This is a genomic window from Pseudomonas tructae, from assembly GCF_004214895.1.
GTDB classification, from domain to species: Bacteria; Pseudomonadota; Gammaproteobacteria; order Pseudomonadales; family Pseudomonadaceae; genus Aquipseudomonas; species Aquipseudomonas tructae.
This window is the reverse complement of sequence record NZ_CP035952.1, coordinates 1766887-2228259: the sequence shown is the minus strand read 5'-3', so window position 1 is coordinate 2228259 and position 461373 is coordinate 1766887. Positions and strand designations below refer to the sequence as shown.

The window sequence follows — 461373 nt, the reverse complement described above, 5'->3', positions numbered from 1 at the left end:
CGATGCGTTGCTCGCTGAGCACCTGGGCCGGTGCACCACTGGCGCATAACCGCCCCCGCTCCAGTAGCCACAGCCGATCGCAATAACGCGCCGCCAGGTTCAGGTCGTGCAGCACACACACCACGGCAATGCGCGGCGAGCAGGCGAGCGTGCGCAGCACCCGCATCAGGTTCTGTTGCTGACCGATGTCCAGGGCGCTGGTCGGCTCGTCCAGCAACAGCAGGCAGCCCTGGTCATCGTCCCGGGCGTCAGCCAGGGGACTGACGCCCAACTGGTTCATGGCCCGGGCAATGGTCACCCGCTGCAGTTCGCCACCCGACAGGGACAATACCCCACGTTCGAGTAAGTGACGGATATCCAGGGCGTCGACAATGCCCGGGCAAGGTTCTCCCGGATGCTGCTGACCAAGGCGAATGAACTCATCGACCCGCCAATCGAAGGCACTGTCCATCTGTTGAGTGACAAGTGCCCGCCTGCGCGCGAGTTGGCCGGGCGTATATGCAGGCAGCTCACGACCCAGCAACTCGATCTGCCCGGAACCTGGCTGCAGGTAACCGGAGATCAGCGAGAGCAGCGTACTTTTCCCCGCGCCATTGGGACCGATCAGGCCGAGTAATTCGCCGCCCTTGATCTGTTCATTGATGGGCGCCAGGGCAAATGGCTGCTCCAGGCTGACATTGATCAGTTCCAGCATCTCAAAACTCCCGCACCTTGCGACCCAGCAACAACCAGAGAAAGTAAGGCCCGCCAATGATACTGGTGACCAGGCCGACAGGGATTTCCGCCGGACTGGCAAGGCTGCGCGCCAGGGTATCGGCGACCAGCAGCAGGATCGCGCCGCAGAGCATCGAGGCCGGGATCAGCAGGCGGTGGCCGGGACCGAAGTACAGTCGCAAGCAATGCGGTACCAGCAGGCCGATAAAACCAATGATACCGCTCAAGGCCACGCACAGGCCCACCCCCAGTGACGAGGCCAGCACCACACGATTTTTCAGGCGCTCGCCATCCAGCCCGGCGGCATGCGCTGACACCTCGCCCAGCTGGAACAGGTCCAGATCACCCGCGCAGCGCGCCAGCACCCACAAGGTCAATGGCAAGACCACACAGGCTACCGCCAAGGTCGACCACTCGGCGCTGCTCAGGCTGCCCATGCCCCACAAGCTCAGCTGGCGTAGCTGTTCTTCACTGGCAATAAACGTGAGGACACCACCAATGGCTCCGGTCAGGGTGTTGATCACCAGGCCCGCCAACAACAAGGTGATGGTCGACTCACGCCCTTTGTAACCGCGGCCTATGCGAAAGATCACCAGCGTCACCAGCAACGCGCCGACAAAACCTGCGAGAAACTGCCCATACAGCTCCAGCCCGGCAAAGCGACCGCTGAACAACACCACCCAGATCGACACTGCCAACCCCGCACCACTGGCCTGACCCAGCAGGGTCGGGTCAGCCAGGGGGTTACGAAACAGGCCCTGCATCGCCGTACCGCCCACCGCCAGAGTCGACCCCACCAGCACCGCCAGCAACAGACGCGGCAAACGCACTTCGCTCCACACCTGCCACTCCAGTGCGCTCGGCAGGTCGCCAACGAAAACCCGTGGCGACAAGCCAATACTGCCAACCAGCGAACACATCACCAGCAGGCCACACAACCCCGCCAGCATCAGCATCAATGTCGGCAGCCTGACATTCTGCGCGCCGCTCATGGAAACAGCGCTCCGGCATCCTGGCGCAACTGCAGCATGGCCTGCACCGTACGCGGCCCGAGGTTGAGCAAGGCCTGGTCATCGACCTGAACCAGGCGCCGATGCTGTCCGGCCGGGGTATGCGCCAGGCCGCCCAGCTTCCACAGGCTGTCTTCTCCCCCCAGTGCCGCCAGGCCGGCGGTGCTGACAATGACGAAGTCCGGCGCCAAGGTCACCATGGCTTCGGCCGCCACTTGCTTATAAGCACTGAAGGTCGCGCAGTTTTCGATACCCGCCTGCTCCAATGCTGCCTGGGCTTCGGTGCCGCGCCCCATGATCAGCGGGGTCATGCCCGCATGATTGAAAATGAACAAGGCTTTGGGCCCTTTCAATGCCGGCGTCCTTGCCAATTGCCCCGCCAACCGACGCTGCTCATCAAGCAACGGCTGCGCCTGTGCCTGGCGGTTCATCGCCGCCGCGACCTGCTCGATTTTTGCCGGGATATCGCCGACGACCTTGCCGCGAGCGATACTCACCACGTCCAGCCCCAGGCCGCGCAACTGACGCAACACCAGGACCGGGCGGGCGGCATCGCTGATCAACAATCGTTGCGGCTTGAGTGCCAGCACGCCTTCCGCCGAGAGCTGACGCATGTAGCCCACCGACGGCAGGCTGGCGATGGTTTGCGGGTAGCGACTGGAGTCATCGCGCCCCAGCAGGCGCGAAGTACCATCCAGGCGATCGACAATTTCCGCCAGGTCGTTGCCGATCACCAGGGTGTCAGCAGGTTCGGCCTGTGCGGTCGTGAGCGCGCACGCCGCCAGCACTCCGAGGATCATACCCCTCATCGGGACGCCTCCAGCGCATCCAGCCATTGCCGCCAGGCCGGCTGCTCCTCCTGCCCTGCCGGACGGCGGGCGAACACCTGGACGATCAGGCGCTGTTCAGCGTCAAAAAACTCGAGGCTGGTAACGCCGCCCACCTGGTTAGGTTTAAAAACGCGCCAGATTTGCGCATCTGGCGCATCGGCAATCCTGAAGCGGGTAGGCGCTGCCTGCTCACTGGCGGGCATATCGAACAACAGTTCTGTGCCCGACTCGCTCATACCCGACAGGTGCCCGGTGAATATCTGCACGCTGCCGGCACTGTAAACGAACAGCATCAGCTCCAGGGCACTGCTGGCTAATTGCCGAAACACCTCGACCGGGCTGGTTTGCGCCAGTTGTCGGGCGAACCGTGGCGCCACCAGGGTATTGCCCTCGAAGCGGGTCAAGCCATGGCGCTTGAGCAGGGCAAAGTGCTCATGGACGTTGGCCATCGCCGCCCACTCGTCGACCAGGCCAGGTATCTGGATCGAGCGTTTGGCGAAGACTTCGCGCGGGATGAACTGCGACGGCTTGGCCACACACTGGCTGTAAAGCGCTGCCCAGTCCGCCAACGAAGACTCCGGCAGTGATACCAGACGCAGCAACGTCTGAGCGTGTCGATCGAAAATGTTCAGGCTGTAGACGTTGGCAACAGCGTCATGCTGCATGCACATCCAGAACCAGGCGCGCAGATTCAAGCGCAGATCCAGGCCGTCTTCGCCAATAACCAGGCCCGCCTCGCTGATGTCGTCAGACTGCGGGTAGCGTCCGATCTGCTCAATCCAGGCATGGCTAGCCGGGGTCGCAGTGCGCACAGGGCCGAGGGCATGCAGTTGCGCGGCGACGTTCACCGCTGGCAGATCAAGACACAAACAATCGGTACCAAAACGCTCGTTGAGTTCGACAGCAGTCAATTGAGTCACGGTAAATTCCTTTTAGAGAAGAGGTTCAATGGGCGGGCTGATCACAACCGCCTGCGTCGGCCACCAGGGCCACGCCATCGGCATCCTGGGCCGGCAGTAGCCAGACGTAATCGGCGTCGCGAGCCGTCAGGCCATGACCTTGCTCGCCGATCACCAGCACCTTGAGCTCCGGATCGCTCGCCCCTTGCGCCAGGTATTGCGGGGCGCCGAGGCTTTTCAATGTGTGCAGGACCCCAGCGAACAGCAAGCCAGGGGCCTTGGCGTCATCGAGCACCTGTGCCATGCGCAGGTCACGGGCGTGCTGGATCGCCAGCATGGCGTTCATGCGCGCGGTATCGATCTGCCCGCAATGCATGTCGCTGATGTGCTGACGCTGGCGAGCGGCAATGGCCGGCGATGGGAACAGTCGGTCGGGGTTGTCTACAGGCGCCGCCATCATGCGCTTGCGCTCGGCGGCCGACAGATTTCCGGCCAGCAGCGCTGCCTGCGCCGGCATCAGCGCCTGCATCAGGGTGCCGTACTGCTCCCAGCTCCAGCGCGGGTCCCAATGGATGATCTGCTGCAGGCGCTGGCTGCGCACCTGGTTGCCCTGGCCCAGCCAGGCCTGGACTTCAGCGACCGGGCGCTGCTGATCGCTGTCGAGCATCTCCAGCACCACCGCGCCCTGGGGGCGACGCCTGGACAACTGGCTGGCCAGCCATTGTTCGATCAGGTGATGGGCAAAGTTGTCATGCAACTCGCCGACCATCACTGTGCGCGCTGGCGCCAGCTCATCAAGCAGTTGGTCCGGCGAAATCTGCCTGCCGGTGCCCAGCTCGATAATCGCGCCCCATTGGGGAATGTGCGATTCGACCCGGGTGTAGGCACTGTCGGCCACCGGTGCATTGACGCTGGCACAACCGACGAGCAAGGCCAGCCCTGCCCCTATAAAGGAAGACTTGAACATATAGGGTCCTGTCAGTATTCGAGGGTGAAGCCGAACGAGGTCGTACGACCGCGGCCATTGCCCTGGTCCATCACCGCCGACATCAGGTAGTCCACCGAGGCGCTGTTGTTGTAGACCTTGTTGCCAACGTTCTCGACGTTGAAGAACAGGCTCAGGTTGTCCTGCACCCGGTAGTTGCCGTACAGGTCCCAGATCACTCCGGTGGAGTTGGATTTTTTCGTCTCGTACCAGTCCCAGCTGGTTTCCGACGGCCCGGCGTATTCGCCACGGGCGCCCAGCACCAGGCGCTCGTCGAACCAGCGAGTACCCAGATCCAGGGTCCAGAAGCGGTCTGGCTGGCTATTGATATCTTCAAGCTCGATGCCGGAGGTGGTCGGTGACTGGGTAGTGGCCTTGGTCCACGACAGGTTGGCGTAGAAGAAGCCGGCGTCATAGCGACCTTCGAGCTCATAGCCACTCATGCGTACTTCTTCCGGCCAATTGACCCAGTTCATCTTCGCCGACTCTTCGCCGTCGTCATCGACAATGTCGAACGATTGCGGGGTGATGTAGCCATCGATCTTGCTGATGAAACGGTTAATCTTCAGTTGCCCGTAGTCGTCATTGCTGAACAGCCCGGCGCGGGTGAAGTTGACCCCGAACTCGTAGTTGGTAGAGCGCTCCTGACGCAGGAACGGGTTGGCACCGACACCGTCTGCGTCGCTGGCATCGGCCTCCAGCGGCACTTTTTCGAAGAACATTTCCTGCACCCGTGGCGCCCGCGAAGTACGCGACCAGCTGGTGTAGAGCTGCATCCAGTCATAGGGCTTCACAGCAAAACCGACCCGTGGATTGAAGCTGTGCTCACGCCGAGTAATGTCCACGTCGCCACCGTCGATACCGCGGCACTGGCCAATGATCGAGCACTTGGGCACATGACCGCTGACCTTGTAGCCGTCGTAGTGGCCGGCCAGGGTCAAGGCATAGATGTCGTAGTTGAACTCCAGGGTGCTGAACAGGCTGTGGGTGGCCTGCTTGCCTTCGGGGTTGGCGCCACGTTTTTCCGGGGTCTGGGCGACAAAATCGTCGGTGTAGTAGCGCGCGCCATTGCTCCAGCTCGCCTCCACCGGCCCGAGGCTGAAACGACTGACGTTGGTCAGGTCAAGACCGTGGGCATCGTCGCGGGTCTTGCGGCCTATATAGTGGGAGTCTTCTACCGGCGGATACTCAAGCTCGGTCTTGTTCTGGTAGGCATTGACCGTCAGGTTCACCCATTCGCTGTAGGGCGTGTAGGCGTACTTGGCCCGATAGGTCTCGTTGTCCAACTGCCAGGGGTAGTTGTGATAGAACTCGTTGCGGTACTTCACCCCGCTCAAGTCCAGGCGATGCATGTCGTTCGGCTGCAGGCGCAGTTTCAGCAAACCTGAGCGCGGGTTCTGCTTGGTGGTGTCGTATTCGTTGGACTGACCATTGGTGGTCTTGTACTCGCCAGTCTGGGTGCTGCTGACTGCGGCGACCAGGCCGTAAACACCCTCGACATCTTCCGGACGGGTACGGGCACCGGCGGCGAACATGCGGGTGTTGCCGTAGCCATTGTTACCGGTGCGATAGGTCGTACGCAGGCCTACACGATGGTCTGCCTTAACAATGTCATCAATATCGAAGGTACGAAAATTCGCCGAACCGCCCAAGGTGTTGGCACCTTCGGCGCCATCCACCGAACCGCGCTGCACATCGACTCCAGCCAGCAGGTTGGCATCGACAAAGGCCATTGGCCCACCCGAACCGTGGCCAGCGTTATTGCGAAAGGTCTGGGTAACGCCATCGATCATGGTGTTGACCCGACCCAACCCGGCCAGGCCGCGAATATTCACCGACACTCCCGGCTGGCTGCGCGAATGCAAGGTGTAGGTACCGGGGATCGAGCGCACCACACTGTTCAGATCCTGACGCTCGGCATGTACCTCACGACTGCTCTGAATCGCCCCCGGCCGCTCGGCCATGGCACCCACCATGGTCGGCCCGACTTCCAGGGCGCTGTCGCTGCGCTCGTTCACCCGCAGCACCAAGGTGTGATCCTTGAGCTGCTCAACCCACAGGCCAGTGCCCATCAACAACAGGTCGAAGGCTTCCTTTAGGGTGTATTCGCCCTCAAGCCCCTGGGTGCTGCGCTGTTCGCTGAGCTGCGGATCGAAGGTGAGGATCACCCCACTGGCCGCAGCCAGTTGGTTCAAGGCAGGCGCCAGCGGCCCAGCCGGAATGTCATAGTGCTTGCGCAGCGACGCCTGCTGGGTGGTAGCCTTTTCAGCGGCAGATGCCAACGACCCGCTGCTAGCTCCACCCACCAATGCCAGTGCCGTCAGCGCACTGCACGCAATTTTCCATGCACCGCCTTTATTGTTGTGCTGCAACCGCTGAACGGCGGCCGGCTGTGTGCTCTTCACGAGGCGCTCCCTTGCAGATTGAAATGATCTTGTAGGAGAGGTCACGCGAGCAATGAGAAAAGGGAAATGAAAATCAGTTTTATTTGAAACTATTTTCCATTCCCAGAAACGAAGGGGGGAATTCAAACCGCAAAAACGAAAAAAGCCGCACAAGGCGGCTTTTTCGAGGCTTTCTCGCGCCTCAGCGCAAAAAACAAAGGCGCCGGATTTTCATCGGGCGCCTTTGGGAGTATGGGGTGGACGATGGGAATCGAACCCACGACAACAGGAATCACAATCCTGGGCTCTACCAACTGAGCTACGCCCACCATATTGCATTTACCGCTTTACTGCTTTTTACACATTCACGCGCTTCTGTGAAGGGCGGTGAAAGCTTGAATGGTGCGGACGAAGAGACTCGAACTCTTACAGCTTGCGCCGCTGGAACCTAAATCCAGTGTGTCTACCAATTTCACCACGTCCGCATGAAGCCTTTAAAGCAAAGGCGCCAGACTTTCATCAGGCGCCTTTTGAAATATGGGGTGGACGATGGGAATCGAACCCACGACAACAGGAATCACAATCCTGGGCTCTACCAACTGAGCTACGCCCACCATATTGCAGTTACCGCTTTACTTGTGCCAAAGCTGCCGATTGGCGCACCCGGCAGGACTCGAACCTGCGACCATCCGCTTAGAAGGCGGATGCTCTATCCAGCTGAGCTACGGGCGCATATTTAATCTGCTTTCTGTTACGATTACAAATTAACGTTTAGCCGTATCGAACAAGCTAAAAATTCGCTCATTCTGCCTGACCTTGCTAACCAGTGCTAGGCTCTGCCCGACAAGTGCGACGAATCTTATAGACGAGCGGAAAAACCGTCAACTCTTTTCTAAAAAAAATTCATTTTATTTAAGGGCTTAGGGCAATTGCCGGACCAAGCGCCTTTGCCCTTGGGGCCCTTCATGCGAGAATGCGCGCTCTTTTTATTCCTTCTCGATGGTTAATCACGCGTCATGACTGCACACCTTATCGACGGCAAGGCGATCGCCGCCAGCCTGCGCCAGCAGATCGCCCAACGTGTTGTGGAGCGTCGCCAGCAAGGCCTGCGTACGCCTGGCCTGGCGGTGATCCTGGTCGGCACCGACCCCGCGTCTCAAGTCTATGTCTCGCACAAGCGCAAGGATTGCGAAGAGGTCGGCTTCATCTCCCAGGCCTTCGACCTGCCCAGCGATACCACGCAGCAAGCCCTGACCGACCTGATCGATCGCCTTAACGATGACCCCAACATCGACGGCATCCTCCTGCAACTGCCACTGCCAGCGCACCTGGACGCCTCGCTGTTGCTCGAGCGCATTCGCCCGGACAAGGACGTCGATGGTTTCCATCCGTATAACGTCGGCCGCCTGGCCCAGCGTATTCCGCTGCTGCGCCCGTGCACGCCAAAAGGCATCATGACCCTGCTCCAAAGCACCGGCCAGGACCTGTACGGCATGAACGCGGTGGTTGTCGGCGCCTCCAACATCGTTGGCCGGCCGATGGCCATGGAACTGCTGCTGGCCGGGTGCACCGTGACCGTCACCCACCGCTTCACCAAGGACTTGGCCGGCCATGTTGGCCGCGCCGACCTGGTGGTGGTCGCCGCTGGCAAGCCAGGCCTAGTCAAGGGTGAATGGATCAAGGAAGGCGCGATCGTCGTCGACGTCGGCATCAACCGCCAGGAGGATGGCAAGCTGGTCGGCGACGTGGTCTACGAGACCGCCCTGCCCCGTGCTGGCTGGATCACCCCGGTGCCGGGTGGTGTCGGGCCGATGACCCGCGCCTGCCTGCTGGAGAACACTTTGTATGCGGCCGAAGAACTGCATAAGTAAGTGGTGATGGCGAAATGAGAAACGGCACCTGTGAAGGTGCCGTTTTTTTGTGCCTGTGGGCTGCAAAGCAGCCCCAGGTTACTTACGTGCAGCCTCCCAGGACTTGAGCAACTCGCTGTAGCTGACGGTCTCGCCCTTGGGTTTTTCATTGGCCAGCTTGGGCTTCGGCGCCCCCGGCTGGTCGAACCAGTACTGGGCATCGCGCTGCGGATTGAGCTTGGGCGCACAGGTGGCCTGGGCCTTGGAGCGCTCGAGGCGTTCGAGGATCTTGTCCTGATCACGGGCCAGCCCGTCCAGGGCCTCTTGCGGGGTCTTCTCGCCACTGGCCGCTTCAGCGATATGGCTCCACCACAACTGCGCCAGGCGCGGATAGTCGGGTACGTTGGTGCCGGTCGGGGTCCACTGTACCCGCGCCGGGCTGCGGTAGAACTCCACCAGCCCGCCGAGCTTGGGCGCAAGATCGGTCATGGCCTGGGAGTTGATATCCGATTCGCGGATCGGCGTCAGCCCGACAATGGTCTTTTTCAGCGAGACGGTCTTGGAGGTGACGAACTGGGCGTACAGCCAGGCAGCCAGGCGTTGTTTCTCCGGGGTCGACTTGAGGAAGGTCCAGGAGCCAGCATCCTGATACCCCAGCTTCATGCCCTCCTCCCAGTACGGCCCCTTGGGCGACGGCGCCATGCGCCACTTCGGCGTACCGTCGGCGTTCACTACCGGCAGGCCGGGTTTGGTCATGTCGGCGGTAAAGGCGGTGTACCAGAAGATTTGCTGGGCAATGTTGCCCTGGGCCGGCACCGGCCCCGATTCGGAGAAGGTCATGCCCTGGGCCTCGGGCGGTGCGTAGGTGCGCATCCAGTCGACATATTTTTGCGTGGCATACACCGCAGCCGGGCCGTTGGTGTCGCCACCACGGGTGACGCTGGAGCCGACCGGATGGCAATCCTCGACGCGAATCCCCCATTCATCCACCGGCAAGCCATTGGGCAGGCCCTTGTCACCGCCACCAGCCATGGAGAACCAGGCATCGGTGAAACGCCAGCCCAGCGACGGGTCTTTCTTGCCATAGTCCATGTGCCCGTAAACGCGCTTGCCGTCGATCTCTTTGACGTCCTCGCTGAAGAACTTGGCGATGTCTTCATAGGCAGACCAGTTCACCGGCACACCCAGTTCATAGCCGTACTTCTCCTTGAACTTGGCCTTGAGCTCAGGGCGATCGAACCAGTCGGCGCGAAACCAGTAGAGGTTGGCGAACTGCTGGTCGGGCAATTGATAGATCTTGCCATCCGGTGCGGTGGTAAAGGAGATGCCGATGAAGTCCTTGAGGTCCAGGGTTGGCGAGGTGTAATCCTTGCCTTCGTTGGCCATCAGGTCGGTAATGGATTCGGTCTTGCCATAGCGAAAGTGAGTACCGATCAGGTCGGAGTCATTGACCCAGCCGTCATAGATGTTCTTGTCCGACTGCATCTGCGTCTGCAGTTTTTCCACCACATCGCCTTCCTGCAGCAGGTCGTGGGTCAGCTTGATCCCGGTGATCTCGCTGAAGGCCTTGGCCAGCACCTTGGATTCGTACTCGTGGGTGGCGATGGTTTCCGAGACCACGTTGATCTTCATCCCGCGAAACGGCTCGGACGCCTTGATGAACCATTTCAACTCGTCGAGCTGCTGCTCGGGAGTCAGGGTCGAAGGCTTGAACTCGCTGCCGATCCACTTCTTGGCGGCATCTTCATAGGCATCGGCCCAGGCACTGGCGTGAAAGCTGCCAAGCACTAGCAGGGCTGCCAGGGTCAAATGTCGCCGGTTCTTGTTGTTGTCGAACATTATGATCTCCCGATTGAGTATTTTCACGGAGCTGTGCCGATTGCCCTCGGCTAACCCCAGCGCATCACCACCAACAGCCAGGCCAAAGACAGCAGCGAGGCTACCCACAGGTTCCAGTCGCTGAGCCCGATTACCAGCAAGTGCAGGTAAGCGCTGACCAGCAAACCAATGAACAACCGGTCGCCACGGGTGGTGACGATCGGCAGAAAGCCGCGCCGCTCGACACATGGCCGTCGCAGCTCATACAGCGTCATACCCAGCAGCAATAGGCCGATCGAGGCGAAGAAAATCGCCGTCGGCAAGGTCCAGGCCATCCAGTCCATCGCGCGTTCCTCAGACCCGGCCCAGGGCAAAGCCCTTGGCCACATGGTTACGGACAAACCAGATCACCAGCATGCCTGGCAAAATGGTCAGTACCCCGGCCGCGGCCAGCACGCCCCAGTCGATCCCCGAAGCCGACACCGTACGGGTCATCACGGCAGCAATCGGCTTGGCGTTTACCGAGGTCAAGGTGCGCGCGAGCAGCAGCTCGACCCAGGAAAACATGAAGCAGAAAAACGCCGTGACCCCGATGCCGGAGCCAATCAACGGCACAAAGATCTTCACGAAGAAACGCGGGAAGCTGTAGCCGTCGATGTAGGCGGTTTCGTCAATTTCCTTGGGCACTCCGGACATGAAGCCTTCAAGAATCCACACCGCCAATGGCACGTTGAACAGGCAGTGAGCCAGGGCCACGGCAATGTGGGTATCGAACAGGCCAATCGACGAATACAGTTGGAAGAACGGCAACAGGAACACTGCCGGCGGCGCCATGCGGTTGGTCAGCAGCCAGAAGAACAGGTGCTTGTCGCCGAGAAAGCGATAGCGCGAAAACGCATAGGCCGCCGGCAAAGCCACGCTCAGGGAAATCACCGTGTTCAGGCACACGTAGTACAGCGAGTTGATGTAGCCGCTGTACCAGCTGGGGTCGGTGAAGATCACCCGGTAGTTGTCGATGGTGAAATCTTGCGGCCACAGGGTCAGGCCACCGAGGATCTCGGTGTTGCTCTTGAACGACATGTTCAGCAGCCAGTAGATCGGCACCAGCAGGAACAGGATGTACAGCAACAGCGCCAATGTCTTGCGCGTGCCCATGGCAGCCTCCTACTGTTTATCGGCATGGGTCATGGCGGTATAGAACAGCCACGACACCAGCAGGATGATCAGGAAGTACACCAGCGAAAATGCCGCCGCAGGTCCCAGGTCGAACTGCCCGACCGCCATCTGTGTCAGGGTCTGGCTGAGGAAAGTGGTGGCGTTGCCCGGCCCGCCACCGGTGAGCACGAACGGCTCGGTGTAGATCATGAAGCTGTCCATGAAGCGCAGCATCACCGCGATCAGCAGCACGTTCTTCATCTTCGGTAACTGGATATGGCGGAACACCGCCCAGGCCGAAGCGCGATCGATGCGCGCCGCCTGGTAATACACGTCGGGGATCGCGCGCAGGCCGGAGTAGCACAGCAGCGCCACCAGTGAAGTCCAGTGCCAGACGTCCATCACCAGCACCGTGACCCAGGCGTCCATGGTGTTGGCGGCATAGTTGTAGTTGATCCCCAACTGGTTGAGCGAAGCACCCAGAAGGCCGATATCGGCACGACCGAAGATCTGCCAGATGGTGCCAACCACGTTCCACGGGATCAGCAACGGAATGGCCATGACGATCAGGCACAAGGACGACCAGCGGCCCTTGGTCGGCATGGTCAGGGCGATGGCGATCCCCAGGGGTATTTCGATCAGCAGCACGCAGGCCGAGTAGACGAACTGGCGCAACAGCGAGTCGTGCAGGCGCGGGTCCAGCAGCACCTGACGGTACCAGTCGGCGCCAACGAAGTAGCGGCTGGACTGGTCGAAAATGTCCTGCACCGAGTAGTTGACCACGGTCATCATCGGCACCACGGCGCTGAACGCCACCAGCAGGAACACCGGCAGCACCAGCCACCAGGCCTTGTTGTTGGGCACCTTGTTCATGGCCGGGCCTCCAGCAGCACGTCATCGGCGTAGAGCATCAACCACTGCTCCGGAAAGCTTATCCATACCTCATCCTCTGGCAGCATACGGTCCTCGCCCAGGCGCACCTTGAGTGGCACACCTTGCAGGTCGAGGGTGAGAATCCGGTAGGTCCCCAAGTCCTCGATATCCTCCACCCTGGCACTGAAGCCTTCATCGAACGGCGCGTCCCAGACCTGAATGAATTCCGGGCGGATGCCCACCTGCAGGTGGGTAGCGCCGCTTGCGCCCAAACGTTCCTGCAACTCCAGCGGCAACGGCAGGTGGATGCCGGCAAATCCGACCCCGCCGGACTGCGCCTGCACACTAATCAGGTTCATCCCGGGGCTGCCGATGAAGTAGCCGACAAAGGTATGACGCGGGCGCTCGAACAACTCGCGGGGAGTGCCGAACTGGACGATCTGCCCGCCGTACATCACTGCGATCTTGTCCGCGAAGGTCGACGCTTCGAGCTGATCGTGGGTGACGTAAATCATGGTGATATTGAACTGTTCATGGATCTGTTTGAGCTTGCGCCGCAGCTTCCATTTCAGGTGCGGGTCGATCACCGTCAGTGGCTCGTCAAAGAGGATCGCCGAGACGTCGTCGCGCACCAGGCCTCGGCCCATGGAGACCTTCTGCTTTTCATCAGCGCTGAGGTTGCGGGCTTTCTTTTTCAGCAGGCTGCCCAGCTCCAGCACCTCGGCGATTTCCGTCACCTTCCGGTTAATGCGCGCTTCATCCAGGCCCTGGTTGCGTAGCGGGAAAGCCAGGTTATCGAACACCGTCATGGTGTCGTAGACCACCGGGAACTGGAACACCTGGGCAATATTGCGCGCCTGCGGCGACAGTTCGTTGACCACCTTGCCATCGAACAGAACCTGGCCGTGAGAGGGGCTGAGCAGCCCGGAAATAATGTTGAGCAAGGTGGATTTGCCGCACCCCGACGGCCCGAGCAAAGCGTAGGCACCACCCTGCTCCCAGACATGCTCCAGCTCGCGCAAGGCATAGTCGTCCGCGCCCTGCGGATCGCGGCTGTAGCTATGAGCCAGTTGCTGCAGGCGAATCTCGGCCATCAGGCTACCCTCGCTTCACGCAGGCCCGGCGCCTGCACCAACTGCCCGGCCAGGTCGAAGACAAACAGCTTGTGGGTGGGGATGAACACCCGGATCGGCGCATCGACGTGGTACTCGTGCACCCCCGGCAGGTGCAGCACCAAACGAAAGTGCTCGTTGCGCACATGCAGGAAAGTTTCCGAGCCGCTGATTTCCGCCAGCTCAACCAGTACCGCCAGTTCCAGGTCATCGTCGTTGGAGGGGACCAGGCTGATATGACTCGGGCGCACGCCGAAGCGATAGTCGCCATCGCCGATACGCTGCAGGTCAGCGTTCATGGCGAAATGCACAGCACCGGCAAAGCTCACTTCATTGCTACTGATGCGCCCGGGCATCAGGTTGATCGGCGGCTCGGAAAACAGTTCGGCCGCCAACTCCGTGCGCGGCTGGTGATAGACCTGGGCAGTGGGCCCACTCTGCACAATGCGCCCTTCATGAAGGATCGTGGTGGTGCCGCCCAGGGCCAATGCTTCGTTGGGTTCAGTGGTGGCGTACACAGCGATGCAATGGCGGGCAGCGAACAGCTCGCGCATCTCCTGGCGCAGTTCTTCGCGCAACTTGTAGTCAAGGTTCACCAGCGGCTCATCGAAGAGGATCAGCTCGGCATCCTTGACCAGTGCCCGGGCCATGGCTGTGCGTTGCTGCTGGCCACCCGACAGTTCCAACGGCAAGCGTTGCAGGTACGGCTCGATACGCAGCATCTGCGCGGTCTGCTGGACTTTCTCGCGGATCAGGTCCTCTGCCATGCGTGCCTGGCGCAAGGGCGAGGCAATGTTCTCGAACACACTCAGGGTCGGGTAATTGATGAACTGCTGATAGACCATCGACACATTGCGCTGGCGTACCGGGCGGCCGGTGACATCCTCGTCATTCATCAACACCCGGCCACGGTCCGGACGATCCAGCCCGGCCATCAGGCGCATGAGGCTGGTTTTGCCGGCCAGGGTGCGGCCAAGCAGGACATTGAACGAACCGGGCTCGAAACGCAGGCAAGCATCGTCGATGCACACTTGATTATCCACGGTACGGCTGACATGTTCGAGGGAGAGCGACATGGCGCGGCCTTTTTGTTGTTTTCGGGCAGGCGCCTGCAATAGAGCGAGATTCGTGCCAGCGCACACCAAGCCTTTGTCGGTAAACGACTTTCATAAACCAGGCCGTTCAGCACTGTTCACTGCTGAACAGCAATGAACAGCTGTGAAATTGACAATGAACAGGACTGAACAACACTGGATCACACAAAAACAACAACGCTGCCACCGGCAGAGGACGGGCCCATGGCCGCATCCAGCACCAGCCACGCGCAACTCATCCAGGCTTCCTGGGCGCGCTGTCGCGACTATGGCCTGGAGCACCAGTCGTTGCCGCAATTCGGTGAAGCGTCCAACGCTGACATCCGCGAACTGCTCGAACGCCAGCAGGCCCTGTTGAGCACCACCCGTGACGAGGTGATGCCCCAGTACGCGCACCTGCTTGGCAACTCCAGCTACCTGATCATGCTCAGCGACCACCAGGGTCAGTTGCTCGAGGCCTGGGGTACCCGCCGCTTCATCGAGCCGCGCCAGCGTCACGGTTTCAATGCCGGTGCCTGCTGGCGGGAGCAAGGGGTGGGCACCAACGCCATCGGCACCGCCCTGGCTACCGGCGAAGCCGTGCATGTCAGCCAGGATGAGCACTTTCTCAAGCTCAACCGTTTCATGACCAGCGCCGCCGCACCGTTGTTCGACGCCGAACGCCAACTGATCGGCGTACTTGATGCCTCCAGCGACAGCTACCTGCCTGCGGCGCAAACCCAGGGCCTGGTGCGGATGATGAGCCAGAGCCTGGAGAACCGCCTGATCCTTGCGCGGTTTGCCGCGGATTACCAACAGCTGAGCTTCAATACCGGCGCCAACAACCTCGACAGTCAATGGGCCGGGCTGCTGCTGTTCGATGATCAGGGCCGGGTCCTGGCGGCCAATCGCCGGGCCGACAGTTTGCTTGGGCAAAATCCGTTGCAGTGCACCTTGGAGCAGCTTTTCAGAACGCCATTGGCGCAGCTGTTGGCTCACCGCAACGAGCAGCCGTTTGCCCTGCAAGTGACCGGTCGCAACCGCTTTCACTGCTTGCTGCATGCGCCGACCCAACCCCCAAAGGGCGCAGCGCTCAGCCGTACCCCGCCAGGTTGCGACCCGCGCATCGCCAAGGCCCTGGCCCAGGCTGCAGTAATGCTGGAAAAAGACATCCCGCTGTTGATCGAAGGCGAAACCGGGGCCGGCAAGGAAGTCTTCGTCAATGCCCTGCACCGTGCCAGCAGCCGCGCCAATCAACCGCTGATTGCCGTGAACTGCGCGGCGATCCCTGCGGAGCTTGTGGAGTCCGAGTTGTTCGGCTACGAGAAAGGCGCGTTCACCGGCGCCCATCACAAGGGTAACCTCGGCCTGATCCGCAAGGCCGACCAGGGCATACTGTTCCTCGATGAAATTGGTGACATGCCTCTGCCGACCCAGGCTCGTCTGCTGCGCTTTGTGCAGACCCGCAGTATCCAGCCCCTGGGCAGCGGCGAAGCGACCCAGGTGGATATCCGCGTGATCTCGGCGACCAATCAGCACCTCGCCGACCAGGTGCGCCTGGGTCACTTTCGCCAGGACCTGTATTACCGCATTGCAGGCTTGAGCCTGGTGCTGCCGCCGCTGCGTGAACGCAGCGACCGCCTGGCCCTGATCGAACAGATACACCAGCAGTACCGCGACCCCGGGGTGCCGACACAGATACCCGGCAAGGTGCTGGAACTGCTGCTCCAGCACCCCTGGCCGGGCAACCTGCGCCAACTGGCCAGCGTGCTCCAGGTGGCGTTGGCCCTGGCGGGCAAGCACGCGCTTGCCGTGGAACACCTGCCGGACAGCTTCTTTGCCGAGCTGTCTGCCGCAAGTCCCCAGGCGCCAGTACTGACGCCACGGCCCCAGACCGACGACCTCGGCCAACGCCTGCAGGCCCTCAATGGCAATATCTCGGCCCTGGCCCGGGACCTGGGCATCAGCCGCACCACCTTGTACAAGCGCCTGCACGCCCAGGGCCATGGCTGCGCAGTTGACGAACGCCTGGGCTGATGGTCAGATGCCTGCCAGTTTCAGGTGCCTGCCGCCGCCGTGCGTCAGGTGAAACGGGAAGCCGGTGCGTCGTTATCGACCAGTCCGGCGCTGCCCCCGCAACGGTAAGCGAGTGAAGCATTCAATACACCACTGTGCCCACGGGCATGGGAAGGTGAATGTCTTTACGCCTCGCAAGCCCGGAGACCGGCCTGAAGCCCCACGACTGCACGCAGTCATTCAGGCAAACCTGCGGAGGGCGGGCACGAGCCGGCTCTCTGGCGCGTGTTGGCCGGGGACCCTGCTGTGCGCTTCGCGATTTTTTCGAGAAGTCCATGACAGCAACACCCCCCAAGCGTCGCCGCGGCCGCCTCGCCGAAGAGCAGATCCAGAGCAAACCCGAGTGGTCGCAGATCCCCGAACATAGCCGTCACGTTATGCTTTGCACCGGCCCGCGCTGTGTGCAACGCGGTGCCCTGCCCCTGTGGAAAGTCCTGCGTCGCGAGCTGCTGGTGGCCAACCGTATCGAAACCACTGACGGCGTGCTGCTGACCCGCAGCCATTGCCAATTCCCCTGCAACCTCGGCCCGGTGCTGACGGTGTACCCGGACCGCTGCTGGTACCGGGTGGCCAACGCCGAAGAGGCGCAACGCCTGGTGCGCGTGCACCTGATCGAGGGCCAGCCGGTGCCCGAACTGCTGCTCAATGGCCAGCTGTCATGAGGTGGGTCAGCGCCAGCTTGCTGGTGGTTATGAGCAGCAGCGCGATGGCCCTCGACTTTCAGAATTGCGGGCAGACCTGGCACCTGGCAGCGGAGCGTCCGCAGCGCATCCTGGCCCTCAATCAGCATGCGGCCGACCTGCTGCTGGCCCTTGAAGCCGGCCCAGCACTCGCCGCCGTCAGTTACATCGATGACAACCCGCAAGCGCTGGCCAGCGGTCGCTATCGCGGCGTGCCGCTGCTGTCGCGCCGCTACCCGGCGACCGAGGTGGTCTACGCCCAGGGTTATGACCTGCTGGTCGGCGGTTTTGCCAGTGCCTTTCGCGACAGCGACGGCGTAGCCCCGCGCACGACCCTGAAGGCCAACGGCATCGATACCTATCTGCTGGAGAACGCCTGCACGCCAGCAGCGCAAAACGGTTTTGCCGCCGTTGAGCAAGACCTGCGCACCCTCGGTCGCCTGCTGCAACGCGAGGCCCGGGCCAACCAGCTGATCGACCGCCAGCGCCAGGACCTGGCTGACGCACGCGCCATCGCCGGGCAAGGCGAGCCCCTTTCGGTGTTCTACCTCGACAGTGAGGTCAACGGCCTGCAAAGCGAAGGCAAGCGAGGCTTCATTACCCAACTGATCGAAGCTGCGGGCGGGCGTAACCTGTATGCCGAGATCGAGCAGAACCGGGTCACGGTCGATGCCGAAAGCCTGCTGCGCGCCGACCCCGACGTGATCATTCTTGCCGATGCCGTGTGGTCGCCCGCTGCCAGCAAGCGCGCCTTCCTGGGCAAGCACCCGGCACTCTCGCACCTGCAGGCGGTGCGCGACAATCGCCTGATCGACCTGCCCTTCACCCACCTGCTGCCCGGCGAACACAGTGCCAGTACCGCCTTGGGCCTGGCCCGACAGCTGCACGCCTTCAAGCAAGACCCGCCGTGAGCCATCACAGCAGATTCCGCTGCCAAACCCACTATTTCAGCTTTACCGGCTGAGCGCCCAACGCGCTTCAGCCGGGATTTATCCTTGATCACATCGACAATAAGCACACAGCCCACCCCGGATGCGTGCCTCGATGCAAACAACAAATACAGTCTTGATGATCCGCCCGGCGCGGTTCGCCTTCAACCCGGACACTGCCCTCAACAACCGCTTTCAGCAGGCTTTGCTCGACCCGGAGCAGGCACAGCATAAAGCGCTGCAGGAGTTCGATGGGTATGTCGACACCCTACGCCAGCACGGCGTCGACGTCCTGGTGGTGCAAGACACCCCGGCGCCGCACACGCCCGATTCGATCTTTCCCAACAACTGGTGGAGCAGCCACGCCGACGGCAGCCTGGTGCTCTACCCGATGGAAGGCCAGAACCGTCGCCTGGAGCGCAGCAAGGGTGTACTCAAGGTCCTCGAAGAGCGCTTCGCAGTCCGTCAGACCATCGATCTGAGCCCGCTGGAACAGCAGAGTATGTATCTGGAAGGGACCGGCAGCATGGTCCTGGATCGCGAGCACCGGATCAGCTACGCCTGCCATTCCGGGCGTACCCACACCCAGGCCCTGCGCCTGTTCGCCGAACAGCTCGACTATCGCCTGTGCCTGTTCCACGCCGTCGACCGCCAGCAGGCGCCGATCTATCACAGCAACGTGATGATGAGCGTCGGCCGCGGGCTCTCGTTGGTCTGCCTGCAGGCGCTGCCCGAGGCCCACGAGCGCCGTGCCCTTGAGCACTCACTGCGCGACACCGGCAAGGACATCCTGGCCCTGGACTTCGACCAGCTCGAAGGCTTCGCCGGCAACATGCTCGAAGTCCACGACAAGCAAGGCCAGCCGCTGCTGGTGATGTCGCGCAGTGCCTGGCGCTCGCTCAGCCCCGAACAGCGTCAGCAGGTGGAGCGGCACAGCCATCCGGTGGTGGTGAACATCGACCATATCGAGCGCATCGGCGGTGGCAGCGCACGCTGCATGCTTGCCGAAGTGCACCTGCCCGTCCGTCACTGATTACAACAAAGGAGTTCATCATGACCCGCTATATCGACGTTACCGACCTCAGCCGCCTGGTGCTGCACAAAGGCCTGAGCACCTGCATCAGCGAGATGGCCGAGTACATCCGTGAGGACTACCTGCGCTGGCACGACTTCGAGAAATGCGCCCGCCTGGCCAACCACTCGCCTGATGGCGTGATCGAGTTGATGCCGGTCTCCGACGCCAACCTGTATGCCTTCAAGTACGTGAACGGTCATCCGAAGAATACCCAGCGCAACATGCTGACAGTGATGGCCTTCGGCGCCCTGGGTGACGTCGATACCGGTGCGCCGGTACTGCTCAGCGAGATGACCCTGACCACCGCCATTCGCACCGCCGCCACCTCGGCCCTGGCCGCCCGCTACCTGGCACGCAAGGACAGCCGCAGCATGGCGTTGATCGGCAACGGCTCGCAAAGCGAGTTCCAGGCCCTGGCCTTCCATGCCCTGCTGGGCATCGACGACATCCGCCTGTATGACCTGGACCCTGCGGCCAGCGCCAAGCTGGTGGCCAACCTCAGTGCTTACCCGGCAATCAAGGTGAGCGTCGCAAGCTCCGTCGCCGAAGCGGTGCGCGGTGCCGACATCGTCACCACAGTGACCGCCGACAAGGCTTTCGCCACCATCCTCAGCCCGGAAATGATCGAGCCGGGCATGCACCTCAATGCCGTCGGCGGCGACTGCCCGGGCAAGACCGAGCTGCACCGCGCGATCGTCGAGCGCGCACGGGTGATCGTCGAATACGAACCGCAAAGCCGCATCGAAGGCGAGATCCAGCAGATGCCCGCCGACTCGCCAACCACCGAATTCTGGCAAGTGGTCAACGGCCAGGCGGCCGGTCGCGAAAACGCCGAGCAAGTGACCCTGTTCGATTCGGTGGGCTTCGCCCTTGAAGATTACTCGGCGCTGCGTTATGTGCTCGACGTGGCCAAGGCCCTGGACATCGGCAGCGAGATCGCCCTGGTTCCGGAGCTCAAGAACCCCAAAGACCTGTTCGCGCTGTTGCGTGCACCGGTTGAAACGCTGCAGAAAAAACGCGCCTGAACCCGACCGATTCTGCCGTGCCAGGGCGCGGCAGATCGGAAACTGCTGTAACTGAAGCCTAAACAGGAGGCGCTCCAGCCGATTCGGCTGACATACACGCTTTAACAGCAAAATCCGGCAGCCGTCGCCGGTTCAAACGACACAAAAAAAACGTCGTCATCGCGCATTCTGAGCCCGACCCGAGAGTCACTAAAAGACCAGAAGCGCATCACTGCCCTACATCAACTATAAAACTCAGGGATACTCATATGACTTCGCTGCGAAAGCTCCTCAGCGTGCTTCTCCTGCCACTGTGCGCAAGTGCGGTGCAGGCCAAGGAATGGACCGAGATCCGTTTCGGCGTCTACCCCGAATACCCACCTTTTGAATCCGTTGCCGCCGATGGCAGCCTGCAAGGCTTCGACATCGAGCTGGGCAATGCCATCTGCGCCAAGCTGCAAGTCAAGTGCACCTGGGTGCACAACGAATTCGACGGCATGATCCCGGCCCTGCGGGCGCGCAAGTTCGACGCCATCATGTCGTCGATGGCGGTGACCCCGGCCCGGGAAAAGCAGATCGACTTCAGCGCCAAACTGTTCCTCAGCCCGACCTCGGTGATCGTGCGCAAGAGCGCCGACTTCGGCGACACCCCCGAGTCGCTCAAGGGCAAGCAGATCGGTGTGCTACAGGGTTCGCTGCAAGAAGCCTACGCCCGCGCCAAGCTGACGCCGCTGGGGGCACAGGTCAAGGCCTACCAGGCTCAGGACCAGAACTACGCTGACCTGCTCAACGGCCGCCTCGACGCCACCCTGACCGACAAGCTCGAAGCCCAGCTCAATTTCCTGTCCAAGCCTGAAGGCGCCGACTTCAAGAGCGGCCCGGCGATCAAGGACCCGACCCTGCCCCTGGACATCGCCATGGGCCTGCGCAAGAACGACAGCGAACTCAAGGCCCTGCTCGACAAAGGCATCGCCGCCATCCACGCCGACGGCACCTTCGCCGCCATCCAGAAAAAGTACGTCGGCGACCTGGACATCTACAACGAGTAAGCCGTGCCACCGCGATCCGCTCGCCCTGAGCTGATCGCGGCCGCATTTGCCCTGCGTCCTACCGAGATTTTTCCCGTGAACGACTTCCTTCACTCCCATGGCTGGCAGGCCCTGAGCCTGCAGGGCTTCGGCCCGCTGTTGCTGCAAGGGACCTGGATGACCTTGAAGCTTGCGCTGCTGTCACTGGCCCTGAGCCTGGCCCTGGGCCTGTTCGGCGCCAGCGCCAAGCTGTCGCGGCACAAGCTGCTGCGCATCCCCGCCACCCTCTACACCACGCTGATTCGCAGCGTGCCGGACCTGGTGCTGATCCTGCTGATCTTCTACACCCTGCAACTGTGGCTCAACGACCTGACCGAACTACTCGGCTGGGACTACTTCGAGATCGACCCTTTTACCGCCGGGGTCATCACGCTGGGCTTCATCTATGGCGCCTACTTCACCGAGAACTTTCGCGGGGCAATCCTCAGCGTGCCAGCCGGGCAACTGGAAGCCGCCACGGCCTACGGCTTGAGCAAGGTGCAACGCTTTCGCCTGGTGCTGTTCCCGCAACTGATGCGCTTCGCCCTGCCGGGCCTGGGCAACAACTGGCTGGTGCTGCTCAAGTCCACCGCGCTGGTGTCGATCATCGGCCTGGCCGACCTGGTCAAGGCTGCGCAAAACGCCGGCAAGACCACCAACAACACCCTGTACTTCCTGATCATCGCAGGGCTCGTTTACCTGTTGATCACCACCCTCTCCAATCGCTTGTTCAAGCACCTGGAGCGGCGTTACAACACCGGTATCAAGGAGCTGGCACGATGATCGAACTCTTTGAGCAATACGGCCAGGCCTACCTGTACAGCGATGGTGGCGGGCTGTCCGGGCTGGCCATGACCCTGTGGTTGTTCGTCATCACCATGGTCCTGGGCTTTTTCCTGTCGCTGCCGCTGGCCCTGGCGCGGGTATCGCGCAATCTGTGGCTGCGCTGGCCGGTGGAGTTCTACACCTTCGTGTTCCGCGGCACGCCGCTCTACATCCAGCTGCTGATCTGCTACACCGGCCTGTACGGGCTGGAAGTGGTACGTGATCACGCCCTGCTCGACCAGTTCTTTCGCAACGCGTTGAACTGCACGCTGCTGGCCTTCGTGCTCAATACCTGCGCCTACACCGTGGAGATTTTCGCCGGGGCCATTCGCAACATCCCCCATGGCGAGATCGAAGCGGCCCAGGCCTATGGCCTGCACGGCTGGAAGCTGAGCCTGTTCGTGGTCCTGCCGGCAGCCCTGCGGCGCTCGTTGCCGGCCTACAGCAACGAACTGATCCTGATGCTGCACGCCACCTCGCTGGCCTTCACCGCCACCATCGCCGACATCCTCAAGGTTGCCCGCGATGCCAACGCCGCCACCTTCCTGACCTTCCAGGCCTTCGGAACGGCGGCACTGCTGTACATGTTGCTGTCCTTCGCGCTGGTCGGGCTGTTTCGCCTGGCCGAACGTCGCTGGATGGGTTTTCTTGTTCCTGCCCGAGGCTAACTCATGACCACTACCGCACACGCCTTGTCGACGGGCGAACTTACCCATAACAGCCGCCCAAGCCCACGCATTGCCAGCGTTGCCGCCGATGCCACGGTCAAACTCAGCGTTGCCGACCTGCACAAAAGTTATGGCGAACACGAGGTACTCAAAGGTGTCTCGCTGCAAGCGCGCAAAGGCGACGTGATCAGCCTGATCGGCGCCAGCGGCTCGGGCAAAAGCACCATGCTGCGCTGCATCAACTTCCTCGAACAGCCCGATGCCGGGGTCATCACCCTCGACAACCAGAGCATCGAGATGCGCCAGGGCCGGGCCGGCACCCGCGCACCGCATCCGGCGCAACTGCACAACCTGCGCACGCGCCTGGCCATGGTGTTCCAGCACTTCAACCTGTGGAGCCACATGACCGTGCTGGAAAACATCTGCATGGCGCCGCGGCGGGTGCTCGGGGTGAGCGCCCAGGAAGCCGAAGCCCGGGCGCGCAAATACCTGGACAAGGTCGGCCTACCGCCACGGGCCGCCGACCAGTACCCAGCGTTCCTCTCCGGCGGCCAGCAACAGCGGGTGGCGATCGCCCGGGCCCTGGCCATGGAGCCGGAAATCATCCTCTTCGACGAGCCGACTTCGGCCCTGGACCCTGAACTGGTCGGTGAAGTGCTGAAAGTCATACAGACGCTGGCCGAGGAAGGCCGTACCATGCTCATGGTCACCCACGAGATGGGCTTTGCCCGTCAGGTGTCGAGCCAGGTGCTGTTTTTGCACCAGGGCCGGGTCGAGGAACAAGGAAGCGCCGAGATACTTGACCAGCCGCAGAGCGAGCGCCTGCAGCAATTTCTTTCCAACCGTTTGAAGTGAAGCCGAACCTGCATGGATACCAAGGTCAACAGCCCACAGACTACGCCAACCCTGGACCGGATCGACGAAGCGATCATCGACGTGCTGCGCCACAACGGGCGCATCACTTACGAAAAGCTCTCATCGCTGGTGCACCTGACCCCACGCCCGTGCCTGGAACGGGTGCGCAAGCTGGAACGGCGCGGGGTGATTCGCGGTTATGGCGCAATCATCGACGTGCAGATGGTTTCGCCGGGGTTGTCGCTGCTGGTGCTGGTGGCCCTTTCCAACCAGAGCGGGCGCGCTGCGCAAAAGGCCTTCGAAGCCTGCGTGCGGGCCTGCCCGCAAGTGTTCGACTGCCAGCTGATCAGTGGCCACTTCGACTACAGCCTGCGCATGCGTTGCCGTGACATGGAGCACTACCGGGTGCTGACCGAGACCTGGATGAACAACGACGAGTTGCACATCGACAAGCTGGTCGCCCACCCGGAGCTGGCGGTGGTAAAGAATACCGCCCCCCAGCTCTAGGGTCTGTACAAAAAGTCCCGCGATCTGCCGTAGCGCGGCAGCAATCCCTGGCCACACAGAGTACCTGATACAACCGGGTGGCTGATTTGCGAGCGCTTCGCACTCGATCGCGGGACGAGCCCGCTCCCACAAAAAAGGGTACATGCACTTTTAGTACAGATTCCAGGCGTGATTCACGACTTAGCAGAAATCTTGTCGAAGATCGATTGAATGCGCTCCTGAGTAGACTCTGTATGCGGATCGAGAGCCGGCACATCGAGATGCTTGAAGACCTGATCGATCTCTAGACCAGCACTCCGCCTAAACTCCATGTTGGGGTCACGTCCTTCTCCAAGAGGGATCGTTTCATCAAGCTTAGTTTTCAGTAGCAACGTATATCGGTCAGTGTGAAACCTTGCTAACCCATACAAGTAGTTTCGCTCTTCAGTGGAAATTCTTCGCCCTGTGGCCTTAAGGGCGGCCTCTAGATATCCAAGTGCATCTAGCACGGGACGATCAACTAACACTAATTCGGCGTTCAGTTCAGCTTCCAGTTCGGCCTTTATCACTGAAACCAATATCCAGAGGGTGCTCTCGAATGTATGTTCCTCCAAAATAGGAAAGCCAGACTTTTGGCATTTGGTCGCTGTATCGCTAATTTTTAGAACCGAAATCCCCCTCGCTTTTGCCTGGCTTTCGACCGTTTCAATAAAGGTCGATTTTCCAGTTGAGTGCGTGCCGGCAATACCTAAAAAGTAAGCCATCAGAAAAGGCTCCTCTGCTGAGATTGAATATAGGGATCTTCCGAGCTTCCTGCAATTTGAGCCAAGGCTAGCAGGTCAAGCTGAGAATTTTGGTCGAGCTCTATGGCTAGGGCGAGAAAAAGCTCTGCGGTAATCATAGCGTCACCGCTAGCGCGGTGGCGCTTTGATGGATCAATCTTGAGGTTACAAGTACTTATAAGCGCATCTAGCGAGTAGCTGCCCTGCCCAGGTCGGACATATCTTGCAAGCTTTAGCGTGTCAAGAATCGCAGTGGGGTGCCAGTCCCCTAGCTGCCGTCGCATCAGTTGCGTATCTATGCTGACGTTGTGGCCCACCACAATATTTTTTCCCAATTCCATTTTTATATCATCCGCCACTTCTTCATGAGAGGGGCTACTTGATAGATCGCCATCGGAAATACCGTGTATCTGAGTAGCACGCTCAGTGACTGATTTCCGAGGTCGGATCAGCCAAGAACGTGGACGGCCGATTTGTTTGTCAATGATAGGCACAATTGCCAGCTCTATGATCTCCTGAGGGGATTGCCCATTACCCTCAACGTCTACTACAACGAAATGGCACTGAGCCCAGTGCGGATTATTCATAGTTGCAGCACCTCAATAAGGGAGGACTGTACTCGGCGCGGTTCAGATATTTGCTGGTCGTCTACATACTGTTCACATTCAGCCTGTCTGATTCGCTCGAGTAAGCGCTCACGCGAGTCTGCATCAAGGAAGCTCAGTTCAGACTCCATAGCAGAAGCCTTCATACTAGCAATTATGTCCGTTAGAGTACGAACGCGCTCGTTTATAGTGGTTTCTTCCAAGTGGTTATCCATTTCGAAGGCAGGCGTGTTTTCACGGGCAGAAAAAGGAATGGCGACATTGATGTGAAACTCGAGCTCTTTCGTAAGTGCTACCGTCTCCAAAAAATCCTCATGCTCTTCGCCGGGAAAGCCTATGAGCCAATTACCATAGAGAACGGTAGGAGCGTTTTGGCGAAAATCTTTCAATGCCTTGGTCAGCATAGCTATGTCGTAGCCTCTGTTCATAGCTTTAAGAATCCGCGCCGATCCGCTCTGAATCGATATGTAGAGCAGGCGAATTCTTCCCTCTTTGCTCCATTTAAGGATTTTCTCTGAGTACCTCAGGAACGGTTTCGGCTCTATGTACCTGATTGATAGTGTTACTCTGGGGTCGAGAGTGAGCAGGCTTTCCACAAGCTCGGGGAAGCGTGCCTTGGATTCGAAGGCCTTGTAGTTACCGATTTCGTCTCCAATCAATACAAAGTGGTGTTTTCCCATTTCTATCGCTTTTCGAGCTTTCCCAACGATGTCTGGTAACGGAACCGACTCAAACTCTCCCCGTCCCTGTGGGATACTGCAGAAACTGCACTTGTAAAGGCAGCTCCGCGTAACCGTAATCATTTCGCAAGGGTCTTGTTCGTCGTAAAATACAAACCCCTTTGTTGTCTGTCGATAGATGCGTTCCGCCTGTCCATTGTGGCTTCGATCAGCTTCTTGGAGATCGGCCACGATAGAAGCCTTCGCGGCCCCTACTCGTTGACGGAGGTTCTTCAGCCCACCTGAGCCGTGACTTTCAAAACTATCACTCGAGTTTTGAGATAGCTGCTGATCGACCTCTGAGAACTGGAGGCCAGTGTAGCTACTAAGAATCTCGGACATAGGGCTGAACGTGAGGTCCGGAACAGAGGCTTTGCTGAACACTACGTCCGCGCTAGTGTTTGCGAGGCAACCGGTAACGCTAATTTTAGCGTTAGGGGCGCGCTTTTTTGCCTCATCAATTTGAAGAACAGCATCGTCTACCCAGCGACCACGTACAGAGCAACCTGAGTAAATGATCTCATCCGCATGTTCAGGCTGCGTGACTATTTCAAAGCCTTTTTGATAAAACCCAGCCTGAAGAACATTGAGATCGTAAGAAGCGTTAAGACATGTGTTATGTGCGAAATATATTTTCTTCATGCATGGACTCCATAAAAAATCCGACTAACGGATATCGATATAAAGTACTATTTTATTTCCTGCCAAGTAGCGTGGCTCTCGAACGAATCAAACTTCCCGCCACCACTGCACGTGATATCTCTTCGCTCTCGGACAACGACAGCGCCAAACTGGAGCGACAACGTACATGAGGGCGCATACTTCCTGTCACTGCCAGAATGCTTTGCATCACTGAGTGGTGGTGGTCAAACAGCTGCGCGATCTGCTGGAAGAGTCGCCTTTCTGTCAACGCTCCCACATCAACGCTTTCTGGGTCTCGGTGTAATCATTACGAGGTCTTTGCTTCATCTGCAACACTCCTCCTGCTGACGCAGTGTCTAGTGTGCTGCATCCACCGCTTGAACCCACAACCGACAGCAGTCGGCCCGAGCACCCGTTCGGCAGATGGCACATTCAACTGTGAACATCCACTCAATCTACCTACGAGATTAAAGATTATTAAAATCTATTTCCCTAAGACTATCAATCGAAGCGATTCGATCTCCGCTTGCAGTGCCTTATTAGCTCGTAAAAGGGCCGCATTCTCTTGCTTCAAAATAAATTTCGAAGGCCTTTCAGGATTGTCAAAGCTTGGAATATCAAAAATTAGTTCCATCTCATCTTTATAAGGCATTAAAGGTTGATACAGCTGATAAAATGCGCGACCTACGGCACCGCGAAAAAGTTCAAGCTCGGGCTTGTTTTTTCCGGCCGACAATATGTGCTTGGTTGCAATACCTGGGTAAGGATCAATATATACAATCTTTTTGAATCCAAGTTGGTAAGCTTTTTTTGCACATAGCTCGCATGGGCTGGCAGTTGTAAATAGCACACCCCCTGACAACTTCTGACCTCCGTACTTGGAAATTTGCAAGAAGGCATTTTCTTCAGCGTGAAGCGCTCTTGTGTGAACTTGGTTTTTCTCGCCTTCAATCTCATTTTGAATGCTTTTAAAGCAGAATGAAAAATTTCTATTTGAGGTTTTGTTTGTTGCTATTAAGCTTGAATATTTGGCATTTAGTGCTTTTCTAAAAACTGGATCCGTCAGCTCGTACTCACTAAAATCTGATTTATTTCGACCTTGAATAAGGTCTTCTGAACTTCGTAACAAACAAGGTAGCTGGCCTTGAGGCGTACTGTTCCAACCTATTGCCTTTACACTATATGATTCATCTGTAACAACGGCACCTACTTGCCTTGAAATACAACCAGAGCTCTGCTTGGCGGTGTACGCAATCTGCATACAGTTTTCAATGGATGTGGGCATTACAAGGCCAGGGTGCATCATGAGCGTGACATACCAAGCCAATTGGCTCACTAAGTCACTGTGAGTATATTCGCTATTTTTTGAATTGTGGATATGTATGTCGGAAATTTCAATACACGCTTGAATATTCTGGGCTACAAATTTGTTGGCACCAGAAATTTTCTCTGGATATTCTTTATCGTCCAGAGCTTTAATCTCACTATCCGTTAGCTTCCTGTATTCTCTGAGACTGCGCAAGCGTTCGGCATTAGATGTATTTATTGAGACGAGGTAAAAATTAGCATAGCGTCTTTTTAAATAGAACGCCTCGTAAGGATTCCTTATTGCATCGACCACAATCCTACAAGGCTTATTGTCAAGTCGAGCCTTTTTATGTGCTAATTTTATTAAGAAATTCAGATGCTTTGGGAAATTGAAAAGCTCTTTAGGATCAAAGGTTGGATCATTGGCCCTGCCCGAGGCCCTTACATTATCGCCGGCTCGCTGATAAAACTGAGTGAACTTCGCCCTACCTAATTGCGTTTGTATTCGCTTTGTTAGCTCGGGGAGATCAATGTAGTAAAACTCAAAAAAACCTTCAACCTCAAACTCTTGAATGCTTTGTTTATTCCCTGTGATGGATTTTTTTTTGCGCGCCACCTCGAATAGCAAAAAAAGATCTGACGCCTCTTTCTTGCTGAGTGGATTATTAAATGTCGCACTGGAAAAATACGCTAAAAAATCAGATCTTGAAAGCTGTAACAACTGGTAGGTAATCAAGCTACTGGCTTCGATTTTGTAAAAAGGTAGCCAGCCTGCTCCATCAATGTATTTTTTTATTATCTGATGTTTTTTTAATTCGTTTCGACTGAGTCCCTCATAAGCATCGACTGGAACATCAAACTCAATACCGCATAATTTTTGAGCAGCTGTAGTACATCCTGAACCTGTGCGACCAGTAAGTCCAATGATCAGAAAATCTTTCGCGTCCTCATATACGCTATTAATAGCTGTTGATGTTTCTCGCATTTTAGCTCTCCCTGCATACTGTGATCTAATAAATCGACAGTTTTCTAGTTCCATTCTACTTAGAAATATTTACTCACAATGTTCGATTAGACCTGACCAACCCTGACGCGCACCTCAGGGACGAGAGTATGGCAAAGTGATTGCATTGTATAGCGGGGTCTCAGGTTTTTGTCATGCAGATTGAGGTTTATTTCTGCAATCGTACCCAGATCTAGTCACGATCAAGAATCATTATCTCTACTTCGCTCGTAGGACCTCAATCACGTGTACCGCTTGAACTTTGAACGCCCCCTAGAGCCCCCTAATTTCTGGACATCCGATATCCATCGGCGATGTGCCCCCATTCACAAGGAATAGACTTTTGTGGGCGCAGCGTTGAACCAGTTCGACCTGTTGAGAGATTGGGAACGGATGCCCTAAGCCCACTTAGTCAGGCACAATGGCGAGGAGCATCCGCTTGATATGTTCATTCGAGGCGGCCTAGATCACTGGCAGAATCTGTAACACAATCACAATTTAAAACTGCCATTCGCTGTATCGATTCTTCAGAGCGGCATTCCAGTAAATTGGTTATTTTCCGGTTTGATTCGGACGTTTGATTGTGTAGAAAGATATGATATCAAACCTAATTACTCTATTGCGCTGGAGCGTGTGTCGACGACTGAACGTTTGCTGGGTGAGACCTTGATCGGTGATTTTTCAGTATTCGCTAAGCGATTGAACTGCCGCGATTTTTCCTAGCGCGGTGTTTCTCAAACAACATTCATATTTTGATCTAGGCTTTTCAGCATCAGAAAAGCGCTGGAGCAACGATTTGAGAACTGGCCAACCTGCTACTCGGATTGAGTTGAGCGACGAAGAGTAAACCGAATTGCTTCGCCGTTCCTGGCAGCGCAATGGTCCCGCCGAATCTCGCATTCGGGCCGAAATCATCTTGGCGTGCGCAGGTGGGGAGTCAGGCGCGTTGATCGCCCACAGACTCTGTATTGGCGTACACACGGTTTCGCGTTGGCGAGTGCGATTCAGTCGGCTGCGGCTTGATGGTTTAAATGACCAGCATCGCTCAAGTCGGCCTCGCAGTATTACCGATTAACAAGTACAGACCGTGGTTAATCAGGTACTGCAATCCAAGCCTGAGGACGCCAGTCATTGGAGCTCTCGCTCAATGAGTCAGGCAACCGGGATTTCTCATGCCCGCGTAATGCGGATATGGCACGCCTTCGGCCTGAAACCGCCCTTGGAGAAGACCTTCAAACTTTCGACTGATCCGCTGTTTGTGGACAAGGTTCACGACATTGTTGGGTTCTACCTCAGCCCGCCCGACAAGGCCCTGGTGCTCTGTATCGACGAGAAAAGCCAGATTCAGACCCTGAACCGCACCCAACCAGAATTGCCCGTTGCACCGGGTAAACCCGTCACTCGCACCCACAAGTACAAGCGCCACGGAACCACATCATTGTTCGCAGCGCTGGATATCGCCACGAGCGAAGTAATCGGACGACTGAAACGTCGCCATAGAAGTACTGAGTTTCTTGCCTTCCTCAAAGAAGTGAACGCGTGGTTGGCAGTGCACCCGCGCTACCACGTGCATTTCACGCAGACCTCGGCATCTTGGTTGAGCCTGGTGGAGCGCTTTTTCTCGACGTTAAGCGAGAAGTGGATCAAGCGCCAGGCACATACCAGCGTGAAGGATCTGAAAGAATCCATTGAGTACTACCTGTCAACTCACAACGCCAACCCTCGACCCTTTCGCTGGTATCGAAAAGCCGAGGATATCTTGGTGAACGTCAGCCGTGCAGCAGAGGCGCTGGGCCGAAAATTATGAGTTTTATTCGAGAAACACCACATAGACCATCACCTCAGGTACGCGGCGGCGCCACCGGCCCGCTGCGCGACCAATCCAGTAGCAGGCTGTAGGCCACCGCCAGCAAGGTCGGGCCAATGAACAGGCCGATAAAACCGAAGGCCAGCAGGCCGCCAAACACCCCGAGCAGGACGATTACCAGCGGCAGGTTGCCGCCACGGCTGATCAGGTAGGGTTTGAGCACGTTGTCGACGCCACTGATGATGAAAGTCCCCCAGAGGCCGAGGAACACCGCCATGCCGTACTCGCCCTGCCAGGCCAGCCAGGCGGTGGCCGGTATCCAGGCCAGTGGCGGGCCCATGGGGATCAGGCTGAGCATGAAGGTGACGATCCCCAGCACCAGTGCCCCCGGTACACCGGCAATCAGGAAGCCGATCAGCGCCAGCACGGCTTGCGCCGCCGCCGTGCCGATCACGCCGTTGACCACCCGTTGCACGGTACCGGCCACCAGTTCCAGGTAATACTCGCCACGCTCGCCCACCAGCCGGTCCAGCAAACGCAGGACAAACGCCGCAAGCCTCGGCCCGTCGCGGTAGAAAAAGAACACGAAGACCAGGCTCAGGGTCAGCTCGAGGATGCCGCTGCCGATCTGCGCGCTGCGCGCCAGCAGCCAGTTGCCGACCTGGCCCAGGTAAGGCTTGATCGTCATCAGCAAGGCCGCACCTTGCTGATCGATGGTGTCCCACATACCCACCAGGCGTTCGCCCACGAATGGGACGCCGCCCAGCCAGCCCGGTGCATCGGGCAGGCCATCGACCTGCACGTCACGCACGAACGCCGTGGCGTCGCGGATGTGATCCGCCAGGTTGAAGCCCAGCCACACCAGCGGCAACGCCACCAGCAGGATCCACAAGCTGGTCAGCAAGCCTGCGGCCAGGGTTTCGCGACCGCCGAGCAAGCGGGTCAACAAGCGCATCAGTGGCCAGCTGGCATAGGCCAGGATGGCGCCCCACAACAGCGCCGAAATGAACGGCGCCATCACCCACAGGCCGGCGCCCAATAGCGCCAGCAAGATGATCTGCACCAACAGGCGGTCGTTATTGGCCATCATGTTTCTCGATCAACGAATCAGTTCGACGTGAAAACCGTCAGTCTTGGCCTGGCCCACGTCCAGCCGCGACGAGCGCACCCCAGCCGTGACCAGTTGCTCGCGCCAGACCTCGGCCTGGTCACCGCTCAGGGTCACGCGCAAGGTGCTGTCCAAGTTCAGGCTGCGGCCCAGCAGCGTGACCCAGGCCGCCTGTGGCTCATCCAGATCAGGGTAGTCGAGCTTGCCGGTGTCGCGCAGTTCGCGCAGCACCGTGGCCGGGGTTGGCAGCACTTCACCCAGGGGGGCGTCGGCAACGAATTCCTCGACGTGAAGGTAGGCGCGCTTGTTGCCGCGGGTGATGCTGTAGAGGGCCACCAGCGTGTTGCTCTGCTCGGCGGAGCGACGCAGCAGGATGAAGGCTTGTTGGTCGTCCGCGCCACCGAGGCGGGAATTCTTGAACACCTCGTTGGCCCACAGGCTGTTCTCCCCACAGTCGCGGGCCTGGCACCAGAACAGCGGATAGCCACCGTCCTTCTGCAGGGTTTCCCGGGCGGCGGCGAAGGCTTCGTTGGCACTGCGCTCACGCGGCAGCTCATAGGTGACTGAACTGACCTCACCACGGCTCTCTATCTTGCCTTCGACGCGCAACTGGTTACTGATCTTGCGTAGGCTACCCAGTGGGTAGATGCGTTCCTGCAGCGCGGCAGCACGCTGATCGACCACTTTGGCGTCAAGCGGAACCGGCAGCCCCTCGGCCAGCAACGGTGCACTGGCGAGGACGCCGAGCCCGACCAGCGCGGCCTGGATAAAAGGTTTGAGCCTCATAGGCACGCCACCGAGCACGGGGCTTCAAGGTGGTCAACGGATGTGGCAGTGTCTTGCTGGTTCATGGTTGTCTCCCTGTTCAACCCGCCAAGCCTCGACAGTTGCCCGCCACAAGTCAAGAAATGCCAAAGAAGCGATTGAAACAGTCTGCAACAAGGGTTGCACCCGCATCGTCATTCAGATGCAGGTGATGCCCGCCCGGCAATTGCTCACGGGCAAAGGGTAGCTGCTCGAGCAGCTCGCCATGGCGCGCCAGCATGCCGTCCGCGGCCACCACCAGCTTCGCCGGGCAGGCGATGCGCTGCACGAAGCTCATGGCCTGGTCTTGATTGAGACGGGTGGGCGACGGCAAGGTCAGGCGGCTGTCACTGCGCCAGGTGAAGCCTCCAGGCACGGGCATCAGCCCGCGCTGGGCCAGCAGCTCGGCAGCTTCACGGCTGACCGCAACCATACCCTTGATACGTGCTTCGATGGCCTGCTCGAAGGTCGGGTGTACCGCCTTGCGTTTACTGTCCAGGCGTAACTGCGCCTGCAGGGCCATGCCCATGCGTTCGGCGGCATCCTGCGGGCCGCTGGTGGGCGGGATCACCCCGTCGATCAAGGCCAGGTGGCTGACCCGCTCGGGCATCGCGCCGGCCAGCAGCACCGAGATGATCGCCCCCAGCGAGTGCCCGAGCAGGGCAAAACGCGCCCAGCCCATCTGCTCGGCGACCCGCAATACATCGTGGACGTAATCGGCCAGGGCATAGCTGGCGCCGGCCGGACGATGCTCGGAGTGACCATGGCCGGCCAAGTCCAGGGCCAGAATGCGCAAGCCCTTTAGTTGCGGCGCCAGGCGGGCAAAACTGTTGGCGTTGTCGAGCCAGCCGTGCAAGGCGATGACCGGCAGGCCATCGGCGGGGCCGAACAGGTGCGCGGCCAGTTCGATATGGCCAAGGTTCAGGCGGATTTCCTCTATTTCGCGACTCATGCCGGTGTGTCCTGCCAGCGATCGAACAGGCCCTTGATCAGGCTTGCGGTATCGGTCGGGTGCTCCAGTGGGAACATGTGCCCGCCCGGCAAACTGTGGTACTCGCCCCGGGGCATGCCACGCACGGCCAGGGCGTGATGGCGCTTGACCACCCGGCTGTGGCTGCCCCGGACCATGGCCAGGGGCAGTTTCAATTGCCTGGCAGGGCTTGGGCTGGTATGCGGCAGGCTGCGGTAGATGCTGATTTCGGTGGCCGGGTCAAAGCGCAGGCGCAAACCGCCGTCATCCGCTTGCAGGCCATGTTCAAGGTAGGCATCCAGGCACTCAGGGTCAAAGTGCCGGAACAGGCTTTTGCCGGCAAAGTAGGCCCGCGCGCTGTCGCGGTCGGCAAAGGCTTCGCGCCGCCCCAGGGTACGCCCGGCCGGGGTGATGCGATCGATGAAGCCCATGCGCTTGGCCGCCTGGATCAGCCACTGGTCGACCCGGGTCAGCACCGGTGAATCGAGCATCACCACGCCACGGTAATACTGCGGGCAGCGCAACGCCGCATGCAGATGCAACACCCCGCCCAAAGAATGACCGACACCCCAAACCGGGCCCGGCTGCTGCTGCAGGTGATGAATCAGCTCATCAACCAGGCTCTGCCAGTTGTCATTGACCGGAAAGCGCGGATCGTGGGCATGCTGAGGCAGGTGAGTCACCTGGTAGTCTGGCGCCAGCGCGGCGAAGAGCTTGCCGTAAGTGGCCGAAGGAAAACCATTGGCATGGGCGAAAAAGATCTGCTGCGACATGGCCGCCAATCCGAAGGCAAGTGATGGCTCATTGTCGGCAACCCTAGCCACTGCGGCAATGTCCGGAAAAGCCATCGACGACGGCAATCAGGTCAATACTCGCCAAAACTGGCCATCGAGCGCCGCAGACAGGCCTGCATATAGGCCAGCTGTTGCTCCAGGGCCTCGCGGGCGCGGCGTTTGTCTTCGGCATCGAGATCCAGCCGACGCAGGGCCAGGCAACTGGTCTGCAGCAGGTGGGATGTGCGAATGCAGGCCTGGCGCAGTTGCTCCAGCTCGTACTGCCCCTCGAACTTGCGCAACAGGTAATCAAGCTTGGCGTCGGCGCTGTCCTGCAACAGGCGGTACTCGGCAAAATCCAGCGCCTGGTGCCGTTGTACCTTGTTCAGCGCCGGCCGCACGTCGGCCGAGTACACCAGATCCAGATGTCTACCACTCATTGTCAAATTCCCTGGGACACCCTGCCCCGCCACCTGATCGCACGCTAGCAAGGCAGGCACTGCCCGACAACTGGTAAAAATATCAGGTCGATCAACGGCTCGGTGCATCCTGGCCGAGGGGAATCACGGCGATGGTCAGACGCGAAATGCAACTGGCCTTGCCCTCGTCGCTGCTCAGGCGAATATCCCAGACGTGGGTACTGCGGCCGATGTGCACGGCTTTGGCCGTCGCCGTCACCCGCCCGCTGCGGATACCACGCAAGTGGTTGGCGTTGATTTCCAGGCCTACGCAGTAGAATTTCTGCAGGTCGATGCACAGGCAACTGGCCATGGAGCCGACAGTTTCGGCCAGCACCACCGAGGCACCGCCATGCAGCAGGCCGTAAGGCTGATGGGTGCGGTGATCAACCACCATGCTGGCGCTGAGTGAATCCTGGGTGAAGGATTCAAAGCGGATATCCAGCACCTCGCCGATGGTGTTCTTCTGCAGGGCGTTGAGGTGCTCGATATCCGGTTGGGTATGCCACAGACTCATTGACTCGATCCTTGTTGTCATTGTTGTTCAGGGTGACTCATGGGTGATGCAGGTTGCGCAGGGTCATCAGGCCGGCCAACGGCCAATCGCCTTCGAGCTGCGCCAGGCTGGCGGTGCTCATGGGCGCCGGATACTGATGGTTGCCATGCGCAAGCAGGCTGACCAGGTTACCCACCAACGGCTGGTGACTGACCAGCAACACCTGCTTCACACCCAGTTTTTCCAGCTCGGTGATGACCGCTTGCGGGTCACTGTCAGGCGTCAGCCAAGGCACGGTCTGCACCGGTTGGATGAAGCCGAGGGCCTCGTGGACCAGTGCAGCCGTCTGCTGGGCCCGTACATACGGGCTGGCAAGAATCACCTGCAGCGGCTGGCCAAGCAGCACCGCCGCACTGCGCAGCACCTGCTCGCGCCCATGGGCGGTGAGCCGGCGCTCGGCGTCGGTGTTGGCCCGCTGCTCGGCCTCGCCGTGGCGCAGAACCCAGAGCTTCACAGCTTCGGCTCTTCGTCGCGCACCGGGTGCGGCGCAGGCGGCACGCTGTGCGCGGCTTCACCTTCCGGCGCACGCGGGGTTGGCCAATCAGCGAACGGCCAGGGCTTCTGGTCGCTGTGAAAACTGCCAAATCGGCCGATCTGCGCCAGAAACTGGCTCAGGCTGTCGCCGAAATTCATCAGGCTGGCGCTCGGTGCACCATAGATCAATCGGTACACAAGCTGTACCAGCACCAGGCCGCCCAGCAGCAGTTCGGCCAGTTGCCAGACCACCAGGAACACCAGCATCCACAGCACGCGCAAGATAATCGACTCGCGCTGGGTCTGGTTCGGGGATTCGTTCATATCCTGCTCCTGCTTAGTTGAAACCGCTGGTAGAGATAAAGTCGACGTCGGTTTTCGGCTCGCCGCGCATCAGCAGCTCGATCACCTGGGTCAGGGTCCGGCCTTCGAACAGAATCGCGTGCAACCCGGCCACCAGAGGCATGTACACCTGCACCTCCTGGGCTTTGACCTTGAGTACCTTGAGGGTGTTCACCCCTTCAGCCACTTCGCCCAGGCGGCTGACCGCCTCCTCCAGGCTCAGGCCCTGGCCCAGGGCATGGCCGACCTGGTAGTTGCGGCTCTTGGGCGAGGAGCAGGTGACGATCAGGTCGCCGACCCCGGCCAGGCCCAGGAAGGTCATCGGGTTGGCACCCTGGCTTACGGCAAAGCGGGTCATCTCGGCCAGGGCGCGGGTGATCAGCATGCTCTTGGTGTTCTCGCCCATGCCCAGGGCCACTGCCATGCCGGCGATGATGGCGTAGACGTTCTTCAGTGCTCCGCCCAGCTCAACGCCAAAGCGATCGCTACTGGCGTACACGCGAAAGGTGCGCCCGTGCAGTACCGCCTGGACGCGCTGGCACAATGCTTCGTCTTCACTTGCGACCACCGTGGCTGTCAGCGCGTGCTCGGCCACCTCGCGGGCAAGGTTGGGCCCCGACAACACACCGATGCGCGCCTGAGGGGCGATTTCTTCGAGGATCTGGCTCATCAGCTTGAAGCTTTGTGCCTCGATGCCCTTGGTCAGGCTGACCAGCATCTTGCCGCCGAGCCGTTGCGCATGTTCGGCCAGCACACTGCGCAGGGCGCTGGAGGGGAGCGCAACGAAGATCAGCTCGCAGGCCTGCAGGGTCGCCAGCAGGTCGTTGACCGGCTCGACCCCGGCATGCAGTTTGATACCCTTGAGGTAGCGCGGGTTTTCGCGGTTGGTGCGCATGGCGTCGGCCTGCTCGGGGTCGCGCATCCATTGCCGCACCCGAACACCGTTTTCCGCCAGCAGATTCGCCACGGCGGTGCCGAAACTCCCGCCTCCCAGAACTGCAACAGGCTGCTGTTCAGTCATATCCAATCCGTTAAAACCCATTTAAGTGGCGACCTGCGCATTATACGGAGCGTCAGTGCCAGAGCCAGTGGCAGATGACCGAATCAGCCTTGGGAACTGTCGCGGCGTGACTGGAAAATGCTCACCACTCGGTTAACATGCCCGACTTCAACCTGTTACCAAGGCCGCACTGTGTCTTTTGGCCCGCGCCCCAAACGCCCTTTATTACTGCTGACGGCCCTGCTCAGCGGCCCCGGTCTGGCGGACGACCTGTTTGTCGACAGCCAGGCCCTGCCGCAAATACTCACGGCCACCCGGCTCAAGCAATCACCCGCTGCCGTACCGGGCAGTATGACCGTGCTCGACAACGAGCTGATTCGCGCCAGCGGCGCCCGCGACATTCCCGAACTGCTACGCCTGGTGCCGGGAATGATGATCGGCTATGGCGCCGGCAACCAGCCAACGGTCAATTACCATGGCAGCAATGTCAACGATGCGCGGCGCATGCAGGTGCTGATCGACGGCCGCTCGGTGTACCGTGCGGGCCTGGCCACCGTGGACTGGAGCGATATCCCGCTGGCCATGGAAGACATCGAGCGCATCGAGGTGTTCCGCGGCCCCAATACCGTCAGCTATGGTGCCAACGCCCTGATGGCGGTAGTCAACATCCTCACCCGCAGCCCGGCTGACAGCCATGGCACGCGCCTCAAGGTCACCCGTGGCCAGCGTGGCATCAATGACTGGTACGCAAGCCAGGGGCTGGGATGGGATGGCGGCGACCTGCGCCTGTCGCTGTCGGGCATGCAGGATGACGGCTTCGACGAGAACCATCGTGGCCAGGACTACCGTGACAGCCGCCGTCTCAACCGCCTGGGTTTGAGCGCCAGCCACACCCTGACCAATAATCAGAGCCTGGAATGGCAGTTTTCGGCCAAGGAAGGCAGCGATCAGCGGCCTTACACCTATAAGCCGGTGTTCCCCTACGTCACGGCGGCTGGCAACAACGCCGATGTCAATGCCAAGGACTACGCCGGTTCGCTGCGCTGGAACATCGATTTCAACCCCGATCACAGCCTTTATGTGCAAGGCTCGGCCCAGCATTGGGAACGCGAGCAGGTATGGCGTGCCTGTGATGCGGCGCTGTCATTCAGCCCGCAACTGACCCAACTGTGGCGCCTGAACCCGAACTACGCCGAGCAAGTGGCGCGCAACATCACCTCGCCCTTGCCCGCCGGCAACAGTGAGGAGCGCGCCCTGGCCGAGCAGGTCCAGCAGCAATGGCGCAATGGCGGCTCGCAACAGGTCTGCGGCGATATCGACCAAAGCACCCGGGAAACCCGCTACGACATTGAAGTACAGGACACCCTGAGCCTGGCCGACAACCTGCGCCTGGTCAGCGGCGCCAACTTGCGCTACGACCGTGCCGACTCCCAGACCTACTTCAATGGCAGCCTGGACGACAGCACCTGGCGCCTGTTCGGCCACCTGGAATGGCGCGCCAGCGAGCACTGGATCCTGCAGGGCGGGGCCATGTATGAAGATGCCCGCCTGTCAGGCAGCTCGCTGACCCCGCGGGTTGCGGTCAACTACCTGATCACCCCGCGCCACGGTTTGCGCGCGGTGTACTCCGAAGCGGTGCGCTCGCCGGACATGTTCGAGAACAACGTCAACTGGAGTTACCGGGTCAACAACCTGGAGCCCGGTGCCTTTGGCCAGCGTAATGCCGAGTACTTCGTCAAGACCCGCGGCCCGGGCGATCTGGAACAGGAGCGTATGCGCTCGCGGGAACTGGGCTATAACGGTTATTTCGCCGATGCCGAGCTGAGCGTCGACCTCAAGCTGTTCTACGACGAAATCACCGGCATGATCAGCGAGCCACTGCGCAACAACCAGTACATCGCCAGCAACAGCAACAACGCCCGCTTCAGTGGCAGCGAAGCGCAACTGGACTGGCGCCTGAGCCCGGCCGATCGCCTGCGCCTGACCTACGCCTACGTCGACGCCTGGGCCAGCAACCCCGCCGACCGCCGCCTGAGCGCGACCAACAGTGGCTCGGCCGGCTGGCTGCGCGAGTGGGGCGACGGCTGGTCCAGTGCGCTCTTCTACTATGGCGACGACGCGCTCAACCAGTACCGTTTCGAACGCCTCGACCTGCGCGTGGCCAAACGCCTGCGCTGGAACCGCACCAGCCTGGAGCTGGCCGGCATGTTCCAGCAACGCCTGGATGATGAACCGACGACCATCTACGACAACCGTTATGACAGCCGCCATGTACTGTCCTTCAGCGCGGAGCTGGCGTTCTGATGCGTCGCCTGCGGCACTGGCTGCTGCTGGTCTGCCTGTGGCCCCTGGGGGCCCTGTCGGCCAGTGAGATCCTGCTTACCGGCAGTCAGGACAACCCCGGCGTGCGCAACTTCGTCGAGGCCCTGCGCAAACAGCGCCCGGCCGACCAGGTGCGCTTCGTGCCGGTGGCCGAACTGCCGCGCCCAGGCCAGATAAAAGCCGCCACTCGCCTGATCCTGCTCGACAGTGCAAGCCTTGAGTGGCGCCTGAGCGAAACGGCCGGGCCAGCGGCACTGGCCCTGCGCGTCAGTCGGGTCCAGGTCCAGCAACGCCTGGGCAACCTGCGCCCGGCCTACCTGAGCCTGCTCTGGAGCGACCCACCGCTGGCGCGCCAGTTGCGCCTGACCCACTACCTGCTGCCCCAGGCTCGCCGGGTCGGCGTGCTGTACGCCGAGCACAGCCAGTTCCTCATCGATGAACTGCGCACGGCGGCGCGCCCGCTGGGCCTGGAGATCGTCGCCCAAGCCTGGCCCGACCTGCGCGACAGCCGCCCGTTGCAAACCCTGCTGCAAAACAGCGATGTGCTGCTAGGCATCGACGACCCACAGCTGTACAACTCGAAAACGGCGAAGAACGTGTTACTCAGCAGTTATGGCCGGCAGATGGCACTGATCGGCCCGAATGCGGCGTTCGTCAAGGCCGGCGCTCTGGCCAGCACCCTGAGCGACCAGGACGACTGGCTGGCGGTACTCGGGCAGTTGCTCGACCAACAGCCCAGCCGTTGGCCGCGTACGCTCTACCCTGCACACTTCAGCGTACTCGGCAACCAACAGGTGGCCCGCGCCCTGGGCATCGAGGCGATTGACCCGTCCGCCGCAGCCATCGCCCTGGCCGAAGGAGAAAGCACACCATGAGACGGCGCCTGAGCTGGGACATCCACACCCGTACGCAAATCATCAGCCTTGGCCCGGCGCTATTGCTGACCCTGTTGCTGATCAGCTTTTTTACCTTCGTGCGCATCCAGGACCTGCGCCAGGAGCTCAACCACACCGGCCAGCTGATCGCCAACCAACTGGCTCCGGCGTCCGAATACGGGGTGATCGCCGGCAACAACGAAGTGCTCGAAAGCCTGATGCGCGCCACCCTGAGCATCCCCCATGTGCGCTTTCTAGAGGTTCAGGACAGCAGCAACCACATCCTGGTCTACGTCGAGCAACCGGACGAAAGCCACAACCGCGCACAGCAGGTGGAAGTGTTCCAGGCCCCTATCCGCCTGCAGCAGATTCGCCTGGACAACGACTTCCTGCACAGCAACGCTCCCACCCGCAACATCGGCGACGACTATTTGGGCCGGGTGATCGTCGGCATGTCGGATGACGCCTTCAGCGAGCGGCAACAGGAGATCGTGGTCAAGGCGGGGATCCTTGCATTGTTCGCCCTGTTGTTCACCTTCATCCTCGCCCGACGGCTGGCGTTGAGCCTGGCCAAGCCGATCAGCGACATGGGCCACGCGGTCAAGGCCATCCAGCAGGGCGATTTCAACGCGCCGCTGCCGGTGGTGGACGACAGCGAACTGGGTCACCTGGCGCGGCACATCAACAACCTGGCCAGTGCCCTGGGCAAAGCCAGTCACGAGCAACAGCAGGCCATGTCGCAGTTGATCCAGACCCGCGAAGAGGCGGAACAGGCGAACAAGGCCAAATCCGACTTCCTGGCGATGATGAGCCATGAACTGCGCACGCCGATGAACGGCGTGCTGGGAATGCTGCAACTGCTGGAAACTACCTCGCTGAGCGAAGAGCAGGCCGAATACACTGCTGTTGCCAGTGAATCCACCGGGCACCTGCTCAAGGTGATCAACGACATTCTCGATTTCTCGCGCATCGAGCGCACCACGGTGGAGCTCGAGCACATCGACTTCAACCTCGGCGACCTGATCGGCAGTTGCGTACAGTCGTTCCTGCACCTGGCCCAACAGCGCGAGCTGGACCTGCAACTGCGCCTGCCGCCGGGCATCGAGCACCTGCAGGTGGTCGGCGATCCGACGCGGATCCGCCAGGTGCTGCTCAACCTGATCGGCAACGCCCTGAAGTTCACCGAACGTGGCAGTGTGCAGGTCGAACCGCGCTGGCAAGTGCTCGACCGCCAGCTGATCTGGTTCACCTGCGCGGTGCGCGATACCGGCATCGGCATCGACAACACGCGCCTGGAGATGATGTTCGTCGCCTTCCAGCAGGCCGACAGCTCGATTTCCCGTCGCTATGGCGGCACCGGCCTGGGCCTGTCGATTGCCCGCACCCTGACCGAACGGATGGGCGGTACCCTGCGCGGGGAAAGCCGTGAAGGCCAGGGCTCGACCTTTACCCTGGAGATGCCCCTGGCCCTGTCGACCCTGCAGACCCCACGCCTGCCCGGCGGCCTGACCCGGGTCGAGGATGACGGCCAGGGCCGGCGCATCCTGCTGGTCGAGGACAACCCGGTGAACCAGACCGTGATCGAAGCCATGCTGCGCAGCCTGGGCTTTGAAGTCTGCGTGGCGGTCGATGGCGCCCAGGCCGTGGCGCAGGCCGGGCGCCAGCGTTTTGCCGCCGCCTTGATGGACTGCCGCCTGCCGATCATCGACGGCTACGAAGCCACCCGGCGCATCCGCCAGCTGCCGCAAGCGGCGACGATGCCGATCATCGCCTTGACCGCCAATGCCTTGCAGGGTGATCGCGAACGCTGCCTGAACGCTGGCATGAACGACTACCTGGCCAAGCCGTTCAAACGCACTGATCTGCAGCAAATTCTGCAACGCTGGCTGCCCGGTCAGTCAGCTGCGACTGGCGATAAATGCTAAATTGCGGCAGTCTAAGAGACTGGACAAGCGCCGCGAAGGGCTTGAAAATAAAATTTCAGTGCACAAGTGTACTTCTTTGCCCCGTGCGCTGTGACTTTCACTACAACGCAATAGTCTATGTGTAGGCTGCCGGCTCAAACCTGAGGGTTTTGAGACGGCCGGGAAGATTTGCCCCCTGCCGCACGGGGACTATTGAGGAGCTCGCATGACCAAACAAAACGCCTTTACTCGGGAAGACCTGCTGCGCTGCAGTCGCGGTGAGCTGTTCGGCCCAGGTAACGCGCAACTGCCCGCCCCGAACATGCTGATGGTTGATCGCATCACCCATATCAGCGAAGAGGGTGGCAAGTACGGCAAAGGTGAATTGGTCGCCGAGCTGGATATCACCCCGGACCTGTGGTTCTTCGCCTGCCACTTCGAAGGCGATCCGGTGATGCCGGGCTGCCTGGGCCTGGATGCCATGTGGCAGCTGGTCGGCTTCTTCCTGGGCTGGCAAGGCCTGCCAGGCCGTGGCCGGGCCCTGGGTTCGGGTGAAGTGAAATTCTTCGGCCAGGTCTTGCCGACCGCCAAGAAAGTCACCTACAACATTCATATCAAGCGCGTCCTCAAGGGCAAGCTGAACATGGCCATCGCCGATGGCTCGGTCACTGTCGACGGTCGCGAAATCTACACCGCCGAAGGCCTCCGGGTCGGCGTATTCACCTCCACTGACAACTTCTAAGGGTTATCCGCATGCGCCGCGTCGTTATCACTGGTCTGGGCATCGTTTCGTGCCTGGGCAATGACAAAGAGACCGTCTCCGCCAACCTGCGTGCAAGCCGCCCTGGCATCCGATTCAACCCGGAATATGCCGAAATGGGTCTGCGTAGCCAGGTTTCCGGCTCCATTGACCTCAACCTTGAAGAACTGATCGATCGCAAGATCTACCGTTTCGTCGGTCACGCCGCTGCCTACGCCTACCTGGCGATGGCCGACGCGATCAAGGACTCGGGCCTGACCGAAGAGCAAGTCTCCAACCCGCGTACCGGCCTGATCGCAGGCAGCGGCGGCGCCTCGACCCTGAACCAGATGGAAGCGCTGGACATCCTGCGCGAAAAAGGCGTCAAGCGCGTTGGCCCGTACCGCGTCACCCGGACCATGAGCAGCACCGTCTCGGCGTGCCTGGCCACCCCGTTCAAGATCAAGGGCTTGAACTACTCCATCGCCTCGGCCTGCGCCACCAGTGCACATTGCATCGGTACCGCGATGGAACAGATCCAGATGGGCAAGCAGGACATCGTCTTCGCCGGTGGCGGTGAAGAAGAGCACTGGAGCCAGTCGTTCCTGTTCGACGCCATGGGCGCCCTGTCCAGCAAGCGCAACGACACCCCGGAAAAGGCCTCCCGTGCCTACGACGCGGACCGTGACGGTTTCGTCATCGCCGGCGGTGGCGGCATGGTCGTGGTTGAAGAGCTGGAACACGCCCTGGCCCGTGGCGCCAAGATCTATGCCGAAATCGTTGGCTACGGTGCAACGTCCGATGGCTACGACATGGTTGCACCGAGCGGCGAAGGCGCCATCCGCTGCATGCAGATGGCCATGTCCACCGTCGACACCCCGATCGACTACCTGAACACTCACGGCACCTCGACCCCGGTCGGCGACGTCGCGGAAATGAAAGGTGTGCGTGAAGTGTTCGCCGGCAAAGCCCCGGCCATCAGCTCGACCAAGAGCCTGTCGGGTCACTCCCTGGGCGCCGCCGGCGTTCACGAGGCGATCTACTGCATGTTGATGATGGAAGGCAACTTCATTGCCGGCTCCGCCAACATCGACGAACTGGACCCGGAAGTGGCCGACCTGCCGGTGCTGACCAAGACCCAGGAAAACGCCAAGATCGATACCGTGATGAGCAACAGCTTCGGTTTCGGCGGCACCAACGCCACCCTGGTGCTCAAGCGCTGGGCAGGCAAGTAAGGGCTAGCCCCTTCTCCTGAAAACGCCCCGACTTGTCGGGGCGTTTTTGTTTTAGCATCGCGGGGCAAGCCCGCTCTCACATCTATTGTGGGAGCGGGCTTGCCCCGCGACGCCTTACACCGAAAACCGCCCCACCAGGCCATTGAGCTCAATCGCCAGCTGCGACAGCGCCTGGCTCGCCGCGTTGGTCTGATTCGCTCCCGCCGAGGTTTGCATGGCCAGGTCGCGGATGTTGGTCAGGTTGCGGTCCACCTCCCGCGCCACCTGCGCCTGCTGTTCCGAGGCGCTGGCAATCACCAGGTTGCGCTCATTGATCAGGCTGATCGCCGCAGCGATCTCCTCCAGCGCCGCGCCAGCAGCATGGGCTCCCTCCAAGGTGCCGCGCGCCCGCTCATTGGTATGCTGCATGCCCTCGACCGCACGATGGGTGCCCTGCTGGATACCGTCGATCATCTGCTCGATTTCACGGGTCGACTGCTGGGTGCGGTGGGCCAGGGCCCGCACCTCGTCCGCGACCACGGCAAAGCCGCGCCCGGCGTCACCGGCGCGGGCCGCCTCGATCGCGGCGTTGAGGGCCAGCAGGTTGGTCTGTTCGGCAATCGCGCCAATCACATCCAGCACCTTGGTAATACCATGGACCTGCTGGGCCAGCTGCCCCACTTCTTCAGCGTTGGCGGTAACACCCGCCGCCAGGTCTTCGATCGACGTCACGGTGAGGCGTACTTGCTCACGACCCTGGCGGGCGATGCGGTCCGATTCCTGGGAGGCCTCGGAAGTGGCCACGGCATTGCTCGCCACCTCCTCCACCGCCGCGGTCATCTGGTTGACGGCGGTCGCCGCCTGCTCGATTTCCTGGCTTTGCTGCATCAGCCCACGGGTAGCGTCTTCAGTCACCGCGCTGAGCTCTTCGGAGGCCGAGGCCAACTGGCTGGACGAATCGGAGATGCGCCCGATGGTCTCGCGCAGGCTCTGCTGCATTTGCTTCATCGCTGCAAGCAAGCGGGCCGGCTCGTCCTTGCCCTGCACCGTGATCTGCGGGGTCAGGTCACCAGTGGCCACCACCTCGGCAACTTGCAGCGATTGCGTCAGCGGCCGGACGATACTGCGGGTCAAGGTCAAGGCCAGCACCACCGTCAGCACCACGGCGGCGATCAGCAGGCCAATCACCCAGACCCGCGCCTGCTGGTAGACGGCTTCGGCAAGGTCGGTCGCCGTGTTGGCATGCTGATTGTTGAGCGCAATCAGCTCGTTAAGGCTGGCGGTCATCTGGTCTGCCAACTGGTTCATGTCGCCATTGACCAGGGCCACGGCCTCTTCGAGCCGATGCGCAGAAGACAATTCCACCACTTGGCCCTGTAGCTTGAGGTAGCGCTGCTCCAGCTCAAGGTAGCGGTCGAACAGGGTTTGCTCTTCAGGCAGCACGATCAGGGCCTGGTACTTCTGCTGAGCCTTGCCCAGCCCGGCCTTGATCTGCTCGATGCGCGACTTGTTCTGCTCAAGCGCTGCGGCGTCACGATTGACCAGCAAACGCAAGGTCAAGGCGCGAATGCGCAGCATGTCCTGGGTCATCTGGCCGACCGATATGACGCTGGGCAACCAGTTGCTGTCGACCTGCTCGGACTGCTGGCGCATGCTGGTCATCTGCATCAAGGCAAAGGCGCCCAAGGCAAACACCAGCGCCGCCACCAGGCCAAAGCCCAGGCCAGCCCTGGGCGCGATATTCATGCTTCTCAAGCTCATTTCCTGGCTCCCTCCAAAAGCGCTGCAACAGCGCGCAGCAGTCCTTGCTTCTAGACGGTATCGGCCCGGCGAAAATTTGCGTAAGACGAAAACGTGATATCAAAAGGCCTTGTGATCGCGACGCCAGTGACGCAGGGGCTCAACGCACGGTAAAGCGCTGCTCGGCAAGCAGGCGGTCGCCCTGGAAGACCATGAAATGCCACTGCCCGGGCACCACTTCATGGTGCTCGGTGAACTCGTAGGCCATCACGTCCTGGACCGCTCCGGGCACCAGTTTCTGCACCACTTCGAACTTGTCATGGCGCTTGCCATCGGGGGTGATCACCCCTGGAGTGAAGTACAGCAGGGTCAACGGGGTGTCTTCGGCGACCTTGCCTTCCAGGCGGTAGCGCAGGCCGAACTTGCTGCCCAGGCGTGCCGGAATGTCTTCGGTGGGGTGCAGTGCCTGGTTGCTCTGGGTCAGCACTCGCTCACCGGGCTGGAAATTCTCGTGGCGAGTCTCGAACAACCCGTACTCCACCGGGCCCGCTACGCGAACCTCGGCACTGGCCAGGCCACTGACCAGCAACAGCCCGCATAAGGCGCTGAAACGATGTGAAAACATAGTGCACTCCATCAGGTTGATGGCGGCAGGCTATGACGTCGGCATGACAGGCTGATGACAGAGCGGTCACGGGCGCGCCTTGGGCAGTACGGCCAGGAAGTTGTCGCGGGCGACCTGTTGCGCGATGTCGGCCGGCAAGGCATCGAGAAATACATCGAAACCCTGCATCTGCTCACCCAGGCTGGCGAAACGCCCGACCACATCGGAGCCGAGCATGAAGCGTTCAGGGAAGCGCTTCACCAGTTCCAGCCACTGCGCCCTTGGTTTTCCCTGATCGTCCAGCAGATAAGGCTGCAGGACGCTCCAGGATAGATCCACGTACAGGTTCGGGTAGTCTTCCAGCAGCCGTGACAGCGTCGGCAGCAGAAAGTCGAGCTGGGTCTGGTGGCGATGGATTTCCATGCTGGTGCCGGCATGGGCCCAGATGAAGCGGGTGTGCGGGTGATTACGCAGGGGTTCTTCGATCTCCGCCAGGTACAACGGGTTGCGTTCGCGCTTTGAGGTAATGTTGGAGTGAATCAGCACCGGCAGGTCCTGTTCGGCGGCCAGGTGATAGATACGGGTCATGGCCTCGTTGTTGGCCCGCGGCGTGTCGCCGCTGGTCAGCGCGGTCAGGTCGTCATGGCGGGTAAACACTTCACCGATGCCCTGCCACAGGCCCGGATACAGCTCGAGCATGCGCTCGATGTGCGCGACGGCATTCTTGTCCACCGGGTTGAAGCCACTGAGAAACGGATGAAAGCGCTGGCGCTGCACGGGGGCGAGCTTCTCCAGGGCCGCCGCGACATAGATATCGGTGGCGCTGTACCAGTAGGCATCGGCATCGTCGCCTGCGTAGTAGCGCGGGCGCTTGGGCTCGTCCTCATGCCACTTCTTGGCCACGGGAATGCCGGAGATCATCGACTGGTCGATACGCGCCGCGTCCATGGCCTTGAGCAAGGCATCCATGCCGGCGGTTTCCTGAAAGAAATCCACGTAATGCAGGTGCGCGTCACTGTAGTGGTACTCGCGCGCCTGCGCCGTCGGCAGCGACAGCGTCATCACCAGCACCCAGCCCAGATACCTGACAATCATCATGCGCTCCTTGTTGGCCGCTTCAGACAAGGTAGACCGACCTCAACACCTGGCAGTTCAGCAGGTTATGCTACAAGAACCCTCCCCCAGGCCTGGAGCACACCGTGAGCAGTCCCTTGGTCATCCGCCCTCGCGCCGAATCGGTCGAAGGCCAACCCATCCTGCGCCCCCTGCCTTCGGCCCAGTGCCGCAGCGTCGGGCCCTTTGTGTTCTTCGATCACATGCTCGAAACCGATTACCCGACCGGGCGCGGCATGAACATCCGCCAGCACCCGCACATCGGCCTGTCGACCCTCACCTACCTGTTCGAAGGCGAAATCCAGCACAAGGACAGCCTGGGTTCAGACCAGAGAGTCAAAGCCGGCGAGGTCAGCTGGATGACCGCTGGCAGCGCCATTGCCCATGTCGAGCGCACCCCGTCCGACTTGCTGACAGAGCGCTCGCGCCTGCATGGCTTGCAGGTGTGGCTGGCCTCTCCAAAAGCCCAGGAGCAAGGCCCGGGGCACTACAGCCATCACCCGGCGGCGAGCTTGCCGGTCAGTGACAACCTCGGGGTCAGCATTCGCATGATTGCCGGCAACGGTTTTTGCCTGCAATCACCGGTGCCGGTGCTGTCACCAACCCTGTATGCGCTGGTGCAGATGCAGGCCGCCACGACCCTGACGGTGCCCACTGAACACGCCGAGCGTGCATTGTATGTGTTGGACGGCGAAGTCAGCCTGAACGATGAGGCAATCGAGCCGTGCAGCCTGGTGATCTTGCCATCCGGCGAAGAGATGAGCCTGTATGCCGACAGCGAGAGCCAACTGGTGCTGTTTGGCGGTGCGCCACTGGATGGGCCGCGGCGCATGAACTGGAATTTCGTTGCCAGTGATCCAGCGCTGATCGAACAGGCGCGGGCACGCTGGGCGGCCGGGGACTGGCCGACGGTGCCGGGGGAAATTGAAAGGATCGAGTTACCTTGATTGGTTTATCGCGGGGCAAGTCGGGTCGCCGCATCGCCCCGCGATGGACTCAGCGCTGGAACACTTCATCGAGCAAGTTGAACATCGCCCGGAACGCGCGCTTGGACGTACGCGCGTCGTACTTCATCTTGCCGGGGATGTTGGCCGCGGTGTCGGTAAACGAATGCACCGCACCGCCATAGCTGATCAGTTGCCAATCGACCTTGGCCGCATCCATCTCGGCCTCGAAGGCCGGCAGCTGCTCCTTGGGTACGAACGGATCGGCTGCGCCATGCAGCACCAGCATCGAAGCCTTGACCTTGCCCTCTTTCGCCGGCAGCGGTGTATCCAGGGTGCCGTGGAACGACACAGCAGCCTGCAAGCGGGCATCCTCACGGCCCAGCTCCAAGGCGCAACAACCGCCAAAGCAAAAACCGAAGGTGGCCAGCTTGCCCGGCTCCAGCACCGCCTTCGATTGCGCCAACAGTTGATCCAGGGCCGCTTTCAAGCGTTTGCGCAGCTCAACGCGGTCATTCTTCAGCGGCGTCATCGCCGCCCCAGCTTCATCCATGTTCGACGGACGCAGGGTCTGGCCATAGATATCGGCGAGCAACACCACATACCCCTGGGCGGCAACGTCGCGGGCGATGCGTTCGGCGCCCTCGCCCACCCCCATCCAGTTCGGCGCCATCAGCAGCCCGGGTTGCTCGCGGGCACCCTGGGTATAGAACAAGCGACTCTCATAGGCTTTGCCGGCAACATGATAGACCAGCGATTCGACGGTAACCTTGCTCATGCACTCCTCCTTGCACCATGAAAAAAGCCCGCCGAGGCGGGCTTTCCTGCAACTACTTAAGCCGATAACTCAACCAGTAGCTTGTTCAGGCGACGAACGTACGCCGCCGGGTCCTTGAGGCTATCGCCCGCGGCCAGCGCGGCCTGATCGAAGAGGATGTGCGAGAAGTCGGCGAAACGGTCTTCGCTCTGCTCGTTGTCCAGCTTCTCGATCAGTGGATGGCCGGGGTTGAACTCGAAGATCGGCTTGGAGTCCGGCACCTTCTGCCCGCTGGCTTCGAGGATCTGGCGCATCTGCATGCCCAGGTCCTGCTCACCGATGGCCAGGATCGCCGGCGAGTCGGTCAGGCGGTGGGAAACCCGCACTTCGCTGACACTTTCGCCCAAGGCGGCCTTGAGACGCTCGACCAGGCCTTCTTTGTCCTTGGCGACTTCTTCCTGGGCCTTCTTGTCCTCGTCGGAGTCCAGCTTGCCCAGGTCCAGGTCACCACGGGCAACGTCGACAAAACTCTTGCCGTCGAACTCGCTCAGGTAGCTCATCAGCCACTCGTCGATGCGGTCGGTGAGCAGCAGTACTTCGATGCCTTTCTTGCGGAAGACTTCCAGGTGCGGGCTGTTCTTGACCTGCGCATAAGATTCGCCGGTGAGGAAGTAGATCTTGTCCTGACCTTCCTTGGCGCGCGCCAGGTAGTCGGCCAGGGCAACGCTCTGCTCACCGCTTTCGTCATGGGTGGAGGCGAAACGCAGCAGACCGGCGATCTTTTCCTTGTTGGCGAAGTCCTCAGCCGGACCTTCCTTCATCACCTGGCCGAAGTTCTTCCAGAAGCCCTTGTACTGCTCAGGCTCGTTCTTGGCCAGCTTCTCGAGCATGTCCAGCACGCGCTTGGTCAGGGCCGACTTCATCGAGTCGATGATCGGGTCTTTCTGCAGGATTTCGCGCGAGACGTTCAGCGACAGGTCGTTGGAATCGACCACACCCTTGATGAAGCGCAGGTACAGCGGCAGGAAGGATTCGGCCTGATCCATGATGAACACGCGCTGCACGTACAGCTTCAGGCCACGCGGCGCTTCACGCTGGTACAGGTCGAACGGGGCACGGGCCGGCACATAAAGCAGCGAGTTGTATTCCAGCTTGCCTTCGACCTTGTTGTGGCTCCAGGCCAGCGGGTTCTCGAAGTCATGACCGATGTGCTTGTAGAACTCCTGGTATTCCTCGTCCTTGATCTCGGTACGCGGACGGGTCCACAGGGCGCTGGCGCGGTTGACGGTTTCCCATTCTTCGGCTGGCTTCTCTTCGCCTTCGGCAGCTTCGGCCTGTTTTGGCAGCTCGATCGGCAAGGCGATGTGATCGGAGTATTTCTTGACGATGTTGCGCAGGCGCCAGCCGTCGGCGAACTCTTCCTCAGCCTTTTTCAGGTGCAGGACGATGCGGGTACCGCGCTCGGCCTTGTCGATGGTGGCGACGTCGAAGTCACCTTCGCCCTTGGACGACCAGTGCACGCCTTCGGCAGCTGGCTGGCCGGCGCGGCGGCTGAACACGTCGACCTTGTCGGCGACGATAAAGGCCGAGTAGAAGCCCACGCCGAACTGACCGATCAGGTGTGAGTCTTTTTTCTGATCGCCGGTGAGGTTCTTCATGAAGTCGGCGGTGCCGGACTTGGCGATGGTGCCCAGGTGTGCAATCACCTCGTCGCGGCTCATGCCGATACCGTTGTCTTCGAGGGTGACGGTGTTGGCGTCCTTGTCGAAGCTCAGGCGGATTTTCAGCTCGGCGCCACCCTCGAGCAGCTCTGGCTTGGCCAGGGCCTCGAAGCGCAGTTTATCGACCGCGTCGGAGGCGTTGGAAATCAATTCGCGCAGGAAGATTTCCTTGTTCGAGTACAAGGAATGGATCATGAGGTGCAGCAGCTGCTTCACCTCGGTCTGGAAGCCCAGGGTTTCTTTTTGAGTCTCCACACTCATGCTTCAACACTCCGATCTGATGACAGTTGTCGTTAGGCAGGCCGGTGGCCTGCTTTTACGGCGGGATGCACAACAGATGGGGGTGGCTGGGGCTATTTCAAGGGCGAAGTCATTTCTTCGATCTTGAAATGCGCCCGCGCCGTGGCAATCGGCACATCCGGGTTGCCCTGCCAGGCCGTGATCGCCACGTTGGTCACCCGCCGCCCCTGGCGCCACAACTGGCACTGGGCATAGGTATCGCGATAGTGGCCGGCGCGCAGGTAGTCGATGGAAAAGTCGATGATTTTCGGGATCGCCGCGCTTTCACTGAAAATCAGCAGGTACAACGCCGCCGACAGCTCCATGAAACCTGCAATCACCCCGCCGTGGATCGCCGGCAACAACGGATTGCCGATGTTGTCCTGGGTGGCCGGCAGGCAAAACAGCAGGTCGTCGCCCTGGCGACTGCACTGGATACCAATCAATCCGGCATAAGGAATCAGCTCCAGCAGTGGCTGGTAATTGCCCTCGGCGTGAGCCTTACGCAGCTGACGATGGATTTCTGGCGCGATCATTGTTCGCCCCCTTTGAGCTTGTTGGCAAAATTGAGCCCGCCTTTGATGCCCTTGCCCAGGCGCATGAAGGTGCCCACCACCTGGGCGATCGGCTGCTCGGGGTCGTCCTGATAGGCCATGCCGCGGGTGAAAATCACATCGCGCGAGACACGGTAGCAGTAGGCGTGGCCAAAGATATCCTTGCCTGCCTCGGCCGGGTGCATGTAGTCGATGCGCAGGTCCAGGGTCGGGCAAACCTCGAACTCAGGCAGTGCGCAGAGGGTGGCCATACCGCAGGTGGTGTCCATCAACGTGGTCAACGCCCCGCCATGAACCGCACCGGTCTGCGGGTTGCCGACGATCTTTGCCGAGTAGGGCAACACCAGGGTCATGCCCTGGGCATCGGCGTGATGCACACGCATCTGAAGGACCTGGCAATGGCGCAATGCCGAAAGAAAGCGCTCGGCCATCGCCTGTAACGAAGTGTCGTTCATCTTGAAAACTCTCAGGCCATTGAGAACATGCACACAGATCGACAAATGTCCATATAGAACCATTTGTTATATATCTGTATGGTGCGCGGAACTTCTACCGGTTACTTGAGCTCGAAGGAACAAGTAACTTATTCCACAAGGAGAAACACCCCATGCGTAAACCTTTTGCTTTTGCCGTTATGCTCGCCGCTGCTCTGGGTCTGGCCGCTTGCGATAAAGCCAGCGAGAACAAAGCCCAAGACGCTCAGCAACATTCCGAGAACGCCCAAGAGAAAATGGGTGAGGCTCAGGATAAAGTGAACGAGGCAGCGAAAGAAAACGCCGAAGCCGCCAAAGATCAGGCCGAAGCGCAACAAAAAGCCGCTGAAGAAGCCGCTCCTGCTGCTCCTGCTGCCCCGGTCACTCCTGCTGAGCCTGCCAAGTAAGCACGCCTGCTGGAATAAAAAAACCCGACGCTGTCGGGTTTTTTTATGCCTGTTGAAATTGAGTTAAACGATTCAGTCGTGCCGGCTCAGGCCAGGTTCTCTTTAGCCGGCTCCACGACCGGTGCTTCGGTCGGGGTATAGACCATTACCTCGAGAACATCGGAATGAAACTCACGACGGTACAGTACCAGCACCACCCCGGTACTCATCAACATGAACAACCAGGGGCTGATAAACCAGCAAAGCATGGCCATGCCAAAGTAATAGGAACGCAGGCCAAAGTTGAACTGGTTGGCCGCCAGGGAAATAACCTTGGCGGCTCTAAGGGCAAAAGCCTTGCGCTCAAGTTCACTGACATGACGTTCACCGATCATCGGCGCCGAGCCCACCAGCACGGCGGCAAAGTTGTATTGGCGCATGCACCAGCTGAAGGTAAAGAAGGCATAGACGAACACCATCGCCAGGCACAGCAACTTGATTTCCGACATGCCCTGGGACGCCTGCTGCACCAGCGGCAGGTCCGCCAGCAACGACACGGCACGGTCCGAAGCGCCGAGCACGGTGAGAATACCGGCAAGGATAATCAAGGTACTGGAGGCAAAGAACGACGCATTGCGCTCCAGGTTGCCGATCACGCTGGCATCGGCGATACGGTTGTCACGCATCAGCATCCGGCGCATCCAGTCTTCCCGGTAAAGGTGCAGCACGCTGGCCAGGCACGCGGTATCGCGACCCTTCCAGGTCGCATAACGGGTGTACCCGCCCCAGCAGACGGCAAACCAGCAGGCGGCCAGCAGGTGAATCAGATTGCTTTGAATGAAGCTCATGCAAGGTCCTGATTGAAGTTTCGAACACAATAAAACCCATTGACCAGCTTTCGACGCTTTACCGCAGAAAAAGACACGTACTGGCCACAGAAACGAAAAAGCCCCGCATCCTTTCGGACGCGGGGCTCGGAATCTGCCGTGACGCTCACCCTGTTGGCTTGTGGCCGGTGCCCGTCACTTGGCCGATTCTCAGGCCAGCACTTCGCGTGGCTTGCCCAGCATGCGGTCACACAGTACCGCAAGGCCCAGGGTAACCACCGAAGGCACCAGCCAGGCCAGGCCCTGCTCGCTCAGCGGCAGGTGAGCCAAAAATTCTGGCAGCTTGCCGGCCAGCGCCGTGCCCTTGATGGCATCGACCATGCCGAACAGCAGCGACACCAGCATCACTGGCCCCAGGATGCGAACCTGGGAGTTCCACAGCTCCTTGCAGAAGCTCAGGCCCACGACCACGATGCACGGTGGGTAGATGGCGGTGAGTACCGGGATCGAGAACAGGATCAGCTTGGTCAGGCCCAGGTTGGAGATCAGCAGCGAGAACGCCGCAAGGATCACCACCAGGGTACGGTACGACAGCGGCAGTACCTGGCTGAAGTACTCGGCGCAGGCGCACGTCAGGCCGACTGCGGTGACCAGGCAGGCCAGGGCGATCAGCACGGCGAGGAAGCCGCTGCCCAACGAGCCGAAGGTGTGCTGGACATAGGCATGCAACACCGCTGCGCCGTTGCTGGCACCGGCGGCAATTTCATGGCTGCCGGCACCCAGGCGGAACAGGCTGATGTACACCAGGGCCAGGCCGACACCGGCGATCAGGCCGGCGATGATCGCGTAACGGGTGATCAGCTGTGGCGACTCGACGCCGCGCGAACGAATGGCGTTGACGATGACGATACCGAACACCAGTGCGCCAAGGGTATCCATGGTCAGGTAACCATTGATGAAACCCTGGGAGAACGGTGCTGCAACATAGGCCGGCTGCGCTTCACCGATGCCACCAGCGGGCAGCATGAACGCGGCAATGCCCAGCGCAGCCAGGGCAATGATCTTCAGTGGCGCGAGGAAGCGGCCGACGGTATCGAGCAGCTTGCCCGGATACATCGACACTGCCAGTACCACCAGGAAGTACACCAGGCTGTAGAGGAACAACGCCATCGGGCTTTCACCGGTCAGCGGTGCAACACCGACCTCGAAGGAGACGGTGGCGGTACGCGGGGTGGCGAACAGCGGTCCTACCGAGAGGTAGCACACCGCCGCCAGCAGGCCACCGGCAACCTTGCCGATCGGGCTGCTCAGGGCATCCATGCCGCCGCCGACCTTGGCCAGGGCGACAACCGTGATGACCGGCAGGCCCACAGCGGTGATCAGGAAGCCCAGCGCCGCCATCCACACATGCGGACCGGATTGCAGACCGACGATAGGTGGGAAAATGATATTGCCCGCGCCGACGAACAAAGCGAACGTCATAAAACCAAGTGCCAGGATGTCCTGGCCTTTTAAAACTTTCATTAAGGAAATACCACACTGCTGAAATCGGGATTTAGAGAGGGATTTCCCCTTGGGTGAGGGAAATGCTGCCTGGCTGGATGAGCCAGACCCGTTTAGCGTGTCGTTCCCTTTTGGGGAGCGGGCACAAAATGAGTGCATAGGTTAACGAATTTGTCACAGAAACGCACTGTTGCAGGGCTGCTTGTCCGATGTGCGAATGTACATGTCGTCTGGATGACCGCTTTTTTGCCAGAAAACATCGCGGGGCAAGCCCGCTCCCACAGGATATGCAGGAGCGGGCTTGCCCCGCGAAAGCAATCAACGCAAAACAAAAAGGCCACCCGAAGGTGGCCTCTTTGCTTACCGGGCAGTGATTACTTCTTCACTTCCCAGCCAGTCAGCTCGGCCAGGGCCTTGCCGATGTCTGCCAGCGAACGCACGGTTTTCACACCAGCGTCCTGCAGCGCAGCGAATTTCTCGTCTGCAGTGCCTTTGCCGCCAGAGATGATGGCGCCAGCGTGGCCCATACGCTTGCCCGCAGGAGCGGTAACACCAGCAATATAGGAAACTACAGGCTTGGTGACGTTGGCCTTGATGTAGGCAGCCGCTTCTTCTTCAGCCGAACCGCCGATCTCACCGATCATGACGATCGCTTCGGTCTTCGGGTCTTCCTGGAACAGCTTCAGGATGTCGATGAAGTTGGAGCCCGGGATCGGGTCGCCACCGATACCGACGCAGGTGGACTGACCGAAACCGGCGTCAGTGGTCTGCTTGACCGCTTCGTAGGTCAGGGTGCCGGAACGCGAAACGATACCGACCTTGCCTGGCAAGTGGATGTGACCTGGCATGATGCCGATCTTGCACTCGCCCGGAGTGATGACGCCTGGGCAGTTAGGGCCGATCAGGGTAACACCCAGTTCGTCGCACTTGACCTTGGCATCGAGCATGTCCAGGGTAGGAATGCCTTCGGTGATGCAGACGATCAGCTTGATGCCGCCGAAGGCCGCTTCCAGGATCGAGTCCTTGCAGAAAGGAGCCGGAACGTAGATGACCGACGCATCAGCGCCGGTGGCTTCTACAGCTTCTTTCACAGTGTTGAACACTGGCAGGCCCAGGTGGGTAGAGCCACCTTTGCCTGGGGTCACGCCGCCAACCATCTTGGTGCCGTAGGCGATGGCTTGTTCGGAGTGGAAAGTACCTTGCGAGCCGGTGAAGCCCTGGCAAATAACTTTGGTGTCTTTATTGATCAGGACGCTCATTATTTGCCCTCCGCAGCTTTGACAACTTGTTGAGCAGCGTCGGTCAGGCTGGTTGCAGCAATGATGTTCAAACCGCTTTCTGCCAGTACTTTAGCACCCAGTTCAGCGTTGTTACCTTCCAGGCGAACAACAACCGGCACTTTCACGCCGACTTCTTTCACTGCACCGATGATGCCTTCGGCAATCATGTCGCAACGAACGATGCCGCCGAAGATGTTGACCAGAACGGCCGCGACATTGCTGTCGGACAGGATGATCTTGAAGGCTTCGGTCACGCGCTCTTTGGTAGCACCACCACCTACGTCGAGGAAGTTGGCTGGCTTGCCGCCGTGCAGGTTGACGATGTCCATGGTACCCATGGCCAGGCCGGCACCGTTGACCATGCAGCCGATGTTGCCTTCCAGGGCCACGTAGTTCAGCTCGAAGCTGGCAGCGTGGGCTTCACGAGGATCGTCCTGGGACGGGTCGTGGAAGGTTTTCAGCTTAGGCTGACGGTACATGGCGTTAGCGTCGATGTTGATCTTGGCATCGAGGCAGTGCAGGTCGCCGTCGGCCTTGATGACCAGCGGGTTCACTTCCAGCAGGGCCAGGTCGTGTTCTTTGAACAGCTTGGCCAGGCCGACGAAAATCTTGGCGAACTGAGCAACTTGCTTGCCTTCCAGACCGAGCTGGAATGCCAGTTCACGACCCTGGAATGGCTGAGCGCCAACCAGTGGATCGATAGTAGCCTTGATGATCTTCTCAGGAGTCTCGTGAGCGACTTTCTCGATGTCCACGCCACCTTCGGTGGAGGCCATGAACACGATACGACGGCTCGAACGGTCGACTACAGCGCCCAGGTACAGCTCTTTGGCGATGTCAGTGCAGGATTCGACCAGGATCTTGGTCACTGGCTGACCGTTGGCGTCAGTCTGGTAGGTCACCAGACGCTTGCCCAACCATTGCGCAGCGAACGCCTTGGCGTCTTCCTTGCTGCGAACCAGCTTGACGCCGCCCGCTTTACCGCGACCACCGGCGTGGACCTGGGCTTTGACAACCCACTCGGTACCACCGATCTTGTCGCACGCTTCTGCGGCAGCTTCAGGGGTGTCGACTGCGAAACCCTTGGAAACTGGCAGGCCGTATTCAGCGAACAGCTGCTTACCCTGATACTCGTGAAGATTCATGCTTTTTACCGTCTTCGTTAGGTACTGCGCTTCGGCGCTGCGCTCCATGGGAGTGCCGCGCCACCTGTGACCACTTGCCCCCGGTATGCTCCGGGAGTTCGAGTCCGGCGGACTTTCCGCGGTGAGTCATGCACGCAAGACTCACGACGGGCCACCCGCCGTGGTTTCTTATTGTTTAACGCTTCTTACGGTTGGCAACGTGAATGGCACCGCCATTCACCGCCAGCGCGGCTTCATGCAGCGCTTCGGACAGGGTCGGATGGGAGAAAACCATCATGCCCAGGTCTTCGGCGCTGGAACCGAATTCCATTGCGATTGCACCCTGCTGAACCAGTTCGGCAGCCGATGGGCCAATCACGTGTACACCCAGAACGCGGTCGGTCTTGGCATCGGCGATGACCTTGACGAAACCACCGGTGTCGTTGGCAGCCATCGCACGGCCGCTGGCCGCGAACGGGAAGGTGCCCACGTTAACCTCAACGCCTTCGGCCTTCAAGGCTTGTTCGGTTTTACCGACCCACGCGATTTCCGGGTGGGTGTAGATAACCGACGGGATCAGGTCGTAGTTCATCTGGGCTTTGTGGCCCTTGATGCGCTCGACGACCATGATGCCCTCTTCCGAGGCCTTGTGTGCCAGCATCATGCCACGAACCACGTCACCGATGGCGAAAACGCCCGGAACGCTGGTCGCGCAATGATCGTCAACGAAGACAAAACCACGCTCGTCGATGGTCACGCCGCTGTCGGCAGCCAGCAGGTCGGTGGTCACTGGACGACGACCGACCGCAACGATCAGCTTGTCGAAGGTGATCTTCTGCTCGCCGTTGGCATCGGTGTAGGTCACTTCGACTTCAGCGCCGTTGACCTTGGAGCCGGTCACGCGGGCGCCCAGCTTGATGTCCAGACCTTGCTTGGTCAGGGTTTTCAGCGCTTCCTTGGAGACGGCGGTGTCGGCTGCCATCAGGAAGGTGTCCAGTGCTTCCAGAACGGTGACTTCAGCACCCAGGCGAGCCCAGACCGAACCCAGCTCCAGACCGATCACGCCAGCACCGATGACGCCCAGGCGCTTGGGTACGGTTTGGAATTCCAGGGCGCCGGTGGAGTCAACGATGACATTCTGGTCGACCGGAGCCGGTGGAATGTCGATCGGACGCGAACCGGAAGCCAGGATGACGTTCTCGGCTTCGATGATTTCGGTGGTGCCGTCAGCCTTGGTGACTTCGACTTTCTTGCCAGCCAGCAGCTTGCCGTGGCCCTGGATCGAAGTGACGCCGTTGGCCTTGAACAGGGTGGCAACACCGCCGGTCAGGTTCTTGACGATGCCAGCCTTGCGGCCAACCATCGCAGCGACGTCCATTTTGACTTCGCCGGTGGAGATGCCGTGGACGTTGAAGCTTTCTTTGGCTTCCTTGTACTTCCAGGAGCTGTCCAGCAGTGCCTTGGAAGGAATGCAACCCACGTTCAGGCAGGTACCGCCGAGGGCCAGCTTGCCCTCGCCATCGGTGTACTTCTCGATACAGGCAGTGCTCAGACCAAGTTGCGCAGCCTTGATAGCAGCTACGTAGCCGCCAGGACCTGCGCCAATCACTACCACGTCGAATTTCTGGGTCATAAAAGATTCCTTTTAGCTTCAAGCCACAAGCTGCAAGCTGCAAGACGACCGGCTTCTACTTGAAGCTTGTCGCTTGCAACTTGCAGCTGCTTTTTTAGATGTCCAGCAGCAGACGAGCCGGGTCTTCCAGCAGGTTCTTGATGGTCACCAGGAAGGTCACGGCTTCTTTACCGTCGATCAGACGGTGGTCATAGGACAGCGCCAGGTACATCATCGGACGGATCACGACCTGACCATTAACAGCCATAGGACGCTGGATGATGTTGTGCATACCCAGGATCGCAGCCTGCGGCGGGTTGACGATCGGGGTCGACATCATCGAACCAAAGGTACCACCGTTGGTGATGGTGAAGGTACCGCCGGTCATTTCGTCGATCGACAGCTTGCCGTCACGGGCCTTCTTGCCGAAGGTGGCGATGCCGTTCTCGATTTCCGCCAAGCTCATTTGCTCGGCGTTGCGCAGTACCGGTACCACCAGGCCGCGGTCGCTGGAAACGGCAACGCCGACGTCCGCATAACCGTGGTAGACGATGTCGGAACCGTCGATCGAGGCGTTGACTGCCGGGAAGCGTTTCAGCGCTTCGGTGGCCGCCTTGACGAAGAACGACATGAAGCCCAGGCGTACACCGTTGTGGGTCTTCTCGAACAGGTCCTTGTACTTCGAACGCAGGGCCATGACTTCAGTCATGTCGACTTCGTTGAAGGTGGTCAGCATGGCCATGTTCGACTGTGCTTCTACCAGGCGCTTGGCCACGGTGGCGCGCACGCGGGTCATCGGCACACGCTTCTCGGTACGGTCGCCAGTGGCGACAACCGGAGCAGCAGCGGCAGCAGCTGGCTTGGCGGCAGGTGCGGCAGCCGGAGCGGATTTCTTCGCTTCGATGGCAGCAACAGCGTCTTCCTTGGTGATGCGACCGTCTTTGCCGGTGCCCTTGATGCTGTTCAGGGCGATGCCGTTTTCTTCAGCCAGCTTGCGGGCAGCAGGCGCGGCGATAGCGTCTTCGGCCTCAGCGCTGGCGGCAGCAGGAGCGGCAGCGGCGGCAGGCACGGCAGCAGCAGGTGCAGCAGCGGCAGCGCCACCTTCCACGATCGAACCCAGGACTTCGTCGGACAGGACGGTCTCGCCCTCGCCCTTGACGATTGCACCCAGTACGCCGTCGGCGGTAGCCAATACTTCCAGGACAACCTTGTCGGTTTCGATGTCGACGATCAGCTCGTCACGCTTGACGGCTTCGCCCGGTTGCTTGTGCCAGGTGGCAACGGTGCCATCGGCAACCGATTCCGGGAAAGTAGGGGCTTTGATCTCGATAGCCATTATCAGTGGTTCCTTAAATTCGGTTTCTGGTGCGCGATGGCATTAAACGGTGAAGGCATCTTGCAGCAGTTTTTCCTGCTGCTCGGCGTGCATCGAAGCGTAACCACAAGCAGGTGCTGCCGAAGCATCGCGACCGGCGTACTCGAGGACCAGGTCCTTGTTGTGACGGGTCAGGATACGACGCATGTGGTGTTGGCTGCTGTACCAGGCGCCCTGGTTCATTGGTTCTTCCTGGCACCACACCACATCCTTGAGCTGGGTGTACGGCGCAAGGATCTCGACCAGGTCGTCTTCAGGGAACGGATACAGCTGCTCGATACGCACGATGGCGATATCTTCGCGGCCTTCGGCACGGCGTTTTTCCAGCAGATCGTAGTAGACCTTGCCGCTGCACAGGACCAGGCGCGTGACGTTCTTCGGATCGAGGGTATCGATTTCCGGGATCACGGTCTGGAACGAGCCTTCGGCCAGATCTTCCAGGGTCGAGATAGCCAGCTTGTGGCGCAGCAGCGACTTTGGCGTCAGCACGATCAGCGGCTTGCGCAGCGGACGGATGACCTGACGACGCAGCAGGTGGTAGATCTGAGCCGGCGTGGTCGGTACGCAGACCTGGACGTTGTGCTCGGCGCACAGCTGCAGGTAACGTTCCAGACGTGCCGAGGAGTGCTCAGGCCCCTGCCCTTCATAACCGTGTGGCAGCAGCATGGTCAGACCGCACAGACGGCCCCACTTGTGCTCGCCGCTGGTGATGAACTGGTCGACAACCACCTGGGCACCGTTGGCGAAGTCACCGAACTGGGCTTCCCAGATCACCAGCGCGTTTGGCGTGGTGGTCGAGTAGCCGTATTCGAATGCCAGGACCGCTTCTTCGGACAGGAACGAATCGTACAGGTCGAAACGTGGCTGGCCTTCATAGAGGTTCTGCAACGGGATGTAGGTGCTTGCATCCTTCTGGTTGTGCAACACCGCGTGGCGGTGCGAGAAGGTGCCGCGACCAATATCCTGACCGGTCATGCGAATCGGATGACCTTCGAACGCCAAGGTAGCGTAGGCCATGGTTTCGGCGTAGCCCCAGTTGATCGGCAAGCCACCGGCCTGCATCTTCTGGCGATCTTCGTAGATCTTCGAAACCTGACGCTGAACCACGAAGCCTTCCGGCAGTTCCAGCAGCTTGGCCGACAGCTCCTGCAGGGTCTTGAGGTCGAAGCGGGTGTCGTGACGCGCGGTCCAGGCGTGGCCCAGGTACGGACGCCAGTCAACGAACAGCTCTTTGTTCGGCTCTTTGACCAGGCTTTTTACTACGTGCAGGCCGTTGTCCAGCGCATTGCGGTACTCGTCGACCTTGGCCTGGACGCGTTCGGCGTCAAGGCGACCCGCCTGGGTCAGGGCTTCGGCGTACAGCTCGCGGGTAGTGCGCTGCTTGGCGATCTGCTGGTACATCAGCGGCTGGGTACCGTTCGGCTCGTCAGCCTCGTTGTGGCCGCGACGACGGTAGCAGACCAGGTCGATGACCACGTCACGCTTGAACTGCATGCGGTAGTCAACCGCCAGCTGGGTCACGAACAGCACCGCTTCCGGATCATCACCGTTGACGTGCAGGATCGGCGCCTGAATCATCTTGGCGACGTCGGTGGCGTACTCGGTGGAGCGCGAGTCCAGCGGGTTGCTGATGGTGAAACCAACCTGGTTGTTGATCACGATGTGCACGGTACCGCCGGTCTTGAAACCGCGGGTCTGCGACATCTGGAAGGTTTCCATGACCACGCCTTGACCGGCGAAAGCCGCGTCACCGTGGAGGGAGATCGGCAATACCTTGTCGCCAACGGTGTCGTTGCGACGGTCCTGACGGGCACGTACCGAACCTTCAACCACTGGCGAGACGATTTCCAGGTGCGAAGGGTTGAACGCCATGGCCAGGTGAACTTCACCACCTGCGGTCATTACGTTGGACGAGAAGCCCTGGTGGTATTTCACGTCACCGGAGCCCAGCTCGACCTTCTTCTTGCCTTCGAACTCGTCGAACAGCTCGCGCGGGTTCTTGCCGAAGGTGTTGACCAGGACGTTCAGACGGCCACGGTGGGCCATGCCGATGACAACTTCCTTGGTGCCGTAGGAACCGGAGCGTTGAATCAGCTCGTCCAGCATCGGAATCAGGCTCTCGCCGCCTTCCAGACCGAAACGCTTGGTACCCGGGTATTTGGTACCCAGGTATTTTTCCAGACCCTCGGCGGCGGTGACGCGCTCGAGCAGGTGGCTCTGAATATCCGCAGAGAAGACTGGACGCCCACGCACGCTTTCCAGACGCTGCTGGAACCAGCTGCGCTGTTCGGAGTCGACGATGTGGGTAAATTCGGCGCCAATGGTGCGGCAATATGTCTGCTGCAAAGCGTCGAAGATTTCGCGTAGGCTCGCTTCCTCTTTGCCGATGAACAGGTCGCCGGCACGGAAGGTCGTATCAAGATCGGCATTGGTCAAGCCGTAATGATTGATCGACAGGTCTACTGGCGCAGGGCGCTGCCACAACCCCAGGGGGTCGAGCTTCGCGGCTTGGTGGCCGCGCATACGGTAGGCCTGGATCAGTCGCAGCACTTCAACCTGCTTCTTCTCGTGTTCACTGCTCACGCTCCCGGCGGAAACCGGTTGGGCGCGGCGCTGGTTCTTTGCCAGCAATACGAAATGGTCGCGGATCGTCGAGTGCGATACATCGGTAGCGGTGCTGCCTTCGGCGGGCAACTTCTGGAAGTAAGTGCGCCACTCTTCTGGCACAGCGTTAGGGTCGTGCAGGTAGAGCTCGTAGAGCTCTTCCACATATGCAGCGTTACCACCTGAAAGGTGGGCGCTATCCCACATGCGCTGCATCACGCTTTCTTGCATGCTTGGTCACCCTCGGTTAGGGGACGGATCGGCAAGAACCACAGCACGCCTGGGAAAGTCCTGATGCAGCGACCCAACCAAGCCACCAAGGATCCTACAGATTTTCCGGGTACCAGCCCGGAAGCCCCTGCTGGTCTCATATCTTCATAGGTAAAAGCTTGGGCTTTGTGGGCCCTAGCTCTGGTTTCACCTGGGTGCGGGCAAAGGCCCGCACCTGGGCGTACTACGGGTACAACACTTTTAAAATCAGGTACCGCTTTGCAGCAGCATGTTACGTACGTGACCGATGGCCTTGGTCGGGTTCAGACCTTTAGGGCAAACGTTCACGCAGTTCATGATGCCGCGGCAACGGAACACGCTGAACGGGTCATCCAGCGAAGCCAGACGCTCCTGGGTCTTGGTGTCACGGCTGTCGGCCAGGAAACGATAGGCCTGCAGCAGTGCAGCTGGACCGAGGAACTTGTCCGGGTTCCACCAGAACGACGGGCAGGAAGTCGAGCAGCAAGCGCACAGGATGCACTCGTACAGACCGTCCAGCTTCTCGCGCTCTTCCGGCGACTGCAGACGCTCGATGGCCGGAGCCGGCGTGTCGTTCTGCAGGAAAGGCTTCACCTTCTCGTACTGCTTGTAGAAGATGCTCATATCGACGACCAGGTCACGAATCACTGGCAGGCCAGGCAGCGGACGCACAATCAGCTTGTTGCGCTTGACCACCGCCGACAGCGGCGTGATGCACGCCAGGCCGTTCTTGCCGTTGATGTTCATGCCATCGGAACCGCAAACACCTTCACGGCAGGAGCGACGGTAGGAGAAACCTTCGTCCTGCTCCTTGATCAGTGCCAGGACATCGAGAACCATCAGGTCCTTGCCGCCGGTATCGACCTGGAACACCTGCATCTTGGGTGCCGAGTCGGTATCGGGGTTGTAACGATAAACTTCGACTTGCAACATTGTGGCCACCCTTAGTAAGTCCGGACTTTAGGCTCGAACGCCGGAACGGTTTTCGGCGCGAAGTTGACGGCGCGCTTGGCGACGCGCTTCTCACCCGGGAAGTACAGGGTGTGGCACAGCCAGTTTTCGTCGTCACGGTCTTCGAAGTCTTCACGGGCGTGAGCACCGCGGGACTCTTTGCGGACTTCTGCAGCGATGGCAGTGGCTTCGGCGACTTCCAGCAGGTTCTGCAGCTCCAGCGCTTCGATACGCGCGGTGTTGAAGGCCTGGGACTTGTCGTTGATCTTGACGTTGGCGATACGCTCGCGCAGGCCAGCCAGCTGTTCGATACCCTTCTGCATGTATTCGCCAGTACGGAATACACCGAAGTAGTTCTGCATGCAGCTTTGCAGCTCGCGACGCAGGGTAGCCACGTCTTCACCGGTGTTGCGCTCATTGAGCTTGTTCAGACGGCTCAGGGCAACTTCGATGTCGGTGTCGCTGGCGTCCAGGTATTCGATACCGTCGCTCAGCGCTTTTTCCAGGTGCAGGCCGGCCGCACGACCGAAGACCACCAGGTCGAGCAGCGAGTTGCCGCCCAGGCGGTTGGCACCGTGAACCGATACGCATGCCACTTCACCGACTGCGAACAGACCCGGAATGATGTGGTCAACGCCGTCGGCGTCCTGGGTCATCGCCTGACCATGAATGTTGGTGGCTACGCCGCCCATCATGTAGTGGCAGGTTGGAACGACAGGAACCGGGGCGACGACAGGGTCGACGTGAGCGAAGGTCTTGGACAGTTCACAGATACCCGGCAGGCGGCTGTGCAGCACTTCTTCACCCAGGTGGTCAAGCTTGAGCATCACGTGGTCGCCGTTAGGGCCACAACCGTTACCGGCGATGATCTCTTTAACCATGGAACGGGCCACAACGTCACGACCGGCAAGGTCCTTGGCGTTAGGCGCGTAACGCTCCATGAAACGCTCGCCGTGCTTGTTGATCAGGTAACCACCTTCACCACGGCAACCTTCGGTGACCAGTACACCGGCGCCGGCGATGCCGGTCGGGTGGAACTGCCACATTTCGATATCCTGGACCGGAACGCCTGCACGCAGCGCCATGCCAATACCGTCACCGGTGTTGATCAGGGCGTTGGTGGTGGAGGAGTAGATACGGCCAGCACCGCCAGTAGCCAATACAGTGGCCTTGGCTTTGATGTACATGGTTTCGCCGGTTTCGATGCAGATCGCGATCACACCGACGAAAGCGCCTTCCTTGTTCTTCACCAGATCAACGGCGTAGTACTCGTTGAGGAAGGTGGTGCCTGCTTTCAGGTTGCCCTGGTACAGGGTGTGCAGCAGCGCGTGACCGGTACGGTCGGAAGCGGCACAGGTACGGGCGGCCTGGCCACCTTTACCGAAGTCCTTGGACTGGCCACCGAACGGACGCTGGTAGATGCGACCTTGCTCGGTACGGGAGAACGGCAGGCCCATGTGGTCCAGCTCGAACACCGCAGCCGGGCCTTCCTGACACATGTATTCGATAGCGTCCTGGTCACCGATGTAGTCGGAGCCTTTGACGGTATCGTACATGTGCCAGCGCCAGTCATCGTTCGGGTCGGCCGAAGCGATGGCGCAGGTGATGCCACCCTGGGCCGATACAGTGTGCGAACGGGTCGGGAAGACCTTGGTGATCACGGCAGTCTTGTGACCACCCTGAGCCAGCTGCAGCGCGGCGCGCATGCCGGCACCACCACCACCAACGATGATGGCGTCGAATGAAATCGTAGGAATGTTAGCCATGAATCAGATACCCCAGAGAATCTGCACACCCCAGACGAAGTACGCGAACATCGCGACACCACATACCGCCTGGAACAGGAAACGTACGGCAGTCGCCGACTTGCCCAGCGCCATCGGCGTCAGGTAGTCGGTGGCAATGGTCCACATGCCGACCCAGGCGTGAGCGCCCAGGGCAACCAGTGCCAGCAGACTGAAAATACGCATCGCGTTGTTGGAGAACAGAGCGTGCCACTGGGCAAACTCGATGCCCGGGTGCGCGACCAGGTATCCGATCAGGAAAATGAAATAAGCCGCGAGAACGACCGCAGAAACGCGCTGCGCCATCCAGTCATAGAGGCCCGAACGCGAAAGGTTCGTGACGTTGGTTACCATATCCAAACTCCTGCCAGAACGATCACCACCACGGAGACGGCGATGATAATTTTCGAGCCCAGTCGGCCGCCTTCCAGCGTTTCACCGATGCCCATGTCCATGATCAAGTGGCGCACACCGGCTACCAAGTGATACAGCAAGGCGGACAGGAGGCCCCATGCCACGAATTTGGCCAGCGGACTGGTCAAGCATGCCTTCACCTCGGCGAAACCTTCCTCAGAACCCAGGGACTTGCCCAATGCATAAAGCATGATGCCAAGGCCCAGGAAGAGGATGATGCCGGATACACGGTGAAGAAATGACGTAACGCCGGTAATGGGGAGTTTGATGGTCCTTAGGTCTAGGTTTACAGGTCGTTGGCTTTTCACGGCTTTTTTCACACTGAAGAGCCCCTAGCAAGCAGGGCAAAGTTGTTGGTAAGTGTACTGGTCAGGTACCCACCACCCAGGGAGTGACGACCCCAGCAACACGGGCTTGCAAGCCCCTGGCGGTCGGGGGCCGATTATAGACAGTTAGGCTACTAATGACAACGCAGACACCTAGCCCAAATAGCGCATTGCCTTTAGTGATCAAAAGGCGTAAACGGGCGGTAATTTCGAGGAAAAACAGCGCCCAGAGCCCTTTACAACCATGCTTTAGGCAAATTGACATTCGAATTTATCTCACTATAGTGGTGCGGGCCCTGCGTGGGGGGTCTGTCTGATGATTTCAAGCATTAATAGGAGGCCACATGGCTGACAAAAAAGCGCAGTTGGTCATCGAGGGCGCAGCCCCCGTCGAGCTGCCCATTTTAACCGGCACCGTTGGTCCCGATGTTATCGACGTTAGAGGGTTGGGGGCCACGGGCCACTTCACTTTCGACCCTGGTTTCATGGCGACCGCATCCTGCGAGTCGAAGATCACTTATATCGACGGCGACAAGGGTATCCTGCTGCATCGCGGCTATCCGATCGAACAGCTGGCCGAAAAATCCGACTACCTCGAGACCTGCTACCTGCTGCTCAACGGCGAACTGCCGAATGCCGAGCAGAAGGCCCAGTTCGTCAGCACCGTGAAGAATCACACCATGGTGCACGAGCAGTTGAAGTCGTTCTTCAACGGCTTCCGCCGCGACGCCCACCCGATGGCCGTCATGTGCGGCGTAGTGGGCGCCCTGTCGGCGTTCTACCACGACTCGCTGGACATCAATAACCCGCAGCACCGCGAAATCTCCGCGGTCCGCCTGGTCGCCAAGATGCCAACCCTGGCAGCGATGGTGTACAAGTACTCCATGGGCCAGCCCATGATGTACCCGCGCAACGACCTGTCGTACGCGGAAAACTTCCTGCACATGATGTTCAACACCCCGTGCGAGATCAAACCGATCAGCCCGGTGCTGGCCAAGGCGATGGACAAGATCTTCATCCTTCACGCCGACCACGAACAGAACGCATCGACCTCCACCGTTCGTCTGGCAGGCTCCTCGGGCGCCAACCCGTTCGCCTGTATCGCCGCCGGGATCGCTGCACTGTGGGGCCCTGCCCACGGCGGCGCCAACGAAGCCGTGCTGACCATGCTCGATGAAATCGGCGATGTCTCGAACATCGACACGTTCATCGCCAAGGCCAAGGACAAGAACGATCCGTTCAAGCTGATGGGCTTCGGTCACCGCGTCTACAAGAACCGCGACCCGCGCGCCACCGTGATGAAGCAGACCTGCGACGAAGTCCTGCGCGAGCTGGGCATCAAGAACGACCCGCAGCTGGAACTGGCCATGCGCCTGGAAGAGATCGCCCTTACCGATCCTTACTTCATCGAGCGCTCGCTGTACCCGAACGTCGACTTCTACTCGGGGATCATCCTCAAGGCGATCGGCATTCCAACCAGCATGTTCACCGTGATCTTCGCCCTGGCGCGGACCGTCGGCTGGATTTCGCACTGGAAAGAAATGCTCTCCAGCCCGTACAAGATCGGCCGCCCTCGCCAGCTGTACACCGGCTACGAGTCGCGCGACATCGTCAAGCTGGAAGACCGCAAGTAAGCCTTACGGCCGAAAACGAAAAAGGCTGCCTTCGGGCAGCCTTTTTTATTGGGCGAATTTATCGCGGGGCAAGCCCACTCCTACAGGCTTTGTGGGAGCGGGCTTGCCCCGCGATCATCTAACAGTTGACCAAAAAACCCAGCTTGCAAACAACTGTGCTTACGGCTTCTCAGCCTTCGCCTTCAACGCCTTCAAGGTATTGAACGGTGCATCCACGACAAACTTGTTCGCCACCATCGACGGTACGCTACCGCCTGGCTCGGTATGCACCTGGTAGGTCACCTCGGTGCCACCGTCTTTTGGCTGCAACTTCCAGAAACCGTCAACCTTGGCTACCCGGACGAAACCCTTCTCTTCCGGCAGGTACTTGGGTACGCCTTCGAGCTTGCGGGTCACGCTGCCATCGGCGGCCTCGGTAGTGGTGACGTGCATGACCGAATCACGCGCAGTGACCGGCCACGGGGTGTTGAACTGAGTGTAGGTCCAGCTTTGCTCACCCTCGGACTTCAGTAATTTTTGCGACTTGCACTCATGAATCCAGGCGCAGGCACCCACGACATCTTCCTGCAGGGCCCTGACCTTGGCCAGCGGAGCCTTGATGAAGGTCACGCCGCGATAGGCCTTGTAGTCGGAACCGGCAACCGTGCTGAGCTCGATCTTGATCCCATCCTCGTCCTTGGCTTGCTTCCAGTCTTCGGCATGCGCCAACGGCACCAACACCGCTCCCAGCCCCAACACCAGCGCCACCTGTTTTAACGATCCCATTATGTTATTCCTTGTTGTCGAAGATCCGCGTTTCAAGCTGCCGTCATTTGCTCCAGCCACCCCAGGATCCTGATCGCCTCATCGCGGTCGTTGCCGCAGATGTCCGCCTCCGCCTTGAAACCGCCGCACACCGGCGGACGCTCGGGCCTGCCGAACAAGCCACAGAGATTACTCACCGACAGGTGCAGGCAACGCTCACCGGCAGGCTTGCCCTTGGGCATCCCCGGTATCGGCGAGCTGATGGAGGGCGCGATACAGCAGGCGCCACAACCTTCACGGCAATTCATGACAACAGAACCCTCGGAGCAACAAATGATGAATGAACCCGGATAGTAACCGCTTAAACAGGTGTTTGAAATTGTTGCCCGGATGAAATATCAAGCGCAGAACGATGACCGAACAGTCACCCCCTACTGCTTGAACTCGAACTCGATGGCCGCACCCTCGACATCCTTACGGCTCTCATTGCGCAGTTGCAGTTGCATTTCGTTGCTGATCAGCCGGCCATTGAGCTGGAACGGGCTGTCGGAAGGTGGTTTTTCACCAAACAGGTAAGGCAACAAGGGTTTGGGCAGCGGCGCCTGCTCCTGGGAGTCAGGCTTCATGTCCTTGACCAGGCCTGATGGCAAGCTCAGATCGAGCTTGGCCTTGGGCAATGGTGCTGGCGCCGCCTTGGCATTTTTGCGTGCGCTGCGCTGGGTCGCTTTGGTGGCTGCCTTTTTGCGCACCGCCGGCGTCTTCGCCTGCTTTGGCTTAGCAGCAGGCTTGGCGCTTTTGGTTACCGGGGCCTTGCCGGCTGGCGCGGATTCGGCCACTGCTGCCGAGGTGCAGGCCACGCCACCGAGCAAACACAGGGACAACCCGATACAACGCAACGCTTTCATAGGCACCGACGATTATCCCTAAAAGTGCTTATGCTCCCCGTTCCCGACACGACTGGCAAGTCTAGAAAAACGCGCCCGAGGCAGATTCCTGGCACAGCTGGCTGGCCAGCATGCCCAGGGTCATCACTGCTCGCTCCGCTTCACGGTTCCAGGGGATGCCGCAGTTCAGGCGAATGCAGTGGTTGAACTGCTCGGTGTTACTGAAGATCAGCCCCGGCGCAATACTGATGCCCTGCTGCAATGCGCGCACATGCAGCTCCTGGGTATTGACCCGCCCCGGCAGGCTGACCCAGAGGATGAATCCGCCAGTTGGCCGGGTCATCTGTGTACCCTCCGGGAAGTGTTGCTGCACGGCCAACTGGTAGGCACTGAGATTTTTCCGGTATTCCTGACGGATGTAGCGCAGATGCCGGTCATAACCGCCATTTTCCAGGTACGACGCCACCCCCATCTGCGTCACACTGCAGGCTGAGTGGGTGGTAAAGGTCTGCAAACGCTGGATTTCTGCCTGATATTTGCCGGCAACCATCCAGCCGATCCGCACACCGGGCGACAGGGTCTTGGAAAAGCTCGAACAATAAATTACTCGCCCCAGTCGATCGAAAGCCTTGAGCGCCTTGGTCTTGCCCTGCTCGAACATCAGTTCGCCATAGATGTCGTCTTCGATGATCTGAATGTCAAAATCCGACGCCAGGCGCAACAACTGCTTCTGCCGATCTTCCGGAATGGTGCCACCCAGCGGATTGCTCAGGCGCGCGGTCAGTACCAGGGCCTTGATCGACCACTGGTTAGCCGCCAGCTGCAGGGCCTCAAGACTGATACCGGTGGACGGATCACTGGGAATTTCGATCACTTTCAAGCCAAGCAGGTCGGCCAGTTGCAGCAAGCCGTAATAGGTCGGCGACTCGGCGGCGATCAGGTCGCCCGGTCGGGTCAGCACCCGTAACGACATCTGCAGGGCATCGACGCAGCCATGGGTGACCACCACTTCACTGGGGTCGACCACCACGCCGGCATCGCGCATGCGAATGGCGATCTGCCGACGCAGTGGCTCGAAGCCCGGGCTGAACATGTAACTGAAGGCCCGCGGGCTATGAAAGCGGGTCACCTTGGCCAACTGCTGGTGCAGTGCCCGCACCGGCAGGTAGTCCACATGGGGCACCGCAGCACCGAAGGGGAACACCCCATCGCGCCGAGCCTCAGTCAACACCTGCTGGATAATACTGCTGCGCGTTACCAGCCCCGGGCGCTCGACTCGGGCAATATCCGGCGTCTGCGCGGTCAGCGCCGGTGTCTGGTGCACATAGTAGCCAGACTGCGGCCGCGCACGGATCAGACCCTGATCTTCGAGGTTGGCATAGGCCTGCAACACGGTTGCATGGCTGACATTGAGCTGCGAACTCATCTTGCGTACCGAAGGCACCCGCTCACCCGGTTGATACACGCCGCGGCGAATATCTTCAGCCAGTTGCTGGGCGATGCGCTGGTAGAGCAACAGGTTGGTCATGATCAGTCTCGAAACGCAGGCAATGTAGTTGTTTTTGTACGGCTCTATTTCAAGCAAGAATACCGGAACAGTTGCAAAGTGTACTGGGACAGATTGCAGAATAGTCGACAATACAGTTGCGTGACAAAGGCTGCGACAAGCCATTTGTCACCACCAGACTATCGCCCATAAAAAAACCCGGAGCCATGCAGCCTCCGGGCTTCTTCATCTATTACTCAGCGTGCGGCGCCAAGCTTGCCTTTTTCGTCCGAGAAGACGATCTCGACCCGGCGGTTTTGCGCCCTGCCCCGCTCCGAGGCGTTGGCCTCAACCGGATACTGGTCGCCATAACCTTCGACCTGGATGCGCTTTTCATCGACACCCAGATCGATCAGCAGGTCCGCCACTGCCTGCGCCCGATCCCGGGACAACTTGAGGTTGTCTTCCGGCGCACCGGTGCTGTCGGTGTAGCCCTCGATCCGCACGATCCGCTTGGGGTTAAGCTGGAGGAACTGCACCAACTTGAGCACGGTGCGGCTGGCGGAGTTCTTCAGCTCCGCATGCCCGGTATCGAACAGCACGTCGCCCAGGGTCATGACCAGGCCACGGTCGCTCTGTTCGGTGGCCAGGCTGACGATCTGTGCTTCTAGCCACTTGCCCTGCTGCTGCACACTGGCAAGCTTGGCCTCGCGCAAGGCCAGTTGCAGGCGCTGACGCTCAAGCTCGAGCTTGGCCAGCCGCTCCTGATTGAGCACCAGGTTGCTGTGCTCACGGGCGATGTCGCTGTAGCGCTGACTCAGGTAGGCGTAGTGGCGCACATCGGCACCAGTGCCCAGGTAGCTGGACAGGCGCTCGGCCCGGGCCAGGGATTCACCGGCACGGATCACGTCACGCGGCGCGCTGCGCAACACATCGGAGTCATCCTTTACCGCCTCGAACTTGGCCGTAGCCTCATCCAGCGCCGTCTCGCTACGCTGGCTGGCGCAGCCCTGCAGGCCGGCAACAGCGATCAACAACAGTGCCGCCAAAGGTTTGATCGAACTCACCGCTGCTCTCCCAACTGTTTACGCAGGCGATTGACCCGCGACTGCAGCAAGTCCAGCTGCTCCTTGCTTTTGACCGTCAGCACCCGCGCCTCGGCCAGGCGCGCATCCAGCTCAGCCTGTTCGGCGCGCATGCGCGCATCGCGGAAGGATTCGCTGGCCATGTTGGTGCGGGCCCGGGCCAGCTTGTCTTCAGCCAGCTTCAGCTCTGCCACCTCGTCGGTGGCGCCCACCGCCCTGGCCTGCTCCAGCGCCTGTTCGGACAGGCGCAGCTGTTCATTGGGGGCCGGATCGTTGGCGCACCCGGCCAGGGCCAGCAATGCCAGAACGGCGAATAGTGAATGAGTTCTCACGCAATTTTCCTACTGTTTAGGGGCATCCAGCGGCGCCTGCATCTGCACTTTCCAGTGCTCGACATTCCGTTGCAGCACCGCCTGGGACACGCCGGAGGCCGGCAATTCTGTCAGCTTTTTTGCCAGTTGTCCGCGCAACCAGGCGTCATTGCACGCTGAATTATGCGACAGCGCCAGGTACAGGCCCGGACGATCAAGGGGCAAGCCACGGGCAATCAGCTCATTGCTCATACCCAGGGTCTGAGCCATGGCCATGCCGGCGTAGCGGCCAGCCAGTACATAGTCGACCTGGCCGAGCAGCAACTTCTGGAAAGCCTGGGTCAGGTTCTGCGCAGGCGCAAGCTTCAACTGACTCTTGGCGTAAGCGGTAAACTCGGGGGTCATGCGCGCCTTTTCCGACACGCTGCCCTGATGTTCATGCAGGTCCGCCAGGGTGTTGTAGACCATTGGCGAATCATGACGGGTCCAGACCACATACTCGTTGCTCAGCAACGAGGGGTGAACGAAGTCGACCGTGGTCAACTCGGCCACCGCGAAGGGTGAATCGATCAGCAGGTCGACACGCCCACTGCGCACCTCTTCCAGCGCCTGGCTACGACTGCCGCTGTCGAGCACTTCAACCTTCAGGCCCAACTCGCCGGCAACCTGCTTGAACAGGTCGACGTTGGCGCCCATCAGGTGCTTGGGGTCTTGCGGGTCACGCCATGAGTATGGCGGCGCATCAGGGCTGCCGGTAGCCACCAGCCGCTCGCACTTCCCCACCGCCCAGGCGTGCAACGGCATCAGTACCGTAGCGAACACCAATGCCGTGCTAATCCGGCCACGCCATCCCATGCAACGACTCCCCAACTGTTACCCTCAATGAAAAAGCCCGGTCCGTCCGGGCTGTGCAAGGCGGGCCTGCACAGCCCGGACGGACCGGGCTCTTTTATAAGTGAAGCGGCTGGATTAAACCAGCTTCTCCAGCTCAGGGATGGCTTCGAACAGGTCAGCCACCAGGCCGTAGTCGGCCACCTGGAAGATCGGCGCTTCTTCGTCCTTGTTGATCGCAACGATCACTTTGGAGTCTTTCATGCCGGCCAGGTGCTGGATCGCGCCGGAAATACCGACGGCGATATACAGCTGAGGCGCAACGATCTTGCCGGTCTGACCGACCTGCATGTCGTTGGGTACGAAACCTGCGTCGACCGCAGCGCGCGAAGCGCCAACAGCAGCGCCGAGCTTGTCGGCCAGGGCGTACAGGTGCTTGAAGTTGTCACCGTTCTGCATGCCGCGGCCGCCGGAAACGACGATCTTGGCAGCGGTCAGCTCAGGACGGTCGGACTTGGCCAGCTCTTCGCCAACGAACGCCGACTTGCCCGCATCGTGAGCAGCAGCGACGGCTTCAACGGCTGCCGAACCACCCTCGGCGGCAACGGCGTCAAAGCCGGTGGCGCGCACGGTGATGACCTTGACGGCAGCGTTCGATTGCACGGTGGCAATGGCGTTGCCGGCGTAGATCGGACGCTTGAAGGTGTCAGCCGATTCGACCGAAATGATTTCGGAGATCTGGTCGACGTCCAGCAGTGCGGCAACGCGCGGCAGGATGTTCTTGCCGTTGGAGGTGGCAGGTGCCAGGACGTGGCTATAGCCCTTGCCCAGCTCGGCTACCAGCGGAGCGACGTTCTCTGGCAGTTGGTGAGCGTAGGCGGCGTTGTCGGCAACCAAGACCTTGGCAACGCCGGCGATCTTGGCAGCAGCTTCAGCGACGCCACCGACGCTTGCGCCTGCGACCAGTACATGGATGTCGCCACCGATCTTGGCGGCAGCAGCAACAGTGTTCAGGGTGGCCGGGGCAACGGCACCGTTTTCGTGTTCAGCGATAACCAGGATAGTCATTTAGATTACCTTCGCCTCGTTCTTCAGTTTCTCGACCAGTTCAGCAACCGACTTGACCTTGATACCGGCGCTGCGGGCAGCCGGCGCTTCGACTTTCAGGGTCTTGTTGGTAGAGGCGGTGGAAACGCCCAACGCGTCTGGAGTAACGGTCTCCAGCGGCTTCTTCTTGGCCTTCATGATGTTCGGCAGCGACGCGTAGCGTGGCTCGTTCAGGCGCAGGTCGGTGGTGACGATGGCGGGCAGGTTCAGCGCAACGGTCTGCAGGCCGCCGTCGATTTCGCGGGTGACGTTGACCTTGTCACCTGCCACTTCGACCTTGGAGGCGAAGGTGCCCTGGGCGTAGCCGCTCAGCGCAGCCAGCATCTGGCCAGTCTGGTTGTTGTCGCTGTCGATGGCTTGCTTGCCAAGGATCACCAACTGCGGTTGCTCTTTGTCGACCACTGCCTTGAGCAGCTTGGCCACGGCCAGCGAAGTCAGCTCTTCAGCCGACTCGACCAGGATGGCGCGGTCGGCACCCAGTGCCAGGGCAGTACGCAGTTGCTCCTGGGCAGTGGCCGGGCCGACGGTAACGACGACGATTTCGCTCGCAACACCCTTCTCTTTCAGGCGTACGGCTTCTTCTACGGCGATTTCGCAGAAGGGGTTCATGGACATCTTGACGTTAGCAAGGTCTACGCCGGAGTTGTCCGCCTTGACGCGAACCTTGACGTTATAGTCGACCACTCGTTTGACAGCTACAAGAACCTTCATGGATTCCTCGTTACTCTCCGGTGAAAAGAATGTCGCCTGGGGCAAACCCGGCGATTGCGCGTGGGTACAAGGGCACCTCTAAAAACGATCACAGGCGGACGAATTTAACCCTGACCCAGCAGTCTCGATTCGGCCTGTCAGTTGCAAAACCCGTGGGTCATAATTTGTCGTGGCGTGTAAACTCCACTACAAAGCGGGTTGTGGCGTAACTGCCCTGCTTTTCGCCTGGTTTTTAGGGGTGCTCCTGCATCCGACGGTCAGCCTACGGCGAGCGCAAAACCGCTCGTATCTTGACCGTAACGCCCAATCCGGTCAATACGGCAAACCGGTCAGCTTCACGCCGCGCTTCTTTGATTTTACTGGCCTGCGGCAAATTCAAACAAACGTTTGTATTGGACCCCGCGAGTGGTGTAGATATAATGCGCGGCCAAGAGAAAGCGGTGTAGTCCGTCATCGCTCGAGCTACAGCCCGAGCGTCTGAAAAATGACCGCCTGACACCCGCCAATAAAGAAAAACCGATGAGCCTTGAGTAGGAGAGAACCTGTGGAACGCGAATACATGGAATTCGACGTGGTCATTGTCGGCGCTGGCCCGGCTGGCCTGTCCGCCGCCTGCCGACTGAAGCAGAAGGCCGCCGAAGCCGGTAACGAAATCAGCGTCTGCGTGGTCGAGAAAGGCTCGGAAGTCGGCGCCCACATCCTCTCCGGTGCGGTGTTCGAACCGCGCGCCCTGAACGAACTGTTCCCGGACTGGAAAGAACTCGGCGCCCCGCTCAACACCGAAGTCAAACGCGACGACATCTACGTGCTCAAGGATGCTGGCAGCTCGATCAAGGTCCCTGACCTGTTCGTGCCCAAGACCATGCACAACGAAGGCAACTACATCATCTCGCTGGGCAACCTGTGCCGCTGGCTGGCCCAGCAAGCCGAGAACCTGGGCGTGGAGATCTACCCAGGCTTCGCGGCCCAGGAAGCGCTGTTCGACGAAAACGGCGTGGTCCGCGGGATCATCACTGGCGATCTGGGTGTCGACCGTGAAGGCAACCCCAAGGAAGGCCTGTACACCCCGGGCATGGAATTGCGTGGCAAGTACACCCTGTTCGCCGAAGGCTGCCGTGGCCACATCGGCAAGCAACTGATCAAGCGCTTCAACCTCGACAGCGAATCCGACGTTCAGCACTACGGCATCGGCCTGAAAGAAATCTGGGAGATCGATCCGGCCAAGCACGAGCAAGGCCTGGTGGTGCACACCGCCGGCTGGCCGCTGGATGTAATGAGCGCCGAGAACACCGGTGGCTCGTTCCTTTATCACCTGGAAAACAATCAGGTGGTGGTCGGCCTGATCGTTGACCTGTCCTACAGCAACGCCTACCTGTCGCCGTTCGATGAGTTCCAGCGCCTGAAACACCACCCGGTGATCAGCAAGTACCTCGACGGCGGCAAGCGCATCAGCTACGGCGCCCGCGCCATCTGCAAAGGCGGCCTGAACTCGCTGCCGAAGATGGTCTTCAACGGCGGCGCACTGATCGGTTGCGACCTCGGCACCCTGAACTTCGCCAAGATCAAGGGCAGCCACACCGCAATGAAGTCCGGCATGCTCGCCGCTGAAGCGGTGGCCGATGCCCTGCTGGCCGGTAGCGAAGGCGGCGACCAGCTCAACAGCTATGTCGACGCGTTCAAGGCCAGCTGGCTGCATGAAGAACTGTTCGCCAGCCGTAACTTCGGCCCGGCGATGCACAAGTTCGGGCCGATCTTTGGTGCGGCATTCAACTACGTTGACCAGAACTGGTTCGGCGGCAAGCTGCCATTCACCCTGCACGACACCAAGCCGGACTATGCCTGCCTCAAGCTTGCAGCCGACTCGAAGAAAATCGACTACCCCAAACCCGATGGCAAGCTGAGCTTCGACAAGCTGAGCTCGGTGTTCCTCTCCAGCACCAACCATGAAGAAGAGCAACCGTGCCACCTCAAACTCACCGACCCGAGCATCCCGATCGGCAGCAACCTGCCGCTGTACGACGAGCCCGCCCAGCGCTACTGCCCGGCCGGCGTGTACGAAGTGGTGACACAAGAGGACGGCAACAAGCGCTTCCAGATCAACGCCCAGAACTGTGTGCACTGCAAGACCTGTGACATCAAGGACCCTGCGCAGAACATCACCTGGGTCACCCCGGAAGGCGCCGGCGGCCCGACTTACCCGAACATGTAAGTCAGCCCGGCGCTAAACAAAAGCCCCCAGGCCTATCCGGCCAGGGGGCTTTTTTATTCGTGATCAGGCTGTCCTGACTTCTTCGAACAGCTCGGGGTGCCGATCCAGCAGCTTGAGCAATTTGACCAGGGCCACAGGAGGCTTGGTTTTGCCGTTTTCGTAACGGGAAAATGCATTGACCCCACCGCCGAATATTTCTGCGGCTTCACGCTGATCGAGCGCCAGTTTCTTGCGCACCGTGGCAATGAACTGCGGATCGACCGTCGCCGCATTGACCTGCCGATTGAACGCCAGCATGGCTGCACTGACGCGCCGGGACTCCAGGTCGCCGAGCACCCGTTCGTCACAGGCCGGGCAAAAATCTCCAGTGACGTCGGTCACCCGTGTTGTCTCACCCTTGTAGGTATACGACAGGTCACGAGTACCACTCACCAACTCGGCCGCGCCACAAACCGGACATTTCATCCTCACAACTCCTTGAAGGAAACGATGGGCACATCATCGATTACCGTCAGTTTCAGGTAGACCCGCCCGAAGCAGGTGCTGGGACGGTAAACGTCTTGCCAGATTCGATGATCCGCCTGCGTGGTCATGCTCTTGTGAAAATCCCTGCTGTCCAGGGCATGAACCACCTCAAGCATCAGATCGAAATCCAGGCCCAACGCTGCAGCATCCGCAAGCGCAGAGCCTGTCGAGCGAACCCGACCGGCCTCAAGCAGCGCCCTGACTTTTGAAAGCCTGCAATGAGGCGTGCCTTTCTCCATGAGCGAATTAACCTATTAGGTTTAATTTGGCAAGTAGGTTAATCCATTTGCCGTGCTATGGAGTCTGCCCCAACAACGCCTCGTCAGTGGGAAACGATTGTCACAGCGGATGAACTCAGCAACGCACCGCCTCATCCTCGAAAGCCGTCGCCTCCCGCGCACCGAAATACATCGCCGTCAGCAAGCCAACCGCCCCCATGATCAGACAGAAGCCCACGCATACCCACGGGCTCCACGGCATCAGGGCGATCAGCAGCAACGGGGTGGTGCTCGCCCACAAGGCGTAGGCAATGTTGTAGGTAAAGGAAATGCCCGACACGCGGATCTGCGCCGGGAACAACCCGACCATCACCGACGGCACCACCCCCACTACCCCGCATGCCAGGCCGGCCAGCGCGTAGGCCACGCCGGTCCAGCCCCAGCCAGCCACCAGGCTGGCGTACAACCCGGCGATGCCCAAGGGCAGCAACAGGCTGTAGATCATCAGCGCCCGCCAGGCACCGATGCGGTCGACCAGCAAGCCTGCCAGCACACAGCCGATGTTGAGGAAAACGATACCCATGCTGCTCAAGGCGAAGGTGTGCCCGGCGCTCATGCCAAACCGCTGCTGCATCACTGTCGGCGTGATGACCACCAGCACCACCACTGCCGAGGTCAGCACGCAGGTGAGCAAGGCTGCAGGCATCAATGCGCGGCGATGTTCGCGCAAGACAGTGCGCAAGGGAAAGGCCGGCGGCTGATTGCGCTGCTCGCGCAAGGCGAGAAACACCGGCGTCTCGCTCAACCAGCGGCGCAACCACACACCGATCACGCCAAACACCCCGCCGAGCAGAAACGGGTAACGCCAGGCGTAGTCGAGGATCTCCTGCGGGCTGTATAGCTGTGCAAGCGCCGTGGCAGTCAAGGCGCCCAGCAGATAGCCGAACGTCAGCCCTGCCTGCAGGAAGCCCAGGGCGTAACCTCGGCGCCCGGGCGGGGCGTGTTCGGCGACGAAGGTCCAGGCGCTTGGCACCTCGCCCCCGACCGCCGCCCCCTGGAGGATGCGTAGAGCCAGGAGGATCAGCGGTGCTGCGTAGCCGATCTCGGCGTAGGTAGGCATCACCCCGATCAGCAGGCACGGCAAGGCCATCATCAGGATGCTCAGGCTGAACACCCGCTTGCGCCCCAGGTGGTCGGCAAAATGCGCCATCAGGATGCCGCCCAGGGGCCGCGCCAGGTACCCGGTGACGAAAATTCCGAAGCTCTGCAGCAGGCGCAGCCATTCAGGCATCTGTGGCGGGAAGAACAACTGGCTCAGGGTCAGGGCGAAGAACACGAAGATGATGAAATCGTAGATTTCCAGTGCCCCGCCCAGCGCCGCCAGGCTCAGGGTTTTGTGGTCGCTGCGCGACAGCTGCAGAGGGCGCGCAGGGTCAATGGCCGTCATAGAGGTATCCGCAAATGATCGAGTGCCCGCGCGACGAGCGCGCCAAGGCCAACGCACGAGCATAGCAAAGCCACCCCGCTACACCCAGCGTGGTTTCAGGACGGGCGGCAAAACGCCGTCTGGGTGAAATCCATGCGCCGCGGGGTGTAATGCTGCTTGACCGTACGCTCAGGAATTCCTGGCAAGTGCCCCAACACATAGGGCGAATCGATGATGCTCATGAACGACTGGATGGTCTCGTTATCCGGGACCTTGGGCAGACTGACATTCACCGCTCGACGCTGGTTGTCGGGAATGGAGGGGATTTTCAGATGTTGTGATTCGTAGAGCAAGGCATGCTGGATCAGCGGGTTGACCCGGCAGAAACGCTCCAGATCGACACCGGCATGGCTGGCCAGGTCGATGTTGCCCAACAGCAGGTTGAACGGTAACAGCGCGCTCTGCACCAGGCGCTGCAGGTCTTCGAAGCTCTCGACCGGGGCGATGCGGTAATAGCCCATGGCATTGAGCATCCGTTCCAGTTGCAGTAGCTGCATCGGGTGCTCGTCGGCAATCAGAATCCGCAGCGATTTGTTAGGCATCGTCTATGACCAAGGCTGACAGCGTTAGAGACGTTCCTTGACCATACTGCGCCAGATCATCAATTGCAGGCTATTGGCGGGCACTTCGCCAGATGAAGGGTCTTTACTGATAGTTGTCGGGAAATCGACATAAATCAAGCGCCACCACTACGAATTTTTCACACGGCCTGTGCCTATTGCGACTCCCAGTCGCGCAGGCGCAACCGGCAATGTTTCATGGCGTTGACAATGTGCTTCTCTACCAGGCTGCGGGAAATGCCCAGGCGCTCGGCGATCTGCGCGTGCGACAGGCCGTCGAGCTTGCGCAGCAGGAAGCTCTCGCGACAGGGCTGGCTGAGCTCGGCCAGCGCCCCCTGCATCAGTTCCAGGCGCTGGTTCAGGTCCATGCTCTGGGACGGCGCCGGAGAAAAGAAGCGCTCGTCGCTGTCGAGCACCTCCAAGGGTTCGGCCTGGCGCAACAGGCCACGCCGATGGCCATCGATCACCAGGTTCAGCGCGGTACGGTAGAGGAAGGCGCGCGGGTGCTCGATGTCATTGCCGCTGCTGCGCTCAAGTACGCGAATGTAGGCATCGTGGGCAACGTCTTCGGCTGCCTGCCGGTTACCCAGGCGGGCACAGAGAAAACTCACCAGTTCGCGATAGTAGTTTTCCAACACAACACCTGGCCGCGACATCTGCGGGGGTTCCCTGATTCGTGGTTGAGCGGATCTGAATGATGGCAGTATGCAATAATACAAATTATAATTATTCTCAGCAAGATCAGACCTTGATAGCGGTAAATTCCACGGCACCCACCTCGTATACCTGGGAGCCTCCCGTGTCTGCCGCACCTGCTCGGCAGTGAGTCGTCACGGGCCACTCCATCTGGCTGGAAACCTGCATGAAACGCTCATCGAACACTCGTCGCCTGCTGCTCTGCGGCCTGGGCCTGCTCAGCCTGGGCGCCCTGCTCGCCTGGAAAACCCTGCCCGCCGGTGGCGATTCGATGAGTACCGTCAGCGTCACCCGTGGCGATATCGAAAGCAGCGTCACCGCCCTGGGCACCTTGCAGCCGCGGCGCTATGTGGACGTCGGCGCTCAGGCTTCCGGACAGATTCGCAAGTTGCATGTAGAGGTCGGCGATCAGGTCAAGGAAGGTCAGTTGCTGGTTGAGATCGACCCTTCCACGCAACAGGCAAAACTTGATGCCGGGCGCTTTTCGATCGACAACCTCATGGCCCAGCTCGCTGAACAGCAAGCCCAATACCAGTTGGCGCAACAGCAGTACAAACGTCAAAGCAACCTTGCCGCAGGTGGCGCGACGCGCGAGGAAGACGTGCAAAGCGCCCAGGCCCAACTCAAGGTCACCCAGGCACGGATCGACATGTACCGGGCGCAGATCCGCCAGGCCCAGGCGAGCCTGCGCAGTGACGAAGCCGAGTTGGGTTACACGCGTATTTATGCGCCGATGTCCGGCACTGTGGTGGCCGTCGACGCCCGTGAAGGCCAGACCCTCAATGCCCAGCAGCAAACGCCGCTGATCCTGCGTATCGCCAAATTGTCGCCGATGACGGTCTGGGCACAGGTTTCGGAGGCCGACATCGGCCAGGTCAAACCCGGCATGAATGCCTACTTCACCACCCTGGCCGGCGGCAAGCGGCGCTGGACCAGCAGCGTGCGGCAGATTCTGCCGGTACCCCCCAAGCCCCTCGACCAGACCAGCCAGGGCGGCGGCAGCCCGGCCAGTGCCAGTGGTAGCGGGGCCAGCAGCAAGGTGGTGCTGTACACCGTGCTGCTGGACGTCGACAACCCGGACAACGCGCTGATGGCCGAGATGACCACTCAGGTGTTTTTTGTCGCCGGACGCGCCAGCCAGGTCCTGACCGTGCCGGTGGCGGCGCTCGACGAAGATGCCAGCAACCAGGACCTGCGCATCGCCCAGGTGCTCGACAGCAACGGCAAGGTCGACCAGCGCCAGGTGCGTACCGGCCTGAGCGACCGCTTGCGGGTGCAGGTGCTCGACGGCCTGGCCGAGGGCGAGCGCCTGTTGATCGGCGCGCCTGCCGCAAGCGGGGGTTGAATGTCCACGCCCCTGATTGAACTGCGCGATATCCGCAAGTCCTATGGTGGCCTCGACACCCCCAAGGTCGAGGTGGTACGCGGTATCAGCCTGGCCATTCACCCCGGTGAGTTCGTGGCCATAGTTGGCGCCTCTGGCTCCGGCAAATCGACGCTGATGAACATCCTCGGCTGCCTGGACCGCCCCACCTCAGGGGCCTATTACTTCGCCGGCAAGGACGTTGCCGAGCTCGACAGCGACGAGTTGGCCTGGCTGCGCCGCGAGGCCTTCGGCTTCGTGTTCCAGGGTTATCACCTGATCGCCTCGGGCTCGGCCCAGGAAAACGTCGAGATGCCGGCCATCTATGCCGGCACCCCTGCCGCCGAACGCCATGCCCGTGCCGCCGCCCTGCTCGAGCGCCTGGGCCTGGCCAGCCGCACCGGCAACCGTCCCCATCAATTGTCTGGCGGCCAACAGCAACGGGTGTCGATTGCCCGCGCCCTGATGAACGGCGGGCATATCATCCTCGCGGATGAGCCCACCGGGGCGCTGGACAGCCAGAGCGGCGCCGAGGTCATGGCCCTGCTCGACGAGTTGGCCAGCCAGGGCCATGTGGTGATCCTGATTACGCACGACCGTGAAGTCGCGGCGCGGGCCAACCGGGTCATCGAGATTCGCGACGGCCTGGTGCTCAGCGATTCGGCCGCCCAACAGCTCGAGGCACCGCCACCGGTACCCGGTTTACGGGCCGAAGACCTGCGGCAACGCCTGGGCCTGGGCGCAACCGCCAGCGGCGCCTGGAAAGGCGAACTGGTCGAAGCCCTGCAAGCGGCATGGCGAATCATGTGGATCAACCGCTTTCGCACTGCCCTGACCTTGCTCGGCATCGTCATAGGCGTGGCCTCGGTGGTGGTCATGCTGGCGGTCGGCGAGGGCAGCAAGCGCCAGGTCATGGCACAGATGGCCGCCTTCGGCTCGAACATTCTCTATTTGAGCGGCAGTGCGCCCACCTTGCGCGAACCTGCCGGGGTCATCACCCTCGATGACGTCGCCGCAGTTTCCAGCCTGCCCCAGGTGAAGATGATCATGCCGGTGATCGGCAATAGCCTGATGGTGCGCTATGGCAACAACAACCAGCAGTTCTATGTCGGCGGCAACAACACGCACTTCTCAGAGATCTTCAACTGGCCGGTGATCGAGGGCAGCTTCTTCACCGAAGCCGACGAACGCAGCGCGGCAGCGGTGGCAGTCATTGGGCAGAAAGTGCGCGAGAAATTGTTTGGCACCAACAACAACCCCATCGGCCAATACATCCTGGTTGAAAACGTACCCTTCCAGGTGGTCGGCATACTCGCGGGCAAAGGCGCCAGTTCCGGCGACCAGGACAGCGACGAGCGCATCGTGGTGCCCTACACCGCCGCGGCCATTCGCCTGTTCGGCAGCCGTGACCCGGAATACGTGACCATCGCCGCTGCCGACTCGCGACGCGTGGCCGATGCCGAGGCGGCCATCGACCGGCTGATGCGCAAGTTGCACCATGGCAAGCACGACTATGAACTGACCAACGATGCAGCGCTGATCCAGGCCGAGGCACGCACCCAGAACACCCTGTCGCTGATGCTCGGCTCGATCGCTGCGATCTCGTTGCTGGTCGGCGGCATCGGGGTGATGAACATCATGTTGATGACCGTACGCGAACGGACCCGCGAGATTGGCATTCGCATGGCCACCGGTGCCCGCCAGCGCGACATCCTGCGCCAGTTCCTCAGTGAAGCGGTGCTGCTGTCGATGGTCGGCGGAGTCACCGGCATTGCCGTGGCCTTGCTGATCGGCGGCGTCCTGCTGCTGGCCGATATCGCTGTCGCCTTCTCCCTGCCTGCCGTGCTTGGCGCATTTGCCTGCGCCGTGGTCACCGGGGTGGTGTTCGGCTTCATGCCTGCCCGCAAAGCCGCCCGCCTCGACCCGGTCAAAGCCCTTACCAGCGAATAAGCCATGAACCTGCCTTGCCGTCTCAGCGTGTTGTCCATCGGTGTCTTGCTTGCCGCCTGCAGCTCGACTGCCCCGCCCCTCAGAGCGGCTTGCTGGCGCCACCCCAGTGGCAAGGGCCTGCCGTCACCAGCGCGCTGCCCCAGGAGAACTGGTGGCTGCAATTCTCCAGCCCCAACCTGGACCGAATGATCGAGCAGGCCCGGCGCAACAGCTTCGACCTCGCCGCGGCCACCGCACGTGTACGCCAGGCCCAGGCCTCTGCGGTGATCGCCGGCGCGCCATTGTTGCCCGAGCTCAAGTTCGGCCTGGATGCCAGCCGCCAACGCCTGCTGCATGGCAACGGTTTCGATCAGCTCGATGCCAGCAGCCGCGAGCGCACCAGCACCTCGTTCGCCACCCGCTTGAGCGCAAGCTACGAAGTCGACTTCTGGGGGGGCAAAGCCGCTGCACGCGACAGCGCCTTGTTCAGCCTGGACGCCAGCCGTTTCGATCGCCAGACCGTTGAGCTGACCCTGCTCAGCGGTGTCGCCAACAGCTACCTGCAAGGCCTGGCCCTGAGCGAGCAAGTGCGTATCGCAAGGCTCAACCTGAGCAATGCCGAGGACGTCTTGCACCTGGTTGAAACCCGCTATCAATCCGGCTCGGCCACAGCCCTGGAACTGGCCCAGCAACGCAGCCTGGTGGCGGGCCAGCAGCGCCAGGTGCCGTTGTTCGAACAGCAATTGCGCGAAGCACGGATCACCCTGGCAACCCTGCTCGGTGAGCCCGTGCAGGCGTTGCCCGCCTTCGACGAATCACTCACCGGGCTGAACTGGCCGGCCATTGGTAGCGGGGTGCCGAGCGACCTGCTCAGCCGCCGCCCGGACATTGCCAGTGCCGAAGCCCGACTAGCTGCAGCCCAGGCCGATGTCCAGGTGGCCCGGGCAGCCATGCTGCCAAGCTTGACCCTGGGCGCCGACCTGGGCTCTGGCGCCGATACATTCGCGCAAATCCTGCGCAGCCCTTACTACACCTTGAGCGCCGGGCTCGCCGCGCCCATTTTCAACAACGGCCGCCTGCGCGCCGAACGCGACAAGGCCCGTGCCGAGCAGCAAGAGCTGCTGGAAAGCTATCGCGGCAGCATCGTCGCCGGGTTTGCCGATGTCGAGAAAGCGCTCAATGGCATCAGTGGCGTTGACCAGCAGCGCCAGGCCCAGGACCAGGAAGTGGTGCAGGCACGCATCGCCTTCGAGTTGTCCGAACGCCGCTACCAGGCCGGCGCCGAAACCCTGCTGACGGTCCTGGAAACCCAGCGCACCCTGTACCAGGCTCAAGACCAGCAGGTGCAACTGCGCCTGGCCCGGTTGCAGGGCAGCGTGGCCTTGTACAAAGCGCTGGGTGGCGGTTGGCAGGTGGGTAGGAGCGGGCTTGCCCCGCGATGATGCCTATTGCTCATCGCGGGGCAAGTCGGGTCGCCGCATCGCTGCTCCTACAAGGGTAACAATCAGGACGTAATCCCGCGCAACGACAGATGCCGCGCATACCACGGCCGCTGCGGCACCCGCCGCAGCAGGTCAGCGATCTTGTCGTCTTCGCCGAAGGTGATGCGCAGGGCCAGCTTCATGGTTTCCACATCCATCTCCACCGACTTGCCAGGGAACATCCCCGGCGTGGTGCTGCAACCGTGCGTGACCGCTCCCAGCCACGGGTCATCGACCTCGACCCAGCGCCCCGGAGCGAACCATGGCACGCCATTGACCTCAAGGCGCCGAACCTGCCCCGGGTGGTAGCGCTCATGGGCCCGGTACCAGTCGTCGATGCGATCATCGATCCAGCCATGAAAACCCCAGAACACCGGATTCACATGGGACGAGAACGGATCGCCGAGAAAATCATTTTGCACTTCGTACCAGCGCCCTGCAAAGTCGGCCGGATCACGGGCAAAAGGCACTGGCGCACCATTGACCGGGTCACGCGGCACCGAAGCCCAGCACATGTGCAACCAGTCGTGCAGGTTCATTTCCAGCTCCGAGCCGAACGTGCCGAGGCTCAGCTTCGACAGGTACAGCGGGTCCTGGTATTGCGACTCCCAGACCTGGAAGTTGCTGCAAAACGTCTCACCCGCCTTGATTGCCGACACCCACTGGCCATAGGCCTCATCGCCCGGCGCTTGCCAACCGGGTGGCACGCAGTAGCCGTCGTGATTGTCGTAATAGCGGGCAAAGCCCTGGCGATTGTGTTCAACGCTCGGTTGCGGCAAAGGGAAATGCGGCCACGACGGCAAGGGCTGCATCGAACGGGCCGTGCCGAGCATGTGCCGGTGCATGAACAGAAAGTCCACGCCCGAGCCGTTGCGATGCTTGCGCGGCCCACGGGCATCGCGCTCCTTGTCCCGCGGCCCCGGCTGCCAGCCCAGGCCACGCAAGGCACCGTGCTTCTCCGGCGACAGGTTGTGCCATTTGTCACGGGTCGCATGCCAGAGTTGATGGAACAAGCGGTGTTCGGCGCTGATCAGCCAGGCCTGCAACTGCGGGGTGTAGGGCAACCGCTCACGGGCCTCGGGGAACAGGCGCTTGAGCGCGACAAAGTGGCTGTCGAGCAGTGGCAAGGCCATGGAGCGATCCAGCGGCTGCAGGCGGCCACTGAGCGTGCCGCTGCCGGCGTTGGCAAAACTGCCCCAGACTTCGTCCAGGCTGGCAATGCACTCATAACCGGGGTTGCCCTGGGTGCTCAGCAGCCGCCAGCGTACCGTGGCGCTGGAGGCGCCCACCAGGTCACCCAGCACCCGATAGGCAGCCGGGCCGTCACCCCGCAGGACGCTTTCACGATCGACGTAACCACGCAGGCCACGGCCCTTGGTGGCAACGTCCAGGTACATCACCACGCCTTCGTTGGGCAAACCGGCCAGGCCGGCGTCGGCACCGGTAAAGCGCAGTTCCCAGACCCCGCGCAACTGATCCGCCAGATACTGGCCGGCCATATCGGCCAGCTCGACGCTGGCCTCGCCAGGGGTAACGATGTCGTCCTCGGGATCATGGGTCAGTTGCTTGTGCGCGTAATAGGCTGCCGGCACGGTCGCGCCCGCCACTGCCAGGCCTGCTATGAATCCTCGTCGCGAAATCGTCATCGTCCTACCCGTATCAGCCATGAAGCAGGCTTTATCCAAGCTAGGACGTATCGGCGCGGGGGAAATTTAACCTGCGCGGCCCTGGGCTAATTCAACAGCCCGCCCCTTCGTTTCCAAGGTATCCCCCTGTCAGAGGTACCGCCCATGTCCGCCTCCACTTCCCTGACCAACGCCTTGGGCAATGGTCTGCGCAAGCTGGTCGGCAAACCCGCCAAAGCCAGCGCCTACCGCGTGTTCGATGTGCAGCTCAAAGCCATCGTGCCGCTGAGCCCGTCACTCACACGGTTCGTGTTCGGTGGCGAGGATGTCGCGCAGATGCACACCCTGGCCGCCGACCAGCGCATCAAGATGTTCTTCCCCTCGGCAGATGGCCAGCCACCGCAGTTGCCCAAGGATGGCGCCTGGCAGGATGCCCGCCGGGCCCTGAGCGCCGAGCAGAGTCCGCCCATGCGCACCTATACCATTCGCCAACTGCGCCGCGAGGCGCGGGAGGTCGATGTCGACTTCGTCCTGCACGGCGTCAATGGCCCGGCCTCGGCCTGGGCGACCCAGGCCAGGATTGGCGATCGCCTGCAGATGGTCGCGCCGAACCTGGCCTACGACGGCGATCCGGGCGGCTACGAATGGCGCCCACCCAAAAATTTGCGCAACCTGCTGCTGATCGGCGACGAGACCGCCCTGCCCGCCATCGCCGGGATCCTCGAGCAACTGGCCAGGGATCTGCCGGCGGTACCGGTGCAAGCCTTCATCGAAGTCCCTGGCGAAGCCGATTGCCTTGAGCTTGCCTGCAGCCCGGCAACCCGACTCAACTGGTTGCCGCGCGATGTGCTGCATTGCACCCACGGCGAGGCGATGATCCATGCCAGCCGTGAGTTGGCACAGCTGCCGCCAACAACGGCCGGCGTAGGTCATGAGGTCAAACTGGAGGAGGTCGATATCGACCGGCAGATTCTCTGGGAGCTGGCCAAACCCGGCAACGGCGAGTTCTATGCCTGGATTGCCGGCGAGTCGGCCGCGGTGATGAACATCCGCCGCTACCTGATCAGCGAACGTGGACTGGACCGTAGTGCTTTGACCTTGATGGGTTACTGGCGCGCAGGACGAACCTTCGACTGAGCCACAGAAAAGCCCGGCGCAGTGCGCCGGGCTGGGGCCTGCCTTGAACCCTTACAGACTGGCAACCGCCGCCCGCACTGCCCGGGCAAAGCGTGCAGCAACTTCGTCAACCTGCTCGGCGGTGATGATCAGCGGCGGCAAAAAGCGCACCACCGCGCCCTGGCGACCACCCAGCTCGAGGATCAGGCCGCGCTTGAGGCATTCGCGCTGCACCAGCGGCGCCAGACGCGGACAGGCTTCGGGGTGGCCTTGGGCATCTATGGCGCCTGCCGGATCGACCAGCTCGACCCCCAGCATCAGGCCGCGGCCACGGATATCGCCCAACTGCGCGAACTCCTGCTGCAAGCGGCGCAAATGCCCGGCGAGCCGTTCACCCATGGCCTGGGCATGGGCGCACAGGTCATGTTCCTTGAGGTAGTTGATCACGGCCGAGCCCGCTGCCATGGCCATCTGATTGCCACGGAAGGTCCCGGCATGGGCGCCTGGCTGCCAGGTGTCGAGCCACTGCCGATACACCACCACCGCCAGCGGCAGGCTGCCGCCGATGGCCTTGGACAGCACCACCACGTCGGGGGTGATGCCGGCGTGCTCAAAGGCGAACATCTTGCCGGTGCGGGCGAAGCCACTCTGGATCTCGTCGATGATCAACGCCACCCCGGCCTTTTCGGTGATACGCCGCAGGCCGCGCAGCCATTCAATGTCGGCCGGGATCACGCCGCCCTCGCCCTGGACCACTTCGACGATCACCGCCGCCGGTAACTGCACGCCGCTTTCCGGGTCGCTGAGCAGGTTCTCCAGGTAGTGCAGGTTGACCTTCACCCCCGCTGCGCCGCCGAGCCCGAACGGGCAGCGGTAGTCATAAGGGTAAGGCAGGAACTGCACACCATTGGCGAGCAATGCGGCCAGAGGCTTTTTCGGCCCCAGGCTGCCCATCAGGCTCAGGGCACCCTGGGACATGCCGTGGTAGCCACCCTGAAACGACAGCACGGTGTTGCGCCCGGTGGCCGTGCGTACCAGTTTCAACGCGGCCTCCACCGCATCGGTGCCGGTCGGCCCGCAGAACTGGATCTTCGCTTCGTTGCGCAATGCATCCGGCAGCAGGCTGAACAGGTCCTGGACGAACCGGTCCTTGACCGGCGTGGTCAGGTCCAGGGTGTGCAGCGGCAGTTCATCGGCCAGTACCTGCTGGATCGCCTCGATCACCACCGGATGGTTGTGCCCCAGGGCCAAGGTGCCGGCACCGGCCAGGCAATCGATAAACTGGCGCCCTTCAACGTCCTCGACATAAATGCCACGGGCGCGCTTGAGCGCCAGCGGGATACGCCGCGGGTAGCTGCGGGCATTGGATTCCTGCTGTTTCTGCCGCGCCAGCAGCGGCGACTCATCGAACTGGTACAGTGTTTCAGCTGCGTCTGCTGACGACACCGGCAGGGCCTGGGCAAGGCTGATAGCGACTGACATCTGGGGAAACCCTCGCAAGCAAGCGGATGTGCCCGTCACGCGTCTGTCACCAGATGTGTGCGGGTTGTTATCGCTTGAAAAACGCTTCAGCGCCCCGCGGATTTAGCCGCGAGCCTGCTCTGCCAAGGTTTTTTTCAACGGCCCGGCGCAAGCGGACCGTCATCAAGGGGTTGCCCGCAGTGGAATATGCAAGAGCACCCGCAAGCCATCGCTGCGACTGTCAAAGCGCAAGCTGCCGGCGCAACGCTGGACAATCGCCTGCACGATCGCCAGGCCCAGTCCGCAACCGCCGCTCTGGCTGTTACGCCAGAAGCGTTCGGTGAGGTGTTCCAGGTCCTGTTCGGCAATGCCGGGGCCGTGATCGCGGACCATGAACGCAACACGATCCTGATCCATCTGCACCGCCAGTTCCACCGGCGCTGTGCCACGGGTATGGCGCAGAGCGTTGTCGAGCAAGTTGCGCAAGGCCGTCACCGCCAGTGGCGTGGGCATGCTCAGATAGACCTGGGCCGTACCCGGCGCCAGGTTCAGATCGATACGCCGGGCGTTGTCGATACCGGTGTCCTGGATCGCCTGGCGGGCGATCTGTTCAGCGCTGCACTGCAGGCCGTCCTCGAACGACAACCGGCCCTCCACCCGCGCCAGCAGCAACAGCTGCTCAAGGGTCCGGTGCAGGCGGTCAGCGCCCTGTTCGGCGTGCTCGAGGGCCTGTTCGCGCACCTCGCCGTCGGTCATGCGCGCCACCTGCAAGTGGGTCTTGATGGCGGTCAGCGGGCTGCGCAGTTCATGGGCGGCGTCATCGGTGAGACGGCGCTCACGCTCGAGGGTCTGGCCGATCCGCAGAAACAGCTGGTTCTGGGTGTCCAGCAAGGGTTGCAGCTCACTGGGCAGGCCGCGCACCTGCAGCGGCTCGAGGGCGTCGGGGCTGCGCCTGCGCAAGGCATCGCGCATCCGGTTCAGTGGCTCCAGGCCCTTGCCGACCCCCAGCCAGAGCAGGCCGAGGCTGCCGAGCAGGGCCATCAGTACCGGCGCCGAGGCTGCCAGCAGGATCGAGCGGTTCAGGGCTTCACGCTCCTGATGACGGTCGGCGGTGGTGATGCGTACATCGCCATGGGCATAGGTGAAACTGCGCCAGCGGGCACCGTCGATGGTCTGGTCGTGAAAACCGCTGCGCTGGTCATCGAGGGTCTGCTCATTGTTGTGACTGCGGGCGAGGATCTCGCCACGCAGCGAGCTGACCTGGCAGGCCATGCCGTCCACACTCAGTTGGTCGGCGCTCAGGCGTGTGCCCTCGCCCTTGCTCGACAACGGCTGCGGCAACTGGTCGACCAGGCCGGCCACCATACGCGCCGAGGCCACCAGGCGCTGGTCGAGGGAGAACATCATCTGCATGCGCAGATCACGCAGCATCCACGCCGCCGCCAGCACCCAGATGACGATGAAGGCGGTGCCCAGGATCAGGGTCAGGCGCAAACGCAAGGTCATGCTCGCGGCTCCGGCGGCACCTGCGCAGGCCCCAGGCGATAACCCAGGCCGCGCACCGTTTCGACGATACCGTTGCCCAGCTTGCGGCGCAGGTGATGGATATGCACATTCAGGGCATTGCTCTCGACCTCGTCGCCGAAGCCGTAGACGCTGTCCTTGAGCTGCTCGCTGGAGAGCACCCGGCCAGGGTTGTGCAGCAGCGCCTGCAACAGCGCCTGTTCACGCCGCGACAGGTCGACCGGCTGGCCAGCCAGGCAGGTTTCGCGGCTGCTGGGGTCGTAGCTCAGCGGGCCATGCTCGATGACATTGACCGCCCGCCCGGCGGCGCGGCGCAGCAAGGTGTGCAGGCGCGCCGCCAGCTCGCGCAGGTCGAAGGGCTTGAGCAGGTAATCGTCGCCTCCCGCCTGCAGGCCGTCGACCCGGTCGGTGACGGCATCGCGCGCGGTGAGGATCAGCACCGGCAAGGTCTGGCCCTGCTGGCGCAAGCGCTGCAACAGCTTGAGGCCGTCCTCGTCGGGCAGGCCCAGGTCGAGCACCATGACATCGAAACTTGCAGCCTGCAGCAAGGCCTGGGCCGCGCCAGCGCTGGCCACCCGGTCGACAGTCATGCCCTGGGCGCTCAGGCCGGCGCTGATGCCGCTGGCGATCAGGTCATCATCCTCGCAGAGCAGTACGTGCATGGTCGGGTCTCAATCATGAAAGGCATTATTCAAGCCCAGGCGGATTAACCCAGGATTATGCCGCGCCACGCCGCAGCCGTCGCGGCCTTGGCGACAGCCGTTGGCCGATTGGTTAACTTTCGGTTAATCGGGCTGGGCCAAGCTTTGCCTTTCATCGCATTGCCAAGGCTTCGACATGCGCGCTTTTCTGTTTGCCCTGATGTTCCTGCTAAGCGGCCTGAGCCAGGCCAACCCCTTTGCCCAGAGCGATTTCCTGCCGGTGAACAAGGCCTTCGTCTTCACTAGCGAACGCCTCGACTCCGGGCAGATGCGCCTGCACTGGCAGATTACCGATGGCTACTACCTGTACCAGAAGCGGCTTAAGTTCGATGGCCTGGCGCCCGATCAGCACCCCCAGTTGCCCGCTGCCCTGCCTCACAGTGACGAGTATTTTGGTGAAACCCAGGTGTACCGCGGCGAGCTGGAGCTGATCCTGCCGGCCAGCGCCAGCGGTGAACTGCGCATGGGCTGGCAGGGCTGCGCCGATGCCGGCTTGTGCTATCCACCCCAAACCAGCCCGGTCAGCCTGGGCGGCAATGCCGTCGATACCCAGGCCAGCGATCAGGCCCTGGCCGGTGGCCTGCAGCAGTCCAACCTGGCCTGGAGCCTGCTGGCGTTCCTCGGCCTGGGCCTGCTGCTGGCGTTCACCCCTTGCTCGCTGCCCATGTTGCCGATTCTCGCAGGCCTGGTGCTGGGCAGTGGTGCCAGCACCCGCCGTGGCTGGCTGCTGGCCAGCGTGTATGTCCTGAGCATGGCCCTGGTGTATGCCGCGCTGGGGGTGGTCGCGGCGCTGCTGGGCGCAAGTTTCCAGGCCTGGCTGCAGCAACCCTGGCTGCTGGGCTCCCTGGCCGGCCTGTTCGTGCTGCTGGCACTGCCGATGTTCGGCGCCTTCGAACTGCAACTTCCGGTATGGCTGCGTGACCGCCTGGAGCGCGCCGGCCACGGCACCCGCGGTGGCAACCTGTATGGTGCGGCGGTGCTCGGCGCCTTGTCGGGCCTGTTGATGGGCCCGTGCATGACCGCGCCGCTGGCCGGTGCGCTGTTGTATATCGCCCAGAGCGGCAATGCCGTGCAAGGCGGCCTGGTGCTGTTCACCCTGGGCCTGGGCATGGGCTTGCCGCTGCTGTTGCTGGTGACCCTGGGCAATCGCTACCTGCCGCGCCCGGGTGCCTGGATGAACCGGGTCAAGGGCCTGTTCGGTTTCGTGTTCCTGGCCATGGCGCTCTATACCTTGCGCGCCGTACTCGAGCCTTCGTTGTGGCTGGGGCTTGCCGGTGCCTGGCTGATCGCCCTGGCCTGGGCCGCGTGGCCCGCCTTGCAGGCACTGCGGCCGTTGCGGGCGATGTCGCTGCTGGTGGGGTTCTGGGGCAGCCTGTTGATCGTCGGCGCCGCCGCTGGCGGCGATGACCCGTGGCAACCACTGCAACCGTTCATCGCCGGCAGTGGCGCGGCCCCGCTTGCCGCACACCGCGACGCCTTCACCACGGTCAGCCAGCCGGCCGACCTGCAGCGTGAATTGGAAGCGGCCAAGGCCCAAGGCCAGTGGGTCATGCTCGACTACTATGCCGACTGGTGCGTGTCGTGCAAGGTCATGGAGAAACAGGTGTTCGCCCGCGCCGATGTCCTGGCGGCACTGGACGGCGTACGTTTGCTGCGCCTGGATGTCACCGCCGATAGCGCCGCCAGCCGTGAACTGCTGCAGCGCTACCAGGTGCCGGGCCCGCCCAGCCTGATCTGGATCGGCCCGGAAGGCAGCGAACGCCGAGGCCAGCGTATCACCGGCGAAATCGATGCTGTGAGCTTCCTGCAACACTGGACCGCCACACGGAGCCAAGGCTGATGCTGACTGTCTCGCTCGGACCGCTGACCATGGCCCTCAGCCACCTGCTGTTGATCTGCGCCCTTACCCTGGCCAGCCTGGTCGGCTGGCGGGTGGCCAAGCGCGGCGGCGACAACCCGGAGTCGGTGCTGTTCGGCCTGTTTTTGCTTGGCCTGCTCAGCGCCCGCCTGGGCTTTGTCATCCGTTACTGGTCGATGTACCGCGAAGACCTGGTGCAGATCATTGACCTGCGCGACGGCGGCTTCCTGCTGTGGCCGGCACTGCTGGCGGTTGCCCTCGGCGCCCTCGCCCAGGGTTATCGGCGCCCGACCATGCGCCGGCCACTGGCCTGGGGCCTGTTGAGCGGCGGCCTGTTCTGGTTGCTCGGCAGCCTGGCCAGCCACCTGTATGACCAGGGCACGCAACTGCCCGAGATGAGCTTGCGCAAGGCCAGCGGTCAGGCCGTGCAACTTGGCGAGTATCGTGGCAAGCCGCTGGTGATCAACCTCTGGGCGACCTGGTGCCCACCGTGCCGACGGGAGATGCCAGTGTTGCAACAAGCCCAGAGCGACTACCCGGACATCACCTTCCTGTTCGTCAACCAGGGCGAGGCGCCACAAACCGTAGTGACCTTTCTTGCCACTACCGGCCTGAACCTGTCCCACGTGCTGTTCGACAGCGGCGGCCAGCTGGCACAAAAGGTCGGCTCCATGGCCCTGCCCACCACCCTGTTCTATAACTCCGAGGGCCGCCTGGTTGGCAGCCACCTGGGCGAGCTGTCGCGGGCCAGCCTCAGCCACGCCCTGCAATCCTTCGAGCGCCCACCCGCGCCTTCCGCCCCCTCCCCCACAAGGAACGTCGCATGCGATCTGTGCTGAAACTACCGCTCACCCTTGCCTTGGGCCTGCTAACCAGTCAGGTGGTGGTGGCTGAAGAGCTGCCCAAGGCGATCCAGCAGATGGAAGCCAAAGGCGCGAAAATCAAAGGCAGCTTCGACGCCCCCGATGGCCTGCGTGGCTATGCTGCCGAGTACCAGAACCGTGGCCTGGCGCTGTACCTGACGGCCGATGGCAAGCATGTGCTGGTGGGCAGCCTGTTCGACGAGCAGGGCAAGGACCTGAGCCAGGCGCCGCTGGAAAAACTGGTGTATGCGCCGATGGCCAAGGAAGTCTGGGCGAAGATGGAAAAGACCGCCTGGATTGCCGACGGCAAGGCCAATGCACCAAGAATTGTCTACTTGTTCAGCGACCCCAATTGCCCGTACTGCAACATGTTCTGGCAGCAGGCGCGGCCTTGGGTTGAATCGGGCAAGGTGCAATTGCGCCATATCATGGTCGGCATCATCCGCGAAGACAGCCCCGGAAAATCCGCCGCGCTGCTGGCCAGCAATGACCCGGCCAAGGCGCTGGCACAACACGAAAAAGCCGGCAAGGCCAGCACCCTCAAGGCCCTGGACAAGATTCCCGAAGCGGTGCAAGCCAAGCTCGACGCCAACCTTGCGACCATGGAGGAGCTCGGCCTGTCAGCAACGCCGGCAATCTTCTACCTGGACGAGCAGCAGCAACTGCAAACCCAGCAGGGCGCCCCACGACCGGAGCTGCTGGGCAAGATCCTCGGCAAGCGTTAAGCCACCGGCTGATGTAACAACAGGGCGATCACGGCGTCTGGAGGATATCTGCCCCATCCACCTACAGGACCTCGCCATGACCCGCCCTGCCTACTTTGACCGTTTCATTCGTTCCTCCCTGGACATCCAGCTGCTGCGCTGGAGCCTGATCCTGATCTTCTTCGGTTTTGGCTATGCCAAATGGTTCGACTACGAAGCCCAGGCATTGCTCCCGCTGATCGATAACAGCCCGATCCTCTCCTGGCTGCACCTGGCCTTTGGCATCCACGGCGCCAGCTATGCGCTGGGCGTGGCGGAATGGGCGATTGGCGCAGCCTTGCTGGCCGGTATCTGGCAACCCAGGATAGCGGTGATCGGCGCGCTCGGTTCAACCCTCACCTACCTGACCACCCTGACCCTGATCGTCACCACCCCAGGCGGCTGGGAGAACAGCGCCGGGGGCTTCCCGGCCATGGGCGGGGCGACGTCCTTTCTGATCAAGGACGCCGTGCTGCTGGCCGCCTCCATCGCCTTGCTCAAGCACGATCTGCTGCGTACCCGCCCCGTTCCAGCCTGCAGCCCTACAGCGCCTCCAGCTCGGCCATCAGGTCACTGAGCCGGTCGACCTTGTCGTCGCTCAGTTCACTGGCCTTCAGGCCCTCGACATAGGTTGCCAATTCCTCGACCGTGCTGCACTCGAACATGGCCCGTAGCGGCACGTTCAGTTGCAGCACCTTCTGCACCCGCGAAGCGATCTGGGTCGCCAACAGCGAATGCCCGCCCAACTCGAAGAAGTTGTCGCGCACTCCAACCCGTTCGACCTTGAGTACCTGAGCCCAGATACCGCCCAGGGTCGACTCCAGTTCGCTGCGCGGCGCAAGGTACGCCTGGCTGTGCTGGGCACCGATATCGATGGCCGGCAAGGCCTTGCGGTCGAGCTTGCCATTGGCATTGAGCGGCAGTTGCGCAAGCCAGGCCCAGTGCAGCGGCACCATGTACTCCGGCAACTCAGCCCGCAGGCGCTGCTTGACCTGCTCCAGCAACAGGCTGGTATCGGCGCCCGCGTTGCTGGCCACCAGATAGCCGACCAGGTGCTTGCCATTGACCCCTTCCTGCACCCCGACGGCGGCATGACGAATCTCACCTTGCTCGTGCAGGCGCGCTTCGATCTCACCCAGCTCGATGCGGTAGCCGCGAATCTTCACTTGATGGTCGATACGCCCGACATATTCCAGCACTCCGTCGACACGTCGCCGGGCAAGGTCGCCGGTGCGGTACAGACGCTCACCTGGTGCCCCGAACGGATGCGGGATGAAGGCTTGCGCAGTGCGCAGCGGGTCACCGACATAACCGCGGCCAACGCCGGTACCGGCCACGCACAGCTCGCCCACCGCGCCCAACGGCACCAGCTCCTGGTCATCGCCAATCAGGTACAGACGGTTGTTGTCGGTCGGCGTACCGATCGGCAGGTAGCTGCCACGGGTCGAGGCAGCATCGACGCGGAAGAACGCCACGTCATCGGAGCACTCGGCCGGGCCGTAGGCATTGACCAGGCCAATCTGCGGATAACGCTGCAGCCACTGCCAGGCCAGCTCCGGCGGCATCGCCTCACCGGTCGGGAGCATCCAACGCAAGCCATCGAGCGGTTGCTGATCGTTGGCAAGCATGCCCTGAATCAGTGACGGCACGCTTTCGAGCACAGTGATGCCGGTCGCCTGCACATGATCGAGCAAACCCTGGGGGTCGTGGGCAATAGCGTTCGGCACAATCGCCACCTGGGCACCGAACAGCGGCGCGGCGAGGAACTGCCAGACCGAGATGTCGAAGCTTTGCGAGGCGGTCTGGGCAATCACATCCTGCTCATCCAGTTGCAGGTACGGCACCTTGCTCAACTGGTTGTTGAGCATGCCACGCTGCTCGACCATCACCCCCTTAGGCAGCCCGGTGGAGCCCGAGGTGTAGATCACATAGGCAAGGTTGTCCGGCCCGCTGTAGATACCGGGGTTGGCGTCCGGCCCGGCGCCGGCCTGGATCGCCTCCCAGACCAGCAGCTTCGGCCGCCCGCCACACGGCAACTCGTCGAGCAAGGCCCGCCCCTGCTCGGCACAGGCCTGGCTGCACACCAGCACCGGGGTGCGGCTCAAATCGACGATACGTTGCAGGCGGGTGAGCGGCAGCCCCGGATCCAGCGGCAGGTAGCCGGCGCCGGCCTTGAAGCTGCCGATGATCATGCCCAGCAGCGGCAGGTCGCGCTCGGCCAGCAACGCCACCGGCTCATCGACCGCCACCCCGGCAGCAACCAGCGCATGCCCCAGGCGGTTGGCCTGGCGGTTAAGCTCGGCGTAACTCAGCGATTGCTCAAGGCAGCGCGCGGCAATGCGCTGTGGATGCGCCATGACGCGTGCTTCGAACAACTCGGCGTAACTTTGCTCCAGGCTGTAGACCTGCTCACTGCGGTTGCAGTCCTCGAGCAGGAAACGTCGCTCCGTTTCACCGAGCAATGGCAGTTCACTGACCTCGCCATGGAAACCTTCGGCCAGGGCCAGCAGCAGGCGCTTGAACTCGGCCAGCAAGCGCTCGACCGTGACGGTGTCGAAGTAGCGCTGGTCGAAGGACAGGTGCAAGCCCAGGTCGTCACCCGGATAACAGACCGCGGTCAACGGGAAGTTGGTATGGGTACGCCCGGAATCGGAGCTGGCATTCAGGCTCTGGGCACGATCGAGCACGGCGACTTCCACCGGCGCGTTTTCGAACACGAACAGGCTGTCGAACAGCGGCTGGCCTTTAGGCAGCTCGCTGCATTCCTGGATGCCTACCAGGGGCAGGTATTCGTATTCGCGCAGTTCCATGTTGCGTTCCAGCAAGCTTTGCAACCACTGGCGCACGCTGCAGCGCTCGCCCGCTGCGGGCAGTGTCACCCGCAAGGCGACACTGTTGATGAACAGCCCGACCGTGCGTTGCATCTGCGGCATGCTCACCGGCCGCCCGGCCACGGTGACGCCGAAGACCACGTCGCGATCCCCGCTGTAGCGGCTGAGCACCAGGGCCCAGGCCGCTTGTGCAAAGGTGTTGATGGTCAGTTGATGGGCCTGGGCCAGTTCCCGCAAGCGAGCGCCATCGGCGGCATCGAGGCGGGTGTAGCAGTCGCCGACGACCATCCCGGCGTGCTCCGCCGCGTGGTCCCGCAGCAAGGGCCGGTCGGTCGGTACCGCAGTGCTGCGTTCGAAGCCTTCGAGGTTGCTGCGCCACCACTGGCGCGCGGCATCCAGGTCCTGATGTTGCAGCCAGCTGATGTAGTCGCGGTAGCGTGGCGGCACCGGCAATTGCGCTTGGCGGCCCTCGCCCATGGCCAGGTAGATCTCGAAGAAATCATTCATCAGCAGCGAGCGGCACCAGGCATCGATGAGGATGTGGTGGTTGCTCATCATGAACCAGTAGCGGTCCTCGCCCACCCGCAGCAGGCGCAGGTGAAACGGTGGCCGCTGGAGCAGATCGAAACCGGCTTCACGCTCCTGCTTGTGCAGGGCTTGCAGGCGCGTCTGCTGGTCAATTTCAGAGATGTCCGACCAGTCCTGATAATCGACCGGCGTCGAGCCTGGCTTGTGAATGATCTGCAACATGGCCTCGCCGGCGTTCCAGCTGAACGAAGCGCGCAAGGCTTCGTGACGGCCGACCACGGCCTGCCAGGCGGCGGCGAAGCGCTGCGGGTCGAGCGCGCTGTTGATCCGGTAGCGGTCCTGCATGTAGTAGATGCCGGTGCCAGGTTCCAGCAGGGTATGCAGCAGCAGGCCCTCCTGCATCGGCGTCAGCGGATAGACGTCGTCGATCTGGGCTGCGGCGACCGGCAAGGCATCGATCTGCTCCTGGCTCAGTTGCGCCAGCGGGAAGTCCGAAGGCGTGAAGCTACCGGCATCCGGGCTCAGGCAATGCTCGATCAGGCTGATCAGTTCGCGCCGGTAAGCTTCGACCAGTGCCTCGATGGTCTGCCGGTCATAGCGCTCGCGGCTGAAGGTCCAGCGCAGTTGCAATTCACCGCCATACACCTGGCCATCGACGCTCAGCCAGTTGGGCAGCGGCGCCTCCAGGTCATGGGCGAGCCCGGCGCTTTCGTCCACCGGCTGGTACAGCGCATTGGCCTGGAACTGCTGGTCGAACTGGCCCAGGTAGTTGAAGGTGATACGCGCCTGGGGCAGCGCGGCCATAGCCTCGCGCACCGGCGCATCGGCCAGGTAGCGCAGCACGCCGTAACCCAGCCCCTTGTGCGGCACCGCGCGCAATTGCTCCTTGATCGCCTTGATCGAAGCGCCCTGTTCGACGTTCTGCGGACTCAGGCTCAGCGGGTAGGCACTGGTGAACCAGCCGACACTGCGCGTCAGGTCCATGTCCTCGAACAGGTTCTCGCGGCCGTGGCCTTCCAGTTGCACCAGCACCGCGCTGTCGCCGCTCCAGCGGCACAAGACCCGGGCCAGGGCAGTCAGCAGCAAGTCGTTGACCTGGGTGTGATAGGCCCCTGGGGCTTCCTGCAGCAGTTGCCGGGTATGGGTCGCATCCAGGCGTACACTGAGGGTCTGCGCCTGCTGGTGCAGGTTCGCCCCTTGTGGATGATCGCACGGCAGTTCGCGGCTGGCGCTGCTCAGTTGCACCTGCCACCAGGTGTGTTCGTCACGCAAGGAGTCACTGCCGGCATAGGCCACCAGGCGCGCCGCCCAGTCGCTCATGGCGCGGGTCTTGGCCGCCAGTGGCTGGCCGCGGTACAGCGCTTGCAGGTCTTCTAGCAACACCCGCCAGGAGACGCCGTCGACCACCAGGTGATGGATCACCAGCAGCAGACGCTGTTGACCCTCGCCGTCTTCAACCAGCAAGGCGCGCAACAAAGGCCCCTGGGCCAGGTCGAGGCTGCGCTGTACATCGCTGTACAACGCCTGGCAGTCGCCCAGGTCGGCAACCGAGGCCTGCCAGAGCAGTTCACGGTGCTCGCCACGGGCGTATTCGCCCACCCACTGGCCATCCACCTGATCAAAGCGCAGGCGCAAGGCATCATGATGCTGTTGCAAGTGCTGCAGCGCCTGCTCCAGGCTCTTGCCGTCCAGGCGCTCGACCGGCGCCAGCAACACCGCCTGGTTCCAGTGCTGGGGTTGCGCCACATCGCTGTCGAAGAACCAGTGCTGGATCGGCGTCAATGCCGCATGGCCGGTCAACGGCCCCTGATCGACCTGGGTGGTTTCACTGCGGCTGACCACTGTTGCCAGGGTCTGGATGGTCTGGTGCTGGAACAGGTCGCGCGGGGTGAAATGCAGCCCGGCCTGACGCCCGCGGCTGACCACCTGGATCGACAGGATCGAGTCGCCGCCCAGTTCGAAGAAGTTGTCCTGCAGGCCGACCTGCTGCACGTTCAGCACTTCACGCCAGATCGTCGCCAGTTGCTGCTCCAGCTCGCTTTGCGGCGCCTCATAGCGCTGGCGCCCCTGCTCCAGGTCCGGCGCCGGCAAGGCGTGGCGGTCAAGCTTGCCATTGCCGGTCAACGGCATGTTCGCCAGCAGCACCAGGTGGGAAGGCACCATGTAGTCCGGCAGGTGCAAACGCAGTTGCGCCTTCAGCGCTTCGCGCAGGGCCGTCTGTTCGGTGGCATCGGCCAGTGCCTGGTCGCAGACCAGATAACCGGCCAGTTGCTTGCCACCGGGCATATCCAGGGCCAGCACCACGGCCTCGCGCACCGCCGGGTGTTCGAGCAGACGGGTTTCGATTTCGCCCAACTCGATGCGGAAGCCGCGAATTTTCACTTGGTGGTCGATACGCCCGACATACTCCACCAGACCATCGGCACGCTGGCGCACCAGGTCACCGGTGCGGTACAGACGCCCGCCCTGGTTGCTGAACGGGTCGGCGACAAAGCGCTCGGCGCTCAAGCCCGGACGTTCGTGGTAACCCTGGGCCAGCCCCGCGCCGCCAACATACAACTCGCCTGTACCGCCTTGCGGCAACAGGGCCAGGTTGGCATCGAGAATGTAGGCCACACGAGCACCGACCACGCTGCCGATCGGCACACTGCCAGCGCCGGCTTCAAGCTGCTGCGGGGCCAGGCATGCCAGGGGCATGACCACGGTTTCAGTCGGCCCATAGGCATTGAAGAATTGCTGCGGTATGAACGCCTGGCGAATGCGTTGCAGGTGCTCACCGGTCAGCGCCTCGCCACCGGTGATCACCAGGCGCACCGGCAACTGCTCATTGCGGCTGGCCAACCACTGGGCCAACTGGCTGCCGTAGCTTGGGGTAAAGCCGAGAATCGACACCCGCTGCTCGCGGATCAGCGTGCAGATTTCTTCTGCGCCCCACTGCCCCTGCCCACGCAGGACCACGCGCGCACCGCAGAGCAACGGCACCAGCAGGCGCTCGGTGGCCGCATCGAAGTTGATCGAATAGAAGTGCAGCTCGCAATCGTCACTGCGCATGCCGAAGCGCTCGATCACTGCCTGGCAGTGCATGGCGATTTCGCCATGGCTGACCACCACGCCCTTGGGCTTGCCAGTGGAGCCGGAGGTGTAGATCAGGTAGGCCTGATGGCCGGGCAAGGTCAACGATGGCAAGGCTTGGCTACTGTACGCCACGAGCGCATCGCGGTCCTCTTCCAGGCACCAGCGCCCGACCTTGGCCGGCAACTCCCCGAGGGTTTCGAACAAGGCCCGCTGGCCGAGCAGCAGCGCAATGCCGCTGTCCTCGATCATGTAGTGCAGGCGTTCGAGCGGATATTCCGGGTCCAGCGGCACATAGGCGCCACCGGCCTTGAGAATCGCCAGCAAGCCGACCACCATCTCCAGCGAGCGCTCCAGGGCCAGGCCGACGCGCACCTGGGGACCGACGCCGCGCTCACGCAGCACCCGGGCCAACTGATTGGCGCGGGCATCAAGCTGGGCATAGCTCAGGTGCTGGCCGGCGAAGGTCAGGGCCAGGGCATCGGACTGGCGCGCCGCTTGCTCGCTGAACAGTTGGTGAATGTTCTGCTCCATCGCCAAGGTGCTGTCACCTTTGAGCGAATCGCACAGCGCCTTTTGCTCGACAGCCGCCAGCAATGGCAACTCACCCAGACGTTGTTCGGGATCGCCCAACACTGCCTGCAGCAGGTTCTGCCAGTGCGCGGCCATTTGCGCGATGCGCGGCGCGTCGAACAAATCACGGCTGTAGGTCAGGCAGCAACCCAAGCGACGGTCAAGATCGGTGACCTCCAGGTTGAGGTCGAACTTGGTCGCACGGGCGTCGTTGACCAAGTACTCGACCTGCATCCCAGCCAGGCTGCGGCTCTGCTGGAACTCCCAGCGCTGGACGTTGCACATCACCTGGAACAGTGGGTTGTAGGCGCTGCTGCGCGGCGGTTGCAGGGCCTCGACCAGATGATCGAAAGGCAGGTCCTGATGGGACTGGCCGTCAATCACGGTCTGGCGCACCTGTTCGAGCAATTCGCCGACACTCATTTGGCCGTCAAGTTGGCAACGCAGCACCTGAGTGTTGAGGAAGGCACCGATCAGGCCTTCGCTTTCCGGGCGAATGCGGTTGGCCACCGGCGCACCGATGCGCAGATCGGTCTGGCCGCTGTAGCGGTAGAGCATTACCGCCAAGGTGGCGGTCATGGTCATGAACAGGGTCAGGCCGCGTTCGGCATTGAAGGCGCGCACCCGCGCGGCCAACTCCGGGCTCAGGTCGAAACGATAGAGCTCACCACGATGGCTCTGCATCGCCGGACGCGGACGGTCGGTCGGCAGTTCGAGCAGCGGATGTTCAGTGCCAAGCTTGGCTTTCCAGTAGTCCAGCTGACGCTGACGCTCACCGCTTTCCAGCCACTGCCGTTGCCATACGCTGTAGTCCAGGTACTGCACCGGCAAAGCTTGCAACGGCGATTCACGCTCATCGACAAAGGCCTCGTAGAGCTCGCCCAGCTCGCGGGCGAAGATGTCCATGGCCCAGCCTTCGGTGACGATGTGATGCAGGGTCAGGACGAAATAGTGTTCACGATCACCGGCCTTGACCAGGCAGGCGCGCAGCAACGGCCCGCGCTCAAGGTCGAAGGGTTGGTGCGCCTGCTCGTCGGCGAAGGCCTGCAACTGTTGCTCGCGAGCCTGCGCCGTGGCGCTGGAGAGGTCCAGCCAGCTCATGCACAGGTTGCTGTCTTCGGCCACGCACTGATACGGCACGCCATCGATGCTCGGGAAGGTGGTGCGCAGGGTTTCGTGTCGCACGACCAACGCTTGCAGCGCCTGCTCGAAGCGGCTGACATCCAGTACCCCGCGCAGCCGCGCCATACCGCCGACGTTATAGGCTGGGCTGTCCGGCTCCATCTGCCAGAGGAACCACATGCGCTGCTGGGAATAGGACAGCGGCACCGCCTGGCGCCGGTCGATGCGCAGGATTTCACCTTGCAGGTTGTGCGCGCCACTGTGCTGGATCGCTTCGACCGCAGCAGCGAAAGCCCCCAGCTCACTGGCCTCGAACAAGATGCGCAATGGCAGCTCGACGTTGCACGCCTGGCGGGTGCGGGAAATGATCTGGGTGGCCAGCAGCGAGTGGCCGCCAAGGGCAAAGAAATCGTCCTGCAGACCGACCCGCTGGCTTCCCAGTACCTCGCGCCAGATCGCGGCGATCTGCTGTTGCAGGGCAGTACCCGGTTCCAGGTGCTCACGTGATTGCCATTGCGGCTCGGGCAAGGCCTTGCGTTCAATCTTGCCGCTCGGGCCCAGCGGCATTTGCGCCAGGTGGATCAACTGCGCCGGCACCATATAGGCGGGCAGACGCGCGGCCAGTGCCGCCAGTAACGGGGCGTCGGCCTGGACACCGCTGTAGTAGCCAACCAGTTGCGGGCCGGCGGCGGTGTCACGAACCATCACCAGGGCCTGTTCGACGCCAGTCTGCGCCAGCAGGCAGGCCTCGACTTCTTCCGGCTCGAGCCGAAAGCCGCGCAGCTTGACTTGCTGATCGAGGCGGCCGAGGTACTCCAGCGCCCCCAGATCGGCCAACCAGCGCGCGCGGTCGCCACTGCGGTACAGACGCTGGCCGTCGCCATCGGGCTGCGGCACGAAACGTTCGGCCGTCAGCCCCGCGCGCCCCAGGTAACCCCGGGCCAGGCCGCTACCGCCCAGGTACAGCTCGCCGGGTACGCCAGGCGACGTCAGTTCAAGCTCATCATCGAGCACCCGGCACAGCACATTGGCCAGTGGCCGGCCGATGGGTGAGCGCGCACCATCGGCATCGCTGCACTGCCAGTGGGTGACGTTGATGGCAGTTTCAGTTGGGCCGTAGCGGTTATGCAGGGCCACCTGGGGCAATACCTGCAGTACCCGATCACGCAGGGCCGCCGACAGTGCTTCACCGCCGCTGAACAACCGGCGCAGGCTGCTGCACTGGGCGGCTAGCGGTTCCTGGACAAACACCTGGAGCAAGGCCGGGACAAAATGCAGCGTGGTCACGCCATGCTCGCGAACCAGCTCGGCGATGCGTTGCGGGTCGCGGTGCTCGCCGGGGCCGGCCAGCACCAGTTGGCACCCGTTGAGCAACGGCCAGAAGCACTCCCAGACCGACACGTCGAAACTGATTGGCGCCTTCTGCATCAGCACGTCGTGCTCATCCAGGGCATAGCTGTCCTGCATCCACTGCAGGCGTTCGGCCAGTGCCGCGTGAGTGTTGCCAACGCCTTTGGGCTGGCCGGTGGAGCCGGAGGTGTAAATCACATAGGCCAGGTTGTCACCGTGCAGGTGCAGGCCCGGGGGCTGACTTGGCCAACTGTCAAGTTTGAGACGATCCATGGCGATGGCACTGACTTGCGCCGGCAGGCTCAAGCGCTGCAGTACATCGCTGTGGCTGAGCAGCAGGCTCGCGCCACTGTCGGCGAGCATGTAGGCCAGGCGCTCGGCCGGGTAATCGACGTCCAGCGGCACGTAGGCACCACCGGCCTTGAGAATCGCCAGCAGGCCGATCAGCAGTTGCGGCGAACGCTCGGCAGCGATGGCCACGCACACATCCGGGCCGACGCCCTTGTCGCGCAGGTAATGGGCCAGGCGGTTGGCCTGCTGGTGCAGGCTGGCGTAGTCGAGGCTGCCGCCCTGCCACACCAGGGCGGTGCGCTCCGGGGTCAGTCGCGCTTGGGCGTTGAGCTGTTCAACCAGCCACTGCCGAGCCTGGGGCGCCGGGGCCTGGCCCCAGTTGCGCAGTTGCGCCAGGCCATCATCATCGAGCAGTTGCACCGCACCGATGGCCAGCTCGGGTCGGGCACTGACCTGTTCGAGCAAAGCGATCAACTGAGCGCTGATCCGCTGCACGGTCGCCTCCTCGAATAGTGCGACGGCGTAGTCGAACGACAGTGTCACCCGCCCCTGATGGTCCTCTTCGCTGTGCAGCTGCAAATCGAACTTGGCTTCGCGGCTGTGCCACGGCAGCTCTTCGGCGAGCAGGCCCGGCAGACGGCGCAGGGCACTGAGGTCGCGCTGCTGGTGGTTGAACATGACCTGGAACAGACCCTGCTCGCGGGCCTCGGGGAAGGCTTCGAGCAGTTGCTCGAACGGCAGGTCTTGATGAGCCTGGGCTTCGAGCGAGGCCTGACGTACCTGAGCCAGCAACTGAGTGAACGGCAAACGCCCGTCCAACTGCGCAGACAACACCTGGGTATTGATGAAAAAGCCGACCAGGCCCTGGGTTTCCAGGCGCGCGCGGTTGGCATTGGGCACGCCGACACGGATCTGGGTCTGCCCGCTGTAGCGGTGCAACAGGCTCTGGAAGCTGGCCAGCAATACCATGAACAGCGTCGCCTCGTGAGCGCGGGCGACACTGCGCAAGGCTTCGGCCAAGGTCGGCTGCAGGCGCACGCTAAAACGCGCGGCAGCCTTGCTGTTACGCGAGGAGCGCGGGTGGTCGGTGGCAAGGTCTAGCACCCCTGGCTGCTTGCCCAGCCGGTCTTTCCAGTACAGCAGTTGCCGGGCAGCCTCGCCCTCGGCCAGCCATTGGCGCTGCCAGTTACCGTAGTCGGCGTATTCCAGGTTCAAGGCCGGCAAGCTGGCCGGCTGCCCCTGGCAGTGACCGGCGTACAGGCGCGAGAACTCGTCGATGAGGATGTTCATCGACCAACCGTCGGCGATGATGTGGTGCATCGTCACCCACAACTGATGGTCGTCGTTGTCCAGTCGCACCAGGGTCACCCGCAGCAACGGCCCCAGTTGCAAGTCGAAGGGCTGCATGGCTTCGGCTTCACGCTGCGCCAGCACCTCTTGTGCACTGGCAACGGACAGATCCAGGCGTTGCAAGCTAAAGACCAGGCTCGGCAAGATGCGCTGCAGCGCCTGGCCGTCCTCCTCGGCGAACAACGTGCGCAGGGATTCGTGACGCTCGACCAGGGCCTGGAAGCTGGCCTGCAACGCCGCCTCGTCCAGTTCACCGCGCAGGCGCAGGGCACCGGGAATGTTGTACGCCGCACTGTGCGGCTCCAGTTGCCAGGTCAGCCACAGGCGGTTTTGCGCCAGCGACTGCGGTAGGGCCTGCGCGCGGTCGAGAAGGCTGATTGTGCCACGGGCGACGCCACCCTCGTCCTGCAGCGTAGCCACCGCCGTACTGAAAGCGGCCAGGGTCGGCGCCTCGAACAGGACCCGTACTCCCAGTTCGAGACCCAGTTTGTCACTCAGGCGCGCGCAGACCTGAGTCGCGGCGATAGAGTTGCCACCGAGCAGGAAGAAGTGCTCATCACCGGCAATCTGCTCAAGCCCCAATACCTCGCACCACAGGCGAGCAATCCGAGCCTGCATGGCGCTCGTCGACACAGTGTGATCGGCCACGGCCACCACGTGCTGATCGGGGAAGCGGGCGTAGCTATCGAGGCTGCCGTCGTCCATGCGCAGGCGACAGGCAGAGCGTTGCAGCTTGCCGCTGGAGGTCTTGGGCAAGGCGCCGGGGTTGAGTAACAGGACCACGGCCGGTGCCTGCTGGCAGGCATCGGCGATGACCTGGCGCAGGGTCTTGATCAGGTTCGCCGGGGTGATGATCTTCTGCACATTGCGGCTGATCTCGACGGCAACGCCGATGCCCTCCTCGCCCCGCTCATCGACGGCGAACACCGCCACCCGGCCTTTACGCAGAACCTCGACTTCACGCTCCAGGGTCTTTTCCAGGTCCTGCGGGTAGAGGTTGTGCCCGCGCACGATCAACAGGTCCTTGAGGCGACCGGTGACGAACAGTTCGCCCTCGCGCAAAAAACCCAGGTCGCCGGTGCGCAGCCAGGTACGCCCGCCCTGCTCGACGAAGGTGGCGGCGGTGGCCTCAGGGTTGCGCCAGTAACCTTTGGCGATGCTCGGACCGCTGGCCCAGATTTCACCGACCTGGTTATCGGCCAGCAACGTCAGGTGCTGGGGTTCGACAATCTGCAGCGCATGCCCGGGCTGGCTGCGCCCGCAACTCATCTGCACCGTGCCCTTGCCGGCTTCGGCGTTATTGCGCGCCAGGGCCAGGGTGTCCACCTCCAGCGCGCCGATCCCTTGGCCGCGAGTGCTGCCGCTGACGAACAGCGTGGCTTCGGCCAGGCCGTAACTTGCGAAGAAACTCTCCGGCACAAAGCCACAGGCCGCGAACTTGTCGGCAAAGGCCTGCAGGCTGTCCTGGCGAATCGGCTCGGAGCCGGAATAGGCCACCCGCCATTTGCTCAGGTCGAGGCTGGCCAGTGCCGCAGCGCTGACCCGTTCGCTGCACAAGCGGTAGGCAAAGTCCGGCCCGCCACTGATGGTGCCACCGTGATCACTGATCGCCTGCAACCAGCGCTGCGGCCGGGCCAGGAAATAAGCCGGTGCCATCAGCACGCAGGGCACGCCGCTGAAGATGGGTTGCAGCAAGCCGCCGATCAGGCCCATATCGTGGTACAGCGGCAACCAGCTGACGATCACATCGTCCGGATTCACATCGATGCCAAAGCCACGACGAATCAGCACTTCGTTGGCAACCAGGTTGCCATGACTGACCTGCACGCCTTTGGGCAAGGCAGTGGAGCCGGAGGTGTACTGCAAAAAGGCAATGTCATCGGCCTGCACGTTCGGCATCTGCCAGCTGTCGGCAAGCTCGGCGGCCAGACCATCGACCGCCAGCAGTTGCGGGGCTCCGGGCTCACCCAGCACCTCAAGGGCCTGCAGGCTGTCGTGCAGGAGGCTGGTGGTCAGCAGCAGACGCGGCTCGGCGTCGCCGATGATCGACAGCAACCGTTCCTGGTGATGGCGGCGCGAAGACTCTGGCGGGTACGCCGGCACGGCGATGACCCCGGCATACAGGCAACCGAAAAACGCTGCGACATAGTCCGGCCCGCTGGGGAACAACAGGATCGCGCGATCGCCCACCTCGGTGCACGCCTGCAAAGCGCCAGCAATGCTCCGTGCCCGCTGGTCGAGGTCACGATAGCAAAGCACGGCTTCGTCACGCGGGTCTTCGGCCAGAAAGCGCAAAGCCACCCGATCCGGGGTGTGGGCAGCACGTTGAGCCAGTGCCTGGACCAGCGTAACCGGGAGTTCGAAGGCGTCCGTCATGGGGTTCCTGCCAGAGTCTGTACGTGAAATCAGGTCTCGGTTGGCGTGCAGGGATGGCATGCGGGCGGTCAATTGCGCCTTGCCAGAGCCGAGGATGTACAGAGAGGAACGGATGGCCGGAGGAAATAATTAATACCCTCGCAGCGCATCGGCCAGAGTGAAAACGCACAGAGTTTGAAGACGGTCACAAAGCCGCAGCTTAGAACCAAAAAGTATAGAGTCTTATTAACTTTCGCATTTGACAATAATTATCATTACGAATAATTTGTCGCACGTCGTAGGAAGCCTCCGGATTTGGAGTGCTCCACTTCCCTCTTAGAGATAAGGTGATTTCCATGGCGGAACAACTATCCACAAGTAAGTGCGATTCACCGTTACTCCAGGCGTTTGTCGACAACCGCAGCATCCTCGTAAAGATTGCCGCCCGCATCACCGGCTGTCGCTCCCGGGCCGAAGATGTGGTCCAGGATGCGTTCTTCCGGCTCAGCTCGGCGCCACAGATCACCTCCTCGTTCAAGGCCCAGCTTAGCTACCTGTTCCAGATCGTGCGCAACCTGGCCATCGATCACTACCGCAAACAGGCGATGGAACTCAAATACTCCGGCAGCGAAGAGGAGGGCCTGAATGTGGTCATTCAAGGCGCCTCGCCAGAAGCCACGCACATCAACTTCGCCACCCTTGAACATATTGCCGACGCCTTGGGCGAACTGCCCCAGCGCACCCGCTACGCCTTCGAGATGTATCGCCTGCATGGCGTACCGCAAAAGGACATCGCCAAGGAACTGGGCGTCTCGCCGACCCTGGTCAACTTCATGATCCGCGATGCCCTGGTACATTGTCGCAAGGTCTCAAGCCAGAGGGCTTGAGCGCGGCAAGCTTCAAGCGGCAAGAGGACTGAGATGCCGCTTGCCGCTTGCGGATCAGACCAGCTTGCAACCCTCGAAAAAACGCTCCCGCCCCAGAATCATCAGCGCTGCGCGCTTGTGCGGAAAATCGAATTCCTTTTCGCAGTGAAAGCACTGGTCATGCATGTAGCCGATCATCTTGCCATTGTCGGCCCGTGGCTCGGCGACCACCCGCTGGGTACGCGGATCATCGAGAAGCAGGTAGTGCACCAGGGCTGACAGCCAGCTCGCGACCTTGTGCGGGCCACGGTGCTGCTCCTCTCCGACCAGCATGTGAATGCCACGATCGTAATCATCCACCGCATAGAACGGCGCGATACGGTCTTCCTTGGCCCAATATGCCTCGAAATAGGCGAACGGCTGATCATCGAAACAGCCGATCAAGGTAAGGCTATGCGGATCGGCTTGCAGCTTGCCCAGGTAGTCCCGATGTTGCTCCAGGCTACCGCCCTCCTGCCAGAAGTTCAGCACCCGCGGGTTGTTCTGCCAGCGGTTGAAACGCTCCAGGTCCTGGTCTATTTCCAGGGTCCGCAAGGATATCCAGGCCCCCAGGCGCGCATCGAAACGCCGGTACACCTCGCCACGGGGCTTGGGTGCGCGCCGGGGATGACGCTTGCCATCACTGATCTGCATCTGCTGTGGATACACCCCTTCGAAGGGCTGGCCAAGCCAGGGCTGGGGCAGTTGCCAGAACAGGCTGCGTTCGCACAGGTACTCGCCCGGCGTCGTTGCGCTGACCAGCAAGCCGCTGCCCAAGGCCGAATGCGGCGGCTGATCGAGCTGCCAGGTCAGGCGGGCAATGCCTGGATCGCGAGCGAACAACCAGTAGCAGACAGCCCACAGGGCTTGTGGCACACGCTCGCGGTCAACCTCTTCAAGTCGGACCTGCAAGGTTTCACCGCGCTGCAGGCGCACGCGCGCCAATGGCTTGCCTTCGAGCACCAGGCTCAGGTGGCACTCCCCCTCGTCGGCGCTAAGGTTGCGCCAGCGTGGCAAGGACAAAGTCGGCGTAACGTAATCGAATGGCATGATCTTGGCTCACGAAGGGAATGTTCGACACACCCTTGTGAACGTCGCCGGCACCGGCAAATTTAGTCGCGTTTGGGGGCACTTACCGTGATGCGGTAGGGCTGAAAGATTTTCAGCAACTCGCCCTTGTCGCGCAGGGACTGCAACAACCGGGCAAATTCTGCTCCGGCGATCGGCGCGCCAGGGCGCAGGAGTGCGTAATGATGGTAGACCTGATCGACGCGGTCGGATGCCAGCAATTGTTCGGCGCTTTTCGGGTTACGCGCGAGGAAATCACTGAAGTAGGAACGGGTCACCAGGGCGATATCGGCGCGGCCACGCTGAACCATCAGCAGGTTGCTGTCATGTGAATAGGTCAGGGTCGCGCTGTAAGTGTCGGCCAGGTACTTGGGGTCAGGATTGAAATTGGCGAAGGCGTAATGATAGCCGCTGTACAACGCCAGACGCTTTCCCTTGAGGTCAGTGAAATATTCCTGACCGCGTCCGGCCTGACGATGGGTAACGAAGACCTCGGCATCTTCAAGGCCCATGTCGACACTTTGATGGGGAATCTGCTGCCAACCCCACTCCGGGTTCTCGAAGATCGCCATGTCGGTGCGCCCCTGCTGGAAGTCGCCAAAGCGACGGGGGATCGAGGTTGGCACGAGGACGAAGCGATAGCGCTGCTGGGTTGAATTGAGCGCCTCGATCAACTGCGGCAACAGGCCGGTATCGGCACCCGCCTCGGGCCGCACTGTGTAAGGAGGGAAATGCGCCGCGCCGACCTTGACTTCGATTTCCGCTGCCGCCCAGGCCGAAGGCGCCAGCCCCATCACGGCAAGCATGAACAGCAAGGGCATCTTCTGTGGCATGGGCGTTGAATTCAAAGCAACACACTCTTTGCGGATTGAAACCGGAATGCCGCTTAAGCTAGGCGTTTTCAAGGCGTTGCACAACTGTCGGTTGCGCCAAGCTGCGCAGGCAAAACGCCAGGGGATACCCGATGCGCCCGAGTTTGGCTACGCTCTTGGCAGTCTTGGATGGGAGCCTACTATGGGCCATTGGCTGGTGATCGACCTTGAAGCAACCACAGATGATGGCGGCTGGCCGGTCACGGATATGGAAATCATCGAAATCGGTGCCGTGCTGGTCGACCGCCAGGACCGCGAGCTGAGTCATTTCCAGCGTTTCGTACGCCCACGGCGACGCCCGCAACTCACCCCGTTCTGCCGCGAACTGACCCACATCAGCCAAGCCAATGTCGACACAGCCCACCCCTTGCCCGAAGTCTGGGCACAGTTCGAGCGCTGGCTCGGGCATCATGCCCAGCACCTGGAGGGCTGGGTCAGCTGGGGCGACTATGACCACAAGCAACTGCTGCAGGAGTGGCAGCAGTATCAACTCGCCAGCCTGTTGCAGACCCTGCCGCACATCAACCTCAAGCAACGCTTTGCCAAAGCCCGCCAACTGCAACGCCCGCTGGGCCTCAAGGGCGCCTTGCAACTGGCCGGCCTGCAGTTCACCGGCCGCCAGCACAGGGCCCTGCAAGATGCCCGCAATACCGCGCGCCTGCTGCCGCTGACACTGCCGGCGCAGGGCGCCTGAAAGCGGATGACGGCGCTCCAGGGCTTGGGCATACTGGCCAGCCTTTTCAGTCCCTTTTCCAGGAGTCGCCCATGTTTAAAGTCAACGAGTACTTTGATGGCACGGTCAAGTCGATCGCTTTCGGCACCGCTGAAGGTCCGGCCACCGTTGGCGTAATGGCCCCGGGCGAATACGAGTTCGGCACCGCCCAGCGCGAAATCATGCACGTGGTCTCCGGCGCCCTGACCGTCAAGCTGCCTGAGAGCGACAATTGGGAAACCTTCAGCGCCGGCAGCCAGTTCAATGTCCCGGCCAACAGTAAGTTCCAGCTCAAGGTCGCGGTCGATACGGCTTACCTGTGCGAGTATCGCGGCTAAGCCACTGCAATCATCGCGGGGCAAGCCCGCTCCCACAGGTGTTCACTGCAATCCTTGTGGGAGCTGGCTTGCCTGCGATGGGCTGCATAGCAGCCCCGCTACTTCAGAAACGCCACAATCCTGTCCGCCGCCGTCGCCAGATGATCGCCATGACTGAACCCTGAAGCCTTCAGCGGCTTCAGGTCATGATCCCCCGCCTGCAGCCAGCACAGCTCGATCGCTGACGACAGCGCATAGCCCTGCACTGTCTGTCGATTGCCCAAGGCATCGCGTTCGCCCTGAACGATCAGGGTCGGCGTTTTCAGTTCGGCCAAGTGCGCCACCCGGGGTTTTTCCGGTTTGCCTGCGGCGTAGAAAGGATAACCCAGGCACACCAGCGCATCGGCACCCAGCTCATCGGCCAGCAGACTGGCCATGCGCCCGCCCATGGACTTGCCGCCGACGGCCAGCCCCCCAGTGACCAATGGTCGCACCTGCGCATACACCTCGCGCCAGCACTCCAGCAGCGTTGCCTGAGGATTCGGAGGCCTTTTGCCATCACCCAGGCGGCGCTGGGCCATGTAGGGAAACTCGAAGCGCAACACCCCCAGCCCTTGTGCTGCCAGCCTTTGCGCCATTTCTTCCATGAACCCGCTGTCCATCGGCGCACCCGCGCCGTGGGCCAGGATCAGGCACCGCGAATGCTGGCCATCCCCCTGATTTTGCGGGGCATTCCACAGCCAGCCACGGCTTTCGACCAGCCGCGCCCATTGATCCCCGTCAATACCGGCCAGTTGCCCATTACTCATGCTTGCCTCGCTGTTTAGTCTGCCTATAACCGTGGATGGGAACCCATACATGAACACAACCAGCAGTACCGCCTACAACTACAAGGTGGTCCGCCAATTCGCCATTATGACGGTGGTGTGGGGAATCGTCGGGATGGGGCTCGGCGTTTTTCTCGCCGCGCAACTCGTCTGGCCTTCGCTCAACTTCGACCTCCCCTGGACCAGCTTCGGCCGCCTGCGACCGCTGCACACCAACGCGGTGATCTTCGCCTTCGGTGGTTGCGCACTGTTCGCCGCTTCCTACTATTCGGTCCAGCGCACCTGCCAGACCACCCTGTTCTCGCCACGCCTGGCGGCTTTCACCTTCTGGGCCTGGCAATTGGTGATCCTGCTGGCTGCCATCACCCTGCCGCTGGGTTATACCAGCACCAAGGAGTACGCCGAACTGGAATGGCCGATCGACATCCTGATCACCATTGTCTGGGTGGCCTATGCCGTGGTGTTCTTCGGCACCCTGATGAAGCGCACCACCAAGCACATTTATGTGGGTAACTGGTTCTTCGGTGCATTCATCATCACTGTGGCGATCCTGCATATCGTCAACAACCTGGAAATCCCGGTCAGCCTGACCAAGTCCTACTCGCTGTACGGTGGCGCCACTGACGCCATGGTCCAGTGGTGGTACGGCCACAACGCCGTAGGCTTTTTCTTGACCGCAGGCTTCCTCGGCATGATGTACTACTTCGTGCCCAAGCAAGCCGAGCGTCCGGTGTATTCCTATCGCCTGTCGATCGTGCACTTCTGGGCGCTGATCACCCTGTACATCTGGGCCGGCCCTCACCACCTGCACTACACCGCCCTGCCCGACTGGGCACAGTCGCTGGGCATGATCATGTCGCTGGTCCTGCTGGCGCCAAGCTGGGGCGGCATGATCAACGGCATGATGACCCTCTCCGGTGCCTGGCATAAGCTGCGTAGCGACCCGATCCTGCGCTTCCTGGTGGTGTCCCTGGCGTTCTACGGCATGTCGACCTTCGAAGGCCCGATGATGGCGATCAAGACCGTCAACGCCCTGTCGCACTACACCGACTGGACCATCGGTCACGTCCACGCCGGCGCATTGGGCTGGGTGGCGATGATTTCGATCGGCGCCCTGTACCACATGATCCCGAAAGTCTTCGGTCGCGAGCAGATGTACAGCCTCGGCCTGATCAACGCGCACTTCTGGCTGGCGACCATCGGCACCGTGCTCTACATCGCTTCGATGTGGGTCAACGGCATCGCCCAGGGCCTGATGTGGCGCGCAGTCAACGAAGACGGCACGCTGACCTACTCCTTCGTCGAAACCCTGGTGGCCAGCCACCCAGGCTTCATCGTGCGCTTCGTCGGCGGGGCGATCTTCCTCACCGGCATGCTGCTGATGGCCTACAACACCTGGCGCACCGTGCGTGCTCCGGTGGCCGCGACCGCCCCTGCCGCCGCGCAACTGGCCTGAGGAGACCCTGATGAAACATGAAGTAATCGAGAAGAACGTCTTCCTGCTGGTGCTGTTGATGGTGTTTGCCGTCAGCATCGGCGGTTTGACCCAGATCGTCCCGCTGTTCTTCCAGGACGTCACCAACAAGCCGGTCGAAGGCATGAAGCCCTACACCGCGCTGCAACTGGAAGGCCGTGACATCTACATCCGCGAAGGTTGTGTGCAGTGCCACTCGCAGATGATTCGTCCGTTCCGCGCCGAAACCGAACGCTACGGCCACTACTCGGTCGCCGGTGAAAGCGTCTGGGACCACCCATTTCTCTGGGGTTCCAAGCGTACCGGCCCGGACCTGGCCCGCGTCGGCGGCCGCTACTCCGATGACTGGCACCGTGCGCACCTGTACAACCCGCGCAACGTGGTGCCCGAGTCGAAGATGCCGGCTTATCCATGGCTGGTTGCCAACCCGGTCGACAGCAGCCACACCCAGACCAAGCTGCGCACCATGCGCACCCTCGGCGTGCCGTACACCGATGCCGACATCAGCGGCGCGGTGGAGTCGATCAAGGGCAAGACCGAAATGGACGCACTGGTCGCCTACCTGCAGGTGCTTGGCACCGCGATCAAGAACAAGAGGTAAGCGCCATGGACTTCACACTGGAAATCGGCCAAGTGCGAGGCCTGGGCACCCTGCTGGTGGCCATTGCTTTCATTGGCCTGTCGCTGTGGGTGTTCAGCGGCCGGCGTAACCGTGAATTCGCCGAAGCCAGCCTGTTGCCGTTCGCCGACGAGCGCCTGGCACCTGTCGCCAACGAACCCGAACCGAGGAGTAACGGGCAATGACCACCTTCTGGAGTACGTACATCAGCGTACTGACCATCGGTAGCCTGATCGGCCTGACCTGGCTGCTGCTGGGCACCCGCAAGGGCGAAACCAAAGGCACCACCGACCAGACCATGGGCCACAGCTTCGATGGCATCGAGGAGTACGACAACCCGCTGCCCAAGTGGTGGTTCTGGCTGTTCGTCGCCACCCTGGTGTTTTCGGTCGGCTACCTGATCCTCTACCCGGGCCTGGGCAACTGGAAAGGCATCCTGCCGGGCTATGAAGACGGCTGGACCCAGACCAACGAATGGCAAAAGGAAATGAACAAGGCTGACGCCAAGTTCGGACCGATCTTCGCCAAATTCGCTGCCATGCCGGTGGAAGAAGTGGCCAAGGACCCGCAGGCGCTGAAAATGGGCGGCCGTCTGTTCGCCTCCAACTGCGCGGTCTGCCACGGTTCCGACGCCAAGGGCGCCTACGGCTTCCCCAACCTCACCGACAAAGACTGGCGTTGGGGCGGTGATCCGGAAACCATCAAGGCCACCATCATGAGCGGTCGTCACGGGGTGATGCCAGCATGGGCCGAAGTGATTGGTGAGCAAGGCGTGGCCGACGTCGCCGCGTTCGTGCTGACCAACCTCGATGGCCGCAGCCTGCCCAAAGAAGCCAAGGCCGACGCGGCCAATGGTGAAAAACTCTTCGCCACCAACTGCGTTGCCTGCCATGGCCCGCAAGGCAAGGGCACCCCGGCCATGGGCGCACCGGACCTGACCCATCCAACCGCGTTCATCTACGGTTCGAGCTTCGCGCAACTGCAGCAGACCATCCGTTACGGCCGCCAGGGCCAGATGCCTGCCCAGGAAGCGATCCAGGGCAACGACAAGGTCCACCTGCTGGCGGCCTATGTCTACAGCCTGTCTCAGGACCAGGCAACGCAAGGTGAAACCCTGTCTGCCAAGTAAAACGATGATGTAACTGAGCCTTGACTCAAACCGCCGCATCGGCACCGATGCGGCGGTTCCCTTGCCCCGTTGCGACCAAGTGTCGCACCCCGCCCTACCCCCGCCTTGCACCCCCTTCGATCACAACTAAGCTTGTTGCCACAGCGACTGAAATAGCCGGTGTGCTTGCACCTTTTTGGGGCATTTTTCGCCAGCGGTTCTGCGCAAAGGCTGATGGGGCCGACTCAAGCGCCTGTGAGCGAGTGATGAACGGCACTGAGCAAGGGCTCAGCAGAAGTCTTTGTCCTGGACGAAAAAACGCTTTTGAGTACACATAATAAACAACTAATTGTGTACAATCCGCTCGCCACAAAGGCCCGAAACCGCTGTGGAACAGGCTTTGGCAAGGATCGGCGCGGGCGCCATCGCGTTGCAATAACCACACGGTTTATACATACTTGCGCCGATTTTTACCCTATAAAAACACCCAAACCGTGGAACCTTAGAATGAGCACAGCAATCAGTCCGACTGCTTATAACTATAAGGTCGTCCGCCAGTTCGCCATCATGACGGTGGTCTGGGGGATCCTTGGCATGGGGCTTGGTGTCTTCATCGCCTCGCAACTGGTCTGGCCCCAGCTGAACCTGGACCTGCCGTGGACGAGCTTCGGACGCCTTCGCCCCTTGCACACCAACCTGGTGATTTTTGCCTTCGGTGGTTGTGCACTGTTCGCCACTTCCTACTATGTCGTGCAGCGAACCTGCCAGACGCGACTGATTTCCGACAGCCTCGCGGCCTTCACCTTCTGGGGCTGGCAAGCGGTGATCGTCGGTGCACTGGTCACCTTGCCGCTGGGTTACACCACGACCAAGGAATACGCAGAGCTGGAATGGCCGATCGCCATTTTGCTGGCAATTGTCTGGGTCACCTACGGTGTGGTGTTCTTCGGCACCATCGTCAAGCGCAAGACCAAGCATATCTATGTGGGTAACTGGTTCTACGGTGCCTTCATCGTGGTGACCGCGATGTTGCACATCGTCAACCACGCGTCCCTGCCGGTCAGCCTGTTCAAGTCCTACTCGGCGTACTCGGGCGCTACCGACGCGATGATCCAGTGGTGGTACGGCCACAACGCCGTGGGCTTCTTCCTGACCACCGGCTTTCTGGGCATGATGTACTACTTCGTGCCGAAACAGGCCGAACGTCCGATCTACTCCTATCGTCTGTCAATCGTGCACTTCTGGGCGCTGATCACCCTGTACATCTGGGCCGGCCCTCACCACCTGCACTACACCGCCCTGCCGGACTGGGCGCAGTCGCTGGGCATGGCCATGTCGATCGTTCTGCTGGCGCCAAGCTGGGGCGGCATGATCAACGGCATGATGACCCTCTCGGGCGCCTGGCATAAGCTGCGCACCGACCCGATCCTGCGTTTCCTCGTGGTCTCCCTGGCGTTCTACGGCATGTCGACCTTCGAAGGCCCGATGATGGCGATCAAGACCGTCAACTCGCTGTCGCACTACACCGACTGGACCATCGGTCACGTCCACGCTGGCGCATTGGGCTGGGTGGCGATGATTTCGATCGGCGCCCTGTACCACATGATTCCGAAGGTCTATGGCCGCGAGCAGATGCACAGCACCGGCCTGATCAACGCGCACTTCTGGCTGGCGACCATCGGCACCGTGCTGTACATCTCCTCGATGTGGGTCAACGGCATCACCCAGGGCCTGATGTGGCGCGCAATCAACGATGACGGCACCCTCACCTACTCCTTCGTCGAAGCCCTGCAAGCCAGCCACCCGGGCTTTATCGTCCGCGCCCTGGGCGGTGCGTTCTTCGCCTCCGGCGTGCTGCTGATGGCGTACAACGTTTTGCGTACCGTACGCGCCTCGAAGCCGGCCGAAGCTGAAGCCGCTGCTCAGATCGCTGTAGTTGGAGCTCACTGATGAAGCACGAAACAGTCGAGAAGAATATCGGCCTGATGGCCTTCTTCATGGTCATCGCCGTGAGCATCGGCGGCCTGACCCAGATCGTCCCGCTGTTCTTCCAGGACGTCACCAACAAGCCGGTCGAAGGCATGAAGCCGCGGACCGCGCTGGAACTCGAAGGCCGCGATATCTATATCCGCGAAGGTTGTGTGCAGTGCCACTCGCAGATGATTCGCCCGTTCCGCGCCGAAACCGAGCGCTACGGCCACTACTCGGTCGCCGGTGAAAGCGTCTGGGACCACCCGTTCCTCTGGGGTTCCAAGCGCACCGGCCCGGACCTGGCCCGTGTTGGCGGTCGTTACTCCGACGACTGGCACCGTGCTCACCTGTACAACCCGCGCAACGTCGTGCCCGAGTCGAAAATGCCATCCTACCCATGGCTGGTGGAGAACAAGCTCGACGGCAAGGACACCGTGAAGAAGATGGAAGTCCTGCGCACCCTCGGCACGCCGTACACCGATGAAGACATCGCCGGTGCCCGCGACGCGGTCAAGGGCAAGACTGAAATGGACGCCCTGGTTGCCTACCTGCAAGGCCTGGGCACCATCATCAAAAGCAAACGGTGACATTGATGGATATCGGGATGATTCGTGGCCTGGGCACCGTCGTGGTGATGGTGGCCTTTATCGGCCTGGCGTTGTGGGTATTCAGTTCTCGGCGCAAGTCCGAGTTCGACGAAGCGACCATGCTGCCCTTCGCGGATGATCCCGAAGCCAGCAAGCACGTCGAGCAAGCGCAAGCGAAAGCGTCTAGGAGTAACAACGAATGACTACCTTCTGGAGTCTGTACGTCACCGTTTTGAGTCTGGGCACCATCTTCGCCCTGACCTGGCTGCTGCTGTCCACCCGCAAGGGCCAGCGCAGCGAAACCACCGAAGAAACCGTGGGCCATGCCTACGACGGCATCGAGGAATACGACAACCCGTTGCCAAAATGGTGGTTCATGTTGTTCGTCGGCACCATTGTTTTTGCCCTCGGCTATCTGGTGCTGTACCCGGGCCTGGGTAACTGGAAAGGCCTGTTGCCTGGCTACCAGTACCTGGACAGCGACAAGAAAACCGAGTTTGCCAACGGTGAGGCCGGCTGGACCGGCGTGCACGAGTGGGAAAAGGAAATGGCACGCTCGGACGCCAAGTTCGGGCCGATCTTCGCCAAATTCGCCTCGATGCCCATTGAAGAAGTGGCCAAAGACCCACAAGCGCTGAAAATGGGTGGCCGTCTGTTCGCCTCCAACTGCGCGGTGTGCCACGGCTCCGACGCCAAGGGCTCCTACGGCTTCCCCAACCTCACCGACAACGACTGGCGTTGGGGGGGCGATCCGGAAACCATCAAGGCCACCATCATGGGCGGTCGCCACGGGGTAATGCCGGCCTGGGCCGAAGTCATCGGCGAGCAAGGCGTTGCCGACGTTGCTGCCTACGTGCTGACCAACCTCGATGGCCGCACCCTGCCTAAAGACGCCAAGGCCGACCCGGCCAACGGCCAGAAGCTGTTTGCCACCAACTGCGTGGCCTGCCACGGCCCTGAAGGCAAGGGCACCCCGGCCATGGGCGCACCGAACCTGACCCACCCGACCGCGTTCATCTATGGGTCGAGCTTCGCGCAACTGCAGCAGACCATCCGTTATGGCCGTCAGGGCCAGATGCCTGCCCAGGAAGCGATCCAGGGCAACGACAAAGTCCACCTGCTGGCGGCCTATGTCTACAGCCTGTCGCACCAGCCTGAAAAAACTGCTGAAGCGAAGTAATTCGCCCAGCTGGCAAACGCCCCGTCAGTGAAACTGGCGGGGCTTTTTTATCGACCCGCCCCTACCCATGACCTGCGTCAATTGACACGGGCCAATACACTATTACCTGCAATTCCCCAACGCGACCAAAAGTCGCACCCCTCCCCCCTGCCCGCAGGACAGGCGTATCATGCGCCCTAGAGCAGCAAGCTTTCGACTGCGGCCGGCATGTACTGGCCGCGGCACCTCTCCACTGCCGTGGGACTCAATGATGAGCAAGCAGATTCCGGTACATGACGTCACCCCGCCTGCCAGTAAAGACAACAGCAGCGTCGATCTCTACGCCTCCCGAGAAAAGATCTACACCCGTGCCTTCACCGGCGTGTTCCGCAACCTGCGCATGGTTGGCGGCGCCGTCCTGTTCCTGCTGTATTTCGGTACGGTCTGGCTGAACTGGGGCGGCCACCAGGCCGTGTGGTGGAACCTTCCGGAGCGCAAGTTCTACATTTTCGGCACCACTATCTGGCCCCAGGACTTCATCCTGCTCTCGGGCCTGTTGATCGTCGCCGCCTTCGGCCTGTTTTTCATCACGGTCTACGCTGGCCGCGTCTGGTGCGGCTATACCTGCCCGCAAAGCGTATGGACCTGGATTTTCATGTGGTGCGAAAAAGTCACCGAAGGTGACCGCAACCAGCGCATGAAGCTCGACAAGGCGCCCATGAGCGCCAACAAGCTCCTGCGCAAGCTGGCCAAGCACAGCCTGTGGCTGAGCATCGGATTTGTCACCGGCATGACCTTCGTCGGCTACTTCTCGCCGATCCGCGAACTGGTGATCGAGTTCTTCACTGGTCAGGCCGATGGCTGGGCGTACTTCTGGGTAGGTTTCTTCACCCTCGCCACCTACGGCAACGCCGGCTGGCTGCGCGAGCAGGTGTGCATATACATGTGCCCCTATGCGCGCTTCCAGAGCGTGATGTTCGACAAGGACACCCTGATCGTCTCCTACGACCCGCGCCGCGGCGAAACCCGTGGCCCGCGCAAAAAGGACCTGGACTACAAGGCCAAGGGCCTGGGCGACTGTATCGACTGCACCATGTGCGTCCAGGTGTGCCCGACCGGCATCGACATCCGTGACGGCCTGCAAATCGAGTGCATCGGCTGCGCCGCCTGTATCGATGCCTGCGACACCATCATGGACAAGATGAACTACCCCAAGGGCCTGATCAGCTACACCACCGAGCACAACCTGTCGGGACAAAAGACCCACATGGTGCGCCCGCGCCTGATCGGCTATGCCGTGGTCCTGCTGGCGATGATCGGCCTGCTGGCCACCGCCTTCGTCCTGCGTCCGCTGGTCGGTTTCGACGTCAGCAAGGACCGCGTGCTCTATCGCGAGAACGCCCAGGGGCGGATCGAGAACGTCTACAGCCTGAAGGTCATGAACAAGGACCAGCGCGACCACGTCTACGTGCTCGAAGCCGGTGGCCTGCCAGACCTCAAGCTGGAAGGCGCGCGGGAAATCCGCGTCGCCGCCGGCGATATCGTCAGCCTGCCGGTGCAACTGTCGATGGCCCCGGAGCAACTGCCGTCAACCACCAACGAAGTCATCTTCACCCTCAAGGACGCTGACGACAGTGCCTCCCAGGTTGAAGCCAAGAGCCGCTTCATCGGCCCGCAAATTCGATAAGAGACTGAGCCTATGCCTTCTGCAACTGCCGCTAGCCCCTGGTACAAGCACCTCTGGCCGTGGATCATCATCGGGGTGCTGGCCACCTCGGTGACCCTCAGCCTGACCATGGTAACCATCGCGGTGAATAACCCCGACAACCTGGTCAACGACAACTACTACGAGGCCGGCAAAGGCATCAACCGTTCGTTGGACCGCGAGCTGCTGGCCCAGACCCTCAACCTCAAGGCCAGCGTGCACCTGGACGAGCTGACCGGCGAAGTCGACCTGCGCCTGACCGGCAACAGCCAGCCGCAGACCCTGGAACTGAACCTGATCTCGCCGACCCAGCCGCAGAAGGACCGCAAGATCGTCCTGACCCGCAGCGACAGCGAAGCCGGGCGCTATCTGGGCCAGCTCAGCGACAAGGTCGAAGGCCGGCGCTTCGTCGAGCTGCTGGGCAGCCAGGATGAGCATGTATGGCGCCTGTTCGAGGAAGAAGAAGTGGCCCATGACAAGACCCTGGTACTCGGTGACGAGGCGCTGCAAGGGGCCGAACACCTCGATAAATGAGTCGTTGCTTATCGCGGGTCAAGCCCGCTCCCGCAGATGCAGTGAATCCCTGTGGGAGCGGGCTTGACCCGCGACAAGCCCAATACCACACCTTGCGACTGACACCATGACCAGCCCCACGCCCTGCTACCACTGCGCCCTGCCCGTCCCTGCCGGCAGCCACTTCACCGCTGTGGTGCTCGGCCAGCCACGGGCGTTCTGCTGCCCCGGCTGCCAGGCGGTTGCCGAGGCCATCGTCGCCGGCAACCTGGAAAGCTATTACCAGCACCGCAGCGAAGCCAGCGCCAACCCCGACGCCCTGCCCCAGCAACTGGTCGACGAACTGGCCCTGTACGACCGCGCCGATGTGCAAAAGCCCTTCGTCCGGCACAGCGGTGAACTGGCCGAAACCACCTTGCTGATCGAAGGCATCAGCTGCGCAGCCTGCGGCTGGCTGATCGAGAAACACCTGCGTAACCTGCCGGCAGTGGCCGAGGCACGGCTGAACCTGTCCAACCACCGCCTGCAGGTGAGCTGGGCCGACAGTGAGCTGGCGCTGTCAAAACTGCTCGCCGAGCTGCGCCATATCGGCTACGCAGCCCACCCCTACCAGGCTGATCGCGCTGCCGAACAGCTGGCCAGCGAGAACCGCACGGCCCTGCGCCAGCTCGGCGTTGCCGGGCTGCTGTGGTTTCAGGCGATGATGGCGACCATGGCCACCTGGCCGGAATTCAACATCGACCTGAGCCCCGAACTGCACACCATCCTGCGCTGGGTGGCGCTGTTCCTGACCACACCGATCGTGTTCTACAGCTGCGCGCCCTTCTTCCGTGGCGCCGCCCGCGACCTGCGCACCCGCCACCTGACCATGGACGTGTCGGTATCCCTGGCCATTGGCCTGGCCTATGGTGCCGGGATCTGGACTGCGATCACTGGCAGCGGCGAGCTGTACTTCGACGCCGTGGGCATGTTCGCCCTGTTCCTGCTCGCCGGGCGCTACCTTGAACGCCGCGCCCGCGAGCGCACCGCCGCCGCCACCGCGCAACTGGTCAACCTGCTGCCAGCCTCGTGCCTGCGCCTGGGCGCGGCCGGACAGAGCGAGCGCATCCTGCTCAGCGAATTGCACCTCAAGGACTGCGTGCTGATCCCGCCCGGGCATGTAGTCCCCGCCGATGGGCGTATCGTCAGCGGCCAATCGAGCATCGACGAATCGCTGCTGACCGGTGAATACCTGCCGCAACCGCGCAGTGCTGGCGACGTGGTCACTGCTGGTACCCTGAACGTCGAAAGCGCGCTGACCGTCGAGGTCCAGGCCCTGGGCCAGGACACCCGCCTGTCGGCGATCGTGCGCCTGCTGGAGCGGGCCCAGTCGGAAAAGCCGCGCCTGGCAGAAATCGCCGACCGCGCCTCGCAATGGTTCCTGCTGTTCACCCTGGTGGCCTCGGCGGCCATCGGCCTGCTCTGGTGGCAGATCGACCCGTCGCGAGCGTTCTGGATTGTCCTGGCCATGCTGGTTGCCACCTGCCCCTGCGCCCTGTCGCTGGCCACCCCGACCGCGCTGACCGCGGCCACCGGCACCTTGCACAAACTTGGCCTGCTGCTGACCCGGGGTCATGTGCTCGAAGGCCTGAACCAGATCGACACGGTGATCTTCGACAAGACTGGCACCCTCACCGAAGGCCGATTGACCCTGCGGGCGATCCGCCCCCTGCGCGACAGCGATGCCGACCGCTGCCTGATGCTCGCCGCCGCCCTCGAAAACCGCTCCGAACACCCCATCGCCCGCGCATTCGGCCGCGCCAGCCAGGCTGCCGACGAGGTTCAGGCAATACCCGGCCTGGGCCTTGAAGGCAAGGTTGGCCAGCAGCACTTGCGCATCGGCGAGGCGGGCTTCGTCTGCGCCCTCAGTGCCACCAGCGCCCCGGCAATGCCCGACGAAGCCGGGCAATGGCTGCTACTGGGTGACCAGCAGGGCCCGCTGGCCTGGTTCGTCCTCGATGACCGCCTGCGCGTTGACGCCGCCGACCTCCTGGCAGCCTGCCGCGCCCGTGGCTGGCACACCCTGCTGTTGTCCGGCGACAGCTCGCCGATGGTCCACAGTGTGGCTGCCGAGTTGCAGATCGACCAGGCCATCGGTGGCCTGCGCCCGGACGACAAGCTGGAAAAACTCAAGGCCCTGCAGCAGCAAGGGCGCAAGGTGCTGATGCTCGGTGACGGGGTCAACGATGTGCCGGTGCTGGCCGCCGCCGATATCAGTATCGCCATGGGCTCGGCCACCGACCTGGCCAAGACCTGTGCTGATGCGGTCCTGCTGTCCAACCGCCTGGAAGCCCTGGTGCAGGCCTTCAGCCTGGCCCGCCGCACCCGGCGGATCATTATCGAGAACCTGCTGTGGGCCTCGGCGTATAATGGCGTCATGTTGCCGTTTGCCGCGCTGGGCTGGATCACGCCAATCTGGGCGGCGGTCGGCATGTCGGTCAGTTCGCTGATCGTGGTCCTCAACGCACTGCGCCTGACCCGCGCCAGCGGCCTGCCGGCCAGCCACACGCCAGCCCCCGCCGCGCATCCCGCGACGGCCTGACCAGGAGCCTCCATGCCCGCGCTTTACATCATGATCCCGGCGGCCCTGCTGATCGTCGCCATCGCCATCTATATCTTCTTCTGGGCAGTGGACAGCGGCCAGTACGACGACCTCGACGGTCCGGCGCACAGCATTCTGTTCGACGACCAGGACCCGCAGCACACCGCTGCCATGGAAGAGGCCGACGGCAAGAAACCCGACGACGGCAAGCCGCCCCGTGACTGACCTTTTACCCCTGCTCAGCTCGGCATTGATCCTCGGCCTGCTCGGCGGCGGTCACTGCCTGGGCATGTGCGGTGGCCTGATGGGCGCCCTGACCCTGGCCATCCCCAAAGAGCAACGCAGCCGCCGCTTTCGCCTGCTGCTGGCCTACAACCTTGGGCGCATCCTCAGTTACGCCCTGGCCGGCCTGCTGCTCGGGCTCGCCGGCTGGGCAGTGGCCAACAGCCCGGTGGCTACCGCCATGCGTGTGCTCGCCGCGCTGCTGCTGATCAGCATGGGCCTGTACCTGGCCGGCTGGTGGAGCGGCCTGACCCGTATCGAAGGCCTGGGACGCGGCCTGTGGCGGCATATCCAGCCCGTGGCCAACCGCCTGCTGCCGGTCTCCAGCCTGCCTCGCGCACTTTTACTTGGCGCATTGTGGGGTTGGTTGCCGTGCGGGCTGGTGTACAGCACCCTGCTCTGGGCTGCGAGCCAGGGCAATGCCGCCGACAGCGCGCTGTTGATGCTGGCTTTCGGTCTTGGTACCTGGCCAGTGCTACTGGCCACCGGCCTTGCCGCCGAACGCACCAGCGCCCTGCTGCGCCAGCGCAGCGTGCGCGTCGCCGGGGGCGTGCTGGTGATGCTGTTCGGCCTGTGGACCCTGCCAGGCCCGCACCAGCACTGGCTGATGGGCCACTGAAGCGGCGTTGATACAAATCAACACGGGGTTGCCCCGCGCTCCCTAGACTCCGGACACTGCTGCTCTTTCTGGGGACTGCCCGCATGCTCGACGTTCTTCGTTGGGACTCCGACCTGATTCGCCGCTACGACCTGGCCGGCCCACGCTACACCTCCTACCCGACTGCGGTGCAACTGCACAGCGAAGTCGGCTCCTTCGACCTGTTGCACGCCCTGCGTGACAGCCGTCGCGCCGCACGCCCGCTGTCGATCTATGTGCATGTACCGTTCTGCGCCAACATCTGCTACTACTGCGCCTGCAACAAGGTCATCACCAAGGACCGTGGCCGCGCCGCGCCCTACCTGCAACGCCTGGAGCAGGAAATCCAGCTGATCGCCTGCCACCTGGACCCCAAGCAGACCGTCGAGCAACTGCACTTTGGCGGCGGTACCCCGACCTTCCTCAGCCACGTCGAACTGCGTCAGCTGATGGCCCACCTGCGCCAGCATTTCAACCTGCTCGATGACGACTCCGGTGACTATGGCATCGAGATCGACCCACGCGAGGCCGACTGGTCGACCATGGGCCTGCTTCGCGAGCTGGGCTTCAACCGCGTCAGCCTGGGCGTGCAAGACCTCGATCCACTGGTGCAACGGGCAATCAACCGCTTGCAAAGCCTGGAGCAGACCCGGGCGATCATCGAAGCGGCGCGTACCCTGCAGTTTCGCTCGATCAACCTCGACTTGATCTACGGCCTGCCCAAGCAGACCCCGGAAGGTTTTGCCCGCACCGTCGAGGAAGTGATCAAACTGCAGCCGGATCGTCTTTCCGTATTCAACTACGCCCACCTGCCGGAACGCTTCCTGCCGCAACGGCGCATCGACAGCAATGAACTGCCGACGCCTGCGGCGAAACTGGAGATGCTCCACAACACCATCGAACAACTGACCGCCGCCGGCTACGTCTACATCGGCATGGACCACTTCGCCCTGCCCGACGACGAGCTGGCAATCGCCCAGGAAGAGTCGACCCTGCAGCGCAACTTCCAGGGCTACACCACCCATGGCCATTGCGACCTGATCGGCCTCGGTGTCTCGGCCATCAGCCAGATCGGCGACCTGTACTGTCAGAACAGCAGCGATCTCACTACCTACCAGGACACCTTGTCCACCGCCCAGCTAGCCACCAGCCGCGGGCTGATCTGCACCCAGGACGACCGCCTGCGCCGCGCAGTGATCCAGCAGTTGATCTGCCATTTCGAACTGGATTTCCAGACCTTCGAACGCGACTTCACCATCGATTTTCGTGGCTACTTCAAGGACCAGTGGCCTGCCCTGCAAGCCATGCACAAGGACGGGCTGATCGAACTGAGCAACGAGGGCATCAAGGTGCTGCCCGCCGGACGCTTGCTGGTGCGCTCGGTTTGCATGGTGTTCGACGCGTATCTGGACCTGTACAACCGCCAGCGCTTTTCCCGGGTCATCTGAGCGCTGAGGTTTTTTGTCGCAGCGCGCTTGGCTTTGGGCCAATGAAACCGGGACCAAACAGCACTGAACGGCTCTACAGCGCACAGGCTGCGCACCTTCAAGCACATCGCGGTTTTTCTGGCGCCAGCGTACGCCACTAGCGTCCAAGCTGGCCGAAACACCCTGGCCTGGGTTACCCTTACGGCTTATGTGTGCTTTCCCACAAGGATTGAAGAAATGTCCGAGCCAGTCAAACTGCGCCCCCACAACCAGGCCCATTGCAAGGATTGCAGCCTGGCGCCTCTGTGCCTGCCATTGTCATTGAACTTGGAAGACATGGATGCACTGGATGAAATCGTCAAACGGGGGCGTCCGCTGAAAAAAGGCGAGTTTCTGTTCCGCCAGGGCGACAATTTCGGCTCGGTCTACGCGGTGCGCTCCGGCGCGCTGAAAACCTTCAGTCTCAGCGACAGTGGCGAGGAACAGATCACCGGTTTCCATCTGCCCAGTGAACTGGTCGGCCTGTCCGGCATGGACACCGAAGCCTACCCGGTGTCGGCCCAGGCGCAGGAAACCACATCCGTCTGCGAAATCCCCTTCGAACGCCTGGATGAGCTGTCGGTGCAATTGCCACAACTGCGACGCCAGCTGATGCGGGTCATGAGCCGCGAGATCCGCGACGACCAGCAGATGATGCTGCTGCTGTCGAAAAAGACTGCGGACGAGCGCATCGCCACCTTCCTGGTCAACCTCTCGGCACGCTTCCGCGCCCGCGGTTACTCGGCCAATCAGTTCCGCCTGAGCATGTCGCGTAACGAAATAGGCAACTACCTGGGCCTGGCGGTCGAAACCGTGTCGCGGGTCTTCACCCGCTTCCAGCAAAACGGCCTGATCCAGGCCGAGGGCAAGGAGATCCACATCCTTGACCCGATCCAGCTGTGCGCCCTGGCTGGCGGCTCGCTGGACAGCTGAGCCTGCGCATAACAGGTATACTGGCGGGCATTGGTTTTTCAGGATACCCGCCTCATGCCCAGCGCTACTTTCGACCTCAAAGCCCTTATCCGCCCGGTACCGGACTTCCCCAAGCCGGGCGTGATCTTTCGCGACATCACCCCGCTGTTCCAGTCGCCGCGGGGCCTGCGCCACGTCGCCGATGCCTTCATCGAACGCTACGTCGAAACCGACTTCAGCCATATCGCGGCCATGGATGCGCGCGGCTTTCTGATCGGCTCGATCATCGCCCACCAGTTGAACAAGCCACTGATCCTGTTTCGCAAGCAGGGCAAGCTGCCGGCCGACGTGCTCGCCGAAGGCTACCAGACCGAGTACGGCGAGGCCTTCCTCGAAGTGCACGCCGACAGCCTTTGTGAAGGTGATTCGGTACTGATTTTCGACGACCTGATCGCCACCGGCGGTACCTTGCTGGCCGCTACCAACCTGGTACGGCGCATGGGTGCACAGGTGTTCGAGGCGGCGGCGATCATCGACCTGCCGGAGCTGGGTGGCTCACAGCGGCTGAATGAGGCCGGCGTGCCGACCTTTTGCCTGACCGGGTTTTCGCTGAGCGAGTACTGAAAGCATCGCGGGGCAAGCCCGCTCTCACCGGACAGGTAGGAGCGGGCTTGCCCCGCGATTGAAGTTCGATGGTTACAGCGAGATGGGTTTGCGCCCGGCAAACGAATGCGCCAGGGTGCCACCATCGACCAGCTCCAGCTCACCACCCAATGGCACACCGTGGGCAATCCGTGAAGCGACCAGCCCTTTATCGACCAGCAACTGGGCGATGTAATGGGCGGTCGCCTCACCTTCCACTGTCGGGTTGGTGGCCAGGATCACTTCGGTAAAGCTGCCCTGCTCCTCGATCCTCGCCATCAACTGCGGGATGCCAATAGCATCCGGGCCCAGGCCATCGAGCGGCGACAGGTGGCCCTTGAGCACGAAGTAGCGGCCGCGATAACCCGTCTGCTCGACGGCATAGACATCCATCGGCCCTTCCACCACGCACAGCAGGGTATCGTCCCGGCGCGGGTCCGAACATTGCGGGCAGAGCTCCTGCTCGGTCAGGGTCCGGCACTGGCGGCAATGCCCGACACCTTCCATGGCCTGGCTCAGCGCCTGGGCCAGACGGGTACCGCCGCTGCGGTCACGCTCCAGCAGTTGCAAGGCCATGCGCTGGGCGGTTTTCTGGCCGACACCAGGCAAGATGCGCAGGGCGTCGATCAGCTGTCGGATAAGTGGGCTAAAGCTCATGGGAAAAAACCTTGATGCAAGTGAAGGCGGTTTATACCCGGCTGTTAAGCCAGCGTCAAACCTGGCAGTGACCACACCCAGCAGCGTGGGAAACTTGCAAGATAATCCACCAAACAAGAATATTACCTACACACAGACAATATCAAAGAACCACTCTCCAACGCAGACAACTTCCTACATCACCAGGCAAATAGCTTCACATAATAAAAGAACTTCAACTTACATCTCAACCCTACAAAAAAACCCATAATCATACCGCCTGAAAACATTCCTGCTTAACACTTCAGAACCCCAATTAATTGAAGTTCGCATTGATGAAAATTACGGCATAACAACTTATTAGCGATTATGGACACCCGATGAAAAAAAGTATCCTTGGCTTCGCCCTGTCCCTCCCTCTCCTGGCTAGCATGAGCCTCACTGCTCAAGCCGCAGATGGACAGATTGAATTCACAGGCAGCATTTCCGGCACTACCTGCACCATCAATGGTGGCGCCGGTGGTCAGAACTTCACCGTCGCCATGGCGCCGGCACATGTTTCGCAACTGGCAGCTGCTGGCCACGTTGCAGAGCGCCAACCGTTCAACATCCAGCTGACGAACTGCACCCCTGGCACCGGCAACGTGGATATCTCCTTCCTCAATGGCCCAAGTGTCGATCTGTGGGCCGGACGCCTGAACGTCGATGCCGGTGGTGCTCAGAACGTGCAAATCCAGTTGCTCAACGCCAACGCATTGCCAATTCGCATCGGCGCGCCAACAGGCTCGCAGAACACCATTCCTGTGCCACTGGTCGCTGGCGCCGCGACCCTCAACTACTACAGCGAATATTACGCCACTGGTGTAGCCACCCCAGGTGCGGCAAACACCCGTGTGCAGTACCTGGTTAACTTGCCTTAAGCCTCACCACTGACAGTTGCCCGACCGGGCAGTTGTCGTCCGGGGTACCCGCCGATGCGGGCGCCCCCTCTTCAGATTTGATGATTATCCCATGACCCAGTCGCTCCCCAAGCTGCTCGCTTCCCTGATTCTGCTGGCAATGTTCAGCCAGGCCCACGCCAGCGTAGTGATATCCGGCACCCGGGTGATTTTCCCTGCTCAAGAACGCGAAGTTACTGTCAACCTCAACAATCAAGGCACTTCACCCGCCCTCGTCCAGGTCTGGCTCGATGATGGTGATATCGAAGCACCTCCTGAAACCCAGCAGGTTCCCTTCGCGGTCACCCCGGTACTGACACGCATCGAGCCCGAACAGGGGCAGGCTATCCGCCTGATTCACAGCGGCGCGCCCATGAGCAAGGACCGCGAGACCCTGTACTGGCTGAACATGCTTGAGGTGCCGCCCAAGGCCAAGGAAGACAACCACCTGCAGCTTGCCTTCAGGACCCGCATCAAGCTGATGTATCGACCCCAAGGTCTGCCCGGCAAGGCCGCTGAAGCACCCGCCCAGGTCACCTGGAACGCGGTGCAGGGTGAAAACGGCAAGGGTTTGGTGTTGATCGGGCACAACCCTACCGCTTACTACGTGAACATGGGCGAAATTATTTACGAGCAAAATGGCAAAGCCGAGGCGTTGGGCACCGGCTATATCGCGCCGTTTAGCAGCGAGCGCTTTGTCATAAATGAACATTCAACGATCAGCGCTGATGCCCAGGTAAAGTTCATTAGTATCAATGATTATGGCGCGGGGACTCCCAACACTTCTATCCTCGGTAGCTCGCGTTAAAACAGCCGCACACACTCAGCCTTTACATACCTCTCACTGTTTCACAGTGCCCGCACTGCGAATGTTCGTGGCCGCAACTATTACAACAGACGTTCTCCAACATGACCCCTATCAAACTTTGTATGCCTGTACCGGACAAAGTTGTAAGCCTGGTGGCCTTGATGCTACTTCACGCCAGCGCCCAGGCCGAAACGACGTCCGCATCCGCAACTCAATTCGAACCGGCCTTCCTGATCAACGGCAGTGGCCAGGCGATTGACCTGTCACGGTTCGAGAACCGCAACGTTGTTGCCGCCGGCACTTACAACGTCGACGTGTTTATTAATCAGGCCTGGCAGGGGCGTTTCGACCTGCCCTTCAAGGCTGACGATCAACATAACGACGCCCAAGCCTGTTTCGATCTAGCGCTTATGGAGCGCCTGGCCATCAACCCACAGGTCTTGAGTCTTGAAATCCAGGAGCGCCTGGCGCCTCAGGGGGCGTGCCTGCCACTGGCACAAGCGATCACCGATGCCAGCAGCCGTTTCGAGTTCGCCAGCCAACGCCTATACCTGTCCGTTCCCCAAGCTTCCCTGAAGCGAAGCGCCCGCGACGCGGTCGATCCCGAACATTGGGACAGTGGAGTGACTGCGGGTTTTATCGGCTACAACTTCAACCTGTATGGCAGCCGTCAGCGACAACAGGCACAGAACAACTTGACCCAGGGTTACCTGGGGCTCAACACCGGCCTCAACCTCGGTCAGTGGCGCTTGCGCCACGATGGTGCCCTGAACTGGAACAACCGGGGTCAACGGCAATACCAGAGCATCGCCAGCTACGCCCAACGGGATATCACGCCCTGGACCTCGCAACTGACCCTGGGCGAAGCCTACACCTCTGGGGAACTGTTCGATTCGGTCAGCTTTACCGGCGTGCGCCTGGCCAGCGATCACCGCATGTTACCCAACTCATTGCGCGGCTTTGCCCCTGTGGTTCGCGGTGTGGCCAGCAGCAACGCACGGGTAGTGATCCGCCAGCGCGGCACCCTCCTGCATGAAACCACCGTCGCACCAGGTGCCTTCGAAATCGACGACCTGTATGCCACCGGCTACGGCGGTGACCTGGAAGTAACGGTGATTGAAGCCGATGGCCGCGAACACGGGTTCTCGGTGCCCTACGCAGCGGTACCGCTGTCCCTGCGCCCCGGCATCAGCCGCTACAGCGCCACCTTGGGTACGTTGCGCAACCCGCAACTCGACAGCGACCCGATGTTTGTCGAGGGCACCTGGCAGTATGGCCTGAACAACCTGGTCAGCACCTACAGCGGCATGAACCTGGCTTCCGGCTATGACTCAGCACTGCTCGGTGCAGCCCTGAATACCGAACTGGGTGCGTTCGGCGCCGACATCACCCAGGCACGCACCCACCTGCAGGGCCAGGGCAGCGTCCAGGGTCAGAGCCTGCGCCTGAGCTACGCCAAAACGCTTGCCGACACCGACACCCAGATCGCCCTGGCCACCTACCGCTATTCGACCAGTGGCTTTTTCGGCCTGGAAGACGCGCACCTGCAGCGCCAATACCAACGCGAGCATGCCGACAGCAACGGCTTCTGGCGTCAGCGCAACCGTACCACACTCGGGCTGGGACAACCGCTTGCCGACACTTACGGCCAGTTGCACCTGAGCGCATCAGCCGCCAGCTACTGGAACCGCTCCGGCAGCGACCTGAGCTACACCTTCAGCTATAGCAATCGCTACAAAACCCTGGGCTACAGCCTCAATGCCAGCCGTGAGCTCGGCCCATCCGGGCGCAGTGACAATAGCCTGCACCTGAGCCTGTCCTTGCCACTGGGCGGCGAGCACTCACGGAGCCTGAGCGCCAGTGCCTCACGAGACAACCATGGCCGTACCAGCGGCCAGACCACACTGACCGGCACCACCGGCAGTGAACACAACCTCAGCTATGGCGTGACCGCCAGCCACGATCGCAGCGAAAACCAGCGAACCAGCAACCTCAGCACCCACACCCTGTATCGCAGTTCGGCGGCAGAACTCAGTGGCTCCCTCAGCCGCGGCAGCAATACCTCGCAGGCTTCAATCGGTGCGCGCGGCGCCGTGGTCGCTCACCCGGGCGGGGTGACCTTGTCCCAGCCGCTGTCGGACACTTTCGCCGTGGTCAACGCCGAAAATGCCCAGGGCGCACGGGTGTCCAGTGGCACGGCGCTCAAGCTCGATAGCCGTGGTTACGCCGTAGTGCCCAGCCTTACCCCTTACCGGCGCAACACGGTCAGCCTGGACCCCAAGGGGATCTCGACCGACGTCGAACTGCAGATCAATAGCCAGCATGCCATTCCAAGGGCCGGCGCCATCCCGTTACTGGAGTTCAAAACCACCTCAGGGCGCTCCGCAATCATTCACGCCAAACGCCCCGACGGAACCGCCCTGCCCTTTGGTGCAAGCGTAGTGGACGAGACCGGCACAGAAATAGGTGTCGTCGGCCAGGGAAGTCAGATCTTCGCACGGGGCCTGCAACAGAACGGAACCCTGCAGGTGCACTGGAATTCAGAGGCAACCAGCAGTTGCCTGATTACCTACACGCTTGCGGAAGAAAAGCGTGCCGAAGGCGAAGTCCGCCGCTTGAGTAGCATTTGCAAGACCTGATCACCTGAGCAAACCCAAAGGGGGCTGGAAACTGCGGTCTTAGTGCAAAAAAACCGCCCCAACACACTAATTCCCGCAGAGACAAGCTATGACTCCACCACTCTTCGTTCTGCCTAAAAAGGCGTACGTAGCCCTGCTGGGCAGCCTGCTCGCCAGTTCTTCGACCTGGGCAGCAGAACTTCCATACCTCTCACTTCTGGGAAGCAGTATGGGTGGCCCAGATAACGCTGGTACGTTCAACAACTGTCGCTTCGAATCCGGTGGGACCTCGCGAGCTTTGTTCAATTTGCCGACACAACTTAATGTTTCTCCCTCGACACCGACAGGTACTGTGCTGTACCAGACAAGCGCCACCGGCGCCCAGTTTCGGGTGACATGTCCCGGCCAGCATCAAAGCTCATATGGCTACACAACACCAATGAATTTTCATTCCTCCCCCCAAACCTACCGAACCAACGTTCCAGGCATAGGCATTCAAGTCATTTGGCGCGAGTCAGGTCCAGCAGGCTCGATCAGTGGTTACATGGGTTGGCCACGTCAAGTGAACTCGCGCTCCCCCGGTCGCTACCACATTACTTCTAGGTACGAGATAAAGCTGATAAGACTCGCGGGAGACCTGACCGGCCCCCTTCGATTATCCAGCCCTCTGACCTCACTCGGACTTACGCCGATCACAGCAGCAGAGCTGGTACCTTCAAGGACCTCCGTCCCGATCGTATCACCCAATCCTACCTGCTCAGTCAATGCCGGCTCAAAGCTGATTTCAGTGTTCCTGGGCGATCACCCGCGCAGGAACTTTAACGGCGTCAACTTCACCACCCCCGAACAACCCTTCAAGATCACCCTTAACTGCTCGGGCGGTGCATCAGGTGGCAGCACGAACGTTCGCTTCAGCATCACCGACGCTCATTTTCCGGACAATCGTACCCAAGCCCTACGCTTGTCTCCCGGTGCAGGTGCCAGCGGCGTGGGCATTCGCATTCAACGTTACCTCAACGGTGTCCCTTCCACCGTCACACTGGGCAGTGTCCAGACTGCCGGGACTGTCTTCCCCGGCGTCTCACGCCATGAAATCAACCTAAGTGCCCAATACATTCAGCAAGTACCTGCCAGTCAAATCCGTGAAGGCCTGGCACCGGGCCGAGCCAGGTTCACGATCACCTATAACTGATCACACAGGCACAAAAAAGCCAGGCTAACCTGGCTTTTCCATCCTCACACCTTAGAACGGCATTTTGAAACCTGGCGGCAACTGCATGCCAGCAGTCATGCCGCCCATTTTTTCCTGGCTGTTGGCCTCGACCTTGCGCACCGCGTCGTTAACGGCAGCGGCGATCAGGTCTTCAAGCACTTCCTTGTCTTCCTGCATCAGGCTGTCGTCCAGGCTGATGCGCTTGACGTCGTGACGGCCGGTCATTACCACGCTGACCAGACCCGCACCGGATTGGCCGGTCACTTCGGCGTTGGCCAGTTCTTCCTGCATCTTGGCCATTTTTTCCTGCATTTGCTGGGCCTGCTTCATCAGGCCGGCCATGCCACCTTTCATCATGGGGATCACCTCAAGTATTACGTTACGGGGTGCAGCGCGGGCCTGGCCCGGGCCACTGGTGTTATTGGGTCATTGGAACCTGGGCATCGACAGGTTCAATTGTATCGTGGCGGACTATGGCGCCGAACTGCTGGATCATCTGCTGGATCAACGGATCATCCTGAATCGAGGCTTCAGCCTGGCCCTGGCGCTCGGCACGCTTGCGCGCCGCAGCCTGGGCAGGGGTTTCCTGCTCCGGGCGAATCAGCTCGATACTCAGTTTGAGCGTACGGCCCAGGTGCTGGTTCAACGCTTCGTTCAGGCGCCGCTGTTGAGTGGCATTGAACAAGGCGCTGTGAGCCGGGTCCAGGTGCAGCAGCCAATCATCGCCCTCGGCGCTGATCAGCGTACAGTTGGCGGCGATACTGCCGGTCATCCCGGAAATCGGCAATTGCGGGAACAATTCCAGCCATTTCAGCGCCAGGCCCGTGGCCGGTTGCGCGGCAGGCAACGGCTCGGCTGGCGGCGCATCGACCTCGTGGGCATGCTCGATGGCCAGCTCATCCAGATAACTGTAGCTGGCCGGGTCCATTTCCGGCTCGTAATAGTCTTCATCCAGCGGCGGTTCATCGTCGCGGTCCATGCCGGCCGGGCTGTAGTCGATGCCATCGTCGGGCGCAGACAGGTCCGCTGGCGCAACCTGCTGAGTCGGCGCGGGCGTTGAGGCGAATTCGGGCGGCGGTTCGACGGCAACTGGTGCCGGCTCGACCCCTGCCTCGGAGGCGACGGGATTGTTCCAGGGCAGATCGACCACCGGCTCGGGCACCTGGATCTCTGCCGGCTCAGGCTCGGGTTCAGGCTCTGCAACAGGTTCTGGCTCGGCAACCACTGGCGCTGGCACTGCAATCGCCATGACCGGCGCAGCCTCGGAGGCTGCTGCCACTGCGCTTGCAGAATCAGCTGTGGCCTGGCTGATCCCCACTGGCTTTAGCAGCGGTTTGGGCGCATCGTCGGTATCGGCGGGCCGGAACGCCAGCATGCGCAACAGGACCATTTCAAAACCGCCCCGCGGATCCGGGGCCAATGGCAGGTCACGTCGACCGATCAGGCCCATCTGGTAATAGAACTGCACATCTTCGGCCGGCAATGCCAGGGCCAGGGCCAGCACGCGATCACGATCGCCCTGGCCGTTGTCGACAGCCTCCGGCAGCGCCTGGGCAATGGCCACCCGGTGCAGCACGTTGAGCATCTCGGCCAGCACACCGTTCCAGTCCGGCCCTTGCTCGGCAAGATGGCGAACGGCTTCGAGCAACGCGCGTGCATCCCCCTCCAGCAGTGCCTGGAGCACGCCGTAGACCTGGCCATGATCGAGGGTGCCAAGCATCGCCCGCACATCGGCAGCCAGCACCTTGCCTTCACCGAAGGCAATGGCCTGGTCGGTCAGGCTCATGGCGTCGCGCATCGAGCCGTCGGCCGCGCGGCCCAGCAGCCACAGAGCGTCGTCTTCGAACGGGACGTTCTCTGCACCGAGCACATGGCTCAGGTGTTCGACCACCCGCTCCGGGGTCATGTTCTTCAGGGAGAACTGCAGGCAGCGCGAGAGAATGGTCGCCGGCAACTTCTGCGGGTCAGTGGTGGCCAGGATGAACTTGACGTAGGGCGGCGGCTCTTCCAGGGTCTTGAGCAAGGCGTTGAACGAGTGACTGGAAAGCATGTGCACTTCGTCGATCAGGTAGACCTTGAAGCGCCCACGGCTCGGCGCGTACTGCACGTTGTCGAGCAGTTCGCGAGTGTCCTCGACCTTGGTGCGGCTGGCGGCGTCGATCTCGATCAGGTCGACGAAACGCCCCTCATCAATTTCCCGACAGACCGAACAGGTACCGCACGGGGTCGAGGTGATGCCGGTTTCGCAGTTGAGGCACTTGGCAATGATCCGCGCGATGGTGGTCTTGCCCACCCCGCGGGTACCGGTAAACAGGTAGGCATGGTGCAGGCGCTGATTGTCCAGCGCGTTGATCAAGGCCTTGAGCACATGGGTCTGGCCGACCATTTCGCGGAACGAGCGCGGACGCCATTTACGTGCAAGAACCTGATAACTCATCGAAAACCGTCGCGCCTGGCAAGCTGGAAAGGGCTAATGCTAGCGGAGCGGGGGCAAAATTGCACCCCGCCTGCCACGGGTAAGCTGTCGATTATCCGTCTTTGCGCGGCGCAACTCCCGGCAACCCCAGCGCCTGTCGTGTGAGGCGGCTGAGCAAGGCCCATTCAGCGTCGGTAAGCTGCTGCTGCAGTTCCAACTCCCGGGCCGCCTGCTGGCCTTGCGGCAATCCGGCCCAGGTCGGGCGCCTGGCAATCAGCCGTTCCCTGAACAGCGCGTCCAGAGCGTTGAGCTCGTGCCCTCGGGTAAGCAAGATGTACTGAACCCAGTAGTCCCGCTCAGCCAGGAAGGTCACGAACGCATCGTCGGTTCCGGCCAGCACATACCCCACCGCAAGGGTCAATCGATCCTCGCCGATGACCAAGTGACCGGGCGGGCCACTCAGTCGAGCACCCGGCAGGTCCAGGCGCTGATGCAACGCGTGACGATAAGCCAAGGTAACATCCTCGCCTGCCTGCTGTAGCGCAACGCTGCCTTCCACCTGCTGGCGTACGAAAGCATCCAGGCGCTGTTGCCGGAAACTGGCGCGAGAAAACGCCACTAACGCCGCTTCCGCGCCGTTTTCGACAGCCTCGCGCAAGGCATTTAGGCTCTGGACCCGATTTTCCAGGGTAATGAACGTACGCAGCGGGCTTTCACCGCGCATCACCGGGCTGGCCAACTCCACCGCAAGCTCCCGGACCATTTGAGGCCTCCTGGCGGCCTCCAGCAGCATCCTGACGCGACCTCGCAACTCCTCGGTAAAATCCACAGCCACTTGCGATCTCGACAATCGTTCCAGTAGCCGAAACAGCGATTGGCAATCCGGATCGCGCTCAAGCGTCAGCCAATGTTCCAGCGCCTCAGGGTACAAGCTGCGAGGTGCCAGCCAGAACATTTCACTGCTCGACGCCCCGATTGCCATAAGCGCCGGCAGGGTTTCCGACGCTTGCAGTTGCAGAAATGTTTGATAGTCCCGTGCAAGCAGGGGGTTGCCGTTCAGGCTTACACTTCGCAAAAAGCCAGCCGACGCCTGCAGGAAAATCGGCGGCAATGCGCTGATCTGATTGTCACTCAGATCGATCCTGCGTAACTGGGCCAGGTTTTGCAGGCCTGACGGCACTTCCCTCAACCCGGTGTTGCGTAACTGGACCACCTGCAGGTGAGGTTGCAGATTGAAGTCCGGCGCCTGCCCCAGCGCTGTCCCGCTCAGGTCAAGATGCTCGAGCGATCCGATCAACTGCAGCTGCGCCAAGTCCACTTGAGTCAATGGATGAGTGTTGTTGCTCAAACACAAGTTGCGCAGGGATTCACACATCATCAGCCGTGACGGGAACGACTCGAGTCGATTATCGGACAGATCCAGCATGCGCAAACGAGGAAACGACTCAAGCAACCCACTGACGCCTCCAGCAAGATCCATGTGCGACAGATCAAGCTCGACGACATGGCTGAAATCAATTCCCGTCAAATCAGGCAACTCACCCACATGCAAACCTGAAAAGGACAGCGAATACCCAAAATGCTGCCCCAACTCCGTGACAATACCCCGCCCCTGGCGCCTCCAGGCCTGCTCCAGACGCTGGCCAAATATATGCCGATAAATCCCCTGGCGCACCGTACCTGGCTGCGCCTGCCAGCCCTCAAGCACACGTCGCAGCTGCTGCAACTGTTCGCCCTGGTGCCGCAACAAGGCATGCAACGCCTGTGGCCGCTGCGCATAGGGCTGCCTTAAGGCGGCAATATCCTGCTCGGTAAAATCCGGGTACAGCGCCAGAATCATCTCGTTGACATCGCCCAACGCGCCCAACGCCACAGCTTTGCCGCTGAGGGCATAACCCACCCGACCATCTTCGAATCGCTGGATCGGCGTCCACCAGGTCCGCTCCTTGATGCCCAGGACACTGCGAGTGACCGAACGTCGGGCCGCAGCCTGCATCCCCAGCTGCCAGCGTAGTGCACTGGCGCCCTCGGCAGGATCCAGTCCAGCCAAGTGCAGCGCCAAATGGATCAGGTCCTCGGGCTTTGCATCAGGTGCGCGTTCATCGACAAAGCCATTGCCACTTCTGCGCACACTCAACAAGCCCTCCTCTGCACGCCCTTCGATTACCAGCTTCACTCCCGACGGCCAGCGTGCATCGAGGCTGAGAAAGTGCAACAGCAGGCGATGGTGGTCATCATTGGCCAGGCGTGGCCAGAAAAAACCTTCCAGTGCCCTATCGATGCGCTGCTCGCGCAAGGCGCTACGTGCCATTTCACCCAGACGCAGTGGCAATTGTTTTCCAAGCGCAAGGCGCTGAAACTCCGGTGCTGTCACCGTAGCCTCCAGGCTGGCCGCCCAGTGCAAACCCAACCCGGGAAAGTGCTGGCGCAATACACCCGGATGCGCTTGTGCCTCACGCTGTAAAGACTCTGCGAAACACGTTTGCCAGTTGCTCTGCAACCAGTCACTCAAGCTGAACCCCAACCGGCTGACACTGTGCTCGGCAACCTTGACGCCCGGCATCAGCAGTAGTCGCTCGTCCGCCTGCAGCGCCGTGAACACGGTTGCCAGCAGACCGTCACGCTCGACTTCCGAGGTAAGTAGTTGCATACGGAACCTGGCGTCGCCAGAGCGCGCTGCAACCAACTCGATCTGACGTGCTGCCCGCCCTCCATGCATCAGTTTTATCAACGCCAGTGTCAACTGCATATCAATCGCCTTGGCAGACGTGTTCAGGTGCTCATTGAATCGCTGCAACTGCCGGTACGTGCGCAAACGATTACAGGCATCGAGCAATCTGCCATCCAGCGGACGGCGCTGCTCGAACAAACGTCGCAAGTGCGCATCGTCAGTTCCGGTTATGGCCATCAGTGCCTCGATTTCCTCCTCACTCAAGCCTTTGGCGACCTCTGCGGCCCGACGAAACAAGGCACTTCCCCCCGCCCACTGCCGCGGACGCTCGAACGCGGCCCACCAGCCACCTTGGCCATTATGCTCAAGCTCCGGCAGCCAAGCCTGCTCGCGGTGAGGGTGTTGCAAGCGGTATCGACCGTCAGCATCCTGCTGTACAAGGTAATAGCGATCCTGCATCTGGATAAATGACTGCCCCTCCAACTGGTAGATGCCCTTGTCATTCGCCACGCCAAGCTCCTCCGACCTCAGATTGCAGGCGTAGGGCTGCAGGTCAGGGTTCCACAGGTACTGCTTGTTACCGTGCTTGACGGACAACAGCCGCTGAAACAGCGCCGATTGACGAAACAGGGCGCTCACCGAATTGATCACAAGCGCCCCTGCAGCCAGCCCTGCAACTTCTGCAGCCACCTGCGACAAACAGTGCGCCGCTTCGTAATGATCGCCTTCTGCCCAATCTTCGATTCCGGTAAACACCTCGCCCATCAACTGCGCTACGGTTACCCCAAACAGCAGTTCGCCAGCCCCCGGCAGCAGCAGGGAGGCCACGCCGAGTACATCGAGGCCGATCTCCAGGGCCTTTTCCAGCACCTGTCGTCGCGCAGCTTCATCTTGCTCGGCGGTTGGCACCGCGCAAAAGCGGGCGTCATCTTTCAACTGCGCCAGGCGCTCGTGAAAAACGTCATTGAAATAGTTACCGGAACGCAACAACGCATCGATCGAGAGCTCAGGCGCCGAGCGCAGCACAGCCTGCCCGTCTACGACGTTGAACAGCGCCTGCTGCAATCGCTCGAGCAACCTGGGCTGATCGCGCTTATGGGCGAAGCCGAGAAAGAAGTTCCGGTAACTCTCGTTGGCGAGTTTGCCGCTCAGATCCTGTTCAAATGCCTTCCAACTGCCGTACTCCTTGAGCGGGAATTGAGTATCGTTGGGAATGTGCACCAGTAAACGGATCCACGGCCGCTCTACCCCCACTAGCGCCCCCAAAGGAGTAAAGGACCACTCGAACACCCCGATGCCAGGAAGCTTGATCCCCTCCAGCGACAATGTGAGATACCTTATCGGCAGCGAGTTATAGGTAATCTCTTGCTTGCCCTCACTGATGTCGATCAATCGCGCATGCATGTCGCGGCTGATACGTTTATGGATCAAGGCAAGATGAGCATCAATCTGCAGGCCAAACCGCTCGCAATCGGTGAACAACTTGCGAATATTGGCACTCACCTCCTTTCCGTCGTCGGGTGTGAACAAGCCATCGATATGCTTCTGATACTGCCCGCCCAGGTCCAGCTGGCGACAGAACTGCGCGTAATCGACCGCTGAAACGTCGGCCAACGCCGTTCCTTGGCGCACAAAGGTTGCCGACTTCAGCGCCGCGCTACCCTCAACTGCTTCCGACGCGCTGAAGTTGTGCAGCGCAGCCTGCAACAGGGTCTGCGTACTCAAGCTGCGCCGGTATATTGGCCGGTAGCTTGGATAGTCGAAGCCCTTGAATTCGTAATGGATTCGTGAACAGGTATCGGTCAGTGGGTTCAACAAGGTACCGAACTGTTTGTTCAGCGCCTGTTCGAAGCGAGGCTTGACGAAGACCTGCAACGGTTGCAGTGGCGCCAGAAATGCACGGCGGATGTGATTACGTTGCACACTGTTGAAGAGGCTGTCAGACAACTGCTTCAGCAAAACCGCATCCCCGCCCTGCAAAGAGACGCGCAACTGCTCTCTGATGAACGCCAGATGATCGCTGGCTGCTGAAAAATCCGCTGGGGCGGGGTCGGGAACCGCACCCTGCTGATCTGTTGAAATACCGGTCATGGTGCAACTCCTGGACTGAGAAAAGCCAAGAGCGTAGGTAATCGGTACTGAGCAGGTGCACTACAAGATTATTGCCCGGTGCGCGGTGCGGGTGGTGCTTCTTGCTGAAAACTGCTTGGACATTGGGGGGATGGAGCGAGGCAGGGCATAAACGCCCTTAAGATGGAGGTAACCCCACCAGCCACACCCCGGCACTCGATGTTCCCGCTATGGCTGCTCCCTTCCGGGCCTGACCAGGTTAACGGGTAATCAATGCGGGGGGACCGATGGGGCCACCATAACGCAGCTCATCTGGCGACGAGCCGCGCCATTGTACCGGCCTCGGGCCAAGTTACAACCCTTTAGTGATAAAAACTCACCACTACTCAATGACTTGACGCTGCATTGTGGTGTTCGGGGTGCTCTGCATGCTCCTGAGGCATAGGTATCTATACTTTTCTCGATAGCGTGATGGCGGCAAGTTGCAGGGCTAGAGATGACGGAAATTCTATCAAGTGTATGTCGCAAGGCTTGTAGCGCCCTTGAGATCGAGTGCCGCCCGCGCGGCGCATCGCGGGGCAAGGCCCGCTCCCACATTTTTTGCAACGTACCATGGCCTGTGAGAGCGGCGTGGTAAACCTTGGTGCAAGGCGGGTGCCTGCGTCGAGGCTACAAGCCATCGGATACCGATTGGCAAGCAACAACGCGCAGATGAATGAAATGCAGCTTGGCCACTACTGCCGACGGCAGCACGAACGGATAGAAATCCACCTGGCCCATGCTGCGCGACAGTTCGTTGAGCATCGCCGACAACTCTACCCAGGCATTGATGAAGGCCAGAAAATCCTTGGCCCCGGGGTCATCCGGGCGGTACAGGTCCTGTGGCCCGAAGGGCGGGTAGTCAAGCTCCAGGCCACGGGCATCCATGCCCAAAGCCAAGGCGGTGTCGACGGCATCGGTCATGTGCAGGTAATGCGCCCAGGTTTCAGCCCAGTCTTCCCAGGGGTGCATGGTGGCATAGGCACTGACATGGGCCGCCGCCCAGTCGCTTGGCGCGCCTTGCTGATAATGGCGCTCCAGTGCCTGGGCGTAGCTTTGGCGCTCGTCACCGAAAAGATCGCGAAATCCGTCGAGCCAGTAACTGTCGGCAATCAGCCGATCCCAATAGTAGTGCCCCACTTCGTGCCGCAGATGGCCGAGCAGGGTCCGGTAGGGTTCGTGCAACTGCACCCTGACCTGCTCGCGCCAGTCATCGTCGGCCTCGCGCACATCCAGGGTAATCAAGCCATTGGCATGGCCAGTCACCGGCGCCTTGCCCTCAAGGTCGACGCCAACAAAGTCGAACGCCAGGCCCTCCCCGCCCTCCTCACCCTTGGGCTCGACCGGCAAGCCCAGGTGCAGCAGTTGCGCAGTCAAACGCCGCTTGGCGGTTTCCAGCTTGCGCCAGCGCAGGTGGTTCTGGGCAAGGGCAAGGTCCGGGATGGTGCGGTTCAGGCGGCAGGCCAGGCACAAACGGTAGGGGTCATCAGCGGCCAGTAGCCAGTTGCAGGCCGCTGCGGTGTCGAGGTTGGCGCAGCGGCGCAGAGCTCCGGCATCAGCCTCGCCCTCGAGCAGCCAGAGCCCCTCGGCAGACCCCGGCAACAGGCTTGCCACCCGGTTGCCAGGCGGCCAGTAGCCCAGTGCCGACTGGCAGGCCAGACACTGGCTGTTGCGAAAGAACACTGATTGGCCGCACCGGCACTGCCAGACCCGATCCGGGCGTTGCGGCTGATTGACAAAGGGCGCCGCGATCCTGGCGCCCAGCTGTTCGAAAAAGCGGTACATGGCGATCCCTCCTGGCTGCCTGCCAAGACTAGCCCATGACCAGGACCGCGCGCGGTGCCTTTACACGGCGATGCCGTGCCCGGCCAGAAAGCCGACGAAGGCCTCTTCATCGAGCACCTTCAACCCCAGCTCACTGGCCTTGGCCAGCTTGGAGCCGGCACCGGGGCCGGCGACCACGCAGTGGGTCTTGGCCGACACCGAGCCTGCGACCTTGGCACCGAGGCTTTCCAGCTTGTCTTTGGCCACATCGCGGCTCATGCGCTCCAGAGAACCGGTCAGCACCCAGGTCTGGCCAGCCAGGGGCAAACCTGCGGCGATCTTCTTCTCGCTCGACCAGTGCATACCGAAGTCTCGCAGTTGCGCTTCGATCGCCAGGGCCAGGGCCACGTTTGCAGGCACCTGGAAGAAAGCCCGTACCGCTTCGGCTGGTTTGGCCGCCAGGGCCTGACGCAGGTCGATGCCGTCGGCGGCAATGATCTTCTCCAGGCTGTCGAGCTTGGCCACCAGCTTCTGCGCCCCGGTTGGCCCGACCGAGGGGATGTCGAGTTTGGCAATCAGCCCGGCCAGGGTGGTGCTGGCCGCGAACTCGGCGCCCAGCTCGCCTTCGTCCTGCAACTGCAGGCCGCGCTCAAGCAACTGGGCAATCACCGTGCGGTTGTGTTCGTCTTCGAAAAAGCTGTGGATCTCGTGGGCCACTTCCAGGCCGATGTCCGGCAGGTAGGTCAGCACCTGCGGCAAGGCCGCCATGACCCGCTGCAACGAGCCCAGCGAGCGGGCCAGCACCTTGGCGGTTTCCTCGCCAACATCAGGAATGCCCAGGGCGTAGATGAAGCGCGCCAGGCCCGGATTTTTACTGGCCTCGATAGCGGCCAGCAGGTTCTTGCTCGACAGCTCGGCAAACCCCTCGAGGTCGACGATTTGCTCGAAAGTCAGTTGGTAGAGGTCGGCTGGCGAACGGATCAGGCCTTCATCGACCAACTGCTCGACGCTCTTCTCGCCAAGGCCGTCAATGTCCATGGCGCGACGCGACACATAGTGGATGATCGCCTGCTTGAGCTGCGCAGCGCAGGCCAGGCGGCCAACACAGCGGTACACTGCGCCTTCGCTGACGGTCTCCTTGCCTTTGCTGCGCTTGACCAGTTGGGTGCGCTCGACCTGCGAGCCGCACACCGGGCACTGCGTCGGGATGTGCACCGGGCGGGCATCCTCGGGACGACGCTCACTGACCACCTGCATGACCTGCGGAATAACATCACCGGCACGCCGGATGATCACGGTGTCACCGATCATCAGGCCCAGGCGCGCCACTTCATCCATGTTGTGCAGGGTAGCGTTGGACACCGTTACTCCCGCCACCTTGACCGGCTTGAGCCGGGCCACAGGTGTCACCGCGCCAGTGCGGCCAACCTGGAACTCGACATCCAGCACCCGGGTCAGCTCTTCCATGGCCGGGAACTTGTGGGCAATCGCCCAGCGTGGCTCACGGGCACGGAAGCCCAGCTCACGCTGGGAAGCCAGGCTGTTGACCTTGAACACCACACCATCGATCTCGTAAGGCAGGTCATTACGCCGTGCACCGATGTCACGGTAGTACGCCAGGCACTCGGCGACACCGGCAGCATGACGCAGCTCGCGGCTGATCGGCATGCCCCAGGCCTTGAGCTGCTCCAGGGTGTCGATATGGGTGTCGGCAATCGGCGCCGAGACCTGGCCTACGCCGTAGCAGCAGAACTCCAGCGGACGGCTGGCGGTGATCTTCGAGTCCAGCTGGCGCAGGCTGCCGGCGGCGGCGTTGCGCGGGTTGGCGAAGGTCTTGCCGCCGGTTTCGATCTGCGTCTGGTTCAGGCGCTCGAAGCCGGCCTTGGACATGTACACCTCGCCACGCACTTCAAGCACAGCAGGCCAGCCCTCACCTTGCAGCTTCAGCGGTATGTTGCGCACGGTACGCACGTTGACACTGATGTCTTCACCGGTGGCGCCATCGCCACGGGTGGCACCCTGCACCAGTTGCCCGTCTCGGTACAGCAGGCTGACCGCCAGGCCGTCGAGCTTGGGTTCGCAACTGTAATCGACAGCGGCGCCATCACCGAACAGGTCACCGGCCGGCAGGTCCAGGCCCTCGACCACACGACGGTCGAACTCGTGCAGGTCGCTCTCTTCAAAGGCGTTACCGAGGCTGAGCATCGGCACTTCATGACGCACCTGGCTGAACGCCGACAACGCCGAGCCACCGACGCGCTGGGTCGGCGAGTCAGCGGTCACCAGGTCCGGGTGTTCGGCTTCCAGGGCCTTGAGTTCGTTGAACAGGCGATCGTATTCGGCGTCAGGCACACTCGGCTCGTCAAGCACGTAGTAGCGGTAGTTGTGCTGGTCGAGTTCGGTGCGCAGCTCAAGGATTCGGGATTCGGCGGTCATGGTGTGTCGTCTCTTGCAAAGCAAAAGAGCAGCCGTGGCTGCTCTTGCGTATTTCTGATCGCGGGGCAAGCCCGCTCCTACTAGCGCTTCTGGGTCAGCGCGCGGCGCTCGAACTCGACAATGCGCTGGCGGTAGTGCTCAATGGTCTGTGCGGTCATCACGCTGCGCTGGTCATCCTTGAGCTCGCCATTGAGCTCGTGAGCCAGTTTGCGCGCCGCAGCCACCATCACGTCGAACGCCTGCTTGGGATGACGCGGGCCCGGCAAGCCCAGGAAGAAGCTCACCGCACGGGTGCTGAAGTGGTCGATGTCGTCGAGATCGAACACCCCCGGCTTGACCGCGTTGGCCATCGAGAACAGCACCTCGCCATTACCGGCCATGCTTTCGTGACGATGGAAGATGTCCATCTCGCCGAAACGCAGGCCGCTTTCAAGAATATTCTGCAGCAACGCCGGGCCCTTGAAGCCGCCTTCGTCGCGGGAGATCACACTGATCACCAACACTTCTTCAACCGGTGGCAAGTCCTTGCCTTCGCTGGAACCGAAACCTGTGGTTTTCGGGCTTTCGTCCGGGAAGTCTTCGTCGACATGGCCGAACAGGTCAGGCTCGCGGGGTTCAGCGGCCAGGTTCAGGTCGCCCTGCTGGGGCTCGCCACCGCGCTTGTTGCGTTTGCTCTTGCCGACCTTGGGCTCGCGCTGCTCACGTGGCGAGGCGCTCATCGATGGCAAATCGTCTTCATCGAGCCCCGGCTCCTTGTGGGTGTCGAGTACGCGTGGCGAGCCGATGACTTCGTTACCACCGCTGTCATCGTCCGGCAGGTTGGAAAAGCTGCGATCCAGACGGAATTTCAACTTGCCCTTGCCGCCACGCATGCGGCGCCAGCCGTCGAAAAGAATACCGGCAATGACAATAATGCCGATGACGATCAGCCACTCGCGCAGACCGATTTCCATGTAATCCCGTGCCTCTGTAAAAAATGCTGAAAAATAAAGGGTTTAAACCCCTTTAAAACGTGGCGCCAACTCTATGTTCTGACAGGCGTTTTACCCACGCAAAAAATAAGTGACATTAAGCTAGCACGACCAAAGATAACTTTACACCGTCTGTCGCAACTGACAGGGCCATTTACCGCAGGTTCACGCCGTATTGCCTCTAATCAGGCGTCGACCATGGCCATCGCCTCCTCCACATCCACCGCCACCAGCCGCGAACACCCCGGTTCATGCATGGTCACGCCCATCAGTTGATCGGCCATTTCCATGGCGATCTTGTTGTGGGTGATATAGATGAACTGCACTGTCTGACTCATCTCTTTCACCAGCCGGGCGTAACGCCCGACGTTGGCATCGTCCAGCGGCGCATCGACTTCATCGAGCATGCAGAACGGTGCCGGGTTCAATTTGAAAATGGCAAACACCAGGGCCAGGGCCGTCAGCGCTTTCTCACCGCCCGAGAGCAAGTGGATGGTGCTGTTCTTCTTGCCCGGTGGCCGCGCCATGATCGTCACCCCTGTATCGAGTAGATCTTCGCCCGTCAGTTCCAGGTAAGCGCTGCCGCCACCGAAAACTTTTGGGAAAAGTGCCTGTAATCCGGCATTTATCTGATCAAAGGTATCCTTGAAGCGGTTGCGGGTTTCCTTGTCGATCTTGCGGATGACGTTCTCGAGGGTGTCCAGGGCTTCGACCAGGTCGGCATCCTGGGCATCCAGGTAGCGCTTGCGCTCGGACTGCTGCTGATACTCATCAATGGCCGCCAGGTTGATCGCCCCCAGGCGCTGGATGCGCGTATCGATACGCTCAAGCTCCTGCTCGGCCTCCTGCTCGCTGGCCAGCTCACCCAGGGTCGCCAGCACCCCGTCGAGGTCGTAGCCATCGGTGTGCAGTTGCTCTTGCAAGGTTTTACGCCGCACGCTCAGCCCCTGCCATTCCAGGCGGTGCTGTTCAAGCTGGCCGCGCAGCAGTTGCGACTGTTGTTCGGCCTGGCTGCGGCGCTTCTCGGCCTCACGCAGCTCACGGTCGGCTTCGTCCATGTGCAGGCGCGCCTGGCGCATTTCGTCGTCAACGCTCATGCGTTTTTCCAGCAACTCTTCGAGCTTGAGGCGCAGCTCTTCCAGCGGCGCCTCGCCCTCCTCCAGGTTCAGGCTCAGTTGTTCGCGCTTCTCGCTCAGGCGCTCTGACTGCAGCTCAAGACGCTCCAGGGCCTGGCGGGTGGAGTCGTGCTGGGCGCGCAACGAGCCCACACGCACGGCCAACTGGTGCGCGTGATCCTTGTGCTGACGAGCTTCCTGACGCACCCGGTCGAGGCGCTCGCGCAGGCTGTCGCGCTGGGCCAGCAGTCGCTCACGCTGCTCGGTGTCCTGCTCCATCAGGTCGAGAGCCTCCTGCAATTGCAGGCGCGATTCGCCGAGGTTCTCATGCTCGATGCTGCGTTGCTCGAGCAACTCGGCAAGCTCTTCTTCCAGGCGCTGGCGGCGCAGGCTCAACTGCTCGGCGCGCGCCTTGCCGGCCGACAGCCGGGCATTGAGCTCGCTTTGCTGACGGGCCTGTTGCTGAGCGCTGCGGCGCAGTTGCTCGCGGCGCTCCTCGCACGCTTGCTGCTGCTCACGCAAGTCGCGCAACGTGGCGTCCAGCAGCTCCAGCGCCGCTTCCTGCTCCTGCTGCTCCAGGCCCAGGCGCTCAAGTTCCTGACCGCGGGCCAGTACGCCGCCCTGGGCATCGCTGGCACGGCTGACGCGTAAAAAGTGCCGGCCGACCCAGTACCCGTCACGGCTGATCAGGCTGTACCCATCCGCCAGCTGGGCGCGCAGGGTCAAGGCCTGCTCCAGGCTTTCTACCGGCTTGACCTGGCCGAGCCAGGGCGCCAGATCGATGCGCCCTTCGACCTTGTCGAGCAGGCTGCCGGGGCAGCCCGGGCCTTCGCCTCGGCTGTCGAGCAGGCGCAGATCACCCTGATCGAAGGCGCTCAGGTCCAGGCCGTTGAAATCGTCGACCAGCACCGCCTGCAAATCGGCGCCGAGCACGGTTTCCACCGCCAGCTCCCAACCCGGCTCGACGCGCAAGCCTTCGGCCAGACGCGGACGCCGGTCCAGGCCCTGATCGCGTAGCCATTGAGCGGTACCGGTACCGGGGTCGAGCGCAGCCTGTTGCAAGGCTTCGAGCGAAGCCAGACGGCCGCCCAGGCGCTGCAGCTCGCCCTGGGCTTGCTGCTGGGCCTGCAGTGCCTGCTGCAGTTGTTCGCGCAGGGTTTCAAGCTGCTCGACCACCTGCAGCTCTTCGAGCTGTAGTTCCTCGTGCAGCAACTCGCTACTGGCCACTTGCTCGCTCAGTTCGAGGATTGCTGCATCTTCCGGATCGGCACTGAGCTGATCGCGCTCTTCAGCGAGCTTGCGCTGGCGTTCGGCCAGACGTTCGAGGCTGGTTTCCAGTTGCTGGATACGCGCCTGCTGCACTTCGGCCTGGCGTCGCGGCTCGGCCGAGCGGGTGTTGAAACCGTCCCACTGTTCTTGCCAGCCGTGCATGGTGGTTTCAGCATCTTCCAGGGTGGCGGCGGCCTCTTCGGCGGCGGCCAGGGTCAGTTTCTGCTCGGGTTCGAGCCGCTCAAGCTCTTCACCCAGGGTCGCGAGCAGGGTGCGGTCATGACCCAGGTGCGACTCGGTCTCCAGACGCGAGCGCTCGGCTTCCTTGAAATCATCCTGCAACTGGCGCAGGCGCTGCTGGCCGTGCTGGATGCTTTGCTCGACCCGGGCGATATCGCCGCCCACCGAGTAAAAGCGCCCCTGCACCAGGTTGAAACGCTCGGACAGTTCATGATGGCCATCACGCAGGCGCTCGATGCTGGCATCGGCATTGCGCTGCTCGGCCACCAGGGCCTCGAAGGCCACTTCCTGATCGCCGATCACAGCTTCACGCTGGCCCACCTGATCATTCAGGGCCTGCCAGCGCAGCGCCGCCAGTTGCGCCTTGAGCTGACGCTCCTCGGCCTTGTATTCCTTGTACTTCTCGGCAGCCTGGGCTTGCCGGTGCAGGCGTTCGAGCTGGCGCTCCAGCTCCTCGCGCAGGTCGGTCAGGCGCTCGAGGTTTTCATGGGTACGACGAATACGGTTCTCGGTCTCGCGCCGGCGCTCCTTGTACTTGGAGATACCTGCCGCTTCTTCGATGAAATTGCGCAGGTCTTCGGGCTTGGCTTCGATCAGCTTGGAGATCATCCCCTGCTCGATGATCGAGTAGCTGCGCGGGCCCAGGCCGGTACCGAGAAAGATGTCGGTAATGTCCCGGCGCCGGCATTTGGCGCCGTTGAGGTAGTAGGTGTTCTGCGCATCGCGAGTGACCTTGCGGCGAATGGATATTTCCGCATAGGCCGCGTACTCACCCACCAGGGTACTGTCGGAATTGTCGAACACCAGTTCGATGCTGGCCTGGCTCACCGGCTTGCGGCTGGTCGAGCCGTTGAAGATGACGTCGGTCATCGACTCGCCACGCAGGTTTTTTGCCGAGCTCTCGCCCATCACCCAGCGCACCGCATCGATGATGTTGGACTTGCCGCAGCCATTGGGGCCGACCACGGCGGCCATGTTGCTGGGGAAGTTGACCGTGGTGGGGTCGACGAACGACTTGAACCCGGCCAGGCGAATGCACTTGAGGCGCATGCTCAGGCAGTCGCCAACGCCGCCAGCACCAGCTCGCAGCTGCGCTGGCAATACTCGCCCAGCACCGTGCGGATACGCTGCTGGTCACGGGCCACCACGGCTTCGAGCAGGCTGGCAAACAGCACCAGGAAGTCGTTCATGTTGGCCTTGCGCTGGTCCAGTGCCAGGTAGTAGGCACGGCTCATGGCCGGCTGCAGGTTCTCGACGGTCTCCTGCAGGTAGGGATTGTTGGCAAACGGATAGGCCGCGCGCATCACCGAGAAGCTGTCTTCGACGAAGGCGCGGATGTCCTGGCGCTCGAAGGCGGCGGTCAGGCGTTGCTGAATGGCGAGGAACGGCAGAAGATCGCCATCATTGCGCCAGTGCTGCGCCACGGCATTGCCGAGCAAGGTGTACAGCTCGCCCATGAGCGTGCACAGACTGCGCACGTTGTGTTCGTCGAGCTCGGTCACGTGGGCGCCACGACGCGCGAGGATGGTCACCAGGTGGCGGCGTTCGAGGATCAAAAGTGCCTCACGCACCGAACCACGGCTGACATTCAACGCCTGGGTAACCTTCTGCTCCTGGATACGCTCGGCGGGCTTGAGCTCGCCACGGATGATCCGCTCGGCCAGGTAGTGGGCAATTTGCTCGGAGAGGCTGTCCGGCGCCTTGAACGTCATGGTTTTCCTTCAAAATCATTGAACTGTGCACAAGCGCGGAATTGTAGCGCACTTGCCCCCTCGCCGCGCAGTGGCCACGTAGCAGAAGTTGGCACGATTGACGCAAAAGATTCGGATCACCCAGGGCCAACTATGCTCATAACAGAGCACCTGTGAAAGGGCGGAAGCGTTATGAGAAATTTCCTGACCCAGAGGTCAGAAAATTGTTGACCTAAAAATCAAGTCTGCTTACAGTCCGCTCAACAACAATAAGTCGCTTGTGAGGCCTTCTTCGTGATCCAGTTTCTATTTAACCAGGAGCTGCGCAGTGAGCATGCCCTGGACCCCAACCTGACCGTGCTCGAGTACCTTCGTCAACACCTGGGCAAGTCCGGTACCAAAGAAGGCTGCGCCAGCGGCGATTGTGGCGCCTGCACCGTGGTGGTCGGCGAACTGACCGAGGGCGAAGACGGTCGCGAGCACATCCGCTACCGCAGCCTCAACTCGTGCCTGACCTTCGTCTCCTCGCTGCACGGCAAACAATTGATCAGCGTTGAAGGCCTCAAGCATCAGGGCAAGCTGCACAGCGTGCAGCAGGCCATGGCCGATTGCCATGGCTCGCAATGCGGCTTCTGTACCCCAGGCTTTGTCATGTCGCTGTTCGCCCTGCAAAAAAACAGCGCGGCACCCGATCTGCACAAGGCCCAGGAAGCCCTGGCCGGCAACCTCTGCCGCTGCACCGGCTACCGGCCGATCCTGGCCGCCGCCGAGCAGTCCTGCTGCCAGGCCCAGCCTGATCAGTTCGACAACGGCGAAGCCCAGACCATCGCTCGCCTCAAGGCCATCGCCCCCAGCGAAACCGGTGAACTCAACAGCGGCGACAAGCGCTGCCTGGTGCCACTGACCGTGGCCGACCTGGCCGAACTCTACGGCTCGCACCCCGAAGCCCGCCTGCTGGCCGGTGGCACCGACCTGGCGCTGGAAGTCACCCAGTTCCACAAAACCCTGCCGGTGATGATCTATGTTGGTAATGTCGCCGAGCTCAAGCGTATCGAAACACAGGAGCAGTACCTGGAGATTGGCGCAGCCACACCGCTGACCGATTGCTACGACGCCCTGAGCCGCGAATACCCGGATTTTGGCGAGCTGCTGCACCGCTTCGCCTCGCTGCAGATCCGCAACCAGGGCACCTTGGGCGGCAACATCGGCAACGCCTCGCCGATCGGTGACTCGCCGCCCCTGCTGATTGCCCTGGATGCGCAGATCGTGCTGCGCAAAGGTGCCAACACCCGCACCCTGGCGCTTGAAGACTACTTCATCGACTACCGCATCACCGCACGCCAGGAAAGCGAGTTCATCGAGAAGATCATCGTGCCCCGGGCCCGCACCGACTGGGCTTTCCGCGCCTACAAGGTGTCCAAGCGCCTGGACGACGATATCTCGGCGGTGTGCGCGGCGTTCAACCTGCGCATTCACAACGGCGTGGTGGAAGCGGCGCGCATCGCCTTCGGCGGCATGGCTGCGATCCCCAAACGGGCCCGCGCCTGTGAAGTGGCGCTGGTCGGCAAGCCCTGGAACCAGGCCGGCATCGAGCGCGCCTGCCAGGCCCTGGCGCAGGACTTCACCCCGCTCTCGGACTTCCGCGCCAGCAAGGAGTACCGCCTGCTCAGTGCACAAAACCTGCTGCGCAAATACTTCATCGAACTGCAAACGCCGCACATCGAGACTCGGGTGACCGCTTATGTCTAACCATCACGTCGCCAAAAGCCAGGCCGAAATGGCCGAACTGTTCAGCCAGGACCTGACTACCGGGGTCGGCCGCAGTCTCAAGCACGACAGCGCCGACAAGCAGGTGGCTGGCGAGGCCGTGTACATCGACGACCGCCTGGAATACCCGAACCAGCTGCACGTCTATGCCCGCATGTCGGACCGCGCCCATGCGCGCATCCTGAAGATCGACACCAGCCCATGCTATGCCATCGAAGGTGTGCGCATCGTCATCACCCATGAAGACATTCCAGGCCTCAAGGACATCGGCGCGGTCATGCCCGGCGATCCGCTGCTGGCCATCGATGTCGTCGAGTTCGTCGGCCAGCCGGTGCTCGCCGTCGCCGCCTGCGACCTGGACACCGCACGCCGCGCAGCCATGGCCGCCATCGTCGAGTACGAAGACCTGGAGCCAGTGCTGGACGTGGTCCAGGCCCTGCGTAAAAAACACTTCGTGCTCGACACCCACACCCACAAGCGCGGCGACTCGCAATCGGCATTGGCCAGCGCGCCGCACCGCCTGCAGGGCACCCTGCACATCGGTGGCCAGGAGCACTTCTACCTGGAAACCCAGATTTCCTCGGTGATGCCCACCGAAGACGGCGGGATGATCGTCTACTGCTCCACGCAGAACCCCACCGAAGTGCAGAAACTGGTTGCCGAAGTGCTCGACGTCCCCATGCACAAGATCGTCGTCGACATGCGCCGCATGGGCGGCGGTTTTGGCGGCAAGGAAACCCAGGCGGCCAGCCCTGCGTGCCTGTGCGCGGTGATTGCGCGCCTGACCGGCCAGCCGACCAAGATGCGCCTGCCGCGCGTCGAAGACATGTTGATGACCGGCAAGCGCCACCCGTTCTACGTCGAATACGACGTCGGTTTCGACGACAGCGGCCGCCTGCACGGCATCAACCTGGACCTTGCCGGCAACTGCGGCTACTCGCCGGACCTGTCCGCCTCCATCGTCGACCGGGCGATGTTCCACTCCGACAACGCCTATTACCTGGGCGATGCCACGGTCAACGGCTACCGCTGCAAGACCAACACCGCCTCCAACACCGCTTACCGTGGCTTTGGCGGCCCGCAGGGCATGGTCGCCATCGAGGACGTGATGGACCATATCGCCCGTCACCTGGTGCTTGATCCGCTGGATGTGCGCAAGGTCAACTACTATGGCAAGACCGAGCGCAACGTCACCCACTACTACCAGACCGTCGAGCACAACATGCTCGAGGAAATGACCGCCGAGCTTGAAGCCAGCGCCGACTACAAACAGCGTCGCGAATCGATCCGCCGCTTCAACGCCAACAGCCCGATCCTGAAGAAAGGCCTGGCGCTGACGCCGGTCAAGTTCGGCATCTCGTTCACCGCCACCTTCCTCAACCAGGCCGGCGCGCTGGTGCACATCTACACCGACGGCAGTATCCACCTGAACCACGGTGGCACCGAGATGGGCCAGGGCCTGAACACCAAGGTGGCGCAGGTGGTGGCCGAAGTCTTCCAGGTCGATTTCAGCCGTATCCAGATCACCGCTACCAACACCGACAAGGTACCCAACACCTCGCCGACGGCGGCTTCCAGTGGCGCCGACCTGAACGGCAAGGCGGCGCAGAACGCGGCGCAGATCATCAAGCAGCGGCTGGTCGAATTCGCCGCGCGGCACTACAAGGTGACCGAGGAAGACGTCGAGTTCCGCAATGGTCACGTACGTGTACGTGACGAGATCCTGTCTTTCGAGACCCTGATCCAGCAGGCGTACTTCGCCCAGGTGTCGCTGTCGAGCACCGGCTTCTACCGCACGCCGAAGATTTTCTACGACCGCAGCCAGGCCCGCGGCCGGCCGTTCTATTACTACGCCTTTGGTGCAGCGTGCGCCGAGGTGATTGTCGACACCCTGACCGGCGAGTACAAGATGCTGCGCACCGACATCCTCCACGACGTCGGCGCCTCGCTGAACCCGGCCATCGACATCGGCCAGGTCGAGGGCGGCTTCATCCAGGGCATGGGCTGGCTGACTACCGAAGAGCTGGTGTGGAACGCCAAGGGCAAGCTGATGACCAACGGCCCGGCCAGCTACAAAATCCCGGCAGTGGCCGACATGCCGGTGGATTTGCGCGTCAGGCTGGTGGAAAACCGCAAGAACCCGGAAGACACGGTGTTCCATTCCAAGGCTGTGGGCGAGCCGCCGTTCATGCTAGGCATCGCCGCCTGGTGTGCGATCAAGGATGCCGTGGCGAGCCTGGGTGATTACCGCGTGCATCCGCTGATCGATGCGCCGGCGACACCGGAGCGGGTGCTGTGGGGCTGTGAGCAGATGCGTAAGGCGGCGGCGCAGCAGCCTGCCACCCAGATTGAGACAGTCGCTCCGTAGGGCGCCGATCGCGGGTCAAGCCCGCTCCCACATTTGTAGGAGCCGGCTTGACCCGCGATGAGGCCAGAACAGGCACCGTAGAGGTAACTGAATAATGCACACCTGGATCAACGCCCTGTCCGACCTGCAGTCGCGCGGTGAACCCTGCGTACTGGTGACCATCATCGAAGAACGTGGCTCGACCCCGCGCAACGCCGGCTCGAAAATGGTCGTCAGTGCCGAGCAATTGTTCGACACCATCGGCGGCGGCCACCTGGAATACAAAGCCATGCACATCGCCCGGCAGATGCTCACTGAGCGCCGCGAAGACCCGCACCTGGAGCGCTTCAGCCTCGGTGCCAGCCTCGGCCAGTGCTGCGGCGGCGCCACCGTGCTGCTGTTCGAGCCGATGGGCCAGGTGCAAGCGCAAATCGCCGTATTCGGCGCAGGCCATGTCGGCCGTGCTCTGGTACCCTTGCTCGCCGCCCTGCCCTGCAAGGTGCGCTGGATCGATTCGCGCGAGCAGGAATTCCCCGAGAACATTCCTGCCGGGGTCAGCAAGATCGTCAGTGAAGAGCCGGTGGATGAAGTCGATGAACTGCCCGCCGGCAGTTACTGCATTGTCATGACCCACAACCATCAACTGGATCTGGAACTGACCGCGGCAATCCTCAAACGCAATGACTTCACCTGGTTCGGCCTGATCGGTTCGAAGACCAAACGCGTCAAGTTCGAGCACCGCCTGCGTGAACGCGGCTTTGCCGAGGAGCGTCTGCAGCGCATGCGTTGCCCAATGGGCATCGCCGAGGTCAAGGGCAAGCTGCCGATCGAGATCGCTGTGTCGATCGCCGCGGAAATCATTGCCACCTACAACGCAAGCTTTGGCCAGCACAACAACGCTGCCAACGCCGGCCCCATTGCCCAATTGCTGCCGCCGTCACGGCGCAGCCAAGCCATATGACGAGAGCCCTATGAGCGCAACCCGCAAAGCCTACCGTGCCGCCATCTTGCACAGCATCGCCGACCCTGCCGAGGTGGGCATCGAAGCCTCCTACGAGTATTTCGAAGACGGCCTGCTATTGATAGACAATGGCAAGATCAGCGCCCTGGGCCATGCCCATGAGCTGCTGCCGACCCTGGCCGCTGACATCGAGATCGAGCACTACCAGGATGCCCTGATCACCCCCGGCTTCATCGATACGCATATCCACTTCCCGCAAACCGGCATGATCGGCTCCTACGGCGAGCAGTTGCTGGACTGGCTCAACACCTACACCTTCCCTTGCGAGAAGCAATTCGCCGACAAGGACCATGCCGACAAAGTGGCGAAGATCTTCATCGAAGAGCTGCTGCGCAATGGCACCACCACCGCCCTGGTGTTCGGCAGCGTGCACCCTGAGTCGGTCAATGCCTTGTTCGAAGAAGCCGAGCGCCTGGACCTGCGGATGATTGCCGGCAAGGTGATGATGGACCGCAACGCCCCGGGCTACCTGACCGACACCGCCGAATCCGGCTATGTCGAAAGCAAGGCGCTGATCGAGCGCTGGCATGGCAAGGGTCGCCTGCACTACGCGGTGACCCCGCGCTTCGCGCCGACCAGCACCCCTGAGCAACTGACCCTGGCCGGCCAGTTGCTGAGCGAATTCCCCGGCTTGTACCTGCACACCCACCTGAGTGAAAACCTCAAGGAGATCGACTGGGTCAAGGACCTGTTCCCCGAGCGCAAGGGCTACCTGGACGTCTACGACCACTTCAAGCTGCTCGGCCAGCGCTCGGTGTTCGCCCACGGCGTACACCTGTGCGACGAAGAGTGCCAGCGCCTGGCCGAAACCGGTTCGGCCGTGGCCTTCTGCCCGACCTCCAACCTGTTCCTGGGCAGCGGCCTGTTCAACCTGCCCCAGGCAGAAAAGTTCAAGGTCAAGGTCGGCCTGGGCACCGACGTCGGCGCCGGCACCAGCTTCTCTTTGCTCAACACCCTGAATGAAGCCTACAAGGTCATGCAATTGCAGGGCGCACGTCTGAGCCCGTTCAAGTCACTGTACCTGGCGACCCTGGGCGGCGCCCGGGCACTGAGCCTGGAGGAGCGTATCGGCAGCCTGCGCCCGGGCAACGACGCCGACTTCCTGGTGCTCGACTACAAGGCCACGGCTCTGATGGACTACCGCATCCAGCAGTCGAACAGCATCGATGAGACGCTGTTCGTGCTGATGACCCTGGGTGATGACCGCACCGTCAAGCAGACCTTCGCCGCCGGCCGCTGCGTGCACCAGCGCTAAGGCTCGCGGAACAGCCCCTTGTACAAGGCGCCGCCGATCACCGCCCCGATCAGCGGCGCCACCCAGAACAGCCACAGCTGCTGCAGCGCCCAGCCACCGACGAACAGAGCCGGCCCCGTGCTGCGCGCAGGGTTCACCGAGGTGTTGGTGACCGGAATCGAAATGAGGTGGATCAGGGTCAGGGCCAGGCCGATGGCAATCGGTGCAAAGCCCGCCGGAGCGCGGCTGTCGGTGGCGCCCATGATGATCAGGATGAACGTCGCGGTCATCACCACCTCACTGGCAAAGCCTGCCGCCAGCGAATAGCCTGCGGGGGAGTGTTCGGCATAACCGTTGGATGCCAACCCCGACGCTACGTCGAAGCCTTCCTTGCCACTGGCGATGAAGTAGATCAGCGCTGCGGCGATAGTCGCCCCGATCACCTGGGCGATTATGTAGGGCAGCAACTCTTTGGCGGGGAAACGTCCGCCCACCACCAAACCGACAGAAACGGCTGGATTGAGGTGGCAACCGGAGATGTGGCCGATGGCGAATGCCATGGTCAGGACCGTCAGGCCGAAAGCCATGGATACCCCGACCAAGCCGATTCCCGCCGGCAACGAGGCCGCCAGTACCGCACTGCCGCAGCCACCCAACACCAGCCAGAACGTCCCGATCAGTTCAGCACCCATGCGCTTGCTCAGGGGCATCGACATATACCTGTCCTCAAGTAGTTGAAGTTCAACGCATAGCGCGCAAGCCCAACTGCTTGATGAAGGTTTGCGGTGGATCAGGTGAGAATCTAGCAGAGGCTGGATGAACTGCCAGTGGCCTGAAAGCATCGCGGGGCAAGCCCGCTCCTACAACAATGGCAGGAGCGGGCTTGCCCCGCGATGTACTGTAACTGGACCTCAACCCTTGAGCGGCGCAACCCCACCGCGCTTCTTGGTCTGCAGCAGGTGCGAGAACACCGCATGCAGGTCATCCGAAGCGCTGTCTTCGTCGAGGTTGAGCTTGCTGTCGATGTGGTCCATGTGGTGCATCATCAGGCTCACCGCCTGGTTGACGTCACGGGCCTCGATGGCGTCGATCAGCTGCATGTGCTCGTCGTAGGAGCAATGCGAGCGGTTGCCGCTTTCGTACTGGGCAATGATCAGCGAGGTTTGCGACACCAGGCTGCGCTGGAAGCTGATCAAGGGCGCATTGCCCGCAGCCTCGGCCAGTTTCAGGTGGAACTCGCCGGACAGCCGAATGCCGGCGCCGCGATCGCCACGGGAGAAGCTGTCGCGCTCCTCGCGAACCATTTGGCGCAGTTCGTTGAGTTGCTCTGTGGTGGCGTGCTCGACCGCAAGTTCGGTGATCGCGCGTTCGACCATGCGCCGCGAAAAGAACACCTGGCGCGCCTCTTCGACCGTCGGGCTGGCCACTACCGCACCGCGGTTGGGCCGCAGCAGCACCACGCTTTCGTGAGCCAGGCGCGACAGCGCGCGACGGATGATGGTGCGGCTGACACCAAAGATCTCGCCCAGGGCTTCCTCGCTCAACTTGGTACCCGGCGCCAGGCGCTGTTCGAGGATGGCCTCGAAAATGTGCGCGTAGACGATATCGTCCTGGGTTCCGCTACGACCGGCCTTGCCGGCACGCACTGGTTTCTTGAGAGGTTGCAGCTGTTCGTTCATGGGCGCTCGAGCACGGAGATCCACCAGTCGGACCCTGACTGTAATACCAGCCAGTGGGGCGATGGCAAGTCCTGGAAAGAAAATTAAACGTTTAAGGTATTGGCACATTGTACACAGCCGCAGAGATTTCTGCAGGGGGCGATGGCCTTTATAGCTGCACTGGCAAATTATCTGGGCACAACAAAGAAAACATTATTTGCATTCTTTGTATACAAACGCATAATCCACCCGTGCAACTTCCTGACCCAGAGGTCAACAAAAGGTCCGGTGGCCTGCCATCCCATCCGCCTCACAGAGCCCCCCAGTGCGTGCGCAGGACTGGCTCTGGAAAACAAGAAAAGACTTGAGGAGTACACGCTGTGGAAAGCCGCAAATCCGACGCCCCTACGCTGGATCTTGCCCCACCGCTCGAAACGAGCTGGCTGGAGCGGATTTTCAAACTCAAGCTACACGGCACCACCGTCAAAACCGAAATGATCGCCGGGTTGACTACCTTCATCACCATGGCCTACATCATCTTCGTCAACCCTAACATCATGGCCGATGCTGGCATCGATCACGGCGCGGCATTCGTCGCCACCTGCATCGCCGCCGCCCTTGGCTGCCTGCTGATGGGCCTGTACGCCAACTGGCCAGTAGGCCTGGCACCAGGCATGGGGCTCAATGCCTTCTTTACCTACACCGTGGTCGGGACCATGGGCTACACCTGGGAAGCGGCGCTCGGCGCGGTGTTCGTCTCCGGCGTGTTGTTCATGCTGCTGACCTTGTCGCGGGTGCGCGAATGGCTGCTCAACAGCATTCCGGTCAGCCTGCGGCATGCCATGGGCGCCGGCGTCGGATTGTTTCTCGGACTGATCGGCCTTAAAACCGCAGGGATTGTCGTCGACAGCCCGGCAACCCTGATCAAGCTCGGCTCGCTGCACGAGCCTGGCCCACTGCTGGCGGCCATCTGCTTTCTGATGATCGCGGTGCTCAGCTACCACCGGGTGTTCGGTGCGATCCTGATCAGCATCATCAGCGTCACCCTGGCCGGCTGGGGCCTGGGCCTGGTCGAGTACGGCGGTCTGTTCTCGCTGCCACCGAGCCTGGCGCCGACCTGGATGGCCATGGACGTTGCCGGGGTGTTCAACGTCAGCATGATCGCCGTGGTCTTCGCTTTTCTCTTCGTGCATATGTTCGACACTGCCGGCACCCTGATGGGCGTGGCCCAGCGGGCCAACCTGGTGAATGCCGACGGGCGCATCGAAAATCTGTCGCGGGCGCTAAAAGCAGACAGTGCCTCCAGCGTGTTTGGCGCTGTGGTCGGCGTACCGCCGGTGACCAGCTATGTGGAGAGTGCGGCAGGGGTTGCCGCCGGTGGCCGAACCGGGCTCACCGCCGTGGTGGTCGGCCTGTTCTTCATCGCCGCGATGTTCTTCGCACCGCTGGCGGGAATGATTCCTGCCTACGCCACGGCCGGCGCGCTGATCTACGTGGCGATGCTGATGATGGGCAGCATGGCCCACATCGACTGGGATGAAGCCACCGACAGCATTCCGGCAATCGTTACCGCAATCATGATGCCGCTGACCTTCTCGGTTGCCGACGGTATCGCCCTGGGCTTTATCACCTACGTGGTGCTCAAGGCCGGGACCGGGCGCTACAAGGAGATCTCGGCCAGCCTGTGGGTGCTGACGGCGATCTTCATTGCCAAGTTTGTGTTCTTGTAACACGGCATACTGGTACAACAGAGCCTCACCTTCGGGTGGGGCTTTTTGTTGTTTGGGAGGTCCTCATCGCGGGGCTAGCCCGCTGCCACAGATGGCAAAAAACCCAGGCAAAAAAAAGCCCGCAGTGTGAGCGGGCAAGGACCTACGAAGATTCTTCTAGCGACCAACTAGCTTCCGCGATAGGTCGAGTAACTGTACGGCGAGATCAACAGCGGAACGTGGTAATGGTCCTGCTCGGCGCTGATGCCAAAACGCAGCACCACCACGTCCAGGAATGCAGGCTCGGGCAGTTGTACGCCACGGGCACGGTAGTAGTCGCCGGCGCTGAACTGCAACTGGTAGACGCCACTGCGGTAATCATCGCCTTGCAGCAGCGGTGCGTCGCAACGGCCATCGCTGTTGGTCAGGGTGGTGTGCACCAGCTCCAGCTGCTGGCCTTCGACCCGGTACAGCTCAACCTTGATCGAGCTGCCGGGGCAGCCATGAGCGGCATCCAGTACATGCGTGGTCAAACGTCCCATTGCTTGCTCGCCTCTGTTCTATGTGTGGGCAAAAAATTCCCGCAGGCCAGGCTCGGATTGCCCGACAACATGCGGCTGTCGGATTATTAAGACATTTCCAGATAAAATTGTACACAATAATTCGGCATTCTTTCCGGACACCGCGCGCGCCTACCTATAAATAGTCCACCAGTCGCAAAACCCCACCAATGGCGGACGCCCACGTCATTAGCTGACCGATCAGGCAGGTTTCTTGCAGGGCTTTTTGTCACGGCGAGCGTGGGTGAAAAGGCAAAGAAAAGCGAAAAAACAGGCTTACAAATCGCAAACAAAGTTGTATACAATCAACCCATCGTCGTGGCCGATACCCTTACCGGGTGCCCACGCCCTCCGCATTCACGTACAAGAAGGAAGACTGCAGTGAGCGCTGATTACCCTCGCGACCTGATCGGTTACGGCAACACCCCACCCCATCCGCGCTGGCCGGGGAATGCCCGCATTGCTTTGTCTTTCGTGCTCAATTACGAAGAAGGTGGCGAACGCAACATCCTTCACGGCGATAAAGAGTCCGAAGCCTTTCTTTCGGAAATGGTCGCCGCCCAGCCGCTGCAGGGCGAGCGCAACATGAGCATGGAATCGCTGTATGAGTACGGCAGCCGTGCCGGTGTATGGCGCTTGCTCAAGCTGTTCAAGGACACTGGCGTACCCTTGACCGTTTTCGCCGTGGCCATGGCCGCCCAGCGCCACCCGGATGTAATCCGCGCCATGGTCCAGGCCGGCCACGAGATCTGCAGCCACGGCTACCGCTGGATCGATTACCAGCACATGGACGAGGCCCAGGAGCGCGAGCACATGCTCGAAGCCATCCGCATCCTCACCGAACTCACCGGCGAGCGTCCGCTGGGCTGGTACACCGGCCGCACCGGGCCGAACACCCGCCGTCTGGTGATGGAAGAAGGTGGCTTCCTCTACGACAGCGATACCTACGACGACGACCTGCCCTACTGGGAACGCAACAACCCGACCGACAAGCCGCATCTGGTGATCCCCTACACCCTGGACACCAACGACATGCGCTTTACCCAGGTGCAGGGTTTCAACTGCGGCGAGCAGTTTTTCCAGTACCTCAAGGACGCCTTCGATGTGCTCTACGAAGAAGGCAGCGATGCGCCGAAAATGCTTTCGATCGGCTTGCACTGCCGCTTGATCGGCCGCCCGGCGCGCCTGGCTGCGCTCAAGCGCTTCATCGAGTACGCCAAGAGCCATGACCAGGTCTGGTTCGCCCGGCGCGTGGACATCGCCCGCCACTGGCATGCCACCCACCCATTCCAAGCCGAGAAAGCACAATGACTGCATTCAAGACCCTGAAGCCTTCGACCCTGGATCGCGCAGCGTTCGTCGAAGCTTTCGCCGACATCTACGAACACTCGCCATGGGTTGCCGAGAAGGCCTACGACCTGGGCCAGTTGCAGGAGATCGAGCAGATCGAGGCCCTGCACCAGCGTATGAGCGACATCCTGCTCAGCGCCGACCATGCCGCCCAGCTGGCGCTGATCAACGCCCACCCGGACCTCGCCGGCAAGGCCGCGATCCAGGGCGAACTGACCCAATCGAGCACCCACGAACAGGCCGGCGCCGGCATCCACCAGTGCACCGCCGAAGAGTTCACGCGCTTCACCGAACTCAACGATGCTTACAAAGCGAAGTTCAAGTTCCCGTTCATCATGGCGGTCAAAGGCAGCAACCGGCACCAGATCCTGGCCGCCTTTGAAAAACGCATCCACAACTCGGTCGAAGCCGAGTTCAAGGAAGCGCTGGCGCAGATCAACCTGATCGCCCTGTTCCGCCTGCTTCAGCTTTAAGACATCCCTACAGAACAAAGAGAAAACAGCATGCGCACTTTAGTGATTGAGCCCCTGAGCAAAGAAGCCTTCGCCCCTTTTGGTGACGTGATCGAAACCGATGGCAGCGACCACTTCATGATCAACAACGGCTCGACCATGCGCTTCCATCGTCTGGCCACGGTCGAAACCGCGCAACCCGACGACAAGGCGATCATCAGCATCTTCCGCGCCGACGCGCAGGACATGCCCCTGACCGTTCGCATGCTGGAACGCCATCCGCAGGGCAGCCAGGCTTTCATTCCGCTGCTCGGCAACCCCTTTCTGATCGTGGTCGCGCCGGTTGGCGATGCACCTGTATCAGGCCTGGTCCGTGCCTTCATCAGTAATGGAAGGCAGGGCATCAATTACCATCGCGGCGTCTGGCACCACCCGGTGCTGACGATCGAAAAGCGGGATGACTTCCTGGTGGTTGATCGCAGTGGCACTGGCAACAACTGCGATGAGCATTTTTTCAATGAGGATGAGCAGTTGATCCTCGCCCCCCACCAATAAGAGAAGACCTGAGCGCCCGGCTACAGGGTGCCAGGGTAGAGGTAAAGACTGTGGAAGCACATCTGCTGGAATGGCTGAACCTGAGCGTGCGCTGGGTTCACATGATCACTGGCGTGGCCTGGATTGGCGCGTCGTTCTACTTTGTCTGGCTGGAAAACAACCTCAACCGGGCCAACCCGCGCGACGGTCTTTCCGGCGATCTCTGGGCGATTCACGGTGGCGGGATCTACCACCTGGAGAAGTACAAGCTGGCTCCGCCAAAAATGCCGGAGAACCTGCACTGGTTCAAATGGGAAGCCTACTTCACCTGGATGTCGGGTATCGCCCTGCTGTGCCTGGTGTTCTACTGGAATCCGACCCTGTACCTGCTGGCACCGGGCAGCTCCCTGAGCGGTGGTGAAGGCATTGCCATCGGTGTCGGTTCGCTGATCGCCGGCTGGTTCATCTACGACTTCCTCTGTGACTCGCCACTGGGCAAGCGCCCCGGCCTGCTCGGCCTGGTCCTGTTCGTGCTGGTGATTGCCGCCTGCTACGGCTTCAGCCAGGTGTTCAGCGGCCGTGGTGCGTACCTGCACACCGGCGCGATCATCGGCACCATCATGGTCGGTAACGTGTTCCGTATCATCATGCCGGCCCAACGTCAGCTGGTCGCCGCCATCGAAGCCAACCAGACGCCAGACCCCTTGCTGCCGGCCAAAGGTTTGCTGCGCTCGCGGCACAACAACTACTTCACCTTGCCGGTGCTGTTCATCATGATCAGCAACCACTTCCCGAGCACCTACGGCAGCCAGTACAACTGGTTGATCCTGGGCGGTATCGCGGTGGCGGCGGTGTTGGTGCGTCACTACTTCAACACCCGTCATGACAGCAACAAGTACGCCTGGACCCTGCCGGTCGGTGCCTTGTCGATGATCTGCCTGGCGTACGTCACCGGCCCTGCGCCGATGCCGCGTGCCCCAGAACAAGCCGCTGCCAAGATCGAGTACCAACCGTTGCCGGAAACCGCCCTGGGTGGCAAGACCGCTGCCCAGAAAGCCGCCGAACAGGCGGCAGCCCCTGCCCAACCTGCCGCCCCCGCTGCAGCTCCGACCGAGGCCACGGCCAAGCTCGACGATGCCGGTTTCGACAAGATCCACAGCGTCATCCAGGAGCGTTGCGCGGTGTGCCATTCGGCCAAGCCGACCAGCCCGCTGTTCAGCGCCGCCCCGGCCGGCGTGATGCTCGACACCCCGCAGCAGATCCAGCAACAGGCTGCGCGCATCCAGGCGCAAGCCGTGGCCACGCAGATCATGCCCCTGGGCAACATCACCCAGATGACCCAGCAGGAACGTGAACTGATCGGCGCCTGGGTCGCCAAAGGAGCGCCAACCCACTGAGTAACAGCTACAAGCGGCAAGCTACAAGCTGCAAGCCAAGCGCGCTGCCCTGCTTCTACCTGAAGCTTGGCGCTTGAAGCTTGCAGCTCCAAGAATAAAAACAAAACCGAGGTGTTGCATGTCCGAGTCACGCAAGGCGTACATCCCTGTTGCGCCCCCACGACAGCCACTGCCCCTGTTCCAACTGTTCCTGGTGGGTCTGCAGCATGTATTGCTGATGTACGGAGGCGCGATTGCCGTGCCGCTGATCATCGGTCAAGCCGCCGGACTTTCTCGTGAAGAAGTCGCTTTCCTGATCAATGCCGACCTGCTGGTCGCAGGTGTCGCCACCATCGTCCAGTCGTTGGGCATTGGCGCAGTCGGCATCCGCATGCCGGTGATGATGGGCGCAAGCTTTGCCGCCGTCGGCAGCATGGTGGCCATGGCCGGCATGCCTGGCGTCGGCCTGCAGGGGATTTTCGGCGCGACCATCGCCGCCGGTTTCTTCGGCATGATCATTGCGCCGTTCATGTCCAAGGTCGTGCGTTTCTTCCCGCCGCTGGTGACCGGTACGGTCATCACCTCGATTGGCTTGTCGCTGTTTCCGGTTGCGGTCAACTGGGCAGGCGGCGGCGCCGATGCCGCCCCCTTCGGCTCCCCTGTCTACCTGGCCGTCGCCGGCCTGGTGCTGGCCACCATCTTGTTGATCAACCGCTTCATGCGCGGCTTCTGGGTCAATGTCTCGGTGCTGATCGGCATGGGCCTGGGCTACATCATTGCCGGCTCCATCGGCATGGTCGACCTCTCGGGCCTGAGTGAAGCGCCCTGGGTGCAGGTCGTGACTCCCCTGCATTTCGGCATGCCGACCTTCAGCCTGGCGCCGATCCTGTCGATGTGCCTGGTGGTGGTGATCATCTTCGTCGAGTCCACTGGCATGTTCCTCGCCCTGGGCAAGGTCACCGAACGCGAAGTGACCCCCGGCATGCTGCGGCGCGGCCTGCTGTGCGACGCCGGCGCCTCGTTCGTGGCCGGCTTTTTCAATACCTTCACCCACTCCTCGTTCGCCCAGAACATCGGCCTGGTACAGATGACCGGCGTGCGCTGCCGCTACGTCACGGTGGTTGCCGGTGGTTTCCTGATCCTGCTCAGCCTGTTGCCCAAAGCGGCGTTCCTGATTGCCTCGATTCCGCCTGCGGTACTGGGTGGCGCATCGATCGCCATGTTCGGCATGGTCGCCGCCACTGGCATCAAGATCCTTCAGGAAGCCGACATCGCCGACCGCCGCAACCAGTTGCTGGTGGCCGTCAGTGTCGGCATGGGCCTGATCCCGGTGGTACGTCCGGAGTTCTTCGCGCAGATGCCCCAGTGGATGGAACCGATCACCCACAGTGGCATTGCCATGGCCACCGTCAGCGCGTTGATCCTCAACCTGCTGTTCAACATCCTCGGTGGCGCCGAACGCGCCACCCACAACGATACCGCCCACCAGCACTGAGCCTTTGGGCGGCGCTTGCCGCCCGGCGTCACCCGAGCACTACGCAAGACCGTCGACCCGTGGGAGCGGGTCGGCCGGGGCGTTTCGCGCCAAAAAACCGAAAACCAACAATAACAAAGCCGGGAATCACAACATGAAAGGCATCACCACTTCCCTTCTGCTCGGTAGCAGCCTGCTGGCGAGCTTGCCAGCCGCCGCAGGGGACTTGCTGCTCTGGCACACCAACAGCCTCACCTACCTCTACGGCAAGGACTTCCAGGTCAACCCGGCGATCCAGCAGACGGTGACCTTCGAGCATGCCAACAAATGGAAGTACGGTGACACCTTCCTGTTCATCGACAAAATCTTCTACAACGGCGGCACCGACCGCAACAAGGGCAGCAACACCTACTACGGCGAATTCAGCCCACGCCTGTCGCTGGGCAAGATCTTCGAGCGCAAGTTCGAGTTCGGCCCGATCAAGGACGTACTGATCGCCATGACCTACGAGTCCGGCGAAGGCGACAACGAGGCCTACCTGATCGGCCCCGGCTTTGACCTGGCAGTACCGGGCTTCAACTACTTCACCCTCAACATCATGCAGCGCAACACCGAAGGCAGCCGCCCCGGCGATCGCGTCTGGCAGATTACCCCGACCTTCTCCTACACCATCCCCGTGGGCAAATCCGACGTCCTGATCGACGGCTACATGGACTGGGTGGTGGACAACGACGCCACCAGTCGCCGCGGTACCTACCACGCCAACCTGCAGTTCAACCCACAGGTCAAATACGACCTGGGCAAGGCGTTGAACTGGGGCGCCAAGCAGTTGTACGTGGGTATCGAGTACAGCTACTGGAAAGACAAATACGGCATCGAGAACAGTGGAAAGCTCGACACCAACCAAAGCGTCACCAGCGCCCTGGTCAAGGTTCACTTCTAAAAGCTGACCAAACGCACAGTTTTTGCCATACCTGCTCCAGGACGGAGCACTTGAGGACCAGCGCGCAAGCCAGTAATCTGCGCGCCCCCTCGATCAGGGCAGGACGGATCCTGCCTGCGTTTGCTGACCGCTCAGTCAATGAATTCGGGCGGTTGGCAAGCGTCACGCCAACCTGAAATACCCTTTTTCAGCTGTTCAGAAAGACGTCGAGCAGGAATGCCTGTGCCTGACCTGGAAGGTTGGCGCAGCTCTTGCCAAACAGCTGTGGCCAATCGAAAAAAGCTGACCCAAAAGACAAGTATTAAACCCAACGGCGCCACACCAGAGCACCGATACAGAATCAATCAAGGGAGCAACGACGCGATGCGTATTACCAACAGCCTGATCCTCGCCAGCGGCCTGCTGGCGGCCAGCACCGCCGCCAGCGCCGGTGATCTGCTGCAATGGCAGAACAACAGCCTGACCTATCTGTGGGGCAAGAACTTTGCCGTCAACCCGTCGATCCAGCAGACCGTGACCTTCGAGCACGCCGATGCCTGGAAGTACGGCGACAACTTCATCTTCGTCGACAAGATCTTCTACAACGGCGACAAAGACTTCAACAACGGCCCTAACACCTATTACGGCGAGATCAGTCCGCGCCTGTCGTTCGGCAAGATCTTCGACCAGAAGCTGGCCTTCGGCCCGGTCAAGGACGTGCTGCTGGCCATGACCTACGAGTTTGGCGAAGGTGACACCGAGTCCTACCTGATCGGCCCGGGCTTCGACCTGGACATCCCCGGTTTTGACTACTTCCAGCTGAACTTCTACCAGCGCAACACCGAAGGCAGCCGCGCCGGTGACAACGTCTGGCAGATTACCCCGGTCTGGTCCTACACCATCCCTGTGGGCAAGTCCGACATCCTCATCGATGGCTTCATGGACTGGGTCGTCGATAACGATGCCACCAGCCGCCGTGGCACCTACCACGCCAACCTGCACTTCAACCCGCAGGTCAAATATGACCTGGGCAAAGCGTTGAACTGGGGCGAGAAACAGCTGTATGTCGGTTTCGAATACGACTACTGGAAGAACAAGTACGGCATCAAGGACAGCGATGCGTTCGATACCGATCAGAACACCGCAAGCTTCCTGGTAAAAGCACACTTCTGATCAAAACAATCGCGGGGCAAGCCCACTCCCACAGTGTTGGAGCGGGCTTGCCCCGCCATGAGGCCATCAGCCTTTTACAGAACGCCAGAGCTTGGCGATAACCGCAACCACCGCCAGCACCACCGCACCCGCGACAATCCCCACCCCGGCATTGAGCAACGTACTGGTCAGCACCCCGCCACGCCCTTCGCTGAAGGCCTCGATGGCATGATGCAGCGGCGCCACGCCGTGCACCAGGATCCCGCCACCGACCAGAAACATCGCCGCAGTACCAATCACCGACAGGCTTTTCATCATGTACGGCGCCGCCCGCAGGATACCGTTGCCGACTGCCTGAGCTGCACGGGATGCCTTCTGGGTCAACCACAGGCCCAAGTCATCAAGCTTGACGATACCGGCCACCAGGCCATAGACACCGATGGTCATGACGATGGCAATGCCCGAAAGCACGATGATCTGCTGGGTCAGCGGTGCATCGGCGACCGTGCCCAGGGTAATGGCGATGATCTCGGCCGAAAGGATGAAGTCGGTGCGCACCGCGCCCTTGATCTTGCCTTGCTCGAAAGCCACCAGGTCGACCGCAGGATCGGCCACCGCTTCGCTCAGCGCCGCATGCTCGGCCTGGTCCTCTTCCTTGCTGTGCAGGAACTTGTGCGCAAGCTTCTCGAAGCCTTCGAAGCACAGAAAGGCGCCACCGAGCATCAGCAGCGGCGTCACCGCCCAGGGAATGAAAGCACTGATCAGCAGCGCTGCCGGGACCAGGATCAGTTTGTTCAGAAATGATCCCTTGGCCACCGCCCAGACCACTGGAATTTCCCGCTCGGCTCGCACGCCGGTGACCTGCTGGGCGTTGAGCGCCAGATCATCGCCCAGTACCCCTGCGGTCTTTTTTGCCGCGACCTTGGTCATTACCGAGACATCGTCGAGTACCGTGGCGATATCGTCGATCAATACCAGAAGACTGCTTCCTGCCATGTTTGCCTGATTCCAGCGGGTTGAGAGGGCCACAGTCTAGCGCAAAGTCGCCATCTTGAGCCCCTTGCGAACGCGGTGCTACCATGCGCAACTGCCCTTCCAGGCCCGGTGCCGCCAGCGGCCAGACACGAGGAACAGCGTCAACCATGAGCAGCATTCGCGAGCGCAACAAAGAACTGATCCTGCGCGCGGCCAGTGAAGAGTTTGCCGACAAGGGCTTCGCCGCTACCAAGACCAGCGACATCGCGGCCAAGGCCGGCTTGCCCAAGCCCAATGTCTACTACTACTTCAAGTCCAAGGAAAACCTCTACCGCGAGGTCCTGGAAAGCATCATCGAGCCGATCATGCAGGCGTCCACGCCGTTCAACGCTGACGGCGATCCCAAAGAAGTGCTGAGCGCCTACATCCGCTCCAAGGTCCGCATCTCCCGCGACCTGCCGTTCGCCTCCAAGGTGTTCGCCAGCGAAATCATGCACGGCGCGCCGCACCTGAGCGCAAGTCAGGTCGAGCAGCTCAACGACCAGGCGCGGCACAACATCGAGTGCATCCAGGCCTGGATCGACCGTGGCCAGATCGCCCCGCTCGACCCGTACCACCTGATGTTCAGCATCTGGGCGGCGACCCAGACCTATGCCGACTTCGACTGGCAGATCTCGGTAGTCACCGGCAAGGCCAAGCTCGATGACAGCGATTACGAGGCCGCAGCGCAGACCATCATTCGTCTGGTGCTCAAAGGGTGTGAGCCGGACGCTTGAAGTGTGTTGTATTCATCGCGGGGCAAGCCCGCTCCCACAGGCCTTGTGGGAGCGGGCTTGCCCCGCGATAGCGTTTAGGCCGCTACACCGGCATCCGCCGTCAACCCCGCCTCCTCGATCGCACTGATCGCGCATTGCTCGTCGATATCCGACGTATCGCCACTGATACCGATTGCCCCCAACACCACACCCTGCTGATTGCGGATCAGCACCCCACCCGGCGCCGGCACCACCGGGCTCTGGCCCAAGCCATTGAGCGCGGCGAAGAACGCCGGGCGCTGTTGTGCGTCCAGCGCCAGCAAGCGCGAACCCTTGCCCAGGGCAATCGCACCCCAGGCCTTGCCGATCGCCACTTGCGGGCGCAACAGGCTGGCGCCGTCCTCACGCTGCAGGGCCAGCAGGTGCCCGCCGTTATCCAGCACCGCCACGGTCAACGGCGCGGAGGAGATCTTGCGCCCGGCAACCAGCGCAGCGTTCACCAGGCTGACAGCGACTTTCAAGGTCAAAGCGTTCATGCAAAGGTCCTCTTGTGGTTAGAAGCCCGAGGGCAGGTGTAAAAATCAATAGAACAAATAGAACACAATGGAGAATATTTTTGTATACAATAATTTCTACGCGACGAACCAATTCTGACGAAACGCCATTTTTAAAGGCTTCCCGACGAAAGCGCCGATCGCCGATGAAAATGGATTGACCAGAGTCGTCTGGCATGAATACACTCTGGTAAAAAGCCATTTGTATACAATTACAAAATCAAAGAGGCACAAAACCATGAGCAAAATGAGAGCAATCGATGCAGCCGTTCTGGTGATGCGCCGCGAAGGTGTGGAAACCGCGTTTGGCATTCCGGGTGCAGCCATCAACCCCCTGTACTCGGCCCTGAAGAAAGTCGGCGGTATCGATCACGTCCTCGCTCGTCACGTTGAAGGCGCCTCGCACATGGCCGAGGGCTACACCCGCACCAAGGCCGGCAACATCGGCGTGTGCATCGGTACCTCCGGCCCTGCCGGCACCGACATGGTCACTGGCCTGTACAGTGCCTCGGCCGACTCCATCCCGATCCTGTGCATCACCGGCCAGGCGCCGCGTGCCCGTATGCACAAGGAAGATTTCCAGGCCGTCGACATCACCAGCATCGTCAAGCCGGTGACCAAGTGGGCGACCACCGTTCTGGAGCCAGGCCAGGTGCCTTATGCGTTCCAGAAAGCCTTCTATGAAATGCGCTCCGGCCGCCCAGGCCCGGTGCTGATCGACCTGCCGTTCGACGTGCAGATGGCCGAGATCGAATTCGATATCGACGCCTACCAGCCGCTGCCAGTACAAAAACCTGCAGCCAACCGCGTCCAGGTCGAGAAGGCCCTGGCCATGCTCGACAGCGCCGAGCGCCCGTTGCTGGTGGCCGGTGGCGGCATCATCAACGCCGATGCCTGCGACAAGCTGGTGGAATTCGCCGAGCTGACCGGTATCCCGGTGATCCCGACCCTGATGGGCTGGGGCATCATCCCTGACGATCACCCGCTGATGGTGGGCATGGTCGGCCTGCAGACGTCGCACCGCTACGGCAACGCGACGATGCTCAAGTCCGACGTAGTGCTGGGGATCGGCAACCGTTGGGCCAACCGTCACACAGGCTCAGTGGATGTCTACACCGAAGGCCGGCGCTTCATTCACGTCGATATCGAACCGACCCAGATCGGCCGGGTGTTCACCCCGGACCTGGGTATCGTTTCCGACGCGGGCGCCGCCCTGGACGTGTTCCTGGAAGTTGCCCGCGAGTGGAAAGCCGCCGGCAAGCTCAAGGACCGCAGCGCCTGGCTCGAAGACTGCCAGCAGCGCAAGTCGAGCCTGCAGCGCAAGACCCACTTCGACAACGTGCCGATCAAGCCGCAGCGCGTTTACCAGGAGATGAACCAGGTCTTTGGCAAGGACACCTGCTACGTCAGCACCATCGGTCTGTCGCAGATCGCCGGTGCGCAGTTCCTCCACGTGTACAAGCCGCGTCACTGGATCAACTGTGGCCAGGCAGGCCCGCTGGGCTGGACCATCCCTGCCGCCCTGGGTGTGGTCAAGGCCGACCCGACGCGCAAGGTCGTGGCACTGTCCGGTGACTACGACTTCCAGTTCATGATCGAAGAACTGGCAGTGGGCGCGCAGTTCAACCTGCCCTACGTCCACGTGCTGGTGAACAACTCCTACCTGGGGCTGATCCGCCAGGCCCAGCGCGGCTTCGAGATGGACTACTGCGTGCAACTGGCGTTCGAGAACGTCAACGCGCCGGAACTCAACGGTTATGGCGTCGATCATGTCGCCGTGGTCGAAGGCCTGGGCTGCAAGGCCCTGCGCGTCACCGAGCCAGGGCAGATCGCCCCGGCATTGCTCAAGGCACAGAAACTGGCCGAAGAGTTCAGGGTACCGGTGGTGGTCGAGGTTATCCTCGAGCGCGTGACCAATATTTCCATGGGCACCGAAATCAACGCGGTCAACGAATTCGAAGACCTGGCCCTGGTCGGCAACGACGCGCCAACTGCGATTTCCCTGCTCGACTGATCGCTGTGAAGGCCCTGCTGCCGAGAGCACAGGGCCCCCTTTTGCAAGGAGACAACCATGCCACGTTTCGCCGCCAACCTGTCCATGCTGTTCACCGAGCAGGACTTTCTCGCCCGTTTCAAGGCTGCAGCCGACGCAGGCTTCAGCGGTGTCGAGTACCTGTTCCCGTACGACTTCAGCTCAGCTGAAATCAAGCAACAGCTCGATGCCCACGGCCTGACCCAGGTGCTGTTCAACCTGCCGGCCGGCGACTGGGCCAAAGGTGATCGCGGCATTGCCTGCGACCCGGCCCGGGTCGAGGAATTCCGCGCCGGTGTCGATTTGGCGATCGCCTACGCCCGGGTACTGGGCAATACCCAGGTCAACTGCCTGGCCGGTATCCGCCCACAAGGCCCGGACTGCGCCAGCGTGCGCCAGACCTTCGTCGACAACCTCAAATTTGCCGCCGACAAGCTGCAGGCCGCCGGGATCAAACTGGTCATGGAAATGATCAACACCCGCGACATTCCTGGCTTTTACCTGAACACCACTCAGCAGGCGCTGGACATCCAGGCCGAAGTCGGCAGCAGCAACCTGTACCTGCAGTACGACATCTACCACATGCAGATCATGGAAGGGGATCTTGCCCGTACCGTGCAAAGCAACCTGGCCAAGATCAACCACATCCAGCTGGCCGATAACCCCGGGCGCAACGAGCCAGGTACCGGCGAGATCAACTATCGCTTCCTCTTCGAGCACCTGGACCGTATCGGTTACCAGGGCTGGGTGGGCTGTGAATACAAACCACTGACCACCACTGAAGCGGGGCTTGGCTGGCTGAAGACCCATAACGCGATCTAAGGACTCCTCTGTAGGAGCGGGCTTGCCCCGCGATTCGATAGTGCCCGCACCGGCGCTATCGCGGGGCAAGCCCGCTCCCACAGTGCCCTGCATCCAACAATTACAAGAGGCATTTCTCATGGCTAAAATCGGATTTCTCGGCACCGGCATCATGGGCCTTCCCATGGCTCAGAACCTGCAAAAGGCCGGCCACAGCCTGTTCGTTTCCACCCACCACGACGCCGCACCCAGCGACCTGATCGCCGCCGGCGCCGTAGCCCTGGCCAACCCCAAAGAAGTGGCCCAGGAAGCCGAGTTCATCATCGTCATGGTGCCCGATACTCCCCAGGTGGAGTCGGTTCTGTTTGGCGCTAACGGTGTTGCTGAAGGCGTGGGCCCGAACAAAGTCGTGATCGACATGAGCTCGATCTCGCCGACCGCCACCAAAGCCTTCGCCGAGAAGATCAAGGCCACCGGTGCCAGCTACCTCGACGCGCCGGTATCGGGCGGTGAAGTCGGTGCCAAGGCCGCGACCCTGAGCATCATGGTCGGTGGCTGCCCGAACGCCTTCGAGCGCGCCCTGCCGCTGTTCCAGGCCATGGGCAAGAACATCACCCGCGTCGGCGGCAACGGTGACGGTCAGACCGCCAAGGTCGCCAACCAGATCATTGTTGCGCTGAACATCCAGGCGGTTGCCGAAGCCCTGCTGTTCGCCGCCAAGAACGGCGCTGACCCTGCCAAGGTGCGTGAAGCGCTGATGGGCGGCTTCGCCTCGTCGAAGATCCTCGAAGTGCACGGCGAGCGCATGATCAAGGGTACCTTCGACCCGGGCTTCCGCATCAGCCTGCACCAGAAGGACCTGAACCTGGCCCTGCAAGGTGCCAAGGAACTGAACATCAACCTGCCCAACACCGCCAACGCCCAGCAAGTGTTCAGCACCTGCGCCGCGATCGGCGGTGCCAACTGGGACCACTCGGCGTTGATCAAGGGCCTGGAACACATGGCCAACTTCTCGATCCGCGACGACAAGTAAGACCCCGGGCAACACCGCCCCTGGGTCAGCCTGCACGGAGGCGGGCCCAGGGGCGTTTTTGATTCTGAAGAACAATAAGATTGGAGCCTGCCATGTCGCTCGATCCGCAACACTTTCTGCGCGAGCTGTTCGCCACGGCCATCGATGCCGCCCATCCGCGCCAGGTCCTTGAAGCCCACCTGCCCAGCGATCGCAGCGGTCGGGTTATCGTCATTGGCGCCGGCAAGGCCGCCGCGGCCATGGCCGAAGTCGTCGAACGCGCCTGGCAAGGCCCGGTCTCGGGACTGGTGGTCACCCGCTACGGCCACGGCGCCAGTTGCTCGAAAATCGAAGTGGTCGAAGCCGCCCACCCGGTCCCGGATGCCGCCGGCCTGGCCGTGGCCAAGCGGGTGCTGGAAATGGTCAGCAACCTCACGGCCGACGACCGGGTGATCTTCCTGCTCTCCGGCGGTGGTTCAGCGCTGCTGGCACTGCCTGCCGAAGGCCTGACCCTGGCCGACAAGCAACAGATCAACAAAGCCCTGCTCAAGTCCGGCGCCACCATCGGCGAGATGAATTGCGTACGCAAGCACCTCTCGGCGATCAAGGGCGGACGCCTGGCCAAGGCCTGCTGGCCAGCGACCGTCTACACCTATGCGATTTCCGATGTACCGGGCGATCTGGCCACGGTCATCGCCTCCGGCCCCACCGTGGCCGACCCGAGCACCTCGGCCCAAGCCCTGGCAATCCTCAAGCGTTACAACATCGACGCACCGGCGGCGGTTACCGCCTGGCTGAACAACCCGGCATCGGAGACCGTCAAGGCCGATGACCCGGCCCTGGCCCGCAGCCACTTCCAGCTCATCGCCCGGCCCCAGCAGTCGCTGGAAGCGGCGGCAGTCAAAGCCCGCCAGGCCGGTTTCAGCCCGCTGATCCTCGGCGACCTGGAAGGCGAGTCGCGCGAGGTGGCCAAGGTCCACGCCGGCATCGCTCGGCAGATCGTCCTGCACGGCCAGCCATTGTCGCCACCTTGCGTGATCCTCTCCGGGGGCGAGACCACCGTGACCGTGCGCGGCAATGGCCGCGGCGGGCGCAACGCCGAATTCCTGCTGAGCCTGACCGAAAGCCTCAAGGGCCTGCCCGGGGTCTACGCCCTGGCCGGTGACACCGACGGCATCGACGGCTCCGAAGACAATGCCGGCGCCCTGATGACCCCGGACAGCTACGCCCGCGCCGCAGCCCTGGGCCTGTCGGCCAGCGACGAGCTGGACAACAACAACGGCTACGGCTACTTCGCCGCGCTCGATGCCCTGATCGTCACCGAGCCGACGCGGACCAACGTCAACGATTTTCGCGCCATCCTGATTCTCGAGAGTGCCTGACATGACGCCCGATAAAAAAGTCAAAATCCTCGCTACCCTCGGCCCCGCGACCAAGGGCATCGACGACATCCGCCAGTTGGTCGAGACCGGGGTGAACATCTTCCGTCTCAACTTCAGCCACGGCGAACATGCCGACCACGCGATGCGCTACCAATGGATCCGCGAGGTGGAAAGCCAGCTCAACTACCCGCTGGGCATCCTCATGGACCTGCAGGGGCCGAAGCTGCGCGTCGGCCGCCTCACCGACGGCAAGGTGCAACTGCAACGCGGCCAGGCCTTGCGCCTGGATCTGGACAGCACCCCAGGTGACACACGCCGGGTCAACCTGCCACACCCGGAAATCATCGCCGCCCTGGAGCCAGGCATGGACTTGCTGGTCGATGACGGCAGGCTGCGCCTGCGGGTAACCGCCAAGCACAGCGACGCGATCGACACCCAAGTGCTCAACGGCGGCGAATTGTCAGACCGCAAGGGCGTCAACGTGCCGCAAGCAGTGCTCGACCTCAGCCCGCTGACCGCCAAGGACCGCCGCGACCTGAGCTTCGGCCTGGAACTGGGTGTGGACTGGGTGGCGCTGTCGTTTGTACAGCGCCCGGAGGACATCGTCGAAGCACGGCAACTGATCGGCGATCGCGCCTACCTGATGGCCAAGATCGAGAAACCTTCGGCAGTCACCCAGTTGCGTGCCATCGCCGAGCTCAGTGACGCAATCATGGTTGCCCGTGGCGACTTGGGCGTGGAAGTGCCGGCCGAAAGCGTGCCGCAGATCCAGAAGAGCATCATCAACACCTGCCGCGAGCTGGGTAAACCGGTGGTGGTGGCCACGCAGATGCTTGAGTCGATGCGCTTCTCCCCGGCCCCGACCCGCGCCGAAGTCACCGACGTGGCCAACGCTGTGGCCGAAGGCGCCGATGCGGTAATGCTCTCGGCTGAAACCGCATCGGGTGACTACCCGCTCGAAGCCGTGCAGATGATGAGCAAGATCATCCGCCAGGTAGAGAATGGCCCGGACTACCAGGCGCAACTGGACGTTGGCCGGCCAAAAGCCGAAGCCACCGTGTCGGACGCCATCAGCTGCGCCATCCGCCGCATCAGCGGCATCCTGCCGGTGGCGGTGCTGGTCAACTACAGCGAGTCGGGGGCCTCGACCCTGCGCGCTGCCCGCGAACGGCCACGGGCGCCGATCCTCAACCTGACGCCGAACCTGTCCACTGCCCGGCGCCTGAGTGTGGCCTGGGGTGTGCATTCGGTGGTCAACGATCGCTTGCGCCAGGTCGACGAGATCTGCTCCACGGCCCTGGAAATCGCCCAGGCTCAGGGCATGGCCAGCCGTGGCGATACGCTGTTGATCACGGCCGGTGTGCCTTTTGGCAAGCCGGGGTCGACTAACACGCTGCGGATCGAAACCTTGATCTAATCCATCGCGGGGCAAGCCCGCTCCCACAGGGCGTTGGTGATCCCTGTGGGAGCGGGCTTGACCCGCGATGAACTCATCCCCATCACCCCAGACTGCCCCATGTACACCAAGAATTTCGTCAACCCGTGCCCCGACTGGGCCACGGCCTTGCTCAACGGCTTCAGCCAGGTGCTGCTGCAGCGCAATCCGCTGTGTGGCCTGTGCTGCCTGCTGGCCATCACCCTGACCGCGCCCGACCTGGTCGGCGGCGCGCTGCTTGGCGCCCTCGCCGGGCTGCTGACGGCCCAGCGCCGCGGCTATGACCGCGCCGATCGTCAGGCCGGCCTGTACAGTTACAACGGCGTGCTGATCGGCCTGTTGATCAGCCACGCGCTGCCCTGGTCGGCAATCCTGCCGCCCTTGATCATCGCCGCCGGCGGCCTGAGCAGCATGCTCGTGCACCAGTGGCTCAAGCGTGCCAAGCCCGGGCAACTGTTGCCTGCCTATACCGCCCCGTTCGTACTGCTCGGCTGGGCGACCCTGGCCATGGCCGAACCGGCCAGCGCCAGCAGCACCAGTGTCGACGCCAACCCGTTGTTTGCCCTGGCCCGTGGCCTGGGGCAGATTTTTTTGCTTGATCAGCCGCTGGCCGGGGTATTGATCGCCAGCGGCCTGCTGATCGCCAACCGCTATGCCGCGCTCTGGGCACTGCTCGGCTCGGCCATCGGCGGCAGCGTGGCATTGCTCGGTGGCGAGACCCAGGCTGCCTACAACGGCCTGTTCGGCTTCAATGCCGCCCTCGCCGCCCTGGCCTTCAGCCAGGAGCGCCAGCGCCCGTGGCTGCCGTTGCTGGCCATCGTTCTGGCCATCGCCCTGCAGCCGGCCTTGGGCCTGCTGCCGGTGGCCGGGCTGACCGCGCCCTTCGTGCTGGCCTGCTGGCTGCTGCTGGGCACCGGTCGCCTGCTGCGCCTGCCGACCTCCCACAATCGGCGTCGCTTGCACAGCTGAGGTGCAGCCCCTAGGCTCTGCCCATCTGCCTTTGGAACGCGCCTATGGACACCCCTTCGAGCTGGCGAGAGCGGCTCTATGTCATTGTCTTTCAAACCGATACTGTCGCCGGCCGGCGCTTTGACAGCATCCTGCTGCTGATCATCTTCGCAAGCCTGATCACGGTGATCCTCGACAGCATCGATCAGGTGCACCAGAGTTACGCCGGGCTGCTGGCCACGATCGAGTGGGGCTTTACCGCGATCTTCCTGGTCGAGTACCTGATCCGCCTGTACTGCTCGCCCAAGCCGCTGCGCTACGCCTTCAGTTTCTATGGGCTGGTGGATTTGCTGGCGATCGTGCCGGGGATCATCGCCCTGTATTACAGCGATGCCCAATACCTGCTGATCATTCGCGTCATCCGCATGTTGCGGATCTTTCGCGTGCTCAAGCTCAGCCCCTACCTCAAGCAGGCCCATTACCTGCTTGCCGCGCTACGGGGCAGCAAACAGAAGATCATCGTCTTTTTGCTCAGCGTCTCGACCCTGGTCACGGTGTTCGGCACCCTGATGTACGTGGTCGAAGGCCCCGAGCATGGTTTTACCAGCATCCCCAAGGGTATCTACTGGGCCATCGTCACCCTGACCACCGTCGGCTTTGGCGACATCGTGCCCAAGACGCCATTGGGCCAGGTGCTGTCGTCGATGGTGATGATCACCGGTTACTCGATCATCGCCGTGCCCACCGGGATTTTTACTGCCGAGCTTGCCAACGCCATGCGCGGCGAACAGCTGCAGCACGACTGCCCGGTGTGCCGGAAAAACAGCCATGAGCACGGCGCCGCGTTCTGCTCACGCTGTGGCAATGCACTGTTCAAGAAAATGGAATAAGCAAAGCACTCTTTAATCTTTTAGTGCCTAAAGCCCAACCGTTATAGTCGCTGGCATAATGCCTTTTACGCTAACTCGAACAAGGAATGCGCAGTGAAAAAACTCTTCAGTGCCTCGCTTCTGGCCGCAGGCCTGGCCTTCGGTGCCCTCGCCCAGGCCGCTCCAGCGCCGTTGCTGAACGTCTCGTACGATGTCATGCGCGACTTCTACAAGGACTACAACGCCGCATTCCAGAAGCACTGGGAAGCCGAGCACAAAGAGAAGATCACCGTACAGATGTCGTTCGGCGGTTCGAGCAAACAAGCGCGCTCGGTGATCGACGGCCTGCCGGCTGACGTCATCACCATGAACATGGCTACCGACATCAACGCCCTGGCCGACAACGGCAAGCTGGTGCCGGACAACTGGGTCACGCGCCTGCCGAACAACAGCGCGCCGTTCACCTCGGCCACCGTGTTCATCGTCCGCAAGGGCAACCCCAAGGCGCTCAAAGACTGGCCCGACCTGCTCAAGGACGGCGTCCAGGTCATCGTGCCGAACCCGAAAACCTCCGGCAACGGTCGCTATACCTACCTCTCGGCCTGGGGCTACGTACTCAAGAACGGCGGTGACGAAAACAAGGCCAAGGACTTTGTCGGCAAGCTGTTCAAGCAGGCGCCGGTGCTCGATACCGGTGGCCGCGCCGCGACCACTACCTTCATGACCAACCAGATTGGCGATGTGCTGGTGACCTTCGAAAACGAAGCCGAAATGATCGCCCGCGAGTTCGGCCGTGATCAGTTCGAAGTGATCTACCCAAGCGTGTCCGCCGAGGCCGAGCCGCCGGTGAGTGTGGTCGACAAGGTGGTCGACAAGAAAGGCAGCCGCGCCACCGCCGAGGCTTACCTTAAGTACCTGTGGTCGCCAGAGGCCCAGGAAATTGCCGCCAACAACTACCTGCGCCCACGCGATGCGACGGTGCTGGCCAAGTACACCGACCGCTTCCCGAAAGTCGACTTCCTTTCGGTGGAGAAGACCTTCGGCGACTGGCGCACCGTGCAGAAAACCCACTTCAATGATGGCGGGATTTTCGACCAGATCTACACCGGGCAGTAAGCCTGATTGCTTTAATGCCAGGGGGCATCGGTGCTAAAGTCGCGCCCATGAACCGCGCCCCCTCAAACCGCCCGCTGATTGCCTGGACCTTGTACTTCTGTGTCCTGTTCAATCTGTTCGCCTGCGGCATCGGACACGGGCAGATGATGGGCCTGCAGCTCAACGGTATCGGCGGCGCCTATTGCTCGGCCATGGGCGGCGCCGGGCCGACACTGAAAAGCGATTTCGGTGATCAGTCCATCGCCGGCTGGGACAGCATGCAAACCTGCCCGGTGTGCGCAGCGGCAGTGGTCTGCCTGAGCCTTGTGCTGGTCATCGGCTGGCTGCTGGCCGTCACCCGCGTACGTCGCTACCCATGTGAACTGCGCAGCAAGGCGCCACCGCGTTACTGCTGGCCCGCCGCCAATCCCCGCGCCTCCCCGCCTCTGGCTTGAACCTCCTGGCAGCTCCCCGGGCTGCCTGATACCGGCCGTTTTCTGCTGCGCCTGCCAGACAGGTGCAAGCGGCCGCTGGCTCAATTTCCAGAGTGTGATTCATGCCCTACTCCTATCGCCTTTCCGGTTGCGCGGCGCTGCTGTGCGCGCTGTCCTTCCACGCTGTGGCCGAGGCGCCGCTGACCCTGCCTGACCTGCGTATCAACAGCCGTATTGATGCCGAAGATGGCGTGCTGCTCGACACCCCTTCACAAACCGGCTCGCGCCTTGGCCTTACCCCTCGTGAAACCCCGGCATCGGTGAACATCGTCAACCGCCAGCAGATCCAGCAGCGCGGCGCCCAGACCACCCAGGACGTGCTCAACGGCGTGCCTGGCATGACCGCCGCCTCACCGCCAGGCTCGGCGGGTTCGGTGGCCTACCGGGGCTTTTCCGGGGCGCAGATCACCCAGCTGTTCAACGGCATCAGCGTGCAGTACGACGCGATTGCCGCGCGGCCGGTGGACAGCTGGATCTATGACCGGGTCGAAGCCGTCGGCGGGCCATCGAGCTTCCTGTTCGGCGCCGGCGCGGTCGGCGGCTCGATCAACTACATCACCAAGCTGGCCAGCCGTGACGAGAACTTCAACGAAGGAAGAATCAAGTACGGCTCCTACGACAGCAGCGAAACCTCGTTCGGCTTCAACCATGCCTTGAACGACGGCGACGGCATTCGCAACTACGCGCGGCTGGATTTCAGCCACAGCAAGAGCAACGGCTACGTCGATCGCGAACAGCGCGATGCCTGGACCGTGGCGTTCTCACTGCTCACCGACATCAACGACCAGCTGTCCCACACCCTGGCCCTGGAGTATCAGAACGAAACCGTCGACAGCCCCTACTGGGGCAGCCCGGTGCTCAACCCGCTGGGCGGCGAAATGAAGGTCGACGAGAGTCGCCGCTTCGAGAACTACAACGTCGAGGACGGTCGCTACGAGCAGCGCGTGCGCTGGCTGCGCTCGATCACCGAGTACCGCGTAAGCGACGACACCTCGCTGCGCAATACCCTGTACCACTACAACACCGAGCGTAACTTCCGTAACCTTGAAACCTACGCCTACACCGCCGACAACAGCCGGGTAAACCGCTCCAACGCACTGCTGCAACGTCATGACCAGGAGCTCAACGGCAACCGCTTCGAGCTGCTGCACGAGGGCCAGTTGTTCGGCCTGGCCAGCCAGTGGTCGGCCGGCCTGGATTACAGCCACAACGTGCAGATGACCTACCCGCGTTCGGTCACCGGGATTTTCGACAGCGTCGACCCGGCCAGCTTCGAACCCGGGCATTTCTATGATTTGAACGGCATGGTTCCCGGCTACCAGAAGAACCGCGAGAACACCGTCGACACCTGGGCCGCATTCGTCGAGAACCGCCTGCAACTGACCGAGCGGCTGTCACTGCTCACCGGCTTGCGCTACGACCATATCGACCTTCAGGTGCACAACTACCGCACGGTGGATGCCAACAACCCTCTGGACTTCCAGCGCAGCTACGAACCGACCACCGGGCGCATCGGCCTGGTCTTTGAGCTGACCCCGGCGGCCAACGTTTACGTGCAGTACAGCACCGCCGCCGACCCACCCTCGGGCATGCTCAGCACCGCCAGTTTCACCTCGGTACGCAACTTCGACCTGAGCACCGGCAAGCAGTTGGAGGTGGGCAGCAAGTTCAACTTCCTCGAGGGCCGCGGCGCCGCCACCGTCGCCGCCTACCACATCGAGCGCAAGAACCTGGCCACTGCCGATGCCGCCAACCCCAGCGTCACCCAGCCGGTGGGCAAGCAATCTTCGCGCGGAGTCGAGGTGGCCGCCTCGCTGCACGTCACGCCCAAACTGCTGGCCGAGGGCAACTTCGCCTATGTCGACGCCCAGTACGACGAGTTCAACGAGAATGTTGGCGGACGCTCGATCTCGCGCAAGGGCAACACCCCGACCAATATCCCCGAGCGGGTCGCCAACCTGTGGCTGACCTACGACATCGACCCCAGCTGGCAGGTCGGTGCCGACAGCCGCTATGTGTCTTCGGTGTATGCCGATGCGGCCAATACCCGCTATGCACCGGCGTACACGATCTTCGGCGCCTTCGTCGGCTACAAGGTCGATGACGACACGCGCATTACCGCCCGGGTGCGCAACCTGACCGACGAGGTGTACGCCCGCTGGACCTCTTCGAGCATGCTCTACCTGGGTGCCCCGCGCACCCTGGAGCTGGCCGTGCAGACGCGCTTCTAGGACGCCACCGATGAAACGCTACCTGTACCTGTGGCACCGCTGGCTGGGCATTGGCTTATGCCTGTTCATGGCTCTGTGGTTCTTCTCGGGCATGGTCATGTTGTATGTCGGCTACCCCAAGCTGACGCCGCGCGAGCACGTCGTCCACCTGCCAGCGCTAAGCCCGCAGGATGGCTACGTCGACCTCGGCACTGCCCTGCGCAGTGCCGATGCCGAGCGCAACCCGGCAAGCATCCGCCTGAACCAGGTGGCCGGCATGCCGCGCTACCTGTTCAGCTATTCGGGCCGAGCCAGCGTGGCGGTCGATGCCGGTAGCGGTCAACGCCTGCCACCGATCGACCGCGAACAGGCCCTGGCCAGTGCTCGCCAGTTCGACCCCGAGGCGACAGCCAGCTATCGCGGCGCCGTGAACGAGGACCTGTGGAGCCATTCGCGCGCCCTGGACGCCGAGCGCCCGTTGCAGCGAGTGCAACTCGACGATGCCGAGCGCACCTTGTTGTACATCTCCGGCCATACCGGCGAAGTGGTGCGCGATGCCACCGCCATGGAGCGCGGCTGGAACCTGGTCGGCGCCTGGCTGCACTGGCTGTACCCGTTGCGCGGCATTGGCGTGGACGGCCTGTGGAGCAACCTGGTGATCTACCTGTCGCTGGCCGGCACGCTGATGGCGATACTCGGTGCGGTGATCGGCATCCTGCGCTGGCGCCTGCGCAAGCCCTACCGCAGTGGTTCGCGCTCGCCCTACCGCGGGTTTGCCCGCTGGCACCATATCGGCGGCTTGCTGTTCGGCGTGCTGGCGATCAGCTGGATCTTCAGCGGGCTGATGTCGATGAACCCGTGGAAACTGTTCAGCAGTGCGGCGCCGTTGAACGTTGCGGCTTATCAAGGCGGGCCGTTGACGGCGGCGGCTTTTCCGTTGTCGGCCGCTGATGCGCTGGCGCGCTTTGATCAGCAAGGCTTCAAGGCCCGTGAACTCGAGTGGCGCTTGATCGGGGGTGCGGGGTATCTGGTCGGCCATGATGGTGTTGGCCGTACCCGGGTGCTGTCGATGGCCGACGGCCAGGTGCTGGAGCGCTTGCCGCGAGAGGTACTGGAACGCGCGGCACAAAGGATTCTGCCCCAGGGCCGGATGCACAGCGAACAGCTTGAGGCCTACGACTTCTACTACTACGCCAGGGCCGAGCAGAGCATGCTCGGCCACCTGGAAAAGCGCTTGCCGGTGTTACGCGTGCGCTTTGAAGACCCCCAACAGACCTGGCTACACCTGGACCTGTACACCGGCGAGGTGCTGGGCGTGCTGGACCAACCCCGGCGCGTTTCGCGCTGGTTGTTTTCGTTGCTGCACAGCTGGGACTGGCTGCCCCTGCTGCAACGGCGGCCGTTGTGGGATGCCTGGATGATCGCCTTCAGCCTGGGCGGGTTGGTGCTCAGCGTCAGTGGCGTGGTGCTGGGCTGGAGGCGATTGCGCAAATGACCGTATCTAGAGGGCTTTGAACACCAGGGCCTTGAGTCCACCCGCCGGATCGCTGTCGGGGAACTCCGGCGGGTTGGCCAGGCGTTCGACGAAGGCCAGCCCCGGCGCTTCGGCGGCCATACCTTCGATAAGAAAGTCCGGGCCGATCGCCGGGTCGTTGACGCAGGCCAGAACCGTGCCGCCTTCGTTCAACAACTCCGGCAAGCGGCGCAGGATCTTGCGGTAATCCTGGGTCAGGACAAAGCTGCCTTTCTGGAAGCTTGGCGGGTCGATGATGATCAGGTCATAGGGCCCGGACTTGCGCACCTTGCCCCACGACTTGAACAGCTCATGGCCAAGAAAATTCACCTTGCCCAGCTCATGGCCGTTGAGCCGATGGTTGTCGCGCCCGCGGTTCAGCGCCGAACGCGCCATGTCCAGGTTCACCACCTGCTCGGCGCCGCCGGCGATCGCCGCCAGGGAGAACCCGCAGGTGTAGGCGAACAGGTTGAGCACCCGCTTGCCCGGCGCCTGCTCGCGGACCCAGCGCCGGCCATAGCGCATGTCGAGGAACAAACCGGTGTTCTGCTTCAAGCCCAGGTCCAGCTGGTAGCGCAGGCCGTCTTCATCGATCAGCCAGTGCTCACTGGGCGTGCCCAGCAACCATTGGCCGGGGCTGTCCGGCAGGTAACGGTGCTGGATCAGGATCGCCTGGCCGCTCCAGCAGGGCGCCTCGGCCAGGGCCAGAAGCATCCGCTCCAACGCTGGCAACTGGCCTTCGGGCGGCTGGCGAAACAGCGACACCAGCAACACACCCTGCAGCCAGTCCACGGTGATCTGCTCCAGCCCCGGCCAGCAGCGCCCACGGCCGTGGAACAGGCGCCGGGTTTCGGCCGGTGCCGGGTCAAGGGCGGTGAGCAAGTGCTGCTGGAGGGTGTCGATCACAGAGGTCATGGGTACGTTCTATCGGGTAAATCGGTCCATTCTACCCTCCTCGAGCCGAAAGCGGCGGGATCCACCTCAGGCACGCAGAAGCATCTACACTAGCAGTCCACCCCTGCGCTGGAGAACGAACATGAGCGACACACCTGCCATTGTCCTGGTCCATGGTTTCTGGGGCGGCGCCGCCCACTGGAGCAAGGTCATCCTCGAGCTGTCACGCCTGGGCCACCGCAACCTGCATGCGGTGGAAATGCCCCTGACCTCGCTTGCCGACGACGCCGAGCGCACACGCAAGATGGTCGCCTCGATCCCCGGCAAGGTGCTGTTGGTCGGCCATTCCTACGGCGGTGCGGTGATCAGCCAGATGGGCAATCAAGCCAATGTCGCCGGCCTTGTCTATATCGCCGCCTTTGCCCCCGACGATGGCGAAAGCCCCGGCGGCATCACCGGCCAGAACCCGCCAGAAGCTGCGCCCAACCTGCAACCGGATGGCGATGGCTACCTGTGGATCAAATCCGACAAAATGCATGAGAGTTTTTGCCAGGACCTGAGCAAGGATGATGGGCTGATCATGAGCGTGACCCAGAAGGCGCCGCTGGCCAGCACCTTCGGCGACACCATCAGCAAGCCGGCGTGGAAACACAAACCCACCTGGTACCAGCTCTCGACCCAAGACCGGATGATCCACCCGGACAACCAGAAACGCATGGCTGAACGCATGCGCCCCAAGGAGTTGCTCAAGCTGGACGCCAGCCATGCTTCGCTGGTCTCCAGGGCCGCCGAAGTGGCAGCCCTGATCGATCGCGCCGCCGTCAGTCTGGCTTGATCGCAGCGGGCTTGATCGCCGGTTTGAACCACCAGCCTTGCTGCATACCGGCCGCGGCCAGCAGGATCGCGGCCACACCCAGCCACTGCAATGGTTCGAGGCGATGGCCAAAGGCGAACCAGTCAACGAAGATCGCCGCGATCGGGTAGATGAACGACAAGGCCCCGGTCAAGGCGGTCGGCAGTTTCTGGATCGCACCATACAGCAGCACATACATTACCCCGGTATGCACAATGCCCAGGGTCACAAGGCTGGCCAGCGCGCCGACATCGCCCGGCAGGCCGCGGGTGTTGGCCCAGGGCGCCAGCAACAGGATGCCGGTGCACACCTGGATCAGGGCGATCAGGTGCGGCGGGGTACCGCTCAGGCGCTTGATGATCAACGCCGCCACCGCATACAGAAATGCCGCCCCCAGGGCCAGGGCGATACCCACCAGATAGTCATCGCCACTACCACCCTGGCTGCCATGGGCACTGACGATTGCCAGCATCCCGACAAACGATACCGCCAGCCAGAACAGCTTGGGCACGGTGATCTTCTCACCGAGAAACAGCGCCGCCAGGCCCACCAGCATGAACGGCTGGACGTTGTACACCGCAGTGCCGATGGCAATCGAGGCACGGGAGTAGGAAGCAAACAGCAGCACCCAGTTGCCGACAATGGCCACACCGCTGAGCACTGCCAGGGCGAAGGTCGTCAGGGTGAGGATACCGGGCTTGAGAAAGCCCATGGCCAGGCAGATCAGCAGCAGCGTGCCGGCCCCGAACACGCAGCGCCAGAACACCACATCCAGCACCGGTTGGCCGGACACCAGCACGAACCAGCCAATGGTCCCGGATATCAACATCGCGGCGACCATCTCGAACGAACCACGGCGTATTGAACTGTCCATCACTCACCTCCTCGACGATGGACAGATTATGGCAAGGGTGGCCGCGCCCGTTCCAGCGGATAAAACAGGCTAGACTGATCATCTACCTTTACTATCAAGGCAGTTTTCGTCTTTTGCCTAATGAGGCCTGTATGACCGACGATATCGACCAGTTGTTGATCAAGGCGCTGATGGAAGACTCGCGACGTTCGCTCAAGGCCCTGGCGCAACTGAGCGGGCTGTCAGCACCCAGCGTCAGTGAACGCCTGCGCCGGCTTGAAGAGCGCGGCGTGCTCAAGGGCTACACGGTGGAGATCGACCCGCGTTGCTTCGGCTACCAGTTGCAGGCGATCGTGCGGGTACGACCGTTGCCGGGGCAGTTGCAGGAAGTGGAACGGCAGATCATGGCCATCCCGGAGTTCACCGAATGCGACAAGGTGACGGGGGACGACTGCTTCATCGCGCGCCTGCACGTGCGTTCGATGGAAGAACTCGACACGGTGCTGGACAAGCTCAACAGCCATGCCGAGACCAACACCGCCATCGTCAAGAAGACCCCGGTGAAGCGGCGCTTGCCGCCGATGGCCTGAGGACGGCAATCGCGGGGCAAGCCCGCTCCCACACAACGTAGGAGCGGGCTTGCCCCGCGATGGGCTTAGAAGGGTTTTACACGCCAGCGTACTTCTTGCTGGTCACAAAACCAGGTGCCTTCCACTTCGGGCCTTTGATGGTGCGGCCGTTTTCGCCTGTGGCGAACACGCCTTCGGCATGCAGCCTTTGGCACGTGTTCACCAACTCGCCACTGGCAATGACCTCGAACTTGTAATTGACGTACATTTGGTCGATGCGCTGAATAGAAGACCCCGGCAGGAGCGCCGTCAGTACATCCGCTACCGATTCATTCAAGATGATGTCTTTGATAGTGCTCATTTAAAATCCCTCATTGCTTCCTTGTATTCCTGCTGCTCACCCGCCTCTTTGGCTTGCTGGGTATAGAGCGAGTCAGTGCGCTCATTGATGCCATAGTCTTCAAGCGTCGCCGTATGGGCATCATTCCATACCGAGAGGTCTTCATGACCATCCTTGACGCCGAGCGCACGATAACGCTCCAGCTCCCTGATTTCGTGGGTGTAAAAACGCTTGTCCGTATCGGTGACCTGTAGCTCACCGCGCAGGATCTTCTCCAACCGGGCAATCATGATGTTATTGGCGTCGGAGGGGGCAAAGCGCCCGGTGTGCAGCTTCACCTGGGCGATTCCCGCCGAAGTGATCGAGGCACTCTTCCAATCCAGTTGCCGGACGGGGCCACCCGCCTTGGCAGGGTTGTACTTTCGCCCGCTATGAACGCCAACCGTGGTAGCCCCTTCATAAGGCGAACTGTACACACCATACAGGGGCGCCAACCCAGAATCGGCCGGAAAGACGTAAATACCGTCATGGATATCCAACGGGTTGAGCGCGGGGAAAACCTCGCCCTCGACCTGGATCGGGGTCAGGGTAACGCCAGTGTAAACCGGCACGTCCACAGGTTTTGCCGGGGTGCCCGTGGAGCTGTTGCCAGGTGCGGCAATGGGAAAACTCAAGGTGATCGGCGGTGTGTCGGCGCTAGTGAAGGTGTAGGCATTGCGTGCAGCATTGAGGCTCAGTTGCCTGACCTTGACCTTCGGCGACAAGCCACCGGCCGAGCCGGTCTTGACCAGCGAATACTGCGTACGGCTACCCACCATCCGATATGGCATGTCGACCGTACCACCAGCCGCCGCGATTGCCGCCAGGTTCGGCGGCAGATTGGGCGCCAGGTTACCGGCTGGAACCGTCAGCGAGGTTGGCGGAAATCGGTCGCTATTGCCCAGCGAGGGCGAATAAACCAGCAAACCGATACCCACGCCGGTCGCACGATCGAGCACAACACCGGCTGCTGCTTGCAACAACTTGATAGCACCCTGGATGGCGGCATCGAGGGTGAACTTCGAACCCGTGGCGAGGCCAATGGAACCTGCCACGGCACTGAGTTGGGCCTTGTTGCCGGCGACCGGCACCCTGAAGGTGTTGGCGGCGCGAGTCGCTTCCTCGGCCGCCAAGCGTGCCTGTTCCTCGGCTTTACGCTTGGCTTCGGCCAGACGCGCTTGCTCTTGCGCCTGGCGTTGCACTTCAGCCAGGCGACGCGCCTCGGCCTCAGCAGCCTGAAGCTGAGCCTGCCGCGCTGCCAACGCAGCAGATTTGCGGTTGAGAATGGCGATGGCCTCGGCAAGGATCCTGGCTTGATAAGCGGCACTGTACGAGTCGCCATAGCGGTCTTGCTGAGACCTGGCCAATGCTGGGTACTGGCTCAGGGTCCAGCCCATTTCCCGCACTACGATCTGCCCTCTTTCGGCATCGGTAAGCGTCAGCGGATCGCTGCCGGAATAGGCTAGCGCCAAGGACTGAGAGGCACCCAACAGTGCGTTTTTCTGCTGGATCAGGCCATCGACCGTGCGCTTGGCATTTTCGGTGTCTGAAGAGGTCTGGTAAGTGGCCTCGTTGCGGACACCAGCCGCTTGCAATTCGCTTTCAGTATCAGCCGAAACCGTTGCCAGCTTGGCCGAAAAGAAGGCTTTGAGTTTGTTCTCGATCACTTCCAGCGAGCCGACCACCCGGCCACGCAGGTTCTGTTTGGTCAGCGACTGCAGCGCATCAGGTTGCTTGAGAATGGCGAGGTTGTAGCTCAAGTCCGCATTGGCATCGTAGCCGCCGCCGCCAACCGGACCGTAGGTCTGTTCTCTATCGCTGATGATGAGAGGAGGTAAAACAATGCTTCCTGGCATATTTCTATCCTTTGACTGCTTGGACATTTTCAATCAAGACAGGGTTTGTGAACCCTAGTCGTTGGTTGGTCGCCCCTCTTGGGCGACAAAACTACTGTACATTTAAACAGTATATTTTCACCAGATATCTCTTCAGAAAAAATCGAAAAAGACGTTAAAGATAATTACTCCTATTACCAACAGTCACATCAGCAGTCGCCCCTCACCCTGGAATTTGCTAGCCTTGCGCAGCTTTTTCGCATGGACGCCCCGCCCGTATGAACCCTATTCCAAGACTGTTTTCCTGGCTCAGCCTGGCAACCCTGTTGCCCTGTTTCTCAGTTCAGGCTGCGCTTCCCGTCAGTGTTTTCCACGGCACCCAAGGCGACACCGCCATTGAACTCGCCCTGACCTATGACCCGCAGCACGAAACCATCGAAGGTTACTGGCTGGAAGAACAGCGTCAGTGGCTCATCCCGCTTGAACGCACCCCTTACGATCATCGCTTGCCGCTGCTGATCAATCTGCTGGACAACCAGGACCTGCCGTCCGCCGCGCTGTTGATTCAACCTTTTGTGTTTACCCACGACCGCGAACTGCGCGGCGTGCGGGTAAACCTGCGCAACCGTGAACGCCAGGCACTGGAGCTCAAGCGCATCACCCGTTTCAGCGACCGCCAGGACACACCCTGGCAGGGCGAACTGCTGCAACTGCCACTGAACGGGCGCAAGCTGTTTCGTGTGCACGCACACAAGGCCGCAGGCGAGTACGTTGGCACCATCGATCGCATCAGCATCATTGATCGCAGCACTGGCCAGACAGTGCAGGTCATCGACAACCTGACGCTGTTGTTTCAAGGCAGCGCCAGTTTGAGCTTTGCCGACTTCAACAACGATGGCGCAATTGATTTCAAAGCCATCCCGGTCGGGCAGATGGCCAGTGGCGGGGCGGCGGGCAAGGAGCAGCAGTACTACATTTACCAACCGGCCAACGATCGCTATGCACTGACGAGCGAGCTGCAAGCCAAGGAGCGCAACTGATGAGCACACTACGCAGTTGCCTGCTGGTGACCATGCTGCTCAGCGTGAGCCTTGGCGCCCAGGCTTATCAGTCGGTGTATCAAGGCACCCTGGGCAAGCAGGCGATCACCCTGGTGATCGAGAAAACCAATGACTACAAGCATGGTTTCTACTTTTATGATCGTTACCGCACGCCGATCCGTCTAAAGCGCTCGGTGAGCTACACCCGGCAACTGTCCATGGATGAACTGGACAGCGGCGGCTTGCCCAGCGCCCGGCTGAAGTTCTTCGACATTGACTCCAACCCGTACGGGGAGCCTGTCCACGGCAACTGGACGGCCTACAGCAACACCAAGCAGTTGCCTCTGGCGTTGCGCATGGTGGCCAACTTCGGTCATCAGCAAGTCTGGCCTGGTGGTACCCCAGCGCTGCCTCAGGCGGCCGCTACCGAGCGCTTCTATTTCCAGATTCCGCTGGCCGAATCCTATGATCAGGTCAAGACCATCGAGGTCATGGACAAGGCCAGCGGCAAGCGCGTGCAAACCCTTGAGGTGGGTCTGCCCGGTTGCTACAGCCAGGGCATCGACACCCTCAAGGTACGTATCGAAAGTGGCAGCACCCAGGTGTTGCTGGAGCCCAACCGCCATTGCCTGGGCAAGGTGTTTGAGTGGCGCCAGGACAAGGAACAGTTCGAAGCCTTGAACTGAGCATCAGCTCGGGCAGCTGTGCTCACCGTTGTTCAGGCCCTGTTTGTAATTGCGGCTGAGCAGGCTGGCCTTGCCATCGTGCCAGGTCAGGGTCAGCACATACATCGAGTCGAAATCCGCACCGTCCCAATCGTCAGTAATCACCCGTTTTTCGCCCAGGGCCTTGCCGGCCACGGTGTTGATCAGCTCCGGCAGGTAGCCGTGGGACCAGGCGGTATAGACCGTGGCGTTGCGGTATTTGTCCTGCAGCAGCTCGTCGGCCAGATCGCCGGTGTCGTTGGCGCCAAAGTCGATATTGACCGGCAGTCCGAGCTTGATGGCGCTGGGGCTGATGGTCATCAGCGGGCGGATATAGCTGTAGGCGTCGTCCTTGCTGCCCTCTTCGACGTGCCGTGAGGGATTGGCGGCGAACACATAGTCGGCCTTGCCGAATTTTTCCGGCAGCAAGGTGGCCAGGTCCAGGGCGCGGTTCAGGCCCTGGCAATTGAGTTGCCCCAGGCCTTCGCCGGGTTTCTCGGCGTGGCGCAGGAACACTAGGGTCTGTACGCCATCTACAGGTGCGGCGCGACTTTCAAGCGCCTCGAACGCCAGCAGGCCGACGCCGGCAAGCAGGGCAAGGGACAGGGCAACGCGGCGGTGGCGTTTGATCAAGGGCGGCAACGTCATAAGGCTCTTCACAGCAAAAGGATTGAGGCTGACCCGCCTGTACCACCCCGCGGCCGAAGCCGCGGGGGGATCCCTGTCTGATGTTCCCTCCGTGGAATCGGGCAAGCTTCAGAGTGCAAGAATGCCATTTGGTTCGATCCCTGAGCGCTCGACCCTGAGCCAGAGCCACTGTAGAGCATTGATATTGCTGAATTAAGACGAAGCTCAATCCTCGCGGGTCAAGACTTCTAACAGTTCGATCTCGAAAGTCAGGTCGGAATTGGGCGGGATCTTGCCCATGCTGCGCTCGCCGTAACCCAGGTGCGCCGGCACCAGCAGCTTGCGTTTGCCACCGACCTGCATACCCATCAGGCCCTGGTCCCAGCCCTTGATCACCCGGCCAGAGCCGATGACGCACTGGAACGCTTTGCCACGGCTGTAGGAGGAATCGAACTCGGTGCCGTCAGCGAGCCAGCCGGTGTACTGGGTGGTGATCAGCGCGCCCTTGACCACGGCCTTGCCGTCGCCTGGCTGGATATCGATGATTTGCAGTTCGCTGCTCATGCTTGACCTCTTTGAAACGGGATATGCCTTTGGTGGGCTGCGTTTTCGCAGGGTTGTCGAAGTTTTGCAAGCCCCTGGCAGGAAGCGCCTATGCAGCCGTTACTGCCCTGCCCGGCTCATGCTGACGCATCGACCAGCACACGCCGCCGATCACCAGGACTATCGCCAGACCTTCCAGCAGGCTCGGCCCACTTTGCCGCCAGATGAAGGCGTAGAGCAACGCGAACAGGGTCTCAAAGACGATCAACTGGCCGCTCAGGGTCAATGGCATGCGCTTGGACGCAGCATTCCACAACAAGGCTGCCAGCCACGAGCCGAACACTGCGCAACCCAGGCTATACAGCCAGAACAGCAGCCAGCGCTCAGGCGCGGCGTCGACCTGCAACTGCGCCGGTTGCCACAACGCCAGCAACACCACCAGCACCAGGCTGAAGACCCCGGTCATCACCCCGCTGAGCACCGACCACTGGTGGCTGTCGAAATGCCCGCACTGCTTGAGGTAACGGCTGTTGTGCACGGCGTACCAGGTCCAGCAGGCCAACGCGCCAAGGGCATAAAACAGCCCGACCAGCTTGTCGGCCACCGCGCCAGGCTCCAGGGCAAAGGTCTGCAGGTTGATACAAAGCATCCCGGCCAGGATCAGCGCCAATGGCAACAGCAATTGGCGCAATGCCACCGCACCACTGTCGTTACGACCATACAGGGTGATGGTCAGCGGCAGCACACCGACGATCAACGACGCCGGCGCTACACCCAAGCGCTGGATCGCCGCCACCAGGCAGATGAAGTACAGCAGGTTGCCGATCAGCGCCAGGCGCCCGATCATCCACAGGTCGCCCAGGGTCAGACGCCCCAGTGCCTTGCGCATGGGGATCGCCAGCACCAGGGTCACCAGGCCGAACAGCACGAAGCGCGCGCAACTGAGCAGTACCGGGCTGAACTCCGGCAACAGCTGCGGCACCATCAGCACCATGCCCCACATCGCACCGGCTATACCGGCATACGCCACACCCCGTTTCACTTGCCCGCTCCTGTTCAAAGAAGTGCGCAGGCTAACGCTCGGGCGCCATTCGGACAAAAGATCATTCGGCATGCAGGCATTCCCCGTGAGAATACCTTCCCTGCTGAAAGCATCGATCTTATGATTCAGGCATTCCCCAGAAAGGATTGCTGCATGAGCCGCTTCAGCCGCCACCTGCCGCCACTGGATACCCTGATCGCCTTCGAGGCGGTGGTGCGCAGCGGCAGTTTTACCCGCGCCGCCAGCGAGCTGTACCTGACCCAGAGCGCGGTGAGCAAACAGATCAAGGTGCTGGAAGAACACCTGGGTGCGGTGCTGTTCGAGCGCCGTGCCCGGGGCATTGCCCTGACGCCGGCCGGCGAGGGTTTCAACGCCATCGTCGAACCCATGCTCGAAAGCTTGCTGGCCAACGTGCTGCGCCTGAAAAGCGGCGACGGCAGCCGCAACGTCAGCGTCATCTGCACCCATGCGGTGGCCCAGTACTGGCTGTTCCCGCGCCTGCTGCGCTTCAACGAGCAACACCCGGAGCTGACGGTGAACATTCACGCCAGCAACGAAATCAGCGAGAGCGATATCGGCAACTACGACTTTGGCATCCTCTATGGCCATGGCCACTGGAGTTCGCTCAAGGCCAGCAAATTGTTCGATGAGGCCATCTATCCGATAGCCAGCGTCAAACGTGCCCTGCCCGCCGTGCATTCACTGAGCGAGCTGCAGGCATTGCCGTTGATTCAGCTGGATGCCTCGGCCTGGAACTGCCTGGACTGGCAGGACTGGTTCGCCCATCAGGGCTTGCGCTATCAGGCGCCAGCGGACGCGACGACCTTCAACCAGGTCAACCTGGTGTTCGAGGCAGTGATGCAGGGCATGGGCGTGGGCCTGGGTTGGGAGTTCATGGCCCGCGAGCGGATCGACAACGGCGCGATCCGCCAGGTCTCGGCGTTTGTCGTGCACACCGGGCAAGCCGACTATCTGGTGCACGACAAACAGGCCCTGCGCTCGCCGGCGGCGCAGGTGTTCGAGGACTGGCTGCTGGCCCTCAGTTGAACATGGCCTCAACTTGCGCTGCGGTCATTTCTTCGGTCTGGTTGGCGAAACAGTAGTAGCCCGGTTTCTTGTCGACATACACCTGCAGGTCGAAAACCCAGTCGGTATGACCCTCAAGCACCCCCACCGACACCGCATCGAAATCGCCGGATTTGAGCCGGTACAGCAGGTGCGTGCCACAGGTACCGCAGAAACCGCGCTGGGCCCATTGCGATGAGTCATGGAACACCGGCCGACCGCTGGTGAATTTCACCGGTTCTGCACAGTGCACCGACAGGAACGGCCCACCGCCCCACTGCCGGCACATGCTGCAATGGCAGGCGTTAACGCTGGCTTTTTCCAGGCTGACGCTGAGTTTGACGGCGCCGCACAAGCAACTGCCGTGTTTTTCCAGGGACATGGTCAAGGCTCCTTGCTGGGAGAGGTAGCCGGCAAGTCTAGCAGGCCATCGCGGGGCAAGCCCGCTCCCCCACAGCTACTGGCCGAAAGCCCGGCCCAGGCCACCCGGCACGCCACTGCTGTCGGTTTCCTGCCAGGGGCCGTTGAGGTTGGTCGACCAGCTCCAGCCATTGTTCCAGCGGTAGTAGGTGCGCTGGCGGTAGAAGGTGTTGCTCTTGCCGTCGAGTACGTACACCCCCAGGCGTGGGTCCCAGTGGCTGGCGCCACCAGGCGGTGGTGCAAAGCTCGGCGAGGTACGCTGTACCGGCTTGGGCGCCGGGGTAACGCTTGGCTTGCTCGGCACTGCGCCCGGCTTGGGCGCAGGCTTGCTGCTCGGGACTGGTGGCACGGTCTGAATCGGTGGCGCGGTAGGTTCGGAGGGCTGATGAACGGTACATGCACTCACCCCCGCAACCAGGCAAAGAAGGGTCAGGCGGGCGATGCTGTTCATAGGCGCTCTCTTACTGGTCCGGGCTGTCGATGGTCAGGTGTTGCGCAGCGGTAGTGCTGCTGGCCAGCGGAGCACCCTTGCCAATCCATTCGCCCTGGGTCGGCTGGCCAGCGCGAGAGATACGCGCAACCAGTTGGACTTCAGGGAAGCTCGACAGTTTCATGTTCGGCATCATCGCGTCGCTGTCGCTCAGCTCGACCTCGATCGGCAGCTGGGCCACAGTGACCCGCTTGGCTGCCAGTGGCATCGGCGGGCCGGAACTTGCCCGGGCGAAGATGAACACGGTGTCATCGGCCTTGACCTTGTCCTTGAGCGCCGCCGCCAGTTCCACCCGCACCGTCAAGCGTGCCTTGGTCTGCTCGGCAAGCGCTGGTGCAACTTTGCCTTCGCCGGCCTTGAGCTTCTCGCTGGCCCGATCGATGCCGCCTTGCAGCGCTGCCCGCGAAGCATCGCCTTCTGGCAGTTGAGTCAACAGGCGGTTCCAGTAGTCGATGGCTTGCTGGTAGTGCTCGGACTCAAAAGCAGCGATGCCGAGCAGGCCGAGGCTGGTGACTTCGTTCGCGTCGGCCTTGAGTGCTTCGTCGGTCAGGGCCTGGGTCTGGGCATTCCACTGCTTGTTGTTGGCAAAATACACCGCCTGGGCCCATTGCCCGAGCAGCTCCGGCTCACGCCCGGCAACCGCCACGGCACGTTCGAAGACCTTGGCGGCATCGGCGGGACGCTCCTGGGCCATGTAGGCACGACCGAGGAAGTACAGGCCTTCGGCCGAATCCGGCTGGGCCTGCACCGCCAACTCCAGGCGGCGGGTCATTTCTTCCATGGACTGCGGCGCCTTGGCAAATTGCTGGGTCAGCTCGACCTGCTCGCTGGCGCCAAAGTGCAGGTACAGGCCCAGGCCCATCAGCGGCACCAGCACCGCCGCCAGCAATGGCAACGGTTTGCCCAGGCGGCCCAGGCGTTGCGGTTCGGCGCCCTCGGTATCGGCCAGCAGCTCGCGGGCGGCCTCGTCGCGGCCCTTGCCGAACTGCTCGGCATCGAGCACCCCGGCCGCCTGCTGGGCAGCCAGCTCGGCCACGCGTTCCTGATACAGGGCAACGTTGAGGGCGGTGCGGTCTTCTTCCTGTTGCGCACGACGGCCGCGCAACACCGGGATCAGCAAAAAGCTCAGGGCCACCAGCAACAGCAGGCCTGCAGCAAGCCAGAAATCAGTCATGGGTCTGTTCTTTGTCCAGCAATTTGGCGAGGCGCTCACGCTCCTCGGCGGAAAGGTCGGCAGAACCTGCAGCAGCCTGGCCACGGCGCTTGCGCACGATCAGGGCAAGCACGGTAAAGCCCCCCAGCAGCAACGCCCCCGGGCCGAACCACAGCAACCAGGTGCGGGCACTCAGGGCCGGCTTGTAACGCACGAAGTCACCGTAGCGATCAACCATGAAGTCGATGATCTGCTGATTGCTCTTGCCTTCGCCGAGCATACGGAAGATTTCCCGGCGCAGGTCGGCGGCGATCGGTGCGTTGGAGTCGGCGATGTCCTGGTTCTGGCACTTGGGGCAGCGCAGCTCCTTGGTCAGTTCGTGGTAACGCGCACGCTCGGCTTCATCGGCAAACTGATAGGTATCGATCGCCGCCTGGGTCACTCCGGCCAGGCTCAGGCCGAGCACGGCGGCTGCCAGCCAGCGCTTCATGGCTTGGCCTCATCGACCAGGCCCTGGTACTGCGGCGCCAGTTGCTCGCGCCAGACGGTGGCGTCGACGACACCGACGTGCTTGTAGCGGATGATGCCCTTGGCGTCGATCAGGAAGGTTTCCGGCGCGCCGTACACGCCCAGGTCCAGGCCCAGGCTGCCCTGCTCGTCGCGGATGTCGAGCTGGTAGGGGTTGTGGAACTCGGCCAGCCATTTCAGCGCTGCGGCGTTGTCGTCCTTGTAGTTGACCCCGTGGATCACCACGCCCTGCTCGGCCAGCTTGTTCAGGTACGGGTGCTCGACCTTGCACGACGGGCACCAGGTGGCCCAGACATTGACCAGCGCCGGTTTGCCGAGCAGGTCAGCCTCGGTCAGCGGCTTGCCGTCGACAGACTGCAGGGCAAAGGCCGGGAACGGCTTGCCGATCATTGCCGACGGCAACTCGCTCGGGTCGAGAAACAGGCCGCGGTAGAGAAACACCGCCACCAGCAGAAACACCGCCAGCGGCAGTACCATGATCCAACGCTTCATGCAGTTGCTCCAGACATGCCCAGTGCCTCACGCACACGGGTTTTCACCTTGACTCGATAGCGCCCGTCCAATGCCGCCAGCAAGCCGCCTAGGCCGGTCAACAAACCGCCTAGCCAGATCCAGCGTACGAATGGCTTGACGTGCACCCGCACCGCCCAGGCGCCGTTATCCAGCGGCTCGCCGAGGGCGACATAGAGGTCACGGGTGAAGCCGGCATCGATACCGGCTTCGGTCATCATCGACTGCTGCACGGTGTACAGGCGTTTTTCCGGGTGCAGCACGCTGATCTCGCGGCCGTTCTCGACCACCCGCACGGTGCCCTTGTCGGAAGTGAAGTTCGGCCCTTCGAAATGCTTGGCGCCTTCGAAGATGAACTGATAACCGGCCAGCTCCACCGACTCGCCCGGCGCCAGGCGCAGGTCGCGCTCGGCACTGTTGTTGCTCGACAGCACCACACCCAGGGCGCACACCGCCATGCCCAGGTGCGCGACATGCATGCCCCAGTAGCTGCGGCTCAGGCCACGCAGGCCCTTGAACAGACCTTTGTGGCGAGTCTTGTCGAGGATGTCGCGGGCACCGGCGAGGATGATCCAGGCGGCCAGGGCGAAGGTGGTCAGCACCTGCCAGTCGAAATCATCCACCAGCAGGCCGCCGATCGGCGCCAGCACGGCACTGCCGATCAGCACCGGGGTGAGCATGCCCAATAGCCATTTGCTCGGGGTGTCTTTCCAGCGCACGAGCACGCCCACCGCCATGACCACCATCAGCAGCGCCATCAACGGAATGAACAACGCGTCGAAGTACGGCGGGCCGACCGACAGCTTGGCCCCGGTCAGGGCATCGAGGATCAGCGGGTACAAGGTACCGAGCAGGATCATCGACGCCGCTACCACCAGCACCAGGTTGTTGGCCAGCAGCAGGGTTTCGCGCGACCACAGGGCAAAGCCGACCTGGCTCTTGACCACCGGTGCGCGCAAGGCGAACAGGGTCAGCGAACCACCGACCACGAACAGCAGAAAGATCAGGATGAAGATGCCGCGCTCGGGGTCCGAGGCAAAAGCATGCACCGAGGTCAGTACCCCGGAGCGCACCAGGAAGGTCCCCAGCAAGCTCAGGGAGAAGGCGGCAATCGCCAGCAGCACCGTCCAGCTCTTGAACACGCCACGCTTCTCGGTGACCGCCAACGAGTGAATCAGCGCGGTACCGACCAGCCAGGGCATGAACGAAGCGTTCTCGACCGGGTCCCAGAACCACCAGCCCCCCCAGCCCAGTTCGTAATAGGCCCACCAGGAACCCAGGGTGATACCAATGCCGAGGAAGGCCCAGGCGACGATGGTCCACGGCCGTGACCAGCGGGCCCAGGCGGCGTCCAGACGGCCGCCGAGCAAGGCGGCAATGGCAAAAGCAAAGGCCACCGAGAAGCCCACGTAGCCCATGTACAGCATCGGCGGGTGGACGATCAGGCCAATGTCCTGCAGCAACGGGTTGAGGTCGGCGCCATCGCTCGGCACTTGCGGCAACAAGCGTTTGAACGGGTTGGAGGTGATGATCAGGAACGACAGGAAGCCGACACTGATCATGCCCATTACCGCCAGCACCCGCGCCAGCATCACCTGCGGCAATTGCCGGGAGAAGATCGACACGGCGAAGGTCCAGCCGCCGAGGATCATCGCCCAGAGCAGCAGCGAGCCTTCGTGGGCGCCCCACACGGCGCTGAACTTGAAGTACCAGGGCAAGGCGCTGTTGGAGTTGTTGGCGACATAGGCAACCGAGAAGTTGTCGCTCATGAAGGCGTGGGTCAGGCAGGCGAAGGCGAACGCCAGGAAGGCGAACTGGCCCCAGGCCGCCGGGCGCGCCAGGCTCATCCACAGGCTATCGCCGCGCCAGGCACCGAGCAGCGGGACGGTGGCCTGGACACAGGCGAAACAGATCGCCAGGATCATCGCCAGCTGGCCCAGTTCGGGAATGATCAGCGCCGCATTCATGGCTTGGCTCCGGCATCGGTGGCGAGCTGGCCGCTTTCCTTGAGGGCCTTGGTGACCTCCGGCGGCATGTACTTCTCGTCGTGCTTGGCCAGCACTTCATCGGCTACCACCACGCCTTCGGCATTGAGCTTGCCCAGGGCGACGATGCCCTGCCCTTCGCGGAACAGGTCCGGGAGGATGCCACGGTAGGTGATCGGCACCGACTTGTTGAAGTCGGTCACCACGAAACGCACGTCCAGCGAGTCGCCGGAGCGTTGCAGCGAGCCTTTCTCGACCATGCCGCCGGCGCGGATGCGGGTGTCCAGCGGCGCCTCGCCATTGGCGATCTGGGTTGGGGTGTAGAACAGATTGATGTTCTGTTGCAAGGCGCTCAGGGCCAGGCCCACGGCAATGCCAATCCCGGCCAGCAGGCCGAGGATGATGAACAGACGTTTTTTACGCTGCGGATTCACGGTTTGTTCTCCCGGCGCAGACGGCGCGCCTGTTCTTGCAGGTAACGGCGCTTGGCGCGCACGGGCGCGGCGACGTTGAAGGCCAGCACCAGCAGGCAGATGCCGTAGGCAGACCAGACGTACAGGCCGTGATGGCCCATGGCGAGAAAATCACTGAAGGAGGCAAAGCTCATCGTGCCATCTCCCGACCCAGGCTGTTCAATACCTCTTCCTTGACCCAACTGGCGCGTGCCTCGCGCTTGAGCACTTCAAGGCGCATGCGCAGCAACAGCACCGCACCGAAGAAGCAGTAGAAGCCCAGCACTGTCAGCAGCAGCGGCAGCCACATTTCGGCAGGCATCGCCGGCTTTTCGGTGAGGGTGAAGGTGGCGCCCTGGTGCAGGGTGTTCCACCACTCCACCGAATACTTGATGATCGGGATGTTGATCACCCCGACGATAGCCAGCACCGCGCAGGCCTTGGCCGCGCTCTCGCGATTGCTGATCGCCTGACCCAGGGCAATGAGGCCGAAGTAGAGGAACAGCAGGATCAGCATCGACGTCAGCCGAGCATCCCAGACCCACCAACTGCCCCAGGTCGGCTTGCCCCAGATGGCCCCGGTGACCAACGCCACGGCGGTCATCCAGGCACCAATGGGCGCTGCGCATTGCAGGGCGACGTCGGCGATCTTCATCTTCCACACCAGCCCCACCACCCCGGCCACCGCCAGCATCACATAGCAGGATTGGGCGAGCATCGCCGCCGGCACATGGATGTAGATGATCCTGAAACTGTTACCTTGCTGGTAATCCTGGGGCGCGAAGGCCAAGCCCCAGACCACGCCGATGGCGATCAGCAGCACGGCAGAGATCGCCAGCCAGGGCAGCATGCGCCCGCTGATGGAATAGAACCATTTGGGTGAACCCAGCTTGTGAAACCACGTCCAGCTGATTGCGCTGCTTTTCATCACGGTACATCCAGGGTCTTTGCTGGGCTGTGCCCAGACCTCATTATTCGCCGACGCTGATCTTCAGGCCAGCCGCTATTGCAAAGGGTGCCAGAGTTACTGCCAAGGCGGTCAGGCTGCCAAGCCAGAGCAGATAACCGGTCGCCGGCATAGCTTGCAATGCCGCCTGCAAGGCGCCACTGCCCAGGATCAATACCGGGATATATAACGGCAAAATAAGTAGCGCCAGCAGCAGGCCGCCACGTTTCAAGCCGACTGTCAGGGCCGCACCCACCGCGCCCAACAGGCTCAATACCGGAGTACCGAGCAAAAGCGATGCCACCAGTACCGGCAGGCACGCCGCAGGCAGGCCCAGCATCAGCGCCAGCAAGGGTGCCAACAATACCAGTGCCAGGCCGGAAAAGGCCCAGTGTGCCAGCACTTTTGCCAATACCAGAAGTGGCAGGGGGTGCGACGAAAGGACCCACTGCTCGAGCGATCCATCCTCGAAATCACTGCGGAAAAGCCCGTCCAGCGGGAGCAGAACCGATAAAAGCGCGGCGACCCAGACCAACCCTGGGGACAAGGTTTGCAACAATTGAGTCTCGGGCCCCACCGCCAACGGGAACAGCGCGACAACGATGGCGAAGAACACCAGCGGGTTGGCAAGCTCCGCCGGACGCCGGCACAACAGGCGCGCCTCGCGACGCAACAACAGCACAAACACACTCATGCGGCCCACTGCCCCAGGTTGATTTCACGGTAACCGGACGGCTTGCGCTCCAGCGTATGGTGGGTGGTCAGCACGACCATGCCGCCGCGCTCGCAATGGCCGGCCAGGTGTGCTTCGAGCTGAGCTACGCCTTGCTTGTCGAGGGCCGTGAAAGGCTCGTCGAGGATCCACAGCGGCGGGCTGTCCAGGTACAGCCGGGCCAGGGCGACGCGGCGCTGCTGGCCGGCGGACAGGGTATGACAGGGAACATCTTCGAAACCGCGCAACCCCACCGCTTCCAGAGCCTTGCGGATCGCCGCCGGCTCGGCCGGGCGATGCAGGGCGCAGAGCCAGGCCAGGTTTTCTTCGGGGCTGAGCAAGTCCTTGATACCGGCGGCGTGGCCGATCCACAGGAGGATCCGGGCCAATTGGTTACGCTGCTCGACCAAGGGATTGCCGTTGAGCATAATCTGCCCGGCGGTGGGGCTCATGAGGCCGGCCAGCAGGCGCAGCAAGCTGGTTTTGCCGCTGCCGTTGGGGCCACTGACCTGCAGCATGTCGCCTGCACCCAGGTGCAACTCGAGGTTTTCGAAGAGCATTCGCCAGTCGCGCTCGCAGGCCAGGCCCACGGCTTGGAGATGAGGGGTCACGGTTTCGCCTTATGCTTGGGATGCCTGTCTCAAGTCGGTCCCGGCCTTGCCGTTATACTGGCAACGACGATGTGGCCCGGCCGCGCTGATCGCCAAAGATCGGGCGGCATTATACATGTGATGTCCTACTGCAAAGAGGGCTATTTCAACAGGTTGCGAGCGGATGACAGGCGAAATCAACAACCTCGGCCCACAGATCCCGGCCAACCCGCAATTGCGCTCGGCGATGACCGGCGAACTGCTGCGCCTGCTGCAACCGCAACAGGCGTTGCTGGCCCCGGGTGAAACCGCCAAGGCCGAGGTCATGGCCCTGCGTCAGGTCGGCCAGGATTTCCAGATGCTGCTCAAGTTGACCCAGGACAATGGCAAACAGACCAACGTCCAGGCCAGCAGCCCCCTGCCCCTGGCCCAAGGCAGCCAGCTGGCGGTGAGCCAGAGCAGCAGCGCCAACCTGACCATCACCGTGCAGCAGGCCATCGCCAGCAGCGTGGCTACCCTGACCCGTATCGACACTCGCCAACTGCCAGTGGGCACCTTGCTGCAGGGCAAGGTCGTCACCAGCCAGGCGCTGCCGCAAACGGCCGGCCAACTGGCCCAGTTCCGCTCGCTGGTGACACTGCTTGGCGGCCCCCAGGCCGGCACCACCCTGGCCATCGACAGCCCGCGCCCGCTTACGGTGGGCAGCCTGCTCAGCGCGCGGGTACAGGGTGATCAATCTTTACGCTTTGTGCCACTGAGCGGGCGCCAGGAGCAGTTGGCGATCAGCCAGCAGTTGAGCACCCAGCAGAGTCGCCAGGCATCCCTGCAGGGCTTGCTCAGTGCCTTGCAACAGGTGCGCAGCGACAGCAATCAGCCCGCCGAGCTGCGCGCCACGGTAGACAAGCTGTTGACCAGCCTGCCGGATGTGCGCCAGCTCAGCGACCCCAAGGGCCTGGCCCAGGCCCTGAACAATAGCGGCGTGTTTCTTGAGGCCAAATTGCTGGCCGGTCTGCCTGCGGCACTGGCCCCCGACCTCAAGGCCCAGGTGGTGCGCCTGGTGGCACAACTGCTGCCGGGGTTGCCTGCCAACAGCACCTTCAACCCGGCGGCGGCCGCCAGCACCCTGGCTCAGGTCATGCCCGGCATGGTCCGCAATGCCCTGGGTATGCTCGGCCAGGTCAGCCCGCGGCCCCAGCCCGGCGGCTTTCCCCTGCCCTCGCGGCTATTGCAGAGCCAGGACGGCGAAGGCGACCTGGAGCATTTGTTGCGCCTGGCCGCTGCGGCCATTTCGCGCCTGCAAAGCCATCAGTTAGCGAGCCTGGAAAAGACCGGCACCAGCGCCGACGGTAACCTGCAGACCACCTGGCAACTGGAGATTCCTTTGCGCACCGGCCAGGATTTCATGCCGCTGCAGATGAAGCTGCAGCGCGAGGAAACCCCGGAGCAGCAAAGCGACCCGGAGCGCGAACGTCGCGATCCGCTGGAAATGCTCTGGCGCATCGAACTGGCCTTCGACCTGCATCCGTTGGGGCCTTTGCAGGTGCAGGCGCAGATCAGCCAGGGCAGCCTGTCGAGCCAGCTGTGGGCCGAGCTACCCAGCACCGCGCAACTCATCGAAAGCCAGCTGGGTCACCTGCGCGAGCGTCTGATCGCACGCGGCCTGAATGTCACTGAATTGCACTGCCATCACGGCACACCGCCTCAGGGACCGCGTACGCACCTGGAACAGCGCTGGGTGGATGAACAAGCATGATCAGTCAACAGAGAACGGTCTGTAACCGGTGGGAGCGGGCCTTGCCCCGCGATCGAGCGCGCAGCGGTCGCTATTCAGACAACACCTGCTGTATTGACTGTACTGGCCTCATCGCGGGGCAAGCCCGCTCCCACAGGGTGGATGAAAACCCATGATCGACAAGCATCCGCGCCAGGCCATTGCCCTGACCTATGATGGTCAGCAGGCACCGACCTTAAGTGCCAAGGGCGATGACGAGCTGGCCGAGGCCATCCTGAAGATCGCCCGCGAGCACGAAGTACCGATCTACGAGAACGCCGAACTGGTGCGCCTGCTGGCGCGCATGGAGTTGGGCGACCAGATTCCCGAGGCCCTGTACCTGACCATCGCCGAAATCATTGCCTTTGCCTGGCAGCTCAAGGGCAAGGTACCGGTCGGGTTTGACGATAAGGGGCCGCAGGAACGCGATATCACGCCCAGCGACCTGAGATTGCCCGGGGCCTGAAAAGCATCGCGGGGCAAGCCCGCTCCTACAACGCCTGTAGGAGCGGGCTTGCCCCGCGATCGATGTCAGCTACGGTGCAACTTGCTCATCAACTCCGCCTCGGCCTGGGTCAAACCACAGGACTGAGTCAGCTCATCGACACTGGCACCCATGCCCACCAGCCGCGCCGCTTGTGCGAACGACAGGCTGTTGGGGTCACGCTGCTCCAACTGCAGGAGTTTGTCCGGCAAGGGCGCGACCACCGCACGCAGCTCGTGCAGGGCTTCGCCCATGCGCACACTGCCGTTCTGGTAGTCGTCCAGGCGCTTGCCCAAATCCTTGATGCGCTGGTCACGCACGGCATCGCCCTGGGCCTGTTGCGCGGCCAGCTCTCGCTGGCGCTTGCTGTAGTTCAGAAAAAACCACAGGCTGACCGCCCACAGCAGCGCCAGAAATATGACTGCAACCTCAAGGATCAACTCAGATGTTCTCCAGCTCGGACCACTCTTCCTCGGTCATCATCTTGTCCAGCTCGACCAGGATCAGCAGTTCGTTGTTCTTGTTGCACACGCCTTGGATGAACTTGGCCGATTCCTCGTTGCCGACATTCGGCGCGGTCTCGATTTCCGACTGGCGCAGGTAAACCACTTCAGCAACGCTGTCGACCAGGATGCCGACCACTTGCTTGTCGGCCTCGATGATGACGATACGGGTGTTGTCGGTGATCTCGCTCGACAGCAGGCCGAAGCGCTGGCGGGTGTCGATCACGGTGACCACGTTACCGCGCAGGTTGATGATGCCCAGCACGTAGCTGGGGGCCCCCGGAACCGGCGCGATCTCGGTGTAGCGCAGGACTTCCTGCACCTGCATTACGTTGATGCCGTAGGACTCGTTGTCCAGCTTGAAGGTCACCCACTGCAGGATCGGATCTTCGGAACCTTGTGCAGACGATTTTTTCATTCCCCTATCCCTCAAAATCCGCCATCGGCGGTGTGCTCAGTGCGGTCGCGGCAGATGCGGCCGATTATTTATGAGTGTCGTGCAGTTGCTTGACCGCACCGCTGGCGATCAACTCGGCCAGTTCGGCGACATCGAGCAATGCGCACATGTGTTCGATAACGGTGCCGGCCAGCCATGGCCGCTGGCCACGCTGACTGCGCCACTTGATCTCGTTGGGGTCCAGGCGCAGCGAGCGGCTGACCTGATGCACCGCCAGCCCCCATTCGTAGCCCTGGACCGAAATCACGTACTGCAATCCCTGGCGGAAATCGTCCCGGTAACGGTCGGGCATCACCCAGCGGGCAGTGTCCAGCACCTTGAGGTTGCCGCCCTGGCTCGGCAGGATGCCCAGAAACCAGTCCGGCTGGCCGAACAGTGGCGTTAGCTCATGCCCCGCCAACGGGTAGATAGAACCCAGGCATACCAACGGCACGGCCAGGGTCAGCCCGGCGACGTCAAACAGCAGGCATTCGAAGGGCTCGCCAGCCCAGGCCGGGCGACCGTCGACGGTGGCCGGTGGCACCGGCTGGTTGGGTGCCGGCGGCAGGTGCACTTGCACCAATGGCTCGACAGGCGCGCTGTGCACAGGCTCGATCACAGGCTCCGGGGCCTGGATTACAGGCTCGACCACCGGCGGCAAGGTCAGCGCCAGCACCGGTCGTACCGGCTCGGCAAAGGGTAGCGGTTCAGCCTTGACCACCGCCTGAGCGGCAACCTGGGCATCACGCGCCTGTTCTTCACGCACCGCCGCCTGGAACTCGTCGGGCTCGACCGATACCGTCGACGCTGCGTCGAGCACTTCCTCGGGTTCTTCAGTCGCCTCCTGGAGCAAGCCATCGAGGTAGCTCTGCAGGGCCAGTTGTGGCCGGCTGGCCAACTGTTGAGGGCGATTCATCAGGCCACCTGCAAGGCGAGGTTCTGCGTCAGCAGGTGCTTGAGCAAGGCCCGATAGGCCACCACGCCGCGGCTTTTGCCATCGAACTGAGACGGCGTCAGCCCGGCCCGGCTGGCATCGCGCAGGCGCGTGTCGACCGGAATGTAGCCTTGCCAGATATGTTCAGGATAGGCGTCGCGCAGCACCCTCAAGGTGCCCATCGATGCCTGGGTGCGGCGGTCGAACAAAGTCGGCACGATATGATAAGGCAGGGAGTGCTTGCGCGAACGGTTGACCATCGCCAGGGTGCTGACCATGCGTTCCAGGCCTTTGACCGCCAGGTACTCGGTCTGCACCGGGATCACCAGTTGCTGGCTGGCCGCCAGGGCATTGACCATCAGCACGCCGAGCAATGGCGGGCTATCGATAATGGCGTAGTCGAAATCCTGCCACAGCTGCGCCAGAGACTTGGCGATCACCAGGCCCAGGCCACTCTGGCCCGGCGACTGGCGCTCGAGCACTGCCAGCGCGGTACTCGACGGCAACAGCGAGATATTCTCGTCACTGGTCGGCTGCAGCAATTGCCCGGGCAAGCCTTCAGGTACCGTGCCCTTGTGCAGGAACAGGTCGTAGCAGCTGTGCTCCAGCGCATCGGGGTTGTGCCCGAAATAGCTGGTCATCGACCCGTGCGGATCGAGGTCGACGACCACCACGCGCTTGCCCGCCTCGGCCAGCAGGCCGGCCAGGGCGATGGACGTGGTGGTCTTGCCGACTCCACCTTTTTGATTGGCTACTGCCCAGACTCTCATTGCGTTGCTTCCTCCCGGTACGGCAGCCTGCCCAGCCGGGATAGGTTAAAGGGTCGGTGACGGGGATTTGACGCGATTGTCGCCCACCGTCGGTGCTACCGCAGCCGGTGCAGTTTGTGTGCCAGCCCGCTTCATCGCCGCGTCTGGCGAGGCGTTGGCGCTGCCGGTACCGGTCAGGCTGCGGCGTACTTCGAGGTTGCGCGAAATCACCAGCACCACCCGTCGGTTGCGTGCGCGACCCTCGGCCGTGTCATTGCCGGCAATGGGCTGGAACTCACCGTAGCCAACCGACGCCATGCGCGCCGGGTTCACCCCTTCCATGGCCAGCAGGCGGACGATGCTTGCCGCTCGCGCCGAAGAGAGTTCCCAGTTGGTCGGGTACTGCGCGGTGCGAATTGGCAGATCATCAGTAAAGCCTTCAACGTGCACCGGGTTGGCGAATGGCTTGAGGATCTTCGCCACCTTTTCGATGATGTTGAATGCGACATCGCTGGGCATGGCATCGCCACTGCCGAACAGTAGCGAGGAATTGAGCTCGATCTCGACCCATAGCTCGTTGCCGCGCACAGTCATCTGGTCGGACTTGATCAGGTCGCCGAAGGCATCGCGCACATCATCGGTAATGGTCTTCAACGGGTCGCTGGTGGTTTGCGCCAGGCCTGCGTCCACCTGCTCACTGTCCTTGATCAACGGCTCGGCCGGCTTGACGCTGAGCGGGCGCTCGTCGCCGATGGGGATCGGCTTCAGGCTGCGCTCAGGGTCGTTGAACACGCCGATCAGGGCCTGGGAAATGACCTTGTACTTGCCCTCGTTGATCGAGGAAATCGAATACATGACCACGAAAAAGGCGAACAGCAAGGTAATGAAGTCGGCGTAGGAAACCAGCCAGCGTTCGTGGTTTTCATGTTCTTCAGGTTGTCGACGACGCGCCATGTGTTACTCCATGAAGCCCTGAAGCTTCAGCTCGATCGAGCGCGGGTTCTCGCCTTCGGCGATCGACAGCAACCCTTCCAGGAGCATTTCCCGGTAGCGCGACTGGCGCAAGGCCAGAGCCTTGAGCTTGTTGGCGATCGGCAGCAGGATCAGGTTGGCACTGGCCACGCCATAGATGGTGGCGACGAAGGCCACGGCAATGCCGTTACCCAACTGCGACGGATCGGCCAGATTGCCCATGACATGAATCAGGCCCATCACCGCCCCGATGATACCGATGGTCGGCGCGTAGCCGCCCATGCTCTCGAACACCTTGGCAGCCTGCACATCGCGACTTTCCTGGGTGTAGAAATCCACTTCCAGGATGCTGCGGATCGCCTCGGGCTCGGCACCGTCGACCAGCAACTGCAAACCTTTGCGCGCGTACGGGTCCGGCTCGGCATCGGCTACGCCTTCCAGGCCCAGCAGGCCTTCCTTGCGCGCGGTCAGCGACCAGTTCACCACCCGGTCGATACCACCGGCCAGGTCGATCCGTGGCGGGAAGATAATCCAGCGCACGATCTGCAGCGCGCGCTTGAAAGCGCTCATCGGCGACTGCAGCAAGGCCGCCGCCAGGGTGCCGCCCAGCACGATCAACGCTGCCGGGCCGTTGAGCAGCGCCGACAGGTGCCCGCCTTCGAGGTAGTTGCCACCGACGATGGCAACAAAGGCCAGGATGATCCCGATAAGGCTCAGAACATCCATCAGACGCAGGCCTCGACCAGGTGCTTGCCAATCTCGTCCAGGCCATAGACGGCGTCTGCCAGGTTGGCTTTGACGATGGCCATGGGCATGCCGTAGATCACACAGCTGGCCTCATCCTGGGCCCACACCGTGCTGCCGCCCTGCTTGAGCAGGCGCGCACCTTCACGACCATCAGCACCCATGCCGGTCAGTACCACCGAGAGCACCTTGTCACCATAGGACTTGGCCGCAGAACCGAAAGTGATGTCCACGCACGGCTTGTAGTTCAGGCGCTCGTCCCCCGGGAGGATTTTCACCGTGCCACGGCCGTCGACCATCATCTGCTTGCCACCCGGGGCCAGCAAGGCAAGACCAGGGCGCAGCATGTCGCCATCCTCGGCTTCCTTGACGCTGATCTTGCACAGCTTGTCGAGGCGTTCGGCAAAGGCCTTGGTGAACGCCGCTGGCATGTGCTGGATCAGCACGATCGGCGCCGGGAAATTGGCCGGCAACTGGGTCAGGACCCGCTGCAGGGCAACCGGGCCGCCGGTAGAGGTGCCAATGGCCACCAGCTTGTACGGCTTGCGCTTGGGTGCAGGCGACGTGCTGGACGCAGGCGTTGCCGTTGCGCGCGCAGGCGCCGCGGCCCGTGGCGCAGGCGTGTTGCCCAGGCTGCTGGCGACTGGCTGAGCGCTCGGTTGCGGGGTCGGGGCTGGCGCCGGGCTTGAGTAAGCGCTGAAGCGTCGGTTGCTGCGCGAAATGGTATGGACCTTTTCACACAGCAGTTGCTTGACCTTCTCAGGGTTGCGCGAGATGTCTTCGAAGTTCTTCGGCAGGTAGTCCACCGCACCGGCATCCAGGGCGTCGAGGGTAACCCGGGCGCCTTCGTGGGTCAGCGACGAGAACATCAACACCGGGGTCGGGCAACGCTGCATGATGTGACGCACAGCGGTGATACCATCCATCATGGGCATTTCGTAGTCCATGGTGATGACATCGGGCTTGAGCGACAGTGCCTGGTCGATCGCTTCCTTGCCGTTGGTCGCGGTACCCACGACCTGGATAGTCGGGTCCGCTGAAAGAATTTCCGAGACGCGGCGGCGGAAGAAACCGGAATCATCCACCACCAGGACCTTGACTGCCATAAACACTCCATTAGGGGGCGCGGCTTGTACGCCGCGCCACCAGAATCAAATACGCCGGGCGGCGTAACGCTTGAGCATGCTCGGTACGTCGAGAATCAGCGCAATGCGCCCGTCACCGGTAATGGTGGCGCCCGACATGCCCGGGGTGCCCTGGAGCATCTTGCCCAGCGGCTTGATGACCACTTCTTCCTGGCCCACCAGTTGATCGACGACGAAGCCGATACGCTGGGTACCCACCGAAAGGATCACCACGTGGCCCTCGCGCTGCTCTTCATGAGCGGCAGAACTGACCAGCCAGCGCTTGAGGTAGAAAAGCGGCAAGGCTTTATCACGCACGATCACCACTTCCTGGCCGTCGACCACGTTGGTGCGCGACAAGTCGAGGTGGAAGATCTCGTTGACGTTGACCAGCGGGAAGGCGAACGCCTGGTTACCGAGCATGACCATCAGCGTCGGCATGATCGCCAGGGTCAATGGCACCTTGATGACGATCTTCGAGCCCAGGCCCTTGGTCGAGTAGATATTGATCGAGCCGTTGAGCTGGGAAATCTTGGTTTTCACCACGTCCATGCCCACGCCACGCCCGGACACGTCGGAGATCTCGGTCTTGGTCGAGAAACCCGGGGCGAAGATCAGGTTGTAGCACTCGGTCTCGCTCAGGCGGTCGGCAGCGTCCTTGTCCATCACCCCGCGCTTGACCGCGATGGCGCGCAGCACGTCAGCATCCATGCCCTTGCCGTCATCGGAAATCGACAGCAGGATGTGGTCGCCTTCCTGTTCGGCCGAGAGCACTACCTTGCCGCCGCGGGACTTGCCCGAAGCTTCACGCTCTTCCGGGGTTTCGACGCCATGGTCGACGGCGTTGCGCACCAAGTGCACCAGCGGGTCGGCCAGAGCCTCGACGAGGTTCTTGTCGAGGTCGGTTTCTTCCCCGACCAGCTCCAGGTTGATCTCTTTCTTCAGTTGCCGGGCAAGGTCGCGAACCAGACGCGGGAAGCGCCCGAAAACCTTCTTGATCGGCTGCATGCGGGTCTTCATGACCGCGGTCTGCAGGTCGGCAGTGACCACGTCGAGGTTCGACACGGCCTTGGACATGGCCTCATCGCCGCTGTTCAGGCCCAGGCGCACCAGACGGTTACGCACCAGCACCAGCTCGCCGACCATGTTCATGATCTCATCGAGCCGCGCGGTATCGACCCGTACGGTGGTTTCGGTTTCGCTGGCCGGGTGCTTTTCTGCCGCCGCCGCAGGTTGACGCGCCGGGGCTGGCGCGGCGGGCTTGGCGGCCACTGCCGGCGCGGCAGCAGCAGGCGCTGCAGCTTTGGCCACAGGTGCCGGCGCAGGCGCAGGCTTGGCCTTGACCGCTGCAGCAGCAGGCGCAGCAGTGGCGACGGCGTCAGCAGCAAACTTGCCCTTGCCATGCAACTCGTCGAGCAGCGCTTCGAACTCGTGCTCGGAAATATGATCGCCCTGCGCAGCAGGCGCGGCGTCTTCCCCGGTAGCAGCGGCGCCCGGCAGTGCATCGACGGCAAAGGTACCCTTGCCGTGCAACTGATCGAGCAGCGCCTCGAATTCGTCGTCGGTGATATCGCCGCTGGCGTCGCCCGCTGCAGCTCCCGCAACCGGGGCCTCGGCGCTGGCGCCAAGGTTATCGGCGGCAAACTGACCCTTGCCGTGCAACTGGTCAAGCAGCGACTCGAACTCGGCATCGGTGATTTCATCGCCAGCAGGCTCGGCCACTTGGGCTTCGGCCTCAGCCTTGACGGCACTGAGCGAGTCGAGCAACTGCTCGAACTCGGTGTCGGTGATGTCGGCTTCGGCCTCGACCGCAGGCGCTTCGAGCACTTCAGGCTCAGGCGCAGGCGCTTCGTCTTCTCCGGCAGGCTCTGCCAGGCGCGACAGCGCCGCCAGCAGCTCAGGAGTGGCCGCAGTGATATCAGAACGCTCGCGCACCTGGCCGAACATGCTGTTGACCGTGTCCAGTGCTTCCAGGACCACGTCCATCAGTTCGGCATCAACGCGCCGGGCACCCTTGCGCAGGATGTCGAAGACGTTTTCGGCGATATGGCAGCACTCCACCAGCTCGTTGAGCTGGAGGAAGCCGGCGCCCCCTTTTACAGTGTGAAAACCGCGAAAGATCGCATTGAGCAAATCGGCATCATCCGGACGGCTTTCCAGCTCGACCAGTTGCTCGGACAGTTGCTCAAGAATTTCGCCGGCTTCTACCAGGAAATCCTGAAGGATTTCTTCATCGGCGCCGAAGCTCATTAAACGTGCTCCCTAAAAACCCAGACTGGACAGCAGATCGTCGACATCGTCCTGACCGGACACAACGTCTTCACGCTTATCGGCATGAATCTGCGGACCTTCACCCCGAGTCGGATGTTTTTCTTGATCTTTTTCAGCGCGCAGCTGCTGGTGGTCATGTTCGATACCGGCAAAACGGTCGACCTGGCTTGCCATCAGCACGAGCTTGAGCAGATTGCTTTCTACTTCGGTGACCAGCGTCGTGACGCGCTTGATCACCTGGCCGGTCAGGTCTTGGTAGTCCTGGGCCAGAAGAATGTCATTGAGGTGCCCGGCGACCTTGCGGTTGCCTTCCTCGCTGCGCGTCAGGAAACTGTCGACACGCTTGGCCAACTCACGGAACTCCGGCGCCGCCACTTCGCGGCGCATGAAACGCTGCCAGTCGACGCTCAGTTCCCTGGCTTCGTCGCTCAACGCGTTGAGAACCGGTGTACTGGCTTCGACCAGGTCCATGGTGCGATTGGCCGCGCCCTCGGTCAGCTTGACCACATAGGACAGGCGTTCGGTCGCGTCGGTAATCTGCGACACTTCCTCGGCCTGCGGCATGTGCGGGTCGATCTGGAAGCTGACGATCGCACTGTGCAACTCGCGGGTAAGTTTGCCGACTTCCTGGTACAGGCCTAGGTCACGGGTCTGGTTCAGCTGATGGATCAGTTGCACCGCGTCGCCGAACTTGCCTTTCTCAAGGCTGTCGACCAGTTCCTTGGCGTGCTTCTTGAGTGTCGACTCGAACTCGCCCAAGGATGATTGTGTTTGCTCCATAGCGCCCCCGTGGCGTACCTCAGCTATTGACGCGCTCGAAGATTTTTTCGATTTTTTCTTTCAGCACCTGGGCAGTGAACGGCTTGACCACATAGCCGTTGACTCCGGCCTGGGCGGCTTCGATGATCTGCTCGCGCTTGGCTTCGGCGGTCACCATCAGCACCGGCAGGTGTTTCAGGCGCTCATCAGCCCGTACCTTGCGCAGCAGGTCGATGCCGGACATGCCAGGCATGTTCCAGTCGGTCACCAGAAAATCGAAGTGGCCGCTTTCGAGCATCGGCAGCGCAGTGTTGCCGTCGTCGGCTTCCTGGGTGTTGGTAAAGCCCAGATCACGCAACAGGTTCTTGATGATCCGCCGCATCGTCGAGAAGTCGTCCACGATGAGGATTTTCATGTCTTTGTTCAATTAGACCTCCAAGCAGTCTTTAACGCGTTCAGCGCGGAACGCGCATTCAATCAATTCGGTACTGCATTTCACGACTGCATTGAACCGGTGTTCAACGCGCTCGCCATTCCCCCAGGCGACCACGCAAACGTGCCGCGCACTGGCTGTGCAACTGGCTGACGCGCGATTCGCTCACCCCCAGGACCTCACCGATCTCCTTGAGGTTGAGCTCTTCGTCGTAGTACAGCGCCAGCACCAGACGCTCACGTTCGGGCAGGTTGGCAATGGCATCGGCCAAGGCTGCCTGAAAACGCTCGTCTTCCAGGTCGCGCGAAGGCTCGAGCTGGGCACTGGCACCTCCCTCGTGCAGACCTTCATGTTCGCCGTCCTGCAGCAGGTCGTCGAAACTGAACAGGCGGCTGCCCAGGGTGTCATTCAAAATCCCGTAATAATCGTCGAGACTCAATTGAAGTTCGGCAGCAACTTCGTGATCTTTAGCGTCACGACCGGTTTTTGCTTCAATTGCACGAATCGCGTCACTGACCATGCGGGTATTGCGGTGTACCGAACGCGGTGCCCAATCGCCCTTGCGCACTTCATCGAGCATGGCCCCACGAATACGGATACCGGCATAGGTCTCGAAACTGGCACCCTTGCTCGCATCGTACTTGTTGGCGACTTCGAGCAAGCCGATCATCCCGGCCTGGATCAGATCCTCGACCTGAACACTGGCCGGCAGACGCGCCAGCAAGTGGTAGGCGATGCGCTTGACCAACGGCGCGTAACGCTCGATCAACTCGTACTGGGCGTCACGCGAAGCCTTGCTGTACATCCGATAACCGCTGGCGTTCATAGCACCGGACCTGCACTCGTCGGTTGCACCAGGCGTTCGACGAAGAACTCCAGGTGACCCCGTGGGTTGGCAGGCAGCGGCCAGGTGTCGACTTTCTGGGCAATGGCCTTGAATGCCAGCGCGCACTTGGAACGCGGGAAGGCTTCATAGACTGCTCGCTGCTTCTGCACCGCCTTGCGCACGCATTCGTCGTAAGGCACCGCGCCGACGTATTGTAGAGCGACATCCAGAAAGCGATCAGTGACCTTGGTCAACTTGGCGAACAGGTTGCGCCCCTCTTGAGGGCTCTGAGCCATGTTTGCCAGGACGCGGAAGCGGTTCATGCCGTAATCGCGATTGAGCAGCTTGATCAGGGCATAGGCATCGGTGATCGAGGTGGGCTCGTCGCAGACCACCAGCAACACCTCCTGGGCGGCGCGAACAAAGCTGACTACCGAGTCACCGATACCCGCAGCGGTGTCGATCACCAGCACATCGAGGTTGTCGCCGATCTCGCTGAAGGCCTGGATCAGTCCGGCATGCTGCGCCGGCGCCAGGTGCACCATGCTTTGCGTACCCGAAGCCGCCGGCACGATGCGTACGCCACCAGGGCCTTGCAGCAGCACTTCGCGCAGCTCGCAGCGGCCTTCGATGACGTCGGCCAGGGTACGTTTGGGCGTCAGGCCCAGCAGCACGTCGACGTTGGCCAGGCCCAGGTCGGCGTCCAGCAGCATGACCCGACGGCCAAGCTCAGCCAGCGCCAGCGACAGGTTCACTGACACGTTAGTCTTGCCGACGCCACCTTTGCCACCGGTCACGGCGATCACCTGTACGGGATGCATGCTACCCATGTTTGTTCTTTACCTTGTCTTACTTAGACCGAGGCCACATGACTGGGCTGCGCTTTCAACACCTGAAAAATGCCTGGCAGACCATTGATGTAGGTACTTTGCAACGTATTCATATTCACCTCAGCCCACGCGTTTGCCAGGGCTGTGGTAGAGATCAGCGAACATGTCGGCCATGGCCTCTTCGCTGGGCTCGTCCTGCATCTGCACACTCACTGCGCGGCTGACCAACTGGTGCCGGCGCGGCAGGTGCAGGTCGTCAGGAATGCGCGGGCCATCGGTAAGATAGGCCACAGGCAGTTCGTGACTGATTGCCAGGCTCAATACTTCGCCGAGGCTGGCGGTTTCATCTAGCTTGGTCAGGATGCAACCGGCCAGGCCACAGCGCTTGTAGCTGTGGTAGGCGGCGGTCAGCACCTGCTTCTGGCTGGTGGTTGCCAGCACCAGATAATTCTTGGCCTGAATCCCGCGCCCGGCAAGGGTTTCGAGCTGCATACGCAGGGCCGGGTCGCTGGCTTGCAGGCCAGCGGTGTCGATCAGCACCACACGCTTGCGCAGCAGCGGGTCGAGCGCCTGGGCCAGCGACTGGCCCGGATCGACATGCGTGACCGAGACATTGAGGATCCGCCCCAGGGTCTTGAGTTGCTCCTGGGCACCAATCCGGAAACTGTCCATGCTCACCAGGGCCAGGTTGTGTGCACCGTACTTGAGCACGTAGCGCGCAGCCAGTTTGGCCAGGGTAGTGGTCTTGCCCATGCCGGCCGGACCGACCATGGCAATGACACCGCCCTCTTCAATCGGTTCGATTTCCGGCACCTGAATCATCCGCGCCAGATGGGCCAGCAGCATGCGCCAGGCTTGCCGAGGCTCTTCGATGCCGGTCGTCAGGTCGAGCAACTCACGGGCAATCGGCCCGGACAGGCCTATACGCTGCAGGCGCCGCCACAGGTTGGCTTGCTGCGGTTTGTTGCCTTGCAACTGGCTCCAGGCCAGCGAGCCGAGCTGCACTTCCAGCAGTTCACGCAAGCCCGACAGCTCCGAACGCATCGAGTCGAACAGGCGCTGATCAATCGGCGCAGCGACAGGTGCAGCCGGCGCCAGCGGTGCTTCAACTTCAGGATCTACCAGCGGCTCGGAAGCGGTCAGCGGCAGCCCGGCGAACAGCTGACGGTTGGCGTCCTCGCTCTCGCTGCGGGTGCTCAGCTCCGCCTGGGCGGTAACGATGCGCGACTGGGTCTTGCGCAACTCGTCTTCGAGCTCGATGTTCGGCACCCGAGGCGCCAGGGCGGACAGCTTGTAGTCCAGCGCAGCCGTCAGCTCGACACCGCCAGCAATCCGGCGGTTGCCGATGATGGCGGCGTCGGCCCCCAGCTCATCTCGAACCAGCTTCATGGCCTGACGCATATCGGCGGCGAAAAAACGCTTAACTTGCATAACCCACTACCTCAGCCGTTCGGGCCCACTGTGGCGACGATGGTAACTTGCTTGTTGTCAGGTATTTCCTGATACGCCAAAACATGCAAATTCGGTACAGCCAGGCGACCGAAGCGCGACAGCATGGCTCGTACCGGTCCTGCGACCAGGAGGATCGCCGGCTGCCCTTGCATCTCCTGACGCTGGGCGGCTTCGATCAACGAACGCTGAAGCTTTTCGGCCATGCTCGGCTCAAGAAGAACACCGTCTTCCTGGCCTTGCCCAGCCCTTTGCAAACTATTGAGCAAAATCTGTTCCAATCTTGGCTCAAGGGTGATGACAGGCAGCTCGGACTCAACGCCGACAATGCTTTGCACGATTGCGCGACACAATCCGACGCGCACCACCGCCACCAGCGCGGCGGTATCTTGACTCTTGGCCGGGTTGTTGGCGATGGCTTCGGCAATACTGCGAATGTCGCGCACTGGAACTTGTTCAGAGAGCAGCGCCTGCAAGACTTTGAGCAGCCCCGACAACGAAATGACACCCGGCACCAGCTCTTCGGCAAGCTTGGGCGAGGCTTTGGCCAGCACTTGCAACAATTGCTGCACTTCTTCGTGGCCGATCAGCTCGTGACAATGTTTGTGCAGGATCTGATTGAGGTGCGTGGCGACCACAGTACTGGCATCGACCACTGTGTAGCCCAGCGACTGCGCCTGGCTGCGCTGGTTGACGTCGACCCACACCGCCTCAAGACCAAAGGCCGGGTCACGGGCGGCAATGCCGTTGAGGGTACCGAAGACCTGCCCTGGATTGATCGCCAGCTCACGATCAGGATAAATCTCGGCTTCGGCCAGGATCACCCCCATCAGCGTCAGGCGATAGGCGCTCGGCGCCAAATCAAGGTTGTCGCGGATATGAACCGTGGGCATGAGAAAGCCCAGGTCCTGGGACAGCTTCTTGCGCACACCCTTGATCCGCGCAAGCAACTGCCCACCCTGGTTGCGGTCCACCAGCGGAATCAGGCGATAGCCGACTTCCAGGCCGATCATGTCGATCGGGGTGACGTCATCCCAGCCCAGCTCCTTGGTTTCCATGGCCCGTTGCGGCGATGGCAGCAAATCTTGCTGGCGCTGGACTTCTGCCAGGGCCTTGAGCTTGACCTGGTTCTGCTTGCGCCAGACCAGATAGGCACCGCCCGCGGCCAGCAGACCAAGGCTCAAGAAGGCAACGTGCGGCATGCCCGGCACCAGGCCCATGACGATCATAATGGCAGCGGACACCGCCAGAGCCCTGGGCGAGTCGAACATCTGCCGGTTGATCTGATTGCCCATGTCCTCGGAGCCCGAGGCACGGGTCACCATGATCGCCGCGGCGGTGGACAGCAACAGCGATGGCAGTTGCGCCACCAAACCGTCACCAATGGTCAACAGGGCGTACACCTTGCCTGCATCGGCAAAGGTCATGTTGTGCTGGAAGATACCGACCGCCATGCCGCCGATCAGGTTGATGAACAGGATCAACAGGCCGGCGATGGCGTCGCCGCGAACGAATTTGCTGGCACCGTCCATCGAGCCGTAGAACTCAGCCTCGCCGGCCACCTCGGCGCGGCGCGCCTTGGCCTGGGCCTGGTCGATCAGCCCGGCGTTGAGATCGGCGTCGATGGCCATCTGCTTGCCAGGCATGGCGTCGAGTGTGAAGCGTGCGCTCACCTCGGAAATTCGCCCGGCACCCTTGGTCACCACCACGAAGTTGATGATCATCAGGATCGCGAACACCACGATACCGACCACATAGTTGCCGCCGATCACCACCTCACCGAAGGCCTGGATCACCTTACCAGCGGCCTCGTGGCCGTCATGACCATGGAGCATCACCACCCGTGTGGAGGCCACGTTGAGCGCCAGACGCAGCAGCGTCGCCACCAGCAGGATGGTCGGGAACGCGGCGAAGTCGAGTGGGCGCAAGGCGTAAACGCAGACCAGCAGGACCACGATCGACAAGGCGATATTGAAGGTGAAGAACACGTCGAGCAGGAACGGCGGGATCGGCAACATCATCATTGCCAGCATCACCAGCAACAACAGCGGCACACCCAGGTTACCCCGGCCTAGACCGACCAGGTTGCTACGGGCACTGTTGATTAACTGAGAGCGATCCACCGGTATTCCTCGTTAGCTCAAGCAAAACTTTGACGCGTTTTGGGCGCGCAGCGCAGCCTTTGCAAGAAGCTTTCCAACTTTGCGATTCGCGTCAGCCTTATCGCGGGGCATGTGGGAGCGGGCTTGCCCCGCGATTGCCTCAGGAGTCGCGCCGCAAATCTGGCGGAATCGGCAGATCCTTGAGCGGTTCCGGGGGCTTGCCCTTGCCGGCGCGGTACTGGCGGATCTGATAGACATAGGCCAGCACCTGGGCCACCGCCAGGTACAAACCGGCAGGAATTTCTTCTTCAAGCTCGGTGGAGTAGTAGATCGAGCGCGCCAGCGCCGGCGATTCGAGCACCTGGATCTTGTGCTCGTTGGCGATTTCGCGAATCTTCAGGGCGATGAAATCGGCGCCCTTGGCCAACAGCAACGGCGCCGAGCCCTTCTGCGGGTCGTACTTGAGCGCCACGGCATAGTGGGTCGGGTTGGTGATGATGACATCCGCCTCGGGTATCGCTGCCATCATCCGCCGCTGCGAAGCCTCACGCTGCAACTGACGGATACGCTGCTTGACCTCGGGCTTGCCTTCGGAGTCCTTGTACTCGTCACGCACCTCCTGCTTGGTCATCAACAGCTTCTTGTGCGCCTGCCACAACTGCAGCGGCACATCCACTGCAGCAATCAGCAACAGACCGACCGCCATCCACAAGGCACTCCAGCCAACGACCTGAAAGCTGTGCAGGATGGCCCTGTCCAGTGGCTCATTGGCAATCGCCAGCAAGTCCTGGCGATCCGCCGACAACACCACGAGCGCAACCAGCAAAATCACAATGAATTTCGCCAGCGCCTTCAGCAGCTCCGACAGAGCATTGACCGAAAACATCCGCTTGATCCCGGCCAACGGGTTCATGCGGCTGAACTTGGGCGCCAGAGAGCTGCCGGAGAACAGCATGCCACCCAGGGAAACCGGACCGATGATTGCCGCCAGCATCAGCACGATCAATACCGGCTGCACCGCCAGCAAGGCCATCTTGCCGGACGCCAGGAGAAAGGTTCCCATTGAGCGCTGATCAACGATCACTTCACGCGACAGACTGAAGTTGATTCGCATCAGGTCCATGAGCATCTCACCCAACGCGCCGCCAAACACCAGCAATGCGCCCGCCCCCACGAGCGTCACCACTACCGTGTTGAGTTCCTTCGAACGAGCGATTTCGCCCTTCTCGCGCGCGTCCTTCTTGCGCTTCTCGGTGGGGTCTTCGGTTTTGTCCTGACCGCTTTCACTCTCTGCCATCGTTCAGCGCGCCCGTGCCAGTTCACGCAGCCATTGCAAGGCTTCGGAGGCCAATGCCTGGTAATGAGGGAGAATCTCCGCCAGCCCGACCCAGAATATTCCCAGCCCCAGCACCAGGGTCAAGGGAAAACCAATGGCAAAGATATTCAATTGCGGAGCCGCCCGTGTCATCACACCAAAGGCCACGTTGACCACCAGCAACGCGGTGACCGCAGGCAAGACCAGCAACAGGGCCGCCCCCAGCACCCAGCTCATGCGCCCGGCCAACTCCCAGAAGTGATTGACCACCAGCCCCTTGCCTACTGGCAGCGTAGTGAAACTCTCGGTCAGCACCTCAAACACCACCAGGTGCCCGTTCATGCTCAAAAACAACAAGGTCACCAGCATGGTCAGAAACTGGCTGATGACCGCTGTACTAACACCATTGGCCGGGTCGACCATCGAGGCGAAAGCCATGCCCATCTGAGTTGCAACGAGCTGGCCGGCGATCACGAACGCCTGGAAAAAGAGCTGCAAGGACAGACCGAGCAAGGCACCAATGATTATCTGCTCGGCGATCAGCAGCAGCGCACTCAGGTCCAGCGCATGGACCTCGGGCATTGGCGGCAGGCCGGGCACGATCACCACGGTAATCGCAACGGCAAGATACAAACGGATGCGCGCCGGCAACAGGCTGGTACCGAAGATCGGCATGGTCATCAGCACTGCAATGACACGAAACAACGGCAGGATGAAACTGGCCACCCAAGTGCCGATTTGCGCGTCCGTCAGCTCAAGCATCGCCGACTCAGCCGATCAACTGTGGAATGCTGCCGTACAACGACAGGATGTATTCCATGAACTTCTGCACCAGCCAGGGCCCGACCACAATCAGGGTCACCAGCATCACCAACAAGCGCGGCAGAAAGCTCAAGGTCTGTTCGTTGATTTGCGTGGCAGCCTGGAACATGGCCACTACCAAGCCCACCAGCAGGCTTGGCACCACCAGGATGGCAACCATCAAGGTGGTCAGCCATAACGCATCGCGAAACAGGTCGACAGCCACTTCTGGGGTCATGGACTACTTCTCCTCACGGCGTCAGACGCCGCCGAAACTGCCGGCCAGGGTGCCCATGATCAACGCCCAGCCATCGACCAGCACAAACAGCATGATCTTGAAGGGCAGCGAAATGATCAGCGGCGAGAGCATCATCATACCCATGGCCATCAGCACACTGGCGACCACCAGGTCGATGATCAGGAAAGGAATGAAGATCATGAAGCCGATCTGGAACGCAGTCTTGAGCTCCGAGGTGACGAACGCCGGCACCAGAATAGTCAACGGCGCCTGATCGGGGCTGGCGATGTCGGTGCGCTTGGACAGGCGCATGAACAGGTCCAGGTCACTTTCCCGGGTTTGCGCCAGCATGAAGTCCTTGAGCGGCACCTGCGCCTTGCTGATCGCATCCTGGGCACTGAGCTTCTCGGCCAGGTAGGGCTGCAGGGCATCCTGATTCACCCGGTCGAACACCGGCGCCATGATGAACAGCGTCAGGAACAAGGCCATGCCATTGAGGATCTGGTTAGACGGTGTCTGCTGCAGACCCAGGGCCTGGCGCAGAATCGAGAAGACAATGATGATGCGGGTAAAGCTGGTCATCAGCACGACGAATGCCGGGATGAAGCTCAGCGCCGTCATGATCAGCAAAATCTGCAGGCTGACCGAGTATTCCTGCTGCCCGTCTGCCCCACTGGACAGAGTGATTGCCGGGACCGACAGCGGATCGGCCGCCAACGCCATCGGCGCTGCCAGCACCAACAGCAGCGTCAACATCATGCGCAATGCGCCCATCACGATCGTCCTTTCTGATCCTTGCCCATCAGCTCCAGGAGCCGCTGAGCAAATTCTGGTGTTGCCTGGCGGGCACCGGCGGGCACTTCGAGCGGCTCGGCCATGACATGCAGGGCCTCGATGGTGCCCGGAGAGTGACCGATGAGGATCTGCTCCTTGCCGACCTGAATCAGCAACAGCCGATCACGCGGCCCCAGCGAACGGGTACCGAGGATCTCGATGACCTGGCCACTACCTGGCGCGGCATTCTGGACCCGGCGCAGCAGCCAGGCCAGGACAAAAATCAGCCCCAGCACCAACAACAACCCCAGTACCAGCTGGGTCAACTGCCCTGCCGCGCTGCCGCTGGCCGCCGCTGGCGCCACGACCGCTGCCGCCGGCTGGGTGCCTGCCAGGGCGACATCCACGTACAAGCCCAAAGCCAGGGCCAGGCCGTTGCGCAGGAGCCTGTTCACTTAGCGCAGCTTCTTGATACGTTCGCTTGGGCTGATCACGTCGGTCAGGCGAATGCCGAACTTTTCGTTGACCACCACCACTTCGCCATGAGCGATCAGCGTGCCATTGACCAGTACATCGAGCGGCTCGCCGGCCAGGCGATCGAGCTCGATCACCGAACCCTGGTTAAGTTGCAGCAGGTTGCGGATGTTGATCTCGGTGCTGCCGACTTCCATGGAGATGCTCACTGGAATGTCCAGGATCACATCCAGATTCGGACCATCGAGGGTCACTTGCTCGTTGCTGCGCGGCGAGCTGCCGAATTCTTCCATTGGCAGGCGGTCGGATGCGCTCATGCCGCCACTGTCGGCTGCCAGCAAGGCATCGATGTCGGACTGACCGGCGTCGCCGGTTTCCTCCAGGGCAGCAGCCCACTCATCGGCCAGCGCCTGTTCCTCCGGGGAGGTGATCTCGTTTTCGTTAGCCATTTTGTCCTCGACGGGCAATCAATTCGGAGTTGGAACCGCAAGCGCCTCAGCGGCGCTCGATCGGATCGATAATCTGCAGGGCCAGGTTGCCCTTGTGCGAACCCAGCTTGGCCTTGAACGACGGCACGCCATTGGCCCGCAGGATCAACTGTTCCGGCAGTTCCACCGGAATAACGTCGCCCGGCTGCATGTGCAGGATGTCGCGCAGTTTCAGCTGGCGGCGGGCAACCGTGGCGCTCAGCGGCACACTGACATCCAGCACGTCTTCGCGCAGGGCCTTGATCCAGCGTTCGTCCTGGTCGTCCAGGTCGGACTGGAAACCGGCATCGAGCATCTCGCGCACCGGCTCGATCATCGAGTACGGCATGGTCACGTGCAGGTCGCCGCCACCACCATCGAGTTCGATGTGGAAAGTCGAGACCACCACCGCTTCGCTCGGCCCGACGATGTTGGCCATGGCCGGGTTGACCTCCGAGTTGATGTACTCGAAGTTGACCGGCATGATCGCCTGCCAGGCTTCTTTGAGGTCGACGAACGCCTGATCCAGCACCATGCGTACCACCCGCAGCTCGGTCGGCGTGAACTCTCGCCCTTCGATCTTGGCGTGACGACCGTCGCCACCAAAGAAGTTGTCCACCAGCTTGAACACCAGCTTGGCATCAAGAATGAACAGCGAGGTACCGCGCAGTGGCTTGATCTTCACCAGATTGAGGCTGGTAGGGACGTACAGCGAATGCACGTACTCACCAAACTTCATCACCTGCACGCCGCCCACCGCCACGTCGGCTGAGCGACGCAGCAGGTTGAACATGCTGATGCGGGTGTAGCGGGCAAAGCGCTCGTTGATCATTTCCAGGGTCGGCATGCGCCCGCGGACGATCCGATCCTGACTGGTCAGGTCATAACTTTTGATACTGCCGGGCTCGGCATTGCTTTCAGTTTGCACCAGACCATCGTCGACACCATGCAACAAGGCATCGATTTCATCCTGGGACAGCAGGTCCTGCACGGCCATCTGGGGCTCCTACTGCAATACGAAATTAGTGAACAGCAACTGGTCGACGACCGGTTTGCCGACTTCCTTCTGCGCCACTTCCTGAACACTGGCAGTGGCTTTCTGGCGGAGCATTTCCTGGCCCACCGGGCTCGACAACGTGTCAAAACCCTGCCCCGAGAACAGCATCACCAGGTTGTTGCGAATCACCGGCATATGCACCTTGAGCGCATCCAGAGCAGCCTGATCACGGCCCTGCATGGTGATGCTCACCTGCATGTAGCGCTGGCGACCGTTCTGGTTGAAGTTGACCACGAAAGCCGGCGCCAGGGGCTCGTAGATCGCTGCAGGCTTGAGGTTGGCCAAGGCCGGATCGACCGCAGGTTTGTCCTCGGACTTGTGCAGGATGAACCAGGTGGCGCCAACCGACAGACCGATGGCCAGCAGTAATGCCAGCACCAGCAGCAGGATCAGCTTGAGTTTGCCTTTAGCGGCGGGGTCTTTTTCTACGTCGCTCTTCGCCATGCCAATAATCCGTCATTCATCGGAGATTTCAGTCACATGGCGAGGGTTGAGCAAGTGTTATGCCAGATTTGCCGGGCGTACGATTATCGCGGGGCAAGCCCGCTCCCACCGCACCGCGATCAGGCGTAGTAATCCACGGCGCTGGAACCCACAACCGACTGCTGTTCGACCGGCATTGCACCGGGTGCGATTTCAGCGGATTCAGCTGTTTCATTTCGCCGCGCGGCCACGCCACTGAGCTTCGGCGTATCCTGGGCGCCCTGCTGCTGACCGCCACGGGACTGATCGGCAACGTTGACATCCGGCTGCCCCAACCCCTGCTGGGCAAACATTTCCTTGAGGCGGTGCACCTGGTTTTCCAGCGCCTCACGCACCCCGGCGTGACCGCTGACGAACGTCACCTGGGCCTGCTGCTCCGGCGCCAGATTGACGCGAATATCCAGGCGGCCGAGCTCTGCAGGTTCAAGCTTGATGTCCGCCGACTTCAGATTCTGGCTGGACAGGTACATGACCCGGTTGACCAGGCCTTCGGTCCAGCCACCCTGGTTCATCGCCAACGGCTGATTGAGCGGGGCCGCGACCGGCACGGCATTCGCCGTCTTGGCCGTGGCGGCCTGGGTCAGGCCGCTCAGGCGCTCGGCAAAGTTGTCGACACGGGTATCGCTCGATGCGCTTTTCAGGTCCTTCAGGCCATCGTCGATAAGACCCGTGAAGGCCTTCTCGCCTGGCTCCCCCTGTTCGGCATCCGCCCCCGGCTTGTCGAGCAGCGCCGCCAGTGTATTGACGGCCGGCTGCGCGACAGACGCTTCAGGCTGGGCATTGGCAGACTTGCTGGCGGCATGGGCAGACGTAGTGCCCTGGGCCTGGGCACTTTGCTCAAGGGCCATGCGCAAGGCCGGCAGATCGGCCAATGGGTCGGCCTCAGGATCGAACTCGGGCGCCTCGGTCACCGGCGGGGTCACCACCGCAGCCTGCGCCTGCAACTGTGCCACAGCCGCCTGAACTACCGGCGCCACCGCCTCGGCCTGAGCCTGAATCAACTGCGCACCGGGCTGGGCATCGGTCACCTGACCTGCCACAAGATTGGGATCGAGCAACGTCGGATCAGGCACCAGCGTCGGATCAACTTCTGGATCGAGCTGATCTTCTGGCAAGTTCTTGCCGCTGTCGGCAACCTTCGGCGTATTGCTGCCGCTGTCCGAAGCAGGCGCTGGCGCTGCGGGCTTGTCGTGCACCGCGCTGTCGGCGGCAGCCGGGGCGGCCTCACGCGATTGCTTGGCATATACTTCGGAAAAGCCCGAAGCCTTGTCGTTGTTAGCCTGTAGCGGTTTATCCGGCGCACCGCCAGCGGCGCGCGAAGGCTTTGCCACGGTGCTGGCTTGCAGCAGGGAATTGGAGGCGACAGGCATGTAGGAGTCTCCGCTACAGGGGTCGTAAACGTGAATTAGCGAAGACCAAGCAAAATTAGCGCCAGCTTTATCTATGCACTCGATACGCGCTGACATTCAGCGCAATACAAGGCACGCACGGTACCGTACTCATGGTCGATCTGGTTGATCAGATCTTCGACACCCCACAGATGCCCCTGATTGACTCGATCTTCCAGTTGCCGGCACAGTTCGGCCAACGCCATAGCGCCCATGTTACTGCTACTGCCCTTGAAGCTGTGCGCAGCAAGCGCCAACTCGCCGGCGTTCTTGGCTTCATGCAGATGACTGAGGCGCTCTTCGGAATCTTTAAGAAAGGTCTCCAGCAATTGCAGGTAGCCATCTTCCATGACCTCCTGCAGGTCGCTGAGTACCTCGCGATCGATGTGACTGTCGGACACTTGCTCACTCCTTGATCAAGTTGGATTATGCCAGAGCCTCCCAGGCGAACTCCACGCATGCGCGACGCCCCTCGTCGGCCCATTCGGCGCGCCGGCTCAACCGGCGTACAAGATTCAGCCCGCGTCCGCACAACCCTTGTTCGGACACCGACCTGGCCAGCACTTTACTCACATTGAAGCCCTGGCCGCTATCTTCGACCTCGATAATCAGACGCCCGCCCTGACGATCCGGCTCCACCCGCAAGGACACACGGATAAAACCCTCGCACAACGCCTGCAGGCGCTCATTGCGTACCTGATAATAGGCGGCAAAGCCCTGTGCATCGCGCTTGAGCGCCGAGTCCAGGCCCAGCACGCCGTGTTCCAGGGCATTGGAATACAGCTCGGTAAGCACGCTGTGCAGCGCCCCACCCTGGGCCCGCAAACCGTGAATCTCCTGCAGCAGCTGCAGCAGGTACGGTAACGGATTGAAACGCTTTAGCGTTTCGGCGCGAAACTCGAACTGCAATGACCAGTCCAGCGGGCTGGACTGACCACTATCAGAATAGATCACCGGTGGCGGCGACAACACCTGCGGCTCGACCACTTCGATATCCAGCAGACTGACGTCATCCCGGGAGCGTCCGCGAAACTGCTCCAGCGCCTGCAGCACTTCCTCGAACAACAGCGCCGGCCGGCGATTGGCGCTCAGTACCCGACGCAACCGCTCGACGCCGAACAGCTGGTCGCGCTCATCACTGGTGTCGACGACCCCATCAGACAGCAGAAACAAGCGCTCGCCCAACGCCAGCGGCAAGACCTCAGTGGTGTCATTGAAGCGCTCCGGCGCTAGAACGCCCAATGGCAAATGACGCGATACCAAGGGCAATGGCTCGCCACCACCGGCCGGCAGCAGATAGCCGTCCGGCATGCCGCCATTCCACACCTCGACCACTCGCCGCTGAAAACTCAGGTTGAGCAGCAAAGCGCAACAGAACATGCCCACCGGCAGGATGCGCTTGAGCTTGGAATTCATCTCGCGCAAGGTTTCGGCCAGGCCATAGCCCTTGGCGGTCATGCCATAGAACACCTCTGCCAGAGGCATCGCCCCCACCGCCGCCGGCAAGCCGTGCCCGGTGAAGTCGCCGAGCAACACGTGCATGTCTCCCGCCGGGGTAAAGGCCGCCAACAACAAGTCACCGTTGAACAAGGCATAGGGCGATTGCAGGTAGCGGATATTCGGCGCACTCAAGCAACCGGCGTGTGCTACCTGATCGAACACCGCTTTGGCCACCCGCTGCTCGTTAAGCAGGTGATTGTGATGGCGGGCAATCTGGTCACGCTGCTCCAGCACTGTCGCCTGCAGCCGGCGCAACCGGTCCATCGCCTTGATTTTGGCGGCGAGGATCACCGGACTGTAGGGCTTGGCCAGAAAATCGTCACCGCCCGCTTCAAGGCAACGCACCAACGCGTGTTCTTCACTCAATGAGGTCAGAAAAATGATCGGCACCAGGGCCTCACCCGCCAGCGCCTTGATCTGTCGCGCCGCCTCGAAACCGTCCATCACCGGCATCAAGGCATCGAGCAGGACCAGGCTGGGACGCTGTTGCGCGAACAACGCCACCGCCTGCTCGCCGTTCTCGGCAGTGAGCACCTGGTGCCCCTGCTTGCGCACGATGGTGGCAAGCAGCAGACGATCAGCCGCACCATCCTCGGCGATCAGTACAGTGAGCGCTTCCAGATCATGGGCGAACTGGCTCAAGTGATGTCGAACAGCTTGTCGAAATTGGAGATGGCGAGAATTTTTCGGACATCGGAGCTGGTGTTGACCACGCGTATTTCCGAGTCATCTCCGCCAACATGGTCGCGCAGGAGCAGCAGCATGCCCAGCGCCGAGCTGTCCAGATAGGTGGCCTCCTTGAGGTCGACCACCACCGAATCCGGCATCCTCTGCTTGCGCTCGTAGGCCTCGCGAAACTCCTGATGCTTGCCGAAGTCAAACCGCCCCTTGACCTTTATCGTCAGTTTTTTCCCATCCGGGGATACTTCAGATACAACTGCCATGTCGAAGATTCCTTCCATTGCGACGATTGCAGACATCTAGAAGGTTTAGCAGCCCGACTTCCCGCCAGCAAGCCGGGCCGATCAATGTACAGGTCAATAGCGGTCGTGACGCGGTAGACGCTGGGACAGCTCATCCAACAGCTTTTGCTCGCGCTTGTCCTCGATCATCCGCGCCTCGTCAATGTAACGCTGCACCAGTTTGCGCAAACCTTCGACTCGGGCATAGGCCTGTTGCCAGGTGCCACGGGCGTTCTTCAGGTTGTTCTGGTGCCAGGCCAGGCTCTGGCGCTGCTGGGTCATGGCGGTCTCCAACTGAGCGAGAAAGCTCTGATAGCCGACCAGCCAGCTGCCGGACACGCCTTGCCCGCCCCGGGCGATCCACTGCAACTGGTAATCTGCGCGAAAACGGTCGAGCTCGCTGAGCTTGGCCTCGGCCAGGTTCACCTGCTGCTGGAAATGCCCCAGGCGCTTGGCGGCTTGGCGCTCGGCGCTTTCCGCCATTTCCACCACTGGCGTCAGACGCGCGGCTCGGCTGGGCTGGGCCATGGCCTATCAGCCACCTGCCGCAGGCAAGGGGGCAAACACGCCAGCCAGGTGCTCACGGCTTTGCTGCATGCCGACATTGTCGTTCAGGGCCTGGCGCAGGAAGTGCACCAGACGCGGTTGCAGGGCGATGGCAAGGTCGGTCTCGGCATCGCCACCGGCCACATAGGCACCCACACTGATCAGGTCACGGCTCTGCGACAGACGCGACCACAACTGCTTGAACTGCTGCGCCTCGGTCATCTGCTCGGGGCTGACCACCTGCGGCATGACCCGGCTGATCGAGGCTTCAATATCGATCGCCGGGTAATGCCCCTCCTCGGCCAGGCGCCGGGACAGCACGATATGCCCGTCGAGCACACCCCGCGCCGAGTCGGCGATAGGGTCCTGCTGATCATCGCCCTCGGAGAGCACGGTATAGAACGCAGTGATCGAGCCACCACCGGCCTCGCCATTACCGGCGCGCTCCACAAGCTTGGGCAGCTTGGCGAACACCGACGGCGGATAGCCCTTGGTCGCCGGCGGCTCACCGATGGCCAGAGCGATTTCCCGCTGGGCCTGGGCGAAGCGGGTCAGCGAGTCCATCAGCAACAGGACGTTCTTGCCCTTGTCGCGAAAATATTCAGCGATACGCGTGCAGTACATCGCCGCGCGCAGACGCATCAACGGCGCATCGTCAGCCGGAGAGGCGACCACCACCGAGCGCTTGAGGCCTTCTTCGCCGAGGATATGCTCGATGAACTCCTTGACCTCACGACCGCGCTCACCGATCAGGCCGACGACGATGATGTCCGCCTCGGTGAAGCGGGTCATCATGCCCAGCAGCACACTCTTACCGACGCCGGTACCGGCGAACAGACCCAGGCGCTGGCCACGGCCGACCGTCAACAAACCGTTGATACTGCGAATACCAACATCCAGCGGCTGGCTGATAGGGTCGCGATTGAGCGGGTTGATCGTCGGACCATCCATCGGCACCCAGTCTTCGGCTTTCATCCCGCCCTTGCCATCCAGGGCGCGACCCGCACCATCAAGCACCCGCCCGAGCATGCTCATGCCCATGGGCAGGCGGCCGCTGTCGGCCAGCGGTACCACGCGGGCGCCCGGGGCAATGCCAGCGACACTGCCAACCGGCATAAGGAACACCTTGCCGCCGGCAAACCCCATGACTTCGGCTTCGACCCGAACCGGGTGGTAGCTGTCATCGTTGATCACCACGCAACGGCTGCCCACCGCAGCGCGCAGGCCTTCAGCCTCCAGTGTCAGGCCGACCATGCGCAGCAGGCGGCCCTCGACCACCGGTTGAGCCGGTAAATTGACGGCATCGGCGTAGCCGCCCAGGCGCTTGCCGAAGCTGGTTCGCTCAAGGCGCATCTAAGCTGTCCAGTTCGACCTGCAGGTCCGGTGCGGCCGGGTGCAGGCCTTGATCGTGGAGCTGATCGAACAACTGCGCCACGGCCTTTTCCATACGGGTTTCCATGGTTGCGTCGATGCGGCTGTGGTCGGTTTCAATACGACAGCCGCCCGCCAGCAACTCTTCGTCCTCGAGCAGCTTCCAGCGCTCCTCGTGCCGCTCGCGCAGGGCTTTGACCAGCTCGAAATCCTGCGGATTGATATGGATACGGATGTTTTCGGCGCCCATGGGCAGCAGTTTAAGGGCTTCACGCAGCACCTGGCCGATCTGGCTGGAGTCGCTGCGCAACTCACGGCCAATCACCTCCCGGGCGATATGAGCGACCAGATGCACCACTGCCTTTTCAATCTGGCTGTCTTGTTCGGCGATCGGCTCGAGCAGGTGCGCCATGACCTGCTCGAGGCTGGCAAGCTTGGCGCCCAGGGCTTGTTCGGCTTCCTGGCGAACCTTGAGCTGAGTGCTGTGAAAGCCCTCGCGCTCACCGGTGGCGAAACCTTCGTTGTAGGCTTCCTGGCGAATACTTTCGAGCTCTTCGAGGGTCAGCGGCTGGACTTCTTCCAGCGGCACTTCTTCGATTTCTTCCTGAATCGCTTCAGGCTCGGGCTCAGGCTCAGGCTCGGGCTCCGGATCGAAACTGGGCAACGCCCAGCGATCGAAGTCATCGACCTGGTTGGCGCGAATCAGTTCACTGAGGTGCTCGTTGGTTGACATGATTGCACGCACTCGTAAAACATCGCGGGGCAAGCCCGCTCCTACAGAACCTCTGTGGGAGCGGGCTTGCCCCGCGATAAGGTCTTAGATCATCTCTTCGCCGCCCTTGCCGCCGAGAACGATTTCTCCGGCTTCGGCCATACGGCGGGCGATGGTGAGGATTTCCTTCTGCGCTGTCTCGACGTCGCTGACGCGTACCGGGCCCTTGGCCTCGAGGTCGTCGCGCAGCAGCTCCGAGGCACGTTTGGACATGTTCTTGAAGATCTTCTCCTTGACCTTCTCGTCGGCCCCCTTGAGCGACACCACCAGTACATCGGAGGAAACTTCGCGCAACAGCGCCTGGATACCACGATCGTCGACGTCGGCCAGGTTGTTGAAGACAAACATCAGGTCTTCGATCTGCTCGGAGAGTTCGCCATCGATGTCGCGGATCGCATCCATCAGTTGACCTTCCACGGAGCTGTCGAGGAAGTTCATGATATCCGCAGCGCGCTTGATACCACCCAGGGTAGTCCGCGCGGCGTTGGAGTTGCCGGAGAACTGCTTCTCGAGGATCTGGTTCAGCTCCTTGAGCGCTGCCGGCTGGACGGTATTGAGCGACGAGACGCGCAGGATGATGTCCAGGCGCACCTTATGGTCAAAATTGCCCAGCACTTCGCCGGCCTGGTCCGGGTCCAGGTAGGCCACTACAATGGCCTGGATCTGCGGGTGTTCGTAACGGATGACGTCAGCTACCGCACGCGGCTCCATCCACTTGAGGCTGTCCAGGCCGCTGGTGTTGCCACCGAGCAGGATGCGGTCGATCAGGCCGTTGGCTTTGTCCTCACCCAGGGCCTGGGTGAGCATCTTGCGGATGTAGCCATCGGAGCCGACGCCCAGGCTGGTCTGGTCGCCGACGATCTCGACGAACTCACTCATTACCTGCTCGACCTGCTCGCGATGGACGTTGCCCATCTGCGCCATGGCCACGCCAACCCGCTGCACTTCCTTGGGGCCCATGTGCCGCAGCACCTGCGCAGCATCGGTTTCACCCAGCGACAGCAGCAGGATCGCAGCCTTGTCGACACGGGTCAGTTTGGCGGTAAGGGCTCGGTTATCACTCATCGGCGTTGATCCACTCTTTCACGACCTGGGCCACGCGACCCGGGTCTTCGGCCACCAGGCTCTTGATTGCATTGAGCTGTGCGTCATAACCCTCGCTCGGGCTTGGCAGCAGAATGCTTTGCGGACCACCCAGGCTGACGCGGTCGTTGGCCAGATCGCCATCCAGACCAAGCATGCCACCCAGTTCCATGTCGCCATCGGCACCGGCGCCTTGCTTGCCATTGCCGGTGATGTTGTTGAGGACCGGACGCAGCACACCGAACACCAGAACCAGGATGAACAGTACGCCCATGACCTGCTTGATGATGTCCCAGAACCACGGCTGCGAGTAGAACGGAATCTCGCTGATCACTTCGCCACGGTCGGCGGCGAACGGCACGTTGATCACGCTGACGCTGTCGCCACGGCTGGCGTCGAAGCCCACCGCGTCCTGCACCAGGCGAGTGAAGCGCGCCAGGTCTTCGGCAGCCCACGGGGTGCGCGCAGCCTCGCCGGTGGCCGGGTCGAGCTTGAGTTGGTCATCGACCACTACCGCGACCGACAGGCGGGTCAGGCGACCTTGCTGCTGACGGGTGTGGCTGATCGAACGGTCCAGCTCGAAGTTCTTGGTCGATTGCTGACGTTTGTCGGCCGGATACGGGGCGAGCATCGGCTGGCCGGTGGCCGGGTCCATGATCTGTTGGCCGTTGGCATCGAGCAGTGGCTGGCCAGGCTGGATGGCACTGGCGGCGGTTTGCGTGCCACCGGTGGTCTGCGGTGCAGAGGCCGGACCAGGCGGCTGGTTACTCAGGGCACCCGGCACGCCTTGCGGGCCCATGCTGCTGGAGCGCTGCTCGTTGACCGACTGCTCGCTGCGCAGCGCCGGCTGGTCCGGGTTGAATTGCTCGGAGGTCGATTCGACGGCACTGAAATCAACGTCGGCCGACACTTCTGCCTTGTAGCGGTCGTTGCCCAGCACCGGCTGCAGAATGTTGTGCACCCGCTGGGTGAGCAGGCCTTCCATGCGCCGACTGTAGTCGAACTGCTTGCCGGCCATGGTCAGCGCGGAATTCTCGGCCTGGTCGGACAGCAGGTTGCCCTTTTGGTCGACCACGGTGACCTGGGACTTGTTCAGCTCCGGCACGCTGGTCGCCACCAGGTTGACGATGGCCGTCACCTGACCGGCTTCCAGGGAACGGCCCGAGTACAGCTCGACCAGCACCGAGGCACTTGGCTTGCGCTCGTCGCGCACGAACACCGAACTCTTCGGGATCGCCAGGTGCACACGGGCACCCTTGACGTTGTTGAGACTGGAAATAGTCCGCGCCAGCTCACCTTCCAGGCCACGACGGTAGCGGGTGGCCTCCATGAACTGACTGGTACCCAGGCCCTGTTCCTTGTCGAGGATCTCGAAACCGACATTACCATCGCTTGGTGCAACGCCAGCGGCGGCCAGCTTCAGGCGGGCGCGGGAAAGGTCATCGGCCTTGACCAGCAAAGCGCCGGAGTTGGGTTCGACGTTGTAAGGGATGTCGGCAGCGGCCAGGGTATCCATGACCTGCTTGGTATCCATGCCTGCCAGGCTGCCGTACAACGGACGGTAGTCCGGTTGTTGCGACCACAGCACCACGGCAAAGCCGATCGCCACGCTCGCCGCCAGCCCGACCAGCAGGCCGACCTGACGCAGCATGGGCATCTGCGAAATGTTTTCCAGGAACGACATGCCGAACAACGGCGGCTTGGGCGCTGCTGCGCTGCTTTTAGCGGGCACGTTATCGACGACTGCTTCGGCCATGACTCAATCTCGCCCTTATACCGGCATCTGCATGATGTCTTGATAGGCCTGAACCAGCTTGTTGCGCACCTGGGTCAAGGCCTGAAACGATACGCTGGCTTTTTGCGAAGCGATCATTACGTCGGTGAGATCCACACCGCTTTTACCAATTTCGAAAGCGTTGGCCAACTGCGTGGAGGCCTGCTGGGTGTCGCTGACCTTATTGATGGCCTGACCCAGCATATCGGCAAAATTGCTCGAGCCGAGCTCAGGCGCAGCCGCAGCCTTGGGCATCGACATGGCGTCCATTTGCATGGCCCGCATGTCCAACATCAATCGATTAAATTCAACACCTTGGCTCATGGACTTCTCTCTCCGACGGCCCGCATTTTTTTGACACTCACGCAGCGGATAGGCAGGACATAGCAACAAGAGTGCCAGCTCTGCCCGCAGCCCGAACAAAAACTCTAATTGTTCAACTGATCAGTTGGCGTAAAGGCTGGCCTCGACGTCCATGCCAGCATCACGCATCTGCGCCAGCTTGTAGCGCAGGGTACGCGGGCTGATGCCCAGGCGTTCGGCCGCCTCCTTGCGGCGGCCACGCTCGGCGCGCAGGGTGTCGATAATCATCTGGAACTCATGGCGACGCATGTCGTCACCCAAGCCACCCGCGACCTCGGCCTCGACCGGTGCGATAGGCGCAACCGACCCGGGCGCAGAACATGGCAATACGCCAGCAAGACAGAAATCCGCCGCCTCGATCACCCCACCCTGCTGCAAGATCAACGCACGCTGTATGGCGTTATCCAGCTCGCGCACGTTGCCCGGCCAGGCATACCCTTGTAGGCAGGCCTGCGCCTGAGCAGAGAGGCGCACGGGGGCATGTTTCATTTTATTGACGTGGCGCGCCAACAAGCGCTCAGCCAGCGGCAGAATATCGGCGCTGCGTTCGCGCAGCGGTTTCCACGCCAGCGGAAACACCGACAGACGATAGAACAGGTCTTCGCGAAATCGCCCGGCCGCCACCTCGCCAGCCAGGTCACGGTTGGTGGTGGCAACGACACGGATATCCAGGGCAATCGGCTTGCGCCCACCGACCCGCTCCACCTCACGCTCCTGCAGCACCCGCAGTAACTTGGCTTGCAAGCCCAGAGGCATTTCGGAAATCTCGTCGAGCAGCAGCGTTCCGCCATCAGCCTGCTCGAACTTGCCCGCCTGAGCAGCGATGGCGCCCGTGAACGAGCCCTTCTCGTGACCAAACAAGGTCGCTTCGAGCATGTTGTCAGGAATCGCCGCACAGTTGATCGCCACGAATGGCTGGCCAGCTCGCGGTGACTGCTGATGGATGTAACGCGCAAGCACCTCCTTGCCGGTGCCCGACTCGCCGGAGATCAACACCGTCGATTCGCTGCGCGCAACCCGCGCCGCCAACTCCAGCAGTTGCGCACTGGCAGGCTCCCTGGCTACCGGCCCCTCACCTTCGGCGGCGCTCACCACACCCGTGGCATGCCGCGCCACCAGCTCAAGCAGAGCCTTGGGCTCGAACGGTTTGACCAGATAATCGGCCGCACCTTGACGCATCGCCTCGACGGCACGCTCAACCGCCGCATGGGCGGTCATCAACAACACCGGCAACTGCGGCTGTCGCTCGCGCAACAGAGCGAGCAACTGGTGCCCATCCATACCCGGCATGTTCACATCACTGACCACCAGGCCGAACGCCTCGCGGGCGACCACATCCAATGCTTCTTCGGCCGAGCCCACAGCCTGATGAGCAAAACCACCCAGCTCCAGGGTATCGGCCAGGGCCTGCCTCAGCGCGCGGTCATCCTCGACCAGCAGCACCTTGATTGCTTTCATTACTCTGTCTCCGCCGACTGCGCTCCGATCAGCGGCAGGCTGATCCGCGCACAGGTGCCGCGACCAGGTCGCGAACGTAAATGCAAACTGCCCTGGTGGGCCCGCACCACTGCCTTGACCACCGCCAGGCCCAGCCCGGTGCCGGTGGCCTTGGTGGTCAGGAAAGGCTCACCCAGGCGCGCCAGCAAGGCGCTGTCGATACCACCACCGGCATCACTGACACACAGGTGCAGGACCTGCTCGCGCCGGTACAAATGAACCTTCAAGCGCGCAGGCTCGCCACTGGCTTGCACGGCGTTTTCAATCAGGTTGAGCAGGGCGCCGACCAGGGTGTCGCGATTGCACAGCAATTCACCCAGGTGACTGTCACATTGCCAGCGCACAGAATGCCCCTGCACATGGGTGTGCGCGGCCTGCTGCAGCGCCTGAAACAGCGCCTTTGGGGTCAACCGATCAGTCAGCGGCAACTCGCCACGGGCGAACACCAGCATGTCGCGCACCTGATGCTCGAGTTCATGCAGGCGCTCTTTGAGACGGCCTGCGAAGCGCTGCTGGGTTTCTACCGGCAAGCTCTGTTCGGCCAGATGACTGGCGTACAACATAGCCGCCGACAACGGCGTACGGATCTGGTGAGCCAGCGAAGCGACCATGCGCCCCAGCGACGACAGGCGCTCATGGCGCGCCAGTTGATCCTGCAGGTGACGCGTTTCGGTCAGGTCATTGAGCAGCACCAGCTGCCCGGGTTCGGCATCCAGCGAGCGGGTGGCAATCGACAGGCGCCGGCCATCACGCAACGACACTTCGTGACCATCATCTTCGCGCGGGGCAAAGCTGCGAGCGATCACCTCACGCCACAACTGCCCCATCAACGGCTCGCCAAGCAGGTCACTGGCAGCAGGATTGGCTTCACGTACACGGCCCAGCCCGTCAATGACAATGACCCCACCCGGCAACAGGTCCAGCAAATTCTGCAAGCGATTGGCCAGGCGCTCCTTTTCGGCAAGCTCAGCCATACGCTGGGCACTGACCACCGCCAACTCGCCCTTGAGTTCGGTGACCCGGGCTTCGAGCAAGCTATAGGACTCACTGAGTTGGTTGGACACCTGATCGAACATGGCAAAAGCCTGTTCGAGGCCAAGGCGGCTTTCCTGCTCGGCGGCGTTAGGCCCCTTCGGCTCAGGGACACAGGAGATGGTGGCAGCCTGGGGCATCGTGCTCTCTCGCGTGACTGACCGTCATAAAACGGTATGGTGCCAGCGATATAGCAATAGCCGTGCCGGATAGCCTCACAAGGTGGGGACCTGACGCTGCGAGGGCCGGGCAAACGCCTGCGGGGCGGGCATTACAGCCCCTTCAAAGATAGGGTTATTAGCCATGACGAGCGCATTGCGCCACTCATCATGGCCAGACAGGCGTCAATCCTCCGCCTGCTCATCCCCTTCGCGACGGCTCATGCCGTACTTGCGCATTTTCTCGACCAGGGTGGTACGACGGATACGCAGGCGTTCGGCAGCACGAGCAACGATGCCGTTGGCGTCGTCCAGCGCCTGCTGAATCAGACCCTGCTCCAGGCCACCGAGGTAGTCCTTGAGGTCCAGGCCTTCGGGCGGCAACATCGCGTGACTGGCGAAGTTCGGCGCATGACCATTGATTGCCACACGCTCCTCCAGATCAGATCGCAGGCTGTCGACCAACTGCTCGTCTTCGTCGTCGACATAGCGAAACTTCTTCGGCAGTTCCGATACGCCAATCACCCCGTAAGGATGCATGATCGCCATGCGCTCGACCAGGTTGGCCAACTCGCGAACGTTACCTGGCCAGCCATGGCGGCACAGCGACATGATCGCCGCTGAATTGAAGCGGATCGAGCCACGCTTCTCGTGCTCCATGCGCGAGATCAGCTCGTTCATCAACAACGGGATGTCCTCGACGCGCTCGCGCAGCGGGGCCATCTCGATCGGGAATACGTTGAGGCGGTAGTACAGGTCTTCGCGGAAGGTACCCACCTCGATCATGCTTTCGAGGTTTTTGTGGGTCGCAGCGATGATGCGCACATCGATGCTTTGGGTCTTGTTGCTGCCAACCCGCTCGAAGGTGCGCTCCTGCAGCACACGCAGCAACTTGACTTGCATCGGCAACGGCATGTCGCCGATCTCGTCGAGGAACAGGGTACCGCCGTTGGCCAGTTCGAAACGCCCGGCACGGCTAGTGATGGCGCCGGTGAAAGCGCCCTTCTCGTGACCGAACAGCTCGCTCTCGAGCAACTCGGCCGGGATCGCGCCGCAGTTGACCGGCACGAACGGGGCTTCACGACGTTTGGAATGGTAATGCAGATTGCGCGCAACCACTTCCTTACCGGTACCCGACTCACCAAGAATCAATACGCTGGCGTCGGTATCAGCCACCTGCTGCATCATCTGCCGAACATGCTGGATGGCCCGGCTGGTGCCAACCAGGCTGCGGAACAGGTTGGGCTCGCGCTGGCGGCCGCGCTCGCGGGCCTGGTCGTACATCTCGCGATAGACCTGGGCACGGTGCAGCGAATCGAGCAACTTGCTGTAGCTCGGCGGCATCTCGAGGTTGGAGAGCACCCGTCGGCGCAGGTCGTCAGGCAGCTCGGCAGAAGAAATTTCGCCCAAAAGCAGAACCGGAAGGAACTCATCCCACCCAGCCACTGTCTTAAGCAAGCCCAACAGACTTGCCGGAGCATTCACGGTCCCGATCAGGACACAGAGTACTTCACGACTGGATGACAACGATTCGACAACCTGCTGCCAGTCATGGCTTGCGCAGGGCAGATTTTCTTCGCCAAGAAAATTCAACACTACCGCCAGATCACGGCGGCGAGCGCTATCGTCATCGATCAGGAGAATTTTGGTTTCACGCCACATGCAATAACAACTTCCCTAGTCATCTCGGCGCCCCCGTGAGGGCAAGCTCGACATCATTCCGACTGAACGGTCAGTGTTCGGACGTCTGAAATTAGAAAACAGCCACTAGTTAAGTCAAAAAACCGTACATAGTCAAATTTATGGCGCACTGCTTTTTGGTTTTGCCCAGTTTCAGCTGAACAAATGGTATACCTTTGCCGCGTTTTTGGCTTGTCGGATCTGCGACATCTCATCGACTATTGATTGACGCTCGCCACTTGCAACTTCGATTAATTCCTTGTAAACGCCCAGCAACTCTTCAAGCTTGCTGCGCAGCGTCAGTTCATCGACCGACGCCTCGGCCAGCACATCATCAACACACAAGCGGCAACTGACGTCGAGCTCGCTGATCGCCTCCCAGTCGCGACTGGCCAGGGCACCCAGCAATGCCTCGCGGGTTTGTTCGATACGCTCGAGCACGACACTCATCACAACCTCCTAGAGCTCGGCGGATTGATCGCCGATAGCGTCCCAGCCTTCCTTGACGGTAATCAGAAGCCGCGCCACCTCATTGAGGATTTCCGGATCATTCTGCACATTTGCCTCGACCAGGCGCTTGCTCATGTAGGCGTACAGATTGTCCAGATCGGCCAGCGAATCCGCATGGTTTTCCAGATCCAGACCTTCACGCAGACCGCCGACGATACCGATCGCTTTGCCGATCAGAACGCCGCGCTGAGGCACATCGTTGCGCGCCATGGCGCCTTTGGCCTGGGCAATTCGATCAAGGCCACCCTGCATCAGCATTTGCACCAGACGGTGCGGGCTGGCTTCGGAGGTCTGAGCCACACCATTGACTTTCTGGTACTGCCGAAGGGCCAACATCGGATTCATGCTCTACCTCGTCACCGCAAAAAAGGTTTCATATACAGCTTGTATCGCCTGCACGTCAAAAAACTTTAGCGCACACAGCGAAAAGCCCGGAGAACCGCTAAGGGTACTGCCGGGCTTCTGGCCTATCGGGCGATCAGGAGTTTTTCTGCTGAGCCTCGATCGAGGCGAACATCGAGGCAATGTTCTTGCGCTGCGCCTCGAGCTTGCCGACCAGGGTGTCCATGGCCACGTAGCGCTTGGTCAGCGACTCGGTCAACGATTTGATACGCCGATCCAGAGCCAACTGCTGGTTGCCCAGGTCGCTTTGCAGCTTGTCCAGACCCTTCTTGCGCGAATCAAGAATACCACCGGTTTCCAGGTACGGATTGATGGCCTTGTTCATGCGCTCGAACACACCATTGGTACCGGTGAACAGCTCCTGCACTTCAGGGCCGAGCTTCTTGTCCTTCAAGGCGCTGTCGAACTTGGTCGAGCTGAACTCAAGGGTACCGTCTTTGGTAGTGTTGATACCCAGCTGACCCAGCGTGGTCAGGCGATCACCCGAACCCAGGGTGGCCAGCTGGGTACGCAGATCACTGAGTAACGAACGGGTGGTCGAATCGCCCGTCAGCGGGCCCAGCACTGGATTACCCTTCTCGTCCTTGGAGACCGCAGTGAGCTTGGCCGCGGTCTTGACCAGGGTGTTATAGGCATCGACAAAGGACTGGACAGAGGTCTTCAGGCCTTCCTTGTTCTCACCCACAGTGACGGTAACGGTATCGCCCGAGGCCTTGAGCAGATCCAGGCTCAAACCACTGATCGCCTTATCAACGGTATTGGTTTTGCTGGTGACCGTCAGGCCATCGACAGTCAACAACGCGTCCTTGGCCACGTCATCGATGTAGCCTGCGCCAGTGCCGACCAATTTGTCGGTACCGTTGATCTTCAGCTCGGCAATGCCGTCCACCGAAATATCGGTGCCCTTGCCGGTCGTGGTCGAACCAAACACCAGGCGCGAACCATCCTTGCCGTTGACGATGTTGGCAGTGATGCCATTTTCAGCCAGCGAGGTGTTGATCGAATCGCGCACGGTCTGCAGCGTGGAGCCTGGACCGACCTTGACGGTATACACCTTGCCGTCCTGGGTAATCGTCAGGTCACCCTCAGGGATCGGGGTGTCGGCGCCGGTTGCGAACGCCTGGCTAGCCACCTTGGACGAGGTGGCAAGATTGGTGACCTTGATCTGGTAACTACCCGGCACAGCAGTGTTGTTCGAGGTGGCCTTGATCGAGGTATCGCTGCTCGATGTGGCGCTGAAGGCATTGAAAGCCGGCGCCTTTGGATCATTGAGCTTCTTCATCGCCGCCTGGTATTCAGCCAGCGCACTCTTGATCGAGGCAACCCCGGAAAGCATGGCCGTGTTGTTGGCGGTCTGGCGCTTGATCTGGTTCGCCTTGGGGTCGGTATCGGCCTTGACGAGTACATCGACGATCTTGTTGATGTCTACACCGGAACCCAGACCGACACTCGGTAAAATAGTACTCGCCATTGCTACTCCCTCTTGGTTACGCGCCGCCCTGACCTGGCCAGACTAGCGAACTTGCTGCTCCATCGCCAGCCTCAGGCTTTGGCGTTGAACAGCAGGCTGTTTACATCGCTCAGGCTGTGGGCAATCTTCAACGCCTCTTCCGAAGGAAGCTGGCGGATCAATTCACCGGTCTCGCTGGCGATGACTTTGACGACAATTCTGCCGGATTCTTCATCCGTGGAAAATTCAAGGTTACGCCGGGAGGAAGCGAGAAACTTCTCGATTTCCTTGACCGCGCTCTTCACCTTCTCAGCTTCGGACACACCACCTTCGGCACGCTCGGTGGCTTCCTTCGCCGGCTTGACGCCCTCTACGGGTTTGATCGCAGGACGCTCGGCGGTCTGTTCGACCGGCTTCACCGTCGGATAGGACAGGTTCAGCTTAACGCTCATATCCATGTCTACCACCTCTCAATGAAAAAGGCGGAGGAGCGCAGCACGTGCACTCCCCCGCCAACAGCTGTCTAGCGATTAGCCCAGCAGTTTCAGTACGGCGGAAGGCAGTTGGTTAGCCTGGGCCAGTACCGAAGTCGAAGCTTGCTGCAGAGTCTGTTGCTTGGTCATCTGAGCGGTTTCAGCAGCGAAGTCGGTATCTTGTACGCGACCACGAGCAGCTTCGGCGTTTTCGTTGATGTTTTGCAGGTTGTTGATGGTGCTGGTCATACGGTTTTGCACAGCACCCAGGTCGGCGCGCTTGGTGCCGATGGTGTCCAGTGCAGAAGCGATTGCAGCCATTGCGGAGGCAAAGTTGGTTTCAGCAGTGGCGCTGTCGCTACCGGCAATGGTGATTGCTGCGGTGATACCCAGGTCGCTGGCCAGGAACTTGGCGCTCAGGTCCATGTCGATCTGGTTTTGCTTACCGGTTTCGGAACCGACCTGGAAGGTCATGACGCTAGCCGAACCGTCCAGCAGGTTCTTGCCGTTCAGCTGGGTGGACTGAGCGATACGGGTCAGTTCAGCAGCCATCTGCTTGAACTCTTTATCCAGCGAGGTACGGTTGGTAGAGTCGTTGGAGTCGTTTCGCGACTGCAGGGCCAGTTCGCGCATACGCTGCAGAATGTTGGTCTGCTCTTGCATCGCGCCTTCAGCGGTCTGAGCGATCGAAACACCGTCGTTGGCGTTTTTGATTGCCATGGTCTGACCGCGGATTTGCGAGGTCATACGGGTAGCGATCTGCAGGCCGGCGGCGTCGTCTTTGGCGCTGTTGATTTTCAGGCCGGAGGACAGACGGCTCATCGAAGTGCTCAGAGCGTCGGAAGCGCGGTTCAGGTTCTTCTGAACGCCCAGGGAGGTAGTGTTGGTGTTAACGGTTAATGCCATGACGAATTCCTCGTGTTTGGGATACTGCGGCTTCCGGCCCTGGCATCCGCCGGGTGTGGCCTAGAGAACCTTCGTAATAGTTATCGTCGTCTGGCTCGGTTGCTTTAGGGCTTTTTGCAAATTTTTTAATGGCACCCTGCCACCCCAATGAAATCAAGGGTTTGACGCCAGAAAAACCACTCACATACAAACAGCAGGCATAAAAAAGCGCCACCGGGGCAACCGACAGCGCTTCTTTTAACAAGCGTCTATATCAATCCTTGCGCTCGATAATCGCCGAGCCCCACGACAGGCCCACACCGAAACCGCTCAGGGCAATGCGCTGGTGTTGCGAACCCAGCACGTGCTTCTCCAGCAGCAGCGGAATGCTCGACGACACCGTATTACCGGTCTCGACCATGTCCTTGACGAACTTGTCCGGGTCATCCTCGAAGCGCCGGGCCACCGCATCGACAATGGCCGCACTGCCCTGGTGAATGCAGAACAGGTCAATGTCCGACGGCGTCAACTGGCTTTCGCCCAGCAACTCATGCAAATGCGCCGGCACCTTGAGCAAGGCGAAGTTGAACACCTGGCGGCCATTCATGAAGAACACGCCATCACTGACCTTCAAGTGCGCGGCACCACCACCGTCGGTGCCGAACTTGGCCTTGCCCAACTGCCATTGAGCGCCCTCACCCATCCAGGTCACGGTCGCCGCATCGCCGAAGAGCATGGTGGTGTTGCGGTCTTGCGGATCGACGATCTTCGAGTACGGGTCAGCAGTGATCAGCAGGCCGTTCTTCAAGCCCGCCGCCTCCATGAAGCCCTTCATGGCATACAGGCCATAAACGTAACCCGAGCACCCCAGGGAAATATCGAATGCCGCAACATGGGTCGGCAAACCCAGCTTGTCCTGAACGATGGCAGCGGTATGCGGCAAACCTTCTTCGTCGCCGTTCTGGGTGACGACGATCAGGGCATCGATGGATTCAGGCAACAAGCTCGGATTGGCAGCGAACAGGGACTTGACCGCCTCCACGCACAGGTCGGAGGTTTCCTGGCCTGCTTCCTTGCGCGGCAGGAAGGTCGAGCCGATCTTGCCGAGAATGAAATCTTGGTCCTTGGCGAACTTCGCACCCTGGGCGTAGTTGTCCACCCCCTCGACTGGTACGTAACTCGCAATGCTTTTGATGCCAATCATTGTGGCTTCCCGATAGAAATGCGGATTTTCACGGGCACTGGAACCTGGTAACCAAGGGCTGCGAGCCTGCGCACACCCCGCCCGCCAGTACCGCCCGACGACTCAATAGATTAAAGATGCTCGTTTCGACTGCCAAGTCACTGTTGTGCACTCATTGCGCAAAACCTGCAACAAAGCGGCGGCTTTTCCGCCTGTAAATAGCCATCACAGAGCCATCGCCACGCAATTGGCCAGTTTTTTGCTGGAGCCCTCTCATGCACAGGGCAACTGTCGGTTTCATGGCGCGCCCCCTTTAAAAAGCACGGCAGACCGCTACAACGGCTGGTTGCCATTTTTTAATTACCCCCGAGCAACGCTGTCATGGCCAAACCCATTACTGTAACCAGCCCGCTGCTACCGCCTCTGGAAGAATTCATCCCCTACCTGGAGAACATCTGGGACAGTAAATTCCTGACCAACTGTGGCCCATACCACCAGCAGTTGGAAAAGGAACTGGCCGAATACCTGGGGGTCAAGCACATTTCGCTGTTCAGCAACGGCACCCTGGCGCTGGTGACCGCGCTGCAAGCCCTGCGCATTACCGGTGAAGTCATCACCACACCCTATTCATTCGTGGCCACCGCCCACTCGCTGCTGTGGAACAACCTCAAGCCAGTGTTCGTCGACATCGACCCGCGCACCAACAACCTCGACCCGCAACGCATCATCGAGGCCATCACGCCCGCGACCACCGCGATCCTGCCGGTGCACTGCTACGGCATACCCTGCGATGTCGAAGGCATCCAGCAGGTTGCCGACACGTATGGCCTGAAGGTCATCTACGATGCCGCCCATGCCTTCGGCGTACGCCAGAACGGCGCCAGCATCCTCAACCATGGCGACCTTTCGATCCTCAGCTTCCACGCCACCAAGGTGTTCAACACCATCGAAGGCGGGGCGATCATCTGTCAGGACGAGAAGCTCAAGCGCCGCATCGACTACTTGAAGAACTTCGGCTTTGCAGATGAAGTCACGGTCATGGCGCCCGGCATCAATGGCAAGATGAACGAGCTGCAAGCGGCCTTCGGGGTGTTGCAACTGCGCCATATCGACGATGCCATTGAGCGTCGCCGCCAGGTTTACCAACGCTACCGCAGCGCACTTGAGGGCGTGGATGGCATCAGCCTGTTGCAGGCACCCGATGGCCTGCAATGGAACTACGCCTATTGCCCGATCCTGGTTGATGGCGAGCGATTCGGCACCAGTCGCGATGCCCTCTACGAGCGTTACCGCGCCGAAGACATCCTCGTACGCCGGTACTTCTACCCGTTGATCTGCGAGTTCCCCATGTACCGCAACCTGCCCAGCGCCGACACCGGCAAGCTGGAGCAAGCCCTGAAGATTTCCCGCCAGGTGCTGTGCCTGCCTATCCACCCGGAGCTGGATGACCAGACCCAGACGCGCATCATCGATGTGCTGCTGTCAGCCCGGGCGACACCGAACCAATAAAGGATGCGCGAGCCCGTATCGCGCACTCACCATCGGCCATAACCTCGTTGCCCAAGGGAACCGTATGAGCGCTCCATCCCTGCATGGAAAACCCAGCAACCCGTACTACATCTATGCACCCGACTACCGCGAAACCTCTTCCGGCATCTGTACGCTGCACTACCTCTGCCACGCCCTGAACCTGTCAGGCCAGGAAGCCTACGTGTTTGGTTGCAAGGTGCGAAATCCGCGGCTGCGCACCCCGGAACTGACGGAAGAGATCCGCCGCCATCACCAGGCAATCGGCGTGGCCCCTGTCGCCGTTTACCCTGAGATTCTCAGTGGCAACCCGCTGGACTGCCCGGTGGTAGCCCGCTACATGCTCAACAGCGATGCGTACATTTCCGGCAAGTACCTGGACAGCGAACCGGGCGACCTGTTCTTTTACTTCGCCCATGATTTTCGCGACGGCAAGTCATTGGCCAACATGCTGACCCTGCCGGTCATCGATACCAACCTGTTTGCCCCCCTGCCAACCCCGGTGCAGCGCAAGGGCAACTATTTGTACCTGCACCGCTTCGATGCCAGTCAGGTGGATTACTCGCTGTTGCCCGATGACATCGAAATCCTGAGCCTGCGCAACCCGAAAACCCTGACGCAACTGGCGGAAATCTTCCAGACCGCCGAAACCCTGTACAGCTATGAGATCTCGGCGACTTGCAGCGAGGCCCTGCTGTGCGGCTGCCCGGTGATCTACCTGCGTGGCGGGCGTGTGCATGAATTGCCATTTACCGAGCACATCGGCAATGCCGGTGCCGCCATGTACGAAGAGCCCGGCGGCCTGGAACGCGCACGCGCCTCGGTGATGCTGGCACGCCAGCGCCTGCTGGATGTCGAGACGCACTTCTGGCCACAACTGCAGCACTTTGTCGAGCTGACCCAGCAGGCGGCGTGCCAACATCTGACCGACAGCCACGTACCGAGCATCAGGGAATGGCTGCTCAACCGCATGCTGACCCCGATCCAGCAGCACCTGGTGGATCAGCGTCGCCAGCAATTGCGCGGTCATACCAGCCTGACCGTGCTGGTACGCGATCCCCTGGGCGACCTCCGAGCGCTTGCCGACACCCTGGAAAGCCTGGAGCTCTGGCAGTCGAGCTCTTCGATCGCCATCGATACCGTGGTCCTCAGCACACGCCCCGGCCCGGCTCAACTGCCAGGCAACCTGCAATGGCTGTACTGTGCCGAACCAGACACCATGGCGCTGAACGAGGCCCTCAAGGCCAGCGACAGCGACTGGTTCATGCTGCTCAGCGCCGGCGATGAAATGCTGCCGGCCGGCACCGTGATGCTCGACCTCGAACTGCCCGGCGCCGAGGGCTGCCGGATGCTGTACTGCGACGGCATGTTCCGCTCGGCGGACGGAGCCGGTGCGGTGCTGCGCCCCTGCGCCAACCTCGATTACCTGTTGAGCCTGCCATTGGCCATGGCCAGTCATTGGCTGATACGCCGCGAACTGGCCCTGCAGGTCGGCGGTTACACCCCCCAGTTGCCCCGGGCACTTGAGCTGGACCTGATCCTGCGGCTGATCGAAAACGGCGGCATGAATGGCATTGCCCACCTCGACGAACCCCTGGTGATCAGCAACAGCCCGACCCTGGACGACAACCCTGACGAGCGCCAGGCGCTGCTGCGCCACCTGTTCAATCGTGGCTATGCCGATGCCCGGGTTGTTGAGGAGCCCCCTCGCCATTACCACCTCCAGTATGGCCACTCACAGCAACCGCTGGTGTCGATCCTGATTGCCACCCACGACCAACTGCCGCTGCTGCAACGCTGCGTTGAAAGCCTGCTGTCGTGCACGCGCTATCCGCACTTCGAAGTGATTCTGGTCGACAACGACAGCCAGCAACCCGAAACCCTGGCCTGGCTCGACGAAATGGCCTCGGTGGGCGGCGACAAGCTGCGCGTGTTGCGCTACCCCCACGCCTACAACCCCAGTGCCATCAACAACCTGGCGGCCAGCCAGGCGCGCGGCGAATATCTGCTGCTACTCAACCCTGACACCGTGGCCATTCGCGAAGACTGGCTGGAGCAGTTGCTCAACCATGCCTTGCGCCCCGAAGTCGGCGTAGTGGGTGGCAAATTGCTCGGCGCCGATGGCAAACTCCAGCACGCAGGCCTGATCAGCGGCCTGCGCGGTCCAGCCGGCAGCCCCTTCCTCGATCAGCCCGCCAATACCGGTGGTTACCTGCAGCGCTTGCTGGTCGACCAGAACCTCAGCGCGGTCAGTTCGGCCTGCATGATGATTCGCACGGCGCTTTACATCGAAGCCGGTGGCATGGACGAGACCGCCTTCCAGATCACCTGCAATGATCTGGATCTGTGCTTGAAGGTAGCCAACCTGGGCTATCTGAACGTCTGGACGGCGCATGCAGTGCTGTTGCATGAAGGTGGAGCGAGCTGGACGCAAGCCAGGAAGCAACCACACAACAAACAGCGCTACTACCTCGATCAACAGAACGCCTATGACAAATGGCTGACGGTGCTGGCCAACGACCCGGCCTATAACAAGAACCTGTCGCTGCGTGGCAATGGCTTCGAACTTGAAGGCAATCATGGCCTGAGCTGGAAGCCCCTGTCCTGGCGTCCGCTTCCAGTCGTGCTGGGCCACCCGGCGCAAGGGGCAAATCCGGCGCCGGAGCGTCTGGTACAACCGTTTGAACAACTGCGCAACTGCGGCTTCGTCGATGGTTGCCTGAGCGGCAGTGTCTTGAACCCGGTTGCCCTTGAGCGCCTGAAACCGGACGTCATTGTGTTCCAGCGCCACACCGATCTGCAGCGCCTGGAGCAAATGCACCGCGTCGAGCAGTTGAGCAAAGCCTTCAAGATCCTTGAGGTGGACTGTTTCCTGCCAGCCCTCGAGGGGCCACTGGCTTGCGATCAGCAACGTGGTTGGGATGCACTGCACCAGGCTGCCCGGCATGTCGACCGGATCATCGTCCCGACCCAGGCCCTGGCCGAAGCCCTGGAGGGCGTGCACGCGGATATTCGCGTAGTCGAGAGCCGCCTTGGCGAGCAATGGCTGAACCTGCCCCAGCCGCAACGCCTGCCTGGCAAGCCGCGCGTCGGCTGCGCCTTCGACAGCCGTCAACACAGCAGCGGATTACTCCTCGACGGTTTGGTCCGGCAACTGGCCGACCAGGTCGACTGGGTGCTGTGGGGCGAGGTGCCTATGCATTTGCGCCCTCTGGCCAAGGAGGTCCACGACGGCCCACTGCAAGACAAGCCGGCAGTCCTGGCGAGCCTGAACCTGGACATCGCCCTGGTGGTGCTGGGAGACAGTACCTTCGATCGCTGCAGCAGCGCCTTGCCGCTGCTGCAGGTGGGAGCCTGCGGCTACGCAGTCATCTGCAGTGATGTCCAGGCCTTGCATGGCCCCTATCGGGTCACGCGGGTCAGCAACGACCTGCAAGCCTGGTCGCAGGCACTCACCGAGCACCTGGAGCAGCTACAGGCAACCCGCCAGAAAGGCGCCGAACTGCGTCAACAGGTGATCGAGCAAGGCCTGCTCGACGACGCACACCTGCAAACCTGGCGAGCGGCCTGGATGCCTGACTAAGCCGATGCAGCAGCCATGAAAAAGCCGGGTGAGAACCCGGCTTTTTCATGTGCTTGAGGTATTACTGCAAGTCGGCCAACCACTGCAGCTCGACCGCCTCGCCTGGCGCAACCACTCGGGAAACATCCACGCCATGGCGCTCATCCACCCGCGCCCGAACGTTGAATGCCAATGGCCAGCGTGCGGCCAGGGCCTGCTGCTGCGCCTGATCAAGCAATGGCACACCCGCGTTGAGCAATTGCGCCAAAGGCGTGCAGATTACCATCAGGCCCGCTTCGGCCGCCTTCAGGCAAAGGTCGATATCGGTGCCGGCAATCACTTGCAGTCCGGCACAGTGCTCAAGCAATTCCTTGCGCACCATCAGGCAGTCTTCGCTGACCGCGGCAACGCTACGTACTTGGGCCAACCCCAGCATCGACCCGACGGCGTCGCGCGAGGCACCCAGCCACGCACTGCGCACCTGTTGGGTATCGAGCAACTCGTAACCGGCATGGGTAATCAACCCCGCCTCATCGTGCATCTGACCGCCCACCACACCGACTTCCGGACGCAGGGCCTGGTTGAGCAAGGCTTCGATCCAGGACGGAGAAAACACCTGGCTGCGGCTGGAGAGCAGCACCAGGTATTCACCCTGGGCCTGGGCCGCCGCCTCGTTGAACATTTGCACATGCTCAAGCGGTTGCGCACTGGTGAGGAGTTTCACCCGGCCACCCAACTGCAGATTGCCCAGGCCAGCGGCAGTCGATTCGGCCGCAGCGCCAGAGCTGACCACTATCACTTCATAGCGCGGGTAGCGGGTGCGCTGAACAATACTCGCCAGGCAAGCCTGGAGCTGAGCAAGGTCATCACCGCTCGGCAACAGGATGCTGACCAGCGGCGACTGCGAATGACGGTAGTCGATCTGGAAAGCACCGTCAGCGCTTTCGCTCACCTGACTGTTGTAGCCGAGCACACCAAGATGGCGCTTGAGGGTCACCAGCGCAGCATCGGCCATCGTCTCGCGGTCGTACTGGCCGATCACCAGGTACTCATCCAGATGGGCCAGGCCTGCAACACCCTGCTCTTCCACCAACCTGAGCAACAGATCGAACTCCAGCGCCTGCGCGCAATGTTCGCTGTAGCCACCCAACGCGACTACTCGGTCGCGGCGCACCAGCCAGTGCCGCGACATCAGGTCCGGGCGGCTACGCAACAAATCCAGGTTGCAACCAGGGCGGACAATACTGAGCAGGCGCCCGTCCTGGTCACGCTGTACTTCATTGGCGCAGATAGCATGGCAGGCATCGGCACCGGCCAACTCGACTTGCAGGCGCAACAACCCACCTTCAGCAAGCACATCGCCAGCCTGCAGCAGCATCAACCAGTCGCAGGCCAACTGCCGCACCACCTGATTGATATGCGCGACCAGGTTACCGGGGTTCACCTTGATGAAATGCAGGGTGTCTTTGGCCGTGGTCACCGCCGGCAACTGGCCAGCCTTGAACACCACGATCTTGAAGTCGCGCAGGCCGCTGGCCAGCAAGCTGTCGAAGGTATCCTGCAAGGCAATGTCGCTGTCATCCAGGTCGATCACCAGGAAAGCCAGTTGCGGCGACCGGTTTTTGCCCAGGTGAGTCAGGATCCGTTTGCGCCCAGCGCTGTCTGGCGTCGCGGCAGCAATGGCCGCCAGCACCTTGCCCGACGGCGTAGCGGCCAGCAACGGCTGCACATTCGAACCCGGCAACTCTTCGAGCTGCTTGAGCCACAGGCTGAGCACCTGGATCAGGGTCTGATCGTCCTTGCTGTCCAGGGTAGTGAGCAAGCGCTGGCAAACCTGCGGATTGAACAACCCCAGGCCGAACGCCTGCAAGTAGCGCGCCTTGAGGCTTTCCTGAGTATCGTTGGGCTGGACCACCAGCAACGCCTGCTGGCGCACCCAGCTACCTTCCAGCGCATTCTTGTGCACCTGCCCGGCTGGCCAGGCATGCAGCAGAAACTCCAACGCCCGTAATTGCCCGAACAACACCGCGTTGTAGTACGGCATTTCGACAAACTGGCGTGGCTCGAAACTGCGCTCAGGCTCGATCACCACGCTGCTCCAGCGCGAGGTGAAGAGCAACGGCGCCTCACGCCCTTCATGGCTATTGCGCACGAACGCGTTGAGCACCTCGAAACCCTGGGCGTCGGCACATACCCGGCCACGCTGCTCATCCCATTGGCGAATCAGGCGAACGGCCTGATTGAGTTGCTCTTGCGCAGCCCCCTGCACCGACAATGACGGGCGGTACTCGCTGATGAGACTGGCTTGCGCCAATACCTTGACCGCACCTTGTGCCAGCAGCCCATAGGACAGCGCCACGCACCAGCCCTCGAACGCCAGGCCCAACGGCGCATCAGCCAGCACCGCCTTCAAGCCCTCGACCCGCACCAGCGCCCGCCAGGCCTGCAATGCGTGTTCGCCATGCAGCGCAATACGCTCACGAGCGGTTTCGGCGATGGCGTTGGCGCCCAGGGCTGCCCCAAACTTGTAATAGGCCACCTCGCTGTTGCCAGGGCAATAGCCCAGCGAATAACCCTGGGCCATCAGGTATTCGGGCTCCGCCCGCAGGGCCTGGGCTTGAGCACTCAAGGCATCGGCCAGGAGGAAATCGCTGTCCAGTGCAAGCACCACAAAGGGCGTTTCGACCTGGTCCAGCGCGGCAAGTAGCTGCGCCTTCCAGAGCGCGCTCGATGCTTGCTGGCAAGGTACGGTCACCGTCACCTGATGATGGAAACGTGCCCGATAGTAGTGGGCGGCGCGACCGCTGTAACCAGGATCGTTCTGTCCCAGCAAAACGACGGTTACATCGTCCAGAAATGCTGCCGACTCCAATGCTTTTTCACCCATAGCGCACCTGATGCTCTCGTAGTTCTGTTGCAAACAAGGCCAGCAAGCCGGCCCGCTCGATCAATGGGCCAACCAACCGTTGGCCCATTGCTGCAAATTGTTCTCGGTCAGTACGTAGTCTCGCAGCACCGCCTCGCGCAGCGCATCGCCCTGCCGGTAGCTGGCCTGCGGGTCAGCCAGGTGCATGCGGATTGCCTCCAGCCACTCCTGTGCGGTATTGCTTCGCACGCGCGTGCAGGGCAAGTAGCCCTGATAAGCCTTGGTGTCAGTACAAATCACCGGGAACCCGCAGGCCCCATACTCAAGCAGGCGCAGGTTGCTCTTGCAATCGTTGAACAGGTTGACCTCAAGAGGCGCCAGCGCCAGGTCCAGGTCCAGGCTGGCCAGCTTTTGCGGATAAGCATGCAGGCCGACACCGCTGTGAAACTCCTTGATGTACGGACGCAGGACGTCCGGGCACATGCCAAAGAACACCCAGTCAACCTCGTTGGCCAGTTCCTTGACCACATCGGCGATCAACTCCAGATCGCCCCGATGACTGGTGCCACCAGCCCAGCCGACACGCGGCCTGGACGAGGTCTGGCGGCGACTGGTCAGGCCCAGCCACAATTGCGACGCCAGCATGTTCGGCACCACACGGATGTCCTGGTGCATGCTCGACAGGGCATCCGCCAGTGGCTGGGTCGATACCACCAGACGGTCGCACATGGCAACGCCACGGGAAACCATTTCGCGCATGTTGCCCGGCATATTGCGGCCGTGGTCGTTTTTCTCCGGCAAGCCGAGGATGTAGTCATCGATCTCGTAGATCCGCCGGGCATTGGAAAAGCGCTTGATACGCGCAAATTCGTCGAGCGAACTGCTCATGTAGCGGCACTGGAGAATGATCACGTCCGGCTTGTCTCGCTCAAGCTCGATGACGCCCGGGGTCGCGTAGCTGACCCGGCCCTGGATCCAGCCGGCACGCTCCAGCTCCGACAATGGCTGCGCTACCCGGTAGTGACCGATCGCCGTCGTATTGATCGGCAAGCCCAGCACATAGGGCAAGGTGCGACTGATGAACGGATCCCAGCCACTGCGCAGCCCCGGGTCGAGGGTGAAACTGGACAGTGTCAGGTGCAGGTTGCGGTTGTAGGCCGGATCATAGGCAACCCGGGATAGCCAGCGCTGGTAGAACGCATCGCGATCCTGCACCTGACCTGATACAGCTGGCGTACGCCCTGCCGATGCCAACCGGGCGACCAGCGCATAGGGGGTCCACACCACCAGATAACCAAGGTCGCGAACCCGCAAGCAAAAGTCGGCGTCAAGCCAGTCATTCAAGTACAGGTCTGCGGCCAGACCTTCAAGTTCGGCAAAGATGTCGCCGCGCACCAGCAGGCAGTCACCACTGACCGCACTCCAGTTCTGCACGCTATTGAGGCGGTGCATGTAGCCGCCGGCATCCGCCGCAAGCCCCACAAACGGGCTATCGGCCGGGCCGTGCAGGCCCAGTACCAGGCCGGCGCCCACCACCGAACCGTTGCTGGTGCACAGCTTGGGCCCTACCACGCCAACTTCCGGACGCTGCGCCTGACTCATCAGCTCGCCCAACCACTGCCCGTCAAAGATCATGCAAGCGGCATTGAGCAGCAACAGATAAGCGCCACGCGCCTGGGTGCTGGCCTGGTTGATCCGCGGGTGCACGCCCGGCACCGCGACATCGAGGATGCGCAACTGTTCGCTGCCCAAGCCACGCATGGCGTTGAACCAGTCCAGCATCGGCGCCGGTTCGTTGCCAGAGGCAACTACCAGTACCTCGTAGTTGGCGTAGGCTGTGTGCTCGAAAATCGACTCAACGCAGCGTCTGAGTACGGACAGATCGTCACCCGCGTCGATAATGATCGACACCGCCGGCAACTGCCCATGCTGATACAGCACCCGCGACAACGAGGTACCTTCGGCGCTGGCTACCTCTGCAGCCACGCCCAGGCGCTGCAGGTGCGCCTTCAGAATCCGCGGGGCCTGGACCCTGCAGGCCGGGTCAATCAACCATTGGCCATGATCGGCCTGGCACTCCACCAGCAGCTCGGCAACGTGCTCGACCACGTGCAAGCCTTCGGCTTCGACCATTCGCCAGAGCATATCCTGAGGCGCCAGCACGCCAAAGTCCTGGGAGAACCCGCCCAGCGCCAGGGTCTTGGCGCAATCGAATGCCAGTGTGCGTCCCACGTAGGGCAAGCTGCGCATCAGGTCGAGGTTGAAATCCGGCTTGAAGATCGGCTGGCTGGCCTCCAGGTTGTCATTGCTGCCCTCATCGGTGTATAGACAGCGTGCCCCAGGCCGCAAGGCCATGCGTTCAGCCATGATCACCAAGGCATGTGGATGCAGACGGTCACCGGCCTGCAGCAGGTAGACCCAATCGGCCTGAACGGCAGCCGCCAGGCGTTCGTTGAGCTGGCCAAAGCCCTCATCACGCAAGAGCAGGTGCTGAACATTCGCAGCGCCAAGCGCTGCTGCCTCCTGGGTACTCAGTGCCCAGACCTGGCTGGCAGGGTAGGATTGCGCCTGAACGCTCTGCAACGTCATCGCCAACGCCAGGGCATCACCCTGGGGATCGAAAATCGCCACCACGATATGCGGCCGTCGCGGCCATTGCTCGATGCGTTTGGGCAGCAAGCGAGTCTGCGCGTCCGACAGGCTCCGGCACTCCAACCACTGTGCATACAGCTCGGAAAAACTCAGGCTGTCACTGCCGACCTGCTCCTGAAAACGGGCAAGCTGGGCGGAATACAGGCGGTTCAGCTCGAACTCCTCCCAGGCTTTGTCCGCGCCTTCGCTGTAGCGCTCGATCGGTACATAACGCACCCAGCCGGTCGCCGGCGCCGCTGCACTGGCGCGCGACGCCAACATCTGCAGCAACCACTCGGTTTCCAGCGGGAATGCCAGTTGCATCCCGGCATGGTGGCTGAGTTGCCCGGCGTGTATGCGCTCGACGCTGAGTATGTCTTTGAGGCTGGCCAGGTGTCCGCGACGCAACAAACAGATATACAGGGCAAGGTCCAGGCGGGCGTTGAAACCTTGACCATCCTGTACCAGTTGGGCGAGGAACTCTTCGACCTGCACCCGCCGCATCAGCGCATGGCTGATGCCACCGATCAGATTGATAGCCCCGACCGAAACAATCTCCAACAGATCGCCGCCATTGAGTACCGCACTCTCCTTGGAGATGACGCAGTTGGCCGTTCGCGACGGCAGCAAGGTGTCATCGCTGGCGCACAACAGGCGATGGCTCATCACCATACTCACATCCGGGCACTTGACCAGCGTCGAGGCCTGTACGGCGATACAGCCATCGAGCAACCAGTCGTCGTCGCAAAGAAACTTGATCAGGCTGCCACGGGCGTTATCCAGACACGCCAGCAAGTTGCGCGCAAAACCGAGCGTACCCCGATTGCGCACATAGCGCAGCGTGTGCGGCGACTGCGCTGCCAGTTGCTCGACAATGACCTTGACCTCATCGCCAGGGCTGTCATCGCACACCACAATCTCGAGATTGTCGTACTGCTGCAGCATGACACTTTGCAGGGTCCGGGCCAGGAACTGGGCATTGAAGGCGGGAATGGCGACGCTGACTAGAGGTTGTTCGATCACGATGGAAAACCTGGAGAGGACCTGTTGCAACGCCACCAGACGGAGGCGCCGCAACGGTCAGTACTGCGGTGAGAACCTGTCAGAGGCGGTTGAACAGGCTCAGCGAGGAGATCTTGGTAAAGGCCAGTTGCGAGGCCTGCAACATGGTCTGCTGCAGGTTGAGGCGAATCAGCACGTCAGCCGGATCGGCGTCACGAATCGAGCTTTGGGTCTTGGTGTTGGCCATCTTCAGGCTTTCGTTGGTTTCGGCCTGAACATCCAGAGCCGCACCACGGGCACCAATCGAGCTGATGGCCTCGGCGACCTTGTTGGCACCACTGTCCAGGTTGCCAAGCACCGACTGCAGGGCGGCCTGGTACTTCTGCCGCGACGCCAGGTCTTTATCGACCGGCAACTCCAGCGCCTTGCGGAACCCCGAGATGGTGTCGAGGATATTCTGGGTCTGGTGGGTATCGACCTTGACCGAGAACTGATCACCTGAAGCCGGCACCGCCGAGAAGTCGAAATCCACGCCGGCAATGGTCGCCTTGGTGGCCGGCGTACCGGTCAGGTTGCCGCTGGCAACCGGACGCGCATCAGCGCTCATGGGCTGGGCATAAACTTCATAGGCGCTGGGGCTGGTGAACTTGATGATCGCACCACCACCCGGGAAGGCATTCTCGTAGTCGGTCTGGTTGCTGATCTTGGCGCTGTTGAGCTGTGCCATCGAGGTGTTGCCCGGGCTACGCGAGCCGCTGACCTCGTCGGGCTTTGAGGCCAGAGTGAAGGCATGACCTGCGATCACCGCGTCAGGGTTGAGCTTATCGGCATCCGAGAGATTGATATTGAGCGCCATCTCGACACCACGGAAGGTGATGCTGCCCGGCTTGTTCGGGTCGTAGGCACCGTTTCCGCTGGCCTCCAGTGTCACATCGTTGTTGGCCGCATCGGTGATCTTGAACTGCGTGCTGCTGGTAAACGTGACGGTGTACGGCTCGCCGCCCCGGAAACGATCATTGTACTGGGTACTGCCGGAAACCTGGCCATTGGACAGATGTACTCGGCCATCATCCACAGGCGGCGCTGTCAGCTTGGTCTGGCTGCGGCTGGTATTGAGGGCTTGCTCGAACACGCTGTGGCCGCTTTCATTGGTAGCCATGCTGAGCATGTCGCCGACCTGCAGGCTCAAGGTGCTCTGGTCGCCCTCGTAGCTGTAGGTACCATCGGCGTTACGCACGTACGGCGGGGTGTCGCCACGCGAACCCGCGAACAGGTACTTGCCGTTCTCGTCCCGGCTGTTCATCAGGCTGTACAGTTGCTCTTCGAGCTGGGTCAGCTCCTGGGCGGCAGCCTTGCGATCGGCGTCGGTATAGCCACCGCTGCCGGCACTGATAGCCAGTTCCTTGGCCCGTGCCAACACGTTGGTGATGCCGTTCAGGGTCGACTCGGAGGTTCCCAGGCTGTTGCGCACATTGGTGATGTTGCCGTTGTACTGCTCGAGCAGGTTGCTCTGCTGTTGCAGTTGCAGCAGGCGCGCGGCGCCCACAGGATCATCGGCAGCGGTACGCACGCGAAGGTTATCGGTGGCCTGTTGCCCGGTCTTGACCACATTGGAAAAGTTGCGCTGATAACTCGAGGAACTGGTTTCGTAAAACTGGGAAGTAGAAATACGCACGGTCTACCACTCCTTAAAGGGCATTGATCAGCGTGGAGAAGATTTCCTGTGCCGCCTTGATGATCTGCGACGAGGCCGTGTAGTACTGCTGGTATTTGATCAGGTTGCTGGCTTCTTCATCGAGCAGGACGCCCGACAACGAATCGCGCGAGGTCTTGGCCGCGGAATGCAGCGCACCCGTGGAGTCGACGTCCATTTGCGCCTGCGCGGTCTTGCCGCCGACGTTTTCCACCAGTTTGCCGTATGCATCGGTGAGGCTGATGCCCTTGCCATTGGCACCGACTTCGACGGTACCCTTGGTCTGCAGGTCGATCACCGCCTGGCCATTGCGATTGTTGTCCGAGCCCGAGCCAGTCATGCCGATGACGTAGTTGTCACCTTTCTTCGGCGCACCGGAGACACTCATCTCGAAGGTGAAGGACTTCTGATTGCCGTTGGCGTCGTTGATCGGCCCGCCGGCGGCATTGACCATCGGCACCGAGAACTTCAACTTGTTTTCCTGGCCCGGGATGATGGTTCCGCTACCCAGCGGATCGCCCTTGGCGTCGAGCAACCGGTAGGTTTGCGGGGTGACCGTTTCGTCACCGAATACCAGTTTGACAGGGGTCGAGTACTTCAGGCCGTTCTGCAGGTCCAGACGCTGGACCGGATCGTAGATATCCAGGGTCGAGGTCAGATTGGGTTGACCGATGATGCCGGTACCTTTGTTGCCTGCACCGCTGGTAGAGGTCAACGGCGAGGCCATCGCCAGACGCTTGGGGTCGGTGAGGACGGTGTCCAGGTTGGTCGCAGCGTTGCGGGTCGGGGTGATCTTGAAGGTGTCACCCGCCTGCACAGCACCGCCTTTGAGGTTGAGGCTGAAGCCGTCGATGACCGGTGCCGGATCGTCGTTGAGATTGTACGAACCGATGGTGTTACCTTCCGGCAGCTTCTTGACGCTGTAGCCGGTAGCACTGGTGAAGGTAACCTGGTAGTCACTGATGCTCAGCTTGCCGGTGTCCTTGATGGTCACATCGAGGTTGCCGGAACCTGCGCTGTTGCCCGCCTGGGCAATGCTGCGCTGGCTGATCAGCTCGGGGCTGTTGATGTTGTTGAACAAGGCCGCGCCGAACTCGCCGTTCTTGTCGATACCCTGGGCCAGCTGGCTGTTGATACGGTCAGCCATGACCAGGGCCACACGCCCCAACTCGTTCAGCGACGGGTCCAGTACTTCACTGCGATAACGCAACAGGCCGCCGATCTCGCCGCCCTTGAGGCTGGAGGTGACGTCCATGGTGGTGCTGCCACGGTTGAGCTGGACGACGAAGCGGGTCGGGTCGGTCTTGCTCGGTGCGGTCTCGAGGTTGTTGGTGGTCTTGCCCAACACCAGCGGCTGGCCGTTTTCCAGATAGATGTCGATGTTGCCTTCGCGCTCGACCGCCTGGGTACCGACCAGTTCGGAAAGCTGACGCACGGCTTCGTTGCGTTGATCGAGCAGGTCGTTCGGGGTGCCCTGCACCACCGCCACCTTGGAGATCTGATCGTTGTACTGGGCAATGGTCGCCGTCAGCTTGTTGACCTGATCGGCCATGGAAGCGAGGTTGCCATTGATGTTGCGGTTCTGCTCGTTGAGCTGGTTGGCGATGGTATTGAAACGCTTGCTCAGCGATTGCGCGCTGGTCAGCAGCAACTGGCGCGAAGCATCCTCGTTGGGCTTGGCCGCAGAGCTCTGCAGGGCACTGAAGAAACTCTTCAGCGCGCCAGTGATACCCGTGTCGGCGCCCGACAGCAGCTCGTCGACCGGCCCGACCTGCTTCAGGTACGAGGCAGCATCGCTGCTCAGCGAGGTGGTGGTGCGCAGCTGGTTTTCAAGGTAGCTGTTGTACACCCGACGTACATCGGACAGGGTCGTGCCGGTACCAATGAAGACGTTGCCCACCTGCTGGGCACCGTTGGACCGCTGCACGTTCTGCTGGCGCGAATAACCGGCAACATCGGCATTGGCAATGTTGTTACCCGTGGTGTGCAGGCCCGCCTGGTTGGCGTTGATGCCCGACATCCCGATGTTGATCAAACTCGCCATGGTTCAAACCTTATAGTTTCGTTGTAGTGCCAATCGCTGCGTAGCTTTCGTACGATTTCATCTGCTTGGCGATCTGCGAAATCTTGCTCGCGTAGTCCGGGTCGGTTGCGTAACCGGCTTTCTGCAACTCGCGTACAAACTGTTCCGGTTTATCGGCAGCCTTGACCGCTTCTTTATAGCGGGCGTTGTTCTGCAGCAGGCTGACCAGGTCGTGGAAACTGTCCTGGTAGGAGTCGTAGGAGCGGAACGCCGCCGTCTCCTTGACGAACTGGCCGTCACGGAACTCGCTGGTGATCGCCCGCGCCTGGCCACCCTGCCAGTTGCCGGTGGCCTTGATGCCGAACAGGTTGTGGCTGCTGCTGCCATCGGCCTGACGCATCACCGATTTGCCCCAGCCGGTTTCCAGTGCAGCCTGGGCCACCAGGTAACGTGGATCGATACCGATGCGCTTGGCGGCCTGCTCGGCCATTGGCAGCATGGTGGCGACGAACTCATCGGAATTACCGAACGCCCGCTTGGCCGGTGCCAGCGGCGGCTGCGCCACGGCGCGGCCATAGATGCGCATCGAGCCTGGCGCGGCAAAGCTTTGCGCCGACTGCCAGTCGCCCTTGACCACAGCATCGGTCATGGCCGTGGTGCGCTGTGGCATGGCCGCGGTATTGGTAGTGGCCGCAGCGGCGCCCGCCGACGGTACGATACCTGCCAGAAGCCGATCAGTGAGCTTGCCCGGCAGCGCCAGGCGACGTGAATTGAGCGCCGCCATGTCATTGCGAGTACTGGCGGTTTCTTCACTGCGCACAGGCTCGGCAACCTTGGCCGCCCACAACGGACGCTGCTCGACATCCACCCGCGGGAACGGGCCGTTGTTCGTCGCAGCGCTGGCCTTCTGCTTGGACAACTGACGCATCAGCACCTCCTGCAGACCGATACCGCCACCTTCGCGGGACATGCTCACCGCCAGCTGCTGGTCGTACATCTGCTGGTACTGCTTGGTGGTCTGGGTGTTGAGCGGATTGTCCTTGGCCAATACATCAGTGGCCGAGCGCATCGACTTGAGCATTTCATTGAGGAACAGCGACTCGAATTCCTGGGCCACCTTGCGCAGGTTGGCGTCGCTGTCGCGATCACCGACCTTCAGCGAGTTCAGGCGATTGAGGTCGGTATAGGCGCCCGTGTCGGCGGCATTGAATGCACTTTTCGGCATATCCATGACCGGCTCCCTCAGATCACGATCAGGTCGGCTTGCAAGGCGCCGGCCTGTTTCAGGGCTTCGAGGATTGCCATCAGGTCACCGGGCGCTGCGCCCACCTGGTTCACGGCACGAACGATTTCATCCAGGGTAGTACCCGGGCCGAACTTGAACATCGGCTTGGCTTCCTGCTCGGCATTGACCCGCGAACGCGGCACTACTGCGGTCTCACCATTGGAGAATGGCCCCGGCTGGCTGACAATCGGGTCTTCGGTGATGGTCACGGTCAGGCTGCCGTGGGTGACCGCCGCCGGCGACACCTTGACGTTCTGGCCGATCACAATGGTACCGGTGCGCGAGTTGATGATGACCTTGGCCACCGCCTGACCCGGATCGATTTCGAGGTTCTCGAGAATCGACAGGTAGTCGACCCGCTGGCTTGGATCGAGCGGCGCGGTAACTCGCACCGAGCCACCGTCCAGGGCCTGGGCAACACCCGGACCGAGCAGTTCGTTGACTTTGTCGACGACGCGCTTGGCGGTGGTGAAGTCCGGGCGATTGAGGTTCAAGGTCAGGCTGTTGCCCTGATTGAAACCACTGGGCACAGAGCGCTCGACCGAAGCACCGCCAGGGATGCGACCGGCCGACGGTACGTTGACGGTGATCTTCGAACCATCGCGGCCCTCGGCATCGAAGCCGCCCACCACCAGATTGCCCTGGGCAATGGCATAAACGTTGCCGTCGATACCCTTGAGCGGAGTCATCAGCAGGCTGCCGCCCCGCAGGCTCTTGGAGTTACCGATCGACGAGACGGTGATATCCACCACCTGGCCCGGCTTGGCGAACGCCGGCAGGTCGGCGTGTACCGACACCGCAGCAACGTTCTTGAGCTGTACGTTGCCCGACCCAGGCGGCACCTTGATGCCGAACTGCGAGAGCATGTTGTTGAAGGTCTGCAGGGTGAACGGTGTTTGGGTGGTCTGGTCACCCGTGCCGTTGAGCCCCACCACCAGGCCGTAGCCAATCAACTGGTTGGCACGCACGCCGGAAATGCTGGCGATGTCCTTCAGACGCTCGGCCTGCACGGCGAACGCAGTGGACAGCAGAATCGTAGCGGCAATCAGCTGCTTGAAGTTGAACATGGTCATCCGAACCTAGAAAGGCCAAAGCGGGCTGATAAAGAACCGGTCAAGCCAACCCGGCTGGCTGGCATCGGCGAACGAGCCGGTACCCGAATAGGTGATGCGTGCATCGGCAACACGGGTGGAAGGCACCGTGTTGTCGGTGGCGATGTCGTCGGCACGGATCATCCCGGCAATTCGCACCAGCTCATCGCCGGTGTTGAGGGTCAGCCACTTCTCGCCGCGCACGGCAATGATGCCGTTGGGCAACACGTCGGCCACCGTCACGGTGATCGAACCGGTCAGGGTGTTGCCCTGGGCTGCCTTGCTGTCGCCTTTGGTGGCACGATCCCCGTTGTAGCCGGCACTGAGGCTCAAGTCGCCATCACCAAACGGGTTGTTGGTGGTCACGCTGCTGCCGAACAGTGAGGTCAGGCCGAGTTCGGCCTTGCTGTTCTTGGCGATCTGCGAGTTGGCGTTCTTGCTCGCCTGGGTGCGCTCGTTGAGGGTGATGGTGATGATGTCACCGACCCGGAAAGCCTTGCGGTCGCTGTACAGGTTCTGATCGAAACCGGCCTGGTAGATCGAGCCGTTGTTGGCCGCTGCCGGCAAGGGCGTACGCGGCAATACCGGCGCGTAGTAGGGATCGTTGGGCTTGGGCGTCGGCGCGACGCAACCGGCCAACAAGGCGATCCCACTCAGGGCAAGTACGGATAACACACGACTCATGACTCTGACCTCACGGTGAAACAGGCGCCGTTCAAGCGACCTCGAAGACTTTACTTACAGGTTCTGGGTAACGAACGAGAGCATCTGGTCGGCAGTGGAAATGACCTTGGAATTCATTTCATAGGCACGCTGGGTAGTGATCATGTTGACCAGTTCTTCCACGGTGCTGACGTTGGAGTTTTCCAGGGTCTGCTGCTGCATCACACCAAAACCGTTGAGGCCCGGGGTACCGATTTGCGGCGCGCCGCTGGCGGCGGTTTCCAGGAACAGGTTGCTGCCCATGGCCTGCAGGCCAGCCGGGTTGATGAAGTCGGCGGTCTGGATGTTGCCGATGACCTGCGCAGCCGGGTTACCGGCAGTGGTGATCGACACGGTGCCGTCCTGGCCAACGGTGAAGGTCTTCGCCTCTGGCGGCACGACGATCGCAGGCTCCAGAGCAAAACCATTGGCGGTGACGATCTGGCCATCGGAGTTCAGGTGGAAGGTACCGTCGCGGCTGTAGGAGACAGTGCCATCGGGCTGCAGGATCTGGAAGAAACCACGGCCGTTGACCGCCATGTCCAGCGGGTTATCGGTGGTCTGCAGGCTACCGGTGCTGAAGTTTTTCTGGGTGCCGACGATACGCACACCGGTACCCACTTGCAGACCCGACGGCAGTTCGCTGTCCTGGGTCGACTGCGCGCCTGGCTGACGCTTGATCTGGTAGAGCAGGTCCTGGAATTCGGCGCGATCACGCTTGAAGCCGGTGGTCGACACGTTGGCCAGGTTGTTGGAAATGGTCGTCAGGTTGGTGTCCTGGGCGGACAAACCGGTTTTACTGACCCAAAGAGCCGGAAGCATGCTGTTCTCCTCGCGCGCCTGTTTTACGGCGCTACGTCTGTGTAATTAGCCGATTTGCAAAACCCGAGCCATGGCTTCGTCGCCTTCCTTGGCCGTGGTCATCATCTTGATGTGCAATTCGAATTGACGGGACAGCGCCAGCACCGAGGTCATTTCCTCGACCGCGTTGACGTTGCTCGACTCCAGGAAACCGGAAACCACCTGGACGTTGGCATCAGCCACGGCGGGCTGACCGTCCTTGGTGTGGATCATGCCGTCCAGGCCCTTGGTCATGGTCTTGAGGTCCGGATTGACCAGCTTGATGCGGTCAACTTCGGCCATCACCCGCGGCCCCTCGCCCATGGCGCGAATGCTGATGGTGCCGTCCTGGCCGATCTCGACCTTCTGCTCTGGCGGCACGGCAATCGGCCCACCATTGCCCATCACCGGCATGCCGTTGCCGGCACGCAGCACACCCAGGCCGTCAATATTCAGGCTGGCGGTACGCACATAGGCTTCGCCGCCATCTGGGGTCTGTACGGCAATGAAGCCGTCACCACCGATGGCGATGTCCAGGTCACGACCGGTTTCCTGCATCGAACCCGGGCTGAAATCGGTGGCCGGGCGCTCGGTCATGGCATAGGCCCGCGCCGGAAAGCTGTCACCGAACACCGGCATCGAACGTGCCTGCTCCAGGTCGCGCTGAAACCCGCTGGTGGAAATGTTCGCCAGGTTGTTGGCATGGGCCTTCTGCGCCAGCGCGTTCTGGCTGGCGCCGGTCATGGCCACGTATAGCATCTTGTCCACAGTCATCCTCCGCTGCGCTGGCGAACACTTGCCGTTCGCCGCTGCTCTGCAGTGCCTGTAGCAAGTTTCAAACCAACTTTCAAAAAAGACGGAAAAACCCCAATCCATAAGGGTTTTAGGCGCACCAGAGCGCTCCTTCCAAAGAAACGCCGTCGAAAATACGGCGCCGATTTGCCGCTAGCGGCAAGCTCAATAGTCGCGGCAGGCGGCATTATTGAAAGGGCCGGCAAAACGCTTCCAACCCTCCCCCGGCGAGAATTGCGCGCACACCAGACGACCGCTCACCTGACTTTCCCAGCGATACCAGGGCGCGGCATCAGCCCAGACCTGCCCTACCAGCAAAACCGCGAACAGCGCCATCAGCAATCGTTGCAACATGATCGATACCCCTGAAATGCAAGACCCCTTCCGAGAAAGGGGTCTGTTCACGCCGACTACTTCAAACCCGCATCAGGTCATCTGAATGATGGTCTGCATGATGGTGCTCTGGGTCGAGATGGTCTTGGCGTTGGCCTGGTAGTTGCTCTGCGCCTTGATCAACTCGACCAGTTCGTTGGTCAGGTTGACGTTGGACGCCTCCAGCGAGTTGGACTGGATAGAACCCAGAGTGCCAGTCTTCGGCGCATCGATACCCGGAATGCCCGAGGAGTAGGTTTCAGTCCAGCGGGTACCACCCATTGGCTGCAGGCCTTGCTCGTTGGCGAAGCTGGCGATGGCGACCTGGCCGATGGCACGCGACTGCTGGTTGCTGAAGCTTGCGAACATCACACCGCTGGAGTCAATGCTCAGGCTCGACAGAATACCCGTGGCATAACCATCCTGACTCTGCGACAGACGCGTGGTCGGGGTGTTGTACGAAGTGGTCTTGGTCATGTCGATGGCAATGCCGCCCGCATTGGCGGCCGAACCGTTGGAACCCCAGACCGGCGGCGTGGCGTTCGGATTGGTCACGGTCGCTGGGACCCAGCCTGTCAGCTTGAAGACCTTGTTCACCACTTCGTAACCCGAACCTGCCGCACCAGCGGTCATGGTCTTGACGCTGCCGTCAGAGTTGAACTCGATATTGCCCACCAGCGGTTGCGGCGGCTCCTGGGCCGGGTTCAGCGGGTTACGGCCTTCGATCAGGGTGTACGACTTCCAGGTATTGGTCCCGGTCTTGACGTAGTACTGATCCATGACGTGCTCATTACCCTGGCTGTCATAGATCTTGGTGGAAAAGGTCTTGTTCCAGCTGTTTTCGTCAGTCGGGCTGAAGGTGACAGTTGCCGGAATGGTCTTGTCCGACGAATTCAGGTTCAACCCCTGATCGATCGCCGTGGTGCTCTTGGGCGCCAGCGCCGAAGTGTCGATCTTCAGGTCGGTCAGTACGCCATTGACGACCTTGCCGTTTTCGTCCACGCCATAGCCACGCAGGCGCAGGCCATCAGCGGTAACGACATAGTTGTCCTTGTTGGTCTGGAAGGCACCGGCACGGGTATAGCTGAGCGCGCCGTTGTCGCTGAGGACGAAGAAGCCCTGCCCCTGGATACCCATATCCAGAACGTTGCCGGTGTTGTTGATATCGCCGTTGGTGAACTGCTGCGATACCGCCGCCAGGCGCACACCGTTACCGATGTTGCTGGAACCAACACCCAGCTTGTTGGCCGAGTAGACGTCAGCGAATTCTGCGCGCGACGATTTGAAACCGGTGGTAGCGACGTTGGCGATGTTGTTGCCGGTCACGTCCAGTTGCTTGTTGGCTGCATAGAGACCGCTAAGGCCGATATTGAATGACATCTTTCACTCCTTGTGCCGCGTTAGCCGGCTCTATATACCGATGGTTTGGACTTTGGACAGGGCAATGCTGCCCAGACCTGCGAGATTGAGCATCATCTCGCCACCAGTCTGACTGATGGTGACGCTGCTGACGGTGGCCGGCAGCATGGTGTACATGTCCAGCTTCTTGCCATCGATCGTGGTCTTGGCGGCGAAGGTGTAGGTACCCGGATCGACCTTGTCGCCCTTGTCATTGGTACCGTCCCAGACAAACGCAGCGTTACCGGCCTTCTGTGCGCCCATGTCGATGGTCTTGACCACCTTGCCGTCCTTGTCGGTAATGGTGACGGTAGCATTGCTCAGCGCCTGAGGAACCACTACCGTGCCATTGAAGCTCTTGGTGGTATCGACCACAGCCTTGTCGGTCTGGGCAATCACCGAGCGACCGACCAGCGAAGAGGCCTGCAGCGCCTGCGACGATTTGTAGTTGCCGGAAATCGCTGTCACCGACTCATTGAGCGAGGTGATGCCTTCCAGGCTGCTGAACTGCGCCAGCTGCGCCACGAACTCGCTGTTGTCCTGCGGATCGAGCGGGTTCTGGTGCTTCATCTGGGTCACCAGCAACTGCAGGAACGCGTCCTTGCCCAGCGCCTGCTTGTTGGTGCCGGTCTTGCTGTTGGTGGCCGCAGCGATACCGGCGGCGTTGTTGGCGCTGGTTTCGCTGTTCTTCTTGCCCGACGCCTTGATGACGTCGTTCAGGCTTACGCCGGCAGTGGTGTCGTTAACGCTTGCCATTGGCTTCGTCCTTTATCACTGACCCAGGGTCAGGACCTTCTGCATCATGGTTTTAGCCGTGTTCATCAGCTCGGCGTTGGTCTGGAACGAGCGGCTGGCGGAAATCATGTCGGCCATCTCTTCCACCACATTGACGTTGGGGTAATAGACGTAGCCGTCCTTGTTCGCCGCCGGATGATTCGGCTCATAGCGCGCCTCAAGGTTGCTCTGATCCTCGACCACGCCGAGCACCTGCACACCCTGCCCTGCAGCATCCTGATCCTGGAACAGCGACTGGCTGACACCGGCCTGGGCCTGCTGGAAGGTAGTGGCGAACACCGGGTGACGGGCACGATAGGTCTGGTCGATGCTCGACGAGACGGTTTCGGCGTTGGCAATGTTCGAAGCGACGGTGTTCAGACGCGTGGTCTGGGCACTCATGCCGCTACCGGCAATGTTGAAGACGCTGGCGAGGGACATGAATTACTCTCCGCGCAGGGCCGATACCAGCCCTTTGAATTTACTGTTGAGCAGCGTGAAGCTGGCCTGGAAACCCACGGCGTTTTCCGCGTAGCTCGACTGCTCGAGCTGGGCATCGACGGTGTTCTGGTCGATCGACGGCTGCATGGGCGTGCGGTACTGCAGGGCTTCGTCACCCATGCTCAGGCCTTCGGCCTCGATGTGCCGGCTATTGGTCCGGTCGAGCGAAAAATGACCCTTGCTGGTCTGCTCGGCCTGGGCCGCCAGCACCGAAGCGAAGTCCATGTCGCGCGCCTTGTAGTTCGGCGTGTCGGCGTTGGCGATGTTGTTGGCCAGCACCTCGGCACGCTGGGCGCGAAAGCCCAATGCCTTTTCGTGGATGCCGAGCGCTTTGTCGAAGCTGATGCTCATGTCGGGGAAACCTTCGAAGGTTTTTCGTTGACTGAGCTAGAGCAAGAGCCATGCCAAAAAACAAAACCCCGTAAATACGGGGCTTTGAGGGGGTTGCCGGCAGCGGCAATGCCAGAAAAGCGGCAAAGGATTTCCGCCTGGCGTCAGCAAAGCGGCAATTTAGCCGGCTTACTTTGCCTGATAGATAATCCCCGGACTGCACTGGACCATCTGGTAATGGTCCGGCAAGCCATTGAGCGCTTCCGATGCACCGAGGAACAGATAGCCACCCGGCTTGAGCGTACCGTGGATGCGCATCAGGATGTCCTTCTTGACCTGGGCCGAGAAGTAGATCAGCACGTTGCGGCAGAACACGATATCGAACTTGCCCAGGCTCGCGTAGCTGTCGAGCAGGTTGAACGAACGGAACTCGACGCGGCTGCGAATCGGCGCCTTGACCGCCCAGCGCCCCGGCGCCTTGACGTCGAAGTAACGCTGCAGGCGCTCCTGGGACAGGCCACGGGCAATCGCCAGGCTGTCGTACTCGCCGGTCTTGCAGTTGTTCAGCATCGAGCCGGACAGGTCGGTGGCAACAATCTGCGCACCCATCTTCAACTGGCCGATGTTGCTGCGCTCGAACTCATCGATAGCCATGGAGATGGAGTACGGCTCCTGCCCCGAAGAACAGGCTGCCGACCAGATGCGCAGACGCTGGCCGGGGTTGGCCTTGATCTGCTCCGGCAGCACCTTGTTCTTGAGCACCTCGAACGGATAGGTATCGCGAAACCAGAGGGTTTCGTTGGTGGTCATGGCATCGACTACCTGCTCGCGCAAACCACTGCGCGGCTGGCTCTGAATACGCTGTACCAGCTCGCTCAGGGACTTGATGCCCTGCTGTTCCATCAGCTTGTTGAGACGGCTGGAGACCAGGTATTGCTTATTTTCGCCCAGCAGGATGCCACAGGCTTTTTCCAGGAATACCCGGAACTGTTCGAAATCCAAATTACCCGTAGACACTGATGCCGCCTCTTAAATCGTATGTACTGCCAGGGGCCGATACCCCTGGCCGTTAGTGCGTGGCCTTGATCCGATCAACAACGCGCTGGGCGAGGTCGTCCGGGCGGAATTTGGCCAGAAAGTCATCCGCGCCGACCTTCTTGACCATCGCCTGGTTGAACACCCCGGACAGCGAAGTATGCAGGATGATGTGCAACTTTTGCATGCGCGGGTCGCTGCGAATCTCGGCGGTCAGGGTGTAACCGTCCATCTCCGGCATCTCGATATCGGAGATCATCATCAGGAACTCTTCCTCCGGACGCTTGCCCTCGTCGACCAGCTTGCGCAGGTAATCGAGCGCCTGGCGGCCATCATTGAGCGCCACCACCTCGACGCCGACGGTCTGCAGGCAACGGCTGACCTGCTTGCGCGCCACCGACGAGTCATCGACGGTCAGCACCCGCAGCATCACGGCCTTGTCCTGCACCTCGGCATCGACCACACCGGCGGAGATCGCCTCGGAAGTTGGTGCCACTTCGGCAAGGATCTTCTCCACATCGATGATCTCGACCATCTTGTTGTCGACCCGGGTCACCGCCGTCAGGTAGTGATCGCGTCCGGTCCCCTTGGGTGGCGGATGGATCTCTTCCCAGTTCATGTTGACGATGCGCTCCACCGAATGCACCAGAAACCCCTGGGTCTTGGTGTTGTACTCGGTGATGATGACGAAGCTCTTGCTTGTTTCTTCACTCAGACCGGGCATCCCGGTCGCCATTGCCAGATCGAGGATCGGAATGGTTGCCCCACGAATATTCGCGACACCGCGCACGACGGGACTGGATTTGGGCATCACGGTGAGGTTCGGGCACTGCAACACTTCCCGCACCTTGAACACGTTGATCCCGTAGAGCTGCTCGCCATTGAGGCGAAACAGCAGCAGCTCCAGACGGTTCTGCCCTACCAGTTGCGTGCGCTGGTTCACCGAATCCATTACACCAGCCATGCCAGACTCCTTCACCAAACGCTTCGAGCTTCGTACCCAGTCGGCACGCGCTTTGCTTTTTTTAATCGTATGAACATGAAAACGACATTTTCCCGACGCCTGACCTGCCACCTGCCCGGCTTCCTTGCTGCGCTGTGCCTGCTGGCCCCTGGCGCTCGAACTCTGGCTGACGCTTTCACCTTGCCCGAACAGCTTATCGGTGTCACCCAGGGGTTTCTTGAATTCACCGTAGAAGACTATCTGGCCACCAGCCAGACCGAGGGCCGTTACGAGATCCAGGTCAATAACCTCGATCCGCGCCTGCGCATGCCCCTGTGCGACCAGCAACTGGGCGCCTCACTGGAGAGCCCGGCGCAGCCCATGGGCCGCGTCACCGTGCGGGTTCGTTGCGACGGCAGCTCACCATGGACGGTGTTCGTGCCCGCCCAGGTACGTCTTTTTCGCAATGTCGTGACTGTGGCCCGCCCACTCAAGCGCGATAGCGTCGTCGGCGAACAGGACGTAACCCTGCGAGAGCGCGACGTAGGCATGCTCAAACAGGGTTTTCTAGGCAGCCTCGATCAGGCAGTGGGGCTCAAGGTTATCCGACCAACGGTCATGGATCAGGTGCTGACACCCCAGCACCTGGAGCAAGCCGAGGTAATCCGCAAGGGCGATCAGGTGGTGATCACCGCACGCAGCGGTAGCCTGGCGGTGCGCATGCCCGGCGAAGCCTTGAGCAAGGGCGGCCTGAGCGAACAGATCCGGGTGCGCAACCTCAACTCCAAACGGGTGGTCAAGGCCAGGGTGACCGGGCCGGGCCAGGTGGAAGTGGCCATGTGAGCAACTGAATCGATAACAACGCTGGCGATCAGGAACTGCTTTTCCTAAACTGTGTCCCATTGGACGTCCCGAACCGGCCGTGCATGCCATTGAGCATTTGCGCCTAAAGTTTCTTTCGGGTTGGCCGAAAACAAGGCAAGCGTCCAAACACCCAGAGGTTTTCTGATCATGGTCATCGACTTCAGTCGTTTGAATAATTCCCCGTCCGTTGCGGGCGGCGTGCGCACTGGCAACAGCCAGGAAAGCACTGCCAGCACGGCTTCGGCCACGGCCGGTAGCGTCGCTCAGAGCAGCGCCAGCGGGGAAACCGTACACCTGAGCCACGAGGCACAGCAGTTGCAAAAGGTCAGCGACAAGCTGCGCGACCAGCCGATTGTCAACAGCGCCCGGGTGGCCGAGTTGAAACAGGCTATCGCCGACGGCAGCTACCAGGTCGACAGCAACCGCGTCGCCAGCAAACTGCTTAATTTCGAAGCCCAGCGCTAGCCCCTGGCGCGCTGACTTCAGGACGCTTGAACCAAAGAGCCAGCCATGCACGACACTACTCTGCTGCAACTGATCGAAAACGATATTGCTCCAGCGCAAGAACTGCTCGACTTGCTGCAGAACGAGAACGTTGCCCTGCACGGTCGCGATATGCCGCTGCTGGAGAACATCCTGGCGCGCAAGCAGTCGCTGGTGATCCTTCTCGATCAGCATGGCCGCCAGCGCAGTGAACTGCTTGCCGGCCTGGGCCTGTCCCAGGACCGCGAAGGCGTCGCCCAACTGGCCAGCGACTCATCTTTCGGCGAACTGCTGCTGCAACAACTGGATGTCCTGGGCCAACTGCTGACTGACTGCCAGGCGGTCAACGAGCGCAATGGCCGTTCGATCCAGCTCCAGCAGAGCACCACCGCCAACCAGATCAGAATCCTCATGGGCGGCGAAGCACCCTCGCTCTATGACAGCCGCGGCGCTACCTCTCCCCTCGCCAAGCCACGGGCGTTGAGCCAGGCTTGATTCCCTGTATCAAGGCACGGAACATACTGGCAAAATGCCGTAACTTGCGTGTGACGTTTTTGCCTGGAGAATGATTAACCGTGTTCAATGAAGCAGAAGCTCCGCAGCCTCCGAAGGTGCTTACCACCCCTTTGGAAATTGCCGCCAACTTGCGGTCGCTGCAAGAGAGCCATGACCCGCTGATCATCACTTTCCACGAACGCAGCCAGCGTTTTCAAAGCTATGTGGTCGAAGTCGACCGCGAAAGCAACCGCCTGGCCCTTGATGAAATGATCCCCCGCGACGGCGAGCGTTACCTGGAAAATGGTGAGCCGTTTCGTGTCGAAGGTTTTCATGATGGTGTACGTATCGCCTGGGAGTGCAACACCCAACTGAAGATTGTCGAAGCCGATGGCCATCGCAGCTACCATGGCAGCCTGCCCACTGAAATTGCCTACCATCAACGCCGTAATGCCTTCCGCGCAGCGCTGAAGCTGACCCAGTTGGTAGACGTCAAGCTCGACGGCGACAAGCTCAAGGGCAATGGCGAAATGCGTGGCAAGTTGCTGGATATTTCCGCCACTGGCTGCAAGCTGCGCTTTGAAGGCAACGTTGAAGAGCGCCTGCAACTGGGCCAGGTCTATGAAAAATTCGGCGCCGGTAATCCGCTGGGCCTGTCCATGGTCGAAGTGGAACTGCGTCACCTGCATTTCGAAGAACGCATCAACGCCACCTTTGCCGGCGTACGCTTTCACAACCTCAACGGGCAGATGCAGCGCAAGATCGAAACCTTTGTCTATCAGTTGCAGCGTGAAGCGCGGCGCTTCGATAAAGACGATTACTGAGTTGTAGCCCATCGCGGGGCAAGCCCGCTCCCACAGGACTTCATGGCGCCGTGGGAGCGGGCTTGCCCCGCGACAGCATCACACCTGAGTCGGCTTGACCGCTTCAGCCTCAGTGTCAGCCCCCTCCTCCACCTCGGTATCCTCGGCTGCCACCGGCGCCTGCATCTGATCCTGCACCACCTGCTCATCAACCCGCGGGTCCAGCGCTGCCGACAGTGGCGAGCCTGCCGCTGGCATAGCCACGTGATGCAGCGGGGCATCATCGACCTGGTGCAAGCCGGTCACCGCCTTCGGCCGGATCCGCCAGACCAGCACCAGGGCAAAAAACACGAAGAAGGCATAGAGCATCTGATTGCCCAGCACCTTCATCAGCACCCCGGCCACCAATGGCCCGATACTCGCGCCCACGCCATAGGTCACCAGCAGCATCGCCGTGAGTGAAACCCGGCGCTCGCTCTCGACGTGGTCGTTGGAAAACGCCACCGCCAATGGATACAGACAGAACTGCAGCAGCGATACAGCAAAACCGGCGGCAAACAGCACCTCCAGCGGCACGGTCGGCAGGATCGCCAACGGCAAGGCAACGATTGCCAGGCCCACCGCAACACTGCGAATCAGTACCGCCCGGTCGTAGCGATCGGACAACCAGCCCAGCGGCCACTGCACCAGCAAGCCGGCGAAGATGCAGCAGCCCATGAACAGCCCCACCTGCTCGGTACTCAACCCCTGCTTGGCTGCGTACAGCGGCGCCAAGCCATAGAACGAACCGACAATGAGCCCGGCACCGAGCACGGTACTCAGCGACTGTGGCACCCGCTTGATAAAGAAGCGCGGTTCCATGGGTGCGGGCCTGAGCGGCGCCGGGTGAATCCTTCGGGTCAGCGCCACGGGCACCAGGCACAGGGCAAAGCACATGGCCACCAACATCAGCAGTTCCAGGCCCAGTTGCGGATGCGCCACCAGGATCAACTGACCCAGCACCAGCCCCAGGTAAGAAGCGATCATGTAGCCACTGAACACCGCCCCCCGCTGCTTGGCGTCGGCCTGCTCGTTCAGCCAGCTCTCGATGACCATGTACTGGCACATCATTCCCAGGCCGACAATCACCCGCAGCACCACCCAGGCCGGCAGCCAACTGACCAGGCCATGGCCAAGCACCGCCGCGCCGACGATCCCGGCGCAGGTGGCATAGGCGCGGATATGCCCGACCCGGGCAATCAGCCGGTGGCCGATCTTGCCGCCCAAAGCCAGGCCAAAATAGTTGGCGGCCATCAGCGCACCCACCCACAGGCTGTCGACATGGTCGGCCGCCAGGCGCAAGGCCAGGTAGGTGCTCAACAAGCCGGAGCCGATCAACATCATCAGCGCAGCAAAATACAGCGCGCGAAAAGACTTCCAGATCTGTCGCATCAGCGTCCCGAACGGCTCCTTGAGCTGGTGGAAAAACTGCTTGAAAGCATAAGTGAAAATAGCGGCCTTGCAGGCGCCGGGGATAAAAAAACAGGTGGCAGACGCGTGTCGAAAATGTCTGCCACCTGCCTTGAAGCCGAGCCTGCCGGTTATGCCTGAGCAGCCAGCACACGACGCTCCCACGGGGTGATCTCATCGAGGAAACTGGTCAGCTCCAGGGTCTTGGTGGCGATGTAGCCTTCGATGAACTCCTTGCCGAACAGTTCCCGCGCCAAGACGCTTGCTTTCAGACGCTCCAGGGCTGCATGCAAGGTACAGGGCAGGCTCAAATGTTCCGGCACCTCGAATTCGCCCTGGATTGCCGGCGCGGGCTCAAGCTGCTGCTCGATACCGTGCAGGCCCGCCGCCAGGCTTGCGGCAATCGCCAGGTACGGGTTGCTGTCGGCGCCCGGCAGACGGTTCTCGACCCGCCGCGCCACTGGCGCACTGGCCGGGATGCGCAAGCCGGCGGCGCGATTGTCTTCGGACCAGCAGGCATTGTTGGGCGAAGCGTAAGGGTGGCACAGGCGCTGATAGGAATTCACATTCGGCGCGAACAAGGCAGTGAAGTCCGCCATGCAGGCCTGCTGGCCACCAATGAACTGGTAGAAAGTCGGCGTTGGTTCGCCCTCGGCATCGCTGAAGACGTTACGCCCACTGTCGATCTCGACCAGGCTCTGGTGGATATGCATGGAACTGCCGGGGGTGTGCGCCAGCGGCTTGGCCATGCACACCACGGTCAGGCCATGCTTGAGCGCAACTTCCTTGAGCAGGTGCTTGAACAGTAAGGTCTGGTCGGCCAGCAGCAGCGGGTCGCCATGCAGCAGATTGATCTCGAACTGGCTGACGCCCATCTCGTGCATGAAGGTATCGCGCGGCAAACCCAGGGCCGCCATGCAGCGATAGACCTCGCTGAAGAACGCTCGCAGGCCATTGTTGGAGCTGACACTGAACGCAGACTGGCCGTCTTCGCGGCGACCGTCCTTGCCCAGCGGTGGCTGAAACGGCTGGTCGGGGTCGGGGTTGGGGGCAAAGACAAAGAACTCCAGTTCGGTCGCCACCACCGGCGCCAGGCCACGGGCAGCGTAACGCTCGATCACCGCCTTGAGCAGGCCACGGCTCGACAACCCGGAACTTTCGCCACTGAGTTCGACCGCATCACAAATGGCCAGGGCCCGAGGCTCGTCGCTCCACGGCAGGCGATAAATATGCTGTGGATCGGCCACCAGGGCCAGGTCGCCGTCATCGCTGCCATAAAAGCGCGCTGGCGGGTAACCGCCCATGATGCATTGCAGCAGCACGCCGCGAGCCATCTGCAAGCGGCGGCCCTGCACGAAACCTTCGGCGGTCATCACCTTGCCGCGCGGCACGCCATTGAGGTCCGGGGTAATGCACTCGATCTCATCAATGCCCGTCAATCGCTCGGCGAGAGAGCTTTGGCCATGGGTCGTCATGACGCTATCCTTGTTGTTTTCGCATGCCGGGAACGGCGACGGTTACAACATAGGCACCCGGCGTTCGAAATTTCAAGCGCCCGCCATGAATGTGATCGTAATTTTCTACAGCGCTTAGCCTGGCAAGGTCAGGCCATTGGCCGGCAGCGGCAGCGCGGTCTTGTAGCGCACCTGCTTGAGGGCAAAACTCGAGCGGATGTTGGCCACCCCCGGCAAACGGGTGAGGTAGTCGAGAAAACGCTCCAGCGCCTGGATGCTCGGCAACAGCACCCGCAGCAGGTAGTCGGGGTCGCCGGTCATCAGGTAGCACTCCATGACCTCCGGGCGCTCGGCAATTTCCTCTTCGAAACGATGCAAGGATTGCTCGACCTGTTTCTCCAAACTGACATGTATGAACACATTCACATCCAGGCCCAGCACCTCCGGCGCCAGCAAGGTCACCTGCTGGCGAATCACTCCCAGCTCTTCCATGGCCTTGACCCGATTGAAGCAGGGGGTCGGCGACAAGTTCACCGAGCGCGCCAGCTCGGCGTTGGTGATGCGGGCATTTTCCTGCAGGCTGTTGAGAATGCCGATATCGGTACGATCCAGTTTGCGCATCAGAGAAAATCACCTGTTTTTTGTCTTTATAAGGAATGATTATCCGCAAGCTGCGGCAAAGGCAACGAACTTGAGAAAAATATTCTCCAGGCGCCGGAATATCATGTAGGACAAGACTGACTCTCTAGTCACAAGCCGGGGTGTCAGTAGCGACCGCTTCAAAGCTCAACAAAAACACAAGACAGAGCGAGCGTAAAAAAGCATGAACGAGTACGCCCCCCTGCGTTTGCATGTGCCCGAGCCTACAGGCCGGCCAGGCTGCCAGACTGATTTTTCCTACTTGCGTCTGAACGATGCCGGTAAGGTCCGTAAACCTCCCATCGATGTAGAAGCCTCTGATACCGCCGACATCTCCTCCAGCCTGATCCGGGTGCTGGACGACCAAGGCAACGCCCTGGGCCCATGGGCCGAGGACGTAAGCCCACAGATCCTGCGCCAGGGTATGCGCACCATGCTCAAGACCCGGTTGTTCGACAGCCGCATGGTGGTTGCCCAGCGGCAGAAGAAAATGTCCTTCTACATGCAGAGCCTGGGCGAAGAAGCCATCGGCAGCGGCCAGGCCATGGCCCTGAACCGCAGCGACATGTGCTTCCCGACCTATCGCCAGCAAAGCATTCTCATGGCCCGCGATGTATCGATGGTCGAGATGATCTGCCAACTGCTGTCCAACGAGCGCGATCCGCTCAAGGGCCGTCAGTTGCCGATCATGTACTCGGTACGCGAAGCCGGTTTTTTCACCATCAGCGGCAACCTGGCGACCCAGTTCGTCCAGGCCGTGGGCTGGGCCATGGCCTCGGCCATCAAGGGCGATACCAAGATCGCCTCGGCCTGGATCGGCGACGGCGCCACTGCCGAGTCGGACTTCCACACCGCGCTGACCTTTGCCCACGTCTACCGCGCGCCGGTGATCCTCAACGTGGTCAACAACCAGTGGGCGATCTCGACCTTCCAGGCCATCGCCGGGGGTGAGTCGACGACGTTCGCCGGTCGTGGCGTGGGTTGTGGCATCGCTTCGTTGCGGGTCGACGGCAACGACTTCATCGCGGTTTACGCCGCTTCGCGCTGGGCTGCCGAACGCGCCCGCCGTGGCCTGGGCCCGACACTGATCGAATGGGTCACCTACCGTGCCGGCCCGCACTCGACCTCGGACGATCCGTCCAAATACCGCCCGGCTGACGACTGGAGTCACTTCCCCCTGGGCGACCCGATCGCCCGCCTCAAACAGCACCTGATCGCCATGGGTCACTGGTCCGAGCAAGAGCATCAGGCGGTCACCGCCGAGCTCGAAGCCGAGATCATCACGGCGCAGAAAGAAGCTGAGCAGTACGGCACCCTGGCAGGCGGCCAGATGCCGAGCCCGGCTTCGATGTTCGAGGATGTCTACAAGGAGATGCCGGAGCACCTGCGCCGGCAGCGCCAGGAGCTGGGGATCTGACATGAACGATCACAACACTTCAATCCAGTTGGAAACCGCCATGGCCACTACCACCATGACCATGATCCAGGCCCTGCGCTCGGCCATGGACATCATGCTAGAGCGCGATGACAACGTCGTGGTGTACGGCCAGGACGTCGGCTACTTCGGTGGTGTATTCCGTTGCACCGAGGGTTTGCAGACCAAGTACGGCAAGTCGCGGGTGTTCGATGCGCCGATCTCCGAAAGTGGCATCGTCGGCACCGCCGTGGGCATGGGTGCCTACGGCCTGCGCCCGGTGGTAGAAATCCAGTTCGCCGACTACTTCTACCCGGCCTCCGACCAGATCGTCTCGGAAATGGCCCGCCTGCGCTATCGCTCGGCCGGCGAGTTCGTCTCGCCGTTGACCCTGCGCATGCCCTGCGGCGGCGGTATCTATGGTGGCCAGACCCACAGCCAGAGCCCCGAAGCGATGTTCACCCAGGTCTGCGGCCTGCGTACCGTGATGCCCTCCAACCCTTACGACGCCAAAGGCCTGCTGATCGCCTCGATCGAAAACGACGACCCGGTGATCTTCCTTGAGCCCAAGCGCCTGTACAACGGCCCGTTCGATGGCCACCACGACCGCCCGGTAACCCCGTGGTCGAAACACCCGGCCGCCGCTGTGCCGGAGGGTTACTACACCGTGCCGCTGGACAAGGCGGCGATCACCCGCCCGGGCAAGGACGTTACCGTGCTGACCTACGGCACCACCGTCTACGTCTCGCAAGTGGCGGCCGAAGAAACCGGTGTCGATGCCGAAGTCATTGACCTGCGCAGCCTCTGGCCGCTGGATCTGGACACCATCGTCGAGTCGGTGAAGAAGACCGGCCGTTGCGTGGTGGTCCATGAAGCCACGCGCACCTGCGGTTTTGGCGCCGAGCTGATCGCGCTGGTCCAGGAACACTGCTTCCATCACCTCGAAGCCCCGATCGAACGCGTCACCGGTTGGGACACTCCCTACCCGCACGCGCAGGAGTGGGCGTATTTCCCCGGCCCTTCGCGAGTGGGCGCGGCATTGAAACGGGTCATGGAGGTCTGAATGGGCACGCACGTCATCAAGATGCCGGATATCGGTGAAGGCATCGCACAAGTTGAACTGGTGGAATGGTTCGTCAAGGTCGGTGACACCGTCACCGAAGACCAGGTCGTGGCCGATGTCATGACCGACAAGGCCACCGTCGAGATTCCTTCGCCGGTCAGCGGCAAGGTCCTGGCCCTGGGCGGTCAGCCTGGCGAAGTCATGGCGGTCGGCAGCGAACTGATCCGCATCGAAGTCGAAGGCGCCGGTAACCTCCAGCAAGGCAGCAGCCCCACCCCTGCACCCGCACCTCCCCCTGTGGGAGCGGGCTTGCCCCGCGAAGAGGCCCCGGCAATCACCGTCAAGGCCCCGGAGCCTGCCGCAAAACCCGTTACAGCATCGCCCCACCAACCCGCCGCCATCGTCCCGCGCGAAGCCAACGAGCGCCCACTGGCCTCGCCTGCGGTGCGCAAGCGTGCCCTGGATGCCGGTATCGAACTGCGCTACGTGCACGGCAGCGGCCCGGCCGGACGCATCCTGCATGAAGACCTGGATGCCTTCCTGACCCAGCCGACCCGTGCCACGCAAAGCCCGGGCGGCTATGCCAAGCGCAGCGACAGCGAACAAATCCCGGTCATCGGCCTGCGCCGCAAGATTGCTCAGCGCATGCAGGATGCCAAGCGCCGCGTCGCCCACTTCAGCTACGTCGAGGAGATCGACGTCACGGCCCTTGAAGAACTGCGCCAGCACCTGAACAAGAAGTGGGGCGACAGCCGCGGCAAGCTGACCCTGCTGCCACTGCTGGTACGCGCCATGGTCGTGGCCCTGCGCGAGTTCCCGCAGATCAACGCTACCTACGACGACGAAGCCCAGGTCATCACCCGCCACGGCGCGGTGCATGTAGGCATCGCCACCCAGGGTGACAACGGCCTGATGGTCCCGGTACTGCGTCACGCCGAAGCCGGCAGCCTGTGGGCCAATGCCGGCGAGATCGTGCGCCTGGCCAACGCTGCGCGCGCAAACAAGGCCAGCCGTGAAGAGCTGTCGGGCTCGACCATCACCCTGACCAGCCTCGGCGCCCTGGGCGGCATTGTCTCGACACCGGTGGTCAACACCCCGGAAGTGGCGATCATCGGCGTCAACCGCATGGTTGAACGGCCAATGGTCATCAATGGCCAGATCGTCATTCGCAAGATGATGAACCTCTCCAGCTCGTTCGATCACCGGGTGGTCGATGGCATGGACGCGGCACTCTTCATCCAGGCCATCCGCGGCCTGCTCGAACAACCTGCCAGCCTGTTTGTGGAGTGACCATGCAACAGACGCTCAACACTACCCTGCTGATCATCGGCGGCGGCCCCGGCGGTTATGTCGCCGCCATTCGCGCCGGCCAGCTGGGCATCCCCACCGTGCTGGTCGAAGGCCAGGCGCTGGGTGGCACCTGCCTGAACATCGGCTGCATTCCGTCCAAGGCGCTGATCCATGTCGCCGAGCAGTTCCACCAGACCCAATTGCACAGCCAGTATTCGAACCTGGGCATCAAGGTCGCGCCGCCAAGCCTGGACATCACCCAGAGCGTGGCCTGGAAAGACGGCATCGTCGATCGCCTGACCAGCGGCGTTGCCGCCTTGCTGAAAAAGCACGGGGTCAAGGTGATCCATGGCTGGGCGAAGATTCTCGATGGCAAGCTTGTCGAAGTCGACGGCCAGCGTATCCAGTGCGAACACCTGCTGCTGGCCACCGGCTCCAGCAGCGTAGAATTGCCGATGCTGCCGCTGGGCGGGCCGATCATCTCCTCCACCCAAGCCCTGGCACCCAAAGCCCTGCCCAAACACCTGTGCGTGGTTGGCGGCGGCTACATTGGCCTGGAGCTGGGCATCGCCTATCGCAAGCTGGGCGTCGAGGTCAGCGTGGTGGAAGCGCGCGAGCGCATCCTGCCGACCTACGACAGCGAACTGACTGCGCCGGTGGCCGAATCGATCAAGAAGCTGGGGATCAAGCTCTACCTCAAGCACAGCGTCGAAGGTTTCGATGCCGGCCATCAGGCCTTGCAGGTACGCACCGGCGAAGGCGAGCTTTTGCAACTGACCACTGACCAGGTGCTGGTTGCGGTCGGCCGCAAGCCACGCACCCAGGGTTTCAACCTCGAAAGCCTGGCCTTGAAGATGAACGGCTCGGCGGTGGCCATCGATGAGCAGTGCAAGACCAGCATGCTCAATGTCTGGGCCATCGGCGATATCAGCGGTGAACCGATGCTCGCCCACCGGGCCATGGCTCAGGGTGAAATGGTCGCCGAACTGATTGCCGGAAAGTCACGGCGCTTCGAGCCGGCAGCGATTGCCGCGGTGTGCTTCACCGACCCGGAGCTGGTGGTAGTCGGCAAGACCCCGGAACAGGTCGAGCAGGCGGGCCTGGACTGCATCGTTGCGCAGTTCCCCTTCGCCGCCAATGGCCGGGCCATGACCCTGGAATCGAAAAGCGGTTTCGTGCGCGTGGTGGCCCGTCGTGACAACCACTTGATCCTCGGTTGGCAAGCGGTCGGCGTTGGCGTCTCGGAGCTGTCCAGCGCCTTTGCCCAGTCACTGGAAATGGGCGCCTGCCTGGAAGATATCGCCGGCACCATCCACGCTCACCCGACCCTGGGTGAAGCGGTGCAGGAAGCGGCGCTACGCGCCCTGGGTCATGCCCTGCACCTGTAGACACTGAAGCGGCTGAGGCCGATTTGACCCGCTGCCCCGCGCAGCGGGTCCTTTTTACTCACCGATCTCATCCTTGCCGGCCGCCTTGGCCCGGTACAGCGCCTGGTCCGCCCGGCACAGCAACTGCGCCTGCCCTTCGCCTTCCAGCCACTCGACCACGCCGTAGCTCATGGTCAGCACGCGCTCGCCTACCGGCGGTGCCAACTCCAGCGCCTGACGAATCTGCCGCGCCAGTTGCAAGGCTGTATCGCGCTGGGTGCCCGGCAACACCACCACGAACTCATCGCCGCCCCAACGCGCCAACAGGTCACCCGCGCGCAGGCACAGCTTGATCCGCTCCACCGAATCGATCAGGACGCGATCGCCCTGGGCGTGGCCGTACTGATCATTGATCGGCTTGAAATCGTCGATGTCCATGATGATCAGTGCCAACGGCTGACGAAAACGCCGCGCTCGCTCGCATTCTTGCTCCAGGACCTTTTCCAGGCGGTAACGGTTGGCCACCAGCGTCAACGCATCGCGCTCGGCCAGGTCGCGGTTCTCATCGAGCTGGCGCTGCAGTTGCTGGTTGACCCAGGACAGCTCGCGGGTGCGCTCGGCGATCTGCGCCTCCAGGGACAGGTTCTGCTGCTCCAGCCGTTCAAGCAGGCGTCGGCTGTCGTCGATATTACGGTGCGCACCGAGCATGCGCGCCACCGAGCCGTCCTCGTTGCGCGCAATGATATGGCCGCTGTCTTCGATCCACAGGTAGCTGCCATCCTGGCAACGGCAGCGGTACTCGATACGGTACTGGGCGCTGCGACTGGTAATGTAATCTTCAAAATGCGCCATCACCTGCGGATAGTCCTGCGGGTGGATCACGCTTTCCCAGGTCAGGACCGTGTTGCCCAACGAATGACTGGGGTAGCCCAGCATCCTGTACCAGCCCGGGTTGCGGTAGACATAACCGGTATTGGCGTCCCAGTCCCAGATCCCGTCGCTGATCAGCTCCAGCAGGGTTTGCAGCTGTGGCTCGGCAAAGTCGCCCAGCGGGGCCGTCAAAGGGGGTGCATCTGACGATTGAGTCATGGACATTCTCCTTGGTCCAGGCAACTGCGCCCCAGCTGGAAGTTGGTGCTGCCGGCTTGAATGGACTTGCCGCAGGCGGCAAGGGATTTCCTCTTCAGGGCAAAGCATGCGCCGAATCCTTACTCGTCGTACAGCGCCGCCCCCTGAATATACTAGCGCCTGGCCCGGCCAGGCGAACTGGCACAAGACTTGCCATTGGTGAGACAGAGATCAGAAGTCAACTTGCATCCATCAAGGAGAGTGATCAAGTGAGTAGCATCAATGCGGTCGGCATCCAGACGCCAGCCATCCACCCGACCCGTAGCGTGACTGAAGCCGCCACCGAGCAAGCGCAGTTCCGCCCGCCGGTCCCGGTCAGCGGCAGCAATCGTCAACAGCACAATCAGGCCAACACCTCGCAGCAAAGTGCCGACGACGCCCGCGAGGAAGCCTTCGCCAAGTTCAAGGTGCAGTTGCAGAACCCCGATGTACAAATGCGCGAGCAGGCCAGCATCGGCACCACTGAAACCGGCAAGAGCGCAGTCCAGGAGTTTCGCGACTACATGGCCCTGAGCCCGGCGGAGAAAATCAAGCTCAAGCTGTTGAACGAGCTGGGCATCAGCCAGGAGGAGTTCGAGGCCTTGCCACCTGCGGAAAAGGACAAGATCGAACGCAAGATCGCCGAGCAGATGAAGAAACAAACCGAGCTGGAGTCGCTGGCCAGCCTCAACGCCCACCTGCAAGACCCGGCAGTATCAGCCAAGCTGGTGGCCAACCTGACCGCAACTCAGGGTGGCCGCAACGACGGTCAGGATCAGGAGCTGGCGTCCGCCTCGGCCCTGACCCAGTCGACAAAGGCCTGAACCTCGGGGCGCTGCAAGGCTTCCTGACGGCACACCAGGTAGTAGGCAAAGCGCGCAGGCCAGGGTTTGTCGAGGGCCAGTTTCAGCTTGCCGCTGGCCAGGTCATCCGTTGCATGAGTGTCCTGCACCAGGGCTATGCCCTGGCCTGCAGCCGCTGCACGCAGTAACAGCAGGTCATCCTCGAAACTCGTCCCGCGTGCTGTGCGTGGGTCGTCGGCAACCCCGTGGGCCTGCAGCCAGAGCATCCAGTCGGCGCGATCGGCATCGTGCAACAGCGGGTACCTCAGGCAATCGAGGGGACGCTTCAAGGCCGGCCCTTGGGCCAGCAACAGCGGGCTTGCGACTGGTAGCAATACCGGGGCCATCAGGCGCACAGACTCCAGCCCCGGATACTGCCCAAGCCCATGACGCAAGGCGACGTCGATGCGCTCACGTTGAAAATCTACCAGCTTGGCCGAGGCCTCAACGCGCACTTCTATCTGCGGGTGCAAGGCATTGAACCGGCCCAGGCGCGGCACCAGCCAGGACGCCGCGAACGACGGCACGGTGCTGATGGTCAAGGTCTTGCCCGGCGCCAGTTGCTCCAGCAATGCCAACGATGCCTCAATCTGCTCGAACCCCTTGAGCAACCCCGGGTACACCCGCGCGCCGGCTTCGCTCAGGTGCACGCCATGGCGACCACGCACGAACAGCACCACGCCCATGCGCTCCTCGAGCAGGCGCACCTGCTGGCTGACCGCCCCCGGTGTGACGCCCATGTGTGCGGCAGCCGCCTTCAGGCTGCCCAGACGCGCGGCCTCTGTGAAGGCCCGCAATGCCAGCAACGGTAGAACCGCGCCCATCTCACCCCTCCATGGTTTAGAAAATCTATTGCCTAAGCGTAGAACTGATCGTTTTTCAATCAGTCAAGACAGCCCTAGCATAAACCCTCTCTGAACACTCTTGAAGAGAAGGCACATGCCGTTGATTCTTTATAGCGATAGCTCACCTAATGGTTTCAAGATCACCATCGCCCTGGAAGAACTGGGGCTGCCCTACACCCTCAAGCACGTGCAGATCGACCACGGCGAGCATCGTCAGGCTGATTTTCTCAAGCTCAACCCCCATGGCCGCATCCCGGTGCTGGTGGATACCGAGTGCGATATAACACTGTTCGAGTCGGCGGCGATCCTGCTGTACCTGGCGCAAAAGAGCGGACGCCTGCTGCCGGAGCACCCCAGCGAGCACTGGGCGGCCATCACCTGGTTGCAGTTTCACGCCGCGAGCATGGGACCGATTCTGGGCCAGCGCGTGTATTTCGAACTGTTCGCCGAGCAGCCTTGCCCCGAGGCCATCACCCGCTACCGGCGCTTGAGCGAAGAACTGTTCAGCACCCTCGACCAGCGCCTGGCCAATCATCCTTGGCTGGCGGGCAACAGCTACTCGATCGCGGACATCGCCACCTTTGGCTGGACCCACATCCTGCAAATCATCGACTTCGACTTCAGCCAGCACCCACACCTGACTGCCTGGCATGAACGGGTCAGCCAGCGCCCCGCAGTGCAACGTGGCATCCGTCTACCAGCCCCTGCCACTGGCCCCTGAGCCGTCCAAAAGGAACTTGCCAATGAACCCCAACCTCCTCGGCGCCAGCGCCCATGCGTTTGCCCACCACCCTGGCTATCAGCGCATGTTCGCCCCGCAAAAACTGACCTTGGGTGTCTTCCTGCCCCTGCGTTTCTATCGCGGCGACATGGCGGTGCTCAACGGGCAGGCTGCGCTGGTCAGCGAAATCGATCGCCTGGGCTTTGCCGGCGCCTGGGTACGTGATGTGCCGCTTTACGATCCACACTTTGGTGATGCTGGCCAGCTGTTCGACCCCTTTGCCTACCTGAGCTACCTGGCCGCGCACACCAAGCGCATCGCCCTGGCGACGGGAAGCGCGATCTTTACCTTGCGTCACCCGATCGACCTGGCCAAAGCCGCGACCACCCTCGACCAACTGTCAGGCGGACGCCTGGTGATGGGCATCGCTTCAGGGGACCGTCCCATAGAGTTTCCGGCCTATGGCCTGGCGCACAGTGAGCGTGGCGAACGCTTTGCCGAGGCTGTGCGCTATTTTCGCCAACTGCTGCAGGTTGGTGACCGGCCGATTGAATCCACGCTCGGCCAGCTCAGCGGCGCACACCTGCTGCCCAAACCCGCCACAGGCAACATCCCTCTGCTGGTCACCGGCAGCTCGCGCCAATCCATGCAGTGGCTGGGCGAACAAGCTGACGGATGGCTGACCTTTCCTGATGCCACCGAAAACATTCTTGGTCCACGACGCCTGGCCGAGAAAATCCGCGCCTGGCGCGACTGCATTCCCGGTGGTGGCTTTCGTCCGCACGTGACCAACGAGTGGATCGACCTGGATGCTGACCCCGATTTTCCACGTACGGCCCTGCAAGGTGGGTATGTGCTGAAAACCGGGCGAAAGGGCCTGATTGACCTGCTGGGAGAATGGCAGGATGCCGGGGTCAATCATGCGGCGCTGGGCATTCAGTTTTGCCAACGGCCAGCAGCCGAGGTGATTCAGGAGCTGGCAGAAGAAATACTGCCACTGTTTTCGTCCCACGAGGGGGCGTTGCCGTTGAGGCAGGATTGGTAGGTGGGGGAAAGCATGGTGTCCCAGGGCAGGTTCGAACTGCCAACCTTCCCCTTAGGAGGGGGATGCTCTATCCAATTGAGCTACTGAGACGCAGAGCCGGCAACGAGCGTTGCATGGCAGGGACGGCGTGCATGTTAACCAGCAGGCTGACGTTTGTCATGTCATCCGTGGCTCTTTTTGCCTGTGGGCTTTCTGCACCGCTGCTACTTGATCGTGCGATCCGCAATGAGACAGTCGGCCATCATTGCAGATTGCCCGCTCAAACAGTCGAAAGCGGAGTACGTCCAAGAGCACAACGGTGCCCGATGGCAAACGCTTGGTGTTCTAGCTAGAGCCGAGCAAGCCCTGCTGGTGCAACAACACCAGCAAACCCTGTACAGCAGCGCTCAGCGATGTGGAGTTATCCAGCACCTGCACATCACGGTCGGCCACTTGCACCTGCTGCGCACGCTCCATGCGCCGCTCGATGTCCTCCTGGCTTTCCCGCCCACGGCTCAGCAAACGCTGGCGAAGTACCTGTGGCGCAACACTGAGCAATACCGGCAGCAACTGTGGATAACGCTCGCGCGCCAGCGGCAAATGCGCACGCGAGCCGTTGACCAGCACGGTGCGCCCCTCGGCCAGCCAGGCATCGATCTGCGCCGGAATACCATACGCCAGGCCATTGGCCCGCCACTGCAAGGCGAAAGCGCCCTCGGCACTCATCTGCTCGAACTGTTCAAGGGAAACAGCCAGTGCGTCTTCACCCTTGGCCTCAGCCGAACGGGTGATGACCCGGCGAGCGATTTCGACATGCTGGCACTGCAGCGCTGAGCGTGCCGCATCAAGCAGCGAATCTTTTCCGGCACCTGAGGGTCCCATCAGGTACACCAGACGACCCGGGTTCGCTGTACGCCGCGATGCGCTTGCGTCATGCTGCATAGCCACTATGCTCAATGGTAGGAAAGCACGCGCATTCTAGACGCTTTCCAGGGCCTTTTCTGCCTGAAGCTTGCGGTTGCCGACGAAGGCCTGCTGAACCGGAAATCGATAAAATGAAAACTTTTCAAACCAGTGCTCATTTCTGATAATTGGTACTGGCAAAACGCCTTTATCCGGTTCAATATTTGTCACAGAATTGACGCCAAGGAACCGGCGATAATGAGGCATGATTCACACCTCATTCACAATTCAGGTTGAACATTTTGACGCCGGGATGGTCGTAGTGACATCGTGCGGCCAATTTCGAGAACCGCTTCCCCTGAACTAAACCGGTCAATTATATGCGCCCAATGAAACAGGCTATTTACTCAAGCCGCACCGCTGACAAATTCGTCGTTCGCCTCCCCGACGGAATGCGTGAGCGCATTGCCGAGGTAGCGCGCAACCACCATCGCAGCATGAACTCGGAGATCATCGCTCGCCTGGAACAGAGCCTTATTCAGGAAGGTGCGCTGGGTGAAGAACTGAGCATGCGCCTGGACAGCCCGGAACTGTCCCTGCACGAGCGCGAACTGTTGCAACGTTTCCGCCAGCTTTCCCATCGCCAGCAGAATGCGCTGGTGTCGTTGATTGCCCATGACGCCGAGATGGCAGCTGACGCTTCCTGATTCCGGGGCATAAATACCAAAGGCCAATGCTTGCGCATTGGCCTTTTTTATTGGTCACGCAACCGCCCTGCGCTCAATGCCAACCTGATGGCTGCACTGGCCCCATCGCGGGGCAAGCCCGCTCCTACAAGGGGTCAAAGCAGGAAGATGGTGGCAAGGCCAAGGAAGATAAAGAAGCCGCCGCTGTCGGTCACTGCCGTGATCATCACGCTGGAGCCCATTGCCGGATCGCGCCCCATGCGTACCAGGGTCATCGGGATCAGCACCCCCATCAATGCCGCCAGCAGCAGGTTGAGGGTCATGGCGCCGGTCATTACCACGCCCAGCGACCAGCTGTCGTACAGCAGGTAGGCGACCACACCAATCACCCCGCCCCAGATCAGGCCGTTGATCAACGACACTGCCAGCTCCTTGCGCATCAACCGCGAGGTGTTGCCGGGGCTGACCTGGTCAAGGGCCATGGCGCGCACGATCATGGTGATGGTCTGGTTACCGGAGTTGCCGCCGATTCCGGCAACGATCGGCATCAGCGCCGCCAGGGCCACCAGCTTTTCAATCGAGCCTTCGAACAGGCCGATCACCCGCGAGGCGACGAAGGCGGTGATCAGGTTGATCGCCAGCCACGCCCAGCGGTTGCGCAGCGAGCGCCAGACCGAGGCGAAGATGTCTTCTTCTTCGCGCAGACCGGCCATGCTCAGCACTTCGCTTTCGCTCTCTTCACGGATCAGGTCGACCATTTCGTCGATGGTCAGACGGCCGATCAGGCGATCACTCTTGTCTACCACCGGAGCGGAAATCAGGTCATACCGCTCGAACGCCTGAGCGGCATCATAGGCGTCTTCGTCCGGATGGAAGCTCACCGGATCGCTGGCCATGACCTCGGCGACTTTCTTCTCCGGGTCGTTGACCAGCAAGCGCTTGATCGGCAGCACGCCCTTGAGGATGCCGTCGTAGTCGACCACGAAGAGTTTGTCGGTGTGGCCTGGCAGCTCCTTGAGCCGGCGCAGGTAGCGCAGGACCACTTCCAGGCTGACGTCCTCGCGGATGGTGACCATCTCGAAGTCCATCAGCGCACCGACCTGGTCCTCGTCGTAGCTCAGGGCCGAACGCACGCGCTCGCGCTGCTGGGCATCGAGGCTTTCCATCAACTCGTGGACGACGTCACGGGGCAGCTCAGGCGCCAGGTCAGCCAGTTCGTCGGCGTCCATTTCCTTGGCGGCGGCGAGCAGCTCGTGATCGTCCATGTCAGCGATCAGGGTCTCACGGACCGAGTCTGACACTTCCAGGAGGATGTCACCGTCGCGCTCGGCCTTGACCAGTTGCCATACGGTCAGACGATCGTCCAGGGGCAAGGCTTCGAGGATATAGGCGACGTCGGCGGAGTGCAGATCGTCGAGCTTGCGCTGCAGCTCGACGAGGTTTTGGCGGTGAACGAGGTTTTCTACCAGGTCATGGTGATGACCTTCCTGACGGTGGGTCAGGTCTTCGACCACGCGTTGACGCTGCAGCAGTTCGACCACTTGGGCCAGGCGATCCTGCAGGCTATCTTGAGTCTTTTTTACTTCGATTTCAGTCATAGGCGAACTCCACTCCCAGCAGCGGAGCACGCCGGGAGGATCAATCAGTCAATTCTTGATTGGCAAAACTTGCTATTGAGTAACTACTGGGTAAGTCCATGGTGGTATTCCACAAGCCCCGGCGGGGCTGACGGGCGCAATCATACACCGCTTGTACTGTCTGGGTGCTGAAAAAATCGCGGCTAGAACAATCGTTTGCGCGACATACTTGTGACAACGTATGCAGGCAACAGTGCGACGGCGGCGGCGCGAAAAAAAACACATCAGGATCGGCAGAAAATAAGGCGAGGCCAGCACGGCAGTGATGACAGCTTATTCATCACGCCTTACCGGAAGATGAAAGCCGGAAAGCAAAAAGCCCGCCTTGATAGGCGGGCTTTCTGTTGTATGGTGCACTCAGGAGGATTCGAACCTCCGACCGCTCGGTTCGTAGCCGAGTACTCTATCCAGCTGAGCTATGAGTGCAGGTTGGCGCTTGATCGACCAGATCACCTCTGGTTACAGCAGAAGCAACTTTCAAAATGAAAACTGCTTCGATGTATGGTGCACTCAGGAGGATTCGAACCTCCGACCGCTCGGTTCGTAGCCGAGTACTCTATCCAGCTGAGCTATGAGTGCAGGGTTGGCGCTTGATGGACCAGATCACCTCTGGTTACAGCAGAAGCAACTTTCAAAATGAAAACCGCTTCGATGTATGGTGCACTCAGGAGGATTCGAACCTCCGACCGCTCGGTTCGTAGCCGAGTACTCTATCCAGCTGAGCTATGAGTGCATTTGTTACCGCGCATTATAGGCCGCTAAATCATTTTGACAACCACTTTTTCGTTTAATTTCAACGACTTAGGTGATTCAGGCAGATTACAGCGTCCTACATGAATAATGGCGGAGAAGGGGGGATTCGAACCCCCGATACCCTTGTGAGGTATACTCCCTTAGCAGGGGAGCGCCTTCGGCCACTCGGCCACCTCTCCGCAACACGGGGCGTATAATAACCAGACCCTTCCCCGTTTGCAAACTCTTTTTTGAAAAAAACTCGATAAAAATTAATGGGTTGGTTCTTCGTCCTTCTCTTTCTTGATCCGCAGGTAGATTTCCTCGCGGTGGACGGCCACTTCTTTAGGGGCGTTTACCCCTATCCGCACTTGGTTTCCTTTGACGCCGAGCACGGTCACGGTGATTTCGCCGTCGCCAATGATCAGGCTCTCGGCGCACCGACGAGTCAGAATCAACATAGCTTTCTCCTCACGCAAATTCAGTTCAGGGATAACAGTCTGCAAAAAAAAGGGCTTCAGCCTACAACCCGCGACGGCTGCCGACCTACGCCTAAGTATTGACTAGCGTGAGCAAAAACACAGTTTTCTCACGCCAACCAGAAAAGCGAAGGGCGCGGCCAAGCCGCGCCCCTGAGGCAGCCGCCTTACTCACCCTGTCGGGCAGGGGCGTCCAGCTCGAACGCGGTGTGCAGGGCACGCACCGCCAGTTCCAGGTACTTCTCTTCGATAACCACCGAGACCTTGATCTCGGAGGTGGAGATCATCTGGATATTGATGTTCTCCTTGGCCAGCGCTTCGAACATGCGGCTGGCAACGCCAGCGTGGGAGCGCATGCCGACGCCGACGATCGAGACCTTGGCGATATTGGTATCACCCACCACTTCGCGAGCGGTGAGCTCCTTGGCGGTCGTCTCCAGGACCTTGTGGGCCTTGTCGTAGTCGTTGCGGTGCACGGTGAAGGTGAAGTCGGTGGTGTTATCGTGCGAAACGTTCTGCACGATCATGTCGACTTCGATGTTCGCGGCACTGATAGGGCCGAGGATCTTGAATGCAACGCCCGGAGTATCCGGTACGCCACGGATGGTCAGCTTGGCTTCATCGCGATTGAAGGCGATGCCGGAAATGATCGGCTGTTCCATGGATTCCTCTTCATCAATGGTAATGAGGGTACCCGGACCCTCCTGGAAGCTGTGCAGCACGCGCAGCGGGACGTTGTACTTGCCGGCGAACTCGACGGCGCGGATCTGCAACACCTTGGAACCGAGGCTGGCCATTTCCAGCATCTCTTCAAAGGTGATCTTGTCCAGGCGCTGAGCCTGGGCCACCACGCGCGGGTCAGTGGTGTAGACACCATCGACATCGGTGTAGATCTGGCATTCGTCGGCCTTGAGCGCCGCCGCCAGGGCCACGCCGGTGGTGTCGGAACCGCCACGACCGAGGGTAGTGATGTTGCCGTGCTCGTCCACACCCTGGAAACCTGCGACCACAACCACGCGACCGGCCTTGAGGTCGCCGCGAATCTTCTGGTCATCGATTTGCAGGATGCGCGCCTTGTTATGCGCGCTGTCGGTGAGAATACGCACCTGGTTACCGGTGTAGGACACCGCCGGAATTCCGCGCTTGATCAAGGCCATGGCCAACAAGGCAATAGTCACCTGCTCGCCGGTGGAAACGATCACATCCAGTTCACGCGGAACCGGCTGATCGGTGATCTTCTTGGCCAGCTCGATCAGGCGATTGGTTTCACCGCTCATTGCCGACAACACAACCACCAGGTCATCGCCGGCTTCGCGGAACTTCTTGACCTTGTCGGCAACCTGCTCGATTCGCTCGACTGTGCCGACCGAGGTACCGCCAAATTTCTGTACGATCAACGCCATTTCAAAGCCGCCTCAGCCCATGAAGGGCACCCAATAAACATTCAAACGGCGCCATGGCCCGCCACTAGACGACGGGCCGATGCCCGCCTTAAACGCCCTGCTCCACGAATGGCACGGCCAGGGCCAGCGCGCTGTCCAGCGCGGCGGCGTCAACACCACCACCTTGCGCCATGTCCGGACGACCACCACCCTTGCCACCCACTGCAGCAGCGGCTTGCTTCATCAAATCACCGGCTTTGAGTTGGCCAGTCAGGTCCTTGGTCACACCGGCAACCAGTACGACCTTTTCCTCATGGACACTGCCGAGCAGGATCACTGCGCGGCCGAGTTTGTTTTTCAGTTGATCGACCAGCGCCAGCAGCGCCTTGCCATCCTGGCCATCGAGTCGTGCGGCCAGGACCTTGACGTCCTTGACCTCGACCGCCGCACTGGACAGATCATCGCCTGCAGCGCTAGCAGCCTTGGCCTGCAGCTGTTCCAGCTGTTTTTCCAGCTGACGGTTGCGCTCGAGCACCGCCGAAAGCTTGTCGATCAGGTTGTCGCGACTGCCCTTGACCAGTTGCGCGGCTTCCTTGAGCTGCTCTTCGGCGGCGTTCAGGTAAGCCAGCGCGGCAGCGCCGGTGACCGCTTCGATCCGGCGCACACCGGAGGCCACGCCACTTTCGCTGATGATCTTGAGCAGGCCGATATCACCAGTGCGCTTGGCATGGATACCGCCGCACAGTTCGACGGAGAAATCGCCGCCCATGCTCAGCACGCGCACGCTGTCGCCATACTTCTCGCCGAACAGCGCCATGGCGCCCTTCTGCTTGGCGGTTTCGATATCGGTCTCTTCGGTTTGCACCTCGGAGTTCTTGCGCACTTCGCGGTTGACGATGTCTTCCAGGGCCTTGAGCTGCTCTGGCTTGACCGCCTCGAAGTGACTGAAGTCGAAGCGCAGCCGCTGGCTATCGACCAGCGAGCCCTTCTGTTGTACGTGTTCGCCCAGCACCTGACGCAGCGCCGCGTGCAGCAGGTGAGTGGCAGAGTGGTTCAGCGAGGTGGCGTGCTGGACGTCGGCGTCGACCTGGGTCTGCACCTGGGCGCCGACGGTCAGTGTGCCGCTGGCCACCACCCCGTGGTGCAGGAAGGCGCCGCCGGTCTTGGTGGTGTCACGCACGTCAAAGCGCACGCTGTCAGCCTGCAGGTAGCCGGTGTCACCCACCTGGCCGCCGGACTCGGCGTAGAACGGCGTGCGATCGAGGATGACCACACCCTCCTCGCCTTCACCCAACTGCTCGACGACCTTGCCATCCTTATAAAGAGCAACGATGTTGGCGCTGCCTGCGGTGGCGCTATAGCCGGTGAACTCGGTGGCCACGTCAACCTTGACCAGGGTGTTGTAGTCCAGGCCGAAAGCGCTGGCGGAGCGGGCACGCTCACGCTGGGCTTCCATCTCGCGCTCGAAGCCTGCCTCATCGATGGTCAGCTCGCGTTCGCGGGCGATGTCGGCGGTCAGGTCCATCGGGAAGCCGTAGGTATCGTACAGCTTGAACACCACATCACCTGGCACCACGCTGCCCTTGAGCTCGGCCAGGTCCTGCTCGAGGATCTTCAGGCCCTGCTCCAGGGTCTTGGCGAATTGCTCTTCCTCAGCCTTGAGCACGCGCTCGATGTTGGCCTGCTGCTGCTTGAGCTCAGGAAAGGCTTCGCCCATCTCGGCAACCAGGGCGGCGACGATCTTGTAGAAGAAGCTGCCGGTGGCACCGAGCTTGTTGCCATGCCGGCAGGCGCGGCGAATGATGCGACGCAGCACATAACCACGGCCTTCGTTGGACGGCAGCACGCCGTCGGCAATCAGGAAGCCGCAGGAACGGATATGGTCCGATACCACCTTGAGCGACGACTGCTCTTGGTTCTTGCAACCGATGGCGGCAGCAGAGGCTTCGAGCAGGCTACGGAACAGGTCGATCTCATAGTTCGAATGCACGTGCTGCATGACCGCACTGATGCGCTCAAGGCCCATGCCGGTATCTACCGATGGCGCTGGCAGAGGATGCAGCACGCCGTCGGCAGTGCGGTTGAACTGCATGAAGACGTTGTTCCAGATCTCGATGTAACGGTCACCGTCTTCTTCCGGCGAGCCGGGTGGGCCGCCCCAGATGTCGGCGCCATGATCGTAGAAGATCTCGGTGCACGGGCCGCACGGGCCGGTGTCGCCCATGGTCCAGAAATTGTCGGAAGCGTACGGCGCACCCTTGTTGTCGCCGATACGCACCATACGCTCGGGCGGAACGCCGATCTGCTGGGTCCAGATGTCATAAGCCTCGTCGTCGGTGGCATAGACAGTGACCCACAGCTTTTCTTTCGGCAACTGCAGTACGCCGGTCAGAAAGGTCCAGGCGTAGGTGATGGCGTCCTTCTTGAAATAGTCGCCGAAGCTGAAGTTGCCCAGCATCTCGAAGAAGGTGTGGTGACGGGCGGTATAGCCGACGTTTTCCAGGTCGCTGTTCTTGCCACCGGCGCGCACGCACTTCTGGCTGCTGGTCGCGCGGGTGTAGGCGCGTTTTTCCTGGCCAAGGAAGCAGTCCTTGAACTGGTTCATCCCCGCGTTGGTGAACAACAGGGTCGGGTCGTTGCCCGGGATCAAGGAGCTGGAGGCAACTCGGGTGTGTCCCTGCTCTTCGAAGAAGCGAAGGAAGGCTTCACGGATTTCTGCGCTTTTCATAGGTTCTTCCACGGAAACGGCGGCCTTAAGGCAAATGCTTGCGGCAAATTGACGAAACGACGGCAAAGGGCCGCATTATATCGGGCCTTAGGCTTGGGTGCAGTGTGTTTATGCTATAGAGGCTGTCAATTGGACGGCCTGCAACGACAACGACAGCGCAAAACCGCCCACAGCCAGCCTGCACGGCCTCTCTGGGCCTGTTTTTATCTAGTGACACGGTATTACTGGGGCCACACAAAGCAATTGGCAAGGTTTCCCGGATGAAACGTCGTTCATCCTAAAAAATCGTTAGCAGCCTATACGTTTACCCGGCATCTGTGCTAATAATTCCTCGCCATCGGCCAAACGATGGCAACGTTCTCAGGGCGGGGTGCAATTCCCCACCGGCGGTAATTGCGCGCACTGCGCATAGCCCGCGAGCGCTTGCAGGCCTGCCTGCAAGGTCAGCAGACCCGGTGTGATTCCGGGGCCGACGGTCATAGTCCGGATAAAGAGAGAACGGGATAGGCAGCGTTGTGCCTACGTCTTTCGTGGCGAAATCCCTTTCGATCCAGCGCCCTGTTTCTTATCCAAACAGGAGTCCGTTTCAATGCAACCTACCGCAATCGATAGCAAGCACCCTACCCACGAGCGCATCGCATTCATCCAGGCCTGCTGGCACAAGGATATTGTCGATCAGGCGCGCAAAGCCTTTGTCGAGGAAATGGGTAAACAAGGCTATCAGGCCGGTGATATCGACTTCTTCGAAGTCGGCGGCGCCTTCGAAATCCCCCTGCATGCCAAGCTGCTGGCCCGAGGCGGCCGTTATGCCGGTATCGTTGCCGCCGGCCTGGTGGTCGATGGCGGCCTGTATCGCCATGAGTTCGTCGCCCAGTCGGTGATCAGCGGCCTGATGCAAGTGCAACTGGAAACCGAGGTACCGGTGTTCTCGGTAGTTCTGACCCCGCACCACTTCCATGCTGGCGACGAGCATCAGAACTTCTACTTCGAGCACTTCCTGGTCAAGGGCGCTGAAGCGGCGAAGACCTGCGCCGACACCCTGCAGAAGCTGCGCGCCCTGCGCCGCAATGAAGTGTCGCAAAAACGCGTCGGCTGAGACCCGCTCCCACCACAGTCCGGTTCAGGCCAACTGATCGGGCTTGGCAGGGACGATCAGAATCCCCGCGCGCAAACCGTTCTTGACCTTGGGGTTGGGGAAGATGATGCGGGCGCCCTCTTCCTCGACGATCCAGCGGGTATCGGCGATGTCCTCGGCCAGCAAGTAGCCTGGCTCAAGCTCCGAGAAGTTCTCGATATCGGCAGCCAGGTGCAGCTGAAAGCTGTCGCTGTGCTTGATAATTTCGCGCGCCACACTGAACAACTGCAAACCGTCCAGCGCCTCTGGCTGCTCAGGCTCAGTACCTTCAATGATCTGCTTGAGGCGGGTTTCCAGGCGCCCGACATTGACACCGTCGTTCTGCCCGAACGGCCGCGCCTTGCCCAGTTCCAGGGTAAAGGCTTCGGCCCCAAGTTGCTCATAGGTATAGGCGGTAAAGGTGATCGATATCTTGCTCTGCAGCAGCACCGCCTCCATGCCGGCTGCCCGCAGGCGTGCCAGCTCACGACGTGAGTGCTGACGGCCTTCCTTGTAGGGATAGAGGGCGAACTGTTCGATCTTCGAACCGCGAATGGCGGTGTGCAGGTCGTAATGCAGGCGGGTGCGCTCAGGGACGCTGAAGAAGGTCGCCGCCAGGCGCTCCAGCTCACAGGCGCGCAGGGCCTCGGCACCGCTGACCTGATCGTGACGGCCATTGAACAGGCGGTTCACGTCCAGCTCGAGGTAACGCTCACCGCGGCGGATCGCCTCGGGGTTACCGAACAGGAAAAGAATACGTGCCTGCGGCTTGAGATCGCCGCGGGCAATGTCGTGCAGCAACCGGTCGAGCAGCTCGATCGGTGCGGTTTCGTTGCCATGGATGCCCGCTGACAACAGCAGGTCCAGGCCATTATCACAGGCCTCGGGCGGACGCACTTCGAGGGCGCCCTCGCCAAGCCAGCGCATGCGCACGCCGTCGGCAGTCACCTGGGTCTTCTCTGCCGGTTCGCGACCGGCCAGGGTCAGTTCAAGCAGTTTGCCGAGGGCGAGCATGGGCTATTCCTTAGTGATGGTGGCCGCAATCGGGACCATGAACGTGATCATCATCGTCGCCGGCATCGGCCGGTTCCATTTCCAGCTGCAGGCTCACAAGGTTAGTGGCCAGCGGGCGCAGCAGCAGGTTGGCGTACTCGGCGTCGCCTTCTTCGACATCGACGCCGATCAGCAGCTGACCACGGCCATCCTGCTGAATCCATACCTCCTTGCCTTGCCAGACCACCGCAAAGCGGGTGCAGGAAGTTTCCAGCTGGGTACCATCGTCATCTTCAAGGATCAGCTGCAGGGCGTCGGACATAATCGAATTCTCTCTCAAGGTTGGCGTTGGAATGGATAGACCGAACCCAGTTTGAGGATCTGGGTCAGTTCATCCAGTGCCGTACGACACTCCAGCAACAGCTGCGGATCGGCCAGGTCGGTTTCGCTCAGGCGATCGCGGTAGTGCTTTTCAACCCATTGGGTCAGGGTGTCGTACAGCGGTGCAGTCATGATAACGCCTGGATTGACCGCCGCCAGTTCCGTTTCATTAAGTGCCACGCGCAAGCGCAGGCACGCCGGCCCACCGCCGTTCTGCATGCTCTGCTTGAGATCGAAGACCTTGACCTCGCTGACCGGGCCACCGGAACTGGTCAGCGACGACAGATAGGCCCAGACCCGCTCGTTGTTGCGGCACTCTTCAGGCACGATCAGCAGCATCGAACCATCGGCGCGAGACAACAACTGGCTGTTGAACAGGTACGAACGCACTGCGTCCTCTACCGTAACAGCCGAGCGCGGCACGCAGATCGCTTTGAAGTTGCCGCCCCGCTTAGCCAGTTTAGCCTGCAGTTGGCCAAGCATCGCCTCGGTCTCGAGGAAGGCGTCTTCGTGGTAGAACAGCACTTCGCCGTTACCCACCGCGATCACATCGTTGTGGAACACGCCCTGGTCGATCACTGCCGGGTTCTGCTGGGCGTAGACCACACCCTCGTCGCTCAAGCCGTGCAGGCGCGCGACAGCCTGTGATGCTTCCAGGGTCTGGCGCGCCGGGTACTTCTGCGGCGCCGGGTAGCGAGCGTCGAACGCGCTGCGGCCATAGACGAAAAACTCGACGCCAGCCTCACCGTAGCTGCGGCAGAAGCGCGTATGGTTGGCCGCCCCTTCATCACCGAACTGCGCCACGGCCGGCAGGGCCGCATGGTGGGCGAAATGCTTGCTATCGGCGAACATGGCACCCAGCACGCGACTGGTGGTCGGGTGCTCGATGCTGCGGTGATATTTACAGTTGAGGTTGGCAGCCGTGAAGTGCACGCGGCCGTCTGCGGTGTCGGCACTCGGGCTGACGGTGGCAGCGTTGGCCACCCACATGCTCGAAGCCGAGCAACTGGCAACCAGCAGTGGCATGGCCTCCTTGGCAGCCCGCTCGATCACTTGCGCGTCAGTGCCGGCAAAGCCCAGGCGGCGCAGCGCGGCCACGTCCGGACGCTCCTGCGGGGCCAGCACGCCCTGCGCAAAGCCCATCTCCATCAGCGCCTTCATTTTCGCCAGGCCCTGAAGCGCGGCTTCGCGTGGGTTGGACGCCTGCTGGCTGTTGCTTTGCGAAGCAACGTTGCCGTACGACAGCCCGCCGTAATTGTGCGTCGGTCCGACCAGACCATCAAAATTCACTTCAAACGATTTCATCGGCAAGGCTCCGTGGACCTTTTGTTATAGGGAGACGCCTGGCGTCAGTGTCGCAGGCAGGGTCAGGCTGGCGGTCTCCAGCGAGGCTACCGGGTAAGCGCAATAATCCGCCGCGTAGTAAGCACTGGCGCGGTGGTTGCCGCTGGCACCCACCCCCCCGAATGGCGCACTGCTGGCAGCGCCGGTCAGTTGCTTGTTCCAGTTGACGATACCGGCACGGCTTTGTAGCCAGAAATACTGGTAACGCGCATGGGAGTCCGACAGCAAGCCCGCCGCCAGGCCGTACTGGGTGTTGTTGGCCTCGGCAATGGCCGCATCGAAATCGCTGTAGCGGATCACCTGCAGCAGCGGGCCGAAGAACTCTTCGTCCGGACGCTCGGCAACTGCGCTGACATCGATGATGCCAGGGGTCAGCAACGCGGCAGTGGCCTGTGGCTGGGTCATCTCCAGCAACGAGAGGCCACCGTTGGCCAGCAACTGGACCTGGGCATCGAGCAATGCCTTGGCCGCATCCAGGGAGATCACCGAGCCCATGAACGGCGCTGGCTGCTGATCGAAGGCACCGACCGAGATGGTTCGGCACACCTCAACCAGGCGCTTGAGCAGCGCATCGCCCCAGGTGCCTTGCGGCACCAGCAGGCGGCGCGCGCAAGTGCAGCGTTGGCCGGCGGAGATGAATGCCGACTGGACAATGGTGTAGACCGCAGCGTCCAGGTCCTTGACCTCATCCACCACCAGCGGGTTGTTGCCGCCCATCTCCAAGGCCAGGATCTTGTCCGGACGCCCGGCGAACTGCTGGTGCAGCAGGTTGCCGGTGCGACTGGAGCCGGTGAAGAACAAACCATCGATGCCCGGATTGGCCGCCAGGGCTACGCCGGTTTCACGGGCGCCCTGGACCAGGTTGAGCACGCCGGCCGGCAAACCGGCCTCGATCCAGCACTTGACCGTCAGTTCGGCGACTTTCGGGGTCAGCTCGCTGGGCTTGAACACCACAGTGTTACCCGCCAGCAGCGCCGGCACGATGTGCCCGTTGGGCAAGTGACCGGGGAAATTGTACGGACCGAACACGGCAACCACGCCATGGGGCTTGTGGCGCAGCACGGCAGTAGCGTCGGCGAGCGGGCCGCTCTTTTCGCCGGTGCGCTCGCGGTAACTCTGCACCGAGATTGCCACCTTGTTGACCATGCTGGTCACTTCGGTAGTGGCTTCCCACAGCGGCTTGCCGGTTTCTTCACCGATGCAGTGCGCCAGGGCGTCGGCATTACCCTTGAGCGCAGCGGCGAAGGCCTCGAGTACACTGATGCGCGCTTCCAGCGATTGCAGCGCCCAGCCGGCGAATGCCTGACGGGCAGCCTTGACCGCATCGTCAACCTGCCCGGCGCTGGCGCCCTGGCCCTGCCAGACAACCTTCTGGCTGACCGGGTCGAGCGATTGCAGCGCCTCGCCCTGCCCTGCCTGCCAACTGCCGGCGATAAAGTGAGTCGTCATTATTTGGCCTCCCGGGCTGCAGACAGCGGTACCGCACGCACCTGGTCACCGGCGTTCAGGCGCAGGCGTTTGGCGGTCTGTGGATCGACCACCAGGGTACCGGCAGCAAGGCGCGCGGGTGCGGCAGTGATGCGGCAGTCTTCGCGCTTGCGATTGTGGATGATGAATGGGGTAGCGTCGTCGCCCGGCGTACCGACTGCCAGCACCAGCGCCTGGCTGTCGTGCACCGCGCGGATCTTGGCGGTCTCGCACTCTACCGCCGGGCCTGCGTCGAAGATGTCGACATAGCCCTGGTAGCTGAAACCTTCGCCCTTGAGCATCGCCAGCGCCGGCTCTGTATCGGTGTGTACCCGACCAATGACGTTGCGCGCCGCTTCCGAGAGGAAACAGGTGTACAGCGGAAACTTGGGCATCAGCTCGGCAATGAATGCCTTGTTGCCAACCCCGGTGAGGTAGTCGGCCTGGCTGAACTCCATCTTGAAGAAGTGCCGACCCAGGCTTTCCCAGAACGGCGAGCGCCCCTGTTCGTCGGACATGCCACGCATCTCGGCAATGATCTTGTTGCCGAACAGCTCCGGGAACTCGGCAATGAACAGCATCCGCGCCTTGGCCAACAGGCGGCCATTGAGGCCACTGCGGTGATCGGCACGCAGGAACAACGAGCACAACTCGGAATTGCCGGTCAGGTCGTTGGCCAGGAACAGGGTGGGGATTTCCCGGTAGATGTTCAGCTCCTGGGAAGCACTGACGGTCAGGCCGACCCGGTAGTTGTACCAGGGCTCGCGCAGACCGACGGCACCGGCGATGGCGGAGATCCCCACCACCACACCTTCGTCGTTTTCCAGCACGAACAGGTAATCGGCATCGCCACGCTCGGCTTCGCCACGGAAGGTCTTCTCGGCCCAGCCGACCCGGTGCGACAGGCGCTCTTCATTGGCCGGCAAGGTGGTCAGGCCGGTGCCGGTGCTGCGCGCCAGCTCGATCAGCGCGGGTAAATCGCTGCTGCGTACGGGACGAACGATCATGCTATCTCCTCGGGCGGCGGCCTGGGGCCTGCCGCAAAACTCGACCTGGGTGCTCGGTTATCGAACCGCAGGGATCAAACCGCGACCAGGCGCACGCTGGCGCCTTCGCCGACGCCCAGGGCTTCGGCGGCTTCAAGACTCAGGCTGACCGGCTTGCCGGGTGCCCAGTCAAGCTCCAGCAGTACTGCACGGTAGTCCTGCAACTGGCCGTTGCTGACCAGGTAGGGGCGCCCGCCCTTGCTGGCGGTATCGTCCAGCTTGACCGGCATCACCCGGCTCTGGGCAATCGAACGGATGCCGGAAACCCGCGCATGCAGGGTCGGGCCGCCGTCGAAAATGTCGATGTAGTGGTCGGTCTCGAAGCCTTCGCGCATCAGGATGTCGAAGGTGATCTGCGCTCGCGGGTGCACCTGGCCCATGGCCTCTTGCGCGGCATCCGGCAGCAAGGGCACGTAGATCGGGTAATGGGGCATCAGTTCGGCCAGGAAAGTCCGGCTCTTGAGCCCGCACAGGCGCTCGGCCGCAGCGTAGTTGAGGTCGAAGAAGTTGCGGCCGATGGCGTCCCAGAATGGCGATTCACCATGCTCGTCGCTGTAGCCGACGATCTCGGTCACCACCGATTCGGCAAAGCGCTCCGGGTGGGCGGCCATGAACAGCAGGCGGCCACGGGAGTTGAGTTCGGACCAGCCGCTGCCGACCAGTTCCGGCAGCACATAGAAGCTGGTCAACAGGCTATTGCCGGTGAGATCGTGGCACTGTGAGAGCACGTGAATCTTGTTGTGAATCTTAAGCTCGCGCGACGCATGCACGAAGGTCTCGTTACGAAAGCTGTAGAACGGCTCGGAGTAACCGGCCGAGGCAACGATGGCCGAACAGCCGACCAGCTTGCCGCTGCTGCTGTCTTCAAGGACAAAGAAGTAGCTCTCTTCACCGTTGAAGCTGACTTCGGCGGCGAAGGAGGTTTCCGAAGCGGCAATCTTGTCGCTCAGACGACCGGCATCATCCGGCAAGGACGTGACACCAATGGGGCTGTCTGCGGCAAGACGCTGTACTTCGCCCAGATCAGCCATTTGCGCGGGGCGCATCACCAGCATGGTGTCACTCCTTTCGGGAAAACAGGCCGACATCTGTCGGCGCAGAGAAAACAGCAGGCGCCCGCAGGCACCTGCTCTGGAATTCGCTTCACCGGCCCCGCAGGGCCGATGAAAGGACTGCAGGCAAATCAGGCCTGAGTCAGTTTTGCCGCAGCACGTTCGAAGCGGTCCAGGCCTTCGTTGATATCGGCCTCTTCAACCACCAGGCTCGGGGCGAAACGCACCACATCCGGGCCGGCTTGCAGGACCATCAGGCCTTCTTTCTCGGCGGCATTGAATACCTCCTTGGCCTTGCCTTTCCAGGCCTCGGACAGCACGCAACCGATCAGCAGACCAACGCCACGCACCTGGGTGAACAGGCCGTACTTTTCGCCGATCTGCTCAAGGCGCGCCTTGAACTGCTGATGTTTGGCCTTGACGCCAGCCAGCACCTCAGGGGTGTTAACCACGTCCAGCACCGCGTTGGCCACAGCACAAGCCAGCGGGTTACCACCGTAGGTGGTGCCGTGGGTGCCGACGGTCAGGTGCTTGGCCAGCTCGTTGGTGGTCAGCATGGCGCCGATCGGGAAACCGCCGCCCAGGCTCTTGGCGCTGGAGAGGATGTCCGGGGTCACGCCATAGTGCTGGTAGGCGAACAGCTCGCCAGTACGGCCAACGCCGGTCTGCACTTCGTCGAAGATCAGCAGCGCGTTGTGCTTGTCGCACAGCTCGCGGGCGCCTTGCAGGTAGGCAACGTCGGCCGGAACCACACCGCTCTCGCCCTGGATCGGCTCGATGACCACGGCGCAGGTCTTGTCGGAGATCTGCGCTTTCAGCGCTTCCAGATCGTTGTACGGCACATGGCTGATGCCGGTGATTTTCGGCCCGAAACCGTCGGAGTACTTTGGCTGGCCACCGACACTGACGGTGAACAGGGTACGACCGTGGAAGCTGTTAACGGTGGCAATGATCTCGTGCTTCTCTGGGCCGAAACGGTCATGGGCAACACGACGGGCCAGCTTGAATGCGGCCTCGTTGGCTTCGGCGCCGGAGTTGCAGAAGAACGCACGGTCGGCGAAGGTCGCATCGACCAGCTTGTGCGCCAGACGCAGGGCCGGCTCGTTGGTGAACACGTTGGACACGTGCCACAGCTTGTTGGCCTGCTCGGTCAGGGCGCCTACCAGCGCCGGGTGGGCATGGCCCAGGACGTTCACGGCGATGCCGCCGGCGAAATCGATCAGCTCGCGGCCAGCCTGGTCCCAGACGCGGGAGCCCGCTCCACGGACGGGAATGAAAGCCGCCGGTGCATAGTTGGGGACCATCACCTGGTCGAAATCGGCGCGTTGTACCGTATCGTGCGGAGCGGACATCGGAGTCTCCTGAAGAGGAACGCCTGCCTGAAACTGGCGAGCGATGAGGGGATTGTAAGGACAGATCGGCGCCTGACCTTGCCGCCAAGCGACAACTTCTTATAGCGCCAAACCCTGTTTTACCAAGGCTTTCGGCAATGCGACAAATAGGGTCGCAAAGGCGCAGTCTAAACGGTGTGGGGGATGCTGTGTTGGCGGATTGATCGCGGGGCAAGCCCGCTCCTACAGGTATCATGACTGTGGGAGCGGGCTTGCCCCGCGATCAAAAATCAGCCGCGCTCGGCAGGCACCGAAGACAATTCGAACGGGCTGCTGCTACGTCGCTGGTTACGATCTTCGCGCGGCGTCGCGCCAAAGAAATTGCGATAGGCGCTAGAGAAGTGCGGCCCCGAAGAGAAGCCGCAGGACAAACCGATCTGGATGATCGATTTGCTGGTCTGCATCAGCATCTGCCGCGCCTTGTTCAGGCGCAGTTCCAGGTAATACTGGCTCGGCACGCGATTGAGGTACTGCTTGAAGATCCGCTCCAACTGGCGACGCGAGACACAGACATGCTGGGCGATCTCGTCGGTAGTCAGCGGCTCTTCGATGTTGGCTTCCATCAGCAACACCGCCTGGGTCAGCTTCGGATGGCTGGAGCCAAGGCGATTTTGCAGCGGAATGCGCTGGCGCTCGCCGCCCTCGCGAATCCGCTCGACCACCAGCTCTTCGGACACCGCACCGGCCAGCTCGGCACCATGGTCACGGGCCAGCACCGCCAGCAGCAAATCGATCACCGACATGCCACCGCACGCCGTCAGGCGATCACGGTCCCAATCGAACAGATGGCTGGTGGCGATGACCTTGGGAAAACGCTCGGCAAAATCGTCCTGCCAACGCCAGTGCACCGCGGCCCGATAGCCGTCGAGCAAACCCAGTTGCGCCAACGGATAAACCCCGGCCGACAACCCGCCAACCACACACCCGGCGCGCACCAGTTGCTTGAGCGCGCTGGCCAGGCTCGAGCCCACCGCCGATGGCGGTTCGTCAGCCAGCAGGAACAGCCTATGGCAACCCTCAAGCTTACCGGCCCAGGGCTCACCGGGCAGACGCCATTCCCCTTCGCCAGGTGCTTCGGCCTGCAGGAACGATAGCTCGTAGACCACCTCCGGATGGACCTTCTGGGCAACCCGCAAAACCTCTTCAGCCAGCGCCAGGGTCAGGGCTTTGGTGCTGGGCCAGATGAGAAAACCGATTCGCTGGGTGGTCATGGGGTACGATCCGAAACCTGAAAGAGGTCAAGACGTTAGAGCCTGGTCAGGCTGCGCTTGTGACGCAGCATGACCCATTTTGGTGCAAAGCGGCAATCTTACTTCAAGCTGCCCGAAAGGAACTGCTGCAGACGCTCCGATTGCGGGTTGACCAGCACCTCGCGCGGGTTGCCGCTCTCTTCCACCAGCCCCTTGTGCAGGAACACCAACTGGTTCGAGACCTCGCGGGCAAAGCCCATTTCATGGGTCACCACGACCATGGTCCGGCCTTCCTGGGCCAGCGACTGCATGACCTTGAGCACATCGCCCACCAGCTCAGGGTCCAGCGCCGACGTCGGTTCGTCGAACAGCATCACTTCCGGCTCCATGGCCAGCGCCCGGGCAATCGCCACGCGCTGCTGCTCACCGCCAGACATATGGCCAGGATAGGCATCCTTGCGGTGAGCGACACCGACTTTGGCCAGGTAGTGCTCGGCTTTTTCCAGGGCATCTTTTTTCGACATGCCCAGCACGTGCACCGGTGCCTCGATGATGTTCTCCAGCGCGGTCATGTGCGACCACAGGTTGAAGTGCTGGAACACCATCGACAAGCGCGAACGCATGCGCTGCAACTGCTTGGGATCAGCGGCCTTGAGCGCGCCGTCCTTGTTGGCGACCAGCTTGAGCTCTTCGTTGTTGAGCAGGATCTTGCCCGCGTGCGGCTGCTCGAGCAGGTTGATGCAGCGCAGGAAGGTACTCTTGCCCGAGCCGCTGGAACCGATGATGCTGATCACGTCGCCTGCCTTGGCCGCCAGGGACACGCCCTTGAGCACTTCGTGACTGCCGTAGCGTTTATGCAGATCTTGGACTTCGAGTTTGTACATGCTGTCGATTCTCACAAAGCAGTCAGTCTTGAGCTAACGCTCGGGGCGAAAAAGTGGGCGCAGGCTCAGTGCTTGCGCGGCGCCAGGTAGCCGAGCCAGCGGCGTTCGGCCAGCTTGAACAGGCGCACCAGAATAAAGGTCAGGCACAGGTAGAACACGCCGGCAGTGATGTAGGCCTCGAACGGCAGGTAGTACTGGGCGTTGACCGTGCGCGCCGCACCGGTGATGTCGATCAGGGTCACGATCGACGCCAGGCTGGTGGTCTGCAGCATCATGATCACTTCGTTGCTGTACTGCGGCAGCGCCCGGCGCAGGGCCGATGGCAGCAGGATGCGCCGGTACATCTTGACCCGCGACATGCCCATGGCCTTGGCCGCCTCGATCTCGCCATGAGGCGTGGCCTTGAGGCTGCCGGCGATGATTTCGGCGGTGTAGGCGCTGGTATTGATGGCGAAGGCCAGGCAGGCGCAGAAGGTTGCGCTCGACAGCCACGGCCACAGGAAGCTTTCGCGCACCGCTTCGAACTGGGCCAGGCCGTAGTAGATCAGGAACAGCTGCACCAGCATCGGCGTGCCACGGATCACATAGGTGTAGAGCCAGGCGCTCATGTTCACCAGCGGTTGCTTGGAGACCCGCATCAGCCCCAGCGGGATCGCCGCCAGCAAACCGAACAGCAGCGACAGGGCCAGCAGCTTGAGGGTGGTCAGCAGGCCGCCCAGGTACAGCGGCAGCGCTTCCCAGATGACGTTGTAGTCGAAAATCATAGATCAGCCGCCTTTACGCCTACCGAGTAGCGCTTCTCGAGGTAACGCAGGGCCAGCAGCGAAACACTGGTGATCACCAGGTACAACGCCGCGACCGCCAGGAAGAAGGTGAAAGGCTCGCGGGTGGCATCGGCCGCCTGCTTGGCCTTGAACATCATGTCCTGCAAGCCGACCACCGAAATCAGTGCGGTAGCCTTGGTCAGGACCAGCCAGTTATTGGTGAAGCCAGGAATCGCCAGGCGAATCATCTGCGGCACCAGCACCCGGAAGAAAATCTGCAGGTTGCTCATGCCATAGGCCATGCCGGCCTCGGCCTGCCCCTTGGGAATGGCCATGAACGCACCACGGAAGGTTTCCGACAGATAGGCACCAAAGATGAAACCCAGGGTGCCGATACCCGCCATCAGCGGATTGAGGTCGATGTAATCGTCAAAGCCGAGCAGCGGCGCGACGCGATTGAGCAGATCCTGGCCGCCGTAGAAGATCAGCAGGATCAGCACCAGATCGGGAATCCCGCGGATCACGGTGGAATACAGATCGCCGAGCCAGGCCAGCCAGCGCACTGGCGACAAACGCAGCGCCACACCGATCAGACCGAGCACGATGGCCAGGGCCATGGACGACAAGGCGAGCTGTAGCGTCAGCCACGCTCCGTCGAGGATGACTGCCCCGTAGCCTTTCAACATGATGAGGTCCTCGACCTTAGGGATGAAAAAATGGTGCAAACCTCAGAGTCTCTGCTGCTTGCACCATTGAACAGGTGAAACGTCGACGATTTACTTGGCTTCTGGGCCGTAGATGTCGAAGTTGAAGTACTTGTCCTGAATCTGCTTGTACTTGCCGTTGGCACGGATGCCGGCGATGGCCGCGTTGATTTTGTCTTTCAGCGCGTCGCCTTTGCGTACAGCGATACCGATGCCGTCACCAAAGTACTTGGCGTCGGTGAAGGCCGGGCCGACAAATGCGAAGCCCTTGCCAGCATCAGTTTTCAGGAAACCGTCTTCCAACAGCGTAGCATCGGCGACGGTGCCATCCAGACGACCAGCGGCGACGTCCAGGTAGATTTCGTTCTGGGTGCCGTAAGGAACGATGGTAGCGCCTTGCGCACCCAGCACTTCCTTGGCGAAGCGGTCGTGGATCGAGCCGCGCTGCACGCCGATCTTCTTGCCCTTGAGTTCAGTCAGGCCTTCGCTGACCGCAGTGCCTTCCTTCATCACCAGGCGCGCCGGGGTCAGGTAGTACTTGCCGGTGAAGTCCACGGACTTCTTGCGATCGTCGGTGATCGACATGGACGACAGGATGGCGTCGATCTTGCGCACTTTGAGTGCCGGGATCAGGCCGTCGAACTCTTGCTCGACCCAGGTGCACTTGACCTTCATCTCTTCGCACAAAGCGTTGCCGATGTCGTAATCGAAGCCGGCGATGCTGCCATCGGGCTGCTTGAAAGCGAACGGTGGGTAAGCGGCCTCGATCCCGATTTTCAACGGTTTCTCATCAGCCAGCGCCGCCAGGGAAAACACGGACAGCGCCAGGGCGCCAAGCAGTGCGAGTTTCTTCATCTGGAACTCCATCGGTAAAGGGCAATACAAGGCAGGGTTAGCGACTGCCCGGCATGCAAATGGGTACAACGCGAGCTGCGCAGGGTCGGCATTGAAGCAGACGCGACGAGCGAGTGATCGGCATTTTAACGACAGCTCCGAAGCCGATATTTCTTCAATGCGACAACTAGTTACAGAAGCGCAGGAACGCGGGGGCGCAGATATTGACAGCTTTCACGGAATATGCAAAAGCAAAAGACAAATAACCAATCAATGAAGCAATAAGCGGGCCTATTATTGGCAAAGCCTTCTAATCCGGCAAGCGTAGCGTTTCAGCAGAGGGCAAAGCCGTACAAAAACGCCCAGAAAAAGCACCCCGGCGTTTCGCTTTGCCCCGCTTTTGTACGAAATCGGTGACAGAAGGGTTACCGATGATTGTCGAAGTAACAGAATGCACAAAGCCCCGCCGAAGTCAGCCGGCAGGGCTTTGTGTGGACCAGATCGCGACGACTCGACTTGCCCCGCGATCACTCTTTAGGCCGAGGCCAGGTTCATGGCCTTGTGGGTATCGATCAGGTGCTGCACCACACCCGGATCAGCCAGGGTCGAGATATCACCCAGGCCGTCGTACTCGGCCGTGGCGATCTTGCGCAGGATACGGCGCATGATCTTGCCCGAACGGGTTTTCGGCAGGCCTGGTGCCCACTGGATGACATCTGGCGATGCAATCGGGCCGATCTCCTTGCGCACCCAGTTCTTCAGCTCCAGGCGTAGCTGTTCGTTGGGCTCGACGCCGCCATTGAGGGTGACATAGACATAGATGCCTTGCCCCTTGATGTCGTGCGGCACGCCAACCACGGCAGCCTCGGCAACGTGCGGGTGTGCAACCATCGCACTTTCGATCTCGGCAGTGCCCATGCGGTGGCCGGAAACGTTGAGCACGTCATCGACCCGGCCGGTAATCCAGTAGTAGCCATCTTCGTCGCGACGGGCACCGTCACCGGTAAAGTACATGCCGCGGAAGGTCTTGAAGTAGGTGTCGACGAAGCGGTCGTGATCGCCATACAGCGAACGTGACTGGCCCGGCCAGGAGTCGAGGATCACCAGGTTACCTTCGGCGGCGCCCTCGATCAGGTTGCCAAGGTTATCCACCAGTGCCGGCACCACCCCGAAGAACGGACGGGTCGCGGAACCCGGCTTGAGCGCAGTCGCGCCTGGCAGCGGGCTGATCAGCACACCACCGGTCTCGGTCTGCCACCAGGTGTCGACGATCGGGCAACGCCCCTTGCCGACGGTCTGGTGGTACCAGTTCCAGGCTTCTGGGTTGATCGGCTCACCCACCGAGCCCAACAAACGCAGGCTTGAACCGTCAGCGCCGGCGACGGCGGCCTGACCTTCGGCCATCATCGCGCGGATGGCGGTCGGCGCGGTGTAGAGGATATTGACCTTGTGCTTGTCGATGATCTTCGACACGCGGGTGATATCCGGGTAGTTCGGCACACCCTCGAACAGCACAGTGGTCGCACCGTTGGCCAGCGGGCCATAGACGATGTAGCTGTGACCGGTGACCCAGCCAACGTCCGCGGTGCACCAGTAGACTTCACCTGGGCGGTAGTCGAATACCCGCTCATGGGTCAGCGCGGCATACACCATATAGCCACCGGTGGTGTGCAGCACACCCTTGGGCTTGCCGGTGGAGCCGGAGGTATAAAGGATGAACAGCGCCTCTTCAGCGCCCATTTCCTTCGGCGCGCAATGGCTGGAAGCGACCTTCATCAGGTCTTCGTACCAGATGTCGCGGTGCTGGTGCCAGGCAATGTCGCCACCGGTGCGCTTGCAGACGATGATTTTCTGTACGCTGCTGGTTTCCGGGTTGGTCAGGGCCAGGTCGACATTGGCCTTGAGTGCCGTGCGACGACCACCACGCAGACCTTCGTCAGCGGTGATGACGATCTTCGACTTGCAATCGATGATGCGTCCGGCCAGCGCTTCAGGCGAGAAGCCACCAAACACCACCGAATGGATCGCGCCGATTCGGGCGCAGGCGAGCATGGCGACCACCGCTTCGGGGATCATCGGCATGTAGATGGTGACCACGTCACCGCGGTGCACATCCTGGCCACGCAGGGCGTTGGCGAACTTGCACACCTGCTCGTGCAGTTCGCGGTAGGTGATGTTGCGGTGCTCGGAGGGATCGTCGCCCTCCCAGATGATCGCGAGCTGATCGCCGCGCTCGGCCAGATGACGATCAAGGCAGTTGTAGGAAACGTTCAGAGTGCCGTCAGCAAACCACTTGATATCGACATGATGGTCGTCGAAGGAGGTCTGCTTGACCTTGGTGAAAGGCTTGATCCAGTCGAGGCGTTGAGCCTGCTCGCGCCAGAAGCCGTCCGGGTTGATCACCGACTGCTGGTACATGGCCTTGTAGGTCGCCTCGTCGGTCAACGTGTTGGCCGCAACCTCGGGACGAACGGGATACAGGGGAGCCGCACTCATCTTTGTTACCTCGGTGTAATAGTTGTTTTTGTATGACCTCGTTGTAACTGTACCAGACTGCGCAGGCCATTCGACGTTGGTAGTAACGACCTCGGCTTTTGTCCCAGCGGCACGCAGCGAAGCCTCAAGCGCGGCCGTGCACGGCGCAAAAATAAAACCTCCGGTAGCGTGCCAGGCGATTGTTACAGTTTCTGCCAACAGTGTTTATCAAAACCATGGCTGTTTAAGCGCAGGCCGCACTCCTAGAATCCACCTCGCCAGCAACGGCACCACGATTAACTTTCTTGTAGCCCCCCACGAAGGGAAGTTAATCGGCAAATAATCGTGATAGTTGATCCTGTTGTACACGCGGCGCCACAAGCGCCGCGCGCCCCCTTACGACCCTAGACAGGTAAAATGAAGATGAAAGCTTTACTGGTATTGGCACTGGGTAGTCTTTGCAGCGTGGCCATGGCCGACGAAGTTGCAAATGGCGGCGCCGAGCAGATCCCGGTTGAACAGTACAGTTACTCGCAGCACCTGGACATCGCCAAAGTCATTTCCATGAGCGAAGTGCCGAATGTCTGCGAAGTGGTGCCGGCGCGCATGACCTACGAAGATTCTCAGGGCAAGCGCCACGTTCTCGAGTACCGGGTCATGGGTAACGGTTGCTCGAACGGTTGATCCAATGAATTGACCGCCTGCAGCGCCTCGGTTGTTAATGAACGAGGCGCGCTGCATTCATTGAGCGCCCTGACTGCAACTAACAACCCGCTATCATTTCTACTACTTATTAACTACGGATTAACTAATCCGATTTTCCGACTGCATGTTCACGTAACTTGTTGGCAATGGTGGTATGGGAAACCCCCAGGCGTTTACCCAGCGCCCGGCTACTTGGGAATTCGCTTAACAGGCGCTCCAAAACCGCCTTCTCGAAACGCCCGACTATTTGCCCCAGATCGCCTTCAAGGGAAAACTCGCCCAGCGGCTGCCGACCGCCGTAATCCGGCAAGCGAATATGTTCGCTCTTGACCACCCCGCCGTCGCACAACGACACCGCCTGGAACAGCACGTTTTCCAGTTGGCGCACATTGCCTGGCCAGTGGTATTGGCTCAAGCGCTCCATGGCAGCGGGTGCAAGCCGGGGCAACGGGCAACCAATCTGTCGGCTGGCCTGGTCGAGAAAGTGCTCGACCAGCGGTGACAGGCCATCCAGGCACTCACGCAACGGCGGAATGTGCAGTGACAGCACATTGAGGCGATGGTAGAGATCCTGGCGGAACTCGCCACGCGCGCACAGCTCGGACAGATCGACCTGGGTCGCACAGATCACCCGCACATCCAGGTACACCTCCTCATCACTGCCTACACGACGGAAACAGCCGTCCTGCAAAAAGCGCAGTAGTTTCACCTGCAGACGCGGGCTCATCTCACCGACGCCGTCGAGAAACAGGGTACCGCCAGCCGTCAGCTCCAACAGCCCCAACTTGCCCTCGGCCCGCGCGCCCTCAAAGGCTCCCGGGCCGTATCCGAACAATTCGGTCTCGGCCATGGACTCGGGCAAGCCGGCACAGTTGAGCGCCATCAATGGCGCCTGACCGCGCGGGCTGGCCAGGTGACAGGCACGGGCCAACAACTCTTTGCCGGTGCCGGTCTCGCCCTCGATCAGCAACGGCGCATCCAGCGGCGCCATGCGTCGTGCTTCACGCACTACGCCAGCCATGACCCGCGAGCTCTGGAAGATACTGTCGAAACCACGCAGCTCCTGCTTGCGCACATTGTAGATACGCTCACCGATGCGGTCAGCGCGGTGCAGGGTCAACACTGCGCCGGCGAGCGCCTCGCTGTCATCATGCTCGGACTGCAATGGCGCAATGTCGGCAAGAAAGACATCGCCCTTAACCTTGACCCGCAGCCCATTGATTCGCGACTTGTTGGCCCGTACCAACTCCGGCAGGTCAAAGTCCTCGGCATACCGCGACAGCGGAATGCCCGGCACCTCGTCGACCCGCACCCCGAGCAACTGCGCCGCCGCACGGTTGGCGGCAACGATGGAACCGCCCATGTCGATCGACAGCACCGGGAAATCCAGGGCGCCGAGCAAGGCATTGAGCTCCATGTGCCGACGCTCGCTGGGCATCAGGCCAACGCGCTTGACCCCAAACACCCCGGCGATCGACTCGAACTTGGGCCGCAGCGCCTGGAACTGCAGATTGATCAGGTTCGGACAGTGCAGATAAATGGCGTTGCCATGCTCACCACCGACCTCACCGCGGGCGACGTTGATGCCGTATTCCACCAGCAGGTTGAGAATGTCGCGCAGGATGCCGATGCGGTTCTGGCAATGCACTTTAATACGCATGAAATGTCCTACTAGAAAGCCTGGTACGCGCCACGGCAGCCATTTTTTTGCAGCGACCGAAGAATAGTCGTAAAGATTATGTGACAGATAGCGATGCTTTCAAGGAGCAGAAGCCCTGATTTATCGGGTTTCTGTTAAATTCGTAAAATTATCGTTACAAATGCGAGCAACTCTCACGGCAAATCAGCCGTCAGGACGCTACAACCGGCACGTTTGCAGGGTAACACTAGGGGTAATGGCTTGATCACATAACAAGAATGGCCCTCAGCAGGAGAGCAGCATGAAACAGACGCAATACGTGGCTCGCGAGCCCGATGCGCAGGGTTTTATCAACTACCCGCAACAGGAACACGCGGTGTGGAACACCCTGATTACCCGTCAACTGAAGGTGATCGAAGGCCGTGCGTGCCAGGAATACCTGGACGGCATCGAACAGCTGGGCCTGCCGCATGACCGTATTCCGCAGCTGGGTGAAATCAACAAGGTGCTGGGCGCCACCACCGGCTGGCAAGTTGCCCGTGTACCTGCACTGATCCCCTTCCAGACCTTTTTCGAACTGCTGGCCAGCAAGCGCTTTCCGGTGGCGACCTTCATTCGCACAGAAGATGAGCTCGACTACCTGCAAGAGCCGGACATTTTCCACGAGATCTTCGGCCACTGCCCGCTGCTGACCAACCCCTGGTTTGCCGAGTTCACCCACACCTATGGCAAGCTTGGCCTGCAGGCAAGCAAGGAAGAGCGCGTGTACCTGGCCCGCCTGTACTGGATGACCATCGAATTTGGCCTGGTCGACACCCCCCAGGGCCGCAAGATCTATGGCGGCGGCATCCTGTCCTCGCCCAAAGAGACCGTCTACAGCCTGTCCGCCGAACCCGAGCACCAGGCCTTCGACCCGCTCGAAGCCATGCGCACACCGTATCGTATCGACATCCTGCAACCTGTGTACTTTGCCCTGCCGAGCCTCAAGCGCCTGTTCGACCTGGCCCACGAAGACATCATGGGCATGGTCCACACGGCGATGAAGATGGGCCTGCACGCGCCAAAATTCCCACCCAAGGTCGCCGCCTGAGCGACCTTGCAAACCAATAACAAACCACTTGCGGAAAACCTTATGAACGCCTTGAACCAAGCCCATTGCGAAGCCTGCCGTGCCGATGCCCCACAGGTCAGCGACGAAGAACTGCCGGTACTGATCAAGCAGATCCCGGATTGGAACATCGAAGTCCGTGACGGCATCATGCAGTTGGAAAAAGTCTTCCTGTTCAAGAACTTCAAGCACGCCCTGGCCTTCACCAACGCCGTCGGCGAAATCTCCGAAGCCGAAGGTCATCACCCAGGCCTGCTGACCGAATGGGGCAAAGTCACCGTGACCTGGTGGAGCCACTCGATCAAGGGCCTGCACCGCAACGACTTCATCATGGCCGCGCGCACCGACGAGGTCGCTGCAACCGCCGAAGGTCGCAAGTAATGCACTTCGGCGCCATCGAGCGCGTCCCGGGCGATCCGATCCTCGGGCTGATGGAGGCCTATGCCAAAGACAGCAACCCGAACAAGTTCGACCTCGGTGTCGGCGTGTTCAAGGATGCCCAGGGCCTGACGCCAATCCCCGCGGCGGTCAAGCAGGCCGAGCAACGCCTGCTCGACCAGCAGACTAGCAAGAGCTACGTCGGCGGCCATGGCGATGCAGCCTTTGGCCGACTGATCAGCGAACTGGTGCTGGGCAGCGATTCGTCGCTGCTGAGCAACAAGCGCGCCGGTGCCACCCAGACCCCGGGCGGTACCGGGGCCCTGCGCCTGGCGGCGGAGTTCATCGCCCATTGCCTGCCCGGTCGCGGTATCTGGCTCAGCGACCCGACCTGGCCGATCCACGAAACCATCTTTGCCGGTGCCGGCCTGAATGTGCGCCACTACCCCTACGTCGGCGCAGACAACCGCCTGAACGTCGCTGGCATGCTCGCGGCCCTGGAAGCGGCACCCAAGGGTGATGTGGTCCTGCTGCACGCCTGCTGCCACAACCCGACCGGCTTCGACCTGAGCCAGGATGACTGGCGCGCCGTGCTGGAAGTAGTACGCCGTCGCGAGCTGCTGCCGCTGATCGACTTTGCCTACCAGGGTTTCGGCGACGGCCTGGAAGAAGACGCCTGGGCGGTACGGCTGTTCGCCGCCGAACTGCCCGAGCTGCTGATCACCAGTTCCTGCTCGAAGAACTTCGGCCTCTACCGTGACCGCACCGGCGCTCTGCTGGTGTGCAGCCATGATGCCGAGAAGCTGGTGGATGTACGCAGCCAGCTGGCCCTGCTGGCCCGCAACCTGTGGTCGACGCCACCGGACCATGGCGCGGCAGTGGTGGCGCAGATCCTCGGCGACGCTGACCTCAAGCGCCTGTGGATCGAGGAAGTCGATGCCATGCGCCAGCGCATTGCCGAGCTGCGGGTGGGCCTGGTGCACGCCTTGGCACCCCACGGCCTGAGCGAGCGGTTCGCGCACATTGCCGAGCAACGTGGAATGTTCTCCTACACCGGCTTGTCGCCGGAACAGGTCAAGCACCTACGCGTGCGGCACAGTGTGTACATGGTCGGTACCGGCCGGGCGAACATCGCCGGCGCCGATGCGGCACGCCTTGAGGCACTGGCTGCGGCGATCGCTGACGTCTGTCGCTAAAAGCATCGCGGGGCAAGCCGGGGCGCCGCATCGCCCCGCGATGGCCATTAAGCAGGAAAATTCATACTGTCATCCAGACTCCTGTATCCTGCACAGGCTTTTACAAGCCCATGCGCGCCATGCGCAGCCTTTCCACACAACTTGCGAGGAACGACGAGATGCATGAAATCCCGAATCTTCCCTTCCCAAGCCTGAACCCAGAAGAGCAGACTTCTGCCACTCACAGCGCCGAACCAGCCCAGGCTGACCACGACGGCGACGAAATCTCCAGCGCCGACCAGGAATAATCGCGCAACGATCAGACTGTGTGAAAACGGCTGATGCAGGGACCACCCCGTCAACACGTTTTCACACCGTCAAGAACTCCCCCTCTACGAAAGCCCGCATATGCCTGACTCACCGCGCCCCCTTGCGGTCACCCAGCAAATCGTTTCCATCGTCCTGTTTACCTTCATTGGCTACCTGAACATCGGCATTCCTTTGGCCGTGCTGCCCGGTTTTGTGCATAACGACCTTGGCTTCGGTGTCGTGCTCGCAGGCTTGGTGATCAGCGTGCAGTATTTGGCCACCCTGCTCAGCCGACCCTATGCCAGCCGCATCATCGACAACCTCGGCAGCAAGCGTGCGGTAATCTACGGCCTCGCCGGCTGCGGTTTGAGCGGTGTATTCATGCTGCTGGCAGCCTGGTGGCAGCACGCTCCCTGGCTCAGCCTGATCAGCTTACTGATCGGCCGCTTGGTGCTAGGCAGCGCCGAAAGCCTGGTCGGTTCCGGCTCGATCGGCTGGGGCATCGGCCGAGTGGGTGCGCAACATACCGCCAAGGTGATTTCCTGGAACGGCATCGCCAGTTATGGCGCACTGGCCATCGGCGCCCCCTTGGGCGTGGAGCTGGTGCAGCGGTTCGGCTTGTGGAGCATGGGCGCCTGTATTGTGCTGTTGTGCCTGCTCGGCCTGGCCCTCGCGTGGCCGAAAACCGCTGCCCCCGTTGTGAGCGGCGAACGCCTGCCCTTCCTGCATGTGCTCGGTCGTGTGTTCGGCCATGGCGCAGGGCTGGCCCTGGGTTCGATCGGTTTTGGCACCATCGCCACCTTCATCACCCTGTACTACGCCAGCCATAGCTGGAACAACGCCGCGCTATGCCTGAGCCTGTTCGGCGCCTGTTTCATTGGTGCGCGACTGCTGTTCGGCAACCTGATCAATCGCATCGGCGGGTACCGGGTAGCCATCGCCTGCCTGGCGGTGGAAACCCTCGGCCTGCTCCTGCTCTGGCAGGCACCGAGCGCCGAGCTGGCCCTGGCCGGTGCGGCGCTGAGTGGCTTCGGGTTTTCCCTGGTGTTTCCGGCACTGGGAGTCGAGGCAGTCAACCTGGTGTCAGCCTCCAACCGCGGCGCCGCGGTGGGCGCTTACTCTCTGTTCATCGATCTGTCGCTGGGTATCACCGGGCCGCTGGCAGGGGCGATTGCCGCCGGCTTCGGTTTTGCTTCGATCTTTGTATTCGCCGCCGGCGCTTCATGCTGCGGCCTGCTCCTGAGCCTGTACCTGTATCGCCAGGCCCGCCTGCATCCACCACGGCACTTGCCTCAGTAATCGATTTTGCCACGCCCGGCCTTGACCGCCCCACGCTTGCTCTTGGTGTCCAGGCGCCGGGTTTTCGAACCCAGGGTCGGGCGAGTCGGGCGCCGCGCCTTCTCGACCTTGGTCGCGGCAAGAATCAGCTCGCGCAACCGCTCCAGGGCATCAGCGCGATTCTGCTCCTGAGTCCGGTATTGCTGGGCTTTGATGATGATCACCCCGTCACGGGTGATACGCGCATCGCGCAAGGCCAGCAGCCGTTCCTTGTAGAACGCAGGCAAGGACGAGGCCTGCGAATCGAAGCGCAGGTGCATGGCACTGGAGACCTTATTGACATTCTGCCCGCCAGCACCCTGGGCGCGGATGGCGGTCAGCTCGATTTCATGGTCGGGAATCTGTACGGAACTGGAAATGATCAGCATGGGCCACAAGCCTGTTAAGGCGCTGAGGATAACGCAAAAACAAAAAGCCCGGCACATGGCCGGGCTTGAACAACAAGGGTTACGCCTTACTTGGCCACAGTCGTAGCACCGTCTACAGGGCGAGGGCCACGCTTGGTCTTGAGCGCATAGCAGCCCCACATCACCACCAGCCACACCGGCATGGCATAGACCGATACCTGAATGCCCGGGATCTGCAGCATGATGCCCAGGATCAGCACCACGAATGCCAGGCAGATGTAGTTGCCATAGGGGTACCACAATGCCTTGAACAGCGCGGTCTGGCCGGTCTTGTTCAGGTGCTGGCGGAACTTCAGGTGCGAGTAGCTGATCATCGCCCAGTTGATCACCAGGGTAGCGACCACCAGCGACATCAGCAGCTCCAGGGCGTGCTGCGGCATGAAGTAGTTGAGCAACACCGCCACCAGGGTGACCGCCGCCGAGGCCAGGATCGAACGCACCGGTACACCGCGCTTGTCGATCTTCGCCAGGCTAGCCGGTGCATCACCCTGTTCGGCCATACCCAGGAGCATGCGGGCGTTGCAGTAGGTACCGCTGTTGTACACCGACAGCGCCGCGGTCAGTACCACGAAGTTGAGGATGTGCGCGGCAACGTCGCTACCGAGCAGCGAGAACACCTGGACGAACGGGCTCGCACCATAGGTGCCACCGGCCGAATCCAGGCTGGTGACCAGACTGTCCCACGGGGTCAGCGACAGCAGTACCACCAAGGCGCCGATGTAGAAAATCAGGATGCGGTAGATGACCTGATTGATCGCCTTGGGGATCACGGTCTTCGGCTTGTCGGCTTCAGCGGCAGTGAAACCGAGCATTTCCAGGCCACCAAAGGAGAACATGATGATCGCCAGAGCCATCACCAGGCCACTGACGCCATTGGGGAAGAAACCACCGTGTTCCCACAGGTTGCTCACCGAGGCTTGCGGGCCGCCGCTGCCACTGACCAGCATCCAGCTGCCCAGGGCGATCATGCCGACGATGGCCAGGACCTTGATGATCGCGAACCAGAACTCAGCCTCGCCAAACACTTTGACGTTGGCCAGGTTGATTGCGTTGATCAGGATGAAGAAGGCTGCCGCCGAAGCCCAGGTCGGGATCTCCGGCCACCAGTAATGCACGTACTTGCCCACTGCAGTGAGTTCCGACATGCCGACCAGGATGTACAGCATCCAGCAGTTCCAGCCCGACAGGAAGCCGGCGAAACCGCCCCAGTATTTGTGTGCAAAGTGACTGAAAGAGCCGGCTACCGGCTCTTCGACGATCATCTCGCCGAGCTGGCGCATGATCATGAAGGCAATGAAGCCACAGATCGCGTAGCCCAGAATCATCGACGGGCCCGCCGACTTCATCACCCCGGCCGAACCCAGGAACAGCCCGGTACCAATTGCGCCGCCCAGGGCGATCAACTGGATGTGGCGATTTTTCAGACCGCGTTTCAGCTCGCCTGAATGTGTGTTTTGTCCACTCATGAACGAAGTCACCTGCTTTGTTTTTATCTGTGACGGAATCGGACCCACCGCGCTCGTGGCGCAGCGGAATTAACAAGGTGGTTACCTTGAGGTTCTTGGACGTAGTGGCGGTGATCGCGGGCAAGGCCCTCGACGCATCAACCGGGCGTCAGCAAGAGTGCGAGGTACGCATTGGGGTCACAGTTAAAACGCGGCGCATTGTATACCCCTACAGACGCGCAGGGGTCAACACGTTGCGTGACTGTCTGACGACAAAACGCACCGGTCCTGAGGAAGGTTTCTAGCCTGGGGGGGTAATTGGCGTTCATGGCGCCTCCATTTGTTCTTATTGAATGCCTAGCTCTCCGGCCCGGCTTTGCACGCAGCAATGGCGCCTATGACACCGCTCCCGGGCCTGGCGGACAAGCCGCTTGGGGGCAGCTTGAGCGCTCTGCTCCGAGCTTTACGGCAATTTTTTTTTACAGTGAAAAAAAACTTCAGGAAGGACCCGTCAATTGGCTCACACTTGTAACGATTTATTTACGGAGCGGTTCAAATACTTTCCACTGTGTACGGAAGTATTTGTATGACAAGGAAATTTTGGCAAAAAAAAGCCAACCCGAAGGTTGGCTTCTTCTTGACCCTTTGCCGCTTTACGGGCGCGGCTTGTTGCGCGTGCTGCCAGGGCGCTTGGGCGCTGGCTTGCCTCGCTTGTTCATATCGCTCGGACGCTCGGCAACGGTGCTTTTGCCACGACCACTGTCCTTGCGTGGTGCTTCACCACGTGGCTGGCGAGCTGGACGCTCATCGCCGCGCGGCTGACGGGCTGGACGCTCGCCCTCAGTACGCGGCTGGCGTGCAGGACGCTCACCAGTAGCGGCATCCTGCGCCGGGCGCAGGGTGCGCACGCGCTCGCCACGACCCAGAGGACGGGTGGATTTGCGCTGCAGGCGCTCGAGCTTGTCCTTGCTCTTGTGGTTCAGCGTCGGCATGGCCACTGGCGTCAGGCCCACTTCGGCAGCAAGAATGTCGACTTCCTGCTGGCTCATTTCGCGCCAGCGGCCCATCGGCAGGTCGGAGTTGAGGAACACCGGACCGAAACGCACGCGCTTGAGGCGGCTGACCACCAGGCCCTGGGACTCCCAAAGGCGGCGCACTTCACGGTTACGGCCTTCCATCACCACGCAGTGGTACCAATGGTTGAAGCCTTCACCGCCAGGGGCTTCCTGGATGTCGGTGAAACGCGCCGGGCCGTCTTCGAGGACGACACCGGCCTTGAGGCGGGCAATCATGTCTTCGTCGACTTCACCACGCACACGTACGGCGTACTCACGGTCCATTTCATAGGACGGGTGCATCAGGCGGTTGGCCAGCTCACCGTCGGTGGTGAACATCAGCAGGCCAGTGGTGTTGATGTCCAGGCGGCCGATGTTGATCCAGCGGCCTTCTTTGGGCCGTGGCAGACGGTCGAACACGGTCGGACGGCCTTCCGGGTCGTCACGGGTGCAGATCTCGCCGTCGGGCTTGTTGTACATGATCACCCGGCGCACGGTTTCAGCGGCTTCTTCACGCTTGATCACGCGGCCGTCGACCGAAATCGCATCGTGCAGGTCGACGCGCTGGCCAAGGGTGGCATTGACGCCATTGACCTTGATCCGGCCCTGGCCGATCCAGGCCTCGACGTCACGGCGCGAACCCACGCCGATACGCGCGAGAACCTTTTGCAGTTTCTCGCCTGATGGCGGCAATGGCTGGGCTTCTTGCAGGTCTTTTTCACTCATGCTGGGCACCTCCCGGTGTAGTTGGAACAATCTGGTATGGCGAACAAGCGCCAAAAAGGGTCGCAAATATTACGCTGATCGCGGCGCGAACGCACCTCAGATTAGCCGAAATCGCAAAATTTGCCGGTCAATCCGCCCAAAGGCCGGGGTTACTGAGGGGGCGACTGTGGCTCGATTGCCAACGGCTCGTCGTCGAGGTCGACCTGTGTTTCGTCGACCAGGTCGTCGAAATCGGTCTTGAGCCCTTCCTCCATGGCATCCAGCTCGGTGAGCAAGCTGCGGAAGCTGGTTTCTTCCTGAGGCGCCTGTGGCTCGGCGCTGGCATCGGCCAAGGCCTGCAAGTGCGCCGGTACCGGTGCGTCGTCCAGTTCCAGCACAGGTTCGGGCTCAGGCTCCATCTCACGCAGCTCGGCCAGGGGCGGCAACTCGTCGAGGTTTTTCAGGTTGAAATGATCGAGAAAGGCCTTGGTGGTGGCGAACATTGCTGGCTTGCCCGGCACTTCGCGGTAGCCGACGATGCGAATCCACTCGCGTTCGAGCAGGGTCTTGATGATGTTGGTGTTGACCGCCACACCGCGCACGTCTTCGATTTCACCGCGGGTGATGGGCTGGCGATAGGCAATCAGCGCCATGGTCTCGAGCAACGCCCTGGAATAGCGCTGCGGGCGCTCTTCCCACAAGCGGCCCACCCAGGGCGCGTAGTCCTCGCGAATCTGCAGGCGGTACCCCGAGGCCACTTCCTTGAGTTCGAAGGCACGGCCGTTACAGGATTTGCGCAACACTTCCAGGGCCTTTTTGAACACTGCAGGTTCCGGACGCTCGGCCTCCTCGAACAGCTCGTACAGGCGCTCGAGGGATTGCGGTTTACCCGAGGCAAGCAAAAATGCCTCCAGCAGGGGCGCCAGGTCGCGCGGTTCATTCAGGTTCATGGGCTGGCTCAGTTGTCACTCGGCGCGGGCGCGGACATGGATCGGGGCAAAAGGCTCATTTTGCACCAATTCGATCAAGGATTCCTTGACCAGTTCGAGAATCGCCATGAAGGTCACCACCACACCGAGCTTGCCTTCCTCGGCCGTGAACAGTTCGACGAAGGGTACGAAACCGCCGCCCTTGAGGCGCTCGAGCACATCACTCATGCGCTCCCGGGTCGACAACGCTTCGCGACTGACCTGATGGCTTTCGAACAGGTCGCCGCGGCGCAGCACTTCGGCCATCGACACCAACAGCTCCTCCAGGCTGACCTCCGGCAGCAACTTGCGCACCTTGGCCTGCGGGGCGTCCAGGCGCGGCACAAGCACCTCGCGGCCAACCCGGCTGAGGCCATCGATGCCTTCGGCGGCAGCCTTGAAGCGCTCATACTCCTGCAGGCGGCGGATCAGCTCGGCGCGCGGATCAGCTTCCTCTTCCTCGATTTCGACGGAACGCGGCAGCAGCATCCGTGACTTGATCTCGGCCAGCATTGCCGCCATCACCAGATATTCGGCAGCCAGTTCCAGGCGCACGGTTTTCATCAGCTCGACATAGCCCATGTACTGGCGGGTAATTTCCGCCACCGGGATGTCGAGAATGTCGACGTTCTGCTTGCGAATCAGGTACAGCAGCAGGTCCAGCGGCCCCTCAAAGGCCTCTAGAAACACTTCCAGAGCATCCGGCGGAATGTACAAGTCCACCGGCATCTGGGTCATGGCTTCGCCGTACACCAGCACCAGCGGTAGCTCCTGCTGGGCGCCTGCTTGCGGGTCGATGAGCGGTTCGGGGGCGCTGGCCTGGCTCACGCTTTGGCCATGAACAGATCAGGATCGCCACAGCCCACACGGATCACTTCCGGCTCGTCGCCGGCCAGGCTGATCACGGTCGAGGCCTTGAAGTCGCCAAAGCCACCATCGATGATCAGGTCGACCTGGTGCTCCAGGGCCTGGCGGATCTCGTAGGGGTCTGTCATCGGCTCGTCGTCGCCAGGCATGATCAGGCTGACGCTCATCAGCGGCTCGCCCAACTCCTCCAGCAAGGCCAGGACGATCGGGTTGGACGGTACGCGCAGGCCGATGGTGCGGCGCTTTTCGTGCAGCAGCAGGCGTGGCACTTCGCGGGTGGCATTGAGGATGAAGGTGTACGGCCCCGGCACATGGGCCTTGAGCAGGCGGAAGGTGGCGGTGTCGATCTTGGCGAACAGGCCCATCTGCGACAGGTCGCAGCAGATCAGGGTGAAGTTGTGGTTCTTGTCCAGCTGACGCAGGCGCCGTACCCGCTCAACGGCGTTCTTGTCGCCGATCTGGCAACCCATGGCGTAGGAGGAGTCTGTGGGGTAGACCACCACACCGCCCTTGCGAATGATCTCGACGGCCTGTTTGATCAGGCGCGGTTGCGGGTTTTCCGCATGAATCTGGAAAAACTGACTCACGTTCTCTTCCTGTTCAGACTGCCGCGATAGGCTGCTCATGCTTGAATCGGCGCCACAACGGTGGCAGGTCCTCTGGCAACGGCCGGTATACACCGATCTCGCCCCAGTTGCCCGGCCCATGAAAATCACTGCCGGCACTGGCCAGCAGACCGAATTCACGGGTCAGGATCGACAGCGTGCCTACCTGCTCAGCCGGCATCATGCCGTTGACCACTTCCAGCGCCTGCCCGCCTGCTTGAATATAGTCGGCAATCAGCCGGCGGCGCTTGCTGCGGGTTAAATCGTAGTGCATCGGATGCGCAAGGCTGACCCAGGCATCGGACTGGCGCAGGGTCTGCACAGTCTCTTCCAGCGTCGGCCAGTGCAGCTTCACATCGCCCAGCTTGCCGGCCCCCAGCCATTTGCGGAAAGCTTCGGCACGGTCTTTTACATAGCCTGCGCGCACCAGGTACTCGGCAAAATGCGGCCGCGCCGGGGCATTGCCGCTGTCGCCCAGTTCCTGCTGGATGGCCCGGGCACCCTCGAGCGCACCCGGCATGCCCTTGAGCGCCAACCGTCGGTCGATTTCTTCCGCGCGCAGCCAGCGGCCGCGGTGCAACGACTCAACGGCAGCCTGCAAGGGCGCGGCGTCGAGCGGGAAGTTGTAACCCAACACGTGGATAGTCGCGCCCCCCCAGGTGCACGACAGCTCGATGCCGCTGACCCACTGCATCGCCAGGGCCTGAGTGGCGGCGCGGGCCTCAAGCTGGCCCTCGAGGGTGTCATGGTCAGTCAGCGAGAGCATCCGCACGCCATGCTCATGGGCCCGGGCAACCAACACCGTCGGCGACAAGGCGCCATCGGAGGCGGTACTGTGGCAGTGCAGATCAACATTCATAGGTGGCGCTTTCGCTGTCATTGATGTTTGTTATTATGCCGTCACATCCTGCTTCTGGCTGCCACTGTGAAACAATTCATCGATTTCATCCCGCTGCTCCTGTTCTTCATCGTCTACAAGCTTGAACCACGCGCCGTCGAATTCGCCGGGCAGAGTTTCGAGCTGGGTGGCATCTACAGCGCCACGGCGATGCTGATCATCAGCTCGCTGGTAGTCTACGGCGCCCTGTTCATCCGCCAGCGCAAGCTGGAGAAAGGCCAGTGGCTGACTCTGGTCGCCTGCCTGGTGTTCGGTGGCCTGACCCTGGCCTTCCACAGTGAAACCTTCCTCAAGTGGAAGGCTCCGGTGGTCAACTGGCTGTTCGCCCTGGCGTTCACCGGCAGCCACTTCATCGGTGACCGGGTACTGATCAAACGCATCATGGGTCACGCCCTGAGCCTGCCGGAACCGGTCTGGACGCGCCTGAACATCGCCTGGATCGGCTTTTTCCTGTTCTGCGGCGCAGCCAACCTGTTCGTCGCCTTCACCTTCCAGGACTTCTGGGTCGACTTCAAGGTGTTCGGCAGCCTGGGCATGACCGTGCTGTTCCTGGTGGCCCAGGGTGTCTACCTGTCCCGTCACCTGCATGACAGCGACCCGAGCACCCCGCCTTCCACCCCCAAGCACGAGGAATGACATGCTCTACGCCATCATTGCCACCGACGTAGCCGATTCGCTGGAAAAACGCCTGGCCGCGCGCCCGGCGCATATCGAACGCCTGCAACTGCTCAAGGAACAAGGCCGGGTCGTACTGGCCGGCCCGCACCCGGCGATCGACAGCAATGACCCGGGCACCGCTGGCTTTACCGGTAGCCTGATCGTCGCCGAGTTTGATTCGCTCAACGCCGCCCAGGCGTGGGCCGATGCCGACCCGTACATTGCCGCGGGTGTCTACGCCCACGTCATCGTCAAGCCGTTCAAGCAAGTCCTGCCGTAACCCAGGACGGCGGCGCGCCACTTGGCCCGTCGCCGTGCGCAGCTTTCTCTTCGCGACTGCTCATTATTCTCGTCTGCTGGCCGACAACCTCCTGAACCATCCAATGGAATCAGGAGTTCCGATGCGTCGAGGTCCGTTGTCCCTGCTGCTATGCCTGTTGCTGCTGACCCCACTCGCCCAGGCTGAAGAGCCTGCCGCTGCCAGCACGCCGTTGTCGCTGAGCGCTGGCAGTCAGATCACCGAGCTGCAGCAGCGCCTGAAGGAAAGCGAGCGTCTGCGCGAAACCCTCAGCCAGCAACTGCACAACGCCGACAGCGAACGCGAAAGTGCCCAGCTCACCCGCCTGCGCCAGGAAAACCAGCGCCTGAAGCTGGCCCTCAAGGAACTGCAGGCCGGCGCCGCACCCAAACTCATCACCGATCAGCAACAATGGTTCCTGATTGGTGGCGCAGTTGCCCTGTTTGCGGCACTCTGCGGTATCTTTGCCAGTGGCGGACACAGAAAGCGTCGGCAATGGTTGAATTGAGTGAGTCATGAGCGAGCTGTTACTGATTGATGATGACCAGGAACTCTGCGAGCTGCTCGGCAGCTGGCTGACCCAGGAAGGGTTCGTGGTACGTGCCTGCCACGACGGCCTCAGCGCCCGTAAGGCGCTGGCCGAACAAGCACCGGCCGCCGTAGTGCTGGACGTGATGCTGCCCGACGGCAGCGGCCTGGAGCTGCTCAAGCAGTTGCGCAGCGAGCACACCGAACTGCCGGTACTGATGCTCTCGGCACGCGGCGAGCCGCTGGACCGGATCCTGGGCCTGGAGCTGGGTGCCGATGATTACCTGGCCAAACCCTGTGATCCGCGCGAGCTCACCGCCCGCCTGCGCGCCGTGCTGCGCCGCAGCCACCCCAATGCGACACCCAGCCAGGTGGAAATCGGCGACTTGTGCTTCAGCCCTGCCCGCGGCGTGGTCAGCATCGACGAACAGGAACTGACCCTGACCCTCTCCGAAAGCCGCATCCTCGAAGCCCTGCTGCGCCAGCCCGGCGAGCCGCTGGACAAACAGGAACTGGCGCAGATCGCCCTGGGCCGCAAATTGACCCTGTATGACCGCAGCCTGGACATGCACGTCAGCAACCTGCGCAAGAAGATCGGCCCACATGCCGATGGCCGCCCGCGCATCGTTGCCCTGCGCAGCCGCGGTTACTACTACAGCCTGTAATGTCAGCACGGCGCGCCGGTATCTTTACCCAAGCTTTACCCTTGCCTGACCGCCGCTGACCTTGATCTCCCTAGACTGGGCATATCCGGTAACGACCGGCCTCAGAAAGGAGAGTCACCATGCGCAAGACCCTTATCGCCCTGATGTTCGCTGCCGCCCTGCCTACCGTCGCCATGGCCATGCCAGATGCCGGCGGCCCGCGCCACGGTGAGCACCACCGCGGTGGAGCGCCTTTCGCCCAGCTGGACCTGAGCCACGAACAGCGCCAGCAAATCGGCAAACTGATGGGCGAGCAGATGAAAAGCCGCCAGGAAATCACCCAGCGCTACCTGGAAAAACTCCCGGCTGCTGAGCAGAAAGCCCTGAAAGACGAGCTCAAAGCCAAGAAAGACAAGACCCAGGCCGAGATTCGCGCCTTGCTCAAACCTGAACAGCAGAAGCAGTTCGACGAGATGAAAAAGAAGCAGGATGAACGCCGCGCCGAATGGGCCGAGTTCAAAGCCTGGAAAGCTGAAAAAGCCAACAAGGCCCAGTAAGCTGTCAGCCACCCGCCCGGCCTGCCCCAGCAGACCGGGCTTTTTCCGTTAGAGGTGCACCTTTTGCGTTCATTGTTCTGGCGCATCCTGGCCAGTTTCTGGCTGGCCATTGCCCTGGTTGCCGGCTTGTCGATCCTGCTCGGGCACATGCTGAACCAGGACGCCTGGATTCTCAGCCGTCATCCGGGCCTCAATACCCTGGCCAAGAACTGGACCCAGCGCTATGAGCAGCAAGGGCCAGAGAACGCCCAGCACTACCTTGAGCATCGCAAGCGCCGCTACAACATCGACGTGCAGGTGCTCAACGACAGTGGCGATGCGGTCGTCCCCGGTACCTTCCCGCGCCGCGCCGCCGCCTTCGAAGCGCGCCGGCACAATGATGAGCGGCATTTGCCGTGGCGGCGCCTGACCGAGGAATACACCAGCCCCGACAGTGGCGAGACCTACCTGCTGATTTACCGCATCCCGCACCCGGAACTGGACGCCTGGCACCGCGACAGCCTGCTCTGGCCGCTCAGTGCATTGGGGATTGCCCTGGTGGTGCTGACCCTGTTCAGCCTGCTCGTCACCCTGTCGATCACCCGCCCCTTGAGCCGCCTGCGCAGCGCCGTGCATGACCTGGGACAGACCACTTACCAGCAGAACAGCCTGGCGCGCCTGGCCAACCGTCGTGACGAATTCGGCGTGCTGGCCAACGATTTCAACCGCATGGGCGCGCGCCTGCAGAGCATGATCGGCAGCCAGCGGCAGCTGCTGCGCGACGTGTCCCACGAACTGCGCTCGCCCCTGGCCCGCCTGCGCATCGCCCTGGCCCTGGCCGAGCGGGCCGAAGCCGAGCAGCGCCAGGCTCTGTGGCCGCGCCTGACCCGCGAGTGCGACCGCCTGGAAGCGCTGATCAGCGAGATTCTGGTACTGGCCCGGGTCGACGCCGAACAAACGCGGGCGGAGCCGGTGGACCTCGATGCCCTGCTGGCGTCAGTGCAAAAAGATGCACAACTGGCTGCGCCGGAGCAGCAGATCCAGCTGCAGCATGAAACCGGGCTTCACCTGCAAGGCTGGCCAACCCTGCTGGAGCGCGCACTGGATAACCTGTTGCGCAATGCCGTGCGTTTCAATCCGGCCGGCCAGCCGATTGAACTCACCGGGGTGCGCGATAACGACACAATTGTGCTGAGCGTACGTGACCACGGGCCGGGAGTGGCCGCAGAGCACCAGGCGCAGTTGGGCGAACCGTTCTACCGTGCGCCCGGACAGAGTGCTGCAGGGCATGGCCTGGGGCTGGCGATTGCGCGCAAGGCGGCAGAGCGCCATGGCGGCAGCCTAAGCCTGGGCAATCATCCCCAAGGTGGGTTTGTGGCCCGGCTGGAGTTGCCACTGGCGAAGCCTGACGCCCTATAGCTTCGCGGGGCAAGCCCGCTCCCACAATGTGGGCTTGCCCCGCGATAAGGCCCTAAAGCCCTCTGCTACTCCCAGGCACTGACAAAATCAGCAGTGTCCAGCACGGGCGCCGTACGCGGTTCATTCTGTGGGGTCCCCAGGTACAGGAAGGCAATGATCTCTTCGTTGTCCGCCAGCCCCAGCCCCTTGACCACATGCTTGCTGTACGAAAGCTCACCGGTGCGCCATACCGCGCCGATCCCCTGGGCATGGGCCGCCAGCAAAATGCCATGGGCGGCACAGCCGGCCGCCAGGCGCTGCTCGGACGCCGGCACCTTGAAGTGATCCTGCAGGCGCGCCACCACAACCACCAGCAACGGTGCGCGCAAGGGCATGGCCCGGGCCTTGTCCAGCGCCGCCTCAGAGGCCTCGCCGTTGAGCTTCACCGCTTCGGCGAGCAGTTCGCCAAGCTTTTCCCGCGCCTGGCCTTCGACCGTCAAAAAGCGCCAGGGCCGCAGTTGGCCGTGGTCCGGCGCACGCAGGGCAGCCTGAAACAGCGCCTCGCGTTGTGCGGCATTGGGTGCCGGATCCAGCAGACGTGGAACCGAAACACGGTGGAGCAATGCGTCGAGAGCCTCCATTGGCTACCCCTTATGGATAAATGTCGGGCTATTCTAGCGTTTACTTAAAAAGGTCCATAGGTAGAATGGCGCCCTTCCGTTTCGAGTCAGAGCAGATCACATGGCGTTGCCGACCTTAAGGATCATTGGTTTCATCATCGGCATCTTCCTGATCACCCTGGCGATCAGCATGGTCGTGCCCATGGCCACGCTGGTGATCTTCGAGCGCACCGGCGATCTGCCGTCGTTCCTCTGGGCCAGCATGATTACCTTTGTCGCCGGCCTTGCCCTGGTCATCCCGGGCCGCCCCGAGCACGTGCACCTGCGCCCGCGGGACATGTACCTGCTGACGGTCAGCAGCTGGCTGGTGGTGTGCATCTTCGCCGCCCTGCCGTTTCTGCTGACCCAGCACATCAGCTACACCGACGCCTTTTTCGAAAGCATGTCCGGCATCACCGCTACCGGTGCCACGGTGCTCAGCGGCCTGGACAGCATGTCGCCGGGGATCCTGATGTGGCGCTCGCTGCTGCACTGGCTGGGCGGCATCGGCTTTATCGCCATGGCCGTAGCGATCCTGCCGCTGCTGCGCATCGGTGGCATGCGCCTGTTCCAGACCGAGTCCTCGGACCGCTCGGAGAAGGTCATGCCGCGCTCGCACATGGTCGCCAAGTCCATCGTGCTGGTGTACATCGGCATCACCACCCTCGGCTCCCTGGCGTTCTGGCTGGCCGGGATGAACCCCTTCGATGCGATCAACCATGCCATGTCGGCGATTTCCACCGGCGGTTTCTCCACCTCCGACCAGTCCCTGGCCAAGTGGGACATACCGGCGGTGCACTGGGTCGCGGTGGTGGTGATGATCCTCGGCAGCTTGCCATTCGCCCTGTATGTGGCAACCATTCGCGGCAACCGCAAGGCGCTGATCAAGGACCAGCAGGTGCAGGGGCTGTTGGCCATGCTGCTGGCCACCTGGCTGGTGCTCGGCACCTGGTACTGGGCCACCACCAACCTGCACTGGCTCGATGCCCTGCGTCATGTGGCCCTGAACGTGACCTCGGTGGTCACCACCACCGGCTTTGCCCTGGGCGACTACAGCCTGTGGGGCAACTTCTCGCTGATGCTGTTCTTCTATCTGGGCTTCGTGGGCGGGTGCTCGGGGTCGACCGCAGGGGGCATCAAGATTTTCCGCTTCCAGGTCGCCTATATCCTGCTCAAGGCCAACCTGAACCAGTTGATCCACCCACGGGCGGTGATCAAGCAAAAATACAACGGTCACCGGCTGGACGAAGAGATCGTGCGCTCGATCCTGACGTTTTCGTTCTTCTTCGCCATCACCATCTGCGTCATTGCCCTGGCCCTGTCGCTGCTGGGCGTAGACTGGATGACCGCCCTGACCGGCGCCGCCAGCACCGTGTCGGGGGTCGGCCCGGGATTGGGCGAAACCATCGGCCCGGCCGGCAACTTCGCCACCCTGCCGGATGCGGCAAAGTGGATCCTGGCCTTCGGCATGCTCCTCGGCCGCCTGGAAATCATCACGGTACTGGTGCTGTGCATGCCTGCGTTCTGGCGTCACTGACCGGCTCATGTTCTCCCGGGGCCGCTGCGGCCCCGCTCAAGCGTGCCCGATACTCGCCCGGGGTAACGTCGAACCAGCGGCGAAAGGCCCTGAAGAAGTTGCTCGGATCGGCAAAACCAAGCAGGTAGGCCGCTTCGAGCAAGGTCATGTTGGCCTGCGCCAGGTACTGCTCGGCGAGTTCGCGACGGGTGTCATCGAGCAAAGTCTGAAAGCTCGTCCCCTCCTCTTGCAGGCGTCGCTGCAAGGTACGCTGGGACAGGTGCAAGGCCTGGGCGATGGTTTCGCGCTTGGGCTCGCCCTGGGGCAGTACCCGGCACAATACCTGGCGCGCACGGTGGGTGACCCGGCTTTCCGAGAAACGCGCCAGGTATTCACCGGCAAACCGATCATGCAGGGTGGCCATGGCCTCGTTGGCGGTCGGCAGCGGCGCCTCCATGTCGGCGCGCTCGAGCACCAGCGCATCATAGGGGGCACTGAACACCAGCGGGGCATGAAAAGCCGTCTTGTACGGCGTCAGGTCCTTGGGTTGCGGCCCCTGGACCAGCACCCGGCGTGGCTGGATCACCCGTCCGCTGAGCCAGCTGCACAGCGACAGCGCGCAGGCCAGCGAGGCCTCGGCACTGTGCCGGGTCGGTGGCAGGTGATCGCCATGCACGGTAAGAATCAGTGCATAGCCGTCCGGCTCAAGGCGGAAACTCAAGTCGGAGCTTTCGGCGATGATTCGCTGATAACGCACCAGCCGCTCGAAACCCTCAGCCAGGGTGCGGCTCGACATCAGCGCATAGCCGACCACATGAAAGGATGCAGGGCGAACCACCCGCGCCATGTTCAAGCCGATCGCCTGGTTGCCGGACAGCTCGACGGCCAACAGCCACAGGCGAGTCATGGAGTCCTGGGTAAACCGGGCATCGGGGTCATCGAGCGCGGCGAAATCAAGGCCAAGCTGCTTGAACATGGCACGGCAATCGAGGCCTTCAAGCTCGAGTGCCTTGACGATCCCTGATGCCCAGCTTGCTGAAGTGGTTCTTTCGCTCATGGCTGGCTTCTTTTTTTTAGCGACAAGTCGCTGCGGCGGCGATCTCAAAGGATACTCAATTGGCGCCTATTGTCACTGCCCTGTAGTGTTACTCACTCTAGACTCAGATCAGGCTCCACGCCGTGTATCTTCGTCAGTTCGACCAGACCCTGGAGCAGTGTCGTGAACAGCCCCCAGCAGTTCCACAGTTTTGCCGAGTTCTACCCCTACTACCTGGGCGAACACAGCGACCCGACCTGTCGGCGCCTGCACTTTGTCGGCACCAGCCTGGTCATCGCCTTACTCGCTTTCAGCCTCGGCAGCGGCAATTGGCTGTTGCTGCTGGCCCTGCCCTTCGCGGGCTATGGCTTTGCCTGGATCGGGCACTTCTTCTTCGAGAAGAACCGCCCGGCCACCTTCAAGCATCCGCTTTACAGCCTGATCGGCGACTTCGCCATGTACCGTGACATGTTGCGCGGCAAGGTCAGCTTCTGAATTCGGCCCACAAGACCAGAAACCCGTCCTGCCGAACAAGACTGGGCGATCATCGCCAATGACTTTCGCGCCTGGCGAGACGGGCGCGACGAGTAATATTGATCTGCGCCCCGTTGCACGACATCGGCGATACCCTGGGCAGTTACCATCACGCCACGCTAGAGCACCCCGCCGCCACCGCCTGAATCCACCAGTTCCTCAAGCCTGGCCAGGCGCCGGGCTGCCTCGGCCTGGGCGTCGGCCAGGCGGTAAAGCTCGATGCTGCCATCCCAATGCTCGATCAGCGCAGTACAGGACTCGACCCAGTCGCCACAGTTGAGGTAGTCCACCTCGCCGACCTTGCGAATCTCGGCATGGTGAATATGCCCGCAGACCACACCGTGAAAACCGCGCTTGACGCATTCATGGGCGATGGCTTCCTCGAAGTCACTGATGAAGCTGACCGCAGTCTTGACCTTATGCTTGAGGTACGCCGACAACGACCAGTAGCCGTAGCCATAACGTGCCCGCCAGTGGTTGAGCCAGCGGTTGAGGGTCAAGGTGAACTCATAGGCCGAGTCGCCAAGAAAGGCCAGCCAGCGGTGATAACGGGTGATCACGTCGAACTGGTCGCCATGGATCACCAGCAGACGCCGGCCATCGGCCGTCAGGTGCTCGGCCTGGTCGACCAACTGGATATTGCCCAGCACCAGCTTCGAGTAGCGGCGCAGGAATTCGTCATGGTTGCCGGTGACGTAGATCACTTCGGTGCCACGCTTGCTCATGGTCAGCAGCCGGCGGATCACATTGGTGTGTGCCTGGGGCCAGTACATACCACCGCGCAGCTTCCAGCCGTCGATGATGTCGCCTACCAGGTAGATACGGTCGGCCTGGTAACCCTTGAGGAACTGCGACAGGTGCTCGGCCTGGCAATCCCGGGTGCCCAGGTGCACATCCGAGATCCACAGGGTGCGTACGCGCTGTTTGCGCGAGGGTCTGGCAAACTCGGCACGGCTCATCGGCAGGCTCCGGGAAGGTTTGCGCCAGCTTGCCAAGGGGCAATGAACCGAACGTGACCGCCAGGTTTCGATCCGATGACATGCTGCCCACTCAGCACAAGGCCACACAGATAAGAGTGGGAGCGGTCTTGCGCCGCGATGGGGCGCGTAGCGTCCCCAATAAACCGTTAGCCTGTACACTGCGGCGATTACCGGAGGACACTTCGATGAGCCACACCCCGATTCTTTCCCTGCGCCATTATCGCCACGACCTGATCGCCCACAGCCACGATCACCCGCAACTGGTGTTCGGTTTGTGCGGACGCCTGGAGTTCGAGGTCGAAGGCCGCGGCGCGCGGGTTGACCGCCAGGACCTGATGGTGGTCCCGGCGGGCAGCCACCATACCTGCGGCAGCCCTGCCGGCAGCGACTGCCTGGTGCTGGATGTGCCCCATGACGCATGGCTGAGCCAGGGCCTGGGCGGGCACCTCGACGCCAGCCGGCGCCTGCTGGAACGGGCCGGGCCGGTGAACCTGGACCATCGCCAGCAACAACTGGTCGACTGGCTGGCGGCAAGCCCGATCAACGACCCGCTGATAGCCCAGCAAGGTGCACTGCTGCTGTTGGCCAGCCTGAACAGCGGCGCAGCACCGGCTACGGCGCTAAAGTCATTGCCCTACGCCCGCTTCGACGCCCATATCGAGCAGAACGCGGCCTACCCACTGCAAGTCGCCGACCTGGCGCGCCTGGCCGGGCTGTCCGGCGCGCGTTTGCATGCGCGATTCATGGCCGAATGCGGGGTCACCCCCATGGACTATGTGCGCCAGCGCCGCCTGCTGCGGGCACGCCAACTGCTGCGTGATACCCGCTTACCGATCGGCGAGATTGCCAGCCAGGTCGGCTACAGCTCGCAAAGTGCCTTTGCCGCCGCCGTGCTCAAGGCCTTTGGCCGCACGCCTGGCGCCCTGCGGCGCGACCCTGAAGACAATTGACGCGAGGGCCGCGACAGACAGGGCCAGCGCCGCCCCCATACACTGGCGCCGCTGCCCTGCTCTATCACAAGGATCACCATGAATCACCGCACTGCCCTCGGCGCCCTGCATATCGGCGCACTGTTCTTCGGCCTCACCGGCGTGTTCGGCAAACTGGCCAGCGCCGCGCCTGCGATCATCGTCTTCGGTCGGGCCGCTTTTGCCGTACTGGCCTTGGCCGTGTTCGCAGGGTTTGCGCGCAAGGCCTGGCAACCCCTACAGGCGCAGGACTGGCGTCGCCTGCTGCTCGGTGGCGTGCTGCTGGCCGGGCACTGGGTCAGCTTTTTCATCGCAGTGAAAGTCGCCGGCGTCGCCATTGCCACCTTGGGGTTTGCCAGCTTCCCGGCCTTTACCGTGATCCTTGAAGGGCTGCTGTTTCGCGAGCGCATCCGCAGCAACGAGATCGTTCTGGTGCTGCTGGTGAGCATCGGCCTGGTATTGGTAACTCCGGACTTCGACCTGGCCAGCCAAGCCACAAGCGGGCTACTTTGGGCACTGCTTTCGGGCCTGCTGTTTTCGCTGCTGTCATTGACCAACCGCGCCGGCTCCGGGCGGATTCCAGCGGTGCAGGCCGCCTTGTGCCAGAACGCAGTGGTCGCCATGTGCCTGTTGCCGGCAGCAGCGCCAGCCCTGGGCAGCGTCAGCGCCATGGACTGGTTGTGGATCGGCCTGCTCGGGGTGTTCTGCACAGGCGTGGCGCACAGTTTGTTCGTCGCAAGCCTGGCAGTGATCAAGGCGCGCACCGCGGCGGTGGTGTTTGCCCTGGAGCCGGTCTACGGCATCGCCATGGCCTGGCTGATCTTCGCCGAAACCCCGACCTTGCGCATGCTCATGGGCGGTGCGTTGATCATCCTCGCCATTGTCATTTCCAGCCGCCTGGCGGCCAGCAATCCGCCAGCCAAGGTCGCCGCCGCCCAGGGCTGACGGTCAGGGCCGATCGTTATGGCCCAAGCCGCGCTGGGGGTCGATCTGGTCGCGTACGCGCTGCTTGAGCACCTTGGCCTCAGGGAAGCCACCGTCGGCCTTGCGTTCCCAGATCTGTACATCATCGCAGGTGATACGGAAGGTGCCGCCGGTGGCAGGCTCCAGGGCCACCCGGGCCAGGTCGTCACTGAAGGTGCTCAACAGTTCCTGGGCCAGCCAGGCGGCGCGTAGCAACCACTGACACTGGGTGCAGTAGGTAATGACGATTTGCGGTTTATGCGCGGACATACACTGAAGGTCTCCTGACAGGTGGGCATGCTTATACTAGCGGTCTTTAGCCCTTGCTCCGAGCGCCATGATGCACCGCCTGCTGTTATCCCTGCTGTTGATGTTCGTTTCCTTCGCGCTGCTGGCAGCCGAAGCGCCCCGACCGAAAGTCGGCCTGGTGCTCTCCGGCGGTGCTGCCCGCGGCCTGGCCCATATCGGGGTGCTCAAGGCCCTGGAGGAACAAGGCATCAAGGTCGATGCCATTGCCGGCACCAGCATGGGCGCAGTGGTCGGCGGCTTGTACGCTTCGGGCTACAAGGTCGACGAGCTGGAAAAACTGGCGCTGGGCATCGATTGGCAGCAGGCGCTGTCCGATGCCCCGCCGCGCAAGGATGTGCCGTTCCGGCGCAAGCAAGATGACCGCGATTTCCTGGTCAAACAGAAGCTCAGCTTTCGCGACGACGGCAGCCTGGGCCTGCCGCTGGGCGTGATCCAGGGCCAGAACCTGGCCTTGTTGCTCGAAAGCATGCTTGCCCATACCAGCGATACCCGTGACTTCGACAAGCTGCCGATACCCTTCCGCGCCGTGGCCACCGACATTGCCAGCGGCGAAAAAGTGGTGTTTCGTCGCGGCCACCTGCCCCAGGTGATTCGCGCCAGCATGTCGATCCCGGCGGTATTCGCCCCGGTCGAGCTCGATGGCCAATTGCTGGTCGATGGCGGCATGGTCGACAACATCCCCCTGGACGTCGCCCGCGAGATGGGCGTGGACGTGGCGATCGTTGTCGATATCGGCACCCCGCTGCGCAACCGCAAGCAGCTGGCAACCGTGGTCGACGTGCTCAACCAGTCGATCACCCTGATGACCCGGCGCAACTCCGAAGAGCAACTGGCAGCCCTGCACCGTGACGACATCCTCATCCAGCCACCGCTGTCGAGCTTCGGGGTCACCGATTTCGGCCGCGCCCAGGACATGATTGACGCCGGTTACCGCGCCGCTCGCGCCCTGGACGCACGCCTGGCAGTGCTCAAGCGCCCGCAAACCGGCGACGGCGAGTTGCTCGCCGCACGCTCGCCAAGCCAGCGCACACCGGTGATCACCGCCATCCGCATCGAGAACGATTCGAAAGTCAGCGACGACGTGATCCGCTACTACATTCGCCAACCCATCGGCGAGCCGCTGGAACTGGGCCGCCTGCAGACCGACATGGGTACCCTGTACGGCCTCGATTACTTCGACCGGGTGCAATACCGCGTGGTCCACAAAGGTGACGACAACACCCTGGTGATCAACGCCCGCGGTCGGCGCGGCGGCACCGACTACCTGCGCCTGGGCCTGAACCTGTCGGACGACATGCGCGGCGACAGCGCTTTCAACATCGGTGCCAGCTACCGGGTCAACGGTATCAACACCCTGGGCGGCGAATGGCTGACTCGCGCCCAGATCGGCGACCAGCAGGAGCTGTACAGCGAGTTCTACCAACCGCTGGACGCCGGCTCGCGCTATTTCGTCGCGCCCTACATCGACCTGGGCTCACAGAACATCGAAGCAACCCTGGACGATGACCCGATTGCCGAGTACCGCCTGGAACGCTACGGCTTTGGCCTCAACCTGGGAAGGCAGATCGGCAACAACGGTGAAGTGCGCCTGGGCGTGGGCAAGGCCTGGGGCCAGGCCGAGGTGCGCATCGGCGACCAGGACCTGCCCAAGGTCAATTTCAACGAAGGCTTCTACGAGCTCAAGTACTCCTTCGACACCCTCGACAATGTCTACTTCCCCCATAGCGGCGAGGACATCAACCTGACCCTGCGCCACTACGACCCGAGCCTGGGCTCGGACCAACGCTACCGGCAATGGGACTTGAACGTGGACAAGGCCATGAGCAGCGGCCCCAACACCTGGGTGGTGGGTGGCCGCTACGGCAGGACCCTGGATGATACCGAGGTGGTGACCTCAAGCTTCGTGCTCGGCGGTGCCCGGCAGTTGTCGGGCTTTCGCCAGGACTCGGTCTCCGGGCAGAACGTCAGCCTGATGCGCCTGGTCTACTACCGTCGCCTGACGCCACGCGCCTACCTGCCGCTGGACTTCCCGTTATACCTGGGCGGCTCGCTGGAGCGTGGCCGGGCCTGGAACAACGACAACGAGTTCGACAGTGGCTACATCAATGCAGCCAGTGTTTTTATCGGTTTCGAGACGCCCCTGGGGCCGCTGAACTTCAGCTATGGGGCCAACAGCGAGAATCAGAAGGCGATGTACCTGAACCTGGGTCACACCTTCTAAAAAGTGTTCAGGACTTTTCCAGGTTAGCCAGGATCCGCGCATGGACGCGCATGCAAATGCGCAGCTCCTCTTCGTCGACGCCAACGAACAGCTCGGCGCGCAAGGCATTGGCAATGGTTTCGATCTGCTCGATCAGCGGTTTGGCCGGTGGGCAAAGGAGGATTTTTTTTGCCCGGCGGTCTTCCAGCACCGCCTGACGACGAACCAGGCCCTGGGTTTCCAGGCTATCGAGCAGGCGGGCCAGGGTCGGGCCTTCAACGCCGACGCTCTGGGCCAGCTCACGCTGGGTCGGGGCCTCGTCGAAGCGGGCCAGGTGCAGCAGCACCAGCCAGCGAGCCTGGGACAGGTTGAGCCCGGCCAGGCGGCGGTCCAGCTCGGCGCGCCAGCCGCGGGACATATGTGCCAGCTGCATCCCGAATTTGTGTTGGTCGGTCAACGGCATAGAGGAACTCATCATCAGAACTAATTATTAGTCAGCTAACCATGACCGTGAGCCTCAGGCAAGGCTCATACAGCTGCGCTGCTTTGATAATCGTTATAAATGATGACAAAGCCGGGTTACATCTCGAATTCGGCGGCCAGTGCGGCCCGTACGCAATACAACACGCCTTCGGGCACTCGCCCGCCAAACTGTTCGGCGATGGCCGATACCGGCGGCAGCTCGCCTTCACCATCAAGGAAGGCATCCTGGATCTCGCCCAACAAGTCCTCCGGCAGGTCCAGCGCCTGGTCCAGCGACAGTTCCTGGCGACCGATGGCTTCGGCCAGCAGGCTGTAGACGTTCTTTTCGCTGCAGCTCAGTTGCCCGGCGATCTGCATTGGCGTCATGCCGGCACGGGCCAGGCTGACCAACTCGTGGCGCAGGTCGGTGACGATTTTCGGCGCCTCGACGCCGCCACCCAATACTTCCAGGAAGGCTTCACCGTAACGTTCCAGCTTGCGTGCACCAACGCCACTGACCCGGCCCATTTCGCTGAGGCTGGTGGGCTGGCTGCGCAGCATCTCCAGCAGGGTCGAGTCGGGGAAAATCACATAAGGCGGTACGCCATGCTCCTCGGCCAGCTTGCGGCGCAGGGCACGCAAGGCTTCCCACTGCTCGCGCTCGTCGCTGCGCACCAGCTGGCTGGCCGGGCTGCCAGCACTGCCGCTGCCACCCTTGCTACTGGTTTGCGGCTTGAGGTCTTTACGCAGCTCAAGGCTGACTTCACCGCGCAGCAATGGTCGGCAGCTGTCGGACAGGCGCAGGCCACCGTAGCCTTCAAGGTCGATATCAGCCAGGCCGCGGGCGACCATCTGGCGGAACAGCGAGCGCCAGTCGTGCTCGGAGCGATCTTTGCCGACACCGTACACGGCGAGCTTCTCGTGACCGAAGTTGCGGATTTTTTCGTTGTCACGGCCCAGCAGCACGTCCACCAGGTGGCCGACACCGTAGCGCTGACCGGTGCGATACACCGCCGACAGCGCCTGGCGCGCAGGTTCGGTGGCATCCCAGGTCTGCACACCGTCGATGCAGTTGTCGCAGTGGCCGCATGGCTGGGGCAGCTCTTCGTCGAAATAGTTGAGCAGGGTCTGGCGACGGCAGCGGGTTTCCTCACACAGGGCGAGCATGGCATCGAGCTTGTGTTGCTCGATGCGTTTGTGGCGCTCGTCGCCTTCGGAGTTCTGCAGCATCTGTTTGAGCATCACCATGTCCTGCAGGCCGTAGGCCATCCAGGCGTCGGCAGGCAGGCCGTCACGACCGGCGCGGCCGGTCTCCTGATAGTAGGCTTCCAGGGACTTGGGCAGGTCCAGGTGCGCGACGAAACGTACGTTGGGTTTGTCGATGCCCATGCCGAAGGCAATGGTGGCGACCATGATCAGGCCTTCCTCGTTGAGGAAGCGGCGCTGGTTAGCGGCGCGGGTCTCGGCAGGCAGCCCGGCGTGGTAAGGCAGGGCCGGGAAACCCTGCTCGCACAGGTAGGCCGCGACATCATCGACCTTCTTGCGCGACAGGCAATAGACGATACCGGCGTTGCCGCGCCGCTCGCCGAGGAACGCCAGCAACTGCTTGCGCGGCTGCTCCTTGGGTACGATGCGGTAGAAAATGTTCGGCCGGTCGAAGCTCGACAGAAAGCGTTCAGCGTTCTGCAGGTGCAGGCGGGTGACGATCTCTTCGCGGGTACGCATGTCCGCAGTGGCGGTCAGGGCGATGCGCGGCACATTCGGAAACAGCTCGGCAAGCTGGCCCAGTTGCAGGTACTCGGGACGGAAGTCATGCCCCCATTGCGACACACAATGGGCTTCGTCGATGGCGAACAGGGCGATGTCGAGGCTGCGCAGGAAATCCAGCATGCGCGGCTGTACCAGGCGCTCGGGAGCCAGGTAGAGCATCTTCACTTCACCCCGGCGAATGCGCCCGGCAAGGTCACGTTGCTGCTCGGCGCTGAGGGTGGAGTTCAGCGATGCCGCGGCGACGCCCAGTTCGTCCAGGGTCGCTACCTGGTCTTCCATCAACGCGATCAGTGGCGACACCACCACCGCCAGTCCCGGACGCAACAGGGCCGGGACCTGGAAGCAGAGCGACTTGCCGCCGCCGGTGGGCATCAGTACCAGCGCGTCACCACCCTTGGCCACGCATTCGATGATTGCGCCCTGGCGCCCACGAAAGCTGTCGTAACCGAAGATGTCCTTGAGGACGCGCTGAGCCTGTTCGAGCATAGAAACTCCAAAAATCGCAAAACCATCCTGGGCACAGGCTGGACGAAAACTCCGCTGGCGACACCCGAAAATGCGTAAGCGGCTTTTACCCGGTCCCGTGGTGCAAAGGGCCCGAGGATAAAAGCCGGGCATTATACCGGAGCCTGCGCCCTAGCAGGACGCTCTGCGATAGACGTCTTCCTTTGCCTCGTTTGCGCTGCAAGGTGCTAGAATTCAATATCGTTTATTCCCAAGGTAGCCCCGTAATGTCCTTCGCCGAGCAATTGACCCGCCTGCAAGCCTTCCTCGACGCCGACGAGCTGCACGAAGAGGCGCTGGACTACGTGGCCGCCCACGGCTTCCTGACTGCCTTGTCGATTGGTACCGAGGCCGTTCCCGAGCGCGAATGGATCGACGCCCTGTTCGCCGAAGAGCCGCACTACACGAACGACGCCCAGCGTGAAGAGATCGAGGCCACGCTGATCCAGCTCAAGGCCCACATCGCCCGCCAACTGGCCAGCGATGAAGAGTTCGAACTGCCGTGTGACCTGGACCTGGGTGACGAGCCGGACGACTCGGACCTGCGCGGCTGGTGCATCGGTTTCATGGAAGGCGTGTTCATGCGTGAAGAGGCCTGGTTCGAAACCGCCGAAGAAGAAGTCAGCGAGATGTTGCTGCCGATCATGGTCGGTTCGGGTCTGTTCGACGAACAGCCGGAATTCGCTGACATCGCCAGCGATGCCAACCTGATGGACGACATGATCGTGCAGATTCCAGAGGCCCTGACCGCCCTGTACCTGCTGCAGCATGCACCGGACGAAAAGCCAGCACCTGCACTGCTCAAACCTCGCCACCACTGAGTCGGCGTCAATGCGCTACCTGCTGCTGGCCACCGGCTGGCTCAGCGTTGCGCTGGGGGTGATCGGGATCTTCCTGCCGGTGTTGCCCACCACCCCTTTCCTGCTCCTGGCTGCTGCGTGCTTTGCGCGCAGCTCGCCGCGCTTTCACCATTGGCTGGTCAATCACCCACGGTTGGGACCGTGGATTCGCGACTACCTCAGTGGCGAAGGCATCCCCCTCAAAGGCAAGGTCTATGCGATCGGTTTGATGTGGTTGAGCATCGGCCTGTCGTGCTACCTGGTACCGCTGATCTGGGCACGGGGCTTCATGCTCACCAGCGCGGTGCTGGTGAGCATTTACATCTTGCGGCAAAAGACCCTGCGGCGCCCGTCCTGAGACACCAGGTGGGAGCGGGCTTGCCCCGCGATAGCATTCTGTCAACCCTATCGCATCGCGGGGCAAGCCCGCTCCTACAAGGTCAAACGGTGTCCACCTTCAGCGAATGATCATTGAGCATTCCGTTTATGATCGTCGCCGTGTCCTGCCCCGCCGCAATCACCCCGCCCGCCCCCGCCGTCACGCCATAGTGCTGGGCCAGGTTGACTCCGGCCAGATCGATGGTCTGGGTTGGCGCCGCCCCGGCAACGGAGCTGACCTCGATGGTCGAGACCACGCTGGCTCCACTGCCGGTGACCTTGAAGTGCAGGTAGTCATCCAGCGATGCGGTGGTGGTGTTCTCGCCTTGCAGCAACTGCGACAGATCCAGGCGGTCGGTACCCGGGGTAAAATCGGTGACCACATCATGCCCCGTGTTGCCTTGCTGATAGAGGAAGGTATCGCTGCCGGTGCCACCGGTGAGGGTGTTGTTGCCCGGGCCACCGATCAGCACATCGTCCCCGCCGGCACCGTTGAGGGTGTCGTTGCCCAGGCCACCGGTGAGCACGTTGGCATTGTTGTTACCCGTCAGGGTGTCGTTGTAGTCCGAACCGATCAGGTTTTCGATCGCCACCAGGGTATCGGTGCCGGCGCCACCTGTGTTCTGCCCGCCGACAGTGCTCAGGTTGACTGTCACAGCGCCCGTGGCACTGGCGTAGCTGGCGGTATCGATACCCGCTCCGCCATCCAGCAGGTCGTTGCCGGCGCCACCGATCAACAGGTCATTGCCGTCACCACCGTAGAGGAAGTCGTTGCCATCCCCGCCGATCAGTACGTCATTGCCCGCCCCGGCATTAAGGGTGTCGTTGCCGGCACCTGCCAGCAAGGTATCGTCGCCGCCGGTGCCGGTAAGGGTGCTGCCTTCCTGGTAATTGATGTCGACATTGCCGGTGCTGCTACCACCATGCCCGTCGCTTAGGGTGTAGGTGCCGTAGGCGGTTTCGTTTTGCGCGTTGGAATAGTCGACAGTCATGGTCAACGCGTAGTTTTCGGCGTTGTTGACGTTGCTGCCCGAGGTATTGGTCAGGTTGACCAGGTGAATGCTGTAAAGACCGTCGTGGCTTGCCGTGAAGAAGCCGCCGTCGGCAATGGTCTGGTAGCTGCCGCTGGCATCCTTCCATTCCATCAGAATGTTGCCGGCTGCCAGGTTGTGATCGAGCGTCAGCGTCTCGCCCTTCTTCAGGGTGACGGTCAACACGTCCTCATCGTTGGCATTGGCCGTGGTCACCGCCCCCAGGTAACCATTGACGATCAACGCCGCCGTCATGACATCGGCCGGGCCTCTGAAGGAGGAGCGCGGCAGGTCCCGCAACTGGTTGCCGCTGCTGTTGTTGGTGCCATTGAAGGACACGGTCGGCGGCGTCGCGCTACCCACGGTAAAACCTGCGCCCTTGGCCGCCCAGTCTGTCTGGAAGGTGGTCGTCGACGGTATGCTCAGACGGTCATGGTTGGCATCGCTGTCATTGGCCAGCAACCCCTCGGCAGGCACCGTGATGCTGCTTGAAAGGATATTGGTGATGATATGGTCAGCCCCGGCCACTGGTGCGGTATTGGCGTAAACATTGATCACCAGGTTGGCGCTGGCGGTGTCGCCGTCGTTGTCGCTGGCCACGAAACCGATCTGCTCGACCTGGCCGCTGCCGGTGTCTTTGGGTGGCGTGTAGGTAAAGTCGCCAGTATCCATGTTGACCACGATGCTGCCGCCAATCGCGGTTTTCACGGTAATGCTGTTGGTGCCGGTATCGAAGGTGCCGCGATCCGCCGCTCCACTGGTGGCGTAGGAGCCTGCGCCGCCGTTGCCCTTGGGATCGTAGGTGTAGGTGGTGCCGTCAATCACCAGCGACTTGATGAAGCCGCCATCAGCGCCGAACTGGCCACCACTCATCAGGCTGCCGGTGATCGGCGCACCCTGCACGGTACCGGACAGCACCGAGTTGAGCTGGTTGAGGTCGGTGACTACGGTGGCGTTGGTGTCGGTGTGCGTACTGCCATCGTAGGACAACGGGTTGAGGTTGCCGGCATTGACGCCACCGCCCAGGCCGATGGCATATGACTTGATGCCATTGCTGTCGAGAAACGTCTCCCAGGCTGCTTCCCGTGGCGCAGTGATGGAGTGCCCCGACGTCGGTTCGCCGTCAGAGAAGAAATACACGATGTTCTGCGCACCGGTAATTTTTCCACCGGTGGTATAGGCCGTCTGCGCCGAGTTGATTGCCGAGTCGTAATAGGTCGAACCGCCCGCGCTCAGGCCATTGACGATGGCCTTGGCCTGATCGACGGTCACCCACACCGTTGACGGCTGGTTGGCCCCGGTGGAGAAGGTCACCAACTGAACCTTCACGTCGCCCATTTCGTCGTACTTGTCGAGCAAGGCACTGATTGCCTGCTTGGCCAGTTGCATGCGCGTCAATCCAGGCACACCCGAGGCATCGTTCATACTGCCGGAGACGTCGATGACCAGCAGCAGGTTCGAATCCACCTGGCCCGGGGTCACCGAACGCTCGGCCCCTGTGGCATTGGGCACGTCGTCGACGATCTTCACATCGATGGTCGCGCTGGCTGAACTACCGTCGGTATCGGTGGCAACGACGTTGATGCTTTCGTTGAGGTTATTGATGCCATTGGCATTGGGGTGGTTTTCGTTGTCGAGCAAGGTGTAGGTGTAGCTGACCACCCCGGTAGCGGGGTTGTAACCGGTGATGGTGATGGAGTTGCCCAGCGGGGTCGTCCCGGACTGCGGGAAGCCGTTGACCACGCCACCACTGACCACGCTGATGCCACCTACTGTAAGGCTCTGCAGGCCATCGGGGGCGGTCACGGTGAAGCTGCCCGACTGGGTCAGGGCTGGCGAGTCCGGGCTGGTGCCGTCACTGAGGTTTTTTTCGTAGACGGTCAGCTCACCGCCATTGACGTTCAGCCCGTCGATGGTCACCGGGTTATCGAGGTTACTGACATTGAGCTTGAGGGTCGCAGTGCTGGTATCGCCATCGGCATCGCGCAAGGTGTAGGTGAAGCTCTCGATGCCGTTGCCGCCACCGTGCAGGTTCTTGAAGTCCTGGTCGTTGGGGTTGAGCGTATAGGTGTAAGAGCCATCAGCCGCCAGTACCAGAGTGCCGTAGGTACCGGTGAAAGTTCCGGCGGTGATCGGCCCGGTTACACGGTCGGCACCTTGCACGTCATTGCTCAGTACATTGCCGGTCAAGGTCAGTTGCACTTCAGTGGCGGTGACAGCGTTGGTGTCGTTCACTGCACTCGGCAAGTCATCGACGATATTGACGTCGATGGCACCATTGGCGGTACTGCCGTCAGTATCGGTGGCGGTGACCGTAAAGCTCTCGCTCAGGCTGTTGGCACCGTTGGCCGTAGGGTGGTTCTCATTGTCGAGCAAGGTGTAGGTGTAGGTCACAACACCGGTGGCGGCGTTGTAGCCGGTGATGGTCAGGGTGTTGCCCAGGGCCGTGGTCGCCGATTGCGGAAAACCACTGGCGACGCCACCACTGACCACGCTGATACCGCCGACGGTCAGGGTCTGCAGGCCGTCCGGTGCGGTCACGGTGAAGCTGCCGCCCTGGGTCAGCGCCGGGGTGCTTGGGCTGCTGCCGTCACTGAGGTTTTTCTCGTAGACAGTGAGCTCGCCACCGTTGATGTTCAGCCCATTGAGGGTCACCGGGTCATTGAGGTTGCTGACGTTGAGCACCAGGTTGGCTGTGCTGGTATCGCCATCGGCGTCTTTGAGGGTGTAGGTAAAGGTCTCGGTGCCATTGCCACCACCGTGCAGGTTCTTGAAGTCCTGGTCGTTGGGGTTGAGCGTATAGGTGTAAGAGCCATCAGCCGCCAGTACCAGAGTGCCGTAGGTACCGGTGAAAGTTCCGGCGGTGATCGGCCCGGTTACACGGTCGGCACCTTGCACGTCATTGCTCAGTACATTGCCGGTCAAGGTCAGTTGCACTTCAGTGGCGGTGACAGCGTTGGTGTCGTTCACTGCGCTCGGCAAGTCATCGACGATATTGACGTCGATGGCACCATTGGCGGTACTGCCGTCAGTATCGGTGGCGGTAACCGTAAAGCTCTCGCTCAGGCTGTTGGCACCGTTGGCCGTAGGGTGGTTCTCATTGTCGAGCAAGGTGTAGGTGTAGGTCACCACACCGGTGGCGGCGTTGTAGCCGGTGATGGTCAGGGTGTTGCCCAGGGCCGTGGTCGCCGATTGCGGGAAACCACTGGCGACGCCACCACTGAACACGCTGATACCGCCGACGGTCAGGGTCTGCAGGCCGTCCGGTGCGGTCACGGTGAAGCTGCCGCCCTGGGTCAGCGCCGAGGTGCTTGGGCTGCTGCCGTCACTGAGGTTTTTCTCGTAGACAGTGAGCTCGCCACCGTTGATGTTCAGCCCATTGAGGGTCACCGGGTCATTGAGGTTGCTGACGTTGAGCACCAGGTTGGCTGTGCTGGTATCGCCATCGGCGTCTTTGAGGGTGTAGGTAAAGGTCTCGGTGCCATTGCCACCACCGTGCAGGTTCTTGAAGTCCTGGTCGTTGGGGTTGAGCGTATAGGTGTAGGAACCATCAGCGGCCAGCACCAGAGTGCCATAAGTACCGGTGAAGGTGCCGGCAGTGATCGGACCGCTCTGGATACGGTCGGCGCCTTGCACGTCATTGCTCAGCACATTACCGGTCAGGGTCAGCTGGTTCTCGGTGGCGGTAACGGCGTTGGTATCACCCGCAGCCGCCGGTAGATCATCGACGATATTCACGTCGATGGCGCCACTGGCAGTACTGCCATCGGTATCCGTGGCGGTAACCGTAAAGCTCTCGCTCAGGCTGTTGGCACCGTTGGCCGTAGGGTGGTTTTCATTGTCGAGCAGGGTGTAGGTGTAGGTCACCACACCGGTGGCGGCGTTGTAGCCGGTGATGGTCAGGGTGTTGCCCAGGGCCGTGGTCACAGATTGCGGCAAGCCACTGGCCACACCGCCACTGACCACGTTGATACCGCCAACGCTCAGGGTCTGTACGCCATCAAGCGCCGTGACGGTAAAGCTGCCCGTCTGGGTCAGCGCCGGGGTGTCCGGGCTGCTGCCGTCGCCGAGGTTCTTCTCGAACACGGTGAGCTCGCCGCCTTCAACGTTCAGGCCATTGAGGGTGACCGGGTCATTGAGGTTGCTGACGTTGAGTACCAGGTTGGCGGTAGACACATCGCCATCGGCATCGGTCAGGGTGTAGGTAAAGGTCTCGACCCCGTTACCGCCACCGTGCAGGTTGAAGAAGTCCGGATCGGCAGTATTGAGCGTATAGGTGTAGGAACCGTCGGCAGCCAGCACCAGGGTGCCGTAGGTGCCGGTGAAGGTGCCAGCAGTGATCGGCCCGCTCGCGACGCGGTCGGCGCCTTGCACGTCGTTGCTCAACACATTGCCGGTCAGGGTCAGCTGGTTCTCGGTGGCGGTAACGGCGTTGCTGTCGCCTGCTGCGGTCGGTACATCGTCAACGATGTTCACATCCAGCGAGCCGCTGGCGGTGCTGCCATCGGTATCGGTCACGCTGACCGTGAAGCTTTCGCCCAGGCTGTTGGTGCCATTGGCGGTGGCGTGGGCTTCGTTGTCGAGCAGGGTGTAGCTATAGGTCACCACACCGGTGGCGGCGTTGTAACCGGTGATGGTCAGGGTGTTGCCCAGGGCCGTGGTCACAGATTGCGGCAAGCCACTGGCCACACCGCCACTGACCACGTTGATACCGCCAACGGTCAGGGTCTGTACGCCATCAAGCGCCGTGACGGTAAAGCTGCCCGTCTGGGTCAGCGCCGGGGTGTCCGGGCTACTGCCGTCGCCGAGGTTCTTCTCGAACACGGTGAGCTCGCCGCCTTCAACGTTCAGGCCATTGAGGGTCACCGGGTCATTGAGGTTGCTGACGTTGAGCACCAGGTTGGCGGTAGACACATCGCCATCGGCATCGGTCAGGGTGTAGGTAAAGGTCTCGACCCCGTTACCGCCACCGTGCAGATTGAAGAAGTCCGGATCGGCAGTGTTGAGCGTATAGGTGTAGGAACCGTCGGCCGCCAGTACCAGGGTGCCGTAGGTGCCGGTGAAGGTGCCAGCAGTGATCGGACCGCTCGCGACGCGATCGGCGCCTTGCACGTCGTTGCTCAACACATTGCCGGTCAGGGTCAGCTGGTTCTCGGTAGCGGTAACGGCGTTGCTATCGCCTGCTGCGGTCGGTACATCGTCAACGATGTTCACATCCAGCGAGCCGCTGGCGGTGCTGCCATCGGTATCGGTCACGCTGACCGTGAAGCTTTCGCCCAGGCTGTTGGTGCCATTGGCGGTGGCGTGGGCTTCGTTGTCGAGCAGGGTGTAGCTGTAGGTCACCACACCGGTGGCGGCGTTGTAACCGGTGATGGTCAGGGTGTTGCCCAGGGCCGTGGTCACAGATTGCGGCAAGCCACTGGCCACACCGCCACTGACCACGTTGATACCGCCAACGGTCAGGGTCTGTACGCCATCAAGCGCCGTGACGGTAAAGCTGCCCGTCTGGGTCAGCGCCGGGGTGTCCGGGCTACTGCCGTCGCCGAGGTTCTTCTCGAACACGGTGAGCTCGCCGCCTTCAACGTTCAGGCCATTGAGGGTCACCGGGTCATTGAGGTTGCTGACGTTGAGCACCAGGTTGGCGGTAGACACATCGCCATCGGCATCGGTCAGGGTGTAGGTAAAGGTCTCGACCCCGTTACCGCCACCGTGCAGATTGAAGAAGTCCGGATCGGCAGTGTTGAGCGTATAGGTGTAGGAACCGTCGGCCGCCAGTACCAGGGTGCCGTAGGTGCCGGTGAAGGTGCCAGCAGTGATCGGCCCGCTCGCGACGCGGTCGGCGCCTTGCACGTCGTTGCTCAACACATTGCCGGTCAGGGTCAGCTGGTTCTCGGTAGCGGTAACGGCGTTGGTATCACCCGCAGCGGTCGGTACATCGTCAACGATGTTCACATCCAGCGAGCCGCTGGCGGTGCTGCCATCGGTATCGGTCACGCTGACCGTGAAGCTTTCGCCCAGGCTGTTGGTGCCATTGGCGGTGGCGTGGGCTTCGTTGTCGAGCAGGGTGTAGCTATAGGTCACCACACCAGTGGCGGCGTTGTAACCGGTGATGGTCAGGGTGTTGCCCAGGGCCGTGGTCACAGATTGCGGCAAGCCACTGGCCACACCGCCACTGACCACGTTGATACCGCCAACGCTCAGGGTCTGTACGCCATCAAGCGCCGTGACGGTAAAGCTGCCCGTCTGGGTCAGCGCCGGGGTGTCCGGGCTGCTGCCGTCGCCGAGGTTCTTCTCGAACACGGTGAGCTCGCCGCCTTCAACGTTCAGGCCATTGAGGGTCACCGGGTCATTGAGGTTGCTGACGTTGAGTACCAGGTTGGCGGTAGACACATCGCCATCAGCATCGGTCAGGGTGTAGGTAAAGGTCTCGACCCCGTTACCGCCACCGTGCAGGTTGAAGAAGTCCGGATCGGCAGTGTTGAGCGTATAGGTGTAGGAACCGTCGGCCGCCAGTACCAGGGTGCCGTAGGTGCCGGTGAAGGTGCCAGCAGTGATCGGACCGCTCGCGACGCGATCGGCGCCTTGCACGTCGTTGCTCAACACATTGCCGGTCAGGGTCAGCTGGTTCTCGGTAGCGGTAACGGCGTTGCTGTCGCCCACTGCGGTCGGCACGTCATCGACAATAGACACATCGATGCTCATGCTCGCGCTGCTGCCATCGGTGTCGGTGGCCACCACATTGAAACTCTCGCCAAGGCTGTTGCTGCCATTGGCGGTGGCATGCGCATCATTGCCGTTCAGGGTGTAGCTGTAGCTGACCTCGCCCGTGGCCGGGTTGTATCCGTTGATCGTCAGAGTGTTGCCCAGCGCTGTGGTAAGCGACTGCGGGAAGCTATTGGCTACCCCGCCGCTGATCACATTGATGCCGCCCACGGTCAGCGACTGCAGGCCATCGGCGGCGGTCACGCTAAAAGTGCCGCTCTGGGTCAGCGCCGCTGCGTCAGGGCTGCTGCCAGTCGCCAGGTTCTTCTCGGACAGCACCAACTCACCACCGTTGATGGAGAGCCCGTTGAGTTCCACCTGATCATTCAGGTTGGTAACGTTGAGCACCAGATTGGCACTGGATGCATCGCCATCGGCGTCGGTCAGGGTGTAGGTAAAAGTCTCGACCCCGTTACCGCCACCCTGCAGATTGATAAAGTCCGGATCGGCTGTATTGAGCGTATAGGTGTAGGAACCGTCGGCCGCCAGTACCAGAGTGCCGTAGGTTCCGACAAAGGTACCGGCAGTAATCGGCCCGCTGGGGACGCGGTCGGCGCCTTGCACGTCATTGCTCAACACGTTGCCGGTGAGGGTCAGCTGGTTCTCGGTAGCGGTCACCGCATTGGTGTCGGCCACTGCTTGCGGTACATCGTCGATGACATTGATATCCAGCGAACCACTGGCGACATCGCCATCCGTGTCACTGACCTGAACACTGATACTCTCACCCAGCCCATTGCCGCCAGCACCATTGGGGTGGTTCTCGGCACCGCTCAAGGTGTAGCTATAGCTGACCACGCCGCTGGCAGCATCGTAACCGGTGATGGTCAGCACATTGCCCAGGCTCGTGGTGACCGATTGACCAACACCGGTCACTGTGCCGGCTGTTACCACATTGATGCCACCCACATTGAGATTGAATACACCATCAGGGGCCAGCACGCTGAAGCTGCCAACCTGAGTCAGGGCCGCAGGATTGCTGGCCGAGCCCTGGGGCAGATTGGCTTCGCTCAGCGACAGCTCGCCACCCTCGACACCAAGCCCTTCAATGCTGACCGGATTGTCCACGGCAACTGGCGGCAGGTCGTCGTTGTTGTTGATCAGGCCAACGTCCAGCTCGCGCAACTCGGGAAAACCGTTGAAGCCTGCCGTAGGGAAACCGATCACAGGATCAACGCGCCCTGCCACCTCGTCGAGAATCACAAAGCTATGGCCGCCACCCAGTGCCCCGGGCGCACCGCCAGAGGCGGGCCCGGCCGCCGTCGGATCGGCGTCCTGGGTCGGGTCGGCACCAGCTGCGATGGCTTGCTGGAGTTTTTCCACGTCGCTCAACTGCGCCTGGCTTGGGGTCAACGACTCAGGTGTATCGACATGAGCGGCCTGGTTGGCCAGCAACTCCGGGGTCAGGGTCAGGTTACTGCCGCGGCCGAGGGTAAGTTCGGCACCGTTTTGCAGGTGGACGGCGACAGCGCCGGCAACGCCGGTATCCAGTTGCTCGCCGGCATATAGCCGATCGCCTTCGACCAGGGGTCGGCGGCTGCCATCGCTGCCCACAGCGAAGACTTCACCCACCACCTTGCTGACGATCCCGATTAACTTAGCCATGAGCGCACTCCTCCACTGCAAATCGGTTGATTGCAGCAAACGTGCGCTGAACTTTCGCGTGGCCACCCCGGCGGGAGTACCCGCAGGCCGGCGCTGAAACAGCCTGGTCTGACGCTATGACTTCAATGAAATCAAAGGCTTCGCCAGTCAGTGCTGCGGTGAAAGTGATTGAGCGAAGTGGTCAAGCGACAGTGCCAAAATTTTGTCGCCAAACTTCGCCCCGCCTCCATCCCCTCCGCTACATCCATGCCCTATGCTGCAAAAACACGGGAACTTTCTCTGACGCCCGAAAAAATGCACCCTAGCGCTGATTCCATGGGCCGCCTGATATGAACAATGTCGCGGATTTCTTAGACCGCATAAGTTTTTTTTCGCATAAGCCTTATGAGAAAATCTTCTTAGCTGCGCGCGTAAATGTTCTTAGCTCTGTTGTTACAAGCCTGATACGGTTTGCACTCAAGTTTTCGTCACTTTTTTGACGATCGCAGGACCATTATTAGAATTCAGGGAGAAGTACCCCATGCGCGTTTTGACCCCCATCACCAGCGCAATTCTGTTGGCCATGGCATGTACCCATGCCCAGGCGATGTCACTTAATGAGGCTGTGCAAAGCGCCGTGGATCAACACCCGGAAATCAATGCCAGCAGAAACAGCCGGTTGTCTGCCGATGAAGACGTGAAGTTCGCCAGAGGGGGCTACTTCCCAACCGTCGACCTGGTAGCCGGATACGGCCGGCAACGCTCTGACAACACCAATACCCGTGGCTTCAACGCCGACGGCAGCCGTAACCATAATAAAGAGACGCTGAGCTACACCCAATCCGACCTGCGCCTGCGGCAGATGCTCTTCGATGGTTTCAATACCCCCAACGAAGTCGGGCGCACCGAGGCCGTGGTCAACTCCCGGGCCTACTACACCCAGGCCACCGCCGAGTCCATCGCCCTGCGCACTGTCGAGGTTTACCTTGAGGTACTCAAGCGTCGTGAACTGGTAACCCTGGCCAAGAACAACCTGCAAGCGCACCTGCGGGTCAACGACCAGATCGGCCTGCGCAGCGAGCGCGGGGTTGGCAGCAACGCCGACCGTGATCAGTCGACTGCCCGTCGCGCCCTGGCGGAAAACAACCTGTACACCGCCGAAGTCGACCTGGCCGATGCCGAGGCCAACTTCTACAGCGTCGTTGGCCGCCCGGCCGATGAGCTGGAAACCCCGACCACCATCAAGGGTGAGGTGCCCGGCGACCTGGGCGCTGCGCGCCAGGGCATGCTCGACAACAACCCCTATCTGAAATCGGCCCAGGCCGACGTCAATGCCGCCGAGCAGCAATACGAAGTGGCCAAGTCGCCGTTCTACCCACGCCTGGATGCTGTGCTGGCCACCGGTGCCAACAACAACACCGCAGGCCAGGTTGGCCACGACAACAACGACTGGCAAGCTGGCGTCGAGCTCAGCTACAACCTGTTCCGCGGCGGCAGCGACAAGGCCCGCCTGCAGTCCGATGCGCACAAGATCAACCAGGCCATGGACATCCGCAACAACGCCCTGCGCACCCTCAACGAGAACCTGGCCTTGTCGTGGAACGCCATGAACAACGCCCGCGTGCAATTGCCAGCAGCACGCGAGTACGCCGAGACCACCACCCGCGTACGTGCGGCCTACCAGGATCAGTTCGGCCTTGGCCAGCGGACCCTGCTCGACCTGCTCGACAGTGAGAACGAGCTGTACAACGCCAATCGCCGCTACACCGAGGTGCGCTACACCGAAGAGTTCTCCATGTACCGGGTCCTGGCCAACATGGGTGAACTACTGAGCAAGCAGCGCATCTCGCTGCCGCCGGAGGCGATCGCCAAGAGCGAAGTGAAGAGCGAGGCGCGTTTGCCCGATATGCGCTAACCCCCTTCCCCGCTGCAGGAGTAGGCGACTGTGACCAGCATGCAACCTGCGAGCTCGGCGGCCGATCCGCGCCAGAGTTTCGATGACCCGTTACTCGATGGTTTGCTGATCCTCTGCAAGCTGCACGGTTGCACGGTCAGCCGCGCCGGCCTGAGTGCCGGCCTGCCCCTGCCCAACCAACGCCTGAGCCTTGAGCTGCTGCCCCGGGCAGCAGCCCGGGCCGGTTTGCAGGCGCGGGTACTGCGGCGTGAACTGGGCGCGCTCTCGACGCTCAACCTGCCCGTGCTGTTGCTGTTCAAGGACGGGCGCTGCGCAGTGTTGCGCCGCTGGGGTGACGACGGCCGGGCGCTGATCCTGCCGTGTGAAGCCGAAGGCGGTGAACAGTGGGTCAGCCGCGAAGAATTGCTCGATGCCTACGCCGGTGAAGCGCTGTTCGCCCGCCCCCGTCACGAACTCGAAGACCTGCGCGCGCCCCTGATGCCGCGGGTCAACGCCTGGTTCCGCGATACCCTGAAACTCTCTCGCTGGCTGTACAGCGACGCCATTCTCGCCAGCCTGCTGATCAACCTGCTGGGGCTGATGGTGCCCTTGTTCGTTATGCAGACCTACGACCGCGTGGTGCCCAACCAGGCCACTTCGACCCTGTGGGTGCTGAGCGCCGGCCTGCTGGTTGGCACTTTTTTCGAGTTGACCCTGCGCGTGGTCCGCGCCCACCTGCTCGACCAGGCCGGAAAAAAGACCGACCTGATTCTGTCCGCCACCTTGTTTGAACGCATCACCGGCATGTCAATGAAAGCCCGCCCCGCCACCGTCGGCGGCTTCGCCCAGAGCATCCATGACTTCCAGGGGCTGCGCGAATTCCTCACCGCCGTGACGCTGACCAGCGTCATCGACTTGCCCTTTGTGGTGCTGATGCTGGCAGTCATCGGCCTGCTCGGCGGCTGGCTGGTGATCATTCCACTGATCGCCTTTCCCCTGACCATCATCTTTGCCTTGATCATCCAGATACGCCTGCGCGACACCGTGCAAAGAAGCCTGGCCCTGGGCGCGGTACGCCAGGCGCTGTTGATCGAAACCCTCGGCGGCCTGGAAACCCTCAAGGCTTGCAGTGCTGAAAGCGAGCGCCAGTACCAGTGGGAAAGCACCCACGGCGCCCTCACCCGTCTCGACGCCCATGCCCGCAACCTCTCGGCCGTGGCCACCAATGGCACCCTGTTCATCCAGCAGTTCTGCGGCATGGCCACCATCGTCGCCGGGGTCTACAGCATCATTGCCGGCAACCTCAGTGTCGGCGCCCTGGTCGCCAGCTACATGCTTGGCAGCCGGGTGTTGGCGCCGCTCGGGCAAATCGCCGGGCTGATCACCCGCTACCAGCAAGCACAGCTGACCATGCGCAGCACCGACGCCCTGATGGCCCTGCCGCAAGAGCGCCAGGCCGGCCAGCAACCACTGGAGCGCACCCAGCTGCAGGGCGCCCTGGACGTCAGCCACGTCAGCTTTCGCTACCAGGGGCAAAACGCCTCGGCCCTCAACGACATCAGTTTCAGCGTCAAGCCGGGCGAACGCATCGGCATCATCGGCCGCAGCGGCTCGGGCAAGAGCACCCTGGCGCGCCTGCTGATGGGCTTCTATAGCCCGGACGAAGGGCAGATCCTGCTCGACAACCTCGACCTGCGCCAGCTCGACATCGCCGACCTGCGCCATCAATTGGGCTACGTCGCTCACGACTTGCCGCTACTGGCCGGCAGCCTGCGCGACAACCTGACCCTGGGCGCACGCTATGTCAGCGACGCACGCATGCTTGAAGTCGCCGAACTGACAGGCGTCAGCGAGCTGGCCCGGCAGCACCCGCAAGGCTTTGACCGGCCGGTGGGCGAGCGCGGCCAGCTGCTTTCCGGCGGTCAGCGTCAGGCCGTGCTGCTGGCTCGGGCCATGCTCCTCGAACCGCCGATCATGATCCTCGACGAACCCACCAGCCATATGGACAACAGCAGCGAAGACCAGCTGCGCCAACGCCTGCACGGCTGGATCCAGGGCAAGACCCTGTTGCTGGTCACCCACCGCACCTCGATGCTCAGCCTGGTCGACCGGCTGCTGGTTCTGGACAACGGCAAGATCGTTGCCGACGGGCCGAAGGATGCGGTCATCGATGCACTGCGCAAAGGCCGCGTCGGCGCGGCGCTCTAGGGGGGTCCATCCATGTCCGTAAGCCAAGGCCTGCGCAGTTACTTCCAGAGTTTCGGCAAGACTGCCGAGCGCGAGTTCATGCCCGACGTGGCCAGTGCCACCCTGCAGGACTCTCCGCGCCTGTCGCGCATTACCGTGTGGCTTGCCGCCGCCTTGCTGCTGGTGGCGTTGCTCTGGGCCAAACTCGCCGTGCTCGATGAAGTGACCATGGGCGAAGGCAAGGCCATTCCGTCGAGCAAGGTCCAGGTGATCCAGAACCTTGAAGGCGGCATCGTCACCGAGATTTTCGTGCGCGAAGGGCAGATGGTGAACAAGGGCGATACCCTGCTGCGCCTGGACGACACTCGCTTCCTCTCCAACAAGGGCGAGAGCGAGGCCGACCGCTTTGCCCTCACCGCACAAGTTGAACGCCTCTCGGCCGAAGCCGAGGGCCGGCCGTTCCAGCTCTCCGAAGAAGTACGCAGCAAGGCGCCACAGGTGGCCGAAGACGAGCTGTCACTGTACCAGTCGCGACAACGGCGCCTGTCCAGCGAGAAGCAGACCCTCAATGAACAACTGCGGCAGAAAACCCAGGAGCTGGCCGAGTTTCGCTCCAAAGTCGAACAGTACCGCTCGGCCCTGGCCCTGCTGCAGCAGGAGCTGAACATGTCCACGCCGCTGGTGGGCACCGGGGCGATTTCACCGGTGGAGATCCTGCGCCTCAAGCGCAGCGCCGTTGAGGCCCGGGGCTCGCTCAATGCCACCAGCCTGGCGATCCCTCGGGCCGAGGCCGCAGTGGCCGAGATCAAGAGCAAGATAGAAGAAGCCGAAGCGGGCTTCCGTTCGGAGGCCGCCAAGGAGCTCAACGAGAAGCGCACCGATCTGTCGAAAATCACCGCCTCGAGCATCGCCATCGATGACCGGGTGACGCGCACAACGGTGGTTTCACCGGTGCACGGGATCATCAAACTGCTCAAGGTCAACACCATCGGCGGCGTGGTCCAGCCCGGCAGCGACCTGCTGGAGATTGTGCCGCTGGAGGACAACCTGCTGATCGAGGCCAAGGTGCGTCCGCAGGATGTCGCCTTCCTGCACCCCGGGCAATCGGCGATGGTCAAGTTCAGCGCCTATGACTACACCATCTACGGCGGGCTGAAGGCCAAGCTCGAACTGATCAGCGCCGACACCGTCACCGACGACAAGGGCAACGCCTTCTATCTGATCCAGGTGCGCACGGACAAAAACCACCTGGGCGGGGACAACAAGCCGCTGCTGATCATCCCGGGCATGACCGCCACGGTGGATATCATCACCGGGCACAAGAGCGTGCTCGACTACCTGCTCAAGCCGGTGCTCAAGGCGCGCACCGAGGCCATGCGCGAACGCTGAGGCGTTCGCATCGCGGGGCAAGTCGAGGCGTCGCACCGCCGCTCCCACAGAGATCAGCAATAGGCTGTGGGAGCGGGCTTGCCCCGCGCTGCAGTCGTAAAAATCAACGCAAATGATTACGCTCGTACGTCTCACGCCCCATCGCCGCGATCTGCCCCTCGATCAGCGCCTCGAACGGTTTTAACAGCGCATCAAAGTGCTGCGGCGCCTCCAGCGCATTCAACGCCTGCACCACCGCTTCCAGGGTCGACAGCGCTCCTGGCTGCGGCGCCTTGCGCAGGCGATAGCGCGAAGGTAGCACCTGGGCCAGGGTCACTCGCGGCAATGCGCCCAACAACGGGTTCAAATGCAGCAACTTGCTCGCCTTGCGCCAGGTGCCATCAGGCACCACCAATTGCCATGGCCGCTCATCACGGTCATCGGTATAGGCCACCAGCGGCTGCGCCTGATCACCGGGGAACAGCAAGGCACTGCGGTACTGCGGTTGCTCCAGCAGCGGCGCCAGGTCCTCGAACACTTCGCCCACGCACAACTGGGCATTGCGCAAGCCAAGCGCCACCAGCTTGGCGGTATTGAGGGCATGCTGCACTTCACTGGGGTGCTGCAGCAACAGCACGCGAGTGCGGCTATCCAGGGACGGGATCAGAGGGCAAAGGCAATGGCTTTGGGGGCGCAGGCAGCGCTCGCAGTGGATTCTGGACATCGGGTTCTCCTGGGCCGGCAAAGTGTGCCACAGCAGTCCCGAAAAAAGCCCACTTCCCTGTGGGAGAGACGAAAAGCTTCAGCGGTTGAAACGTTCAGCCAGGCTGTACAGGTAATCGGCCATGCGCTCCAGGTCCTGGCTGATCTCGGCGCCCTGCTTGGCCTGACCGGCACTGTGGTCGCACAACTGGGCAATGCGGGTGATCTGCTGGTTGATGTCCTCGGCGACATGACTCTGCTGTTCCGAGGCCGTGGCCATCTGCTGGCTCATGCCGGTGATTCGGCTGACCGCCTGGGTGATGCCCACCAACGCCGACTGCACCGCCTCGACGCTGTGCACGCTGTCGCGAGAAATCTGCTCGCCCTTGCTGGCACTGGACACTGCCCGCTCGGCACCGGCACGCAACGACGCAATGATCTGGTGGATTTCTTCAGTGGAGGTGCGGGTGCGCTGGGCCAACGAGCGCACTTCATCGGCAACCACTGCAAAGCCTCTGCCCTGCTCCCCCGCCCGCGCCGCTTCAATCGCGGCATTGAGCGCCAGCAGGTTGGTCTGCTCGGCGATCGAGGTGATGACATCGACCACGCTGCCGATCGACTGAGTCTGGCCGGCCAGGGCATTGACCGCCTGGCCGATGTCACTGACCGCGTCAGCCATGCTGCCCATGGCGCGCAGGCTCTGCTGCGCCAGTTCACTACCTTGCTGGGCCAGGTGATCAGCATCACTGGCGGCCGTGGCAGTACTCTGCACGTTGTGCGTCACTTGCTGGATGGTTGCCGCCATTTGCGCGATCGCCGTGGCCGACTGATCGGTTTCGCTGCGTTGGCGGTCGAGCATCTGCGCCTGGGCGCCCGACAGGTCCGAAGATTGCGCCGCACGGGCCTTGACCCCCACCCCTGCGTCCACCAGCCGGGTCAGGGCGGTTTGCAGGCGCGCTTGCTCGCTGAGCATGGCCAGGTCCAACTGGCCCTGCAGACCGCTGTTGTCACTGTAGGTCAGGGCCACCAACGGGCTGGTGAAGGCTTTCGGATGCTCATCCAGGGTGCGGCGAATCACCCGGTTCTGCCGCGCCTCGATCAGGTACCAGGCGCTGAGCAGGCTGGCCATGAGTACGCCCAAGGCAGCGTACTGCGGCAACCACAGGTAGCTGACCAGCGACAGGATGCCTGCGCCCAGCAACGGCCAGCCATGCTCCAGGGTCGCGCCCAGCCGCGCCGCCAACGACACTGGGCTGCGCCCCTGGCGTAACCGCGCATAAAGACTGGCGGCCCGACGGATCTGTTCGCGGCTCGGCACCGATCGCACCGACTCGTAACCGCTGATGCGACCGTCCTCGTAAATCGCCGTAACGTAGGCACTGACCCAATAGCAGTCGCCGTTCTTGGCACGGTTCTTCACCACGCCCATCCAGGGCTTGCCTTGTTTGATGGTTTCCCACATATGAGCGAACACCGCCGGCGGCATGTCCGGGTGCCGCACCAGGTTGTGTGGCTGACCGAGCAATTCCTCGTAGGTAAAACCGCTGATGGCGACAAAGGCGTCGTTGCAATAGGTGATGCGGCTGTTGAGGTCGGTGGTGGAAATCAGCCGCTGTTCGCTCGGAAAGGTTCTTTCATGCTCAGTGACGGGCAAATTCATGCGCATCTGGGCGATCCCTGCTAAGGAAATGATGGGAAATTTCATCAAGCCAGTACAGGTGTAGCAGAGCAAATACGGTGCAGCGGTGGTTCCTATGAGGATTTTTTGCGGCCGGAAGTAAATTTTTCAACAGCCGCTTCGTTCAGGCAGGAGTGAGGTGCGCCTTGAGCAGATCGCGGAAGGTCTGGATCAAGGGTTCGCGGCTGCGACCACGGCGAATGATCATCGAGAATGGCGCCTGATAGCCGAAGGTCGCCGGCGATAGCACCCGTAGATCGCCTTTGTCGGCCCAAGCCTGGGCGTAGTGCTCGGGCAGGTAACCGATGTAGGCCCCCGACAGCACCAGAATCAACTGCGCCTCCATGCTTTCTACCGTTGCCGCACTGTGCTTGAAGCCATGCCGGGCCAATTCGGCCTGGCTCCAGTAACCGCGCCCGACCATGCGTTGCTGGGTGATGACCTGCTCGGGGATGCGCCGCTCATTGAACAACGGGTGGCGGTTGCTGCAGTACAACCAGTGCTGTTCGCGGTACAGCGGCTGGTAGACCAAGCCGCTCATGCGCGTGGAAAAAGCGCCGATGGCCAGGTCCAGGCGGTTGTCCTGCACTCCCAGTTGCAACTCGTAAGGACTGGACACCGACAGGTGCAGGTGCACCGCCGGATGTTCCTGGCTGTAGGCGCCGATGGCCTCGGCCAGGGGCAAGGCCCGATCACCGACAGTGGAGTCGATCACCCCCAGGTTGAGGGTGCCGCGTAGCTCGCCCTTGAGCGCGGCGGCGTACTGCTCGAATCCGTCCATTTCCGCCAGCAGGCGCAAGGTTTCCTGGTGGAACAGTTCACCCTTGCTGGTCAGGCTGAACCCGCCGCGGCCACGGTGGCACAGGACAATGCCCAGCGCGGCCTCCAGCTGGCTCATGTAGGTACTGATCGCCGAAGTCGACAGGTTCAGCTCGCGCTGGGCATTGGCGAAACCCTGGTGACGCACCACGCTGACGAAGATGCGCAACAGTTTCAGATCGGGCAAGGCAGAGGCCATATCAGCAGGTCCGCGGGGCAACAGATGGGCGGAGTCTAACCGCACTTTCAACATTAGTTCAGAAAAACCTGAACTAAGTATTTGCCTGTAGCGATTCTTTCCAGCCACTACCTTTTGCAGACTCTGCCGCAATACACCTGCTTGACAGTATTTCCGGGGGGCTCTCCGGGCCGTCCAGACAGGTTCCAACAACTAGAACAATCGAATCGATGAGGCCCGACCGTGGACAAGATTCTGCACCAACCACTGGGCGGCAACGAAATGCCGCGCTTCGGCGGCATTGCCACCATGCTCCGTCTCCCCCACCTGCAAAGCGCCGAAGGCCTGGATGCCGCGTTCATTGGTATCCCGCTGGACATCGGCACCTCGCTGCGTTCCGGGACCCGCTTCGGCCCCCGGCAGATCCGCGCCGAATCGGTGATGATCCGCCCCTACAACATGGCCACTGGCGCTGCGCCCTTCGATTCGTTGTCGGTTGCCGATATTGGCGATGTCGCCATCAACACCTTCAACCTGCTCGACGCCGTGCGGATCATTGAAGAAGCCTACGACCAGATCCTGGAACACAACGTCATCCCCATGACCATGGGCGGCGACCACACCATCACCCTGCCGATCCTGCGGGCGATCCACAAGAAGCACGGCAAGGTCGGGCTGGTGCACATCGATGCCCACGCCGACGTCAACGATCACATGTTCGGCGAGAAGATCGCCCATGGCACCACCTTCCGCCGCGCCGTCGAAGAAGGCCTGCTGGACTGCGACCGTGTGGTGCAGATCGGCCTGCGCGCCCAGGGCTACACCGCCGAGGACTTCAACTGGAGCCGCAAGCAGGGCTTCCGTGTGGTTCAAGCCGAAGAGTGCTGGCACAAGTCGCTGGCGCCCTTGATGGCCGAAGTGCGCGAAAAAGTCGGTGGCGGCCCGGTGTACCTGAGCTTCGACATCGACGGTATCGACCCGGCCTGGGCGCCCGGCACCGGCACCCCGGAAATCGGCGGCCTGACTACCATCCAGGCGATGGAAATCATCCGCGGCTGCCAGGGCCTGGACCTGATCGGCTGCGACCTGGTGGAAGTCTCGCCACCCTATGACACCACCGGCAACACTTCGCTGCTCGGTGCCAACCTGCTCTACGAAATGCTCTGTGCGCTGCCGGGTGTGGTTCGCCGCTAACGGTTGTGTACCAGGAATTGCAACAGGGCAGGAGCCATGACAGCCGGGCTGCAACGACAGCCCGCTGAATAGATGAATGACCCGGCGTCAGGCCTGCCTGGCGTCGGGGTCGATCTCACCATAATAAAGATAATTGGAGACACCCATGGCCTTGGACATATTCGTTGTTCTGATCTATGCCGCCGGCATGCTCGCGCTTGGCTGGTTTGGCATGCGCCGGGCAAAAACCCATGAAGACTACCTGGTGGCCGGGCGCAACCTGGGCCCGGTCCTGTACATGGGGACAATGGCCACCACCGTACTGGGCGGCGCCTCCACCGTGGGTACTGTTCGCCTGGGCTACGTGCACGGCATTTCCGGCTTCTGGCTATGCGCAGCCTTGGGCATGGGCATCATCGCCCTGAACCTGTTCCTGGCCAAACCGCTGCTGCGCCTGCGTATTTTTACCGTGACCCAGGTGCTCGAGCGCCGCTACAACCCCATGGCCCGTCAGGCCAGTGCCGCGATCATGCTGGCGTATGCGCTGATGATCGGCGTGACCTCGATCCTGGCCATCGGTACCGTGCTTGAGGTGCTGCTCGACCTGCCGTTCTGGATCTCGATCCTGCTCGGCGGTGGCGTGGTGGTGATCTACTCGACCATCGGCGGCATGTGGTCGTTGACCCTGACCGATATCGTGCAGTTTGTAATCAAGACCGTCGGTTTGATGTTCATCCTGCTGCCGGTCTGCCTGTACAAGGTCGGTGGCTGGGACGAACTGGTGAGCAAGCTGCCTGAAGCCAGCTTCAGCCTGACCACCATCGGTTGGGACACCATCATCACCTACTTCCTGATCTACTTCTTCGGCATCCTCATCGGTCAGGATATCTGGCAGCGGGTGTTCACTGCCCGTGACGAAAAAGTCGCCAAATACGCCGGTACCACCGCGGGTGTCTACTGCGTGCTCTATGGCCTGGCATGCGCCCTGATCGGCATGGCTGCCCATGTGCTGATGCCTGACCTGGGCAACCCCAACAACGCCTTTGCCGCCGTGATCAAGTCGACCTTACCAGACGGTATTCGTGGCTTGCTGATGGCCGCAGCCCTGGCCGCGATGATGTCCACCGCCAGCGCCGGCTTGCTCGCAGCCTCCACGGTACTGACCGAAGATTTGCTGCCAAAACTGCGCGGGGGCAAGCAGTCGAGCCTGGGCATCAACCGTCTGTTCACCTGCCTGACCGGCATGGTCGTACTGGCGATCGCCCTGGTGGTCAACGATGTGATCAGTGCGCTGACCCTGGCCTACAACCTGTTGGTGGGTGGCATGCTGATTCCGCTGATCGGCGCCATCTACTGGAAACGCGCCACCACCGCTGCGGCGATCACCAGCATGACCCTGGGCTTCGTCACCGCCCTGGCGTTCATGATCAAGGATGGGATGGATGCCAACACGCCGATCTACTACAGCCTGGCGATTGGCCTGGTCAGCTTCGTGCTGGTCAGCCTGATGTCCCGGCGCCCGGCGGGTGCCGTGAACCTGGCCTGACCCTCTGCTGTAGCGCGGCCGTCGCATCAGCCATGATGTGGCGGCCGTTTTGTTTTAGCGACGTGGCTGGCGCTTGCGCCGTTCTTCGTCGGTGGGGATCGGCACCGGCTGTAGCGGTGGCGGCAGCAGGCCCAGGGCGACGGCCAGGTCGTGGAGCCAGTTGTACAGATGGTTTGTCATAACTCCCCCTTACGGGTCAGCCTGCACGGCGAGTAAATCCTGCGATGCTTCATACAGATCATAGCCCGATGTCTTACATTGCGCATGTCAAAAACATACAACCAAAGCCAAGTTTGATCGTGATCAGGCACTCACCGCTACTGCCGCTGCCTGGGCAACTGTTTCCCCTTGTTGCAAATCGATTGCGCCCGCAGGCTAGCCGAGCAGGCTGCGCAGGCGTTTGCGCACCCACTGCTCAGCGCTGACCAGCGTCACCCCGAACAACACCAGGATCGCTCCGAGCACGAAGTTCAGGCTCAGCGGTTCACCGAGCAGCAGCACACCGAAAGTCACCCCGAACAGGGGCGTGATGAAGGAGAACACCGCCAGGTTCGACGCCAGGTAACGGCGCAGCAACCAGAACCAGGTCAGGTAGCTGAAGAACGACACGATCAGGCCCTGGAACAGCAAGCTGCCAATCGACAGCGGGGTGAACTGCACGTGGCTGACCTGGCCACTGGCCAGGGCAATCAGCAGCAAGCCGACAAAGCCGACTGCCAATTGGTAGAACAGGGTCAGGGTCGCCGGGGCCTCGGACAGCCGCGAGGCACGCACCACCACGGTAGTCGCGCCCCAGGCCAGACCCGCCAGCACGCCAAAAGCATCACCGAGCAACATGCGCCCATCCAGCTGCTCCAGCGAGACGCCACCGGCAAAGGCAAAGGCAATGCCGCCGAACGCCAGCAAAATGCCGAGCCATTGCAGGGGGCGCAAGCGTTCGCTCGGCAGCATGAAGTGCAGGCCCAGGGCGGTGAATACTGGCGCGGTATAGAGAAATACCGACATGTGCGCCGCCGAGGTCAGTTTCAATCCCTCGGCGATGAACAGAAACTCCAGGCCAAACAATGCCCCGGCCAGCAGACCGCCACGCCAGGTACTGGCAACCTGGTCCCAACCGCCACGAAAACACATCAACAAGCCGACCAGCACCGCCGCCATGCCCGAACGCATGGCCTGCTGCATCACCGGGGCGATATCTGGCGCAGCCCACTTGATCATGACCTGCTGAATGCCCCAGATCAGGCACAGCACCAGCATCACTTGCAAGGCAAAGGCATCGGTATTGCGGCGGCTGGCGCTCATCGGGCGCCCCCGGTATCAGGCAACGACATGGCAAGTTCTCGGCAGACGTGGATCCAGCGCCGATTATCAGCGGCGCCGGCCGCTCAAAGCCAGCCTTGTGTTGTCTGCTTCAGGCAATTTGCGCGTTGCAAGCCACCGTATCGAAGGTTGCCTGGTCCAGCGGATCAAGCTGTTCATCCAGTACCTGGCGCGGGTGTTCGTTGCCCGGAATACTGCTGTCGAGCAGGCTCAACAGCCGTGAGCCGCGCTCGGTGAGGATGAAGTTTTCACCGTTACCGCCTTGGTCTTCCGGGCGTGAGGCGATGTAACCGCGCTCAAACAGTATTTTTTCGTACTCACATGCCAACGTTTTCAGATGATCAAGATCGCCAGGCGATGCACCTTCGGCGGCGAGCTGGGCCGCATGCTGCTCGGCATAGGGCCTGGGGGTGAAACTGTGCCCGGCGCTGTTCTGTGCTTCGTGCAACAGGCGTTCGATCAAGTCCCAGTCATAGGTGCTCATCAGCGTAACCTCAATCAGGGGTAGGTAAGGTTGTGACCGATGGGCGCGGCTGCGGTTCGACTGAACTTTGGCGCCCAGACAAGGCTCAACCGCAAGACCTCACCTTGATTGCACAGGAGCCTGCCGATGAAGACCCTGTTGAACATTGCAGCCGCCGCCAGCTTGCTGCTGGCCCTGCCCAGCTGGGCCTGCACGCTGGAGGAAGCGACGGACAAACGCGAAGAACTGGCCAAAGAAGTGAGCAAGCTCACGGAGCAGAATCCGCAGAAGGCCAAGCAGATCAACGATGAATTACGGGGGATGAAGCTTGAGAGTGCCAGCAAGGATTTGCCGGACAAGTGTCAGCTGATCGACAAGCGGTTGCAGGAACTGAAGAGCGCTGAGAAAAAAGTCTGAGTAATCGCGGGGCAAGCCCGCTCCCACAGGTTCATGTAGACCCTGTGGGAGCGGGCTTGCCCCGCGATGAGGGGCTGGCACTTACTCCGCAGCCGGCGCCGGCTTGCGACGCTTGAGCGGCGCCAGGCCATCGGCGCTGGCCAGTGGCGCGTTAGGCTTTGGCTTGGCCGTTGGCTTGCGCTTGGCAACCACCTTCTTGTCGCCCTTCTTGTCAGTCTTTTTCTTTTTCACCCCGGCAGCCTTGCCCGAGGCCTTGACCTTCTTCGGCCCGCTGTAGGTGCCTTTGACGTCCTTGATCACCCGGCGCTCGAAGGTCTGCTTCAGGTAGCGCTCGATACTCGACATCAGGTTCCAGTCGCCGTGGCAGATCAGCGACACCGCCAGGCCTTCGTTACCGGCGCGACCGGTACGGCCAATGCGGTGTACATACTCGTCGCCACTGCGCGGCATGTCGAAGTTGATCACCAGGTCCAGGCCATCGACGTCCAGGCCGCGGGCGGCGACGTCGGTCGCCACGAGGATCTTGGCGCCGCCCTGCTTGAGGCGCTCGATGGCCAGCTTGCGGTCCTTCTGGTCCTTGTCGCCGTGCAGCACGAAGGCCTTGTAGTCCTTGGCCACCAGGTGCCCGTAGATGCGGTCAGCCATCACCCGGGTGTTGGTGAAGATGATCGCCTTGTCGTAGGTCTCGTTCTGCAGCAGCCACTGCACGATCTGTTCTTTGTGCTGGTTGTGGTCAGCGGTGATGATCTGCTGGCGGGTGCCTTCGGCCAGCTGGCTGACGCTGTTGAGCATCAGGTGTTCTGGGGTTTTCAGGACCTTGCCGATCATGTCGCGCAGGCCGGCACCGCCGGTGGTGGCGGAGAACAGCATGGTCTGTTCGCGGTTCGGGCATTCGTTGCACAGGCGCTCGACGTCTTCGGCAAAGCCCATGTCGAGCATGCGGTCGGCTTCGTCGAGCACGATCACCTGGACATGCTCCAGGTGCAGGTTGCCGGCATTGAGCTGCTCAAGCAGGCGGCCCGGGGTGCCGATCAGCACGTCCGGCACCTTGCGCAGCATCGCGGCCTGTTCCTTGAAGTCTTCACCCCCGGTGATCAGGCCAGCCTTGATGAAGGTGAACTGGGAGAAGCGCTCGACTTCCTTGAGGGTCTGTTGAGCCAACTCGCGGGTTGGCAGCAGTACCAGGGCGCGAATCTCCACGCGCTTCTGCTTGAGGTCAACCAGGCGGTTGAGCATCGGCAGGACGAAGGCTGCGGTCTTGCCGCTACCGGTTTGCGCCGTTACCCGCAGGTCACGCCCTTGCAACGCCAAAGGAATGGCCGCTGCCTGCACCGGCGTCGGCTCGACAAATTTCAGCTCGGCCACGGCTTTGAGCAGGCGTTCGTGCAGGGCGAATTGGGAAAACACGGGTGTACCTCGGGCATGTGCAAAAAATTCAGTTGCATAGGGTAACGTTTTCCGGCGTCGGCGCCGAATTTCTTTTGGCAACTTCTTGCCGATCCGCGCTCTAATGGCCCTGTTTTCGACTTGCGGACACCTTTCGACACGGTTATGGACATTCAACAGATGTGGCAAAACACCCTGGACCTCTGGGGCACTCTCGATCAGCACCCGGTCCTGCACGCCGGTATCGGCCTTGGCGTACTGCTGGTGATTGCCCTGGTGCTCGGCCGCGTAGCGCGTTTTCTGGTACTGCATGCCGCACGCCTGCTGGGTCGCCAACCTGCCCTGCACTGGGTCAATGACCTGCGCGAGAACAAAGTGTTCCAGCGCCTGGCCCAGACCACCCCGTCACTGGTGGTGCAGTTCGGCCTCAAATTGGTGCCGGAGCTGAGCGCCACCAGCCAGCATTTCCTTGGCAACCTGGCCCTGGCCTTTACCATCCTGTTCCTGACCCTGGCCCTGAGCGCCCTGCTCGATGCCTTGCTGGACATTTATGCGCGCACCGAACATGCCCGTACCCGCTCGATCAAGGGCTATGTGCAGCTGGCCAAGATGGTGTTGTTCGTGTTCGGCGCCATCGTCATCGTCGCCACCCTGATCGACCGCTCGCCGCTGTTGCTGCTCTCCGGCCTGGGTGCCATGTCGGCGGTCATCCTGCTGGTCTACAAGGACACCCTGCTGTCGTTCGTCGCCAGCGTGCAACTGACCAGCAACGACATGCTGCGGGTCGGCGACTGGATCGAGATGCCCCAGGTGGGCGCCGACGGCGATGTGGTGGACATCACTCTGCACACGGTCAAGGTACAGAACTTCGACAAGACCATCGTCTCCATCCCCACCTGGCGCTTGATGTCCGAGTCGTTCAAGAACTGGCGCGGCATGCAGCAATCGGGCGGGCGACGGATCAAGCGCAGCCTGTTCATCGATGCCGGCGGCGTGCGTTTTCTGACCAGCGCCGAGGAGCAGCGCCTGTCCGAGGTGCGCCTGCTGACTGACTACCTGGCCCGCAAGCGCAACGAACTGCACAGCTGGAACGAGGCCCAGGGCCCGGTGGCGGAGCTTTCCGCCAACCGCCGCCGGCTGACCAACATCGGCACCTTCCGCGCCTACGCCCTGGCTTATCTCAAGAGCCACCCGGACATCCAGCCGAACATGACCTGCATGGTCCGCCAGATGCAGACCACCGCCCAGGGCGTGCCGCTGGAGATCTACTGCTTTACCCGCACCACGGCGTGGGCCGAGTACGAGCGTATCCAGGGCGACATCTTCGACTACCTGCTAGCAGTGCTGCCGGAGTTCGGCCTGAGCCTGTACCAGCAACCCAGCGGCAACGACCTGCGCGCAGGCCTGTTACCCTCGACCCTGCCCAGCCAGCAACGGGCGCTGAGTGCCGAGACGACTGAGCCATAGCGACGCCAGAATCACCGCCCCGCCGATGAACAACCGGCCCAATGGCTCGTGCTGGTTCCAGATCAGCAGGTTGAGCAGCAAGCCGACCGGCACGTGCAGGTTGTTCATCACCGCCAGGGTTGCGCCTGAGACCAGGCAGGCGCCCTTGTTCCACCAGTACAAGCCCAGCGCCGTCGGGCACAGGCCCAAAAACAGCAGCACCAGCCATTGCACCTCGGTACTCGGCAGGTGTTGGGCGTTACCGAACAGCAGGAAGGCCGGCAGCACCACCAGCAAGGCACCCAGGTAGAAATAGCCAAAACGCCGGTAATGCGGCAGGTCGCTGGGGTTGCGCGCGATCAGGTGACGGTACAGCACCTGCCCGGCGGCATAGGTGAAGTTGGCCAGTTGCAGCAGCAAAAAGCCCATGAAGAAGTCCGGGCTGATGCTGTCGAAACGTATCACCGCCGCACCGGCAACCGCCACCAGCGCCGCGACCAGGGCCCAGGGATTGAAACGCCGATTGAGCGCGTCTTCGATCAAGGTCACGTGCAAGGGGGTGAGGATGGTGAACAGCAGCACCTCCGGCACCGTCAATACGCGAAAGCTCAAGTACAGGCAGACATAGGTGATGCCGTATTGCAGCGCGCCGATCAGCAGCATCGAGCGCATGAAGCGTGGTTCGACCTGGCGCCAGCGGGTCAGCGGCAGAAACACCAGCCCGGCGAGCAACACCCGCGCCAGTACAGCGAAATAGCTGTCGACATGGCCGGCCAGGTACTCGCCGATCAGGCTGAAGGAAAACGCCTGGATCAGCGCGACGATCAATAAATAGCCCATGAGTGCCCCTTGCTGTAGTGGCGGCGACCTTAGCCGGTCGCTTATCGCTGAGCAAGTGGGAGCGGGCTTGCCCCGCGATGAGGCCCATGCATTCAGTTCATCCGGCGCTCAATGGAATACGATCGCGGGGCAAGCCCGCTCCCACCGGATTGGCGCAGCCTGAAAGAACACCACCATCCCGCAAGAGTACCGCCCCGTTAACCAGGCACAAAAAAGCCCGGTCAATGACCGGGCAGGCACACCCAAAGGAGCAACAGGTGTCAGGCGGGAAAATTCATTGCCGGCTCAGGCCACCGCGGCCAGCTGGGCCTTGGCCTGGTTCAGGCCCTTCTCGTGGAAGTCACCGCCCATGTTCAGGCCTTCGGCGTGGATGAAGGTCACGTCATGGATACCGATAAAGGCCATGACCTGGCGCAGGTAGGGTTCCTGGTGGTCGCTGCTGGCGCCGCTATGGATGCCACCGCGGGCAGTGAGGATGTAGGCGCGCTTGCCGGTCAGCAGGCCCTGGGGGCCGGTTTCGGTGTACTTGAAGGTGATGCCGGCACGCAGCACGTGGTCCAGCCAGGCCTTGAGGGTGCTGGGGATGGTGAAGTTGTACATCGGCGCGGCCAGCACCAGGACATCGGCGGCCAGCACTTCATCGGTCAGTTCATTGGAGCGTGCCAGAGCCTGCAGTTCATCGGCATTGCGCTGGGCTTCGGGCTTCATCCAGCCGCCGAGCAGGTTGCCATCCAGGTGCGGCACCGGGTTGACGGCCAGGTCGCGCAGGGTCACCTGGTCGGCAGGATGAGCCGCTTGCCACTGGCTGACGAAGTCGCGGGTCAGTTGCCGGGAGATCGAATCCTGCTGGCGGGCGCTGCTTTCGATGACGAGTACACGGGACATGGGCTTGCCTCCATCGGCGAGTTCGGTAAGTCGATGGAGGCAAGATTAATGATTGACCTATCGATAAAAAAGCGTAAAAACTGGGTCCAACCTATCAGTTAAATTGTTTTATTGCGGCTTGCAGCTCAAGGCGATGCGCAGCTTGATGATCTCGCGGTTGAACTTGGCGGTGACATCGACGCTTTTTTTCGCCGGCACCTGCACGCGCCGCACTCGCGGCGCTTCCGGTCCATTGCGGAACGTCACCTTGCACTGCGCGGCAACCTCGCCATAGTTGTTCAGGGTGATCGAGCCGATGTCACGGTCAGTGTCGTAAGTGGTGTAGTCGACTTTGACGCCGTCGATGTCCTTTTCCACGTCGATGGGATAGGCCAGGGCCGTGAGCGGAAGCAAGGCCAGCAGTACAGCACAACATTTCTTCATACGACGCTCTCCATGAAAGAGCGCCAGCTTAGGACAACAGGAGCCGAAGATGAAAGCGCCGCGCGTTACCCTGGATCAGTGGCGGACCCTGCAGGCGGTGGTCGATCATGGTGGCTTTGCCCAGGCCGCCGAAGCGCTGCACCGCTCGCAATCCTCGGTGAGCTACACCGTGGCGCGCATGCAGGATCAGCTCGGTGTGCCATTGCTGCGCATCGATGGGCGCAAGGCAGTGCTGACCGAGGCCGGCAACGTGCTGCTGCGCCGCTCGCGGCAACTGGTCAAGCAGGCCAGCCAGCTGGAAGACCTGGCCCATCACATGGAACAAGGCTGGGAGGCCGAAGTGCGCCTGGTGGTCGACGCCGCCTACCCCAATGCCCGTCTGGTGCGCGCCCTGAGTGCGTTCATGCCGCAAAGTCGCGGTTGCCGGGTACGTTTGCGTGAGGAAGTGCTGTCCGGGGTCGAAGAAGTGCTGCATGAAGGTGTGGCTGACCTGGCCATCAGCGGCTTCAATATTTCCGGCTACCTGGGCACTGAACTGAGCGCCGTGGAATTCGTCGCCGTCGCCCACCCCGAACACAGCCTGCACCGCCTGGGCCGGCAGTTGAGCTTCCAGGACCTGGAGAGCCAGTTGCAGGTAGTGATCCGCGACTCGGGCCGCGCGCAGCCTCGGGATGTTGGCTGGCTGGGCGCAGAACAGCGCTGGACGGTCGGCAGCCTGGCCACGGCATCGACCTTCGTCAGCAGCGGCCTGGGCTTTGCCTGGCTGCCACGCCACCTGATCGAGCGGGAGCTGCGTGAAGGCCTGCTCAAGCCCTTGCCGCTGGATCAGGGTGGCAGTCGTCACCCACTGTTCTACCTTTACTCGAACAAGGACAAACCCCTGGGCCCGGCGACACAGATCCTCATCGAGCTGTTGCGCAATTTCGACACCGCACCGCTGGATGTACCCTTCGCCGCGCCCGCCCAAGCCTGATAGGAATCAAGCCGATGGCCTACTTCGAACATGAAGGTTGCTCGCTGCACTATGAGGAATATGGCCAGGGCGAGCCGCTGGTGCTGCTGCACGGCCTGGGCTCCAGTTGCCTGGACTGGGAAATGCAGGTACCGGAGTTTGCCAGCCACTACCGGGTGATCCTCATGGACATCCGTGGCCACGGCCGCTCCGACAAACCCCGCGAGCGCTACAGCATCGCCAGTTTCAGCGCTGACCTGCTGGCCCTGCTCGAACACCTGCAGACCGGCCCGGTGCACTTGGTCGGCTTGTCCATGGGCGGCATGGTCGGTTTTCAGTTTGCCGTCGATCATCCCCAGTGGTTGCGCAGCCTGTGCATCGTCAACAGCGCCCCCGAGGTCAAGCGCCAGAGCCGCAGCGACTGGATCTGGTGGGCCAAGCGCTGGGCCCTGGCCCGGGTGCTGAGCCTGGAAACCATTGGCAAGGGTCTGGCCGAGCGGCTGTTCCCCAAGCCGCAGCAGGCCGATTTGCGGCGCAAGATGGCCGAACGCTGGGCAAAAAACGACAAACGCGCGTATCTTGCCAGCTTCGACGCCATAGTCGGCTGGGGGGTAGCGCAACGCCTGAGCCAGATTCGCTGCCCTACCCTGGTCATCAGCGCCGACCAGGACTACACCCCGGTGCAACTCAAAGAGCGCTACGTTGCCCTGATTCCCCAGGCGCGGCTGGCGGTCATCGAAGATTCCCGGCACGCTACGCCCCTGGATCAACCTCACATTTTCAACCAGACGCTGCTGCAGTTCCTGGCGGCGTCCACCACCTCTCAAGGATCATTGAGCCCATGCTGAAAAAACTCCTGCTGGCCACCTGTTCGGTGGTCTTCGCCACCAGCCTGATGGCCGCCGACAAAGCGCCTCATGTACTGCTCGACACCAGCTTCGGCCAGATCGAAGTCGAACTGGACCCGGTCAAGGCGCCGATCAGCAGCAAGAACTTCCTGCAGTACGTGGACAGCGGTTTCTACAACAACACCATCTTCCACCGGGTGATCCCGGGCTTCATGGTCCAGGGTGGTGGTTTCACTGAACAGATGGTGCAAAAGAGCACCAAGGACCCGATCCGCAACGAGGCCAGCAACGGCCTGAAAAACGTCCGTGGCACGCTGTCGATGGCCCGTACCTCCAACCCCAACTCGGCCACCAGCCAGTTCTTCATCAACGTTGCCGACAACGACTTCCTCAACCCGGGCCGCGACGCCGGTTACGCGGTGTTCGCCAAAGTGGTCAAGGGCATGGATGTAGTCGACCAGATCGTCAACTCGCGCACCACCACCAAGAGAGGCATGGGTGATGTACCGGTCGATCCGGTATTCATCAAGTCGGCCAAACGCATCGATTGACCTCGGGCTTCACAGGGACGTGAACCAGGCCTGAGGGTCTACTGAACAGGAGTTATCGTTTTCATGTTGTTTCGCCGTTTTGAAAAGCTCATCGACATCTTCCGTGAGGCGCCCACTGCGGCGCCGCCTACCACGGTATGGCCGTTCTATATCTACTACCTGCGCCAGGTCTGGCCGAGCTTTGCCGCCCTGCTGGTGATCGGCTTCATCGGCGCACTGATCGAAGTGGCATTGTTCAGTTACCTGAGCCGAATCATCGACCTGGCCCAGGGCACACCCTCTGCCAGCTTCTTCAGCGACCACGCCAGTGAATTGCTGTGGATGCTGGTAGTGGCGCTGATCTTGCGCCCTGTGTTTCTTGCCCTGCACGATCTGCTGGTGCACCAGACCATCAGTCCGGGCATGACCAGCATGATCCGCTGGCAGAACCACACGCTAGTGCTCAAGCAGAGCCTGAACTTCTTCCAGAGCGACTTTGCCGGGCGTATTGCCCAGCGCATCATGCAGACCGGCAACTCGCTACGCGACTCGGCAGTCCAGGCCGTGGATGCCCTGTGGCATGTGCTGATCTATGCCGTCAGTGCACTGGTGCTGTTCTTCGAAGCCGACTGGCGGCTGATGCTGCCTTTGATTGCCTGGATCGCCTGTTACATCGGCGCGCTCTCCTACTTCGTCCCCCGGGTCAAAGCCCGTGCGGTGATTTCTTCGGATGCCCGCTCCAAACTCATTGGCCGCATCGTCGATGGCTACACCAACATCGCTACCCTGAAACTCTTCGCCCACACCGATTTCGAACAGCAATACGCCCGCGAAGCCATCAGCGAACAGACCGAGAAAACCCAGCTGGCTGCCCGTGTGATCACCAGCATGGACGTGGTGGTCACCAGCCTTAACGGCCTGCTGATCGTCAGCACCACGGGCCTGGCGCTGTGGCTGTGGACCCAGTCACTCATCACCGTCGGCGCCATCGCCCTGGCCACTGGCCTGGTGATCCGTATCGTCAACATGTCGGGCTGGATCATGTGGGTGGTCAATGGCATCTTCGAAAACATCGGCATGGTCCAGGACGGCCTGCAGACCATCGCCCAGCCGGTGAGCGTCACCGATTCGCCGAGTGCCCGCGAGCTCAAGGTCGATCGCGGTGCGGTGAAATTCGACAATGTCAGCTTCCACTACGGCAAGGGCAGCCGCATCATCGATGACCTTGACCTAGACATTCGCCCGGGCGAGAAGATCGGCCTGATCGGCCCCTCCGGCGCGGGCAAGTCGACCCTGGTCAACCTGCTGCTGCGCCTCTACGACCTGGAGAGCGGGCGGATTCTGATCGATGGCCAGGACATCGCCCAAGTGACCCAGGCCAGCCTGCGGGCGCAGATCGGCATGATCACCCAGGACACCTCGTTGCTGCACCGCTCAATCCGCGACAACCTGCTGTATGGCCGGCCCGACGCAACTGAACAGGAATTGTGGGACGCGGTGCGCCAGGCCCGGGCCGACGAGTTCATCCCGCAGTTGTCCGACGCCCAGGGCCGGACCGGCTTCGATGCCCATGTGGGTGAGCGCGGGGTCAAGCTGTCCGGTGGCCAGCGCCAGCGCATCGCCATTGCCCGGGTACTGCTCAAGAACGCGCCGATCCTGATCATGGACGAAGCGACTTCAGCCCTGGACTCGGAAGTGGAAGCGGCCATCCAGGAGAGCCTGGAAACCCTGATGCAGGGCAAGACCGTGATCGCCATTGCCCACCGGCTGTCGACCATTGCCCGCATGGACCGCCTGGTGGTGCTGGAGAAAGGCCGGATCGCCGAAGTGGGCAGCCATTCGGAGCTGTTGGCCCATCAAGGGCTCTATGCCCGCTTGTGGCATCACCAGACCAGGGGCTTTGTCGGGATCGACTGACAGCGACCTCGTCGCGGGGCCCTGTGGGAGCGGGCTTGCCCCGCGATGGGGCCCTCAACCTTGCCGATAAGGTAACGCCATGCGCGCCTGCTCGGCATAGGCCAACACCCCCGCCCGCTCCTGCTCCAGAAATTCTCCCACCGCCCGGCGCAACCCCGGGTGCAGCAGGTAATGCCAGGAACGGGTGATCACCGGTTCAAAGCCACGAATCAGCTTGTGCTCACCTTGCGCACCGGCATCGAAGCGCTGCAAGCCCTCGGCAATGGCCATGTCCATGCCCTGGTAGAAACAGGTTTCAAAATGCAGCCGGTCAAACTCATCCACACAGCCCCAGTAACGGCCATACAGGCTGCTACCGCCGACCAGGCTGAAGGCCATGGCAACATCGCGCCCACCCTGACGGGCCATGACCACGCGGATCGCCGACGGCATGCGCTCGGCCAACAGACTGAAGAACTCCCGCGTCAGATAAGGCGCTCGCCGGCGTACCGCATAGGTATTGGCATAACAGGCAAAGACAAAATCCCACTGCGCCTCGCTCAGCTCTTCGCCGCGAAACCACTCAAACGCTATGCCGTGCCCCGCCACCTGTTCACGTTCCTTGCGCATCTGCTTGCGCTTGCGTGAGCTCAAGGTGTCGAGAAAATCCTGGAAGTCTCGGTAACCCTGGTTGCGCCAGTGAAACTGACAGCCCAGGCGCTCCATCCAGCCGTCGCGATCGCGCATCAGCGCATCACCAAGCTCGTCGGTGAAGTTGATATGAGCGCCAGACAAGCCTTGCTCGAACAGCTCGTCGGCCAGCCTGTCCACCAACTCCGCGGCCGCCTGCGGATCACCCAGCAGCCGCGGCCCCGTCACCGGCGAGAACGGCACGGCGCAGAGCAGTTTGGGGTAATAGGCGATACCCGCCCGCTCGCAGGCATCGGCCCAGCCATGATCGAACACATACTCGCCGAACGAGTGGCTCTTCACGTAGGCCGGCAAGGCCGCGCGCACTTGCCCGGCGCTGTCGGTAAGCAGTTGATGCGCCGGGCTCCAGCCGGTGTGGCGGCTGACACTGCCGCTGTCCTCCAGGCTGGACAGAAAAGCATGGCGCAGGAACGGCTGTTCGTCTGATACCAGGGCATCCCAGGTAGCAGGTGTGAGTTCGGCAAGGTGTTGCAGAATGAGCTTGGGCATTGGCGCAGTCTGCCTCGTCGCGCAGACGAAAAAAAGCCCCGCAATCGCGGGGCTGAAGATCTAACGGATGAGGAGCGGTGTTGCTTAGAACACGTACTGCGCGCGCATTACAAAACCATCGCCACTGTCGTCGCCGGCAGCGTTCTGGGCATTGTCGACCTTGGCCTTGACGTACACGCCGCTGAGCTTGATCGACTCGTTGGCGTACCAGTTCAGCCCAACGTTGTGCACCTTGCCTTCGACATCGTCGATGTTGGCGAATGCACCGTTGTCGTCATCGACGCTCAGGTGGTCATAACGGTAGAACACTTCCCAGGCACCGATCTGCTTGTTCGAAGGCTTGATGCTGTCGAACTTGCCCAGCTTGTAACCACGCGCTTCACCGGTGATGGTGTAGGCCAACTGACCGTAGTAACCATCGGCCTTGATGTCGGAGAACGAGGCGCTGTCGGCCTGGACGTCACGCTTGACGTATTCGCCCTGAACCGAGAACGGCCCCATGGCCCATGCCGCTTCCAGGCCCCAGGCCTTGTCGGTGTCATAGGCACCGGCCGGGGTGTTGTTCTGGCCACCCAGGGTCAGGCGGTTGCCGTTGCTGCCAGCATCCTGACCACCGTCGGTGCTGACCCCGCGCATGCCCAGACGGCTGCGGATACGGCCATCGAACGCGGTGTCGGAGAGATCGCGCTGGGCGTAGTTGACGCCGAAGTGCAGGACGTTGCCGGCTTCGTGCATCGGTGCGAAGACGCCGCGCAGGTTGAACTGCTTGGTGCTGTCGCCGTCCTTGTCCTGGTTGGTGGCGTCCTTGGCGAACGCGCCGACCGAACCGTACAGCGAGTCACCGGCGTTACCCGAAACCTGCAGGCCCAGGCCGCCGTTGTGGGCATTGGTCCAGTCGACCAGGTCATAGGCGGCGGTACGTTCCTGAGCCGTCACCCACTTGGAGCTGGTGGCTTTTTCCAGACCGAACTCGGGGTCGAAGCGACCGACCTTGATCGATACCGGGCTGAAGCCGTTGTAGGCCAGGGACGCTTCATCGAAGTAACCGTCTTCGGAACGGTTGTCACCGCCGGAGTTGTGCGAGAAGTCGTAGGCGATCTGGTAGGCCCAGTCCTTGTACATCACGCCGCCCAGTTCCAGGTAGGCGCGGCGGAAGTAACCGGCGTCGGCGGTGTTGCCGTTGTTGGTGTAGAAACCGTCGAAACGGCTGTAGTCAGCCTGGATCCGACCGCCCAGCTTGAAGCTGAACTCCTTGTCGGTGGTAGCGACCTCGAGGCCACCCTTGGTCTTGACTACGATATCGGCGCCGTCGGTGGTCACGGTACCCGCGAAAGCCTGGGCGGTAACGGCCATGGCCAAGGCGCTGGCTACGAAACCTGCGAAGTGCTTACGGATCATCGAAGAAGCTCCCCTACTTTATGGTCTTGATAATGTTGGAAAAACACGCGGCTCAAGCCACTTGTGCTGGGGAGGAATCTTGGCGGGGGGTTATGTCAGATCAGTGGCTTTTAGATAAATGTTTTGTTACAGGGGAACTTTTTTACTTCGAAAGGAAATAAGTCGAAAAGCTCCATTGCAGAGCTTTCCAGACGAGTTTCAGGAGTCTTTTAGCTCCCGCGCCAGGCGTTCGGCCAGGGCCTGGCTATCGATCTCCGGGTCCTCCGGCAAGGCCCGCACCGTGGCCTGAGCGACGCGCATCTGCTTGAGAAAGCGTCGACAATGGCCACAGAACAACAGGTGCTGGCGCACCATCAGGCGCTCCCCCAGCGTTAGTTGTTTATCCAGGTAGTCGCTTGAGCGGGCGACAAGTTGCTTGCAGCTCAGCATTGGCCGGTTTCCTCGAAATGTTCCAGGGTCGCAAAGACTTTCAGGCGCGCCCGATGCAACAGCACGCGGACATTGGAGAGGGAAATCTCTAGAAGATTACAAATCTGTTCCAGCTCCAGGCCCTGTCGCTCACGCAACAACAGCACGCTGCGTTGCAGCTCGGACAGGCTGAGCAAGGTGTGCTCCAGGCATTCGCGCATCTGCTCGCGGCTGAGCAACGCTTCGGGGGTATCTTCGTGCCAGGCCGCCGGCCCTTGCAGCCAATGCCCGTCTGTTGCGAAGCGCTCGTCACCGACCGTGCCGTGCGGGCCTGGCAGGTCATCGAGCAGCACTTCCCGGCGGTTCTGCTTGTAACGGGTCTTGGCGGCATTGGCGGTAATGGTCAGCAACCAGGTCTTGAGGCTCGAGCGCTGCTCGAAGCCCTTCAGGTTACGTACCACCGCCAGCCAGGCATCCTGTACCGCTTCATCGGCATGCCGGCTGCCGACAATCGCATAGGCAACTGCACGCATGGCGCCTTGGTAGGTGTCGACCAGTTCCTTGAACGCCTGTTGCTCACCCTTGAGCAGCCGCTCCAGCAAGCGGGTTTGTTGTTCGCCAGTCATCGCCTTCCATCCATCGTTCTGCGGGTAGAGTCCGATTGGGCGGATTTGTTACAGCCAACACCATCAGCGAAGCGCCCAAGCACGCTGGGACGCTTCGCCAACAGCAGCAGCTCAGCGTTTGCGCAAGATCACGCTACCGATCGAGTAGCCGGCGCCGAACGAACTGAGCACACCCAGGGCGCCCTGTGGCAGGTCATCCTGATGCTTGTGCAGGGCGATTACCGAGCCGGCCGAACTGGTGTTGGCGTAGCTGTCGAGAATCACCGGGGCTTCTTCTTCCAGGGCATCGCGACCGAGCAGCTTCTTGACGATCAGGTGGTTCATGCTCAGGTTGGCCTGGTGCAGCCAGAAGCGCTTGACGTCGCTGACGTTGAGGTTGTTTTCACTCAGGTGCTGGCCGATCAGTTCGGCAACCATCGGGCAAACCTCGCGGAACACCTTGCGGCCTTCCTGGACGAACAGCTTGTCGGCAGCGTCAACGCCCTCTTCGCCCGCCCGGTTGAGGAAGCCGAAGTTGTTGCGGATGTTGTTCGAGAACTGGGTCAGCAGCTTGGTGCTGACAATGTCGAACTGGTGTTTGGAGGTGGCCAGATCAGCGCGCTCCACCAGCACGGCAGTGGCCGCATCACCGAAGATGAAGTGGCTGTCGCGGTCGCGGAAGTTCAGGTGGCCGGTGCAGATCTCCGGGCTGATCACCAGTACCGCACGGGCCTGGCCCAGTTGCACGCTGTTGCAGGCCGTCTGGATGCCGAAGGTCGCCGACGAGCAGGCCACGTTCATGTCAAAGCCGAAACCGTTGATGCCCAGGGCCTGTTGCACTTCGATGGCAATGGCCGGATACGGGCGCTGCAGGTTGGAGCAGGCGACGATCACCGCATCGACGTCGGCGGCAGTGCGGCCGGCGCGTTGCAGGGCCTGCTCGGCGGCAGCCACGGCCATCTGGCAGAGGATCGACGGCTCGTCGTTGCTGCGTTCTGGCAAGCGCGGCTTCATGCGCTGCGGGTCGAGGATACCGGCCTTGTCCATGACGAAACGGCTTTTGATGCCCGAGGCCTTTTCGATGAAGGCGGCGCTGGACTCGGCCAGAGCCTGGACCTCACTGCGCTCGATGGCGGCGGCGTTGTCGCGGTTGAACTGTTGCACGTAGGCGTTGAAGGACTCCACCAGCTCTTCGTTGGAAATGCTGTTGGCCGGGGTGTACAGGCCGGTGCCGCTGATGACGACGTTATGCACGGTCGTTCCTCTGTTCGGGGCCATTGCCAGCCCGGCAACGGCCTGTTCGGTCGGTTTTTAGTTGGCACCAAAGTACCAACTTTGACTGGCAATGAGCCTGTATCACAGGGCCGCTGCGCAGTGCTGCATGGGTGAGCCGCGCCACCCGGCAGGATAATCCGGGGGGCGCGGCGTATATCGGCTAAGTGTGCCACAACTACAGAGGTTTAGGCTTCCACCTGGCTCCACTGCTTGCTCAGTCGCTTGTCGGAAACCGGCACCTTGGTACCCAACTGCTGGGCGAACAACGACACCCGGTATTCCTCCAGCCACCAGCGGTACAACTGCAGTTGCTCGTCGCGCTTGCCTTCCTGGGCGTGCTTGTCGAGGCGGGTCTGGTACTGGCTCCAGAGGTTGCTCAGCTCACCGCTCCAGACCCGGTCCTTCTGTACCTGTGCGCCGAGTTTCTCCAGGCGCAGCTCGATGGCCTTGAGGTAGCGCGGCAGTTCCTTGAGCCACAGCCCCGGGGTTTCGCGCACAAAACCCGGGTAAACCAGGTTGCCCAATTGCTGCTTGATGTCGTTGAGGGCCACAGCCTGGGCCAGGTCGATCTTGCCCTTGAAGCGCTTTTGCAGGCCGTGCCAGAGCTTGAGGATCTCCAGGGTCAGGCGTGCCAGGCGCTCGGCGTGTTCGGCCCAGCTCCCGCGCTTGCGCTCGGCCAGCGAGGCCAGACCGGCGCCATCGCGTGGCAGGGTGGTTTCACCTTCAAGGATGCAGCTGTCGAGGCTGGCCAGCAGAATGTCTTCGACCAGCGCCTCGACCCGGCCCAGCTCACGGTAGAGCAAACCCAACTCGGTCAAGCCTGGCAGCTTGCCACGCAGGAACTTGGCCGGCTCGGCCAGTTGCTGCAGCAGTAAGCGCTGCAAGGCGCGGCGATGCTGGAATTCGGCTTCGGCCTGGGTCGAGAAACGCCCTTCCTTGACCGTACCGTTTTCTTCTACTAACGCTGGATAGACCGTCATCGACAGCCCGGCAAACTTCTGCTGAGCGGTTTCTGCCACCTGGGTGAAGGCCTTGGCCTGCACCGGCTGCTGGCTTTGCGCGGTCTGCGGTACCGCCAGAGCGGCCTGGCTGGCAGCGGCAAAGCGTGCGGTCAGCTCGACCAGGTCGCGGCCTTCGCCAAGGAACTTGCCTTGGCCATCGACCACTTCCAGATTCATTTTCAGGTGGCTGTCGACCTGGGCCGCGGCTTCGGCCCAGGCTTCATCGCTGACCCGCGCACCGGTCATGCGCAGCAGCTCGCGGCCCAGCGCCTGAGGCAACGAGCCCTCGCCGAAGCTTATGCGTTGCAGCGCGGCCTTGACGAAGTCCGGCACCGGCACGAAGTTCTTGCGCAACGCCTTGGGCAGGTTGCGTACCAGGGCAATGCACTTGGCTTCCAGCAGGCCCGGCACCAGCCACTCCAGGCGCTCGCCCGGCAGGCTCGGCAACAGCGGCGCCGGCACCCGCACGGTCACGCCATCGCGTGGATGGTTAGGCTCGAAGTGATAACTCAGGGCCAGGCTCAAGTCGCCCAGGCGCAGGGTGTCCGGGTACTGCGCAGCGGTGACTTCACTGGCCTCGCGGGCCAGCACGTCTTCCTCGCGCATGATCAGCAACTGCGGGTCTTTCTGGCTGTGGACCCGGTACCAGCTGTCGAAGGTTGCGGTCTGGTGAATCTCGGCCGGCAGGCGCGCCTCGTAGAAGCCGTACAGGGTTTCTTCATCGGCGAGGATGTCGCGCCGGCGGGCCTTGGCTTCCAGCTCGTCGAGCTGCTCCAGCAAACGCCGGTTGGCTGTCAGGCATTTGGCCTTGGACTGGATTTCGCCACCGACCAGGGCCTCGCGGATAAACAGCTCGCGGGACATCACCGGGTCGACCGGGCCGTAATGCACCGGCCGCCGACCGACCACGATCAGGCCATAGAGGGTGACCTGCTCGAAGGCCACCACCTGGCCGCGCTTTTTCTCCCAGTGCGGTTCGAAGTGGTTCTTCTTGATCAGGTGCCCGGCCAGCGGTTCGATCCAGTCGGAATCGATCTTGGCCACCATGCGCGCATAGAGCTTGGTGGTTTCCACAAGTTCAGCGGTCATCAGCCACTGCGGACGTTTCTTGCCCAGGCCGGACGAGGGGTGCACCCAGAAACGCCGCTGGCGGGCGCCGAGATAGTCACCGTCTTCGGTCTTCTGGCCGATCTGGCTGAGCAGGCCGGACAGAATCGCCTTGTGCAGGCGCGGATAGTCGGCCGGTTCCTTGTTGATGCTCAGTTGCAGATCACGACAGATCAGGCTCAGTTGCCGGTGCGCATCGCGCCATTCACGCAGGCGCAGGTAGTTGAGGAAGTTCTTCCGGCACCAGTTGCGCAACGGGCTGGCGGTCAGGGCCTGGCGTTGTTCTTCAAACCCGCGCCACAAGCTGACCAGCGCGGCGAAGTCGGAGTCGGGGTCCTTCCATTGGGCATGGGCCTGGTCCGCCGCTTGCTGACGCTCCGGCGGCCGCTCGCGCGGGTCTTGCACCGACAGCGCACTGGCAACGATCAACAGCTCATTGAGGCTGCCCTGCTTGGCGCCTTCGAGCAGCATGCGGCCCAGCCGTGGATCCACCGGCAGACGCGCCAGTTGCCGGCCCAGGGGCGTCAGCTGGTTCTCGCGGTTGACCGCCGAAAGCTCCTGCAACAGGTTGAAACCGTCACTGATGGCCTTGCCATCCGGCGGCTCGATGAACGGGAACGCGTCGATCTCGCCCAGGCGCAAGTGCAGCATCTGCAGGATGACTGCCGCAAGGTTGGTACGCAGGATTTCCGGGTCGGTAAAGGCTGGCCGGCCGTTGAAGTCTTCCTCACTGTACAGGCGTATGCAGATGCCCGGTTCGACCCGGCCGCAGCGGCCTTTGCGCTGGTTGGCGCTGGCCTGGGATACCGCTTCGATCGGCAGGCGCTGGACTTTGGCCCGGTAGCTGTAGCGGCTGATGCGCGCGGTGCCGCTGTCGATCACATAGCGAATGCCCGGCACTGTCAGCGAGGTTTCCGCGACGTTGGTGGCCAGCACCACGCGCCGCCCTGGATGGGACTGGAAGATCTTCTGCTGTTCGGCCGGCGACAGGCGTGCGTACAACGGCAGGATTTCGGTGTGGCGCAGTTGGGCCTTGCGCAGCATCTCGGCGGCGTCGCGGATTTCACGCTCGCCCGGCAGGAACACCAACACATCGCCCGGGCCTTTGCCCAGGCTGCGCTCGTGAGCGGTGATCTCATCGAGGGTGGCAAGGATCGCCTGGTCAATGGTGAGGTCTTCCTCGACTCGGTTGCCCTCCTCGTCCTGCTCGCGGGTCACGGGCCGGTACCAGGTTTCTACCGGGTAAGTACGGCCCGACACTTCGATGATCGGCGCATCGTTGAAGTGCTTGGAGAAGCGCTCCAGATCGATGGTCGCGGAGGTGATGATGACCTTGAGGTCCGGACGGCGTGGCAGCAGGGTCTTGAGGTAGCCGAGCAGAAAGTCGATGTTCAGGCTGCGCTCATGGGCTTCGTCGACAATGATGGTGTCGTAGCGCTCAAGAAAGCGGTCATGCTGGGTTTCGGCCAGCAGGATGCCGTCGGTCATCAACTTGACCAGGGTGTTGGCGTCGCTCTGGTCTTCAAAGCGCACCTGATACCCCACCAGCGCCCCCAGTGGCGTGCCCAGTTCTTCGGCGACCCGGGTGGCAACGCTGCGCGCGGCAATCCGCCGTGGCTGGGTATGGGCAATCAGGCCATGCTGGCCGCGGCCCAGTTCCAGGCAGATCTTCGGCAACTGGGTGGTTTTGCCCGAACCGGTTTCGCCGGCAATGATCAGCACCTGGTGTTCGGCCAACACCTTCTTGATCTCGTCACGCTTGGCCGCAATCGGCAGGCTGTCGTCGTAACGGATGCTCGGCACACTGGCCTTGCGCGCAGTGACCTGGGCGCAGGAGGCCTGAACCTTGTCGACCCATTGCGCAAGCTTGGCTTCGTCCGGGCGCTTGCGCAGCTCGTGCAACTGCCGGCGCAAGCGGTGACGCTCGGCAATCATGGCGTGGTCGAGGTTTTTCAGCAGTTGATCAATCGCGTGGTCAGTCATGGGGGCTTTTTAGTCGTGCAGGTGAGCCTGCTTTTGCATGATCGGCATTTCAAGGGCTGCGATTGTCGCAGATTTGCCGACGCTCGGCACGGTTGCGGGCTGACAGACGATTGTTTAGCCAAGACGTATCTGAGGTTACCCAAAGGCTGATTTAATCAACCTTAGCCGGCATGGGAGTATCCGGGCATGACCTCGTCTCCCGGCTTGCCCCGACCGTTGCCGCGCCCTTCGCTCCCGAAGGTGCGGGCACGCTGCGGGGAGAATCCGCTGGTGCATGTCATCCTCGCCTTCTGGGCCTTGTGGCACTGCCGCCATGCCCGCCCACCGGACGCCCGCCTCGCTGCGCACTGAACCGTACGGCCCACTGCTGGCCGAGTTTCCTTGTCGATGACTGCCGCCTGACTGGCAAGGCAGTCCTGTGCGCCTGAGGGCGCGAGCGAGAGCACCATGCAATTTGCCCCCATCGAGCAGGCCCGAACGTTCCTGGCCGAAAACCCCGATATCGAGATGATCGAGCTGTTCATTCTCGACGCCAACGGCGTGCCCCGCGGCAAGCTGCTGCACCGCGAAGAGCTGCTGGCGGTCTACGAAAGCGGCCGGCCGCTGCCCAGTACCATCCTCGGCCTGACCCTGAACGGCGACGATGTGGAAAACTCCGGGCTGGTCTGGGATGTCGGCGATATCGATTGCCGCGCCTATCCCCTGGCAAACAGCCTGGTGCGCCTGCCGTGGCGGCAGATACCCACGGCGGCGCTGCAGGTCAGCATGCACCCCAGCGAAGGCATGCCGGCAAGCATCGCCGACCCTCGGCACCTGCTGGTCAAGGTCATCGATGCGCTCAAGGCCGACGGCTACTACCCGGTGATGGCCTGCGAGCTGGAGTTCTACCTGCTCGACCAGCGGCGCGACAGCCATGGCCGGCCGCAACCTGCGCTCGACAGCGACGGCGGCCGGCCACGCAGCACCCAGGTCTACGGCCTGCGCGAGCTGGAACAGATCGAACCGTTCCTCGCCGACCTCTATGCCGCCTGCAAAGCCCAGGGCATCCCGGCGCGCACGGCGATTTCCGAGTACGCGCCAGGCCAGGTGGAAATCACCCTGGAGCATGGTGACGCGTTGCTGGCCATGGACCAGGCGGTGCGCTACAAACGCCTGGTCAAGGGCGTGGCGCACAAGCACGGGATGCAAGCCTGCTTCATGGCCAAGCCGTTCGATCACCTGGCCGGCACCGGCATGCACATGCACGTGAGCCTCGCCGATGCCCACGGCAACAACCTCTACGCCAGCGATGACAAGGCCGGCACGCCGCTGCTGCGCCAGTCGGTGGCCGGCATGCTCACACTGCTGCTCGATTCGCTGCTGCTGTTCTGTCCCAACGCCAACTCCTATCGACGCTTCCAGGCCAACAGCTATGCGCCCCTGGCGCCAACCTGGGGCGTCGACAACCGAACCGTCAGCCTGCGCGTGCCGGGCGGCCCGGCCAACAGCCGGCACATCGAACACCGCATTTGCGGCGCCGACGCCAACCCTTACCTGGCGGCGGCGGCGATTCTTGCCAGCCTGCATCACGGCATCCGCCAACAGCTCGACCCCGGGGCACCGGTCCAGGGCAATGGCTACGCCCAGGCCACCCAATTGCTGCCCACCGACTGGCTGACGTCGCTGACCGCGCTGGAGCGTTCGAGCTGGGCCCGCGAGGCGTTGGGCGCTGAGTTCCTCGGTGTCTACCTGGCGATCAAGCGTGCCGAATACCGCCAGTTCATGGCCGAAGTCGGCGAACAGGACTGGCGCTGGTACCTGACCCAGGCCTGACACTTTATTTTTGCGCCAAGGATTTTGTCATGAATGCAGCCGTAAACACCGGCCCTGCCCAGCGCAGCGCCTCCTACTACACCGCCAGCCTCAACGACGCCACCCAGTACCCGACCCTCAAGGGCACGGTGAAGGTCGATGTGGCAATCATCGGCGGCGGCTTCACCGGTGTCGCCAGCGCGGTGGAGCTGGCCGAGCGCGGCCTTAAGGTCGCCATCGTCGAAACCAACCGCATCGGCTGGGGCGCCAGCGGCCGCAACGGCGGCCAGGTCACCGGCAGCCTCTCGGGCGATGAAGCAATGCGCAAGCAGATGCGCGACAAGCTCGGCGATGACGTCGACGACTTCATCTGGCACCTGCGCTGGCGCGGCCACCAGATCATCGAGCAAAGGGTTGCGCGCTACGGCATCGACTGCGACCTCAAGCGCGGCCACCTGCACGCCGCAATGAAAGCGTCGCACATGGGCGAACTGCGTGCCTTTGCCGCCGAGGCCGAGCGCCGCGGCATGGCTGACCAGGTCGAGCTGCTCGACCGCAATGCCATGGGCGAACACCTGCAAAGCCCGTTGTACCTGGGCGCGCTGAAGAACCGCCGCAACCTGCACCTGCACCCGCTCAACCTGTGCCTGGGCGAAGCTCGCGCCGCGCACAGCCTGGGCGCACTGATCTTTGAAAACTCCGAGGTACTGGAGATCGTTCATGGCGACCAGCCGGCGCTGGTGACTGCCCACGGGCGGGTCGAAGCCAAGCAGATCCTGCTGGCCGGCGACGTCTATCACAAACTGGAACAGCGCCAGCTCAAGGGCAAGATCTTCCCGGCCATGGGCGGCATCGTCACCACCGCACCGCTGGGTGAGCTGGCCGCGCAGATCAACCCCCAGGACCTTGCGGTATATGACTGCCGTTTCGTCCTCGACTATTACCGGCTAACCGCCGATGGCCGCCTGCTGTTTGGCGGTGGCGCCAATTACTCCGGGCGCGATTCGCGGGATATCGCTGGCGAACTGCGGCCGTGCATCGAGCGCACCTTTCCGGCGCTCAAAGGCGTGCCGATCGAATTCCAATGGAGTTGTGCGATGGGGATCGTGGTCAACCGCATCCCGCAGCTGGGCAAGCTGTCGGATAATGTCTGGTACTGCCAGGGGTACTCCGGGCACGGCATTGCCACCAGCCACATCATGGGCGAAATCATGGCCGAGGCGCTGACCGGGACGCTGGAGAAGTTCGATACCTTTGCCGGTTGCAAACACATCAAAGTGCCCATGGGCGATATGCTGGGCAATCCGTTGCTGGCGGCGGGGATGTGGTATTACCAGATGCTCGAAAAATTGCGTTGAAGCGTTGAAAGCATCGCGGGGCAAGCCCGCTCCTACAGTATCTGTAGGAGCGGGCTTGCCCCGCGATCAGAGCCTTAAGCGATCTTCTTCAGGCCCAGCTTTTTCAGTTCTTCATCACGCAATTCACGGCGCAGGATCTTGCCGACGTTGGTGGTCGGCAGCGCATCGCGGAACTCGATGAAACGCGGCACCTTGTAACCGGTGACATTGGCACGCATGTGCTCCATCACCTGCTCCTTGGTCAGGGTCATGCCCGGCTTGACCACGATGAAGATCTTGATCACTTCACCCGACTTCTCGTCCGGCACACCGATGGCCGCACATTGCAGCACACCCGGCAAGGCGGCCAGCACATCCTCGAGTTCGTTCGGATAGACGTTGAAACCGGAGACCAAGATCATGTCTTTCTTGCGATCGACGATACGCATATAGCCGTCTGGCTGGATCAGGGCAATGTCACCGGTCTTCAACCAGCCCTCGCTGTCGAGAATCTCGTTGGTGGCATCCTCGCGCTGCCAGTATCCCTTCATCACCTGCGGCCCCTTTATGCACAGCTCGCCGATTTCACCCAGCGCCAGCTCCTGGCCCGCGTCATCGATGATCTTGCACAGGGTCGAAGGCAGCGGAATACCGATGGTGCCGATCTGGTTGCGTTCGGCCGGGTTGACCGCCGCTACCGGACTGGTTTCGGTCATACCGTAACCTTCGCAGATGGCGCAACCGGTTACCGCCTTCCAGCGCTCGGCAACACTCATCTGCAGCGCCATGCCACCGGACAGGGTGAGCTTGAGGCCGGAGAAGTCCAACTTGCGGAAGTTCTCGTTGTTGCACAGGGCAACGAACAAGGTATTCAAGCCGACAAAACCGCTGAACTTCCACTTGCCCAGTTCCTTGACCATCGCTGGCAAGTCGCGCGGGTTGCTGATCAGGATGTTGTGGCTGCCGATCAGCATCATCGCCATGCAATGAAAGGTGAAGGCGTAGATGTGATAAAGCGGCAATGGCGTGATCAGGACCTCGCAACCTTCGTGGAGGTCAGAGCCCATCAGCGCGCGGCACTGCAGCATGTTGGCCACCAGGTTGCGGTGGGTCAGCATTGCACCCTTGGCCACGCCGGTGGTGCCGCCGGTGTACTGCAACACGGCTACATCATTGCTGTGCGGATTGGCTTCGGTGACTTGCTTGCCACGGCCTTTGCTCAATGCATCATTGAACTTCACTGCCTTGGGCAAGTGATAGGCCGGAACCATTTTCTTCACGTACTTGATCACGCTGTTGATCAACAGGCGTTTAACCGGTGGCAACAGGTCGGCCACTTCGGTGACAATAACGTGTTTGACCTGGGTCTTGGGCACCACCTTCTCGGCCAGATGCGCCATGTTCGCCAGGCACACCAGCGCCTTGGCGCCGGAGTCATTGAACTGGTGTTCCAATTCCCGCGTGGTGTACAACGGGTTGGTGTTGACCACGATCAGGCCCGCACGCAGGGCGCCGAACACGGCGACCGGGTACTGCAGGACGTTGGGCAGTTGCACGGCAATACGATCACCCGGCTGCAGGTCGGTATGCTGTTGCAGGTAGGCGGCAAAGGCCCCTGACAACTCATACAACTCGCCGTATGTAATGGTTTTGCCCAGGTTGCTAAAGGCCGGTTTATCGGCAAAGCGTTGGCAAGACTGCTTCAGTACCGCTTGAATATTCGGATACTCATCAGGATTGATTTGCGAGGCAATCCCGGCTGGGTACTTATCCTTCCAAAAATTTTCGATCATGGAAGCCCTCTCCTCCAGCAACAGCGAATTCTTCACCGCAGTCGATGCGATTATTATTGATATAAGATTACGGTTTATTGCAAACCAGATAACCAGAAGCGGGCCGAGAGTAGCAGCTTTGCCAAGGCCCGCCTAGAGCTAAAACAGCCTAAACAGTCATAGAAACGACTCTTGATAGTCACGTAGTCATTTTTAGAGTAAAAAACCTAAACCTCTAGTTTTAAGCTACAAGCCGCAAGCTGAACGCGTGCGGGCGGCTTGTAGTTTATAGCCACTGTCAGGCGATATCCCGCAACTCACGACGCAAAATCTTGCCCACCGCCGTCATCGGCAACGATTCGCGCAGTACGATGTGCTTGGGCACCTTGTAGCCAGTGAAGTTGGCCTTGCAGTACGCCTTGAGCTCTTCAATGCTGACCCCACCTTCACGCGCCACCACAAACAGCTTCACCGCCTCACCCGAACGTTCGTCCGGGATGCCGATCACCGCGCAACTGGCCACCTGCGGATGGCTCATCACCACCTCTTCGATCTCGTTCGGGTATACGTTGAAGCCCGAGACAATGATCATGTCCTTTTTGCGATCGACGATGCGGGTAAAGCCGTCCGGGTCGATCACCGCAATGTCGCCGGTCTTGAACCAGCCCTCGTTGTCCAGGGCCTCGGCCGTCGCCTCGGGGTGCTGCCAGTAACCCTTCATGACTTGCGGGCCCTTGATGCACAATTCGCCGCGCTCGCCAAAGGGTTGCTCGACCCCGGCATCGTCGATGACCTTGAACGCCGTGCCCGGCACTGGAATGCCCACGGTCCCCAGGCGCGCCAGCCGACCATAGGGATTGGTACTGGCCACCGGCGAGGTTTCGGTCAGCCCGTAGCCCTCGACGATGCGACAGCCCGTCATGCTTTCCCAGCGCTCGGCAGTGGCGGACACCAGTGCGGTGCCACCGGAGTTGGTGACCTTCAACGACGAGAAGTCGAGGTCCTTGAAGTCGGGGTGGTTCATCAGCGCCACGAACAGGGTGTTGAGCCCCAGCAGCCCGGAGAACTTCCACTTCTTCAGCTCCTTGATGAAGCCGGGGATGTCCCGCGGGTTAGTGATCAGCACATTGTGGTTGCCGGTGACCATCATGCACATGCAATTCGCGGTGAAGGCATAGATATGGTAGAGCGGCAGCGGTGCGATCATCACCTCCTGCCCTTCCTTGATCAAACGCTGGCCATCAGGCCCGTGCTGGGAGAAACACGCCAGGACCTGGAGCATGTTCGCCACCAGGTTGCCATGGGTCAGCATCGCGCCCTTGGCCAGGCCCGTGGTGCCGCCGGTGTACTGCAGCACGGCGATATCGTCGAGGCTCAGCGATACCGGCTTCAGGGACTGGCCACGGCCCTGGGCCAATGCGCGCTTGAACGGCACCGCCTGCGGCAGGCGGTAATCCGGGACCATCTTCTTGACCTTGCTGACGATGGTATTGACCAGCCAGCCCTTGGCCGCCGGCAGCATGTCGCCCATCTTCGCTTCGATGAGGAACTCGATGCCGGTATCGGGAAGCACTTCCTGCACCAGCTTGCCGAACATGTTCAGGTACACCAGTGCACGGGCACCTGAATCCTTGAACTGATGGCGCATCTCGCGGGCGGTGTACAACGGGTTGGTGTTGACCACGATCAGCCCGGCGCGCAAGGCACCGAAGACGGCGATGGGGTACTGCAGCACGTTGGGCATCTGTACCGCGATGCGATCGCCCGGCACCAGGTCGGTGTGCTGCTGCAGGTAAGCGGCAAAGGCCGCCGAGTAGCGTTCAAGTTCGGCGTAGCTCAGGGTCACCCCGAGGTTGCTGAACGCCGGGCGGTCAGCAAACTTCTTGCAGGAGCGTTCGAACACTTCGACCACTGACTTGTAAGCATTTATGTCAATTTGCGAAGGAACGCCTGCTGGGCGCTTGTCATTCCAGAAATCAGCTTGCATCAATTATTGTCCTCATACCTGAGCCGTTCCGGCCCCCCTGCCTACTTGGCGAAGAAGGTGCTGTGCCGACGTTAGCAGGTCTGTGGCAGGTGGCAAATACGCCAAGCGTTGTCATTTGCATTGTGAATCTTGTTGCTGATGACCCTGCGATTGCCTACCTGGGTTATACACTGTGCTGACCCACCGACTTGCGTGCACAAGGACCCGCCATGCACCACGACGCGTTCTGGCTTGCGGCCAGCGACCATTGCAGCCTCTATGTTTACCAGTGGCTGCCCGCCACGCCGATCAAGGCGGTGGTGCTGTTGGCCCACGGCATGGCCGAGCATGCCGGGCGTTACCAGCGCCTGGGCGAAGCCCTGAGCAATGCCGGCTACGCCCTGCTCGCTCACGATCAGCGTGGCCATGGGCGCACCGCAGAACTTGGCACTTTAGGCCTGTTCGCCCGCCACAATGGCTGGAACAGCGTGGTCAATGACCTGGGCCTGCTCAGCCAGCACATCGGCCAGCAATTTCCCGGCACGCCGGTGTTCCTGTTTGGCCACAGTATGGGCAGCTACATCGCCCAGGCCTACCTCATGCACCATGGCGCCAGCTTGCAGGGGGCAATTCTCAGCGGTTCGAACTTCCAGCCGCCAGCGCTCTACCGCGCGGCCTGCCTGATTGCACGCTTCGAAGCCTGGCGCCAGGGGCCGCTTGGGCACAGCGCACTGATCGAGTGGCTGTCCTTCGGCTCGTTCAACAAGGCCTTCAAGCCCAACCGCACGGCCTTCGACTGGCTCAGCCGCGACAGTGCCGAGGTCGACAAGTATGCCAACGACCCCTTGTGCGGCTTTCGCTGCAGCAATCGGCTGTGGATCGATCTGCTGATGGGCCTGGAGCAAATCAGCCAGCCACGCAACCTGGCACAGATCGATCCGAACCTGCCAATCCTGGTCATGGGCGGCGAATGTGATCCGGTGAGTACCGGCAAGCGTCTCAAGGATCTGGCCGGTGCCTTGCGCCTGGCCGGCAACCAGCATGTGCAGTTGCAGCTCTATCCCCAGGCGCGGCATGAGCTGCTCAACGAAACCAACCGTGACGAGGTCACGGCCGCCATCATCGACTGGCTGGAGCAGGCCCTGGCCATTGGCCGCCCTGCCCGCAGCGAATGACCGGCCGCCCCTCACGACAGAAGGAAGGCCAAGCGATGACCCAGGTCACCAACACCCCGTACGAAGCCCTCGAAGTCGGCCAGACCGCCAGCTTCAGCAAGACCGTCGAAGAACGTGACATCCAGCTGTTCGCGGCGATGTCCGGTGACCACAACCCGGTGCACCTGGATGCCGAGTTCGCCGCCAAGAGCATGTTCAAAGAGCGTATCGCCCACGGCATGTTCAGCGGCGCGCTGATCAGCGCCGCAGTGGCTTGCGAGCTGCCTGGCCCTGGCACCATCTACCTGGGCCAGACCATGAGTTTCCAGAAGCCGGTGAAATTCGGCGACACGCTGACCGTGCGCCTGGAGATCCTCGAGAAACTGCCAAAATTCAAGGTGCGTATCGCCACCCGCGTGTTCAACCAGAACGACGAATTGGTAGTCGATGGCGAGGCCGAGATCCTCGCTCCGCGCAAGCAGCAGACCGTCGAATTGGTCAGTCCGCCACCGATCACTATCGGTTAAATCTCACAACTCACTCAGGCGGCGCTCGATAAAGCGCCGCTCAGGGCCCTGGCACGTCAGCTCGAGGGCACTGCGATAGGCCTCCCGGGCTTGATCCACATGGCCTAGCTGGCGGCACAGTTCAGCCCGGGCCGAATGGGCCAGGTGATAGTCGCGCAACTGGCCGCGGGCCAGAATCACCTCCACCGCCGCCAACCCCACCTCGGCGCCATCGCGCCGGGCCAGGGCCGCTGCGCGATTGAGTTCGACCACCGGCGATGGCCAGCGCTGCAGCAGTACATCGTACAAGCCAACGATCTCTTCCCAGTCGGTTGCCTGGGCACTGGCCGCTTCCGCATGCACTGCCGCAATCGCTGCCTGCAAGCTATAAACACCGAAGCGCTGACTGCGCAAAGCCTGTTGCACCAGTTGGCAGCCTTCGGCAATCAGTTCGCGGTTCCACAAGCTTCTGTCCTGCTCATCGAGCAGCACCAGTTCACCCTGGGCATTGCTGCGCGCCTGTTGCCGCGAGGCTTGCAAAAGCATCAAGGCCAACAGCCCGAGCACCTCAGGATCAGGCAGCAATTGCTGGAGCAAACGCCCCAGGCGGATCGCTTCGTCGCTCAGGTCATGGCGCATCAGGCTCTCACCCGATGAGGCCGAGTAACCTTCGTTGAACACCAGGTAGATCACTCGCAGCACGCTATCAAGTCGCTCCGGCAACTCGGCCAGTGACGGCACCTGATAAGGAATCCGCGCCTCACGGATCTTGGCCTTGGCCCTCACGATACGCTGGGCGATGGTCGCCGGGCTGTGCAAGAACGCGCGGGCGATTTCTTCGGTGGTCAGGTCACAGACTTCGCGCAAGGTCAGCGGCACCTGGGCATCGGCGGCCAGCGCCGGGTGACAGCAGGTGAAGATCAGACGCAAGCGGTCATCTTCGAGCTCCTGATCGATCACCTCGACCTCCTCGAGCGACTCCAGCGCCTGGATCAACTGCGCCTGGGAGCGGTCGAAACGTGCGCGTCGGCGCAGGCTATCGATGGCCTTGAAACGACCGGTGGAGACCAGCCAGGCCCGAGGGCTGGCCGGAACACCGTCGCGCTGCCAGCGCTCTACAGCGATAAAAAAAGCCTCGTGCATGGCCTCTTCGGCAAGGTCGAAGTCACCCAGCAGGCGAATCAGGGTCGCCAGGATGCGCCGCGACTCCTGGCGATACACCGCCTCCAGTGCAGCCCGTACCTGGGCAAGCTCGGCCATCAGTCGAACATCTGCCAGGCATTCACCCCAGCCACGGTGAAAGCCCATTTCTTCATGGGCCCGAAACACATTGCTGCATGGCTCATCAAAGGGCACTCCTCAATGTCAGGGTTGCAACTCACGGATCGGCCTTACCTCGACACTGCCAACCCGCGCGGCGGGAATACCCTTGGCGATGTTCAAGGCTTCGTTCAGGTCCCGCGCATCGACCAGGTAGAACCCGGCCAGTTGCTCCTTGGTCTCGGCAAAGGGGCCGTCGGTCAGGCTCATGTGGCCCCCACGCACACGCACGGTGGTCGCAGTCTGCACCGGCTTGAGCGCCTCGGCAGCGAGCATTCGGCCACTGCCCTGGATCGATTCGGCGTAGGCCATGCACTCGGCATCGGCGGGACTGTCGGGCAGGCTGTGCAACAGGCCCTCATCACAGTAGACCAGGCATAGGTATTTCATCGTCATCTCCAGCGCAGATTCGTACTATGGCTGCACACCGCGCCTGCTTGAAAAGCGCGATTTGGCATAACACTCGGCCTTTTCAGCTCAAGGCTTGAGCGAGAACAGTGCGGCACCGGACTCCATGTCGAAGGGCGCCGACCAGTGCTCGTGAATCACCTTCCACTGCCCGTCGATGCGCTGGTAGCCGACGGTGGCGCGCATGTAGCAGCTTTGCTCTTTGTTCGGGCCGCAGCGGTTGAGCCAGTGGGCCAGGGCGAGATCCTGAGTAGCCTGGATCTGCAATTGCTCGATTTCAAAGACCATGTCGCCGGGGCAGTGATCCATGCAGGCCTGCCAGTGGGCGCGATAGGCGGCTTTACCCTGGAACTGCAAGTGCTGGATCGCATCGAAGGCGCGAATGTTCTCGGCGTAAGGGGCCGTAATGGCCTCGACATCGCGCGAACGTACGGCGGGAAGCCATTGCTCGATGAGTTGGCGGATTTCGTGCTCGGCGGTATGGGTCATGGTCATGTCCTCTGTGCGTTAAGGCGCCGAAAAACTCGGCGCGTTCACAGATGGTCGAATGGCCGTGACTGAAATCGACAGCCCGGAAAAATCAGCCCTTGGCCAAGGACTTGAGGAAGTACACCACCCGCTCGGTTTCACGAAAGCCCAAGGCCTCATGCATGGCGTGACTGCTGTGGTTGTCCAGGGCGGCGTCCGAGGCCAGCTCGCTGCAGCCCTGGCGGACGGCCCACTGCTCGAGCGCCGCAATCAGTTGCCCGGCGACGCCCTGGCCACGGGCCTGGGGCGCGACGAACACGCCTTCGAGAAAAGCCACCGGCGAGCTGTTGCTGCCATTGACGTAGTCACTGCGGATCGAGGCCTCGGCAAAACCCAGGGCCTGACCCGCACTATCACGGGCCAGCAAGGCAATCAGCCGTTGCGGTTGCTCGAGGGTTTCCTGCAACGAGCGCCGATGCTCATCAAGCGGACAGTCGGGCCACAATGCCTGACGCAGCGCCAGCCAAGCCGGTTGTTGAGCATCGGTGCAGGTTTCGATCATTTGCTTTGCAGGAAAAGTCATATTTGCATCACGCTATTGCTGTCGTAGGGGTTGAAGTTTTTGCCGTAGCGTTCGAACTCCGGAGCCCGGGCCACGGCTATGCCAGTGGGCCCTGACGAAAAGAGCCCCTTGCGGAGCTCTTGGCCTTATTGCGGAAGAAAACTCTCGCCGGAGCGCTTGGCGCGTTTGGCGGCGTGTTTTTCTTTGGCGGTTTTCAGTGGTTTTTTCTTCGTCATCTTTTTTGCATCAAGACCTTTCATCGAAGATCCTCCTGCCTGACGGCACCTGCGCAGCGGTGTCCCGGTTCATTATAGACCCGGCGTGGCCGCAGGCACGGCGAGAATGAACTCACGGTAGCCGGAAAGAATCACGTAACCGGCGAAATAACAGAAGATGCCCGCCGACAGCAGGTACGACCAGGTCAGCAGACGCTCACCCAACAACCGCCCGCCGTGGCTGGCAATACCGCACAACGACAGGCACCAGATCAGCCCGGCGGCAAAAAAACCGGAGAGAAACAGCCCGGCTTCAAGCAGGCTACCGCCACCGGAGCGGGAAATCAGCACCCCACCGACCGCGGCAAACCAGAGAATGGCGCTGGGCGACGACATGGCCAGAAAGACGCCTCGGCTGAATTCGCGCCAGGCCGACTCCATCACCACCTCGCCACGGGTTTCCAGGTGGGCATTGCCACGCAGCGCGGCCAGCAGCATCTTGATAGCAAACCACACCAGCAACACCGAACCGCCTAACCACAACACCCAGCGCACCGTTTCAAATTGCAGCAGCACGGTCATCCCGGCCAATGCGGCAATGGCATACAGCAGATCCCCGACACAGGTCCCCAGCCCCAACCACAAGCCCTGCAGGAATCCGCGCTGCATGGCCAGGGTGATCATGGCGATATTGGCAATGCCGATATCCAGGCACAGCGACAAACTCAGCAGAAATCCGTTTGAAAAGGGCATCGACGCTCCATAACCCGTGTTGAAGGCAGGCGCTATTAGAACGGTTATTTATCCGGCTGTATTGGAAGAAATTGCCCCCGTTGAGGCTTGCGCTGCACGTTCGTCGCAATCGGCCAGGTAATCATCCAGCGCCAGGTGAAACGCCTCGTGCAATGGCAGGACGGCGTTTGCGTGGAAGCTTATGATTTCGCGTACGCCGAGGACACGACCGACGAAAGTGTCATCCCGTGGGTCGTATTCGATTCGGGCGGTGTAGCCCTTGTAGCTCATAGTGTTCATGGCCGTAGATCCTCGGTTGCCGGCAAAAATGCTAGCAAATTCAGATAGCACTTTTATCAACCGATCCTTTCAGGATTTTTCAATCCCCCGCCAACACCTGCGCATACCGCTGCCGATCAATATTCGCCCCACTGAGAATCACCGCCACCTTGCGCCCCTGCTGGCGCTCGCGCTCCTGGATCAACGCGGCAAGCCCAGCGGCGCCCGCGCCTTCGGCGGTGTTGTGGGTGTCTTCGTGGTAGATGCGCATGGCCTGGGCCACTTCCTCGTCGCTGACCCGCACGATGCGCGCGGCGTGCTGGCGGATGATTTCGAACGCTTCGGGCAACGGCATGCGGCACGCCATGCCATCGGCAAAGGTATTGGCCGTGGCGGTGGTGACGATACGGTCCTGTTCAAGGCTCTGGGCGAAAGCATCTGCGGCGCTGGACACTACGCCGACGATTTCGGTATTCAGGCCAAGCAGGTTGCGCGCCTGGATCAGGCCGCAGATGCCCGAGCCCATGCCGATCGGCACATAGACGCAATCAAGCGCGTGCACCGCCTCCAGCAGTTCCAGGGCATAGGTGGCAACGCCGCGGATCAACTCGGGGTGAAACGGCGGGACGCTCTCGTAATCGTGCAAGCGGGCCAGGCGTGCGGCCTCCTCGCGGGCCTGGTCAAAATCGGCGCCGTGTTCGATCAACTGGGCGCCCAGGGCGCGCATCGCCGCATTCTTCTCCAATGAGTTGCCTTCAGGCACCACGATGATGATCGGCAGTCCGGCATTGCGCGCTGCCAGGGCCATGCTCTGGCCATGGTTGCCACGGGTCGCGGTGACCAGGCCACGGGCCATCGGTTTCTGCGCCAACAGCCACTGCACATACATCAACCCGCCGCGCACCTTGAAGGCGCCGGTCGGGGCATGGTTTTCATGCTTGACCCAGACCTCGCAGCCCAACCGCTCGGCCAGGCGCGGCCAGGCATACTGTGGGGTGGCGGGTACGCTGACATGAACCAGGCGGGCAGCTTCGCGCAGGGCAGGCAGATCGAACATGGAGCACCTCGGCAAGAGTGGATTTGACCCGATCCTAGTCGCCGCGCATTGTATGGGTACATTCTTATATTGCATGGCCAACAATAAATGTGGACCCCTGCCCTCGCCGACGATGCCCAGCCACGCTACCTGGCCCTGGTCGACGCCATTGCCGCTGCCATCGAGCGTGGCGAGCTGAAAGTCGGCGAACGCTTGCCGCCACAACGCCGCCTGGCCTGGAACCTGGGGCTCAACCCCAGCACCACTCAGCAAGCCTACCGCGAGGCGGCAGCGCGACACCTGGTCTCGGGCGAAGTCGGGCGTGGCACCTATGTGCTGGCCGGCAGCAAGGAGGCCACGCTGTTTCGTCTCAAACAGCGCGACGTGCAATCAAGCCTGATCGACCTGTCGACCAATGTGCCGGTGATCGACCGGGCCAACCGCGACAGCGAAGTCACCCTGCAAGCCCTCCTCCAAGACGGCCAGGCAGGGTGCCTGGATCACTACCTGAGTGCCGAAGCCTTGCTGCACGGTCGTGTGCACGGCGCTTGCTGGCTGAGCAACCGCGGCCTGCAGCTCAGCGACCAGCAATTGCTGCTCTGCGGCGGTGCCCAGCAGGGCTTGTTCGCGGTGTTGCTGTCGCTGTGCCAGCCCGGTGAAGCAGTGCTGGTCGAGGCCCTCACCGCGCCCGGCATCAAGGCCGCCTGCCGGCAACTGCGCCTGCCGTTGCATGGCATCACCTTGGACGAGCAAGGCATAGCGCCGGATGACCTCGATCGCGTCGCCCGGGCCTCCGGTGCCCGGGTGCTGGTGCTCACCCCGAGCCTGCACAACCCTACCGGTGCGTGCATGAGCCGCGCACGCCAACAGGCAATCGCCGAGGTGGTCGAACGCCATGACTTGCGGGTAATCGAAGACGATGTCTACGGCGCACTGAGCGACCAACCGCCGCTGTGGCCATTGCTCGGGCAGCGCGGCATATTGATCAGCAGCCTGTCGAAAACCGTGGGCGCCGGCTTGCGCCTGGGCTGGATCGTGGCCGACCCGGCCTTGCTGGAACAGATCGACCCCCATGCCCAGGCCACTCACTGGCAAGTGTCGCCGCTGAACCTGCAGATTGCCTGTCGCTGGATCGCCGACGGCACCGCGCAGCGGCGCCTGGCCTGGCAACGCGAAGAAGTCCGCCAGCGCTGGCGCCTGGCCTGCAGAATTCTGGGCAACCACCTGATCAATCACCGCCAGCCTTCGCCACACATCTGGGTCAAGGCCGGGCTCAGCGCCGCACGCCTGGCCCAGGCTTGCCGGGCCAACGGCGTAGCAGTGGTGCCAGGCGAGGTGTTCGCGGTAAAACAGCAGGATCTGGCGGCAATCCGCATCAGCCTGTCGGCGGCTACCAGCCGCGCCGAACTCAAGCAGGCACTGGAGCAAGTGAGCAAGGCACTGGAGGCCTGATGAGCAAGCACGCGTTCTATACCCAGGCACAAACCTGCCTCGCCGCACTGGACCCACACTGGGCTGCGCACATCGAGGCGGTCGGCCCTTGCCTGCATCAACCCAAACCCACCCGCGACCCCTATCAAGCCTTGATACGGGCCATCGCCTACCAGCAACTGCATGCCAAGGCTGGCGATGCCATCCTCGGACGCTTACTGGCGCTCTATCCAGGCAGCGTGTTTCCCAGCCCCGAGCAGGTGCTGGCGAGCACCCCGGAACAGTTGCGCGCTTGCGGCTTCTCGGCGAGCAAACTGGCAACCATCCAGGGCATCGCCCGGGCGCGGATCGAGGGGTTGGTACCGGACTATCAAGACGCCCTGGCACTGGACGATGAAGCGCTGATCGAGCGCCTGGTCAGCCTGCGCGGGGTCGGCCGCTGGACCGTCGAGATGCTGCTGATCTATACCCTGGAACGCATGGATATCCTGCCGGCCGACGACTTTGGCGTACGCGAGGGTTATCGCCGGCTGCAGGGCCTGGAAAGACAACCGACACGCCGGCAAATGATCGAGCTGGGCAAGCACTGGAGCCCCTACCGAACCGTGGCGGCCTGGTACCTGTGGCGGGTGCCGGCCACACGAGTTTGAACGCAAGACTCGGAGTTTTTTCGCTGGGCCGCCCCCGTAGCCTGAAGCCCTCGATCAATGCCAGGAGCACCTCGTCATGAGAACAGGCAAACCCCGCATCAGTGAGTCCGACCCACGCTGGCAGGCCATCCTCGCCCGCGACCCGGCTGCGGACCAGGCCTTCGTCTATGGCGTGCGCACCACAGGCGTGTACTGCCGCGCGAGCAGCAGCGCACGCCTGCCGCTCATCGATAACGTCGAGTTCTTCGACACTGCCGAGCAGGCCGAGGCCGCCGGCTACCGGCCAAGCAAACGCCGTGGTGCCGACCAGACCCACGTCGCCGAACAGCACCGGGCCCAGGTCACCCGCGCCTGCGCCTTGATTGAAAGCACTGAGCCGGCGCCGAACCTGAACCAATTGGCCGAACAGCTGCAGATGAGCCCGTACCACTTTCATCGGGTGTTCAAGGCCGTTACCGGGCTCACCCCCAAGGCCTATGCCACGGCCCACCGGGCGCGCAAAGTGCGTACCCAGCTGCAGCATGCGAGCAGTGTCACCCATGCCTTGTACGAGGCCGGATTCAACTCCAACAGCCGCTTCTACGAATCAAGCAACGCCCGCTTGGGCATGACCCCGGGCGCCTATCGCGATGGCGGCGCCAATACCGATATCCGCTTTGCCCTCGGCCAGTGTTCATTGGGGGCGATATTGGTGGCGCAGAGTGCTCGGGGGATTTGCGCGATCTTGCTGGGCGACGACCCGCAGACGCTGCTGGAAGACCTGCAGGACAAATTCCCCAAGGCCAACCTGATCGGTGGCGACGCCAGCTTCGAAACTTTGGTCGCCAGGGTGGTGGGCTTTATCGAGGCTCCGGGGATCGGCCTCGACCTGCCACTGGACCTGCGCGGCACCGCCTTCCAGGAGCGGGTCTGGCAGGCCTTGCGGACGATCCCGGCCGGCAGCACTGCCAGCTATGCCGAGATCGCCCAGCAAATTGGCTCCCCCAGGGCGGTGCGTGCCGTGGCCCAGGCCTGCGCTGCCAACGCCCTGGCTGTGGCCATCCCGTGTCATCGGGTGGTGCGCAGCGACGGCAATCTCTCGGGTTACCGTTGGGGCGTGGAGCGCAAGCGTGAGCTGCTGGCGCGCGAGAGCCAGTGAGGCGAATTACTGGAAGTTGACGTCGAAGGCCTGGTAGAAAGCGTTGCCAGTATCAGCGACCAGCCACAGCAGCACGATCACATGGTGGCCGCGCTTGTTGGCGGGCAGCTTGACCTCGTGCTCGACCTTGGCCTTGAGCTTGTCCTTGTGGCTGTAGTACGGCGTGTAGGGGTAGAGGTCTTCGGCGAACGGCGCCGTCTCGAGCTGGGCACGGCTGATGCGCTTGTTGGCATCCCAACCATCTTTGGTAATAAACCAGCGGTAACCACGGGTGATGTGCGCCGCCGTATACTCCCACTTCACCTGAAACGTCTGGCCGGGTGTGACGTTCAACAACGGCCAGTTGAAGGGTGAGCCAAGTTTGGCGGACATTTCCGCATTGGTGAAGTTGACACAGTCACGCGCGTCCTGTTTGCCACCACTTAGAATATATCCGTCTGCGGGGGGGGCAACACTGTCGACGTCCGTCTGGAACGGCGTGGGCACAGGGCCTGCCACCAGGCTTGGGAAGTTTTTGCCGCCTTCCATTTCATTGACCTGCCAATTGCCGAGCAATCCCAGTTCGACAGTCTTGGAGCCACGGCTGGCCGGTGAAATGACACGACCGTGACGCAGGTTTTTTTCCGGGCTGTTCATTGCATTCACTCCATGTGAGATAGAAAAAGCTGTCCACTCTGAACACCTCTTACCCTAGCTCAAGCCCTGCAGTGCGCAACCCAGAGCTGCCCAACGGTCTCAGCCGTTGCTGCAGCCGTCGCCCATGGCGCGGTACTCGATGGTGTGCCGTTGACCTTGATGGTCTTCGTAGGTCATGGTGGCCGGAACCACTTCGCAGACATTGGGAATCGTCGACAAACTGATAACTTTGGCAATATCCAGGTTGTTGCTGTAGTCGTACTGCTCAACCACCGGTTGGGCTGCTGCGGTGTTGATTTCATCGGCCATGGCGAACGAAGAAACAGCAACCAGGGCAAGTGCAATTAAACGTTTCATAATAATAGGCCTGCAAAGCAATCAAACTAATCGATTGACTTCATTTGCCAGAACGGGCGCGGAGAAGTTGTTATATCAAGTCGTGGGACATAACACGAAGTACCGACCCCACTGCAACTTTCTGTGTGGGATGTGCTTAGTTTACAAGGTACTTCAGCCGGTTAAATCGCGAAGCCGGACAATCACTGTTACCGCCCGTGCAACAATACCGCCGACACAACGCCCTAGACACTGCTTGCTGTCCGGTGTAAAAGCCCGGTATAGAGCCCTTGCCAGATAAAACCCGTGACCCTGTTGCGCTATTGCCCGTTGCTCGCCGTTGAGCGGCCCTTGCTGAACAAATTTTACCGAAACCAGGGTTCGCCCATGCGCGCAGCCGCTCAGGGCCAGCTTTGGGTCGCCAGGGCCGACGAAATCGTCGCCGCCTTGTGCCTGAGTGAAGTGCCAGGCGGCCACTGGCTGACCGGGCTGTTCGTCGCGCCCCTCTGGCGCGGCCAACAGGTCGCCCGGCAACTGATCGCGGCGGCGCTGGATGAATTGCACGGGAGCGTCTGGCTGTTCTGCCATCCGCAACTGGCGAATTTCTATGCCCGGCAGGGGTTCAGCAGCACCGACGCCCTGCCCGCACCGCTGGCCGAGCGCCTGGCCCGCTATCAACGCAGCAAGCCACTGCTGGCGATGGTGCGGGTTCAGTCGTCGCTGGCCGAGTCCAGCCCGGGAAACAGCACTTCGGTATAACCAAAGCGGCTGAAGTCGTGGATACGCGAGGGGTACAGGCGGCCGATCAGGTGGTCGCACTCATGCTGCACCACCCGCGCATGAAAGCCCTCGGCATTGCGCATTATCGGCTGCCCCTGGGGATCGATGCCTTCGTAGCGAATCCGCTGGAAGCGCGGCACCACACCGCGCAGCCCCGGCACCGAAAGGCAGCCTTCCCAACCGTCCTCGACCTCGCTACCCAACGGCGTGATCAGCGGATTGAGCAGAATGGTGCGCGGCACCGCCTCGGCATCCGGATAACGCTCACTGCGCTCAAAGCCAAAGATCACCAGTTGCAGGTCGATGCCGATCTGCGGCGCTGCCAGGCCAACACCGCCGACATGCGCCATGGTTTCGAACATGTCGGCAATCAGCCGCTCAAGCTCGGCGCTGCCGATCATGTGCGCCGGCACGGGCGGGGCAATGCGCAGTAAACGCTCATCGCCCATTTTCAGAATGTCATGAATCATGCTGGCTTCGACTCAGGGGTTCGCTGGCAGGCGTGGTCTCATGATCGAGCGAATGATCACGGCCAAGCCCGGAAACATGCTTTTTATCATGCCCCTGGCCCTCACCCGCAAAGTCTTTTTCACCGGGGTTCTTGCCTTCCTCGGACATGTGCTCGATCACCGCATTCATCTCCGCGCCCAACAGCAACACGGCAGCGGAAATGTAAAAATACAGCAGCAGGACAATGATCGCGCCGATACTGCCGTACATCGCGTTGTAGTCAGCGAAGGTCTTGACGTAGTAACCAAAGCCCAGCGACGCAATGATCCACACCACCACTGCCAGCACCGAACCCGGGGTGATGAAGCGAAACTTCTGCTTCACATCGGGCATGACGTAGTAGATCAGCGCCACCGCGACCATCATCAGGATGATGATCGCCGGCCAGCGCAGCACCGTCCACAGGGTGACGATGAACTCCTGCATGCCGATTTGCGAGGCAATCCACTCCATGACCTGCGGCCCCAGTACCATCAGCGCCGCTGCAGCCAGGAGCATGCCGGCGATGCCGACGGTATAGATGACCGACAGCGGAATGCGCTTCCACGGCGGGCGCCCTTCAACCACGTCATAGGCCGCATTCATCGCGCTCATCATCAACCGCACGCCGGCAGACGCGGTCCACAGGGCGATGACGATACCCACCGAAAGCAGCCCGCCCTTGGATTGCTGCAATTGGTCGATCACCGGGTTGACCTGCTCCAGCGCCTGGGGGGGCAGGACCAGCTCGGACTGCAGGCGCAGCCAGGAGAAGAAGTCCGGCAAGTGCAGAAAACCGATCAGGGCAATCAGGAACAGCAGGAAGGGAAATAGCGAAAACAGCATCTGGTAGGCCAGTGCCGAGGCATAAGTGGACATCTCGTCATCGAGAAATTCCTTCACGGTGCGCACCAGCACGCGGTGCAACGGCAAGCCGCGCAGGTCGGGGAAAATCATGGCGTCTCCTTTCGCTGCTCGAGGGTCATGGCGGGGCTCCTCAAACACTTGTCGGACAGGTTCTGAGCTGAAGTCTAAACGACGATCGCCTCACAGTTGCGATTGATTGGCGCAGATAGCACAACGGCCATCCTGGGATGGCCGTCGTTCTGAGCGCGCGCACAGAGCTCAAGGCTTCTTCACGGCATCCTTGACCTTGCCGACCACCTGCTGGGCTTCGCCTTTGCGCTCCTGCAGCTCGCCTTCGGCGCGCAGCCGGTCATTGTCGGTAACCTTGCCAACACCTTGCTTGATGTTGCCAACGGCCTCGTTGGCCATGCCTTTGACTTTATCTTTAGTGCCACTCATGGGAATTCTCCTGAAGGGGAAGTAACACGCTGTCAGCGTCGACAGTCTGTGGACCCGTGGCCTGTCAGGAGAGTTTCAATTATTTTCCGGGTGGCGAAACAGCGGGATCAGTGTTTCATGGCATCACACTGGGCACGCAGGTCGCGGTCATCGATGCTGCCGCAACTGCCGCCTTTCATGGCATCACAGTAGGCACGCTGGTCACGGTCACCAATGGAGCCACAGCTGCCGCCCTGGGTTTCTGCATCACAGGCGGCACGCAAGTCCCGATTGCCGATACTCCCGCAACTGCCGCCTTTCTTGGCATCGCAGTAGGCGCGCTGATCGCGATCAGCGATGGATCCACAGCTGCCGCCCTGGGTTTCAGCATCACAGGCGGCACGCAAATCGCGGTTATTGATACTCCCACACGAGCCCCCTTCGCGGGCATAACAGTAAGCACGCTGGTCAGCGTCACCGATACTGCCGCACCCTGCATAGGCGTAGCCACTGAGCATCAACAGCAGGGCAATCACAACTCTCATCGACGGTCTTCCTTGAGTTGCCGGGAGCAGCCCGGCGCTGTTCGAACATTTCGAAGGGACGGCGCATTTGCGCGCCATCAAATTGATATCAAACCCGACGAAAAGTTCCATCGTAGTCAGCACGCGCGACGGCGGCTTTATGTTTCATGCCAATCCCAGCACAATAAGCGACCTTTCAAGCGTCACCCGTAGGAACCTGCATGAAACTCGACAAACCCACCGCCATTGCCCGCCGCAACCAGGAACTGGAAAGAGCGGTGCTCACCAGCGACAACACCCTGTTTGCCGTGCTCGACACCAAGCGCAGCCTGTGGTGGTTTGATGTACCGGTGAAGCTGGTATTGCGCAAAGGCACGGCCGACTGGGTCAACCTGCTGCTGCACACCCCAGAGACCGATGAGCTGCAGCACTTGAAGGTGCCGGTGAATTTCCTCAAGGCCCATCAGGAAAAAATGGAATTGCGCAAACCCGGCAAGCGTCGCTCGACCTTCAGCCTGGCGCTGAGCGCCGATCGCGACTCGCTGCTCGAAGACCTGCGCCCAGGCGGTGAAAACCTGAAATTCGCAGGCTTCAAGCAGGTCTGATCAGGCCAGTTCGATGCGGTCGGCGTGGATGACGATGCGGCCATCCTTGTACAAGGCACCGATGGCCTTCTTGAAGTTGCCCTTGCTGACCCCGAACAGGTCGCTGATCAACTGCGGGTCGCTCTTGTCGCTGACCGGCAATACGCCGTTGGCGTCCTTGAGCTTGGCGAGGATCTTGTCGTGCAGGCTGTTGGCCAGGTCCTGGCCAATGGGCTGCAGGCTCAGGGCAATCTTGCCGTCGCTGCGCAGCTCCTTGATGTAGCCCTTCTCCTGCTTGCCCGAACGCAGGAACTTGAACACTTCGTTCTTGTGGATCAGGCCCCAGTGCTTGTTATTGATGATCGCCTTGAAGCCCATCGGGGTTTCTTCGACTACCAGCAAGTCGACTTCCTGGCCAACCGCGTAGGTCGCTGGCAGCTTGTCCAGGTACCGGTCCAGGCGCGCAGTGGCGGTGATGCGGCGGGTGCGCTTATCGAGATAAGCGTGCACCACGCAGTACTCGCCGGCCTTCATCTGGCGTTTTTCTTCGGAGTACGGCATCAGCAGGTCCTTGGGCAGGCCCCAATCGAGGAAAATGCCGATGCTGTTGATCTCTTTGACCTTGAGGCTGGCGAATTCGCCGACCTGCAACTTGGTCTTTTCCGTGGTGGCGATCAGCTTGTCTTCGCTGTCGAGGTAGACAAAGACGTTCAGCCAGTCTTCGACCTCGGTGGGCGTGTCCTTGGGGATGTAACGGTTCGGCAGCAGAATTTCGCCGTCCGCCCCGCCGTCCAGGTACAGACCGAAGTCCGTGTGCTTGACCACTTGCAAAGTGTTGTAACGCCCAACTAAAGCCATTTCCGAAAAATCCTCGTTGCGAGCGGGGCATTCTACACCTCAAGTGGCGATTGCGCCCGGTTGCCGATGACGGCCTGTCAGCAAAATGAACCGCACAGCTTTGCCCTGTTCTATAAAGACAAGCAAGCCTTCGCAAGGATTCGCTCATGTACGCCTGCCTGTCCAAGTACCTGCGCACCGTTGTGTTGCTGGTGATATCGGCCTTGCTGGTGATCGCCTGCAACCGTATCGACCTGGCCTACCGCAACCTCGACATGCTGGTGCCCTGGTCATTGAACGACTACCTGAGCATGAACCGCCAGCAGAAAACCTGGCTCAATGAACGGCTCAAGCAGCAACTGGCCTGGCATTGCCGTACACAGTTGCCGGCTTACCTGACCTGGATCGACGAAATCCAGGCGATGGTCGCCAGCAACAGCGTGACCGACCAGCAGTTGCAACTACGCACCGAGCAGGCCCGCCAAGCGATTGCCAAGGTCGCCGAGCAGATCACCCCCTCGGCTGCCGAACTGTTGCGCAGCATGGATGATGAGCAGGTGCGGGAAATGCGCCAGGCCTTTGCCGACGACATCCGTGAACGTCAGGCCAAGTACGTCGACACCCCCCTGTCGCGGCAGATCGAACGGCGTGCCGAGCGCATGGAACAGCGCCTGAGCACCTGGCTGGGTGAACTCAGCCCGCAACAGAAGTTGCGGGTCATGACCTGGTCCCAAGGCCTGGGCGAACAGAATCGCCAATGGATTGCCAACCGTGCCCATTGGCAGGCGCAATTCAGTGCGGCCATGGACCAGCGTCACAGCGACAGCTTCGAGCCACGCCTGGACATTCTTCTGAAAAAGCGCGAAAGCCTGTGGACCCCGGAATACCGCATCGCCTTCCAGCGTACCGAGCAAGAGGCACGGCGGCTGCTGGTGGACGTGATGGCGCAGAGCAGCGAGCTGCAACGCCAGCACCTGGAACGCAAACTTGGGCAGGTGCGGCAGAGTTTCAGTGAGTTGAAGTGTTTGAAGGGTTGAACCCCTGAATCACCTCATCCCTCCTGTGGGAGCGGGCTTGCCCCGCGATGAAGCCAGTGCAGCCAGCACTGCAGGCGGAGCCTGGATTACGACCGCTTCGCGCACGAATCGCGGGGCAAGCCCGCTCCCACACGGATCTCGCCAGCTTCTAAAAAGCTGTGCAAGACAGTTGCTCCCACAAGATTCGCTGCAAGCCCTTTCTGTTTCAGCTCTCCCGGCACTTGCGCCGGTACGGGAACACATCGATCACCTTGCCGCCACGAATCGCCGTCTGCAGACTTTTCCAGTAGTCGGCATCGTACAGCTCGCCATGCAACTGGTTGAACAGCCGACGCTGGCCGCTATCGGCAAACAGGAACGGCGGGAACTCTTCAGGGAATACATCCAGCGGCCCGATCGAGTACCAGGGCTCGGAGGCCATTTCATCCTCCGGCGTGCGCGGTGGCGGGATGTAGCGGAAATTGACTTCCGTAAGAAAACAGATCTCGTCGTAATCGTAGAACACCACCCGCCCGTGACGGGTAACACCGAAGTTCTTCAACAGCATGTCACCCGGGAAAATATTCGCCGCTGCCAACTGCTTGATCGCCAAGCCGTAATCTTCCAGGGCTTCGCGCACCTGGGCGTCATTGGCGTTTTCCAGGTAAAGGTTGAGCGGGGTCATGCGCCGCTCGGTCCAGCAGTGGCGAATCAGCACGGTGTCGCCGTGCACTTCGACCGTGGACGGCGCCACCTCCAGCAGCTCGGCCAGGCACTCGGGCTCGAACTTGCTCAAGGGGAAGCGGAAATCGGAGAACTCCTGGGTATCGGCCATGCGCCCGACGCGGTCGACGCTTTTTACCAGCCGGTACTTTTCGATCACCGTGGCGCGGTCGACGTTCTTCGATGGCGAGAAGCGGTCCTTGATGATCTTGAACACGGTGTTGAAGCCCGGCAGGGTGAACACGCTCATGACCATGCCACGCACGCCCGGGGCCATGATGAAACGGTCATCGGTACCCGCCAGGTGGTTGATCAGCGCCCGATAGAACTCCGACTTGCCGTGCTTGTAGAAACCGATCGAGGTGTACAACTCGGCAATATGCTTACCCGGCAGGATGCGTTTGAGAAAGCCGACGAACTCGGCCGGTACCGGCACGTCGACCATGAAATAGGAACGGGTGAAGGAGAAGATGATCGACACCTCGGCTTCGTCAGTGATCAGCACATCGATCTCGATGCCATGGCCTTCGCGGTGCAGCAGCGGGATCACCAGCGGCCATTGCTCGTCCTGGGTGTACAGGCGCCCGACCAGGTAGGCGCCCTTGTTGCGGTACAGCACCGACGAAAACAGTTCCACAGCCAGGGCCGGGTCCTTGCACACCCAGTCCGGCAGGTTTTCACGCAATTGCCCTTCAAGGCGCGCCAGGTCACCGGCAAGGTCCGCATAGGGCACATCGAAGCGATAGTCGGCAAAGACCTGCGCCAGCAACCCACCGAGGCTGCTCTCTGGCCGGTAGGTGCGGGTCTGCGCGGCCCGCTCATGGCTGCGCAACGAAGGCCGGGTGGTATGGATGAACATGCTGCCGTCGCTGATCAGGTCATGGCTGAACAGGCTGCAGAAGATCGAGTTGTACCAGGTTTCTGACAGTTCATCGTCCAGGCGCGGGTCAATCAGGCCTATATAGGCACTCTTGACCAGTGGCCACAACGACACATCGAGCAGCACCTGGTCATCGAAGCCCTGATGCAGCCAGCCGCTGACCTCGCTGACTTTTTCCTCATACAGGTTGATGCGCGCCGCCGAAGCGCTCTGGGTCTGTTGCCACTGGGCCTGCTCGAAACGCTCGCGGGCACCGTCGGTGATCTGCCGGAAATGCTCGCGGTAATCGTCGAAGCCATCGAGGATCATCCGGGCGATATCGGCGGCCGGCCATTGCTGGGGCATACGTCAGACCTCTGCGGGAATGTCAAAGCCTGAGCTTAGCCAGTCGCCACGGGCAGGGAAAGCCTGTTGGCGCGGCTGTATCGGCCAAACTCGCTTCGCTGCGAATTCGAGCGCAAGAAAGGGAGAGAGCCCAGCCTGGTTTGTAACGTAAACTCGCGCCCTGCCCCAAAGGACCCGGAGAGCCCATGAGCCCCATCGCCATTTCCCGCCTGTTGATTCTTGCTGCTGTCTGGGGGGCGAGTTTTCTGTTCATGCGCATCATTGCGCCGGTACTTGGCACCCTGCCCACGGCGTTCTTTCGCGTCTCCATTGCCTGCCTCGGCCTGTTGGTAATACTCGCCCTGCTACGGGTGAGCTGGGACTTCAACGGCAAGCTCAAGGCCTGCCTGGTGCTGGGCATGATCAACTCGGGGATCCCGGCCACCCTGTATTCAGTGGCAGCCCAGGTATTGCCGGCCGGCTACTCGGCAATCTTCAATGCCACCACGCCATTGATGGGCGTGCTGATCGGTGCACTGTGCTTTCGCGAGCCGATGACCCCGGCCAAGCTCAGCGGCATCTTTCTCGGTTTGTTCGGTGTCGGCATTCTCAGTGGCGCCGGCCCAGTGGCGTTTGATGCCAAGCTCATGCAGGGCGCCCTGTCGTGCCTGGCGGCAACTGCCTGCTACGGCCTGGCCGGCTTTCTGGCGCGGCGCTGGCTCGACCAGCAAGGCGGCCTCGACAGCCGGCTGTCGGCCCTGGGCAGCATGCTGGGTGCAACCTTGCTGCTGTTGCCGTTGTTCAGCTACAGCGTGCTGACCCAGCCGCCAGCAAGCTGGGGTGGCTGGCAGGTATGGGCGTCGCTGCTGGGGTTGGGGCTGGTATGTACTGCCTTCGCCTACATCCTGTACTTCCGCCTGATCAGCGAGATCGGCCCGGTCAAATCCAGCACCGTCACCTTCATGATCCCGGCCTTTGGTGTGCTGTGGGGTGCCTGGCTGCTGGACGAGCCGCTGTCGATGGCGCACCTGTATGGCGGGCTGCTGATTGCCGTGGCGTTGTGGCTGGTGCTCAAGCCTGCTCGTGCCTGATCGCGGGGCAAGCTCGCTCCCACAGCCCCGCGATGCTTTCTGGTTTCACCCATGAAACCAGCCCTTCACTTCCGTTACCGATAAAAGCCCCTTTACCTTGCATCAACAATTGCCACGCGCAGTTGTTGTGCAATTTCGTGCCATATAGAAAACTTTGTTTCATATATAAAACAACGCGGTTTTTACCTAAATCCTATAAGTAACTAATAAATAAGAATTTTTTAAATAATACAGGGCTACCACACAACTGGCATTGTTCATGCACTAAACGGCGTATCACCTATAAAACAGACCAGAGAGCTTCCCCAATGGCTGTGAAAGAGATGTACGCAATCCCCTCTCAATGGAATACGCCGCACTCCAAGGAAGACCTGGAGCCGACCGAAATCGAATTTCGTAATGTCGGTAAATGTTTCCCGGCCAAGGGCAAAGCCGAGGCGCCCTTCGCCATTCGCGAGGTGAACTTCAAGATCCGCCGCGGCGAAGTGGTGTCAATCATCGGCCCGTCCGGTTGCGGTAAAAGCACCATCCTCAACATGGGCTCCGGCCTGTACCGCCCCAGCGAAGGCGAAGTCTTCGTCGGCGGCGAGGCGGTGGTCGGGCCGGTGCGCAAAGTGGCCTTCATGTTGCAAAAGGACCTGCTGATGCCCTGGCGCAGCATCCGTCGCAACGTCGAGCTGGGCCTGGAGATCCAGGGCATGCCCGCCGCCCAGCGCCAGCCGATTGCCGAAGATCTGCTCAAGCGCTGCCACCTGCAAGGCTTTGCCGACCACTACCCGTTCCAGTTGTCGGGCGGTATGCGCCAGCGCGCCGCCCTGGCCCGCACCCTGGCCATCGACCCGCAGGTACTGTTCCTCGACGAGCCGTTCTCGGCCCTCGATGCGCAAACCAAGATGATCCTGCAACAGGACCTGGCGCGGATGCTGTTCGAAGAGAAAAAAACCGCGCTGTTCATCACCCATGACCTGGTCGAGGCGATTGCCATGTCCGACCGACTGCTGGTCATGAGCGCCCGCCCGGGCACCATCATCGAAGAAATCACTGTCGACCTGCCGTTCCGTGATAACCCGCTGGAGCGCCGCAAGCTGCCGGAAATCGGCCCGCTGGCCGGGCGCCTGATGGAACTGCTGAAAGTCGGCGAAGACACCGAACTGCATTGATCAACGGCCTCCGGCCCATCCACCGATTCAGGAGTACGCATGTGCAAGTCCCTGCAACGCCTGGCACAGACTTCAGTCATCGCCCTGGGCCTCGGCCTGGCGCTCACTGCCCAGGCAGCGCCGACCAAGGTCACCTACCTGCTGCCCGCGCCGCCCAACTCGCCGGCCTTCGCGCCGTGGATCATCGCCAAGGAAAAGGGCTACTACCGTGCCAGGGACCTGGACCTGACCTTCATCGCCGCCAAGGGCGGGGTCGATGTCGCCAAGCAGATCGGCGCCGGCAACGCCATGCTCGGCGGCGCCATCGGCGACACCCCGATCGTGGTCCGCGCCAACGGCATTCCGGTGCGGGCGGTGGCGGTGCTCGGCGCCGGTGGCGTGACCATGATCGCCACCAATGCCGGCGAGAACATCCGGTCAATCAAGGACCTCAAGGGCAAGACCCTGACCGTGATGTCCTACTCCGACACCACCTACTACGCCCTGCTCGCCTCGCTGCGCAAAGCCGGCCTGAGCAAGACCGATGTCGATATCCAGGCCGCCGGCCCGTCGGGCGTGTGGCAGCTGTTCTCGGCCAGCAAGGCCCAGGCCATGGCCGGGGTGCCGGACTGGGTAGTGAATGCCGAAGAGGCCGGCTTGAAGATCAGCCTGATTCCACAAAACGAGATCTTCGAGAGCATGGCCCAGGCGATCCTCGCCTCGGACGAGGCGATCCAGAACCAGCCGCTGGTGGTCGGCGGTGTGGTCCAGGCCACCCTTGAAGGCATGCGCGACATCATCGAAGACCCGAAAGCCGCGGCCGCCACCTTCGCCAAGGCCGTCCCGGCTTATGCCGGCAAGGAAGCGGCGCTGGAAAAAACCTTGCGCCTGTACGTCGAGCACGTCTACGCCAACCAGACCGTACTCGGGCGCATCGACCCGGCACGCCTGGACGCAGTGCGCACGTTCTACGTCAGCGAAGGCATCGTCGCCAAGGAACCCAAGCTCGACGAGCTCTACAGCAACCAGTTCATCGAAACCACCACGGCCGCGCAATAAGCCTGGATGCATAACAAGGTATAAGCCCGATGAGAAACCTAAACACCTCCGTGCTCGGCAGCATCGCCCTGCTGATCCTGTTCCTGCTGCTCTGGCAGTGGGGCCCTGGCCTGCTCGGCATGCCCGAATTCGTCATGCCGCCACTGAGCCGTGTGGCCCAGGAAAGCGTGGTCATGTGGCAGTCCAGCGGCCTGCTGCAGCACACCCTGATCACCGCCTTCGAGATCATCGTCGGCTTTGGCCTCGGCGCCCTGCTGGGGGTGGCCATCGGGGTGTCGCTGGGCCTGTCGCCGTCGGCCGAAGCCATGCTCTCGCCGTACATCCTGGCCCTGCAGATCGCCCCGAAAGTCGCCTTCGCACCGCTGTTCGTGATGTGGCTGGGCTACACCATCTACCCGAAGATCCTCATCGCCATCCTCATCGTGTTCTTCCCGGTGATGATCAACGTGCTCTCGGCGATCCGTACCGTGGACCCGGACATGATCAACCTGGTGCGCACCATGAACGCCAGCCGCTGGCAGATCTTTCGCCTGGTGGAGTTCCCCTCGGCCATGGCCGCACTGTTCTCCGGCCTGCGCATCGCCTCGACCCTGGCGGTGATCGGGGTCACCGTTGGCGAGCTGGTCGGCGGCAACCAGGGCCTGGGCTTCCTCTTGGTCGACGCGGAAGGCCAGGGCAACACCGCCGGGGTCTTCGTCGCCATCGTCATGCTCACCTTGATCGGCGTGCTGGCCTACGGCGCAGTGGTCTGGGCCGAGAAACGCGTTCTGCACTACCTGCCCAAAGCCATGCTGAGTACTCAATGATGAACCCATTCAACGCCATGCTCGAAGGCCGCCGCGTGCTGGTCACCGGTGGCGCCCGCGGCCTGGGCTATGCCTTCGCCCAGGCCATTGGCCAGGCTGGTGCCCGGGTGGTGATCGCCGACATCCTCGCCGAGCGCGTCCAGCAGGCAGCCTACGAGCTGCGCGAACAAGGCCTGCAGGTGAGCGGCGTGACCCTCGACCTCGGCAACCCCGATTCGATCACGGCCTGCGTCGCCGCGGCCACCGCTGAACTGGGCGGCCTCGATGGCCTGGTCAACAACGCCTCGATCACCAACTCCGGCGGCAAGACCTGCGAGCAACTGGACATCGACACCTGGGACCAGGTCATGCAGGTCAACGTCCGTGGCACCTGGCTGATGACCCGCGCCTGCCTGCCGGCCCTGCGCGCCAGCGGCAAGGGCGCGGTAATCAACCTGGCCTCCGACACACCGCTGTGGGGCGCGCCGAACCTGCTGGCCTACGTCGCCAGCAAGGGCGCGATCATCGCCATGACCCGCAGCCTGGCCCGCGAACTGGGCACTGACAACATCACCGTCAATGCCATCGCCCCCGGCCTGGTGCTGGTCGAAGCCACCGCCTATGTGCCCGAGGCGCGCCATCGCCTGTACACCGAACAACGGGCGATTCAGCGCCCGCAACTGCCCGAGGACGTCAGTGGCGCCGTGCTGTTCGCCCTGTCCGACCTGTCGCGTTTCATCACTGGACAAACCCTGCCGGTCAACGGCGGGTTCGTCATGCCTTGATCAGGAGAGAGACCCATGACTGACCTATCCGTACAAAACGACACACCAAAGACCTGGGAACAACCCGCAGGCTCGGACCTGGCCGGCTGGATGCAGACCCGCATCGCCCGCTATGAAACCCGCAAGTACGACTGGGACGCGCTGAAGTTCCAGGCCGACTACGACCCCAAGTTCCGCCGCGCGCAAATGCGCTACGTCGGCACCGGTGGCACCGGGGTCAACAGCGACATGAACACCATCGCCTCGGAGAACTTCACCTTCTCGACCATGGTCATCCCCGCCGGTCATGAAGGCCCGCCGCACATTCATACCGACGTCGAGGAAGTGTTCTTCGTGCTGCGCGGCAAGCTCAAGGTGATCATCGAAAAGGACGGCGAGCGTTTCGAAACCGTGCTCACCGACCGCGACCTGATTTCGGTACCGCCGGGCGTGTACCGCGAGGAGATCAACATCGGCGATGAAGACGCGCTGATGTGCGTGATGCTCGGTGCGAAAAAGCCGGTCACCCCGACCTATCCGCCAGCGCACCCGCTGGCCTCGATCAAGCGCGGTTAAGCCCATGTCGCACGCCACCGACCACTCGCTCGCAAGCCTCAAGGCCCAGTTGCAACAGCGCTTTACCCAGCGCCTGGTGCAACTGGCCGACGGCGCCCAGGCGATCCGCGAAGCCGGGCACGGGCCTGCCATCGTGCTGCTGCACGGCATCGGCTCGGGCGCCGCGTCCTGGCTGCAGGTGGCGTTGCAATTGAGCCCGCACGCCCGGGTGATCGCCTGGGATGCACCGGGCTATGGCGACTCAAGCCCGCTGGCCACGCCTGCACCGCAAGCCCCTGACTATGCCCGGCGCCTGCTGCAATTGCTCGACGCGCTGAACATCGATGACTGCGTGCTGGTCGGCCATTCCCTCGGCGCCCTCAGCGCCGCGGCATTGGCCTGCCAGCATCCGCAACGGCTGCGCCGCCTGGTGCTGATCAGCCCGGCCCGTGGTTATGGCGACCCAGCGCGCGCCGAGCAGGCACAACAGGTGCGCAGCCAACGCCTGCACACCCTCGAACAACTGGGCATCGCCCAGATGGCCCAGCAGCGCGGCGCGCACATGCTCTCGCCTGCGGCCAGTGCCCAGGCCCTGGGCTGGGTGCAATGGAACATGGCGCGCCTGCAGCCCCGGGGTTATCGCCAGGCCGTCGAGCTGCTGTGCGGTGACGACCTGCTGCGCTACGCCGCAAGCACCGTGCCTTGCGAAGTCCATTGCGGTGCCGCCGACAGCATTACCCCGCCCGCCGACTGCCAGGCCTTGGCGGCTGCGTTGGGTGCACCGTTCCAGCTGATTGCCGAGGCCGGCCACGCCAGCCCGATCGAACAACCCGAGGCCGTGGCAAGCCTGCTTGCCCGGGCCATCGAAGCCTCTCTGACAGGTACTGCGCTATGAATGATTCGGATCTGTTGAAAGACAACCAGGACAAGTACATCGTCCCCGGCCTTGAGCGCGGCCTGTTGCTGCTCTGTGAATTCAGCCGGCAAAACCGCACCCTCACCGCGCCAGAACTGGCGCGGCGCCTGGAGCTGCCGCGCTCGACCATCTTCCGCCTGCTGACCACCCTGGAAACCATGGGTTTCGTCACCCGCAGCGGCAATGAATACCGCCTGGGCATGTCGGTACTGCGCCTGGGCTTCGAGTACCTGGCTTCGCTGGAGCTGACCGAACTGGGCCAGCCGCTGCTGGCGCGGCTGTGCGATCACCTGAACTACCCGAGCAACCTGGTGGTGCGCGACGGTCGCTCGATCGTTTATGTGGCCAAGGTGTCGCCGCCGTCGGTGTTCTCCAGCGCGGTCAACGTCGGCACCCGCCTGCCGGCCCACGCCACGGTGCTGGGGCGCATCCTGCTCGAAGACCTGAGCCTGGCCGAGCTGCGCGAGCTGTACCCCGAGGAGCACCTGGAACAGCACTCGCCGTGCACGCCAAAAACCGTGCTGGAGCTGTTCGACCTGGTGCAGAGCGACCGTCAGCGTGGCTACGTCAGCGGCGAAGGCTTCTTCGAGTCGTCGATCTCGACCATCGCCGCCCCGGTGCGCGATCACAGTGGTCGAGTGGTTGCCGCCATGGGCGTGACCATTCCCTCGGTGCAGGTTGCGCACATCAATTTCGACGGTCTGCTCGGCCATGTCCGTGGCAGCGCCGACGAGCTGTCGCGCCTGCTCAACTACACCCCGCACGCTGGCAACGGTCGCGTCACTGCGCTGATGAGGGATTGAGATGAGCAACCTTTATCAACTGCACGGCAGCACCGCGATCGTTACCGGCGGCTCCTCAGGGATTGGCCTGGCCTGCGTCGAGCAACTGCTCGAAGCCGGTGCTGCGGTGGCCTTCTGTGGCCGTAATCAACAGCGCTTGGACAGCGCCCAAGCACGCTTGCGCGAACGCTTTCCCCAGGCCCGTTTGCTGGCCCAAGTCTGCGACGTGCTCGACAGCCAATCGGTGCAGGCCTTCGCCGCTGCCAGCCTGGCCGCGCTGGGCCCGGCCAGGGTGCTGATCAATAACGCAGGCCAGGGCCGAGTCTCGACCTTCGCCGACACCACTGATGAGGCCTGGAGCGAAGAGCTGCAACTGAAATTCTTCTCGGTGATCTACCCGGTACGCGCCTTCCTGGCGCAATTGCAGAGCCAGGCCGGCGCCTCGATCGTCTGCGTCAACTCGCTGCTGGCCAGCCAGCCGGAGTCGCACATGGTCGCCACCTCGGCGGCGCGGGCGGGCCTGAAAAACCTGGTGCGCTCGATGGCCACCGAGTTCGCCGAACAGGGCATCCGGGTCAACGGCATCCTCATCGGCCTGGTCGAGTCCGGCCAGTGGCGCCGACGCTTCGAGGCCCGCGAAGAGCGCGAGCTCGACTGGTCGCAATGGACCGCGCAACTGGCGCAACGCAAACACATTCCCCTGGGTCGCCTGGGCCTGCCCAAAGAAGCAGCCCAAGCGATCCTGTTCCTGGCTTCGCCCCTGTCGGCTTACACCACTGGCAGCCATATCGATGTTTCTGGAGGCCTGTCCCGCCATGCGTAATGAAAACACTGTCACCGTTGGCGCTGCCATCACCGCGTTCCTTGAACAATGCGAGGTCAAGGCTGCCTTCGGCGTGATCTCGATCCACAACATGCCGATCCTCGATGCCTTCGCCGTACGCGGCAACATCCGCTTCGTCATGGCCCGGGGTGAAGCCGGCGCAACCAACATGGCCGATGCCTATGCCCGCACCACCGGTGGCCTGGGCGTGTGCTTGACCTCCACTGGCACCGCGGCCGGCAATGCTGCCGGGGCGTTGGTCGAAGCGCTGACGGCCGGCACGCCACTGGTGCACATCACCGGGCAGATCGAAACGCCGTACCTGGACCAGGATTTCGCCTACATCCATGAAGCCCGCGACCAGTTGACCATGCTCAAGGCGGTGTCCAAGGCGGCCTTCCGCGTGCGCAGCGTCGAGACCGCGCTGAGCACCATGAAACTTGCGGTGCAGACTGCCCTGACCGCACCCACCGGCCCGGTCAGCGTCGAGATCCCGATCGACATCCAGTCGACCTTTATCCCTATGCCGACCGACCTCTCGCCGCTGCCAATCGCGGTCGCCGTGCCGGCACCCGAAGCCCTTGACCTGGTCGCCGAACGCCTGGCCTGCGCCACCCGCCCGCTGCTCTGGCTCGGCGGCGGCGCGCGCCATGCCGGTGCGCAGGTCAAGCGCCTGCTGGACATGGGCGTCGGCGTGATCACCTCGACCCAGGGCCGTGGCGTGGTCAATGAAGACGACGAGCGTTGCCTGGGTGCTTTCTCACAGAACAAGCTGGTCGAAGGTTTCCTGCAGACCTGCGACGCGCTGGTCGTGGCCGGCTCGCGGCTGCGCAGCAACGAGACCTTCAAGTACGCCCTGAAGCTGCCACGCACCACTTTGCGTATCGACGCCAACCCGGCCATCGAAGGCCGCAGCTATTCCAGCGAGCTGTTCATCTGCGGCGACTCGGCGCTGGCCCTCGACGGTCTGGCGGATCGCCTGCAAGGCCGCCTGAACATCGACCCTAGCTTCATCGATGAACTCAAGGCAGTGCGCGCGCAATCCCGCGCCCAGCTGGTGACCGACCTGGGTCCTTACTCAGCCATGGTCGAGCAGTTGCAAGCGCTGACCGGACGCAACTTCTCCTGGGTGCGTGATGTGACCTTGTCCAACAGCATCTGGGGCAACCGCCTGCTCAACCTCTACCACCCACTGGCTGGCGTGCATGCCCTGGGTGGCGGTATCGGCCAAGGCCTGGCCATGGGCATCGGTGCTGGCGTCGCAGCGGCAGAAACCGACCCGCAGCGCAAGGTCTTCGCCCTGGCCGGTGACGGCGGTTTCATCCTCAACCTGGGTGAGCTGGCGACCCTGGTGCAGGAAAAGGTCAACGTGGTGATCCTGCTGATGAACGATCAGCGCTACGGGGTGATCCGCAACATCCAGGACGCCATCTATGGCGCCCGCCACGCCTATGTCGAGCTGCACACCCCGAACTACACCCAGCTCGCCGAATCCATTGGCCTGCGTCATGGTCTGGTCAGCGACCTCAAGGACTTCGGTCCTGTGCTCAACAGCGCCCTGAGCCAGGGCGGCCCATTCCTGCTGGAAGTCGACATGCTCAGCGTCGGCGGCTTTGCCACCCAGTTCGCCGGCCCGCCCAACAGCGAAACCAAAGCCCAGAAAGCCACGGCCTGAGGACTTGAAGATGCTCAATATCACCATGATCGGCTGCGGCGCCATTGGCGTCGCGGTGCTGGAACTGCTGGAGAACGATGCGCAGCTGCGGGTCGAGCATGTGATTGCCTCGGCCGGCTCCGAAGCCCTGGTAGAGCAGCGCCTGGCCAGCTTCAAGCGCCCGCCGCAGGTGCTCACCGCCCTGCCCGCCGACGCCCGCCCGGACCTGTTGGTGGAGTGCGCCGGGCACAAGGCGATCGAAGAGCACGTGCTGCCGGCGCTGGAACGTGGCATCGCCTGCCTGATCGTCTCGGTCGGTGCTTTGTCGGAGCCGGACCTGGTCGAGCGCCTGGAGGCGGCGGCCGCCCGTGGCAATACGCGCATCGAGCTGCTGCCCGGCGCCATCGGCGGTATCGATGCGCTGTCGGCGGCCAAGGTCGGCGGTCTGGACTCGGTCGACTACACCGGCCGCAAGCCGGCCCGGGCGTGGAAGAACACCCCGGCCGAGCAGGTCTGCGACCTGGATGCCATCGACCAGGCCACGGTGATCTTCGAAGGCAGCGCCCGGGAAGCTGCCCGCCTGTACCCGAAGAACGCCAACGTCGCCGCCACCCTGTCGCTGGCAGGCTTGGGCCTGGACCGCACGCGGGTAACGCTGATTGCCGACCCGCGCAGCGACGAGAACGTCCACCACTTCGAAGCCCGGGGTGCCTTCGGCGGTTTCGAGATGAGCCTGCGCGGCAAACCACTGCAGGCCAACCCGAAGACCTCGGCGCTGACCGTCTACAGCGTGGTCCGCGCTCTGGGCAACCACGCCCATGCCATTTCCATCTAGGGGAACTTTGATGACGCTGGAACAGACTCTACCTATCTGCATCGCCGGCACCTGGCGCCTGGGCGGCGGTGAACGCTACGCCACGCGCTACCCGGCCACCGGCGAGCCGGTGGCCTGGCTCAACGCCGCCAGCCTCGAGGATGTCGAGGACGCCGTGCAGGGTGCCCACCAGGCGTTTCTCAGCAGCGGCTGGGCCCAGCGCAAGCCGCATGAGCGGGCTGCCGTGCTGTACCGTATCGCCGAGCTGATCCGCCAGCGCGGTGAAGAACTGGCGCAGTTGCAGCGCCAGGACAACGGCAAGCCGATCAACGAAACCCGCGCCCTGGTGGCCAGCGCCGCCGGTACTTTCCAGTTTTTCGCCGCGGCCTGCGAAACCCTGGAAGAAACCATCACCCCGTCACGCGGCGACTTCCTCAGCATGAGCGTGTATGAGCCGATGGGTGTGGTAGCGGCCATCACCCCGTGGAACTCGCCGATCGCCAGCGAAGCACAAAAGGTCGCCCCGGCCTTGGCCGCCGGTAATGCCGTGGTGATCAAACCGGCGGAAATCACCCCGCTGCTGGCCCTGCAACTGGCGCAGATCTGCGAAGACGCAGGCTTGCCCAAGGGCCTGGTCAGCGTGCTGCCGGGCAAGGGTTCGCTGCTCGGTGACGCCCTGACCCAACACCCGCTGATCAAGCGTGTGTCGTTCACCGGCGGAACCAAGACCGGCAAACACATCGCCCATATCGCCGCCGACAAGATGATGCCGGTATCACTGGAACTGGGCGGCAAATCGCCGACCATCGTCCTTGATGATGCCGACCTCGATCACGCCGTGGCCGGGGTGTTGTACGGCATTTTCAGCTCCTCGGGGGAGGCCTGCATCGCCGGCTCGCGGTTGTTCGTTGCCCGCGCCCTGTATGAGCCGTTCATGCAGCGCCTGGTGGCCGGGGCTGCTCGTTTGCGCCTGGGCGACCCGGCTGACGAGTCGACGCAGATGGGCCCGCTGATCAGCGCCGCGCACCGCGAGTCGGTGGAGCGCTATGTGGCCCTGGGCCTGGCCGAAGGTGGCCGCCTATTGCTCGGCGGCCAACGCCCGACTGGCGGCCTGTTTGATCAGGGCTACTTCTACCCGCCGACCATTCTGGAAGGCCTGAGCAACAGCCAGCAGACCTGCCAGGAAGAAATCTTCGGCCCGGTGCTGGTGACCCTGCCCTTCGACAGCGAGGCAGAGCTGATCGAGCAGGCCAACGACAGCCTCTACGCCCTCGCCGCCGGCATCTGGAGCCGCGACTACAAGCGTGCCTGGGCCCTGGGCCGCAAGATCCAGGCCGGCACGGTATGGATCAACACCTACAAACAGTTCTCCATTGCCACGCCGTTCGGCGGCTGGCGCGACAGTGGCCTGGGCCGCGAGAAAGGCCGCCTCGGCATCCTGCAGTACATGGAACAGAAAAGCCTCTACTGGGGCATGAACGAACAACCGCTGGCCTGGGCCGGTGTGGAGGCAAGGCCATGAGCGTATTGGGCATCGATGAAGTCACCTACGGCGTCGAAGACCTCGACACCTGCGTGCGCTTCTTCAGCGACTGGGGGCTGACCAAGGTCAGCGAACAGACCGACGAGGTGATCTTCGAAACCCTTAACGGCTGCCGGGTGGTACTGGCCGATATCAACAAGGCTGGCCTGCCCCCTGCCATCGAAGCGGGCTCGACCGTGCGCGAAGTGGTCTGGGGCGTTGAAAGCGCAGCGGACCTGGCCCTGTACAGCCAGCGCATCGCCAACGACCCGGGTTTTGTCGAGGGCAACGGGCGCATCGGCTGCACCGACCCCAACGGCCTGGCGATTCGCCTGCAAGTGACCCGCAAGCGCGCGCTGGACATCGAGTGCAGCGGCCACAACACCTGGCAGACCAAGGGCCGGATCAACAAACCGGCGCCGGTCTACGAACGCGCCACGCCCATTGAAGTCGGCCATGTGGTGTTCTTCGTCAAGGATGTGAATGCCTGCGAAGCCTTCTACCACGAACGCTTCGGCTTCCAGGCCTCGGACCGCTACCCCAACCGCGGGGCCTTTTTGCGCACCGCCGAGGAAGGCGGCCACCACGACCTGTTCATGCTCCAGTTGCCAGCACCACGGGCCGGCCTGAACCACGTGGCCTTCACCGTGCGCGACCTGCACGAAGTGTTCGGCGGCGGCATGCACATCTCGCGCAGCGGCTGGAGCACCGAAATCGGCCCGGGCCGGCACCCGGTGTCGTCGGCGTTCTTCTGGTACTTCAAGAACCCGGCCGGCGCCCTGGTCGAGTACTACGCCGACGAGGACCAACTGACCGGCGAATGGCAGCCCCGCGAGTTCGAGCCCGGCCCGACAGTGTTTGCCGAATGGGCGATTGCCGGCGGCATCGATGGTAACACCCGGCGCCAGCAACATGCCGAGGCGCCGCAAGGCAAGTTCCTTACCGACAAACCCAAAGCCTGAGCAGGAGTTGTCCATGTCTTCGTTGAACATCGCCATCAACGGTGCCGGCATCGGTGGGCTCACCGCCGCCATCGCCCTGCGCCAGGCCGGTCACCAGGTCACGGTTTTCGAACAATCCAAAGCCTTCCTGCGGGTGGGTGCCGACATCAACCTTACGCCCAATGCCGTGCGCGCCCTCGACGGCCTCGGCGTCGGCCCGGCTGTGCGCACTCCGGCCGCGCGCCCCACTCACCGCATCAGCCGCCTGTGGGACAGCGGCGAAGAAACCTCGCGCCTGGAAATGGCCGACGCCGCGCAACGCCAGTACGGCGCGCCGCAGCTGACCATCCACCGTGCCGACCTGCTGGCGGCCCTGGCCGATGTGTTCCCGCTGCACAACGTGCAGTTCGCCAAGCGCGCCGAGCACGTGCTGCAGGATGCCGACGGCGTCGAGCTGCGCTTCAAGGACGGCAGCCGTCATCGCGCCGACCTGCTGATCGGTGCCGACGGCATCCACTCAGTGGTGCGCAACGCCCTGTTCGGTGAAGAGCAGCCACACTTCACCGGGGTGGTTGCCTACCGCGCCGTGGTCCCGGCCAGCCGTGTGGCCCAGGTGCCGAACATCCAGGCCTTCACCAAATGGTGGGGGCCGAACCCGCAGAGCCAGATCGTCACCTTCCCGCTGAACCAGGGCCGCGACATCTTTATCTTCGCCACCACCGCCCAGGACAGCTGGCACCTGGAGTCCTGGACCACCGCCGGTGACGCCGCCGAGCTGCGCAGCCACTACCAGGACTTCCACGCCGACGCCCGCGCCCTGCTCGACGCCTGCGACGACGTACTCAAGACCGCGCTGTACGAGCGCGACCCGCTGCCGTACTGGTCCGAAGGCTTGATCACCCTGCTGGGCGACGCCTGCCACCCGATGATGCCGTTCATGGCCCAGGGTGCTGGCCAGGCCATCGAAGACGCGGTGGTGCTGGCCCGTCACCTGCACGGCGTGAACAACCCGGTGCAGGCCGCCCGCGCCCTGCAGGGCTATCAACTGGCTCGCCTGGAACGCACCAGCCAGATCCAGATCGGTTCACGCGGCAACCAGTGGCTCAAGGCCGGCGGCAACGCCGACTGGGTCTACGGCTATGACGCCTGGACCGTGCCCACGCTTAGCGCAGCCTGAGGCCCGGACATGAGCGAAACGATGCAGTTGACGGTGGTGCTCAAACACGACCAGTCGAAGAACCTGGAACAGATCCAGGCGCACATGAAGCAGGTGGGCTGGTGGGACAGCTTTCCGCCCGCCGGTGTCGAGCTGGTGTCCTGGACCGTGGCCATGGGCCTGGGCCAGATCGTCACCCTGCGCCTGCCGCCGAGCCTGCTCGGCAAGGTCAATGTGGAACTGGAGCGCGCCGCCTGGGGCGTGTTCCGCACCGAATGCTACCCGACGTACGACTTTGTCCCGGTCCGCGAAACGATCCGCGAACGGGTCCGCAATGGAGGTCAATGACATGAACAACAACCAACGCTATCTAGAACCCCATCAGGCGCGCAAACGGCCCAACACCCCGTTCGAGGAGCTGCTTGGCGACTCCATCGAGCGCGCTTACGGCAGCGGCGTGACCCAACTGCCCGAGCTGCTGGCGCACCTGAACCTGGCCGGGCCACCCTGCCCTTTGACCAGCGGCGAATGGACCGAAGACTCCTATAAATCCCTGATGGCACGGCTGGGCGCATGACCCGCCGGAGGTAAAACAAGATGAATATGCAATTCACCGTCGATCCTGTTGAGAACCACCTGGCCAACGGCCTCAAGGACCTCTGGTTTCCCGTATTACCCTCCGAGCTGCTCGGCGACAAACCAGTGTCGGTACGTCGCCTGGGCTACAAGATTGCCCTGTGGCGCGACAACGATGGCAGCGTGCATGCCCTCGAAGACCACTGCCCGCACCGTGGCGCGCCGCTGTCCCAGGGCCCGGTGCTGGGCGACCGCCTGCAGTGCCCGTACCACGGCGTCGAAGTGCGCTGCGACGGCACCGTGACCAAGGTCCCCGGCAGCCCGGGCTGCAAACTCGAAGGCAGCCGCCCGACACGCATGTTCCACACCCGAGAAGCGGCCGGGGCGATCTTTTTGTTCAACGCCACCGACCCGCACCTGGACAGCCCGCCGGAGCTGGTACTGCCCGAGCAACTGACCTCCCCCGAGTGGAGCAGCTTCCTCTGCTACACCGAATGGCAAGGCGACTACCGCTACGTGCTCGACAACGTCATGGACCCGATGCACGGCACCTACCTGCACAAGATGTCGCACTCGATGAGCGAAGGCGAAGCCACTGCCAAGTTCGTCACCCGCGATACCGAACAGGGCTTCTTCTTCGAAAAGGAAGGTCAGCGCGGGGTCAACTTCGACTGGACCGAATTCCTCGACAACGGCTGCCACTGGCTGCGCCTGGAAATCCCCTACCCGAAGACCGGTGGCCCGGGCGGCAACTTCACCATCATCGGCAGCTACACCCCGAGTAGCCGCAGCCTCTCGGCAGTGTTCCACTGGCGTGCCCGGCCGTTGACCGGCTGGCAGCGCGACACCTGGCGCTTCCTCTACAAGAACCGCCTGGAAGCCCGTCACTGGGCAGTGCTGGAGCAGGACCGGGTGTTGCTGGAGTTCATGGAATACGACGCCAACCAGCGCGAAAACCTCTATCAGCATGACCTGGGCGTGGTGCGTCTGCGCCGTTACCTCAAGGGCCAGGCCAAGGAGCAACTGGCGCTGATCGAAGCGAAGCAGCTGTGATGAACCTGCCCGTACAACGTATCCAGGCGCAGGCATTGACCGAGCTGGCCAGCACCAGTTGGTCCAACGCCCTGCTGCTTGGCAATGAACTGGTGATGTCCGGCATGACCGGCCATCCCGCCACCCGCCAGGCGGCCGAGTGCGGCACGCCACTGGATGCCTACGCTCAGACCCTGGTGGTGCTGAACAAGGCCCGGGCCCTGGTGGAAGCGGCAGGCGGGCACATCGGCAATCTCTACCGCTTGACGGTGTACCTCACCGACATTGCCGACAAGGACGAAGTCGGTCGCGCACGGCGCGACTTCTTCAAAGGTTTTGCCTGCTACCCCACCTCCACCCTGGTTCAAGTGAGCGCCCTGGTGTTCCCTGAGCTGGTGGTGGAAATCGAAGCCAGCGCCCGGCTCGACATTGACTTGCGCACTGCGCCATTGAGGTGACCGATGTCCAACTCCTCTACCATCACCGCGCTGGTGCATACCCTGCGCCACGAAGCCGAAGGCATCATCAGCGTCGAACTGCACCCCTGGGGCGACACCGTGTTCGCACCGTTCGAAGCCGGCTCGCACATCGACCTGCACCTGCCCAACGGCCTGGTGCGCAGCTACTCACTGCTCAACTCACCGAGCGACAAGGGCCGATACGTAGTCGGCATCCTGCGCGATCGCAATAGCCGTGGCGGCTCGGCGTTCGTCCATGAACAACTGCGGGTGGGCAGCCAGCTGAACATCTCGCAGCCGCGCAACAACTTTGCCCTCGACCCGCATGCCAGCCATAACGTGCTGGTGGCCGGCGGCATCGGCATTACTCCGATCTACTGCATGTTTCGCCAGTTGCTGGCCCTGGGCAAATCCGCCGAGCTGATCTACTGCGCCCGCTCGCGCAAGGAAGCGGCGTTGCTCGAAGCACTCAGCGGGGTCGATGCCAAGGTGCTCTACCACTTCAACGACGAGAAGAACGCGGTGCCGGATCTGGCCCATTACCTGGCCGGCCAACCCAGCGACACACACTTCTACTGCTGCGGGCCGACGCCGATGCTCGATGCCTTTGAGAGCACCTGTGAAAGCCTGGGCTATCCCCATGCGCATATCGAACGTTTTACCGCCGCCGAGCTGCCACCCTCCGAAGATGCCCAGGACAGCTACAGCGTCGAGCTGAAAAAGTCCGGCAAGACCCTGAACCTCGAGCCTGGGCTGAACCTGCTCGATGTACTGCTCGAAGCCGGTTGCGACATCGAGTACAGCTGCCGCGAAGGGGTCTGCGGGTCGTGCGAAACCCGGGTGCTGGAAGGTGATATCGACCACCGCGACGGTGTACTGACCAAGGCTGAACGAGCGGCGAACAAGTCGATGATGGTTTGTGTCTCCGGCTGCAAGAGCCGGCGTATGGTGCTGGATCTGTAGATAAAAATAGCCAACTACTTATTTACTCATAAAACAAACAAGGCGCTATTACAGCGCCTTGTGCATTTAAGCCGCACCTTAACTGCACACGCCTGTTACCTAAACTCCATGCTGTTTCACCCACAACACAAACTGAAGTGTTTCAAATATAAATAATTGTTTTACTTGATGTTTAGCGGAAAACCGACCCCTTATCCGCACTGGCACAGTTCCTGCTCTTACCCTCTCGGGTTCAAAAATAAAAACAACGTGCCACCTATAAAACAATAACAAACCTACCCCTGCGCCACCGCTGACTTTCGCTTAATGCCTGATTGCAGGCGGCGGACAGCTGTTGCCCAGAGACACTGCTCAACCTTGCGGGGCATTGATATGAACAAGTACGTGATAAGCCTGGGCCTGATCCTCGGCAGCGCCACCAGTTTCGCTTCCGAGCCCGGCCCGGCGGCGCCCGATCAGCCGCCAGCGCTGAAAAAACCGTTTCCGCACATCGCCTGGCGCAGTGACGATGGCCAGAGTTCGCTGGATATCGGCGGCGCGCTGCGGGTCAACTACCGCGACGAACACTGGGATACCACCGAGAACAACGGACGCTTTCTTTTCGATACCTTCCGCCTGGATGTCCAGGCCACCCATAAGCAACTGTTCAGCGACATCGGCTACTGGTTCCAGGACGACGGCAAGCGCTCGATCGACCGCGGCTACGTCGGTTACCGCTTCAATGCCAATGCCAACGTGCAACTGGGCGCGCCGTTCAAACCCTTCGGTCTTGAGCCCTACCCGCAGTTCGGCTGGAGTTATCACATCCCGTTTTTCATGGGCTATGGCGTCAGTGCCGGCACGGGCCTGAAATACAGCTACAAGGACAAGGACTGGGACCTGCAACTGGGTTACTTCCCGCGCATGCTGCCCAGTGGTATCCGCTACTCGCCGGAAGTCGGTCGCTATGCCGACCTGAACGACAACGCCGTGGCCTTTACCCAGTCGCGCCAGGACAACGAGAAACGCAACCAGGTCAACGCCCGGGTCGCCCGGACCTTTACCGGTGACGGCTGGAAGACTGAAATCGGCGCCTCGCTGGCCGCCGCCGAGCTGTACAACGCCACCACTCGCGACGATGGCGACTACTGGGCGGGCGGTGTGCATGCGATCGTCAACGCCGGCAACTGGACGGTTACCAGCCAGGCCATTCGTTACGAATACGATCCGCAGAACCCTGACGGCGTCAGCAATGATTCGGTATTGATGGGCGGCAACGGCCTGACTCCGGCCTTCCTGATCGCCTCCAAGGCCACCATCGGCTCGATCAACGTCGGCTACGACATCTTCACCCCAAGCCTGGGCCAGTTGAAAAAGATCAAGGTCTACAACGACTACAGCCGCATGATGAAAGACAAGAGCGGCTGGGATGACTCGCAGATGTTTACCGTCGGCGCGCAGTTCCTGGCCATGCCGATCATGGCCTGGGTCGATTTCACCTGGGCGAAGAATGCCAACCCTTTCGGCGGCGCCGAGAACGGCACGGGCTGGACCAGCACCAACTCGGTTGGCAGCAACGACTGGTACTACCGCACCAACATCAACATCGGCTACTACTTCTGAGGGTAAGCCGCCCGGCACGCAGCCGGGCGGCCGGCGTTGCTAGTCAGCCTGCAGTTGCGCCTGGCCAACAGCGGGCTTGCGGAACACGAACAACAGGCCAATGACGATCAGGCCCATGCCCAGCAGGCTGAGTGCCGCCAGGCGGTTGCCGAAAATCAGGTAGTCCATCACTGCCGTGACTGCCGGCACCAGGTAGAACAGGCTGGTGACATTCACCAGGTTGCCCTGGGCGATCAGCCGGTACAGCAGCAAGGTCGCCAACAGCGACACCACCAGCCCCATCCACAGCAAGGCGCCGACGAAGCTGCCGGTCAGCTCCACCTGCAGCGGCTGAAACGGCGCAAACACGGCACACATCACCAACCCGGCAAAGTACTGCAACGGCAAGGTACCCAGGGGGTTGCGGGTGATGCGCTTTTGCATGATCGAGCCAAAGGTCATGCTCATCAGCGCCAGCAGGGCAAACAGCATCCCCGCCAGTGATACACCACCCAGGTTGATGCCCTGGTAGACCACCATGATCAAGCCGCTCAAGCCCAGGCCCAGGCCGAACAACCGGCTCCAGGAACGCTGGCGCTCCATCAGCACCACGGTGAGGATCGGTTGCACGCCCATGACCGTGGCCATGACCCCGGGGGTCACCTGGGTGTTGAGCGCCAGCAGGTAGAAGATCTGGTAGGCACCCAGCAGCACGCAACCGGTGGCCAGGGCTTGCAGCACTGCCGGGCGCGTGCGCGGCCAGTGCAGCTTGAGCAACGGGCTGAGCAACAGCAGGCCGGCCAGGGCCAGGGCTGAACGCAGCAGCAAGAAGGCAAAGGGGCTGGCATGGGCCAGGCCAAGCTTGGAGACGATCGCCCCGCTACTCCAGAGCAGGACGAACAGGCTGGTAGTGGCCACCGAGACCACGGATTGTTTTGCTAGAACAGACATGAATGCCACCTGTAATTCGGGCAGATAAGCCGAACGGTGCTACGCGCGAGGGGTAGCCAACCGTGTTCAGTAGGGTGCAGGTGTGGGGGACGCAGCGATTGGCTGCTTAGCCCAGCACGACCACCGCTGGCGGTGCAACGATGCACACGACCACGCTACTGACAGGTGGTGGGTAGTGACTGATCATGGCCGGCTGCTGATTCCCGCGCACAACGACAACCGCGTCAGGCGCGGTGGCGAATACGGTGGATGGGCAGGAAGCTGGCATGAGCAGGTCTTCGGTGAAGTGAACTGTGGCTGACTATAGTGGTGAATTTATCGCGGGGCAAGCCCGCTCCCACAGGTACAGTGTAGGAGCGGGCTTGCCCCGCGATGTCTTTCTCAAAACAGCCAGCGATACAACAGATAGGCAACCACCACCGCCAGCACCGGACGCAACACCCGGTAGGCCTTGGGGTTGGCACGTTTGAACTGCTTGACCCGGCTGCTGATCACGTTGCTGAAACGTTTGCTCCAGGCATAGGCCTGGTTGATCCCGCCAACCCGCTCGTCGTCGGTGTTCTGCGGCGCGGTGGCGCGGCCGAGGAAGGCACTGACCTTGCGGTTGATGCGGGTCATCAGCGGGCTGTTGAGCGGCCGCTCGACGTCGCAGAAGAGGATCACCCGGGTGGTTTGGGTTTCGTTCTTGACCCAGTGCACATAGGTCTCGTCGAACATCACGTCTTCACCGTCGCGCCACGCATACACCTGGCCATCGACGTAGATCCGGCAGTCGTCGGAGTTGGGCGTCGACAGGCCCAGGTGATAACGCAAGGAGCCGGCGAACGGATCGCGGTGCGGGTTCAGGTGGCTGCCACCGGGCAGCAAGGCGAACATCGCGCCCTTGACGTTGGGGATGCTGTTGACCAGCTCGACAGTCTTGGGGCACAGCGTTTCGGCCGAAGGCAGCGGCTTGTCATACCATTTCAGGTAAAAACGCTTCCAGCCCTTCTTGAAGAATGAACCGAAGCCGGCGTCGTTGTCTTTCTCGGCGGCGCGGATGTAACCCTCATCGAACAGGTGCATGGCCTCTTCGCGGATCACTTCCCAGTTGTCCTTGAGCACGTCGAGTTCGGGGAAGCGGCTACGGTCCAGGTAGGGCTTGGACGGCACGCCGGAAAACAGGTACATCAGGGCGTTATAAGGGGCGAACAGCGCCGAATGGTTGACGAACTGGCGCAACATTGGCAAACGCGCCTTGCCGCGCAGGTGCACATACAAGGTGCTGCCGAAAAACAGCAGCAGTACACCTGCCTTGGCGACAAAGGAAAAGGTCATGCAACACTCCTTGGAATTTCGATCAGGCCATCGCTGCCAGATTAATCGAGCATGATAAACCGATCCGGCCGCGGTACAAGCCTGCGCGGCGGGCAATCAGTGTTGAGGATTCTGCAACAAACAGCGGCGCCGAACATTGCGCCGGATCAGCGCCGCTGCGGTTTACTGCTGGTTTTCCTGCTCGGTGAACAGGTCGGCAAAGAGCATGCTCGACAGGTAGCGCTCACCGGAGTCCGGCAGGACGACGACGATGGTCTTGCCCTGCATTTCCGGTTTTTCCGCCAGGCGCACTGCGGCGGCCATGGCTGCTCCGGAGGAAATCCCGCAGAGGATGCCCTCTTCCTGCATCAGGCGCAGGGCCATGGCCTTGGACTCCTCGTCAGTGACCAGCTCGACCTGGTCGACCATCGACAAATCCAGGTTCTTGGGCACAAAACCTGCGCCGATGCCCTGGATCTTGTGCGGGCTGGGCTTGATTTCTTCACCGGCGCGGGCCTGGGTGATCACTGGCGAGCTGCTCGGCTCGACCGCCACCGAGAGGATCGCCTTGCCCTTGGTCTGCTTGATGTAGCGCGACACCCCGGTAATGGTGCCGCCGGTACCGACCCCGGCCACCAGCACATCGACCGCGCCGTCGGTATCGTTCCAGATTTCCGGGCCGGTGGTCTTCTCGTGAATCGCAGGGTTGGCCGGGTTCTCGAACTGACCGGGCAAAAAGTACTTCGCAGGGTCGCTGGCAACGAGCTCGTTGGCCTTTTCGATCGCGCCTTTCATGCCCTTGGCCGGGTCGGTGAGTTCCAGCTGCGCGCCCAGGGCCTTGAGCACCTTGCGCCGCTCGATGCTCATCGACGCCGGCATGGTCAGCAGCAGCGTGTAGCCACGGGCGGCGGCGACAAAGGCCAGGCCGATGCCGGTGTTGCCCGAGGTCGGCTCGACGATGGTCATGCCCGGTTTGAGTTTGCCGCTGCTTTCGGCGTCCCAGATCATGTTCGCGCCGATCCGGCACTTGACCGAGTACCCGGGGTTGCGCCCCTCGATCTTGGCCAGCACGGTGACGCCGCGAGGGGCGATGCGGTTGATCTGCACCAGCGGCGTGTTGCCGATGGAATGCGCGTTGTCAGCAAAGATACGGCTCATGGCGGGGTCCTTTTATACACCGGGCGGAAAACTTCAAGGGTAAGCCTGCATCGCCAGTGCGTCCACAACCGGCGAACCCCTGAGGCTGACAGGGGTCAACCGATCACTACCTTGCCGGGAACCGCCGCCGATGAAACGCCGCTATCGCTGGCCCTTGTGGGGGCTGCTGGGTATCACATTGTTACTATTGGCCTTGCACCTGACCCTGCCGCTGCTGGTGCGCAACTACCTCAACGACAAGCTGGCCGACATGGGCGACTACCGCGGGCAGGTCACCGATGTCGACCTGGCGTTGTGGCGCGGCGCCTATAAGATCAACGGCCTGAACATCGTCAAGACCAGTGGCAAGGTGCCGGTGCCCCTGCTTGAAGCGCCATTGATCGACCTCTCGGTCAGCTGGCATTCGCTGTGGCACGACCAGGCGGTGGTCGCCGAGGTAACCTTCCTCAAGCCACAGTTGAACTTCGTCGACGGCGCCAGCAAGCAGAGTTCACAGACCGGCCAGGGCACCGACTGGCGCCAGCAGCTGGAAAAACTGCTGCCGATCACCCTCAACGAAGTGCGCATCGAAGACGGCACCTTGAGTTTTCGCAACTTCAACTCCAGGCCGCCGGTCAACCTCAAGGCCACCCAACTCGATGCCAGCATCCGCAACCTGACCAACGTCGAGGACCGCAAGGGCCGCCGCGATGCCACCTTCGACGCCAAGGCCCGCCTGCTGGGCGATGCCAGTGTCGAAAGCAGCGCCACCTTCGACCCGTTCAGCGACTTCGACGACTTCAAGTTCCGCCTGCGCGCCACCGCTATCGAGCTGCGCCGGCTCAATGACTTCGCCAGCGCCTATGGCAAGTTCGACTTCAATGCCGGCCACGGCGACCTGGTGATCGAGGCGCAAGCGCAAAACGGCAGGCTCACCGGCTACATCAAACCGCTGCTGCGTGATGTCGATGTGTTCAACTGGCAGCAGGACGTTCAGAACCAGGACAAGGGCTTTTTCCGCTCGATCTGGGAAGCACTGGTCGGCGGCAGCGAAACCGTGCTGAAGAACCAGGGCAAGAACCAGTTCGCCACCCGCGTGGAACTCAGCGGCAGCGTGCATAAAAGCGATATCAGTGCCTTCGAGGCGTTTTTGCAAATATTGCGCAACGGCTTTGTCCAGGCCTTCAACGCCCGTTATGAGCAAACGCCGCCCAAGGCTGACTGAGTCACCAAGTGACGGCCCATTCAGAGACTGAATGGACCGTCTGCGTTCCCACTCGCCCAGAGCCCGCGTTATAGTCGTGCATGAGAATTTTTCCGCCAGGGGGACCACGTATCCCCGGCGCTACGTTAGAGGATCGGTTCATGAAGTTCGAAGGCACCAGCGCATATGTCGCGACAGACGACCTGAAACTGGCGGTCAACGCGGCGATCACCCTGGAGCGGCCGCTGCTGGTCAAGGGCGAGCCAGGCACCGGCAAGACCATGCTCGCCGAACAGCTGGCCGAATCCTTTGACGCCAAGCTGATCACCTGGCACATCAAGTCGACCACCAAGGCGCACCAGGGCCTCTACGAGTACGACGCGGTCAGCCGCCTGCGCGACTCGCAACTGGGCGTCGACAAGGTCCACGATGTGCGCAACTACCTGAAGAAAGGCAAGCTCTGGGAGGCTTTCGAGTCCGAAGAGCGGGTCATTCTGCTGATCGACGAAATCGACAAGGCCGACATCGAGTTCCCCAACGACCTGTTGCAGGAACTGGACAAGATGGAGTTCTACGTTTACGAGACCGATGAGACGATCAAGGCCAAGCAGCGCCCGATCATCATCATTACCTCGAACAACGAAAAAGAGCTGCCGGACGCCTTCCTGCGCCGCTGCTTCTTCCACTACATCGCCTTCCCTGACCGCACCACCCTGCAGCAGATCGTCGATGTGCATTACCCTAACATCAAGAAGGACCTGGTCAGCGAAGCGCTGGACGTGTTCTTCGACGTGCGCAAGGTCCCGGGCCTGAAGAAAAAACCGTCCACCTCCGAGCTGGTCGACTGGCTCAAGCTGCTGATGGCCGACAACATTGGCGAGGCGGTGCTGCGCGAACGCGATCCGACCAAGGCCATCCCGCCGCTGGCCGGGGCCCTGGTCAAGAACGAACAGGACGTGCAGTTGCTCGAACGCCTGGCCTTCATGAGCCGTCGCGGTAACCGCTGAGCCGGGAGCAATAGCCATGCTGCTCAATCTGTTCAATGAAATGCGCGCGGCCAAGGTGCCGGTTTCGGTGCGCGAACTGCTCGATTTGCTCAACGCACTCAAGCAACGCGTAACCTTTGCCGACATGGACGAGTTCTACTATTTGTCGCGGGCCATCCTGGTCAAGGACGAGCGCCATTTCGACAAGTTCGACCGGGCGTTTTCGGCCTACTTCAATGGCCTGGAGAACCTCGACCGGCACCTGGAGGCGCTGATCCCCGAAGACTGGCTGCGCAAGGAATTCGAGCGCTCGCTGAGCGACGAGGAGCGCGCGCAGATCCAGTCCCTGGGCGGTCTGGACAAGCTGATCGAAGAGTTCAAGAAACGCCTGGAAGAGCAAAAGGAACGCCATGCCGGCGGCAACAAATGGATCGGCACCGGCGGCACCAGCCCGTTCGGCTCGGGCGGTTTCAACCCCGAGGGCATTCGCGTCGGCGATGCCGGCAAGCGCCAGGGCAAGGCGGTCAAGGTCTGGGATCAACGCGAGTACAAGAACCTCGACGATCAGGTCGAGCTGGGCACGCGCAATATCAAGCTGGCCCTGCGCCGATTGCGCAAGTTCGCCCGTCAGGGGGCGGCCGAAGAGCTGGACATCGACGGCACTATCGACCATACCGCCCGCGACGCCGGCCTGCTCAATATCCAGATGCGCCCCGAACGGCGCAACAGCGTCAAGTTGTTGCTGCTGTTCGACATCGGTGGCTCGATGGATGCCCACGTGAAGATCTGCGAAGAACTGTTCTCGGCCTGCAAGACCGAGTTCAAGCATCTGGAGTATTACTACTTCCACAACTTCGTCTACGAGTCGCTGTGGAAGAATAACCTGCGCCGGACTTCCGAGCGCACCTCGACCCTGGACCTGCTGCACAAGTACGGCGCCGACTACAAGGTGGTGTTCGTCGGTGACGCGGCCATGGCGCCCTACGAGATCACCCAACCGGGTGGCAGCGTCGAGCACTGGAACGAAGAAGCCGGCTACGTGTGGATGCAGCGTTTCATGGAGAAGTACAAGAAGCTCATCTGGATCAACCCCTACCCGAAGGAAACCTGGGGCTATACGGCGTCGACCAACATCGTTCGCGAGCTGGTCGAGGAGCGGATGTTTCCGTTGACCTTGCGTGGGCTAGAGGAAGGGATGCGGTTTTTGTCCAAGTGAAGCATCGCGGGGCAAGCCCGCTCCCACTGTGGGAGCGGGCTTGCCCCGCGATCATTGAACAAACCGCTGAATGAATGTCCGCTGCTCAAGCCACGCCATCTCCTGCACCACCGGCCTAAAGCGCACCACCGTCCCCGGCAGCATCTGCGCCAGCCGCGCCAGCGCCAGCGGCGTCAACGCCCCCAGGCGTGGGTAACCGCCAATGGTCTGGCGATCATTGAGCAGGACGATCGGCTGACCATCGGGCGGCACCTGCACCGCGCCCAAGGGAATCCCCTCCGAGATCATCGCCGGCCCCTGGTACTGCAACACCGGCCCCAGCAGGCGAATGCCCATGCGATCAGCCCGGCTGTCGAGGGTCCAGTCGCGGTTGAACGCTTCGAACAGGCTCAAGCCGCTGAAATCACCGATCTGCGCGCCCAGCAACAGGTCAAGCGGCGCTCGGTCGGTGAAGTCCGGCCAGAACCCCTCCGGTACTTCCCTGTGCGCCGGGGCCACACCGTCATATTCCAGCTGTTGCCCTTTGGTCAGCGGCGAGCCCAGGCCATCCAGGCCGCCCAGTTCTTCGCGCACCACGCTGGCACAGCTGCCCAGCAGCAACGGCGCCTTGAAGCCACCGGGCGCTGCGATATACGCCCTGGCGCCGTGTAGCGGCTGGTTGAGGCGCAGGCGCTGGCCCCTGCGCATGCTGAAACTGCGCCAAGGCTTGAGCGGCTGGCCGTCGAGCCGTGCGTCCAGGTCGGCGCCGGCCAGGGCCAGGCAGCAATCCTGCTCGGCAATCAGGCTGAAACCACCGAGGGTGACCTCAACCACCGCCGCCTCAGGCCGGTTGCCCAGCAGCCAGTTGGCCCAACGCATCGACACCCAGTCCAGTGCCCCGCCCTGGGTTACGCCCAGGTGGCGCACGCCAAAGCGCCCGGTATCCTGCAACAGACACAGGGGCGTGCTGGCCTCGATCGACAACTGGCTCATGCCTGTGCCTCCAGCGGCGTATCGTCGCCGCCCAGGTTGATGAAGGTCGCGCGCTCAACTGCCACGAAGCGCACCCGGTCACCCGGCTGCAGCAGGCTGTAGCCTTCGCGTTGACGGTCAAAGAGTTTGCTCGGGGTGCGCCCGATCAGGTTCCAGCCGCCGGGGGAAACCGCGGGATAGGCCGCGGTCTGGCGCTCGGCAATGCCCACGCTGCCCGCCGCCACGCGTTTGCGCGGGGTGGCCAGGCGCGGTGCGGCCAATGCCTCCTCAACCAGGCCCATGAAGGCGAAGCCCGGGGCAAAGCCCAGGGCGAAGACCTGATACTCACGCTCACTGTGACGACGCACGATGTCCGCCACCGAGCTCTGGCAACGTTCGGCCAGCAGCTTGAGTTCCGGGCCGACACTCAGGTCATACCACACCGGGATCTCATGCAGGCGCCCCGTGCTGCCGGTGTCCGCCTGCAGGTCACTGAGGGCTGCACGGATGCGCGCCTGTGCCTGCGCGGGTGACACCTGGAGCAGGTCGAAGTGCACCATCAGCGTGGTATAGGACGGCACCAGGTCGATCAGTTGCTCGGCAAAAGCGCTGCGCAGGCGCTGGCTGGCGGCGAGCATCCACGGCATGTTGCTTTCGTCGATGGCATCGAACAGGCGCACCATCAGGCAATCGATGGCCACCACCTCAATCCGATAGTTCATGGCACCACCTGGGCATCAAGGGCCTGGCGGATCTGCCGCACGGCGGCGATCGAGCTGTCATTGTCGCCATGCACGCACAGGGTCTGGGCCTGCAAGCGCAAGGCGCTGCCATCGCTGGCGGTCAACGGCTCGCCCCGGGCCAGGCGCAAGGCCTGCTCGACGATCACTGCCCGATCATGGTGCACCGCCCCCGGCAGCCGCCGCGACACCAGGTGGCCGGCGGCGTCATAGGCGCGGTCGGCGAAGGCCTCGAACCACAAGGTCACGCCGTATTCATCGCCCAACGCCTGGGCCGCACTGTTGTCGGCGGTGGCCATCAGCATCAACGGCAACTGTCGGTCGTAAGCGGCCAGCGCTTGGAGTACGGCGCGCAGCTTGAGCGGGTCGGCCATCATGTCGTTGTACAACGCGCCATGGGGTTTGACGTAGGCCACCTGCGTGCCCTGGGTACGGCAAATGCCGTCCAGGGCGCCGATCTGGTAGTGCAGCAGGTCGCGAATCTCTTCGACGCTGCAGGCCATGGAGCGGCGGCCGAAACCGGCCAGGTCCGGGTAGGCCGGGTGAGCGCCGATGCGCACCTGGCTGGCCACGGCCAGGGCCACGGTCTTGCGCATGATCCCAGGGTCGCCGGCGTGAAAGCCGCAGGCGATGTTGGCGCAGTCAACATAGGGCATGACCTGGGCGTCCAGCCCCATGGTCCAGCTGCCGAAACTTTCACCCATATCGCAATTCAATAGCAGGCGGCTCACGCGTGATACTCCTTCAGGCTCGGCTTCAATGGGCGTCAAGTTGTTTGCCGCGGGTTTCCGGCAGGCTCAAGGCTGCCAGGATTACCACCCCATAGGACACCGCGGCAAATGCACCGATGCCCAGGCCCAGGGAGATCTTCTGGCTGAGCAGGCCGATCAGCAGCGGGAAGAACGCCGCCAGGGCGCGGCCGATGTTGTAGCAAAAGCCCTGGCCCGAGCCGCGGATACGGGTGGGAAACAGCTCGGTGAGAAACGCGCCCATGCCGCTGAAGATTCCCGAGGCGAAAAAACCCAAGGGGAAACCCAGCCACAGCATCACCCCGTCACTGACCGACATCTGGGTGTAGAGCAGGACGATGATGAAAGAACCGACGGCGAACAGGATGAAGTTCTTTTTCCGCCCCAGCAGGTCAGTCAGGTAGGCACTGATCACATAGCCGATGTAGGAGCCGAAGATCACCATCGCCAGGTAGCCACCAGTGCCCAGCACACTCAGGCCGCGCTCGTTCTTGAGGAAGGTCGGCAGCCACGAGGTGATGGCGTAGTAACCGCCCAGGGCACCGGTGGTCAGCAGTGAGGCACGAATCGTGGTGAAGAGCATGCCCGGGGCGAAGATTTCATAGAAGTGCGAAGGTGCTTCGGTTTTCTCGGCAGCCTTGGCCTGCCGGTAGATCTCCGGGTCCTTGACCAGGCGACGAACGAAAATCACGAACACCGCCGGCACGATGCCCAACAGGAACAGCGCACGCCAGGCATCTTCGGGCGGCAGCAGCGAGAACAGCACGGCATACAGGATTGCCGTCAGGCCCCAGCCGATGGCCCAGCCGGACTGCACCATGCCCACCGCCTTGCCACGGTCCTGGGCACGGATCACCTCACCGATCAGCACCGCGCCAGCGGTCCATTCACCGCCAAAGCCAAAGCCCATCAGGGTGCGGGCAATCAACAGCTGCTCGTAGCTCTGGGCAAAGCCGCAGAGGAAGGTGAAAAATGCAAACCACAGCACCGTCAGTTGCAGGGTGCGCACGCGGCCGATGCGGTCGGAGAGAATGCCGGCGATCCAGCCACCGAGGGCCGAGGCGATCAGGGTGCTGGTGTGAATCAGCCCGGCCTCGGCGGTGGTGATGCCCCACAGGGCGATCAGGGTGGGGATGACGAAGCTGAGCATCTGGGTGTCCATGCCATCCAGGCCATAACCGATCTTGCAGCTCCAGAAGGTCCGGCGTTCCTGCTTGTTGATGTTACGGTACCAGTCGAAAGGTCCCGCCACAGACCTGGATTTGACCTGTTGCTGCACGCCCGATGGGTTCATGGTTGCCTCAGCTTGTTGGTATTGTTTTAACGACGACAGCATGTGTCGCGGCCTGAGGATCATTTTTCGACGGGCGCAGGTTGTCGTCCAACGAGAAAAACCAGCTGTCTGGCATAAGAAAAACTTGATCAGCGAGCGCGCCATGAACCTCAAATTCCTCGAAACCTTCGTCTGGGTGGCCCGGCTCAAGAGCTTTCGCCTGACCGCCGAAAAGCTCTTCACCACCCAGGCCTCGATCTCCAGCCGCATTGCTGCGCTTGAGGCGGACCTTGGGGTCAGGTTGCTGCTGCGCGACTCCCGCGGTGTGAGCCTGACCCCCGAAGGCTGCAAGGTGCTCGAATACGCCGAACAGATGCTCGACACCGCCAAGGCCCTCAAGCAGTCGCTGGACAGCGACCGGGCCAAGGCCGGGCGGATTCGCATTGGCGTGATGGACACGGTGATCCATACCTGGATGAGCCCGCTGGTGTCGGAGCTGATGGAGCGCTACCCCCAGGTGGAAATCGAATTGGTCGCCGATACTGCACTGAACTTGCGTGAACAGCTGCAAAAAGGCTTTCTCGATGTGATTCTGCAAACCGACCTGCTGCGACAGGAAAGCATCCGCAGCCTGGACCTGGCGCGCTACCCCATGGGCTGGATCGTTGCCAGCCAATCGATCTACAACCGCGACTACGCCTCGCTGGCGGACCTCGCCCGCGAACGCATCATCACCTTCTCGAAGAACTCGCGGCCGCACCAGGAAGTGCTCAGTCTGTTGCAGGCCGAAGGCGTCGGCGCACCCCGGCTGAACTGCGTGAACTCGGTGGCTGCGATTACCCGCTTGCTGCGCGACGGTTTTGGTATCGGTGCCCTGCCGCCAGCGCTGGTCAGCGAAGAGCTGGCCCGTGGCGAACTGGTACTGCTGCCGCTGGCCCGGCAACCACCGAGCCTGGAACTGGTGGTGGCCTGGCAGACCGGCGTCGAGCTGGTCGAGGAAGTGGTACAGCTGTGCCGCAATGTTTTGCAGCGCTACGCCCGCGATGCCGGGCCGCAGCGCATCGTGCTGGTCTAGCGCCAGCTCTCCTGCACGGCCTTGCGGCGCCCGCCCAGGGCCACCCAGCCGAGCAACAGTAGCAGGCTCTCGACCAGCAGCGCCAGCAGCAGCGCGCAGCTCAGGCCCCAGGCCAGGGCCTCGGGGTTGAGGAGGATCTGGTAGCGGTAGCCGTTGAGGGTTTCTTCGCGCAATTGCGGGTTGGCGCTGACCAGCACATGCCAGGTTTTCGCCAGCCACGGCCCTTGCACAATCTGCCATTCCTGCTCGAACTGGCGGTTGCGGATCATCAGGCTTTCGATGCTGTTGGCATCACTGGTGAACACCGGATCGTCGCTGCTGCGGTAATGCCGCAACAAGGCCTGCAGGTCGCCGTTGAAAAATCGCCTGGCAGTGTCCTCAAAGCCCTTGAGGCCCTCGCGTGATTCCAGCAGGTGCGCCTCGACCCGCTGGCTGTAGTCAACGATATAGCCCGGGACCTGCAGGCCAACCAGCAGACCGCAGGTAAACAACAGCAAGCGCAGGTAACTTCTGAACATGGGGCTGATCCTTAGCTGGCCTGGCCTTCGGCGATGCATTCGCCACGGCGCCACAGGGCCCATTGGCCGGGCTCGTAACGGTGCCAGGTTTCGTTCTCGGTGAGGGCTTCGGTGGCGATCACCGTGACCACATCTTTAGGGGTGGTTTCAGCCTGGAAGTCGACGATCATATCGACGTCCTTCAGCCGCGCCGGGCCGAACGGTGCGCGTCGGGTGATGTGCACAAGCTTGGTCGAACAGAAGCAGAACAACCAGTCGCCGTCGCTGAGCAGGCAGTTGAACACACCCTTGCCACGGAACCCGGCGCAGGCCTCGACCAGCACCGGCAGCAGTTGCTCGACCTCCACCGGCTCAGGGAAGGCCTCGCGTACGCGGTTGAGCAGGTCGCAGAACGCCGCTTCGCTGTCGGTGTCGCCAATCGGCCGGTAGAAGGTCGCCTGGCCCTTGAACTCGCCGAGCTGGCCGTTGTGCGCAAAACACCAGTTGCGGCCCCACAGCTCGCGCACGAACGGATGGGTGTTGGACAGGCAAACCTTGCCAACGTTGGCCTGGCGAATGTGGCCGATCACCACCTCGCTCTTGATCGGATAGCGCTGCACCAGGTTGGCGACTTCCGATTCACAGCTTGCCGCCGGGTCCTGGAACAGACGCAAGCCACGGCCCTCGTAGAAGCCGATGCCCCAGCCGTCACGGTGCGGACCGGTGCGCCCACCGCGCTGCATCAGCCCGGTGAAGCTGAAAACGATATCGGTCGGCACATTGGCGCTCATGCCCAGTAGTTCACACATGCTTGGCTGCTCCGGGCAAGTCCTACAGTCGCGGCTCGACCCGCGTGCCACTGCCGCCCAATGGCGCTGCGGGTGGCGGGTTACGGTAGCGGTCACTGCGATCGGCGGCAAACGGCTCATCGTTCACCGGTTCTTCGGCCTCACGCTTGGCAGCCGCTTCGGCCTGCTCGCGGCGGGCTTTGGCACGCCGCTCCAGCGGCCAGCGGATGAGCACGAACACCGCATACAGAGTGAAGGCGATCATGCCGTACATGGCCAGGTCCGCAGCGGCACGCAGGGCGTTGTTGCCGACCTTGAACAGGGTATCGAGAGCGGCAATGGCAATGGCCGGGGCGAACTTCTCCTTGACCGGGTCGACGATGGTCGGGGTCAGCAGCAGTACCGCCATCACCACCCGCAGCGGTTCGCGCAGCCAACGCCACATCCAGCCGGTCAGGCGAAAGCCCACCAACAGGCACCCCAGGGCGGCAAGGGCGTAGAGGCCCCAGGCGAGCAGATAGTCGTTCTCGGTCATGGTGTCCGTGGCAAGCTAGGCAAATAGACGCTTATGATAAACACTTTTCCGCGCGCAGGCGCCCCCCAGCCAAGAGAACCCCGCATGTCCGCAGACGCCACCGCTCCCCGCGCCCCGATTGCCCACAAGGCCGATGGTGCCGATCCCTATGCCTGGCTGCAGCAACGCGATACCCCCGAGGTACTGGCTTACCTGAACGCCGAGAACGCATACCAGGAGGCGCAACTGGCCGCTCAGGCGCCGCTGCGCGAACAGTTGTTCGAAGAGATCAAGGCGCGCATCCTCGAAACCGACCTGTCGCTGCCCTCGCCCTGGGGCCCGTACTTGTATTACACCCGCACCACCGCCGGTGACGAGTACGCCCGGCATTACCGCTGCCCACGCCCGGCCGACGACTCCAACACGGTCGATGAAAGCCGCGAAGAGCTGCTGCTTGACCCCAACGCGTTGGCCAACGGGGGGTTCCTGTCCCTGGGCGCCTTCAGCATCAGCCCTGACCACCAACGCCTGGCCTACAGCCTGGATACCAGCGGCGACGAAATCTACACCCTGTACGTCAAGGAGCTGGCCAGCGGCGCCATCGAGCAGCTGCCGTTCGAGGACTGCGACGGCAGCATGACCTGGGCCAACGACAACCAGACGCTGTTCTTCGCCGAACTGGACGACACCCATCGCCCGCACAAGCTGCTGCGCCATCGCCTGGGCAGCGGCAGTGTCGAGGCGGTCTATGAAGAGGCCGACGGCCGCTTCTTTCTGCACTGCTACCGCGCCAGCTCCGAGCGCCAACTGATCCTGCTGCTCAACAGCAAGACCACCAGCGAAGCCTGGGTACTCGACGCCGAACACCCCGAGCAGGCCTTCACCTGCCTGGCACCACGGGTCGAAGACCACGAGTACTACCCGGACCATGGCCAGCTTGATGGCCAGTGGCGCTGGTTCATCCGCAGCAACCAGGACGGCATCAACTTCGCTCTGTACCAGGCCGACGCCGATGGCGTGCCGACCCGCGAGCAATGGCAACTGCTGGTGGCCCATCGCGACACGGTGATGCTCGAAGGCCTGACCCTCAATGCCAGCGCCCTGACCCTGAGCCTGCGCGAAGGCGGCCTGCCGATCATCGAGGTACGCCCGCAAGGCCAGCCGAGCTATCGCGTGGAACTGCCGGACGCCGCCTACAGCCTGTACGTGCAAGACAGCCTGGAATTCGTCAGTACGCGCATTCGCCTGCGCTACCAGTCGCTCAACCGTCCGGCCCAGGTGCGTCAGCTGGAACTGGCCAACGGTGCCCAGCAAGTGCTCAAGCAAACCCCGGTGCTTGGCCCGTTCGACCCGGACGCCTATGTCAGCCAGCGCCTGTGGGCCACCGCCGCCGATGGCACCCAGGTGCCGATCAGCCTGGTGCAGCGCCGCGCCGATCTCGGCAAGCCGGTGCCGCTGTATCTCTACGGCTACGGCGCCTATGGCGAAAGCCTCGACCCGTGGTTCTCCCATGCCCGCCTGAGCCTGCTCGACCGCGGCGTGGCCTTTGCCATCGCCCACGTGCGTGGCGGCGGTGAACTGGGGGAAGCCTGGTACCGCGCTGGCAAGCAGGAGCACAAGCACAACACCTTTGGCGACTTCATTGCCTGCGCCGAACACCTGATCGCCCAGGGCGTGACCTGCGCCGACCAGTTGGCGATCAGCGGCGGCAGCGCCGGTGGCCTGCTGATCGGCGCGGTGCTCAACCAGCGCCCGGAGCTGTTCAAGGCGGCGATTGCCGAAGTACCGTTCGTCGACGTGCTCAATACCATGCTCGACCCCGAGCTGCCGCTGACCGTCACCGAATACGACGAGTGGGGCAACCCGCAAGAACCCGAGGTGTACGCACGCATCAAGGCCTACGCACCGTATGAAAACGTCCGTGCCCAGGCCTACCCTGCCCTGCTGGTGATTGCCGGGTACAACGACAGCCGCGTGCAGTACTGGGAGGCGGCCAAGTGGGTGGCGCGCCTGCGCGTGACCAAGACCGACGCCAACCTGCTGCTGCTCAAGACCGAAATGGGCGCCGGCCATGGCGGCATGAGCGGACGCTACCAGGGGCTGCGCGATGTGGCATTGGAATACGCCTTCGTATTTAACGTGCTGGGCGTGGTGTAAATCGGAAAACGTGTTGTCTGATCTACCAAATCGCGGGGCAAGCCCGCTCCTACAGTCTTTGTAGGAGCGGGCTTGCCCCGCGATGCGCCCCCTCAGACACCATAAATCTAAAAGAACGACACACATGCCTGAACCCACCCACCTCAACAACGAAATCCGCGACATGCTCATGGACTGCGGCCTGTTCGACCAGTTGCTGCCTGGCGACTTCCAGGCCGCAGCCGGCTATTTCAGCATCAGCAGCATGGGCGAAGGCGCGCAGATCTTTAACGAAGGCGATGCCGGCACCTTCATGTGCATCATCCATCACGGCGTGGTGTCGGTGCGCAAGACCGACGCCGAGCAGCGCCAGGTAGAAATCGCCACCCTGCGCAAGGGCCGCGCCTTCGGCGAAATGGCTGTGCTCGATGGCGAACGGCGCTCGGCCAGTTGCGTGGCCGCCAGCGATTGCCAGTTGCTCAACCTGGGCAAGGACTCACTGGAAAAGATGCTCAATGACGCACCGAAGATCGCCGCCAAGATCATCCGCGCCCTGGCCGTGGCCCTGTCCCGGCGCCTGCGCATGCAGGACGGTCAGCGCGTGGCGCAGCAGGTCTAGTCGGACTTGCCCTTGTTGCCTTCCGGGCTCAAACCGGGCAAGGGTTGATCTTTGGGCGGCGTGGGCACCGGCATCGGTGGCAGCAGCGGCGCGCCCGGCTTGGCGTCGCCCGCACGGGGAATGCTGCTGGGCGTGACCTGCGGGTACGGCGTTGGCGTGGCGGTACCCGGCGCTCCAGGCACCGGGGTGGCCAGGCGTGGCTGCAGGTCGGCGGCCACGGCGCAGGGCAGGCTGGCACAGATCAGCAAGGCAATGATCGCGTAACGCATGCGCAGGCTCCTTGAGGGTCCTGCCTACAGGCTACTCCCACCGCGCACGGTTTGCCTGTCCGAATTGGCCGCCAACGGGCTAAACTTCAAGGCATAACCGTAACAAGCCCGAGAAAAGGTAATCCCATGAGTTCGTCATCCTCTGCCGCCGCCACCGCACGGCTCGACCGCATCCTCGCCGACGCCAAGCGCGACAAGGAAATGGGCTACCGCGACAAGGCCCTGCGCATGTACCCCCACGTGTGTGGCCGCTGCGCCCGAGAGTTTGCCGGCAAGCGCCTGAGCGAGCTGACCGTGCACCACCGCGACCACAACCACGACAACAACCCCCAGGACGGCTCCAACTGGGAGCTGCTGTGCCTGTACTGCCACGACAACGAACACTCGCGCTATACCGACCAGCAGTATTTCAGCGAAGGTTCCACCAGCAGCCCGAGCATCGCCAAGGCCACGCACAATCCGTTCGCGGCCCTGGCCGGCATGCTGAAAAAGGACTGAGCGCCCAAGCGCACCCCACAGACGCCGGCAAGCCCGTATAATCGCGTCTTTTTTGCGAAGGGCCCCGGCACGTGGCGAACAAACGGTACAGCTGCATTGGTCTGTTCAACCCCAAGTCAGCAGAGAACGTCGGTTCCGTGATGCGCGCGGCGGGCTGCTACGGCGTCAACTCGGTGTTCTACACCGGCAAGCGCTATGAGCGCGCCCGCGACTTCGTCACCGACACCAAGCGTGTGCACTACGACATTCCGCTGATCGGCATCGATGACCTGCAGAAGATCATCCCCCTGGGCTGCACACCTGTGGCCGTGGAATTGATCGACGGCGCCCGGCCGCTGCCCGAATACACCCACCCGGACCGCGCCCTCTACATCTTCGGCCCCGAAGACGGCTCCCTCGACCCGAGCGTGCGTGCCTGGTGCGAAGAGACCATCTACATTCCGACCAACGGTTGCATGAACCTTGCCGCCACGGTCAACGTGGTGCTCTACGACCGTCTGGCCAAGGGCCTGAACACCCGCTCCGGGCCGAAGTTCAAGTAAGCCTTTAACGCAACAGCTTGCTTTGCAACACCTCGGAGGACTTACCCAGCACGCTCTCGCTGAGCTGGATGAACTCTGCAGTGTTGACGCTGTTCAGGCGCATCATTGCCCGGGTGACATCATCCAGCGAGCGCTGGTTATGGGTGTGCAGGCGAATTTCCTGGTCCAGCGCCCGCAGCAACAGCACGCCACGGGCGATCACCGCGCTGTCGACCTGCGCGCCACGCAAACTGCTGACCTTCTTGCCACTGCGCTCAAGGCTCGCCTGCTGGGCCTGATAGCGCTCCTCGGTCATGCCGCCGGCACGGCGTAGCAGTTCACTGGCATAGTATTCGGCCAGGCTTTCGGCGATCCAGTCGCTATCCTCGCGGTCGTTGATCTGCGCAAACACATGCACCAGCTCGCGCAGCAGCGGGCTTGAACCGTTCTCGCTGACCAGCGGGCGGCTGCTGTGCAGGTAAATGGAGTTATGCCCGGCCCGGGCACCGCGCCACAGCTCGTCGCGGGCACCGACCAGCAGCAACTTGGGCGGGTTACGCGGGAACACTGCCTGCAACTGCGGCCAGATGAAGGTCAGCAGGGTCAGGTTGTCCAGGCGCCGCATGGCCTGGCCTTGCGGCGCGGCAACACTGACTTCGGTTTCGCCCAGGCGCGCCCGGCGGGTGCCGATGCTCCCGGCGAGCATCCAGCCGGTCGGGCGGTCGAACAGGCGCGAGACGTTATCGATACGAAAGCGATTCTTGCCGATGCGCGGCCAGGGTGTCTCGACGCTCTTCCAGCCCTTGGGCAGCTCGAAGCTCAGGCGCGCCACCAGTTCGGTACCGTCGTGCTGATCGAGGCGCGCCGGTGGTACCAGGTCATCGCCACGAAACAGCGCCCAACCGGGGGTCATGCGGGTTTCATAGGCGCCGCCCTTGAGCCGTTGGCTCAGGTGCACCTTGTAGCTGAGCTGGCTCTTGCCCGCCGCTGGCTGCCAACGGCCGCGCTGCGTGTCGCCCTGCAGTTGCCATTGACCGTCGGCCTTGAAGTCGCTGTAGGCGCCGTCCTGGCCCAGGTCAAAGTCGAGGCTGCGCACGCTGGCGCCATCGCCCAGGGTCACGCGCACTTCGGCCTGCTCGCTCTGCGGCAGCAAGCGCACGTGGTAATCCAGATCGACTTTTTTCGCCCAGGCCGCTGAACTGGCCAGCAGGCCCAACAGCAACCACCAATGGCAACGCACAGGCATACACAAGCTCCTTGTTCCCCCAAACGCAAAACCGACAAGCCTGGGCAGCTCAACCGGCGCGGAATATCAGATAGTCTTCCCAATCGTCTTCATCGACGCTGTCTTCACTGAGCATGCGCCCGGATTGTGAAATCCGCTGCTTGTGCACCTGTTCTCGATCACCGCAGACCAGATGATGCCAGCCGGGCAGGTCCTTGCCCTCGCTGACCAGGCGATAACCACAGGTGGTCGGCAGCCATTTGAACTGATCGGCCTTGCCCGGCGTCAGCTGGATGCAATCGGGCACGATCTGCATGCGCTGCGGATAATCACTGCACTGGCAGGTCTTGAGGTCGAGCAATTTGCAGGCGATCCGCGTGTAATAGACGCTGTTGTCGTCTTCATCTTCAAGCTTTTGCAGGCAGCACAGGCCACAGCCGTCACACAGCGACTCCCACTCCTGCGGGTTGAGTTGCTCGAGGGTTTTACGCATCCAGAATGGATTGGCGTTGGCAGTCATGTAGCGGGTGTCCTGTTTCAATTTGTACGCAGCGGCGCGGCGGCGCCAGTCTAGGGCCTGTCACCGGGCATTGCCAGACCGCTTGTCAGCGCTGGTATGACACAGTAGTTTGACCAGCGGTCACCTCACCAACTCTCAGGAACTCAAGATGAGTGCAAATCCTCGCGTTGCCGATCACGCCATCAACGAACAGTTCATTCAGCGCTGGTCACCGCGCGCCTTCACTGGCGAGCCGATCGACCAGGCCACCCTGCTCAGCTTCCTTGAAGCGGCACGCTGGGCGCCGTCGGCCTACAACTCGCAACCTTGGCGCTTTCTCTATGCGCGTCGCGACACGCCGAACTGGGAACGCTTCCTGGGTTTGCTCAACGAGTTCAACCGCAGCTGGGCCCAGCACGCCTCGGCCCTGGTGATCATCCTCTCCAAGACCACCTTTACCGCGCCTGGCGCCAGTGAAGAAACCCCAGCCCTGTGGCACACCTTCGACACCGGCTCCGCCTGGGGCCACCTGGCGTTGCAAGCGAGCCTGAGCGGCTGGCACACCCACGGCATGGCCGGTTTTGACCAGGAGCTGACCCGCAAGGAGCTCAAAGTGCCTGAAGGCTACGTCCTGCACGCGGCCGTGGCGATCGGCAAGCTGGGTGACAAGGCGAGCCTGGCTGAAGGCCTGCAGGCCCGCGAGGTGCCAAGCCCGCGGCGGCCGTTGGGCGAGTTGGCGGCTGAAGGGGACTTCACCCTTTAACCGGATTCGCGGGGCAAGTCGAGGCGTCGCACCGCCGCTCCCACATTGATCAAACTGTGGGAGCGGGCTTGCCCCGCGATGTTTTTAATAGCCGCGCTGAAAATCCACTTCCCCACGCAACGCTTCACCCGCCTGATACGCCCGCAGATTCTCGACGAACAAGCGCACCATCGCCGCCGGCGAGGTCGGTGCCGAGCTGTGCCCGGTCAGCAGCAAGCCCCAGGCGGTCCAGAACGGATGGCGCTGAGGCAGTGGTTCCTGGCGGCAGACATCGATCACCGCGCCTGCCAGGTGGCCCTTTTTCAAGGCCTCGACCAGGTCGCCATCGACCACCGCCACCCCTCGCCCGGCATTGATGAACAAGGCCTCGGGGTTGAAACGCTGGAACAGCGCGGCATCGTACAGATCCCGCGTCGCCGGGGTGTCGGGCAGCAGGTTGAGCACGTAGTCGACCTCAGCGACCAGGCGTCCCAGATCAGCCAGGCCGGCCACTTCGATGAACGGGGCCTGCTCGCGAGGCTGGCTGGCAATGCCATACAGCTGCACGCCAAACGGCAACAGAAACTCCGCCACCCGCTGGCCGATATCGCCGGTCCCGACAATCAGCACCCGGCGCCCTTCCAGGCTGCGCCCGGGTCGATCATCCCATTTGCGCTCGACCTGGCTGACCAACCGTGCCATCACCTCACGCTCATGGCCGAGCATGTAGGTCAGCATGTACTCGGCCATCACCTGGCCGAAGATGCCCACCGCCCGGGTCAGGCGGTAGTCGCGCTGCAAGCCTTCAGCCAACAGCGGTGTGATCCCGGCCCAGGTCGATTGCAGCCACTGCGGCTGATGGCCCTGGCGCAACAAGGTTGCCAGCAGGTCCGGCTGGCCCAGCCATACCGGGCTGTTGGCGGCCAGGGCGGCCAGTTCCGCCGAATCACCACTGCTCAGGACCTCCAGGTCCGGTGCCATCTCGCGCAGCAGGCGAGCGTAGAGGGCATGATCCTGTTCAGCGATCAAAACACGCATGTTCATAGCAACCTTGGGTAACAGCGAAGGCCGCCAGGGCTGGCGGCACTACAACAAAAGGGAGGTCAGATCGGGTCGTTGCGACGCAGCAGCTCTTCGGGCAGGTGCTCGATGTACTCGTCTTCGGCGGGTGGCATCTGCAGGTGATAGCCCTGCTGCTCAAGGTTTGCCAGGACCTTGGCGATATCCTCGCGGGCCAGCTGGCGTTCCGGGGTGAGCACCAGGTCGAAGGCGTGCACGGGCTTGCCGAAGAACGGCAGCAACGCTTCAGGTACGCGTTCCAGGCCGTCGGCCTTGAGCACATAGAGGTACATTTCGTTCTTGCGCGGGCTCTTGTAGATCGAGCAGATACGTTTCATGGTTGTTCTCCGGCGCCCGCCAGGCAATCGAGCAGCGCCTGCCCCATGCGCTCACGGCGCCAGCCGCGCAGCGATTCGGGGAGTTGATAGGGCCCGTTGGGGTAGCCGCTCTTGAGCAGCAGTTCCAGGGTCTTCTTGCGCAGCATCAGCTCGGGGGCGATGTTCTGGCGCTCGCCCTCGGCCTGGCCGATGGCGCGCAGTTGCTTGAGCAGCGCCGCCGCTTCGATCGGCAGTGGCTCGGGCACCGCTGGCGGCCATTGATCGGCTGGCAGGCTGGCGGCCTGCTTGATCAGGCCGAGCAGGAACTCACCGTCCTGGCGAATGGTACGCGGGTGCATGTCTTCGATTTTGGCCAGCGCCGACAACGAGTCCGGCTGGGTGCGGGCCATGGGCCACAAGGCGTTTTCACGGACGATGCGGTTGCGTGGCAGGTCGCGGGCGCGGGCTTCGCGTTCGCGCCAGGCGCACAGTTCGCGCAGAACTGCCAATTGCGCACGCGACAGTTTCCAGGCCAGCTTGGCCTCGCGATACAGTTCGTACGGATCGGTTTCGCGGCGCAGTTGGGCGACCAGCTCGGCACCGTCTTCGAGCACCCAGGCGTTTTTGTCGTCCGACAACTGCGGACGCAGGCGCTCATAGAGTTCGGCCAGGTGCACGGCGTCTTCGGCAGCGTAGCTGACTTGAGTTTCCGACAGCGGGCGTTGCAACCAGTCAGAGCGGGTTTCACCCTTGGGCAGGTCGATACCGAGCACTTCCTGGACCAGGCGCGAATAGCCCATGGAGAAACCGAGGTTGAGGTAGCCGGCGGCCAGTTGCGTGTCGAACAACGGTGCCGGCAGGCTGCCGGTCAAGCGCGAAAGCACCTCGAGGTCTTCGCTGCAGGCGTGCAACACCTTGATCACTTGGGTGTCTTCAAGCAGTTCGGCCAGTGGCTGCCAGTTGCTAATGCGCAAAGGATCGATCAAGAAGGCACGCACCCCGTCGCCGACCTGGATCAACCCGGCAATCGGATAGAAGGTATCAACCCGCATGAACTCGGTGTCGACTGCCACGAATGGCAGCTTGCGCCACTGCAGGCAGTGTTCGGCCAGGCTGCTATCGTCGCAAATCCAGTGTATTTCGATGGCCACAAGGCTCTCCCACAAACAATGGCGCGCAGTATATACGGCGCAGGCCATCGTCGGGAAACCACTCGACCGCTATCCCTGGCGCCGTGGCTGCAGGTGTGATCAGTGCGCAGCAAGCATCGGTCGGCAGCTGGCGAACAGGTCCAGCTGCGGTTTGTACAGGGCGGTATGCACCTGCAGCAGGCCGAGCATGGAGTGAAACAGGTTGTCCTGGCTCAGCGGCTGGTTGCGATTCTTCTGCAGGCAGTCGCTATCAACGCCGAAGCTGGCCTTGTAGCTGTCGGAAAACCACGCCAGCAACGGCACGTGCTTCTGCTGCTCCGGCGCCAGCATATAGGGCGTGCCGTGCAGGAACAGGTTGTACTCGCCCAGAGATTCGCCATGGTCGGACAGGTACAGCATGGCGGTGTCGACCTTGTCCTGCTTGCTGCGCAGAATATCGATAAGTGAAGCCAGGACATGGTCGGTGTACACTAGGGTGTTGTCGTAGGCATTGACGATACTGTCCTGGCTGCACTGGTTCAGGGCATTGCTGCGGCACACCGGGGTGAAACGCTCGTATTGCTGCGGGTAGCGCTTGTAGTAGTCCGGGCCATGGCTGCCCATCTGATGCAGCACCAGCACGGTGTCCTGTTGCAGGTTGTCGATGAAGCTGTCCAGGCCCTTGAGCAGGATCTCGTCGCGGCATTCGTCATCAGCGCACAGGGCCGGGTCCTTGAGGTTGCTGACGTCTTCGAACAGCACCCGATCGCACGTGCCCTTGCAACCAGACTGATTGTCGCGCCAGCGCACCGCCAGCCCGGCCCGCTGCAGCACATCGAGCAGGCTCTCCTGGTTTTTCGCGGTGCTGGCGTCGTAATCCTTGCGGGTGAAGCCGGAGAACATGCAAGGCACCGACACGGCGGTTTCGGTACCACACGACTGCACGTCGGTGAAGGCGATCAGGCCCTTTTCCTGGCTCAGTTGCGGCGTGGTATCACGCCCGTAGCCCAGTACCCCGAAGTTCGGCGCCCGGGCACTTTCGCCCACCACCAGCACCGTCAGCGACTTGCGCGTACGTTGCTGCCAGGCGATGTCGAGCTTCGCATCCTCGCCGATCTTGCGAAACGGCTTGGCGGCGCTGCCGACCCGCTCCCCCACATAACCCAGAGAGGCACCAACAAAGTTGCTGGGTACCAGCATCAGACGGATTTCATGGTGATTGCGAAACAGCGAGGCCAGGCCCTGGTAGTTCATCAGCGCAACGGCACCCAGCACGACAACGCAGGCTACACTGACGAGTAACTTTCCGAATAACTCGCGGAGCCAGTCACGGTACAGAATCGGCGTTTTATACAACAGCAAAGAAGGCAACACACCTAACACTGCTATGTATAAAAAAAGTTTAATCGAGAGCAGATCGCGCACTTCCGTGGCATTGGTTTCCATCGCATTGCGAAGCATGCCAACGTCAATCATCACACCGTACTGGCTCATGAAGTAAGCCACCGCCGCGCTGACCATGAACAACGTGATCAGCAGCGGCTTGAACAGCCGCCTGAAGGCCAGCAGGGTCAGTACCAGGTTGAACGCACACAGGATCATCAAACCAAAGGCGACGCGCAGCAACAGGCCATGGCCATCCGCCGCAAGTACCGACGCCAGGTGTTGCCACAACAATGAGTTGAAGCCGATCAAGAGGTACAGGCTGGCAATCAACGTGACCCATTCGGCCCGCAGGGGTTTGACCTTGAACATGACGATCCGCTTATTTAAACGTCGGGAACAGTACCGTTGCGGCACTACCTGGAAACAGCCCGAACTTTAAGAAGCAGCTCATCATTTTTTTGTGAAAAAGACGCCAACAAATAGTCGGCTGGCGTCTATTTAATCATCACGTTCAGCGTTTGTTCAGCCAGAAGCGTGTTTAAGTCGGCAGGTGAGCCTTTGAATAGGAATCGCGATCAATATCGATCACCTCGACGCACAGCTGGATGTCCAGCCCCGGCGTGCTCGGCACGGCCTCCTTGAGTACCTCCAGCAGGCTGGCGGACAGCTGGCGTTTGATCTCGGCCGAACGGCCGCCGAGGAGCGCCAGCTTGATGTGGGCGAACGCGCGCGCAACCGATGCCACGCCAACGCGAAAGCTGGCCAGCGCCACGGCACGGCTCTTGATGTCCAGCTCTTCGAACTGGCCGCTGCCGGCCAGGGCATGGTTCAGTCGCAGCAGCAGACGGTCGACATCGAGGTTTTTCAGGTTGTCACTGTATTCCACATGAAGATGAGGCATTGCACGGAAGTCCTTGGCAGGGCAAATGTTGCAACAGACTACCCCAACCCCGAAACCCGGCAAACACGACTATCCTCTAAGTTCATGACTTCTACCCCACAACCCCCGCAGAGGTGAAGAAATGCCGGTCAAGCACGATTTGCTCGCAGACCTGAATCTGACCAAGGAGCAGTTCATCGAGAAGAAGAAAAGCGACCCGCGGCTGAGTCAGCTGCATGAGGAATACAACCGCAAAGACGCCGAAGTCGTTGATGCCGAGAACAGTAGCGCCGCCGACGACACGGTCACCCGGCTGCGCAAGGAACGCCTGAAGATCAAGGACGAAATCGTCGCCCACGTGAAGAGTTAGCCTTGGTGGGAGCGGCGATGCGGCGACCCGACTTGCCCCGCGATTGCGATCTACCTGCCACATCGCATCGCGAGGCAAGCTCGCTCCTACCTACAGGAGCTTCATTCCCGCAGATGCATCCCACGTTCGCGCAGCAGCTTTTGCTTTTCGGCATAAGGCAAGTCACTCAATAGCGGGTACAAACGCTCACCGGACAGTTCTTTCGCCGACATGTGATCAGGTGTCTCGGGCTGGACATTGCGCTCATGCCCCCGCCAGCGCCGGGCTCAACGCCGCAGGCGTATGCCAGGGGATATCAGCCCAGGCGCCGCTACCGGGTTGCAGCAACCGGCCCAGATGCTGGTCGGTGAAGACTTCGCCCAGCGAGTCGACACGAAACGCCGCAACCCACTGCGCGCGCCCCTGCTGCAGGGCCCGGCCGTAATCCTCCCAGCCGTCGAAGCAATCCTGGGCACGCTGGGCATTGAGCAGCAACACGCGCCATGCCTGTTCGGGTTCGAGCCACTCCATCAATAGCGCACAACGCAACAAAAATGCTACCCGCGCACAGGCAAAGGCCATGGCCGCGCGCGGCTCGTCACTGGCTGTCAGGCCTTGCAGATCAAGGCCGAACCATTGCTGTTCGAGGGTAGCACTGAAGTGCGCACGCACCGCGCCATCGTCGGCGTCGCTGCGAATCCCGGCCTGGTGCAGCAAGGCTGTGCGCACAGTCACTTTGGCCTGATCGGTAAAATAGGTACACTCCGGTTTGTAGAAACCCTCGACCTCCATGGCATCGGCCATGGGCTTGGCCAGCAGCAACGACCAGTGCTTGCGCTGGCTGAACAGCGGCCCAGCCCCGCGCGGGCGGAACGCACGCCACAACAACCAGGCTGAAACAACAGCCGCGAAAAGCAAAAACATGCGGTTCTCCTTACCTTGCCCGGGCTTGCCAGGCCTGGATTTCCTCGGCCTGGGGCGGGGCCATGTCTGGCCATGGCACGCCTTCGGTGAGGTACAGCGGATCATCGGGCAAGCGCTCAAGGCGCTTGCTGAAGATATGCCGGGTGGCGTATTTGACCGACACTGCCTGCGGGGCAACCTGCAAGAACTGCTGCGGCTGACGCCCGGCCACCAGCCACTCGACCATGGCCGAAGGCGCCTCAAGACGCTCGTACAACTGCGGATAGCGGGCCACCAGACGGGTCTGGGCGGCAGGGTCGCTGACCTCTTCGATGAGCAGCCAACCTGCTTCGGTGCGCACGATGCCGATGGCGATACAGTCAGCAGGCGTCTGCTGGTCGGTGCCCAGGGCATTCAAACACTGCAGCAGCTCTTGGTAGTAGCGCTCGATCGGCGGACGGTTCTGCTTGCCCTTGACCTGCTCGACAGTCAGGCTGCCATCGGCCTGGACGATCAGGCTAATGGTGATGTGCGGCTGCCCCTGGCTGTCGCGAAAACTGAACACGCGCATGCGCCGCTGCTCCACCGCCTCGGCGTAACGCTCGCCATAGCCACCAGTCAGGGCGCGGCGATCGGCGAACTGGCCCAGGCAGTGGCGCATCACATAGCTTTCAAAGGCCATCTCGGCGCGCAGCAAGGTGCTATCGGGGCGTAGCTCATGCAGCACGTGCTCACTGCCGGTCAGCACCGTGGCCAAGGCCTCGGGCTGGCTCTGACGCCAGCCCTGCTCCACCCGCGCGGCCATCTGCGCGTGTTCCTTGTGCCACAATGCCAGTGCCTGCGGGCAGTTGATCCGGTCAAGCTTGCCGGCCAGCGCAGTGCCCTGGCGCGAGGTGAGAAACTCCACCAGCAAGGCCTCCTGGGCCAGCAATGGCGCCTGCTGCGGGTCGACCCACACCAGGGGTACCAGCACCTGTTGCGACGTTTTACCGACGTCGCTCAAATGCTTGGCCACCCAGGACGGCGGCTCGCCGCCCAACACCTCGAGCGCTTGCTCGAGGGTCAAGATCCGCCGCGCCGGCTCGAAGTTGCCAACCAGATGGCGGTAGAAATGGTTGAGCAACCATTTACTCACCTCTGGCGCATCACCGCGAGCCTTGCTGCGCGCGGCAATACCGAGCTTGAGTTCCTCGGCATTGAGCGCATTGCGCGGGGCGTAGCCAGACTGACGCTGCTGCGGTGTCACTTCCATATCTGCCACCAGGCCTTGGTCGCCGGCTTTTGCGGTGCCTGCAGCTCGGCGATCATTTCGTGGAACACAACATTGTTGCGCTGGTCGACGGCAATATCCGGATTGCTACGCAAGATAGCGCGCTGATAGTAAGCCAAGGCTTCTTCCTTGCGCCCCAAGGCCTTGAGCACATCACCGGCGCACCCGAGCAGCGAACTCTCGTCCCTTTCGTTGACTTGCGATGCGTAACGCTGCCACAGGCCGGTCGCCGGCTCTGGCAGGGTGTAAGCCAGGTACATGGCGACTTTCAGCCGGCAGAACAACGGCGAGTACTCCAGCTCCTTGTCGCTGACGCCCTGCTCGTGCTGCCACTTGAGGATGCGCTCCAACCAGATCAGCATGTCACGGTCGCGATCCAGGCGGTACAGGGCGTGGGTGACGTCCAGCAGGTAGTCTTCCGGATCGTGGCGGCTGTAGCCGTAATCGGCCGAGTAGTGCCAGAGCTGCTCTGCTGCTTCAGCGATACCGGGGTAGTCCTTCTGGCAGATACGCGCACTGAGCACGCCGTGATAATGTTCGGCGAACGGACTGGCGGCGATGCCACTGACGTGCAGCTCAAGGGCCTGATCATACATCTGCTGGTCGTTGTAGCAGCGGTAGTTGATTGCCAGGTTGTTGCACAGCATCGAGTAGAGGTGGGCGCAGCCGTCATACCGGTGCCCGGTACCACTGGCAAAGCACCGCTCCATCTGTGCCCGGCCTTGTTCGTAGGCCGCCCTCTGCTGGAAGCGCAGCAGCGACCAAGCTTCATCCGTAGCGGCCTGATCGAGGCTTTTGACCTGCTCTTCCACCTGATCTTCGATATACCCGGCGTACTCGTAGCAGTACATGCCACTGGCCAGTTGCGGCATAGGCTGCTTGAGGGCATCGAGAATGCCGCAGGCTTTGACGTGAGCGCAGAACACACTGTAAGCACTGCGGCGATCCTGCAGGCCGCCCGTTTTTACCGCGTCCTGCAACATGGCCAGCTCGGTCTTGGCGTCGATCAGCCCGGCATTGCCCTCTCGCACCGCAACCAGGCGGTTGATCCACGGGTGATTCGGTCCACGGCGCTGAGCCTCTTCGCGGGCCTGGTCAAACAGGGTGTCGCGCAGTTCGGGGTTGTCCCTGGCAGCATGCAGCGCTTCAAGTAACGGGCTCAACTGCGGGGTCGACTCGCTGCGCTCGGGCAGGCAGGCAACGAAACGCTCCAGCAGCGCGGCATTGTCACAGGCGCGCATCACGCACAGTGGCCACCATACCGATTGGTCCTCAGCTTCAAGCAAGCGGTCATGAATCCAGAATGGGGTGCCCGACCACATCTGCTCGAGCATTTCATAGACGTCCATGAAGGCCCGCTGCCCGGCCTCATCGATCCGCCCGCTCTCGAGCAGCCAGGGCAGTTCAAATTCAATAAAGTTGTCGGCGCCATCCGAATCCAGGCTGCGGCTTGCCACTTCACAGATCTTCAGGGCTCCGGGCAAGTCGCCCTGGGCTTTGAGCGACCGGGCAGCCAAGCGTGCCAGACGCACCTCCCACTCGCGGCGCCGGGGCAACGACAACTCGGCGATCGCCCGCACCACAGGCTGCTCGAACATCGCCAGACGCAGCGGCACGATCTCGATCAGCGCACCCCCCAACCATAGCCAGTCGTCACGATCGACGTCCTGATCGGGGCCAGCAGTACGCAGGGCGGCAACGGCACTGAGCGCAGCTTCGCGAGCGTCTTCGTCACGCTCGTGAGCCGCCAGAACCTGAGCCCGGCGCCGGTACTGATCAGCATCATCCCAAGCCCGCAGGGCTTGGCGCTCAGGGTTGATCAGGGCGAGGGTGTGGCGCACTTCGATGGCCTTGAGCGCCACCTCGAGGGGGGCGTGCTGCAGATCGTCGAAAATGCGGTAGCGCCGGTATTGCTCGATGTCGAAGTGCAGCCGCTCGTTGCTCAGTTGCTGCAGGGCGTCGAGCGCCTGCAAAAGGCCTTGCTCGTCTTTGAGGTAGTTGTCCAGCCGCAGCTGGTAAACCAGCAGGTTGAGCTTGAGCTCGTTACGCGCGTCCTCAGACGCAGCATCGAGCAGCGCCTGGCCGTCTTCGGCCAGTACCGCCCTGGACGCGTCGGCGTCACCGGCGTTGACCCAGAGCACGTGCAAGCGGTCAATCGACTCCAGCGAGGCTGCCTTGAGCGGCTGGGCGCGCAACTGCGCCAACAGGTACTCATCACCGTGTTCCTGGTGCTCGACCTCGACACGGTCCATGAATTGGTCCAGCTCAATACCAGACAGCACAGTGCTGTTTTGCGTCATTGTGAACTCCCTTTGCGAATGACTGTGCATCGCCCGATGCTACCTGCGCCAGCGCTCTTGAATGAGGCAGCGGGTACCCGCGCACGTCGGCTTTTGACCAGCAACGATGGCGGCAGGGATCGGGCAATGCAGCGAGGTGCTGCACGCTACCAGTTGGCGTTTGAAAATCCAAGCGCGTGTAGAGCAGCCTATGGCGTGGTCAAGGTAACCAGAAAGGTGCCACGGGTAATGGGCTTGCCCGAAGCATCCATCAGCGCATAGCGCTGATGGTAATAACGCCCCGCCGTGCCGCTGTCGGCGACCAGCTTGACGTTGACCGGCGCAAGATCGGGGGCACTCACCGACGCCTGCGGCTCAACCCTGTGCAGATCGACCCGGGTCCCGCGCATTTGCGCCGGGCAATCATCGAGGCTGAGCACTCCGGAGCGCTCTGATGCCATGCAGGGCGCCTCGACAATACTGCCGGTGAAGGTAATCACCCCTTGCGCCACCGGCGTCGCGGCCAGGCAGGCCCCACTGAAAACCAACAACCCTGCAGCGCTAGCAACAGATTTGCCGTTCATGCTGATACTCCTTGGGTAAGGGTGAATTACCTTGAGTATCGACCAGCCTGGAAAATAGATAAGGATTGTCTGATAGGCAAAAACTAAAAAGCCCCCTGGGCTTACACTCAGGGGGCTTGCTCACTCTTGCTCAGCGTATTGCGGACTGATGGTTTTCGATAAGGCCGCTCGATGCCTGAAATACAACCATACCGCCGTGACAATGACCGCAGTTAGCGGCAAGCCGTGGAACAGGATGATCACCTTGGCCGGGGGCCAGATCACATAAAACGGTCCGACCAGCAGCATGCCCACACCGAAGCCCGCCATTTGAATCAGGGTCAACAGGCTGAACAATGGCAAGCGCAACGTGTCGGGCTCACGCTGCGCGCGTGATAACAATGCCACTTCCGCCAACCCGTCACCGACCCCGGCCCATATGACGGCCAGTAGCGCGATCCACAGTTCGGCTTGCTGAAACGTCAAGATAAATCCACTGGACATCAACGCCACCCCAGCCAGGAACAGGCGTTCCATACCTGGGTTGCCACGATTTCTCAGCATCCGACTGGCCACGCGCGCGCCCACGAACTTGCCACACGCCCAAACGGCCAACAGGTAGCCCATGACCGTCTTGGCAACGTCAGGCGAGATGTACTCGGACAACACCGGAAAACCGACGTTATGCGCGGCGCTACCCAGGGTATCGAGCATCGTGACGAGGAGCATGGCGGCCAACACAGGCACGCCGCGCAAGCCCTTGCTCAACTCGCGCCACTCGGCACTCAGTGCCCGGCGTGGCGCGGCGGTTGCGCTGAACAGGGCACGCAATGGCAAGATCAAGCAGGCGGCGATGACATAAGTCGCGATGTTGGCAGCCAGCACCGCGGCGAATCCTCCCGCCGCAATCAGCAACCCCGAGACCAGACTGCCAAAGATGGCGCCTGTAGCCGCAGCCGACGTCAACCATGCATTGGTGGCCACCCTCTGGCTAGGCGCAATCCATGTGGGCAACTGGCTATTGATGCCAATTGCAAACAGCGAGTTCGCCACACCAATGCCAAACGCGACAAAGGGCAGGATCGTCAGTTGATGAGCTGGCAACAAGAACAGCAATGGCAACAACAATAACGCCCTGAAGAAATCCAGGCCTGCCAGCGGACCTCGACCGGTAAAACGTCGGAAGAACATCACCCCGAACACGCTGGCAACGACGCCACCGGTGACTCGACATGCGAGAAATACGCTGACGAAAACCACGCTCTGGCTGAGCCAATAGACATAGGTGGCCAGTGCGACCATATTGAGAAACGCACCGAAATCCGAGGCGCCCCTGGCGAAAATCACCAGGCGCGCATTGCGTCTGGAAAGCACTAGCGCAATGTCTGACATCAGCAGGCACCCCGCTCGGCATCGCTGTGCTCGCGACGCACGCCAAGCACAAGAATATCGCGCCAGGCAGGCGCCTCGGCGGACAGTTGCTGAACGTCCCCGGCCTGGTGATAGGCAATGCGATCTTCGACCACCAGGGTTTCCAGGAAGCGGGTCATGGGCACACTCAACACCCGGCTTTCAGCTTTTTCATTCAAGTAGATATTGGACACGACCGGCGTCGTATTGCACGCGTCGACAAAATGCATGAATACCCAATCCAGCCCATCTTGATGGATACCTGACGTGGTCGGGCTACTGGATTGCCCCTGCGCAATCACGCGAAACTGGTGAATATCGATCGAGTAAGCATGATCGCCCAAGTAGGGCTCGAGTATGGCGATGTCTGCCGCGACGAGCTGCTGCAAGACCGGATGAGCGATAAAAGACGCCTGCGCATAACTCAGCATGTTCACCCCTTTGCGGTAGTTGACCGCATAGGTGACAGGTGATTCGAACGCGGGGTTTGTGTTCATTTCCAGTTGCCGCGAAGGCAGCAGACGATAGCGCAAGATACGCCGTTCGCGGTAGGTGTAGTCCTTGAAGGCCTCATCGCGCACCAGATCCTCCCAGTGCGCACGAAAACTCTCCGCGGCCGCCGGCGGGATATCGATCAACTCCCGAAAATCCGGCACATGGCAATAGTGATGCTGCTGCAGGCTACTCGATATCGGTGAGAGATCCATCATGCGATCCTCCCGACAGATTGTTCGATGACCGGCCGCACCTGCCGCACAAGCGCATCATGCAATACCGAAGCAGCCGCCGCATCCTCGACGTGGGCCCAGCACTTGAGCAAGTAATGCTCTTCGACTTCAGCATCCAGGTAACTACCCGGTGCCTGCTGCGCATATTCCACTATCGACTCATTGCCCTTGAGATAATCCTCCCCTTGGACCCCTCGGAAGTAACCACTGTGCTCGGGGTAGAGAGCCAACATTGCATAATGTTGCGTCGAATCAGCCGCGCGCTGTGCTCGCGCCTGCAGCCCCTCAGCGACGCGTGAGTCGCCCAGCAGCAACGACACATACAACTGATAGGGGTCCACCCCCGCCAGATCACGAAGAGCGGCGTTGACGTACAGGCCTCCTAGGCGCGAGTTGATTTCGATGACCACAGGTCCGGCTTCGGTCAGACGAAACTCCAGGTGGACGATGGCGTTGGTCATGCCTATGGCCTGCAGACAATCCTTGGCGTACTGGCGAATATGCGCGCACTGTTGTTCGCTGAAAGAGGTCGGTGGCGTGATGAGCAGATTTTCCAGGATCGTCCCGCTGCGCGCCGTCAACAACAACTTTTCGTTGATCAACACGGGGTGGACCCGGTCGCCGACGATCACGCACTCCACCGTGCCCTCGACCCCCTCGATATAGCCTTCCAGCAAGATGCTCCGGCCGGGAATGTACTCCAGCGCGGCGCCCTCCTCGTCATGGAGCATATGGGCATAACCGTAGAAGTCAGCACAGCCAGAGGTATCGTGTTGCGCGAGATACTGCTGATAGTGGGCACGCAACTCGGCCCAATCAGCACATTTCTTGATAAACGCCGAGGCGCCGCCGAAAGCCGGTTTGGCAATCAGCGGGTAACCCACGCGGGCGGCACCGGCCGCCAGCATTTGCTCGTTGTTGCACAGCGCAAAAGGGACGGAGCGCAATTGCTTGTTCTGTAGCACCTGGCGCATCAGGAACTTGTTATTGCATGCCGCTATAGCGTCGGGGTTGGAATAGACCAAACCCAAGGTCTGCGAGGCGCGAGCAACAATACAGCCCACGTCGCCTCGTGCGGAAGCATGCCCGGCGTAACAAAAAATCGCGCGAACCGTGTATCGATCGCCCAGCGAGCCTACCAAGTTGACGATGGCCGCTTCGCTTAAATCCGCCAGCAAAAAATACTCACCGCCTTGATACTCAAGGCGCTGAAGATGATCACGCCCCGACACACCGGCAGTTAAACACGTAAGGCCCAGCGCACGCGCCGCGGCGAAATGAGGGTCACGATACTGATAGCGAATAGAAGGCCCGTCATCGATATCAATGAAAAGAATGGCATCTTGCTTCATGGTTAGTCACCGCCTGGTAGATGAAAGTTACACGTCATGCCAGCGGCACCATTGCCCCTGCCAGTTCTTGAACGTGTAATAGCGCTGGCCGTCGGAAACCTCAAAACGAGGAAGATCCTCAGGGCGCTCAACATCAACCAGCGGCACGGTAAACTTCCCCTGCGCGTGCGGAAGTACATACTCAGGCAACGCAATATTGGAGACACGGCGCTTGAGCCGGTCCATGATGGCAATCGCCTCTTTAATGGATGCCTTGTACTCGGAGGCGCCCGGCGAAAACGGCATGAAATGATAAAGATAGTAGGGCTTTACCCCCATGCGGTACAACTCGATGAACAAGGTACGCAGTGTGTCTTCATTATCATTGACGCCACGCAACAATGGCATATTGGAAAACACAATAGGCACGGCACTGCGAATTTTCGCAACCGCCTCCTTGAAGTCCGCGCTGAGTTCCAG

Annotated in this window: 419 protein-coding genes, 9 tRNA genes, 1 other RNA gene, 4 pseudogenes and 2 riboswitches (2 of these 435 cut by a window edge); of the genes and pseudogenes, 168 read left to right on the top strand and 265 right to left on the bottom strand. The window is 61.7% G+C overall.

What is annotated here, in order from left to right:
* From EXN22_RS10285 to EXN22_RS10240, 10 genes are all read right to left on the bottom strand, one after another.
* Window positions 1-694, bottom strand: partial view of an ATP-binding cassette domain-containing protein gene (locus EXN22_RS10285; RefSeq protein ID WP_130263945.1) — the 5' portion only. 74 nt of this gene lie to the left of the window's left edge; the window shows 694 of its 768 coding nt (coding positions 1-694); its start codon is at window positions 692-694; the stop codon falls past the left edge of the window.
* 1 nt (window position 695) lies between these two features.
* The gene (locus EXN22_RS10280; RefSeq protein ID WP_130263944.1) at window positions 696-1706 is read right to left on the bottom strand and encodes a FecCD family ABC transporter permease; all 1011 of its coding nucleotides are present in this window, start codon (window positions 1704-1706) and stop codon (window positions 696-698) included.
* Window positions 1703-2533: a heme/hemin ABC transporter substrate-binding protein gene (locus EXN22_RS10275; protein WP_165392197.1), complete on the bottom strand. Its 831-nt coding sequence runs from the start codon at window positions 2531-2533 to the stop codon at window positions 1703-1705. Before EXN22_RS10275 ends, EXN22_RS10280 begins: the two co-directional genes overlap by 4 nt.
* Window positions 2530-3474, bottom strand: a complete 945-nt coding sequence (locus EXN22_RS10270; RefSeq protein ID WP_130263942.1) for a ChuX/HutX family heme-like substrate-binding protein — start codon at window positions 3472-3474, stop codon at window positions 2530-2532. Before EXN22_RS10270 ends, EXN22_RS10275 begins: the two co-directional genes overlap by 4 nt.
* Before the next feature lie 25 nt (window positions 3475-3499).
* Window positions 3500-4420, bottom strand: a complete 921-nt coding sequence (locus EXN22_RS10265) for a ChaN family lipoprotein (RefSeq protein ID WP_130263941.1) — start codon at window positions 4418-4420, stop codon at window positions 3500-3502.
* 11 nt (window positions 4421-4431) lie between these two features.
* Complete coding sequence (locus EXN22_RS10260) at window positions 4432-6720, bottom strand: TonB-dependent receptor (RefSeq protein ID WP_130263940.1); 2289 nt, start codon at window positions 6718-6720, stop codon at window positions 4432-4434.
* Between the two features lie 355 nt (window positions 6721-7075).
* Window positions 7076-7151: transfer RNA gene (locus EXN22_RS10255), tRNA-His, on the bottom strand.
* A 71-nt stretch (window positions 7152-7222) separates the two neighbouring features.
* Window positions 7223-7307 (bottom strand) — tRNA-Leu (locus EXN22_RS10250).
* A 53-nt stretch (window positions 7308-7360) separates the two neighbouring features.
* Window positions 7361-7436: transfer RNA gene (locus EXN22_RS10245), tRNA-His, on the bottom strand.
* A 41-nt stretch (window positions 7437-7477) separates the two neighbouring features.
* Window positions 7478-7554: transfer RNA gene (locus EXN22_RS10240), tRNA-Arg, on the bottom strand.
* A 284-nt stretch (window positions 7555-7838) separates the two neighbouring features.
* On the opposite strand from EXN22_RS10240, the gene folD reads away from it, so the two are divergent.
* Window positions 7839-8693 (top strand): bifunctional methylenetetrahydrofolate dehydrogenase/methenyltetrahydrofolate cyclohydrolase FolD, encoded by an 855-nt coding sequence (folD, locus tag EXN22_RS10235; RefSeq protein WP_130263939.1) that lies wholly within the window; start codon window positions 7839-7841, stop codon window positions 8691-8693.
* 78 nt (window positions 8694-8771) lie between these two features.
* On the opposite strand, the gene EXN22_RS10230 is transcribed toward folD, so the two are convergent.
* From EXN22_RS10230 to EXN22_RS10205, 6 genes are read right to left on the bottom strand one after another with little or no spacing between them, the layout of a single operon-like run.
* Entirely contained in the window at window positions 8772-10511 is a 1740-nt protein-coding gene (locus EXN22_RS10230) for an ABC transporter substrate-binding protein (RefSeq protein WP_130263938.1), read from the bottom strand.
* A gap of 50 nt (window positions 10512-10561) precedes the next feature.
* Entirely contained in the window at window positions 10562-10834 is a 273-nt protein-coding gene (locus EXN22_RS10225) for a DUF2160 domain-containing protein (protein WP_130263937.1), read from the bottom strand.
* Between the two features lie 10 nt (window positions 10835-10844).
* On the bottom strand, window positions 10845-11645 hold the full coding sequence (locus tag EXN22_RS10220) for a carbohydrate ABC transporter permease (protein ID WP_130263936.1): 801 nt from the start codon (window positions 11643-11645) through the stop codon (window positions 10845-10847).
* 9 nt (window positions 11646-11654) lie between these two features.
* The gene (locus tag EXN22_RS10215; protein ID WP_130263935.1) at window positions 11655-12518 is read right to left on the bottom strand and encodes a carbohydrate ABC transporter permease; all 864 of its coding nucleotides are present in this window, start codon (window positions 12516-12518) and stop codon (window positions 11655-11657) included.
* The gene (locus EXN22_RS10210) at window positions 12515-13612 is read right to left on the bottom strand and encodes an ABC transporter ATP-binding protein (protein WP_130263934.1); all 1098 of its coding nucleotides are present in this window, start codon (window positions 13610-13612) and stop codon (window positions 12515-12517) included. Before EXN22_RS10210 ends, EXN22_RS10215 begins: the two co-directional genes overlap by 4 nt.
* Window positions 13612-14706, bottom strand: coding sequence for an ABC transporter ATP-binding protein (locus EXN22_RS10205; protein WP_130263933.1), 1095 nt, complete (start codon window positions 14704-14706; stop codon window positions 13612-13614). Before EXN22_RS10205 ends, EXN22_RS10210 begins: the two co-directional genes overlap by 1 nt.
* A gap of 222 nt (window positions 14707-14928) precedes the next feature.
* Here EXN22_RS10205 and EXN22_RS10200 point away from each other — a divergent pair, with 222 nt between their 5' ends.
* The 10 genes from EXN22_RS10200 (at window position 14929) to EXN22_RS10155 (ending at window position 24389) form a co-directional block, all read left to right on the top strand.
* The gene (locus EXN22_RS10200) at window positions 14929-16740 is read left to right on the top strand and encodes a sigma-54-dependent Fis family transcriptional regulator (RefSeq protein WP_130263932.1); all 1812 of its coding nucleotides are present in this window, start codon (window positions 14929-14931) and stop codon (window positions 16738-16740) included.
* A 5-nt stretch (window positions 16741-16745) separates the two neighbouring features.
* A riboswitch (cobalamin riboswitch) is annotated at window positions 16746-16949 on the top strand.
* 105 nt (window positions 16950-17054) lie between these two features.
* Entirely contained in the window at window positions 17055-17441 is a 387-nt protein-coding gene (locus EXN22_RS10195) for a (2Fe-2S) ferredoxin domain-containing protein (RefSeq protein WP_130263931.1), read from the top strand.
* Window positions 17438-18370 carry an ABC transporter substrate-binding protein gene (locus EXN22_RS10190; RefSeq protein WP_130263930.1) on the top strand — a complete coding sequence of 311 codons (933 nt, stop codon included), beginning with the start codon at window positions 17438-17440 and terminating at the stop codon, window positions 18368-18370. The genes EXN22_RS10195 and EXN22_RS10190 overlap by 4 nt, the downstream gene beginning before the upstream one ends.
* 133 nt (window positions 18371-18503) lie before the next feature.
* Window positions 18504-19421: a citrulline utilization hydrolase CtlX gene (gene ctlX, locus EXN22_RS10185; RefSeq protein ID WP_130263929.1), complete on the top strand. Its 918-nt coding sequence runs from the start codon at window positions 18504-18506 to the stop codon at window positions 19419-19421.
* Between the two features lie 20 nt (window positions 19422-19441).
* Complete coding sequence (locus tag EXN22_RS10180) at window positions 19442-20488, top strand: ornithine cyclodeaminase (protein ID WP_130263928.1); 1047 nt, start codon at window positions 19442-19444, stop codon at window positions 20486-20488.
* A gap of 248 nt (window positions 20489-20736) precedes the next feature.
* Window positions 20737-21516, top strand: coding sequence for an ABC transporter substrate-binding protein (locus tag EXN22_RS10175; RefSeq protein ID WP_130263927.1), 780 nt, complete (start codon window positions 20737-20739; stop codon window positions 21514-21516).
* A 75-nt stretch (window positions 21517-21591) separates the two neighbouring features.
* Window positions 21592-22317 carry an ABC transporter permease gene (locus EXN22_RS10170; protein ID WP_130263926.1) on the top strand — a complete coding sequence of 242 codons (726 nt, stop codon included), beginning with the start codon at window positions 21592-21594 and terminating at the stop codon, window positions 22315-22317.
* The gene (locus tag EXN22_RS10165) at window positions 22314-23027 is read left to right on the top strand and encodes an ABC transporter permease (protein WP_130263925.1); all 714 of its coding nucleotides are present in this window, start codon (window positions 22314-22316) and stop codon (window positions 23025-23027) included. The genes EXN22_RS10170 and EXN22_RS10165 overlap by 4 nt, the downstream gene beginning before the upstream one ends.
* Window positions 23028-23030: 3 nt before the next feature.
* Window positions 23031-23882, top strand: coding sequence for an ABC transporter ATP-binding protein (locus EXN22_RS10160; RefSeq protein ID WP_233281698.1), 852 nt, complete (start codon window positions 23031-23033; stop codon window positions 23880-23882).
* Between the two features lie 12 nt (window positions 23883-23894).
* Entirely contained in the window at window positions 23895-24389 is a 495-nt protein-coding gene (locus EXN22_RS10155) for an Lrp/AsnC family transcriptional regulator (RefSeq protein WP_130263924.1), read from the top strand.
* A gap of 173 nt (window positions 24390-24562) precedes the next feature.
* Here the strand turns inward: EXN22_RS10155 and EXN22_RS10150 are convergent, their stop codons facing one another.
* The 4 genes from EXN22_RS10150 to EXN22_RS10135 form a co-directional block, all read right to left on the bottom strand.
* Entirely contained in the window at window positions 24563-25132 is a 570-nt protein-coding gene (locus tag EXN22_RS10150; protein ID WP_130263923.1) for an AAA family ATPase, read from the bottom strand.
* On the bottom strand, window positions 25132-25737 hold the full coding sequence (locus EXN22_RS10145) for a 3'-5' exonuclease (RefSeq protein WP_130263922.1): 606 nt from the start codon (window positions 25735-25737) through the stop codon (window positions 25132-25134). The genes EXN22_RS10150 and EXN22_RS10145 overlap by 1 nt, the downstream gene beginning before the upstream one ends.
* On the bottom strand, window positions 25734-27116 hold the full coding sequence (locus EXN22_RS10140; RefSeq protein ID WP_130263921.1) for a radical SAM protein: 1383 nt from the start codon (window positions 27114-27116) through the stop codon (window positions 25734-25736). Before EXN22_RS10140 ends, EXN22_RS10145 begins: the two co-directional genes overlap by 4 nt.
* Before the next feature lie 484 nt (window positions 27117-27600).
* Window positions 27601-29409, bottom strand: coding sequence for a hypothetical protein (locus EXN22_RS10135; RefSeq protein WP_130263920.1), 1809 nt, complete (start codon window positions 29407-29409; stop codon window positions 27601-27603).
* An 871-nt stretch (window positions 29410-30280) separates the two neighbouring features.
* Here EXN22_RS10135 and EXN22_RS10130 point away from each other — a divergent pair.
* Window positions 30281-31234, top strand: a pseudogene (locus EXN22_RS10130) (IS630 family transposase).
* Between the two features lie 34 nt (window positions 31235-31268).
* Here EXN22_RS10130 and EXN22_RS10125 read toward each other — a convergent pair.
* The 9 genes from EXN22_RS10125 to EXN22_RS10085 all read right to left on the bottom strand — a co-directional run bounded on the left by EXN22_RS10125 (window position 31269) and on the right by EXN22_RS10085 (window position 37740).
* Window positions 31269-32321 carry an AI-2E family transporter gene (locus EXN22_RS10125; RefSeq protein WP_130266788.1) on the bottom strand — a complete coding sequence of 351 codons (1053 nt, stop codon included), beginning with the start codon at window positions 32319-32321 and terminating at the stop codon, window positions 31269-31271.
* 12 nt (window positions 32322-32333) lie between these two features.
* Entirely contained in the window at window positions 32334-33128 is a 795-nt protein-coding gene (locus EXN22_RS10120; RefSeq protein WP_130263919.1) for a DUF4892 domain-containing protein, read from the bottom strand.
* A gap of 115 nt (window positions 33129-33243) precedes the next feature.
* On the bottom strand, window positions 33244-34098 hold the full coding sequence (locus tag EXN22_RS10115; protein WP_130263918.1) for an alpha/beta hydrolase: 855 nt from the start codon (window positions 34096-34098) through the stop codon (window positions 33244-33246).
* Window positions 34095-34889 carry an alpha/beta fold hydrolase gene (locus EXN22_RS10110; RefSeq protein ID WP_130263917.1) on the bottom strand — a complete coding sequence of 265 codons (795 nt, stop codon included), beginning with the start codon at window positions 34887-34889 and terminating at the stop codon, window positions 34095-34097. Before EXN22_RS10110 ends, EXN22_RS10115 begins: the two co-directional genes overlap by 4 nt.
* A gap of 92 nt (window positions 34890-34981) precedes the next feature.
* Complete coding sequence (locus tag EXN22_RS10105; protein WP_130263916.1) at window positions 34982-35329, bottom strand: hypothetical protein; 348 nt, start codon at window positions 35327-35329, stop codon at window positions 34982-34984.
* A 91-nt stretch (window positions 35330-35420) separates the two neighbouring features.
* Window positions 35421-35864: a hotdog fold thioesterase gene (locus EXN22_RS10100; RefSeq protein WP_130263915.1), complete on the bottom strand. Its 444-nt coding sequence runs from the start codon at window positions 35862-35864 to the stop codon at window positions 35421-35423.
* A 37-nt stretch (window positions 35865-35901) separates the two neighbouring features.
* Window positions 35902-36357 (bottom strand): phosphohistidine phosphatase SixA, encoded by a 456-nt coding sequence (gene sixA / locus EXN22_RS10095; protein ID WP_130263914.1) that lies wholly within the window; start codon window positions 36355-36357, stop codon window positions 35902-35904.
* Window positions 36354-36701, bottom strand: coding sequence for a DUF4389 domain-containing protein (locus tag EXN22_RS10090; RefSeq protein ID WP_130263913.1), 348 nt, complete (start codon window positions 36699-36701; stop codon window positions 36354-36356). Before EXN22_RS10090 ends, sixA begins: the two co-directional genes overlap by 4 nt.
* 13 nt (window positions 36702-36714) lie before the next feature.
* Entirely contained in the window at window positions 36715-37740 is a 1026-nt protein-coding gene (locus EXN22_RS10085; protein WP_130263912.1) for an NAD(P)H-dependent glycerol-3-phosphate dehydrogenase, read from the bottom strand.
* 117 nt (window positions 37741-37857) lie between these two features.
* Between EXN22_RS10085 and EXN22_RS10080 the strand changes: the two genes are divergently transcribed.
* The 5 genes from EXN22_RS10080 to fabB all read left to right on the top strand — a co-directional run bounded on the left by EXN22_RS10080 (window position 37858) and on the right by fabB (window position 44794).
* A complete protein-coding gene (locus EXN22_RS10080; protein WP_407691948.1) occupies window positions 37858-40023 on the top strand; it encodes a TonB-dependent receptor plug domain-containing protein in 2166 nt (721 codons plus the stop codon).
* Window positions 40023-40916, top strand: coding sequence for an ABC transporter substrate-binding protein (locus EXN22_RS10075; RefSeq protein ID WP_130263910.1), 894 nt, complete (start codon window positions 40023-40025; stop codon window positions 40914-40916). Before EXN22_RS10080 ends, EXN22_RS10075 begins: the two co-directional genes overlap by 1 nt.
* The gene (locus EXN22_RS10070) at window positions 40913-42841 is read left to right on the top strand and encodes an ATP-binding protein (protein WP_130263909.1); all 1929 of its coding nucleotides are present in this window, start codon (window positions 40913-40915) and stop codon (window positions 42839-42841) included. The genes EXN22_RS10075 and EXN22_RS10070 overlap by 4 nt, the downstream gene beginning before the upstream one ends.
* 205 nt (window positions 42842-43046) lie before the next feature.
* A complete protein-coding gene (fabA, locus tag EXN22_RS10065) occupies window positions 43047-43562 on the top strand; it encodes a 3-hydroxyacyl-[acyl-carrier-protein] dehydratase FabA (RefSeq protein WP_007899046.1) in 516 nt (171 codons plus the stop codon).
* Between the two features lie 11 nt (window positions 43563-43573).
* A complete protein-coding gene (gene fabB / locus EXN22_RS10060; RefSeq protein WP_130263908.1) occupies window positions 43574-44794 on the top strand; it encodes a beta-ketoacyl-ACP synthase I in 1221 nt (406 codons plus the stop codon).
* A gap of 114 nt (window positions 44795-44908) precedes the next feature.
* Here the strand turns inward: fabB and EXN22_RS10055 are convergent, their stop codons facing one another.
* The 3 genes from EXN22_RS10055 to EXN22_RS10045 form a co-directional block, all read right to left on the bottom strand.
* A complete protein-coding gene (locus tag EXN22_RS10055; RefSeq protein ID WP_130263907.1) occupies window positions 44909-46534 on the bottom strand; it encodes a methyl-accepting chemotaxis protein in 1626 nt (541 codons plus the stop codon).
* Between the two features lie 139 nt (window positions 46535-46673).
* Window positions 46674-47138 carry a DUF3859 domain-containing protein gene (locus EXN22_RS10050; protein ID WP_130263906.1) on the bottom strand — a complete coding sequence of 155 codons (465 nt, stop codon included), beginning with the start codon at window positions 47136-47138 and terminating at the stop codon, window positions 46674-46676.
* A gap of 66 nt (window positions 47139-47204) precedes the next feature.
* Window positions 47205-48212: an amidohydrolase family protein gene (locus EXN22_RS10045; protein ID WP_130266787.1), complete on the bottom strand. Its 1008-nt coding sequence runs from the start codon at window positions 48210-48212 to the stop codon at window positions 47205-47207.
* A 104-nt stretch (window positions 48213-48316) separates the two neighbouring features.
* Between EXN22_RS10045 and EXN22_RS10040 the strand changes: the two genes are divergently transcribed.
* Window positions 48317-49177 (top strand): pirin family protein, encoded by an 861-nt coding sequence (locus EXN22_RS10040; RefSeq protein ID WP_130263905.1) that lies wholly within the window; start codon window positions 48317-48319, stop codon window positions 49175-49177.
* Window positions 49178-49226: 49 nt separating this feature from the next.
* Here EXN22_RS10040 and EXN22_RS10035 read toward each other — a convergent pair whose 3' ends face one another.
* The 4 genes from EXN22_RS10035 to EXN22_RS10020 form a co-directional block, all read right to left on the bottom strand.
* A complete protein-coding gene (locus EXN22_RS10035; protein ID WP_130263904.1) occupies window positions 49227-49952 on the bottom strand; it encodes a dienelactone hydrolase family protein in 726 nt (241 codons plus the stop codon).
* A 56-nt stretch (window positions 49953-50008) separates the two neighbouring features.
* Window positions 50009-51913, bottom strand: coding sequence for a molecular chaperone HtpG (htpG, locus tag EXN22_RS10030; protein ID WP_130263903.1), 1905 nt, complete (start codon window positions 51911-51913; stop codon window positions 50009-50011).
* Window positions 51914-52005: 92 nt separating this feature from the next.
* Window positions 52006-52467, bottom strand: a complete 462-nt coding sequence (locus EXN22_RS10025; RefSeq protein WP_130263902.1) for a PaaI family thioesterase — start codon at window positions 52465-52467, stop codon at window positions 52006-52008.
* Window positions 52464-52940 (bottom strand): PaaI family thioesterase, encoded by a 477-nt coding sequence (locus EXN22_RS10020; protein WP_130263901.1) that lies wholly within the window; start codon window positions 52938-52940, stop codon window positions 52464-52466. Before EXN22_RS10020 ends, EXN22_RS10025 begins: the two co-directional genes overlap by 4 nt.
* Before the next feature lie 152 nt (window positions 52941-53092).
* On the opposite strand from EXN22_RS10020, the gene EXN22_RS10015 reads away from it, so the two are divergent.
* Window positions 53093-53365, top strand: coding sequence for a hypothetical protein (locus EXN22_RS10015; protein WP_130263900.1), 273 nt, complete (start codon window positions 53093-53095; stop codon window positions 53363-53365).
* An 86-nt stretch (window positions 53366-53451) separates the two neighbouring features.
* Here the strand turns inward: EXN22_RS10015 and EXN22_RS10010 are convergent, their stop codons facing one another.
* From EXN22_RS10010 to sdhC, 11 genes are all read right to left on the bottom strand, one after another.
* On the bottom strand, window positions 53452-54192 hold the full coding sequence (locus EXN22_RS10010) for a DUF599 domain-containing protein (RefSeq protein ID WP_130263899.1): 741 nt from the start codon (window positions 54190-54192) through the stop codon (window positions 53452-53454).
* A 189-nt stretch (window positions 54193-54381) separates the two neighbouring features.
* Window positions 54382-55695 carry a branched-chain amino acid transport system II carrier protein gene (brnQ, locus tag EXN22_RS10005; protein WP_130263898.1) on the bottom strand — a complete coding sequence of 438 codons (1314 nt, stop codon included), beginning with the start codon at window positions 55693-55695 and terminating at the stop codon, window positions 54382-54384.
* Between the two features lie 353 nt (window positions 55696-56048).
* Window positions 56049-56933, bottom strand: a complete 885-nt coding sequence (sucD, locus tag EXN22_RS10000; RefSeq protein WP_045200545.1) for a succinate--CoA ligase subunit alpha — start codon at window positions 56931-56933, stop codon at window positions 56049-56051.
* A complete protein-coding gene (gene sucC, locus EXN22_RS09995; protein WP_010224674.1) occupies window positions 56933-58099 on the bottom strand; it encodes an ADP-forming succinate--CoA ligase subunit beta in 1167 nt (388 codons plus the stop codon). The genes sucD and sucC overlap by 1 nt, the downstream gene beginning before the upstream one ends.
* Before the next feature lie 175 nt (window positions 58100-58274).
* On the bottom strand, window positions 58275-59711 hold the full coding sequence (gene lpdA, locus EXN22_RS09990) for a dihydrolipoyl dehydrogenase (RefSeq protein ID WP_130263897.1): 1437 nt from the start codon (window positions 59709-59711) through the stop codon (window positions 58275-58277).
* Between the two features lie 94 nt (window positions 59712-59805).
* Window positions 59806-61026, bottom strand: a complete 1221-nt coding sequence (odhB, locus tag EXN22_RS09985) for a 2-oxoglutarate dehydrogenase complex dihydrolipoyllysine-residue succinyltransferase (RefSeq protein WP_130263896.1) — start codon at window positions 61024-61026, stop codon at window positions 59806-59808.
* 42 nt (window positions 61027-61068) lie between these two features.
* The gene (locus EXN22_RS09980) at window positions 61069-63900 is read right to left on the bottom strand and encodes a 2-oxoglutarate dehydrogenase E1 component (protein WP_130263895.1); all 2832 of its coding nucleotides are present in this window, start codon (window positions 63898-63900) and stop codon (window positions 61069-61071) included.
* Window positions 63901-64146: 246 nt separating this feature from the next.
* Complete coding sequence (locus EXN22_RS09975) at window positions 64147-64851, bottom strand: succinate dehydrogenase iron-sulfur subunit (protein ID WP_010224678.1); 705 nt, start codon at window positions 64849-64851, stop codon at window positions 64147-64149.
* Between the two features lie 11 nt (window positions 64852-64862).
* Window positions 64863-66635 (bottom strand): succinate dehydrogenase flavoprotein subunit, encoded by a 1773-nt coding sequence (sdhA, locus tag EXN22_RS09970; protein ID WP_130263894.1) that lies wholly within the window; start codon window positions 66633-66635, stop codon window positions 64863-64865.
* Between the two features lie 3 nt (window positions 66636-66638).
* Complete coding sequence (gene sdhD, locus EXN22_RS09965; protein WP_028945358.1) at window positions 66639-67007, bottom strand: succinate dehydrogenase, hydrophobic membrane anchor protein; 369 nt, start codon at window positions 67005-67007, stop codon at window positions 66639-66641.
* On the bottom strand, window positions 67001-67387 hold the full coding sequence (gene sdhC, locus EXN22_RS09960) for a succinate dehydrogenase, cytochrome b556 subunit (protein WP_174446946.1): 387 nt from the start codon (window positions 67385-67387) through the stop codon (window positions 67001-67003). The genes sdhD and sdhC overlap by 7 nt, the downstream gene beginning before the upstream one ends.
* Before the next feature lie 350 nt (window positions 67388-67737).
* Between sdhC and gltA the strand changes: the two genes are divergently transcribed.
* Entirely contained in the window at window positions 67738-69027 is a 1290-nt protein-coding gene (gltA, locus tag EXN22_RS09955; RefSeq protein WP_130263893.1) for a citrate synthase, read from the top strand.
* Between the two features lie 159 nt (window positions 69028-69186).
* Here the strand turns inward: gltA and EXN22_RS09950 are convergent, their stop codons facing one another.
* The 9 genes from EXN22_RS09950 to EXN22_RS09910 all read right to left on the bottom strand — a co-directional run bounded on the left by EXN22_RS09950 (window position 69187) and on the right by EXN22_RS09910 (window position 76186).
* Complete coding sequence (locus EXN22_RS09950; RefSeq protein ID WP_130263892.1) at window positions 69187-69792, bottom strand: START domain-containing protein; 606 nt, start codon at window positions 69790-69792, stop codon at window positions 69187-69189.
* 32 nt (window positions 69793-69824) lie between these two features.
* Entirely contained in the window at window positions 69825-70079 is a 255-nt protein-coding gene (locus EXN22_RS09945) for a YkgJ family cysteine cluster protein (protein WP_130263891.1), read from the bottom strand.
* Between the two features lie 123 nt (window positions 70080-70202).
* Complete coding sequence (locus EXN22_RS09940) at window positions 70203-70676, bottom strand: translation initiation factor 2 (protein ID WP_130263890.1); 474 nt, start codon at window positions 70674-70676, stop codon at window positions 70203-70205.
* Between the two features lie 61 nt (window positions 70677-70737).
* Complete coding sequence (locus EXN22_RS09935; protein ID WP_123568214.1) at window positions 70738-72183, bottom strand: aminotransferase-like domain-containing protein; 1446 nt, start codon at window positions 72181-72183, stop codon at window positions 70738-70740.
* A gap of 215 nt (window positions 72184-72398) precedes the next feature.
* Entirely contained in the window at window positions 72399-73208 is an 810-nt protein-coding gene (locus tag EXN22_RS09930) for an OmpA family protein (RefSeq protein WP_130263889.1), read from the bottom strand.
* On the bottom strand, window positions 73205-73558 hold the full coding sequence (locus EXN22_RS09925) for a DUF4398 domain-containing protein (RefSeq protein ID WP_130263888.1): 354 nt from the start codon (window positions 73556-73558) through the stop codon (window positions 73205-73207). The genes EXN22_RS09930 and EXN22_RS09925 overlap by 4 nt, the downstream gene beginning before the upstream one ends.
* A gap of 9 nt (window positions 73559-73567) precedes the next feature.
* Entirely contained in the window at window positions 73568-74341 is a 774-nt protein-coding gene (locus EXN22_RS09920) for a substrate-binding periplasmic protein (RefSeq protein ID WP_407691965.1), read from the bottom strand.
* A gap of 165 nt (window positions 74342-74506) precedes the next feature.
* Window positions 74507-75436 carry an electron transfer flavoprotein subunit alpha/FixB family protein gene (locus tag EXN22_RS09915; protein ID WP_130263886.1) on the bottom strand — a complete coding sequence of 310 codons (930 nt, stop codon included), beginning with the start codon at window positions 75434-75436 and terminating at the stop codon, window positions 74507-74509.
* Window positions 75437-76186: an electron transfer flavoprotein subunit beta/FixA family protein gene (locus tag EXN22_RS09910; RefSeq protein ID WP_010224703.1), complete on the bottom strand. Its 750-nt coding sequence runs from the start codon at window positions 76184-76186 to the stop codon at window positions 75437-75439.
* A gap of 544 nt (window positions 76187-76730) precedes the next feature.
* On the opposite strand from EXN22_RS09910, the gene EXN22_RS09905 reads away from it, so the two are divergent.
* On the top strand, window positions 76731-78395 hold the full coding sequence (locus EXN22_RS09905) for an electron transfer flavoprotein-ubiquinone oxidoreductase (RefSeq protein ID WP_130263885.1): 1665 nt from the start codon (window positions 76731-76733) through the stop codon (window positions 78393-78395).
* Between the two features lie 63 nt (window positions 78396-78458).
* Here the strand turns inward: EXN22_RS09905 and EXN22_RS09900 are convergent, their stop codons facing one another.
* From EXN22_RS09900 to EXN22_RS09880, 5 genes are all read right to left on the bottom strand, one after another.
* Entirely contained in the window at window positions 78459-78860 is a 402-nt protein-coding gene (locus EXN22_RS09900; RefSeq protein ID WP_130263884.1) for a type II toxin-antitoxin system MqsA family antitoxin, read from the bottom strand.
* 2 nt (window positions 78861-78862) lie between these two features.
* Window positions 78863-79159 (bottom strand): type II toxin-antitoxin system MqsR family toxin, encoded by a 297-nt coding sequence (locus tag EXN22_RS09895; RefSeq protein ID WP_130263883.1) that lies wholly within the window; start codon window positions 79157-79159, stop codon window positions 78863-78865.
* 115 nt (window positions 79160-79274) lie between these two features.
* Complete coding sequence (locus tag EXN22_RS09890; RefSeq protein WP_130263882.1) at window positions 79275-80585, bottom strand: MFS transporter; 1311 nt, start codon at window positions 80583-80585, stop codon at window positions 79275-79277.
* A gap of 95 nt (window positions 80586-80680) precedes the next feature.
* Entirely contained in the window at window positions 80681-81166 is a 486-nt protein-coding gene (locus EXN22_RS09885) for a histidine kinase (protein ID WP_130263881.1), read from the bottom strand.
* Window positions 81167-81339: 173 nt separating this feature from the next.
* Window positions 81340-81819, bottom strand: a complete 480-nt coding sequence (locus EXN22_RS09880; RefSeq protein WP_130263880.1) for a sigma-70 family RNA polymerase sigma factor — start codon at window positions 81817-81819, stop codon at window positions 81340-81342.
* A 227-nt stretch (window positions 81820-82046) separates the two neighbouring features.
* On the opposite strand from EXN22_RS09880, the gene EXN22_RS09875 reads away from it, so the two are divergent.
* From EXN22_RS09875 to EXN22_RS09865, 3 genes and pseudogenes are all read left to right on the top strand, one after another.
* A complete protein-coding gene (locus EXN22_RS09875; RefSeq protein ID WP_130263879.1) occupies window positions 82047-83225 on the top strand; it encodes an efflux RND transporter periplasmic adaptor subunit in 1179 nt (392 codons plus the stop codon).
* Window positions 83226-85193: a MacB family efflux pump subunit gene (locus tag EXN22_RS09870; RefSeq protein ID WP_130263878.1), complete on the top strand. Its 1968-nt coding sequence runs from the start codon at window positions 83226-83228 to the stop codon at window positions 85191-85193.
* Between the two features lie 3 nt (window positions 85194-85196).
* A pseudogene (locus tag EXN22_RS09865) lies at window positions 85197-86614 on the top strand (efflux transporter outer membrane subunit).
* 62 nt (window positions 86615-86676) lie between these two features.
* Here EXN22_RS09865 and pvdP read toward each other — a convergent pair.
* A complete protein-coding gene (gene pvdP / locus EXN22_RS09860) occupies window positions 86677-88299 on the bottom strand; it encodes a pyoverdine maturation tyrosinase PvdP (protein WP_130263877.1) in 1623 nt (540 codons plus the stop codon).
* A gap of 144 nt (window positions 88300-88443) precedes the next feature.
* Here pvdP and EXN22_RS09855 point away from each other — a divergent pair, with 144 nt between their 5' ends.
* Window positions 88444-89415, top strand: coding sequence for a siderophore-interacting protein (locus EXN22_RS09855; protein WP_130263876.1), 972 nt, complete (start codon window positions 88444-88446; stop codon window positions 89413-89415).
* 51 nt (window positions 89416-89466) lie between these two features.
* On the opposite strand, the gene EXN22_RS09850 is transcribed toward EXN22_RS09855, so the two are convergent.
* The 3 genes from EXN22_RS09850 to EXN22_RS09840 form a co-directional block, all read right to left on the bottom strand.
* Window positions 89467-90876: an aspartate aminotransferase family protein gene (locus EXN22_RS09850; protein WP_130263875.1), complete on the bottom strand. Its 1410-nt coding sequence runs from the start codon at window positions 90874-90876 to the stop codon at window positions 89467-89469.
* Between the two features lie 162 nt (window positions 90877-91038).
* Window positions 91039-92361 (bottom strand): ATP-binding protein, encoded by a 1323-nt coding sequence (locus EXN22_RS09845; RefSeq protein ID WP_130263874.1) that lies wholly within the window; start codon window positions 92359-92361, stop codon window positions 91039-91041.
* Window positions 92358-93041, bottom strand: a complete 684-nt coding sequence (locus tag EXN22_RS09840; protein ID WP_130263873.1) for a response regulator — start codon at window positions 93039-93041, stop codon at window positions 92358-92360. Before EXN22_RS09840 ends, EXN22_RS09845 begins: the two co-directional genes overlap by 4 nt.
* 175 nt (window positions 93042-93216) lie before the next feature.
* Here EXN22_RS09840 and dsbD point away from each other — a divergent pair, with 175 nt between their 5' ends.
* From dsbD to EXN22_RS09820, 4 genes are all read left to right on the top strand, one after another.
* Window positions 93217-94920 (top strand): protein-disulfide reductase DsbD, encoded by a 1704-nt coding sequence (gene dsbD / locus EXN22_RS09835; RefSeq protein ID WP_130263872.1) that lies wholly within the window; start codon window positions 93217-93219, stop codon window positions 94918-94920.
* Window positions 94920-95777: a TlpA disulfide reductase family protein gene (locus EXN22_RS09830; RefSeq protein WP_130263871.1), complete on the top strand. Its 858-nt coding sequence runs from the start codon at window positions 94920-94922 to the stop codon at window positions 95775-95777. Before dsbD ends, EXN22_RS09830 begins: the two co-directional genes overlap by 1 nt.
* Window positions 95762-96526, top strand: a complete 765-nt coding sequence (gene dsbG / locus EXN22_RS09825) for a thiol:disulfide interchange protein DsbG (RefSeq protein WP_130263870.1) — start codon at window positions 95762-95764, stop codon at window positions 96524-96526. The genes EXN22_RS09830 and dsbG overlap by 16 nt, the downstream gene beginning before the upstream one ends.
* 76 nt (window positions 96527-96602) lie before the next feature.
* Window positions 96603-97121, top strand: coding sequence for a YkgB family protein (locus tag EXN22_RS09820; RefSeq protein WP_130263869.1), 519 nt, complete (start codon window positions 96603-96605; stop codon window positions 97119-97121).
* On the opposite strand, the gene EXN22_RS09815 is transcribed toward EXN22_RS09820, so the two are convergent.
* Window positions 97087-110037 carry a non-ribosomal peptide synthetase gene (locus EXN22_RS09815; protein WP_130263868.1) on the bottom strand — a complete coding sequence of 4317 codons (12951 nt, stop codon included), beginning with the start codon at window positions 110035-110037 and terminating at the stop codon, window positions 97087-97089. The two genes, EXN22_RS09820 and EXN22_RS09815, sit on opposite strands and share 35 nt — an antisense overlap.
* 335 nt (window positions 110038-110372) lie before the next feature.
* Between EXN22_RS09815 and EXN22_RS09810 the strand changes: the two genes are divergently transcribed.
* Window positions 110373-110903 carry an RNA polymerase factor sigma-70 gene (locus tag EXN22_RS09810; RefSeq protein ID WP_130263867.1) on the top strand — a complete coding sequence of 177 codons (531 nt, stop codon included), beginning with the start codon at window positions 110373-110375 and terminating at the stop codon, window positions 110901-110903.
* Between the two features lie 54 nt (window positions 110904-110957).
* On the opposite strand, the gene EXN22_RS09805 is transcribed toward EXN22_RS09810, so the two are convergent.
* Both EXN22_RS09805 and EXN22_RS09800 read right to left on the bottom strand, forming a co-directional pair.
* Window positions 110958-111971 (bottom strand): GNAT family N-acetyltransferase, encoded by a 1014-nt coding sequence (locus tag EXN22_RS09805; protein ID WP_130263866.1) that lies wholly within the window; start codon window positions 111969-111971, stop codon window positions 110958-110960.
* Between the two features lie 62 nt (window positions 111972-112033).
* Window positions 112034-112822: a substrate-binding periplasmic protein gene (locus EXN22_RS09800; RefSeq protein ID WP_233281697.1), complete on the bottom strand. Its 789-nt coding sequence runs from the start codon at window positions 112820-112822 to the stop codon at window positions 112034-112036.
* Between the two features lie 181 nt (window positions 112823-113003).
* On the opposite strand from EXN22_RS09800, the gene EXN22_RS09795 reads away from it, so the two are divergent.
* Both EXN22_RS09795 and ppnP read left to right on the top strand, forming a co-directional pair.
* Window positions 113004-113555: an exonuclease domain-containing protein gene (locus EXN22_RS09795; RefSeq protein ID WP_130263865.1), complete on the top strand. Its 552-nt coding sequence runs from the start codon at window positions 113004-113006 to the stop codon at window positions 113553-113555.
* Window positions 113556-113626: 71 nt separating this feature from the next.
* Complete coding sequence (gene ppnP, locus EXN22_RS09790) at window positions 113627-113911, top strand: pyrimidine/purine nucleoside phosphorylase (protein WP_130263864.1); 285 nt, start codon at window positions 113627-113629, stop codon at window positions 113909-113911.
* A 98-nt stretch (window positions 113912-114009) separates the two neighbouring features.
* Here the strand turns inward: ppnP and EXN22_RS09785 are convergent, their stop codons facing one another.
* Window positions 114010-114699, bottom strand: a complete 690-nt coding sequence (locus EXN22_RS09785; RefSeq protein ID WP_130263863.1) for an alpha/beta family hydrolase — start codon at window positions 114697-114699, stop codon at window positions 114010-114012.
* A gap of 49 nt (window positions 114700-114748) precedes the next feature.
* On the opposite strand from EXN22_RS09785, the gene ccoN (EXN22_RS09780) reads away from it, so the two are divergent.
* From ccoN (EXN22_RS09780) to EXN22_RS09705, 16 genes are all read left to right on the top strand, one after another.
* Window positions 114749-116173, top strand: coding sequence for a cytochrome-c oxidase, cbb3-type subunit I (gene ccoN, locus EXN22_RS09780; RefSeq protein ID WP_130263862.1), 1425 nt, complete (start codon window positions 114749-114751; stop codon window positions 116171-116173).
* 10 nt (window positions 116174-116183) lie between these two features.
* Window positions 116184-116792: a cytochrome-c oxidase, cbb3-type subunit II gene (gene ccoO, locus EXN22_RS09775; protein WP_130263861.1), complete on the top strand. Its 609-nt coding sequence runs from the start codon at window positions 116184-116186 to the stop codon at window positions 116790-116792.
* 5 nt (window positions 116793-116797) lie between these two features.
* The gene (locus EXN22_RS09770) at window positions 116798-116995 is read left to right on the top strand and encodes a cbb3-type cytochrome oxidase subunit 3 (RefSeq protein ID WP_130263860.1); all 198 of its coding nucleotides are present in this window, start codon (window positions 116798-116800) and stop codon (window positions 116993-116995) included.
* Window positions 116992-117939, top strand: a complete 948-nt coding sequence (ccoP, locus tag EXN22_RS09765) for a cytochrome-c oxidase, cbb3-type subunit III (protein WP_130263859.1) — start codon at window positions 116992-116994, stop codon at window positions 117937-117939. The genes EXN22_RS09770 and ccoP (EXN22_RS09765) overlap by 4 nt, the downstream gene beginning before the upstream one ends.
* A gap of 486 nt (window positions 117940-118425) precedes the next feature.
* Window positions 118426-119868: a cytochrome-c oxidase, cbb3-type subunit I gene (gene ccoN, locus EXN22_RS09760; protein WP_130263858.1), complete on the top strand. Its 1443-nt coding sequence runs from the start codon at window positions 118426-118428 to the stop codon at window positions 119866-119868.
* Window positions 119868-120476 (top strand): cytochrome-c oxidase, cbb3-type subunit II, encoded by a 609-nt coding sequence (gene ccoO / locus EXN22_RS09755; protein WP_130263857.1) that lies wholly within the window; start codon window positions 119868-119870, stop codon window positions 120474-120476. Before ccoN (EXN22_RS09760) ends, ccoO (EXN22_RS09755) begins: the two co-directional genes overlap by 1 nt.
* A gap of 5 nt (window positions 120477-120481) precedes the next feature.
* Window positions 120482-120679 carry a CcoQ/FixQ family Cbb3-type cytochrome c oxidase assembly chaperone gene (locus tag EXN22_RS09750; RefSeq protein ID WP_010225992.1) on the top strand — a complete coding sequence of 66 codons (198 nt, stop codon included), beginning with the start codon at window positions 120482-120484 and terminating at the stop codon, window positions 120677-120679.
* Window positions 120676-121656 carry a cytochrome-c oxidase, cbb3-type subunit III gene (gene ccoP, locus EXN22_RS09745; RefSeq protein ID WP_130263856.1) on the top strand — a complete coding sequence of 327 codons (981 nt, stop codon included), beginning with the start codon at window positions 120676-120678 and terminating at the stop codon, window positions 121654-121656. Before EXN22_RS09750 ends, ccoP (EXN22_RS09745) begins: the two co-directional genes overlap by 4 nt.
* Before the next feature lie 250 nt (window positions 121657-121906).
* Window positions 121907-123322: a cytochrome c oxidase accessory protein CcoG gene (gene ccoG / locus EXN22_RS09740; protein ID WP_130263855.1), complete on the top strand. Its 1416-nt coding sequence runs from the start codon at window positions 121907-121909 to the stop codon at window positions 123320-123322.
* Between the two features lie 12 nt (window positions 123323-123334).
* Window positions 123335-123874: a FixH family protein gene (locus tag EXN22_RS09735; protein WP_130263854.1), complete on the top strand. Its 540-nt coding sequence runs from the start codon at window positions 123335-123337 to the stop codon at window positions 123872-123874.
* 106 nt (window positions 123875-123980) lie between these two features.
* Window positions 123981-126434, top strand: coding sequence for a heavy metal translocating P-type ATPase (locus EXN22_RS09730; RefSeq protein WP_130263853.1), 2454 nt, complete (start codon window positions 123981-123983; stop codon window positions 126432-126434).
* A gap of 12 nt (window positions 126435-126446) precedes the next feature.
* Window positions 126447-126659, top strand: coding sequence for a cbb3-type cytochrome oxidase assembly protein CcoS (gene ccoS, locus EXN22_RS09725; RefSeq protein WP_130263852.1), 213 nt, complete (start codon window positions 126447-126449; stop codon window positions 126657-126659).
* The gene (locus EXN22_RS09720) at window positions 126652-127335 is read left to right on the top strand and encodes a sulfite exporter TauE/SafE family protein (RefSeq protein WP_130263851.1); all 684 of its coding nucleotides are present in this window, start codon (window positions 126652-126654) and stop codon (window positions 127333-127335) included. The genes ccoS and EXN22_RS09720 overlap by 8 nt, the downstream gene beginning before the upstream one ends.
* An 83-nt stretch (window positions 127336-127418) precedes the next feature.
* The gene (gene hemN, locus EXN22_RS09715) at window positions 127419-128801 is read left to right on the top strand and encodes an oxygen-independent coproporphyrinogen III oxidase (protein ID WP_130263850.1); all 1383 of its coding nucleotides are present in this window, start codon (window positions 127419-127421) and stop codon (window positions 128799-128801) included.
* A 216-nt stretch (window positions 128802-129017) separates the two neighbouring features.
* Window positions 129018-129752, top strand: coding sequence for a Crp/Fnr family transcriptional regulator FnrA (fnrA, locus tag EXN22_RS09710; protein WP_130263849.1), 735 nt, complete (start codon window positions 129018-129020; stop codon window positions 129750-129752).
* A 54-nt stretch (window positions 129753-129806) separates the two neighbouring features.
* Window positions 129807-130355: an adenine phosphoribosyltransferase gene (locus EXN22_RS09705; RefSeq protein WP_130263848.1), complete on the top strand. Its 549-nt coding sequence runs from the start codon at window positions 129807-129809 to the stop codon at window positions 130353-130355.
* A 72-nt stretch (window positions 130356-130427) separates the two neighbouring features.
* On the opposite strand, the gene recR is transcribed toward EXN22_RS09705, so the two are convergent.
* A complete protein-coding gene (recR, locus tag EXN22_RS09700) occupies window positions 130428-131030 on the bottom strand; it encodes a recombination mediator RecR (protein ID WP_130263847.1) in 603 nt (200 codons plus the stop codon).
* A gap of 359 nt (window positions 131031-131389) precedes the next feature.
* Here recR and EXN22_RS09695 point away from each other — a divergent pair, with 359 nt between their 5' ends.
* The 4 genes from EXN22_RS09695 (at window position 131390) to EXN22_RS09680 (ending at window position 136565) form a co-directional block, all read left to right on the top strand.
* The gene (locus tag EXN22_RS09695) at window positions 131390-131929 is read left to right on the top strand and encodes a fimbrial protein (RefSeq protein ID WP_130263846.1); all 540 of its coding nucleotides are present in this window, start codon (window positions 131390-131392) and stop codon (window positions 131927-131929) included.
* 91 nt (window positions 131930-132020) lie between these two features.
* Window positions 132021-132755 carry a fimbrial biogenesis chaperone gene (locus tag EXN22_RS09690; RefSeq protein WP_130263845.1) on the top strand — a complete coding sequence of 245 codons (735 nt, stop codon included), beginning with the start codon at window positions 132021-132023 and terminating at the stop codon, window positions 132753-132755.
* Between the two features lie 161 nt (window positions 132756-132916).
* A complete protein-coding gene (locus EXN22_RS09685; RefSeq protein ID WP_130263844.1) occupies window positions 132917-135394 on the top strand; it encodes a fimbria/pilus outer membrane usher protein in 2478 nt (825 codons plus the stop codon).
* A gap of 88 nt (window positions 135395-135482) precedes the next feature.
* Entirely contained in the window at window positions 135483-136565 is a 1083-nt protein-coding gene (locus EXN22_RS09680) for a fimbrial protein (protein WP_130263843.1), read from the top strand.
* 51 nt (window positions 136566-136616) lie between these two features.
* On the opposite strand, the gene EXN22_RS09675 is transcribed toward EXN22_RS09680, so the two are convergent.
* From EXN22_RS09675 to EXN22_RS09635, 9 genes are all read right to left on the bottom strand, one after another.
* A complete protein-coding gene (locus EXN22_RS09675; RefSeq protein WP_010226011.1) occupies window positions 136617-136943 on the bottom strand; it encodes a YbaB/EbfC family nucleoid-associated protein in 327 nt (108 codons plus the stop codon).
* 61 nt (window positions 136944-137004) lie between these two features.
* Window positions 137005-139023: a DNA polymerase III subunit gamma/tau gene (dnaX, locus tag EXN22_RS09670; protein ID WP_130263842.1), complete on the bottom strand. Its 2019-nt coding sequence runs from the start codon at window positions 139021-139023 to the stop codon at window positions 137005-137007.
* A gap of 91 nt (window positions 139024-139114) precedes the next feature.
* Window positions 139115-143764, bottom strand: coding sequence for a dermonecrotic toxin domain-containing protein (locus tag EXN22_RS09665; RefSeq protein ID WP_130263841.1), 4650 nt, complete (start codon window positions 143762-143764; stop codon window positions 139115-139117).
* A 172-nt stretch (window positions 143765-143936) separates the two neighbouring features.
* An RNA gene (ffs, locus tag EXN22_RS09660) (signal recognition particle sRNA small type) lies at window positions 143937-144033 on the bottom strand.
* Between the two features lie 379 nt (window positions 144034-144412).
* Window positions 144413-145567: a zinc-binding metallopeptidase family protein gene (locus tag EXN22_RS09655; RefSeq protein WP_130263840.1), complete on the bottom strand. Its 1155-nt coding sequence runs from the start codon at window positions 145565-145567 to the stop codon at window positions 144413-144415.
* Between the two features lie 60 nt (window positions 145568-145627).
* Window positions 145628-147982: an NAD-dependent DNA ligase LigA gene (gene ligA, locus EXN22_RS09650; protein ID WP_130263839.1), complete on the bottom strand. Its 2355-nt coding sequence runs from the start codon at window positions 147980-147982 to the stop codon at window positions 145628-145630.
* A gap of 80 nt (window positions 147983-148062) precedes the next feature.
* The gene (zipA, locus tag EXN22_RS09645) at window positions 148063-148935 is read right to left on the bottom strand and encodes a cell division protein ZipA (RefSeq protein WP_130263838.1); all 873 of its coding nucleotides are present in this window, start codon (window positions 148933-148935) and stop codon (window positions 148063-148065) included.
* Window positions 148936-149138: 203 nt separating this feature from the next.
* Window positions 149139-152627 (bottom strand): chromosome segregation protein SMC, encoded by a 3489-nt coding sequence (gene smc / locus EXN22_RS09640; protein ID WP_130266785.1) that lies wholly within the window; start codon window positions 152625-152627, stop codon window positions 149139-149141.
* A 2-nt stretch (window positions 152628-152629) separates the two neighbouring features.
* Window positions 152630-153289 (bottom strand): GntR family transcriptional regulator, encoded by a 660-nt coding sequence (locus tag EXN22_RS09635; RefSeq protein ID WP_130263837.1) that lies wholly within the window; start codon window positions 153287-153289, stop codon window positions 152630-152632.
* A gap of 273 nt (window positions 153290-153562) precedes the next feature.
* Between EXN22_RS09635 and xdhA the strand changes: the two genes are divergently transcribed.
* From xdhA to guaD, 4 genes are all read left to right on the top strand, one after another.
* On the top strand, window positions 153563-155017 hold the full coding sequence (gene xdhA / locus EXN22_RS09630) for a xanthine dehydrogenase small subunit (RefSeq protein WP_130263836.1): 1455 nt from the start codon (window positions 153563-153565) through the stop codon (window positions 155015-155017).
* On the top strand, window positions 155010-157403 hold the full coding sequence (gene xdhB, locus EXN22_RS09625) for a xanthine dehydrogenase molybdopterin binding subunit (protein ID WP_130263835.1): 2394 nt from the start codon (window positions 155010-155012) through the stop codon (window positions 157401-157403). The genes xdhA and xdhB overlap by 8 nt, the downstream gene beginning before the upstream one ends.
* Window positions 157404-157497: 94 nt before the next feature.
* Complete coding sequence (gene xdhC, locus EXN22_RS09620; protein WP_130263834.1) at window positions 157498-158343, top strand: xanthine dehydrogenase accessory protein XdhC; 846 nt, start codon at window positions 157498-157500, stop codon at window positions 158341-158343.
* Window positions 158344-158353: 10 nt separating this feature from the next.
* Window positions 158354-159658: a guanine deaminase gene (gene guaD, locus EXN22_RS09615; protein WP_130263833.1), complete on the top strand. Its 1305-nt coding sequence runs from the start codon at window positions 158354-158356 to the stop codon at window positions 159656-159658.
* Here guaD and aqpZ read toward each other — a convergent pair.
* Window positions 159655-160353: an aquaporin Z gene (gene aqpZ, locus EXN22_RS09610; protein ID WP_130263832.1), complete on the bottom strand. Its 699-nt coding sequence runs from the start codon at window positions 160351-160353 to the stop codon at window positions 159655-159657. The two genes, guaD and aqpZ, sit on opposite strands and share 4 nt — an antisense overlap.
* A gap of 195 nt (window positions 160354-160548) precedes the next feature.
* Window positions 160549-161316: a GntR family transcriptional regulator gene (locus tag EXN22_RS09605; RefSeq protein ID WP_130263831.1), complete on the bottom strand. Its 768-nt coding sequence runs from the start codon at window positions 161314-161316 to the stop codon at window positions 160549-160551.
* A gap of 359 nt (window positions 161317-161675) precedes the next feature.
* Between EXN22_RS09605 and EXN22_RS09600 the strand changes: the two genes are divergently transcribed.
* Entirely contained in the window at window positions 161676-163025 is a 1350-nt protein-coding gene (locus tag EXN22_RS09600) for an NCS2 family permease (RefSeq protein WP_010226038.1), read from the top strand.
* 167 nt (window positions 163026-163192) lie between these two features.
* Here EXN22_RS09600 and uraH read toward each other — a convergent pair whose 3' ends face one another.
* Window positions 163193-163546 carry a hydroxyisourate hydrolase gene (gene uraH / locus EXN22_RS09595; RefSeq protein ID WP_130263830.1) on the bottom strand — a complete coding sequence of 118 codons (354 nt, stop codon included), beginning with the start codon at window positions 163544-163546 and terminating at the stop codon, window positions 163193-163195.
* A gap of 399 nt (window positions 163547-163945) precedes the next feature.
* Between uraH and puuE the strand changes: the two genes are divergently transcribed.
* From puuE to EXN22_RS09560, 7 genes are all read left to right on the top strand, one after another.
* Window positions 163946-164875 carry an allantoinase PuuE gene (puuE, locus tag EXN22_RS09590; RefSeq protein WP_130263829.1) on the top strand — a complete coding sequence of 310 codons (930 nt, stop codon included), beginning with the start codon at window positions 163946-163948 and terminating at the stop codon, window positions 164873-164875.
* Window positions 164872-165387 carry a 2-oxo-4-hydroxy-4-carboxy-5-ureidoimidazoline decarboxylase gene (gene uraD / locus EXN22_RS09585; RefSeq protein WP_130263828.1) on the top strand — a complete coding sequence of 172 codons (516 nt, stop codon included), beginning with the start codon at window positions 164872-164874 and terminating at the stop codon, window positions 165385-165387. Before puuE ends, uraD begins: the two co-directional genes overlap by 4 nt.
* 30 nt (window positions 165388-165417) lie before the next feature.
* On the top strand, window positions 165418-165921 hold the full coding sequence (locus tag EXN22_RS09580; protein ID WP_045200421.1) for an ureidoglycolate lyase: 504 nt from the start codon (window positions 165418-165420) through the stop codon (window positions 165919-165921).
* Between the two features lie 50 nt (window positions 165922-165971).
* Window positions 165972-167297 carry a urate hydroxylase PuuD gene (locus EXN22_RS09575; RefSeq protein ID WP_130263827.1) on the top strand — a complete coding sequence of 442 codons (1326 nt, stop codon included), beginning with the start codon at window positions 165972-165974 and terminating at the stop codon, window positions 167295-167297.
* Between the two features lie 118 nt (window positions 167298-167415).
* The gene (locus EXN22_RS09570) at window positions 167416-168771 is read left to right on the top strand and encodes a nucleobase:cation symporter-2 family protein (RefSeq protein ID WP_130263826.1); all 1356 of its coding nucleotides are present in this window, start codon (window positions 167416-167418) and stop codon (window positions 168769-168771) included.
* Window positions 168772-168904: 133 nt separating this feature from the next.
* Window positions 168905-169693 carry an outer membrane protein OmpK gene (locus tag EXN22_RS09565; RefSeq protein ID WP_130263825.1) on the top strand — a complete coding sequence of 263 codons (789 nt, stop codon included), beginning with the start codon at window positions 168905-168907 and terminating at the stop codon, window positions 169691-169693.
* A gap of 363 nt (window positions 169694-170056) precedes the next feature.
* The gene (locus EXN22_RS09560; protein ID WP_115088008.1) at window positions 170057-170845 is read left to right on the top strand and encodes an outer membrane protein OmpK; all 789 of its coding nucleotides are present in this window, start codon (window positions 170057-170059) and stop codon (window positions 170843-170845) included.
* Window positions 170846-170911: 66 nt separating this feature from the next.
* Here the strand turns inward: EXN22_RS09560 and EXN22_RS09555 are convergent, their stop codons facing one another.
* The gene (locus EXN22_RS09555; RefSeq protein ID WP_130263824.1) at window positions 170912-171820 is read right to left on the bottom strand and encodes a DUF808 domain-containing protein; all 909 of its coding nucleotides are present in this window, start codon (window positions 171818-171820) and stop codon (window positions 170912-170914) included.
* Between the two features lie 146 nt (window positions 171821-171966).
* Between EXN22_RS09555 and EXN22_RS09550 the strand changes: the two genes are divergently transcribed.
* Window positions 171967-172575 (top strand): TetR/AcrR family transcriptional regulator, encoded by a 609-nt coding sequence (locus EXN22_RS09550; protein WP_130263823.1) that lies wholly within the window; start codon window positions 171967-171969, stop codon window positions 172573-172575.
* Window positions 172576-172649: 74 nt separating this feature from the next.
* On the opposite strand, the gene EXN22_RS09545 is transcribed toward EXN22_RS09550, so the two are convergent.
* Window positions 172650-173090 carry a GlcG/HbpS family heme-binding protein gene (locus EXN22_RS09545; RefSeq protein ID WP_130263822.1) on the bottom strand — a complete coding sequence of 147 codons (441 nt, stop codon included), beginning with the start codon at window positions 173088-173090 and terminating at the stop codon, window positions 172650-172652.
* A gap of 256 nt (window positions 173091-173346) precedes the next feature.
* Between EXN22_RS09545 and gcl the strand changes: the two genes are divergently transcribed.
* The 11 genes from gcl (at window position 173347) to EXN22_RS09490 (ending at window position 186881) form a co-directional block, all read left to right on the top strand.
* Window positions 173347-175122, top strand: a complete 1776-nt coding sequence (gene gcl / locus EXN22_RS09540) for a glyoxylate carboligase (protein WP_130263821.1) — start codon at window positions 173347-173349, stop codon at window positions 175120-175122.
* A 57-nt stretch (window positions 175123-175179) separates the two neighbouring features.
* Window positions 175180-175962 (top strand): hydroxypyruvate isomerase, encoded by a 783-nt coding sequence (gene hyi / locus EXN22_RS09535; protein ID WP_130263820.1) that lies wholly within the window; start codon window positions 175180-175182, stop codon window positions 175960-175962.
* Between the two features lie 118 nt (window positions 175963-176080).
* The gene (locus tag EXN22_RS09530) at window positions 176081-176974 is read left to right on the top strand and encodes a 2-hydroxy-3-oxopropionate reductase (RefSeq protein WP_130263819.1); all 894 of its coding nucleotides are present in this window, start codon (window positions 176081-176083) and stop codon (window positions 176972-176974) included.
* Window positions 176975-177066: 92 nt separating this feature from the next.
* Window positions 177067-178335: a glycerate kinase type-2 family protein gene (locus tag EXN22_RS09525; protein WP_130263818.1), complete on the top strand. Its 1269-nt coding sequence runs from the start codon at window positions 177067-177069 to the stop codon at window positions 178333-178335.
* Window position 178336: 1 nt separating this feature from the next.
* A complete protein-coding gene (gene pyk, locus EXN22_RS09520) occupies window positions 178337-179752 on the top strand; it encodes a pyruvate kinase (RefSeq protein WP_130263817.1) in 1416 nt (471 codons plus the stop codon).
* A 99-nt stretch (window positions 179753-179851) separates the two neighbouring features.
* Entirely contained in the window at window positions 179852-180739 is an 888-nt protein-coding gene (locus EXN22_RS09515) for an urea transporter (RefSeq protein ID WP_130263816.1), read from the top strand.
* 44 nt (window positions 180740-180783) lie between these two features.
* Window positions 180784-181608, top strand: coding sequence for an ion transporter (locus EXN22_RS09510; protein WP_130263815.1), 825 nt, complete (start codon window positions 180784-180786; stop codon window positions 181606-181608).
* Between the two features lie 93 nt (window positions 181609-181701).
* On the top strand, window positions 181702-182703 hold the full coding sequence (locus EXN22_RS09505; protein ID WP_130263814.1) for a sulfate ABC transporter substrate-binding protein: 1002 nt from the start codon (window positions 181702-181704) through the stop codon (window positions 182701-182703).
* A 47-nt stretch (window positions 182704-182750) separates the two neighbouring features.
* Window positions 182751-183137: a DUF2946 domain-containing protein gene (locus tag EXN22_RS09500; RefSeq protein ID WP_130263813.1), complete on the top strand. Its 387-nt coding sequence runs from the start codon at window positions 182751-182753 to the stop codon at window positions 183135-183137.
* A gap of 101 nt (window positions 183138-183238) precedes the next feature.
* Complete coding sequence (locus EXN22_RS09495; RefSeq protein ID WP_130263812.1) at window positions 183239-185407, top strand: TonB-dependent receptor; 2169 nt, start codon at window positions 183239-183241, stop codon at window positions 185405-185407.
* A 10-nt stretch (window positions 185408-185417) separates the two neighbouring features.
* Window positions 185418-186881, top strand: coding sequence for a PepSY domain-containing protein (locus EXN22_RS09490; RefSeq protein WP_130263811.1), 1464 nt, complete (start codon window positions 185418-185420; stop codon window positions 186879-186881).
* A gap of 6 nt (window positions 186882-186887) precedes the next feature.
* On the opposite strand, the gene EXN22_RS09485 is transcribed toward EXN22_RS09490, so the two are convergent.
* A complete protein-coding gene (locus EXN22_RS09485) occupies window positions 186888-187814 on the bottom strand; it encodes a class I SAM-dependent methyltransferase (protein WP_130263810.1) in 927 nt (308 codons plus the stop codon).
* Window positions 187815-187935: 121 nt separating this feature from the next.
* Here EXN22_RS09485 and EXN22_RS09480 point away from each other — a divergent pair, with 121 nt between their 5' ends.
* Entirely contained in the window at window positions 187936-188628 is a 693-nt protein-coding gene (locus EXN22_RS09480; protein WP_130263809.1) for an alpha/beta hydrolase, read from the top strand.
* Here EXN22_RS09480 and EXN22_RS09475 read toward each other — a convergent pair.
* Window positions 188615-189520 (bottom strand): DMT family transporter, encoded by a 906-nt coding sequence (locus EXN22_RS09475; RefSeq protein WP_130263808.1) that lies wholly within the window; start codon window positions 189518-189520, stop codon window positions 188615-188617. The two genes, EXN22_RS09480 and EXN22_RS09475, sit on opposite strands and share 14 nt — an antisense overlap.
* Window positions 189521-189651: 131 nt before the next feature.
* Here EXN22_RS09475 and EXN22_RS09470 point away from each other — a divergent pair, with 131 nt between their 5' ends.
* Window positions 189652-190089, top strand: coding sequence for an Lrp/AsnC family transcriptional regulator (locus tag EXN22_RS09470; protein WP_045200368.1), 438 nt, complete (start codon window positions 189652-189654; stop codon window positions 190087-190089).
* A 76-nt stretch (window positions 190090-190165) separates the two neighbouring features.
* Here the strand turns inward: EXN22_RS09470 and EXN22_RS09465 are convergent, their stop codons facing one another.
* Both EXN22_RS09465 and EXN22_RS09460 read right to left on the bottom strand, forming a co-directional pair.
* Window positions 190166-190429 carry an immunity protein gene (locus tag EXN22_RS09465; RefSeq protein WP_130263807.1) on the bottom strand — a complete coding sequence of 88 codons (264 nt, stop codon included), beginning with the start codon at window positions 190427-190429 and terminating at the stop codon, window positions 190166-190168.
* On the bottom strand, window positions 190426-192303 hold the full coding sequence (locus EXN22_RS09460; protein WP_233281696.1) for an S-type pyocin domain-containing protein: 1878 nt from the start codon (window positions 192301-192303) through the stop codon (window positions 190426-190428). Before EXN22_RS09460 ends, EXN22_RS09465 begins: the two co-directional genes overlap by 4 nt.
* A gap of 257 nt (window positions 192304-192560) precedes the next feature.
* On the opposite strand from EXN22_RS09460, the gene EXN22_RS09455 reads away from it, so the two are divergent.
* The gene (locus EXN22_RS09455; RefSeq protein WP_130263805.1) at window positions 192561-193322 is read left to right on the top strand and encodes a hypothetical protein; all 762 of its coding nucleotides are present in this window, start codon (window positions 192561-192563) and stop codon (window positions 193320-193322) included.
* Window positions 193322-194008, top strand: a complete 687-nt coding sequence (locus EXN22_RS09450; RefSeq protein ID WP_130263804.1) for a hypothetical protein — start codon at window positions 193322-193324, stop codon at window positions 194006-194008. Before EXN22_RS09455 ends, EXN22_RS09450 begins: the two co-directional genes overlap by 1 nt.
* 3 nt (window positions 194009-194011) lie before the next feature.
* Here the strand turns inward: EXN22_RS09450 and EXN22_RS09445 are convergent, their stop codons facing one another.
* The 3 genes from EXN22_RS09445 to EXN22_RS09435 all read right to left on the bottom strand — a co-directional run bounded on the left by EXN22_RS09445 (window position 194012) and on the right by EXN22_RS09435 (window position 196238).
* The gene (locus EXN22_RS09445) at window positions 194012-194674 is read right to left on the bottom strand and encodes a histidine phosphatase family protein (protein WP_130263803.1); all 663 of its coding nucleotides are present in this window, start codon (window positions 194672-194674) and stop codon (window positions 194012-194014) included.
* 204 nt (window positions 194675-194878) lie between these two features.
* The gene (locus EXN22_RS09440; protein ID WP_130263802.1) at window positions 194879-195217 is read right to left on the bottom strand and encodes an FKBP-type peptidyl-prolyl cis-trans isomerase; all 339 of its coding nucleotides are present in this window, start codon (window positions 195215-195217) and stop codon (window positions 194879-194881) included.
* Between the two features lie 88 nt (window positions 195218-195305).
* Window positions 195306-196238: a DMT family transporter gene (locus tag EXN22_RS09435; RefSeq protein WP_130263801.1), complete on the bottom strand. Its 933-nt coding sequence runs from the start codon at window positions 196236-196238 to the stop codon at window positions 195306-195308.
* A 153-nt stretch (window positions 196239-196391) separates the two neighbouring features.
* Here EXN22_RS09435 and EXN22_RS09430 point away from each other — a divergent pair, with 153 nt between their 5' ends.
* Window positions 196392-197285 carry a LysR substrate-binding domain-containing protein gene (locus EXN22_RS09430; protein WP_130263800.1) on the top strand — a complete coding sequence of 298 codons (894 nt, stop codon included), beginning with the start codon at window positions 196392-196394 and terminating at the stop codon, window positions 197283-197285.
* Here the strand turns inward: EXN22_RS09430 and EXN22_RS09425 are convergent.
* The 11 genes from EXN22_RS09425 to ccmA form a co-directional block, all read right to left on the bottom strand.
* Window positions 197278-197685, bottom strand: coding sequence for a GFA family protein (locus EXN22_RS09425; protein ID WP_130263799.1), 408 nt, complete (start codon window positions 197683-197685; stop codon window positions 197278-197280). The genes EXN22_RS09430 and EXN22_RS09425 overlap by 8 nt on opposite strands.
* A 75-nt stretch (window positions 197686-197760) precedes the next feature.
* Window positions 197761-198174, bottom strand: a complete 414-nt coding sequence (locus tag EXN22_RS09420; protein ID WP_130263798.1) for a hypothetical protein — start codon at window positions 198172-198174, stop codon at window positions 197761-197763.
* A 10-nt stretch (window positions 198175-198184) separates the two neighbouring features.
* The gene (gene ccmI, locus EXN22_RS09415; protein WP_130263797.1) at window positions 198185-199387 is read right to left on the bottom strand and encodes a c-type cytochrome biogenesis protein CcmI; all 1203 of its coding nucleotides are present in this window, start codon (window positions 199385-199387) and stop codon (window positions 198185-198187) included.
* Entirely contained in the window at window positions 199380-199856 is a 477-nt protein-coding gene (locus tag EXN22_RS09410; protein WP_130263796.1) for a cytochrome c-type biogenesis protein, read from the bottom strand. Before EXN22_RS09410 ends, ccmI begins: the two co-directional genes overlap by 8 nt.
* The gene (locus EXN22_RS09405) at window positions 199853-200386 is read right to left on the bottom strand and encodes a DsbE family thiol:disulfide interchange protein (protein ID WP_130263795.1); all 534 of its coding nucleotides are present in this window, start codon (window positions 200384-200386) and stop codon (window positions 199853-199855) included. Before EXN22_RS09405 ends, EXN22_RS09410 begins: the two co-directional genes overlap by 4 nt.
* Entirely contained in the window at window positions 200383-202356 is a 1974-nt protein-coding gene (locus EXN22_RS09400; protein WP_177414068.1) for a heme lyase CcmF/NrfE family subunit, read from the bottom strand. The genes EXN22_RS09405 and EXN22_RS09400 overlap by 4 nt, the downstream gene beginning before the upstream one ends.
* An 11-nt stretch (window positions 202357-202367) precedes the next feature.
* Window positions 202368-202823: a cytochrome c maturation protein CcmE gene (gene ccmE / locus EXN22_RS09395; protein ID WP_130263793.1), complete on the bottom strand. Its 456-nt coding sequence runs from the start codon at window positions 202821-202823 to the stop codon at window positions 202368-202370.
* Window positions 202820-202996 (bottom strand): heme exporter protein CcmD, encoded by a 177-nt coding sequence (ccmD, locus tag EXN22_RS09390; protein WP_123568063.1) that lies wholly within the window; start codon window positions 202994-202996, stop codon window positions 202820-202822. Before ccmD ends, ccmE begins: the two co-directional genes overlap by 4 nt.
* The gene (locus EXN22_RS09385) at window positions 202993-203769 is read right to left on the bottom strand and encodes a heme ABC transporter permease (RefSeq protein WP_130263792.1); all 777 of its coding nucleotides are present in this window, start codon (window positions 203767-203769) and stop codon (window positions 202993-202995) included. Before EXN22_RS09385 ends, ccmD begins: the two co-directional genes overlap by 4 nt.
* Window positions 203770-203812: 43 nt before the next feature.
* Window positions 203813-204481 carry a heme exporter protein CcmB gene (gene ccmB / locus EXN22_RS09380; RefSeq protein WP_130263791.1) on the bottom strand — a complete coding sequence of 223 codons (669 nt, stop codon included), beginning with the start codon at window positions 204479-204481 and terminating at the stop codon, window positions 203813-203815.
* On the bottom strand, window positions 204478-205059 hold the full coding sequence (ccmA, locus tag EXN22_RS09375; RefSeq protein WP_233281724.1) for a cytochrome c biogenesis heme-transporting ATPase CcmA: 582 nt from the start codon (window positions 205057-205059) through the stop codon (window positions 204478-204480). Before ccmA ends, ccmB begins: the two co-directional genes overlap by 4 nt.
* A gap of 214 nt (window positions 205060-205273) precedes the next feature.
* Between ccmA and fliK the strand changes: the two genes are divergently transcribed.
* Window positions 205274-206842, top strand: coding sequence for a flagellar hook-length control protein FliK (gene fliK / locus EXN22_RS09370; RefSeq protein ID WP_130263789.1), 1569 nt, complete (start codon window positions 205274-205276; stop codon window positions 206840-206842).
* A gap of 151 nt (window positions 206843-206993) precedes the next feature.
* The gene (locus EXN22_RS09365; protein WP_130263788.1) at window positions 206994-207326 is read left to right on the top strand and encodes an EscU/YscU/HrcU family type III secretion system export apparatus switch protein; all 333 of its coding nucleotides are present in this window, start codon (window positions 206994-206996) and stop codon (window positions 207324-207326) included.
* A gap of 65 nt (window positions 207327-207391) precedes the next feature.
* On the opposite strand, the gene EXN22_RS09360 is transcribed toward EXN22_RS09365, so the two are convergent.
* The 42 genes from EXN22_RS09360 to EXN22_RS09155 all read right to left on the bottom strand — a co-directional run bounded on the left by EXN22_RS09360 (window position 207392) and on the right by EXN22_RS09155 (window position 246135).
* Window positions 207392-207784, bottom strand: coding sequence for a DUF2802 domain-containing protein (locus tag EXN22_RS09360; RefSeq protein WP_010225042.1), 393 nt, complete (start codon window positions 207782-207784; stop codon window positions 207392-207394).
* 1 nt (window position 207785) lies between these two features.
* Window positions 207786-208265, bottom strand: coding sequence for a chemotaxis protein CheW (locus EXN22_RS09355; RefSeq protein ID WP_010225041.1), 480 nt, complete (start codon window positions 208263-208265; stop codon window positions 207786-207788).
* 64 nt (window positions 208266-208329) lie between these two features.
* Window positions 208330-209199 carry a CheW domain-containing protein gene (locus EXN22_RS09350; protein WP_130263787.1) on the bottom strand — a complete coding sequence of 290 codons (870 nt, stop codon included), beginning with the start codon at window positions 209197-209199 and terminating at the stop codon, window positions 208330-208332.
* Complete coding sequence (locus EXN22_RS09345) at window positions 209199-209987, bottom strand: ParA family protein (RefSeq protein WP_130263786.1); 789 nt, start codon at window positions 209985-209987, stop codon at window positions 209199-209201. The genes EXN22_RS09350 and EXN22_RS09345 overlap by 1 nt, the downstream gene beginning before the upstream one ends.
* 45 nt (window positions 209988-210032) lie before the next feature.
* Entirely contained in the window at window positions 210033-210920 is an 888-nt protein-coding gene (gene motD / locus EXN22_RS09340; protein WP_130263785.1) for a flagellar motor protein MotD, read from the bottom strand.
* Window positions 210921-210923: 3 nt separating this feature from the next.
* Window positions 210924-211664: a flagellar motor protein gene (locus EXN22_RS09335; protein WP_130263784.1), complete on the bottom strand. Its 741-nt coding sequence runs from the start codon at window positions 211662-211664 to the stop codon at window positions 210924-210926.
* Entirely contained in the window at window positions 211664-212788 is a 1125-nt protein-coding gene (locus EXN22_RS09330) for a protein-glutamate methylesterase/protein-glutamine glutaminase (protein ID WP_130263783.1), read from the bottom strand. Before EXN22_RS09330 ends, EXN22_RS09335 begins: the two co-directional genes overlap by 1 nt.
* Before the next feature lie 45 nt (window positions 212789-212833).
* Entirely contained in the window at window positions 212834-215056 is a 2223-nt protein-coding gene (locus EXN22_RS09325; RefSeq protein ID WP_130263782.1) for a chemotaxis protein CheA, read from the bottom strand.
* 12 nt (window positions 215057-215068) lie between these two features.
* On the bottom strand, window positions 215069-215857 hold the full coding sequence (locus EXN22_RS09320; protein WP_130263781.1) for a protein phosphatase CheZ: 789 nt from the start codon (window positions 215855-215857) through the stop codon (window positions 215069-215071).
* Between the two features lie 19 nt (window positions 215858-215876).
* Window positions 215877-216251 (bottom strand): chemotaxis response regulator CheY, encoded by a 375-nt coding sequence (locus tag EXN22_RS09315; protein ID WP_036990294.1) that lies wholly within the window; start codon window positions 216249-216251, stop codon window positions 215877-215879.
* A 103-nt stretch (window positions 216252-216354) separates the two neighbouring features.
* Window positions 216355-217095, bottom strand: coding sequence for an RNA polymerase sigma factor FliA (gene fliA / locus EXN22_RS09310; RefSeq protein WP_130263780.1), 741 nt, complete (start codon window positions 217093-217095; stop codon window positions 216355-216357).
* On the bottom strand, window positions 217092-217925 hold the full coding sequence (gene fleN, locus EXN22_RS09305) for a flagellar synthesis regulator FleN (RefSeq protein ID WP_130263779.1): 834 nt from the start codon (window positions 217923-217925) through the stop codon (window positions 217092-217094). Before fleN ends, fliA begins: the two co-directional genes overlap by 4 nt.
* Before the next feature lie 120 nt (window positions 217926-218045).
* Window positions 218046-219356, bottom strand: a complete 1311-nt coding sequence (gene flhF / locus EXN22_RS09300) for a flagellar biosynthesis protein FlhF (protein WP_130263778.1) — start codon at window positions 219354-219356, stop codon at window positions 218046-218048.
* Between the two features lie 11 nt (window positions 219357-219367).
* Window positions 219368-221497 carry a flagellar biosynthesis protein FlhA gene (flhA, locus tag EXN22_RS09295; RefSeq protein ID WP_130263777.1) on the bottom strand — a complete coding sequence of 710 codons (2130 nt, stop codon included), beginning with the start codon at window positions 221495-221497 and terminating at the stop codon, window positions 219368-219370.
* 139 nt (window positions 221498-221636) lie between these two features.
* On the bottom strand, window positions 221637-222773 hold the full coding sequence (gene flhB / locus EXN22_RS09290) for a flagellar biosynthesis protein FlhB (RefSeq protein ID WP_130263776.1): 1137 nt from the start codon (window positions 222771-222773) through the stop codon (window positions 221637-221639).
* A gap of 3 nt (window positions 222774-222776) precedes the next feature.
* Window positions 222777-223553, bottom strand: a complete 777-nt coding sequence (gene fliR, locus EXN22_RS09285) for a flagellar biosynthetic protein FliR (RefSeq protein WP_130263775.1) — start codon at window positions 223551-223553, stop codon at window positions 222777-222779.
* A gap of 7 nt (window positions 223554-223560) precedes the next feature.
* Window positions 223561-223830, bottom strand: a complete 270-nt coding sequence (fliQ, locus tag EXN22_RS09280; protein ID WP_045200304.1) for a flagellar biosynthesis protein FliQ — start codon at window positions 223828-223830, stop codon at window positions 223561-223563.
* Between the two features lie 21 nt (window positions 223831-223851).
* Entirely contained in the window at window positions 223852-224604 is a 753-nt protein-coding gene (gene fliP / locus EXN22_RS09275) for a flagellar type III secretion system pore protein FliP (RefSeq protein WP_130263774.1), read from the bottom strand.
* Window positions 224604-225059 carry a flagellar biosynthetic protein FliO gene (gene fliO / locus EXN22_RS09270; RefSeq protein ID WP_130263773.1) on the bottom strand — a complete coding sequence of 152 codons (456 nt, stop codon included), beginning with the start codon at window positions 225057-225059 and terminating at the stop codon, window positions 224604-224606. The genes fliP and fliO overlap by 1 nt, the downstream gene beginning before the upstream one ends.
* Window positions 225060-225527 carry a flagellar motor switch protein FliN gene (gene fliN / locus EXN22_RS09265; RefSeq protein ID WP_130263772.1) on the bottom strand — a complete coding sequence of 156 codons (468 nt, stop codon included), beginning with the start codon at window positions 225525-225527 and terminating at the stop codon, window positions 225060-225062.
* A 46-nt stretch (window positions 225528-225573) separates the two neighbouring features.
* Entirely contained in the window at window positions 225574-226542 is a 969-nt protein-coding gene (gene fliM, locus EXN22_RS09260) for a flagellar motor switch protein FliM (RefSeq protein WP_130263771.1), read from the bottom strand.
* 9 nt (window positions 226543-226551) lie between these two features.
* Window positions 226552-227046: a flagellar basal body-associated protein FliL gene (gene fliL, locus EXN22_RS09255; RefSeq protein ID WP_130263770.1), complete on the bottom strand. Its 495-nt coding sequence runs from the start codon at window positions 227044-227046 to the stop codon at window positions 226552-226554.
* Between the two features lie 119 nt (window positions 227047-227165).
* On the bottom strand, window positions 227166-228455 hold the full coding sequence (locus tag EXN22_RS09250; protein ID WP_130263769.1) for a flagellar hook-length control protein FliK: 1290 nt from the start codon (window positions 228453-228455) through the stop codon (window positions 227166-227168).
* 71 nt (window positions 228456-228526) lie between these two features.
* A complete protein-coding gene (locus EXN22_RS09245; RefSeq protein WP_130263768.1) occupies window positions 228527-228874 on the bottom strand; it encodes an Hpt domain-containing protein in 348 nt (115 codons plus the stop codon).
* 25 nt (window positions 228875-228899) lie between these two features.
* Window positions 228900-230615 carry an ATP-binding SpoIIE family protein phosphatase gene (locus tag EXN22_RS09240; RefSeq protein WP_130263767.1) on the bottom strand — a complete coding sequence of 572 codons (1716 nt, stop codon included), beginning with the start codon at window positions 230613-230615 and terminating at the stop codon, window positions 228900-228902.
* Window positions 230612-230917 carry an STAS domain-containing protein gene (locus EXN22_RS09235; RefSeq protein WP_130263766.1) on the bottom strand — a complete coding sequence of 102 codons (306 nt, stop codon included), beginning with the start codon at window positions 230915-230917 and terminating at the stop codon, window positions 230612-230614. The genes EXN22_RS09240 and EXN22_RS09235 overlap by 4 nt, the downstream gene beginning before the upstream one ends.
* 93 nt (window positions 230918-231010) lie before the next feature.
* Window positions 231011-231463 (bottom strand): flagellar export protein FliJ, encoded by a 453-nt coding sequence (fliJ, locus tag EXN22_RS09230; protein ID WP_130263765.1) that lies wholly within the window; start codon window positions 231461-231463, stop codon window positions 231011-231013.
* Window positions 231464-231469: 6 nt separating this feature from the next.
* A complete protein-coding gene (gene fliI, locus EXN22_RS09225; protein ID WP_130263764.1) occupies window positions 231470-232834 on the bottom strand; it encodes a flagellar protein export ATPase FliI in 1365 nt (454 codons plus the stop codon).
* The gene (gene fliH, locus EXN22_RS09220) at window positions 232824-233585 is read right to left on the bottom strand and encodes a flagellar assembly protein FliH (protein ID WP_130263763.1); all 762 of its coding nucleotides are present in this window, start codon (window positions 233583-233585) and stop codon (window positions 232824-232826) included. Before fliH ends, fliI begins: the two co-directional genes overlap by 11 nt.
* 84 nt (window positions 233586-233669) lie before the next feature.
* Window positions 233670-234689, bottom strand: coding sequence for a flagellar motor switch protein FliG (fliG, locus tag EXN22_RS09215; protein ID WP_010224997.1), 1020 nt, complete (start codon window positions 234687-234689; stop codon window positions 233670-233672).
* Complete coding sequence (gene fliF, locus EXN22_RS09210; protein WP_130263762.1) at window positions 234682-236463, bottom strand: flagellar basal-body MS-ring/collar protein FliF; 1782 nt, start codon at window positions 236461-236463, stop codon at window positions 234682-234684. The genes fliG and fliF overlap by 8 nt, the downstream gene beginning before the upstream one ends.
* A 15-nt stretch (window positions 236464-236478) precedes the next feature.
* Window positions 236479-236805, bottom strand: coding sequence for a flagellar hook-basal body complex protein FliE (gene fliE / locus EXN22_RS09205; RefSeq protein WP_010224994.1), 327 nt, complete (start codon window positions 236803-236805; stop codon window positions 236479-236481).
* A 120-nt stretch (window positions 236806-236925) separates the two neighbouring features.
* On the bottom strand, window positions 236926-238302 hold the full coding sequence (locus tag EXN22_RS09200) for a sigma-54-dependent transcriptional regulator (RefSeq protein ID WP_130263761.1): 1377 nt from the start codon (window positions 238300-238302) through the stop codon (window positions 236926-236928).
* Window positions 238302-239513, bottom strand: a complete 1212-nt coding sequence (locus EXN22_RS09195) for a sensor histidine kinase (RefSeq protein WP_130263760.1) — start codon at window positions 239511-239513, stop codon at window positions 238302-238304. The genes EXN22_RS09200 and EXN22_RS09195 overlap by 1 nt, the downstream gene beginning before the upstream one ends.
* A 204-nt stretch (window positions 239514-239717) precedes the next feature.
* On the bottom strand, window positions 239718-241193 hold the full coding sequence (gene fleQ, locus EXN22_RS09190) for a transcriptional regulator FleQ (protein WP_130263759.1): 1476 nt from the start codon (window positions 241191-241193) through the stop codon (window positions 239718-239720).
* A 171-nt stretch (window positions 241194-241364) separates the two neighbouring features.
* Window positions 241365-241661, bottom strand: coding sequence for a flagellar protein FliT (locus EXN22_RS09185; RefSeq protein ID WP_130263758.1), 297 nt, complete (start codon window positions 241659-241661; stop codon window positions 241365-241367).
* A 9-nt stretch (window positions 241662-241670) separates the two neighbouring features.
* Window positions 241671-242066 (bottom strand): flagellar export chaperone FliS, encoded by a 396-nt coding sequence (fliS, locus tag EXN22_RS09180; protein WP_130263757.1) that lies wholly within the window; start codon window positions 242064-242066, stop codon window positions 241671-241673.
* Between the two features lie 133 nt (window positions 242067-242199).
* Window positions 242200-243594, bottom strand: coding sequence for a flagellar filament capping protein FliD (gene fliD / locus EXN22_RS09175; protein WP_130263756.1), 1395 nt, complete (start codon window positions 243592-243594; stop codon window positions 242200-242202).
* Between the two features lie 71 nt (window positions 243595-243665).
* A complete protein-coding gene (locus tag EXN22_RS09170) occupies window positions 243666-244025 on the bottom strand; it encodes a flagellar protein FlaG (RefSeq protein WP_407691964.1) in 360 nt (119 codons plus the stop codon).
* Window positions 244026-244103: 78 nt separating this feature from the next.
* Complete coding sequence (locus EXN22_RS09165; RefSeq protein WP_130263754.1) at window positions 244104-244952, bottom strand: flagellin domain-containing protein; 849 nt, start codon at window positions 244950-244952, stop codon at window positions 244104-244106.
* Window positions 244936-245196 (bottom strand): hypothetical protein, encoded by a 261-nt coding sequence (locus EXN22_RS09160; protein WP_130263753.1) that lies wholly within the window; start codon window positions 245194-245196, stop codon window positions 244936-244938. The genes EXN22_RS09165 and EXN22_RS09160 overlap by 17 nt, the downstream gene beginning before the upstream one ends.
* Before the next feature lie 9 nt (window positions 245197-245205).
* Window positions 245206-246135, bottom strand: a complete 930-nt coding sequence (locus EXN22_RS09155) for a ketoacyl-ACP synthase III (protein WP_130263752.1) — start codon at window positions 246133-246135, stop codon at window positions 245206-245208.
* Window positions 246136-246495: 360 nt separating this feature from the next.
* Between EXN22_RS09155 and EXN22_RS09150 the strand changes: the two genes are divergently transcribed.
* Window positions 246496-247623 carry a DegT/DnrJ/EryC1/StrS family aminotransferase gene (locus EXN22_RS09150; protein ID WP_130263751.1) on the top strand — a complete coding sequence of 376 codons (1128 nt, stop codon included), beginning with the start codon at window positions 246496-246498 and terminating at the stop codon, window positions 247621-247623.
* Window positions 247624-247687: 64 nt separating this feature from the next.
* A complete protein-coding gene (locus EXN22_RS09145) occupies window positions 247688-251224 on the top strand; it encodes a glycosyltransferase family 2 protein (protein WP_130263750.1) in 3537 nt (1178 codons plus the stop codon).
* Between the two features lie 61 nt (window positions 251225-251285).
* On the opposite strand, the gene EXN22_RS09140 is transcribed toward EXN22_RS09145, so the two are convergent.
* The 16 genes from EXN22_RS09140 to EXN22_RS09065 form a co-directional block, all read right to left on the bottom strand.
* Complete coding sequence (locus tag EXN22_RS09140; protein WP_130263749.1) at window positions 251286-254090, bottom strand: glycosyltransferase family 2 protein; 2805 nt, start codon at window positions 254088-254090, stop codon at window positions 251286-251288.
* 60 nt (window positions 254091-254150) lie between these two features.
* Window positions 254151-257723 (bottom strand): glycosyltransferase, encoded by a 3573-nt coding sequence (locus tag EXN22_RS09135; RefSeq protein WP_130263748.1) that lies wholly within the window; start codon window positions 257721-257723, stop codon window positions 254151-254153.
* Between the two features lie 79 nt (window positions 257724-257802).
* The gene (locus EXN22_RS09130) at window positions 257803-259377 is read right to left on the bottom strand and encodes a flagellar hook-associated protein 3 (protein ID WP_130263747.1); all 1575 of its coding nucleotides are present in this window, start codon (window positions 259375-259377) and stop codon (window positions 257803-257805) included.
* A 13-nt stretch (window positions 259378-259390) separates the two neighbouring features.
* Window positions 259391-261439 carry a flagellar hook-associated protein FlgK gene (gene flgK / locus EXN22_RS09125; protein ID WP_130263746.1) on the bottom strand — a complete coding sequence of 683 codons (2049 nt, stop codon included), beginning with the start codon at window positions 261437-261439 and terminating at the stop codon, window positions 259391-259393.
* Between the two features lie 10 nt (window positions 261440-261449).
* Window positions 261450-262649, bottom strand: coding sequence for a flagellar assembly peptidoglycan hydrolase FlgJ (flgJ, locus tag EXN22_RS09120; RefSeq protein ID WP_130263745.1), 1200 nt, complete (start codon window positions 262647-262649; stop codon window positions 261450-261452).
* Window positions 262650-262660: 11 nt separating this feature from the next.
* Complete coding sequence (locus tag EXN22_RS09115) at window positions 262661-263770, bottom strand: flagellar basal body P-ring protein FlgI (RefSeq protein ID WP_130263744.1); 1110 nt, start codon at window positions 263768-263770, stop codon at window positions 262661-262663.
* Between the two features lie 12 nt (window positions 263771-263782).
* Window positions 263783-264478, bottom strand: coding sequence for a flagellar basal body L-ring protein FlgH (gene flgH / locus EXN22_RS09110; RefSeq protein ID WP_130263743.1), 696 nt, complete (start codon window positions 264476-264478; stop codon window positions 263783-263785).
* 54 nt (window positions 264479-264532) lie between these two features.
* Window positions 264533-265318 carry a flagellar basal-body rod protein FlgG gene (gene flgG / locus EXN22_RS09105; RefSeq protein ID WP_130263742.1) on the bottom strand — a complete coding sequence of 262 codons (786 nt, stop codon included), beginning with the start codon at window positions 265316-265318 and terminating at the stop codon, window positions 264533-264535.
* Window positions 265319-265363: 45 nt separating this feature from the next.
* The gene (locus EXN22_RS09100; protein ID WP_130263741.1) at window positions 265364-266104 is read right to left on the bottom strand and encodes a flagellar basal body rod protein FlgF; all 741 of its coding nucleotides are present in this window, start codon (window positions 266102-266104) and stop codon (window positions 265364-265366) included.
* A 189-nt stretch (window positions 266105-266293) separates the two neighbouring features.
* The gene (locus EXN22_RS09095; protein ID WP_130266784.1) at window positions 266294-266479 is read right to left on the bottom strand and encodes a hypothetical protein; all 186 of its coding nucleotides are present in this window, start codon (window positions 266477-266479) and stop codon (window positions 266294-266296) included.
* A 75-nt stretch (window positions 266480-266554) separates the two neighbouring features.
* Entirely contained in the window at window positions 266555-267880 is a 1326-nt protein-coding gene (gene flgE / locus EXN22_RS09090; RefSeq protein ID WP_130263740.1) for a flagellar hook protein FlgE, read from the bottom strand.
* Between the two features lie 30 nt (window positions 267881-267910).
* Window positions 267911-268654, bottom strand: coding sequence for a flagellar hook assembly protein FlgD (gene flgD / locus EXN22_RS09085; RefSeq protein WP_130263739.1), 744 nt, complete (start codon window positions 268652-268654; stop codon window positions 267911-267913).
* A gap of 15 nt (window positions 268655-268669) precedes the next feature.
* Window positions 268670-269113, bottom strand: a complete 444-nt coding sequence (gene flgC, locus EXN22_RS09080; RefSeq protein WP_010224960.1) for a flagellar basal body rod protein FlgC — start codon at window positions 269111-269113, stop codon at window positions 268670-268672.
* A gap of 3 nt (window positions 269114-269116) precedes the next feature.
* The gene (flgB, locus tag EXN22_RS09075; RefSeq protein WP_130263738.1) at window positions 269117-269524 is read right to left on the bottom strand and encodes a flagellar basal body rod protein FlgB; all 408 of its coding nucleotides are present in this window, start codon (window positions 269522-269524) and stop codon (window positions 269117-269119) included.
* A 168-nt stretch (window positions 269525-269692) separates the two neighbouring features.
* Window positions 269693-270520: a protein-glutamate O-methyltransferase CheR gene (gene cheR / locus EXN22_RS09070; RefSeq protein ID WP_130263737.1), complete on the bottom strand. Its 828-nt coding sequence runs from the start codon at window positions 270518-270520 to the stop codon at window positions 269693-269695.
* A 52-nt stretch (window positions 270521-270572) separates the two neighbouring features.
* Window positions 270573-271502 (bottom strand): chemotaxis protein CheV, encoded by a 930-nt coding sequence (locus EXN22_RS09065; RefSeq protein WP_010224956.1) that lies wholly within the window; start codon window positions 271500-271502, stop codon window positions 270573-270575.
* A gap of 69 nt (window positions 271503-271571) precedes the next feature.
* Between EXN22_RS09065 and flgA the strand changes: the two genes are divergently transcribed.
* From flgA to EXN22_RS09045, 4 genes are all read left to right on the top strand, one after another.
* On the top strand, window positions 271572-272324 hold the full coding sequence (gene flgA / locus EXN22_RS09060) for a flagellar basal body P-ring formation chaperone FlgA (protein ID WP_130263736.1): 753 nt from the start codon (window positions 271572-271574) through the stop codon (window positions 272322-272324).
* 168 nt (window positions 272325-272492) lie between these two features.
* Window positions 272493-272810, top strand: coding sequence for a flagellar biosynthesis anti-sigma factor FlgM (gene flgM / locus EXN22_RS09055; protein WP_130263735.1), 318 nt, complete (start codon window positions 272493-272495; stop codon window positions 272808-272810).
* A gap of 45 nt (window positions 272811-272855) precedes the next feature.
* A complete protein-coding gene (locus tag EXN22_RS09050; RefSeq protein WP_130263734.1) occupies window positions 272856-273323 on the top strand; it encodes a flagella synthesis protein FlgN in 468 nt (155 codons plus the stop codon).
* An 80-nt stretch (window positions 273324-273403) separates the two neighbouring features.
* Window positions 273404-274147, top strand: a complete 744-nt coding sequence (locus EXN22_RS09045) for a flagellar brake protein (RefSeq protein WP_130263733.1) — start codon at window positions 273404-273406, stop codon at window positions 274145-274147.
* 78 nt (window positions 274148-274225) lie between these two features.
* On the opposite strand, the gene EXN22_RS09040 is transcribed toward EXN22_RS09045, so the two are convergent.
* The 3 genes from EXN22_RS09040 to bkdR form a co-directional block, all read right to left on the bottom strand.
* Complete coding sequence (locus EXN22_RS09040) at window positions 274226-275557, bottom strand: MFS transporter (protein ID WP_130263732.1); 1332 nt, start codon at window positions 275555-275557, stop codon at window positions 274226-274228.
* A gap of 149 nt (window positions 275558-275706) precedes the next feature.
* The gene (locus EXN22_RS09035; protein ID WP_177414066.1) at window positions 275707-276948 is read right to left on the bottom strand and encodes a glutamine synthetase family protein; all 1242 of its coding nucleotides are present in this window, start codon (window positions 276946-276948) and stop codon (window positions 275707-275709) included.
* A gap of 216 nt (window positions 276949-277164) precedes the next feature.
* The gene (bkdR, locus tag EXN22_RS09030) at window positions 277165-277650 is read right to left on the bottom strand and encodes a Bkd operon transcriptional regulator BkdR (protein WP_045189126.1); all 486 of its coding nucleotides are present in this window, start codon (window positions 277648-277650) and stop codon (window positions 277165-277167) included.
* Between the two features lie 202 nt (window positions 277651-277852).
* On the opposite strand from bkdR, the gene EXN22_RS09025 reads away from it, so the two are divergent.
* Genes EXN22_RS09025 through lpdA (EXN22_RS09010) form a run of 4 tightly spaced genes read left to right on the top strand, consistent with a single transcriptional unit; the run spans window position 277853 to window position 282823 of the window.
* Window positions 277853-279085: a 3-methyl-2-oxobutanoate dehydrogenase (2-methylpropanoyl-transferring) subunit alpha gene (locus EXN22_RS09025; RefSeq protein ID WP_130263730.1), complete on the top strand. Its 1233-nt coding sequence runs from the start codon at window positions 277853-277855 to the stop codon at window positions 279083-279085.
* A 1-nt stretch (window position 279086) separates the two neighbouring features.
* A complete protein-coding gene (locus EXN22_RS09020) occupies window positions 279087-280145 on the top strand; it encodes an alpha-ketoacid dehydrogenase subunit beta (protein ID WP_130263729.1) in 1059 nt (352 codons plus the stop codon).
* Window positions 280146-281435, top strand: a complete 1290-nt coding sequence (locus EXN22_RS09015) for a dihydrolipoamide acetyltransferase family protein (protein ID WP_130263728.1) — start codon at window positions 280146-280148, stop codon at window positions 281433-281435. It abuts the gene before it with no gap.
* A 2-nt stretch (window positions 281436-281437) separates the two neighbouring features.
* Window positions 281438-282823 carry a dihydrolipoyl dehydrogenase gene (gene lpdA / locus EXN22_RS09010; RefSeq protein ID WP_130263727.1) on the top strand — a complete coding sequence of 462 codons (1386 nt, stop codon included), beginning with the start codon at window positions 281438-281440 and terminating at the stop codon, window positions 282821-282823.
* A gap of 54 nt (window positions 282824-282877) precedes the next feature.
* Here the strand turns inward: lpdA (EXN22_RS09010) and EXN22_RS09005 are convergent, their stop codons facing one another.
* The gene (locus EXN22_RS09005) at window positions 282878-283891 is read right to left on the bottom strand and encodes a sensor domain-containing diguanylate cyclase (protein ID WP_130263726.1); all 1014 of its coding nucleotides are present in this window, start codon (window positions 283889-283891) and stop codon (window positions 282878-282880) included.
* Window positions 283892-284139: 248 nt separating this feature from the next.
* On the opposite strand from EXN22_RS09005, the gene EXN22_RS09000 reads away from it, so the two are divergent.
* Window positions 284140-284733, top strand: a complete 594-nt coding sequence (locus EXN22_RS09000; RefSeq protein WP_130263725.1) for a hypothetical protein — start codon at window positions 284140-284142, stop codon at window positions 284731-284733.
* Here EXN22_RS09000 and EXN22_RS08995 read toward each other — a convergent pair.
* Window positions 284685-285575 (bottom strand): LysR substrate-binding domain-containing protein, encoded by an 891-nt coding sequence (locus EXN22_RS08995; protein ID WP_130263724.1) that lies wholly within the window; start codon window positions 285573-285575, stop codon window positions 284685-284687. The genes EXN22_RS09000 and EXN22_RS08995 overlap by 49 nt on opposite strands.
* Before the next feature lie 115 nt (window positions 285576-285690).
* On the opposite strand from EXN22_RS08995, the gene EXN22_RS08990 reads away from it, so the two are divergent.
* Both EXN22_RS08990 and EXN22_RS08985 read left to right on the top strand, forming a co-directional pair.
* Window positions 285691-286317 (top strand): glutathione S-transferase family protein, encoded by a 627-nt coding sequence (locus EXN22_RS08990; RefSeq protein ID WP_130263723.1) that lies wholly within the window; start codon window positions 285691-285693, stop codon window positions 286315-286317.
* A gap of 22 nt (window positions 286318-286339) precedes the next feature.
* On the top strand, window positions 286340-287362 hold the full coding sequence (locus EXN22_RS08985) for an LLM class oxidoreductase (protein ID WP_130263722.1): 1023 nt from the start codon (window positions 286340-286342) through the stop codon (window positions 287360-287362).
* A gap of 13 nt (window positions 287363-287375) precedes the next feature.
* Here EXN22_RS08985 and EXN22_RS08980 read toward each other — a convergent pair.
* The 3 genes from EXN22_RS08980 to EXN22_RS08970 form a co-directional block, all read right to left on the bottom strand.
* Window positions 287376-287452 (bottom strand) — tRNA-Arg (locus EXN22_RS08980).
* A gap of 234 nt (window positions 287453-287686) precedes the next feature.
* A complete protein-coding gene (phnN, locus tag EXN22_RS08975; RefSeq protein WP_130263721.1) occupies window positions 287687-288283 on the bottom strand; it encodes a phosphonate metabolism protein/1,5-bisphosphokinase (PRPP-forming) PhnN in 597 nt (198 codons plus the stop codon).
* Window positions 288284-288319: 36 nt separating this feature from the next.
* On the bottom strand, window positions 288320-288511 hold the full coding sequence (locus EXN22_RS08970) for a hypothetical protein (RefSeq protein ID WP_130263720.1): 192 nt from the start codon (window positions 288509-288511) through the stop codon (window positions 288320-288322).
* A gap of 113 nt (window positions 288512-288624) precedes the next feature.
* On the opposite strand from EXN22_RS08970, the gene EXN22_RS08965 reads away from it, so the two are divergent.
* Window positions 288625-288951: an Arc family DNA-binding protein gene (locus EXN22_RS08965; RefSeq protein WP_010226671.1), complete on the top strand. Its 327-nt coding sequence runs from the start codon at window positions 288625-288627 to the stop codon at window positions 288949-288951.
* 134 nt (window positions 288952-289085) lie between these two features.
* On the opposite strand, the gene mgtE is transcribed toward EXN22_RS08965, so the two are convergent.
* The 8 genes from mgtE to alaS all read right to left on the bottom strand — a co-directional run bounded on the left by mgtE (window position 289086) and on the right by alaS (window position 295888).
* Entirely contained in the window at window positions 289086-290528 is a 1443-nt protein-coding gene (gene mgtE / locus EXN22_RS08960) for a magnesium transporter (protein WP_130263719.1), read from the bottom strand.
* Between the two features lie 388 nt (window positions 290529-290916).
* Window positions 290917-290993, bottom strand: a tRNA-Arg gene (locus EXN22_RS08955).
* A gap of 76 nt (window positions 290994-291069) precedes the next feature.
* Window positions 291070-291146 (bottom strand) — tRNA-Arg (locus tag EXN22_RS08950).
* Window positions 291147-291223: 77 nt separating this feature from the next.
* Window positions 291224-291300 (bottom strand) — tRNA-Arg (locus EXN22_RS08945).
* Between the two features lie 108 nt (window positions 291301-291408).
* Window positions 291409-291499: transfer RNA gene (locus EXN22_RS08940), tRNA-Ser, on the bottom strand.
* Window positions 291500-291571: 72 nt separating this feature from the next.
* Entirely contained in the window at window positions 291572-291760 is a 189-nt protein-coding gene (gene csrA / locus EXN22_RS08935; protein WP_010226667.1) for a carbon storage regulator CsrA, read from the bottom strand.
* Window positions 291761-291945: 185 nt separating this feature from the next.
* Window positions 291946-293181, bottom strand: a complete 1236-nt coding sequence (locus EXN22_RS08930) for an aspartate kinase (RefSeq protein ID WP_130263718.1) — start codon at window positions 293179-293181, stop codon at window positions 291946-291948.
* An 88-nt stretch (window positions 293182-293269) separates the two neighbouring features.
* A complete protein-coding gene (alaS, locus tag EXN22_RS08925) occupies window positions 293270-295888 on the bottom strand; it encodes an alanine--tRNA ligase (RefSeq protein WP_130263717.1) in 2619 nt (872 codons plus the stop codon).
* Between the two features lie 352 nt (window positions 295889-296240).
* Window positions 296241-296392, top strand: a riboswitch (FMN riboswitch).
* Between the two features lie 85 nt (window positions 296393-296477).
* Here alaS and EXN22_RS08920 point away from each other — a divergent pair.
* Window positions 296478-296984, top strand: coding sequence for a 6,7-dimethyl-8-ribityllumazine synthase (locus EXN22_RS08920; protein WP_130263716.1), 507 nt, complete (start codon window positions 296478-296480; stop codon window positions 296982-296984).
* 24 nt (window positions 296985-297008) lie between these two features.
* Here EXN22_RS08920 and astE read toward each other — a convergent pair whose 3' ends face one another.
* From astE to acs, 13 genes are all read right to left on the bottom strand, one after another.
* Window positions 297009-298016, bottom strand: coding sequence for a succinylglutamate desuccinylase (gene astE, locus EXN22_RS08915; protein WP_130263715.1), 1008 nt, complete (start codon window positions 298014-298016; stop codon window positions 297009-297011).
* A 10-nt stretch (window positions 298017-298026) separates the two neighbouring features.
* The gene (locus tag EXN22_RS08910) at window positions 298027-298317 is read right to left on the bottom strand and encodes a topoisomerase II (RefSeq protein ID WP_130263714.1); all 291 of its coding nucleotides are present in this window, start codon (window positions 298315-298317) and stop codon (window positions 298027-298029) included.
* A 14-nt stretch (window positions 298318-298331) separates the two neighbouring features.
* On the bottom strand, window positions 298332-299681 hold the full coding sequence (astB, locus tag EXN22_RS08905) for an N-succinylarginine dihydrolase (protein ID WP_130263713.1): 1350 nt from the start codon (window positions 299679-299681) through the stop codon (window positions 298332-298334).
* Between the two features lie 24 nt (window positions 299682-299705).
* Window positions 299706-301172, bottom strand: coding sequence for a succinylglutamate-semialdehyde dehydrogenase (astD, locus tag EXN22_RS08900; protein WP_177414064.1), 1467 nt, complete (start codon window positions 301170-301172; stop codon window positions 299706-299708).
* Complete coding sequence (gene astA, locus EXN22_RS08895; protein ID WP_130263711.1) at window positions 301169-302194, bottom strand: arginine N-succinyltransferase; 1026 nt, start codon at window positions 302192-302194, stop codon at window positions 301169-301171. Before astA ends, astD begins: the two co-directional genes overlap by 4 nt.
* 74 nt (window positions 302195-302268) lie before the next feature.
* Window positions 302269-303288, bottom strand: coding sequence for an arginine/ornithine succinyltransferase subunit alpha (aruF, locus tag EXN22_RS08890; RefSeq protein ID WP_130263710.1), 1020 nt, complete (start codon window positions 303286-303288; stop codon window positions 302269-302271).
* Window positions 303289-303416: 128 nt separating this feature from the next.
* A complete protein-coding gene (locus EXN22_RS08885) occupies window positions 303417-304637 on the bottom strand; it encodes an aspartate aminotransferase family protein (protein WP_130263709.1) in 1221 nt (406 codons plus the stop codon).
* Window positions 304638-304906: 269 nt separating this feature from the next.
* Window positions 304907-305887, bottom strand: a complete 981-nt coding sequence (gene argR / locus EXN22_RS08880; protein ID WP_130263708.1) for a transcriptional regulator ArgR — start codon at window positions 305885-305887, stop codon at window positions 304907-304909.
* Between the two features lie 98 nt (window positions 305888-305985).
* On the bottom strand, window positions 305986-306750 hold the full coding sequence (locus tag EXN22_RS08875) for an ABC transporter ATP-binding protein (protein WP_010226650.1): 765 nt from the start codon (window positions 306748-306750) through the stop codon (window positions 305986-305988).
* Window positions 306751-306815: 65 nt separating this feature from the next.
* Window positions 306816-307514 (bottom strand): ABC transporter permease, encoded by a 699-nt coding sequence (locus EXN22_RS08870; RefSeq protein WP_130263707.1) that lies wholly within the window; start codon window positions 307512-307514, stop codon window positions 306816-306818.
* Window positions 307511-308200 (bottom strand): ABC transporter permease, encoded by a 690-nt coding sequence (locus tag EXN22_RS08865; protein ID WP_010226646.1) that lies wholly within the window; start codon window positions 308198-308200, stop codon window positions 307511-307513. The genes EXN22_RS08870 and EXN22_RS08865 overlap by 4 nt, the downstream gene beginning before the upstream one ends.
* Window positions 308201-308290: 90 nt before the next feature.
* Window positions 308291-309073: an ABC transporter substrate-binding protein gene (locus EXN22_RS08860; RefSeq protein ID WP_130263706.1), complete on the bottom strand. Its 783-nt coding sequence runs from the start codon at window positions 309071-309073 to the stop codon at window positions 308291-308293.
* A 513-nt stretch (window positions 309074-309586) separates the two neighbouring features.
* Complete coding sequence (acs, locus tag EXN22_RS08855) at window positions 309587-311548, bottom strand: acetate--CoA ligase (protein ID WP_130263705.1); 1962 nt, start codon at window positions 311546-311548, stop codon at window positions 309587-309589.
* A 402-nt stretch (window positions 311549-311950) separates the two neighbouring features.
* Between acs and EXN22_RS08850 the strand changes: the two genes are divergently transcribed.
* Complete coding sequence (locus EXN22_RS08850) at window positions 311951-312211, top strand: DUF2790 domain-containing protein (RefSeq protein WP_130263704.1); 261 nt, start codon at window positions 311951-311953, stop codon at window positions 312209-312211.
* A gap of 124 nt (window positions 312212-312335) precedes the next feature.
* Here EXN22_RS08850 and EXN22_RS08845 read toward each other — a convergent pair whose 3' ends face one another.
* Window positions 312336-313892 (bottom strand): sigma-54-dependent transcriptional regulator, encoded by a 1557-nt coding sequence (locus tag EXN22_RS08845; RefSeq protein WP_130263703.1) that lies wholly within the window; start codon window positions 313890-313892, stop codon window positions 312336-312338.
* Between the two features lie 280 nt (window positions 313893-314172).
* Between EXN22_RS08845 and phhA the strand changes: the two genes are divergently transcribed.
* From phhA to EXN22_RS08825, 5 genes are all read left to right on the top strand, one after another.
* Window positions 314173-314961, top strand: a complete 789-nt coding sequence (gene phhA, locus EXN22_RS08840; RefSeq protein ID WP_130263702.1) for a phenylalanine 4-monooxygenase — start codon at window positions 314173-314175, stop codon at window positions 314959-314961.
* Window positions 314962-315003: 42 nt separating this feature from the next.
* On the top strand, window positions 315004-315360 hold the full coding sequence (locus tag EXN22_RS08835) for a 4a-hydroxytetrahydrobiopterin dehydratase (RefSeq protein ID WP_130263701.1): 357 nt from the start codon (window positions 315004-315006) through the stop codon (window positions 315358-315360).
* Complete coding sequence (locus EXN22_RS08830) at window positions 315360-316553, top strand: amino acid aminotransferase (protein ID WP_130263700.1); 1194 nt, start codon at window positions 315360-315362, stop codon at window positions 316551-316553. The genes EXN22_RS08835 and EXN22_RS08830 overlap by 1 nt, the downstream gene beginning before the upstream one ends.
* A 158-nt stretch (window positions 316554-316711) precedes the next feature.
* Window positions 316712-316840, top strand: coding sequence for a hypothetical protein (locus tag EXN22_RS26480; protein ID WP_267903245.1), 129 nt, complete (start codon window positions 316712-316714; stop codon window positions 316838-316840).
* A gap of 100 nt (window positions 316841-316940) precedes the next feature.
* Window positions 316941-318140, top strand: coding sequence for an MFS transporter (locus EXN22_RS08825; protein WP_130263699.1), 1200 nt, complete (start codon window positions 316941-316943; stop codon window positions 318138-318140).
* On the opposite strand, the gene arfB is transcribed toward EXN22_RS08825, so the two are convergent.
* The 7 genes from arfB to EXN22_RS08790 form a co-directional block, all read right to left on the bottom strand.
* Window positions 318134-318547, bottom strand: coding sequence for an alternative ribosome rescue aminoacyl-tRNA hydrolase ArfB (gene arfB / locus EXN22_RS08820; protein WP_130263698.1), 414 nt, complete (start codon window positions 318545-318547; stop codon window positions 318134-318136). The two genes, EXN22_RS08825 and arfB, sit on opposite strands and share 7 nt — an antisense overlap.
* 86 nt (window positions 318548-318633) lie before the next feature.
* Complete coding sequence (locus EXN22_RS08815; protein WP_130263697.1) at window positions 318634-320052, bottom strand: amino acid permease; 1419 nt, start codon at window positions 320050-320052, stop codon at window positions 318634-318636.
* Window positions 320053-320684: 632 nt separating this feature from the next.
* On the bottom strand, window positions 320685-321812 hold the full coding sequence (gene rluB / locus EXN22_RS08810) for a 23S rRNA pseudouridine(2605) synthase RluB (protein WP_130263696.1): 1128 nt from the start codon (window positions 321810-321812) through the stop codon (window positions 320685-320687).
* A 149-nt stretch (window positions 321813-321961) separates the two neighbouring features.
* Window positions 321962-322741 (bottom strand): SMC-Scp complex subunit ScpB, encoded by a 780-nt coding sequence (scpB, locus tag EXN22_RS08805; protein WP_130263695.1) that lies wholly within the window; start codon window positions 322739-322741, stop codon window positions 321962-321964.
* Between the two features lie 15 nt (window positions 322742-322756).
* Window positions 322757-323455 carry a segregation and condensation protein A gene (locus tag EXN22_RS08800; RefSeq protein WP_165392275.1) on the bottom strand — a complete coding sequence of 233 codons (699 nt, stop codon included), beginning with the start codon at window positions 323453-323455 and terminating at the stop codon, window positions 322757-322759.
* A gap of 128 nt (window positions 323456-323583) precedes the next feature.
* On the bottom strand, window positions 323584-324213 hold the full coding sequence (locus EXN22_RS08795; protein ID WP_130263694.1) for an L-threonylcarbamoyladenylate synthase: 630 nt from the start codon (window positions 324211-324213) through the stop codon (window positions 323584-323586).
* Between the two features lie 13 nt (window positions 324214-324226).
* Entirely contained in the window at window positions 324227-325090 is an 864-nt protein-coding gene (locus tag EXN22_RS08790) for a PHP domain-containing protein (protein ID WP_130263693.1), read from the bottom strand.
* 66 nt (window positions 325091-325156) lie between these two features.
* Between EXN22_RS08790 and EXN22_RS08785 the strand changes: the two genes are divergently transcribed.
* The 6 genes from EXN22_RS08785 (at window position 325157) to EXN22_RS08760 (ending at window position 329211) form a co-directional block, all read left to right on the top strand.
* A complete protein-coding gene (locus tag EXN22_RS08785; protein WP_218567661.1) occupies window positions 325157-325765 on the top strand; it encodes a septation protein A in 609 nt (202 codons plus the stop codon).
* 1 nt (window position 325766) lies between these two features.
* Window positions 325767-326066: a YciI family protein gene (locus tag EXN22_RS08780; protein WP_130263691.1), complete on the top strand. Its 300-nt coding sequence runs from the start codon at window positions 325767-325769 to the stop codon at window positions 326064-326066.
* Window positions 326067-326187: 121 nt separating this feature from the next.
* The gene (locus EXN22_RS08775; protein WP_130263690.1) at window positions 326188-326592 is read left to right on the top strand and encodes a translation initiation factor 2; all 405 of its coding nucleotides are present in this window, start codon (window positions 326188-326190) and stop codon (window positions 326590-326592) included.
* Between the two features lie 7 nt (window positions 326593-326599).
* Window positions 326600-327277 carry a response regulator transcription factor gene (locus EXN22_RS08770; RefSeq protein ID WP_130263689.1) on the top strand — a complete coding sequence of 226 codons (678 nt, stop codon included), beginning with the start codon at window positions 326600-326602 and terminating at the stop codon, window positions 327275-327277.
* 119 nt (window positions 327278-327396) lie between these two features.
* Window positions 327397-327813: a Spy/CpxP family protein refolding chaperone gene (locus EXN22_RS08765; RefSeq protein WP_130263688.1), complete on the top strand. Its 417-nt coding sequence runs from the start codon at window positions 327397-327399 to the stop codon at window positions 327811-327813.
* Window positions 327814-327876: 63 nt separating this feature from the next.
* Window positions 327877-329211: a sensor histidine kinase gene (locus EXN22_RS08760; RefSeq protein ID WP_407691947.1), complete on the top strand. Its 1335-nt coding sequence runs from the start codon at window positions 327877-327879 to the stop codon at window positions 329209-329211.
* Between the two features lie 65 nt (window positions 329212-329276).
* Here the strand turns inward: EXN22_RS08760 and EXN22_RS08755 are convergent, their stop codons facing one another.
* Window positions 329277-329831, bottom strand: a complete 555-nt coding sequence (locus EXN22_RS08755; protein ID WP_130263686.1) for a nitroreductase family protein — start codon at window positions 329829-329831, stop codon at window positions 329277-329279.
* Window positions 329832-329931: 100 nt separating this feature from the next.
* Here EXN22_RS08755 and EXN22_RS08750 point away from each other — a divergent pair, with 100 nt between their 5' ends.
* The gene (locus EXN22_RS08750; protein WP_130263685.1) at window positions 329932-331386 is read left to right on the top strand and encodes a TrkH family potassium uptake protein; all 1455 of its coding nucleotides are present in this window, start codon (window positions 329932-329934) and stop codon (window positions 331384-331386) included.
* Here EXN22_RS08750 and EXN22_RS08745 read toward each other — a convergent pair.
* Window positions 331343-332422 carry an AraC family transcriptional regulator gene (locus EXN22_RS08745; RefSeq protein ID WP_130263684.1) on the bottom strand — a complete coding sequence of 360 codons (1080 nt, stop codon included), beginning with the start codon at window positions 332420-332422 and terminating at the stop codon, window positions 331343-331345. The genes EXN22_RS08750 and EXN22_RS08745 overlap by 44 nt on opposite strands.
* Before the next feature lie 162 nt (window positions 332423-332584).
* Between EXN22_RS08745 and EXN22_RS08740 the strand changes: the two genes are divergently transcribed.
* A complete protein-coding gene (locus EXN22_RS08740) occupies window positions 332585-332896 on the top strand; it encodes a DUF962 domain-containing protein (RefSeq protein ID WP_130263683.1) in 312 nt (103 codons plus the stop codon).
* Between the two features lie 158 nt (window positions 332897-333054).
* On the opposite strand, the gene EXN22_RS08735 is transcribed toward EXN22_RS08740, so the two are convergent.
* The gene (locus EXN22_RS08735) at window positions 333055-333894 is read right to left on the bottom strand and encodes a UDP-2,3-diacylglucosamine diphosphatase (protein WP_130263682.1); all 840 of its coding nucleotides are present in this window, start codon (window positions 333892-333894) and stop codon (window positions 333055-333057) included.
* A gap of 206 nt (window positions 333895-334100) precedes the next feature.
* Between EXN22_RS08735 and EXN22_RS08730 the strand changes: the two genes are divergently transcribed.
* Together EXN22_RS08730 and EXN22_RS08725 are read left to right on the top strand one after the other, a co-directional pair.
* Window positions 334101-334865, top strand: coding sequence for an AraC family transcriptional regulator (locus EXN22_RS08730; RefSeq protein ID WP_130263681.1), 765 nt, complete (start codon window positions 334101-334103; stop codon window positions 334863-334865).
* A 78-nt stretch (window positions 334866-334943) separates the two neighbouring features.
* Window positions 334944-335828, top strand: coding sequence for a DMT family transporter (locus EXN22_RS08725; protein ID WP_130263680.1), 885 nt, complete (start codon window positions 334944-334946; stop codon window positions 335826-335828).
* A 3-nt stretch (window positions 335829-335831) separates the two neighbouring features.
* Here the strand turns inward: EXN22_RS08725 and EXN22_RS08720 are convergent, their stop codons facing one another.
* Window positions 335832-336116 carry a SelT/SelW/SelH family protein gene (locus EXN22_RS08720; protein WP_130263679.1) on the bottom strand — a complete coding sequence of 95 codons (285 nt, stop codon included), beginning with the start codon at window positions 336114-336116 and terminating at the stop codon, window positions 335832-335834.
* 70 nt (window positions 336117-336186) lie between these two features.
* On the opposite strand from EXN22_RS08720, the gene EXN22_RS08715 reads away from it, so the two are divergent.
* Window positions 336187-338376: a patatin-like phospholipase family protein gene (locus tag EXN22_RS08715; protein WP_130266782.1), complete on the top strand. Its 2190-nt coding sequence runs from the start codon at window positions 336187-336189 to the stop codon at window positions 338374-338376.
* A 7-nt stretch (window positions 338377-338383) separates the two neighbouring features.
* Here EXN22_RS08715 and EXN22_RS08710 read toward each other — a convergent pair whose 3' ends face one another.
* Entirely contained in the window at window positions 338384-338818 is a 435-nt protein-coding gene (locus EXN22_RS08710; protein WP_130263678.1) for a MarR family transcriptional regulator, read from the bottom strand.
* Between the two features lie 116 nt (window positions 338819-338934).
* Window positions 338935-341073, bottom strand: coding sequence for a DNA helicase RecQ (gene recQ, locus EXN22_RS08705; protein WP_130263677.1), 2139 nt, complete (start codon window positions 341071-341073; stop codon window positions 338935-338937).
* A 245-nt stretch (window positions 341074-341318) separates the two neighbouring features.
* On the opposite strand from recQ, the gene EXN22_RS08700 reads away from it, so the two are divergent.
* Entirely contained in the window at window positions 341319-341912 is a 594-nt protein-coding gene (locus tag EXN22_RS08700) for a YecA/YgfB family protein (RefSeq protein ID WP_130263676.1), read from the top strand.
* A 10-nt stretch (window positions 341913-341922) separates the two neighbouring features.
* Entirely contained in the window at window positions 341923-342288 is a 366-nt protein-coding gene (locus tag EXN22_RS08695; protein WP_130263675.1) for a YbaN family protein, read from the top strand.
* An 82-nt stretch (window positions 342289-342370) separates the two neighbouring features.
* On the opposite strand, the gene EXN22_RS08690 is transcribed toward EXN22_RS08695, so the two are convergent.
* On the bottom strand, window positions 342371-351706 hold the full coding sequence (locus EXN22_RS08690) for a retention module-containing protein (protein WP_130263674.1): 9336 nt from the start codon (window positions 351704-351706) through the stop codon (window positions 342371-342373).
* A gap of 520 nt (window positions 351707-352226) precedes the next feature.
* Between EXN22_RS08690 and EXN22_RS08685 the strand changes: the two genes are divergently transcribed.
* Genes EXN22_RS08685 through EXN22_RS08675 form a run of 3 tightly spaced genes read left to right on the top strand, consistent with a single transcriptional unit; the run spans window position 352227 to window position 357155 of the window.
* On the top strand, window positions 352227-353600 hold the full coding sequence (locus tag EXN22_RS08685; RefSeq protein ID WP_130263673.1) for a TolC family outer membrane protein: 1374 nt from the start codon (window positions 352227-352229) through the stop codon (window positions 353598-353600).
* A gap of 30 nt (window positions 353601-353630) precedes the next feature.
* Entirely contained in the window at window positions 353631-355787 is a 2157-nt protein-coding gene (locus tag EXN22_RS08680) for a type I secretion system permease/ATPase (RefSeq protein ID WP_130263672.1), read from the top strand.
* Window positions 355788-355799: 12 nt separating this feature from the next.
* On the top strand, window positions 355800-357155 hold the full coding sequence (locus EXN22_RS08675) for an HlyD family type I secretion periplasmic adaptor subunit (protein ID WP_130263671.1): 1356 nt from the start codon (window positions 355800-355802) through the stop codon (window positions 357153-357155).
* A 103-nt stretch (window positions 357156-357258) separates the two neighbouring features.
* Here the strand turns inward: EXN22_RS08675 and EXN22_RS08670 are convergent, their stop codons facing one another.
* From EXN22_RS08670 to EXN22_RS08660, 4 genes and pseudogenes are all read right to left on the bottom strand, one after another.
* Window positions 357259-357858, bottom strand: coding sequence for a tRNA-uridine aminocarboxypropyltransferase (locus EXN22_RS08670; protein ID WP_130263670.1), 600 nt, complete (start codon window positions 357856-357858; stop codon window positions 357259-357261).
* A 78-nt stretch (window positions 357859-357936) separates the two neighbouring features.
* Window positions 357937-358911, bottom strand: a pseudogene (locus EXN22_RS26650) (methyl-accepting chemotaxis protein); the annotation flags it as partial.
* 279 nt (window positions 358912-359190) lie between these two features.
* Window positions 359191-359496: pseudogene (locus tag EXN22_RS26645) on the bottom strand (PAS domain-containing protein); the annotation flags it as partial.
* A 142-nt stretch (window positions 359497-359638) separates the two neighbouring features.
* Window positions 359639-360532 (bottom strand): LysR family transcriptional regulator, encoded by an 894-nt coding sequence (locus EXN22_RS08660; protein ID WP_130263668.1) that lies wholly within the window; start codon window positions 360530-360532, stop codon window positions 359639-359641.
* Window positions 360533-360754: 222 nt separating this feature from the next.
* Here EXN22_RS08660 and speB point away from each other — a divergent pair, with 222 nt between their 5' ends.
* Both speB and EXN22_RS08650 read left to right on the top strand, forming a co-directional pair.
* The gene (gene speB / locus EXN22_RS08655) at window positions 360755-361705 is read left to right on the top strand and encodes an agmatinase (protein ID WP_130263667.1); all 951 of its coding nucleotides are present in this window, start codon (window positions 360755-360757) and stop codon (window positions 361703-361705) included.
* 145 nt (window positions 361706-361850) lie between these two features.
* Complete coding sequence (locus EXN22_RS08650; RefSeq protein ID WP_130263666.1) at window positions 361851-363230, top strand: sodium:solute symporter; 1380 nt, start codon at window positions 361851-361853, stop codon at window positions 363228-363230.
* 54 nt (window positions 363231-363284) lie between these two features.
* Here EXN22_RS08650 and EXN22_RS26475 read toward each other — a convergent pair whose 3' ends face one another.
* The 3 genes from EXN22_RS26475 to EXN22_RS08640 form a co-directional block, all read right to left on the bottom strand.
* Window positions 363285-363410 carry a PA1414 family protein gene (locus EXN22_RS26475; RefSeq protein ID WP_267903244.1) on the bottom strand — a complete coding sequence of 42 codons (126 nt, stop codon included), beginning with the start codon at window positions 363408-363410 and terminating at the stop codon, window positions 363285-363287.
* Between the two features lie 195 nt (window positions 363411-363605).
* Window positions 363606-364532, bottom strand: coding sequence for a DMT family transporter (locus tag EXN22_RS08645; protein ID WP_130263665.1), 927 nt, complete (start codon window positions 364530-364532; stop codon window positions 363606-363608).
* 109 nt (window positions 364533-364641) lie between these two features.
* On the bottom strand, window positions 364642-365034 hold the full coding sequence (locus EXN22_RS08640; protein WP_130263664.1) for a transcriptional regulator: 393 nt from the start codon (window positions 365032-365034) through the stop codon (window positions 364642-364644).
* Between the two features lie 126 nt (window positions 365035-365160).
* On the opposite strand from EXN22_RS08640, the gene EXN22_RS08635 reads away from it, so the two are divergent.
* Window positions 365161-365430 carry a hypothetical protein gene (locus EXN22_RS08635; RefSeq protein WP_130263663.1) on the top strand — a complete coding sequence of 90 codons (270 nt, stop codon included), beginning with the start codon at window positions 365161-365163 and terminating at the stop codon, window positions 365428-365430.
* Window positions 365431-365511: 81 nt separating this feature from the next.
* Here the strand turns inward: EXN22_RS08635 and EXN22_RS08630 are convergent, their stop codons facing one another.
* The gene (locus EXN22_RS08630) at window positions 365512-366837 is read right to left on the bottom strand and encodes a DEAD/DEAH box helicase (protein WP_130263662.1); all 1326 of its coding nucleotides are present in this window, start codon (window positions 366835-366837) and stop codon (window positions 365512-365514) included.
* A gap of 144 nt (window positions 366838-366981) precedes the next feature.
* Between EXN22_RS08630 and EXN22_RS08625 the strand changes: the two genes are divergently transcribed.
* Window positions 366982-368283, top strand: a complete 1302-nt coding sequence (locus EXN22_RS08625; RefSeq protein WP_130263661.1) for a mechanosensitive ion channel family protein — start codon at window positions 366982-366984, stop codon at window positions 368281-368283.
* On the opposite strand, the gene EXN22_RS08620 is transcribed toward EXN22_RS08625, so the two are convergent.
* From EXN22_RS08620 to EXN22_RS08610, 3 genes are all read right to left on the bottom strand, one after another.
* Window positions 368224-369102, bottom strand: coding sequence for a carboxylate/amino acid/amine transporter (locus tag EXN22_RS08620; RefSeq protein WP_130263660.1), 879 nt, complete (start codon window positions 369100-369102; stop codon window positions 368224-368226). The genes EXN22_RS08625 and EXN22_RS08620 overlap by 60 nt on opposite strands.
* A 285-nt stretch (window positions 369103-369387) precedes the next feature.
* Complete coding sequence (locus EXN22_RS08615; protein WP_130263659.1) at window positions 369388-369987, bottom strand: FMN-dependent NADH-azoreductase; 600 nt, start codon at window positions 369985-369987, stop codon at window positions 369388-369390.
* Window positions 369988-370095: 108 nt separating this feature from the next.
* Complete coding sequence (locus tag EXN22_RS08610; RefSeq protein ID WP_130263658.1) at window positions 370096-370410, bottom strand: 3-phosphoglycerate kinase; 315 nt, start codon at window positions 370408-370410, stop codon at window positions 370096-370098.
* A gap of 49 nt (window positions 370411-370459) precedes the next feature.
* On the opposite strand from EXN22_RS08610, the gene EXN22_RS08605 reads away from it, so the two are divergent.
* From EXN22_RS08605 to EXN22_RS08590, 4 genes are all read left to right on the top strand, one after another.
* Window positions 370460-371383: a LysR family transcriptional regulator gene (locus tag EXN22_RS08605; RefSeq protein ID WP_130263657.1), complete on the top strand. Its 924-nt coding sequence runs from the start codon at window positions 370460-370462 to the stop codon at window positions 371381-371383.
* Window positions 371384-371397: 14 nt separating this feature from the next.
* Window positions 371398-372210: an alpha/beta fold hydrolase gene (locus tag EXN22_RS08600; RefSeq protein WP_130263656.1), complete on the top strand. Its 813-nt coding sequence runs from the start codon at window positions 371398-371400 to the stop codon at window positions 372208-372210.
* Window positions 372204-372761, top strand: coding sequence for a peptidylprolyl isomerase (locus tag EXN22_RS08595; RefSeq protein ID WP_130263655.1), 558 nt, complete (start codon window positions 372204-372206; stop codon window positions 372759-372761). Before EXN22_RS08600 ends, EXN22_RS08595 begins: the two co-directional genes overlap by 7 nt.
* Before the next feature lie 63 nt (window positions 372762-372824).
* Window positions 372825-374657: an ABC transporter ATP-binding protein gene (locus EXN22_RS08590; protein WP_130263654.1), complete on the top strand. Its 1833-nt coding sequence runs from the start codon at window positions 372825-372827 to the stop codon at window positions 374655-374657.
* A gap of 54 nt (window positions 374658-374711) precedes the next feature.
* On the opposite strand, the gene EXN22_RS08585 is transcribed toward EXN22_RS08590, so the two are convergent.
* The 6 genes from EXN22_RS08585 to hrpA form a co-directional block, all read right to left on the bottom strand.
* Window positions 374712-375836, bottom strand: a complete 1125-nt coding sequence (locus tag EXN22_RS08585) for a GNAT family N-acetyltransferase (RefSeq protein ID WP_130263653.1) — start codon at window positions 375834-375836, stop codon at window positions 374712-374714.
* Between the two features lie 84 nt (window positions 375837-375920).
* Entirely contained in the window at window positions 375921-377234 is a 1314-nt protein-coding gene (locus EXN22_RS08580) for an OprO/OprP family phosphate-selective porin (protein WP_130263652.1), read from the bottom strand.
* Between the two features lie 198 nt (window positions 377235-377432).
* The gene (locus EXN22_RS08575) at window positions 377433-377663 is read right to left on the bottom strand and encodes an anti-sigma factor family protein (protein ID WP_130263651.1); all 231 of its coding nucleotides are present in this window, start codon (window positions 377661-377663) and stop codon (window positions 377433-377435) included.
* Window positions 377657-378268 (bottom strand): RNA polymerase sigma factor, encoded by a 612-nt coding sequence (locus tag EXN22_RS08570; RefSeq protein ID WP_130263650.1) that lies wholly within the window; start codon window positions 378266-378268, stop codon window positions 377657-377659. Before EXN22_RS08570 ends, EXN22_RS08575 begins: the two co-directional genes overlap by 7 nt.
* 111 nt (window positions 378269-378379) lie before the next feature.
* Complete coding sequence (locus tag EXN22_RS08565) at window positions 378380-379501, bottom strand: beta-ketoacyl-ACP synthase III (RefSeq protein ID WP_130263649.1); 1122 nt, start codon at window positions 379499-379501, stop codon at window positions 378380-378382.
* Between the two features lie 206 nt (window positions 379502-379707).
* The gene (gene hrpA, locus EXN22_RS08560; protein WP_130263648.1) at window positions 379708-383613 is read right to left on the bottom strand and encodes an ATP-dependent RNA helicase HrpA; all 3906 of its coding nucleotides are present in this window, start codon (window positions 383611-383613) and stop codon (window positions 379708-379710) included.
* Window positions 383614-384060: 447 nt separating this feature from the next.
* Between hrpA and EXN22_RS08555 the strand changes: the two genes are divergently transcribed.
* Together EXN22_RS08555 and EXN22_RS08550 are read left to right on the top strand one after the other, a co-directional pair.
* Entirely contained in the window at window positions 384061-385425 is a 1365-nt protein-coding gene (locus EXN22_RS08555) for a glutamine synthetase family protein (RefSeq protein ID WP_130263647.1), read from the top strand.
* A 29-nt stretch (window positions 385426-385454) separates the two neighbouring features.
* Entirely contained in the window at window positions 385455-386762 is a 1308-nt protein-coding gene (locus EXN22_RS08550; RefSeq protein WP_130263646.1) for an NAD(P)/FAD-dependent oxidoreductase, read from the top strand.
* Between the two features lie 74 nt (window positions 386763-386836).
* Here EXN22_RS08550 and fadD1 read toward each other — a convergent pair whose 3' ends face one another.
* The gene (fadD1, locus tag EXN22_RS08545; RefSeq protein ID WP_130263645.1) at window positions 386837-388534 is read right to left on the bottom strand and encodes a long-chain-fatty-acid--CoA ligase FadD1; all 1698 of its coding nucleotides are present in this window, start codon (window positions 388532-388534) and stop codon (window positions 386837-386839) included.
* Between the two features lie 277 nt (window positions 388535-388811).
* Window positions 388812-390500 (bottom strand): long-chain-fatty-acid--CoA ligase FadD2, encoded by a 1689-nt coding sequence (gene fadD2 / locus EXN22_RS08540; protein ID WP_130263644.1) that lies wholly within the window; start codon window positions 390498-390500, stop codon window positions 388812-388814.
* A 209-nt stretch (window positions 390501-390709) separates the two neighbouring features.
* Here fadD2 and EXN22_RS08535 point away from each other — a divergent pair, with 209 nt between their 5' ends.
* Together EXN22_RS08535 and EXN22_RS08530 are read left to right on the top strand one after the other, a co-directional pair.
* Window positions 390710-391654 carry an alpha/beta hydrolase gene (locus EXN22_RS08535; protein WP_130263643.1) on the top strand — a complete coding sequence of 315 codons (945 nt, stop codon included), beginning with the start codon at window positions 390710-390712 and terminating at the stop codon, window positions 391652-391654.
* Window positions 391655-391689: 35 nt separating this feature from the next.
* Window positions 391690-392160 (top strand): MaoC family dehydratase, encoded by a 471-nt coding sequence (locus EXN22_RS08530; protein WP_045187560.1) that lies wholly within the window; start codon window positions 391690-391692, stop codon window positions 392158-392160.
* A 3-nt stretch (window positions 392161-392163) separates the two neighbouring features.
* Here the strand turns inward: EXN22_RS08530 and EXN22_RS08525 are convergent, their stop codons facing one another.
* The 7 genes from EXN22_RS08525 to EXN22_RS08495 all read right to left on the bottom strand — a co-directional run bounded on the left by EXN22_RS08525 (window position 392164) and on the right by EXN22_RS08495 (window position 397180).
* Window positions 392164-393399: an RNA polymerase sigma factor gene (locus EXN22_RS08525; RefSeq protein WP_130266781.1), complete on the bottom strand. Its 1236-nt coding sequence runs from the start codon at window positions 393397-393399 to the stop codon at window positions 392164-392166.
* A 105-nt stretch (window positions 393400-393504) separates the two neighbouring features.
* A complete protein-coding gene (locus tag EXN22_RS08520) occupies window positions 393505-393849 on the bottom strand; it encodes a YciI family protein (RefSeq protein ID WP_130263642.1) in 345 nt (114 codons plus the stop codon).
* An 87-nt stretch (window positions 393850-393936) separates the two neighbouring features.
* Window positions 393937-394356 carry a YybH family protein gene (locus EXN22_RS08515; protein ID WP_130263641.1) on the bottom strand — a complete coding sequence of 140 codons (420 nt, stop codon included), beginning with the start codon at window positions 394354-394356 and terminating at the stop codon, window positions 393937-393939.
* Window positions 394357-394447: 91 nt separating this feature from the next.
* Complete coding sequence (aac(6'), locus tag EXN22_RS08510; RefSeq protein ID WP_130266780.1) at window positions 394448-394897, bottom strand: aminoglycoside 6'-N-acetyltransferase; 450 nt, start codon at window positions 394895-394897, stop codon at window positions 394448-394450.
* 308 nt (window positions 394898-395205) lie between these two features.
* Window positions 395206-395865, bottom strand: a complete 660-nt coding sequence (locus tag EXN22_RS08505; RefSeq protein ID WP_130263640.1) for a LysE family translocator — start codon at window positions 395863-395865, stop codon at window positions 395206-395208.
* Between the two features lie 48 nt (window positions 395866-395913).
* Window positions 395914-396144: a type II toxin-antitoxin system HicB family antitoxin gene (locus EXN22_RS08500; RefSeq protein ID WP_233281694.1), complete on the bottom strand. Its 231-nt coding sequence runs from the start codon at window positions 396142-396144 to the stop codon at window positions 395914-395916.
* 79 nt (window positions 396145-396223) lie between these two features.
* Window positions 396224-397180 carry a threonine dehydratase gene (locus EXN22_RS08495; RefSeq protein ID WP_130263639.1) on the bottom strand — a complete coding sequence of 319 codons (957 nt, stop codon included), beginning with the start codon at window positions 397178-397180 and terminating at the stop codon, window positions 396224-396226.
* 87 nt (window positions 397181-397267) lie between these two features.
* On the opposite strand from EXN22_RS08495, the gene EXN22_RS08490 reads away from it, so the two are divergent.
* From EXN22_RS08490 to ada, 3 genes are all read left to right on the top strand, one after another.
* Window positions 397268-398611, top strand: a complete 1344-nt coding sequence (locus EXN22_RS08490; RefSeq protein WP_130263638.1) for an aminotransferase-like domain-containing protein — start codon at window positions 397268-397270, stop codon at window positions 398609-398611.
* Complete coding sequence (locus EXN22_RS08485; RefSeq protein WP_130263637.1) at window positions 398611-399240, top strand: DNA-3-methyladenine glycosylase family protein; 630 nt, start codon at window positions 398611-398613, stop codon at window positions 399238-399240. The genes EXN22_RS08490 and EXN22_RS08485 overlap by 1 nt, the downstream gene beginning before the upstream one ends.
* Before the next feature lie 76 nt (window positions 399241-399316).
* Window positions 399317-400378: a bifunctional DNA-binding transcriptional regulator/O6-methylguanine-DNA methyltransferase Ada gene (gene ada, locus EXN22_RS08480; RefSeq protein WP_130263636.1), complete on the top strand. Its 1062-nt coding sequence runs from the start codon at window positions 399317-399319 to the stop codon at window positions 400376-400378.
* A 6-nt stretch (window positions 400379-400384) separates the two neighbouring features.
* Here ada and EXN22_RS08475 read toward each other — a convergent pair whose 3' ends face one another.
* Both EXN22_RS08475 and EXN22_RS08470 read right to left on the bottom strand, forming a co-directional pair.
* On the bottom strand, window positions 400385-401014 hold the full coding sequence (locus EXN22_RS08475) for a lytic polysaccharide monooxygenase auxiliary activity family 9 protein (protein ID WP_130263635.1): 630 nt from the start codon (window positions 401012-401014) through the stop codon (window positions 400385-400387).
* 99 nt (window positions 401015-401113) lie between these two features.
* Window positions 401114-401371 carry a DUF2790 domain-containing protein gene (locus tag EXN22_RS08470; protein WP_130263634.1) on the bottom strand — a complete coding sequence of 86 codons (258 nt, stop codon included), beginning with the start codon at window positions 401369-401371 and terminating at the stop codon, window positions 401114-401116.
* Window positions 401372-401737: 366 nt separating this feature from the next.
* Here EXN22_RS08470 and EXN22_RS08465 point away from each other — a divergent pair, with 366 nt between their 5' ends.
* Complete coding sequence (locus EXN22_RS08465; protein WP_130263633.1) at window positions 401738-402109, top strand: GNAT family N-acetyltransferase; 372 nt, start codon at window positions 401738-401740, stop codon at window positions 402107-402109.
* Here EXN22_RS08465 and def read toward each other — a convergent pair.
* The 4 genes from def to EXN22_RS08445 all read right to left on the bottom strand — a co-directional run bounded on the left by def (window position 402061) and on the right by EXN22_RS08445 (window position 404448).
* Window positions 402061-402600 (bottom strand): peptide deformylase, encoded by a 540-nt coding sequence (gene def / locus EXN22_RS08460; RefSeq protein ID WP_130263632.1) that lies wholly within the window; start codon window positions 402598-402600, stop codon window positions 402061-402063. The two genes, EXN22_RS08465 and def, sit on opposite strands and share 49 nt — an antisense overlap.
* Window positions 402590-403576: a YihY/virulence factor BrkB family protein gene (locus tag EXN22_RS08455; protein WP_130263631.1), complete on the bottom strand. Its 987-nt coding sequence runs from the start codon at window positions 403574-403576 to the stop codon at window positions 402590-402592. Before EXN22_RS08455 ends, def begins: the two co-directional genes overlap by 11 nt.
* A gap of 168 nt (window positions 403577-403744) precedes the next feature.
* A complete protein-coding gene (locus EXN22_RS08450) occupies window positions 403745-403924 on the bottom strand; it encodes a CsbD family protein (RefSeq protein ID WP_045193435.1) in 180 nt (59 codons plus the stop codon).
* A 107-nt stretch (window positions 403925-404031) separates the two neighbouring features.
* Window positions 404032-404448: a hypothetical protein gene (locus EXN22_RS08445; protein WP_130263630.1), complete on the bottom strand. Its 417-nt coding sequence runs from the start codon at window positions 404446-404448 to the stop codon at window positions 404032-404034.
* A gap of 200 nt (window positions 404449-404648) precedes the next feature.
* On the opposite strand from EXN22_RS08445, the gene EXN22_RS08440 reads away from it, so the two are divergent.
* Window positions 404649-405032: a hypothetical protein gene (locus tag EXN22_RS08440; RefSeq protein WP_130263629.1), complete on the top strand. Its 384-nt coding sequence runs from the start codon at window positions 404649-404651 to the stop codon at window positions 405030-405032.
* Here EXN22_RS08440 and EXN22_RS08435 read toward each other — a convergent pair whose 3' ends face one another.
* A complete protein-coding gene (locus tag EXN22_RS08435) occupies window positions 405033-405869 on the bottom strand; it encodes a CvfB family protein (RefSeq protein ID WP_130263628.1) in 837 nt (278 codons plus the stop codon).
* A 146-nt stretch (window positions 405870-406015) separates the two neighbouring features.
* Between EXN22_RS08435 and EXN22_RS08430 the strand changes: the two genes are divergently transcribed.
* Window positions 406016-406885 (top strand): DUF6279 family lipoprotein, encoded by an 870-nt coding sequence (locus tag EXN22_RS08430; RefSeq protein ID WP_130263627.1) that lies wholly within the window; start codon window positions 406016-406018, stop codon window positions 406883-406885.
* A 205-nt stretch (window positions 406886-407090) separates the two neighbouring features.
* Here the strand turns inward: EXN22_RS08430 and aceK are convergent, their stop codons facing one another.
* Window positions 407091-408812 (bottom strand): bifunctional isocitrate dehydrogenase kinase/phosphatase, encoded by a 1722-nt coding sequence (aceK, locus tag EXN22_RS08425; RefSeq protein ID WP_130263626.1) that lies wholly within the window; start codon window positions 408810-408812, stop codon window positions 407091-407093.
* A gap of 185 nt (window positions 408813-408997) precedes the next feature.
* On the opposite strand from aceK, the gene EXN22_RS08420 reads away from it, so the two are divergent.
* The 20 genes from EXN22_RS08420 to EXN22_RS08325 all read left to right on the top strand — a co-directional run bounded on the left by EXN22_RS08420 (window position 408998) and on the right by EXN22_RS08325 (window position 427423).
* Window positions 408998-409882 (top strand): DMT family transporter, encoded by an 885-nt coding sequence (locus EXN22_RS08420; protein WP_130263625.1) that lies wholly within the window; start codon window positions 408998-409000, stop codon window positions 409880-409882.
* A 323-nt stretch (window positions 409883-410205) separates the two neighbouring features.
* Window positions 410206-411042 carry an ABC transporter ATP-binding protein gene (locus tag EXN22_RS08415; RefSeq protein ID WP_233281722.1) on the top strand — a complete coding sequence of 279 codons (837 nt, stop codon included), beginning with the start codon at window positions 410206-410208 and terminating at the stop codon, window positions 411040-411042.
* 39 nt (window positions 411043-411081) lie between these two features.
* Window positions 411082-412080, top strand: a complete 999-nt coding sequence (locus tag EXN22_RS08410; RefSeq protein WP_130263623.1) for an ABC transporter substrate-binding protein — start codon at window positions 411082-411084, stop codon at window positions 412078-412080.
* Between the two features lie 29 nt (window positions 412081-412109).
* Entirely contained in the window at window positions 412110-412886 is a 777-nt protein-coding gene (locus tag EXN22_RS08405; RefSeq protein ID WP_130263622.1) for an ABC transporter permease, read from the top strand.
* A complete protein-coding gene (locus EXN22_RS08400) occupies window positions 412886-413650 on the top strand; it encodes an SDR family oxidoreductase (protein ID WP_130266779.1) in 765 nt (254 codons plus the stop codon). Before EXN22_RS08405 ends, EXN22_RS08400 begins: the two co-directional genes overlap by 1 nt.
* Before the next feature lie 15 nt (window positions 413651-413665).
* The gene (locus EXN22_RS08395) at window positions 413666-414205 is read left to right on the top strand and encodes a cupin domain-containing protein (protein ID WP_130263621.1); all 540 of its coding nucleotides are present in this window, start codon (window positions 413666-413668) and stop codon (window positions 414203-414205) included.
* 4 nt (window positions 414206-414209) lie between these two features.
* On the top strand, window positions 414210-415079 hold the full coding sequence (locus EXN22_RS08390) for an alpha/beta fold hydrolase (protein WP_130263620.1): 870 nt from the start codon (window positions 414210-414212) through the stop codon (window positions 415077-415079).
* Window positions 415076-415903: an IclR family transcriptional regulator gene (locus EXN22_RS08385; RefSeq protein ID WP_130263619.1), complete on the top strand. Its 828-nt coding sequence runs from the start codon at window positions 415076-415078 to the stop codon at window positions 415901-415903. The genes EXN22_RS08390 and EXN22_RS08385 overlap by 4 nt, the downstream gene beginning before the upstream one ends.
* 1 nt (window position 415904) lies before the next feature.
* Window positions 415905-416705: an SDR family oxidoreductase gene (locus tag EXN22_RS08380; protein ID WP_130263618.1), complete on the top strand. Its 801-nt coding sequence runs from the start codon at window positions 415905-415907 to the stop codon at window positions 416703-416705.
* Window positions 416698-418380: a thiamine pyrophosphate-binding protein gene (locus EXN22_RS08375; RefSeq protein ID WP_130263617.1), complete on the top strand. Its 1683-nt coding sequence runs from the start codon at window positions 416698-416700 to the stop codon at window positions 418378-418380. Before EXN22_RS08380 ends, EXN22_RS08375 begins: the two co-directional genes overlap by 8 nt.
* A gap of 10 nt (window positions 418381-418390) precedes the next feature.
* Entirely contained in the window at window positions 418391-419194 is an 804-nt protein-coding gene (locus tag EXN22_RS08370; RefSeq protein WP_130263616.1) for an aspartate dehydrogenase, read from the top strand.
* Window positions 419195-419204: 10 nt separating this feature from the next.
* On the top strand, window positions 419205-420695 hold the full coding sequence (locus EXN22_RS08365; protein ID WP_130263615.1) for an aldehyde dehydrogenase: 1491 nt from the start codon (window positions 419205-419207) through the stop codon (window positions 420693-420695).
* Window positions 420692-421657 carry a VOC family protein gene (locus EXN22_RS08360; RefSeq protein WP_130263614.1) on the top strand — a complete coding sequence of 322 codons (966 nt, stop codon included), beginning with the start codon at window positions 420692-420694 and terminating at the stop codon, window positions 421655-421657. Before EXN22_RS08365 ends, EXN22_RS08360 begins: the two co-directional genes overlap by 4 nt.
* A 13-nt stretch (window positions 421658-421670) precedes the next feature.
* A complete protein-coding gene (locus EXN22_RS08355) occupies window positions 421671-422813 on the top strand; it encodes an FAD-dependent monooxygenase (RefSeq protein WP_130263613.1) in 1143 nt (380 codons plus the stop codon).
* A gap of 9 nt (window positions 422814-422822) precedes the next feature.
* Window positions 422823-423140 carry a hypothetical protein gene (locus EXN22_RS08350; RefSeq protein ID WP_130263612.1) on the top strand — a complete coding sequence of 106 codons (318 nt, stop codon included), beginning with the start codon at window positions 422823-422825 and terminating at the stop codon, window positions 423138-423140.
* A gap of 1 nt (window position 423141) precedes the next feature.
* Complete coding sequence (locus EXN22_RS08345) at window positions 423142-423369, top strand: recombinase-like helix-turn-helix domain-containing protein (RefSeq protein WP_130263611.1); 228 nt, start codon at window positions 423142-423144, stop codon at window positions 423367-423369.
* A gap of 20 nt (window positions 423370-423389) precedes the next feature.
* Window positions 423390-424421: an aromatic ring-hydroxylating oxygenase subunit alpha gene (locus EXN22_RS08340; protein WP_130263610.1), complete on the top strand. Its 1032-nt coding sequence runs from the start codon at window positions 423390-423392 to the stop codon at window positions 424419-424421.
* Complete coding sequence (locus EXN22_RS08335; RefSeq protein ID WP_130263609.1) at window positions 424421-424858, top strand: Rid family hydrolase; 438 nt, start codon at window positions 424421-424423, stop codon at window positions 424856-424858. Before EXN22_RS08340 ends, EXN22_RS08335 begins: the two co-directional genes overlap by 1 nt.
* A 3-nt stretch (window positions 424859-424861) precedes the next feature.
* Window positions 424862-425821: a PDR/VanB family oxidoreductase gene (locus EXN22_RS08330; RefSeq protein ID WP_130263608.1), complete on the top strand. Its 960-nt coding sequence runs from the start codon at window positions 424862-424864 to the stop codon at window positions 425819-425821.
* 372 nt (window positions 425822-426193) lie between these two features.
* Window positions 426194-427423: a hypothetical protein gene (locus tag EXN22_RS08325; RefSeq protein ID WP_130263607.1), complete on the top strand. Its 1230-nt coding sequence runs from the start codon at window positions 426194-426196 to the stop codon at window positions 427421-427423.
* A gap of 39 nt (window positions 427424-427462) precedes the next feature.
* On the opposite strand, the gene EXN22_RS08320 is transcribed toward EXN22_RS08325, so the two are convergent.
* From EXN22_RS08320 to cysK, 4 genes are all read right to left on the bottom strand, one after another.
* Complete coding sequence (locus EXN22_RS08320) at window positions 427463-428353, bottom strand: DMT family transporter (protein WP_130263606.1); 891 nt, start codon at window positions 428351-428353, stop codon at window positions 427463-427465.
* Window positions 428354-428459: 106 nt separating this feature from the next.
* Window positions 428460-428621 (bottom strand): hypothetical protein, encoded by a 162-nt coding sequence (locus tag EXN22_RS26160; RefSeq protein WP_165392196.1) that lies wholly within the window; start codon window positions 428619-428621, stop codon window positions 428460-428462.
* A 113-nt stretch (window positions 428622-428734) separates the two neighbouring features.
* Window positions 428735-429670, bottom strand: a complete 936-nt coding sequence (locus tag EXN22_RS08315) for an aspartyl/asparaginyl beta-hydroxylase domain-containing protein (protein WP_130263605.1) — start codon at window positions 429668-429670, stop codon at window positions 428735-428737.
* A gap of 162 nt (window positions 429671-429832) precedes the next feature.
* Window positions 429833-430807 (bottom strand): cysteine synthase A, encoded by a 975-nt coding sequence (gene cysK, locus EXN22_RS08310; protein ID WP_130263604.1) that lies wholly within the window; start codon window positions 430805-430807, stop codon window positions 429833-429835.
* A gap of 130 nt (window positions 430808-430937) precedes the next feature.
* On the opposite strand from cysK, the gene EXN22_RS08305 reads away from it, so the two are divergent.
* From EXN22_RS08305 to EXN22_RS08295, 3 genes are all read left to right on the top strand, one after another.
* A complete protein-coding gene (locus EXN22_RS08305; protein WP_130263603.1) occupies window positions 430938-432011 on the top strand; it encodes an AsmA family protein in 1074 nt (357 codons plus the stop codon).
* A gap of 140 nt (window positions 432012-432151) precedes the next feature.
* On the top strand, window positions 432152-432997 hold the full coding sequence (locus EXN22_RS08300; RefSeq protein WP_130263602.1) for an AAA family ATPase: 846 nt from the start codon (window positions 432152-432154) through the stop codon (window positions 432995-432997).
* Window positions 432998-433013: 16 nt separating this feature from the next.
* On the top strand, window positions 433014-434192 hold the full coding sequence (locus EXN22_RS08295; RefSeq protein WP_130263601.1) for a vWA domain-containing protein: 1179 nt from the start codon (window positions 433014-433016) through the stop codon (window positions 434190-434192).
* 51 nt (window positions 434193-434243) lie between these two features.
* Here EXN22_RS08295 and EXN22_RS08290 read toward each other — a convergent pair whose 3' ends face one another.
* From EXN22_RS08290 to EXN22_RS08275, 4 genes are read right to left on the bottom strand one after another with little or no spacing between them, the layout of a single operon-like run.
* Window positions 434244-435164: a 5-oxoprolinase subunit C family protein gene (locus EXN22_RS08290; protein WP_130263600.1), complete on the bottom strand. Its 921-nt coding sequence runs from the start codon at window positions 435162-435164 to the stop codon at window positions 434244-434246.
* Complete coding sequence (gene pxpB, locus EXN22_RS08285; protein WP_130263599.1) at window positions 435161-435865, bottom strand: 5-oxoprolinase subunit PxpB; 705 nt, start codon at window positions 435863-435865, stop codon at window positions 435161-435163. Before pxpB ends, EXN22_RS08290 begins: the two co-directional genes overlap by 4 nt.
* The gene (locus EXN22_RS08280) at window positions 435862-436587 is read right to left on the bottom strand and encodes a 5-oxoprolinase subunit PxpA (protein ID WP_233281721.1); all 726 of its coding nucleotides are present in this window, start codon (window positions 436585-436587) and stop codon (window positions 435862-435864) included. Before EXN22_RS08280 ends, pxpB begins: the two co-directional genes overlap by 4 nt.
* 52 nt (window positions 436588-436639) lie before the next feature.
* A complete protein-coding gene (locus EXN22_RS08275) occupies window positions 436640-437926 on the bottom strand; it encodes an MFS transporter (RefSeq protein WP_130263597.1) in 1287 nt (428 codons plus the stop codon).
* Window positions 437927-438068: 142 nt separating this feature from the next.
* Between EXN22_RS08275 and EXN22_RS08270 the strand changes: the two genes are divergently transcribed.
* Entirely contained in the window at window positions 438069-438980 is a 912-nt protein-coding gene (locus EXN22_RS08270) for a LysR family transcriptional regulator (RefSeq protein ID WP_130263596.1), read from the top strand.
* Here EXN22_RS08270 and EXN22_RS08265 read toward each other — a convergent pair.
* From EXN22_RS08265 to EXN22_RS08255, 3 genes are read right to left on the bottom strand one after another with little or no spacing between them, the layout of a single operon-like run.
* A complete protein-coding gene (locus EXN22_RS08265; protein ID WP_130263595.1) occupies window positions 438977-439498 on the bottom strand; it encodes a DUF2937 family protein in 522 nt (173 codons plus the stop codon). The genes EXN22_RS08270 and EXN22_RS08265 overlap by 4 nt on opposite strands.
* Window positions 439499-439509: 11 nt before the next feature.
* A complete protein-coding gene (locus tag EXN22_RS08260; RefSeq protein ID WP_130263594.1) occupies window positions 439510-440286 on the bottom strand; it encodes a class II glutamine amidotransferase in 777 nt (258 codons plus the stop codon).
* Window positions 440287-440308: 22 nt separating this feature from the next.
* Window positions 440309-440800, bottom strand: a complete 492-nt coding sequence (locus EXN22_RS08255; protein WP_130263593.1) for an MFS transporter — start codon at window positions 440798-440800, stop codon at window positions 440309-440311.
* A gap of 84 nt (window positions 440801-440884) precedes the next feature.
* On the opposite strand from EXN22_RS08255, the gene EXN22_RS08250 reads away from it, so the two are divergent.
* Both EXN22_RS08250 and EXN22_RS08245 read left to right on the top strand, forming a co-directional pair.
* Window positions 440885-442936, top strand: a complete 2052-nt coding sequence (locus tag EXN22_RS08250; protein WP_130263592.1) for a S9 family peptidase — start codon at window positions 440885-440887, stop codon at window positions 442934-442936.
* 124 nt (window positions 442937-443060) lie between these two features.
* Window positions 443061-443534 (top strand): cyclic nucleotide-binding domain-containing protein, encoded by a 474-nt coding sequence (locus EXN22_RS08245; protein WP_130263591.1) that lies wholly within the window; start codon window positions 443061-443063, stop codon window positions 443532-443534.
* Here the strand turns inward: EXN22_RS08245 and EXN22_RS08240 are convergent.
* Window positions 443531-443803, bottom strand: a complete 273-nt coding sequence (locus EXN22_RS08240) for a hypothetical protein (RefSeq protein WP_130263590.1) — start codon at window positions 443801-443803, stop codon at window positions 443531-443533. The genes EXN22_RS08245 and EXN22_RS08240 overlap by 4 nt on opposite strands.
* Before the next feature lie 126 nt (window positions 443804-443929).
* Between EXN22_RS08240 and EXN22_RS08235 the strand changes: the two genes are divergently transcribed.
* Window positions 443930-444301, top strand: coding sequence for a YajD family HNH nuclease (locus tag EXN22_RS08235; protein WP_038996595.1), 372 nt, complete (start codon window positions 443930-443932; stop codon window positions 444299-444301).
* Window positions 444302-444372: 71 nt separating this feature from the next.
* Entirely contained in the window at window positions 444373-444843 is a 471-nt protein-coding gene (locus EXN22_RS08230; protein WP_130263589.1) for an RNA methyltransferase, read from the top strand.
* Between the two features lie 4 nt (window positions 444844-444847).
* Here the strand turns inward: EXN22_RS08230 and EXN22_RS08225 are convergent, their stop codons facing one another.
* Entirely contained in the window at window positions 444848-446062 is a 1215-nt protein-coding gene (locus EXN22_RS08225) for a hypothetical protein (RefSeq protein WP_130266778.1), read from the bottom strand.
* Between the two features lie 55 nt (window positions 446063-446117).
* Window positions 446118-446567, bottom strand: a complete 450-nt coding sequence (locus tag EXN22_RS08220) for a YcgN family cysteine cluster protein (RefSeq protein WP_130263588.1) — start codon at window positions 446565-446567, stop codon at window positions 446118-446120.
* A gap of 148 nt (window positions 446568-446715) precedes the next feature.
* On the opposite strand from EXN22_RS08220, the gene EXN22_RS08215 reads away from it, so the two are divergent.
* Window positions 446716-447309, top strand: a complete 594-nt coding sequence (locus EXN22_RS08215) for a nitroreductase family protein (RefSeq protein WP_130263587.1) — start codon at window positions 446716-446718, stop codon at window positions 447307-447309.
* Between the two features lie 84 nt (window positions 447310-447393).
* Here EXN22_RS08215 and EXN22_RS08210 read toward each other — a convergent pair whose 3' ends face one another.
* From EXN22_RS08210 to EXN22_RS08190, 5 genes are all read right to left on the bottom strand, one after another.
* Window positions 447394-448326, bottom strand: a complete 933-nt coding sequence (locus EXN22_RS08210; protein ID WP_130263586.1) for a D-2-hydroxyacid dehydrogenase — start codon at window positions 448324-448326, stop codon at window positions 447394-447396.
* Between the two features lie 65 nt (window positions 448327-448391).
* Window positions 448392-448685, bottom strand: coding sequence for a YcgL domain-containing protein (locus EXN22_RS08205; protein WP_130263585.1), 294 nt, complete (start codon window positions 448683-448685; stop codon window positions 448392-448394).
* Entirely contained in the window at window positions 448682-449815 is a 1134-nt protein-coding gene (gene rnd, locus EXN22_RS08200; RefSeq protein WP_130263584.1) for a ribonuclease D, read from the bottom strand. The genes EXN22_RS08205 and rnd overlap by 4 nt, the downstream gene beginning before the upstream one ends.
* A gap of 99 nt (window positions 449816-449914) precedes the next feature.
* On the bottom strand, window positions 449915-451549 hold the full coding sequence (locus EXN22_RS08195) for a phosphoethanolamine transferase (RefSeq protein WP_130263583.1): 1635 nt from the start codon (window positions 451547-451549) through the stop codon (window positions 449915-449917).
* Window positions 451550-451718: 169 nt separating this feature from the next.
* Window positions 451719-452081, bottom strand: a complete 363-nt coding sequence (locus tag EXN22_RS08190; RefSeq protein ID WP_130263582.1) for a 5-carboxymethyl-2-hydroxymuconate Delta-isomerase — start codon at window positions 452079-452081, stop codon at window positions 451719-451721.
* Between the two features lie 121 nt (window positions 452082-452202).
* Between EXN22_RS08190 and EXN22_RS08185 the strand changes: the two genes are divergently transcribed.
* On the top strand, window positions 452203-452430 hold the full coding sequence (locus EXN22_RS08185; RefSeq protein ID WP_130263581.1) for a YdcH family protein: 228 nt from the start codon (window positions 452203-452205) through the stop codon (window positions 452428-452430).
* 243 nt (window positions 452431-452673) lie between these two features.
* On the opposite strand, the gene EXN22_RS08180 is transcribed toward EXN22_RS08185, so the two are convergent.
* The 8 genes from EXN22_RS08180 to EXN22_RS08145 all read right to left on the bottom strand — a co-directional run.
* Window positions 452674-453333, bottom strand: coding sequence for a DUF1266 domain-containing protein (locus EXN22_RS08180; protein ID WP_130263580.1), 660 nt, complete (start codon window positions 453331-453333; stop codon window positions 452674-452676).
* 10 nt (window positions 453334-453343) lie between these two features.
* Entirely contained in the window at window positions 453344-454564 is a 1221-nt protein-coding gene (locus EXN22_RS08175; RefSeq protein WP_130263579.1) for a hypothetical protein, read from the bottom strand.
* Window positions 454555-456882 carry a coiled-coil domain-containing protein gene (locus tag EXN22_RS08170; protein ID WP_130263578.1) on the bottom strand — a complete coding sequence of 776 codons (2328 nt, stop codon included), beginning with the start codon at window positions 456880-456882 and terminating at the stop codon, window positions 454555-454557. Before EXN22_RS08170 ends, EXN22_RS08175 begins: the two co-directional genes overlap by 10 nt.
* A 188-nt stretch (window positions 456883-457070) precedes the next feature.
* Entirely contained in the window at window positions 457071-457445 is a 375-nt protein-coding gene (locus EXN22_RS08165; RefSeq protein ID WP_130263577.1) for a type 1 fimbrial protein, read from the bottom strand.
* 120 nt (window positions 457446-457565) lie between these two features.
* Window positions 457566-458816 carry an MFS transporter gene (locus EXN22_RS08160; protein WP_130263576.1) on the bottom strand — a complete coding sequence of 417 codons (1251 nt, stop codon included), beginning with the start codon at window positions 458814-458816 and terminating at the stop codon, window positions 457566-457568.
* A complete protein-coding gene (locus EXN22_RS08155; protein ID WP_233281693.1) occupies window positions 458816-459544 on the bottom strand; it encodes a 2OG-Fe dioxygenase family protein in 729 nt (242 codons plus the stop codon). Before EXN22_RS08155 ends, EXN22_RS08160 begins: the two co-directional genes overlap by 1 nt.
* Window positions 459541-460914 (bottom strand): ATP-grasp domain-containing protein, encoded by a 1374-nt coding sequence (locus tag EXN22_RS08150; RefSeq protein WP_130263575.1) that lies wholly within the window; start codon window positions 460912-460914, stop codon window positions 459541-459543. Before EXN22_RS08150 ends, EXN22_RS08155 begins: the two co-directional genes overlap by 4 nt.
* 27 nt (window positions 460915-460941) lie before the next feature.
* A protein-coding gene (locus EXN22_RS08145) for a KamA family radical SAM protein (RefSeq protein ID WP_130263574.1) crosses the window boundary here: on the bottom strand, window positions 460942-461373 show its end. 723 nt of this gene lie beyond the right edge of the window; the window shows 432 of its 1155 coding nt (coding positions 724-1155); its start codon lies beyond the right edge, outside the window — the gene reads right to left on this strand; its stop codon occupies window positions 460942-460944.

Excerpts from the sequence above, each read along its gene's own strand:
- EXN22_RS10210 (WP_130263934.1), bottom strand. The coding sequence starts at position 13,612 with ATGGCCGAGATTCGCCTGCAGCAACTGGCTCATAGCTACAGCCGCGAT.
- EXN22_RS08170 (WP_130263578.1), bottom strand. The coding sequence starts at position 456,882 with ATGACGCAAAACAGCACTGTGCTGTCTGGTATTGAGCTGGACCAATTC.
- EXN22_RS08625 (WP_130263661.1), top strand. The coding sequence starts at position 366,982 with ATGGACATTCAACAGATGTGGCAAAACACCCTGGACCTCTGGGGCACT.
- EXN22_RS08350 (WP_130263612.1), top strand. The coding sequence starts at position 422,823 with ATGAGCGAAACGATGCAGTTGACGGTGGTGCTCAAACACGACCAGTCG.
- phhA (WP_130263702.1), top strand. The coding sequence starts at position 314,173 with ATGAAACAGACGCAATACGTGGCTCGCGAGCCCGATGCGCAGGGTTTT.
- EXN22_RS09445 (WP_130263803.1), bottom strand. The coding sequence starts at position 194,674 with ATGACGTTGCCGCCCTTGATCAAACGCCACCGCCGCGTTGCCCTGTCC.
- EXN22_RS09635 (WP_130263837.1), bottom strand. The coding sequence starts at position 153,289 with ATGACGTTCAAGGCGCCGGACAGCCTCTCCGAGCAAATTGCCCACTAC.
- uraD (WP_130263828.1), top strand. The coding sequence starts at position 164,872 with ATGACTGCATTCAAGACCCTGAAGCCTTCGACCCTGGATCGCGCAGCG.
- EXN22_RS09530 (WP_130263819.1), top strand. The coding sequence starts at position 176,081 with ATGGCTAAAATCGGATTTCTCGGCACCGGCATCATGGGCCTTCCCATG.
- EXN22_RS08690 (WP_130263674.1), bottom strand. The coding sequence starts at position 351,706 with ATGGCTAAGTTAATCGGGATCGTCAGCAAGGTGGTGGGTGAAGTCTTC.
- EXN22_RS08675 (WP_130263671.1), top strand. The coding sequence starts at position 355,800 with ATGTCCGTAAGCCAAGGCCTGCGCAGTTACTTCCAGAGTTTCGGCAAG.
- ccoG (WP_130263855.1), top strand. The coding sequence starts at position 121,907 with ATGAGCAAGCAGATTCCGGTACATGACGTCACCCCGCCTGCCAGTAAA.
- EXN22_RS09810 (WP_130263867.1), top strand. The coding sequence starts at position 110,373 with ATGGCGGAACAACTATCCACAAGTAAGTGCGATTCACCGTTACTCCAG.
- EXN22_RS09680 (WP_130263843.1), top strand. The coding sequence starts at position 135,483 with ATGACTCCACCACTCTTCGTTCTGCCTAAAAAGGCGTACGTAGCCCTG.
- EXN22_RS26480 (WP_267903245.1), top strand. The coding sequence starts at position 316,712 with ATGCATGAAATCCCGAATCTTCCCTTCCCAAGCCTGAACCCAGAAGAG.
- EXN22_RS08685 (WP_130263673.1), top strand. The coding sequence starts at position 352,227 with ATGCGCGTTTTGACCCCCATCACCAGCGCAATTCTGTTGGCCATGGCA.
- EXN22_RS10230 (WP_130263938.1), bottom strand. The coding sequence starts at position 10,511 with ATGTTCGACAACAACAAGAACCGGCGACATTTGACCCTGGCAGCCCTG.
- EXN22_RS08970 (WP_130263720.1), bottom strand. The coding sequence starts at position 288,511 with ATGCCTCATTATCGCCGGTTCCTTGGCGTCAATTCTGTGACAAATATT.
- EXN22_RS09770 (WP_130263860.1), top strand. The coding sequence starts at position 116,798 with ATGGACTTCACACTGGAAATCGGCCAAGTGCGAGGCCTGGGCACCCTG.
- EXN22_RS09355 (WP_010225041.1), bottom strand. The coding sequence starts at position 208,265 with ATGAAAAAATCGTCTGCACAAGGTTCCGAAGATCCGATCCTGCAGTGG.
- EXN22_RS08505 (WP_130263640.1), bottom strand. The coding sequence starts at position 395,865 with ATGCCCTTTTCAAACGGATTTCTGCTGAGTTTGTCGCTGTGCCTGGAT.
- fliI (WP_130263764.1), bottom strand. The coding sequence starts at position 232,834 with ATGCGCCTTGAGCGAACCAGCTTCGGCAAGCGCCTGGGCGGCTACGCC.
- EXN22_RS09480 (WP_130263809.1), top strand. The coding sequence starts at position 187,936 with ATGAGCGACACACCTGCCATTGTCCTGGTCCATGGTTTCTGGGGCGGC.
- EXN22_RS08775 (WP_130263690.1), top strand. The coding sequence starts at position 326,188 with ATGCGTCGAGGTCCGTTGTCCCTGCTGCTATGCCTGTTGCTGCTGACC.
- EXN22_RS08495 (WP_130263639.1), bottom strand. The coding sequence starts at position 397,180 with ATGTTCGATCTGCCTGCCCTGCGCGAAGCTGCCCGCCTGGTTCATGTC.
- EXN22_RS09890 (WP_130263882.1), bottom strand. The coding sequence starts at position 80,585 with ATGACGGCCATTGACCCTGCGCGCCCTCTGCAGCTGTCGCGCAGCGAC.
- EXN22_RS08660 (WP_130263668.1), bottom strand. The coding sequence starts at position 360,532 with ATGGCCTCTGCCTTGCCCGATCTGAAACTGTTGCGCATCTTCGTCAGC.
- EXN22_RS08590 (WP_130263654.1), top strand. The coding sequence starts at position 372,825 with ATGTTGTTTCGCCGTTTTGAAAAGCTCATCGACATCTTCCGTGAGGCG.
- cysK (WP_130263604.1), bottom strand. The coding sequence starts at position 430,807 with ATGAGCCGTATCTTTGCTGACAACGCGCATTCCATCGGCAACACGCCG.
- fliS (WP_130263757.1), bottom strand. The coding sequence starts at position 242,066 with ATGAATCCGATGTTGGCCCTTCGGCAGTACCAGAAAGTCAATGGTGTG.
- arfB (WP_130263698.1), bottom strand. The coding sequence starts at position 318,547 with ATGCTGATCATTTCCAGTTCCGTACAGATTCCCGACCATGAAATCGAG.
- EXN22_RS08280 (WP_233281721.1), bottom strand. The coding sequence starts at position 436,587 with ATGGGTGAAAGTTTCGGCAGCTGGACCATGGGGCTGGACGCCCAGGTC.
- EXN22_RS08930 (WP_130263718.1), bottom strand. The coding sequence starts at position 293,181 with ATGGCGTTGATCGTACAGAAATTTGGCGGTACCTCGGTCGGCACAGTC.
- EXN22_RS09605 (WP_130263831.1), bottom strand. The coding sequence starts at position 161,316 with ATGAACGAACAGCTGCAACCTCTCAAGAAACCAGTGCGTGCCGGCAAG.
- EXN22_RS09750 (WP_010225992.1), top strand. The coding sequence starts at position 120,482 with ATGGATATCGGGATGATTCGTGGCCTGGGCACCGTCGTGGTGATGGTG.
- EXN22_RS10120 (WP_130263919.1), bottom strand. The coding sequence starts at position 33,128 with ATGAGGCTCAAACCTTTTATCCAGGCCGCGCTGGTCGGGCTCGGCGTC.
- fleQ (WP_130263759.1), bottom strand. The coding sequence starts at position 241,193 with ATGTGGCGTGAAACCAAAATTCTCCTGATCGATGACGATAGCGCTCGC.
- EXN22_RS08835 (WP_130263701.1), top strand. The coding sequence starts at position 315,004 with ATGAACGCCTTGAACCAAGCCCATTGCGAAGCCTGCCGTGCCGATGCC.
- fliM (WP_130263771.1), bottom strand. The coding sequence starts at position 226,542 with ATGGCCGTGCAGGACCTGCTGTCCCAGGATGAAATCGATGCCTTGTTG.
- EXN22_RS08450 (WP_045193435.1), bottom strand. The coding sequence starts at position 403,924 with ATGAGTGGCACTAAAGATAAAGTCAAAGGCATGGCCAACGAGGCCGTT.
- EXN22_RS26475 (WP_267903244.1), bottom strand. The coding sequence starts at position 363,410 with ATGACAAACCATCTGTACAACTGGCTCCACGACCTGGCCGTCGCCCTG.
- fliR (WP_130263775.1), bottom strand. The coding sequence starts at position 223,553 with ATGCTTGAGCTGACGGACGCGCAAATCGGCACTTGGGTGGCCAGTTTC.
- EXN22_RS08260 (WP_130263594.1), bottom strand. The coding sequence starts at position 440,286 with ATGTGTGAACTACTGGGCATGAGCGCCAATGTGCCGACCGATATCGTT.
- EXN22_RS09200 (WP_130263761.1), bottom strand. The coding sequence starts at position 238,302 with ATGAAAGCAATCAAGGTGCTGCTGGTCGAGGATGACCGCGCGCTGAGG.
- EXN22_RS08340 (WP_130263610.1), top strand. The coding sequence starts at position 423,390 with ATGAATATGCAATTCACCGTCGATCCTGTTGAGAACCACCTGGCCAAC.
- EXN22_RS09015 (WP_130263728.1), top strand. The coding sequence starts at position 280,146 with ATGGGCACGCACGTCATCAAGATGCCGGATATCGGTGAAGGCATCGCA.
- EXN22_RS08830 (WP_130263700.1), top strand. The coding sequence starts at position 315,360 with ATGCACTTCGGCGCCATCGAGCGCGTCCCGGGCGATCCGATCCTCGGG.
- EXN22_RS08990 (WP_130263723.1), top strand. The coding sequence starts at position 285,691 with ATGCCGTTGATTCTTTATAGCGATAGCTCACCTAATGGTTTCAAGATC.
- EXN22_RS09500 (WP_130263813.1), top strand. The coding sequence starts at position 182,751 with ATGAACCGCGCCCCCTCAAACCGCCCGCTGATTGCCTGGACCTTGTAC.
- sdhA (WP_130263894.1), bottom strand. The coding sequence starts at position 66,635 with ATGGCTAACATTCCTACGATTTCATTCGACGCCATCATCGTTGGTGGT.
- EXN22_RS10280 (WP_130263944.1), bottom strand. The coding sequence starts at position 1,706 with ATGAGCGGCGCGCAGAATGTCAGGCTGCCGACATTGATGCTGATGCTG.
- fliJ (WP_130263765.1), bottom strand. The coding sequence starts at position 231,463 with ATGGCCCAGCCCAGCCGAGCCGCGCGTCTGACGCCAGTGGTGGAAATG.
- EXN22_RS08650 (WP_130263666.1), top strand. The coding sequence starts at position 361,851 with ATGGCCTTGGACATATTCGTTGTTCTGATCTATGCCGCCGGCATGCTC.
- EXN22_RS09470 (WP_045200368.1), top strand. The coding sequence starts at position 189,652 with ATGACCGACGATATCGACCAGTTGTTGATCAAGGCGCTGATGGAAGAC.
- flhF (WP_130263778.1), bottom strand. The coding sequence starts at position 219,356 with ATGCAAGTTAAGCGTTTTTTCGCCGCCGATATGCGTCAGGCCATGAAG.
- EXN22_RS08320 (WP_130263606.1), bottom strand. The coding sequence starts at position 428,353 with ATGTCTGTTCTAGCAAAACAATCCGTGGTCTCGGTGGCCACTACCAGC.
- EXN22_RS08465 (WP_130263633.1), top strand. The coding sequence starts at position 401,738 with ATGCGCGCAGCCGCTCAGGGCCAGCTTTGGGTCGCCAGGGCCGACGAA.
- EXN22_RS09490 (WP_130263811.1), top strand. The coding sequence starts at position 185,418 with ATGAAACGCTACCTGTACCTGTGGCACCGCTGGCTGGGCATTGGCTTA.
- EXN22_RS09820 (WP_130263869.1), top strand. The coding sequence starts at position 96,603 with ATGACCCGCCCTGCCTACTTTGACCGTTTCATTCGTTCCTCCCTGGAC.
- EXN22_RS10200 (WP_130263932.1), top strand. The coding sequence starts at position 14,929 with ATGGCCGCATCCAGCACCAGCCACGCGCAACTCATCCAGGCTTCCTGG.
- EXN22_RS08210 (WP_130263586.1), bottom strand. The coding sequence starts at position 448,326 with ATGCGTGTTTTGATCGCTGAACAGGATCATGCCCTCTACGCTCGCCTG.
- EXN22_RS08640 (WP_130263664.1), bottom strand. The coding sequence starts at position 365,034 with ATGAGCACCTATGACTGGGACTTGATCGAACGCCTGTTGCACGAAGCA.
- EXN22_RS08475 (WP_130263635.1), bottom strand. The coding sequence starts at position 401,014 with ATGAACAGCCCGGAAAAAAACCTGCGTCACGGTCGTGTCATTTCACCG.
- EXN22_RS09560 (WP_115088008.1), top strand. The coding sequence starts at position 170,057 with ATGCGTATTACCAACAGCCTGATCCTCGCCAGCGGCCTGCTGGCGGCC.
- EXN22_RS09250 (WP_130263769.1), bottom strand. The coding sequence starts at position 228,455 with ATGCCTGTCGCCTCCAATTCCCTGCTGCAAGCCAGCACCGTGGCAAAG.
- EXN22_RS08865 (WP_010226646.1), bottom strand. The coding sequence starts at position 308,200 with ATGTTGAAAGGCTACGGGGCAGTCATCCTCGACGGAGCGTGGCTGACG.
- EXN22_RS08735 (WP_130263682.1), bottom strand. The coding sequence starts at position 333,894 with ATGAGCCGTGCCGAGTTTGCCAGACCCTCGCGCAAACAGCGCGTACGC.
- EXN22_RS09690 (WP_130263845.1), top strand. The coding sequence starts at position 132,021 with ATGACCCAGTCGCTCCCCAAGCTGCTCGCTTCCCTGATTCTGCTGGCA.
- EXN22_RS09050 (WP_130263734.1), top strand. The coding sequence starts at position 272,856 with ATGCACGACACTACTCTGCTGCAACTGATCGAAAACGATATTGCTCCA.
- uraH (WP_130263830.1), bottom strand. The coding sequence starts at position 163,546 with ATGGGACGTTTGACCACGCATGTACTGGATGCCGCTCATGGCTGCCCC.
- EXN22_RS10010 (WP_130263899.1), bottom strand. The coding sequence starts at position 54,192 with ATGAGCTTCATTCAAAGCAATCTGATTCACCTGCTGGCCGCCTGCTGG.
- EXN22_RS08205 (WP_130263585.1), bottom strand. The coding sequence starts at position 448,685 with ATGAAACGTATCTGCTCGATCTACAAGAGCCCGCGCAAGAACGAAATG.
- ppnP (WP_130263864.1), top strand. The coding sequence starts at position 113,627 with ATGTTTAAAGTCAACGAGTACTTTGATGGCACGGTCAAGTCGATCGCT.
- EXN22_RS09895 (WP_130263883.1), bottom strand. The coding sequence starts at position 79,159 with ATGGAGAAAGGCACGCCTCATTGCAGGCTTTCAAAAGTCAGGGCGCTG.
- EXN22_RS09315 (WP_036990294.1), bottom strand. The coding sequence starts at position 216,251 with ATGAAAATCCTCATCGTGGACGACTTCTCGACGATGCGGCGGATCATC.
- odhB (WP_130263896.1), bottom strand. The coding sequence starts at position 61,026 with ATGGCTATCGAGATCAAAGCCCCTACTTTCCCGGAATCGGTTGCCGAT.
- EXN22_RS08550 (WP_130263646.1), top strand. The coding sequence starts at position 385,455 with ATGAATGCAGCCGTAAACACCGGCCCTGCCCAGCGCAGCGCCTCCTAC.
- EXN22_RS09655 (WP_130263840.1), bottom strand. The coding sequence starts at position 145,567 with ATGTACCGCTTTTTCGAACAGCTGGGCGCCAGGATCGCGGCGCCCTTT.
- EXN22_RS09900 (WP_130263884.1), bottom strand. The coding sequence starts at position 78,860 with ATGAAATGTCCGGTTTGTGGCGCGGCCGAGTTGGTGAGTGGTACTCGT.
- EXN22_RS08500 (WP_233281694.1), bottom strand. The coding sequence starts at position 396,144 with ATGAACACTATGAGCTACAAGGGCTACACCGCCCGAATCGAATACGAC.
- EXN22_RS08180 (WP_130263580.1), bottom strand. The coding sequence starts at position 453,333 with ATGTTTTTGCTTTTCGCGGCTGTTGTTTCAGCCTGGTTGTTGTGGCGT.
- EXN22_RS08235 (WP_038996595.1), top strand. The coding sequence starts at position 443,930 with ATGAGTTCGTCATCCTCTGCCGCCGCCACCGCACGGCTCGACCGCATC.
- ccmA (WP_233281724.1), bottom strand. The coding sequence starts at position 205,059 with ATGCTCTTCGAAAACCTCGAGTTGCACCTGGGTGCAGGCGACATGCTG.
- phnN (WP_130263721.1), bottom strand. The coding sequence starts at position 288,283 with ATGCAGCATGACGCAAGCGCATCGCGGCGTACAGCGAACCCGGGTCGT.
- EXN22_RS08410 (WP_130263623.1), top strand. The coding sequence starts at position 411,082 with ATGTGCAAGTCCCTGCAACGCCTGGCACAGACTTCAGTCATCGCCCTG.
- acs (WP_130263705.1), bottom strand. The coding sequence starts at position 311,548 with ATGAGTGCGGCTCCCCTGTATCCCGTTCGTCCCGAGGTTGCGGCCAAC.
- EXN22_RS09165 (WP_130263754.1), bottom strand. The coding sequence starts at position 244,952 with ATGGCATTAACCGTTAACACCAACACTACCTCCCTGGGCGTTCAGAAG.
- EXN22_RS08965 (WP_010226671.1), top strand. The coding sequence starts at position 288,625 with ATGCGCCCAATGAAACAGGCTATTTACTCAAGCCGCACCGCTGACAAA.
- EXN22_RS10145 (WP_130263922.1), bottom strand. The coding sequence starts at position 25,737 with ATGAATAATCCGCACTGGGCTCAGTGCCATTTCGTTGTAGTAGACGTT.
- EXN22_RS08715 (WP_130266782.1), top strand. The coding sequence starts at position 336,187 with ATGCACCGCCTGCTGTTATCCCTGCTGTTGATGTTCGTTTCCTTCGCG.
- ccoN (WP_130263858.1), top strand. The coding sequence starts at position 118,426 with ATGAGCACAGCAATCAGTCCGACTGCTTATAACTATAAGGTCGTCCGC.
- flhB (WP_130263776.1), bottom strand. The coding sequence starts at position 222,773 with ATGGCAGAGAGTGAAAGCGGTCAGGACAAAACCGAAGACCCCACCGAG.
- EXN22_RS08445 (WP_130263630.1), bottom strand. The coding sequence starts at position 404,448 with ATGAGAGTTGTGATTGCCCTGCTGTTGATGCTCAGTGGCTACGCCTAT.
- EXN22_RS08220 (WP_130263588.1), bottom strand. The coding sequence starts at position 446,567 with ATGACTGCCAACGCCAATCCATTCTGGATGCGTAAAACCCTCGAGCAA.
- EXN22_RS08185 (WP_130263581.1), top strand. The coding sequence starts at position 452,203 with ATGCCGGTCAAGCACGATTTGCTCGCAGACCTGAATCTGACCAAGGAG.
- ligA (WP_130263839.1), bottom strand. The coding sequence starts at position 147,982 with ATGACCGCCGAATCCCGAATCCTTGAGCTGCGCACCGAACTCGACCAG.
- EXN22_RS08245 (WP_130263591.1), top strand. The coding sequence starts at position 443,061 with ATGCCTGAACCCACCCACCTCAACAACGAAATCCGCGACATGCTCATG.
- EXN22_RS08365 (WP_130263615.1), top strand. The coding sequence starts at position 419,205 with ATGACGCTGGAACAGACTCTACCTATCTGCATCGCCGGCACCTGGCGC.
- EXN22_RS08325 (WP_130263607.1), top strand. The coding sequence starts at position 426,194 with ATGAACAAGTACGTGATAAGCCTGGGCCTGATCCTCGGCAGCGCCACC.
- flgC (WP_010224960.1), bottom strand. The coding sequence starts at position 269,113 with ATGTCCCTCGCCAGCGTCTTCAACATTGCCGGTAGCGGCATGAGTGCC.
- EXN22_RS08155 (WP_233281693.1), bottom strand. The coding sequence starts at position 459,544 with ATGATGGATCTCTCACCGATATCGAGTAGCCTGCAGCAGCATCACTAT.
- EXN22_RS08190 (WP_130263582.1), bottom strand. The coding sequence starts at position 452,081 with ATGCCTCATCTTCATGTGGAATACAGTGACAACCTGAAAAACCTCGAT.
- fliN (WP_130263772.1), bottom strand. The coding sequence starts at position 225,527 with ATGGCTAACGAAAACGAGATCACCTCCCCGGAGGAACAGGCGCTGGCC.
- EXN22_RS09155 (WP_130263752.1), bottom strand. The coding sequence starts at position 246,135 with ATGATTGGCATCAAAAGCATTGCGAGTTACGTACCAGTCGAGGGGGTG.
- EXN22_RS08485 (WP_130263637.1), top strand. The coding sequence starts at position 398,611 with ATGAGCAAGCACGCGTTCTATACCCAGGCACAAACCTGCCTCGCCGCA.
- ccoO (WP_130263861.1), top strand. The coding sequence starts at position 116,184 with ATGAAACATGAAGTAATCGAGAAGAACGTCTTCCTGCTGGTGCTGTTG.
- EXN22_RS08430 (WP_130263627.1), top strand. The coding sequence starts at position 406,016 with ATGTACGCCTGCCTGTCCAAGTACCTGCGCACCGTTGTGTTGCTGGTG.
- EXN22_RS09845 (WP_130263874.1), bottom strand. The coding sequence starts at position 92,361 with ATGACCTTGCGTTTGCGCCTGACCCTGATCCTGGGCACCGCCTTCATC.
- flgG (WP_130263742.1), bottom strand. The coding sequence starts at position 265,318 with ATGCTTCCGGCTCTTTGGGTCAGTAAAACCGGTTTGTCCGCCCAGGAC.
- EXN22_RS08600 (WP_130263656.1), top strand. The coding sequence starts at position 371,398 with ATGGCCTACTTCGAACATGAAGGTTGCTCGCTGCACTATGAGGAATAT.
- EXN22_RS09145 (WP_130263750.1), top strand. The coding sequence starts at position 247,688 with ATGAGCGCTCCATCCCTGCATGGAAAACCCAGCAACCCGTACTACATC.
- EXN22_RS09460 (WP_233281696.1), bottom strand. The coding sequence starts at position 192,303 with ATGCCAGGAAGCATTGTTTTACCTCCTCTCATCATCAGCGATAGAGAA.
- flgD (WP_130263739.1), bottom strand. The coding sequence starts at position 268,654 with ATGGCAAGCGTTAACGACACCACTGCCGGCGTAAGCCTGAACGACGTC.
- EXN22_RS08420 (WP_130263625.1), top strand. The coding sequence starts at position 408,998 with ATGAGCCCCATCGCCATTTCCCGCCTGTTGATTCTTGCTGCTGTCTGG.
- EXN22_RS10155 (WP_130263924.1), top strand. The coding sequence starts at position 23,895 with ATGGATACCAAGGTCAACAGCCCACAGACTACGCCAACCCTGGACCGG.
- EXN22_RS10050 (WP_130263906.1), bottom strand. The coding sequence starts at position 47,138 with ATGTTTTCACATCGTTTCAGCGCCTTATGCGGGCTGTTGCTGGTCAGT.
- EXN22_RS08435 (WP_130263628.1), bottom strand. The coding sequence starts at position 405,869 with ATGGCTTTAGTTGGGCGTTACAACACTTTGCAAGTGGTCAAGCACACG.
- flgE (WP_130263740.1), bottom strand. The coding sequence starts at position 267,880 with ATGTCATTCAATATCGGCCTTAGCGGTCTCTATGCAGCCAACAAGCAA.
- EXN22_RS09515 (WP_130263816.1), top strand. The coding sequence starts at position 179,852 with ATGTACACCAAGAATTTCGTCAACCCGTGCCCCGACTGGGCCACGGCC.
- EXN22_RS08315 (WP_130263605.1), bottom strand. The coding sequence starts at position 429,670 with ATGACCTTTTCCTTTGTCGCCAAGGCAGGTGTACTGCTGCTGTTTTTC.
- EXN22_RS09870 (WP_130263878.1), top strand. The coding sequence starts at position 83,226 with ATGTCCACGCCCCTGATTGAACTGCGCGATATCCGCAAGTCCTATGGT.
- EXN22_RS09365 (WP_130263788.1), top strand. The coding sequence starts at position 206,994 with ATGATCGACAAGCATCCGCGCCAGGCCATTGCCCTGACCTATGATGGT.
- EXN22_RS10015 (WP_130263900.1), top strand. The coding sequence starts at position 53,093 with ATGCGTAAACCTTTTGCTTTTGCCGTTATGCTCGCCGCTGCTCTGGGT.
- ccoN (WP_130263862.1), top strand. The coding sequence starts at position 114,749 with ATGAACACAACCAGCAGTACCGCCTACAACTACAAGGTGGTCCGCCAA.
- xdhC (WP_130263834.1), top strand. The coding sequence starts at position 157,498 with ATGCACACCTGGATCAACGCCCTGTCCGACCTGCAGTCGCGCGGTGAA.
- EXN22_RS09580 (WP_045200421.1), top strand. The coding sequence starts at position 165,418 with ATGCGCACTTTAGTGATTGAGCCCCTGAGCAAAGAAGCCTTCGCCCCT.
- EXN22_RS08570 (WP_130263650.1), bottom strand. The coding sequence starts at position 378,268 with ATGACTGGCGAACAACAAACCCGCTTGCTGGAGCGGCTGCTCAAGGGT.
- bkdR (WP_045189126.1), bottom strand. The coding sequence starts at position 277,650 with ATGCGCAAACTGGATCGTACCGATATCGGCATTCTCAACAGCCTGCAG.
- EXN22_RS09975 (WP_010224678.1), bottom strand. The coding sequence starts at position 64,851 with ATGTTGCAAGTCGAAGTTTATCGTTACAACCCCGATACCGACTCGGCA.
- fabA (WP_007899046.1), top strand. The coding sequence starts at position 43,047 with ATGACCAAACAAAACGCCTTTACTCGGGAAGACCTGCTGCGCTGCAGT.
- EXN22_RS09350 (WP_130263787.1), bottom strand. The coding sequence starts at position 209,199 with ATGAATCGCCCTCAACAGTTGGCCAGCCGGCCACAACTGGCCCTGCAG.
- EXN22_RS08700 (WP_130263676.1), top strand. The coding sequence starts at position 341,319 with ATGTCCTTCGCCGAGCAATTGACCCGCCTGCAAGCCTTCCTCGACGCC.
- EXN22_RS10265 (WP_130263941.1), bottom strand. The coding sequence starts at position 4,420 with ATGTTCAAGTCTTCCTTTATAGGGGCAGGGCTGGCCTTGCTCGTCGGT.
- aqpZ (WP_130263832.1), bottom strand. The coding sequence starts at position 160,353 with ATGTCGATGCCCCTGAGCAAGCGCATGGGTGCTGAACTGATCGGGACG.
- folD (WP_130263939.1), top strand. The coding sequence starts at position 7,839 with ATGACTGCACACCTTATCGACGGCAAGGCGATCGCCGCCAGCCTGCGC.
- EXN22_RS10275 (WP_165392197.1), bottom strand. The coding sequence starts at position 2,533 with ATGAGGGGTATGATCCTCGGAGTGCTGGCGGCGTGCGCGCTCACGACC.
- EXN22_RS08385 (WP_130263619.1), top strand. The coding sequence starts at position 415,076 with ATGAATGATTCGGATCTGTTGAAAGACAACCAGGACAAGTACATCGTC.
- EXN22_RS08725 (WP_130263680.1), top strand. The coding sequence starts at position 334,944 with ATGAATCACCGCACTGCCCTCGGCGCCCTGCATATCGGCGCACTGTTC.
- EXN22_RS08720 (WP_130263679.1), bottom strand. The coding sequence starts at position 336,116 with ATGTCCGCGCATAAACCGCAAATCGTCATTACCTACTGCACCCAGTGT.
- EXN22_RS08250 (WP_130263592.1), top strand. The coding sequence starts at position 440,885 with ATGTCCGCAGACGCCACCGCTCCCCGCGCCCCGATTGCCCACAAGGCC.
- EXN22_RS08870 (WP_130263707.1), bottom strand. The coding sequence starts at position 307,514 with ATGATTTTCGACTACAACGTCATCTGGGAAGCGCTGCCGCTGTACCTG.
- EXN22_RS10035 (WP_130263904.1), bottom strand. The coding sequence starts at position 49,952 with ATGAGCAAGGTTACCGTCGAATCGCTGGTCTATCATGTTGCCGGCAAA.
- fadD2 (WP_130263644.1), bottom strand. The coding sequence starts at position 390,500 with ATGCAAGCTGATTTCTGGAATGACAAGCGCCCAGCAGGCGTTCCTTCG.
- EXN22_RS09910 (WP_010224703.1), bottom strand. The coding sequence starts at position 76,186 with ATGAAGGTTCTTGTAGCTGTCAAACGAGTGGTCGACTATAACGTCAAG.
- fliK (WP_130263789.1), top strand. The coding sequence starts at position 205,274 with ATGACAGGCGAAATCAACAACCTCGGCCCACAGATCCCGGCCAACCCG.
- EXN22_RS08375 (WP_130263617.1), top strand. The coding sequence starts at position 416,698 with ATGCGTAATGAAAACACTGTCACCGTTGGCGCTGCCATCACCGCGTTC.
- EXN22_RS09815 (WP_130263868.1), bottom strand. The coding sequence starts at position 110,037 with ATGACGGACGCCTTCGAACTCCCGGTTACGCTGGTCCAGGCACTGGCT.
- EXN22_RS08305 (WP_130263603.1), top strand. The coding sequence starts at position 430,938 with ATGAAACGCCGCTATCGCTGGCCCTTGTGGGGGCTGCTGGGTATCACA.
- EXN22_RS09195 (WP_130263760.1), bottom strand. The coding sequence starts at position 239,513 with ATGCCCCAGGCTGCCACCATCTCCTGTGTCCCTGAGCCGAAGGGGCCT.
- flgA (WP_130263736.1), top strand. The coding sequence starts at position 271,572 with ATGAACATGAAAACGACATTTTCCCGACGCCTGACCTGCCACCTGCCC.
- EXN22_RS08175 (WP_130263579.1), bottom strand. The coding sequence starts at position 454,564 with ATGGAAGTGACACCGCAGCAGCGTCAGTCTGGCTACGCCCCGCGCAAT.
- EXN22_RS08330 (WP_130263608.1), top strand. The coding sequence starts at position 424,862 with ATGTCCAACTCCTCTACCATCACCGCGCTGGTGCATACCCTGCGCCAC.
- EXN22_RS09685 (WP_130263844.1), top strand. The coding sequence starts at position 132,917 with ATGCTACTTCACGCCAGCGCCCAGGCCGAAACGACGTCCGCATCCGCA.
- dnaX (WP_130263842.1), bottom strand. The coding sequence starts at position 139,023 with ATGAGTTATCAGGTTCTTGCACGTAAATGGCGTCCGCGCTCGTTCCGC.
- EXN22_RS09325 (WP_130263782.1), bottom strand. The coding sequence starts at position 215,056 with ATGAGCTTCGGCGCCGATGAAGAAATCCTTCAGGATTTCCTGGTAGAA.
- ccmB (WP_130263791.1), bottom strand. The coding sequence starts at position 204,481 with ATGAGTGTGTTTGTGCTGTTGTTGCGTCGCGAGGCGCGCCTGTTGTGC.
- EXN22_RS10220 (WP_130263936.1), bottom strand. The coding sequence starts at position 11,645 with ATGGGCACGCGCAAGACATTGGCGCTGTTGCTGTACATCCTGTTCCTG.
- recR (WP_130263847.1), bottom strand. The coding sequence starts at position 131,030 with ATGAGCTTTAGCCCACTTATCCGACAGCTGATCGACGCCCTGCGCATC.
- fliP (WP_130263774.1), bottom strand. The coding sequence starts at position 224,604 with ATGGGCGCATTGCGCATGATGTTGACGCTGCTGTTGGTGCTGGCAGCG.
- fliA (WP_130263780.1), bottom strand. The coding sequence starts at position 217,095 with ATGAACGCCAGCGGTTATCGGATGTACAGCAAGGCTTCGCGTGACGCC.
- ccmI (WP_130263797.1), bottom strand. The coding sequence starts at position 199,387 with ATGACTGATTTCTGGCTTGCTGCAGGCCTGCTGTTGCTGGTGGCCCTG.
- zipA (WP_130263838.1), bottom strand. The coding sequence starts at position 148,935 with ATGGAAATCGGTCTGCGCGAGTGGCTGATCGTCATCGGCATTATTGTC.
- EXN22_RS09185 (WP_130263758.1), bottom strand. The coding sequence starts at position 241,661 with ATGAGTGTCGTGCTCGAGCGTATCGAACAAACCCGCGAGGCATTGCTG.
- EXN22_RS08860 (WP_130263706.1), bottom strand. The coding sequence starts at position 309,073 with ATGAAGAAACTCGCACTGCTTGGCGCCCTGGCGCTGTCCGTGTTTTCC.
- EXN22_RS10110 (WP_130263917.1), bottom strand. The coding sequence starts at position 34,889 with ATGTCGCAGCAGATCTTTTTCGCCCATGCCAATGGTTTTCCTTCGGCC.
- EXN22_RS08470 (WP_130263634.1), bottom strand. The coding sequence starts at position 401,371 with ATGAAACGTTTAATTGCACTTGCCCTGGTTGCTGTTTCTTCGTTCGCC.
- EXN22_RS09115 (WP_130263744.1), bottom strand. The coding sequence starts at position 263,770 with ATGTTCAACTTCAAGCAGCTGATTGCCGCTACGATTCTGCTGTCCACT.
- EXN22_RS09920 (WP_407691965.1), bottom strand. The coding sequence starts at position 74,341 with ATGCCGTTGCACGCCTGGGCGGTGGGGAAGTGCGAGCGGCTGGTGGCT.
- EXN22_RS09495 (WP_130263812.1), top strand. The coding sequence starts at position 183,239 with ATGCCCTACTCCTATCGCCTTTCCGGTTGCGCGGCGCTGCTGTGCGCG.
- EXN22_RS08405 (WP_130263622.1), top strand. The coding sequence starts at position 412,110 with ATGAGAAACCTAAACACCTCCGTGCTCGGCAGCATCGCCCTGCTGATC.
- EXN22_RS10140 (WP_130263921.1), bottom strand. The coding sequence starts at position 27,116 with ATGAAGAAAATATATTTCGCACATAACACATGTCTTAACGCTTCTTAC.
- fabB (WP_130263908.1), top strand. The coding sequence starts at position 43,574 with ATGCGCCGCGTCGTTATCACTGGTCTGGGCATCGTTTCGTGCCTGGGC.
- EXN22_RS08750 (WP_130263685.1), top strand. The coding sequence starts at position 329,932 with ATGGCGTTGCCGACCTTAAGGATCATTGGTTTCATCATCGGCATCTTC.
- EXN22_RS10080 (WP_407691948.1), top strand. The coding sequence starts at position 37,858 with ATGCTCACCACTCGGTTAACATGCCCGACTTCAACCTGTTACCAAGGC.
- EXN22_RS08490 (WP_130263638.1), top strand. The coding sequence starts at position 397,268 with ATGTGGACCCCTGCCCTCGCCGACGATGCCCAGCCACGCTACCTGGCC.
- EXN22_RS08530 (WP_045187560.1), top strand. The coding sequence starts at position 391,690 with ATGACCCAGGTCACCAACACCCCGTACGAAGCCCTCGAAGTCGGCCAG.
- EXN22_RS09040 (WP_130263732.1), bottom strand. The coding sequence starts at position 275,557 with ATGCGACAGATCTGGAAGTCTTTTCGCGCGCTGTATTTTGCTGCGCTG.
- ccoO (WP_130263857.1), top strand. The coding sequence starts at position 119,868 with ATGAAGCACGAAACAGTCGAGAAGAATATCGGCCTGATGGCCTTCTTC.
- EXN22_RS09545 (WP_130263822.1), bottom strand. The coding sequence starts at position 173,090 with ATGAACGCTTTGACCTTGAAAGTCGCTGTCAGCCTGGTGAACGCTGCG.
- EXN22_RS08390 (WP_130263620.1), top strand. The coding sequence starts at position 414,210 with ATGTCGCACGCCACCGACCACTCGCTCGCAAGCCTCAAGGCCCAGTTG.
- EXN22_RS09840 (WP_130263873.1), bottom strand. The coding sequence starts at position 93,041 with ATGCACGTACTGCTCTGCGAGGATGATGACCTGATCGCCAGCGGCATC.
- EXN22_RS08610 (WP_130263658.1), bottom strand. The coding sequence starts at position 370,410 with ATGAAGAAATGTTGTGCTGTACTGCTGGCCTTGCTTCCGCTCACGGCC.
- gltA (WP_130263893.1), top strand. The coding sequence starts at position 67,738 with ATGGCTGACAAAAAAGCGCAGTTGGTCATCGAGGGCGCAGCCCCCGTC.
- EXN22_RS08275 (WP_130263597.1), bottom strand. The coding sequence starts at position 437,926 with ATGAACCCATCGGGCGTGCAGCAACAGGTCAAATCCAGGTCTGTGGCG.
- EXN22_RS10075 (WP_130263910.1), top strand. The coding sequence starts at position 40,023 with ATGCGTCGCCTGCGGCACTGGCTGCTGCTGGTCTGCCTGTGGCCCCTG.
- smc (WP_130266785.1), bottom strand. The coding sequence starts at position 152,627 with ATGCGCCTCAAGTGCATTCGCCTGGCCGGGTTCAAGTCGTTCGTCGAC.
- ctlX (WP_130263929.1), top strand. The coding sequence starts at position 18,504 with ATGCAAACAACAAATACAGTCTTGATGATCCGCCCGGCGCGGTTCGCC.
- EXN22_RS09235 (WP_130263766.1), bottom strand. The coding sequence starts at position 230,917 with ATGGCAGTTGTATCTGAAGTATCCCCGGATGGGAAAAAACTGACGATA.
- EXN22_RS09565 (WP_130263825.1), top strand. The coding sequence starts at position 168,905 with ATGAAAGGCATCACCACTTCCCTTCTGCTCGGTAGCAGCCTGCTGGCG.
- flgK (WP_130263746.1), bottom strand. The coding sequence starts at position 261,439 with ATGGCGAGTTTGATCAACATCGGGATGTCGGGCATCAACGCCAACCAG.
- pyk (WP_130263817.1), top strand. The coding sequence starts at position 178,337 with ATGACGCCCGATAAAAAAGTCAAAATCCTCGCTACCCTCGGCCCCGCG.
- EXN22_RS09945 (WP_130263891.1), bottom strand. The coding sequence starts at position 70,079 with ATGAATTGCCGTGAAGGTTGTGGCGCCTGCTGTATCGCGCCCTCCATC.
- sdhD (WP_028945358.1), bottom strand. The coding sequence starts at position 67,007 with ATGGTAACCAACGTCACGAACCTTTCGCGTTCGGGCCTCTATGACTGG.
- EXN22_RS08265 (WP_130263595.1), bottom strand. The coding sequence starts at position 439,498 with ATGTTCAGAAGTTACCTGCGCTTGCTGTTGTTTACCTGCGGTCTGCTG.
- lpdA (WP_130263727.1), top strand. The coding sequence starts at position 281,438 with ATGCAACAGACGCTCAACACTACCCTGCTGATCATCGGCGGCGGCCCC.
- hemN (WP_130263850.1), top strand. The coding sequence starts at position 127,419 with ATGCTCGACGTTCTTCGTTGGGACTCCGACCTGATTCGCCGCTACGAC.
- EXN22_RS09570 (WP_130263826.1), top strand. The coding sequence starts at position 167,416 with ATGTCCGAGTCACGCAAGGCGTACATCCCTGTTGCGCCCCCACGACAG.
- EXN22_RS09830 (WP_130263871.1), top strand. The coding sequence starts at position 94,920 with ATGCTGACTGTCTCGCTCGGACCGCTGACCATGGCCCTCAGCCACCTG.
- EXN22_RS09150 (WP_130263751.1), top strand. The coding sequence starts at position 246,496 with ATGGCCAAACCCATTACTGTAACCAGCCCGCTGCTACCGCCTCTGGAA.
- EXN22_RS08695 (WP_130263675.1), top strand. The coding sequence starts at position 341,923 with ATGCGCTACCTGCTGCTGGCCACCGGCTGGCTCAGCGTTGCGCTGGGG.
- EXN22_RS08985 (WP_130263722.1), top strand. The coding sequence starts at position 286,340 with ATGAACCCCAACCTCCTCGGCGCCAGCGCCCATGCGTTTGCCCACCAC.
- EXN22_RS09410 (WP_130263796.1), bottom strand. The coding sequence starts at position 199,856 with ATGAAGCGCTGGCTGGCAGCCGCCGTGCTCGGCCTGAGCCTGGCCGGA.
- EXN22_RS08575 (WP_130263651.1), bottom strand. The coding sequence starts at position 377,663 with ATGCTGAGCTGCAAGCAACTTGTCGCCCGCTCAAGCGACTACCTGGAT.
- EXN22_RS08580 (WP_130263652.1), bottom strand. The coding sequence starts at position 377,234 with ATGATCCGTAAGCACTTCGCAGGTTTCGTAGCCAGCGCCTTGGCCATG.
- EXN22_RS08240 (WP_130263590.1), bottom strand. The coding sequence starts at position 443,803 with ATGCGTTACGCGATCATTGCCTTGCTGATCTGTGCCAGCCTGCCCTGC.
- EXN22_RS08290 (WP_130263600.1), bottom strand. The coding sequence starts at position 435,164 with ATGAGCCAGTTGTCGATCGAGGCCAGCACGCCCCTGTGTCTGTTGCAG.
- EXN22_RS08670 (WP_130263670.1), bottom strand. The coding sequence starts at position 357,858 with ATGTCCAGAATCCACTGCGAGCGCTGCCTGCGCCCCCAAAGCCATTGC.
- EXN22_RS26160 (WP_165392196.1), bottom strand. The coding sequence starts at position 428,621 with ATGCCAGCTTCCTGCCCATCCACCGTATTCGCCACCGCGCCTGACGCG.
- EXN22_RS09475 (WP_130263808.1), bottom strand. The coding sequence starts at position 189,520 with ATGGACAGTTCAATACGCCGTGGTTCGTTCGAGATGGTCGCCGCGATG.
- EXN22_RS08520 (WP_130263642.1), bottom strand. The coding sequence starts at position 393,849 with ATGAAATACCTATGCCTGGTCTACTGTGATGAGGGCCTGTTGCACAGC.
- EXN22_RS09675 (WP_010226011.1), bottom strand. The coding sequence starts at position 136,943 with ATGATGAAAGGTGGCATGGCCGGCCTGATGAAGCAGGCCCAGCAAATG.
- EXN22_RS09330 (WP_130263783.1), bottom strand. The coding sequence starts at position 212,788 with ATGGCAGTCAAGGTCCTGGTGGTGGATGATTCCGGTTTCTTCCGCCGC.
- EXN22_RS08150 (WP_130263575.1), bottom strand. The coding sequence starts at position 460,914 with ATGAAGCAAGATGCCATTCTTTTCATTGATATCGATGACGGGCCTTCT.
- EXN22_RS10215 (WP_130263935.1), bottom strand. The coding sequence starts at position 12,518 with ATGAACAAGGTGCCCAACAACAAGGCCTGGTGGCTGGTGCTGCCGGTG.
- ccoP (WP_130263856.1), top strand. The coding sequence starts at position 120,676 with ATGACTACCTTCTGGAGTCTGTACGTCACCGTTTTGAGTCTGGGCACC.
- EXN22_RS08165 (WP_130263577.1), bottom strand. The coding sequence starts at position 457,445 with ATGAACGGCAAATCTGTTGCTAGCGCTGCAGGGTTGTTGGTTTTCAGT.
- EXN22_RS08335 (WP_130263609.1), top strand. The coding sequence starts at position 424,421 with ATGAACCTGCCCGTACAACGTATCCAGGCGCAGGCATTGACCGAGCTG.
- EXN22_RS08270 (WP_130263596.1), top strand. The coding sequence starts at position 438,069 with ATGAACCTCAAATTCCTCGAAACCTTCGTCTGGGTGGCCCGGCTCAAG.
- EXN22_RS08730 (WP_130263681.1), top strand. The coding sequence starts at position 334,101 with ATGAGCCACACCCCGATTCTTTCCCTGCGCCATTATCGCCACGACCTG.
- EXN22_RS10165 (WP_130263925.1), top strand. The coding sequence starts at position 22,314 with ATGATCGAACTCTTTGAGCAATACGGCCAGGCCTACCTGTACAGCGAT.
- EXN22_RS09320 (WP_130263781.1), bottom strand. The coding sequence starts at position 215,857 with ATGGAGCAAACACAATCATCCTTGGGCGAGTTCGAGTCGACACTCAAG.
- EXN22_RS09935 (WP_123568214.1), bottom strand. The coding sequence starts at position 72,183 with ATGACCAACCTGTTGCTCTACCAGCGCATCGCCCAGCAACTGGCTGAA.
- EXN22_RS09440 (WP_130263802.1), bottom strand. The coding sequence starts at position 195,217 with ATGAGCAGCGAACTGCAAATCATCGATATCCAGCCAGGCGACGGCAAG.
- EXN22_RS10150 (WP_130263923.1), bottom strand. The coding sequence starts at position 25,132 with ATGGCTTACTTTTTAGGTATTGCCGGCACGCACTCAACTGGAAAATCG.
- EXN22_RS09785 (WP_130263863.1), bottom strand. The coding sequence starts at position 114,699 with ATGAGTAATGGGCAACTGGCCGGTATTGACGGGGATCAATGGGCGCGG.
- fliD (WP_130263756.1), bottom strand. The coding sequence starts at position 243,594 with ATGGCGAGTACTATTTTACCGAGTGTCGGTCTGGGTTCCGGTGTAGAC.
- EXN22_RS10135 (WP_130263920.1), bottom strand. The coding sequence starts at position 29,409 with ATGCGAGAAACATCAACAGCTATTAATAGCGTATATGAGGACGCGAAA.
- EXN22_RS09465 (WP_130263807.1), bottom strand. The coding sequence starts at position 190,429 with ATGAGCACTATCAAAGACATCATCTTGAATGAATCGGTAGCGGATGTA.
- EXN22_RS09735 (WP_130263854.1), top strand. The coding sequence starts at position 123,335 with ATGCCTTCTGCAACTGCCGCTAGCCCCTGGTACAAGCACCTCTGGCCG.
- rluB (WP_130263696.1), bottom strand. The coding sequence starts at position 321,812 with ATGAGTGAAAAAGACCTGCAAGAAGCCCAGCCATTGCCGCCATCAGGC.
- EXN22_RS08850 (WP_130263704.1), top strand. The coding sequence starts at position 311,951 with ATGAAAGCTTTACTGGTATTGGCACTGGGTAGTCTTTGCAGCGTGGCC.
- EXN22_RS09140 (WP_130263749.1), bottom strand. The coding sequence starts at position 254,090 with ATGGGTGAAAAAGCATTGGAGTCGGCAGCATTTCTGGACGATGTAACC.
- EXN22_RS10045 (WP_130266787.1), bottom strand. The coding sequence starts at position 48,212 with ATGATTGTCAGGTATCTGGGCTGGGTGCTGGTGATGACGCTGTCGCTG.
- pvdP (WP_130263877.1), bottom strand. The coding sequence starts at position 88,299 with ATGACGATTTCGCGACGAGGATTCATAGCAGGCCTGGCAGTGGCGGGC.
- EXN22_RS10025 (WP_130263902.1), bottom strand. The coding sequence starts at position 52,467 with ATGATCGCGCCAGAAATCCATCGTCAGCTGCGTAAGGCTCACGCCGAG.
- fadD1 (WP_130263645.1), bottom strand. The coding sequence starts at position 388,534 with ATGATCGAAAATTTTTGGAAGGATAAGTACCCAGCCGGGATTGCCTCG.
- EXN22_RS10090 (WP_130263913.1), bottom strand. The coding sequence starts at position 36,701 with ATGAACGAATCCCCGAACCAGACCCAGCGCGAGTCGATTATCTTGCGC.
- flgH (WP_130263743.1), bottom strand. The coding sequence starts at position 264,478 with ATGAGTCGTGTGTTATCCGTACTTGCCCTGAGTGGGATCGCCTTGTTG.
- sucD (WP_045200545.1), bottom strand. The coding sequence starts at position 56,933 with ATGAGCGTCCTGATCAATAAAGACACCAAAGTTATTTGCCAGGGCTTC.
- fliG (WP_010224997.1), bottom strand. The coding sequence starts at position 234,689 with ATGAGTGATAACCGAGCCCTTACCGCCAAACTGACCCGTGTCGACAAG.
- hyi (WP_130263820.1), top strand. The coding sequence starts at position 175,180 with ATGCCACGTTTCGCCGCCAACCTGTCCATGCTGTTCACCGAGCAGGAC.
- EXN22_RS09555 (WP_130263824.1), bottom strand. The coding sequence starts at position 171,820 with ATGGCAGGAAGCAGTCTTCTGGTATTGATCGACGATATCGCCACGGTA.
- EXN22_RS09855 (WP_130263876.1), top strand. The coding sequence starts at position 88,444 with ATGTCCGCCTCCACTTCCCTGACCAACGCCTTGGGCAATGGTCTGCGC.
- flgJ (WP_130263745.1), bottom strand. The coding sequence starts at position 262,649 with ATGGATATGCCGAAAAGTGCATTCAATGCCGCCGACACGGGCGCCTAT.
- EXN22_RS10195 (WP_130263931.1), top strand. The coding sequence starts at position 17,055 with ATGACAGCAACACCCCCCAAGCGTCGCCGCGGCCGCCTCGCCGAAGAG.
- EXN22_RS08355 (WP_130263613.1), top strand. The coding sequence starts at position 421,671 with ATGTCTTCGTTGAACATCGCCATCAACGGTGCCGGCATCGGTGGGCTC.
- astB (WP_130263713.1), bottom strand. The coding sequence starts at position 299,681 with ATGAAATCGTTTGAAGTGAATTTTGATGGTCTGGTCGGACCGACGCAC.
- EXN22_RS09800 (WP_233281697.1), bottom strand. The coding sequence starts at position 112,822 with ATGCCACAGAAGATGCCCTTGCTGTTCATGCTTGCCGTGATGGGGCTG.
- EXN22_RS08300 (WP_130263602.1), top strand. The coding sequence starts at position 432,152 with ATGAAGTTCGAAGGCACCAGCGCATATGTCGCGACAGACGACCTGAAA.
- EXN22_RS10085 (WP_130263912.1), bottom strand. The coding sequence starts at position 37,740 with ATGACTGAACAGCAGCCTGTTGCAGTTCTGGGAGGCGGGAGTTTCGGC.
- EXN22_RS08780 (WP_130263691.1), top strand. The coding sequence starts at position 325,767 with ATGCTCTACGCCATCATTGCCACCGACGTAGCCGATTCGCTGGAAAAA.
- EXN22_RS08875 (WP_010226650.1), bottom strand. The coding sequence starts at position 306,750 with ATGTACAAACTCGAAGTCCAAGATCTGCATAAACGCTACGGCAGTCAC.
- EXN22_RS09385 (WP_130263792.1), bottom strand. The coding sequence starts at position 203,769 with ATGAAAAGCAGCGCAATCAGCTGGACGTGGTTTCACAAGCTGGGTTCA.
- guaD (WP_130263833.1), top strand. The coding sequence starts at position 158,354 with ATGAGCGCAACCCGCAAAGCCTACCGTGCCGCCATCTTGCACAGCATC.
- EXN22_RS09805 (WP_130263866.1), bottom strand. The coding sequence starts at position 111,971 with ATGCCATTCGATTACGTTACGCCGACTTTGTCCTTGCCACGCTGGCGC.
- EXN22_RS08585 (WP_130263653.1), bottom strand. The coding sequence starts at position 375,836 with ATGCCCAAGCTCATTCTGCAACACCTTGCCGAACTCACACCTGCTACC.
- fliF (WP_130263762.1), bottom strand. The coding sequence starts at position 236,463 with ATGGCCGAAGCAGTCGTCGATAACGTGCCCGCTAAAAGCAGCGCAGCA.
- sucC (WP_010224674.1), bottom strand. The coding sequence starts at position 58,099 with ATGAATCTTCACGAGTATCAGGGTAAGCAGCTGTTCGCTGAATACGGC.
- mgtE (WP_130263719.1), bottom strand. The coding sequence starts at position 290,528 with ATGACTGAAATCGAAGTAAAAAAGACTCAAGATAGCCTGCAGGATCGC.
- EXN22_RS08440 (WP_130263629.1), top strand. The coding sequence starts at position 404,649 with ATGAAACTCGACAAACCCACCGCCATTGCCCGCCGCAACCAGGAACTG.
- dsbD (WP_130263872.1), top strand. The coding sequence starts at position 93,217 with ATGCGCGCTTTTCTGTTTGCCCTGATGTTCCTGCTAAGCGGCCTGAGC.
- EXN22_RS08755 (WP_130263686.1), bottom strand. The coding sequence starts at position 329,831 with ATGGAGGCTCTCGACGCATTGCTCCACCGTGTTTCGGTTCCACGTCTG.
- ccmD (WP_123568063.1), bottom strand. The coding sequence starts at position 202,996 with ATGAGCTTTGCCTCCTTCAGTGATTTTCTCGCCATGGGCCATCACGGC.
- scpB (WP_130263695.1), bottom strand. The coding sequence starts at position 322,741 with ATGAACCTGAATGAACCGCGCGACCTGGCGCCCCTGCTGGAGGCATTT.
- EXN22_RS09430 (WP_130263800.1), top strand. The coding sequence starts at position 196,392 with ATGAGCCGCTTCAGCCGCCACCTGCCGCCACTGGATACCCTGATCGCC.
- EXN22_RS08765 (WP_130263688.1), top strand. The coding sequence starts at position 327,397 with ATGCGCAAGACCCTTATCGCCCTGATGTTCGCTGCCGCCCTGCCTACC.
- EXN22_RS08400 (WP_130266779.1), top strand. The coding sequence starts at position 412,886 with ATGAACCCATTCAACGCCATGCTCGAAGGCCGCCGCGTGCTGGTCACC.
- EXN22_RS09170 (WP_407691964.1), bottom strand. The coding sequence starts at position 244,025 with ATGAGCGTTAAGCTGAACCTGTCCTATCCGACGGTGAAGCCGGTCGAA.
- alaS (WP_130263717.1), bottom strand. The coding sequence starts at position 295,888 with ATGAAAAGCGCAGAAATCCGTGAAGCCTTCCTTCGCTTCTTCGAAGAG.
- EXN22_RS10055 (WP_130263907.1), bottom strand. The coding sequence starts at position 46,534 with ATGAGCTTGAGAAGCATGAATATCGCGCCCAGGGCTGGCCTGGGCTTT.
- fliQ (WP_045200304.1), bottom strand. The coding sequence starts at position 223,830 with ATGACCCCAGAAGTGGCTGTCGACCTGTTTCGCGATGCGTTATGGCTG.
- EXN22_RS08370 (WP_130263616.1), top strand. The coding sequence starts at position 418,391 with ATGCTCAATATCACCATGATCGGCTGCGGCGCCATTGGCGTCGCGGTG.
- EXN22_RS09025 (WP_130263730.1), top strand. The coding sequence starts at position 277,853 with ATGAACGAGTACGCCCCCCTGCGTTTGCATGTGCCCGAGCCTACAGGC.
- EXN22_RS08455 (WP_130263631.1), bottom strand. The coding sequence starts at position 403,576 with ATGATTTTCCCCGACCTGCGCGGCTTGCCGTTGCACCGCGTGCTGGTG.
- EXN22_RS09420 (WP_130263798.1), bottom strand. The coding sequence starts at position 198,174 with ATGAACAGCATCGCCCGCCTGACCCTTCTTTGCCTGGTTGCGGGGGTG.
- EXN22_RS08845 (WP_130263703.1), bottom strand. The coding sequence starts at position 313,892 with ATGCGTATTAAAGTGCATTGCCAGAACCGCATCGGCATCCTGCGCGAC.
- flgM (WP_130263735.1), top strand. The coding sequence starts at position 272,493 with ATGGTCATCGACTTCAGTCGTTTGAATAATTCCCCGTCCGTTGCGGGC.
- lpdA (WP_130263897.1), bottom strand. The coding sequence starts at position 59,711 with ATGACCCAGAAATTCGACGTGGTAGTGATTGGCGCAGGTCCTGGCGGC.
- EXN22_RS10205 (WP_130263933.1), bottom strand. The coding sequence starts at position 14,706 with ATGTCGCTCTCCCTCGAACATGTCAGCCGTACCGTGGATAATCAAGTG.
- EXN22_RS08345 (WP_130263611.1), top strand. The coding sequence starts at position 423,142 with ATGAACAACAACCAACGCTATCTAGAACCCCATCAGGCGCGCAAACGG.
- aceK (WP_130263626.1), bottom strand. The coding sequence starts at position 408,812 with ATGCCCCAGCAATGGCCGGCCGCCGATATCGCCCGGATGATCCTCGAT.
- EXN22_RS08515 (WP_130263641.1), bottom strand. The coding sequence starts at position 394,356 with ATGACCCATACCGCCGAGCACGAAATCCGCCAACTCATCGAGCAATGG.
- recQ (WP_130263677.1), bottom strand. The coding sequence starts at position 341,073 with ATGCTCGAACAGGCTCAGCGCGTCCTCAAGGACATCTTCGGTTACGAC.
- EXN22_RS08745 (WP_130263684.1), bottom strand. The coding sequence starts at position 332,422 with ATGAGCGAAAGAACCACTTCAGCAAGCTGGGCATCAGGGATCGTCAAG.
- brnQ (WP_130263898.1), bottom strand. The coding sequence starts at position 55,695 with ATGAAAGTTTTAAAAGGCCAGGACATCCTGGCACTTGGTTTTATGACG.
- EXN22_RS10020 (WP_130263901.1), bottom strand. The coding sequence starts at position 52,940 with ATGAACGACACTTCGTTACAGGCGATGGCCGAGCGCTTTCTTTCGGCA.
- EXN22_RS09705 (WP_130263848.1), top strand. The coding sequence starts at position 129,807 with ATGCCCAGCGCTACTTTCGACCTCAAAGCCCTTATCCGCCCGGTACCG.
- ada (WP_130263636.1), top strand. The coding sequence starts at position 399,317 with ATGAGAACAGGCAAACCCCGCATCAGTGAGTCCGACCCACGCTGGCAG.
- EXN22_RS10160 (WP_233281698.1), top strand. The coding sequence starts at position 23,031 with ATGACCACTACCGCACACGCCTTGTCGACGGGCGAACTTACCCATAAC.
- EXN22_RS08770 (WP_130263689.1), top strand. The coding sequence starts at position 326,600 with ATGAGCGAGCTGTTACTGATTGATGATGACCAGGAACTCTGCGAGCTG.
- gcl (WP_130263821.1), top strand. The coding sequence starts at position 173,347 with ATGAGCAAAATGAGAGCAATCGATGCAGCCGTTCTGGTGATGCGCCGC.
- EXN22_RS10105 (WP_130263916.1), bottom strand. The coding sequence starts at position 35,329 with ATGAGTGGTAGACATCTGGATCTGGTGTACTCGGCCGACGTGCGGCCG.
- EXN22_RS09405 (WP_130263795.1), bottom strand. The coding sequence starts at position 200,386 with ATGAAGCGTTGGATCATGGTACTGCCGCTGGCGGTGTTTCTGCTGGTG.
- EXN22_RS09695 (WP_130263846.1), top strand. The coding sequence starts at position 131,390 with ATGAAAAAAAGTATCCTTGGCTTCGCCCTGTCCCTCCCTCTCCTGGCT.
- astE (WP_130263715.1), bottom strand. The coding sequence starts at position 298,016 with ATGCTCGCCCTCGGCAAACTGCTTGAACTGACCCTGGCCGGTCGCGAA.
- EXN22_RS08710 (WP_130263678.1), bottom strand. The coding sequence starts at position 338,818 with ATGCCGTTGACCGACCAACACAAATTCGGGATGCAGCTGGCACATATG.
- EXN22_RS08255 (WP_130263593.1), bottom strand. The coding sequence starts at position 440,800 with ATGACCGAGAACGACTATCTGCTCGCCTGGGGCCTCTACGCCCTTGCC.
- EXN22_RS09525 (WP_130263818.1), top strand. The coding sequence starts at position 177,067 with ATGTCGCTCGATCCGCAACACTTTCTGCGCGAGCTGTTCGCCACGGCC.
- EXN22_RS08825 (WP_130263699.1), top strand. The coding sequence starts at position 316,941 with ATGCCTGACTCACCGCGCCCCCTTGCGGTCACCCAGCAAATCGTTTCC.
- EXN22_RS09020 (WP_130263729.1), top strand. The coding sequence starts at position 279,087 with ATGAACGATCACAACACTTCAATCCAGTTGGAAACCGCCATGGCCACT.
- fnrA (WP_130263849.1), top strand. The coding sequence starts at position 129,018 with ATGTCCGAGCCAGTCAAACTGCGCCCCCACAACCAGGCCCATTGCAAG.
- EXN22_RS09035 (WP_177414066.1), bottom strand. The coding sequence starts at position 276,948 with ATGACCGCCGAAGGTTTCGTGCAGGGCCGCCGCTTGCAGATGGCTCGC.
- EXN22_RS09425 (WP_130263799.1), bottom strand. The coding sequence starts at position 197,685 with ATGTCCCTGGAAAAACACGGCAGTTGCTTGTGCGGCGCCGTCAAACTC.
- EXN22_RS08620 (WP_130263660.1), bottom strand. The coding sequence starts at position 369,102 with ATGGGCTATTTATTGATCGTCGCGCTGATCCAGGCGTTTTCCTTCAGC.
- EXN22_RS08215 (WP_130263587.1), top strand. The coding sequence starts at position 446,716 with ATGAGTGCAAATCCTCGCGTTGCCGATCACGCCATCAACGAACAGTTC.
- hrpA (WP_130263648.1), bottom strand. The coding sequence starts at position 383,613 with ATGACTGACCACGCGATTGATCAACTGCTGAAAAACCTCGACCACGCC.
- EXN22_RS10070 (WP_130263909.1), top strand. The coding sequence starts at position 40,913 with ATGAGACGGCGCCTGAGCTGGGACATCCACACCCGTACGCAAATCATC.
- EXN22_RS09450 (WP_130263804.1), top strand. The coding sequence starts at position 193,322 with ATGAGCACACTACGCAGTTGCCTGCTGGTGACCATGCTGCTCAGCGTG.
- EXN22_RS10190 (WP_130263930.1), top strand. The coding sequence starts at position 17,438 with ATGAGGTGGGTCAGCGCCAGCTTGCTGGTGGTTATGAGCAGCAGCGCG.
- EXN22_RS08595 (WP_130263655.1), top strand. The coding sequence starts at position 372,204 with ATGCTGAAAAAACTCCTGCTGGCCACCTGTTCGGTGGTCTTCGCCACC.
- EXN22_RS08195 (WP_130263583.1), bottom strand. The coding sequence starts at position 451,549 with ATGTTCAAGGTCAAACCCCTGCGGGCCGAATGGGTCACGTTGATTGCC.
- dsbG (WP_130263870.1), top strand. The coding sequence starts at position 95,762 with ATGCGATCTGTGCTGAAACTACCGCTCACCCTTGCCTTGGGCCTGCTA.
- EXN22_RS09065 (WP_010224956.1), bottom strand. The coding sequence starts at position 271,502 with ATGGCTGGTGTAATGGATTCGGTGAACCAGCGCACGCAACTGGTAGGG.
- flgB (WP_130263738.1), bottom strand. The coding sequence starts at position 269,524 with ATGAGCATCAGCTTCGACAAAGCGCTCGGCATCCACGAAAAGGCATTG.
- EXN22_RS08995 (WP_130263724.1), bottom strand. The coding sequence starts at position 285,575 with ATGGGCGCGGTTCTACCGTTGCTGGCATTGCGGGCCTTCACAGAGGCC.
- csrA (WP_010226667.1), bottom strand. The coding sequence starts at position 291,760 with ATGTTGATTCTGACTCGTCGGTGCGCCGAGAGCCTGATCATTGGCGAC.
- EXN22_RS08535 (WP_130263643.1), top strand. The coding sequence starts at position 390,710 with ATGCACCACGACGCGTTCTGGCTTGCGGCCAGCGACCATTGCAGCCTC.
- EXN22_RS10180 (WP_130263928.1), top strand. The coding sequence starts at position 19,442 with ATGACCCGCTATATCGACGTTACCGACCTCAGCCGCCTGGTGCTGCAC.
- EXN22_RS08395 (WP_130263621.1), top strand. The coding sequence starts at position 413,666 with ATGACTGACCTATCCGTACAAAACGACACACCAAAGACCTGGGAACAA.
- EXN22_RS08910 (WP_130263714.1), bottom strand. The coding sequence starts at position 298,317 with ATGTCCGACGCCCTGCAGCTGATCCTTGAAGATGACGATGGTACCCAG.
- astA (WP_130263711.1), bottom strand. The coding sequence starts at position 302,194 with ATGATCGTTCGTCCCGTACGCAGCAGCGATTTACCCGCGCTGATCGAG.
- EXN22_RS09795 (WP_130263865.1), top strand. The coding sequence starts at position 113,004 with ATGGGCCATTGGCTGGTGATCGACCTTGAAGCAACCACAGATGATGGC.
- def (WP_130263632.1), bottom strand. The coding sequence starts at position 402,600 with ATGATTCATGACATTCTGAAAATGGGCGATGAGCGTTTACTGCGCATT.
- EXN22_RS10125 (WP_130266788.1), bottom strand. The coding sequence starts at position 32,321 with ATGGCCAATAACGACCGCCTGTTGGTGCAGATCATCTTGCTGGCGCTA.
- fleN (WP_130263779.1), bottom strand. The coding sequence starts at position 217,925 with ATGGGTAGCATGCATCCCGTACAGGTGATCGCCGTGACCGGTGGCAAA.
- EXN22_RS08635 (WP_130263663.1), top strand. The coding sequence starts at position 365,161 with ATGAAGACCCTGTTGAACATTGCAGCCGCCGCCAGCTTGCTGCTGGCC.
- EXN22_RS09980 (WP_130263895.1), bottom strand. The coding sequence starts at position 63,900 with ATGCAAGAAAGCGTGATGCAGCGCATGTGGGATAGCGCCCACCTTTCA.
- EXN22_RS09915 (WP_130263886.1), bottom strand. The coding sequence starts at position 75,436 with ATGACTATCCTGGTTATCGCTGAACACGAAAACGGTGCCGTTGCCCCG.
- EXN22_RS08160 (WP_130263576.1), bottom strand. The coding sequence starts at position 458,816 with ATGTCAGACATTGCGCTAGTGCTTTCCAGACGCAATGCGCGCCTGGTG.
- EXN22_RS09875 (WP_130263879.1), top strand. The coding sequence starts at position 82,047 with ATGAAACGCTCATCGAACACTCGTCGCCTGCTGCTCTGCGGCCTGGGC.
- aruF (WP_130263710.1), bottom strand. The coding sequence starts at position 303,288 with ATGCTGGTGATGCGCCCCGCGCAAATGGCTGATCTGGGCGAAGTACAG.
- EXN22_RS09940 (WP_130263890.1), bottom strand. The coding sequence starts at position 70,676 with ATGAAAGCGTTGCGTTGTATCGGGTTGTCCCTGTGTTTGCTCGGTGGC.
- EXN22_RS08615 (WP_130263659.1), bottom strand. The coding sequence starts at position 369,987 with ATGTCCCGTGTACTCGTCATCGAAAGCAGCGCCCGCCAGCAGGATTCG.
- EXN22_RS09005 (WP_130263726.1), bottom strand. The coding sequence starts at position 283,891 with ATGACTCAATCGTCAGATGCACCCCCTTTGACGGCCCCGCTGGGCGAC.
- EXN22_RS08295 (WP_130263601.1), top strand. The coding sequence starts at position 433,014 with ATGCTGCTCAATCTGTTCAATGAAATGCGCGCGGCCAAGGTGCCGGTT.
- EXN22_RS08920 (WP_130263716.1), top strand. The coding sequence starts at position 296,478 with ATGCAACCTACCGCAATCGATAGCAAGCACCCTACCCACGAGCGCATC.
- ccoS (WP_130263852.1), top strand. The coding sequence starts at position 126,447 with ATGCCCGCGCTTTACATCATGATCCCGGCGGCCCTGCTGATCGTCGCC.
- EXN22_RS09485 (WP_130263810.1), bottom strand. The coding sequence starts at position 187,814 with ATGACCTCTGTGATCGACACCCTCCAGCAGCACTTGCTCACCGCCCTT.
- EXN22_RS08360 (WP_130263614.1), top strand. The coding sequence starts at position 420,692 with ATGAGCGTATTGGGCATCGATGAAGTCACCTACGGCGTCGAAGACCTC.
- fliE (WP_010224994.1), bottom strand. The coding sequence starts at position 236,805 with ATGAGCCAAGGTGTTGAATTTAATCGATTGATGTTGGACATGCGGGCC.
- EXN22_RS09665 (WP_130263841.1), bottom strand. The coding sequence starts at position 143,764 with ATGACCGGTATTTCAACAGATCAGCAGGGTGCGGTTCCCGACCCCGCC.
- EXN22_RS09850 (WP_130263875.1), bottom strand. The coding sequence starts at position 90,876 with ATGTCAGTCGCTATCAGCCTTGCCCAGGCCCTGCCGGTGTCGTCAGCA.
- EXN22_RS09510 (WP_130263815.1), top strand. The coding sequence starts at position 180,784 with ATGGACACCCCTTCGAGCTGGCGAGAGCGGCTCTATGTCATTGTCTTT.
- fliH (WP_130263763.1), bottom strand. The coding sequence starts at position 233,585 with ATGTCAACCAACGAGCACCTCAGTGAACTGATTCGCGCCAACCAGGTC.
- EXN22_RS09455 (WP_130263805.1), top strand. The coding sequence starts at position 192,561 with ATGAACCCTATTCCAAGACTGTTTTCCTGGCTCAGCCTGGCAACCCTG.
- EXN22_RS09950 (WP_130263892.1), bottom strand. The coding sequence starts at position 69,792 with ATGGGATCGTTAAAACAGGTGGCGCTGGTGTTGGGGCTGGGAGCGGTG.
- EXN22_RS08645 (WP_130263665.1), bottom strand. The coding sequence starts at position 364,532 with ATGAGCGCCAGCCGCCGCAATACCGATGCCTTTGCCTTGCAAGTGATG.
- EXN22_RS08815 (WP_130263697.1), bottom strand. The coding sequence starts at position 320,052 with ATGAGTGGACAAAACACACATTCAGGCGAGCTGAAACGCGGTCTGAAA.
- EXN22_RS08555 (WP_130263647.1), top strand. The coding sequence starts at position 384,061 with ATGCAATTTGCCCCCATCGAGCAGGCCCGAACGTTCCTGGCCGAAAAC.
- fliL (WP_130263770.1), bottom strand. The coding sequence starts at position 227,046 with ATGGCGAAGAGCGACGTAGAAAAAGACCCCGCCGCTAAAGGCAAACTC.
- EXN22_RS09730 (WP_130263853.1), top strand. The coding sequence starts at position 123,981 with ATGACCAGCCCCACGCCCTGCTACCACTGCGCCCTGCCCGTCCCTGCC.
- EXN22_RS08790 (WP_130263693.1), bottom strand. The coding sequence starts at position 325,090 with ATGAATGTTGATCTGCACTGCCACAGTACCGCCTCCGATGGCGCCTTG.
- EXN22_RS08380 (WP_130263618.1), top strand. The coding sequence starts at position 415,905 with ATGAGCAACCTTTATCAACTGCACGGCAGCACCGCGATCGTTACCGGC.
- EXN22_RS09550 (WP_130263823.1), top strand. The coding sequence starts at position 171,967 with ATGAGCAGCATTCGCGAGCGCAACAAAGAACTGATCCTGCGCGCGGCC.
- EXN22_RS09885 (WP_130263881.1), bottom strand. The coding sequence starts at position 81,166 with ATGCCTAACAAATCGCTGCGGATTCTGATTGCCGACGAGCACCCGATG.
- EXN22_RS09335 (WP_130263784.1), bottom strand. The coding sequence starts at position 211,664 with ATGGATGTTCTGAGCCTTATCGGGATCATCCTGGCCTTTGTTGCCATC.
- EXN22_RS08525 (WP_130266781.1), bottom strand. The coding sequence starts at position 393,399 with ATGGCCGAGCTTGCCCAGGTACGGGCTGCACTGGAGGCGGTGTATCGC.
- htpG (WP_130263903.1), bottom strand. The coding sequence starts at position 51,913 with ATGAGTGTGGAGACTCAAAAAGAAACCCTGGGCTTCCAGACCGAGGTG.
- EXN22_RS09345 (WP_130263786.1), bottom strand. The coding sequence starts at position 209,987 with ATGAGAGTCTGGGCAGTAGCCAATCAAAAAGGTGGAGTCGGCAAGACC.
- EXN22_RS08885 (WP_130263709.1), bottom strand. The coding sequence starts at position 304,637 with ATGTCCGCTCCGCACGATACGGTACAACGCGCCGATTTCGACCAGGTG.
- pxpB (WP_130263599.1), bottom strand. The coding sequence starts at position 435,865 with ATGAACTATCGGATTGAGGTGGTGGCCATCGATTGCCTGATGGTGCGC.
- motD (WP_130263785.1), bottom strand. The coding sequence starts at position 210,920 with ATGGCGCGTCGTCGACAACCTGAAGAACATGAAAACCACGAACGCTGG.
- EXN22_RS08605 (WP_130263657.1), top strand. The coding sequence starts at position 370,460 with ATGAAAGCGCCGCGCGTTACCCTGGATCAGTGGCGGACCCTGCAGGCG.
- argR (WP_130263708.1), bottom strand. The coding sequence starts at position 305,887 with ATGACCACCCAGCGAATCGGTTTTCTCATCTGGCCCAGCACCAAAGCC.
- ccoP (WP_130263859.1), top strand. The coding sequence starts at position 116,992 with ATGACCACCTTCTGGAGTACGTACATCAGCGTACTGACCATCGGTAGC.
- EXN22_RS08415 (WP_233281722.1), top strand. The coding sequence starts at position 410,206 with ATGTACGCAATCCCCTCTCAATGGAATACGCCGCACTCCAAGGAAGAC.
- xdhB (WP_130263835.1), top strand. The coding sequence starts at position 155,010 with ATGTCTAACCATCACGTCGCCAAAAGCCAGGCCGAAATGGCCGAACTG.
- EXN22_RS10225 (WP_130263937.1), bottom strand. The coding sequence starts at position 10,834 with ATGGACTGGATGGCCTGGACCTTGCCGACGGCGATTTTCTTCGCCTCG.
- EXN22_RS10115 (WP_130263918.1), bottom strand. The coding sequence starts at position 34,098 with ATGAGTCGCGAAATAGAGGAAATCCGCCTGAACCTTGGCCATATCGAA.
- EXN22_RS10175 (WP_130263927.1), top strand. The coding sequence starts at position 20,737 with ATGACTTCGCTGCGAAAGCTCCTCAGCGTGCTTCTCCTGCCACTGTGC.
- EXN22_RS10100 (WP_130263915.1), bottom strand. The coding sequence starts at position 35,864 with ATGAGTCTGTGGCATACCCAACCGGATATCGAGCACCTCAACGCCCTG.